We start from the raw sequence: 461,373 nt of genomic DNA on the forward strand, positions 1-461,373 counted from the left end.
CAAGCGGGTGGTGATATCGGGCGACCGCGCCGCCCTGGAGCCCGACGGCACGCTGCGGCTGTTCGGCCGGGACTCGCTGGTGGTCAACACCGGCGGCGAGAAGGTCTTCGTCGAGGAAGTCGAAGAAGTGCTGCGCGCCCACCCGGCGATCGCCGACGCGCTGGTGGTCGGGCGCCCCAGCGAGCGCTGGGGAGAAGAACTCGTCGCCCTCGTCGAACTCCGTGCGGAGGCCGCCGCGACGGCCGATGAACTGCACACGCTGTGCACCACGCAACTCGCACGGTTCAAGGCGCCCAAGGAATTCCTCTTCGTCGAGCACGTCCAACGCTTGGGCAACGGCAAGGCCGATTACCGTTGGGCGAAACGTCACGCGACAGCAAAGGCGCCGGTGTCCCCATGAAAGTGATCGATTGCCTGGTCAACGTGCGCTTCGGCGAGACCGAGAAGCAACCGACCTGGATGCTCAAGGTGCGTGACGATTACTTCAAGGGGCCGGAGTCCATGTTCGCGCCCGTCGAGCTGTCCGAGCTGCTCGACGAAATGGACGCCCACGGCGTGCGCAAGGCCATCCTGATGGACAATCTCGCCAAGCCGTCGGTGACGGCGCGCAAATTCGTCGAGGAGAAGCCCGAGCGGTTCGCGCTGGCCATGGGCGGGGTGAACCTGCTGCGGCCGATGCCCTCCCTGCGGGAACTTTCTGCCGTCGCCGGCGACCTGCCCGTGGCGTATGCGGCTGTGGGGCCGAGCTTTTGGGGGGACGGCCAGTACCCGCCCAGCGACGCCGTCTATTACCCGCTGTACACCAAATGCGCCGAGCTCGAGCTTCCGCTGTGCATCAACACCGGCATCCCCGGGCCGCCCATTCCCGGCGAGGTGCAGAATCCGATTCACCTCGATCGGGTGTGCGTGCGGTTCCCAGAACTGAAACTGTGCATGATCCACGGCGCGGATCCGTGGTGGGACATCGCGATCAGACTGCTGATCAAATATGCCAACCTGCGCCTGATGACGTCGGCGTGGTCGCCGAAGCGGTTACCGGAGAGCCTGCTGCACTACATGCGCACGCGCGGGAAGGGCAAGGTGATCTTCGGTTCCGACTGGCCCGTGCTGAAGATGCACCGCGTCGTGCCCGAGGCCGCCGCGCTGGATTTGCCCGCCGACGTCCTCGAGAACTATCTCTACAACAACGCCCAAGAATTCTTTTTCGGTGGCCAGGAGGAACGCTGAGTATGGACCGTTACGAACTACGCAGGCTCGACTACAGCCTGACGTCGGATCACGAGGCGTTGCAGGCCGCGTACCGCGATTTCTTCAAGACCCATTGCCCGATCGAGACCGTGCGCGCCGCGGAGGAGACCGGATTCGACAAGAACCTCTGGGAGCGGTTGTGCGCCATGGGCGCAACGACGATGGCCCTGCCGGAATCCGCCGGCGGCGACGGCGCGACGCTCGTCGACCTGACCCTGGTGGCCGAGGAGATCGGCCGGTCGCTGGCGCCGGTGCCGTGGATCGACCAGGTCTGCGCGGCGCGTCTGCTGGCCCGGCTCGGTGCGGTGGAACCCGATGTGGTCCAAGGCAAGCGACTGGCCGCGTTCGATCCGCAGCACGACAGCCCCTCCGGGACGCGGCTCCTGCCCACCGGGTCGATCGCCGACCAGATCATCGTGCGCGACGGTGCGGAAGTCATCGCGCTGACCTTCGGCACCCGCCCTACGAAGGTAGACAACATCGGCCGCCTGCCGATGGCCTGGGTGGATCCGGCGGCCGCCGACACCCGCACCGTGCTAGCCAGCGGGCCCGGCGCGGCGGCGGAATATCAACGCGCGCTGGATGAGTGGCGGGTGCTGTCGGCCGCGGCATTGGTGGGCTTGGTGGAAGAGACCATGACGATCGCCGCCGAATTCGCCAAGACCCGCTACACACTGGGCGTGCCGATCTCGACGCTGCAGGGCATCTCCCATCCACTGGCCAACATCGCCATCACCGTGCAGGGCGGCCGCAATCTGGCGCGGCGCGCGGCCTGGTTCCTGGACAACGAGCCCGACGAACGCCCCGAGTTGGCGCCCTCGGCGTTCGTGTTCATGGCGGAAGAGGCGGCCAAGGCCGCGACCATGGCGGTGCATGTGCAAGGCGGTCTTGGTGTTTCGGCGGAGGCGGCGGCGACGGCCTATCTGGTGCGTGCCCGCGGCTGGGCCCTGGCGGGCGGAGATCCCGGCGCCAGCGCGAAGTACATCGGCGAGCTCGTCGCCGCACGCGAAAGCGGAAGGGGCGCATAGTGGATTTCTCGCGAGTCACGCTGTCCGACGACGATCAGCGATTCCTCGACGAAGCGCGCGAATTCCTGCGCACCCACGTGACCGAGGACGTCAAGCGTCGGGACCGCGAAACCGGCGACAACTTCGACGAAGGGGTGCACCTGGCGCTGGGCGCCGCCGGCTACCTGGAACGCGAATGGAAGCCGGAAGCCGAAGGCGGCTTCAGCCGCGTGCGTCGCCGCATCTGGGAGCTGGAGAAGCGGCGCGCCCACGTGCCCTGGGTGACCTGGGGTACCACCGCCATGGTGGCGCGTTCGGTCGCGCGGTTCGGGTCGAGCGAATTGCAGGACGAAGTGCTGCCGGGCGTCTTCAGCGGACATGTCCGGCTGTGCCTGGGCTACACCGAACCCGAGGGCGGATCCGACATCGCCACCTGCAAGACGCGGGCGGTGCGGGAGGCGGATGGATCAACGTGGATTATCAATGGGTCCAAGATGTTTACCACCGGGGCGCACAATTGCCGGTACGTGTTCCTCATCACCAACACGGATCCGAACGCCCCGAAGCACAAGAGCCTGACGATGTTTCTGGTTCCGCTGGACTCGCCGGGCATCGAGATTCAGGGCATCCGCACGGTCGACGGCGATCGCACCAACATCGTCTACTACAGCGACGTGCGTGTCGACGACAGGTATCGGCTGGGCGACGTGAACGCGGGCTGGACGGTGCTGCGCGAGCCGCTCAACGTCGAGCACGGCGCGGTGGCGGCCGCCCCCGACGGGCTGCAGGACGTGTCGATCATGATGCATCAGGCCGGTTTCATGGCCGACGCGCTGGACAAGGCCGCGGGCAAGGTGTCACAGCGGGACCCGAACGGGCGCAGGCTCATTGACGATGCCGCCGTGGCGTACCGGTTGGGACGCAGCGCCGCGCGAATGGAAGCGGCGCTCAGTGCGCCCGGCATCTTCGGGCGCGTCGCCCTCGCACAGACGATGCGCGACATCTCCCCGGACCTGATGGACATCCTCGGCACGGCGTCCACGCTGCCGATCGGCACCGACGGTGCGGCCGACGACGGCGCCTCGGAGTACGTATTCCGGTTCGCGCCGCTGGTGGGCATTTACGGCGGCACCCTCGAGGTGTTCCGCAACATGATCGCGCAGTACATGCTGGGCTTGGGCAAGCCGGCTTACGCGCCGGTCGCGCAGAAAGCTTCCTAGCGCTGGTTCTTAGCCCTGCGTCTGCTCGCGGGGTCAGGTCGTCAGGACTGTCGCCGCGGCGGTGCCGGGCGCGCCATAGAGCTGAGCGAACCCGACGCGCGGTTCACCGGCCACCTGACGATCGCCCGCCTCGCCGCGAAGCTGGCGCACCAGCTCATGGATCTGCCGCAGGCCGGACGCCCCGATCGGTTCGCCGTTGGCGATCAGCCCGCCGTCGGTGTTGATCGGCATCGAGCCGGTGATCTCGGTGGCACCGTCGGCCAGCAGCTTCTCCTGCTCGCCGTCGGCGCAGAACCCGCATTCGGCCATGTGGATGATCTCCGCGCCGGCGTCGGTGTCCTGCAACTGAATGACGTCGACGTCTTCCGGTGCCACTCCGGCCTTTTCGAACGCGGACTTGGCGGCGTACACGGTCGGCGCCACGTCCTCGTCGACCGGGGCGAAGGTGGTGTTCACCTCGTAGGCGCCGTAGCGGCGGGTACGCACCTCGACCGCCCGCACGAAGACCGGCTTGGCGGTATAGCGGTGCGCGATGTCGGCGCGGCACATGACCACCGCGGCGGCGCCCTCGTCGGGCGCACAGAACATGTACTGGGTGAGCGGGTAGTTCAGCATCGTCGAGTTGAGGATCTCGTCTTCCGGAATCGGTTTGCGCCGAAACGCGTTCGGATTCTGCGCGCCGTTACGAAAGTTCTTGGCGGCCACCTTGGCCAGCGTCTGCTGGGAGATGCCATGCTCGTGCAGGTATCGGTTGGCTTTCATGCCGAAGAACTGAGTGGTGAGGTACTGCCCGTTTTCGGCATACCAGCGCGGCATTCCCACCAGAGCCGGGTCCTCGGTGAACGCCCCGCGCGGATGCTTGTCCAGGCCGATGGCGATCCCAATGTCGTAGTCGCCCAGCCGGATTCCGTCGGCGCACGCCTTGGCGGCGCTGGCCGCGGTCGCGCAGGCGTTGAACACGTTGGTGAAGGGGATGCCCGAGAGTCCGACCATGCCGACGATCGCATCGGGATTGGCGACCGTCCAGCTGCCCCCGGTGGCGGCCTGGATGTCCTTCCACTGCACGCCCGCGTCGTCGACCGCGAGCCGGATGGCGTCGACGCCCATCTCCATCGCGGATTTGCCCTCGAAGCGACCGAAGGGGTGTAGGCCCACGCCGATGATTGCGACGTCATTCATTTGCGCCACTCCTCCTCATCACTACGTTCTGCGTCGTCGTCGGCGCGATTCACGCGATGGCTCCTGCTCCTTTGAGTTCGGCGATGCGGTCCCAGTCCATCCCGAGTTCTATCAAGACGATCTCGGTGTGCTCGGAGGCCTGCGGGGCCCGGGTGGTGACGAGCGGTTCGTGGTTGAACTGCACCGGCCCGCGCACGACCTTGAACGGCGCACCGCCGTCGTTGGCCTCGACTTCGACGATCATGTCGTTGGCGATCGCTTGCTCGTCGTCGGCCAGATCGATGAGGCTCTGGAACGGCGCCCACTGGCCCTTCATCGTTTTGAGGTGCTGTCGCCAGTAGTCGAAGGGCTTGCCGGCGAAGGCCTTTGCGATCAGCTCGGCGGCCGCGTCGGCGTTTTGGATCAACGGCAGCACGTCGGAGAAGCGGGGATCGTCGGCCGCCTCGGGGATGCCGAGGTGCTCGAACGTGTCGCGAATGTAGCCCGTCGGACTGACGATGCACAGGTTGATCGTGCCGCCGTCGGAGGTTTCGTAGTTGCCCAGAAACGGATTCACCGATGCGGCCGCGGATCCTGGCATCGGGGTGCGCATGACCTCCCCGGTCTCCATGCCTTGCGTGACGCTCGCGCCCGCCGCCCACCACGCCGTGCTCAGCAACGACACGTCCAGCTCGAGCGCCTCGCCGGTGCGCTCGCGGTGCAGCAGCGCGGCCGAGATGCCGCCGGCGATGAACATGCCGCCAATGGAGTCACCGAATGCGGGAATGCCCTGTCCCAGAGCGCCGCCCAATTCCTCGGGGGTCAGCGCGTACCCCACCCCGCTGCGCGTCCAGAACGCCGTTCCGTCATAGCCGCCGACGTCCCGCTCGGCCCCCTTGTCGCCGTACGCACTGCCGCGGGCATACACGATGTTTGGGTTCACGGCGCGAATGTGCTCGACGTCGAACTTGTTTTTCTGCCGCTGCGCGGGCATGTAGTTGGTCAGGAACACGTCGGCGGTCTTGGCCAACTCGTAGATCACTTCCTGGCCGCCCGGGGTGGAGACGTCGATCCCGACGCTGCGCTTGCCCCGGTTGGGATGCTCGATCAACGGATGCCGGTCAGGATTGAGCTGGAAGCCACCCATGTTGACAAAGCCACGCTGGGTGTCGCCGCGCGCCGGGTGCTCGACCTTGATGACGTCGGCGCCCCAGTCGGCAAGGATCGCGCCGGCAGCGGGGACGAACGTGAACTGCGCAACCTCGAGGACCCGAAAGCCCTGCATTACCTTTACCATTCCCGGGACCCTACTTCGCGTCGAACGTAACCGGAAGCGCCGTCGGCGAACGGAACGGCTGACCGTGGATATGCGGATCGTCATCGGTGAGCAGGTTGACGTTGGTCACTCGATCCAACAGGCATTCGAGCGCAACCCGGGTTTCCATACGCGCGAGGTGCAGCCCCAAGCAGGTGTGCTCGCCGGCGGCGAACGAAATGTGGGGCATGTGCGGACGGAAGATGTCGAACTCTTCCGGGCGCTCCCAGCGGCTTCCATCGCGATTCGCCGAGCCGATGCACACGTCGACCACCGACCGCGCCGGGATGTTGACGCCTTCCAATTCGGTGTCCTCGGCGGTGAACCGCTGCACCGTGGTCAACGGCGTCTCGAAGCGCAGCCCCTCCTCGATCGCCGGGGCGATCAACGTGGTGTCGGCCTGCACTGCGGCGAGCTGTTCGGGGTGGGTGAGCAACAGGAACAGCAGATTGCCCGAGGACCGGTAGGTGGTTTCCAGCCCGGCGGGCAGCAGCAGCCGCAAAAACGAGTAGATGGCTTCGTCGCTGAGCTTTTCGCCGTCAATCTCCGCGGTGACCAGGTCGCCGATGATGTCCTCGGTCGGATTGGTCTTGCGCGCTTCGATCTGCTCGAGGAAGTAGTCCTTCAACGCCGCCGACGCTTCAAAGGCGCGTTCGTAGCGGACCGCGTAGCTGATCAATTCCACCGCGCGCCGGTGGAACATGGGCACGTCGTCGTCGGGCAGGCCCAGCAGCGCGGCGATGACCCGGGTCGGAAACTCGAACGTGAACTGGCGGACCAGATCGGCCTGGCCCTCGGCGATGAACTCGTCAATGAGGGCGTTGCAGATCGGGCGCACGACCGTGGGCTCCCAGCGGGCCAGCGCCTTGGACTTGAACGCTGCCGACACCAGGTTGCGATGATCGCGGTGCTTTTTGCCCTCCATCGCCAGAATCGTCGGCCCCATGAACAGGCCGATGGTGGTGTCGTACATGGCCGAACTGAACACCCGGCCGTCGCGAAACACCTTGTTGACCGCGTCGAAGGACACCGCCGCGAAAGACCGCTTGGGGCGTAGCGACTCGGGGGTCTTGGAATAGTCCATGACGGTGCCGCGAAACACCCCGCCCTCGGTGCGCTTTTGCGCGAAGTACGGGTACGGGTCACGCAGGTAGTCGCCCGGCTTAGCGCCGGTGACGGCATCCTGAAGCTGACTTTCCACGGCTGCTCTCCGGCTCGGGTACACGGTCGTACTGTAAAGATTACAGTAGACTATATCGACGCGGCCACGGCTGCCGTAAGCTGTGCAGCCATGGGTTCAGTTGGCCAACAGGTTGACAGTCCGGCGGCGCGGCAACAGACCGATTTGCAGGCGATGCTGGACCGACAACGGCGATCGTTTCTCGCCGAGGGGCCGCCCACCGCCGCGGTCCGGCGCAACCGCATCGACCGATTGATGGCGCTGCTGCTGGACAACAGCGACGCATTCATCGACGCCATGGCCGCCGACTACGGCACCCGGTCCAAGGCGGCCTCTTTGTTCACCGAGATCATCGGGATCACCTCGGTGGTCGAGCACACCAGATCCCATGTGGCGCAATGGATGCGCCCGGCCAAACTGATGCCCGCCGCCCGGCTGTGTGGCCTGCGGGCCGAAGTCCAGCCCACCCCGCTCGGCGTCGTCGGCGTGATCGGTCCGTGGAACTTCCCGGTCAATCTTGTGGTGCTACCCGCGTCGGCGGCGTTCGCGGCCGGCAACCGGGTGATGATCAAGATGTCGGAGATCACCGCGCACACCGCGGATCTGATGGCGGCGACGGCGCCCCAGTACTTCGACCCGACTGAGCTCGACGTCGTCACCGGCGGCGCCGACGTCGCGGCCGAGTTCGCGGCGTTGCCGTTCGATCACCTGTTTTTCACCGGGTCCCCGTCGGTGGGCGCGCTGGTGCAACGCTCGGCCGCCCAGAACCTCGTGCCGGTGACGCTGGAACTCGGCGGCAAGAACCCGGTGGTCGTTGCGCCGGGCGCCGACATCGCGCGGTCGGCGGCGCGCATCGCCCGTGGCCGCATGGTCAACGGCGGACAGGTCTGTGTCTGCCCCGACTACGTGCTGGTGCCCGACGCCCACCTCGACACCTTCGTCGACACAGCCCGCGAAACCCTGCGCGGGATGTTCCCGACGGTCATCGCCAACGCCGACTACTGCTCCAGCGTCAACCAGGCCAATTTCGACCGGGTGGTCCGGCTGATCGATGATGCGCGGGCGCACGGTGCTCGCGTGGAAACGATTGCCCCGGAGGGCGAGCCGCTACCCGACCGCGCCAGTCGCAAAATCGCGCCCACCATTGTCCGCGACATCGACGACCGGATGCGGATCGCCGACGAGGAGGTCTTCGGCCCGGTGCTGGCCGTCATGGGGTATTCCCGGCTGAACGAGGCGATCGACTACATCAACCGTCGGCCGGCGCCGCTGGTGGCCTACTGGTACGGTCCCGACGACGACGATTTCCGCACCTTTGTCCGCAATACCCGCAGCGGCGGCGTCGCACGCAATGATTTTGCGGCGCAGATGATCCCGTCCGCGGCCCCATTCGGGGGAGTGGGCCGCAGCGGGATGGGTGCCTACCACGGCAAGGCCGGTTTCGACACCTTCAGTCATTACCGCACCGTGGTCGGCAACGACCTGCCGTTCAGCATCACCGGGACCGCGGCGCCGCCGTTCGGCAGCTCGTTGCGGTTCTACGCCAACACCGCCCTGCGGATCGCGCGGGCCCGCACGCACCGCCGGCTAAAGAAGGTTACGAAATGACCGTCGCCGAACTGGAATTCGACCCGTTCTCGGAGGACTTCTTCAACGGGCCCTACGAGACGTATCGCCGGATGCGTGAGGAAGCCCCGGTCTACTACAGCGAACGGTACGACTTTTACGCGCTGAGCCGCCACGTCGATGTCGCCGCGGCGTATAAGAACTTCGAGACGTATTCGTCGGCGCGAGGTGTGGACCTCGCGGCGGTGCGCTCCGAGGAGCCCATGGGGCACAAGTCGATCATCATGATGGACCCGCCCGAACACCGGCACATGCGCGGCCTGGTCAACAAGGTCTTCACCCCGCGCGCCATCGAATCGATGCGGCCCTTGGTGACCGGCCTGATCGATCGCTATCTGGGCGCCACCGACCCCGCGGGATTCGATGTCGTTCAGGATTTCTCGGCGCTGTTCCCCGTCGAAGTCATCACGACGATGCTCGGGGTGCCGGAGGGGGATCGCCAGCAGATCCGGCTGTGGCTCGACGAATTCCTGCACCGCGAACCGGGCGAGGTCGAGATGTCGGAGGCGGGTGTGCAGGCCGCCACGCAAATGGCGATCGCCTACTACCAGCTGGTGAAGGAGCGCAGGGCCGCCCCGCGCAACGACATGATCAGCGCATTGGTGGCCGCCCGCGTGGAGCGCGAGAACGGCGAGCTCACCGCGTTGGACAACATCGAAATCGCCCAGTTCGCCGTGCTATTGGGCGGGGCGGGCGCCGAGACGGTGACCAAGCTGGTGGCCAACGCGGTGGTGTTGTTTGCGCGCCATCCCGAGCAATGGCAGAAGTTGCTCGACGACCGCAGCAGGGTCCCCGCCGCGGTCGAAGAGGTGCTGCGCTACGAATCCCCGAACCAGTACAACGTGCGCTGTTCGCGCGAAGACGTCACCCTGCACGGCGTCACCATCCCGGCCGGCAAGCCGGTGTTCCTACTGCTCGGCTCGGCCAACCGTGATCCCGACGCGTGGACGAAGCCAGAGGTCTTCGACATCGACCGCGACCGCGCCGAAGCACAGAACCTGGGATTCGGCTACGGGATCCACAGCTGCCTCGGGGCGGCGCTGGCACGCATGGAAAGCTCTGTCGCACTGCAGAAGTTGCTCGACCACATGCCGCGCTATGAGGTGGACTGGGCGGGCTGCCGTCGCGTCAACATGCAAAATGTCGCCGGCTGGAACAACGTCCCGGTGCGGGTGCTGCCGTAATGCGGCGTCAGCGACCGCGGGCGAGCCGGAAGCGCTGCATCATGTAATCGAGGAGCTCCGGGGTCAGCATGCCTCCGGCGTACTCGACCCAGCACCAGCTGCGAGCCGGGGTCTTACCCGTCGAGCTGCTCGTCAGGCGGCCGAAGAAATGGATGGGGCTGCCGCTGGTGTCGAAGGCGAACGAGTATGCGTCCGAGCCGATGGATACGTCCAGCGCAACCAGCTTGTTGTCTTCGTCGAAGGTCGGTTTGGCCACGACGTCGTCATGCGCCGAGGTGATCCCGCCCTTGAGCTGATAGCCGGGTCCGAAAGCCACTCCGTCTCGGCCTTGCCAGAAGCAGCCGCCGCCCAGCTCGCCGTCGTCGTACTGGTGCAGCCAGGACACCCACATGCCCTGAAGTTGGCGGGCGATCGGAAGTTCCGGGTAGACCATTCCGGGTGGGCCGTAGGCGTAGTCCTGATGGAGGTATCCCGACACCTTCGTCCCGTTGACTTGGCCTGTGGCCCAGAGTAGTTGGTGACGGTAATAGACCTCGTCGTCGATTCCGCCTTGCGCCGGCACGTGGACGGTGAAGATGTCGGTAGCGTCCCTGCCGTGTATCTCCCAGCGCTCGCTCGCGTCGTACCAGTGAAAGCCATCGGCGTCACGCTCCATGCGGCCGCTGTAGTAGTTCAGTTGCACCGCGGCCCCGCTGTCGACGTATTCGAGTGGCTCGAACCAGTCGATCGAGGAGTATTCGGCGAACAGGTGGGGCGGATCGGCGTCGAACGTCTTCTGCAGTGCCTTGAATCCGGTGATCGGCGACACTACGTGGGTCATCCCAACGAGGAAGTCATCGGCTCCCCGTAACCCCCAGTAGTCCTGTCCCGACGCGTCGCTGACAACCGCGCCGATCCACATTCCCGCCAGGCCCACATCGGGCCCCGGCACCCACTCGCGCCGATAGTGGTCCAGTGAAGGCGTCGCTACCTGTACTTCGAAGTCGATGCGATCCGGCATTCAACTCACCTCTACCTTCTGGCCGAATTGGCTAGGCCGCTTTCGGGGTCGGGCTTCTACGGGTGTGGCGCATAGGGTTGCCCTTTGCTGCGCTCACGAGCCGGTGAAGTCGATGACACCTCGGATGTTGCATCCCTCGCGCAAATGCTTGATCGCGTCGTTGATCTCGCCGAGCTTGTATCGCCGGGTGACGAGTTCGTCGAGCTTGAGATCGCCCGCCTCGTACATCGACAGCAGCATCGGCATGCTTACCCGCGGGTTCATCTCCCCGTAGAGGGAGCCCTTGAGGGTTTTGCAGGAGTTGACCATGTCGGCCAGGATGAGCGGCACGTTCATCTCCGATAGCGGGGTCATTCCGGTCAGCACGCACGTTCCGCCCTTACGTGTCATCAGCATGGCGACGGGGATCAACCCCGGGGCCGCCCTCTTCGACGATACCGGCGCCTTCGTGCCCGCCCAACAGCGGAAACCATTGGGGCACGGGCATTCCGACGGCTGCCATGGCGGCGGCCATATTCTGGTCGGGCACGCTGTCACCGGTGGCGAAATGGTCGTCCGAATGGCAGATGCCCGCAACGGCCATCTTCACCAGCACCTCTCCCGCCCGCGGGGGATCGATGTCGATGGTGGTGACGTCCCAGTCCTGACCGACACCATGAAGGACTGCTGCTTTCGTTTTCATCGAGGTCTCATTTCAGGTGGCTCGTGCCTTTCCTGCGGGCTAGATCCGGACGGGAGAGCCTGGACCCGGCATCACCGACCTGTCGATCCGGCCGACGGTTCACCGACCGTCGCCGGCGTGAACCGGGCGGCGGTCTAGCGCCATTTAAACCTCTAGATGTATCGTTTGTAAAGGCGCGTGAGCCACCGTCCCGGCGTCGACTGCGTCCGGGCTTTACGACCTGTTTGGCCCGTATTGGGAAGGATGGGCACCGAATTCATGGGGCGACGCTGAACCGAAAATGCCGGACAGTCAAGCTCGCGAGTGTGCTGGAATAGTGGCCGGTCGTGCGGTAGGGAGAGACGTGGCTAAGCGCACAACGCTGACGGGCTCGGCGGTGCAGGCCCAGACAGCGGGCAAGCCGAAGCAGATCGCCGACGAACTGCGTGCGCTGATCATCACCGGCGGGCTCGACGAAGGTGACCTACTGGGCACCGAGGCTGACCTGCTCGAACGGTTCGGTGTGTCGCGGCCGTCGTTGCGGGAGGCCTTGCGCATCCTGGAGGCCGAAGGTCTGATCTCGGTCGTGCGGGGCGCCCTCGGAGGTGTGGTCGTGCATCGGCCCGACCAGCGCACGACGGCACGGGCGGCCGCACTGGTGTTGCAATCACGCAGCGTCTCACTGGCCGATGTGTTCGACGCGAGTGCGGTCATCGAACCGGCGGCTGCTCGGATGGTCGCAACCTCGCGTGGCCACCAACGCGCAGCGAACCAGTTGCGGCAGGTGATTGTCGACCAGAAACGCACGGTAAACGATCCCTTGGCCAGCACAAACGCGATGATTCGATTTCATGGGGACATCGTGCGCCTCGCGGGAAACCAAACACTCATCCTCGTGACCGAGATGCTCAACGAGGTGATCGCGCGTGCGATTGCCGACGTGCTCACCCGCACGCGCCACGAACCTGTCACGGCGCGTCGGCGCACGATTCGCGCCCATGAGCTGCTCGTGGAGTTCATCGCGGCCGGCGATGGGGATGGGGCCCAAGCGCACTGGAACACTCACATGGCCCGGTTGCGCGGCTCGTTACTCGGCGAACACGCGGCCACCGTTGTCGACCTCAACCACCATCGCTGAAGGCGGTTCGTATCAGCGGCTGCGCGCCACCGTCTTTCGCGGCATCAGATGCGCAGTTGGTGCGCGGGCCGCCGCGGCGACTCGCAGCGATTGGAATAAACCTCTAGAGGTATAGCCAGGCGGTGACGCCAACCTGCGGTGCGTTCGGTTGGGTTTTGAAACGTCAGATGTTTATGCGCCTGCGGTGCGAGCCGGCGACTCCGGGAGTCGCGGTGAAGAATCGCCCCGCCGCAATAGGCTCGCGTCAGCGGTCGGCGCGTCCCGAACGCGAATTCGTCACCCTCGCGGCATAGGCCTGCAGAGCGGCGTAGTGCGCGCCCAGTAGCCGGGGCATCGCCGCCATCACGCGCCCGTCGGGCCCGATGAGGATCCTGGCTCGGTTCTTCTCGGCGCCTCGCAGAATGAGGCGGGCGGCCTTCTCGGGTGAGGTGAGCGCCGCGCGCGCAAAGAGTTTGGCCGCCTGGTCGGGATCCTCCGTATCGGCGGCGCGCATGTTGGTCCCGAAGTTGGTTCGGACCACCCCGGGGTGCACGCAGTGCACGGTCACCGGGTGGCGTTCGATGATCATCTCCTGCCGGAGCGCCTCGGTGAAACCCCGCACCGCGAACTTCGCCGTGCTGTAAGCCCCTTGGTAAGGCACCGCGATCAGCCCGAAGGCACTGGACAGGTTGACCAGCCGCGCCGGGCGCTGGGGAATACCCGACTCGATGAGTTGCGGCAGGAACGCCTTGGTCCCATTGACGACGCCGCCGACGTTGATCCCGATGAGCCAATCAAAATCGGTCCACGACATGTCAGCCACGCTCGCGAACAGGTCAACTCCCGCATTGTTGAACAACATCGAGGCCGGCCCGAGCTGCCGGTGCACGTCTTCGGCGAAACCCAACACGGCATCCCGGTCCGCCACATCGACCCGGTACGGCGTGACCCGGCCGGGCCGGCACGATGTTTGCGTCTCGGCGAGACCCTTGTCGTCGATGTCGGCCGCCGCGACATGCGCCCCGTCCTGGGTGAGCATCTGCGTCAATGCGCGGCCGATGCCGGAGCCGGCACCCGTGACTACCGCAACGCGGTCTTGGTAGTTCATGAATTGCCCGCCTCGACAATCGAGCGAATGCGGTCCACCGAGGTTTCAAGGTTTGTTTGAAGATCGCTACGTCGATCCCGGATGAACAGAAAGAGGTGTTCGAACAGCACGGCCCCGAAAGGCAATGGGACGCACATCCGGACGGCTTCGGTGAGACGCGACGTGCCGGCGGTGGAACCGGGTTCGATGAGATATGTCCACTGCGTCCAGTCCCCACCCATGGCCTGAACGACGAACGAGAACCGTTGTCCCGGCACCGCTTCGACGATGGCGGCTTCGGTCCGCCACCGGCCCAGTCGCCGACGGTTCCAGGCCCGAAAACGGTCCGGAGCCAGCCACTGCGCACGCACGGTCTCCGGGCTCCACTCCGGGATCTGCGTGACGTCGGACACGACGGCGTAGATCCGGTCCGCGGAGGCGCGTACCTCAGTCGAAGCCGTCAGCGTCTCGTCCTTCTGCAGCAACGACATCGCTCAACCATTCACGGCTTGCTCACGAGCCCACCGGTAGTCGGCCTTGCCCGAGGGGCTGCGCTCGATGACCGGACGGAAGACGATCGCCTTCGGAAGTTTGTAGCGCGCCAAAGTGGTTGAGGCGTGGGCGACCAGCTCGTCGGCCTCGACGCTGGCGCCCTCGGCCAGCGCCACGACCGCGACGACCTCCTGGCCCCACCGCTCGCTCGGCCGTCCGGCGACCACCACGTCGGCCACGGCGGGGTGCGACGCGATGGCCGTTTCGACCTCCTCGACGAAAATCTTCTCGCCGCCGGAGTTGATGGTCACCGAGTCGCGGCCGAGCAGTTCGACGGAGCCGTCGGCGCCGTGGCGGGCGCGGTCACCGGGAACGGCGTAGCGAACGCCGTCGATCACCGGAAAAGTCTTGGCGGTCTTGGCCGCATCACCCTTGTAGCCGAGCGGAACGTAACCTCGCTGGGCCAGCCAGCCCATCCCGTCGTGGCCGGGTTCCAGGATGGTCGTCAGGTCCTCGGCGGCGACGAAGGTGTCCGGCCCGGCGTTGAACGTGCCGGTGGCTACCGCGCCCGAGGTGGACATGTGATGCATCTGGGCACCCGTCTCCGACGACCCGACGCCGTCGACGACAACGGCGTTCGGCAGCACTTCGATCAAGCGTTGCTTGACGTACGGGGTCAGCAGGGCGCCCCCGTTGGCGACGACCGCCAACGACGACACGTCGGCGGTCCCCTTTTCGATCGCGGCAACCAGCGGGCGGGCCATCGCGTCACCCACCACGGTGACCACCGCGACCTTTTCCCGCTCGATGGTGCGCACCACGTCGTCGGCGTCCAAATGGTCGACGACCGTGGGGAAAACGACGGACTGCCCCGTCGTGATCGCCGTCATCACGCTCCACTGGGCCGCGCCGTGGATCAGTGGGGGCAGGATCATCAGCTTGGTGCCGGGACCCGAGGCCGCCCGCTCGACGATCTCGTCGATGGACGCCGAGGGTTCGCCGGTCATGAGATTCCGCCCGCCGAAGGACGTCATGAAGATGTCGTGCTGGCGCCACAGCACGCCCTTCGGCATGCCCGTCGTGCCCCCGGTGTACAGGACGTACAGGTCGTCGGCGCAGTGCTGCACCGGCGGCGGTTCCGGCGACACGGACGCCAAAGCGGCCTCGTAATCGACTGCGCCCTCGAGCAAGTCGTTGCCCGAGCCGTCGGCGATCTGGATCAGCACGCGTAGCTGCGGAAGATCCGGCAAGATCTCGGCGACCCGTGGCGCAAATGCGCCGTGGTAGAGCAGCGCGGTGGCCCCCGAATCCGCCAGCAGATACTGGAGCTCGCTTTTGACGTAGCGGAAGTTGACGTTGAACGGGGCCACCCGGGCCGCGAAGCTGCCCAGCAGCGCCTCGACGAATTCGTTCCCGTTGTAGGCGTAGAGGCCGAGCAGGTCCTGGCCCACCTCGTGGCCGGCCAGCGCGGAGCGCTCGGTGTGGCATCCCAAACCTTGCGAGTGCAGGTAGGCGGCGAGCCGGTTCGAGCGGTCGATCACCTGCGCGTAGGTGTACCGGCGATCGCCCTGGATGACCAGCTCCCGATCGGGGATGGCGGCCGCGACGGCCTTCGCGACGGCAGGAACCGTGAATGTTGTTGTGGTGTCCACTATTTCCTTTCCGCCGAGCAGACGCAGAATCGCATGCGCAAGGCTCGTGCGGTGCGATTCTGCGTCTGCTCGCCAAACCGGGGTCCGCTCACGGCTGGTGGGGTAGCAGGCGAACCATCAGGCCGTTGGCTTCGCTGAGCAGCGTACCGTCGGCGGCTGTCATAGTAGCGTCAATGAAAACCTTCCGGCCGTCGACGTCGGTGATGCGGCCCTGAGCGGTCAGCGGCTGATCGATCGGGGTGATCTGCCGGTAGTCGACGTGCAGATAGGCCGTGCGCGTCGGCCGGATGTCCGCGGTGGACACGACCATGCCGAACAGCCAGTCGTAGAACAGCGGGATCATGCCGCCGTGCACGGCCCGGTTCCCGCCGATGTGCGAGGTGGTGAAATGACCGGCCATCGTGACGCCGTCGGCACCGGCATCGGTCACCATCCAGGGCGGCAGTAGGGGATGGGCCAGCCCGGGCAGGCTCAGCACCCGGCCGGCCACCGCCTCGACCTCGGGGACCTGGTGGCCATCCAGCAGCGCGCAGGCGTTCTCCAGGTGCGCGGTCGCGGCGGCCCACAGCGCGGGGTCCGGCTTGGTGGACACGGTCAGGTCCTGCAGTCGGCGCAGTGCGGCGACGAACGGGCCCAGTTCCGCGGGAGCGTCCTCGACGGGCTTGACGTCGGGGAATCCGCCGCGAACTTCCGGCGCTGTGTCGGTCATCGCGCTTCCTCGTCCCAGGCCCGGAGCAGATCGTCGGTGCTGGTGATGGTGGCAAGCAGCGACAGCGTATTGGCGATCATCGCTGCACCATAGTCGGCGGGTATGCCGGCGACGGCGTCGCGGGGCAGGACCACCCGGTAGGCGGCGTTGACCGCGTCCATGACGAGGTTGGGGATCGCGATGTTCAGCGAAACACCCACCACGACAATGGTCGAGACGCCGAGATTGCGTAACACCGCGTCCAGATCGGTGCCGCCCATCGGCCCCACGCCGTGCCAGCGGCGCAAGACCAAATCCGAAGGCTCCGGACCTAATTCGGGCAGCACCTCCGCACCCGGCGTGCCGGGGGTGATGTCCACCTGGTTGCCGCCGCCCATCGCGAAGATCTTCGCGTTGTGGTTGGAGCCGAGCCCGTCGGGCCGCCGCTGCACCAGGCAATGCACGACCCGCACCCCGGCCGCGCGGGCCGCGGGCAGCAGGCGCGCGATGTTGGGCAACGCCTCGCGGCGGGCTTCCTCGGCCAGCATCGCCAGTCCGGCGTCGGGACCCATCACCGCGCCCTGGCACTCCTGGGCGACGATCGCGGTGTGCTCAGGTGCGACAAGTCCCGCCAGCCGGTCCGTCATGCGGGGGCGCCCACCGGCGCGACGTCATAGAACTGCGTCGCCCACTTCCTCAGCGCCATATAGCCTTTCGCATCGGTCTTCGACAGTGCCGGGTGTTCCACATACTTCTGGTAGCGCCAGATCTGCAGGTCGTCGAACACCGTGGACAGGAACTGCTTCTCGATGACGTCGCGCAGTTTTCCTTCCGGAACGTCCGCCGTGTCGCCGGGGATTCGCGGCCACCAGATCGAGTAGAACAGGTCCGAGCACTCGTCGTCGACCGGCGTGCAGGTGAAGATCAGCCGGTGGTTTTGCGCGCCCTCGAAGACGCTGATCGCCCCGCCGAGCCCGAACAGGTGGCTGTGAAACCGTAACGCGAGATCGTCGGGATTGTCGCTAGTTGCGTCCGGCCAGCCCGCGATGAACTGCCATTCGTGGTCGACGATCTTCCAGTCGAGCACCCGGGGCGTCACCGTGGCGTGGTGCACGTACTCGAAATGGGCGCTGTCGGGTGCGTTTTCGGCCACGATCTGCGGATGCACCGGTTCGCGCTCCGCGCGCCGGGAAAACTCCGGATACGCCCGGTAGTACTGGGCAGGATCGGTCTCGAATTGCGGGAACTTGCGGAAGATATCCGGCATTTCCCACTGTGGCTCCTTGCCGTCCGGGTGGTGCCAGATGAACACGCAGTCGTACTGCTCCCGGACGGGATACACCTTCAGCCGCAGCCCTCGGTTGGGCCGGTCCGGCTGATACGGGATGTATTTGTTGCAGCCGTCCGGCCCCCAGCGCCAGCCGTGGAAGGGGCACTCGACGCAGTCGCCGACCACCTTGCCGCCGTGGCCGATGTGGGCGCCGAGATGCTTGCAGTGCGCTTCCAAAACATGCAGCTCACCCTGCTCATCCCGGTAGGCCACCAGGTCCTCCCCGAAATAGCGCAGCGGCCGGACCTCGCCGACGGGAAACTCCGGGGACCAGCCGACCATGAACCAGCCGGTGACCTTCCAGGTGAAGGGAACTTTCACGCCAGTGCCTCCCGTGATCGTTGATACTAAATCCATTACAGTATAGATTTCAGCAGTCCGGCCCGCGCGCGGCAAGGAGTGACATGACGACAGCGGCTGACGAGCTGGAAGCCATCCGGCAACTGAAGGCGCGCTACTGCCGTTTTCTGGACACCGAAGACCTGGAGTCTTGGTGCGACGTGTTCACCACCGACGTGGTCGTGACGCTGGACATGGCGGTGTCCACCGCGGGTGCCGACCCTCAGACCGCGCCCCCGATCGAGGGGGTGGGGAACTTCGCACCGATGGTGATGGGGGGCTTCGGGGGAAACCTGAGCCGAACCATCTTGAAGATAACCGGCGGCGACGATGGCTGAAGCTGATACCTCCTACGACGTCCTCGTCATCGGCGCCGGGTTCTCCGGGCTGTACATGCTGCACCGGCTGCGGCAACTCGGGCTACGTACCCGCGTGCTGGAGATGGCCGAAAGCGTGGGCGGCACCTGGCTTTTCAACCGCTATCCCGGCGCGCGGTGCGACATCGAGAGCATCGAATACTCCTACAGCTTCTCCGAAGAGATCCAGCAGGAGTGGGTGTGGACGGAGTCGATGCCGGCCCAGCCGGAGATCGAGGCCTACCTGAACTTCGTGGCCGACCGGCTCGACCTTCGCCGCGACATCCAATTCGGCACCAAGGTCGTCGCGATGACGTTCGACCACGAAGCCGCGATGTGGTCGGTGCGCACCGAATCCGACGACATTTTCCGGGTTCCCTTCGTCGTCGCCGCCTCGGGCATCCTGTCCGTACCGCTGGAGCCGGACATCCCCGGGATGGACACGTTCGCCGGGGCGTCGCTGTTCACCAGCCGCTGGCCCGAGGGCGGCGTCGACCTCACCGGCAAGCGCGTCGGCGTCATCGGCACCGGCTCGACCGGCGTGCAACTCATCCCCGTCGTCGCCCGAGAAGCCCTGCAATTGTCGGTGTTTCAGCGATCACCGGCATACACCTTGCCGTGGCGGGTGCATCGCTTCGAGCCGGGCGAGCTCGACGACATGAAGGCCCGTTACGGCGAAATCCGTGCGGCCCAGCGCGCCCACCCGATCGGCGCGGCCCGGCTGAGCGCGTTTTCCGTCCTGCTCGAAATGCTCGGCAGGCCGCCACTGAAGTCGGCGACGCGCGAAGAGCAACTGCGCGCCATCGAGGAGAACGGCGTCATGGGCGCACTGAACTGGGGCGACATCTTCTTCGACATCGACGCCAACCGGATGGCCGCCAAGTTGTACGGCGAGGCGGTGGCCCGGATCGTCAAGGACCCGGACACCGCCGCCTCCCTGGTTCCCGTGCACCCCTTCGCCTGTAAGCGCCCGATCATCGACCAGGGCTACTACGAGACGTTCAACCGAGACAACGTCACCCTCGTCGACCTGCGAAAGTCGCCGATCCGCGAAGTCACACCCGCCGGCATCCGCACCGAGGACCGGTTGCACGAACTCGATGCCATCGTCTACGCCACCGGTTTTGACGCCATGACCGGCGCGCTGAGCCGCATCGACGTCCGTGGCCGCGGCGGTGTCTCGCTCGGCGAATTCTGGGCCACCGAAGGCCCGCTGTCGTACCTGGGTCTGGCGGTCGCCGGGTTCCCGAACCTCTTCACGGTTCAGGGCCCGGGCAGCCCGAGCGCCGCGACGAACTTCGTCGCCGCCCTCGAACAGCACGTGGAGTGGATCGGCGACTGCCTCGCGTATCTGCGCGCCAACGACATCCGCACCATCGAGGCGCTCAGCACCGCTCAGCAGGAGTGGATCGACCACACCACGGCGCTCGTCGCGCCTACGGTTCTGGTCCACTCGTCGTGCAACTCCTGGTACAACGGTGGCAACGTGCCGGGCAAGAAACGGATGTATATGGGCTACACCGGCGGAATCCCCGAATACCGGCGGCGCTGCGACGAAATCGCGGCAAGCGGATACACCGGATTCAAACTGGCTTAGCTGTTGAAGGTGAGCGACATGGCGAAGGCATTGAACGGGCTGAGCCTGGCCAAAGATGTGGCCCGGGAACTCGCAATGCTGGTGCCGCGAACGGTGGCCGGTCTGCAGGAGTCCACCGGTTGGTCCCCGCTGTCGCCACGCGGTGTCCGCCAGTTCGGTGAGGTCATGCTCGACGAGCTTGTGCTGAGCGGCTTTTCGCTGCTGGGCGGCAGCCCCGCGGCGATGCGCCCGCTGGATGCGTGCACCGCGGCCGCCGAGGAGCTCTCGACGCTCGGCATCGACCGGGCGCACGCCGAGCCGAAACCGTTGCGGGCCGCCTCGATACGCCGGCGCCGTATCGCCGGCCTGGCATACGAACGGCTGACCTTCGAACACGATCCGGCCCTGCCGCCGACCCTGGAGGCCGACGGGTTGGGCGGGCCGGCGCGAGCGGTGGTGCACGTGTGCCGGCACCGCGACGGGCCCAGACCGTGGCTGGTATGGGTGCACGGCGCCGGTCAGGGCGGCACCGAAGACCTGCTGATGTCCGGCATCGGCCGGATACATCGCAAACTGGGCTTCAACATCGCGATGCCGGTGCAGCCGGGCCACGGGTGCCGACGCGGCCACTGGCCGGCCTATCCCGACATGGATCCGCTCGGCAACGTCGCGGGAATGATGCGGGTCGTCTCGGAGGTGCGCGCCGTGGTGCGCTGGGCGCAGGCGCAAGCCACCGCCGTTGTGGTGGCCGGGATTTCGATGGGCACCCCGGTGGCCGCGCTGGTGTCGCACCTGGAAAAGCGGATCGATGCGGTGGCCCTGTACACGCCCATCCTGGGGCTCAACGCGATGATCGCGCGACACCTTCAGCGGTGGGGGCCGTCGCGCGACGGATTCCGCGAGTTGCTGGAATCTCCCGTGGTCACCCAGCTGACCTCGGTGATCGACCCCCTGGCGGTCACACCCTCGCCGCCACCGGAGCGCCGCCTCATCGTCGGGGCGTGGCACGACCGGATGGCGATGCGTGAGCCCACGAACGCGCTGCAGGAACGCTGGGCCGGCCAGTTGTATTGGTACGACGGCAGCCACGTCGGGCACATTTTCTCCCGGCGCGTGCAGCGCATCACCGACCGATTCCTGCGCGACGCGGTGCCCGGCTGATGGCGCCGACCTGGACGGCACGGACGGTGGTCGAGCTCTACAACCTCGTCGTGTGGAATGAGCGCAACATCGAGCTGGCCGAGGAGCTGTTGGGCGACACCGTCATTCGGCACGAGGTCGGTGCTTCGCGCACGCTGACCCACGCCGAAGCGGTCCAGCGGGTGGTGGACATGTGGCAGGTGGCCGAATCGTTGCACTTCGACCTCAATGTCGTCATCGAGGGCGAGGACGGCGAACACGTGGCGATCGTCTACGACTCGACGATCAGGACCAAGGACGGCACCCAAACCAACATCGCCAGCATGGAGGTGTTCCGCGTGGTCGATGGCAAGATTACCGAGGTGTGGAACTGCGGCTACCAGCAAGGGGTTTGGAATTGAGTGACCGTACGCTTGATGAATTGGGCTTCTATCTGCTGGCCGGCGCCGGGGGTGAGGGCCCGGCTGCATTGATGGACGAGGCCCGTCGCGGCGAGGAACTCGGCTTCGGCACCGGATTCATCTCCGAGCGGTGGAACGTCAAAGAGGCGTCGTCGCTCGTCGGGGCGGCGTGCGCGGTGACCACCCGCATGCAGATCGCCACCGCCGCAACCAATCACAACACCCGCCACCCGCTGATCACGGGATCGTGGGCGACCACGATGCATCGCCTTTCCGGCGGCCGATTCACCCTGGGCGTCGGCCGGGGCATCGCCGCAATCTACGGGGCCTTCGGCATACCGGCGGTGACGACGGCGCAAATGGAGGATTGGGCCCAGGTCATGCGCCGACTGTGGCACGGCGAGCTGATCTTCAACCACGACGGCCCGATGGGCAAGTACCCCATCCTGTTTCTCGATCCGGACTTCAACGAAGACATCCGGTTGGCCCTGGTGGCGTTCGGCCCTAACACGCTCGCGCTCGGAGGCCGGGCCTTCGACGACGTCATACTGCACACCTACTTCACCCCGGAAACCTTGCAGCGCAGCGTCAAAACCGTGAAGGCGGCCGCGGAGAAGGCGGGCCGCGACCCCGACAGTGTACGGGTGTGGTCGTGCTTCGCGACCGTCGGCGACCACCTGCCCGAAGAGTTGCGGCTGAAGAAGACCGTCGCGCGGCTGGCCACTTATCTACAGGGCTACGGCGACCTGCTCGTCCAAACCAATGACTGGGATCCCGCTGTGCTGCAACGGTTCCGCGAAGACCCGGTCGTCACGTCGATCGCCGGCGGGATCGACCACAAGGGCACGCCCGAGCAGATCGAGCACATCGCGACGCTGATCCCCGACGAATGGCTGGAGCCCTCGGCGACCGGGACGGCCGAACAGTGCGTGGACCGCATCCGCAAGGAGTTCGACTACGGGGCCGACGCGGTCATCATGCATGGCGCCACCCCCGACGAGCTCGAGCCGATCGTGACCTATTACCGCGAAAGTGCAACTGGCGACGCGTTTCCCGACTTGATTTCAAGGGATGGATGCAACACATCTTCTGAGTGAGGAGTGTTGCGATGGCCAATGGGACGTTGCGGTCGCGGGTTCCGGTGTTTTGGGAATGTGTTCGGCGGGGCCTTGATCCGGGCTCGGCGGGCGTGGCCGTCGGCGTGTCGCAAGGCACGGGTCGGCAGTGGTTCCGTGAGGCTGGCGGGGTGAAACCCCGTTTCAGGACACCGAATATCTGCGGTCCCCGGCCGCGGTTGAGCTTGCAGGAACGCATCGAGATCCAGGCCGGTGTGCATGCCCAGGAATCTTTGCGCTCGATCGGGCGCCGGTTGGGCCGGCCAGCATCGACGATTAAGCGTGAGATCGACAGCAACTGCGAGTTGCGTAACCGCCATACGGGCTGCAAATCGGGGTATCGGCGCAAAGAGGCGTTCGGGGCCCGCCAAAGCGGCAAGACCGCGAGGGCGTGTCAGATGGTCTGTGTAAGTCCTGTTAACGGAAGGATCGCAGGACGTGACGACAGGCAAGGACATGGATGGGACGCTGGTTGAGGCTGGCTCGACGGTCGAGATGGCCGAAGCGCTTCGGGCTTCGGGTGCAGTCGATGATCTACTAGCGCAGATCGATACCGGCGAGGTAGCTCTGACCGGTGAGGGAGGTCTGCTGCCGGGACTGATCAAGCTCGCCCTCGAACGCGGGCTGGCCGCGGAGCTGACCGACCATCTGGGCTATGAGAAGGGCGACCCGATCGGCCGGGAGCTGCCCAATGCCCGCAACGGCAGCTCGCCCAAGACCGTGCACTCCGAGGCCGGTCCGGTTCCCCTGGAGGTGCCGCGCGACCGCGACGGCTCGTTCACCCCGCGACTGGTCCCCAAAGGCGCCCGCCGCATCGGTGGGCTCGATGACATGATCGTCTCGCTGTATGCCGGTGGAATGACGTTGCGGGACATTCAATTTCATCTAGCGTCCACGATCGGAACCGAGGTATCGCACGAGACGATCTCTAAGATCGTCGATGAGGTCTCCGATGAGGTCCTGGCGTGGCAGCGCCGGCCGTTGGAGCCGCTGTACCCGGTGATCTATCTCGACGCGATGATCGTGAAGGTCAAAGACGGCGGCCACACCCGCAACAAGGCCGCACACATCGCCGTGGGTGTCGATCTGGCCGGGGTCAAACACGTCTTGGGGATCTGGGTCCAGCCCAACGAGGGAGCCTCGTTTTGGGCGTCGGTCTGCGCTGATCTGGCCAACCGCGGCATCAAGGACGTGCTGATCGTGTGCTGTGACGGGCTGACCGGGTTCCCCGAGGCGATCGCGGCGACGTGGTCGCAAGCTGCGGTGCAGACCTGTGTAGTGCACCTGATCCGCAATGCTCTGCGGTTCGTGTCCTACAGCGCCCGCAAGGCCGTGGCCGCGGCGCTCAAGCCGATCTACACCGCGCCGGACGCCGATGCCGCCCGGGTGGAGTTAGACGCGTTCACCGCATCGGATTTGGGTAAGAAAAACCCCACGGTGGCAATGGTTTTCGAACGCGCGTGGGAACAGTTCATCCCGTTTCTGGGATTCCCGCCCGAGCTGCGCAGGGTGATCTACACGACCAACTCGATCGAATCGCTGAACTACCAACTGCGCAAGGTCATCAAGAACCGTGGCCAGTTCCCCAACGACGCCTCGGCGGTGAAATTGCTCTGGCTGGCGATCTGCAACATCGAGGACAAACGCGCCGCCCAGCGGGCCAAGGAGCGCGGCCAAAAGCACGGCCGAGTAGCCCCCGGACGCCTCGTGGAAGGACAAGTGGTCACCAACTGGAAGAAAGCGCTCGAACAACTCACCCTGGTCTATCCAGAGCGCATCGAACGTTATCTGTAAGCACCACAACAACCGACACCAACAATCAGACAGGGCGATTTACACAGAAAACTTGACAGGCTCGACCGCGAGCGTGCGCTATCTGGCCGTGTCGGCGCATGACCGTGCCGCTGATCGGGCGCGGCGCCCCAAGACCCGCAAGCTCGCGATCAATGACAGGCTGCACGCCGAAGTGCAGACTCGGTTAAAACAGTTGCATAGCCCAACTCAGATAGCCGCGCGGCTGCGCCGCGACTTCCCTGATGATCCGGAGATGCGGGTGTCCCACGAGGCCATTTACCAGGCCATTTACGTTCAGGGCCGCGGCTCGTTGCGCCGCGAGCTGCATCGGTGCCTGCGGACCAAACGCGCGGTGCGCCGATCCCAGCACCAGCCCGGGGCCCGCCGCCACGGACGTATCCCCGACATGGTCAATATCAGCCAACGCCCACCCGAGGTCGCCGACCGTGCCGTCCCCGGTCACTGGGAAGGCGACCTGATCCTGGGCAGCACCAAATCGGGGTCCGCGATTGGCACTCTGGTTGAGCGCACCACCCGTTTTGTCATGCTCTTGCACCTGCCCGATGACCACGGCGCCCTGGCGGTGCAAAACGCCATCGTGGCCAAAATGGCCGAGTTGCCCGACCATCTACGCCGCTCGTTGACCTGGGACCAGGGCAAGGAGTTGACCAACCACCTCGCCATCGCTGACGCCACTGACTTGGATATCTACTTCTGCGATCCACACTCGCCGTGGCAACGCGGTAGCAACGAGAACACCAATGGGCTTTTGCGCCAATACTTTCCGAAAGGCACCGACCTATCGGTCTATGGCGCCGGCTACCTGGACTACGTCGCCGCCGAACTCAACGGACGACCACGCCAAACCCTGGACTGGAATACACCCGCCGAAGCCCTCAACGAACTATTGTCCAAACCACCCACCGTTGCATCCACCGCGTGAAACCGCCCGAGAGGCGCAGTCGGTAGATGCACTCTCGCGGCGGTTCTAAGGCAGGATGACGGTCCGGGTTACCGGCTCGGCGGCGGCCTGCCTGCTCGACAGGCCGCGCTTCAAGGACGCGAGCAGGGCGTCGCGTGTCTCGCGGGGATCGATCAGTTCGTCGAACCCCATGTGCTCGGCCGAGCGGTAGGAGGCCTCCAGCTCGGCGTTACGCAGCTTGGCCGAAAGGTCTTCGCCCGCGTGTGAGGCGCGGCTGAGGGCCGCGGCGCTCATGGCGCCCATCGTGGCACCGGGGTAGGCGAAGGTCGCGACCTGATGGTCGAAACCCAACAGCGACATGACCATCGACCCGAAGCCGTACGCCTTGCGCAGTGTGAGGTGCAGCTTCAACGTGGTAGCGGCCGTTTGCGCGGCGAACATCCGCGCGCCGGCCCGCAGCACGCCGGTGCGTTCGGATCGGCTGCCGGGCAGCATCCCGGGGTTGTCGGCGAGGAACACGATCGGCAGGTGGAAGGAATCGGCCACCATGATGAAGTGGGCCGCCTTGTCGGCGGCGTCGGCGTCGATGGAGCCCGCGAGCACCTGCGGCTGGTTGGCCACCACCGCGACGGGGTGGCCGCCGAGGTGGGCGAGTGCGCAGATGATCGCCTTGCCGAACTGGGGCTGCACTTCGAACCAGTCGGGGCTGTCGAAGACCACATCGAGCACGGCGCGCATGTCGTAAACGCGGCGGTTGTCCCGGGAGACGATGTCGAGCAGCTCCGGCGTCGGCCGCGGTGCGCAGGCCGCACCGGACGGTTGCGGCGACGGGTACGACCACGCGCTGGGCGGGAAGTACGACAGGTAGCGGCGGACGTCGTCAAGCACCGCTTCGTCGTCCTCGGCGACATTGTGGATCACGCCGCTGGGCAACGCGACGCCCGGCCCGCCCAGGTCCTCTTTCGAAATGTCTTCTCCGGTCGACTCTTTGACGACGGGGGGCCCTGCGGTGAAGATCGCGCCCTGCCGGCTCATGATCCGGAAGTCGCAAACGGGTGCCACCAGTGCGCCGTGTCCGGCCGAGGGGCCGAGGACAGCGGCGACGGTCGGGACGCGCCCGGAGCATTGCGCCTGCGCGAGCAGGTCGGTCGGGGTGCGCCCGTAATGCCCGCCGGTGGGGCGGAAGCCGGCGCCTTCGAGCAGCATGATCAGCGGGATCTTGTCGCGCAGCGCCAGTTCGGCGATGCGGTACCGCTTGGAATTGCCGCCGGGCCCGATGCTGCCGGCCAGGGTGGTGAAGTCCTCGGCGCCCAGCATCACCGGTGAGCCGTTGAGCTCGCCGGAGCCCACGACCAGGCCGTCGGCCGCGGTCTCACCGCCGACCAGGGTGCCGAGCTCGCGGAACGTGCCCGGGTCGAGGAGGTACTCGATCCGAGCGCGGGCGTCGAGCTTGCCCTTGTTGCGGTGCTTGTCGAGCCGCTCCGGCCCGCCCATTTCGAGCGCGTGCTGACGGCGTCGCTCGAGATCGTCGAGCGTTTCTCCCCAGTCCTGGGCTTTCGGCATGCCTATGTCCTACCTCATAGAGGATTCGTCGCACGAGCAGTCCTTATGGTGGCGACCCGTCCCCCGCAAGCGGGAGGTGCCCCCGGCGCCGGCTACGCCGCGCTTGCGATCGCCACGTTGCGGGGTCACATACTGGATTGCTTACGGTAAAGTTACCCGCAGTCCTGATGCCCCGTCCCTCGAGGTCCGTCTTTCGCCGGCGGGGACGCCCCGAATCGAGGAGTTTCACCAGTGAGCACCACCACGATGGACGAGGCCGCCAACCTGCTGACGGACCCGTTGGCGTACACCGACGAGCAGCGGCTGCATGCGGCGCTGACTCACCTGCGCGCCAACGCTCCGGTGTCGCGGGTGGAGGTGCCGAATTACCGGCCGTTCTGGGCGATCACCAAACACGCCGACATCATGGACATCGAGCGGGAAAACATGCTCTTCACCAACTGGCCGCGACCGGTGTTGACGACCGCCGAAGGCGACGAGATGCAGGCCGCCGTCGGCGTGCGCACATTGATCCACCTGGACGACCCGCAGCACCGGGTGGTGCGCGCGATCGGCTCCGACTGGTTTCGCCCAAAGGCGATGCGGGCCCTGAAGGTTCGCGTCGACGAGCTGGCCAAGATCTACGTCGACAAGATGATGGCGGTCGGTCCCGAATGCGACTTCGTTCAGGAAGTCGCCGTCAATTACCCGCTCTACGTGATCATGTCGCTGCTGGGCCTGCCCGAGGCCGACTTTCCCCGCATGCTCAAGCTGACGCAGGAATTGTTCGGCAGCGACGACTCCGAATTCAAGCGCGGCAGCTCCAACGAGGACCAGCTGCCGGCGCTGCTCGACATGTTCCAATACTTCAACGGCGTGACGGCGTCCCGCCGCGAACACCCGACCGAGGATCTCGCCTCGGCGATCGCCAACGCCCGCGTCGACGGCGAACCCCTGTCGGACATCGACACCGTCTCCTACTACCTGATCGTCGCCACCGCGGGCCACGACACCACCAGCGCCACCATCTCCGGTGGCCTGCAGGCGCTCATCGAAAACCCCGACCAGCTGCACCGCTTGCGCGACAACCTCGACCTGATGCCACTGGCCACCGACGAGATGATCCGCTGGGTGACGCCGGTCAAGGAGTTCATGCGCACCGCCGCCAGCGACACTGTCGTGCGCGGAGTCCCCATTGCCGCAGGCGAATCCGTGCTGCTGTCCTACGTGTCGGCCAACCGCGACGAGGAAGTCTTCGACGAGCCTTTCCGCTTCGACGTCGGTCGCGACCCCAACAAGCACCTGGCCTTCGGCTATGGCGTGCACTTCTGCATGGGCGCGGCGCTGGCCCGCATGGAGGTCAGCAGCTTCTTCTCAGAGCTGCTGCCACGCCTGGAATCCATTGAGTTGACCGGCGACCCGGAGCTGGTCGCCACGACCTTCGTCGGCGGGCTCAAGCACCTGCCGGTTCGTTACTCACTGCGGCGGTGATCGATACACTCCTGCGGTGACGTCAAAGACGATCGTCATCACGGGCGCCAGCGACGGCATCGGTGCGGCGGCGGCCCGCCGGATCAGCCGTGGCGGGCACAACGTCGTGCTGGTGGGGCGGTCGGAAAGCAAGACCGCGGCCATGGCCGCGGAGTTGGGCGCCGACTATTTCCTGGCCGACTTCGCCGACCTGTCCCAAGTTCGGGCGCTGGCAGACAAAATCCGGTCCGCCTGCCCGCGCATCGACGTATTGGGCAACAACGCCGGAGGAGTGTTCTCGAAGCTCCGGAGAACCCCCGACGGCCATGAGATCACTTTTCAGGTCAACTACCTGGCGCCGTTCTTGCTCACCACGCTGTTGCTGGACGTGCTCATCGGCTCGCATGCCACGATCGTCAACACGTCCAGCTCGTCACAGCGGCTGCTGCGCAATGTCAAGCTCGCCGATTTCGACACGACGGAACGGCGCCGGCCCAGCACCGCCTACGCGGTGGCGAAGTTGGCAAACATCTTGTTCACCAAGGAATTAGATCGGCGCTATCGGGCCGATGGTCTTTCGCTGGCAGTGGTTCACCCCGGTTTCGTCAACACCAACATCGGTCATTCGTCCGGCTCGCGGTTTCTGACGACCATGCAACGCACGCCCGCTAGCCGAATGATCAAGTCCGCGGATGATGGCGCCGATCAGCTGGTCTGGTTGGCGACCAGCGTGCCCGGCGTCGACTGGACGGTCGGCGAATACTACGCGAAAGGCAAAGTCGCCAAAGCCAATCGGGCGGCCTACGATCCGATCCTCGCGCGCCAACTCTGGGATCACGCCCTGGCCAAGCTCCCTTAGCACCATCCCCTTCGATACTTGCTAGTATCCATTCGATACCGTCGAGTATGCTGCTGACCATGTCCCCTGTCAAGCCGCACCGAACCCGCCCCACCCGCGGCGAGGTTCGCGACCGGATCCTGGACGCAGCGTCGAAGGTTTTCGCCGCCGAAGGCTTCGCCGGGGCCACCATCGATGCCATCGGCCAGGCCGCAGGTTTCACCAAGGGCGCGGTCTACTCGAATTTCGAATCCAAAGACGAGCTGTTTTTGGCCCTGCTCGACCGCGAGTTCGAGCTCCGCGGTGAGCAGATCGCCACAGCGCTGGACAGCAGCGGTGGCGACACCGGTGCGGCCGCACGGGAATTGAGCCGGTCATGGCTGGACGCAGTTCGCGACCATTCCGACTTCTACGTGCTGTTCGTCGAATACTGGCTGCGCGCCCAGCGTGACCACCAGCTGCGCGAGCGTCTCATCGAACGCCGCCGCGCCGCCGCCGCCGACCAAGCGGTGCACATCGTCAAATCGAGCCCGTCCGTGGCGTCCGATCGAGAGCTGGCCGACCTCGCCCAGCTCGTCGTCACGATCAACCTCGGCGTGGCGATGGAAGAGGTCCTGCGTCCCGGGACCATCAACCCCGACCTGCTAGCGCAGCTGGTCACCGCGGTGCTGGAATCTATCCGGGCTTCCGCCGGTCAGGAAGGACCTCACCATGGATGCGAATGACGGGCCGGACGCGGTGGCGCCGGTGATCATCGCCCGCGGGTTAGGCGTCGACGGCGAGCACGGCCCCCTATTTTCGGATATCGATCTCGCCCTCACACCGGGTTTTCACGCTATCCAGATGCCCGGCGGGCCGGGGCAGACCACGCTGCTGCTGACGCTCGCGGGGCGTTTCAGGCCGAGCCACGGCACGCTGACCGTCCTCGGCGAAACAACCCCGCGCGCGATCCGCCGGCAATGCTCGATCGCGGCCTTCGACGACATCGACGAGCTGGAGGATTCGGTGACCGTGGAGACCGTGCTCGCCGAGCAACGACGGTGGCTGGCGCCGTGGTATTCATCGGTGCCGCTTCAATCGGGTCCGGCCGAGCTGACCGAGGTCTTCGGCGAGATGACCCCCCCGTCCGGCGACACCTACATCGTCGAATTGTCAGACCTCGAACTGTTTCTGCTGCGCATCACGCTCGCGTTGTTGTCGAATCGTCCGATCCTGGTGGTCGGCGACCTCGAACAGGTTCGTGACAATTCCCGGCGAACGGTCGCGGTCGACAGGCTCGGCGTGATCGCGGAGCAGCGCACCGTCGTCGTCGGGGTGACCAACCCGCTCGGCACGGACTCGCCCGACCACGAACTACACGATCACCGCATCCCGACCGGAGAGGGCTGAACGATGTTGGCTGGACTGGCCTTTGGCTCGGAGATCAAACGTTTCGGCCGTAGCCGATTGACGCGCGTGGCCATCGTCGTACTGATGCTGCTGCCCCTGGTGTACGGGGCGCTGTACCTGTGGGCGTTCTGGGATCCGTTCGGCCACACCAACAAGATGCCGGTGGCGCTGGTCAACTCCGACCGCGGCGCCGTCGTATCCGGGCAGCAGTTCAATGCCGGCGCGGAGATCGCCAAGAGCCTGACCGCGGACGGCGGCCTTGACTGGCACGTCGTGGACTTACCGGAGGCACGCAACGGAGTCGACCACGGCAAGTACTACTTCATGGTCGAATTACCGCCAGATTTCAGCGCGGCCGTCGCGTCGCCGGTGACCGGGCAACCCAAGAAGGCCAACCTGATCGCCGTCTACAACGACGCCAACAACTACATCTCGACGAGTATCGGTCGTACCGCCATCGGCCAGGTGCTCAACGCGGTATCCAGCCGGATCTCGGGACAGGCCGTCAATCAGATGCTGTCGGTGGTGGTTTCGTCGGGATCAGGTATCAAGCAGGCCGCAGACGGGGCCGCGCAACTCGATGACGGCGCGGGCCAGCTGGTGGGCGGCCTGGACACCGCGCGGTCCGGCTCGGCAACGCTTGCCGCTGGTGCCAAGCAACTGTCAGACGGAATCAACCAGGCCACCGACCCGCTGCTCGCGGTGACCAAGGCGGTGTCGCAAATCGGCGGCAGCACGCAGCAATTGCAACAGGGCGCAGCCGCACTTGCGCAGGCCAACGACCAGCTCGGTACCATCGCCGCGGCGCAGGATGCCGCCGCAAACTCGCTGTCATCGGTGATCGATCAGCTCTCCGCGCGACAGGATCCGCTCGCGAACAACCTGCGCGGCATCCAGGATCAGCTCCGGGGTCACCAGTTCACACCCCAGATCCGCCAGCAACTCACCGATGCGCAGAACGCGGCGATCGCCATGACATCGGGGCTGCGTAACCCAGGCAGCCCCCTCGGGTCGGCGCTCGACCAGGTCGGCAGCAAGGGACAGGAGCTGACGAACAAGCTCACCCAGCTGCGCGACGGAGCCCAGCAAGTCGCCACCGGCAACGCCGAATTGGCCGGTGGCATTGCCAAGCTCGACGACGGGGCACGACAGCTCAAGGCGGGATCGGCCGAGCTGGCGACCAAACTCGCCGACGGGGCCAAGCAGGTACCCAACTGGACAAGCCAGCAAAAGGATGCGGTTGCCGACACAATTGGTGGTCCGGTGCAACTCGAGGCCTCGCATGAGAATGCCGCGCCCAACTTCGGCACCGGGATGGCTCCGTTCTTCCTCACGCTCGCCTTGTTCTTCGGTGCGTTGGTGCTGTGGATGGTGCTGCGGCCCTTGCAGTCTCGCGCGATCGCGGCGGAAGTGCTCGCGTTCCGCGTGGTCCTCGCCAGCTACCTGCCCGCCGCCGCGATCGCGCTATTCCAAGCGGTCATTCTCTACTGCGTGGTCCGGTTCGCCCTCGGTATGCACGCCGTCCATCCGGCGGCCATGCTGGGGTTCATGGTGCTGATTTCCAGTGCGTTCGTAGCCGCAACGCAGGCGATCAACGCGCTTGTCGGTCCAGCGGTGGGCCGGGTGCTGATCATGGCTCTACTCATGTTGCAGCTCGTCAGCGCGGGCGGCATGTATCCCGTGGAAACCACGTCACGGCCATTCCAGATCCTGCACCGCTTCGACCCGATGACCTATGGCGTCAACGGGCTCCGGCAGCTGATCCTCGGCGGCATCGACGCGCGGCTATGGCAGGCGATCATCGTGCTGGCCGGGATAACCGCTGCCGCACTGGCGATCTCCTGCCTGTCGTCGCGACGAGACAGGGTCTGGAATCTCAGTAGGCTGATCCCCGCGATCAAGATGTAAGCAGGGCTTCAGCCGATCCCGAAATCGATGATGCCCCGGACGATTTTGCCGTTGAGCAGATCGTCGTAGGCGTCGTTGACCTCGTCAAGGTGATAGCGCTTGGTGATCATCTCGTCGAGCTGCAACTGACCTGTCTCATACAGCCTCGCCAACCTGGCGATGTCGGCCTTCGGGTTACATGAGCCAAAGATGGTGCCCGCCAACGTCTTATTGGTCAGGATGAAATCCTGCAAGTCGATCTTGACGGACCGGGTCAACTGCGACGTCATGCCGGTGAGCACACACGTGCCGCCCTTGCGCGTGAGCCGCACCGCGTCGCGCACGTCGTCGGCGGTGATCAACGACGGTGAGACCACCACGGCGTCGGCCATCACCCCGTAGGTCAGACCCCGCACCAGGTCCAGCGCCTCGGCGGTCGTCGCCACGCTGTGCGTCGCACCGAATTGCAAAGCCGATTTCTGTTTGAAGTCAACAGGATCGACGGCCACGATCTGGGCGGCGCCGTTGATGCGGGCACCCTGGATGGCGCCCGTGCCGATCCCGCCGACGCCGATCACCACGAGGGTATCGCCCGCACGCATGTTGGACCGGTTGGCGACGGAACCGTATCCGGTCGGGATGGCGCAGGACAACAGCGCGCTCGACGTCAGTGGCAGATGTTGCTCGATCTTCACCAGTGAATTCGTCGAGACCACGGTGTGTTCGGCGAAGGCGCCGATCTTGGAAATATGACCCAACTTCCGGCCGTCGGCGGTGTGGTGGCGGAACGTGCCGTCGGTCGGCATTCCCGGAACCATGGTGCCGATGCCCTGGTCGCAGAGGTACTCGATTCCACTGGCACACCAACGGCATTGGCCGCACACGGCGACGAAGGACATCACCACGTGGTCACCCGGCGCGACATCGGTGACGCCGGGGCCGACCTCACGCACGATGCCGGCGCCTTCGTGGCCGCCGATCGTCGGGAACATGGTCGGCAGCCCGAGGGATCGCATCACCTCATTGGGCGCCGACATGTCGCCTTTGAGGATGTGGTCGTCGGAGTGGCACAGGCCGGCGGCGGCCATCTGCACCAGGACTTCGCCGGCCTTGGGCGGGTCCAGTTCGAAATCTTCGACGGACCACGGGCCGCCAACGTCGTGCAGGATCGCTGCGCGGCTTTTCATGCGGCGGGCGTGAAGGTGACCGGAAGCTTGTTCGGCGACCGGAATGTGAGCCCGACGATCTTGGACTCCTCCCCGGTTCCGTCGTCGGGCACGAACGCCAAATCCTCGACGCGGTCGAACAGGCTGTTCAACATGACCCGCGTTTCCAGTCGCGCCAGATGCATGCCGAGGCACATGTGAATGCCGCCCGCGAAGGCGATGTGGGCCTGGCGCGGGCGGCAGATGTCGAACGTGTTGGGGTCGCTCCAGCGGCTCTCGTCGCGATTGGCCGAACCCATACACATGTCGATCTGGGCGTTGGCCGGGATTGTCTTACCGCCGATTTCGACCTCCTCGGTCGTGGTGCGCATGACCATGGTCAGTGGCGTTTCGAAACGCAGGCCCTCCTCGATCGCCATCGGCAGCAACGACCGGTCCCGGCGGACCATCGCCAGCTGCTCGGGGTGGGTCAGCAGCAGATAGAGCAGATTGCCCGACGAACGGTACGTGGTTTCCAGGCCGGCGGGAAGCAGCAATCGCAAGAAGGAGATGATGGCCTCGTCGGTGAGCTTCTCGCCGTCGATCTCCGCGGCGACCAGGTCGCCGATGATGCCATCGGTGAGCTTGCGCCTGCGCTGCTCGACCTGTTTGAGGAAATAGTCGTAGAGCTCCGTGGCGGCGTTCAACCCCGCCTCGATGTCGGTCGGGATCGAGATGAGGTCGAGCGATAGGCGGCGGAACAGGTCGAGATCTTCGGCGGGCAGACCGAGCAGCGTGGAGATGATCCGCGTCGGGAACTCGAAGGTCACCGCCTTCACCAGGTCCGCCTGGCCCTCGTTTTGGATTTCTTCGACGAGCTGATCGCACACCGGCCCGATGACCGATGGCTCCCACCGCGCCAGGGCGGTGGCGCGGAAGGCTTTGGCCACCAGATTGCGATGGTCGTGGTGTTCCCTGCCGCCCATCGCCAAAATGGTGTGTCCCATCACCAGCCCGATGGTCTTGTCGTAGGCGGCCGACGTGAAGACCCGGTCATCGCGAAAAGCCTGGGACACACCGTCGTAACCGAACAGGACCCATTCGTCGTCGGGCCGCAATTCCTCCGGCAGCTGCCCGGAATCGGCCAGGGAGCCATGCCAGACCGGGTCCGTGTGCCGCATGTATTCGAAAAAGGGATAGGGGCTGGTTTCGCCGGTGAAGTCGAGCGGGGGGACCACGGGCTGACCGTTCGGGTCAGTGCTGAGCGTCATCAGCGCTTCCTCCTGGAAACAACCGAGTAAGGCCGTTCGCGCGGACCGATTGACGACCGCCCGCTAGTCCACGGCGGGTTTGTACCGAGCGGAATTTAGCTATCATAGTATAAATAGCAACGAAGCCCAACGGCTTGCTGCGATCGTCGCGTCGGGAGTCTTCTCGCGCCGATGCCTACCTCGTCTGCCTCCGGCGAAAAGCTCAGGTCTACCTTGAAGGTGGTTTAGCGTGCATGACGAGCCGGAGAAATTGAGTAGGTATGACACAGACGAACCTGGCCCGGCCCCATGGCCTCACCCGCATCGACCCGGTATTGCGCGATGCCGCCGTTGAGTTAGGCGTCTTCGAGTTCCGCGCCGAGACGTTGGCCGCCGAGCGGGAGCACGCCAACCTGCTGGCCGCCCAGCGCGCCGCGGCGGCCGACACCGCTGGCGTCTTGATCGACTCCCGATCCATTGCCGGGCCGGGTGGCCAGTTGGGGCTTCGTTTGTACCGCGGCCGCACCGAATCCGCCGCGCCCCTGGTGGTGTACGCGCACGGCGGCGGGTTCGTCACCGGGAACCTGGAGACAGACCATGCGCACTGCGTGGAGCTGGCCCGCGACGGCGGCTGTCTGGTGGTTTCCGTCGACTACCGGCTGGCGCCCGAAAATCCGTGTCCGGCCGCGCTGGACGACGTCGAAGCGGCCTTCCGCTACGCGGTCGACCACAGCGCGGAGCTGGACGCCGACGCCAGCCGCATCGCGGTCATGGGCCGGGACGCCGGCGCGGCGCTGGTCGCGAGCCTGACCCAGCGCATGTTCGACCAGGAAGGTCCACCCATCCTGATGCAGATCCTGCATCAGCCGATGCTCGACTCCGATGCCACGCCGTCGCGTCGCGAGTTCCAGCGCACCCCGGGTCTCAATGGTCCGGCCGTTAGCCGGGCCTGGAACCACTACCTCGGCCACGCCAGCGCCAGTGGGCAACACGTCCCCGCGCACCGGGCGAACCTCGAGGGGCTGCCACCCACGTTCGTCAGCTGCTCCGAAATCGATCCCTGCCGAGACGAGGCCATCGACTACGCCAATCGGCTGCTGCATGCCTACGTCCACACCGAACTGCATGTGATTGCGGCGACCTTCAATGGCTTCGACTCGATGGTGCCGGATTGGATTGTTTCCCAGGAGAACCGGGCGCTGCACGCCCAGGCGGTACGCCGTGTGTTCGCCATGTAGGAAGGGCTCGTCCGGGTAGACCCGGGCGGTTTCCGCGATTCCCCGAGGCGCACGTTCGGCACGGTTTTTACCGACCGAACTCCGGTATCTCTTACCGTATCGCCCGTTGCTAACATCGGAATCGCCAGCCAACCGAGGACCGATCGGGCGGATGATCAAATACCCAAACCGTTTCCGTTGCACCCGCAGCGATCGAATGTCAAGAAGGATCCCCTCGGCGCCATGACCACCATCGACTCTCCCGAAAAGATCCTTTTCACCTCGACCACCCAAGCCTTTCTCGAAAAGGAGGCGCCGCTGCGTCGGGTGCGGGAGCTACACGCCGAGGGCGCGTCGTTTGACCCCGCGTGGTGGCGGCGCGCCGCGGAGCTCGGCTGGGCGGGGCTGCTCGTCCCGGAGGAGCTGGGCGGGGGAAGCGTGTCGGAGAGCGGGTTTGCCGACCTGGCGACGGTCGCCGAGCAACTCGGAAAGACGGTGGCGCCCGGGCCGCTGTATCCGGTCAGCACCGTCCTGTCGGCGCTCGCCGACTGCACGAACTCGGCCGCGCACAGCGACGCCATCGAGGCGCTGATAGCGGGTGAAACGGTGGCGTCGTGGGCGGTTTGTGAGCCCGGCCAGGGGTGGGCGCCGCTCGATCCCTCGGTGACGGCCACCGAGACCGACGCCGGCTACCGCATCGACGGCATCAAGGACCGCGTCGAGGCGGGCGCCCAGAGCGCGGCGCTGCTGGTGGTGGCGCGCAGCGGGGCGAATGCCGCTGAGATTCGCCAGTTTCTGGTCCCGACGGACGCGTCCGGCGTCAGCATCGAGCCCCAGCAGTCGGTGGACCTGGTCAAGCAATACGCGCGCGTGCGTTTCGACGGTGTCGTCGTACCACGGTCCGCGGCGGTCGGCACCGCCGACGAGACGGCCGCGCTGGTCGATCGACAAAGCCAGATAGCCCAGGTGTTGCAATGCGCCGAGGTGGTCGGCGTCCTGCAGACGGTGTTCGACTTCACCACCCAGTGGGCGCTGGACCGGCACACATTCGGCCGGCCGCTGGCGTCGTATCAGGCCCTCAAACACAAGTTCGCCGATATGAAGCTGTGGCTGGAGGCCTGCCGGGCCACCACGTGGGCGGCGGTGGACGACGTGGCCGCCCGCGCGCCGCAAGCGGGTTTGTCGGCCAGCATCGCGAAGTCCTACGTGGGGGAGATGGCCGGCCAGATCGTCCAGGCCTGCGTGCAGATGCACGGCGGCATCGGCGTCACCTGGGAGCATGACCTGCACCTGTATCTTCGCCGGGTTGCGTTGTACCGCGGCATGTTTGGGACGCCGGAGGAACATAACCTGCGGGTGTACGAGTTCGAAAAGGCGGGTCGTTCGGACAGATGACGCAGACCGAATCCGTCGCAGAGTTCGCCGCCCGGGCCAGGGCATGGCTGGCCGACAACATGCCCGCCATCGACCGCGACTCCCCGCCACCGGCCCCGCGTGACGATGCACGGGCGTGGCTGCGGGCGCGAGAGCTGCAAAAGCGCTTGTACGACGGCGGTTTCGCCGGCATCTGTTTTCCCCGCGAGTACGGCGGGCTGGGGCTGGACTACGAATACCAGCAGGCATTCGACGCCGAAACCCTGGACTACGAAATGCCCTTGATCCTCAACACCCCGACGTTCACCATCTGCTGTGCGACGCTGCTTGACACCGGCAGCGAAGACCAGAAGAAGCAGCACATCGCCGCGGCGCTGCGCGGCGAAGAGGTGCTGGTGCAATTGTTGAGCGAACCCAGCGGCGGATCGGATCTGGCCGGCGTGCTCACCCGGGCCGAACGCGACGGCGACCGTTGGATCATCAACGGCGCCAAGACCTGGAGCACGAGCGCGTTCGCCGCCGATTACGGCCTGTGCCTGGCCCGCACGAATTGGGATGTGCCCAAGCACGAAGGCCTGACCATGTTCCTGGTGCCCATCGCTCATCCGGGAATCACGTTGCGGCACATCACCATGCTGAGTGGTTCCACCGAATTCTGCGAGGAGTTCCTCGACGGAGTCGACGTTGGGGACGACGCCGTTGTCGGGGAGGTCAACGGCGGCTGGGCGGTGGCCTCGCGGCAGCTGTATCACGAACGGCGGGCGGTGGGGCAGGGCTCGGAGTTCGCCAGCGGTGGCGGCAGCGAGGGCGGCAACGCGATCCCGGTCGATTACGTGAGCCTCGTGGAGAAGACCGGACAAGCCGACGACCAACGCGTGCGCGAGAAGGCCGGCCGCGTCCTGGTGCACCGTGCCGTCGCCGAGCAGTTGATCGGCCATGTGTACCGCAGTGTCAGGGACGGCGTCCTGCCGCCGGCGGCCGGAACGCTCATCAGATTGTTTCACTCCGAGACCGTGACCACGGATGTCGACACCGCGTTGGAGATCGTGGGAAGCGCCGGCGTGGTGGGGGAGCAGGGCGCCGGCCTGGAGGCGGGGTTGCGTTACTTGTCCCGGCAGACGGTCGCGATCGGCGGCGGCACAACGGAAATGGCCCGCAACGTGATCGGCGAGCGGGTGCTGGGCTTCCCCCGTGAATATGCCGCCGATCGCGGGGTGCCGTTCAACCAGGTGCGGCACGGCGAGCGATCCGAGCGGTCTTAGCCTTCGGCCACGACGTTCTCGGCGAGACCGCTGACCACCGGGATCTGCACCAGTGACAAGACGTGGTGCGCAGGGGTTCCTGGCGGGGCCACCAGCACGTACTCGCTGCCCTGTCGTTGCGCCCGCTCCCGCGCGGCGGCGAGAGCGCTGACGCCCGCCGATCCGAGGTGGGTGACGGCGCTGAGATCGATGGTCAACGGTGCGACGCCGGAACGGCTTTCGACCGCGATCTGACGGTCCAGGGTGGACGCGGTGTTGGAATCGACGTCGCCGCTGACCACGATGCGGCCCGGTTCGGTGACCGCGGAGACGAACTCGGAGTCGTGTGCCCGACGACCGGCCGCGCGGCTGATCAGCGAGTCCGTGACGAAGTCCGCCGGCCGCGACAGGTGGTGCCTCACACTGGCGGTCGTTCCATCGGGGCCGTGACTGACGTGCGCGTGTGACACCAAGGCTTCGGCCATGGCGAGGCCGCGGCCGCGGCCGGTCTCGCCTTCGCGGTGATCCTTCCACCGTCCGCGGTCGATCACCGAGACGTGCAGATCGCCATCGCCGGACAGCGTCGCTTCGACGACGACGCCGTCGGAGACCTCGGTGGCGTACCCGTGCTCGACCGCGTTCTCGACGAACTCCGAAATCGCGTGCACGACATCGGAGATGTCGTCCGCGTCGGCGCCGATCTCCGACAGCCACTGCCGCAGCCGATTGCGTACCGTGCGGGCGGTCTGCAGCGTGGCGTCCAGCGTCATGTTCAGCGGCGCGGGCGGTGTGCGGCGCTGCGCCGCAAGGAGCGTCACGTCGTCGCTGTAGCCGGTCGACCGCAGCAGTAATTCCAGTGTCTCCGAACAGATTCGGTCGACCGGTCGCTCCGATGATGCGATGACAAAGCCGCGTTGCCCTCCGGCGATATTCGCGGCCAGCTCGGCGAATTCGGCGGTGCTGGCGCCCAGTGGCCGGCCGGGTCGCTCGATCAGGCCGTCGGTGTACAGCAGGATCGAGTCGCCCACGTCAAGGAATTCGGTGCGGACCGGAAAGCCGGTGCCGCTGCCGAGCGGGCCCGCGCCGGAGGGCTCGAGATAGCGCGAGGTCGCGTCCGACGTCACCAGCAGCGGTGGTGGGTGACCAACGGTGCAGTACCGGAATTCGCCGGTGCCGAAGTCGAGCGCTCCGACGCAAATCGTGGCCGTGTTCGACCCGGGCACGTGCTTGCGGAATCGGTCGACGGCCTCGAGCGCCTCGGCGATCGGATATCCCGCAACGACCTGCATCCGCAGTGCGGTCCGCAGTTGCGACATCACCGCGGCCGCTTCGACACCATGGCCGACGACGTCACCGACGACGAGAACCAGCCTGTCCCCCAGGGGAATCGCATCGAACCAGTCGCCACCGGCCGCGGTGTCTTCCGTGGCGACGAGATACTGCGCGGTCACGTCCGCGCCGGGAATGACGGGCACCGACGGCGCCAGCAACGCCTGCTGCATGACGGTGGCGGAATCGCGGACGTTGCGGTACCGCTCGGACAGCTCCTCGAGGCGCGCTTCGGCCGCCATCCGCATTTGCACCCGGTCCGTGACGTCGGTGAACGCGAGCTGCACGCCCTCGATCGTGCCGTCCTGGGCGTGGCGCGGCGAGACGATGAAGTCGAAGAAGTGTTCCTGCGCTCGGCCCGCGCCTTCGAAGTCGGCTTGGACCCGCCACTCTGTTCCTGACTGCGGCTCGCCCGTCTGGTACACCCGGTCGAACATCTGGATGATTTCCTGGCTCACAAGCTCGGGATAGACGTCGCGGGCCAGCAGGCCGATCGAGTCGAGGGGAGGACTGAGGATGCGGTAAGCCGCGTTGACCGCGACGAATCGGTGGTCGGGCCCCTCGAGCCCGACCAACAGCATGGGGACATGCTCGAAGACGCGCCGTACATCGTCGGCCGCACCAACGGTTCTGTCCCAGTCCTTTTCGGCCACCATCTGGCCGTTCCTCCTCGCAGTTTCGACGGGCCTGCGGGCAATCAGAGTCGTAAACCGGGTCAAATGAGTTGACTTATTCAGCGCACGTAGGTGTTCAGATTAGCAATGGTATTAGTTGCATACCGCAACGGTTTGATACCGGAGTGTTATATCGCCGAATCCGGCGACAGGCAAAATTGACGTCGCCGCAAATCGCGATAGCCGTCGACGCGGGTGCGCGCGTGCGGAAAGGGCTTGCCCGAGTGCGTCATCGGCAGCGTCATGCGAATTCGTCGCGCCGTGTCCGCAGGTGCATTCCGGAAGGCCGGTTACGCGTTGCCGGGCGAGCGAGTTCGCGATGGGTCACCCAAAACTACAGGCGCACAAAATATTTCGGCCGACCTACCGGACGGCGCCGGGCACCCGATCAGGCCGAGACGGGCTTTTTTGAAGCCGGCGCGGAAACCTTCATCAGCTTCATCAGGTTGCCGCCCATGATCTTTGCCTTGTCCTCGTCGCTGAAGTCGGCCAGCTCGTCGACGAAGGTGATCGGGTCTTTCAAGCCCTCGGGGTGCGGCCAGTCCGATCCGAAGACCACCCGGTCCGTGCCCACCATGTTGACGATCTCGGTGAACCGGTCCTCCCAGAACGGGCTGACGTACACGCACCGCTTGAACGTCTCGATCGGGTCCTCGGCGAACGCTTGCGGCATCTTCTTGTAGACGCCCTTGAGGCCCCGGAACAGGGTCGGCACCCAGTCGGCGCCATTCTCGATCGACAGTATCCGCAGGTCAGGGTTGCGGGTCAGCGCGCCATGGCAGATCAGGGCGCCAAACGCGTCCTCGATCGGGCGATGGCCCATGGCCAGGCTGCGGAAGGCGGTCGGCTTGAACGGCAGGAACTCGTCGCCCGGCTCCCAGATGTTGAGCAACTCGGAGTAGCCGCTATCCGAAGCGTGCATCGAAACGGGGATCTCGGCGCGCACGCAGGCCTGCCAGAACGGATCGAACTCTTCGAGCCCGAACGACCGGCTGCCGCGGTAGCCGGGCACCGGCGCCGGACGCACCAGGACGGTGCGGGCGCCGCGCTCCAGGCACCACTGCAATTCCTCGAGCGCGCGGTCGACGATCGGCAGGGTGATCACCGGGGTGGCGAAGATGCGGTCCTGGTAGTTGAACGACCACTGCTCGTACATCCACTCGTTGAGCGCGTGGATGACGTCATGGGTCATCTCCGGGTCGTCCTTCATGCGCTCCTCGACGAGGCTGGCCAGTGTCGGGAACATCAGCGCGAAGTCGATGCCGAGTTCGTCCATGACCTCCAGGCGTGCGCCCGGTTCGCGGAAGGCAGGGATGGCTTTCATTGGCTCGCCGAGGATTTCGCGGTAGCTCTTGCCCTGCGAGCCGTGGCGGAAGTAGTCCTCCTGGGCGCCCGGGCGGGCCACCACTTCGAACGTCGGGTTCGGGATGTATTCGCTGATGTGGCCGCGCACAACGATCTTGGTGCGGCCGCGGACCTGGACGTAGTCGATGACGTTCTTGCGTTTGTCCGGCAGGAACTTGGTCAGCGCTTCCTGCGGCTCGTACATGTGGTTGTCCGCGTCGAAAACGGGGAAGGGAAGCTCGCGAGACGGCATGGCGATCTCCTTGCAAAGATTCTGAATTCTCACTGCCCGGTAACGACGTTACCACTCCTGGGCAACGAGGTATACCCGCGCCTACCCGTCCGCCTGCGGCCCGATGGTCGGCGTTGTGCCGTTGATGATGGCGAAGTTCACGGTGGCGGTGGCGAGCAGTTCGTCGTCGCCGTCCCCGAAGATGTCCACCTGCATCACCATCGCCCGCCGTCCGGATCGCAACACCTTGGGCACCGCGAACGCCGCGCCCTGCCGGACGGGTCGCAGGTAGCGGACAAACAGATCCGAGGTCGTCATCGTGGTGCCGGGCTCCAAATACTCCAGCCCGAATTGCCCGCCCGCCACGTCCACCAGCGTCGCGATCAGGCCCCCCTGCAGGGCGCCGGACGTGTTGACCACCTGCGGGCTGACCGGCATGGTCATGGCGAATTCACCGTTGCGGCTTCCCGGGCGCATGCCGATCTGAGCGAACAGCTCGGCCAGCGACGGGACCGTCGACTCTTCGTCGGTTTCGCGGATGCCGAGGGCGCGGCTGCAGAAGTCGTAGAGGTGGCCGGTATCGACGGGTGCGCCGTTCAATTCCGAACCCAGCCAATGCAATCGCTGCGCGCCCATCACCGTCTGCATGACGATGGCGGCCGACGCGCCGACGTCCAATCCGGGGTTGAAGACCCCTTCGGTGATGCCCTGCCCGACGATGTCGCGAATCAGCCGGTGCAACGGTGAGAGCACGCGGGCGTAATCGCGGGGACGGGTCTCGGCCAGGTGCTGGTTGTACAGGGTCAGCGCCCGATTCAGGCTGTCCTGGGTGCTCGATTCCGGTTGCTGGCTGAGCCGGTCGATCAGCAATTTCAAGGCCGAGGTGCTGTCCAGCCCGTCGGTCTCAGCGCGCCACGCCTGCACCGATTGGGCGATGGTTCGGTCGAACAGCGCCAGCAGCAGTTCGTCCTTGCTGGCGAAGTGTTGGTAGAAGGCCCGCAGCGAAGTCTTGGAGCGTGCCACGACCTCCTGCACGGTGAAGTCGGTGCGTCCCGTTTCCCCCAGAATCGCGACGGCGGTCTTGATGAAGCGGTCGCCGCGCGTCACTTCGGCTTCGTCATTAGGGGCGGTCATCGGCGCTGGTCCCTTCCGTGGCGCAATCCTTGCGCTCCGAGAATGAGGTTACCGCGCTTCGTGGCGTGTCCGCGATGCCCAGACCGGACGCCGTCCTCCCTGGTGGCGGTGCACCGCCCCGCCGCACGCAAATCGACCGGGCCGACCGCCATTTTCACGGTGCGTTTGTTGACGTCACATTTGATTTTGCGGTCATTGAAATTCTCGACGCGGGCGAATATGCCGGCCGGATGCGCAGGTGTGCCCGCCACTGCCGTTGCCGACCAACGGTCCGACGCTCAGCCGCCGCGGGCCTCGATCATCGCCGAGCGGTTGACCTTCGTCGCGGCGGTGCGCGGTATCGCGTCGACGAATTCGACCGTCTTGGGCGCCTTGTAGGGGGCAAGGCGGCTCTTGGCGTACGCGATCACGTCCCGTTCGGTGAGGGGCTCGGCGCCGTCGGCGTCGGCGCGCTGGATCACCGCGTGCACGCGGCGCCCCCACTGCGGATCGGCAAGGCCGATCACGACGACGTCGGCGATTCCGGGGTGGCCGGCGAGCGCCGACTCGACTTCGGCCGGAAAGACATTGGCGCCGCCGCTGACGATCATGTCCACGCGGCGGTCCACGATGTAGAGAAAGCCGTCCTCGTCGAGGTGGCCCATGTCCCCGGCGGAGCGGAAGCCGTCCTCCGTCGACGGAAGCGGGGGCGCCCCACCCAGGTAGCGGTACCCCGCGCTCATCGGCGCTCGCAGGTACACGTCCCCGTCCTCGCCGGGTCCCAGCGGCCGCTTCTCGGCGTCCAGAATGCGGATCTCGGTGTCCCGGAAACCGCGACCCACGCTGCCCGGGTGGGCAAGCCACTCGTCGCCGCGCAGCGCGGTGAGCCCCAGGTTTTCGGTCATGCCGTACGCCGTCACGATCTGCTCCGGGCTGAGCAGTTCGAACCAGGTGTGCAGCAGCGACGGCGGCATCACCGCGGCGCCCTGCAGGATGAACACGATGCTGGACAGGTCGCGCTCCCGGACGTCGGGCCGGGCCGCGATGCGCGCCAGCATGGTGGGCGTCGCGGTGAAATTGGTGATCCGGAAGCGCTCGATCACGTCGAGAGCCAATGCGGCGTCGAACTTTTCGAGTATCACCAGATGGTCGCCCGCCAGCAGCATGAGGAAGGTGGCGAAGCCGTTGGTGTGATACATCGGCGCGGGCACCATGATCGTCTGCGGCTGGGAAACCGGTGTCCAGTTCGACAGGAACGGTTCGCCCTGCTGGGGGATCCACAGCGACGGCGCCAGGTTCAGGATCACCTTGGGCACGCCGGTGGAACCGCTGCTGCAGATTCCGTTGGCGGTGGGGGAGACCGCCACCGGCAGGGGACCGTCGGACTCGCCGGCCGCGCGGGTGTCGAGTTCCCAGCGGCTCTTTTCGTCGACGACGACGACGGGATCGATCACCTCGCGTACCCGGTCGCGCTCCCACTCGGGAAGATCCCAGTGCATGGGCACCGGAACCGCGCCGATCTTCCAGCACCCCAGCGTCGCCAGCACAAGATGCGCGGAGTTCGGGATGGCAAGGGCGACAAGGGAACCGGTCGCGGCGCCGTTGGCGGCAAGGGCCCGGCCCCACTGGTTGGCGCGGGCGTCGAGCTCACCGAATGTCAGCGTTTGCGCGGTGCCGTCGAGCGCCACGATCGTGACGCCGGTATCGTCCGGACGTTGTTCGGCGAGCTCTTGCAGCTTGGTTCCGAACGGAACTCCGTCCGCGAACGGGTTTTCCGCCGCGTCGGCCGCGACGGGTTCGCTACTCACCTGCGCCGTTCCTCCTCAATCGTCGTGCGGCGGCTCACGCGGATACCGGCTCGCTGAACAGCGTCTCCAGCGACCCGTCCGACACGCTGGGGATCAGGCGCAGGGCGAGTTCCTCGGTGCCCAGCGGCAACCGGATCAGCGGCTGGGTGTGCCGGTCGAGCACGCTGACGTCGGACTCGTCGCAGAAACCCAGGGCTCCGAGTAACTGGTGCGACGTGCGCATCACCTGCCGCGCGGTGTCGGCGGCTTTGAGCCGAAGGACCAGGGCGTCGGCCGAATGGATCTGCGACGGCAGCGATTCGGGTCGGCAGATCGTATATTTCGCGAGTTCGTGCAGCCCGCGCACCGCGACGGCGGCGTCCGCGACGGCAAACCTGACGGCCTGAAAGTCCGCGAGCGGCTTGCCGAACTGAATCCGGGCGCGCACGTGTTCGGTGACAATCTGCAACGACTGCTGCACCGCTCCCAGAATCCGCCATGATCCCAGCACGAGATGAAGATTAACGTCGGCGGCTCCGACGCTTCCCTCGGGTGCGCCCAGGGTGGCCGGAACCAGGAACGGCCCCAGCTTGGCGCCGGTCCGCGCCGCCGGCTGCGGCCGGTACCGGTTGCCGTCCAGGTCCGCGGCGATCCAGTCGCCGGCCAGATCTCCGTGGTCGATGCGCGGGGCCTTCGGATTCACCAGGGCCAGGCGCGCGCCGTCGATCGACAGCAGCTCCTCCACCAGTGGATAGGGCAGCACTGTGGCGCCGGCGGCCTGGCACAGCACCGCGGCAGCCAGCAGATCGTCCGGGGCCGAGCGCACGTCGAGGTCGAACGCGCCCACCTCGTTCAACGCGGCGCGCGCCGCGTCGCGGACGGTGTCGTCGGCCTCGGCGCGCAGCGCGGCCGGCGGTCCACCCAATCGGGTTAGTCGCTTGCCCGCGACCGCGGCGAAATCGCTGATGTCTTGTGGCAGATCGGTTTTCATCGACTTCCTCCCAACACGTCCCGTGCCACCAGCATCTTCTGCACTTCGATGGTGCCCGATGCCACGGTGGCCGCCTGTGCGTAACGCCAATGGTCTTCGATCGCCCCGTGCAGTGGCGCGGAGCTGCCGCTGTCCAGCGCCGTGGGGCCCAGCACGTCGAACAGCAGCTCGGCGACCTGCTGATCGAGGGTCGTCGTGACGATGCGGGCGGCGCTGGCGGCCGCGCCCGCCGCCGGATCGTCCTGCAGTGACACGGCGCGATAGGCCAGCAGCCGGGCGACGCGCAGGTCGACGAGCGCCCGCACCCACCGGGTGCGAATCGTCTCGGGCAGCTCGTCCCATTCGTCGTCGAGCCGGCTGCGCATCCGTTCGAGCAGCGACTCGCACCGCGCGTACCGGGCGATGCCCACCCGCTCGAAGGCCAGCGCTTCGCGCATCACCCGCCACCCGTCACCGACCTCACCGAGCACGTCGCCGGGAAACGCCTGCACGTCGTCGAGGAACATCTCGTTGAGGTGGTGCGGCCCCAGCATCGACGGGATCGGCCGGACGGTGAAACCGGGGCGGTCCATCGGGATCAGAAACAGGGTGAGCCGCTGGTGTTTTGGGGCGTCTGGGTCGGTGCACGCCGCCAGCACGCACCAAGAAGCCATCAGCGCATAGGACGTCCACACCTTCTGGCCGGTGATGCGCCAACCGTCGCCGTCGGGAACGGCGCGGGTGCGCAACGACACCAGGTCGGTGCCGGCCTCGGGCTCCGAAAAGCCTTGGCACCAGATGACGTCCCCGGCGGCGATGGCCGCCAGGTGCTTGGCTTTCTGTTCCTCGGTCCCGTAGCGCATCAGCGCCGGACCGACCCAGTTGATCCCCATGTACTGCGGACCGCGGGGCTCATGTTGGGCCCACATCTCCTCGCGCAGCACCGTCTGCTGCCAGACCGAACCACCGCCGCCGCCATGCTCTTTCGGCCACGCCAGCGCGAGCAGTCCCTCGGTGGCCAGTAGTTTGCAGAACGTCTCGGTGGTGGCGAGGTCCTGCGGGTTTTCGGTGCACGCGCCGAGGAAGTCGGCGGGGATGTGGTTGGCTACCAGCTCGCGCAGGTGGCTTCGCAGTTGTCCGGCGTCGTCGCCGAGGTCGTAGTCCATCGTGGTCATCCCTTCGGCAGTCCGAGCAGCCGCTCGGCGATGATGTTGCGCTGCACCTCCGACGTGCCGCCGTAGATGGTCGCGGCCAGCGCGTCCTGACGTTCGAACAGCAGGTCCGGGTCGGCGGCCGACTCCGGGCCCGCCGTGGCCGCGCCCAGTTCCCAAACACGCTGCAACGTAAGCGATCCGAGCAGCTTCATGGTGTCGGCTTCCGGGCTGGGCCGCCCGGCCAGTTCGTTGCCCAGCGCGCGATATCCGGTGGCCCGCAAGGCTTCGGCGTCGGCGAGCAGCGAGCCGAGCTCGGCGTAGGCGTCGTGGCCCAGGCCCGTGCCGGAGCGAACCGCGTCGAGCCCGCGTTTGATCTCGACCCAGTTCATGATCCAGATCATCTGGCGTTCATGCTGCAGCGACGACAGGGCGACATTCCAGCCGCCGTTGAGCGGCCCCAGCAGATTGTCGGCCGGCACCTCGACGTCGTCGAGGAAGACCTCGCAGAATGTTTCGTCGGAGATCGAGGCCATGCGGATGGGCTCGATCCTGACGCCGGGCGCGTGCAGGTCCAAAATGAGGCACGAAATGCCGCGGTGTTTCGGCGCATCGGGATCCGTGCGCGCATACAGGGTGCACCACCGCGACTCGTGGGCCTGGGTGGTCCAGATCTTGTGACCGTTGACCCGGAACACGTCTCCATCAGGGCCACAGCGTTCGGCGCGGGTGCGCAGTCCGGCGAAATCGGACCCGGCCTCGGGTTCGGACATGCCCAGCGCCCACCACTCGTCACCGCGTAACAGCGGAACGAGCAGCCGCTCGACCTGGGCGGCGGTGCCGAACTGACGAATGCCGGGCGCGGCGACGTTGGGGCCGGCGATGTTGGGCAGTTTGGGCGCAGAGCGCAGCGCGGCCTCGAGCCGGACCTCCATGGCGTCGCGCAAGCCCAGGGACCGGCCGCCGTGCTCGCGAGGCCAGGTCGGCTGGATCCACCCGGCCTCGAAGGCGGCCCGTTGGTAGTCGCGCCGCAGGCCCAGGTCCCACCGGTACTGCCGGTACTTCTCGTAGTAGTCGTCGGGCAGAAACTCCGTCAGCCACCGACCGAATTCCTCAACGACGATGCTCATCGGCACCGCTCCTCCTCATCGCTGCGTCCCCCGCAAGCGGGAGGTGCCCCCGCTGCATCGTCGCCGGTGCGGCTCACGCGGCGCCTCCGCAGAATCGGCGGCCCACCTCGTGATAGAGCGCGCGACTGTCGCCCAGCAGCGCGGCGCCCTGCCAAGCGCGCCTGACATAGAGGTGCACGTCGTGTTCCCAGGTCTGTCCGAGCGCGCCGTGCACCTGGACCGCGGTGCGCGCGCACGCGGCGGCCGCGTCACCGGCCGCCGCTTTCGCGAGGGCGGCGGAGGTCCACGCATCGCCGGGCGTCGCGGCCGGGTCGGAAAGGCGCGCCGCGGCCGCATAGGTGAGACTGCGGGCGCGTTCCAGGCCGACGTAGTTGTCGGCCAGCGCGTGCTTGATTCCCTGGAATGCGCCGATCGGTTGGCCGAACTGGCGCCGCGACTTCGCGTGCTCGACGGAGCGGTGCAACGCGGCGCTCGCCACGCCGACCAGGTCGGCGGCGCAGGCCACCCACGGCGCCGTCAGCGCCGATTCGACGTCGACGCTCGCGGCGGCCGCGGGCACGGCGTCGATGTCGACCGCAGCCAATGGCTGGGCGGGGTCGGTGGGTTCAGCCGCCGGCACCACGGTGACACCGTCGCCGCCACGGACGACCGCCGCCACGGTGTCACCGGCGTCGTCGCGGGCGAGCGTGACGACCAGCTCGGCGCGCGACAGGTGGGGGACCGCGACGGCGCGGCCGCGCATCCGCCCGTCACGCAGTGTCATCGGCGCGCCGGGCAGTCGCGACCCGGGTGCGTGGACGGCCAACGTGGCCACGGCGCCACCGGCGATGTCGGCCAGGACGGAGTCGAGGCCGGCGGCCCGCAGCACGCCCGCGGCCAGACCGACGCTGCTCAGCAACGGGATTGGCGCGAGCGCGGCACCGCATTCCTCGAGCACCACGGCCAGCTCGACCGGCCCGTAGTCGGTTGCTTGGGGGGCGGCGAGTTCGGTCCAGCCGAGGTCGACGACCGTCTTCCACAGGGCGCGCCAGCGCTCCGGATCGGTGATCGCTTGACGCGCGGCCTCAGGCGGGCACTCCGTACGTAATATGTCGCGTACGGCGTCGCGCAGCGACAACTGTTCCGAGTTCAGCCCTACATCCATAAGACCTCTAACATAGTAAAGATAATAAACTAGCCCGGCCGGTGCAATCGCACCGAATCACACGCATAGGTGGCGCATGGTCGAGTGGTATCTGTTCCTGCCGCAGGTCCGGTTGTCGGCGGCCGACATCGCGGAGCGGGCGCGCCACGCCGAGGCCAGTGGCTTCGACGGCATCGCGTTCATCGATCACCTCGAGGCGCCCGGGCTGCCCGACGAAAGCATCTGGGAGGCAATGGGGATCGCCACCTGGGTGGCCGCCAAGACCGAACGGCTGCGGATCGGTCATCTGGTGCTCTGCGACGCGTTCCGCCACCCCGCGGTGCTCGCCAAACAGGCCGTCACCCTCTCGGAGGCGTCCGGCGGCCGATTCGAGCTCGGCCTGGGGTCGGGGTCGTGGCCCGCGGAGTTCGCCAGATTCGATGTCGGCCAGCAGGATCCGAAAGCACGGGTCGCTCAACTCGACCGCCACCTGAAGCTGCTCAGGCAGTACTGGGGCGACGGGATGGGGGAGGGCGAGTCGGCGCCGCAGGCGCCGCGACGGTCGCACCCGATACCGCTGGTCCTGGGTGGCAGCGGTCCCCGGATGATGGAACTCGTTCGCAGATACGCGGATTGGTGGAATCTGCCGGCGCATCAGCTCGACAAGCTGCCGAAACTGGCCGGGGCCGCGGGAACCGCCCGGTTGTCGACCCAGCAGATGGTGGGCTTTGTTCGGTCGGGAACCGATCCCGATGCCGTGCGCGAGGTGAGCACCCGCCGATTCGGCAACCTGGGATCCGGACTGATCTGCGGGGCTGCCGACGAGCTGTTCGGGCACTTCACCGGACTGGCCGGCCAGGGGGTCGAGCGGTTCTATGTCTGGTTCGCCGACTTCGCCGCACCGGACTCCCTGCACGAGTTCGGCGAATCGGTGATCAAGCCCTTTCCGGCGCCGTAGGCGTCAACCCCGTTGCGCGCGGCGGCGGGCCTCGGTGGGCACGACCGGCGGTCGCGCGAAAGGGCCGCGCTCCACCGCGGACAGGCGGATCTCCGGCAAGTCGACCGACGGGTCAACGGTATCCAGCCACACGACCGCTTCGGCGACGTCGGAGACCGCGATCGCGTACATCTCGAACGGAACGTCCTGCAGCATCTCGGTGGCCACCGGGCCCGGCGTGACGACATGCACGCTGATGCCGTCGCGATCGACTTCGAGCGCCAGGGCCCGCGCGAACGCGTTCATGCCGGCTTTTGAGGCGGAATAGGCGGTGCGCGCCGGCATCGGCTCGTGTGCCGCCGAGGACGAGATGAACACCAGCCGCGAGCCCGACTTCATCCTGGGCAGCACCGCGGACGTCACCACGAAGCACGAATCCAGGTTCGCCGACATGATGGCCTGCCACTGCTCGAACGTCTGCTTGCGCGCGTAGGTTCCGCCGAGCGTTCCCGCCGCGTGGACAACGAGGTCGATTTCCCCCAATGCGCTTATCGCGGTGGGGAATCCGAGCGGATCGGAGGCGTCGGCCACCACATGACGCGCACCGATCTCCTCGGCCGCGGCGCGCAGCGGGCCTTCCCGGCGAGCCGAGAGCACCACGTCGTAGCCGCGCTCAACCAGCTTGCGGGCGCACCCTTTTCCGATCCCGCCGCTGCCGCCGGTGACCAATGCGGTTCGCATGACCGTTGCAGGCCGCCCTTCAGGATTGCCGAATATCCCGCGACCGCGACAAGGCCTGCGGGGACAGCGCATAGATGCGTTGATCGTGCTGACCGGACAGCACGTAGGTCTGGGTGTCGGCAAGGTGGCGCCCGGCGATACGACGGGCCCGGTCGACGTTGCCCTCCGCGATCGTCTCGGTCAGCTTGACGTGGGTGGTGAGCACCGCGCGGCGCTGAGCCAGCGAAGGGTAGGTGCCCCGCGACGCGCTCTCGTCGGCCCACTGCCGTTCGTGACTGGTCCACAGCGTCTCCAGGCTGCCCACGACGGCGATGATCGTGTGGTTGCCGCAGCCGCGGACGACGAGATCATGGAATTCACGGCCGATTTCGGTGAACCGGCGGCCGTCTTCGAGGTGTTCGGCCATCGACTCGTTGATCCGCGTGAGTTCGGGCACCAGGGTCTCGGCCCGGTCCGGGCGGCGGGCGGCCAGCGCGGCGCACGCGGGCTCGAGTTCCTGTAACGCCATACCGAGATCGGCCACCTCGACGGACTCGCTCTGCAGCAACAGGCCGAGCATGTAGGCGGCGCTGGTCTTCGCCGGGGCGTGCACGACGGCGCCGCCACGGTTCCCGCGCCGCACCGACACCAGGCCCTCGGTTTCCAGGATCCGCAAGGCCTCACGCAGCGACACCAAGCTCACGTTGAACTGTTCGACGAGCACCTCTTGCCGCGGCAGGAGATCGCCATCGGCGAGGTCGCCGTCGATGATCTGACGGCGCAACTCATCGGCTACGATTTCGGCGATCCGCGGCGCCGACAACCGGCGCCGGGCGTCGGGGCCAATTCCCAAGGCGGTCATCCGATCCTCGAACAAATCAACTCGCTGGCTTAGCTATTTTAGCAGTAATGATATAAATAGCTTCTCTGATCGCGCGTCGATCGGAAGGGCGGGTGCAAGTGAGCGAGCGGTCCGAAAGCCGGCCGACACCGCTACACGATTTGCGTGTCGTCGAGATCAGTGACCGGATAGCGGGCAGCTACTGCGGGAAGCTGCTGCTCGACGCGGGCGCTCAGGTCTACAAAATCGAACCGCCGCAAGGGGATTGGCTGCGGCGGTACACCGCCAGCGGTTCGCCGGTCGCCGAAAACGGCACCGCGCCTTTTTTCAGCTACCTCAACGCCGGCAAGCGCAGCATGACGTTCGCCCCCGGTGGCTCGGATTCGTCGCGACTGCGCGCCATGCTGGGCGCCGCCGACGTCGTCGTCGTCACCGCCGGCCCGGCGCAGGCCGCGGCGATGGGCATCGACCCGCGGCAACTGCTGGAACATTCGCCGCGGGCCGTCATCGTCACGATCTCCGATTTCGGCTGGGCCGGACCCTACGCGGACCGCGCCGCCAGCGAGTTCACCTTGCAAGCGTGGGCCGGCTCGCCCGGCTTCCGCGGCGATCCCGCCGGGCCCCCGATTTCCATCGGCGGCGATCTGGGCGAGTACATGGGCGGTGTGTTCGCGGCGTTCGGCGCGTTGGCCGTGCGCCGCCGCGTCGAGCGCGGCGGGCCCGGCGAGCATCTCGACCTGTCCATGCTCGAAGCGCTCACCACGATGCAGAGCAGCGAATGGCTGCATTCGCAACTGCTGCGCGTCCCGCCGGTCCGCCGCACCACCGAGGTGCCGTCGATCGAGCCCGCCAAGGACGGCTACGTCGGGATCACCATGGTGACCGGGCAGCAGTGGCTCGACTTCGCCGCGATGGTCGAATGCCCGCAACTGGAGGAGATCGAGCAACTGCGGTTTCAGATCGGCCGGTGGCAATACCGCGACCTGATCCGCGAACAGATCCATCCCTGGCTGGCCGAACGGACCGTCGCGGAAATCGTCGAGCTCGGACATCTGTTCCGGTTGCCGATCGCCGCGCTGGGCAACGGCTCCACCATCCGGGACCTGGAATACGTGCGCCAGCGCGAAGCCTTCATCCACAACCCGGCCGGTTTTCACCAGCCCCGCCCACCGTGGCTGATGTCGGCCTGCGCGCCGGCTCGCGTGGGCGCCACGCCCCGGCTCGGTGAGGCCGATGGCGAATCGCCTTGGCGCCGTGATGAATACGAATCCGAACCGGCGCTGGATGGGTTACCGCTGGCAGGTGTCCGCATCATCGACCTGACCGCGTTCTGGGCCGGGCCGGCCGCGACCCACCTGCTGGCCGCGTTCGGCGCCGACGTCGTCAAGATCGAATCGATCCAGCGGCCCGACGGCATCCGCTACTCGGGCGGCATGCGCACCGACGTGGACGACTGGTGGGAGTACGGCTGGGTGTTCCACGCGATGAACACCAACAAGCGTTCGGTCACACTGGATTTGGGATCCGAGCAGGGCCGTCGCCTGTTCACCGAACTGGTCGCCGGCGCCGACGTCGTGATCGAGAACTTCTCGCCGCGGGTGATGGAGCACTTCGGCCTCACCGCCGAGGTGCTGCTCGGCGTCAACCCCGAACTCGTGTTCGCCCGGATGCCCGCATTCGGTGTCGAGGGTCCGTGGCGGGATCGGGTCGGCTTCGCCCCCACCATGGAACAGATCGCCGGATTGGCCTGGGTGACCGGGCTGCCCGAGGCTCCGCCGGTGGCCCCGCGCGGGGCCTGCGACCCACTGGCCGGTGTCCACGCCGCGTTCGCCGTGCTCGCCGCGCTGAGCTTCGCTGAGGGCACCGGGTCGGGCCAGCTGGTCGAGCTGCCGATGCTCGAAACGGTGCTCAACGCCACCGCGATCCAGGCGATCGAGTCCGAGGTCTTCGGTGTCACGCTGAGCCGCCGGGGCAACCGCGGACACGGCGCCGCGATCCAGAACATCTACCGCTGCGCCGGCTCCGGCGACAAGAACGACGATTGGATCGCCGTGACCGTCCGCGACGATGCGCAGTGGCACGCGCTGGTCGACGTGATGGATCGTCCCGGGTGGTGCGAGGACGAGGCCCTGTCCACCGTTGCCGGGCGCCACGAACGAGCCGACGAGGTCGATGCCCGGCTGGCGGACTGGTTCGTCCACCAAACCCTTGAATCGACGGTGGAACGCTTGGCCGACGCGGGAATTCCCGCCGCGCCCGTGGTGTCGCCGTCGCTGGTCACCGACAATCCGCAGTTGCGCGAGCGCGGCTTTTTCGAGGCGCTGCATCATCGCAGCACCGGACTCGGCCTTTACCCGTGCCCGCCGTTCGCCCTGCTCGACGGCCAGGACCGATGGCTGCTGCGACCGCCGCCCAAGCTGGGCGAGCACAATGAAGAGATCCTGCGCGATCGGTGTGGGCTGACCGACGAAGAACTGACACGCCTTGCGACCAGCGGGGTGATCGGGACCCGCCCCAAGGGTCTGTAAGAGAAGTGGAGGGCATCTGATGCGCGTAACGGTCGACGAGAACGTGTGCGAGGCCAACGGCTTTTGCGAATCGCTTGCACCGGACGTGTTCGAGTTGGGGGACGCCGACGTAGTGCAGATCGCGGACGGCCCCGTGCCGGCCCGGCTGGAAATCGACGTGCGCGCCGCGGTGGACCAGTGCCCGAAGGCCGCGCTGCGGCTGGTCGAGGACTGACTCGCCCGGCGACGGCGAGCGCCGGAACGGCGCGAGTGAGGAGTCGGGCAATCAGACTCGCGCGGCGACGGCGAGCGCCGGAAGGGCGCGAGTGAGGAGTCGGGCAATCAGACTCCGCGGCGCTCGCGCAGCGATATCGCCATCTCGTCGTAGATCGACATGTTGGTGGTCAGGTTGGGATGCGCGGCCTTGGCCGGGCCGATTTCGATGTCATCGCAGCGCAGCAGCAGTTCGTCGAAGACCGCGCGCAGTTCCGCGCGGGCCAGCATGGCGCCCAGGCAATGATGCGGTCCGCCGCCCCCGAACGCCACGTGCGGGTTGGGCTGGCGGCCGATGTCGAAGGCGAACGGCGCATCGAAGACTTCCTCGTCGCGATTGGCCGACCGCAGCATCGACACCACGCGTTCGCCCTTGGCGATGCGCTGGCCGTCCATCTCGACGTCGACCTTCGCGGTGCGCGTCCAGTACGCCACCGGCGACGCCCAGCGCAGCACCTCCTCGACCGCGCCCGGCCGCAACGCTTCCTGCGCGCGATGCCGCTCGATCTGCTGTGGATTGCGCATAAACGCCTGCAGCCCGATGGCCAACGCGTTCTTGGTGGTGTCGCTGCCGGCAAACGCCAGCACGAAGAAGAAAAACTCGAGCTCGTTCTCGGGCAGGCTGAATCGCTCGCCGTCGTCGCCGGTGATCACCGCGGTCGCGAGCGTGCTCCAGATGTCGTCGGTGGGATTGCGCCGCTTTTCGGCGGTGAGCTCCATCGCGTACCCGAAGACCGAAGCAAAGAGATCGAGTTCCACCTGCCCGCTCGGGCGCGCCTCGGGCGCAAGCGCTTTCAGGATCTGGTCGAAGATGCCGAAGATTCGCGGCCGATCCTCGTCCGGGATGCCGATGATGTCGCCGATCACCGTCATCGGCAACGCGTCGGCGACGTCCTCGATCCAATCTCCGCCGCCCGCGGCCAGCAGGTCGTCGATCATCCGCGCGGCACGCGCGCGGATTCCCTCCTCGAGTTTGGCTATGGCGCGGGGATTGAACGCGTTGGAGATGAGTTTGCGGCGCCTGTTCAGGTCCGGCGGGTCCAACGTGATGATTGTTGGGAACGACGAGAACATGGCGACCGGCTGGATGAGCGGGCCGTCGGCCGCGGTGAACGACTCGGTGTCACGGTGCAGGCGGACCGCGTGCCGGTGTTTGGTCGCCATCCAGAAATCGCGGTGCACGGCCTGGGCCACCCCCGGCGTCAGGTCGTGCCGGAAGAGTGGGCTGGTGCGTCGCAGCTCGGCGAACAGGTCGTCGGGAAAGCCGTTGTACCACAAAGACCGATCGGACAGGTCGACCGCTGCAGCCGTCATCGCCGAGCCCCGTTCTGCGGCGACGCACCGACAACCGGTGAGCGCCGCGTTGACGTTCTATGCCTAAGATAGTAAAAATAGAGCTAGTCGTCGAACTGGAGTGCTCGTGACGCGAACAGTTTCGGACTCGGCCCCGGAGTCGGCCGAGGACCCCTCAGAACGAGAGTTCGGGCAGGCCGGCATCGCGCTGTCGACCTACCGTTTCCCGACGGGCTGGTTCATCGTCGCGTTCGGCTCGGACCTGGCTCCCGGTCAGGTCAAGCGCGCGCACTACTTCGGTGAGGAGCTGGTGCTCTTCCGCACCGAGTCGGGCCGGGTCCACGTGATGGACGCCTACTGTCAGCACCTCGGCGCCAACCTCGCCGTCGGCGGCACCGTGGAGGGCGAGCACATCGTCTGTCCTTGGCACGGTTGGCAATGGCGCGGCGACGGCAGCAATGCGCTGATTCCCTACAGCAAGATCGGCTGCAAGAACAATGTCCGCATCCGGACCTATCCGAGCATGGAGTGGTACGGCTTCGTCCTGGCCTGGCACGAGCGGCACGGGCGGGCGCCGTACTGGCAGCCCCCGGTGCTGCCCGAGCTGGAGACGAACGAGTACTACCCCCTGCACCCGCACACCCAGATGCTCAACCGGGTCAAGGTGCACCCGCAGATGATCATCGAGAACGCCGCAGACCCGTATCACGTTCAGTACGTGCACAAGGCCGCCAATCCGGCCACTACCGCGTCGTTCGAGGTGGCCGGATACCACCTGCACGCGACGGTCAACGCCCACTTCGGCGGGGGCCGGGCGCAGACGTGGCTGACGCCGAACGGACCGGTCGACGCCAAGATCATCTACGACAACTACTCGCTGGGGCTGGGTGTGGTGCGATTCCCCAGCGAGCTGGTGGCCACCGTTCAGGTCACCGGCCAGACGCCGGTCGACGAGGACTACACGGACTACTTCTACACACAGGCTTCCGTTCGTGAGCCGGGGGACACTGGTGACGTGCCCACCGGACGCGCCGCCCGGTTCCTCGCGCTTCAGCAAGAAGTCATCAAGCAGGACTTCTTCACCTGGGAGAACATGAAGTATCTGGAGAAGCCGAATCTGGCTCCCGAAGAGGCGCACGATTACGCGGCCCTTCGCCGCTGGGCGCACCGCTTCTATCCGGGAACGCAACCGTCGCCGTCCGATTTCGGCTACACTGCCGACGGTGAGCCCGACCCGGCGGCGTCGGAAGCCTGACGAAACCCTGATGCCTGGGCCCGCCGATTTCGGTGTCGACGGTTTCACCGTGCCGGCCGTGCTGGATCGGCGGGCCGAGCAGCATCCCGACCGGGTGATGATGTCGATCGCCGGTGTGGACGTGACCTTCGAGCAGATGCGGCGACAGTCCCGTGCGGCGGCAAACATCTTGTCCGGCTTGGGTGTCGGCCGCGGCGACTGCGTGGCGTTGTTCACCGCCACGTGCCCGGAATGGGTGTACTTCTGGCTGGGCGCGGCGCGCATCGGCGCGGTCAGCGCGGCCGTCAATGCCGCGAACAAGGGTGATTTTCTGCTGCACACGCTTGAATTGTCGCGCGCCAAGGTGATCCTCACCGATGCCGAGCGGGCGCCCCGGGTCGACGAGGTCGCCGGCCGCCTGGCTGCGGTGACCGACGTTGTGGTGCTGGATGATTCGCTCACCGAAGCGTTGCTCAGCACGCCCGTTCACCCCGTGAGCGACAGTCCCGCGGGCGAGGCGGACGTGGGGGTGCTGTTTTACACATCGGGCACGACCGGGCCCTCGAAAGCGGTTGCCACGACGTGGCATTACCTGTTCTCGGTGGCCGCGACCGTCGCGTCGGCGTGGGAGTTCGGCGCGGGGGAGGTGTTGTGGACGGCGATGCCGCTGTTCCATTTGAGCGCGGCGCCCAGCGTGCTGGCGCCGATGCTGGTCGGCGGAACCACGGTGTTGGCGAAAGCCTTTCACCCCGCAGAGGTGTGGGACGAGATACGCGCCCACGGCGCTATCGGTTTCGCCGGAGCCGGCGCGATGGTGTCGATGCTGCAAAACCTGCCCGCGGATGCCCGTGATGCGCAGCTGCCGCTGCGGTTCATCTCGGCCGCGCCCATCGACGCTGCCTCCTACCGCGACATCGAAAAGCGTTACGGCTGCCGCATCGTCACGATGTACGGGTTGACCGAGGCATTCCCGATTGCCCTCAAGGCCGTGGCCGACGAGGGCGTACCCGGAACCTCGGGTCGGCCCAATCCCGATTTCGACGTACGCATCATCGACGAGCGCGGCGATCCGCTGCCGCCCGGCGCCGTCGGGGAGATCGCCTGCCGGCCCAAGCGGGCGCACGTGATGAGCGAAGGCTATGTGAGCGAGGGGTTGCGGGTAGACCCGCACCCGGAGTGGTTCCGCACCGGTGATCTCGGGCGACTCGATGCCGATCAGAACCTGACCTATGTGGACCGCGTCAAAGACTCGTTGCGCAGGCGCGGCGAAAACGTCTCCTCGGCCGAAGTGGAGGCGGTCGTGATGCGCCACCCGGCGGTTTTCGAAGCCGCGGCCGTCGGTGTCCCCAGCGAGTTGGGTGAAGACGACATCCTGTTGGTCGTGACGTTGCGTCCCGGGGCCACGCTGGAATGCGCGGAGTTGCTCGACTTCTGCGCGGCCCGGATGCCGTACTTCTGCGTGCCGCGATACGTCGAGGTGGTGGACGAACTGCCGAAGAACATCGTCGGGCGCATCCGCAAAGACCTCTTGCGCAACCAAGGTGTGAATCCGGACGCATGGGATCGCGAGAAAGAGGGGTATATCGTTGCCCGGTAACGTTGCCCATCACTGTGAGAGAGGCTGCGAAGCGAAATGACCATGACCTATCAGGAACAGCAGCTGCTCCACGCCGCCACCGGCCGCGCCGCCATCCTGGACCTGAATGCCCGGCACAATCGGGCCTATTCGGGCGGCGACCGCGAGCGCTGGATCGCCACCTTCCGCCATTCCGGCGCCAGCTATACCCGTGACGGTGAGACGTTCACCGATCTGCGCGCGGCCTTCGACGGCGGCGACGGGCAACGGCTGATCACGGTCGACCACGAGATCACCGTCGACGGGGTCAACGCCGACCAGCATTGTGTCGCCATGCTTTTCGCGACCATGTTCGAGGACACCACACTGCGGGCCACCGGAATCTTCCGCGACACTCTGGTCTACGAGCGCGGCGGCTGGTACTTCACATCCCGTACGTTGCAGTGGGATTCGGTCCCTAGCCGGCATCCGCTCGTGATGTGAGCGGCATCGATACGTGGATCAGGATTTCAGCCAGCGGCTGGCCTTCGGCACCTATGAAGATGCGCTGCGGATGGTCGGCGCGAAAAGCGAACCCCGCACCGCGGCCACGGCGGTCAGCGCCGCGCGCATCCAATTTTTCGCCGCGATGGTCCGCGACGGCAATCGGTCCTATTGGGATTCCGAGTTCGCTCGTCAGCAGTGGGGTGGGCTGCTCGCGCCACCCGCTCTGCTGATGGGATGGTTGATCGCGCCCCCCTGGCAGCCCGGAGGTAGGCGATCCGGTTCATTGATCGCTTTGCGGGTGCCGCTGCCGGGCACCACGTTCATCAACGCGGCCAACGACGTTGAGTTTCCCCAACCCATCGTCGAAGGCGACGTGCTGACCGTCGTCGACGAGCTGGTATCGGTGTCGCCGGAAAAGCGGACCAGGCTGGGCGTCGGTCATTTCGTCGAGACGCTGGAGACCTACCGCCGCCAGGACGGCACCGTGGTCGCCACCTCCCGCAACACCCTGTTCCGCTTCACCCCCGGACCGTCCTCGTGACCGCCGACGGCCTGGACTGGAACCGGATCACCGTTCCGGTCGAGCTGCCCGAAGTGGTTGACCACATCAGCTACCAGCGCGTGGTGGAGAACGCCGGGGCGACGTGGGACTATTTTCCCGGCCATTTCGATCCGGATTACGCCCAGGCCCAGGGCAATCCGACGATCTACGTCAACACGATGCACCTCGCCGGCTTCGCCGACCGCGTCGCGACCGAGTGGGCGGGACCGCGCAGCCGGGTGGTGCGTCGCTCCATGCGGCTGACCGGGTCGGTGTACGCCGGTGACACGATGACCGGCCGTGGCCGGGCGGTGGCGAAACGGCGGGACACCTCGGTGGACCCGGCACTCTGTCTGGTCGACATCGAGATCCAGGTGACCAATCAGCATGGCGCGCTGTGCTGCCCGGTCGAGCTGACCTTGCAGATGCCCGAATCCCCACCCCACGGCGATGGATGACGCGGTCGAGCTGCACTTGGCGGTGTGTCGGCGGTTCGGTGCGGCGGTCGCCTCGGCGAATGGCAAATGGGACCGTCAAACCCCCTGCGATGCCTGGGATGCCCGAGGAGTGCTCGAGCACGTCATTGGCTTTCACGACGTACTTTTGTTGCGTCCCTTGGGACTCAAGCCCGACCGGCCGCGTGAGGATCCCCTCGAGCGGTGGCAACTGACCTACCACTCGCTGACGGAGGCTTTTGCCTCAGGCGTGGCAACACGGCTCGATGCCTACCCGCTGATCCCGAATCTGACCCGCGATGTCCTGGTGCATACCTGGGACCTCGCGCGTGCGGTGGGGGCCGACGCCAGACTGGACCCCGAGTGGTGTGAGATGTTTTGCGCCCGCCTACCGACGGATCCCCTGGACTTGGGCACGTCCGGAATGTTCGGTGCACCGATTACGCTGCGCGACGAGACCGACGCGCAGGCAAGGCTTCTGGCGCGCCTTGGCCGCGATCCCTGCTGGCGGCCGGAGACCTCATAGGGGCGGCAGCTGTCCTTTGCATATCAGCGTCTGCAGCTCGACGTACTCGTGCAGGCCCTCGGGGCCGAACTCGCGCCCGATGCCGGATTGCTTGAATCCGCCGAACGGCGCGCCGATGTCGAGGGTGTACATGTTGATGCCGTAGGTCCCGGTGCGGACGGCGGCCGCGACCTCGAGGCCGTGCCCGATGTCGGATGTCCACACCGAACCGGCCAGACCGTAGTCGGTCTCGTTGGCGATGCGGATCGCGTCGTCCTCGTCGCGGTAGCGCAGCACCGTCAGCACCGGCCCGAAGATCTCCTCCCGGGCGATGCGCATGTCGTTGGTGGCGTCGGCGAACAGCGTCGGCTGCACGTACCAGCCGCGCTCGGACGGACTCTGTTCGCCACCCAGGACGAGGCGGGCGCCTTCGCTGCGGCCGGACTGGATGTAGTCCTGGACGCGGCGCTGTTGTCGTTGGGCGACAAGCGGTCCGATGTCCGTTGCCTCGTCGGCCGGGTTGCCGACATTGAGCGCTGACATCATGCCGGCCAGCGCGTCGACGACCTCGTCGTGCTTCCGGTCGCTGACCAGGATGCGGGTCTGGGCGACGCACGCCTGACCGTTGTTCATCAGGCCGGCGCTCTTCAATCCGGCCACGGTCTTGTCGATGTCGGCGTCGTCGAGAATGATCGCCGCCGACTTGCCGCCCAGCTCCAGGCTCACGCGCTTCAGCTGTTCCCCGCACAGGGCGGCGATCCGGCGCCCGACGGCGCTGGAGCCGGTGAACGCGATCTTGTCCACGCCCGGGTGGCGCACGAGGGCCTCGCCCACGTCGGTGCCGCCGGGCAGGACGGAGACCACGCCTTCGGGCAGGTCGAGCTGCTCGATCATCTCGGCCAACCACAAAGCGTCCAAAGGCGTTTCGGGTGCGGGCTTGACGATCACGGTGCAGCCCGCGATCAGGGCGGGGATCAGCTTGGGCATGATCAAGAACTGCGGCACGTTCCACGGCACGATCGCCCCGACCACCCCGACGGGGGCCCGGCGCAAGTGCACTTCGCCCAGCACCCCCTGGCGGCGTTCGGTCCATGGAAAGTCGCGGGCGGAGGCCAGCGCGAGGTGGATCAGCGTTGCGGCGGCCGCGCCCTGGCCCATCCGGCTGAAACTGCGCGGCGAGCCCATCTCGTCGGTGATCAGGTCGGCCATCTCGTCGCTGTGGCCGGCGTAGATCGCGGCGAGCTGTTCGACTTTGGCCATCCGATCGGCATGACTCATCCGCGGCCACGGTCCGTGATCGAAGGCGCGCCGCGCGGCGACGACCGCGGCGTCGACGTCCTCCGGCCCGGCCGCCTGGACATGGCCGACCGGCTCTTCGGAGTGCGGCGAGATCACATCGAGCTGATGCGGATCGGCGGGCTTGCGCCACTGCCCTCCGATGAACACTTCGTCATAACAACGATGGTCGGCATTCTTCGTCATCGGGGCGCCTCCTCGAGGCAGCGGTGGGTACGGGACGAGACCGTGACCGTGATTCGCTATTGACGCTAACATAGCCAAAATAGAACGAGTAGCAGCCGCGGGTGGATCATCAGCGACGATGTCGAGGCGAGGCGCGATATGAAGAGCGACTGGCGCAGTTATCCATTCCAGTTGGTTCCCGGGGACGGCCAGCTCGAGTTCCCCGCCGCCGAAGGTGAACACCCCGACCAGGAGTCGGACACCTGGTTCATCGCGGGCCAACTCGACGCCGCCGAGACCGACCGGTCATTTGCCTTCCTGACCATCTTCAACAAGAACCGGCCCGGCGGAACGATCGTCGCCGACTTCTACACTATGGCGCTCTTCGACCTCGATACCGGCGATTACGGCACCTACACGGATTACGACATGCCGCCGACCAACCTCGAACCGGGCGCCTCGCGCAAGCTGGAGCTCGCCACCGGCTACCTCGACATCAGCTATGCCAGCGGTGCCGGCACCGCGTCCTGGATCACCTGCCGCAACGGCGACGGGGGTCTGCTGCCCTACACCTACCGCGTCAGCCTGGTGGGGGAGGATCATTCCGGCCGGCGCATGCGGCTGGACCTGGCCGTAACCCCCACGCGCGCACCGACTCCGGTGGGCGCCTCGACCTACAACGGCAAGATCGTCTGCTTCGGCCAGGACGACACCTACTCGTACTTCCAGACCGGTATGGCGATGACCGGCACCCTGCGCTGGGGCGAGGAGGTCCACCAGGTCTCCGGCAGCAGCGGCCATGTCGATCGGCAATGGTTCCCGAAATACGCCGGCGGCGGGGGAACCGCTGGGGATCCGAGGGCCAGGTCGCACGAATGGCGCACCATCAACTTCGACAACGGCGTCGACTTGAGCATCTGGCGACAGTTCGACCGCACGAACGACAATGCCCTGCAGCCCTTCACCGGTGTTACCGCGAGCTACCCCGATCCCGCCACATCGCCGCAATGCGCCGAAGACGTCGAGGTCACGATCAGCAGCTACGTCCGGTGGCCGGAGACGGTGCGGCCCCTGGTGCGTCCGCTCGCCCCGGCCCGGTATATGCCCGACCGCCACCGGATCACCTGTCCCACACTGGGACTCGACATCGTCGGCGAGCCGGTTGTGGCCGCACCCGCGCACGGCCTGCCGATCGAATACATGGAAGGGCCCTACCGTTACCGCGGGACGCTGGGCGGCCAGCCGGTGACCGCGTTCGCCTTCAACGAACGATCGCTCGCGCTGTATCGGGATTGGGAGCTGGTCGAGGTGCTCACCACCACCATTACCAATACCGGACCGTCCGATCCCGACCTGCAGACCACCGTGGATCAGCTGGTGCCGTTGGTGGCCGCCGGGCGTCGGCGCGAGGCGATCGAACTGCTCAGCGCGGCGCGACCTGCCCAAACCGGCGTGCTGGCAACGCTATTGGACGACCTGGTGGCGGTGCTGTCGGCGGACGAGTCAGCGAGCTGAGCCCGCCAGCGCCTCGGCCCACGTGATGTGGCGGTGCTGCAATCCCGGCTCGTTGCGACCGAACACCAGGTGGTCGCGGGCCCCCGACTCGAGGTTGGCCTGTAGCCCCTCCACCAACCGGTAGTCCTCGTCGCGCACGGTGGCGTGTGCGTATTCGAAGACGGCTTGAGCGCCGGCGGCCACCGATTCGTCGGACAGGTCTTGCGGTGTGGCGTTCTGGTGGACGGTGATCGACCTGCCGGGCTGAACACCCGGGTAGACGCGGAACAGTTCGCCGTTGGCGATGGTTACCGACAGCACGATGTTGGGGAACAGCGCGTAGATCACGACCATGTTGTGGAACGGATTCCACTGCTCCTCGGGCATGTCGTCGAGTTCCAGGATGGTGTTGAGCGGGAAGATCAGCCGATGATGCGGGCCGAAGGAGTCGAACACCGTGCAGTTGCTGCGTGCGATGGTGGCGAAGGTTTGCCGATGGACGGTCGCGAAATGGTAGTTCTCGGCGAACGTGTCGATCGCCAGTTTCCAATTGATCGCAGTGTCGAGAACCTTCTCGCCCAACGGCGACCAGCGCCCGATACCCCAGGAGTCGAGCTCGTCGGCGAGCGGCCCCAGGTGCGCGGCCACGTCCAGCTTCGTACCGGGATCCAGTGAGACCCAAAGGAATCCGGCGAATTCGGTGGCCGGAAGCTCGGCCAGACCGTCGGAGCGCAGCGCCGCGTCCGGGAAACCCTCACGCCCCGGCACCCCCACCAGCCGCCCGGTGTTGTCGTATGTCCACGCGTGGTAGGGACAGGTGAACCGCTTGGCGGTGCCGCATCCCGTGACCACCTGCGACTGCCGATGCAGGCAGACGTTGTCGAACGCCTTCACCGATCCATCGGAGGTTCTGGTCAACAGGATGGACCGCCCCATCACCGTCTTGGTGCAATACGCCCCGGGGGCGGGAAGTTCGGACACGTAGCCGACCAACTGCGGGCTGGCCAGCAGCATGGCCCGGTCGAGGCGGTGGCGCTCGGGGCTGGTGTAGTCCCGCGCGTCGACCCGATGCTCGCTCGGCGCGAGGTCGGTTGTCTTGTCGCGCGCCAACTTCAAGGCACGGCGGGTCAGGTCGATGAGCTGGTCGCGTTCCATCTGAACTCCGGTTGCAGTCGAGCGCTCGCGTTAACTCTACTAACTTTATAGTGATAATAAATTAAGGTCCACGCGCTAGCGCGAGCCGATGTAGGGAAGCACCTGCGGGTGCTGCTGCGCGATCGCTCGCAGGCGCCGATCGCTGTCGAGACCGCGCAGGTAGTCGGCGGTGGCCGGGTCCGCGGGAAAGAACGACTCGATGATGAGGCTCTCCACCGAGATGTCGAGCGGGCTGCCGAACGTTGCGATGGTGCTGATGAACCGGAGTTCGGTGTCGTCGAGCGTAAGCATCCGAAACGGCACGTACAGCTCGCCGGTCCGCTCGCCGCGGTCGGCTCCCTCCGGCGCCGGATAACTCGAAAGTTCCTCGCAAAGCCTGCGGATGTCGGGCGCCGCGGTGGCCCGCGCGTGCCGGCGAACCCGGCCCAGGATGGCCGCGTGCACCTCGGCACGGTTGAGCAAGCGCTGCGCCAACCCCCGCGGGTGCAGGCACAACTTCATGACGTTGATCGGTGGGCGCAGGAGCTCGGGGTCAACCCCTTCGGCGAGCACGACGCAACCCACGTTCCCCGCGATCAGGTTCCAGCAGGCATCGGTGACGATGGCCGGGTACGGGGCGTGGCCGGCCAATACCGAGTCGACGGCCTCCTTCACCGGCCTCATTCGTTCGGCATCCAAGGTGTGCTCGCCGAACACCGGTGCGTAGCCGCCGTCGAGCAGCAGTCGGTTGCGCGCAGCCAGCGGAAGATCCAGGGACTCGCCGACGCGCAGCAACAAGGCACGGCTGGGATTGGCCCTGCCGGTCTCGACGAAACTGAGGTGGCGGGGCGAGACGCCGACCTGATGCGCGAGTTCCATCTGGCTCAATCGCCGACGAGTGCGCCACTCCCGCACCGCGGTACCCGCTATGCCCCCAGCCATCTTGAAAAACCTAACGCCGTGGGTGGGCCTAAACCACTACCTCGAAGGTAATCGACGTAGTTACCTGGGCGGCGAAGACTGCATGTCATGACCACATCACCGACACCAACGTTGCCGCCGCAGCCCACGGTTCTGCGCCGCGCCTTCGCCGCGGCCGCCGTCGGCCGGATCCTGCTGGGCGCCACCGCATTCGCCTACCCCGCGTCCCAGACGCGCATGAACGGCGTGCCGGATCACCTGCTGTCCACGGAGCTCAAGTACCTGATCCGCATATTCGGGGCCCGCGCCCTGGCCCTGGGCGTCGGTTATCTCAGCAGCGACGAACCCAACCGCCGGCGCTGGCAATACATCGGCCTGATGGTCGACACGCTGGACAACGTCAACGCCCTGATGGAGCTGAGACGCCTCAAGCGCGGCGATCCCAGGGTTCGCTCGCTGCTGAGCCTGATGGCGGTGACCGGCCCGTACGCGATTTTGGGCGCAGTGGGCGCGCTGCAGCGCCGATACGGCACTGCAACACACCTGTGACCAGTGTGATCAATGTGCCACTTGAGGTCTCTGTCGTACCCTGTGGCTTGTGTCATCAGTTTCGCGCCGCGACCTGTTCAAATACGCGGCCGCGGCGCCGGCCCTGGTGGGTCTGGGCGTCGCGGGTGCGTCGTTGCGCGCCGCGCCGGCCTCGGCGTCGCTGGGTACCCTGCTGGATTACGCGGCCGGCGTCATTCCGGCCAGCCAGATCCGGGCTGCGGGCGCCGTGGGATCGATCCGGTACGTCTCGGACCGCCGGCCGGGCGGCACGTGGATGCTCGGCAAGCCGATCCAGGTCGCCGAAGCGCGCGACCTCCACAGCAACGGTCTCAAGATCGTCTCCTGCTACCAGTACGGCAAGGGCAATACCGCGGATTGGCTGGGCGGCGCCAACGCCGGCCTGCAGCACGCGCAGCGCGGGATGCAACTGCATGCCGCGGCCGGCGGGCCCGCCAGCGCGCCCATCTATGCCTCGATCGACGACGACCCCTCCTATGAGCAGTACAAAAGCCAGGTAGCGCCGTACCTGCGGTCGTGGGAGTCGGTGATCGGCCATCAGCGCACAGGCGTGTACGCCAACTCGAAGACCATCGACTGGGCACTGCACGACGGTTTGGGCTCCTACTTCTGGCAGCACAACTGGGGTTCCCCCAAGGGGTACGCTCATCCCGCCGCCAACTTGCACCAAGTTGAAATCGACAAACGCAGCGTCGGCGGGGTCGGCGTGGACATCAACGAAATCCTCAAACCCCAATTCGGGCAGTGGGCCTAGCGGCCCACATCGCCGTCCGTTCCGACCGGGACTCGGACTCTTAGAAACCCCAGCAAACACTCGTTCGCTCATTTCCGGGCGGGGCGGACGCGCGCGCCCGGCGGACGACGACGCCGATGCCGCGTGAACGGCGCTCCACGGCTCAAAATTTTTATGTAACGATTCGATAACAAAACTGCTTTGATCTGCGCAGTTATAGCTACTCGACCGTAACCACCTGCATGCAGCGGGTTTGCGAATCGCATGCGGGCCGCCGGTCAAACCGCGTGTTACCCACAACACGGTTACCCATGCGTAGAACTCGCCAGTAACCGATCACCACGCAAAACGGGGGTCGAATCTTATGACACTCTTAGTACAGCCGATGAAGTCCGTCGCACCGCTCAGCTCCATCCGGGCGGTCCGCCGACAACGCACCGGCAGCCGTATCCCGGCTGTGATTCGACGCTGAACCACGCCGCATCGAGGAGCACCGGCGAGGCCCACCCTCTGGTGGTGACCGCCCACACGAACCGATACGAAAAGACGCATACCAGGGGAGACGCAGAAGGTGACGATCCACGAGCATGACCGGGTGTCCGCTGACCACGACGGGCACGGCCCGCAGGGGGGCAAGCGCCCCGCCGGGGACACCCATGCTCTCGTCGACCGCCTGACGGCCGGTGAGCCCTACGCCGTGGCGTTCGGCGGCCAGGGCAGCGCCTGGCTGGAGAACCTCGAAGAGCTGGTGTCGTCTGCCGGCATCGAGTCCGATCTCGCAGCGCTGGTCGGTGAGGTGGAACTGCTCCTCGAACCGGTGGCGAAAGAGCTGGTCGTGGTGCGTCCCATCGGCTTCGAGCCGTTGACGTGGGTCCGCGCGCTGGCCGCTGAGGACCCGACCCCGTCGACCAAGCACCTAACCTCGGCCGCGGTATCGATCCCTGGCGTGCTGCTCACCCAGATCGCCGCCGTGCGCGCGCTGGCGCGGCAGGGCATGGATCTGAGCGCGACGCCGCCAGTGGCCGTCGCCGGACATTCCCAGGGCGTGCTCGCCGTCGAGGCGCTCAAGGGCGGGGGCGCTCGCGACGTCGAGCTGCTGGCGATGGCCCAGCTGATCGGCGCGGCCGGGACGCTGGTGGCCCGCCGGCGCGGGATCTCCGTGCTGGGCGACCGGCCGCCGATGGTGTCGGTCACCAATGCAGACCCCGACCGCATCAGCCAGCTGCTCGACGAGTTCGCGCAGGACGTGCGGACCGTGCTGCCGCCCGTGCTGTCCATCCGCAACGGCCGCCGTTCGGTCGTCATCACCGGCACCCCGGAACAGCTGTCCCGCTTCGAGCTCTATTGCCAGCAGATCTCGGAGAAGGAAGAGGCCGACCGGAAGAACAAGCTGCGCGGCGGCGACGTCTTCTCGCCGGTGTTCGATCCGGTGCAAGTCGAGGTGGGCTTCCACACGCCCCGGCTGGCCGACGGCATCGACATCGTCGGCAACTGGGCCGAGAAGGTGGGCCTGGACGTAGACCTGGCCCGGGAACTGACCGAATCGATTCTGGTGCGTCCGGTCGATTGGGTGCAGGAGATCACCCGCGTCAACGATGCCGGCGCCCGGTGGATCCTCGACCTCGGCCCCGGCGACATCCTGACCCGGCTGACCGCGCCGGTGATCCGCGGCCTGGGCGTGGGCATCGTGCCCGCCGCGACCCGCGGCGGCCAGCGCAACCTCTTTACCGTCGGCGCCGTCCCCGAGGTGGCGCGGGCCTGGTCGAGCTACGCCCCGACGCTGGTTCGCCTGCCCGACGGCAGGGTGAAGCTCTCGACGAAGTTCACCCGCCTGACCGGGCGCTCGCCGATCCTGCTCGCGGGCATGACCCCGACCACGGTCGACGCAAAGATCGTGGCCGCCGCCGCCAACGCCGGGCACTGGGCAGAGCTGGCCGGTGGCGGTCAGGTCACCGAGGAGATCTTCGCCGACCGGGTCGAGGAGCTCTCCGGGCTGCTCGAAGACGGTCGCACCTACCAGTTCAACGCGCTGTTCCTGGACCCCTACCTGTGGAAGCTGCAGGTCGGCGGCAAGCGGCTGGTGCAAAAGGCGCGTCAGTCCGGCGCGGCCATCGACGGCCTGGTCATCAGCGCCGGCATCCCCGAGCTGGAGGAGGCCGTCGATCTGATCGAGGAGCTGAACGACGTCGGCATCAGCCACGTCGTCTTCAAGCCTGGCACCGTCGAGCAGATCCGCTCGGTCATCCGCATCGCCACCGAGGTGTCCACCAAACCGGTGATCGCCCACATCGAGGGCGGCCGCGCCGGCGGCCACCACTCCTGGGAAGACCTCGACGACCTGCTGTTGGCGACCTACTCGGAATTGCGGTCGCGCTCCAACATCACCGTCTGCGTCGGTGGCGGCATCGGCACGCCCGAGCGGGCGGCCGACTACCTGTCGGGGCGCTGGGCGCAGGCCTACGGCTTCCCGCCGATGCCGATCGACGGCATCCTGGTCGGCACCGCGGCGATGGCCGCCAAGGAGGCCACCACCTCGCCGTCGGTCAAGCGGATGCTGGTGGAAACCCAGGGCACCGACCAGTGGATCGGCGCCGGGAAAGCCTCCGGCGGCATGGCGTCCAGCCGCAGCCAGCTCGGCGCGGACATTCACGAGATCGACAACAGCGCCTCGCGCTGCGGACGGCTGCTCGACGAGGTCGCCGGTGACGCCGAAGCCGTCGCCGAACGCCGCGACGAGATCATCGCGGCGATGGCCACCACCGCCAAGCCGTATTTCGGCGACGCCGGCGAGATGACCTACCTGCAGTGGCTGCGGCGCTACGTCGAGCTGGCCATCGGCGACGGCGACTCCACCGCCGACACCGCCTCACCGGGCAGCCCGTGGCTGGCCGACACGTGGCGCGACCGATTCCAGCAGATGCTGCAGCGCGCCGAAGCGCGTTTGCACCCACAGGATTTCGGCCCCATCGAGACGCTCTACAACGACGAGAGTCTGCTGGAGAACCCCGAGGCGGCGATCGATCTGCTGCTCGACCGCTACCCCGACGCCGAGACGGTCCAACTGCACCCCGCCGACGTTCCGTTCTTCGTCACCCTGTGCAAGACGCCGGGCAAGCCGGTCAACTTCGTGCCGGTCATCGACAAGGATGTGCGGCGCTGGTGGCGCAGTGATTCGCTGTGGCAGGCCCACGACGCCCGCTACGACGCCGACCAGGTGTGCATCATCCCGGGCACCGCGGCCGTCGCGGGGATCACCCGAATGGACGAACCCGTCGGTGAACTGCTGGACCGCTTCGAGCAGGCGGCCGTCGACGAGGCGCTCGCTGCCGGAATGGAGCCGACGGCCGTCACGTCGCGCCGGACCGGCCGCGCGGACGTGACCGGACCGCTGGCCGTGGTGCTGGACGCCCCCGACGTGCAGTGGGCCGGCCGCACCGCGATCAACCCGGTCCACCGGATCGCCGACCCCTCCGAATGGCTGGTGCACGGAGACTCTGAAGGACCCGAAAGCCGCCGCGCCACGCACTCGTCCACCGGGGCGCGCCTCACCGTCGACGACGACCGGGTCGTTCTCAGCGTCCCGGTGTCGGGGGTGTGGATCGAGATCCCATTCACCTTGCCCCCCAACACCGTTGACGGTGCGACGCCGGTGGTCTCCACCGACGATGCCGCCACGGCCATGCGTGCGGTGCTGGCGATCGCGGCCGGCGTCGACGGTCCCGAATTCATGCCGGCGGTCACCGACGGAACCGCCACCGTCACGGTGGACTGGGACCCCGAGCGCGTCGCCGACCACACCGGAGTCACGGCCACCTTCGGGGAACCGTTGGCCCCCAGCCTCTCCACCGTGCCCGACGCCCTCGTCGGCCCGTGCTGGCCCGCGGTCTTCTCCGCAATCGGTTCGGCGGTCACCGACACCGGCATTCCGGTCGTGGAGGGCCTGCTGAGCCTGGTGCATCTCGACCACGCCGCGCACATGGTCGGCGCACTGCCGAAGACCCCGGCTCAATTGACCATCACCGCAACGGCTTTGGCGGCCGCGGACACCGACATGGGACGTGTCGTGCCCGTGTCGGTCACCATCGCAGGCGCCGACGGTGAGGTGATCGCCACCCTCGACGAGCGCTTCGCGATCCTCGGTCGCACCGGCGCGGCCGAACTGACCGACCCGGTGCGCGCCGGCGGCGCGGTGTCGGAAAACGCCACCGACACACCGCGTCGGCGCCGCCGCGACGTCACCATCACCGCGCCGGTCGACATGCGCCCGTTCGCGATGGTGTCCGGCGACCACAACCCCATCCACACCGACCGGGCCGCCGCCCTGCTGGCCGGCCTGGAATCGCCCATCGTGCACGGCATGTGGCTGTCGGCCGCCGCCCAGCACGCGGTGACCGCCACCGACGGCCAGGCCCGCCCACCGGCGCGGCTGATCGGCTGGACCGCCCGCTTCCTGGGCATGGTGCGTCCGGGCGACGAGGTCTCCTTCCGCGTCGAGCGCGTCGGAATCGACCAGGGCGCAGAGGTTTTGGAAGTCGCCGCCCGCATCGGATCGGACCTGGTGATGTCGGCGACGGCGCGGCTGGCCGCCCCGCACACCGTCTACGCGTTCCCCGGCCAGGGCATTCAGCACAAGGGCATGGGCATGGACGTCCGGGCCCGGTCCAAGGCCGCCCGCAAGGTGTGGGACAAGGCGGACAAGTTCACCCGCGACACGCTGGGCTTCTCGGTGTTGCACGTGGTGCGCGACAACCCGACCAGCATCATCGCCAGCGGTGTGCCCTACAACCACCCCGAGGGCGTGCTCTACCTGACGCAGTTCACCCAGGTCGCGATGGCCACCGTGGCGGCGGCGCAGGTTGCCGAGATGCGTGAGCAGGGCGCCTTCGTCGAAGACGCGATCGCCTGCGGGCACTCCGTCGGCGAGTACACCGCGCTGGCCTGCGTGACGGGCATTTACGAGCTGGAAGCGTTGCTGGAGACGGTGTTTCACCGTGGATCGAAGATGCACGACATCGTGCCCCGCGACGAGCTGGGCCGGTCCAACTACCGGCTGGCGGCGATTCGGCCGTCGCAGATCGACCTGCCGGATGACGAAGTCCCGGGATTCGTCGCCGATATTGCGGCGAAGTCTGGCGAGTTTCTTGAGATCGTCAACTTCAACCTGCGCGGGTCGCAGTATGCGATCGCCGGCACGGTCCGCGGCCTCGAGGCGCTGGAAGCCGAGGTGGAGCGGCGTCGCGAGATCACCGGCGGCAAGCGCTCGTTCATCCTGGTGCCGGGCATCGACGTGCCGTTCCACTCGCGGGTGTTGCGGGTGGGGGTCGCGGAGTTCCGGCGCTCGCTCGACCGAGTCATGCCGCGGGACAAGGATCCCGACGTCATCATCGGGCGCTACATCCCCAACCTGGTGCCCCGCCCCTTCACCCTGGACCGCGACTTCATCCAGGAGATTCGCGACCTGGTGCCGGCCGAGCCGCTCGACCCGATCCTCGCCGACTACGACACCTGGCTCGCCGAGCGCCGCATCGAGATGGCGCGCATCGTCTTGATCGAGCTGCTGGCTTGGCAGTTCGCCAGCCCGGTGCGCTGGATCGAGACCCAGGACCTGCTGTTCACCGAGGAGGCCGCCGGCGGTCTGGGTGTGGAGCGGTTCGTCGAGATCGGCGTGAAGTCCGCGCCGACCGTCGCGGGGCTGGCCACCAACACCCTCAAGCTGCCCGAATATGCCCACAGCACAGTCGAAGTGCTCAACGCCGAGCGCGACGCGGCGGTGCTGTTCGCGACCGACACCGATCCCGAGCCGGAGCCCGAGGCCGAAGAGGTTGCGGTCGAAGCGTCGGAGGCATCCGCCTCGCAGGTGGAGGCCGCCCCGGCCGCCCCCGCACCGGCGGCCGCTCCGTCGGGTGCTCCACGCCCCGACGACATCGGATTCGACGCCGCCGACGCGACATTGGCGTTGATCGCGCTGTCGGCCAAGATGCGCATCGACCAGATCGAGGAGCTGGATTCCATCGAATCCATCACCGATGGTGCCTCGTCGCGGCGCAACCAGCTTCTGGTGGACCTGGGTTCGGAGTTGAACCTGGGCGCCATCGACGGCGCCGCCGAAGCCGACCTGGCCGGGTTGCGCGCCCAGGTGACCAAGCTGGCGCGCACCTACAAGCCTTACGGCCCAGTGCTTTCCGACGCGATCAACGACCAGCTGCGCACGGTGCTGGGGCCGTCGGGCAAACGGCCCGCCGCCATCGCCGAGCGGGTCAAGAAGACCTGGGAGCTGGGCGAGGGCTGGGCCAAGCACGTCACGGTCGAGGTCGCGCTGGGAACCCGCGAAGGCACCAGTGTTCGTGGCGGTGCCATGGGTCACCTCCATGAGGGTGCGTTGGCCGACGCCGCCGCCGTCGACAAGGCCATCGATGCCGCGGTCGCTTCCGTCGCCGCGCGCCACGGCATCGCGGTGGCGCAGCCGTCGTCGGGTGGTGGTGGCGGCGGTGCGACCATCGACGCGGCCGCGCTGGGCGAATTCACCGACCAGATCACCGGCCGCAACGGCGTGCTGGCGTCGGCCGCCCGCTTGGTGCTCAACCAGCTGGGCCTCGACGACCCGGTCAGCGCGTCGCCGGCGGCCACCGATGCCGAGCTGATCGACCTGGTGACGGCCGAACTCGGCGCGGACTGGCCACGCCTGGTCGCGCCGGTGTTCGAGCCGAAGAAGGCCGTGCTGTTCGACGATCGGTGGGCCAGCGCCCGCGAGGACCTGGTCAAGCTGTGGCTGACCGACGAGGGCGACATCGACGCCCGATGGGTGGAGCTGTCCGAAAGGTTCGAGGGCGCAGGCCATGTCGTGGCCACCCAGGCCACCTGGTGGCAGGGCAAGGCCCTCTCCGCGGGCCGCCAGATCCACGCGTCGCTGTTCGGCCGGATCGCGGCCGGCGCCGAGAACCCGGATCCGGGCCCCTACGCCAACGAAGTCGCCGTGGTGACGGGCGCCTCCAAGGGCTCGATCGCGGCGTCGGTCGTCGGGCGTCTGCTCGACGGCGGCGCGACCGTCATCGCCACGACGTCGAAACTCGACGACGAGCGGCTGGCGTTCTACCGGGGCCTGTATCGCGACCACGCTCGTTACGGCGCGGCGCTGTGGGTGGTCGCGGCCAACATGGCGTCCTACTCCGACATCGACGCCCTGGTCGAGTGGGTCGGCACCGAGCAGACCGAAAGCCTTGGGCCGCAGTCGATTCACATCAAGGACGCACAGACCCCGACGCTGCTGTTCCCGTTCGCCGCACCGCGCGTCGTCGGCGATCTGTCGGAGGCCGGCTCCCGCTCCGAGATGGAGATGAAGGTCCTGCTGTGGGCGGTGCAGCGGTTGATCGGCGGGCTGTCGAAGATCGGCGCCGAGCGCGACATCGCGTCGCGGCTGCACGTCGTGCTGCCCGGCTCACCCAACCGCGGAATGTTCGGCGGTGACGGCGCCTACGGCGAAGCCAAGTCGGCGCTGGACGCGTTGGTGAGCCGTTGGCACGCCGAATCCTCGTGGGCGGCAAGGGTCAGCCTGGCGCACGCGCTGATCGGCTGGACCCGCGGCACCGGGCTGATGGGCCACAACGACGCCATCGTCGACGCGGTCGAGGAGGCCGGTGTCACCACGTACTCGACCGACGAGATGGCGGCAATGCTGTTGGCCCTCTGCGACATCGAGTCGAAGGTGGCGGCCGCCAGCGCGCCGATCAAGGCGGACCTGACCGGCGGGCTGGGTGAGGCCAACCTCGACATGGCCGAGCTGGCCGCCAAGGCGCGCGAGCAGTCCGCGTCGGGTGAGGACGACGCCCCCGAGGAGCTCGAGGCCGAGGGCAGCATTGCCGCGTTGCCGTGCCCGCCGCGCGGCTTCGACCCGGCGCCGGCACCCGAATGGGCGGACCTCGACGTCGACCTGAACGACCTGGTGGTGATCGTCGGCGGCGCGGAGCTCGGACCCTACGGTTCGTCGCGGACCCGCTTCGAGATGGAGGTGGCCGGCGAGCTGTCGGCCGCCGGTGTGCTCGAGTTGGCCTGGACCACCGGACTGGTCAAGTGGGAGGACGACCCCCAACCCGGTTGGTACGACACCGAATCCGGTGAGCTGGTTCCCGAATCGGAGATCGTGGAGCGTTACCACGACGCCGTCGTCGAACGGTGCGGTATCCGCGAATTCGTGGATGACGGTGCGATCGACCCCGACCACGCCTCACCGCTTCTGGTCAGTGTGTTCCTCGACAAGGACTTCTCGTTCGTGGTGTCCAGCGAGGCCGACGCGCGCGCGTTCGTCGAGTTCGACCCCGAACACACCGTGGCCCGACCGGTACCGGACTCCAGCGACTGGGAGGTGATCCGCAAGGCGGGCACCGAGATCCGGGTCCCGCGGAAGACCAAGCTGTCCCGGACCGTCGGTGCGCAGATCCCCACCGGGTTCGACCCGACGGTGTGGGGCATCACCCCGGACATGGCCAATTCCATTGACCGGGTGGCGCTGTGGAACATCGTCGCCACCGTGGACGCGTTCCTGTCCTCGGGCTTCACCCCGACCGAGCTGCTGCGCTGGGTGCACCCGAGCCTGGTGGCCTCCACGCAGGGCACCGGCATGGGCGGCATGACCTCGATGCAGACCATGTATCACGGCAACCTGCTGGGCCGGGCCAAGCCGAACGACATCCTGCAGGAGGTGCTGCCGAATGTTGTTGCGGCCCACGTCATGCAGTCCTACGTGGGTGGTTACGGCGCGATGGTGCACCCCGTCGCGGCCTGCGCGACGGTTGCGGTGTCGGTCGAGGAAGGCGTGGACAAGATCCGGCTCGGCAAGGCCGAATTCGTGATCGCCGGCGGGTTCGACGACCTGACCCTGGAGGCCATCATCGGCTTCGGTGACATGGCGGCCACCGCCGACACCGAGATGATGCGGGCCAAGGGCATCAGCGATTCGAAGTTCTCGCGCGCCAACGACCGGCGCCGCCTCGGGTTCCTGGAAGCCCAGGGCGGTGGCACCATCCTGCTGGCCAACGGTGCGCTGGCGGCCAAGATGGGATTGCCGGTGCTGGCCGTCGTCGGCTACGCGCAGAGCTTCGCCGACGGTGTGCACACCTCGATCCCGGCCCCCGGGCTCGGAGGCCTCGGCGCCGGTCGCGGCGGCAAGGACTCGGTGCTGGCCCGCTCGCTGGCCAAGCTGGGCGTGGGAGCCGACGACATCGCGATCGTGTCCAAGCACGACACCTCGACTCTTGCCAACGACCCCAACGAGACCGAGCTGCACGAGCGGCTGGCCGACTCGATGGGCCGGTCGCCGGGCAACCCGCTGTTCGTGGTGAGCCAGAAGACGCTCACCGGTCACAGCAAGGGTGGCGCGGCAGCGTTCCAGCTGATGGGCCTGTGCCAGATGCTGCGCGACGGCGTCATCCCGCCCAACCGCAGCCTGGATTGCGTCGACGACGAGCTGGCCACCGCCGGCCACTTCGTCTGGGTGCGTGAGCCTTTGGACCTGCGCGGCAAGTTCCCGCTCAAGGCCGGCCTGGTGACCAGCCTCGGCTTCGGGCACGTGTCGGGTCTGATCGCGCTGGTGCACCCGGAGGCGTTCATCGCCGCGCTGGACCCGTCCGATCGGGATGGCTACCGCGAGCGGGCCGCGCAGCGCATGCTGGCCGGTCAGCGACGGCTGGCTTCCGCGATCGCCGGTGGGCGCCCGATGTACGAGAAGCCGGCCGACCGACGGTTCAACCACGACGAGCCGGAGAAGCGTCAGGAAGCGGCGATGTTGCTCAACGCCGACGCCCGCCTGGGCGAAGACGACCTTTACGTCGGCTAGGGTCGGTGCGTGGCGATCGTCGGAGTAGGCATCGATCTCGTCTCCATTCCTGATTTCGCCGAGCAGGTCGACCAGCCGGGGACTGTCTTCGCCGAGACGTTCACCCCGGGTGAGCGCCGCGATGCCTCGGACAAGAGTTCGTCGGCGGCGCGTCACCTGGCGGCCCGCTGGGCCGCCAAGGAGGCGGTGATCAAGGCTTGGTCGGGTTCTCGGTTCGCGCAGCGGCCCGTGCTGCCCGAGGACATCCACCGCGACATCGAGGTGGTCACCGACATGTGGGGGCGGCCCCGGGTGCGGTTGAGCGGTGACATCGCCAAACACCTGGCCGACGTGATCATTCACGTGTCGCTGACGCATGAGGCGGACACCGCCGCCGCGGTGGCGATCCTGGAGACTCCTTGAGCGCGAGCAGACGCGGAATCGCACGGGGAGGCGAGTATTCATGCGACTCCGCGTCTGCTCGCGCAATAGAAGAGCGCGTCCGCGAGGTGCTGCCGTCGGTGCGGCGCGACCTGGAAGACCTGGTGCGCATCGAATCGGTGTGGGCCGATCCCGCCCGTCGTTCCGAGGTGCACCGCAGCGCCCAGGCGGTGGCAGATCTGTTGTCGCAGGCCGGTTTCGGCGACGTGCAGATCGTCAGCGAAGGGGGAGCGCCCGCGGTCATCGGACGCCATCCCGCGCCGCCGGGCGCGCCGACCGTGCTGCTGTATGCCCACCACGACGTGCAGCCCGAGGGTGACCGCAGCCAGTGGATGTCGCCACCGTTCGAGCCCACCGAGCGTGACGGGCGGCTCTACGGCCGCGGCAGCGCCGACGACAAGGCCGGAATCGCAACGCATTTGGCGGCCTTTCGGGCGCATGGCGGCAAGCCGCCGGTCGGCGTGACCGTGTTCGTCGAGGGCGAAGAGGAATCCGGCTCGCCCTCGCTCGCCCGATTGCTTGCCGCCCACCGCGACACGCTGGCCGCCGACGTGATCGTCATCGCCGACTCGGACAACTGGAGCGCCGACACCCCGGCGCTGACCGTGTCGCTGCGCGGATTGGTCGACTGCGTGGTCGAGGTCGCCACCCTCGACCACGGGCTGCACTCCGGCCTGTGGGGCGGGGTGGCGCCCGACGCGCTCACCGTTCTGGTGCGCCTGCTGGCCAGCCTGCACGACGACGACGGCAACGTGGCCGTGGCCGGCCTGCACGAAACCGACATCGCCGCGCTGAACTACCCCGACTACCCGCCCGAGCGGGTCCGCACCGATTCCGGCCTGCTCGACGGCGTGTCCGAGATCGGCTCGGGCTCCGTGCCGCAGCGGCTGTGGGCGAAGCCCGCGATCACGGTGATCGGCATCGACACCACCCCCATCGACAAGGCGTCGAACACGCTGATCCCGCGGGCACGGGCCAAGATCAGCATGCGGGTGGCCCCCGGCGGCGACGCCACGGCGCACCTCGACGCCTTGACCGCCCACCTGCAAAGCCGCGCCCCCTGGGGCGCGCGGATCAGCGTCACCCGAGGCGACATCGGCGAGCCCTACGCCATCGAGGCCAGCGGGGACGTCTACGACGCGGCCCGGTCAGCGTTCCGCCAGGCGTGGGACGCCGAGCCCATCGACATGGGCATGGGCGGCTCCATCCCGTTCATCGCGGAATTCGCCGCCGCGTTCCCGCAGGCGAAGATCCTCGTCACCGGCGTGGAGGACCCCGGGACCCAGGCGCACAGCATCAACGAGAGCCTGCACCTCGGCGTGCTGGAACGTGCGGCCATCAGCGAGGCGCTGCTGCTGGCCAACCTGGCCTAGTGTCCTGAGTCATTAATTTTGGTGCAGTAGTTTGCGATGCTTGCCAGGATCTGGTCGGCGGTTTTGGTCCAGACGTAGGGTCGCGGGTTGTCGTTCCAGGTGTCGATCCAGGCGCGGATGTCGGCGTTGAGTTGGCGGACCGAGGTGTGGGTGCCGCGGCGCAGTTTCTTGGTGGTCAGCTCGGCGAACCAGCGTTCGACGAGGTTGAGCCAGCTTGAGCCGGTCGGAGTGAAGTGCAGTACGAACCGGGGATGTGTTGTCAGCCAACGCTTTACCGCAGGAGTCTTGTGCGTGGAGGCATTGTCGAGAACGACGTGGCAATCCAGGTCGGCGGGCACTTGTTCGTCGATCTTTTTCAGGAAGGCCAAGAACTCCTGGGAGCGGTGTCGGGCATGCAAAGAGCCGATGACTTTTCCGGTGGCCAGGTCCAGGGCGGCATACAGGCTCGACGTGCCATAGCGGACGTAGTCGTGGCTGGCCCGTGCTGGCGTGCCGGGCAGCATCGGGAACACCGGTGCGGTGCGGTTGAGCGCTTGGATCTGGGTCTTTTCATCGACGCAGAGCACCAGGGCGCGCTCGGGTGGGTCCAGGTAGAGCCCCACGATGTCGCGGACCTTGGCCACGAACAGCGGATCCTTGGACAGTTTCCACGAATCCTGCTTGTGCGGCGCCAATCCAAACGCCCGCCACACCCGCGAGACCATCGACTGACTCAACCCGAGGTGGGTGGCCATCGAGCGCGTCGACCAGTGCGTGGCATCGGGCGGGGTGGTCTCCAACGTCGCGGTGATCAACGCTTCGATCTGCCCATCGCCGACCACCCGAGGCCTACCAGGCCGCGGCTCGTCAAGCAGGCCATCGCAGCGCTGCTCAACAAAACGGTTACGCCACCGCTTGACCGTCGAGCGTGAGATTCCCATCCGGTCGGCCATGTCGGAATTGGACTCACCATCAGCGGCCGCCAACACAATTCGCGACCGCAACGCCAACCCCGCCGCACTCGTTCGTCGCCGAGCCCACCCCTCTAACTCGGCACGTTCAGCATCAGTCAACACAATCTCAGCAGCACGCGGAGTGGGCATCACCCAGTTTAACAACTGAGCCGTAATTAACGACTCAGGACACTAGCGGTTGGGCGTCAGCACCACGACGGGAATCGGGCGCGACGTCTGCTCCTGGTACCTGGCGTACTGGCCCTTGTTGACCTTGTTGACGATCTTCCATAGCCGGTCGTATTCGGTGTCGCCGGGCAGGACGGAACGCGCTGTGGCGCCGAAACGCCGTGGGCCGACGTTGATTTCCACCTCGGGGCGCGCCTTCACGTTGTGGTACCAGCCCGGCGAGCGCGCGGCGCCGCCGTTGGACGCGGTTACCAGGTAGTCCTCGCCGTCGCGGCCATAGGCCAGCGCGGCCGTGCGTGGCGCGCCCGTCTTCGCACCAACCGTGTGCAGCAACAGGCTGGGCATCCACATCATCCGGTGCCCGATCCAGCCGTGAGTTCCCCGATACACGTGATCGTGGAACCGGATGAATCCGGCGAGCGCTTTCTCGGCGAGGGAACTCATGGAAGTCAGTATCGCCGAGTGGACAGGATCTCTGCCAGATGAGCCGACAAGCCGCTTGAATGCTTAACGAGACCGACAGTCTCGCTGCATACTGCTTCTATACGCAGCCACTCGTCCGCAGGAGAGGCCACTGTGAGTACGGAAAACGTCAGCAAGACCAACCGTTACCACTTTGATCGCCACACCCCGGAGTACCGCGAGCGGTTCACCGCGATCACCGAGGAGATGCACGCCAGGTGCCCGCTGGCGTGGACCGACACCTACGACGGGCATTGGGTGGCCGCGGGCAACCGGGAGGTCTTCGAGCTCGCTCGGTGCCCGCACGTGTCCAACGACCACGACGTCACCGGAGAGGGCACCGGCTACAAGGGCATCACCATTCCCACGCTGCCGCAGGCCACCGGCGTCCGTGGCGGCATGCTCGAGATGGATGAACCTGAGCACTCCGCCTACCGTCGCATTCTCAACCCCTACATGTCGCCGGCGGCCATCAAGCGCTGGAAGCCATTCGTCGACGAGATCGTGCGGGCGAGCATCGACGAGAAGATCGAAGTCGGGCGGATCGACTTCGTCGACGATCTCGCGAACGTTGTGCCCGCCGTCCTGACGCTGGCGATGATGGGCGTTCCGCTGAAGAAGTGGCAGCTCTATTGCGAGCCGGCCCACGCCAATGTCTACACCCCCGTCGATTCCCCGGACGCCCCAAGGGTTTTGGAGCAGACGATGGCGATGGGAGCCGATCTGTTCAACCACCTCCTCGAGATTCGGGAGAACCCGCGCCCCGGCATTGTGGACGCGTTGGCACGAATGAAGATCGACGGCGAACCCGCCCCCGACGCCGAACTGCTCGGAATGCTCGGCCTGATCATCGGCGGAGGTTTCGACACGACGACGGCGCTGACGGCGCACTCGCTCGAATGGCTGGGCGAAAATCCCGAGCAGCGCGAACTACTGAGGCGGGAATCGGACACGCTGCTCGACTCGGCGACCGAGGAATTCCTGCGTTTCTTCACGCCCGCCCCCGGGGACGGTCGCACGATCGCCGCCGACCTCGAAATCGCGGGCACGCGGTTCAAGGAGGGCGACCGCCTGTGGTTGTCCTGGGCGATGGCCAACCGCGATCCCGCGGTGTTCCCCGACCCGCATCGATTGGACCTTGCTCGTAAGAACAACCGGCACTTCAGCTTTGGGCTCGGCATCCACCGCTGCATCGGCTCCAATGTCGCGCGGGTCGTGTTCAAGTCGATGCTCACGGCGGTGCTCGACCGGATGCCCGACTACCGCTGCGACCCCGAGGGCACCGTGCACTATCCGACCATCGGCGTGATCCAGGGCATGCAGCACCTTCCGGCGACCTTCACCCCCGGCCCGCGGCTCGGACCGGGCATCGACGAGACGCTGGAGAAGCTGCAGCGGGTGTGCGACGAACAGGGGATCGCGCGGCCGATCACCGAGTACACGGAGGCCGCCGTAATCAGCTAGACGGACAGGTCGCGGCGCAGCTTGGCGACGTGGCCGGTCGCCTTGACGTTGTACTGCGCTACGGCGATCTTGCCCTTCTCGTCGACGACGAACGTGGAGCGGATGACGCCCGTAACGGTCTTGCCGTACATCTGCTTTTCGCCGTAGGCGCCCCAGGCCGTCAGCACCTTGCGGTCGGGATCGGACAGCAGCGGGAACGTCAGCCCCTCCGCGTCACGGAATTTGGCGAGCTTCTCCGGCTTGTCGGGGGAGATGCCGACGACGTCGAGGCCGGCGCCGTTGAGCTCGGCCAGGCTGTCCCGAAAGTCGCACGCCTGCTTGGTGCACCCCGGGGTGGAGGCGGCCGGATAGAAGTAGACGATGACCCGGCGGCCCTTGTAGTCGGCCAGCGATACCTTGTTGCCGTCGGCGTCGGGCAGGCTGAAGGAGGGCGCTTTGTCGCCCGGTGCAAGCCGCGTGGTCTCGGTCAAGGTGGGTCCCTTTCTGTTCACCGGGGCGTCGGGGTTACCGCCAGCTGATCTAGGGTAGTTCGGGCAGGTGCATGAGCCGGATAGTGGGCGACTTGGAGGACACAGTGGCGGACCGCGACCCCGAAGCCATCAAGCGAGACATCGACGTCGCCCGCGACCAGCTGGCGGCCACCGTCGATTCCCTTGCCGAGCGGGCGAACCCGCGTCGCCTCGCCGACGACCTCAAGGCCCAAGTGATCGGGTTCGTGCAGAAACCTGTGGTGCTGGCCTCGCTGGCCGGGGTCGGGGCGCTCGTCGTGGTGGTGACCGTGCGCCGCGTCAGGAACCGCTGACGCGGTCGCTCTGCACGTAGACCGGAATGTCGTCGGCCCAGGGCTGATTCACGACCGTGTCGGCGACCTCGCAGTAGCCGCGCTCGAATTCGCCCGTCGCCGCGTCGACCAGCCGGTATTCCTGCCGTTGTCGGTGGATGGGTTGGGCGTCGAGGATCACGACCCGCACCTCGCCGGGTTCGAACCCGCACCGTTGCTGCAGCGCCTCGATGAGGCACTCGTTGTGCATGTGCCCGTCGCCGAAGTTCCAGCCGAGGACCATCGAGCACAGGACTTCGCCCTCGCATAGGTTGTAGTCGTCCTCGTCGTAGTCGGCCATCGCCCGGTGGGCCAGGGTGAGCAGCGCGCGTCCGTGGGTGTTCATGCCGCGGAACGCGAGCGCGAGGTGCAGCGGGACCAGGGTTTCCTCTTTGCTGCCGTACAACCGCTCGAGCTGCAGGTGCTGCATCGGGCCCAGGGCGCGTGAGCCGACGCGGAATTTCTCGTCGGCCGAGGGGCGGACGCACCACAGGGTGGTGTCCCAGTTGCCGGCGTAGTAGCGCATGCCGGGCAGGAAGGAGACTTTGCGCGGGTACAGGTTTCCCGCGACGACGGTCCCGGCGATCACCACGAAGACGAGGGCGATCGGCCACGGGTTGCCGATGCTCGACAGGCCCAGGTGCGCGTGCGTGACGAACAGCCACAGCACGCCGAAGATCATGAACACGTTCCATTCCAGCGGCACGCCCATCGGGAAGGCCAGCAGGATGTTCAGGTGGAACACGATCATCACGAACGCGGCGAGTGCCGTCGGCCAGCCGCCGTGGGAGAACAGCAGCACCAGCGGAACCAGCCCTTCGACCGCGGTCGAGAAGTGGGCGATGAAACCCGCCAGCGCGCTGGGCCGCAGGTCATCCGGATAGCGCTTGAACATCGACCGCTTGAGCGGTCCCGACGGGATGAACGGATTGTTGGCCAGCATGGTGGAGATCACGAAGGGGAAGTGCTTGTTGAGTTTCGACGTCGCCGCGCCCAGCCAGATCACCATGAAGACGACCTTGGCCCCGACGACGATGTCCGCCCCGGCGAACAGGAACGTCAGCGCCAGCGGCGCATACACCTCGCCGCGCGCGGCCAGAAAGATCACCTTGTCGCGCAAGCTGATTAGGGCCAGGACCGCCAGGATGGCGGCGGTCTGCCACCGCGGCAGCACGCCAATCGCGGTGTCCAGGGCGGGAATCGGGCCGGTGCCGTCGGACACCAGCGCGAACACAAGTAGCGCCAGCAGGACGCCGTAGAGCAACGCGTCGAACGGAGTTCTGTTGTTGCCCTTGGTCAGCGGTACCCGATCGGGCCAGGGCGGCAACCGGATGGTGCCGGGTCGCAGCCAGTACAGGATCGAACCCATCGGGGGGAAGTAGCGCCCGGCGAGCGGCCCGAAGCAGCATCCGAGGCCCACGACTTCGAACAGCATCGTGTAGAGCACGGCCTTCTGGAACACGACGGGCTCCGCCCACCATGCGCTGACCTGGGTGAAGCCGCCGATGCCTCGCGTGGACCACGCGAAGATCCAGCCGCCGAGGATGTAGAGCGCGATCTTCACGCCGTACATGACGTGCATCACCAGCGGGGTGCCGAACCCGTGCTGGGCGATGTGGCGTGCCATCGGCACGATGCGTTCGGCGCGTGGTCGTGCGCTCCAGTCGGCCACGTCGACGACGGGCAGATTGGGCCGGATGAACCCCATGGCAGCTCCTTCGACGCGGCCCGTCTCCAGGGGGACGTATCGGCGTCAGCAAGAAACTACCTACATGAGCGGCTTTTGTGGGGTGATACGACGGCAAATGGCTTGTGGAGGTTGATCAGCCGCCCCGATTACTCCCACCCGGGCGGGTCATTTTCGGCCATGTACGCCTCCCATGCCGCGCGCCGCCTCGCCCGCGTGTGCAGGCCCTGGCAGATCGCCTGCGCCTCGGCGGCGTCGGCTGCCCGGCCGAGATCGTGGTGCACGAAGCCGTCGTCGACCCGTTCGGCGCGGAAGCCGCCCGTGGAGACCGCGTGGACGCGGTACTCGCTGCGGTCATCGATGCTGGCGTGGAAGTGGCCCTCGTGGGGTTCGACCCACTTCAGCTCGGTTTTCACAGGTTCCCTCTGGACAAACACCGTCGCTGCGATGGTAAGACGCCCCGGGGGCCACGGGAAAGGGAGTTCCGAGACACTGGCGCCAGTGTGGAAGCAAAAGCCACCGAACGATGAACTATTCGGTGAGCTGTGCGCCGTCAGGGTTTCGAACCCCGGACCCGCTGATTAAGAGTCAGCTGCTCTACCAACTGAGCTAACGGCGCTTGTGGTCGGCGAGACCGCGTAGGCGACAATAACAGGCGTCCTACCGCGGAGTGAAATCCCGACCATTTCCCAGGATAGCGTGCCCGCGCACCCGGGTGGGCGTTGCCGGGCCGGGCCGTCGTCCCGCTGTCGTCAACTGTTCGCCGCCCGGTCTGCATGGAAGACGAAACGCACTGTCGCGCAGCCGCATTCACAACACCGTGCCGCAGAACGGCGCGCGGTCGGTGGCGAAGGCGGCGTCTAGCTCAGCCAACGCACCCGCGCGCGCTTCGGCGATGCGGCCGGCCCGGGCCAGCTGGGAAGCCCGGTGCGCCCCCATGTAGATGGTGGCCAGGTCGGCCAGGCCGATCTCGATGTCCGCGGGCCCGTCATGCGGCGTGCACTTCCCGGCGCCGCCGCGGGTCTGCAGCTGAAACCGTCCGCCCGCGAGCTGCAGCGGGTCTGTGACTTCCAGCACGAGGTCGGTGTCGGCGGCGTAGGTGCGGGCGCCGAGCACCTCGGGGACGTCGTTGATGCGCACCCAGAGGAAATCGCTCACGCCCTTGATCTCCGCGGCGCGTTGATCGGTGAGTTTGAGCGGAAGCGGATCGTCGCCCGGCACATCGATCTCTATGCGGTAGAACATCTCCAGCACCAACAGCGTCTGCAGCAGCTCGGTGTGAGCTTCATCGGTGATAGGGCAGAAGTCCTCGACGACCACCGTGCCCAGGGGTGGGCGAAACGCATGCTGTTGCGACCCGACGACCCGATACGTCAGGAAGCCATCGGGATGGACCGTGTAATGCAGCGCCGACCCGTTACCCCGCTGCGTTTCCCTGTCGTCCATGTAGTCGGCCCACCACGCGTCGTCGCGGGTGATCGCGCCATGCGTTGCGGCACACCATCGTTCGTAAATTTCGGGCAAGCGGCTGCTCGCTTCGGCGGCGTTGAGCTCGCGCGCCCGGCTCCCGTCCGGCGCGGCCCGCAACTTCGCGAAGCGGCGGTCGATCGAATAGGTGTGGCTATAGCTGGCCACCCCGGCGCCGAAACCGTCGTACATCGCGGTCTGCGTCGGAACGCCGCACACGATCGGATAGCCGCGGTCCAACAGGATCCCGAGTCCCTTCGCGCTGAGCTGGGCCCAAAGCCCCTTGCCCTGATGCGTCGACGCGACGGCGATCATCGTCAGCCACGCGGCGCGCAGGGCGGTGCCACCAGGCACGGTGAGCTGCGCACGGTAGATGATCGACGTTCCCACCAGAAACGGATGCTCGGGCTCGGAGACGTCCTCGGCAATGAGGATGTCGTCGAGGTTGACCCGGCGTTTCCACGCTTCGAGATCCTGCGGACCCACCGGATCGCCGAACGTGCGGGCCTGATTTTCAAAGACCGCCTGCCAGTCGTCTTCGGTTGGATGCCGAATGTTGGTGCCGTCGTCCGTCGAGTTCATTGCACATCCAATCCGCTTGTAGCCCAGGCAAAACGGCACTGCGCACACCGAATCCACGTGCTGAGTGTGCTTTTACATTCGATACCCGAGTACCAGAGGGTCAAACCTCAAGGGCCGCCCACCGGGTAACGGCATGCGCGAACAATCGGCGGTGGGGCGGGTCAAACGGCGCGGTTTCGGGTAGGCGATACGCCATGCTGCAGGTAGTCACCCGGCTTGCCATTGCCGCCCCGCGCCGCGTCGTCGGGCTCGCCTTCCTGGTGCTGGTGGGGGCCGCAGTCTTCGGGCTTCCGGTGGTCAACAGCCTTTCCGGCGGTGGTTTCCAGGACCCGACCTCGGAGTCCGCGCGCGCTACCGAGGTCCTGCGGGACAAGTTCAACCAAACCGATCAGCAGATGCTGATCGTGGTGACGGCCCCGGACGGCGTCCGCAGTAACCAGGCGCGCCGGGTCGCCACCGACATCGTGGATCAGCTGAAACGATCGCCATGGGTGCTGAACGTGTCGTCGGCGTGGACCATGCCACCCGATCGGCCGCAGGCCGCCGCCCAGCTGATCAGCAAGGACAACAGATCCGGGATGATCGTCGCCGGCCTGAAAGGCGGCGAGAACGACGCGCAGAAGTACGCCAGCACGCTCACCAGCGACCTCGTGCACGACCGCGACGGCGTCACCGTGCGCGCCGGCGGCATGGCCGTCGCGTACGCGCAGATCAACGGGCAGAACCAGCGAGATCTGCTGTTGATGGAGTCCATCGCGATCCCGCTGAGCTTCGCGGTGCTGGTCTGGGTGCTCGGCGGTGTGGTGGCGGCCACGCTGCCGATCGTCCTCGGCCTCCTGGCCATCGTCGGCACCATGTCGGTGCTGCGGCTGATCACCTTCGCCACCGACGTGTCGACGTACGCGCTGGACCTGAGCATCGCCATGGGCCTGGCCCTGGCCATCGACTACAACCTGCTGATCATCACCCGCTACCGCGAGGAGCTGGCCCGCACCGAGGACAGGAACCGGGCGCTGTACCGCACCATGGCCACCGCCGGCCGGACCGTGCTCTTCTCGGCCACGACCGTCGGGCTGTCGATGGCGGTGATGGCGCTGTTCCCGATGTACTTCCTGAAGTCGTCCGCCTACACCATCGTGGTCACCGCGATCATCGTGGCGATCGCCGCGGTGGTGGTCACCCCGGCGGCGATCGTGCTGCTGGGGCCCCGGCTGCACGTGCTGGACGCCCGGCGGGTGATGCATCGCATCCTGCACGGGCAGCGGTCGTTCCGCGACCACGCGCACCGGCCGCTCGAGGAGCAGTTCTGGTACCGGTCGACGCGGTACGTGCTGCGCCACGCCATGCCGGTCGGCCTGAGCGTCGTCGCGCTGCTGCTGTTGCTGGGCGCGCCGTTCCTGGGGGTGAAGTGGGGCTTCCCGGACGAGCGGGTGCTGCCCGAATCCGCGTCGGCGCGCCAGGTCGCCGACATGCTGGACAACGATTTCGCCAACGGGTTCGGCACCGGGGTGTCGGTGGTCGTGCCCGACGCCCGCGGCGTGACCCCCGCCGACCTGCAGCGGTACGCCGCCGAGCTGTCCCGCGTGCCCGACGTGTCCGCGGTCAGCGCACCGACCGGGACGTTCGCCGATGGGGCGCGGGTGGGGCCACCCGTTGCCCCCGCCGGCGTGGCCAACGGCAGCGCGTTCCTCACCGTCTCGACCACCGCGCCGCTCTATTCGCAGGCCTCCAACGCCCAGCTCGGCAGGTTGCATCAGGTCGCCGGGCCCGCCGGGCAGCCGGTGGAGATGACCGGGCTGGCGCAGATCAACCGCGACAGCGTCGACGCGATCACCCAGCGACTGCCGATCGTGTTCGCGCTGATCGCGCTCATCACGTTCGCGTTGCTGTTCTTGCTGACCGGCAGCGCGGTGCTGCCGCTGCAGGCGCTGGTGTGCAACGTGTTGTCGCTGACGGCGGCGTTCGGGGCGATGGTGTGGATCTTCCAAGACGGCCACCTGGGCGCCCTGGGGACCACCCCCAACGGGACGTTGAACGCCAACATCCCGGTGCTGCTGTTCTGCATCGCCTTCGGGCTGGCCATGGATTACGAGGTGTTCCTGGTCTCGCGCATCCACGAGTACTGGCTGGCCTCGCAGGCCATGCGGGAGACGCCGGCCACCGCGGCCGAGGCGCGCGCCGCCACCGACGAGAGCACGGCGCTGGGCATCGCCGGCATCGGCCGGGTCGTCACGACCGCCGCCGTGGTGATGTCGATTTCGTTCGCCGCGCTGATCCCGGCGCACGTCTCGTTCATGCGCATGCTGGGGCTCGGCCTCACGCTTGGCGTGCTCGTCGACGCCACGCTGGTGCGCATGGTCCTGGTTCCGGCGTTCATCCACCTGCTGGGCCGCTGGACGTGGTGGGCGCCGCGGCCCCTGCTCTGGCTGAGGGAACGGTCGGCGACCGGTGAAGACGGCGAAATCGCGGTCGGGCGGGGCCGCTGGGCCCGCGACGCGCCCAACGAGGGGCGGTCATTGATCAGGAGGTGGCCCACCAAGACCGCGACCGGGCGCGGCTGACAATCCGACGTGTGTTGTGAGGCAATGACTTTGACAAGCACCGGGCCACCGACGCCGGACAGGACGGAGAAATCCCCATGGGCCGAACGGATATCGCGGCTCTCCTCGCATTGAGCTCGGCGCTATGCGTCGCGATCGGCGACGTCCTGCAGCAACGCGCGGCGCATTGCATCACCGACGGCGCGGTCGGTTCCGTCGAATTGTTCGCCAACCTGCTCCGCAGCCAGCGATGGTGGTGGGGCACTGTGCTTTTGGCGACAAGCATCGGGTTGCAGGCCGCCGCCCTGCGCGGCGGATCGGTGTTGCTGGTGCAGGCGCTGCTGATGTTTTCGGTGCTCTTCGCGCTGCCCATCAACGCCAGGCTGTCGCATCGCGCGGTGACCGCCGGCGAGTGGATGTGGGCCGCATTGTTGACGGCCGGGGTCAGCGTGGTCGTCATCGTCGGCAATCCGCAGGCAGGTCATTCGGGCGCCTCGCTGGGTACGTGGGCCGCGGTGGCCCTCGTGCTGGGGCCGCTGCTGGTCGGCTGCGTGGTGGCCGGACGGATGCGCGGTGGGGCGGTGGCCGCGGTGCTGTTCGCCTTCGTGTCGGGGTCGCTGTGGGGCATCTTTGCGGTGCTCACCAAGGAGGTCGTTGCCCGGCTCGGTGACGGGCTGGGGGCGGTGACCCGGACGCCCGAGCTGTACGCCTGCATCCTCGTCGCGCTCGGCGGAGTGGCGTGGAGCCAGTCGGCGTTTCGGGCCGGGCCGCTGACGGCGTCCATGCCCACTTTGCAGATGTCACAGCCGGTGGTGGCCGCGGTGCTGGGCGTCGTCGTCCTCGGCGAAACGCTGGACACGGGCCGCGCCGGGGCGATCGCCCTGGTCGCGGCCGCGTTGGTGATGACGGCGGCCATCATCAAACTCGCCCGTGTCGAGGCCGTCGCGACGCGCGACAGGGCCGAGGCGCAGCTGCAGCAAGAACCCGCTTAGCGCCGTGCCGCGACGCCGCTGACCTCGGCTGAGTGACGAATTCGTTGCGGCGAAGACACCGAATGGGCGCCCGGGCCGGTGTGAGCATGTGGTGTCGGCAAAACCCTTTAGAATGCCTGCAGCTAGGTCAGCGGTGACCGACTTCGAGAATTGAATGGAAGGTCACTGGATGACGTCTTTGCGTGGACGCCGATCGTGCCTGGCAGCCACGATCGCCACCGTTGCCGTGTTTGCCGTCGCGTGCGGTGGCAACCACGCGGCCGCGCCGGCGAAGGTCATCTTCGACAAGGGCACTCCGTTTGCCGATCTGCTGGTCCCCAAGCTCACCTCCTCGGTGTCCGACGGCGCCGTCGGCGTGACGGTGGATGCGCCGGTGACGGTGAGCGTCGCCGACGGCGTGCTCGCGTCGGTCACCATGGTCAACGAAAACGGCAGGTCGATCAGCGGGAAGTTGAGCCCCGACGGCCTGCGCTGGTCCAACACCGAGCAGCTCGGCTACAACAGGCGCTACACGCTGAACGTCAAGGCGACCGGGCTGGGCGGTGCGGCCAGCAAGCAGATGACCTTCGCGACCAGTTCACCCGCCCACCTGACCATGCCGTACGTCAGTCCGGTCGACGGCGATGTGGTGGGCATCGGCGAGCCGGTGGCGATCCGCTTCGATGAGAACATCGCGGACCGGGCGGCGGCCCAGAAGGCCATCACCATCACCACGAACCCGCCGGTGGAGGGCGCGTTCTACTGGCTCAACAATCGCGAAGTACGTTGGCGCCCAGAACATTTCTGGAAGTCAGGAACGGCCATCGACGTGGCCGTCAACACCTACGGGGTGGACCTGGGCGACGGGATGTTCGGTGAGGACAACGTCAAGACGCACTTCACCATTGGCGACGAGGTGATTTCGACCGCCGACGACACCACGAAAACGGTGACCGTGCGGGTCAACGGTGAAGTCGTCAAGACCATGCCGACGTCGATGGGCAAGGACAGCACGCCAACGGCCAACGGCGTCTACATCGTCGGCGCGCGGTTCAAGCACATGATCATGGATTCGTCGACCTATGGGGTTCCGGTCAACTCGCCCAACGGATATCGCACCGAAGTCGACTGGGCCACCCAGATGTCCTACAGCGGAGTCTTTGTGCACTCGGCGCCGTGGTCGGTCGGCGCCCAGGGCCACACCAACACCAGCCACGGATGCCTGAACGTCAGTCCCAGCAACGCCGAATGGTTCTACGACCACAGCAAGAGCGGCGACATCGTCGAGGTTGTGCACACGGTGGGCCCGACATTGCCGGGCACCGAGGGGCTCGGTGACTGGAACATCCCGTGGCCGGAGTGGAAAGCGGGCAACGCCAACACCTGACCGGTCCGGTCAGTCGATCTTGTGCCAGCTCCCGCAGCTTCTGGTCATGAACGCGGTATCGGTCGGCAAGATCCGAACCACCTGGGGGCCGTCGCCGACGTTGTTGTCGATGATGTCGTTCGTGTCGAAACTGCGCAGCCTCGCCCAATAGCAGCCGTATTTGCCGCCGTCGGTGCGATAGGTGCCCGCCGCGATGTCCTTGTTGACGATGTAGGTGCCGTTAGCCTCGATCGACGTCTTCGGTCCCGGCGGGGGTGGCGGGGCGACGGTCTTCGTCACCGTTTTCGTCTCCGCCGGCGGGGTCGATATGACCGTCGTCGACGTGTGGCTCGACCCTCCGCAGCCCGCGAGAAACAGCGCGACGGCCGCGACGGCGGGCCGCATCGTGGGCGAGGCGGGACGTTGTCTCTTCACTGCTTTCCACTCACGGGTGCAACAGCGGCGCGCGGAGTCGCTACCACCGTAAAAGGTCAGGGAGCAACGATGCTCCCTGACCAGTGGGGTGAGTGACGGGACTCGAACCCGCGACATTCAGGATCACAACCTGACGCTCTACCAACTGAACTACACCCACCATGGCTGTGTGCCGACCGCAGGCCTGCACGCGCAGCGACTGTAGATACTAGCGGCTCGGCGGGGCGCTGGCCGAATCACTGGGTTCCGGTGCGTCATCTCCGCCGTCCAGGTCGGCGACCACCGCCTCGATTTCGCTGGTAGACGGGCCCGGTGGGGAGACGAAGGCGGTGCGCCGATAGAACTGCAATTCGCGGATCGATTCATGGATGTCGGCAAGTGCGCGGTGGGCGAGCCCCTTGGCGGGCTGACCGAAGTAGATCCGCGGATACCAGCGCCGGCAGAGCTCTTTGATCGAACTCACATCGATCATGCGGTAGTGCAGGAACGTGTCCAGAGCGGGCATGTCGCGCACGATGAACGCGCGATCGGTGGCGATCGAGTTTCCGGCCAGCGGCGCCGTCTTGGGTTGCTTGACGTGTTGGCCGATGTAGTCCAGCACCATCGCCTCGGCGGTCGCCAGGTCGACGGCGGATGCCCGCACCTCGTCGATCAGCCCGGAGCGCGAGTGCATTTCGGTCACCACGTCACCCATCGCCGCGAGGGCGGCGTCGTCGGCGTGGATCACCACGTCCACACCGTCGCCGAGGATGTTCAGCTCGGCGTCGGTGACCAGCGCCGCGATCTCGATCAGCTTGTCCGAACCGAGATCGAGCCCGGTCATCTCGCAGTCGATCCACACCAATTCGTCGCGCACAGGGCTCACACTAACGGGCGCATACGACGTCCGTGCTGGCCCTCGCCCCCGGATCCGCCCGCAAAGTAGGGTGAGCGTTGTCGAACTGCATGCCGAATCACTGGGGAAGAGGGGCGCAGCACGATGAGCACCGATTCAGCGGCGACACCGGCGAGCCGGATCGCGGACGGCTACGCGGTCGGCGGCCAGGCACTGGAATTGGGCACCGTCGTGGTCGACGGCGCCGCCGACCCGACGGCGCAGATCCGCATTCCGTTGGCGACCGTGAACAGGCACGGGCTGGTGGCCGGCGCCACCGGAACCGGCAAGACCAAGACGCTGCAGCTGATCGCCGAACAGCTCAGCGCCGCGGGCGTGCCCGTGCTGATGGCCGACGTGAAGGGCGACCTGTCCGGGCTGTCCACACCGGGAAAGGGCGACGACAAAACCGCGGCGCGTGCCCGCGACACGGGAGACGACTGGACCGGGACGGGCTTCCCGGTGGAGTTCCTGTCGTTGGGCACCGGCGGGCTCGGCGTGCCGGTGCGGGCCACCGTCGACAGTTTCGGCCCGGTCCTGCTGTCAAAGGTGTTGGGGCTCAACGCTACTCAGGAGTCGACGCTGGGGCTGATCTTCCACTGGGCCAAGGAGAAGAACTACCAGCTGGTCACCCTGGCCAACCTGCGTGACGCCATCACCCACCTGACCAGCGACGAGGGCAAGGCCGATCTGAAATCCCTTGGCGGTGTGTCGTCGACGACGGCCGGCGTCATCCTCCGCGCGCTGGTGAACCTCGAGGGCGAGGGCGGCGACACGTTCTTCGGCGAGCCGAAGCTCGACCCGAACGATCTGCTGCGCGTCGATGCGGGCCGCGGCACCATCTCGCTGCTGGAGTTCGGCGGACAATCGTTGCGGCCGGTCATCTTCTCCACCTTTCTGATGTGGTTGCTGGCCGACCTGTTCACCGTCCTGGACGAGGTGGGCGACATCGACAAGCCCAAGCTGGTCTTCTTCTTCGACGAGGCGCACCTGCTGTTCGCCGACGCGTCCAAGGCCTTCCTCGAGCAGGTCGAGCAGACCGTCAAGTTGATCCGCTCGAAGGGCGTCGGGGTGTTTTTCTGCACCCAGTTGCCCACCGACCTGCCCAACGATGTGCTGTCCCAGCTGGGCGCCCGGATCCAGCACGCGCTGCGGGCGTTCACGCCCGACGACCAGAAGGCGCTGTCCAAGACCGTGCGCACCTACCCGAAAACCGATGTCTATGACCTGGAGTCGGCGTTGACGTCGCTGGGGATCGGCGAGGCCGTCGTGACCGTGCTCTCCGAGAAGGGCTCTCCCACCCCGGTCGCGTGGACCCGCATGCGGGTGCCGCGCTCGCTGATGGCGTCGATCGGCAACGACGCGATCGAGGCTGCGGCGAAAGGCAGTGCGCTGCAGGAGAAGTACGGCAAGACGGTTGAGCAACCGTCGCAGCCCCAGGCCGGCCCGGCGGGTACGCAAGCGCAACCGCCGCAGGCCCAGTCCGACTACCCGCCGGTCCCTTCGAACGACCCCGTCCCGCCGATGCCGGAGCCCGCGGAGCCCAAAGGGCCGAGCTTGCTAGAGAGGCTCTGGCACGACCGCGAGGTACAAAGCGCAGTAAACACGGGAATCCGCGAGATCATCAGGCTAAAGTTCGGCGGACGTCGCCGCCGAAAGTAGCAGGGGCCGTACGTCGCGAGCGTAACCTGGTTGCGAAAATCCGGGCCGCAAATCGCAGCCACGTCACGCTCGCGGGGCTTGCCCGCCCGGCGCCTACCCGCCGCCGAGCTTTTTGTAGAACGCGCCCACGATGGGTGCGACGATGGCGCGCGGTGCGTAGCCGCTCGCCACGGACATGGCCTTGGACGTCAGGCCGGGGACGACGCGCATTTTGTTGCGGCCCAACGAATCCAGGGACACCCGAGCGGTGTGTTCCGTCGAGATCCACAGGAAGTCCGGCACCAGCCGCTCCACGATCGACGCCTCGGTGTCGGCGGGCAGGTCGGTGCGGACCGGCCCGGGCGCCAGCAGCGTCACGTTGACCCCGGACCCGCGCAGTTCACCGCGCAGCGATTCGGTGAAGGTATTGACGAAGGCCTTGGTGGCGGCGTAGGTGGCGTTGTAGGGGATCGGCGAATTGCCGGCCGCCGAACCGGAAATCAGGATGCCGCCGGCCTTGCGCTCGACCATGCCGGGCAACACCGCCAACGTAAGGTCGTGCACCCCTAGGACATTGAGCTGCAATTGAGCCTTCTCGCCGGCCGGATCGAGCGTGGCAACCGGACCGAAGGTCGCGGTGCCCGCGTTGGCGCACAGGATCGAGATGGGGCGGGCGGCCAGCTCGTCGCACAGCTTCGCGCGTTCGCCCGGGTCGGCCAGATCGGCGGGTCGCACGTCGACGGTGACGTGATACTTGTCGGTCAGGCGGGCGGCCAGATCCTTCAGCAGATCCTCGCGTCGCGCGGTGACGATCAGATTGTGTCCGCGGGCGGCAAGTTCGGTGGCGAGCGCTTCACCGATGTTCTGCGAAGCTCCGGTGACAACGGCGCGCGCCTCAGGGCTTGGAGCGGGTATCGGCATGCGCCAATCGTAGACAGCCGGCGAATCGCCATCCGCAGGCGATCGCCGGCGCCGCTAGAGTGCCGGGCATGAGTCAGCCGGAGTTGCGTTCCGCCGCGCCCATGCGATCTCGCGTGGTGGCGTGGGCGCTGTGGGACTGCGGCTCGACCGGTCTGAACGCGATCGTGGCCACGTTCGTCTTCGCCGTGTATCTGACCAGCAGCGTCGGGGTGGGCATCGGGGGCAGCACCACGCCGGCGAGCTGGCTGGGCCGAGCCGCGGCCATCGCCGGGCTGACCGTCGCGGTGCTCGCGCCCGCCGTGGGCGTGTGGGTGGAGTCCCCGCATCGCAGGCGGGTGGCCCTGAGCGTGCTGACCGCCGCGGCGGTGACGCTGACCTGCTTGATGTTCTTCATCCGCGACCGGCCCGGCTACCTGTGGGCGGGTCTGGTGCTGTTGGGGGCGACGGCGGCCTGCGGCGACCTGGCCAGCGTCCCGTACAACGCCATGCTGCGCCAGCTTTCGACGCCGCAGACGGCCGGGCGGATATCCGGATTCGGCTGGGCGGCCGGCTACGGTGGCAGCGTCCTGCTGTTGCTGGTGATCTACACCGGATTCATCTCCGGATCGGGCTCGGGACCGGGCGCGACGCGCGGACTGCTGCGAATTCCCTTGCAGGACGGGCTTTATGTCCGCGAGGCGATGCTGGTGGCCGCGGCCTGGCTGGCGGTGTTCGCGCTGCCGCTGCTGTTCGTGGCGCAACGACTGAGCGAGCCGGCCGAGGTGTATCAGCCCACGAGCATGTTGGGCGGTTACCGGAAGCTGTGGACGGAGGTCTCCGCGGAATGGCGCCGCGACCGCAACCTGGTGTACTTCCTGGTCGCCAGCGCGCTGTTCCGCGACGGGCTGGCGGCGATCTTCGCCTTCGGTGCGGTCCTCGGCGTCAACGTGTACGGCATCTCCCAGGCGGACGTGCTGATTTTCGGGGTGGCGGCCTGCGTGGTCGCCGCGGTGGGCGCGGTGCTGGGCGGGTTCGTCGACCACCGGGCCGGATCGAAGCCGGTCATCGTGGCCTCGCTGGTCGCGATCATCACCCTGGGGCTGACCTTGATGGTGTCGTCCGGACCGGTGGCCTTCTGGGTCTGTGGGCTGCTGCTGTGCATGTTCATCGGCCCGACGCAGTCATCGTCGCGCGCCCTGCTGCTGCAGATGGCCAAACACGGCAGGGAGGGCGTCGCGTTCGGGCTCTACACGATGACCGGTCGGGCGGTGGCGTTCCTGGCGCCGTGGCTGTTCTCGGTGTTCGTCGACGTATTCGGCGCCGTGCGTGCCGGCCTCGGCGGGATTTCACTGGTCTTGATCGCCGGGCTGCTGGCCATGCTCGTGGTCCGCGTTCCGCAGCGCGGCGAGCCGGTCACCGAACTCTCGTAAGCGGGTCGCCGCCTCGAGCGTCGGCGATATTCACGTCCGCGCCGCGAAGCGGGGCTCAGCCCCTGGCGTCGCAGATGGTCAGCCCGCCACCGACGCGCTTGCTGACCTGAACTCCGTCGACGGTGACGGTGCAGGTGACGCTGTGCCCGATGTTGACGATCGTGACGTTGGCCGGGTGGACGGCCGATTTCGCAAGGCTGACCTGCTTGCTCCACGGCAGCGCGACGTTGAATTCGGTCTGGATGAGGTCGCCGGTGTCGATGTACATGATGCTGATCGCGCGACCTTCGCCCGTGACCGTGTAGACGACATCTTGCATCGCCGCCGGACCGGTCGTCGAGGTGGGCAGCTCCGGGCCGCTCGTCGGGGGTATCGGCGCGGGGACGAGGGTGGGCGACTTACGCGCCGACGGGGTGGGGCTCTCCGTTGTCGTTTCCGGCATCGCCGGCAACGGCGGGACCGCGGTCTGGGTCTTGATCGCGTCGTTGGCGAGCGCCAGTGCGATCACCAGCGCGACGACCAGCAGCACCGCAACGCCGGCGGCGACCCACAGCCAGCGCGGCGATTTCGGCCCTTCGGGCGGTGGGGGAGCCAGGCCGTGGGAGTGCGGGTCGTCCGACGCGGGGACGTCCCGTTGCCAATACGCCGGCAGCGGCCTTGTCGTGTTGGTCTCGTTGGCGGTGGGCGCCCAGGGCGACATCGTCCCGCCATAGGTGGGGGCATACGGCGTCTGATCGGCGTATGCGGGATCGGCGGGCGGGGCGTACCCCGGCTGCTGCGGCCCCGGTAGCGATGGACTAAACCGCTCGGTGGGACGTGAATCGTTCATGTCCACCTCATGGCTTGCAGGGTACCTGGGCGGGGCGCTGAAGCGCTTACTCACGGTGCGACGGGGAGCTCAGGGGCACCGATTTCCGGCCGCGAGGGCGGCGACGGTCATCGCCCGCATGACGGCGCGCGATCGTGCGGCGCGCACGCTCTTGCTGCGCGACGCGTCGGGGGATTTCATGCTGTGCGGCGTCGAATTCAGCAAGCCGAACACGGCGTGCGCGCTCAGCCGGGCGTCGGCCTCGGCCAGCTCGGGGTTCAGCTCGCGCAGCACCCCCACCCAGACCTCGACGTATTGGCGCTGCGCTTTGCGCACCTGCTTTTCGGCCTGTTCGGGCAGGTACGCCAGGTCGCGATCCTGGATGCGGATCAGGTCCGGTTCGGTCAGGACGAAGTCGAGATGGAAGTCGATCAGGCCGTCGAGCGCGGCCGCGGCATCCGAGCTGTGGGTCCGCACCTGCCGTGCGCCGGCGAGCAGCCGGGTGCTGATGCCCACCAGCAATTCGACCAGAAGCGATTCCTTGTTGGGGAAATGCCGGTAGATGGCGGGACCGCTGACGCCGGCCGCGGCGCCGATGTCTTCCAGTCGTACGGCGAGAAATCCGCGTTCGGCGAACAGCCGCTCGGCGGCGGACAGCAGTTGCAGGCGGCGGTCGGATTTCAACTGGCTCCGCCGATTTGGGGCCTCGGCGCCGCCGGCCTGGCCTTCGGAGGCAGGCGTTGTCATGACGGACCTCCGTGTGATGAATCGTCACCAACGTAGCACGAGTTATTCGCAATTAACTCGCATTATTCGCCGGGTGCGGTGCCGCTGGACCGGCAACGGCGGTAATGGTATTCTCAAGCCCCGAGTTAATGAGCATTAACTCAGCTGGACCGCCCGAGGGCAAGGAGGCTGCTGCGGCGATGGACAACGTGATGACCTCGCCCGCGAAGGCTCCCGGGGCGTCGTTCGCCGATGAGCACCGCCGGCTGGTCGGCGAACTGAACGCCCGGCTGGCCGCGGCGGCGCTCGGCGGCAACGAGCGGGCGCGGGAACGCCATGTCAGCCGCGGGAAACTGTTGCCACGCGAACGGGTGGACCGCCTGCTCGACCCCGGCAGCCCGTTCTTGGAGCTCTCACCGCTGGCCGCCGACGGCATGTACGACGACGAATCTCCCGGGGCCGGCATCATCACCGGAATCGGCCGTGTATCGGAGCGCGAGTGCGTGATCGTCGCCAACGACGCGACGGTCAAGGGCGGCACCTACTACCCGATGACGGTCAAAAAGCACCTGCGCGCCCAGGAGGTGGCGCTGCAGAACCGGCTGCCATGCATCTACCTGGTGGACTCCGGCGGGGCCTTCTTGCCGCGCCAAGACGAGGTCTTTCCGGACCGGGAGCACTTCGGCCGCATCTTCTTCAACCAGGCAACCATGAGCGCCAAGGGAATTCCGCAAGTCGCCGCGGTGCTGGGTTCGTGCACGGCGGGCGGCGCCTACGTGCCGGCGATGAGCGATGAGGCCGTCATCGTGCGCGAGCAGGGCACGATCTTTCTGGGCGGCCCGCCACTGGTCAAGGCGGCGACGGGCGAGATCGTGTCGGCCGAGGACCTCGGCGGCGGCGACCTGCACTCGCGGGTTTCCGGTGTCACCGACCACCTCGCCGACGACGACGAGCACGCGTTGCGGATCGTCCGCTCGATCGCGGCGACCTTCGGGCCGCGTGAGCCCAGCCCGTGGGAGGTGCAGCCCCCCGTCTCGCCGCGGTGCGCGCAGACGGAGCTCTACGACGTGGTGCCGCCGGACCCGCGGGTGCCCTACGACGTGCACGAGGTCATCGTGCGACTGGTGGACGGCGGCGAATTCAGCGAATTCAAGGCGAATTACGGCAAGTCCCTGGTGACCGCGTTCGCCCACATCCACGGCCACCCGGTAGGGATCGTGGCCAACAACGGGGTGCTCTTCAGCGAATCCGCCTTGAAGGGCGCACATTTCATCGAATTGTGCGACAAGCGAAAGATCCCGCTGTTGTTTTTGCAGAACATCGCCGGGTTCATGGTCGGCCGGGATTACGAGGCCGGCGGCATCGCCAAGCATGGCGCCAAGATGGTCACCGCCGTCGCCTGCGCCCGGGTGCCCAAACTGACCGTCGTGATCGGCGGATCCTATGGGGCGGGCAACTATTCGATGTGCGGCCGGGCGTATTCGCCGCGATTCCTGTGGATGTGGCCCAACGCCCGGATCTCGGTGATGGGTGGCGAACAGGCCGCCTCCGTGCTGGCCACCGTGCGCGGTGAGCAGCTCACCGCGGCGGGCAAACCGTGGTCGGCCGACGAGGAAGAGGCGTTCAAGGCGCCCATCCGCGGGCAGTACGAGGACCAGGGCAACCCCTATTACTCGACGGCCCGGCTGTGGGACGACGGGATCATCGACCCAGCCGATACGAGAACCTTTGTCGGGCTTGCTCTTTCGGTGTGCGCCCAAGCGCCATTGGAACCCGTCTCCTACGGCGTCTTCCGGATGTGAGTGCAATGTTCGAGACAGTATTGGTGGCCAACCGCGGCGAGATCGCGGTGCGGGTGATCCGGACGCTGCGCCGGCTGGGCATCCGGTCGGTGGCCGTCTACAGCGACCCCGACGCCGGCGCGCGGCACGTCCTCGAGGCCGACGACGCGGTGCGGCTGGGGCCCGCCGCGGCCCGCGAGAGCTACCTGAACATCGACAAGGTCGTCGACGCGGCCGTGCGCACCGGATCTCAGGCGATCCACCCGGGATACGGATTCCTCTCCGAGAACGCCAATTTCGCGGCGGCGTGCGAGCGGGCCGGTGTCGTGTTCCTGGGGCCTCCCGCGCAGGCGATTCAGGTGATGGGCGACAAGATCACCGCCAAGAACGCGGTCGCCGCCTTCGACGTCCCGGTGGTCCCCGGCGTGGCCAAACCGGGGCTGAGCGACGACGACCTGGTCGCCGCCGCCGACGAGGTCGGATACCCGGTCTTGATCAAGCCGTCGGCGGGCGGCGGCGGCAAGGGCATGCGCCTGGTGGACGAACCGGCCAAGCTGCGCGAGGCGCTGGTGGGTGCCCGACGCGAGGCCGCCTCGTCGTTCGGCGACGACACGCTGTTCCTGGAACGGTTTGTGTTGCGCCCCAGGCACATCGAGGTGCAGGTGCTCGCCGACACGCACGGCAACGTCGTGCACCTCGGCGAGCGGGAGTGCAGCCTGCAACGGCGCCATCAGAAGGTCATCGAGGAGGCGCCCTCGCCGTTGCTCGACGAGGCGACCCGGGCGCGCATCGGCGCGGCCGCCTGCAGCACGGCGCGCAGCGTCGACTACGTCGGCGCGGGCACGGTCGAGTTCATCGTCTCCGCCGACCGTGCGCAAGATTTCTTTTTCATGGAAATGAACACCCGCCTGCAGGTCGAGCACCCGGTGACCGAGGCGGTCACCGGGCTGGACCTGGTGGAGTGGCAGCTGCGCGTCGGCGCCGGCGAGAAGCTCACGTTCGCCCAGGACGACATCGAATTGCGCGGGCACGCGATCGAGGCCCGGGTGTACGCCGAGGATCCGGCGCGCGGATTCCTGCCCACCGGCGGCCGGGTGCTGCAGGTCTTCGAGCCCTCCGGCAACGGGGTGCGGGTCGACTCGTCGCTGCTGCCCGGCACGCTGGTCGGCAGCGACTACGACCCGATGCTGAGCAAGGTGATCGCGCACGGGGACGACCGTGACGAGGCGCTGGCGAAACTCGACCGGGCGCTGAGCCACACGGCAATCCTGGGCGTGCAGACCAATATCGAGTTCCTGCGGTTCCTGCTCGCCGACGAGCGGGTTCGGGCCGGCGACCTGGACACCGCCCTGCTCGATGAGCGGCTGGCGGACTTCGCGCCGCTGCCGGCCCCTGATGACGTGCTCGCCGCGGCCGGCCTCTACCGACAATCGGCTCTCGCCTCCCGGGCCCACCGCTTCGCGGGCAATCCCTGGGCGGCGCCCACGGGATGGCGCGTCGGCGGCAGCGCGGCGCCGGTTCGCACCGACATGCGCACCCCGCTGCGCAGCGAGACCGTGTCGGTGTGGGGGCTTCCCGGCGCCGCCACGGTGCAGGTCGGCGACGCGGAAACCTGTTCGGCCGCTGTGCAAGTCGAACCCGCACGAATGAGCGCGGTGATCGACGGCCTGCGCCGCGACTACCGATGGGCCGAAGCCGACCGCCACCTGTGGATCGCCGACGAGCGCGGCACCTGGCATCTGCGCGAGGCCGAGGAGAACAAGATCCACCGCGCCGCGGGGGCGCAGCGGGCGGAAATCCTCAGTCCGATGCCGGGCAGCGTCATCGCCGTCCAAACCCCCTCCGGCACCGCCGTTTCCGAAGGCGACGTCGTGGTCGTCGTCGAGGCGATGAAGATGGAACACTCGCTGGCCGCACCGGTTTCCGGACAGGTGGAGGTGCTGGTCTCGGTGGGTGATCAGGTGACCGTGGATCAGGTGCTGGCCCGGCTGATCCCGGAAGAAGAAAGCAAGGACGAGACATGACCACATCCATCAGCGCGGGGACGCTGCCCAAGGAATACGAAGACCTTCGCGACACCGTCGCCGAGTTCGCGCGCACCGTCGTCGCCCCCGTGTCGGCCAAACACGATGAGGAGCACAGCTTCCCGTACGAAGTCGTCGCCAAGATGGGGGAGATGGGCCTGTTTGGCCTGCCGTTCCCCGAGGAGTACGGCGGCATGGGCGGCGACTACTTCGCGCTGGCGCTGGCGCTCGAGGAACTCGGCAAGGTCGACCAGTCGGTGGCGATCACGCTCGAGGCCGGGGTGGGTCTGGGCTCGATGCCCATCTACCGGTTCGGTACCGAGGAACAGAAGCGCACGTGGCTGCCGGACCTGACCGCCGGCCGGGCGCTGGCGGGCTTCGGGCTCACCGAGCCCGGTGCCGGGTCCGACGCGGGCGCCACCCGCACCACGGCCCGGCTCGAGGGCGGTGAGTGGGTGATCAACGGCAGCAAGCAATTCATCACCAACTCGGGCACCGACATCACCTCCCTGGTCACCGTCACCGCCGTCACCGGCACCGTCGGGGCGGACAAAAAGGAGATCTCGACGATCATCGTGCCCAGTGGCACACCGGGATTCACCGTCGAACCAGTCTACAGCAAGGTGGGCTGGAACGCGTCGGACACCCATCCGCTGAGCTTCGCCGACGCCCGGGTCCCGGAGGAGAACCTGCTCGGCGCGCGTGGGCGGGGCTATGCGAACTTCCTGTCGATCCTGGACGAGGGTCGCATCGCGATCGCCGCGCTGTCGACCGGGGCGGCGCAGGGCTGCGTCGACGAGAGCGTCAAGTATTCCAAGGAACGCCAGTCGTTCGGCCAGCCGATCGGCTCCTACCAGGCGATCAGCTTCAAGATCGCGCGAATGGAAGCGCGTGCCCACGTCGCCCGCACGGCGTACTACGATGCCGCTGCAAAGATGTTGGCGGGCAAGCCCTTCAAGAAGGAGGCGGCCATCGCGAAGATGATCGCGTCGGAAGCGGCGATGGACAACGCCCGCGACGCAACGCAGATCCACGGAGGGTATGGCTTCATGAACGAGTATCCGGTGGCGCGTCACTACCGCGACAGCAAGATCCTCGAAATCGGTGAGGGCACCACCGAGGTGCAGCTGATGCTCATCGCGCGTTCGCTGGGCCTGTCATGACGGACGGCAAGCGCGGCCGCACAGTCGGCGAGCGTGAATCTGGCGACGCCGCATCGGCGCGTCCCGTCACTGAATCCACAGTCGGCGGTGGGCGGAGCATTGTCCAGCGCGGCTTGTGGTTTGAAGAGTTCGAGATCGGCACCACCTACCTGCACCGGCCCGGCCGCACGGTCACCGAAGCCGACAACGTCTTGTTCACCACGCTGACCATGAACACCCAGTCGCTGCACCTCGACGCCGCCTGGGCGGCCGAGCAGCCGGGCTTTCGGGGCGAGCGGCTGGTGAACTCCATGTTCACCCTGTCCACGGTGGTGGGGCTCTCGGTGTCGCAGCTGACGCTCGGCACCATCGTGGCCAACCTCGGCTTCTCCGAGGTGTCCTTCCCCAAGCCCGTCTTCCACGGCGACACCCTCTACGCCGAAACCGTGTGCACGGCCAAGCGCGAGTCGAAGAGCCGGCCCGGCGAGGGCATCGTCACCCTCGAGCACACCGGGCGCAATCAGCACGGCGATGTCGTCGCGCGCGCCGTGCGCACCACGCTGGTCCAGAAGCGCCCGGCCGACCAGGAGGCCAAGTGAACCTGCACGCCGCCGGCCCCGGATGGCTGTTCTGCCCGGCCGACCGGCCCGAACGTTTCGCGAAGGCCGCCGCCGCGGCCGACGTGGTGATCCTCGACCTCGAGGATGGCGTGGCCGAGGCGGACAAGCCCGCCGCCCGCGAGGCGTTGCAGGGGACGCCGCTGGATCCCGAGCGCACCGTGGTGCGGATCAACGCGGCCGACACCGACGAATACCCCCGCGACCTCGAGGCCCTCGCCGAGACCGCCTACACGACGGTGATGCTGTCCAAGACCGAATCGGCGGCGCAGGTGGAGGCGTTGGCCCCGCGCGACGTGATCGCGCTGCTGGAGACGCCGCGCGGCGCGGTGTTCGCCACCGAAATCGCGGCGGCGCAGGGCACGGTGGCGCTGATGTGGGGCGCCGAGGACCTGGTTGCCACGCTCGGCGGTAGCTCCAGCCGCTGGGCCGACGGGACATACCGGGATGTCGCGCACCACGTGCGCTCGACGGCTCTGCTCACCGCGTCCGCCTTCGGCCGGGTGGCGCTCGACGCGGTCCACCTGGATATCCGCGACCTCGACGGCTTGCGGACCGAGGCCGAGGACGCCGTCGCGCTGGGGTTCGGCGGGACCGTGTGCATCCACCCCAGCCAGATCCCGGTGGTGCGCGAGGCGTATCGCCCCAGTGAGGACAGGCTGGACTGGGCGCGACGAGTGTTGACGGCCGCGCGCAGCGAGCGAGGGGTCTTCGCGTTCGAAGGGCAGATGGTCGACTCGCCGGTGCTCAAACACGCGCACATGACGTTGCGCAGGGCGGGTGAGGCCGTCCCCGACTGACGGCCCCGGCTGTTCAGCGACACCGCCCGGCGCGGCCCAGCGCGACACGTTCCGCAGTCTTCGCAATCAGCGCGGTCTCTTCTGATTTGAGGGCATAATGGGGAATACGCCAGTGTCGCGGCGAGCGAAGCCTTTCGTGTAGCTGGCGATCGACTTCCGCTCGCGGTAGGTCTCGGCTGACCGTTTGCTGGGACCCGCTGTGGCTCGTGGGGCCACGCGGCGCCCGGCGAGGGAGGCGGTGTGGCGCAGATGTCTCAGATGCCCATGGCGGTCGACCTCGAACCGGTGCAACTCGTCGCCGCCGATGGCTCGCCGACATCCGAACGCCGTTACGGCCGTGACCTTCCCGCCGAGACGCTGAGCTGGCTCTACGAGATGATGGTGATCACCCGGGAACTCGACGCCGAATTCGTGAACCTCAAGCGGCAGGGCGAGCTGGGCCTCTTCGCATCCTGCCGCGGCCAGGAGGCCGCCCAGATCGGTGCGGCGGCGTGCCTGCGCAAAACCGACTGGCTGTTTCCCCAATATCGGGAGCTGGGCGCCTTTTTGGTGCGCGGCATCCCGCCCGGGCACGTAGGGGCCGTGTGGCGCGGAACCTGGCATGGCGGCCTGGACTTCACCAAGAAGTGCTGCGCCCCGTTCTCCATTCCGATCGGCACCCAGACCCTGCATGCCGTGGGCGCGGCGATGGCCGCCCAACGGCTGGGCGAAGATTCGGTGACGCTGGCCTTCCTCGGCGACGGCGCCACCAGCACGGGAGATGTGCACGAGGCGCTGAACTTCGCCGCCGTGTTCACCACGCCCTGCGTGTTCTTCGTGCAGAACAACCAGTGGGCGATCTCGACGCCGATCGACAAGCAGACCGCCGCACCCTCGCTGGCGCACAAGGCGATTGGCTACGGCATGCCCGGAATTCGGGTGGACGGAAACGACGTCCTGGCCTGCTACGCCGTGACGGCCGAGGCCGCCGCCCGCGCCCGCGCCGGCGGCGGCCCGACGTTGATCGAGGCGGTCACCTACCGCCTGGGCCCGCACACCACCTCCGACGACCCCAGCCGGTACCGGACACAAGGCGAAGTCGATCACTGGCTGGCGCTGGACCCGATACCGCGGTACCGCGCCTATCTGCGGGCCCAGGGCCTGTGGTCAGAACGCTTGGAGGAACGGGTCATTGGCCGGGCACAGCGAATGCGCACCGAACTGCGCGACGCGATGGTCGATGCGCCCGATTTCGACATCGACGAGGTGTTCACCTCGGTGTACGCCGATATCACGCCGGGATTGCAGGCGCAGCGCCAGCAGCTGCGGGCCGAACTCGACGGAAGTGATTGAGAGGCGTCAATGACTCAGCTCGCTGATCGTCCGGCCGGCCATGACGAAACACGCACCGCGGCAGTGGAAAGCGTGGCGCTTGGTGCGCAGCCGTTGACCATGGTGCAGGCGCTCAACCGCGCCCTGCACGACGCGATGGCCGCCGACGATCGGGTGCTGGTGTTCGGCGAAGACGTCTCGGTCGCGGGAGGGGTGTTCCGCGCGACCGAGGGACTGGCCGAGGCGTTCGGCGAGAGTCGTTGCTTTGACACGCCGCTGGCGGAGTCCGCCATCATCGGGATCGCGGTGGGGCTGGCGTTGCGTGGCTTCGTGCCGGTGCCCGAGATTCAGTTCGACGGGTTTTCCTACGCGGCCTTCGACCAAGTGGTCAGCCACCTGGCGAAGTACCGTACCCGCACCCGCGGCCAGATCAACATGCCGGTGACCGTCCGGATCCCGTCGTTCGGGGGAATCGGTGCCGCAGAACACCATTCGGATTCCACCGAGACCTATTGGGCGCACACCGCCGGGTTGAAGGTGGTGGTGCCGTCCAGCCCCTCCGACGCGTATTGGCTGCTGCGCCACGCGATCGCCTGCCCGGACCCGGTGATGTTCCTGGAGCCGAAGCGGCGCTACCAGGGCCGCGGCCTGGTCGACGCCACCCGGCCCGAACCACCGATCGGGCGGGCGATGGTGCGCCGGCCGGGCACCGACGTGACGGTGGTGACCTATGGGAGCTTGGTCGGCACGGCCGTCGGCGCCGCCGACGAGGCCCAGCGCCAGCGTGGTTGGAGCCTGGAGGTCATCGACCTGCGGTCACTGGCGCCCCTGGACTTCGACACCGTCGCCGCGTCGATCCACCGGACCGGGCGCTGCGTGGTGATGCACGAGGGCCCGCGCACCCTCGGGTTCGGGGCGGAGCTGGCCGCCCGCATACAAGAGGAAATGTTCTACGAGCTGGAGGCGCCGGTGTTGCGCGCGTGCGGGTTTGACACCCCCTACCCGCCGGCCCGGTTGGAGAAGTGGTGGCTGCCGGGCCCCGACCGGCTACTGGACTGCGTCGAGCGCGCTTTGGAACAGCCATGACCGGCCCGTCCGCGCAAGAGCGGGTCAAGCCGTTTCGGGTCCCCGACCTCGGCGAGGGGCTCGAAGAAGTGACGGTGACGCACTGGAACGTCGCGGTGGGCGACGACGTCGAGCTCAACCAGGTGTTGTGCACGGTGGAGACCGCCAAGGCCGAGGTGGAGATCCCCAGCCCGCACGCCGGGAGGGTCGTCGAAATGAACGGCGCCGAGGGCGATGTGCTCAAGGTGGGGGCGGTGCTGGTGCAGATCGACACGGCACCGGGAAGCGGCGAGCCGCCGGCGGCCGCGACGGCGCCGCCCACATTGGTCGGCTACGGTGCCGATGCCGGCGTCGACAGCAGCCGGCGGACGGGGCGTCCGCTGGCCGCCCCTCCGGTGCGCAAACTCGCCAAACAATTGATGGTCGACCTGGCGTCGTTGCCGCACCGCGCCGGGGCCGTCATCACCCGCGAGGATGTGCTGGCGGCGGCCGGCGGGACCGGGAACGGGGCCGATGTCCGATCGATTCGTGGCGTGCAGGCCCGGATGGCGGAGAAGATGGCCTTGTCGCACAAGGAGATTCCGCCCGCAAAGGTCACCGTCGAGGTGGACTGCACCGAGTTGGTGCGGCTGTCCGATCGGCTCCGCACGAAGGATCAGAAAATAACACCCTTCGTGCTGACGCTGCGGCTGCTGGTCATCGCGTTGCGCCACAACGAGATTCTGAACTCGACCTGGGTCGACTCGCCGCAGGGCCCGCAGCTGCGCGTCGACCACCGAGTGCACCTGGGCATCGCCGCGGCCACCCAACGCGGGCTGCTCGTCCCGGTGCTGGCCGACGCCCACGCCAAGACGACACGCGAATTAGCTGCTCGCGCAGCCGAATTGATCGCCGGCGCGCGTGCGGGCACCCTGACGCCGAACGAGCTGACGGGTTCGACGTTCACCGTGTCGAACTTCGGGGCGCTGGGTGTCGACGACGGCGTGCCGGTGATCAATCACCCCGAAGCGGCCATCCTCGGGATGGGAGCGATCAAGCCGCGGCCGGTGGCCCTGGGCGCCGAGATCGTGGTGCGCCCGACGATGTCGCTGACCTGCGTGTTCGATCACCGCATCGCCGATGGCGCACAGGCGGCCCAATTTGTCTGCGAGTTAAGGGATCTGATCGAGTCACCCGAGATCGCGCTGCTGGATTTGTGACGCGCGCCCCAACCTACTTGCGTTGCGCCGCGGCGAGCCGCTGCGCGAATTCTGGTGACTGGATCGAGTGGACCTGCGGCCCAAGCTCGGCGCGCATGGCCTGCTGGTGTTGCTCGTGGTCCAGCGACCCCGGACTGACGGTGGCGCGCATGGTCTCCTTGGTCGCCAGCACCACCTCGCGCGGCGCCGCCGCCGGCCCGGCAGCCAGTTCCAGCGCGGCGGCCACCGGATCGTCGGCGACACTGAGCGCCAAGCCATGCCGCACGGCGGCGTCGGCGTCGAAGCGCATGCCGAACAGCAACGCCGCGCGGGCGGCCTGTGGGCCCACCGCGCGCTGCAGCATCCAGGTCGCGCCCCCGCCCGGGTGAAGCCCCAGCTTCTGGAATCGCGCATCGAACAGGGCGGCGGGTCCGGCGATGCGCACGTCGGCCGCCAGGGCCAGATTCAGGCCTGCCCCGACGGCCGCGCCGTTGACGGCGGCGATGGTGGGGAGTCGGCAACTGCCGATGGCCATAAAGCCGTCGTAAAGCTGCTGCAGGCCGGTCTCGGCCGCTCCGCCGCCCGCGGCCCCCAGGGCACTGAGGTCTGCGCCCGCGCAGAACGCCTTGCCGGCCCCGGTGACCACCACGGCGTGCACGTCGGGATCGGCTTCGACCCGTTCGACGGCCGCGCGCAGCAGCCCCGACATCTCGGCGGTCACCGCGTTGCGGCGGTCGGGATCGTTGACGGTGATGAGCGCGACGCGGTTGTCAACGTCGAGCAAGACCAGATCGGACTGGGCCATATCGGGCACCTCCGGCTTGGGGTTTGGGTTGCGGCCGGGCCTGACCCACCGGTTCGTCCGGCGGCGGCGTGACGGGCGAGGTAAGGGTACTGCGCGCCCGGCTGGGTGGGATCGCCGGTGTGAACGCGATTAGCACGGTGCGCAGGAATGGGTCGTCAAGGAAACAACGGCCACCGCTCTTATTGGACATCTCCCCGGCCGAACGCCATTCACGGCTCACCTCAGTATCTGCGGCCCGAAGTGGCGCAAACCCGCCAATCTTTGCGGGTGCACGAGGGATTCGGAATCTACAACTAATGCTGTGTTTATGAAGCCATTATCTGCAACTTTGGGACTCTTCGTCTGCTCCCCGGAAAGACCAGCGCAAACGCATAACCTGCCAGCTTTGGGGCAGGCGGGGATTGCGGCCGACACCGGTTCGCCCGGCATCCGCGGAGACTTGCGACAAACTAGGACTCGGGTTTCGCCAACTTCTTAGCTAGCTCATCGAGTTCGGCCTGACGCTCACGCACCGCACACGCCCGCCGATCCCGGCCCGCCCCCTGCAGGGCGGGCCTCGGCAAGGCATTGCTACGCAACTTGATGTTGGCGTAATGGATTGCGGCATCGATCATTTCGATATAGCGCTCCGCGTCATGCTCCGAGCAGGACCCCTCGATCCGCTGGACTTCGTCCCAGCAAGGATAGGACGAGTACCGGGCATCAAGTTGTTGCTGCGAAACCTGAGATCCGAAGTAACATCGCCAATCTCGGCTCAGCCAACCCCTCGTCTTCACTTCGACTTTGATTCGACTACCCACGCCGGCTATGAACCTCGGCTCCCCGACGCGGACTACCGGCTGCCAGTCATTCGACGCCATATATCGCCAACCCCTCGAAGAGAAGACGCCCTAACTAATGATCTCCCCGAGGGCGTCAACTGCTCGTCGTGACACGCTGTTCCAAGAATACTGAATCCTCGAACTTTGGATAGTCACTTTGACTAAGCCCGGGCACCCGACGTATGCGGGCCGGCCCGAATAGCCATTACCGCCGGTCCTATCCGGCGCCTGGTAAGCCGCGATTTCATCTGCGAATAACGCCGTGACCTGCATCACTACGCCATTCTGGGCGGGCCGCCGGGACGCGCCGTCCCGTCGGCCGCAGCGGGAGGAGCGGGACTGCGGCCAAGGATTCATTGAGATTCCGCCAAGGCCGACTTCGCACGCTCATCTCAGCTCGCGAGAGCGCCCATTCGGCATCGACGCTAGGAGCGACCCATGCGGACCGCGGCGGACAAGAGGACGAACGATCGGCGGCTCGGATGCCTGCGCCTGTTCCTGGTCGCTGCCGCCACGGCCGGGCTGGTCGGTCTCGGCATCGGCGTTGCTTACCTCAATCGACCGGCGGTCGGACGGCCGTGTTCGGTGCCGAACGCGACCGGCGGCACCATGTCGTGCACTCCGGCGCTGAACGGAAATCGAGAAGCGGTCTGGCGGTATGTTGCGGAGCGCTGACGCCACAACGGCAAGTGGCGTAACAGATTTCGCTCACGATTCCCTCGACGTCCGCCTGGGCAAGGACGAAGGAGCGCCGCCAGCCTCGCGGATCCTGGAAAATTTTGTGCCTATTTCTGCGGACACCGCCGTGGGGGATCCCGGCCGGGCGTACGCTCTCCGGTTATGACCAGGGGGAAGAAGGTCTTGCTTTCGCTGCTGCTCGCGTTCGCCGTCTCAACGACGTCGGTGAGCTGCATACCTATTGACATACCCACCTGCCCGGCCGGCGGCGGCCCGGTCGGCTGCTGATCGCCAGCGCTGCAGGAATGGGAGCGGCCCGGACGTCGGGCGCTGATGTCATGGCGGGATTCCTGCGCGCCCGCACACCTTGCCTCACAACTGTGCCCCCGGCAGGATTCGAACCTGCGACCTAGGGATTAGAAGGCCCTTGCTCTATCCACCTGAGCTACGGAGGCAATGCGCAGGTCAGTCTATCCAACCGCCCCCGCCGGCCCGATTCCCCGCCGCCACGCGCGCGAAAAGCCTTCCCCCGCCGCGTTTATCGGTTATCGTGATGGGCCTCGACACACGTACAACATCGGCCGGCCATCGGCCGTTAACCGCAACGAGGCGTGTGCCTGACGTCGAGGGGTGACGTAGTCATGAGCGTGGCCAGTAACCTGACTTCGCGCTATTCCTGGGCTAATGCCCAGGCATCACGCCTGGCGGCCGAGGCCAGGGGCGCCTATCAGACCGGCGCCCTGTTGCTACGGGGAGGCCCGTTCGCGCTGGGCTGTTTCGCCGGCTGGCTTTTCACGGAGTTTCCCCCGCACGTCGTCACCGGTCACGCGCTGTCGCGGGTCGCGCACCCGTCGATCGGCCGCGTCGGCAAGACGCTGGCCGCCCAGCGGGCGGATCAGACCCTCACCACCGCGCTCGAGGAATCCTTCGGGCCCGACTTCCGTGACCAGGTATGTCACCCGACCGCGGTGGGGGCGGTGTGCGCCCCGCGCGGTGGCCTGTTGGGCAGGCCCGGCCCGCACCGCCGGTATGCGGCACAGACTTCCGACATCTCCTACGGCCCCCGCGGCCGCGACAACCTGCTCGACATCTGGCGGCGCGACGACCTGGCGCCCGGGTGCCGGGCACCGGTCCTGATCCAGGTGCCCGGCGGGGCGTGGGCGCTGAACGGCAGGCGCCCGCAGGCCTACACGCTGATGAGCCGCATGGTCCAACTCGGCTGGATCTGCGTGTCGATCGACTACAGCAAGAGCCCGCGCAGTGCTTTCCCCGCGCATCTCATCGACGTCAAGCGGGCGATCGCGTGGGTCCGGGAGAACATCGCCGACTACGGCGGGGACCCGGACTTCATCGCGATCACGGGCGGGTCGGCGGGCGGGCACCTGGCCTCCCTGGCAGCGCTCACCCCGAACGATCCCGACTTTCAGCCCGGTTTCGAGGGCGCCGACACCACCGTCCAGGCCGTCGCCCCCTATTACGGTGTCTACGATTTCACCGACTTCGAGAACATGCACGAACTGATGCTGCCGTTCCTGGAGCAGTTCGTGGTGAAGGCCCGTTACGCCGACGAGCCGGAACGGTTCACCGCGGCCTCACCGATTTCCTATGTGCACCCCGACGCGCCGCCGTTCTTCGTGCTGCACGGCGAGAAAGACGAACTGGTTCCCAGCGGCCAGGCCCGCGCGTTCTGCGCGGCGCTGCGCGCGGCCGGCGCCCCCACGGTGGCCCACGCCGAACTGGCCAACGCGCATCACGCTTTCGACATCACCCCGACGGTTCGGTCGCGGCTGGCCGCCGACGCCGTCGCCGATTTCCTGGGTGTCGTCTACGGGCGGCGTGTCAGCTCCGTCCTGGATTCGCTGCCGCTGTCGGCCACTTCCGCCAGTTGAGGGCCAGGTGAGCGCGGGGTCATAAGTCCTCGCCGCTGCTTTCACCAGCGGGGTAACCCGACTAGCGTTGTGGTGACCATCAGGGTTCGCGGGTGCAAGGCGGGAGGCGTGATCGACGGTGACAAGGTTGGTTCGTCGAGTTGATGGCCATGACTGAGTCCGTCGAGGCGATCAAATTGTCCGACGAGCTTGGGCCGGTCGACTACCTCATGCATCGGGGCGAAGCGAATCCTCGCACCCGGTCGGGGATCATGGCGCTGGAGCTGTTGGACACCACCCCGGACTGGCAGCAGTTCCGGGCCCGCTTCGAAAACGCCTCCCGACGGGTGCTGCGCCTCCGGCAAAAGGTGGTCGTGCCGACCTTGCCGACGGCGGCGCCGCGCTGGGTAGTCGATCCCGATTTCAACCTGGATTTCCATGTGCGCCGGGTGCGCGTGTCCGAACCCGGCACGCTGCGTGACGTGTTCGACCTCGCCGAGGTCACCCTGCAGTCACCGATGGACATCTCCCGGCCGCTGTGGACGGCCACCTTGGTCGAGGGCTTGGCCGACGGGAAGGCGGCAACCCTGCTGCATGTCAGCCACGCCGTCACCGACGGTGTCGGCGGGGTCCAGATGTTCGCCGAAATCTATGACCTCGAGCGCGACCCGCCCGCCAAGCCGACGCTGCCGCTGCCCATCCCGCAGGACCTGACGTCGAATGACCTGATGCGCCAAGGCATTAACCACCTGCCGCTCGCCGTGGTCGGCGGCGTCCTGGCCGCGCTGTCCGGGGCGGTGTCGGCGGCCGGGCGAGTGGTGCTGGAACCGACGGCCACCGTCTCGGGAATCGTCGGGTACGCCATGTCGGGCATGCGGGTGCTCAACCGGGCCGCCGAGCCGTCGCCGCTGCTGCGCCGCCGCAGCCTGACCACCCGCAGCGAAGCGATCGACATCCCGCTGTCCGACCTGCACAAGGCCGCCAAAGCCGGCGGCGGATCGATCAACGACGCCTATCTCGCCGGGTTGTGCGGAGCCTTGCGCCGCTACCACGAGGCGTTCGGCGTGCCGATCAGCACGCTGCCGATGGCGGTGCCGGTCAACCTTCGGGCCGAAGCGGACAACGCCGGCGGCAACCGGTTCACCGGTGTCAACCTGGCCGCGCCGATCGGCACCGTCGACCCGGTCTCCCGGATGAAGAAGATCCGCGCGCAGATGACCCAGCGTCGCGACGAGCCCGCGATGAACATCATCGGTTCTTTTGCCCCGGTGCTCAGCGTCTTGCCCACAGCCGTGCTGGAAGGACTCACCGGCTCGGTGATCGGCTCGGACGTGCAGGCCAGCAATCTCCCGGTCTTTCCGGGAGACACCTACCTCGCTGGCGCAAAAGTCTTGCGGCAGTACGGTATCGGACCGCTGCCGGGCGTGGCGATGATGGTGGTGCTGATCTCGCGTGGCGGGTGGTGCACCATCACCGTGCGCTACGACAGGGCCTCGGTGCGCAACGACGCGCTGTTCGCCCAGTGCCTGCTCGACGGCTTCGACGAAATCCTGGCGCTGGCCGGTGATCCTCCGACGCGCGCGGTACCCGCCTCGTTCACCGAGTCCGCCGTGTCGTCTCGATCGGCGTCGGGCTCATGAGCGCGTCCAAAGAACGGGCCGACGACACCCCAGAAAGCGGGGCGGACATGCGGCTGCCCGGCTCGGTGGCCGAGATCATGGCCAGCCCGGCCGGCGCGAAAATCGGTGCGTTCTTCGACCTGGACGGCACCCTGGTCGCCGGGTTCACCGCGGTCATCCTGACCCAGGAGCGGCTGCTGCGCCGTGACATGGGTGTGGGGGAGTTGCTCGGCATGGTGCAGGCCGGGCTGAGCCACACGCTGGGGCGCATCGAGTTCGAGGACCTCATCGGCAAGGCCGCCGCGGCGCTGGCGGGTCGGCTGCTCGACGACCTGGACGAGATCGGCGAGCGGTTGTTCGTCCAGCGCATCGAGTCGCGGATCTACCCGGAGATGCGCGAGCTGGTGCGCGCCCACATGGCCCGCGGCCACACCGTGGTGCTCAGCTCGTCGGCGCTGACCATTCAGGTCAATCCGGTCGCGCGGTTCCTCGGCATCCCCAACACGCTGACCAACAAATTCGAGACCACCGAAGACGGCATACTCACCGGTGGCGTTGAGAAGCCGATCCTGTGGGGCCCGGGCAAAGCCGCTGCGGTGCAACGCTTTGCCGCCGAGCACGACATCGATCTCAAGGACAGCTACTTCTACGCCGACGGTGACGAGGACGTCGCGCTGATGTATCTGGTCGGCAATCCGCGGCCGACGAATCCCGAAGGCAAGATGGCCGCGGTGGCCAAGCGCCGCGGCTGGCCGATCCTGCGGTTCAGCAGCCGCGGTCCGGTGGGTTTGCGGCGGCAGGTGCGCACGCTTGCCGGCCTCGGCTCGATCGTCCCAGTCGGGGCCGGCGCGGTGGCAATGGGTGTGCTGACCGGGAGCCGGCGCCGCGGCGCCAACTTCTTCACCTCCGTGTTCTCCCAAACGGTGCTCGCGACCACCGGAGTGCATCTCAATGTCGTCGGCAAAGAGAATCTGACCGCGCAACGTCCGGCCGTCTTTATCTACAACCACCGCAACCAGGTTGACCCGGTCATCGCCGGCGCGCTGGTGAACGACAACTGGGTGGCCGTAGCCAAGAAGGAACTGCAGAAGAACCCGATCATGGCCCTGCTCGGTAAGGCGTTGGACGGAGTGTTCATCGACCGCGACGATTCGGCCTCGGCGCTCGAGACGATGCGCACGGTCGAAGAGCGAGCCAAGAACGGCCTTTCCATTCTGATGGCTCCGGAGGGCACCCGGCTCGACACCACCGAGGTCGGCCCGTTCAAGAAGGGGCCGTTCCGACTCGCGATGGCCGCGGGCATCCCGATCGTCCCGATCGTGATCCGCAACGCCGAGCTCGTTGCCGCCAGGAACTCGGCCATCATCAATCCGGGCACCGTCGACGTCGCGGTCTTTCCTCCGATCTCGGTGCAGGACTGGACAGTTGACACGCTTACCGAGCGCATCGCCGAGGTCCGCCAGCTGTATTTGGACACGCTCGCCCACTGGCCCGTCGGCGAACTGCCCGAGGTCGACCTGTACGCCGAGAAGAAGGCGGCCACCAAAGCCCGCAGCCGGGCCACCAAAACCACCGCCAAGAAGGCCGCGGCGAAAAAGGCCCCAGCGAAGTCGGCGAGCAAGCCCCGCGCGAAAAAGGCTGCGCCCAAGGCGAATCCGAACGCATCCGAGGTTGCGCTCAAGGACGGTGAGGTACAACAGCCCGCCGCGGGCGGAACCGTCGGCGCCGAATCACCGGAATCGCCGCCCCGAGGGCATCCGTGACCGAACCGGCGGCAGATACCAGCGCCATCCTTGCCGGAACCGACTCGCTGGTCTTGGCGTCGATGGCCTCTCCGCTCGAGATGGAACTGGTCACGACGTGGCTGGACCAACAACGTGCCGGCCACCCGGGCGCGAAATTCGACCTGGTCCCACTTCCCGCGCTCGACGCGCCGCCGGAAGCGATGACATCCCTGGCCGAGCAGCTCGAGTCCGGAGAAGGCCGTTCGATCGTGCCGGTGCGGGTGTTCTGGCTGCCCCCGCCGGATCGCGGGCGGCTCGCGAGGCTGGCCGGGCTGCTGCCCGGCCGGGATCCCTACCACCCCAACCAGCGCCTGCAAACACAGATCCTGCGCAGCGCTCCCCAGCGGGCGCGGGTGGTGGCCGGCGAATCGGCCACCGTCTCCGAACTCCGCCGGCAGTGGCGTGACACCACCGTCGGCGACGACAAGAGCGACTTCGCCCAATTCGTGATCCGCCGCGCCATCTTGGCGATGGAGCGCGTCGAGTACCGAATCCTCGGGCCGCAGTACAAATCGCCGCGGCTGGTGAAGCCGGAGATCTTGGCGTCCAGCCGGTTTCGCGCCGGCCTGGCCAAGATCCCGGGCGCAACCGTCGACGAGGCCGGAAAGATGCTCGACGAACTCGCCACCGGGTGGAGCAGGGCGTCGGTCGACCTGGTCTCGGTGCTCGGCAGGATGATCAGCCGCGGGTTCGATCCCGAGATCGACTATGACGCGTACCAGGTTGCCGCGATGCGCACCGGTCTGGACGCCCACCCGGCGGTGCTGTTGTTTTCCCACCGTTCCTACATCGACGGCGCCGTGGTGCCGGTGGCCATGCAGGAGAACCGGTTACCGCCGGTGCACGTGTTCGCCGGCATCAACCTGTCGTTCGGCGCGATGGGCCCGCTGCTGCGGCGTTCCGGTGTCATCTTCATCCGCCGCAACATCGGCAACAACCAGCTCTACAAGTACGTGCTGCGCGAATACGTCGGCTACATCGTCGAAAAGCGGTTCAACCTGAGCTGGTCCATCGAGGGCACCCGTTCGCGCACCGGAAAGATGCTGCCGCCCAAGCTCGGTCTGCTGGCCTACGTCGCCGACGCTTACCTGGACGGTCGCAGCGAAGACATTCTGCTGCAACCGGTTTCGATCAGCTTCGATCAGCTGCACGAGACCGCCGAGTACGCCGCCTACGCCCGCGGCGGGGAGAAGACACCCGAGGGTGTCGGCTGGTTGTACAACTTCATCAGGGCGCAGGGCGAACGCAACTACGGCAAGATCTACGTCCGGTTCCCCGAAGCCGTGTCGATGCGCCAGTACCTCGGCGCCCCGCACGGCCCGCTGTCGCAGGACCCGGATGCCAAACGGCTTGCGCTGCAGAAGATGTCGTTCGAAGTCGCGTGGCGGATACTGCAGGCCACACCGGTGACGGCGACGGGTCTGGTGTGCGCCCTGCTGCTGACCACGCGCGGCGCGGCGTTGACGTTGGACCAGCTGCACCACACGCTGCAGGACTCGCTGGACTATCTGGAACGCAAACAGAATCCGATGTCGACCAGCGCATTGCGGCTGCGCTCGCACGACGGCGTCCGTGCGGCCGTCGACGCGCTCTCCAACGGGCACCCCATCACCCGGGTCGACGGCGGCCGGGAGCCGGTGTGGCACATCGCGTCCGAAGAGCAGCACGCCGCGGCGTTCTACCGCAACTCCGTGATCCACGCCTTCCTGGAGACCTCGATCGTCGAGCTCGCGCTCGCACACGCCAGGCACGCCGAGGGCGACCGCATGGCGGCGTTCTGGGCGCAGGCGATGCGGTTGCGCGATCTGCTGAAGTTCGACTTCTATTTCGCGGACTCGGCGACCTTCCGGGACCACATCGCCGAAGAGATGGCGTGGCACGACAATTGGGAAGACCACGTCGCCGCCGGCGGCGAGGAGATCGAAGGGCTGCTGTTCGCCAAGCGTCCGCTGATGGCCGACGCGATGTTGCGGGTGTTCTTCGAGGCCTACGAGATCGTCGCCGACGTGCTGCGCGACGCCCCGGCGGACATCGGGCACCGGGAACTGACCGACTTGGCGCTGGGCGTCGGGCGGCAATACGTGGCGCAGACCCGGATCCGCAGCAGCGAATCGGTGTCGACGCTGCTGTTCGCCACCGCGCGCCAGGTCGTCGACGATCAGGACCTGATCGCCGCCGCCCCGGACCTGGCCGAAAGACGAGTGGCCTTCCTGCACGAACTGCGCGACATCCTGCGGGACTCCAACTACGTCGGACGGATCGCGCGGGATCAGTTCGTGGCCCGCGAGTTCAAGGCGCGTCAGGACCGGCTGGACAGCCAAACTCTGTAGCCGGCCCGCCCGCCCATACCCTGGGTGCATGACCGTCGCCCCGCCGGCCGGCAACGCCCCGACCGCGGCCTCATCCCAGCGCCGCGCGTTGGTGTGGCCGGTGCTGGGCGGCGTGGCTGTGCTGGCGGGCTGCACGGCCGCCGGCATCGGGACGCTCTCGCTGGCAAGCGTGTTGACCGCGACGGGTCTGCCCGACCCGGGTCCGGTGACCACCTTGGGGTTGCCGTTCGTTCGGGCGGCAGGGGAGATCGGCGCGGTGCTCGCGGTCGGGTCGTTTCTGTTCGCCGCCTTCCTGGTGCCGCCGCAACGCAGCGGCGTCCTCGACGCCGACGGCTACCGAGCGCTTCGACTGGGGACGGTGGCGTCGGGTGTGTGGGCGGTGTGTGCCGCGCTGCTGGTCCCGCTGACCATCTCCGACGTGTCCGGTCACGCGGTCGTCGACATCAGCCCGGCGCGGATCTGGTCGTTGGCGGGTCTGATCGCCACCGCCTCGGCCTGGCGCTGGACCGCAATCCTGGCCGCCGCGATCACGGTGGCGAGCCTGCCGGTGCTGCGCTGGTCCTGGACCCCGGTGTTGCTCGCCGCGTCGGTGCTGACGCTGATCCCGCTCGGCCTGACCGGGCATTCGTCGGCCGGCGGTTCGCACGACCTGGCCACCAACGGCCTGCTGATCCACCTGGTCGCCGCCAGCCTGTGGGCCGGCGGCCTGCTCGCCCTGCTCGCCCACGCCCTGCGCGGCGGCGCTCACACGGGCCTGGCGGCGCGGCGCTTCTCGTCGATCGCGCTGTGGTGTTGGGTGGCGATGGCCTTGAGCGGACTGGTCAACGCCCTGGTGCGCGTCCAGCCGGGCGACCTGCTCACCACCGATTATGGGCGCCTGGTGGTCGCCAAGTTCGTCGCGCTGTGCCTGTTGGGCGGCGTCGGCTGGCGCCAGCGGCGCGTGAGTGTGGCTGGGCTGCAGGCAGATCCGGGCCCGCCGCGGGCACGCGCCGCGCTGGCGAGGCTGGCGCTGATCGAGGCGGCGCTGTTCGGCCTCACGTTCGGTATTGCCGTCGGGCTGAGCCGCACCGCGCCGCCGCCCCCGCCGGCCCGGCTGCCCTCGGTTGCCGAAGCCGAGATCGGCTACGACTTCGACGGGCCCCCGACCGTGGCGCGCATTCTTTTCCATTGGCGCTTCGACCTGATCTTCGGCACCACGGCCATCGTCTTGGCGGCGCTGTATGTGGCGGGGCTGGTGCGGCTGCGCCGGCGCGGCGACAAGTGGCCGCCGGGCCGGAGCTCTTCCTGGCTGCTCGGCTGCCTGGCGTTGCTGTTCGTGACGTCGTCGGGTGTCGGCCGCTACATGCCGGCGATGTTCAGCATGCACATGGTGGTCCACATGTGCCTGTCGATGCTGGTGCCGATCCTGTTGGCGCTGGGGGCTCCGGTCACCCTGGCGTTGCGGGCGCTGCCCGCGGCCGGGCGGGACGATCCGCCGGGCATGCGGGAGTGGCTGTTGGCCGCGCTGCACAGCCGCTTCTCGCGGTTCCTCACCCACCCGGTGGTGGCCACCGTGCTGTTCGTCGCCGGGTTCTACGGGCTGTATCTGTCCGACCTTTTCGACATCACCGCGAGCAGTCACGCCGGGCACTTGGCGATGAACCTGCACTTCCTGTTGAGCGGCTACCTGTTCTATTGGGTGGTGATCGGCGTGGACCCGACGCCGCGACCGATCCCGCCGCTGGCCAAGGTGGCTGTGGTGTTCGCCTCGTTGCCGCTGCACGCGTTCTTCGGGGTGGTGCTGATGGGCACCAAGAAGGTGCTCGGCGCCGACTACTACCGCTCACTGGGTCTGAGCTGGCACACCGATCTGCTGGGTGACCAGCGGCTGGGCGGCGGTATCGCCTGGTCGGCGGGCGAATTCCCGCTGGTGATCGTGATGCTGGCGCTGCTGGTGCAGTGGGCACGCAGCGACCGTCGCACCGCCAAACGATTGGACCGCGCCGCCGACCGCGACGATGACGCCGAGCTGGCGGCCTACAACGCGATGCTGAGCCGGCTGGCGCAGCGCGAGCGGTCGGGACCGGCGCGTGACAAGCCGCGCGAGGAGTCCGCAACCGACTAGGTGTGGTACCGCTCAGCCTGGTCCGCATGCCCGCTTTCGCATCATGCGGGCGGATCGATCCACAGTCCCGGTTCCTTCCACAGGGCCGGTGGGCCGGCGCCCGTCGCGCCGCCGACCCGTCGGTACCGCCGCGCTTACTGGTGGCCATCGAGTCATAGCAAGCAATCGAGAAGGGATCAGCCAATGTTCGAAACACCGCTTACCGTCGTGGGCCATATCGTCAACAACCCGGAGCGTCGGCAGGTCGGCACCCAGGAGGTCATCAAGTTCCGCGTCGCCAGCAATTCGCGCCGGCGCACGGCTGACGGCGGCTGGGAGGCCGGCAACTCGCTGTTCATCAACGTCAATTGCTGGGGCAAGTTGGTCACCGGCGTGGGGGCCGCGTTGGGCAAGGGCGCACCGGTGATCGTGGTGGGCCACGTCTACACCAGCGAGTACGAGGACCGCGACGGCAACCGCCGCTCGTCACTGGAGATGCGGGCGACCTCCGTCGGGCCGGACGTGTCCCGCGCGATCGTGCGCATCGAGCGGCCGGGCTACACCGGTCCGACTCCCGCCGACGCCAACGCAACGCCGGCGGATGCGGCCGACACCGCGGGTGAGGGCGCCGGTGCCGACGGTGGCGACGAGTCCGACGACGCAGCACCGCTGTCGCTGTCGGCTTAGCTGCGGGCCCGGGCCCGCCGGGCGATGCCTAGGATGGTCCGCGAGATCACTCGCAACCAGAAAGGCACAACCGCGGCATGGCTGAGTTCATCTACACGATGAAAAAGGTCCGCAAGGCGCACGGCGACAAGGTGATCCTGGACGACGTCACGTTGAGCTTCTATCCAGGCGCCAAGATCGGTGTCGTTGGGCCCAACGGCGCCGGCAAGTCGAGCGTCTTGCGGATCATGGCGGGCCTGGACAAGCCGAACAACGGTGACGCCTTCTTGGCCAACGACGCGACCGTCGGCATCCTGCTGCAGGAGCCGCCGCTGAACGAGGAGAAGACCGTTCGCGGCAACGTCGAAGAGGGCCTGGGCGAGATCAAGGTCAAGCTCGACCGCTTCAACGAGGTCGCCGAATTGATGGCCACCGACTACTCCGATGAGTTGATGGAGGAGATGGGCCGGCTGCAGGAGGAGCTCGACCACGCCGACGCGTGGGACCTCGATTCGCAGCTGGAGCAGGCCATGGACGCGCTGCGCTGCCCGCCGCCCGACGAGCCGGTGACCAAGCTGTCCGGTGGTGAGCGCCGCCGGGTCGCGCTGTGCAAGCTGCTCCTGTCCAAGCCCGACCTGCTGCTCCTCGACGAGCCCACCAACCACCTGGACGCCGAGAGCGTGCAGTGGCTCGAGCAGCACCTCGCCTCGTATGCGGGCGCGATCCTGGCGGTCACGCACGACCGGTACTTCCTGGACAACGTCGCCGAATGGATCCTGGAACTGGACCGCGGCCGCGCCTACCCCTACGAGGGCAACTACTCCACGTACCTGGAGAAGAAGGCCGAACGGCTGGCGGTGCAGGGGCGCAAGGACGCCAAGCTGCAGAAGCGGTTGACCGAGGAGTTGGCCTGGGTGCGCTCCGGGGCCAAGGCGCGCCAGGCCAAGAGCAAGGCGCGGCTGCAGCGCTACGAGGAGATGGCCGCCGAGGCCGAGAAGACGCGCAAGCTCGACTTCGAGGAGATCCAGATCCCGGTCGGTCCGCGGCTGGGCAACGTGGTGGTCGAGGTCGACCATCTCGACAAGGGCTACGGCGGTCGCACCCTCATCAAGGACCTGTCGTTCACCCTGCCGCGCAACGGCATCGTCGGGGTCATCGGCCCCAACGGTGTCGGTAAGACGACGCTGTTCAAGACCATCGTCGGACTCGAGCAGCCGGACAGCGGCACGGTCAAGGTCGGCGAGACGGTCAAGCTGAGCTACGTCGACCAGACCCGCGCCGGCATCGATCCCAAAAAGAACGTCTGGGAAGTCGTCTCCGACGGCCTGGACCACATCGTCGTCGGCCAGACCGAGGTGCCGTCGCGCGCCTACGTCTCGGCGTTCGGGTTCAAGGGGCCAGACCAGCAGAAGCCGGCCGGTGTGCTCTCGGGCGGCGAGCGCAACAGGCTCAACCTCGCGCTGACGCTCAAGCAGGGCGGCAACCTCATCCTGCTCGACGAGCCCACCAACGACCTCGACGTCGAAACCCTGAGCTCCCTGGAGAACGCCCTCGAGCAATTTCCCGGCTGCGCGGTGGTGATTTCGCACGACCGTTGGTTCCTGGACCGCACCTGCACGCACATCCTGGCGTGGGAGGGTGACGACGACAACGAGGCCAAGTGGTTTTGGTTCGAGGGCAACTTCGGTGCATACGAGGAAAACAAGGTCGAACGGCTCGGCGCCGAGGCCGCCCGGCCGCACAGAGTGACCCACCGCAAGCTGACGCGCGACTAGTGTCGGCTCTGCCCCCCGCCGCGCGGGACCGGGGCGTTTGAGCGCATTGACAACCGTCGCCAGTTGGGAGCAGTCGGCATGACGATCGATCCCGGAGCCAAACAGGATCTCGAGCCATGGACGACCTTCACCCAGCAGCAGGACATTCCCAAGTGGATCTCGAAAGCCTATGTGGAGAGCTATCGCGGTCCGCATAACGACCAGTCGGGGGGCGCCGAGACCAGGCCCATCGACCTGACCGTCCCGGCGGCGATCGTCACCCCGGCCATGCTGAGCGCGCACTACCGGCTCGGCCAGCACCGTCCCGACGGCGAGAGCCGCGTCGCCGTCTACCCCGCGGAGGACCCCGCCGGGTTCGGGCCGGCGCTGCAGGTCGTCACCGACCACGGCGGCATGCTGATGGATTCGGTCACCGTGCTGCTGCACCGGCTCGGCGTTCCGTACACGGCGATCATGACGCCGGTGTTCGACGTGCGCCGCAACCCCGCCGGCGACCTGCTCAGCGTCGAAGCGAAGCCCGAGGGCGCCTCGCAATGCGCCGGCGAGGCGTGGATACACGTGCAGCTCCTGCCGTCCGTCGACAGCAAGGGACTCACCGAGGTCGAACGGCTGCTGCCCCGCGTTCTGGCCGATGTGCAACAGGTCGCCAGCGACGCGTCGGCGTTGATCGCCGCCCTGACCGATCTGGCCGCACAGGTCGAAGCCAACCCCGACGATCGCTTCTCGGCGCCGGACCGCGACGACGTCGCGGCGCTGCTGCGCTGGCTGGGCAACGGCAATTTCCTGCTGCTGGGCTACCAACGCTGCCACGTCCACGACGGGCGGGTCTCCGGCGACGGGACCCCCGGCCTCGGCGTGCTGCGCACCCGCACCGGCTCACGCCCCCGGCTGACCGACGACGACCGGCTGCTGGTCCTGGCGCAATCCGTGGTGGGCAGCTACCTGCGGTACGGCGCCTACCCGTACGCCATCGCGGTCCGCGAATACGCCGACGGCGGCGTGCTCGAGCACCGCTTCGTCGGGCTGTTCACGGTCGCCGCCATGAACGCCGACGTCCTGGAGATCCCCACGATCTCGCGGCGGGTCCGCGACGCGCTGGCGATGGCCGACAGCGACCCGATCCACCCCGGCCAGCTGCTGCTCGACGTGATCCAAACCGTTCCCCGCTCGGAACTGTTCACGCTGAGCGCCGAACGGTTGTTGGCGATGGCCAAAGCGGTGGTGGATCTCGGCCCGCAGCGCAACGCGTTGTTGTTCCTGCGCGCCGACAGCCTGCAGTACTTCGTTTCCTGCCTGGTGTATCTGCCCCGCGACCGCTACACCACGGCGGTGCGGCTGCAGATCGAAGACATCCTGGTCCACGAATTCGGCGGCACGCGACTGGAATTCACCGCGAGGGTCAGCGAATCACCGTGGGCGCTCATGCATTTCATGGTCCGCCTGCCCTCCGATGACCCCGGCGCCATCCACGTCGACGTCTCCGAGGACAACCGGATCCGCATCCAGGGGTTGCTGAGCGAGGCGGCGCGCACCTGGACCGACCGGATGATCGCCGCCGCCGCCGAAGGCTCCGTCGGGCACGCCGACGCGGAGTACTACGCCGACGCGTTTCCCGAGGTCTACAAGCAGGCCGTCACGCCGGCCGATGCCATCGAACAGATCGGGATCATCAAAGAGCTGCACGACGATTCGGTCAAGCTGGTGTTCCTGGAAGGCGAGGACGGATCCGCCCAGCTGACCTGGTTCCTGGGCGGGCGCACCGCCTCGCTGAGCCAGCTGCTGCCGATGCTGCAGAGCATGGGCGTGGTGGTGCTCGAGGAGCGGCCGTTCACCGTCACCCGGTCGGACGGGCTGCCGGTGTGGATCTATCAGTTCAAGATCTCCCCGCACCCGACCATCAGGTTGGCGTCGACGCAAGCCGAGCGCGACGCGATGGCCGAGCGATTCGCCGACGCCGTCACCGCGATCTGGCAGGGACGCCTCGAGATCGACCGCTTCAACGAACTGGTGATGCGCGCGGGGCTGCGATGGCAACAGGTCGTGCTCTTGCGCGCCTACGCAAAGTACTTGCGGCAGGCCAACTTCCCCTACAGCCAGTCCTACATCGAATCGGTGCTCAACGAACACCCCTCGACCGCGCGGTCGCTGGTCGCGCTCTTCGAGGCGTTGTTCGACCCCGACCCGTCGAGTGCCGCTACGGGTCGTGACGCGCAGGCGGCCGCCGCCGCGGTCGCGGCCGACATCGACGCGCTGGTGGGTCTGGACACCGACCGCATTCTGCGCGCCTTCGCGTCGCTGGTGCAGGCCACGCTGCGGACCAATTACTTTGTGACACGCGAGGGTTCGGCCCGGGTCCGCGACGTGCTGGCCATCAAGCTGGACGCCCAACTGGTCGACGAGCTGCCGCTGCCGCGGCCCAGGTACGAGATCTTCGTCTATTCACCGCGGGTCGAAGGCGTGCACCTGAGGTTCGGCCCGGTGGCCCGCGGCGGCCTGCGCTGGTCGGACCGTCGAGACGACTTCCGCACCGAAATCCTGGGTCTGGTCAAGGCGCAAGCGGTCAAGAACGCCGTCATCGTGCCGGTCGGGGCCAAGGGCGGGTTCGTCCTCAAGCGGCCGCCCCTGCCCACCGGGGACGCCGCCGCCGACCGGGACGCCACCCGCGCCGAGGGCGTCGCCTGCTATCAGCTGTTCATCTCCGGCCTGCTCGACGTCACCGACAACGTCGACCACGCGACCGGAAAGGTCAACCCGCCAACGGACGTCATCCGCCGCGACGGCGACGACGCCTACCTGGTGGTGGCCGCGGACAAGGGCACCGCCACGTTCTCCGACATCGCCAACGACGTCGCCAAGTCCTACGGCTTCTGGCTGGGCGACGCGTTCGCGTCCGGCGGGTCGGTCGGCTACGACCACAAGGCCATGGGCATCACCGCCAAGGGTGCGTGGGAGGCGGTCAAACGGCACTTCCGGGAGATGGACGTCGACACCCAGACCGAGGACTTCACCGTGGTCGGCATCGGCGACATGAGCGGCGACGTCTTCGGCAACGGCATGCTGCTGAGCAAGCACATCCGGCTGCTCGCCGCCTTCGACCACCGGCACATCTTCCTCGACCCGGACCCCGACACCGCGGCCTCGTGGGACGAACGCCAACGGATGTTCGACCTGCCGCGGTCCAGCTGGGACGACTACGACAAGGCGCTGATCAGCGAGGGCGGCGGGGTGTACAGCCGGGAGCACAAGTCCATTCCGGTCAGCCCCCAGGTCCGCGACGCGTTGGGCATCGGCGGTGAGGTCACCGAAATGACCCCGCCCAACCTGATTAAGGCGATCCTGCAGGCGCCGGTGGATCTGCTGTTCAACGGCGGGATCGGCACCTACATCAAGGCCGAGTCCGAATCGGATTCCGACGTCGGTGACCGCGCCAACGATCCGGTGCGCGTCAACGGTTCTGCGGTGCGCGCCAAGGTGATCGGCGAGGGCGGCAACCTCGGGGTGACGGCGTTGGGCCGCGTCGAATTCGATCTTGCCGGCGGCCGGATCAACACCGACGCGATGGACAACTCGGCCGGCGTGGACTGCTCCGACCACGAGGTCAACATCAAGATCTTGATCGACTCCCTGATCACCGCCGGCAAGGTCAAGCCGGAGGAACGCAAACCGCTGCTGGAGTCGATGACCGATGAGGTCGCCCAACTGGTGCTCACCGACAACGAGGACCAGAACGACCTGATCGGCACCAGCCGCGCGAACGCGGCCAGCCTGCTTCCGGTGCACGCCAGGCTGATCCAGTACCTGGTGGACGAGCGCGGCATCAACCGGGAGCTGGAAGCGCTGCCCTCGGAAAAGGAGATCCAGCGCCGGTCCGACGCCGGCATCGGGCTCACCTCACCGGAGATGTGCACCCTGATGGCGCACGTGAAGCTGGGGCTCAAAGAGGAGATGCTCGAAACCGAACTGACCGAACAGGACGTGTTCGCCTCCCGGTTACCCCTGTACTTTCCGAAACCGTTGCGGGAACGGTTCACTCCGGAGATCCGCACGCACCAGCTGCGCCGCGAGATCGTCACCACCATGCTGATCAACGACCTGGTGGACGCCGCCGGCATCAGCTACGCCTTCCGGATCGTCGAGGACGTCGGCGTCGGATCGGTCGACGCGGTGCGCACCTACGTCGCCACCGACGCCATCTTCGGCGTGGGGGAGATCTGGCGGCGCATCCGCGCGGCGAATCTGCCGGTCGTCCTGTCGGATCGGCTCACACTGGACACCCGGCGGCTGATCGACCGCGCCGGACGCTGGCTGCTCAACTACCGTCCGCAGCCCTTGGCGGTCGGCGCCGAGATCAACCGGTTCGCCGCCAAGGTGAAGGCGCTGACGCCGCGCATGTCGGAATGGCTGCGCGGTGACGACAAGGCCATCGTGGAGAAGGAAGCCGCGGAATTCGCCTCCCAGGGCGCACCCGAAGACCTGGCCTACACGGTCGCCGCCGGCCTCTACCACTTCAGCCTGCTCGACATCATCGATATCGGCGACATCAACGACATCGACGCCGCCGAGGTCGCGGACACCTATTTCGCCCTGATGGACCGGCTCGGCACCGACGGCCTGCTGACCGCGGTGTCCGAGCTGCCACGAAGGGACCGCTGGCATTCGTTGGCGCGCTTGGCAATCCGTGACGACATCTACGCCTCGCTGCGCTCGCTGTGCTTCGATGTGCTCGCCGTGGGGGAGCCCGACGAAAGCGGTGAAGAGAAGATCGCCGAGTGGGAACACCTGTCCGCCTCCAGGGTCGAGCGGGCCCGCCGGACACTGATCGAGATCCAGGAAAGCGGGGACAAGGATCTCGCGACGCTGTCCGTCGCCGCGCGACAAATCCGTCGCATGACCCGCACGAGCGGAAGAGGTTCATCGAGTTGAGCATCGGCTTCGTCGCGCCCGTGCTGGTGCGCTGGTCGGACATCGACATGTACCAGCACATCAACCACGCCACCATGGTCACGATCCTCGAAGAGGCGCGGGTCCAGTTCCTGCGCGAGGCATTCGAGGTGGACATCTTGACGATCGGGTTGCTCATCGCCGAGGTCAAGGTGATCTACAAGGGTCAGCTTCGGCTGGTCGATTCGCCGCTGCAGGTGACGATGTGGACCAAGCGGTTGCGGGCGGTCGACTTCACGCTGGGCTACGAAGTCCGTTCGGTCAGCGCGGATCCGGACTCGAAGCCCGCCGTCATCGCCGAGTCGCAACTGGCCGCCGTCCACATCGAGGAGGAGCGGCTGGTGCGGCTTTCGCCACAGCATCGGGAGTACCTGCAGCGGTGGATCAGGTAGCCGACCGCGGCCTGTGGCTGGGCGCGCAATCCAGGGCCGAGCACCGCAGGGACCTGGCCGCGTTCCTCGACCGCGCGCTGCGACTCGATGAGGCGGCGATCATCCGCTTGCGGACCCGATCCGAGGGGCTTCTGACCGCCTGGGTCGCAACGGGTTTCGACGTGCTGGCCAGCAGGGTGGTGGCAGGCGAGGTCCGGCCCGGGGATCTGTCCGTGGGCGCGGACGCGCTGGCGCGCGGCCTGTCCGCTATGGACGACTCCGGCTACGTCGATCCCGGCTTCGCGATGGACTCGGCGTGGCGGGGCGCGTTGCCGCCGGAATCCGGATTCACTCACATCGAGGACATCCCGGCCAGGGTGGTGCTCGGCCTGGCGCAAAGCGGCGCGCGACTTGCCAAGGAGCACAGCAGCTCTCACGGCCCGCCGGTTTCCCTGCTCGACCAGGAGGTCATTCAGGTGAGCGCCGCCGACGTCCACGTGGGGTTGCCGATGCGCTGCGTGTTCGCACTGACCGCGATGGGCTTCCTGCCGCAGTCACCCGATGCGGTCGACGCCGAAGAGCTGATCCGGGTCCGCATCACGCCGACGTGGCTGCGTGTGGACGCGAGGTTCGGTTCGGTGTATCGCCGCCGCGGCGATCCCGCGCTGCTACTGGGCTGAGTTCAAGGCCCGCCGGGGAGACGAACGAAATCAGCCAGAGTTTAAAGCGGCCGCCGGCGCTCCGGCGGTCGCCGAAGATCAGGGCCCGTAGCGCAGCCACAGCGGCAGAACGGCGTCCAGATAGTCCATGAATTTCTTCAGCCCCACCCGGAATTGCCCGTACCCGTAGGGGTCTTGCGCGTACTGAGGAAACGCGATGCCCACCCCGAACAGGCCGGGAGCGAGGATTCCGTTGGTGCGGTTGTAGTCCAGCGGGCCCCACTGCGGTGTCTCGGGCAATCGTCGGCGTTCGAAGCCCACGGTATAAACCACCCGGTCGCACCGGGCCAGCTGCCCGGAGAACTCCGGGCTCGACACCCAGCACCGCTCCAGTCGTTCCGGAAGCACCCCGTCGATGTTTTCCCGCGCCCACACCGCCGCCTGGCCCTTCAGCCCGGTGTCGTCGAACAGGATCCAATCATCAAAGTACACAGCGTATTTCAGCGGGCTTCGGTAGAAGTTGATCACCCGCTTGACGGGATGGCGCAGCAAATTCGGCAGCACGATCATGGACGAGTGCGATGAGCCGAACACGCCGACCGTCGCGCCCTGCAGCGGCTCCCGCGCGAGCTTCTCGGGATCGAGGGCGACCTCCACCAAAATTTCGTCGAGCTCGGGGTGGTAAAGCTTCTTGGCGGTCGCCCCGACGGCCAGGATCACGTTTGTGGAGACGATGTCGTCGTGTTCGGTCTCGATCCGCCACCGCCGGTTTTCCAGGTACAGCGCCGTCGCGGACGTCGTGAACGTGGCGACCTGCTCACGCAGATGCCCGGTGATCCACACCAGCGGTTCGGCCACCAGCCCCAGGGCGCAGGTTTCCCGGGGGTCGATTTCCCGCAGCGGCATGGGTGGTGCCTCTTCGAATCGAAATGACTTGGAGCCGTTGAAGTATTCGAGGAAGAGGCCCACGTGGGTATTGCTCGACACCGACCGCCACTTTTGGCCGATGTCGCCGCCGGCGAAGGCGGGATCGACCCAGGCGATCCTTTCGGCCGCGATCCCGTGATCGAGCAGCCGCCCCACCGCGGCGACGCCCGCCGGCCCGGCACCGATCACTGCCCACGCGTAGGAAGTCATGCACCACATATAGAGCAGTGCGCGGCGAAACGCCCACCGGGTCCCGGGCCGGTAAGCCCCGAGCCGGCTACGCCAGCCAGGCCGCGGAGTCCGGGGGGAGTTTCCCGTCGAGCAGCGGCGCGCTCGCCAGGATGAGTTCCCCCGGCGGCAGGGGCACGGGTTGTGCGCTGCTGTTGAGCGCGCACACCAGGCCGCCGGGACGTCGGAAGGTCACCGCATCGCCGGACGCGTCGAGCCACTCGACACCGTCGCCGTCGAATTCGACTCGCCGCTTGCGCAATCCGAGCGCGCGCCGGAAGAACGACAGCGTCGAGTCGGGATCGGCGCTCTGCTTTTCGACGGTCAGCGCCGCCCATTGCCTCGGCATCGGCAACCAGGTGTCGGCACACGACGAGAACGCGAACGGGGGGTCGTCGCCCGACCACGGGATCGGCACCCGGCATTTGTCGCGTCCGCGCTCGGTGTGTCCCGAGCGCTCCCACGTCGGGTCCTGCAGCACCTCGTCGGGCAGCTCGACGTCGGGCAGCCCCAGTTCCTCGCCGTTGTAGATGAACACCGCGCCCGGCAGGGCGAGCATCACCATCGCCATCGCGCGGGCCCGGCGCAGCCCCAGGTCGCCGCCGCCGTAGCGGGTGACCTCGCGGCCGACGTCGTGGTTGGACAGCGTCCAGGTCGGTACGGCGTCTTGCAGGGCGGTGGCGGCCAGCGAGTTCTGGATCGCGTCACGGATCGCGGCGCCGTCGAAGTCGATCCGCGTCAGCCGGAAATTGAACCCGAGGTGCAGTTCGTCGGGCCGCAGGTACTCCGCCCAGCGGGCGTTGTCGGTGACCCAGACCTCGCCGACGGTCACCGCCCCGGGATAGTCGTTGATCACCCTGCGGATGTCGCGGTGGATGTCGTGCACGCTCGGGTTGTTGAAGCGCGGGTCGTCGTCGGTGTGGTGCAACACCTTGGACTCGAGGTCGGGCGAATCCGGCAGGCCGGCCGGCTTGGCCATGCCGTGCGCGACGTCGATGCGAAATCCGTCCACGCCGCGTTCCAGCCAGAAGCGCAGCGTCTTCTCGAAATCGTCGAAGACGTCCGGGTGCTCCCAGTTGAGGTCCGGCTGCTCGGTGTCGAACAGGTGCAGATACCACTGGCCGGGATGGCCGTCGGGTTCGACCACTCGGGTCCACGCCGGTCCGCCGAAGACCGAGGTCCAGTTGTTGGGCGGCAGCTCCCCGTCGGCGCCGCGGCCGTCGCGGAAGAAGTACCGTTCCCGCGCGTCGGCGCCCGGGCCGGCCGCCAGCGCCGCGGCAAACCACGGATGGGCCGAACTGGTGTGGTTGGGCACCACGTCCATGGTGATCTTCATGCCCCGCCGGTGCGCCGCGGCGATCAGCCGTTCGATGGCGGCCATCCCGCCGAACAACGGGTCGATGTCGCGCGGATCGGCGACGTCGTAACCGTGGTCGGCCATCGGGGAGACCGTGACCGGGTTGAGCCAGATCGCGTCCACGCCGAGTCGCTCGAGGTGATCCAGGCGGGCCGTCAGCCCGTCCAGGTCGCCGACGCCGTCGCCGTCGCTGTCGGCGAACGACCTCGGATACACCTGATAAAACACCGCGCTCGACCACCACGCTGCCGGGCTCATGCCGCTCCGTTCGGTTCGCTGGGCTTCAAAACGAGGAGTTGACCAGTGAGTCGGCGGCCATCTCGAGATAGCTGAGCAACTCGCGGCGATGCTCGTCGTCGAGTGTCGCCGAATCGATGGAGGCGACGGCCGTGTGCATGCAGCGCAGCCACGCGTCGCGCGCCAGCGGAGTGATCCGAAACGGGACGTGCCGCATCCGCAGCCGGGGGTGTCCCCGCAGGTCAGAATAGGTGCGCGGGCCGCCCCAATACTGCTCGAGGAACATCCGCAAGCGCTCTTCGGCGCCCTCGAGGTCGTCCAGCGGATACAGCTCGCTCAGAATCTCGTCCTCGGGCACCTGAGCGTAAAAGCGCGACACGATCGCGTGGAAAGTCTCGGCACCGCCGACAGCGTCGTAGAAGGACTGTCCTACCTCATCCATCGCCGTCCATTGTGGGGCATCGCCGCGGCGGCGAGCGGAGGCGGCCCGATCACGCTCCTGCTGTTCACCGGCTGGACACGGCGTTTCACCTGCAATAGGGGTGCGATTGGCGACGAATCATGGTGGACTGTTCGCGGAGGATCTATGGCGCAGGGCAAAAGACGCCGCAGCCACCGCAGTAGTCAGGTGGCCGCGGCAGGGTTAACCGGGCCCACAACCGTGTCATCGCTGCACAGTGTTGAGATCCATCCGCCCGCCCGCCCGGAGGGCGCTTCCATCTGGAGTCGGCGGCGGGTGCTGCTGCTGAATTCCACCTACGAACCGCTGACCGCGCTGCCGATGCGGCGCGCCATCGTCATGGTGATCTGCGGCAAGGCCGACGTGGTGCACCACGACCCGGCCGGCCCGGTCATCCACTCCGCGACCAGCTCGATCGTGGTGCCGTCGGTGATTCAGTTGCGGTCGTACGTCCGCGTCCCCTACCGGGCGCGCGTCCCGATGACCCGCGCCGCGCTGATGCACCGCGACCGGTTCTGCTGCGCCTATTGCGGGGCGAAGGCGGACACCGTCGACCACGTGGTGCCCCGCAGCCGCGGCGGCGATCATTCCTGGGAGAACTGCGTCGCCTGCTGCTCGACCTGCAACCACCGCAAGGGCGACAAGCTGCTCAGCGAGCTCGGCTGGGCGCTGCGCCGGCCGCCGATGCCGCCGACGGGGCAGCACTGGCGGCTGTTGTCGACGGTCAAGGAGCTGGACCCGGCCTGGGCCCGATACCTCGGTGAAGGCGCCGCCTGACCGCCAATCCGGTGTCCGGTCGCGCCGGCGGATCGCGTGGTGGGATACGGTTTGCGTCGTGAGTCCTATGCATCTTCACCTGTTCATCGTCGGCATACCGCTGTTGCTGGTGGTCGCGCTGTCGGTGCTGATCTGGTCCCGCAAGGGGCCGCACCCGGCGTCCTACAAGTTGGGCGAGAAGTGGACGCATCCGCCGATCCTGTGGGCCGCCATCGGTGAAGAGGTCGGCCACCCCCACGGCGGGCATGGGGGGCACGGCACGTCGGAATTCTCGGTCGGAGGTGGCGCCAGTGGCACGTGGTGAGGTAGCGACGAGGGAACCCGCCGAGCTGCCGTACGGCTCGGTGATCACCACCAGCGGACGGATCTCCGGCGTCACCGAGCCCGGCGAACTCTCGGTGCATTTCCCGTTTTCGACCAAAGATCTCGTGGCCGTGGACGACGCGCTGAAATTCGGGTCGCGGTCCTCCAAGACGCGTTTCGCGATCTACCTGGGCGACCTGGGCAGCGACACCGCCGCGCGGGCCCGCGAGATCCTGGCCGACGTGCCGACGCCGGACAACGCGGTGCTGCTGGCCGTCTCGCCCGACCAGAGGGTCATCGAGGTGGTCTACGGGTCCGCCGTCCGCGGGCGCGGCGCCGAGTCGGCCGCACCGCTGGGTGTCGCCGCCGCCTCCTCGGCATTCGAGCGCGGCGATCTGGTGGACGGGCTGGTCAGCGCGATCCGGGTGCTGAGCGCGGGGATCTCCCCGGCCTAAGCCTCGGCGGCGTCGAAACGGCGCGCGCGCAGCGAACGCTTCACCCCGGCCTGGCCCTCGAGCACCAGCCGCCGCAACGCGGCCGGGACCTCGGGGTCGGACAGGAACTCATCGGCCGCGGCGATGCCGTCCTCGCTGATATCCCAGTGCGGATACAGGCCGATCACCACCGTCTGGGCCACTTCGCTGGATCGGCGCGCCCAGACCCCGGAGATCGCCTCGAAATACCGCGCGGTGAACGGCTTGAGCAACTCATGCTGGGCCGGCGGGGCGATGCCCGCGATGATCGCGCGGGCGGTGATGTTGGCCAGGGTGTCGTCCTCGACCACCGTCGTCCACGCCGCCTCCTTGACCTGCAGCTGGGGCCGCGCCGTCGCGGCCTGGGCGCCGTGCCGCTTGCCGGCGGCGGTCGGGTCGCGCTGAACCTCGGCGTCGATGAACGGCGTCGCCGGTCCCTCGGCGTCGATCTCGCCGGCGGTGGCCAGCGCGGTGACGATCCGCCATCGCAGATCCGTGTCGATCTCGAGGCCCGGCAGTCCCAGGTCGGCGGGGGAGCGGTCGAGCAAATCCGCCAGCGCCACGACATGGCGAGTCGACAGGACCGACGAGCACAGCGTGTTGACGAAGGCGAGCTGGTGATCCGATCCGGGCTGCGCGGCGCGCGCCAATTCCAGCAACCGGTCGGCGAACTGCGGCCAGCCCTGCTCGCGCGCCCAGCCCGGCTCGGCGTAGGACGCCAGCGCCGTCTGCGCCTGAAGCAGCAGCCGCTGCGCCACCCCGACCTCGGTTTCGGCGTGCACGCCGCCCGCCACCAGGGCCACGAAATCGCGGGCCCGCAGTTCGGCCTCGCGCGTCATCTCCCAGGCCGCCGACCAGACCAGCGAGCGCGGCAACGGCTCGGCGATGTCGGCGATGCGACCCAGCGCGGTGCGCAGCGACTCGGCGTCCAGCCGCAACGAGCAATACGTCAGGTCATCGTCGTTGACCAGAACCAGCTGGCCCCGCGAAACACCAACCAGCGCAGGAACTTCCGTCACCGGGCCCTCGACGTCGAGCTCTTCGCGGCGCACCCGGACCAGCTTTCCCGACCCGTCATCGTCGTAGATGCCGATGGCCAGCCGGTGCACCCGGGTCTCGCCCGCGCCCGGGGCGGCCCCGCTCTGGGTCACCGCGAACCGCGTGAACCTGCCGTCACCGTCGACGTCGAAATCGGGCCGCAGCGTGTTGAGCCCGGTCGTCTTCAGCCACTGCTGACCCCAGTCGGACAGGTCGCGCCCCGACGCCTTCTCCAACGCGGCGACCAGATCGTCGAACGTGGCGTTGCCGAACGCGTGGGTGCGGAAGTAGTCGCGCAGCCCGGCCAGGAAGTGCTCCAGCCCGACGTAGGCGACGAGCTGCTTGAGCACCGAAGCGCCCTTGGCGTAGGTGATGCCGTCGAAGTTCACCTCGACGGCGGCCAGGTCCGGGATATCGGCGGCGATCGGATGGGTCGAGGGCAACTGGTCCTGTCGGTAGGCCCACGACTTCTCGACCGTGGCGAACGTCGTCCAGGCCTCCGTGAATTCGGTTGCCTCGCTTTGGCATAGCACCGACGCGAACGTCGCGAAGGACTCGTTCAGCCACAGGTCGTCCCACCATGCCATGGTGACCAGGTCCCCGAACCACATGTGCGCCATCTCATGCAGCACGGTCTCGGCGCGCCGCTCGTAGGACGCCCGGGTGACCTTGCTGCGGAAGACGTAGTCCTCTAGGAAGGTCACCGCGCCCGCGTTTTCCATAGCCCCGGCGTTGAACTCGGGGACGAACAGCTGATCGTATTTCCCGAAGGCGTAGGGCAAGCCAAAGTTCTTGTGGTAGAAGCCAAATCCCTGCTTGGTCTGGGTGAAAAGCCGCTCGGCGTCCATGTGTGGCGCCAGCGACGCCCGGCAGTAGATGCCCAGCGGTATTTCGCCGTGTTCGTCGGTGTAGGCGTCCTTCCACTCGGCGTACGGGCCGGCGATCAGGGCGACCAGATAGGTGCTCATCCGCGGGGTGGTGGCAAAGGTGTGCAGGCCGTCGTTCACCGACACCGACGCGCCGTTGGAGATCACCTTCCAGTGCTTCGGTGCGGTCACCCGCATGTCGAAGGTCGCCTTGAGATCGGGCTGGTCGAAGCAGGCGAACATGCGCTTGGCGTCGGCGGTCTCGAATTGCGAGTACAGGTAGGTCTCGTCGTCGACCGGGTCGACGAACCGATGCAGACCCTCGCCGGTGTTGGAGTAGCGGCAGTCCGCGTCGACCACGACGACGTTGCGGTCGGCCAGCCCGCGCAAGGCGATGCCGGTCGATTCGTCGTATCCGGAGACGTCGAGGTCGCGGCCGTTGAGCGTGGCGGCGCGCACCGTGTCGGCGGCGATGTCGATGACCGTGTCGGCGCCGGCGAGCGCGTCGAACACCACCGTGGTGACCGAGCGGAAGGTCCGTTCGCCGGGACCGCCGTGGGAGTCGGTGAGATCGAGATCGATTTGATAGCTGGCGACGGTGATCAGGGAGGCGCGCTCGACGGCTTGTTCGCGGGTCAGGTTGGGGAGTGCCACGTGTCCAACTTACGGGTTGGGCAACCCGGGAACAGGAGCGAGAGGCCTACGGTTGTGCAGACCAGACTTGCAACCGACGAGAGGACTCGCCATGCCCGACAACGCGCCCGCGAAGAACAAAGCCGATTTCTGGTTCGACCCGCTGTGCCCGTGGGCGTGGATCACCTCGCGCTGGATCCTCGAGGTGGAAAAGGTCCGCGACATCGAGGTGAACTTCCACGTGATGAGCCTGGCGGTGCTCAACGAAAACCGCGAGGGCCTGCCCGACGAATACCGCGAACGGTTGGCGAAGGCATTCGGTCCGGTGCGGGTGGCGATCGCCGCCGAACAGGCCCACGGCGCCGAGGTGCTGGCACCGCTGTACACCGCGATGGGAACCCGGATTCACAACGAGGACAACAAAGAACTGGATGACGTGATCAAGCAGTCGCTGGCCGAGGTGGGCCTGCCGGCCGAGCTGGCCGACGCCGCGAACAGCGACGCCTACGACGAGGCGCTGCGCAAGAGCCACCACGCCGGGATGGACGCGGTCGGCGATGACGTCGGCACGCCCACCATCCACGTCAACGATGTGGCGTTTTTCGGTCCGGTGCTCTCCAAGATTCCGCGCGGTGAGGAAGCGGGCAAGCTGTGGGACGCCTCGGTGGCCTTCGCGTCCTACCCGCACTTCTTCGAGCTCAAGCGCAGCCGCACCGAGAAGCCCGACTTCGCCTAGCGCGGTCGGGCCGTCGCGCGGCTGTGTAAGGATGGCGTCCATGCGCGTCTACCTCGGCTCTGACCACGCCGGATTCGAGCTCAAGCAGCAGATCATCGAGCACCTCGAAAAGTCCGGCCACGAGCCGATTGACTGCGGCGCCTTCACTTACGACGCCGACGACGACTACCCGGCGTTCTGCATCGCCGCCGCCACGCGCACGGTGGCCGACCCGGAAAGCCTGGGCATCGTGCTGGGCGGGTCGGGCAACGGCGAGCAGATCGCCGCCAACAAGGTCCCCGGGGCGCGGTGCGCGCTGGCCTGGAGCGTCGAAACCGCGACGCTGGCTCGCGAACACAACAACGCCCAGCTGATCGGCATCGGCGGCCGCGTGCACACGGTGGGGGAGGCGCTGGAAATCGTCGACGCCTTCCTGACCACGCCGTGGTCGAAAGCCGAACGCCACCAACGGCGTATCGACATCCTCGCCGAATACGAACGCACCCACCAAGCCCCGCCGGTACCCGGCGCGGCGGGCTGACGCCGGAAAGGTCTGCGCGTGCCCGAAGGGCATACCCTGCACCGGCTGGCCCGGCTGCACCAACGCCGCTACGCCGGCGCGCCCGTGTCGGTGTCGAGCCCCCAGGGCCGCTTCGCCGATGCGGCCGCGGCGGTCGACGGCCGGGTATTGCAACGCACCAGCGCCTGGGGCAAACACCTGTTTCACCACTACGCCGGCGGCCCGATCGTGCACGTGCATCTCGGCCTGTACGGCGCCTTCACCGAATGGGAACGCCCCGGCGACGGGTCGTTTCCCGAGGCGGTGGGTCAGGTGCGGATGCGCATGATCGGCGCCGGCTACGGCACGGACTTGCGCGGCCCGACGGTGTGCGAAGTGATCGACGAAGGGCAGGTCAGCGACGTGCTGGCCCGGCTGGGTCCCGACCCGTTGCGCGGCGACGCCGATCCGTCGTGGGCGTGGAAACGAATTGCCAAGTCGCGCAGGCCCATTGGCGCGCTGTTGATGGATCAGGCCGTCATGGCCGGCGTGGGCAACGTCTACCGCAGCGAGTTGCTGTACCGCCACGGCATCGACCCGTTCCGCCCTGGCCGCGACGTCGGCGAGGACGAGTTCGACGCGGCCTGGACCGATCTGGTGGCACTGATGAAGATCGGTTTGCGCCGCGGCAAGATCATCGTGGTGCGGCCCGAACACGATCACGGCGCGCCGTCGTATCGCCCCGACCGCCCCCGCACCTACGTCTACCGGCGTGCCGGCGAACCGTGCCGCGTGTGCAAAGACGCGATCCGCACGACGGTGCTGGAGGGCCGCAACGTGTTCTGGTGCCCGACCTGCCAAAAATAACGGGGAAACATCGCCGCCTCCGGTTTGAATTCAAACGGGGTGGGCATGTGTTGAGTCCATGAAGACTCTCGCTCGATCGGCTGCAACGATTTCCGCCATCGCGGGTCTGGGCTTGGCGGGGCTGGGCGTCGCGACCGACGCGCAGGCGCGTCCCGGTCCGTTCCCGCAGTGGTGCCCCGGTGATTTCTGGGACCCGGGCTGGGGCGACAACTGGGACACCGGGAACTGCCACGACAATTGGCGCGGATCCGGACCTAATCCGTACCTGAACCCCGGCGGACCCGGCGGTCCCGGTGGGCTGGGCGGGCCAGGTGGTCCCGGCGGCGGCGGTCCGGGCGGTGGTGGACACGGCGGTGGCGGCGGCCACTAACGGCGTCGCTAGCTGACACCCAGCACGGAGTAGACCGCGTTCGACAGGACCAGGCTGCGCGGGTCCGCGTTGGCCTTGGTGGGGTCGAAGTGATTCGCCACGTAGGCATAGCCGATGCGGTGCTCCAGATCGACGAATCCGAACGAGCCGCCCAGCCCGCCGTGGCCGAAGATCCGCGGGTTGGGTCCGTTGACGCAGCGCTGGTTGAGCATGTACCCCAGCCCCCAGCCGTGGTCGGCGACCCGCGGCCCCAGCACCAGGTCGGTCTCCAGCCCGCCCTGACAGACCCGCACCAGGTCCATGTGCTCGCGGCTGAGCACCTTCTCCTGGGCGAGCGCGTTGTAGAACGTCGCCAATCCCAGCGCCGACACCTGCCCGTTGGTGCCCGGGAATTCGAGTTCGCGCCACAGGCTCAGATCGTGTGAGCCGAGTTCGTCGTCGGGGGCGAACCCCATCGAGATGGACAGGCCCGCCTTGGGGTGCTCGGCCAGGCTGGTCGGCCGGCCTGGGGCCTTGGCGTCGGCCAGCAGGTCCCGGGCGTGCGGCTTGTTGATCCGCTCGGCGCAGCGGCGCTGTTCGGCCAGCGGCAACCCGATGTGGACGTCGGCGCCGAACGGTTCGGCGATCTCGGTCCGTAGGTACTGGCCGATCGTGCGGCCCGTGACCCGGCGGAACACCTCGCCCATGATGAAGCCGAAGGTGGTCATGTGGTAGCCCTGGGCGGTGCCCGGCTTCCACCAGGGCTCGGCGGCGGCGAGCTGTTCGCAGACGTAGTCCCAATCCGCGACCTGTTCCCAGCGCATCCGGGTGCGCGGCCCGATCACGCCGGAGCGGTGGCTCATCACCATCGCCAGGGTGATGTCCTGTTTGCCCGCTTGGGCGAACTCCGGCCAGTAGTGGGCCACCGGCGCCTGCAGGTCCAGCTCGCCGCGGTCGGCCAGTTGGTGCACGCAGGTGGCCGACAGGCCCTTCGTGCCGGACAGCACCGTGGTCAGGGTGTTCTGCTGCCAGGGCCGGGTGCGGGCTGCGTCGGCCCAGCCGCCCCACAGGTTGACGACGAGAGACCCATCGACCCACACCGCGACGGCCGCGCCGACGTCGTTGCCCTGCGTGAAATTGCGCTCGAACGCGTCGCGAACCCCGACGAAATCCGACGCGCATGAGCCGTGGATCGACGCGTCCGTCGTCAGGTCGCTCATGGCGCCTCTCTATCGAGCAGATAGTTAGCCCGAGCGGGCGACGGGAATCGAACCCGCGTAGCTAGTTTGGAAGACTAGGGCTCTACCATTGAGCTACGCCCGCATGTAGTTAGTCGAGCGTGACTGTAGCTGGCGACGAAGATCAAATCTAATCGACGCGGCTTTGTGATCTCTGTGTGAGGTCCGCGAGGTCGCTGCCCAAGCCTGTGACGGACCTGGCTTTGCGGGGCCTTAGGATCATCGAGGTCAGCGCGGGGTGTAGCGCAGCTTGGTAGCGCATCCGCTTTGGGAGCGGAAGGCCGCAGGTTCAAATCCTGTCACCCCGACCAGCACGACCGGCCCGCGCGCTGCGCGCGGCCCACCGACCACCAGGAACGAGCACCGAGGAGCACACCCGTGAAGAGCACCGTCGAGCAGTTGAGCCCCACCCGGGTGCGCATCAATGTGGAGGTCCCCTTCTCCGAACTCGAGCCGGACTTCCAGCGGGCCTACAAGGAGCTGGCCCGGCAGGTGCGCCTGCCCGGCTTCCGGCCGGGCAAGGCGCCGGCGAAGTTGCTGGAGGCCCGTTTCGGCCGGGAGGCGATGCTCGACCAGGTCGTCAACGACGCGCTGCCCGCGCGGTACGGACAGGCGGTCGCCGAGTCCGAGGTGCACCCGCTGGGCCAGCCCGAGATCGAGGTCACCAAGAAGGAGTACGGCGAGGAGCTGGCGTTCACCGCCGAGGTCGACATCCGCCCCAAGCTCACCCTGCCGGACCCGGGCTCCGTGACGATCTCGGTGGACCCCATCGAGGTCAGCGACGACGACGTCGACGCCGAATTGCAGTCTCTGCGTGCCCGATTCGGCACCCTGACCGGGGTGGAGCGCCCGGTCGCCGACGGTGACTTCGTCTCCATCGACTTGTCCGCCACTATCGACGGCGAAGAGGTCCCGGGCGCCACCGCGCAGGGGCTGTCCCACGAGGTCGGCTCCGGCCGGCTGATCGCGGGCCTCGACGAGGCGCTGGTCGGCTTGTCCGTCGATGAATCCAAGGAGTTCACCGCGCAGTTGGCGACGGGCGAGCATGCGGGGAAAGACGCGCAGGTGACCGTCACGGTGAAGTCGGTCAAGCAGCGCGAGCTGCCCGAGCCCGACGACGAGTTCGCCCAGTTGGCCAGCGAGTTCGACACCATCGAGGAGCTGCGGTCCAACCTGCGCGAGCAGGTCGGCCAGACCAAGCGCGCGCAGCAGGCCGAAAGCATTCGCGACGCCGCGATCGACACGTTGCTCGAGCAGGTCGACATCCCGCTGCCCGAAGCGATCGTCAAGGCGCAGGTCGACAGCGCGCTGCACAACGCCCTGCACAGCCTCGACCACGACGAATCCAAGCTCGACGAGGTGCTCGCCCAGCAGGGGAAGTCGCGCGAGGAGTTCGAGACCGAGACGCGCACCGCCGCCGAGACGGACGTCAAACGACAGCTGCTGCTCGACGCGCTCGCCGACGAGCTGCAGGTCCAGGTCGGCCAGGACGACCTGACCGAGCGGCTGGTCGCGACCTCTCGCCAGTACGGCATCGAGCCCCAGCAGCTGTTGGCCTACCTCCAGGAGAACAACCAGCTGCCGGCCATGTTCGCCGATGTGCGCCGGGCGCTGGCCATCGCCGAGGTGATCCGCGCGGCGACGGTCACCGACACCGCCGGAAACACCGTCGACACCGATGAGTTCTTCGGCAAGCGCGCGGAGGCGGACGCCTCGGGTGACGTCGCCGGTGACGTCGAAGAACCCACGGCGGCCGACGCCGGGGAGTGACCGTGCGATGACGCTGTGAGCGAACGCGCCCGTTTCGGGGGTGCGTGGCCGCGAAACGGCGGGCCCGGTTGGTTAGTGTCGGTGAAGACAGATCTGACAGAAAGCAGGTAACCCGGTCGTGACTGACATGCGTTCAAACTCGCAGGGTCTCAACCTCACGGACTCCGTCTATGAGCGCTTGCTGTCCGAGCGCATCATCTTCCTGGGTTCGGAGGTGAGCGACGAAATCGCCAATCGGCTGTGCGCGCAGATTCTGCTGCTCGCCGCCGAGGACTCCACCAAAGACATTTCGCTCTACATCAACTCGCCCGGCGGATCGATCAGCGCCGGCATGGCGATCTACGACACCATGGTCCTGGCGCCGTGTGACATCGCCACCTACGCGATGGGCATGGCCGCCTCGATGGGTGAGTTCCTGTTGGCGGCGGGCACCAAGGGCAAGCGTTACGCGCTGCCGCACGCCCGCATCCTGATGCACCAGCCGCTCGGCGGGGTGACGGGCAGCGCGGCCGACATCGCCATCCAGGCCGAGCAGTTCCACGTCATCAAGAAGGAGATGTTCCGGCTCAACGCCGAATTCACCGGCCAGTCGATCGAACGCATCGAGGCCGACTCCGACCGCGACCGCTGGTTCACCGCGCAGGAGGCCCTCGAATACGGCTTCGTCGACCACATCATCACCCGCGCCGCCCACATCACCAATGGAGAAGCCCGATGAACCCCGAAACCCAGCCTCAGGCGCGCTACATCCTGCCGTCGTTCATCGAGCACTCCAGCTTTGGGATCAAGGAGTCCAATCCCTACAACAAGCTGTTCGAGGAGCGCATCATCTTCCTCGGCGTCCAGGTGGACGACGCGTCGGCGAACGACATCATGGCGCAGCTGCTGGTGCTCGAGTCGCTGGACCCCGACCGCGACATCACCATGTACATCAACTCGCCCGGCGGCGGATTCACCTCGCTGATGGCGATTTACGACACCATGCAGTACGTGCGGGCCGACATCCAGACGGTGTGCCTGGGGCAGGCCGCCTCGGCGGCCGCGGTGTTGCTGGCCGCCGGGACCCCGGGCAAGCGGATGGCGCTGCCCAACGCCCGGGTGCTGATCCACCAGCCGTCGCTGCAGGGTGTGATCCAGGGCCAGTTCTCCGATCTGGAGATCCAGGCCGCCGAGATCGAGCGGATGCGCACCCTGATGGAGACCACGTTGGCCCGCCACACCGGCAAGGACGCCGCGACGGTCCGCAAGGACACCGACCGGGACAAGATCCTGACCGCCGATGAGGCCAAGGACTACGGGATCATCGACACCGTGCTGGAGTACCGCAAGCTTTCCGCCCAGAGCGCCTAGCCCCTTTCGCCGAACGTGCACTCACGGCGAATTTTCGGCTGATTCTTCGCCCTGATTGCACGCTCGGCGCACGGCGGCGATGTCCGCCGGCCCCACCCGGCAGCAGCCGCCGATAATGCGAGCGCCCGCCGAAACCCATTGCGACGCAAGCCCCGTCGCGAACGTGCGCGGGCCGGCCCACCCGCGACCGTCCCAGCGTTCCCCGCTGTTCGGGTAGACGATGACGGGCTTGCCGAGCACCGATGCGCTCGCGATCGCCGGCAACACGTCGTCGGGCGCGCAGCAGTTGACCCCGACGGCCACGATCTCGTCGACGCCGGCGGCCACCGCGAACGCGTCGGCCAGCGGTTGTCCGGCACGGGTCCGGTCCCCGTCGATCGTGTAGCTCAGCCACGCCCGCATCCCGACCGAGCGGACCAGGCCGACCAACGCTTCCGCCTCGTCGACGTCGGGCACGGTTTCGCAGGCGAGGACGTCGGCTCCGGCGTCCGCCAGGGTCTCCAGTCGGGGCCGATGCCATCGCGCCAACGCCGCGACCGACAAGCCGTAGCGCCCGCGGTACTCCGAGCCGTCGGCCAGCGCAGCGCCGTAGGGTCCGACCGAGGCGGCGACGAGGAGACCCGCGGGTTCGCCGCGGCCGGCCTCGTCCCGCGCGGCCTTCGCGAGCTCGACGCTGCGGCGCAGCAGCCCGCCGGTTTCCCGCCGATCCAATCCGCGCGCCGCAAAACCCTCGAATGACGCCTGGTAGCTGGCCGTCGTCGCGATGGTGGCCCCGGCGCGGAAGTAGGCGGCGTGGACGGCGACGATCTCGCGCGGGGCGTCCGCGAGCAGCCTGGCCGACCACAACCGGTCGGACAGGTCATGACCCCGCGCTTCGAGCTCGGTGGCCAAGCCGCCATCGAGCAGCACGGTTCCGCTGGGCCAGGTGAAGTCCACGGCCAAACCCACGTGGCCACTGTAGGGTGATTTCGTGGGGGATTCGCCCAGGCCTCGTGTGACTATCCGGGGCTGGGTCGGCACCTCCGTCGGAGGTGGGATGGGACGGGCGCCGGACTCGGTCGCATTACGACCGCGACACGCCAAAGACACGCAAAGCGCGCCTTTCGCGAGCGACGGGCATCGTGTGGCTATATCTTTCCTCCATACGGAAGGGGCATGAACTCCCGCAAATACCATCGGCGCGATTCGGCGTTTATGGTCGCGGCGGGCCCGATCAAGCGGGTAGCGTCGGTGAATACATGCGGGACAGGGAAGTCCAACGGCGAAGAGGAAGTAGGCACTGACGCACCATGGCACGCATCGGAGACGGCGGGGACCTGCTGAAGTGCTCGTTCTGCGGGAAGAGCCAGAAGCAGGTCAAGAAGCTCATTGCTGGCCCCGGTGTATACATCTGCGATGAGTGCATCGATCTCTGCAACGAGATCATCGAAGAGGAGCTCGCCGACGCCGACGACGTGAAGCTCGATGAACTTCCCAAACCCATCGAGATCCGGGAGTTCCTCGAGGGCTACGTCATCGGGCAAGACACCGCCAAGAGGACGCTGGCGGTCGCGGTCTACAACCACTACAAGCGGATTCAGGCCGGCGAGAAGGGCCGGGACTCGCGGCACGAGCCGGTCGAGCTGACCAAGTCCAACATCTTGATGCTCGGACCCACCGGATGCGGCAAGACCTACCTGGCCCAGACGCTCGCCAAGATGCTCAACGTCCCGTTCGCCATCGCCGACGCCACCGCCCTGACCGAAGCCGGCTACGTCGGTGAGGACGTCGAGAACATCCTGCTCAAGCTCATCCAGGCCGCCGACTACGACGTCAAGCGGGCCGAGACGGGCATCATCTACATCGACGAGGTCGACAAGATCGCCCGCAAGAGCGAGAACCCGTCGATCACCCGCGACGTCTCCGGGGAGGGCGTGCAGCAGGCCCTGCTGAAGATCCTGGAGGGCACCCAGGCGTCGGTTCCCCCGCAGGGCGGCCGCAAGCACCCGCACCAAGAGTTCATCCAGATCGACACCACCAACGTGCTGTTCATCGTCGCTGGGGCGTTCGCCGGCCTGGAGAAAATCATCTACGAGCGCGTCGGCAAGCGTGGCCTGGGCTTCGGCGCCGAGGTCCGCTCGAAGGCCGAGATCGACACCACCGACCACTTCGCCGAGGTCATGCCCGAAGACTTGATCAAGTTCGGCCTGATCCCCGAGTTCATCGGCCGGCTGCCGGTGGTCGCGTCGGTCACCAATCTCGACCGCGAGTCGCTGGTCAAGATCCTGTCCGAGCCGAAGAACGCGCTGGTCAAGCAGTACCTGCGGCTCTTCGAGATGGACGGCGTGGAGCTCGAGTTCACCGATGACGCCCTGGAAGCGATCGCGGATCAGGCGATCCACCGCGGCACCGGGGCGCGTGGCCTGCGCGCCATCATGGAAGAGGTCCTGCTGCCCGTGATGTACGACATCCCGAGCCGCGACGACGTCGCCAAGGTCGTGGTGACCAAGGAGACCGTGCAGGACAACGTGTTGCCGACGATCGTGCCGCGCAAGCCGTCGCGCACCGAGCGCCGCGATAAGAGCGCCTAACTAGATCCGGGAGCCTCCCAGCACGCCGCGTGACAGCGCTGACGTGATCCCACCGCGTGTTGCGTACGGGCTGGACCTGCTGAACTTCCTCCTCGCCGATGTTCGTGACGGGCTGGGCCCGTACCTGTCGATCTACCTGCTGCTGACCCACCACTGGGACCAGGGCTCAATCGGATTCGTCATGGCGGTCGGGGGCATCGGCGCGATCGTCGCGCAGGCCCCGGCCGGCGCCCTGGTGGACCGGAGCACCGCCAAGCGGGCACTGGTCATCGGCGGCGCGCTGACGATCACCGCGGCGTCGTTGGCGATGCCGTTGTTTCCCGGGTTTTCTTCGATCTCGGTGCTGCAGGCGCTCACCGGCATCGCCGGATCCGTCTTCGCCCCGGCGCTGGCCGCGATCACCCTGGGGCTGGTCGGCTCCCGTCGCTTCTCCCGCCGGATCGGGCGCAACGAGTCGTTCAACCACGCCGGGAACGCCACGGCGGCGGCGATTACCGGCGGCTTGGCCTACTTCTTCGGGCCCGTCGTCGTGTTCTGGGTGCTCGCGGTCATGGCCGCCGCCAGCGTGGTTGCGGCGCTGTGGATTCCGGGCGACGCGATCGACCACGACGTCGCCCGGGGCATGGACCACGATCCCGGGCAACCGCACCCGAGCCCGTCGCGGCTGGCGGCCTTGGTGGGCAATCGCCGGCTGATGATCTTTGCCGCCACGGTCATCGCCTTCCACTTCGCGAATGCGGCCATGCTGCCGCTGGTCGGGCAACGGCTGGCGCTGCACAACAAGGACGTCGGGACCGCCCTGATGGCGGGCTGCATCGTGGCCGCGCAGGTCGTCATGGTGCCGGTGGCCTATGTCGCCGGCGCCAAGGCGGATTCCTGGGGCCGAAAGCCGATCTTCCTGGTCGGATTCGCGGTCTTGGCCGCCCGTGGATTTCTCTACACCCTCTCGGACAACTCCTGTTGGCTGGTGAGCGTGCAGTTGCTGGACGGCGTTGGGGCCGGCGTGTTCGGCGCGCTGTTTCCCCTCGTCGTGCAGGACGTGACGCATGGAACCGGTCGCTTCAATGTCAGCTTGGGGGCGGTGACGGCCGCGACGGGCATCGGTGCCGCGGTGTCGAACCTCGTCGCGGGCTCGATCGTGGTCGCGGCCGGATACGACGCCGCATTCGTCTTTTTGGGTGCTCTGGCCGCGGCCGGGTTCGTCTTGTATCTGGTTGCGATGCCGGAAACGGCGGCGGCCAAACTCGGCGCGGAAAACGCGGCATCCGGAGGCCGACACGGTACGAACGACGGTTGATAACGCGCGAGACGTGACCAACGCCACAGTTTGCCGAGCTACTCATCAGTAGATGGCGCTGACGTCGCCTTTTGACTGCGAACGCGGCCGAGATGACGCCGCAGAGACGGCCATGGCGATCGCAAATCAGTGCCATAATTGGTACCGCCAGTGACATAAAACCGTGATGGCCGGAGACTCCCTTCGCCGACGCGTAACCTGAAGCTGCGCGAACTGTCTGTCCGGTGAACAAATGGAGGGCAAAGACGTGGATCCGAACGGCAGCGGAGCCGGATCAGACTCACAGAACGGGGCTCCCCCGAACGGATCTGTCCGTCAGCGCCTCGAACAGGTCGTCATCCGCTTCGCCGGTGACTCCGGCGACGGCATGCAGCTCACCGGTGACCGGTTCACTTCCGAGGCAGCGCTTTTCGGAAACGACCTGGCGACCCAGCCGAACTATCCCGCCGAGATCCGTGCGCCTGCAGGCACCCTGCCCGGCGTCTCGTCCTTCCAAATTCAGATCGCCGACTATGACATCTTGACCGCCGGCGACCGGCCCGACGTGCTCGTCGCGATGAACCCGGCCGCGCTCAAGGCCAATATCGGCGACCTGCCCCGCGGCGGCATGGTGATCGCGAACTCCGACGAGTTCACCAAGCGCAACCTGACCAAGGTGGGCTACGTCACCAACCCGCTCGAGACCGACGAGTTGTCCGACTACGTCGTGCATTCCGTCGCGATGACGACGTTGACGCTCGGGGCGGTCGAGGCCATCGGCGCGACGAAGAAGGATGGCCAACGCGCCAAGAACATGTTCGCGCTGGGGCTGCTGTCGTGGATGTACGGGCGGCCGATCGAAACCAGCGAAAAGTTCATTCGGGAGAAGTTCGCCCGCAAGCCCGAGGTCGCGGAGACCAACGTGCTGGCGCTGAAGGCCGGTTGGAACTACGGCGAGACGACCGAGGCCTTCGGCACCACCTACGAGGTGTCCCGGGCGACCCTGCCGACGGGCGAATACCGCCAGATCTCGGGGAACACCGCCCTGGCGTACGGCATCGTCGCGGCCGGCCAGCTCGCCGACATCCCGGTCCTGCTCGGCAGCTACCCGATCACGCCGGCCTCCGACATCCTGCACGAGCTGTCCAAGCACAAGAACTTCAACGTCCTCACTTTCCAGGCCGAGGACGAAATCGGCGGCATCTGCGCGGCGATCGGCGCCTCCTACGGCGGCGCGCTGGGGGTCACCACCACGTCGGGGCCGGGCATTTCACTCAAGTCCGAAGCGCTCGGGCTGGCCGTGATGACCGAACTGCCGTTGCTCGTCGTCGACGTGCAGCGCGGTGGCCCCTCGACCGGGCTGCCCACCAAGACCGAGCAGGCCGACCTGCTGCAAGCGCTGTACGGCCGCAACGGCGAGTCACCGGTGGCGATCCTCGCGCCGCGGTCACCGTCCGACTGCTTCGAGACCGCGCTCGAGGCCGCGCGCATCGCGGTCTCCTACCACACCCCGGTGATCGTGCTGTCCGACGGCGCGATCGCCAACGGCTCTGAGCCGTGGCGCATTCCGGACGTCAGCACGCTGCCGCGCATCACGCACGCCTTCGCCAAGCCGGACGAACCGTTCCAGCCTTACGCGCGCGACCCCGAGACGCTGGCCCGGCAGTTCGCCGTGCCGGGCACCCCGGGGCTCGAGCACCGCATCGGCGGTCTGGAAGCGGCGAACGGCTCGGGCAACATCTCCTACGAGCCGGTCAACCACGACCTCATGGTCCGGTTGCGCCAGGCCAAGATCGACGGCATCTCCGTTCCCGACCTGGAGGTCGACGATCCGACCGGTGACGCCGAGCTGCTGCTGATCGGATGGGGCAGCTCCTACGGCCCGATCGGCGAGGCCTGCCGGCGCGCGCGCCGCAAGGGCATCAAGGTGGCGCACGCGCACTTGCGCTACCTCAACCCGTTCCCGGCCAACCTCGGCGAGGTGCTGCGACGCTACCCGCAGGTGGTGGCGCCCGAAATGAACTTGGGCCAACTGGCATTCGTGCTGCGCGGCAAGTACCTGGTGGACGTCCAGTCCGTCAGCAAGGTGCAGGGTGTCGCATTCCTGGCCGACGAGATCGGCCGCGTCATCCGCGCCGCGCTGGGCGGGACATTGGCCGAAGTCGAGAACGACAAGACGATGGTCGCCAAAATGGCGGCGGCAACGGTTGGGGCCGGCGCATGATTCGCGCCGGCGTCAATGCAGAGCGAAGCGATGAGGAGGAGCGGCGCTCGTGACTGACCTGATCGGCAATTTGGCGGGCAAAGACCTCGGTGTGACCCCGAAGTTGACCAAGAACGACGGGGTCCCCACGCTGTCCGCTGAGGACCAGCCCCAGAAGTCCAAGGACTTCACCAGCGACCAGGAGGTGCGTTGGTGCCCGGGCTGCGGGGACTACGTCATCCTCAACACCATCCGGAACTTCCTGCCGGACCTCGGGTTGCGCCGCGAGAACATCGTGTTCATCAGCGGCATCGGCTGCTCGAGCCGCTTCCCGTATTACCTCGAGACCTACGGATTTCACTCGATCCACGGGCGCGCCCCCGCCATCGCCACCGGCCTGGCGCTGGCCCGCGAGGACCTGTCGGTGTGGGTGGTCACCGGTGACGGCGACGCCCTGTCGATCGGCGGCAATCACCTGATCCACGCGCTGCGCCGCAACGTCAACATCACCATCCTGCTGTTCAACAACCGGATCTACGGGCTGACCAAGGGCCAGTACTCGCCCACCTCGGAGGTCGGCAAGGTCACGAAGTCGACTCCGATGGGGTCGCTGGACCACCCGTTCAACCCGGTGTCGTTGGCCCTGGGCGCCGAGGCGACCTTCGTCGGCCGCGCTCTGGACTCCGACCGCAACGGACTGACCGAGGTGCTGCGCGCGGCCGCCGGGCACCGGGGCGCCGCCGTCGTCGAAATCCTGCAGGACTGCCCGATCTTCAACGACGGCTCGTTCGACGCGCTGCGCAAGGAAGGCGCCGAGGAGCGGGTCATCAACGTCCGCCACGGCGAACCAATTGTGTTCGGCGCCAACGGCGAATACTGCGTCGTGAAGTCCGGGTTCGGCCTGGAGGTGGCCAAGACCGCCGACGTCTCCGTCGACGAAATCGTGGTGCACGACGCCCACAGCGACAACTCGGCCTACGCCTTCGCCCTGTCACGGCTGTCGGATCAGAACCTCGAGCACACGGTGCTGGGCATCTTCCGCAACATCAACAGGCCCACCTACGACGACGCGGCACGCTCGCAGATTCAGGCGGCCCAGTCGGCGAAGCCGTTCGACTCCGCGGCGCTGCAATCGCTGCTGCGCGGCCGCGACACCTGGACCGTCGACTGACGTGGCCGAGCAGGTACCCGACACCACAGTGTCCCTGGCCGGAATAGTGCTGGCCGGTGGCGAATCGCGGCGGATGGGCCGCGACAAGGCGACCTTGCCGGGTCCCGGCGGGGCCCCCACGCTGCTCGAGCACGTGGTCGGGGTCGTCTCCCAGCGCTGCGACCCGGTCTTCGTGATGGCCGCGCCGGGGCAACCGCTGCCCGAGGTGCAGGCGCGCGTGCTTCGCGACGAGGTGCGCGGTCAGGGGCCACTGCCGGCGACCGGAGGCGGCCTGCGCGCCGCGGCGGAAACCGGCGCCCGGTTCGCCTTCGTCTGCGCCGTCGACATGCCGCTTCTGTCAGCGGGTTTGATCGACGACCTGATGGGGCTGGCCACCGAGACCAACGCCGAAATCGTGCTGCCGTGGGACGGTCGCAGCCACTACCTCGCCGCGGTGTACCGCACCGATTTGGCCGAGCGGATTGACGGCCTGGTCGCCGGCGGCGCCCGCTCGATGCGTGCCTTGATCGATGCCTCCGATGCCCAACAGATCGTGCTGCCGGAATCGCGTTTCTTGGCCAACGTCAACTCGGAGAGCGACCTGCGCGCTCTGGCGCAGCTCCAAGCCTGACGCCAACCGCTCCGGGCGTCGTGATCCTTTGGGTCAGCGGGCATTTGAGGCCTTTGCGGAGTGCACGAGGAAATCGCGGCGTGTGACGAAGTAGCCGTCCGTTCCTGAAAAGCCTTGTCGCCGTGAGTGTTTAGCGAAAGTCATTGTTGGAAAGCACAATACGCGCCATCCGCGTCGAATGCCGTGCTTCGCTGCGATGCGGTTGACGAATAGCTATGTGGGGCAAGTCAATTCGGCAGAGGTCGCCTTTTTCCTGCCTATCCCGCGTGGGGATGTGAGGAATGGGGCGGGCATGCGGTACGCTGCGCGGCCCGCCGACAAGACGGCAGAAATCCGTTGTGACTGCTTCTAATCGGCGGCAGCGCCGCGAATGAACGTGCGCCAGCTCACAAATTACGCGTGATTAGGCTCACCATTTGTTTGCGGATGCCGTTGCGGTTCCCGGTCCGAAAACTCGCCTGTGACCTGCATTAATGGCCTTGCTATCGCGGCGTGATCGGGTCGTTACCCAAACGAGATATGCGATTTCCGAAGATGACGAACGCCTCGGCGTTCTCTACGGTCCCTGTTAGCCCGCAACGGGTTACGGAAAGTAATCAACAAAATTGAATCCACGGACCCGCGTGTGAGCGGCGCCACGGACGGCGAAAGCCCGACCGTGGACGGTGGGTGACAACCCGCCGGGCAGACCTGGCCCGCCGCTGTCGTGCCTGACCCAGACGGCACGTTCCAAAACAGGCATTCAGCCAACGACCTTCAGCCCACCTGCGTGGGCTTGTTTTGGCGCGCGCGCAGCGAAAGGAAAGATATTGAAGAACGTCCGCAAGACGCTCATTCTTGCCGCGGTCACGGGCACACTTGTGTCCATCCCGTCGGCCACCGCCCACGCCGACGAAGCGGTGGCTTTCGACCCGAACCTGCCGGCAGCGGCCCCGGACGCTCCGGCGCCCGATGCACCTCCGGCCCCGGACGCTCCGGCCCCCGATGCGCCTCCGGCCCCGGACGCTCCGGCGCCCGATGCGCCTCCGGCCCCGGACGCTCCGGCGCCCGTCGGTTTCGACCCGAACGTCCCGCCGCCTCCTGGCCCCGACGTCCCGCCGCCGCCCGCCCACCGGGCGTACAGCGTCAACTGGGACGCCATCGCGCAGTGCGAGTCGGGCGGTAACTGGGGCATCAGCACCGGTAACGGTTTCTCCGGTGGCCTGCAGTTCACGCCGAGCACCTGGCGCTCCAACGGCGGCAGTGGTTCCCCGTCCGGCGCGAGCCGCGAGGAGCAGATCCGCGTCGCCGAGAATGTGCTGCACTCGCAGGGCATCGGCGCGTGGCCGGTGTGCGGACGCCGCGGCTGATCGACGGCTTCGCTGACATACATATAAGGAGTGCCGGGCCCCGTGCCCGGCACTCCTTGTCTCCAGCGGTCGCCACCCCCGTCGTCGGGTAGCGTCGGGCCCGTGACCGCAACGCCGCGCGAATTCGACATTGTGCTGTACGGGGCGACCGGCTTCGTCGGGAAGCTCACCGCCAAATACCTGGCCCGCTCGGCGCCGGACAAACGGATCGCGCTGGCCGGCCGGTCGCCCGGCCGGCTGCGTGCCATACGCGACACGCTGGGCGAAACCGCGCGGTCGTGGCCCGTTCTGAACGCGGATGCCTCGGCGCCGTCGACGCTGAACGAGATGGCGGCGCGCGCGCAGGTCGTCATCACCACGGTCGGCCCCTACACGCGCTACGGGTTGCCGCTGGTGGCCGCCTGCGCCGCGGCGGGCACCGACTACGCCGACCTGACCGGCGAGGCGATGTTCGTCCGCGACAGCATCGACCAATTCCACAAGCAGGCCGCGGATACCGGCGCCCGCATCGTGCATGCGTGCGGATTCGACTCCGTTCCTTCGGACCTCAGCGTGTATGCGCTGTACCGCGCCGCGCGCGACGACGGCGCCGGCGAACTCGTCGACACCGACCTCGTGGTCCGGTCCTTCTCCGGCGGGGTGTCCGGCGGCACCGTCGCGTCGATGTTGGAGGTGCTGGACACCGCCTCCCGCGATCCCGAGGCCCGCCGCCAACTCGCCGACCCGTACACGCTCAGCAGCGACCGCGGCGCCGAACCCGACATCGGCCCGCAGCCCGATCTGCCGTGGCGTCGCGGTGGCCGGATCGCGCCGGAACTGAGCGGCGTGTGGACCGCGGGCTTCGTCATGGCGCCCTACAACACCCGGATCGTGCGGCGCAGCAACGCCCTGCTGGACTGGGCCTACGGACGCGGGTTGCGCTACAGCGAAAGCATGAGCCTGGGGTCGTCGCCGATCGCGCCGGTGGCCTCCGCTGTTGTGGGCGGGGCCGCCGCCGCGACGTTCGGCCTGGGCAGCCGTTTCTTCCGGCTGCTGCCGCGCCGGCTGGTGGAGCGCATCGTGCCCAAACCCGGAACCGGCCCCAGTCCGGCCGCGCGGGAACGCGGCTACTACCGCATCGAGACCTACACCACCACGAGCACCGGCGCCCGCTACGTGGCGCGCATGGAGCAGCGCGGCGACCCGGGCTACAAGGCGACTTCGGTGTTGTTGGGGGAGTGCGGCCTGGCGCTGGCATTCGACCGTGACAAGCTCCCGGACCTACACGGCGTCCTCACGCCCGCGGCCGCGATGGGCGACGCGCTGCTGGACCGCTTCCCCGCGGCGGGTGTGTCGCTGCAGACCCAACGGCTGAACTGACGGGGCATCGATCCGGATCGGCGCAGTTCCGGCAGGTTACCAGTTACTGAACACCAAATCGTTCCTGCCCGAAGGGTGTTGGCCGAAGCCGCATGCGTCTAGTGTCGTAATTGACTTGGCTCCGATATCAGGAACGAAGGTGGACGCACCGATGGCCGGTCTCGATGATCTGTACAGCCAGATTCCCACGTCTGAAATCGCAAACAAGCTCGGCGCCGACGAAGCCGACGTGCAAAACGCCGTTCACACGCTGGTGCCGGAGCTGCTCGGCGGCCTGCACCAGAATTCGCAAGATCCCGCACACGCCAGCACGATCGAGTCCATGGCAACCAGCCATGCCGCGCGGGGCCTACTCGACGTTGGTGGCGCCCCGGGCGAGAGCGACGGGCACCAGGCCGTCGCGGCCCTGTTCGGCGGCATCGACGCCGACCAGGTCGCATCGGCCCTGGCCGATCGCGGTGCAGGTAACCCTGACCTGCTCAAGCAACTGCTGCCGATGGTTCTGCCAATTGTGTTGGCGTACATCGGAAAACAGCTCGGTTCCGGCAGCGGGGCCGGCGCGTCGCAGAGAACGGAGGCAGCCGGCGGTGGCGGTCTCGGCGAGGTTCTGGGCAGCATCCTCGGTGGCTCCGGCAACAAGTCCCTTGGCGGCATCGTCGGAAATGTGTTGGGCGGCAAGGGAGGTGCAATCGGCGACATCCTCGGCGGCCTACTCGGGGGCAAGAAGTAGTCCAGCGCCGAACCGCATTGTTCTCTGGTAGTTCCCCTAGGGTTTCGATCGCGTCGAATCCAGGGCTGCCCAAGGCAATCCAAGATGAGTAGGTTCGTCCTCATCGGACATAGGAAATAACGTCCGACCAATCGGCCGGGCGGTAGACGAGAGGGAAATGCCATGGCGGACACGCTGACCCAAGGACAAAAGCTGGTGCGGGGCGAATCGCTCACCTCGAACAACGGCGCCTACACGCTGACCTTGCAGGACGACGGCAACCTGGTGCTGGCGTCCCGCGGCCAAGCGATCTGGTCCGCCGGTACCGACGGTCAGAATGTGGTGCGCGCCGAAGTGCAACCCGACGGCAATTTCGTCGTCTACACGGCCGACAAACCCGTGTGGCACAGCAACACAGCCGGCAAAAAGGACGTCAAGCTCGTGCTGCAGGACGACCGCAACCTGGTGCTCTACGCCGGAAATGAGGCGGCCTGGTCGACCAAGACCGAGACGGACGCGCCGCCGCCGCCGGCGCCCGAGGCGGCTACGCAGGCCGCCGCAGAGGAGCCCGCCGCGCCGGTCGAGGAGCCCGCCGCGCAAGCGCCTCCCGAGCCAGAGCCAGAGCCGGCCGTTCGGACGTACACCGTCGAATCCGGTGACAGCCTGTGGGCGATCGCGGAGCGCTTCTACGGCGACGGCAGTAAGTACCAGGCGATCGCCGATGCGAGCGGAATCCCGAACCCTGACCTGATCCAGCCCGGTCAGGTGCTCACGATTCCCTGATCGCCGGGAACGGCGTCAGCGCCCCGGATCCCTGTGAGCTGCGGGTTCGGGCACTTACACGAGGGTAAACCGCGCTCCCTAGAATTGACGGGTGACCGCCAGCCGCAGCCCCGCCACCGACCTGCCCAAGTCGTGGGATCCGGCTGCGGCCGAGAGCGCGATCTACCAGAAGTGGATCGACGCCGGATACTTCGCCGCGGACCCGGCCAGCGCCAAGCCCGGCTACTCGATCGTGCTGCCGCCGCCGAACGTGACCGGCAGCCTGCACATGGGCCATGCGCTGGAACACACCATGATGGACGCCCTGACCCGCCGCAAGCGGATGCAGGGGTACGAGGTGTTGTGGCAGCCGGGCATGGACCACGCCGGAATCGCCACGCAGAGCGTGGTGGAAAAGCAGCTCGCGGTCGACGGCAAGACCAAGGAGGACTTCGGCCGGGAGCTGTTCGTCGACAAGGTCTGGGACTGGAAGCGCGAGTCCGGCGGCGCCATCGGCGGCCAGATGCGCCGGCTCGGCGACGGGGTCGACTGGAGCCGCGACCGGTTCACCATGGACGAGGGCCTGTCACGGGCGGTCCGCACCATCTTCAAGCGGCTCTACGACGCCGGGCTGATCTATCGGGCCGAGCGGCTGGTCAACTGGTCGCCGGTGCTCCAGACCGCGATATCGGACATCGAGGTCGACTACCTCGATGTCGAGGGCGAGCTGGTGTCCTTCCGCTACGGCTCGCTCGACGACTCGCAGCCGCACATCGTGGTCGCGACCACCCGGGTCGAGACGATGCTCGGCGACACCGCCATCGCGGTGCATCCCGACGACGACCGCTACCGCCACCTGGTCGGCACCAGCCTGCCGCACCCGTTCGTGGACCGTCAGCTCGCGGTGGTCGCCGACGAGCACGTGGACCCCGAATTCGGTACCGGCGCAGTCAAAGTCACGCCCGCTCATGACCCCAACGACTTCGAGATCGGGCTGCGGCACGGGTTGCCGATGATCTCGATCCTGGACACCAAGGGCCGAATCGTCGACACCGGAACGCAATTCGACGGGATGGACCGCTTCGAGGCCCGCGTCGCGGTGCGCGAGGCCCTGGCCGCCGAAGGCCGCATCGTCGAGGAGAAGCGACCCTACCTACACAGCGTCGGGCACTCCGAGCGCAGCGGCGAACCGATCGAGCCGCGGCTGTCGCTGCAGTGGTTTGTCCGCGTCGAGTCCCTGGCCAAGGCGGCCGGCGACGCGGTGCGCAACGGCGACACCGTGATTCACCCGGCCAGCCTGGAGCCGCGGTGGTTCGCCTGGGTCGACGACATGCGCGATTGGACGATCTCGCGGCAGCTGTGGTGGGGCCACCGCATCCCGATCTGGTACGGGCCCACCGGGGAACAGGTGTGCGTGGGTCCCGACGAGACGCCGCCGGAGGGCTGGGAACAGGACCCCGACGTGCTGGACACGTGGTTCTCCTCGGCGCTGTGGCCGTTTTCCACCCTGGGCTGGCCGGAGAAAACCCCCGAGCTCGAAAAGTTCTACCCGACAAGCGTTCTGGTCACCGGCTACGACATCCTGTTCTTCTGGGTGGCCAGGATGATGATGTTCGGCACCTTCGTCGGCGACGACGACGCCATCACCCTGGACGGGCGCCGCGGCCCGCAGGTGCCCTTCACCGATGTCTTCCTGCACGGGCTGATCCGCGACGAGTCCGGCCGCAAGATGAGCAAGTCCAAGGGCAACGTCATCGACCCGCTGGACTGGGTCGAGATCTTCGGCGCCGACGCCCTGCGGTTCACGCTGGCGCGCGGCGCCAGCCCCGGCGGTGACCTGGCGATCGGTGAGGACCACGTCCGGGCGTCGCGCAACTTCTGCACCAAGCTGTTCAACGCCACGCGTTACGCGCTGCTCAACGGGGCGCAGCTGGCGCCCGTGCCCCCGCCGGCCGAGCTCACCGATGCCGACCGGTGGATCCTCGGGCGGCTGGAAGAGGTTCGCGCTGAAGTCGATGCGGCATTCGACAACTACGAGTTCAGCCGTGCGTGCGAGGCGCTGTACCACTTCGCCTGGGACGAATTCTGCGACTGGTACGTCGAATTGGCCAAGACACAACTGGCCGAGGGGGTCGCGCACACCACGGCCGTGCTGGCGGCGACGCTGGACACCCTGCTGCGGCTGCTGCACCCGGTGATCCCCTTCATCACCGAGGCCCTCTGGCAGGCCTTGACCGATAACGAGTCGCTGGTGATCGCCGACTGGCCGCAACCGTCCGGGATGAGCCTGGATCCGGTTGCCGCACAACGGGTTACCGACATGCAGAAGCTGGTGACCGAGGTTCGCCGGTTCCGCAGCGATCAGGGGCTGGCGGACCGCCAGAAGGTGCCCGCCCGCATGGCCGGGGTCGACGAATCCGATCTGGCCACCCAGGTGAGCCCGGTGACGTCCCTGGCCTGGCTGACGGCCGCGGGGCCGGAATTTCGCCCGTCGGCGTCCGTGGAAGTCAGGCTCAGCGGCGGCACCGTCGTCGTCGAACTGGACACCTCGGGCACCATCGACGTCGCGGCCGAGCGTCGCCGGCTGGAAAAGGATCTGGCCGCGGCGCACAAGGAGCTGGCGTCGACCACCGCCAAATTGGCCAACGAGGACTTCCTGGGCAAGGCCCCGCAAAACGTCGTCGACAAGATCCGGGACCGTCAGCGTCTGGCCCAGGAGGAAACCGAGCGGATCAACGCGCGGCTAGCCGGGCTGGCATGACGGAGCCGCCCGAGTGGGCTGAGGACCCCGAACTTCCCGACGTGGTTCCCGCGCCGGTCCCGACCCCGGACGAGATCGCTTCCTTGTTGCAGGTCGAGCACCTGCTGGACCAGCGCTGGCCCGAGACCAAGATCGAGCCGAGCCTGACCCGGATCAGCGCGCTGATGGACCTGTTGGGCTCACCGCAGCGGGCCTACCCGTCGATCCACGTCGCGGGCACCAACGGCAAGACCTCAGTGGCCCGCATGATCGACGCGCTGATCACGGCGCTACATCGGCGCACCGGGCGGACCACCAGCCCCCATCTGCAATCGGCGGTCGAGCGCATTTCGATCGATGCCAAGCCGATCAGCCCGGCGCAGTACGTGGCGACCTACCGCGAGATCGAGCCGTTCGTGCAGATGGTCGACGCGCAATCGCAGGCCGCCGGCGGGCCCGCCATGAGCAAGTTCGAGGTGCTGACCGCGATGGCCTTCGCCGCGTTCGCCGACGCCCCCGTCGACGTCGCCGTAGTCGAGGTGGGGATGGGCGGACGCTGGGATGCCACCAACGTGATCAACGCGCCGGTCGCGGTCATCACCCCGATCGCCATCGACCACGTCGACTACCTGGGCGACGACCTCGCCGGCATCGCCGGAGAGAAGGCCGGCATCATCACCCGCGCGCCCGAGGGCGCGCCCGACACCGTCGCGGTCATCGCGCGCCAGGCGCCCGAGGCGATGGAGGTGTTGTTGGCCCAAACCGTGCAAGCCGATGCCGCGGTGGCCCGCGAAGATTCGGAGTTCGCCGTGCTGGGGCGCCAGGTCGCCATCGGCGGGCAGGTGCTGCAGCTGCAGGGCCTTGGCGGGGTGTATTCCGACGTCTACCTGCCGCTGCACGGAGAACATCAGGCGCACAACGCCGTGCTGGCTTTGGCCGCCGTCGAGGCCTTCTTCGGCGCCGGCGCGCAGCGTCAGCTCGACGTCGAGGCGGTGCGCGCGGGTTTCGCCGCCGTTGCCAGCCCGGGCCGGCTGGAGCGGATGCGCAGCGCGCCCACGGTGTTCATCGACGCCGCGCACAATCCGGCCGGTGCGGCCGCGCTGGCGCAGACGTTGGCGGGCGAATTCGACTTCCGCTATCTGGTCGGAGTGCTCAGCGTGCTCGCCGACAAGGATGTCGGCGGCATCCTCGCCGCCCTGCAGCCGGTGTTCGACGCCGTCGTCGTGACCCACAACGGGTCGCCGCGGGCGCTCGACGTCGAATCGCTGGCCCTGGCGGCGCGCGAGACGTTCGGGCCCGACCGGGTGAGCACCGCCGAGAACCTGCGTGACGCCATCGACGTCGCGACCGCACTGGTCGATGATGCCGCGCTGGACGGGCACGCCGAAGACTTCTCCGGCACCGGGATCGTCATCACCGGCTCGGTCGTCACCGCCGGCGCGGCGCGCACCCTGTTCGGGCGTGATCCGCAGTGACCCAACCGGACTCACCCGAGAACCCCGAGGGGCCGGCCCCGACGCCGGCGGCCGACCCGTGGCGCAGCTTCGGCGCGGTGATGGCCCTGACGCTGTTTCTGGAAGCGATCGTGGTGCTGCTGGCGATCCCGGTGGTGGGAGCGGTGGGCGGAGGCCTGACGACGGCGTCGCTGGTCTACCTGATCGGCCTGGCCGTGCTGCTGATCCTGATGGCCGGGCTGCAGCGCAAACCCTGGGCCATCTGGGCCAACCTCGGCGTGCAGGTGATCCTGCTCGCGGGCTTCGCCGTGTATCCGGGGGTGGGATTCATCGGCGTGCTGTTCACCGGCCTGTGGGGCTTGATCGCCTACTTCCGGGCCGAGGTCCGGCGCAGACAGGGGTAGCCCGCCGGCAGGGACAAGCGCTGACCCGCCGCGGCGGCACCTGGTTATGTACGCTGTCCGCCGTGACCGAACGGACATTGGTACTGATCAAGCCGGACGGCGTCCAGCGACAGCTGGTGGGGGAGATCATCGGCCGGATCGAGCGAAAAGGCCTCACGATCGCCGCGCTGGAACTCCGGCACGTCAGCCAGGATCTCGCCGCCCAGCATTACGCGGAACACGAGGGCAAGCCGTTCTTCGAGCCGTTGCTGGAATTCATCACGTCGGGGCCGGTCGTCGCGGCCATCGTGGAGGGACCGCGGGCGATCGCGGCGTTTCGGCAGCTCGCGGGCGGTACCGACCCGGTCGAGAAGGCGATCCCGGGCACGATCCGCGGTGACTTCGGGCTGGAGACGCAGTTCAACCTGGTGCACGGCTCGGATTCGATCGAGTCGGCCAAGCGAGAAATCGGGCTCTGGTTCCCCGGCGCCTAGAGCTGCGACGATCGGTCCCGCGGCGCCGTCGTGACCGGGTTCGGCCATACCGAGGTTCCTCAGGTGTGGGTTGGCCCGCCACGTGATGTGGGATACTGATCTCGGGTGAACGTCGCCGGACCGGCGTCAGACACCCGAATGAAGACTTGGACAAGCGCGACCAATAGCCCCGTCGCCTTGGTTTGCAGCATGTCAGGCCGTCATTCAGCACGGCGCCGAGTGGGTTCTAACCTGAGCCGCTCGGGGCGAGACCATCACAAGCCCGGGAGAAGTGACCCGGGCCCATAGCGAAGCCCTCGCGTGGCCGCGTCGAAACGACGCGCCCGGGGGCTTGAGGAGAATACGTGGTAGACGGTGCACCGACTGCAGACCCATCAGAAGAATCGACCCGGCCTGCGGAGCTGCCCGACCGGTTGAGGGTCCATTCGCTGGCCCGAACGCTGGGAACAACCAGCAAACGGGTCCTGGACGCGCTCAGCGAGCTGGACGGGCGGATACGCAGCGCACATTCCACCGTGGACCGCGCCGACGCGGTGCGGGTGCGTGACCTGCTGGCCACCCAGCCCCAGGAAACGCCGGAGAACGCCGAGGCGGACGCCGACTCCGGCGAACCCGAATCCCGGCTGATGCTGGAAACCCCCGACAACGCCGCAGACCGGCCGCATTACATGCCGCTCTTCGTCGCGCCGCAGCCGCTGGACAGCGACGACACCGACGACGACAGCGGCACCGACGAGGACGCCGACTCCGACGATTCCGACAGTGACGACGACGAGCAGGCCGATCGGCCGTCGAACCGCCGGCGCCGCCGCGGCCGCCGTGGTCGCGGCCGCGGACGCGGCGAGCAGGGCGGGCCCGAGGGCCAGAACGACAGCGGTGACGACGACGAGCCGCAGGGCCGGGCCAAGAAGGCCGCCCAGTCCGACTCCGGCGACTCCGACGACACCGACGACGACGATTCCGACGACGCCGACGATTCCGACGGCGGTGACGACGGTTCATCGGATGGCGGCAACCGTCGCCGCCGCAGGCGCCGGCGCCGCAAATCCGGATCGGGCGACGACAACGACGAGGGCGTCGCGCCCGACGACCCGCCCAACACGGTCGTGCACGAGCGGCCGCCCCGCAGCGGCAAGAACGGCGGCGGCGACGGCGGCAGCTCGAGCAACGAGATCAAGGGCATCGACGGCTCGACTCGGCTGGAGGCCAAGCGGCAACGGCGCCGAGACGGCCGCGACGCCGGGCGGCGCCGCCCCCCGGTGTTGACCGAGGCCGAATTCCTGGCCCGCCGCGAGGCCGTCGAACGCGTCATGGTCGTCCGCGACCGGGTCCGCAGCGAGCCGCCGCACCAGGGTTCGCGGTACACCCAGATCGCGGTGCTCGAGGACGGCATCGTCGTCGAGCATTTCGTCACCTCGGCCGCGTCGGCGTCCCTGGTGGGCAACATCTACCTCGGCATCGTGCAGAACGTGCTGCCCTCGATGGAGGCGGCCTTCGTCGACATCGGCCGCGGCCGCAACGGCGTGCTGTACGCCGGCGAGGTCAACTGGGAAGCCGCCGGGCTGGGCGGATCTGACCGCAAGATCGAACAAGCGCTCAAACCCGGCGACTATGTCGTCGTCCAGGTCAGCAAGGACCCGGTCGGGCACAAGGGCGCCCGGCTGACCACGCAGGTGTCGCTGGCGGGCCGCTACCTGGTGTACGTGCCGGGCGCGTCGTCGACCGGGATCAGCCGCAAGCTGCCCGACACCGAGCGCCAGCGGCTCAAGGAGATCCTGCGCGAGGTGGTGCCGTCCGACGCGGGGGTGATCATCCGGACCGCGTCCGAGGGCGTCAAAGAAGACGACATCCGCAGCGATGTCACCCGCCTGCAGGAGCGCTGGAAACAAATCGAGGCCAAGGCCATCGAGGTCAAGGAGAAGGCCGCCGGCGCCGCGGTGGCCCTCTACGAAGAGCCCGACGTGCTGGTCAAGGTCATCCGCGACTTGTTCAACGAAGACTTCGCCGGCCTGGTGGTCTCCGGTGACGAGGCCTGGAACACCATCAACGAATACGTGAATTCGGTTGCGCCCGACTTGGTTTCGAAGCTGAGCAAATACGAACCGCCCGCCGGGCCGGACGGATCGGGCGGACCGGACGTGTTCGCGGTGCACCGGATCGACGAGCAGCTGGCCAAGGCGATGGACCGGAAGGTCTGGCTGCCCTCGGGCGGCACCCTGGTGATCGACCGGACCGAGGCGATGACCGTGGTCGACGTCAATACGGGCAAGTTCACCGGCTCGGGGGGCAACCTCGAGCAGACGGTCACCAAGAACAACCTCGAGGCGGCCGAGGAGATCGTGCGCCAACTGCGGCTGCGCGACATCGGCGGCATCGTCGTCATCGACTTCATCGACATGGTGCTGGAATCCAATCGCGATTTGGTGCTACGCCGGCTCACCGAGGCGCTGGCCCGTGACCGCACCCGCCATCAGGTGTCCGAGGTGACGTCGCTCGGTTTGGTGCAGCTGACCCGCAAGCGGCTGGGCACCGGGCTGGTGGAGGCCTTCTCGACGTCGTGCCCGAACTGTGGCGGCCGCGGCATCCTGCTGCACACCGACCCGGTGGATTCGGCCCCGTCGAACGGCCGCAAGTCCGAGTCCGGCGGCCGCCGCGGGCGGCGCAAGAAGAACAAGGCCGAGGAGCCGGTCGTGGCCAAGGTGCCCGCCCACTCTCCCGGCGAGCACCCGATGTTCAAGGCGATGGCGGCCGGCTCGTCCACGCAGGCGGCATCCGACGACGACGAATCCGACGAGGCCACCGAGGACGCCACCGACGAGTTCGACCGGAAGCGGGCGACGCGCGACGAGGACGTCGCCGACACCGACACCGACGAGGAGGACTTCGACGACACCGACGACGACTCGGATGACGACGATTCGGATGACGAGGACTCGGACGACGACTCGGATGACGACGACCTCGATGACGAGGAAGATCTGGGCGACGACGACGAGGATCTCGAGCTAGACGACGACGACCTGGACACCGAGGACTCCGACGACGACGACTCCGACGGCGGCCAGGGTTCCGCTGCGGCGGACCAGGGCGGCTCGGCACCCGGTCGGCCCCGGCGCCGACGCGCGGCGGGCAGGCCCGCCGGACCGCCGATCCACGCGGACTGAACGCCCAAAGCCAGGTCGTGTCCGGTTTGACCCTGTAGCCGCTGGTCACGTACCCTTGGACAGTTGTCGTCAGGCCGGGCGACTAAGCTTTGGCCGGCGGCAGCGGGACTCCCGGGGAATCGGCGCAGGCCCGCAACCCAGACCCACCACGTGCACCGCGGCTGGTTCGCGCGCGACGCGCCGAGCAGCGGTTAGAAGAAGGAGCAGAGCAACGATGGCGACCTACGCAATCGTCAAGACGGGCGGCAAGCAGTACAAGGTCGCCGTCGGGGACGTGGTCAAGGTCGAGAAGCTCGACTCTGAGCCGGGTTCGAACGTGTCGCTGCCGGTCGCACTGGTGGTGGACGGCGCCAAGGTGACCACTGACGCGGCCGCACTGGCGAAGGTCGCGGTCACCGGCGAGGTGCTCGAGCACACCAAGGGCCCCAAGATCCGTATCCACAAGTTCCGGAACAAGACCGGTTACCACAAGCGTCAGGGACACCGTCAGCGGCTGACGGTCCTGAAGGTCACCGGCATCAAGTAGCAAAGGCGAAGACATGGCACACAAGAAGGGCGCTTCCAGCTCGCGCAACGGTCGCGATTCCGCCGCACAGCGGCTGGGTGTGAAGCGATTCGGCGGCCAGGTCGTCAAGGCCGGCGAGATCATCGTTCGTCAGCGCGGCACCAAGTTCCACCCGGGCGTCGGTGTCGGGCGCGGCGGCGACGACACGCTGTTCGCCAAGGAAGCCGGCGCCGTCGAATTCGGAATCAAGCGCGGCCGCAAGACCGTCAACATCGTCACGGCCGGTCAAACCACCGACTGAGCGCCGCGAGCGTGCACCCACTGCGATAATTCGAGGCAATTCTCGCAGTAGCCGCACGCTCGGCGAGCGAGACGGGTGAGAGGACCCACGATGCCTCGGTTCGTCGACCGCGTCGTCATCCATGCGCGCGCCGGTTCCGGAGGTAACGGCTGCGCCTCGGTCCATCGCGAGAAATTCAAGCCGCTGGGCGGCCCCGACGGCGGCAACGGCGGCCGCGGCGGCAGCATCGTCTTCGTCGTCGATCCGCAGGTCCATACCCTGCTCGACTTCCATTTCCATCCCCACGTCACCGCGCCGTCGGGCAAGCAGGGGATGGGCAACAATCGCGACGGCGCCGCCGGCGCCGACCTGGAAGTCAAAGTCCCCGACGGCACCGTCGTCCTCGACGACAACGGCCGCCTGCTGGCCGACCTGGTCGGCGCGGGCACCCGCTTCGAAGCCGCCGCGGGCGGTCGCGGCGGTTTGGGCAACGCCGCGCTCGCGTCGCGCGCGCGCAAGGCTCCCGGGTTTGCGCTGCTGGGGGAGCAGGGCGAGACCCGCGACCTGACACTGGAACTCAAGACCGTCGCCGACGCCGGCCTGATCGGGTTCCCGTCGGCTGGCAAGTCCTCGCTGGTGTCCACCATCTCGGCGGCCAAACCCAAGATCGCCGACTACCCGTTCACCACGCTGGTGCCCAACCTCGGTGTGGTGTCGGCCGGCGAGCACACCTTCACCGTGGCCGACGTTCCCGGCCTGATCCCCGGGGCCTCGCAGGGCCGCGGTCTGGGCCTGGACTTCCTCCGGCACATCGAGCGGTGCGCCGTGCTGGTGCACGTCGTCGACTGCGCCACCGCGGAGCCGGGCCGCGACCCGATCTCCGATATCGACGCGCTGGAGGCCGAGCTCGCCGCGTATACGCCCACCCTGCAAGGGGACGCGACGTTAGGCGATCTCGCCGAGCGGCCCCGCGCGGTGGTGCTCAACAAGATCGACATCCCCGAGGCGCGCGAGCTCGCCGAATTCGTCCTTGACGAGATCGCCGAGCGCGGCTGGCCGGTGTTTTTGGTGTCGGCGGTCGCGCGAGAAGGTTTGCAGCCATTGATCTTTGGGCTCTGGACGATGATCTCAGAATACAAGGCCGCCCAACCGGAGATCGTGCCGCGACGCCCGGTGATTCGCCCGGTCCCCGTCGACGACAGCGGCTTTCGCGTTGAGCCGGACCCCCAGCAGCCAGGCGCCTTCGTGGTCAGCGGAGCACGGCCCGAACGCTGGGTGCGTCAGACCAACTTCGACAACGACGAGGCCGTGGGGTATCTCGGCGACCGCCTGGCGCGCCTCGGGGTCGAGGAGGAGCTGCTGCGGCTGGGTGCACGTCCGGGATGCGAGGTGACCATCGGCGACATGACGTTCGATTGGGAGCCGCAAACTCCTGCGGGACAACAGGTTGCGCTATCCGGGCGGGGCACCGACGTGCGACTGGAGCGCAGCGATCGCGTCGGCGCCGCGGAGCGCAAGGCGGCCCGGCGACAGCGTCGCGTCGGCGACGATGCAGAGCGCAGCGATGCGGAGGAGCGGCGCCCGTGACTGAGGTCGGCGACGATGCAGAGCGCAGCGATGCGGAGGAGCGGCGCCCGTGACTAAGGTCGCCGACGATGCAGAGCGCAGCGGTGTGGGGCCGTGAGCGCTCAACGCGACGCCATCCGGAACGCTCGCAGCCTGGTGGTCAAGGTGGGCACCAACGCGTTGACCACACCGGCCGGGGTGTTCGATGCCGGCCGGCTGGCCGGCCTCGCCGACGCGATCGAGGCGCGGATGAAGGCGGGCACCGACGTCGTCATCGTGTCCTCGGGAGCCATCGCCGCGGGCATCGAACCGCTGGGATTGGCCCGTCGCCCCAGGGATTTGGCGACCAAGCAGGCCGCGGCCAGCGTCGGTCAGGTGGCGCTGGTGAATTCGTGGAGCGCGGCGTTCGCCCGCTACGGCCGCACGGTCGGGCAGGTGCTGCTGAGCGCCCACGACATCTCGATGCGCGCCCAGCACACCAACGCCCAGCGCACGCTGGATCGGCTGCGCGCCCTGCATGCGGTGGCGATCGTCAACGAAAACGACACGGTGGCCACCAACGAGATCCGGTTCGGCGACAACGACCGGCTTTCGGCGCTGGTGGCACACCTGGTCGGGGCCGAGGCGCTGGTGTTGTTGTCCGACATCGACGGGCTGTACGACTCCGATCCGCGCAAAACCGAAGGCGCGCAGTTCATCCCGGAGGTATCAAGCTCGGCGGATCTGGTCGGCGTGATCGCCGGGCCGGGCAGCGATCTGGGTACCGGCGGCATGACCTCGAAGATGTCATCGGCGCTGCTGGCCGCCGACGCCGGTGTGCCGGTGCTGCTGGCCGCCGCGGCCGACGCCTCGACGGCGCTCACCGACGCGTCCGTCGGCACGGTGTTCGCCGCGCGACCCGCCCGGATGTCGGCGCGGCGGTTCTGGGTGCGTTACGCCGCCGAGGCGGCCGGCGCGCTGACCCTCGACGAAGGGGCGGTGCGCGCCGTGGTCGGGCAGCGCCGCTCGCTGCTGCCCGCGGGGATCACCGCGCTGTCCGGCCGGTTCTTCGGCGGTGACGTGGTCGAACTGCGGGGCCCGGACGCGGCGATGGTGGCCCGCGGCGTGGTCGCCTACGACGCAACGGAACTCGTCACCATGATCGGCCGATCGACCAGCGAGCTGCCCGGCGAACTGCGCAGGCCCGCCGTGCACGCCGACGACCTGGTGGCCGTGTAAGAGGCGGTCCCGGCTTGCGGCGCGGGTGGCGTCGACCTCCGAACCATGAGGACTCTCGCAAAGCCGCTAGCTGATGCGCTAGCACGTTTGAGAATCACCTCATGGTCTGATCACCGGGGCGTCGCGCGGGTCAGCTCGCCGAGGTGGGCCTGAGATACAGTGCGCCCCAAACAATTTCGGCCAGGGTAGCGGCCAGCTCCGCGTCGTAGTCGGGCGACTGCGCCGGTAGGTTCTGTTGGCAGGCGCGCTCGACCATCCAGGTCAGCGCGCTGGCGGTGGTCAGCGCCGCCAGTTCGGGGCGGATCGAGCCGTCGGCCTGGCCCGCTTCGATGACCCGGGTGAGCTGTTCGGAGATGCCGGTCAGCAGTTCGCGGTACGTTTCGCCCGTCGGCGGGTCGTAGGCGGCCATCTCGTTGAGGGCCACCAGCACCGCCTGATGCCGTCGATAGGTGGCGATGATGTTGCTCATCGCCGTGTGCACGTCGGCGGGGTCGCGGCGCCCGGCCACCGTCCACCACCGTCGCGCGCCGTCGGTCAGGTCGCCGAACACCTGGCCCGCGAGCCGGCGAAGCAGATGGCCTTTGTCCTCGAAGTAGATGTAGAAGCTGGCGCGGGAGATGCCCGCCTCACCGGAGAGCCGATCCACGCTGAGTTCGGTGAAGCTCGCGCCGTCGCGCATCAGCCGCTCGGTGGCGTCCAGCAGCCGGCGCTCCATCTCCTCGCGCCGCTGCTCGCGCCCCACGCTTCGGTGGCCCTGCGGCTTGCGGGTGAGCGACGGCATGCGCCGAGCATAGCCGACCTTTCGACATCTTGCCTAGACATACTGTCTAGGCATATCGTCAGGCAAAGTTTGTGACCGGCGTCATACAAGGGAGGATCAGCCACCATGGCCGTGATGACGGGTACGCCCGGGGCCGAGAAGTCCGGCCGCGCCTACGACGAGATCGACCTGTCCTCGCGGGCGTTTTGGTCCACGACGGCGGCGGATCGGGAACGTTCGTTCGCCGTGCTGCGCGCCGAGCGCCCGGTCAGCTGGCATCCGCCGGTCGAAGATTCGCTGATGCCCGATCCCGCCGATCCCGGCTTCTGGGCGGTCACTCGTCGCGCCGACATCGTCGCGGTCAGCCGCAACAACGACGTCTTCCTGTCCGGCCAGGGGGTGATGTTCGAGAGCATTCCCGTCGAACTGCTCGAGGCGTCGCAGTCGTTCCTGGCGATGGACCCGCCGCGGCACACCAAGTTGCGCAAGCTCGCCCACGCCGCGCTGAGCCCCCGGCAGGTGCGCCGCATCGAAGACTCGATCAAGGCCAACGCCAAGACCATCGTCGGAGAACTGCGGGCCATCGGCAGCGGTGCGGATTTCGTCGACCACTGCGCTAAGGAGCTGCCCATCCGCACCCTCTCGGACATGATGGGAATCCCGGAATCCGAGCGCGAGCGCATGGCACACGCCACCGACGCCCTGGTCTCCTGGGCCGACCCGGAGTTCCTCAACGGACGCCCGGCGCTGGAAGTCCTGGTCGAAAACCAGCTGTATCTCCATCAGGTCGTCGGCGCCCTGGCCACCGAACGCCGCGAGCGGCCAGGTGACGACCTGATCAGCAGCCTGGTGACCGCCGAGGTGGACGGGGACCGCCTGGAAGACGCGGAGGTGGCGGCGTTCTTCGTGCTGCTCTCGGTGGCAGGAAACGACACCACCCGCCAGACCATCAGCCACACGCTGAAGGCGCTCACCGACTTTCCCGACGAGAAGGCCTGGCTGCTCGACGATTTCGACAACCGGATCGGCACCGCCATCGAGGAGTTCATCCGCTGGGCCACCCCGGTCATGACCTTCCGCCGCACGGCGGCAACGGATATCGAGCTGGGCGGCCAGACCATTCTGGCGGGGGAGAAGGTGGTCATGTTCTATCCGTCCGGCAACTGGGACACCGACGCGTTCGATCACCCCGAACGCCTGAACCTGAGCCGCGACCCCAATCCGCACGTCGGTTTCGGCGGTGGCGGCCTGCACTTCTGCCTCGGCGCGCACGTCGCCCGGGCGCAGCTGCGCGCCGTCTTCGGCGAGCTGTTTCGTCAGCTACCCGGCATCCAGGCGGGCGAGCCGACGTATTTGGCGGGCAATTTCGTGCACGCCGTGCGCAGCATGCCGTGCACCTTCTAATGCGTTGCCAGGGGCGATAATTCGTCGGCGAGCAGCGCGAGCAGCTCGGAGCATCCGCCGTCGACCTTGACCGTGGCCAGGTCGTCGCCGCGGGTGCTGCCGCGGTTGACGATGGCGATCGGGTTGCCCAGCGCGGCCGCGTGCCGCACGAATCGATAGCCGGAGAACACCGTCAGCGACGACCCGACGACCAGCAGCGCATCGGCCTGGTCGACCATCTTATAGGCTTCGGCCACAACGTCTTTCGGAACGCTGTCACCGAAATAGACGATGTCCGGTTTGAGCATGCCGCCGCAGCGCACACAGTCGAGATAGCGGAACGACGCGGTATCGGCGACGACGGCGTCGGCATCGGGAGCCACGGCCAGCCCGCCGATCGCCTCGGCGCGCTCGATGAATCCGGGGTTGAGCGCTTCCAGCTGTTCGGCCAGCGCGGCACGGCTCATGGTGTGGCCGCAGCTCAGGCAGATCACCCGCGCGTAGGTGCCGTGCAGGTCGATGACGTTGCGGCTGCCCGCCTTGGTGTGCAGCAGGTCGACGTTCTGGGTGATGACGCCGGTGACCACCGACGCTGCCTCGAGCGCGGCCAACGCCCGATGGCCCGCGTTGGGCAGCGTGTCGTCCATGTGGCGCCAGCCGACATGGTTGCGCGCCCAGTACCGCTGCCGAAACGCGGCGTCGCCGATGAACTGTTGGATGGTCATGGGATTGCTCGGCGGTGAATCGGGTCCGCGGTAGTCGGGGATCCCGGAATCGGTGGAGATGCCGGCGCCCGTCAGCACCGCGACCCGGCGCCCGGCCAGCAGCGAGACCAGCTCCGGGGATTCTGCGGGGATGACGGTCACCTGGCCAGGGTACGGATCACGCCGGGCCGAGGCAGTCCGCGGCGGTCGTGAGCTCGGCGGACATGTTCTGCTCCATCATCTTGCACGCCGCCGCGCCCAGGTCAGGGTCGATGTGGGCGACCGCGTCGGTCGGGATCACGACGGGAAAGTGCCGCACGTAGGCGTCCAGGGCCGTGTAGAGGATGCATTGCTCGGTGACCTGGCCGGTGATGATCAACCGCTGGGTGTCCAGCCGGCCGAGCAGGTACGCCAGCGCCGTCGAATAGAACGCACTGTGGCGGACCTTGGTCATCAGGCGGCTGCCCTCTGCGGGCGCGATCGGCTTGACCAGATCGGGCCGCGCGCCGTCGAGCGCCGAGCGGACGATTCCGGAGAACTCGGCGGTGAAATCGCCGTAGTTGTCGTTGACGTAGATCAGGTCGACGTCGCCGGATGCGCGTGCCCTCCGGACCAAATCGGTCAAAGGCTCGATGATCTTCTCGACATTGGGTATTAGATCTTCAGCGTCGGGATGTTGATAGGTATTCATCATGTCGACCACGAGGACCGCAGTGTCGCTCATGCCGTTCGGGATACCCGGCGGCGAGGAGTTGACACCCCCGAGGCGACAATGGAAGGGCGATGGACTTTTACAACGTTTACAGCCAGGGCTTCGCCCGCGTTGCCGCGTGCACGCACCACACCGTCATCGGTGACCCCGCCGCGAACGCCGACTCGGTCCTACGGATGGCCCGGGAGTGCCACGACGACGGCGTAGCGCTAGCCGTTTTCCCGGAACTGACACTGTCCGGCTATTCGATCGAAGACATCGTCCTGCAAGACCTGCTGCTCGACGACGTCGAAAAGGCCATCGCCGACATCGTCGCGGCCTCGGCCGAGTTGTTGCCGGTCCTGGTGGTCGGCGCCCCGGTCCGTCACCGGCACCGCATCTACAACGGCGCCGTGGTCATCCACCGCGGCGCGGTGCTCGGCGTGACGCCCAAGTCGTACCTGCCCACCTATCGGGAGTTCTACGAACGCCGCCAGATCGCGCCCGGAGACGACGAGCGCGGCACCATCCGGCTCGCGGGGGTCGAGGCGCCGTTCGGTCCCGATCTGCTGTTCGCCGCCTCCGACCTGCCCGGTTTCGTGCTGCACGTGGAAATCTGCGAGGACATGTTCGTGCCGATTCCACCCAGCGCGGAGGCCGCGCTCGCGGGTGCGACGGTGCTGGCCAACCTGTCCGGCAGCCCGATCACCATCGGCCGCGCCGAGGACCGCTGCCTGCTGGCCCGTTCGGCCTCGTCGCGTTGCCTGGCCGCCTACGTGTATTCGGCTGCCGGCGCGGGCGAGTCGACGACCGATCTGGCCTGGGACGGTCAGACCATGGTGTTCGAAAACGGTGTGCTGCTCGCCATGTCCGAGCGTTTCCCTCAAGGGGAGCGCCGCAGCGTCGCCGACGTCGACCTCGAATTGCTTCGCGCGGAACGGCTCCGGATGGGCACGTTCGACGACAACCGGCGCCACCACCGGACGACGGCGGAGTCGTTCCGGCGCATCGAGTTCCGGCTGGACCCGCCGGGCGGCGACATCGGGCTGCTGCGGGAGATCGAACGGTTCCCCTTCGTGCCCGCCGACCCGCAACGGCTGGAACAGGATTGCTTCGAGGGCTACAACATTCAGGTCGCCGGTCTCGAACAGCGTTTGCGTGCCCTGGATTTCCCGAAGGTCGTCATCGGGATTTCCGGTGGGCTGGATTCGACGCACGCGCTGATCGTCGCGGCGCGCGCAATGGACCGCGAACAGCGGCCCCGCAGCGACATTCTGGCGTTCACGCTGCCCGGCTTCGCCACCGGGGACCGCACCAAGCGCAATGCGATCGAGCTGTGCCGCGCCCTGGGGGTGACGTTCTCCGAGATCGACATCCGCGAGACGGCGCAGCTGATGCTCAAGGAGATGGACCACCCGTTCGCGCGCGGCGAGAAGGTCTACGACGTCACCTTCGAGAACGTCCAGGCCGGCTTGCGCACCGACTACCTGTTCCGGTTGGCCAACCAGCGCGGCGGCATCGTGCTGGGCACCGGCGACCTGTCCGAACTGGGCCTGGGCTGGTCGACCTACGGTGTCGGCGACCAGATGTCGCACTACAACGTCAACGGCGGCGTACCCAAGACCCTGGTTCAGCACCTGATCCGCTGGGTGATTTCCTCGGAGCAGTTCGAGCCGGAGGTCTGCGAGGTGCTGCAGTCGGTGCTCGACACCGAGATCACGCCGGAGCTGGTTCCCAGCGGCGAAGAGGAAGAGCTGCAGAGCAGCGAGGCGAAAGTCGGCCCGTTTGCGCTGCAAGACTTTTCGCTGTTCCACGTGCTGCGCTTCGGATTCCGGCCGTCGAAGATCGCGTTTTTGGCCTGGCATGCGTGGAGCGATCCCGAGCACGGCATCTGGCCGCCCGGCTTCCCGGAAGACAAGCGACCGTCCTACTCGCTCAAGGAAATTCGGCACTGGCTGCAGGTCTTCGTGCAGCGGTTCTACTCGTTCAGCCAGTTCAAGCGTTCGGCGCTGCCCAATGGGCCCAAGGTGTCGCACGGTGGTTCGCTGTCGCCGCGGGGGGACTGGCGCGCGCCGTCCGACATGTCGGCGCGCATCTGGCTCGACGAGATCGACCGCGAAGTCCCCGAAGACTAGCGGGCGCGCCGCGGCGGGGCAGAACGGCTAAGACGCGTTCTGAAGTGCCTTGTCGATCGCGTCGGCGTCCGGCGCGCAATCCCCGGCGCCGGGAACCAGCGTGGCCAGCGCGCCTGCCGCGCAGGCGCGCTGCAGCGCGAGCCGCCGCTCATCGGGTGAGCCGGGATTGGGCGGCCAGTTCGCGGCCAGCACACCGGCGAACACGTCGCCGGCGCCGGTGGTGTCCACCGCGTCCACCGCGGGGGAGGGCACCGAGTACTCGCCGTCGGCGCCGGAGTAGCGGGCGCCGCGCGAACCCAGGGTGACCACCAGGTGCGTTGGGCGCCAAGGCCATTCGTTGGCTTCCTCTTCATTGGTGATCACCACGTCGGCGGTGGCCGCCAACTCGCCCAGCGAGGCGGGATCCTGGCCGGCCGGTGAGGCGTTCACGACGACGACCGCACCGGCCGAACGAGCGTGTTGCGCCGCCGCGACCGCCGTGTCGACCGGAATCTCCAGCTGGGTCAGCATCACATCGCAGTTGGCGACCACGCTGCGCGCGCGGTCGTCGGTCAGCGTGAAACGCCCGTTGGCGCCCGGCGCGACCACGATGGTGTTCTCCGCGTTGGCGTCGACGACGACGATGGCGGTGCCGCTCGGCCCGGGGATTTCGACTGCCCCGTCGAGCCCGACGCCGTTGGCCCGCAGGTGGGCACGCAACTGTTCGGCGGCCGCATCGTCGCCGACCGCACCGACGAACTGCACCCGCGCGCCCGCGCGCGCCGCCGCCACCGCCTGATTGCCGCCCTTGCCGCCGGGGGCCTGTGTCAAGGACGACGCCAACACCGTTTCGCCGGGCCGCGGAAGGGCGTCGACGCCCAGCGACAGATCGATGTTCACGCTGCCGACTACACATACGCCTGCCATGGGGCCCGACGTTAGTCGTGTCGGGATGGCGGGCTAGAACGGGCCGCGTTACCCGGGCTTTTGCGGCCGGATACCCTGGTTCAATGAGTCTGCAGGCACCATTCCGCAGCGGAGCGGCCCAACGGGGGGAGCCTGACTTGCGCCGGGAGGTGCACGACGCCGCCCGCCGCGCCCGCGTCGCCTCCCGTGTCCTGGCGTTGTTGCCGACCGTCGCCAAAGACCAGGCGCTGCGTTCGGCGGCCGAGGCCATTGACGCCCACGCCGAATTGATCCTGTCCGCCAACGCCGAAGACGTCGAGGCCGCCCGCGCCGCCGGCACCCCGACCGCGATGCTCGATCGACTGGCCTTGGATACCAAGCGCGTTGAGGGCATCGCCGCGGGCCTGCGTCAGGTCGCCGGGCTCCCCGATCCCGTCGGGGAGGTGCTGCGCGGCTACACCTTGCCGAACGGGCTGCAGCTGCGCCAGCAGCGGGTCCCGCTCGGCGTCGTGGGGATGATCTACGAGGGCCGGCCCAACGTGACGGTTGACGCGTTCGGTTTGGCGTTGAAGTCGGGCAACGCCGTGCTGTTGCGTGGCAGCTCATCGGCGACCCGGTCCAACAAGGCGTTGGTGCAGGTGTTGCGGGCGTCGCTGGTCAGCGAGGACCTGCCGGCCGATGCGGTGCAGCTGCTTTCGTCCGACGACCGCGCCACGGTGACGCATCTGATCCAGGCCCGCGGCCTGGTCGACGTGGTGATCCCGCGCGGCGGAGCGAACCTGATCAACGCGGTGGTCCGCGACGCGCAGGTGCCCACCATCGAAACCGGGGTCGGCAACTGTCACGTCTACGTGCACGACGGTGCCGATTTGGACGTGGCGGAGCGGATCCTGCTGAATTCCAAGACGCGTCGGCCGAGCGTCTGCAACGCCGCCGAGACGCTGCTCGTCGACGCCACGATCGCCGAGGAGGCGCTGCCGCGGCTGGTGACCGCCCTGCAAGACGCCGGTGTGACCGTGCACGGTGGCTTTTCTCAGGACGCGCACGAGGACGATCTGCGACGCGAGTACTTGTCGATGGACATCGCGGTGGCGGTGGTCGACGGTATCGACGCCGCGATCGCACACATCAACGAATACGGCACCGGCCACACCGAGGCCATTGTGACGACGAATATGGCTGCGGCGCAACGGTTTACCGATGCCGTCGACGCCGCGGCCGTGATGGTGAACGCGTCCACGGCCTTCACCGACGGGGACCAGTTCGGTTTCGGAGCCGAAATCGGCATCTCCACCCAGAAATTGCATGCCCGCGGCCCCATGGGACTGCCCGAATTGACGTCGACCAAATGGATCGCGTGGGGGGACGGACAGACTCGTCCGGCCTGATACCCCGTGGAGAAAGTGTTTTAGGAGAACCGATTGTGAGTGTGCCCGCCCGGTCAAAGCCGCTGTTCGAGGACATCGACGACGTCTCGCGGCGGTTGGCCGAGACCGGCTACCTGCCCGACACCGCCACCGCGACGGCCGTGTTCCTGGCCGACCGGCTCGGCAAGCCGTTGTTGGTGGAGGGCCCGGCCGGCGTGGGCAAGACCGAATTGGCCCGCGCCGTGGCCCAGGCCACCGGGTCGGGCCTGGTCCGCCTGCAGTGCTATGAGGGGGTCGACGAAGCCCGCGCGCTCTACGAGTGGAACCACGCCAAGCAGATCCTGCGCATTCAGGCCGGCTCCGGCGACTGGGACCAGACCAAGGATGACGTGTTCAGCGAGGAATTCCTGCTGCAGCGTCCGCTGCTGACCGCCATCCGGCGCACCGAGCCCACAGTCCTGCTCATCGACGAGACCGACAAGGCCGACATCGAGATCGAGGGCCTGCTGCTGGAGGTGTTGTCCGACTTCGCCGTGACCGTCCCCGAACTGGGCACGATCAGCGCCGAGCGCACGCCGCTGGTGGTGCTGACCTCCAACGCGACCCGCGAACTGTCCGAGGCGCTCAAGCGGCGCTGCCTGTTCCTGCACATCGACTTTCCCAGCCCCGACCTGGAACGCCGCATCCTGTTGTCCCGGGTTCCCGAGCTGCCCGCCCATCTGGCCGAGGAGCTCGTGCGCATCATCGGCGTGCTGCGCGGGATGCAACTCAAGAAGGTCCCGTCCATCGCCGAGACCATCGACTGGGGCCGCACGCTGCTTGCGCTGGGACTGGACACCATCGACGACGCGGTCGTCGCCGCCACGCTGGGCGTGGTCCTCAAACATCAATCCGACCAGCAGCGCGCGACCGGCGAGCTGCGGCTGAACTAGGAAGACCGCCATGGCCGCCCGCCGCATCCGACCCTCCCGGCCGCTCGCCCCGCACGGGCTGCCCGGGCACCTGGTCGGCTTCGTGGAAGCGCTTCGGGGAGCGGGGATTTCGGTCGGCCCGTCAGAGACGGTGGATGCCGGCCGGGTGATGGCCACCCTCGGGCTGGGCAACCGCGAGGTGCTGCGCGAGGGCATCGCGTGCGCCGTGCTGCGCCGGTCGGATCATCGGGAAACCTATGACGCCATGTTCGACCTGTGGTTCCCGGCGGCGCTGGGCGCCCGCGCGGTGGTCACCGAGGATGAGGCCGGCGACACCCCGGACGACAACACGTTGCCGCCCGACGACGTCGAGGCGATGCGCCAGATGCTGCTGGATCTGCTGGCCGAAAACCCCGATCTCGCCGACATGGACGAGCGCCTCGTGGCGATGATCGCCAGGATCGTCGAGGCCTACGGAAAATACAGTTCCAGCCGGGGCCCGTCCTTCTCGTCCTATCAGGCGCTCAAGGCGATGGCCTTGGACGAACTCGAGGGCAAGCTGCTGGCGGGGCTGCTCGCCTCCTATGGCGACGAACCCACACCCTCCCAGGAGGAGATCGCCAAAGCCCTTGCGGCCCAGCGGATCACCCAGTTGCGCAAGATGGTCGACGCCGAGACCAAACGGCGCACGGCCGAGCAACTGGGACGCGATCACGTCCAGATGTACGGCATTCCCCAGCTTTCCGAGAACGTGGAATTCCTGCGCGCCTCCGGCGAGCAGCTGCGCCAGATGCGTCGGGTGGTGGCGCCCTTGGCGCGGACCCTGGCGACCCGGCTGGCGGCGCGCCGCCGGCGCAGCCGGGCCGGGTCGATCGATCTCCGTAAGACGCTGCGCAAGTCGATGTCCACCGGCGGGGTGCCGATCGACGTGGTGCTGGCCAAGCCGCGCCCGGCGCGGCCGGAACTGGTGGTGCTGTGCGATGTCTCCGGCTCGGTCGCCGGGTTCAGTCATTTCACCCTTCTTCTGGTACATGCTCTGCGCCAACAGTTCTCACGCGTTCGCGTGTTCGCCTTCATCGACACCACCGACGAAGTGACCCACATGTTCGGGCCCGAAGCCGACCTGGCCGTGGCCATCCAGCGGATCACCCGGGAGTCGGGCGTCTACAGCCGCGACGGCCACTCCGACTACGGCAACGCGTTTGCGTCGTTCGTGCAGGCGTTCCCCAACGTGCTCTCCCCGCGCACCTCGCTGTTGGTGCTCGGAGATGGCCGCACCAACTACCGCAACCCGGAGATCGAGCTGCTGTCCCACATGGTGACCGCCAGCCGGCACGCGCACTGGCTGAATCCCGAGCCCAAGCATCTGTGGGGAAGCGGCGACTCGGCGGTGCCGCGCTATCAAGAGGTCATCGCGATGCACGAATGCCGGTCCGCCAAGCAGTTGGCCGCGGTGATCGACCAGCTGCTGCCCGTGTGAGGACCTCGCCGCACCACGGCCCTGCTCACCGCCTCAAGTAAGCTGGCACATCGTGCAAAAGCAGCTTCGCAGGTTAGGAGTGATGGGTGGGACGTTCGACCCCATCCATTACGGCCACCTGGTTGCCGCCAGTGAGGTCGCCGACCTGTTCGACCTCGACCAAGTCGTGTTCGTGCCCAGCGGTCAGCCCTGGCAGAAGGATCGGCACGTCTCCGCCGCCGAGGACCGGTATCTGATGACGGTCATCGCCACCGCGTCCAATCCCCGGTTCTCGGTCAGCCGCGTCGACATCGACCGCGCCGGGCCTACCTACACCAAGGACACGCTGCGCGACTTGCGCGCGCTGAACCCGGATTCCCAGCTGTTCTTCATCACCGGCGCCGATGCGCTGGAATCCATCCTGTCCTGGCAGGGCTGGGAGGAACTGTTCGACCTGGCTCGCTTTGTCGGCGTCAGCCGCCCCGGCTATGAGTTGAGCCACGACCACATCACCGGCGTTCTGGGCGAACTCGCCGACGACGCGTTGACGCTCGTCGAGATTCCGGCGCTGGCGATTTCGTCGACCGACTGCCGCCGCCGCGCCGAGGACCACCGCCCGCTGTGGTACCTGATGCCCGACGGCGTCGTGCAGTACGTCTCCAAGCGGCGGCTTTACCGCAAGCCGGGCGGCGAGGAGCCAACGTGAGCGCCACCCAGGAAGCCATCGACATGGCGACGGTCGCCGCCGGCGCCGCGGCCTCGAAGCTCGCCGACGACGTCGTCGTCATCGACGTCTCCGCCCAGCTCGCCATCACCGACTGCTTCGTGATCGCCTCGGCATCCAACGAGCGACAGGTCAACGCCATCGTCGACGAGGTCGAGGAGAAGATGCGCAAGGCAGGCTACAAACCCGCGCGCCGCGAGGGCACCCGCGAAGGCCGCTGGACGCTGCTCGACTATCGCGACATCGTCGTACACATCCAGCACCAGGACGACCGTGACTTCTATGCCCTGGACCGGCTGTGGAGCGACTGCCCGGTGGTGCCGGTGAAGCTGGACGGGCCCGACGGGGACTCCGAAGACTCGAGCGCGCAATGAAGATTCGTCGGCTGATCATGTTGCGGCACGGGCAAACTGAGTTCAACGCCGGCAGCCGGATGCAGGGCCAGCTCGATTCCGAACTCAGCGAACTCGGGCGGGCGCAGGCCATGGCGGCCGCCGAGGTGCTGGGCAAGCTACAGCCGCTGCTGATCGTGTCGTCGGATCTGCATCGCGCCTACGACACGGCGGTCAGGCTGGGGGAGCGGACCGGCTTGGCGATCCGGGTGGATCAGCGGCTGCGGGAGACGCATCTCGGCGACTGGCAGGGATTGACCCATACCGAGGTCGACGCGCAGGCCCCCGGCGCCCGGCTGGCCTGGCGCGAAGACGCCACCTGGGCCCCGCATGGCGGCGAAAGCCGGGTGGACGTCGCGGCGCGCAGCGTGCCGTTGGTCGCCGAACTGGCCTCCGCAGAACCGGAATGGGGCGATCCCGACGGCCCGGACCGCCCGGTGGTGCTGGTGGCCCACGGCGGACTGATCGCCGCGCTCTCGGCCGCCTTGCTGAAGCTTCCCGTCGGCAACTGGCCGATTCTGGGTGGCATGGGCAACGCCAGCTGGGTTCAGCTGTCCGGCCATTCCGGCGACGAGGACGACGAATTCGAGAGCATCCGCTGGCGACTGGATGTGTGGAACGCCTCGGCACAGGTGTCCAACGATGTCCTCTGAACAGCGGCACCGGCCCACCCTGCTGATTTTCGCCGACTCGCTGGCCTACTACGGCCCAACCGGGGGGCTGCCCGCCGACGATCCCCGAATCTGGCCGAACATCGTTGCCGCCCAATTGGATTGGGATGTGGAGCTGATCGGCCGCATCGGCTGGACATGTCGGGACGTCTGGTGGGCGGCGACCCAGGACCCGCGGGCGTGGGCGGCGCTGCCGCGGGCGGGCGCCGTCATCTTCGCCACCGGCGGCATGGATTCGCTGCCGTCGGTGCTGCCCACCGCGCTGCGTGAGCTGATCCGCTATGTGAGACCGCCCTGGCTGCGGCGGTGGGTCCGCGACAGCTACGGGTGGCTGCAGCCCAGGCTCTCCCCGGTGGCCAGGCCCGCGCTGCCGCCGCACCTGAGTGCCGAGTATCTCGAACAGACCCGGGGCGCAATCGATTTCAACCGACCCGGGATTCCGATCGTGGCGTCGTTGCCGTCGGTGCACATCGCCGACACCTATGGCAAGGCGCACCACGGCCGGGCGGGCACCGTGGCCGCGATCACCGACTGGGCGCACAGCCACGATGTGCCGCTGGTCGATCTCAAAGCCGCCGTCGCCGAACAGGTGATGAGCGGTCGTGGAAACCCCGACGGAATCCATTGGAATTTCGAGGCCCACCAGGCCGTCGCGGAGCTGATGCTCAAGGCCCTCGCTCAGGCCGGCGTGGCGACGATGCAGCGCGCGCAGCGCGATGAGGAGAAGCCGCGCAATCAGGCCGGCGTGGCGACGATGCAGCGCGCGCAGCGCGATGAGGAGAAGCCGCGCAAGCAGGCCGGCGTGTCGACCGAGAAGCCGCGCGGGTAGCGCTCGTGACTGTCGTGGTGGTGACCGATTCGTCGGCGCGTCTGCCGGCCGACCTGCGCGACAGGTGGCGGATACGCGTCGTTCCGCTGCACATCCTGCTCGACGGCGCCGATCTGCGTGACGGCGTGGACGACATTCCGGGTGACATCCACAAGCTGGCGGCGACCACCGCGGCGGCCACCCCGGCCGAACTCGCCGACGCCTACCAGCAGGCGTTGGCCGACAGCGGCGCCGACGGCGTTGTGGCGGTGCACCTTTCGTCGGCGCTGTCGGGAACGTGCCGCGCCGCCGAACGTACCGCGGCCGACCTGGATCCCAACGTGCGCGTCGTCGACTCCAAGTCGGCCGCGATGGGCACCGGATTCGTCGCCGTGGCCGCAGCACGGGCGGCTGCCGCGGGCGGTGACCTGGACACCGTCGCGGATGCCGCGCGCTCGGCCGTGGACCGTGGGCACGCCTTCATCGTGGTGCACCGGCTGGACAACCTGCGCCGCAGCGGCCGCATCGGGGGCGCCAAGGCGTGGCTGGGCACCGCGCTCGCACTGAAACCGTTGCTGCGTATCGACGACGGGAAACTCGTTCTGGCCCAACGGGTGCGCACCGTCAGTCATGCGACCGAGGCGATGATCGAGCGGGTCTGCCAGGTCGTCGGCGACGGCATGGCCGCCCTGGCGGTGCACCACGTCAACAACCCGGACGGCGCCACCGAGGTGGCGACGGCGCTGGGCAAGCGGTTACCGGCGTGTGAGCCGGCGATCGTCACCGAGCTGGGGCCGGTGCTGGCGCTGCACGTCGGCGCGGGCGCGGTCGCGGTGAGCGTGGCGCTCGCCGAAGCTTAGTGGCGATCGCAAGCGCGGCGTAGCCGGGCACTGCGGGTCGCCACCAACGGCCTAGGCGCTCACCGGCCGTCGCGCGTTGTCCCCGCGCGGGTGCACGACCTGCGGCCACCAGAACCACCGCCCGAGCAGGGTGGCGATCGACGGCATCAGCAGCGTGCGCACGATCAGCGTGTCGAGCAGCAGACCGATGCAGACCGTCGACCCGAACTGCCCGAGCACGCGCAGATCGCTCCCCAGCATGGACGCCATGGTGAACGCGAACACCAGACCCGCGGCCGTCACCACCCCACCGGTCCCGGCCATCGACCGGATGATCCCGGTCTTGAGGCCGTGATGGATCTCTTCCCTGAACCGGGACACCAGCAGCAGGTTGTAGTCGGATCCGACCGCCAGCAGGATGATGACCGCCAGCGCCATCACGATCCAGTGGATATTGATGCCGAACAAATCCTGCCAAATCAGCACGGACAGACCGAAAGACGCCGCGATCGAGCTGGCAGCGGTGCCGACGATGACCAGTGCGGCCACCACGCTTCGTGTCAGCAGCAGCATGATCATGAAGATCAGCGTCAGTGACGCGATGACGGCGATCATCAGGTCGTACTTCTCACCGTCAGCCATGTCCTTGAACGTCGCGGCGGTTCCGCCGAGGTACACCTTGGCGTCGGCCAGCGAGGATTGCTTCAGCGCCTCCTGCGCGGCGGTGCGTTCGGCCGCCACCCGTTCAATTCCCTCCGGCGTCATCGGATCGTCCTGGTGGGTGATGAAGAATCGCGCCGACTTACCGTCCGGCGACAAGAACATGCGCAGACCCGTCTGGAAGTCGGGGTTATCAAAGGCTTCTGGTGGCAGGTAGAAGAAGTCGTCGTTCTTCGACTGATCAAAGCTCTGCCCCATGACGATCCCGGTGTTGCTCATCGCCTCCATCTGGTCGATCATCGCCTTGAACGTCTGGTAGAGCGTCAGCGTGATGCCCCTGGTCGTTTTCAAAGTGGCGATCAGCGTGGGAAACAGCTCGGTCAGGTCGCGTGACGCTTTGGCGGTGTGCGTGATGTCGGTCGTCAAATAGTGGAACTGCTCGGCCAATTGGTCGAACCCGTCGAACGTGTCGAACAAAGATCGCAGCCCGATGCACACGGGAATGTCGTAGCAGTGCTTCTCCCAGTAGAAGTACGTGCGGACCGGCCGGAACGTGTCGTCGAAATCGGCGATGTGGTCGCGCAGGCTGTCGGTGATCTGCGAAGTCACCTGCGTGGTCTTGGCGCTGTCGTCGGCCGCGTTGGCCAAATCGAGCGACACCTCGTATTGGCGCTGCGTGGTGTCGATTTGGGTCTGCAAGTCATCGGCCATTTTGAGGATGTCGTTCATGCGCTCCTTGAGAAAGCCCATGTTCTGCATCGTCGTCTGGCTCTGGACGCTGTTCTGGAACGGAATCGAGCTGTGCTGAATCGGGATGCCCAGCGGCCTGGTGATGTCCTGAACCATGGCGATGCCGAGCGTGCGCATCTCGTTTTTCGCCACCCTGTCCAACACCAGCATGTCGGCCGGGTTTCGCATGTCATGGTTGGATTCGACCATCAACAAGTCGGGGTTCATTCGCGCTTCGGAGAAGTGCCGATTCGCGGCTTCTTGCCCTTGATTGGCGGGGGCTGACAACGGCAGGTAGTGACGGTCGTTGTAGCTGGGCTTGAAGCCCGGCAGTGCCACCATGCCGACCAGGACGATGGCGGCGCTGACGGCCAAAATCGGTGCGGGCCAACGCACTACCGCGGTGCCCACCCGGCGCCACAGTCGCCCTCGCTTCGCCTGCCTTTCGAAGAAATGGAAGCGACTGCCGATGAAGACGACCGCGGGGCCGAGGGAAAGCCCGGCGAGCACCACGACCAGCATGCCGATCGCCACCGGCGCGCCCATGGTGTTGAACCAGGGCAGCCGGGTAAAACTCAGGCAGTAGGTCGCTCCCGCGATCGTCAGTCCGGAGCCCAGGACGACCGGGGCGACGCCCTTGAATGTGGTGTAGTAAGCCGTTTCTCGGTCCTCACCGGCGGCCAAGGCTTCTTGATATCGCCCGACGAGGAAGATGCCGTAGTCAGTTCCCGCGGCGATCGCCAGCATGGTGAGGATGTTGGCGGCGAACGTGGTGAGCCCGAATGCGTTGTTATAGGCCAGAACCGCGACGACGCCCCGCGCACACGCCAACGCCACGAAGGTCATGAAAAGCTGGATCAGGGTCGTGACGATCGACCGGTAGACCAGCAGCAGCATGATCGCGATCGCGCCCAGGGTGAACAGCGTGATCTTGGCCAGGCTGGCGTTACCGATGATGTGCATGTCGTCGGACAGTGCGGCGGGGCCGGTGACATAGGCCTTCACGCCGGGTGGCGCCTTGTTCTCCTCGATCACCTTGCGGACGGCGTCCACGGAGTCGTTGGCCTGGGTGGTGCCCTGATTACCGGCGAGGTTCACCTGCACGTACGCGCCCTTGGCGTCGGCGCTCTGCGCTCCCGCAGCGGTCAGGCGGTCGCCCCAGAAGTCCTGGATGTGCTGGATGTGCGCGGGATCCTTGCGCAGGTCTCGGATCAGCTTGTCGTAGTACTTGTGGGCGTCCGGGCCCAGCGGCTGCTGACCCTCCAGGACGATCATCACGGTGCTGTTCGAGTTGAATTCGTGGAAGTTACTGCCCAGGCGCATCATCGCCTTCATCGACGGCGCGTCCAGCGGAGTCATCGGCGCCGAATGCGCCTCGCCGACCACTTCCAGGGAGGGGACCAGGACGTTCACCAAGACGGTGATCGCTACCCAGCCCAGGATGATCGGGATCGCAAAGATGCGGATCGCGTGGGGGAGGTAGGGGCGGTGGCCGCGCTCGGCCTTCGACAGGCCGCGAGTGCTGATCGGGCCGGTGGCTGCGTCGTCTTCGGCGCTTCTGGCGCCGGAATCGGTCTCGTTGTTCACATTGCTCATGCGGACTTCACCAGGCAGAAGGTCTGGGCGTTATGGCCGTCGGAGTTCTGGTTGTCGCGGACGACGCCGTCCACGGTGATCTTGCAATTGATCGTCGGGCCGTCGCTTTGCGCCATGATGTTGGCGCTCACCGAGGGCAGCGTGGTCGAGATCGTCGTCGACCAGGGCAGCGGGGCGTTGTTGACCTGATGCGTGTTGGCGTTCTCGTCCCAGTAGTTGATGTTCGCCGTGGTGCCCGGGGCGCCGGAAATCTCGTAGACGACGACCTTCGGGTTGAACTGCACGATTTCGATCCCCTTGCCGGCGTTCGCGTTGAGATCTTCCGAGCCGAAGAGCTTGTGCAGCCGCGACACCACGAGTGCAGACAAAGCCAGAACGACGACCAGCAGCAGCGGTATCCACCCATTTTTCAGCACGCGGGTCGCGATGCCGGGGCGAGGACTTGTTTTCGGATCAGCCATCACCTGACCGCCTTTCGCCCACCGCTTCGGGCCTTGCCGCAAAGCTCACCAACCATCGCCGACGACACGGATGTCAACGGAAAATTTGCTCAGCTAGGCATCCTAACCATAGTGCACGCAAGCGTTCCTCCTCGGGGCCGCCGGGTGTGGCGAACGGCATAGCCGTTACTGGGCGAGACGGCCGGTCACCGGCGGCAAATCCGCCAGCGTCACGATGCCGGGCCGGGCCGCCACCACCGCCGGGACGGCATTGGTCACAGGCATGGCGGTGTAGATCATTCCCAATCCCATGAACCCGGGCTCCGTCCAATCCTTGGGCGGCAGGCAGTGCAGCACCGTGCGCATGTTGGGCAGCCCGAACACCTGAATGACGTGCCCGTGCTCGAGCGGTTTGGGCGGGACGACATGGCTGCCCATGGTCCAGTTGAACCCGACGCTGACGACGTTGCGGTCGCCGACCCAGCCCCGGTGGTAGCCGTAGACGCTGCCGACGGTCCCGGCCGGAATTTTCATGAACCCTAGATCCGAGTCGCCGGTCGCCGCCGTGAACGTGACGTCGAAGGTCATCTTGTCCAGCTTCGCCCCGATCGCGTCGGCCATCATCGCGGCCGACTCGGCGAAGACCTCGCTCTCCCGTCGTACGCTTTCGGCCAGCCCCGGGGTGTCGGGGTCTTGCGAGAACCCCATCGCGGTTTGGGTTTCCGCCGATTCGTAGGTCGAGCAGTCCACCGACTCGGTGATCCGGATCTCGTCGACGCGCTCGCACGAGGCGGACAGCGCCATGCCGACCATGTTGGTCATGCCCGGGTGCGCGCCGCTGCCGAAGATCGTCGAATCGCCCTTCTGGCAGGCGTCCTCGATGCGTCGACGGTCCTCCGGAGTCTGCTTGCCGCCGGTGATCCAGGCCGCGCTCGTGCACACGTTGACTCCCGATTCCAGCAGCCGCACCAGCTCATCGATGCTGGGCCACAACGGGTTGTAGCAACACGCGTCGGCGCCCAGGGCGATCAGCGCATCGATGTCGTTGGTGGCCTTCACCCCGGTCGGCTGCGGCCAGCCCGCCAGTTCGGCGGCGTCCACCCCGACCTTGTCCTCGCCGTGCGCGTACACCCCGACCAGTTCCATGTCGGGCCGCCCGATGATGGCATGCAGCGACCGCCGCCCGATGTTCCCGGTGGTCCACTGGATGACGCGTAGGGGACGGTCAGTGCTGGTTGTGCTCATCGTGGCTCCTTTGCCGCTGCGGGGGTGGAACCATTATGCGAAGCGCGCTACCCGTCGGCGCGCGCGCGTCCACCGCCCGGGCTCAGGCGTCCAAGCGGGCGAATTCGTGCCGGCTGTACTGCTCCACACAGGCGGCGCGCCGGATCTTGCCACTGGTCGTGGTGGGAATGGACCCGGGCGGTACCAGGACGAGGTCCCCGACATTCACACCGTGCGCGTTGGAAATCGCGGAGGTGACGTCGGTCTTGACCGAGGTGAACCAGTGCATCGCGTCCTCGTTGGAGTCGCCTCGCTTCTTGAGCTCGATGACGGTGACCAGCTTCTCGGTGCTGTTCACCGGGACCGATATCGCCGCGACCCGACCACCCGTGATCTCTTGGACCGTCGCCTCGATGTCCTCCGGATAGTGGTTGCGCCCCCGGATGATCAGCAGATCCTTCATGCGGCCGACGATGAATAGTTCGTCGGAGTGGATGAATCCGAGGTCGCCGGTTCTCAGCCAGGGTCCGTCGGGCGTCCCCGGCGACGGTTCGACCAGTGTTGAGCCGAAGCATCGCTGCTCCTCCGGCGGTCGGCGCCAGTAGCCGTCGGCGACGTTGCCGCCGTGCACCCAGATTTCACCGACTACGCCCTGAGGGCATTCGCGGTTGGTGTCGGAATCGACGATCCGCAACGTGGGTGATTGCGGCACTTTGTATTTGACCAGCTCGGTGCCGGCCCCGGCCGAACACCGTTGAGCGCGGCCGGCGGACAATTCCGCGACATCGAAGTGAACCGCCTCGGCTGATTCACTCCAGGTGCCGGCCGCCACGAACACGGTGGCCTCCGCCAAGCCATATGACGGACGCACCATGTGGTCGCGAAAGTTGAAGTGCGCGAACCGATCCACGAAACGTTCCAAGGTGGCCGGCTCGACACGTTCGGCGCCGCTGATGATGCCCAGCACCTGCCCGAGGTCGAGCCCGGCCAGGTCGCCGTCGGTTGTTTTGCGGGCGGCCAGGTCGAAGGCGAAGTTGGGCGCCGCCGACCAGGCATGGGGATTTTCGGCCAGAGATCGCATCCATCTGGCCGGCCGCTCCAAGAACGAGACCGGGGTCGTCAGCTCGCCGCGATAGCCGCTCAGGATGGGTGCGCAGACTCCCAGCACCAGACCCATGTCGTGGTAGAAGGGCAACCACGACACGATCGTGGCGTCCGGCGGGGCTTTGACGTGCGAGTCCGCGAAGAAGCCGCGCATCAACTGCGCGAAGTTCACCTCGAGATTCCGATGCGAGATCATCACGCCGGTCGGCGTGCGGGTCGAACCCGAGCTGTACTGCAAATACGCGACGCTGGGTAAATCATCCGTCGAAACGCTTGTTTCGCCCTCGCCATCCAGGTTCATCGAATCGATTTCGACGATCTTGGGAACGTCGTCCATGCGTGCCTGATCGACATATTCGGCGACGTCTTCCGCGACGTCGGACGTCGTGAGAACCACCGACGGCGACGTGTCGGCGAGGACCGCAGCCACCCGCTCGTGACTCGAGCCGCGATGCGGCAGCGGCAGCGGAACCGCGATGAGCCCGGCCTGCATGGATCCCAGGAACGCCGCGATGTACTCGAGGCCCTGGGGCGCCAGGATTACCGCCCTGTCTCCGACCGACCCGTGCGGGCCGAGGTCGCGTGCCACGTTGAGCGTTCGGCGCGATACTTGCGACCACGTCAGCGTCTCGCGCACACCCGCCCAGTCGCGCTGGTAATCGGTGAAGGTGTACGCCACATCGTGGGGCCGAAGGCTGGCACGTCCGTGCAACATGGACAGGATCGATGACTGAGACATAGGCGCGTGCTCAGTCGGTAACTTCGCTTGCGCCGTGCGACAACACGGACGTGGCACCGGCGAGGATCTGCGAGAGCGGGTCGGCGTCGCCGCCGAAGGTCGCCTGGTTGGCCGGCGCAGTCACCTCCGCCGGGTCGAAGCCGTGCACCGGGTCCACCTGAACCGGGGCGGTCGACGGGTCGTCGTTTCGCGAATAGCCCGCGTTCACCCGGGGCAGCAGGATGGCGTCGAGCTTGTTCAGCGTGCCTTCGTCAATCCCAACGTATTTCAGCGGCATGACGAGCGGAAGGTGCTTTTCCGGAACCATGATCGTGGTGTCTTTCGCGCCCCTCGAGTTGATCGTCGTCCTGATGTTCTGCGGCGGCACCATGCTCGGGTTCGTGAAGGCCACCGCCGTGTGACCGGTGGCGAGGCCGAGCAGCGTGTTGGCGAGCGCGAACATGTTGTCCGGCCGGTCGGGGAAGTCCGCGATCGAGTCGTAGGCGGCCACGAACCTGTTTGTGTCGTACTGGCTCTCATAGGGCGGCGGCATCGTGTAGTCGAGTGCGGGAACGACGCTGCCGACCGGGAACATCGCGGTCAGGAAGCTCTGACCGAAGGCGTGACGCCCGATCGGGTCGCCGAACGTGGCGAAATTCAGCGTGTCCGGCGGGGGAGCAGTGGGGTCATTCGCCAGCCGCGCCTGCACGCCATCGACCACGAACGCGCCCTCGGACAAGCCGATCGCGGTACCCGGGCGGCCGGTGCGGATCGCCGCATCGAGGTTGTCTATTCCGACGTCGACCGACTCGCCGACGCTGGGGCCGTCCGCACCCAGACCCGGGAACTGCTCATCGAGCTTGCCGATGCCCGGGAAGAGCCGCTCCAGCACGTGCCCCTGAACCTGCCCCGCCGGGTAACGGACGATTTCGCGCTTCTGACCGGGGAACCACTGGGCGCCCTCCTGACGGATGTACTCGTCGTAGGGGATGCCCAGAACGTGAGCGCCGCCGAGGGCGAACGCCGTCTGGTCGCCTGGGGCCCCCGGGGTCGGCGGACCGCCGATGGGTGACTCGTCAGCCGTCGCGGTATTGACGCCGAAACACCCTGTGGCACCGACGGTTACCAGCGCCGTCACTCCCGCGAGTAGTTTCTTCATCCCTACTCCTGACCGCTCGGATTCGCCTCGTAGTCTCACATACATCACGTGTGGGTGCTAACCGGGCTGCGGCTCGGCGCGTCCGTCCGGTGACCGCGTTGCGGCCCGTACGCGCCCGTGTGAAGGCCACCAGTTCGCCCGTCCTACCAGCGCGGCGATGGCGGGAACCGTGATGGTGCGCACCAAGAAGGTGTCCAGCAAAATTCCCACCCCGATCACGAAACCGCCCTGGACCACGGTGTTGATGCTGGAGAACAAGAGACCGCACATCGAGGCAGCGAAGATCAGACCCGCCGCGGTGATCACACCGCCTGTCGAGCCCAGCGTTCGAATGATGCCGTATCGCATGCTGTGTCCAGACTCCTCGCGCATTCGCGAGACGAGCAGCATGTTGTAGTCGGCCCCCACCGCGACCAACACCACGAATGCCAGCGGGGGCACACTCCAATGCAATTGCTGACCCAGCAGGTATTGAAACACGAGCACGCCGATACCCACCGCCGACAAATACGAAATGACCACGGAAGCAACCAGATACAGCGGCGCGACAATCGCGCGCAGCAGCGCGATCAAGGTGAATAGCACGACGATAAGCGTCACCGCGATGATGAACCGGATATCGTGTTGGTAGTAGTCACGGGTGTCCTTCAGGGCGACGGTATATCCCGCCATCGACACCGTGGCGTCCGCCAAAGCGGTATTCGGCTGGGCCCCCCGGGCGGCCGCGGTGATCGCGTTGACCTGATCCATGGCTTCGGTGCTGAACGGATTCAGTTTGGTTTGAACCAAATACCGCACCGAGTGGCCGTCCGGCGAAATGAATACCTTGGCCGCCTTTTGGAACTGCTCTAATTGCAGCAGTTGGGGTGGGATATTGAAACCGGCCATCGCCGGATGCGCGGCGTCGCGTTTCAGCGACAACAGAAACGCCGCTGACTCATTGAGCCCGCTACCGAGCTGCTTGAGTTGGTCGACGAGTTGAGCCACGGCGTCGGCCACTTGGCGGCTGCCGCCGGCCAATCGGTTGGCACCGTCTTGCACAGTGTTCAGATTCGTTTGCATGCCACCGGGTTTGTCCAACCCCATGGAGTGCAACACCTTGGTGAGCTTTGCCAGCGAGGCACGCACACGCTCGGTCGACGCTTTCAGCGTCCGCTTGTCCGGGGACTCCTGCAGTCGATGGGCCAACTCGTTGATTGCGTCGAGGTCCGCCTGATTTTGCGGGCCGACCAGCTGCTCGAAGGCCCCGCGGGTGTCGCTGCACGACGGATCGGCATCGCATCGCGGGTTGCCCTGCAGCGCCGCCAGCACCGGGCCTATCCAGGCGAACACGTTCTTGGCCGCCGAGAAGTTCCAACCCATGGAATTGCTGATCGCGTTGACATGGTCGACGAGCTGGGCCGTGAGGTCGACCTGTCTCACCAGCGCGTCGCCGCTGTATTGGTTCTTCGCCGACGAGAAGGCGCTCTCCAGTTGCTGCACGCTCGCGGCGAGCTCGACGACCTGGCCTCGCACGTTGCCGAGGTTGTCGGCCAACGTGCCCGCGCCGGCGACCAGTCGGTTGAGGTCACCTGTGTGGTCTTTGATCAGGGTGGACCCGTCCGCCAGCAGGGTGCCGATGGCGCCCGCCTGATAGGTCGCCCGGAATTGTTCCGGCACATTCCCGGTGGGACGGGTGATGCCGCTGACCGCAGCGACGTTCGGCAGTTGGCTGACGCGGTCCGCCAACTGTTCCAGGTCCGCGAGGGCCTTGGGCGTGCGCAGGTCGTGCGGCGATTGGACCAGGATGTACTGCGGAATGGACTGGTTCACCGGGAAATGGCGATCCAGCGCGGCGTACCCGATGGAGCTCGGCGCGGAAGGCCGCAAAGCCTTGCGATCGTCGTAGTTGTAGCGCACCAGGCCCGCGCAGCTGGCCAGGATGATCAACACCAGCACGCTGGCGACCAGATTGACCTTCGGCCGCCGCACGATGCGGATGCCCGAACGCCGCCAGAAGCGCGCGGTCAGCTCGCGCCGGGGTTTGACCCAGCCGCGCCGCCCCGCAAGCACCAGAACGGCCGGCAGCAACGTCACCGCGGCGAGGAACGCCACACCGATCCCGATCGCCGCCGACGCCCCGACCGTTTTGAACACCCCCATCCGGGCGAAGCTGATGAGCAGAAACGTGATCCCGACGGTGGCGGCGGATGCGGCGATCACTTTGCCGATCGAGAACATCGCGCGTTTGACGGCCTGGTCGGAAGTCGCGCCCGCCCGCAAATAGTCGTGATACCGGCTGATGAGAAAGACCGCGTAATCCGTTCCGGCGCCGGCCATTATGGCGCTCAGGAAGACGACGGACTGGTTTGAGACGCCCGAGCCGGTCAGTTGGGAGTAGCCCGCTACCACCGCCTGCGCGATAACCAGGGATGTGCCGATCGTCAGCAACGGCAGCAGCATGGTGACCGCGCTGCGGTAGATCACCAGCAGGACGATGAGCACCAGAACCGCGATCGCCAGCTCGATGGGCATTCGATCCCGGGCGCCCGCGACCGTGAGGTCGGCGACGGTCGCCGCGGGGCCGGTCAGGTTCACCGTCAGCGGCGTGCCGGTGACGACGCGGTTGACGACGTCGTCGATCCGGTTGAACGCGGCGTACGAGTGGGGGGTGCCCAATTCGCCCGCAACGCCGACCGGCAGCACCCAGGCTTTGTGGTCTTTGCTGGTCACCACCGACCGCAGGGCCGGTGTGCTGACGAAATCCTGCAGCATCACGACATCTCGCGTGTCCTGGCGCAGCGTGTCCACCAGTGTTCGGTAGGTGGCTTCGTCGGCGGGGCCCAGGCCCTTGTCGTTGGTCAGGACCACCAGCAGGAGGTTTTCGGAGCCCGATTCGTGAAACGCCTCGGTCATCTTTCGCGCGGTGACGCTCGATGGCGCATCGCTGGGCAGGATGGCGAGCGGATGCTTCTCGGCCATCTCGCCCAGCGACGGGAACGTCAGCGGCAGCGCGACCGCAATCGCGACCCAGATGCCTATCACTGCCCAGGGCCACCGCACCACAAAATCGGCTAGCCGTCGCATACCGCCCTCACCCCCGGCCGGCGGCAACTCGGCCGCACTCGACCGGGCCCGGTCAAACCGCGCGATTTCGCATCACGCGCCATCGAAGTGCTCCACGCTACGCGACGCGTCCCCAACTCCCGCTGCCGGCGACCCGCACGCAGACCGACTTCATCGCTTCCATGTAGCGGACGACAGACTTCCGGGCGACCGGGTTGTCCGGATGCATGATCGCCATGACCGTGCCTTCGCCGTACCGGAATATATAAATGGTCAGCTGATGTGAATACCGGCCGTCGGGGTAGATCCCGATATTGTTCGCAAGCCCCAGGTCGGCGGCAGCAAGAATGGCGTTGAGGGGGGCGGCGCCGCCATGAAAGAAGTTCGACACCGGAAAGTTCGATTGCGGCCAGCGCAGCCACGGCGCCAATTCCAACACGCGGTAGTAGGGCACCTTCGCCATGTCCAGGCTGTTATCGAAAGACGCCTGCGCCGCCCACGCGGCATCGCCGAACGAGGCCGCTGCTATCGGCACGGTGATCGGAATCAACCCGGTAAACCAACCCTGCGTCATGAAATTGTCGGTGGCTTTGCGTGAATCCCGGGGAGTGAGGCCGTAATAGGTGAGGGCGCCGGTAAATTCGTGCTCGACCAAGGCGAGGCAGGCGAACAGGCCCCCGACAAAGCGGGCGCCGGCCGCCGCGCAGGCCGATTCGAATCGCTCCGTCTGCGCCACGTCCATCAGCAATTCGGAGGTCATGGTGCTGCTGCTGGATTCCTTCGGGTTACCCAGCGGCAGCGGAAATTCGGGAAAGCCCCCATTGTTGTTCTCGGCGAAGTCAATCCACGCGCGCACCTCGGGCGAATCAAGGGTCAACGTCGACGTGTATTCGCGTTCGCGGGTGCAGAAATCGTCGAAGCTGCCGGCATCGGGAAGAGTGAGGGCCTCACCACCCCCGCTCAACGCCGTGTACATGCCGTTGGCCTCCATCATCGTGGTGCCGATCAAAGTCGCGTCCCCGTGGACATGATCCATCGCGGCAAAGAAGGTGAAATGGTTCTCGCTTTGGATAATTCCGAAGGTGAAGCAGCCCCATTCCAGCGGATTCGGTATGGCCACCACGTGAGCGTGTATTTCGTCGGCCGTCATCTCGCCGTGCTCGATCGGTGCGAATTCAATATCGGCAGGATCGCTGATGGTCCGCCTGATGAACTCTCCGTCGCCGGTGTCCTCGAACCAACTGCGGAACGTGTCGTGCCGACGCAGGTACGTGTTGACGGCGTGGTTCATGGCAGGAACGTCGCACGTCCCGGCCACCTCACAGGTGGCGATGATCTGTCGTGAGAAGTTCAGCCCAGCAGCCGTCCGTTCCCGGTAGTTGCGAAGGTGTTGGCCCTGCATATAACTGACCGGCACGGAACTCACCGGGGCCTGCCGGGCCTTTTCGGTGGCCGCGGGGGTCGGGTGCCAAGAGGTGACCGAGCCTGGTGTCAGCGTCCAATCATCGAGTGAGCCGATCGTAATCTTCCCGATGCGCAAAACTTCGTCCTTCCCCGGTTTGAACGGCTGCGCCACGCTGGCGGCGAGACCAAGATAACCCTGCGCGTGATCGCCGTCGCACCCGTGCGCGGGCACCGCCTACACTCGCTCAGGGATCCGACCGGCCTTTGGCGACCGAGTTGCGGCGATCGAGTTGTGTCGATCGAGCGGCCGGGCGGGGACGCAGGGTGGCGGCCACGCTGGCTGCCGCTGCGCGGTGCGGCGCTGCACATGCGGTGCTGGCCTCCGGAATGATGCTCCGAGCGCAGCTGGCCCCCCGCGGGATCGATCTTGACCGGCCAAGAGAGGACAAGCGCATGGCATCCGTCGAAGGTCTGGGGGAGTCGGCATCGGGTTTTGCGATCGTCGGCTATGCGGCGCGGTTTCCGGGAGCCGCTGATGCGGATGAGTTCTGGGATGTCTTGCGCGACGGCCGGGATGCGATATCCGATGTGCCGCAGGACAGGTGGGACGCCGACGAATTCTTCGACCCGGAACCGGGTGCGCCGGGCAAGGTCGTCACCCGTCGTGCGGGCTTCGTCGACGACGTGACGGGGTTCGACGCCCCGTTCTTCGGTCTGTCGACGCGCGAGGTCAGGTTGATGGACCCGCAGCACCGGATCTTGCTGGAAACGGCGTGGCGCGCGGTGGAGCATTCGGGCTACGCGCCAACGGATCTCGCTGACAGCAACACCGGTGTCTTCGTCGGATTGGCCACGCACGACTACCTGGGAATGGCCTCCGACGAGCTGACCTATCCCGAGATCGAGGCCTACATGGCCATCGGGACGTCGAACGCCGCCGCGGCGGGCCGGATCAGCTACCGGTTGGGGCTGCAGGGTCCCGCGGTTGCCGTCGATACGGCGTGCAGCTCGTCGCTGGTGGCCATCCATCAGGCATGCCAAGCGCTGCGCTTGGGGGAATGCGACCTCGCGCTGGCCGGCGGCGCGAACGTCCTGCTCACCCCGGCCACCATGATCACGTTCTCCAGCGCGCACATGCTCGCGCCCGACGGTCGGTGCAAGACCTTCGATGCGGCCGCGGACGGCTACGTGCGCGGCGAGGGGTGCGGCGTCATCGTGATCAAGCGTCTCGAGGACGCGATGCGCGACGGGGACCGGATTCGGGCCGTGATCCGCGGCAGCGCGATCAACCAGGACGGCGCTTCGGGCGGATTGACGGTCCCGAACGGAGTTGCCCAGCAACGGGTCATCGCTGACGCGCTCAAGCGTGCCGACCTCGAGCCCCGCGATGTCGGGTACCTGGAAGCGCACGGCACCGGGACATCGCTGGGCGACCCCATCGAGGCCCAGGCCGCGGGTGCGGCGCTGGGGGCCGGGCGCGAACCCGACCAGCCGCTGCTGATGGGCTCGGTGAAGACCAACATCGGGCACCTCGAGGCGGCCGCGGGTATCGCGGGCGTGATCAAGGTGATCCTGTCCCTCGAGAACGAGCTGCTGCCGCAGCACCTCCACTTTCAGAACCCGTCGCCCCACATCCCCTGGGAACGGCTGGCGGTCGAGGTCGTCAAGGAGGCCACGCCCTGGAAACGCAACGGGCAGCGGCGCATTGCGGGAGTCAGCTCATTCGGATTCGCCGGGACGAACGCTCACGTCATCCTGGAGGAAGCGCCGGAGCAAGCGGAACCGGCCCCCGCGGCCCCGCTCCCGGTCGAGCCGTCCGGCGACCGGCGGTTCAGCATCCTTCCGCTGTCGGCGCGAACGCCCGCCGCGTTGATGCGGCTCGCCGAGGACTACCGTGCCTGGCTGGGCGCCCACCCGGAGGCCACCCTGGCGGACGTGTGCTTTACCGCCGGGGCGGGGCGAGCGCACTTGGAGCAGCGCGCCGCGCTGGTGGTCAATTCGCGGGACTCCGCCATGGAGCTGCTTGGCGCGCTCGCCGAGGAGCGCCCGGCGCCGGGTCTGTTTCGCGGAGAATCCCATGACCGACCGAAGACGGCGTGGCTGTTCACCGGTCAGGGCAGCCAGTACCCGGGCATGGCCCGGGAGCTGTTCGGCACCGAGCCGGTGTTCGCCGAGACGCTGAACCGCTGCGCGGCCGCGGTCGCCGACGTCCTCGAAAAGCCGTTGCTGGACGTCATTTTCGATGTGGACAGCCCGGACAGCGAAGCGACGCTGCAGCAGACCTCTTACGCACAGCCCGCCTTGTTCGCGGTGGAACTGGGCCTGGCGCGGCTGTGGCAGTCGTGGGGCTTCGAGCCGGACGTGGTGCTGGGGCACAGCGTCGGCCAGTACTCGGCGGCCTGCGTCGCGGGCGTGCTCAGTCTCGAGGACGGCGCGCTGTTGATGGCCGAACGCGGTCGCCTCTTCGGCAGTCTGCCCGCGGGGGGCCGGATGGTCGCGGTGTTCACCGCCGCCGAGCGGGTCGAGCGGTTGACCGACGAGTCTCCCAGCCTGTCTGTCGCCGCCTACAACGGCGCCAACACCGTATTGTCTGGGCCGGCAGCCGATTTGGAGCACGCAGTGGCCGGATTGACGGCCGACGGTGTCCGATGTGACTGGCTGGACACCAGCCACGCGTTCCACTCGGCGCTCCTGGACCCGATCCTCGACGAATTCGAATCGTATGCGGGGCGATTCAACTTCACCACGCCGCAACGGATTTTGATCGACAACCGCACCGGGGCCGCGCTCGGCCGCAGTGTGAAGCTCGACGGTGCCTACTGGCGCCGGCACGCCCGCCAGCCGGTGGAATTCGCCAAGAGCGTGCGCACCCTTGCCGAGCTGAACTGCAAATTGCTGCTCGAGATCGGCCCGCGACCGGTGCTCACCGCCGCGGCCCTCGGCGCGTGGCCCGACCAGGCCACCGCACCACGGGTGATCACGTCGCTGCGCCGAAACACCGCCGACCACCGGCAGATCACCGAAGCGGTCGCCGACGCGTACGTGCTGGGCCACCTGCCCGACTTCGCCGCCTTCCGGCAAGCGTCCGCGCGAAAGATCGACCTGCCGACCTATCCGTTCGAGCGCCGCCAATACTGGTTCCGGGATGATCGCGAGCGCCCCGACCGACCCCAGGACGTCGGCGGACCGCGTACCGAAACCGTCCGCCTCCTCGAGGACGGCCGGATCGAGGAACTCGCCGCCCTGCTCGGCGGTGCGAGCGACGACCGTCAAACCCTGCAGATGCTCACCAAGCTTGCGGCGCAACACAATCAACAGCGCATGAGCCGTTCCATCGGTGAGGACCGCTACGAAATCCGCTGGGACAAGTCGAATTCCCCGCTCTCCCGCGCGGAGGTGGACGAGGGCTCCGGCTGGATCGTCGTCGCCGACGATGCCGACGCGGCCCGGCCGTTGGTCGAGCTGCTGAGTGCGCGCAACCACCGGCACCGGGTCGTCGGATTGCCGGTCTCCGACGCGGACGAGGAAGCGCTCGCCGACGCGTTGCGCGCGGCGGCAACCGACGATTCGACGTTACGCATCGTGCATGTCGCGGCGCTGGAGGCCGCGGCCGCACCGTCGATGCGCTCACTGTTGCGGATGCAACACCGGATCCTGGGCGGGACGCGGCGGCTCTTCCGCGCGGCGGTGGCCGCCGAACTGCGCAGCCCCATCTGGATCGTGACCCGTGGCGCGCAGCGCGTCACCGACACGGACACCGTGGCGCCGCATCAGAGCTGCCTGTGGGGATTCGGCCGTGCCGCCTCGCTGGAGCTCCCGCACGTGTGGGGCGGACTCGCGGACCTGTCAGAAGGCGGCGACAACGCAGCCGACGAATGGTCTGCGCTCATCGACCGGATCGCCGCGTCGCACGGCTCGGCTGTTCGGGACGACCAGCTCGCGCTGCGTGATCGGGCGGTTTACATGCCCCGGTTGGCCCGGCGCTCTGCGCCGCCGAGCGGTGTACCGCTGCAACTGCGCGACGACGCAACGTATTTGGTGACCGGCGGACTCGGAGCGATCGGACTGGAGATCGCCGGATACCTGGCCGCGAATGGCGCCCGGAATCTGGTGCTGACCAGCCGACGCGCGCCCAGCGATGCCGCGCAACAGCGCATCGACGCACTGTGCGAACAGCACGGCTGCACCATCCGGGCCGTGGCCGGCGATGTCGCCGACGCGCACGACGTCGCACGCCTGCTGGCAAGCGTGCAGGCCGAGCTGCCACCGTTGGCCGGCATCGTGCACGCCGCAGGCGAGATCGGCACCACCCCGCTGAGCGCGCTTCAGGACGCCGAGGTCGATCGCGTCTTCGCCGGCAAGGTCTGGGGCGCTTGGCATTTGAGCGAAGCGGCGGTCGACCTGAAACTCGACTTCTTCATCAGCACTTCCTCGATCGCCTCGGTGTGGGGCGGATTCGGCCAGACCGCCTACGGCGCCGCGAACGCTTTCCTCGACGGGCTGGCGTGGCGCCTGCGGGAGCAGGGCATCTTCGGGGTCAGCGTCAACTTTGGGCCGTGGTCGGCGGGCATGGCCGACGCGGAATCCCGTGCGCGACTGGATCGGCGCGGTGTCCAGACGTTGTCTCCGGCCGATGCGCTCGCGGGTCTGGCCGATGCCGTGGCGGCCGCTTCGGCGCAGGGCCCGGCGCAGGGTGTCGTGGCCCGTATCGACTGGGCCCGCTTCTTGCCGCTCTATCAGCAAGCGGGTAGGCGGTCGTTCCTGGCGGAGCTCGAGCGCGAGGTGCCCAGCCTGATGACCGCCGCGACGCCGTCCGCAACGTCCTCGGGCAAGACCGCTTTGGTGGAGCGGCTCACCGGCGCTCCGGTGCAGCAGCGCAAGAAACTTCTCACCGACTACCTGCGCGACGCGGTGGCGGAGGTGACCCGCGTCGATGCCGCGGAGATCCGCGAGGACGCAGGCTTTTTCGACCTCGGCATGGATTCGTTGATGGCCGTCGAGTTGCGCCGCCGCATCGAACAGGGGGTAGGCAAGGAGATCCCGGCCACCCTGGCGATGGATCACCCGCGGCTGTCCGACGTGGCCGACTATCTGCTCAACGACGTGCTCGAGCTCGGCGATCAGGCATCGTCAAAACCAAGGCCGCAGCCGGCATCGGTCGCGACGACGCGCACCGATGAACCGATCGCGATCGTCGCGGTGTCATGCCGTTTCCCCGGCGCGCCCGACCCGGAAGCGTTCTGGGAGGTGCTGTCCGGGGGTGTCGATGCGATCCGAGAGGTCCCCGAGGACCGATTCGACATCGACGAGTTCTACGACCCGGATCCGGACGCTGCGGGCAAGACGTACACGCGGTTCGGCGGCTTCCTCGACGGGATCGACGGCTTCGATCCCGAATTCTTCGGCATCTCACCCCGCGAGGCCGTCTGGATCGAGCCGCAGCAGCGGCTGATGCTCGAAACGGTATGGGAGGGCCTCGAAAGGGCGGGGTACGCCCCGGCCGCCCTGCGCGGCAGCCGAACCGGAGTTTTCGTGGGTGTGGCGGCCAACGAATATGCGCACCTGCTGTCCTCGGAGTCGATCGACAAGATCGAACCCCACTTCATCACCGGTAACGCGCTCAACGCCATCTCCGGCCGGGTCGCCTTCGCGCTGGGGTTCGAAGGACCGGCGGTGGCGATCGACACCGCGTGCAGCTCGGCGTTGGTCGCCGTCCATCAGGCCTGCCAGGCATTGCATTCCGGTGATTGCGACATGGCGTTGGCCGGCGGCGTGAACGTGCTGCTGAGTCCGGTGACGGTCGTCGCGGCCTCCCGCGCGCGGATGCTTTCCCCCGTCGGGCGATGCAAGACCTTCGACGCCTCCGCCGACGGCTATGTGCGCAGCGAAGGATGCGGAATTCTCGTGCTCAAGAGGCTGAGCGACGCGGAGCGCGACGGTGATCGGATCTGCGCGGTCATCCCCAGCAGCGCGGTGAACCAGGACGGGGCGTCCAGCGGTTTGACGGTGCCCAATGGTGGTGCACAGCAACGGCTTATCGGCTCGGCGCTGGCCCGCGCCGGACTGACGGGCGGGGACGTCGATTATCTCGAGGCGCACGGGACGGGCACGCCGCTGGGTGATCCGATCGAGGTCCAGGCGGCCGCGGCCGCCTACGGCGACTCCCGCGACGCGGACCGGCCGCTGCTGATGGGCTCGGTGAAGACCAACATCGGACACACCGAATCGGCATCAGGCGCAGCAGGTCTGATCAAGGTCGTGTTGTCGCTGCAGCACGAGGTCCTGCCGCAAAGCCTGCACTTCGAGGAGCCGTCGCCGCACATCCCGTGGGATTCGCTGCCGGTGCGGGTCGTGGACGCGGCGATGCCGTGGCTGCCCAACGGCAGACCGCGCCGCGCCGGCGTGAGTTCCTTCGGGTTCACCGGCACCAACGCGCACGTTCTGGTCGAGGAGGCGCCTGCCTCCACCGACCGGCGCGTTGCCGACGACGACGCGTCGGCGTCGGAGGCTCGGGCCGGACAGGCGCGGGTGCTGGCGCTGTCCGCTCGGTCTCCGGAGGCGCTGGTGGCGTTGACCCGCCGTTACCAGGACTGGTTGACCGCCCACCCGGATGTGGATCTCGCCGAGGTGTGCCTCACCGCCGGAACGGGCCGCTCGCACTTCGAACATCGCGCCGCACTGGTCGTGGACTCGGTTGAGGGTGCGCGCGAGGCGCTGGCCGAATTGGCGGAGAACCGCCTGCGGCCCGGCGTCGTGCGCGGCGAGCACACACATCACCCGACGACGGCATGGTTGTTCACCGGCCAGGGCAGTCAGTATCCGGGGATGGCGCGTGAGTTGTTCGACAGCGAGCCGGTTTTCGCCGAAACCGTGACGCGGTGTGCGGACGCGGTCAGTGACATATTGCCGCGCCCCTTGCTGGAGGTGCTGTTCGCCACCGATCGCGAAACCGGTGGCGAAGCCGGGGAAAGGCTGCGGCACACGTCGTTTGCGCAGCCGGCGCTGTTCGCCGTCGAAATGGGCCTGGCCCGGCTTTGGCAGTCGTGGGGGATCCAACCCGATGTGGTGCTGGGGCACAGCGTGGGCCAGTACGCGGCGGCATGTGTCGCAGGCGTGTTCAGTCTCGAGGACGGCGCCCGGCTGATGGCCGAGCGCGGCCGGATGTTCGGCAGCCTGCCCGAAGGTGGGCGCATGGTGGCGGTGTTCGCCGACGCCAAGCACGTCGAGCAGGCCGCCGGCGAATTCCCGCGAGTGTCGGTCGGGGCCTACAACGGGCCCAACACTGTGCTGTCGGGGCCGGGTGAGAATCTCGAGCAGATCGTCGCCAAGTGCGGTGACGAGGGGATCCGTTGCACGTGGCTGCAGACCAGCCACGCCTTCCACTCGGAACTGCTGGATCCGGTGCTCGACGAATTCGAGTCGTACGCAGCGCAATTCCGGTTCGCCGCCCCGACGATGCCGCTGGTCTGCAACCGCACCGGTGCTGTGCTCACGGCCCAGACGCCGCTCGACGCGCAGTACTGGCGGAGGCATTCCCGCCAGCCCGTGCAGTTCGCCGAAAGTGTGCGCACCGTGGCGGCGCTGGGCTGCTCGGTGTTGATGGAGATCGGGCCGCAACCGGTGCTGTCCGGCGCCGCGGTGCAGGTCTGGCCGGAGCACCTGTCCGCGCCGCGGGCGATCGTCTCGCTGCGCAAAGGCGTGAGCGATCGGCGCCAGATCGCCGACGCGCTGGCCGCGGCCTACGTCGGCGGGCTTCGCCCCGATTTCGCTGCGCTGCAGGGTCAGCCGCGTCGCAGGCTCGAGCTGCCCACCTATCCCTTCCAGCGCCGCCGCTTCTGGCCCAAGACGTCCGGCATCGCCGTCGACGGAGGGGCCGGTTCGTCCTCGGGCATCCTCGGCAATGCGAAAGACCTCGCCTCGGGCGACTCGGTCTACACCAGCAGGTTGTCCGTCAAATCGCAGCCGTGGCTGTCCGATCACGTCATCTATGGGACCGTCGTCGTCCCCGGCGCGACGTACGCGGCGATGGCCTTGGCCGCGGTCGGCGCCCCGGCGCGAGTGAAGGACGTCTTCTTCTACGAGCCGATCATCTTGCCCGAGAAGAGTTCTCGAGAGGTGCAGCTGACCTTGCACCCGTTGCAGGACGGCGGTGAGTCCACGTTCCAAGTGCACAGCCGCCCGTACGGCGAACGCGGCGCCGAATGGTCGTTGAACGCCGAAGGGACCGTCAGCGCCGGCGCCGATGACGAGCCGGTATCCCAGGGTGACCCGGTCGACGAAGCGATCGAACGCTTGAACCGCATGCGTCCGCAGGAGTTGTTTGAGACCTTCGCCGACCTGGAGCTGGCGTGGGGGCCGACCTGGTCGGGTTCGCTGAAATCACTCTGGCTCGGCGAGGGTGAGGCGATCGGCGACATCCTCGTCGGCGAAGAACTCGCCGAACAACTCGGCAGCGAGCCGATGCATCCGGTGCTGATGGACCTGTGCACCGGCGTCGCCTTCCCGGCCTTCCCGGCGCTTCTCGCGGCCGAACAGGGCGTCAACGACCTGTTCCTGCCGCTCCGATACGGGCAAGTGTCGTTGCGCGAGAAGATGCCTCGGCGGTTCTACTGCCGCGCGAGGTGGCACAGCAGCGAACTCAACAGCGAAACCCAGGTCTTCGACCTCGATTTCGTCGATCGGGATGGCCGTCACCTGGGCGGGATTCGCGAGTTCACGGTCAAGCGCGCACCGCGCGAGGCCCTGCTGCGCGGCCTCGGTGGGGACGCCACCCGTCTGCTCTACACCCTCGGCTGGCACGAGGTACCGCCGCCCGCATCCGGTGATGAGGCCGAGAACCCAAGCGGCACATGGCTGATCGCCGGCTTCGACGAACTGGCCGCCAAGGTGCCGGGCTGCATCCCGTTCGACCGGAACGCGGACCAGGAGCTCTTGGGGCAGGTGCTGACTCAAGCCCACGAGCGCGGGCTGCCGTTCTCCGGTGTCGTCTGGCGCGGCAAGGCGCCGAGCGGGGAAGAGTCGAGCGCGGACGTCACCGCGCGCCTCGAGACCGAAATCGCCAATCTGCTCAGCGTCGTGCACACCGTGCAACGCGGCTCACAAAACGGCGATGTGAAGTTGCCCGGCGGATTGTGGATCGTCACCGAGCGTGCGGTGGCCACCGAATCCGGCGAGCCGGTCGACCCGGTGCAGGCAGCGCTGTGGGGCTTTGGCCGCACCACGATCAACGAGGAGCCGGCGCTGCGCGCCAAACTCGTCGATTGCGACGGCTCACCCGAAGCCGTGCACGCTTTGGCCGCACTGCTCGCCACCCCGGTGGACGAACCGGAACTGGCCGTGCGGCAAGGAAAGCTGCTGGCCTCGCGGCTGTTGCCGTGGGCGCGTAGCGGTCATCTCACGGTGCCGCGCGGGCGCGACTACGTCCTGGCGCCCACCGAACGCGGCGCGATCGACAACCTGCGGCTGACCGAGAAGGACGTCCCCGCGCCGGACGAGGGTTACGTGCAGGTCCGGGTCGAGGCCGCAGGCCTCAACTTCCGCGACGTGCTCAACGTCCTCGGCCTCTACCCGGGCGATCCCGGACCGATCGGCGGCGACTTCGCCGGCGTCGTCACCCAATTGGGCGACGGCGTCACCGGAGTCGAAGTGGGGCAACGCGTCTACGGCTCGATGCAGGGGGCGTTCTCCAGCCGGTTCAACGTGCCCGCCCAGTTCCTGGCGCCGATCCCGGACGGGGTGAGCGCGGTCGAGGCGGCCACGATTCCCGCCGCGGCGCTGACGGTGCGGCTGTCCTTCGACTGGGCGCAGCTGAAGCCTGGTGACAAGGTTCTCATCCACGCCGCCAGCGGCGGTGTGGGTCTGGCGGCGGTCCAGATGGCCCAGCGGTGCGGTGCCGAAGTGTTCGCCACGGCCAGCACCTTCAAGCGCGCGACGCTGCGCAAGCTGGGTGTGAAGCACGTCTACGACTCGCGTACAACGGATTTCGCCGATCAGATCCTGGCGGACACCGACGGTGCCGGCGTGGACGTGGTCCTCAACTCCCTGACCAGCGAAGGGTTCATCGAGGCGACGCTGAAGGCCACCGCCAAGAACGGCCGCTTCGCCGAGATCGCCAAGCGCGACATCTGGACACCCGAGCAGATGGCCGAGGCGCGTCCCGATATCGCCTACGAGATCGTGGCATTGGACACGGTGATGTTCACCGAACCCGATCGCATTCGCGACTTGCTCACCGAGGTTTCGCAAGGTTTGGCCGGTGGTGAGTGGACGCCGCTGCCCGCCGAGATCTATCCGCTCACCGAGGCGAGGGCCGCGTTCCGCCGCATGCAACAGGCGCGGCACATCGGGAAGATCGTGGTCCAGATGCCGAATCCGCTGCAGCCGCGCGATGATCGGAGCTACCTGATCACCGGCGGGCTCGGCGCGATCGGACTGCACACGGCGTCGCATCTGGCCCAACTCGGTGCCGGTGACATCGTGCTGACCAGCCGGCGCGAGCCCGGTGCGGACGCGCAACGGCTGATCGAGGAGATCACCGAGCGCTACAAGTGCCGCATCCATGTCTTCGCCGCCGATGTCGGCGACGAGTCCGAGGTGGCGGGGCTGCTGGAGCGCATCCGCACCGAGTTGCCGCCGCTGGCCGGTGTGGTGCATCTGGCGGGCGTGCTCGACGATGCGCTCCTGTCTCAGCAGACCGTGGAGCGATTCCGAACGACGGTGGCGCCCAAGGCGATCGGCGCCTACCACTTGGACAGGCTGACGAAGGCCGACGAGCTGGACTTCTTCATCGTGTCGTCGTCGGTGTCGAGCTTGTTCGGTTCGCCCGGCCAGTCCAACTACGCGACCGCCAACGCGCTGCTCGACGGCCTGGTCGCGCAGCGCAGGGCGCAAGGCCTGCCGGCCACCGGTGTCAACTTCGGCCCCTGGGCCCAAGGGGGCATGGCCTCTTCGGACGCCGCGACCGCCAATATCAGTGCGCAGGGCCTGATTCCGCTGGAGCCGTCGGCCGCGCTCGGCGCGCTCGCCGAGGTCGTCGCGAATGGAACCGGGCAGGCCACCGTCCTCAAGGCCAACTGGCAGCGTGCCGCGAAGGTGCTGGGCAGTTCGCGTCCGCCGATCCTCGATCTGGTGTTGCCCAGTGCCGCAGGAGAGGTGACCGGCGACAGTGAGTTGCTCAAGCAGCTGATGGAGGTTCCGGTGCCCCAGCGCGCCGGCTTCGTGACCGAATTCCTGCAGCGGGAGGTGCAGAACTTCCTGCGGCTCGCGTCGCCGCCCGCCGCGAGCAGTCGGTTCTTGGACCTGGGTACGGACTCGCTGATGGCGATCGAGCTCCGCAACCGGCTGCACAGCCAGTTCGGCGGCAAGTTCACGATCAACGCGACGGCGGTCTTCGACTATCCGACCATTGGGGGGCTCGCCGAATATCTGGTGGCCCAGCTGCCCGACGCGGAACCGGAACCGGTCGAGGAGGCGTCGTAACGTCCGGCGCGTGCGCGCCCGCACGAACGTGGACTTGTGGCGCGGAAAACCGGTGTCGGCCCAACAAGTCGACGCTCGACCCGTTAAGCGCTCAGTCGCTGATGTCGAACCCCGCGTTGATCTTGGTCGGTCGCACCCGCACCACCAACTCGCCGGGAACGGCGTTGCGGCGGCCGAACTCCTCGGCGCGTTCGGCGCCCATGTACCGGGCGCCGGTGCGGGTGGCGATGTCGAGCACGTCCGCGGGGTCCTCGCTGACCGTCGCCAGACCTTGGACTTGGACAAAGGAATACGGCGGATGGGGATCGTCGACGCAGATCACGACACGCGAATCACGCGCTATCGCACGCCCTTTCGACGTGTCACGCCCGGTGTTGAAGGCCAGCTGACCCTCATCGACGACGAACCACACCGGGGTGACCAGCGGCCGGCCGTCGGCGGCGACGTACCCGAGCATCCCCGTACGGGTGCCGGCTGAGAGGAATGAGACGACCCTTTCGGAGAGCTCGGCCATCCTTAGAGGCGGGCCAGGTCGTAGTCGCCGAGGTGGTCGATCAGGTTGTGCAGGTGCTCACCCGAGGTGCCCAGCGTGTGTTCGATCGCGGTGAGCCGGGCGGCGTAGTGGCTGATCGGGTACTCCGCGGTCACACCGATGCCGCCGTGCATCTGGATCGACTCCTGCGCGATGTGCCGGCCCGAGCGTCCGATCTGCAGCTTGGCCCGCGAGGCGATCACCGGGTCGAGGTTGCCGTCGGCGATCGACATCGCGGCGTACAGGCTCATGCTGCGGGCCAGTTCCAGCGACACGTACATGTCGGCGGCGCGCTGTGTCAGCGCCTGGAATTTGTTCAGCGTGACACCGAACTGCTTGCGGGTCTTGAGGTAATCGGTCGTCAGGCGCAGCGATTCCTCCATCGCCCCGAGCGCTTCGGCGCACAGCGCCGACTGGATACGGATGACGGCGTTGCGGATGGCGCCCGACGCGTCGGCCGCCTCACCCAGGGGTTCGGCGGGGGCGGAATCGAGATCGACCTGGGCGCCGCGTTGCCCATCGAAGGTCCGGTACGGGTGCCGAATGGCGGCGCCCGCGTCGACCAGGAACAGGCCGGTGCCGCCGTCGGGCAGGGCGGCGCTGACCACCAACGTGTCGGCGCAGTCCCCGGCGAGCACCGGGTTCTTCCGGCCGCTCACGGTCCACGAATCACCTTGCCGCGCAGCCTTGGTGGTCACCTCGGCCGACGGTTTGCGCTGGCCCGGTTCGAGGTCGGCGAAGGCCAACAGCCGTTGCCCTGACGCGACCTCGTCGAGCAGCTGCCTCTGCTCCTGGCTGCCCAGCTCGGCGATCAGCGCACCGGGTCCCAGCGCGGCGTGCAGGACCGGTTCCGGGGCCAGCCGCCGCCCGATCTCGGTGAGCACCACCGCGATCTCGATCTGGCCGGACTCGTCGGGCTCGAATCCCAGCCCGAGGATCCCGGTGTCGGCGAGCTGGCTCCAGACCTCGCGGCTCCAGCCCAGTTCGGAGCCGATGACCTTGTTGCGGCTTTCCGGGTCATAGGTGCGCGCCAGCAGGTCGCGTGTGGTGTCGCGGAGCAGGGACTGCTCGTCGCTCAACTGAAAGTCCATGGCTGCCTCACAATCCCAGAATGGTGGACGCGATGATGTTGCGTTGCACTTCGCTGCTGCCGCCGTAGATCGACGTCTTGCGGTAGTTGAGGTAGTGCGGCGCGCTGTGCTGCGCCCAGGACGGCGACGAGATGTCTTCGCCGTTGGCCGGCAACGCATCCGGCCCGGCGACCTCGACGAGCAGTTCGGTGGCGATCTGTTGCAACTGGCTGCCGCGCAGCTTGAGCACCGACGAGGCCGGGTTGGGCTGTCCGTTAGCGGAGTCGGTGACCACCCGTGACTGCGTGAGTTCCAGTGCGAGCAGCTCGTTTTCGGCCTCGGCCAGCCGCGCCGCGAACAACGGATCCTCGAGCACCCCGGTGGCCGCGGCGTGCTTCTTCACCTCGGCGAGGCGCACCTTGGTCCGGCCCACGCCGGCGATGCCGGTGCGCTCGTTACCCAACAGGAATTTCGCGTACGTCCAGCCCTTGTTCTCTTCTCCCACAAGCTGATTGGCCGGCACGCGGACGTCTTCGAAAAAGACCTCGTTGATCTCGTGGCCGCCGTCGATCGTCTTGATGGGCCGCAGCGTGATGCCCGGCGTGTTCATGTCGAAGAGCAGGAACGAGATGCCGGCCTGACGCTTGGGCGCCTGCGGGTCGGTGCGGACCAGGCAGAAGATCCAGTCCGCGTATTGGCCGAGGGTGGTCCAGGTCTTCTGCCCGTTGACGACGTAGCTGTCGCCGTCGCGGACCGCGGTGGTGCGCAGCGACGCCAGGTCGGACCCGGCCTCCGGCTCGGAGAACCCCTGGCACCACCAGATGTCGAGGCTGGCCGTCGGGGGCAGGAAGCGTTGTTTGACGTCCTCCGAACCGAATTCGGCGATCACCGGGCCCACCATCTTGGTGTTGAAGTTCAGCGGCTCCGGGACGCACGCCAGCTGCATTTCGTCGGCCCAGATCTGGTGCTGGGTCGGCGTCCAGTCCTTGCCGCCCCACTCGACCGGCCAGTTCGGTACCGCCAAACCGTGTTCGTGCAAGATCTTGTGGCTGGTGACGATGTCGTCGCGGTTCACTTCCGCCGAGCCCTGGCGCACCCGGTCGCGCAACTCCTGGGGAATCTTGGTCGTGTAGACGCTGCGGAGTTCGTCGCGGAACGCGGCTTCCTCGGGTGTGAGCGCCAGTTGCATGGCAGCCTCCTGTCGTTGCTCCGGTGAGCGTGGCGGCCCATCGCCCAGAGCTGGTTTCTGGCGATGCTGGTCGTTCGCTCAACCTCCATCTTGGCTCATCCCGTGCGGGGCCTGTGCACAGCCTCGGGTTAATCCACAGAACGGGTCGGAGGCGCCCTTCGCCGGGGCGGTTGCGGCGGTGGGCGGATTTACGGTCGGCCCATGCGAACAGAACTTCCGGCCGAGCGCCTGCAGCGACGGCTGCGCGCCGAACCGGATACCGACCCGCACGGCGAGGACTCCGGGGCGGACCCGGACGGGGACGCCCCGAACGACGACCAGAATTCGCTGCTGCCGCGGTGGCTGCCCGACTCGTCCCAGGACCGGGGCTGGGTGGCGAAGGTGCGCGCCGACCCGGGACGCGCGGGCGCCATCGGATTGGCGATCGTGGCGGCGCTGGCGGTGCTGGTCACGGTTTTCACGTTGGTGCGCGACCGGCCGGCGCCGGTGATGTCGGCCAAGCTGCCGCCGGTGGAGAAGGTGTCGACGGCGAGCCCACGCTCCTCGGCGAGCCCGACGCCCGGACCCGATCAGCCGGTGGTCGTCAGCGTGGTCGGCCTGGTACACACGCCCGGCCTGGTGACGCTCGCACCCGGCGCCCGCGTCGCCGACGCGCTGCAGGCCGCCGGCGGCGCGGTCAACGGCGCCGACACCATCGGACTCAACATGGCCCGACCGCTCGGCGACGGTGAGCAGATCGTGGTCGGCCTCGCGCCCGTCTCGGGACAGCCGACGGCCCTGGGCAGTTCGGTGGCCTCCGGATCGACATCCACGTCGAAGGCGCCGCCACCGCGGTCGGGGACGGTCAAGCCGAAACCGGGCGAGGCGGTCAACCTCAACACCGCGACGGTGCAGGAACTCGACGCGTTGCCCGGGGTCGGGCCGGTCACCGCCGCCGCGATCGTGGCGTGGCGCCAGGCCAACGGCAAGTTCACCAGCGTTGACCAGCTCGCCGACGTCGAGGGGATCGGGCCGGCGCGGCTGGAGAAGCTGCGCGCCCTGGTCCGTGTCTGACCCGGGTGCATCACCCCGGGTCGGCCGCCTCGCCCGCGGTGCGGGTCGATGTGCGCCTGGTGCCGGCGGCGCTGACCTGTTGGGCGGTGACCGCCGGCGGCATCTGGTGGCCGATCGGGCGCATCCTCGCCTGGTGCTGCGTCGCGTTGATCGGCGCCTCCGGAGCGCTGGCGTGGCGGGCGCTGCGCGGCCGCGGGGGTGCGCGGTTGCGGGCGATCAGCGCCGGGCTCGCGGCGATCGGTGTCGTGGGGGCGGGATTCGGGTTCGCCATCGCGCTGCGCGCCGACGCCGTCGATCGCCACCCGATCACCGCGGCATACGGCGTGACCGCCGCGGTCACGGTCACCCCCACCGAGAGCCCGGTGTCGTTGGGCAGCGGCCGGTTGATGTTTCGGGCCACTCTGCAACGCCTGCGCGCCGACGAAATATCCGGGCGCGTCGTCGTTTTCGCGCGCGCCGCGGATTTCGGTGGGCTGATGGTGGGCCAGCCACTGCGATTCAGCGCCCGCATCGGCCGCCCGACGCGGCGCGACCTGACGGTCGCGGTGCTCAACGCGTCGGGCCGGCCGACGATGGGCACCGCGGGCGTCGTGCAACGGGCGGCGCACGCCGTGCGCGGTCGATTCTCCGCAACCGTCCGCGACACACTGCCCGGCGAGGAGGCGGCGCTGCTGCCCGCGCTGGTGCTCGGCGACACCTCGGCGGTGCCCGGCGACACGGGCCGCGACTTCCGCGCGGCCGGCATGACGCACCTGATGGCCGTGTCGGGGGCCAACGTGACGATCGTGTGCGCCGCCGTGCTGTTCTCGGCCCGATTGATCGGCCCCCGGACGGCGGTCGTACTGGCCGCACTGGCACTGGTGGCCTTCGTCATCGTCGTGCAGCCGACGGCGAGCGTGTTGCGGGCCGCGGCGATGGGCGCCATCGCGTTGACGGGAATGCTGAGTTCGCGTCGGCGGCAAGCCATTCCGGCGCTCGCCGCCACGGTGCTGCTGTTATTGGCGCTCGCCCCGCACCTGGCCGTCGACGTCGGCTTCGCGCTGTCGGCGCTCGCCACCGCCGCGCTGGTCGTCATCGCACCGGAGTGGTCGCGGCGGCTGACGGGAAGGGGGATCCCTAAGCCGTTGGCCGATGCGCTGGCCGTCGCCTGGGCCGCGCAGATCGTGACCGCGCCGCTGGTCGCCGCGATCTCCGGCCGCTTCAGCGTGGTCGCCGCCGCCGCCAACCTCGTCGTGGCGGGCGTGATCGCGCCGATCACGGTGCTGGGCACCGCCGCGGCCGCGCTCTGCCCGGTGTGGCCGGCCGCCGCGCGGCTGCTCATCCGGTTCACCGGCCCCGAGTTGTGGTGGGTGGGCGGCGTGGCCCGCTGGGCGGCCGGCCTGCCCGGCGCGACGGTGCCGGTCCCGCAGGGCATGCCCGGCACGCTGCTCGTCGGCGGTGTGACGGTGCTGGCGATCGTGCTGTGGCGGTGGAGCCCGTTCCGCGTCGTCTCGGGGGTGGCCGCGCTGGCCGGGCTGGCCTGGGCGCTGTCCGGGATCGTCGGTCGGTCGTGACACCATCATGGGGTGAGCGAGGTTTCGCCGTTGCACCTGGTGCTGGGAGACGAGGAACTACTGGTCGAGCGGGCGGTGGCCGACGTGCTGCGGTCGGCGCGGAAACGGGCCGGCAAGGACGCGGACATCCCGGTCAACCGGATGCGGGCCGGTGACGTCAGCACCTACGAGCTCGCCGAGCTGCTGAGTCCCTCGCTGTTCGCCGACGAGCGCATCGTGGTGCTCGAGTCGGCCGGTGAAGCGGGCAAAGACGCTGCCGCAATGATCGTTTCGGCCGCGGCCGACATGCCGGCGGGCGTCGTGCTGGTGGTCGTGCACTCGGGCGGCGGCCGGGCCAAGGCGCTGGCCACCGACCTGCAGAAGCTCGGCGCCCAACTGCACCCGTGCGCGCGGATCACCAAACTCAGCGAGCGCATCGACTTCGTCCGCAAGGAGTTCCGCGCTTTGCGGGTGAAGGCCGACGAGGCGACGGTGACCGCGATGTTGGACGCGGTCGGCTCCGACCTGCGCGAGTTGGCGTCCGCCTGCTCCCAACTGGTCGCCGACACCGGCGGGGCGGTCGACGCCGCCGCGGTGCGCCGCTATCACAGCGGCAAGGCCGAGGTGAAGGGCTTCGACATCGCCGACAAGGCGGTGGCCGGCGACATCGAGGGGGCCGCCGAGGCGCTGCGGTGGGCGATGATGCGGGGCGAGCCCCTGGTGGTGCTGGCGGACGCGCTGGCCGAGGCGATCCACACCATCGGCCGGGTCGGCCCGCTGTCGGGCGATCCCTACCGGATGGCGTCCCAGCTGGGGATGCCGCCCTGGCGGGTGCAAAAGGCCCAGAAACAGGCGAGGCATTGGTCGCGGGACACGGTGGCCACGGCGATGAAGGTTGTCGCCGCGCTCAACGCGAACGTCAAGGGGGCGGTGGCGGACGCCGACTACGCTTTGGAATCCGCGGTCAGACAGGTTGCCGAGCTGGCCGCCCAGCGCAGCCGCTGAGAACTCAGAGCTTGTTGAGGGCCTGCGCCAGGGCCGACTTCTTGTTGGCGGCCTGGTTCTTGTGGATCACGCCCTTGCTGGCAGCCTTGTCCAACTTGCGGTTGGTCGAGACCAGCAGCTCGGCGGCCTTCTCCTTGTCGCCGGCGTGGGTGGCCTCGCGGAAGGCGCGGACGGCGGTGCGCAGCGACGACTTCACCGACTTGTTGCGCAGGCGGGCGCGCTCGTTCGTCTTGTTGCGCTTCTGCTGCGACTTGATGTTGGCCACGCTCGAGTTCCTTCTTCGATCAGACGTTTGGTTGGGACGCCGGAATCACCACAGCGATTGCCCAGGTTATCAGTGAGTTACGTTTTCCCCCAAAACGGGAACACGTGGGCTGCCATAACGTCGATCTGAGGCAGCATCTGAACAGTGAGTCTGACGAACCAGCTTGAGGAGACCAGGCGGGGTTTTCGCGCCGCGCGTTCGGAGCGAATTTTCGGCGGATACAACACATCCTCGGACGCCTACGAGATGGCCTTCGATGAGATGTTCGACACGCAGGGCGCCGTTCGCGGCCCCTACAAGGGCATCTATGCCGAACTCGCGCCATCGGACGCCTCGGATCTCAAGGCTCGCGCCGAAGCGCTCTCCCGCGCCTTCCTCGACCAGGGCATCACCTTCTCTTTGTCGGGCCAGGAGCGGCCCTTCCCGCTGGACTTGGTGCCGCGAGTCATCTCGGCCGCCGAGTGGGCCCGGCTGGAACGCGGCATCACCCAGCGGGTCAAGGCCCTCGAGAGGTACCTCGACGACATCTACGGCGACCAGGAAATCCTCGACGACGGGGTGATCCCGCGCCGCCTGATCACCTCCTGCGAGCACTTTCACCGGCAGGCCATGGGCATCGTCCCGCCCAACGGCGTGCGGATCCACGTCGCCGGCATCGATCTGATCCGCGACGAAAAGGGCGATTTCCGGGTCCTCGAGGACAACCTGCGGTCGCCCTCGGGCGTCTCCTACGTCATGGAGAACCGGCGCACCATGGCGCGCGTCTTCCCGAACCTGTTCGCCACGCATCGCGTGCGTTCGGTCGACGACTACGCCGGCCACCTGCTGCGGGCGCTGCGCAACTCCGCGGCCACCAACGAGGCCGACCCCACGGTGGTGGTGCTGACCCCGGGCGTCTACAACTCCGCGTATTTCGAGCATTCCCTGCTGGCCCGCCAGATGGGGGTCGAGCTGGTCGAAGGGCGCGACCTGTTCTGCCGCGACAACCAGGTGTACATGCGTACCACCGAAGGCGAGCGCCAGGTCGACGTCATCTATCGGCGCATCGACGACGCCTTCCTGGACCCGCTGCAATTCCGGGCCGACTCGGTGCTGGGGGTGGCCGGCCTGGTCAACGCCGCCCGCGCCGGAAACGTCGTGATCTCCAGCGCGATCGGCAACGGCGTCGGCGACGACAAACTCGTCTACACCTACGTGCCCGCCATGATCGAGTACTACCTGGGCGAGAAGCCGCTGCTGGCCAACGTGGAGACGCTGCGCTGCTGGCTCGACGAGGAACGCGAAGAGGTGCTCGACCGGATCGACGAGCTGGTCCTCAAGCCGGTCGAGGGGTCCGGCGGCTACGGAATCGTGTTCGGCCCGGAGGCCTCCCATAAGGAACTGGCCGCCGTCGCCAAGAAGATCCGCGACGACCCGCGGAGCTGGATCGCCCAGCCGATGATGGAACTGTCGACCGTGCCGACGCAGGTCGGCAGCGCGCTGGCGCCCCGCTACGTCGACTTGCGGCCGTTCGCGGTCAACGACGGCAACGACGTGTGGGTGTTGCCCGGCGGCCTCACCCGGGTGGCCCTGGTCGAGGGGTCACGGGTGGTCAACTCCAGCCAGGGCGGTGGCTCGAAGGACACCTGGGTGTTGGCGTCGCGGACCTCGACCGGCGATCACGAACTCGGTGCCGCCGAAGTGGTGCGCTCCCTGCCGGACTCCATGGCGGAGCCGGGCAGCGACGGCCAGGCCGACGAGCGGCAGGACGACCAACCCCAGCAGAAGCAGCGGCAGATCGTGATCCGGTGATGCTGGCACGTAACGCCGAGGCGCTCTACTGGATCGGCCGCTACGTCGAGCGCGCCGACGACACCGCGCGAATCCTGGACGTGGCGCTGCACCAATTGCTCGAGGATTCCAGCGTCGACCCGGATCAGGCCTCGCGCCTGCTGCTGCGGGTGCTCGGCATCGACCCGCCCGATCATGACCTGGACGTGTGGTCGTTGACCGATCTGGTGGCCTACAGCACCAACGCCCAGGGCGGCTCTTCGATCGTCGACGCGATCACCGCGGCGCGGGAAAACGCCAAGTCGGCGCGGGAGGTGACGTCCAGCGAGATCTGGGAGTGTCTCAACACCACCTACCACGCCCTGCCCGAACGCGAACGCGCCGCCAAACGCCTTGGGCCCCATGACTTTCTGTCGTTCGTCGAGCGGCGGGCGGCCATGTTCGCCGGCTTGGCGGACTCGACGCTGTCGCGCGACGACGGATATCGCTTCATGGTGTTGGGGCGGGCGATCGAGCGCGTCGACATGACGGTGCGGCTGTTGCTGTCGCGGGTTGGGGACAGCGCTTCGTCTCCGGCGTGGGTGACGCTGCTGCGCTCGGCGGGCGCGCACGACACGTATCTGCGCACCTATCGCGGTGTGCTCGACGCGGGCCGCGTGGTCGAGTTCATGTTGCTGGACCGGTTGTTTCCGCGTTCGGTGTTTTACTCGCTGCGGCTGGCCGAACACAACCTCGACGAACTGGTCCGCAATCGGCAGAGCCGGATCGGGGCCACCGCCGAGGCCCAGCGGTTGCTCGGGCAGGCACGCAGCGAATTGGAGTTCGTCCAGCCCGGTGTGCTGCTGGAGACGCTGGAAAGCCGGTTGGCGGGCCTGCAGCGCACCTGCCGCGATGTCGGAGAAGCCTTGGCGCTGCAGTACTTTCACATCACACCGTGGGTGGCGTGGTCGAACGCCGGTCAGCGCGCCGGCCTGGTCAGCAGGAAAGGGGACGGCTGATGTGGCGGCTGCGGGTGGTGCACACCACGGGGTACGCCTACCAGTCGCCGGTGACCGCCTCCTACAACGAAGCCCGGCTGACCCCGCGGTCGAACAACCGCCAGAACGTCATCCTCAACCGCGTCGAGACCATCCCGGCAACCCGGTCCTACCGCTACATCGACTATTGGGGCACCGCGGTGACGGCGTTCGACTTGCACGCGCCGCATACCGACCTCACGGTGATGTCCTCGTCGGTCGTGGAGACCGAACGCGCCGAGGCGCCGGCCACCGAGGTGGACTGGGGGGAGCTGCATTCGGATGCGGTGATCGATCGCTTCGACGACCTGCTCCGCCCCACCGAACACACCCCGGCCAGCAAGCGGGTGGCTGCGGTGGGCAAAAAGATCCGCAAGAACCACAGCCCCGCCGAAGCCGTTGTTGCGGCGGCCAATTGGGTGCGCGAGGAGCTGGACTACCTTCCGGGGACCACCAGCGTGCACTCGTCCGGGCTCGACGCCCTGAAAGCAGGCAAGGGCGTCTGTCAGGACTTCGTGCACCTGTCGCTGATGTTGTTGCGCGGCATGGGGATTCCCTCGCACTACGTTTCGGGCTACTTGCATCCCAAATGTGACGCCGTCGTCGGGGACACCGTGGACGGGCGAAGCCACGCCTGGATCGAGGCGTGGACGGGCGCGTGGTGGAGCTATGACCCCACCAACGACGCCGAGATCACCGAGCAGTACGTCGGCGTGGGTGCCGGCCGCGACTATGCCGATGTTTCCCCGTTGAAGGGCATATATTCCGGGGAGGGCGCCACCGACCTCGACGTGATCGTGGAGGTGACCCGGCTCGCCTAAGGGCCGATATGCGGCGTTACCGTGACATGCGGTTGGCGTTGATCTCCTCGTGGTGCGCCATGGCCCACTGGGCCAGGGAGATCACCAGCGGCAGCAATGTCCGTCCGAGTCCGGTCAATTCGTACTCGACTCGCGGTGGCACCTCGGCGTAGGCCGTGCGGTCGACCAGGCCATCCTCGACCAGATGCTTGAGCGTCAGGGTGAGCATCCGCTGCGAGATGCCTTCCACGGTCGCCTCCAACTCGCCGAACCGCATTGGCCCGTCACGCAGCGTGCCGATTACCAGCAGGCTCCACTTGTCGCCGATGCGATCGAGGACCTCCCGGACCGCACCGCCCTCGGGTATCCGCGGCGTCTTCCGTGTGACGTTCGTCATATCGAAGTCTCCGTCCTGGATACATACATCGATGTGCCTTATGCGGCGGGCCCAGCGCTGACACACGATGTGGCTACGCACAAATGGTAAGGATTGGGGAACACCGTGAACATCGCACTGTGGGCCGCGCAGAGTCTGCTCGCCTTCGTCTATCTCGTCGCGGGTGGGCTCAAAGTCGTTCGGCCGCGCGAACAACTCGTAGCATCGGGCCGACTCGACTGGATGAAGGACCACTCGGACGCTGCGGTCAAGGCCGTTGGCGCGGTCGAGATCCTCGGCGCGCTCGGCGTGATCCTGCCGGAGGCAACCGGCATCGCCCGCGTCCTGACCCCAGCCGCTGCGGTGGGCCTAGTCATCGTGCAGATCGGAGCGATGCGCGTGCACCTGACTCGTAACGAGCGACAACCGTTGCCAATCAACGTAATTCTCTTGTTGCTCGCGTCCTTCGTCGCGATCGGTCGATCCGTAGGCTGAGCCCTCGACGAGGCCGCTGGCCTCCCGCCCGAGGCGCTGGGTAGCCGACGCCGAGGCGCCGCAGGGTTACCGTTCAGCGATGAACGGTATCCGCGAAGCCGCGGCCCACCTCGAGGCGAACCGTCCCCGGCGCGGCGGCCCGCCCCTGACGGCGCTGGCCCTGCTCTGCATCGGGCTGCTCTTCGGTGGGATCGCGATCGGCGTCGGGATGGGCGGCGTCATGCCCTTGCCGTACGGTCCGGTCGGCGCGGTGGCGGCGTACGTGCGCGCCCAGCCGGTGGCCGTGCGGATCATGGCCGTTGCGACGTTCGCGTCGTCGGTCCCGCTTGCGGTCTATGCGGCGATGGCCGCCGCGCGGCTGAGGCAACTCGGAGCCGGTGCCGCCGCGTCGATCGCGTTCGCGGGCGGTGTTTTGGCCGCCGGGGCGCTGGGGCTGGCCGGACTGCTGGGGTGGGCGATGTCGTGGCCGGACGTCAGTACCGACACCGCCTTGGTGAGGGCGCTGTACTTGCTGGTCTTTCTCACCGGCGGCCCGGGTCACATCGTGGCGTTGGGCCTGTTGGTCGCCGCGATGGCGGCGTCGGGGCGGACCGGGGGAGCGCTGCCCCGGCCGCTGGCACGGATCGGTCTGGCGACTGCTGTCCTCGCCGAATCGGCGGCGGGGGTGTTGATCTGGCCCGCGCTGGGCGTCCTGTTGCCGATCGCGCGGGTCCTGGCGCTGATCTGGCTGGTGGTGGCCGGTGCCGCCATTGTCCGTGCGGTGCAACGGGATTCGCCATCCCGGTGAGCGCGACGTTCGTCAGGACGGCGCGTCGATCTGGACCCGGTGCAGGTCGTCACCGAGCTCGATGCGCCCACCGAACTTCCCGGCGGCCAGCGCCCGCCACTGCTCTTCCTGGCCGGGCACCAGCGCCGGCACGTAGTGCGTCATGACGAGGGTGTCCACGCCCGCGCGGGCCGCGGTCGCCGCCGCCTCTTCCACTGACGAGTGGTAGTCGCAGATGTCGACGAGCCGCTGCTGCGGGATGGTGGCGACGATGTCCTTGCGGATCACGGTGTGCACCAGGGCGCCGGCACCGGCCGCCAGCTCGTCCAGGCTCGCGCACGGCACGGTGTCGCCCGCGAGCACCACCGACGCCCCGTCGTAGTCGATGCGGAACCCGATGGTCGGGGCCACTGGCCGGTGATCGGTGGCGCCCACCCGGATCGATACGCCGTCGCGGTCCCAGACCGGACCGTCGGTGTGTTCGTGGACCTCGACGGCCGGCGGCGCATTCAGATCGGCGTGATGGGCGATCCGGTAGCCGATGTCGTGGCGGAACGCCCCCAGCGTCGCCTCCACCAGTTCGGCGGTGCCGGGCGGCCCGATGATGGGCAGCGGCGCGGGATCGGGGGTGAAGGTGCTGATCCACCGCGTGATGAGGACGTCGCCGAGGTCGCCGACGTGATCACTGTGCAGGTGGGTGAGCAGCAGGGCCGACAACCCGGCCGCGCCCACCCCGACCGCCGCCGCGCGCTGGAGCACCCCGCGCCCGCAGTCCACCAGGAACACCTGCCCGCCGGCCCGCACCAGGGTCGACGGCCCGGCGCGGTTCGGGTCGGGGATCGGACTACCGGTGCCCAGCAGGGTGACCTCGATCATGGCCCCATCTTGCAGGTCCCCGCCGTGAGCAGTGGCCCAATCGAACGATCCGGCCGGCCGTCGGCGCTTGGACACGATCTGTTTGCGGGTTCCGTGGGTGGCTTTTCCGCCGCGCGAGTTAGCCGTAGCCTGATGTGAAGCGGATCACAAACCCGGCTGGAGGCCTTGATGCGGATTGCGGACGTCTTGCGGAATAAGGGCGCGGCGGTGGTGACCATCAACCCGGACGCGACGGTTCGCGAGCTGCTGGCGGGTCTGACCGAGCAGAACATCGGCGCCATGGTCGTGGTCGGCGACGAGGGGGTCGTCGGCATTGTGTCGGAGCGCGACGTCGTGCGCCAGCTGCACACTCATGGCGCCAGCGTGCTCTCTCGCCCGGTGTCCAAGATCATGACCAGCATGCTGGCCACGTGCACGAAGGCCGACACCGTCGACGCGATCAGCGTGCTGATGACCAAGAACCGGGTGCGCCACGTCCCGGTGCTCGACGGGAAGAAGCTGATCGGCATCGTCAGCATCGGTGACGTGGTGAAGACCCGGATGGAAGAACTCGAGGCCGAGCAGCAGCAGTTGCAGTCCTACATCACCCAGGGCTGACTCGCCGGCCCATCTCGGCCCCGCTCGCCGAGCGTGCATTCAGGGCGAAAATTGGCGGATTTCCCGCCGTGGTTACACGCTCGGCGACTTGGCCGACTCAACGCCAGGAGTAGTCGGCGCGCAGCCGGGCCGCCACCACGTCGAAGATCTCGCGATCCAGGATGGCGCCCTCGCGGCGGATGCCCTCCTCGGGCACGTCGAGCACGCGGTCCAGCCGGACCCAGCTGGATCTTCCCTCGTAATCCCAACTGCCAGAACCGATTCCAACCCAGTCGGGATCGGCGGCGTGGCGCTCCTGGCTGGAGACCATCAATCCCAGCAGGGTGCCGCGATCGCGTCCCACCACCAGCACGGGCCGGTCCTTGCCCCGGCTGGGGTCGTCCTCGTAGACCACCCACGTCCAGACGATCTCGCCGGGATCGGCCCGGCCGTCCAGGCTCGGCGCGTACACGAGTTTGCGGGCCCGCTGCGCGGTGGGCAGGCTGTTGCTGGTCACCGGCCGGCCCGCGACCGTCGTGTCGGACGGTGGCGGTGTCGCGGCCGCGATGACGTTCGCGGTGATCCGCACGGCCTGCTGCAACTCGCGCAGGACGGTCTGGGAATTCTGCACGTGCCGCGCCAGCCGCGGGGCCCCGTTGAACACCAGATTCTCGGCGAACCGCTGGAACGTCTTCCACTGCGATTTCCGGGCAGACGCCATATTCGCAGCATAGACGCGAGCAACCGGGCGCGACTGTGTCCAAGTAGGTCCGGACGACGCTGCATAGATACGCTGGACTTGGCCGCGAACGGCCAGCACAACGGCCGCGCAGCGCCCATCACGTTTGACGTAGACCAGGAGATTCCCATCAGCAGTTTCGCCGACAAGACCTTCACCGCGCCGGCGCAGATTCGGAATTTCTGCATCATCGCCCACATCGATCACGGCAAGTCGACGCTGGCCGACCGGATGCTGCAGCTCACCGGTGTCGTCGATGAGCGCTCGATGCGCGCCCAGTACCTGGACCGGATGGACATCGAGCGCGAGCGCGGCATCACCATCAAGGCGCAGAACGTCCGGCTCCCCTGGAAAGTCGACGACGAAGACCACGTCCTGCACCTGATCGACACCCCGGGCCACGTCGACTTCACCTACGAGGTCTCGCGCGCGCTGGAGGCCTGCGAGGGCGCGGTGCTGCTGGTGGACGCAGCCCAGGGCATCGAGGCCCAGACCCTGGCCAACCTCTACCTGGCGCTGGACCGCGACCTGACCATCATCCCGGTGCTCAACAAGATCGACCTACCGGCCGCCGACCCGGACCGCTACGCCGGAGAACTGGCCCACATCATCGGCTGCGAGCCCGACGACGTGCTGCGGGTCTCGGGCAAGACCGGCGAGGGAGTCGCGGAACTGCTCGACGAGGTGGTGCGCCAGGTGCCGCCCCCGCAGGGCAAGGCCGACGCGCCGCTGCGGGCGATGATCTTCGACTCCGTCTACGACATCTACCGCGGCGTGGTGACCTACGTCCGGGTGGTCGACGGCAAGATCACCCCGCGCGAGCGCATCGCGATGATGTCCACCGGCGCCACGCACGAGCTGCTCGAGGTCGGCATCGTCTCGCCCGAGCCGAAGGCCAGCGACGGCCTGGGGGTGGGCGAGGTGGGCTACCTGATCACCGGGGTCAAGGACGTCCGCCAGTCCAAGGTGGGTGACACCGTGACGACGGCACGGCGCGGCGCGGCCGACGCGCTGACCGGGTACCGCGAACCCAAGCCGATGGTCTACTCGGGCCTGTATCCCGTCGACGGTTCGGACTACCCGGACCTGCGCGACGCGCTGGACAGGCTGCAACTCAACGACGCGGCGCTGACGTACGAGCCCGAGACGTCGGTGGCGCTGGGCTTCGGATTCCGTTGTGGCTTCCTGGGTTTGCTGCACATGGAGATCACCCGGGAGCGTCTGGAGCGGGAATTCGACCTGGATCTGATCTCGACGTCACCCAACGTCGTCTACCGGGTCATCAAGGAAGATGACACCGAAATCGTCGTGACCAACCCGTCGGACTGGCCGGAGGGCAAGGTCCGCGCGGTGTACGAGCCGGTGGTCAAGACGACGATCATCGCGCCCAGCGAATTCATCGGCACCATCATGGAACTGTGCCAGTCGCGCCGCGGCGAACTCGGCGGCATGGACTACCTGTCGCCCGAACGGGTGGAGCTGCGCTACACCATGCCGCTGGGCGAGATCATCTTCGACTTCTTCGATTCCCTGAAGTCGCGCACCCGCGGCTACGCCAGCCTCGACTACGAGGAGGCCGGCGAGCAAGAGGCCCAGCTGGTCAAGGTCGACATCCTGTTGCAGGGCGAGGCCGTCGACGCGTTCAGCGCGATCGTGCACAAGGACGGCGCCTCGGCCTACGGCAACAAGATGACCACCAAGCTCAAAGAGCTGATCCCGCGACAGCAGTTCGAGGTGCCGGTCCAGGCGGCGATCGGATCGAAAATCATTGCGCGCGAAAACATCCGAGCCATCCGCAAGGACGTGCTGTCCAAGTGTTACGGCGGTGACATCACCCGCAAGCGCAAACTTCTGGAAAAGCAGAAGGAAGGCAAGAAGCGGATGAAGACCATCGGGCGGGTCGACGTGCCGCAGGAAGCGTTCGTGGCGGCGCTGTCCGCGGACGCGGCGGGCGACAAGGGCAAGAAGTAGCCATGCGGATACTCAAGGCGGCGGCGACGTTCGCGGCGCTGGCCACGCTGGTGACGGGCTGCGGCGGGGTCGTGGAGGGTACCGCGAAGCCGGCGCCGAACCTGAAGCTGCGGCCGCTGAATGGTGCGGCGGTCAGCAAGGTGCTTCTCGACGGCGCGGCGCTGTCGCGGATGCTCGACCAGACCCTGGTCTCCCGCGATCCGGCCCAAGTCGGCGGCCCCGAGAAGCTCTACCAGGTCAAGCGGTCGACGTCGCAGGCCGGTTGCCTGGGCGTGACGGCGATGCTGCAGAAGAGCGTGTACCGGTCCGGCCAAGTGCAGGACGTCGCCTCGGAGTCGTGGTGGAACAACGGCGAACCGGCGCAGGTGATCACCGTGATGGAGGGCGTGGTCACGCTGCCGTCGGCCGCGCAGGCTCAGGCGCTGTTCGCGCAGTTCTCCCAGCAGTGGCAGCAATGCAACGGCATGACGACCTCGGAACAGTCCGGCCCGATCAGCACCACGAACGTCATCAGCGATGTCCGCGGCACCGCGACGACCATCGCGGCGACCAAAACCGCCACCTCGGTGCTACCCAACATGCCGGCCCTGCGGCCCACCCCGCAGGCGCGTGCCATCGGTATCCGGTCGAACTGCCTCGTGGAAGTCGAGGTGGTCTTCTTCGGCGGGCGGCGATCCACCGACCCGGGATCGGCCGACATCAACACCAGCGCGCTCGACATCGCGCACGCCATGATGGACAGGGTCAACGCGCTGAGCTGACGCGGGCCGGGCGGCCGGGAGGGGTGAAGTGAAAAGCACCTGGCGTTCGCTGGCCGCTGTGATCGCGGTGCTGCTGGTGAGCGGGTGCACCGAAACCACGGCCGGCACAGGAGGTCTGGCGCCGAACGCGGGTCGGGTGCCGGCCATCAAACGGGTCTTGTTCGACGGGACCGCGCTGGCAAAACTGCTCGACCAGCCGTTCCAGCCCTACCCGCACTATTCGGAATTCGGCGGCGGCGACAAATTGGGGACCAATTGGGAGAACGACCGGCCGACCGAGTGCATCGGGGTCATTCACCTGATGCAGCGCGTCACGTACGGCTCGGCGCCGATACAGGAAACGGCCGGCGAAATGTGGGTGCACAAAGGCGATTCCGTGAAGATCGACAGCGTCCTGCAGGGCATCGTCGCGTTGCGGACGGCCGCGGACGCCGACGCGTTATTCGCCAGGTTCGTCGCGCAGTGGCAGAAGTGCGACGGGACCACGCTGACCGTGGAGCCCATCGATGTATGGGGTTTCGACGCCATCGCCGACGTGCGCGTCCTGGATTCGGTTGTGGCGGCTACGGTTTCGATGCGATCCGGCCCACGCGGGGGATTGAACGCAATCCCATCGGCTCGGGCCCTCGGCGTCAAGGGACCTTACGTGGTCGAGGTGACCGTCGACTTCATTCCCATTTATGGTCCGGGCGATCAGGGCAACGGCGACATCAACACCACCGCCATCGACCTCGCCCGCGCACTCATGGACAAACTCGGCGCCCGCAGCTGACGGATCCAGCTACATCGGCGCGTTGGCGGGCTGGAACATCCCGGAGCCGTCGGCCTCCTCCTCGGCCCGAATGACGTGCACCACGGCGTTGATCAGCGCCAGGTGGGTGAACGCCTGCGGGAAGTTGCCGAGCTGGCGACCGGTGCGCGGCTCGATCTCCTCGGCGTAGAGGTGCAGCGGGCTGGCGTAGGACAGCAGCCGCTCGCACAGGCGTTTGGCGCGGCGCACCTCGCCGATCTCGACCAGCGCCGACACCAGCCAGAACGAGCAGATCGTGAAGGTGCCCTCCTCGCCGGACAGGCCGTCGTCGGTCTCCTCGACCCGGTAGCGCAGCACCAGGCCTTCCTGGGTGAGTTCGTCGGCGATCGCCAGCACGGTGTTGCGTACCCGCGGGTCATCCGGCGGCAGGAACCGCGTCAGCACCACCAACAGCAGCGAGGCGTCCAGCGCGTCGCTGCCGTAGCGCTGGGTAAAGACCCCGCGGGAATCCACGCCGTGCGCCAGGATGTCGGCCTTGATCTCCTCGGCGATGGCCCGCCACTGTTGGGCGTAGCTCTTCTCGCCCTGCCGCTCGGCCAGCTTCGCCCCGCGGTCGAGCGCCACCCAGCACATCACCTTCGACGACGTGAAGTGCTGCGGCTCCCCGCGCACCTCCCAGATTCCGCGGTCGGGCTCGCGCCAGTGCTTGATCGCCTCTTCCACCTGCTTCTTCAGCACCGGCCACAACGTCTCTGGGACCTGCTCGCGCGACTTGGCGTGCAGGTAGAAGGAGTCCAGGATGGAGCCCCAGATGTCATGCTGGACCTGGTCGAAGGCGCCGTTGCCGATGCGCACCGGCCGGGCCTGGTCGTAGCCGGACAGGTGATGCAGTTCCTCTTCCACCAGGCTGCGCTCGCCGCCCACGCCGTACATCACCTGCAGCGGGTGCCGCTCGTTGTTGTTGGCCCCCGACACGTCGGCGATGAAGGCGAAGAAGTCGTCGGCCTCGCGGTCCAGTCCGAGCGTGTACAGGCCCCATAACGCGAACGTGGAGTCGCGCACCCAGGCGTAGCGGTAGTCCCAGTTGCGTTCGCCCTGCGGTGTTTCCGGCAGCGACGTGGTGCTGGCCGCCAGTAGCGCGCCGGTGGGCGAGTAGGTCAACCCCTTCAGCGTGAGCGCGCTGCGCTGCAGGTAGGCCCGCCACGGGTGGTCGGGGAAGTTGCCGATGTTGATCCACTGCCGCCAGCACTCGGTGGTCTGCCACATCTTGTCGGCGGCCTCTTGGTAGGTCTGCGGCGCCGGGTGTTTGGTCCAGCTCAGGGCCACGAACACGTCGTCGCCCTCTTTCATCCGGGTGCGTGCCCGTGCCTCCCGGCCTTCCAGCCCGATCCGCAGGTTGGTCGTCAGCCGCAGTGTCGGGTGGGCGTCGGGCTGCCTGGTGGCGCGCGCGATGGCCTCGCCGTACGCGTTGGCGGAGTATTCCCAGGTGGCCCCCACCCGGTGGTAGTCGAACGCCGGCTCGCAGCTCATCATCAGTTCGACGGTGCCGCTGACGCAGCGCACCGTGCGCAGCAGGATGTGCTCGGCGTCCCAGTCCATCGGGGTGCGGCGGTGCGTGCGCGACCGGCGGTCGAGGTCGTGCCAGGGGCCCATCACCAGCGCGTCACGCACGATCAGCCACCCGGTGTGCGTCTGCCAGGTGGTCTCCATGATGAGGCTGCCCGGCAGATACCGGCGGGCCGACGGCACCGAGACGCCGTAGGGGCCCAGCCGGAAATGGCCGGCGCTGCGGTCCAGGATCGCCCCGAACACGCTCGGCGAGTCCGGCCGCGGCACACACAGCCACTCCACCGACCCGGCCGGAGAGATCAGGCAGGTGGTTTCCCAGTCCGACAGGAACGCGTAATCGGCGATCGGCGGAAAGGGATTGCGCAGGGCTGCACTGGGAGCGAGGGGCCCGGGGGTGCGCAGGTCGATCGACGAAGACATCGACGTTGCGGCCGCCGTCTGCGGCGCTTCCTCGGGCATGGTGTCGGCCGGTTGGTCGTCGGGCTGAACATGCAGAACCATCTGGACATCATCGACCGCGCGGCGGCCCGGCGTCCAACGTTTCGCCGAGGCGGCGTGGCGCGCACCTACCCGGGCGCCGGCGTTCACGCATTGGTTTTGTGCGGCAGCGCCGCATAGGGTGAGCTCCGTGAACGCGTTCCTCAACTGGTGGGACGGCAACGAGCTGTGGCTTTCGGGGCTCCCTTTCGTGCTGCAGGCCATGGTGGTGATGCCGGTCGTGCTGGCGGTGGCCTACGTGACGGCGGCCCTGCTCGACGGGCTGCTCGGCAAGGGCATCGAGTTGATGCGCCGTGCCCGCCATGCCGGTGAGACCTCCGGGTGACGCGCATGCCTCGGTCGCACGTGACGCTGGTTCTCCTGATCTTGGTGGCGCTGGTGATCGGCATGTGGCTGGTCACGCACTTGATGCACCGTTGAGTCGCTCGCCGCATTCGCTCGGCGCCGGCTCCGGTGGCGGCACCGTCAATTCCTGTTAGGCTTCCCGCCATGCGCGTGGCGTTTGGCATTCCCGGGTGCTATGCCTTCGTGCACTGTTGTCGCTGACTCCCAAACCCGTGTGCGGTCTGGTTCTGGAGTTCTCGAATCCTCCTGAAGTTCTGGTTGCCTTTCCGCTGATACGGGACCGAGATCCGTTACGTTCCCCACCGGAAGGCCTTCGATGGACATCAGGACCGCGTTGCGTTGGCGGCCTGTCTTCGCCCTGATTGCGATAGCCGGCATCGTCGCCGGCTGCCACGGGGGTGCCAGCGATGCCGTCGGCGGCGGCGGGCTGGCCGGCGCGCACACTTCCATCACGCTGGTCGCCTACTCGGTCCCAGAACCCGGATGGAGCAAGATAATTCCGGCGTTCAATGCGTCCGAGGAGGGCAAGGGCGTGCAGGTGGTGACCTCCTATGGGGCCTCCGGTGACCAATCCCGCGGCGTCGTCGACGGCAAGCCGGCCGACGTCGTGAACTTCTCCGTCGAGCCCGACATCGCTCGATTGGTCAAGGCCGGCAAGGTTTCCAAAGACTGGAACACCGACGCCACCAAGGGAATCCCGTTCGGGTCGGTGGTCACGCTGGTGGTGCGCAAGGGCAACCCGAAGCACATCAAGGATTGGGATGACCTGTTGCGGCCCGGCATCGAGGTCATCACGCCCAGCCCGCTCAGTTCGGGGTCGGCCAAGTGGAACCTGCTCGCACCGTACGCCGTCAAGAGCGAAGGGGGCGCCAACAGCGCGGCCGGTGTGGATTTCATCAAGAAGCTGGTGACCGAGCACGTCAAACTCCGTCCCGGATCAGGGCGGGAAGCCACCGACGTCTTCATCCAGGGCAGCGGTGACGTGCTGATCAGCTACGAGAACGAGGCCATCGCTACCGAGCGGGCGGGCAAGCCGGTCGACCACGTCAACGTGCCGCAGACCTTCAAGATCGACAATCCGGTCGCCGTCGTCAACACCAGCCCCCACCTGCAGGCCGCCGTCGCCTTCAAGAACTTCCAGTACACCGCGGCGGCCCAAAAGGTTTGGGCGCAGGCAGGTTTCCGGCCGGTCGATCCGTCCGTCGCCGCCGACTTCCGCGCCCAGTATCCGGTGCCGACGAAACTGTGGACCATCGCCGACCTCGGCGGGTGGAGCACGGTCGATCCGCAGCTGTTCGACAAGAGCACCGGCAGCATCACCAAGATCTACACGCAGGCCACCGGATGACGGCCATCACGCCGGACCCGGCGGCGGTCCGGCCCGAACTCAGCGGCGAGCCCGAGCACGGGCCGCTGCCCGGGCGGGGCCGCGGCACCACCGCCCTGCGGGTCGGGGCGGCCACCGTGTGGTTGTCCGTGATCGTGTTGCTGCCGCTGGCGGCGATCGTCTGGCAGTCCGCCGGCGGCGGCTGGCACGCGTTCTGGCTCGCGGTCACCTCGAACGCCGCCTTGGAGTCGTTTCGGGTCACCCTGACGATCTCGGCCGGGGTGACTGTGCTCAACCTGATTTTTGGCCTGGTGATCGCGTGGGTGCTGGTGCGCGACGACTTCGTCGGGAAGCGGCTCGTCGACGCGATCATCGACCTGCCGTTCGCGCTGCCCACCATCGTCGCCAGCCTGGTCATGCTGGCCTTGTACGGCAACAACAGCCCGGTGGGTCTGCACCTGCAGCACACCGCGTGGGGCGTGGTGGTGGCGTTGGCCTTCGTCACGCTGCCGTTCGTGGTCCGCGCGGTCCAGCCGGTGCTGCTGGAGTTGGACCGTGACGCCGAGGAGGCGGCCGCGTCGCTGGGCGCCAGCGGCCCGAAGATCTTCACCTCGGTGGTGCTGCCGGCGCTGCTGCCCGCGCTGTTATCGGGCGCGGGCCTGGCGTTCTCACGCGCCATCGGAGAGTTCGGGTCGGTGGTGCTGATCGGCGGCGCGGTGCCGGGCAAGACCGAAGTGTCATCGCAGTGGATACGGACCCTTATCGAGAACGACGACCGCACCGGCGCGGCCGCGATATCCGTTGTGCTGTTGGCGATTTCGTTCGTGGTCCTGCTCGTCCTGCGGGTCGTGGGCGGGCGCGCGGCCAAACGCGAGGAGCTCGCCGGATGACGTCGTCGGCGGGAGTCCGCTATTCCCTGCGATTCGTGGCGCTCGGATACATCTTCGTGTTGCTGGTCGTGCCGGTGTCGTTAATCCTGTGGAGGACATTTCGACCCGGATTCGGCCAGTTCTACGCCTGGGTCAGCACCCCCGCGGCGATATCGGCGCTGAACTTGACCCTGCTGGTGGTGGCCATCGTGGTGCCGCTCAACGTGGTTTTCGGCATTCCGACGGCATTGGTGCTCGCGCGCAACAGGTTTCGCGGTAAGGGCGTGCTCCAGGCGATCATCGACCTGCCGTTCGCGGTTTCGCCCGTCATCGTGGGTGTGGCGTTGATCGTGTTGTGGGGCTCGGCCGGCGCGTTGGGGTTCGTCGAAAAGGATCTCGGGTTCAAGGTCATCTTCGGTCTGCCGGGCATCGTGCTCGCCAGCATCTTCGTCACCCTGCCGTTCGTCGTGCGTGAGGTGGAGCCGGTGCTGCACGAGCTGGGCACCGACCAGGAGGAGGCGGCCGCGACGCTGGGTTCGGGCTGGTGGCAGACGTTTTGGCGGATCACGCTGCCCTCCATCCGGTGGGGCCTGACCTACGGCATCGTGTTGACAATCGCACGTACCCTGGGGGAATACGGTGCGGTGCTCATCGTGTCGTCGAACCTGCCGGGGAAGTCGCAAACGCTGACATTGCTTGTTTCGGACCGATACAACCGGGGCGTCGAGTACGGCGCCTATGCGCTGTCGACCTTGCTGATGGGTGTTGCGGTGCTGGTGCTGATTTTCCAGGTGGTTCTCGACGCCCGCCGCGCCCGAGCGGCGAAGCAGGCCTGACGAGGAGGATGACGTGACAGACACCCGTGCCGGCCGGGATGACCTCGCCATCATCGTGCGCGACGCCTACAAGCACTATGGCGATTTCGTCGCGTTGGACCACGTCGACTTCGTCGTGCCGACCGGGTCGCTGACGGCGTTGTTGGGTCCCAGCGGTTCGGGTAAATCGACCCTGCTGCGTGCCATCGCCGGTCTCGACCAACCCGACAGCGGAACCGTCACGATCTACGGTCGCGACGTGACGCGGGTGCCACCGCAGCGCCGCGGCATCGGGTTCGTCTTTCAGCACTACGCGGCGTTCAAGCATCTGACGGTCCGCGACAACGTGGCCTACGGGCTCAAGGTTCGCAAGCGGCCCAAAGCCGAGATCAAGGCCAAGGTCGACAACCTGCTTGAAGTGGTGGGGCTCAGCGGTTTTCAGAACCGCTATCCCAATCAGCTCTCGGGTGGTCAGCGACAGCGGATGGCGCTGGCGCGGGCGCTGGCGGTCGACCCGCAAGTGCTGCTGCTCGACGAGCCGTTCGGTGCGCTGGACGCCAAGGTGCGTGAGGATTTGCGGGCGTGGTTGCGCCGCCTGCACGACGAGGTGCACGTGACCACGGTGCTGGTCACCCACGATCAGGCCGAGGCATTGGATGTCGCCGATCGGATCGCGGTGCTCAATCACGGCCGTATCGAGCAGATCGGATCCCCGACCGACGTCTATGACGCGCCGGCAAACGCGTTCGTGATGTCGTTCCTCGGCGCGGTGTCCACGCTGAACGGTGCCCTGGTACGGCCGCACGACATCCGGGTGGGTCGCAACCCCGAGATGGCGATCGCCGGCGGGGACGGCACCGCGGAGTCCATCGGGGTGGTGCGGGCCACCGTGGACCGGGTGGTCGCGTTGGGTTTCGAGGTGCGGGTCGAGTTGACCAGCGCCGCCACCGGCGGCTTCTTCACGGCGCAGATCACCCGCGGCGACGCCGAGGCCCTGGCATTGCGCGACGGCGACACCGTCTACGTGCGTGCCACCCGGGTCCCACCGATCGCCCCCGCCGCGGCGGACCCCAGCCGCACCAATGAGGCCGACGAGGATGAGAACACGCTGACGTCCGCGTGATCTCTCAGGAGGCGTGCAACCCGCATTCCGTCTTGGACAGCCCCTGCCAGCGCCCGCTGCGCGGGTCGGCGCCCGCCAGCGGCTTGGCGGTGCACGGGGCGCAACCGATCGACGAATAGCCTTCGTACATAAGCGGATTGACCAGCACGCTGTGCTCGTCGATGTAATTCTGCACGTCCTCGTCGGACCAGGCCGCCATCGGGTTGACCTTCACCAGCTTGAAGCCCTCGTCGAAACCGACCACCGGGGCGTTGGCGCGCGCGGCGGTTTCGCCCCGCCGCAGCCCGGTCACCCACGCCGAGTATCCCCGCAGCGTCTTGCCGAGCGGAGCGACCTTGCGCAGCCTGCAGCATTCACCGGGATCACGCGCGAACAGGTCCTTGCCCAGGAGTTTGTCCTGCTCTTCGACGGTCTGCTCGGGAGTGACGTTGAGCACCCGGATGTCGTAAACGGACTCGATGGCGTCCCGCGTGCCGATGGTCTCCACGAAGTGGTAGCCGGTGTCCAAGAACACCACAGGCACACCCGGGCGCACCTTGGCGGCGAGATCGATCAACACGGCCTCTTGCATGCTGGAGGCGACGACGTAGTTGCAGGTCGCCCATCCGCGCGGCCCGTTGATGCCGCCGAACGTCTCGTCGGTCCAACGCAATACGTCGCTGGCGCTGGCGCCCTCGAGCTCGGCCGCGCCCCGGGCAGCGAGCTCGCGCAGCTCGGCCTCGGAATGTCTGGTTGTTCGTTCGCTCATCGCAAATCGTCCTCGTCTGCCCTCATGGCCCACTGTGCGAAACGTTCACCCTCGCCGCGATATTTCAGGAAGTTGCGCGCGACCCGCTCGATGTAGTCGCCGAGCTCGTCGCTGGTGACCTTGTGCTGACGCAGTTTTCGGCCAAAGCCGCTGTCTTGGCCCAGGCTGCCGCCCAGGTGTACCTGGAAACCCTCGACTGAGCCGCCTTCGCCGTCGTCGACCATCTGGCCTTTCAACCCGATGTCGGCGACCTGAATGCGCGCGCACGAATTGGGGCAGCCGTTGATGTTGACGGTGATCGGAACATCGAGTTGCAGGTTGATGTCCGCGAGCCGGCTCTCCAGCTCGGGCACCAAAGACTGCGCCTTGACCCGGGTTTCGGCGAACGACAACTTGCAGAACTCAATCCCCGTGCACGCCATCACGTTCCGGCGCCACTGTGACGGCTGTGACTGCAGGCCGAGCGACTCGAGGCCGGCGATCAGCTCGTCGAGCTTGTCGTCGGGTACGTCGAGGATCACCAGCTTCTGGTAGGGGGTCAGCCGGATCCGGTCGGAGCCGACCCGCTCGGTGAGGTCGGCCACAGCGGTCAGGATCGTCCCCGACACCCGTCCCGCGATCGAGGCGACGCCCACCGCGTTGAGCCCGTTCTTGAGCCGTTGCACGCCGACGTGGTCGATCGGATGCGGGACCGGCTCGGGGGCCGGGCCGTCGATGAGTGGACGCTTGAGGTACTCGGTTTCCAGCACCTCGCGGAACTTTTCGACGCCCCAGTCCTTGATCAGGAACTTCAGCCGCGCCTTGGAGCGCAGCCGCCGGTAGCCGTAATCGCGGAAGATCGAGGTCACCGCGTGCCACACCTCGGGCACTTCCTCGAGCGGCACCCAGGCGCCGACGCGCTGGGCCAGCATCGGGTTGGTCGACAACCCCCCGCCGACCCATAGGTCCAGGCCGGGGCCGTGCTCGGGGTGGTTGACACCGGTGAACGCGATGTCATTGACCTCGTGCACCACGTCTTGCAGGCCCGAGATGGCGGTCTTGTACTTGCGCGGCAGGTCGGCGAACTCGGGCTGGCCGATGTACCGGCGCGCGATCTCGTCGATCGCCCAGCTCGGGTCGAGCACCTCGTCGAGCGACTCACCGGCCAGCGGTGAGCCCAAGATCACACGGGGGCAGTCGCCGCACGCCTCGGCGGTCTGCAATCCGACCTCGGTCAGCCGCCGCCAGATCTCGGGGACGTTCTCCACCTCGATCCAGTGGTACTGGATGTTTTCCCGGTCGGTGATGTCGGCGGTGTCGCGGCCGAATTCGGTGGAAATCTGGCCTACGGTGCGCAATGCGGCCGCGGACAGCGCGCCGCCGTCGCAGCGCACCCGCATCATGAAGTACCTGGCTTCGAGCAACTCGGCATTGTCGTCGCCGGTGAAGGAGCCGTCGTAGCCCTGCTCACGCTGGGTGTAGAGGCCCCACCAGCGGAAGCGCCCACGCAGGTCGCTCTTGTCGATGCTGTCGAAGCCGTTCTTGGCGTAGATGGTCTCGATGCGCTCGCGCACGTCCAGGGGGGCGCCGGCCTGCTTCATCTCTTCGTTCGGGTTCAGCGGCTCACGATTCCCCAGTGCCCATTGGCCCTCGTTACGGGCCTTCGCGGGTCGGGCGGTGGTCATCGGAAGTTCTCCTTCAAAAAGATCGCCAGCGCGGCCAGCACAGTTCAGCGGTACTTATGGGCGGCACGAAACCGTCGGCCTGCTGGAGACACAGTGGGCTGGGTCTACCAAGTCAAGGCAGACAGATACAGCTGCAAACGCGCTTGAGATCGATGTGCCGTCGCGCCACGAGCACAATGTGCGGGCTGGGCTGGGCGACAGTCACGCCACCATTGTGCCATGGATGCCGAGGGGCCGCGCGAGCAGGTCAAATCTGGGCTCACGATGATTAAAAGTCCCGGCCAAGCCGGGGGTGGTGGAGCCGCATGGCAACGCCGAGCGGGTACTCAGCGCGGAACAGCGGCCAGAATTTCGCCGCGATGGCACGTTCGGCACGGGTGCTCAGCGTCAGGCGTCGGCGGCATCGAGGGCCCCGGGGCCACCCGTCTGCCGTGGGATCATTTGGCATGGCCATTCGTGAGCAGCCGGTCGACCTGCCCGACGTGCGGGCGGTCGCCGGGCGCCCGTTTGGCATCTACGTGCATGTCCCGTTCTGCGTAACACGTTGCGGCTACTGCGATTTCAACACCTACACCCCGGCCGAGCTGGGGGGTGTCAATCCCGATGCCTGGCTGGGCGCGCTGCGGACGGAACTCGAATTGGCGGCCGCGCGGCTGCAAGCGCCGCCGGTGAACACCGTGTTCGTCGGTGGGGGGACGCCCTCGCTGCTGGGCGGTGCGCGCCTGGTGACGCTGCTGGACATGGTGCGCGAGCACTTTCCGCTGGCGACAGATGCCGAGGTCACCACCGAGGCCAACCCGGAGTCGGCGTGGCCGGACCTCTTCGACGCCATCCGAGCGGCCGGCTACACCCGGGTGTCGCTGGGGATGCAATCGGTGGCGCCACGGGTGCTGGGTGTCCTCGACCGCATTCACACGCCGAACCGATCGGCGGCCGCCGCCCGCGAGGCGCTGGCCGCGGGATTCGAACACGTCAGCCTCGATTTGATCTATGGAACTCCGGGGGAGTCCGACGACGACCTGCTGCGGTCGGTCGACACGGCCATCGACACCGGCGTCGATCACGTCTCGGCCTATGCATTGGTGGTCGAGGAAGGCACCGCCCTGGCCCGGCGAGTGCGGCGCGGTGAGCTGGCGGCGCCCGACGACGACGTGCTGGCCCACCGCTACGAATTGGTCGACGCGCGACTGTCCGAGGCGGGGATGTCTTGGTACGAGGTTTCCAACTGGTCGCGGCCGGGTGGTGAATGCCGGCACAACCTGGGCTACTGGGATGGCGGGCAGTGGTGGGGCGCGGGACCCGGTGCGCACGGCTACGTCGGCACCACGCGCTGGTGGAATGTCAAGCATCCCAACGCGTATGCCGAAAGGTTGTCGGCGAACGCGCTGCCGGTCGCGGGATTCGAGGAACTCGGCGCCGACACGTTGCACACCGAAGACGTGCTGTTGAAAGTCCGTCTACGCCAAGGCCTTCCGGTTGAAGTGTTGAGTTCCGAAGAGCGTGAACGCGCCGAGGCTGTCGTTGCCGACGGGTTGCTGGTGCCGGCCGGGGACAGGCTCGTCCTCACCGATCGGGGGCGGCTGTTGGCAGACGCCGTCGTGCGGACGCTATTGGGGTAGCGGCCCGGCCGACGCGATCAGACCCCGAACCACTGCTCGAAGACCCGGGCGATCTCGATGTAGAGCGGGATTCCGACGGTGACGTTGTAGGAGAACGTCAGACCCAGTGAGGCGGCCAACGGCAACGTCGGGCTCGCCTCGGGGATGGCGAGGCGCTGCACCGCCGGGACCGCGATGTAGGACGCCGCGCCGCACAGGACCGCGAACAGCACATAGGTACCCGTCTTGAAGTCGGTGTGGGTCAGCGAGGCGTAGCTGCAGGCGACGAAGATGCCCAGTGTCGCAAAGATATTCGGCGCCACGAGACCGAAGACGATGAATCCGGGGCCCGCCGTGCGCAGGTCTTTCAGTTTGCGCGACGCGGTCATGCCCATCTCGAGCAGGAACAGGCACAGCACGCCCTGGAACGCCAGCACGAAGAACTTGTCGTCGTCGGCGACGACCTTCTGGCCCTGCAGCCCGCTGACCAGACCGATGATGATGCCGCCCATCAGCAGGACCAGCCCGGGATTGAGGAACACTTCCTGAAACAGCTCGCGGGACAAGATCGGCATCCGCTTGGCCTTGACGCGCTCCGCGCTCTGCTCGGGCTCCCAATCCTCCAGCTGGTGCTCGAGGCCCGCTTCCTGCGTCTCGAGGCTCTGGCCCCGCTGGGGTCGCGCGGCGCTGCCGGGACCGACCCCGACCTTGACGGGCGGTGTGTAGCCGGGCTCGTCGGGCATGTACCCGGCGGAGTCCATGCCTCGGTGGCGCAGTCGGGCCACGAAGTACAGCGCGACCAGGCAGCCCGGAATCTCCATCACGGCGAGCATCACCGGCATGTAAGCGTTGAAGGCGATGTTCACGGCGGCCAGCACGGCCACACAGGTGGCGAAGGTCCCGGCCGAGTCCGACCCGTAATACCCCGCGATCGTCGCGCGGTCGACCTTCCGAAGTGATCGCAGGCGGCCGAGCCCCACGTAGGCCAAACCGCCGATGGCACAGTTCAATACGAAGCCCAGGACCATGAATCCGACGATGGCGCCGACGCTGGAGGCGCTGATCTTCGCGAGCTCTTCGCCGCCGTGCCATCCGATGGCCAGCAGCAGGTACATGGTCAACCCCTGATAGATGACGTACGGGAATTCGAAGCGCACCTTCAGGATCGGGATCAGAAAGCCGAAGTAGAAGAACAGCAGGAGCGGTTTGAACAGGTTGTGGGTGAAGTTGTGCCAAAACTCGTGCAGCATCGATGCCTCCGTTGAGTAGACCCGTGATCAGGGGAAGCACCGTCCGCAACGCGGGGCAACCACGAAACATCCCGACGACCGCCAAAAACTTATCCCCGAGGCCGCGGGCCTGCCACTCGAAAGCTCAGCGGGAACCGCGGGCCCGCCAGACGGGGCCGCACCGAAAACACGCTGCTCAGAGCGGTTTTGGGGACGCCACACCTTCCGCGCGCCGGCGTCCCATCTACCGTGAGATTGGTGTGAAAGTGCTGTGCGTTTATTGTGCAGTCAAATTGGGGTCAGCCGGTCGACGACTTGAGCGAGGGTCTGATCGCGGCGCCCTTTTTTCCGGTGGGTCACCGACGCCCAGGCCGATGGCGAGTAGTGCGTCGTGATTTCTTCGAAGCCGTCGACGCGGGAAACCGAGAGCACACCGGTCTGTTGGTTGATTTCGAGTTCGTCGCCTTCGCTTGCCTGGACTTCCTCGCCGCTGAAGAGGCGAATGCTGAACACGTTGTTCCTCCAATCCAGCCTCCAATCCAGCCAAGTCAGGCGGACGGGCAGCGGCACTAGGACGAGTCTCGCGGCCAGAGCCGTGTGTTGCGCGACAACGACGTAAACGGTGGGGAAACGTTCGAAGTGGCGAGCCTCACAACTGGTCGGCGGGGCCCGGCTCGGAAGTCGGCGCCACCGTCGCCTAGCTGCGCGAACGGAGCGGCCACGGCGACGGCTCGACGCATTCCCGCGGGTAGTCTCGGGCCGGACGGGGCTTCAACTCCGAGAGAGTTTTAGCCGAACGCGCCCATCCGGGGGCAACTCGATGGGATCGGTTGCGCACAGCTACATAGGTTAGGCTACATTTACTAACCGTGACCGAGGTCAGCGTCGAGACAAGTTCCGCCGGTTCTGCGTCGCCATCGATCCCGCTTCCCGCCCATATCGATCCGGCGGACCTGGCGGCCGAGCTGGCCGTGGTGTTGTCTGAGCGCGTCGGGGAAGAATACCTACTCTACGAGCGCGGCGGGGAATGGGTGCTGGCCACCGGTGTGCACGCCATGGTCGAGCTGGACAGCGACGAGCTGCGGGTGATCCGCGACGGCGTGACGCAGCGCCAACAGTGGTCGGGTAGGCCCGGGCCGGTGCTGGGCGAGGCCATCGACCGGCTGTTGCTGGAAACAGACCAACTCTTCGGTTGGATCGCCTTCGAATTCGGGGTCTATCGCTACGGGCTGCAGCAGCGCCTGGCGCCGGGAACCCCGCTGGCCCGGGTGTTTTGGCCGCGGGGCCGCATCGCGGTGTCCCGGGAGGCAATCCGTCTGTTCGACGCGTCGGCCGACCACCGCGACGACGTGCTGGGTGTGATCGGCGACGGCGTGCCCGGTCTGCGTGACGCCTCGGCGGTCGACGTCATCGCCGACCCCTCGGACTACCGCGATCGGGTGGCGTCGGCCGTGGCGGAGATCGCGGCGGGCCGCTACCACAAGGTGATCCTTTCCCGTTCTCTCGAAGTGCCCTTCGCGCTCGACTTCCCGTCCACCTACCGGCTGGCGCGCCGGCACAACACCCCGGTGCGGTCGTTTCTGTTGCGGCTGGGTGGAATTCGTGCCGTCGGCTACAGCCCTGAACTGGTCGCGGCGGTCCGTCGCGACGGCGTCGTGGTGACCGAGCCACTGGCGGGAACCCGCGCGCTCGGTCGCGGCGAGGCGCGTGACCGCGAGGCGCGCGATGACCTGGAGTCGAACTCCAAAGAGATTGTCGAGCATGCGATTTCGGTGCGAAGTTCGTTGCAGGAGATGACCGAGATCGCCGAACCCGGCACCGCGGTCGTCACCGATTTCATGACGGTGCGGGAACGGGGGAGCGTGCAGCACCTCGGGTCCACGGTCAGCGGGCGCCTGGGCACGTCGAACGACCGGATGGACGCGCTCGAAGCGCTGTTCCCGGCGGTCACCGCCTCGGGCATCCCGAAAGCCGGCGGTGTCGAAGCGATCATGCGCCTCGACGAAGGACCTCGCGGTCTGTATTCGGGTGCGGTCGTGATGATTTCAGCCGACGGTGCGCTCGACGCGGCGCTGACGCTGCGCGCGGCCTACGAGCGTGACGGTAGGACCTGGCTACGGGCCGGAGCCGGCATCATCGAAGAGTCCACGCCCGAGCGCGAATTCGAGGAGACATGCGAGAAGTTGTCCACGCTCGCGCCCTATCTGGTTGCGCGTCCATAGGCGAGGAATTCGACGAGCCCAAGCGGCGTTTACCTCGAGCGCGAGAACGCGAAGGACCGAGTAGATCAACGCCAGCAAAGTGCTTCAAACGAAAGGAACGCTGACACCGAGTGGGCCCTGAATACGGTTATGCACAGTTCAGTGGGTAATTCCCGCCCCGTGGCCCACCAAATCTCAATGTCCACTAAAGGGTTGACAGCGAATATCCGTCATTCTCAAGTTTTTTCGCGGTGTTGCGTTTAACATCTGTCCCAACTTCAACGGGATGGAGTATTCGTGTCTGGTCTCAAGTCGAAAGTCATTGTTGCCGTCATGCTGGCGCTCACTTTCCCCACGGCAGCGGCCTGCACGGGCACTTTCACGTGCCCAACCTGCACTGTCGTCCCTTTTTAGCGCTCCACTGTTAGGTCGCGCGCTCACGGCATGAGGCGGCCGAGGACATTCCCGAAAGCCACCGCCGCTCAGGCCGAAGAGCTCGATTCGGCGAGATAGTCCGCCAAAATGCGGCTCACGAGCGACTCGATATTGGATTCGATCGAGGACGCGAGCGTGGCGGTGACCGTCGCCACCGCTTGAGTCCGGAAGCGCACCAGCATGGTGATCAGCTCGGCGATCTCGGCATCGGCCGGCAGCGGCTCGCCGGGCTTGATGCGGTCCAGCACGTGCTCGGCCCCGGCGCGCACCAGCATGTCGCTGATCTTGTCGATCTCGGGCACGATCTGCTCGTGCAGGTCAATGAGCTTGTCGAATTCGACGCCGTAGCCGCGGATCTCGTTGAACGCTTCGATGAGCTTCGGCCGGGTGAGGGTGGCTTGCGGCCCGTCGATCCGGATCAGCTGAAGGGCGACCAGGCGCTCGAACGCGTGCGGGTCGTCGACGAGTCGCTGGGCGTCGGCCAGCGGCAGGGTTTCCGGCTTCTCGGTGGTCCACGGGCCCGCGATGGCGGTTTCGAGGCCCAGCACGTCGCCGAGGTTTTTGCCTTCCTCCCACGCGCTGAGCATTTCTCGTACGTGCGCAATGGTGTAGCCGCGGTCAAGCATCGAGGTGATCAGCCGCAACCGGGTCAGGTGGGTGTCGTTGAACAACGCGATCCGCCCGACGCGCAGCGGCGGGGGCAGCAGCCCGCGGTCGCGGTAGACGCGGATATTGCGAGTCGTGGTGCCCGCCAACCGCGCCAGGTCGTCGATTCGGTACTCACCGGAGTTCGCGCCGCCGTGCGGGTGACGGACCGCCGCGTCGAAGAGCTGCGACACCGCGCCCTCGATGAGCTGGCGATATTCCCGCGATTGGCGCCGCACGCGTTTCGGCGCGCGCCGCACGTTGTGCAGCACGCCCGCGATGGTGCCGGGCTCGGGCCGCGACGCGCGCTCGGTTGCCATGTCAGTCCGGCATCTCAGGCGGACCGGGTCGCGTGTGCCCGGGCGTGCGCCACCGCCTGATAGTCCTCGTACCGGAAATCCCTCATCTGGCGAAGATACTGCGTGGCGAAGCCGGGATACATCGACCCGTTGAATCCGTCCTTGGTGAGGTACCAACTGCGGCAACCTGACATCCAGGTCGTCTTGGTCAGCCGGCGCTGGAGATCCTCGTTGTGGCGACGTTGGACCTGTTCGCGCACATCGAGGTAGCGCAGGTCGTCGTTGAGGATGGTGGTGATGCCGCGGACCACGTAGTCCAGCTGGCCCTCGATGTAGACCAGCAGCGAGTTGTGCCCCGGCCCGGAGTTGGGGCCGGTCATCACGAACAGGTTTGGATAGCCGTGCACGTTGATGCTCTTGTAAGCCTGTGCGCCATCGGCCCATTCGGCGGCCAGCGAGCGCCCGCCGAGCCCGGTGACCGGAAACGGCGGACCGGTCAGATGCACGTCGTAGCCGGTGGCGAACACGATGCAATCCAGGTGGTGCTCGATGCCGTCACTGGTGCGGATGCCGGCCGGGCTCAACGTGGCGATCGGCCAGTCGATGAGCTTGCAGTTGTCGCGCTGCAGCGCGGGGTAGTAATCGCTGGAGACCAGCATGCGCTTACACCCCGGCCGGAAGTCGGGTGTCAGCTGGCGGCGCAGCCACGGATCCTTCACCTGAGCGCGCAGGTGCGCCCGCCCGAGCCGGGCCACCAGCGACGTCAGCGGCGTGTCCCACACCAGCGCCGTCGCGCTGGCTTCGTGGCCCCAGTAGAGGGCCTGGCGCGCAAGCTGTTGGGTGGCAGGGACTTTGGCGAACAAGGCTTGCACGGACGGTGGGGTGGCGACGTCCAAGCGCGGCAGCACCCAGCACGGCGTGCGCTGGAAGACCTTGACGAATTCGGCCTTCTTGACCAGCTCGGGGATGATCTGGATGGCGCTGGCGCCGGTGCCGATGACCGCGACGCGCTTGCCCGCGAAGTCGTAGTCATGATCCCAGCGGGCGCTGTGGATCTTGTGCCCGCGGTAGCTGTCCAGGCCGCGGATGTCGGGGAAGCTGACGTCGGACAGGGGGCCGGAGGCCAGCACCACGGTGCGTGCGCGAAACTTCTTGCGGTTCTTGGTGGTGGCGGTCCAGACGCCGGCTTCCTCGTCGAAGGACAGGTCCTTCACGTCGTGGCCGAACTTTATGCGGCCGCGAATGTTGAATCGGTCCGCCATGTCCTCGAGGTGGCGATAGATTTCCGGGGCGGGGGAGTAGGTCCGCGACCAGGTCGGGTTCTTGACGAACGAGTACGAGTACAGCAGTGAGGGGACGTCGCAACTGGCACCGGGATACGTTGTGTCGCGCCAGGTTCCGCCGACCCGGTCCGCACGCTCCAGTATCACGATGTCGTCGACTCCGGCTTCGGCCAATCGAATCGCCGCGCCTAGTCCGGTGAAGCCGGCCCCGATGATCAGCGCCGCATGGGCACCGTTGTTGTTCGCCATGCTCATGCCGCCGGCTCGTGGGTGAGTTCGCTGACCCAAGTCGGTACCGACGGCAGCAGGGGCCGCGGATATCGGTCGGAAAGCCACACCATCGAATTCGCCAGCAGGTGGTACGGGTGGCGGGGATTTGTGACCACGCCGGCGTAGCGCCTCAGGAACCGATAAGTCGGCACCCGCTTGGTGCGTTCGCCGCGGTCGCCAAGCTCCCTGAATCGCTTCACGGCCCGGTAAAGCCGCTCGGGCTCCAGACCCATCGCGGTGATCTCGTTGCGGATCCTGTTGATCAGCGGTGCACCCATGATCGCGCCGATGATGAGACCCGGAGTGGCATTGTGACCGATGAAGTCGATCAGCAGCCGCCGGATCTTCGCGTGCCCGATCATGTCGAGAACCTCGAAATCGACGACCAGATGGCGTGATTCGTCATTGTTGATCTTCTCGAAAACCTGGTGACAAACGGGGTCGTGCACCTCGTCGAGGAGGAATTTCAACAGGGCGCCGTCCAGCGCGACTTCGAGCATCGGGATGACGGTGCCGAGCAGAGACAACGGCATGTCGTCGGCCCAGCGGTCCAGCCAGTCGATGGCCAGCCGGATGTTCACGTTCGGCTCGGGAATCTCACCATCCTCGAGCATGCCCCAGCGCTTCATCAGCGCCAGTTCGGCGTTGGCGTGGCGCTGTTCCTCGGCGTGGAAGTAGCGGTAGATCTCGGCGATGGTCGCCGTGGGTGCCTTCTTCGCGAGCGCCGCGAAGCCCCTGGCGCCGATGTTTTCGATCCAGCACAGGTCGGCCATGAACGCCTTGAGCTGGGGCCGCTGTTCGTCACTGATCATGTCGGCGCCGGGCGCGTCCCAATCGATGTCGGCGAGTGCCCACTGCCGGTCTTTGATCTTGGCGAGCATGGCTTCCATGTCTATGGCCACCGGGAAGGTCCTTTCCAGTCGGGCGTTCAGGGCAAGTTGATGCGGGAGAGCAGGCCGGCCGTACGCGTATAGGCCTGCGGGGCCAAACGTTTGATGTTCCAGCCGACCTTGGCGTCGAACTGCGGCATGCAGTACAGCTCGCCGCGGTCGTGTGCGTCGAGGCAGGTCCGCGCGACCTTCTCCGCGGACAATCCGGTCCAGCGCATCAATTTCGCGGCGAGTTCGCTGGATTGTTCGCTGATGCGGCCGGACTCGAGAATGTTGGTCTTGACGAAGGTCGGGCACAGCACGGTGACTCGCACTGGTGTTCCGGCCAGTTCGGCGGCCAGCGTCTCGGACAACGAGAGGACGCCGGCCTTGCTGACGTTATAGGCGGCCATACCCGGGGCGGCGCCGAATGCCGCCGCGGAGGCGACATTGATGATGCCCCGGGGCGCACGGGACTCGGCGTCGCGCAGGATCGGGGTGAACACATGGCAGCCGTGAATGGGGCCCCAGAGGTTGATCCCCAACGTCCATGACCAATCATCCAGCGGCGCATCGCCGATCGCGGCGCCGCCGGCACCGACGCCGGCATTGTTGATCACCAACGTGGGTGCCGCTGCGAACCAGTCCTGCGATTGTTCGGCCAGCGCCTGCACCTCGTCGAATCGCGATACGTCGCAACGGATTGCTATCGCTTTTCCGCCGTGCTCGGCGATCGTGTCGGCCGTGCGTTGGGCCGCGGTCTGGTCGATGTCACTGCACACGACCGCGCCACCGCGACGGCCGAGTTCGACGGCGAAGGCTGCGCCGATGCCGCTTCCGGCGCCCGTCACCACCGCCGAGGCGGCGTGGCTGATTTTCGACCGGTTGAGGATTCTGTCCAACATCGTCAGTGGGCCTCCTCGGCCGGGGTGCGGGCATCCTGCAGGGCGTGGGCGATGAATCGCGCTACGTAGGCCATGGCTTTGGCGGCCTCCGGGGTCATGCGTGGCAACGCTTGGAAGACGTGCACCTGGTGGGGCCAAATCTGCAGTTCGCATCGGCCCCCGGCCGTTTGGATGTCGTCGGCGAGTTGGCGCGCATCCTCTTGCAGCATCTCGGCGCCGCCGGCCTGGATCAGCGTGGGCGGAAGCGCGGGGCCGCCCGCAACGTCGAGTGTCAGCCGCTGATGCGTGAGTTCGACGCCGCTGTGGTAAAGGCCGACCAACCGCACCGCGTTCGCGGCGCTGGTGGCGGGGTCGGGGCGTATCCGTTCCCGGGCGAGCGCCAGTTCGAACGTGAGGTCATACAGGGGAGAGAACAACACTTGTGCCGCAGGATGGTTGGCGGAGACGTCGGGTTGCAGCAGCAGGTCGACGGACAGGTGGCCGCCCGCCGAATCTCCGGCGATCACAATCTGTTTCGGTGGCACGCCGCAGGTGTTCACCAGCCAGTCCCAGCCCGCGCGGACGTCGTCGGCCGCGGTGGGGAAGCGGTGACGCGGTGCCAGTCGGTAGTCCACGCAGAACACGGGAAGTCCGGTCAAGGACGAAAGCCAGGATGTCAACCGCCGGTGCGTCTTTGGCGAACACACGGCGTACCCGCTGCCGTGCACGTAGTAGATGGCTCCCGCGGTTGTCGATGAGCGCTCGGTTTCGCTGGTGGGCGTGCGCGGCCCGTAGACCCATTCGCCCTTGATGCGGCGCCCGTCGGGCAGCCTGGTGTCGACCGGTTCGACACGAGTGCCCGCCAGCGAGGGGCCGAAGGTTCCCATGATCCTGGCGATGATCTGGCGCGAGAGCCACAGACCCCATGCCCGCTCGGGCGGGATCACGCTGGTGATCGGCCGAAGGGTGTACGCGCTTACCGCCGCCGCGCCGCGGGATCGCAACGAGCCGCGAGCCGGAACGCCGTCCGTCATACAACGCAGTCAACACCAAATGGTGACATTGGTCAATGGCAGGTTTGGGGTGGGTGCGCCGCATCCTTGATCGCCCTGTTGTAGGTTCTCAGCTTCGGTGTCACATTCTCAGTTGAGATGTCATATGGATGTCATGTATGACACGAACCTGAGACGAAGACCCGTGTAGCTGGCGCTCGGCCCGACGAGTCGTCCGATGGTTCGGCGACTAAGCGAAAGCGCCTGCACGAGAGCAGTATTCGACTACTAACTCTTTGGCGCTGCCGGCATTAGTAGCTGATGACGACGCTGTGCAATTGGCTTTCGCGACAAAAGTCGGTGGGCCATCGCCTCTGATCACGGCGGGAGCACCGTCACTAGTGGCTGACGGAGTTGGTCTTATCGGCGCCTGGCGGCCGCGCGCAAAGCGTGGTTGATACGACCGCGCGTCGTTTTGCGCTGCTACACGTGCGAGTTGCGGTCTGCATCAGGGGTATTGACCTACAGCTCCGCTCGTTGACAAGGAGATTGATCGAGGATCACAGCAGTTACCAACGAAAAGAATGCAGCATGAAAGCCGACCGTAGGCGGCGCTTATTCCATTGGCTCGACGCGATGTCCTGGCAGCCAGGCAGACAAACCTTCCCGGATCCCCCGATCTGTCTCTTCCCCTAGGGCTGGGCTGCCCGCTGGAGCTATGTCTTGGCAGCTACAGCTGAGGGTGCCGAACGGACTCGGGTCGGCACTGGCCAGTGCGGCTTCCCCGACGGAGCCGATAGCGATAGCAGCGCAAACCAGCACCTGGATAATCACTTGAGTCAACCTGGCCGACCGGTGATTTGTCGCCGCATGCTCAACTCGGTGTGCCTCAAGGCCGTCGAGTTGAGCAGAAGCACCACACGTGTAGCCGACGGATACAGTGGCGTCAGACCAACATCTTTCGATGTAGTCGACACTACCCCCGTAGGGTATCGTGGTCAATACTTCCGGCCGCGCGCCACTTAGACCGTCGTGCCGAACTCAGGGCCGTGCCGGGGCGGGGGACGGCTAATCCACTCTCGGCTGGCGGCCTCGTCGAAAGCGCGGAAGCGCCACAAAACCGGCCACGGCCAACCTTGTTGGCTCCCAACGGCCCCCGTTCCAATCTCGTGCCGACGGGTACTGCAAGGTGGTGGGGCCCGACCAGCGCCCGTCCGGTTTGCCTTCGCCGACCAATGCACATCCACGCAGCGGGAAAGCCTCTGGGCGCCCGGGCTCAGGTAGCCGCGACGGCACTGATTGCTACCGGCGGGTTGATGGTTTATGACCGCTGACGCCCCTTATGGACACACCCGGCAGCTGCGTGCAGTTGGCCTCACTGGAGATAAAGATCGCGTGGAGGACGTGATCGCCTACGCATCGCCCTGACTGTGTGTAGGCGGCGAACGGTGCTGCGGCCCACCAACAGCCGGCCGCTCAGGTTAAGAAGACTTCAGAGTGGGCGGGCTGCAGGCGGTGGGTCCGGTCCAGGCGGTGTAAGGCCACAGCGGCGACGATTCCGACGAGAATCAGTCCTGCCCATGCCAGTTCGCCCAGGCCCATTTGTCGTGCGGATCCCATGACCGCGCCCGTGGCCAAATTACCGACGAGGATTCCGGCCCCGATGATGGTGTTGTACAAGCCGTAATGGGTGGCGACCAGTCGGCCGCCCAGCGAGACCACAATGTCCATCTCGAACGGGAAGACTGCGGCCGAGCCGATGGCCAGCAGGCCCGCAGACATCAGAAGCGCCGCGATCGCCGGAAGAACGCCGAAGCGTTCGCGGTCTGGGACGACCATCAACGGCAGGAACGACGCTGCCATTATGGTCAGGCCAACAGCCAAACTGCGTCTGGTTCCCCACCTCTTGGCGAACCAGCGGGTGATGCGCAGTTGTCCACCGACCGCGGTGAGCCCTGAAACGGCGAAAAGCGCTGCGACTAGTAATGAATGAGATCCTGGCGCTAGCATCGACGCCTGCAACGGCAGTGCGAGATTGATCTGAAACGACAGCACGTAGGAACCGGTCATCGCCGCGGCGAACAACAGGAAAGAGCGATTAGCGACGACGACCCGCCAATCTTGCAATATCGAGGTCTTCTCCGGCGCTGGGTCGGCGCGGCGGCGAGGCAACGCCAGTAGTTGCACGACTGTGAGGACGGCGAAGACGACCGCCGCGCCGGCCGCGGCGACCCGAAAGTCCATGGCCATCAGGACAAGTCCAACAATTGGGCCGAGCAAGATGCCGGCGTGATTGAAAATATTGAACATCGCGAACGCCTCGACACGGCGGACGCCGACGTCGGCGGCCAGATACGCGCGAATCGCTGGGTTGAACAATGCACCGGCGAAACCGGTAGCCGCGGCGGCGATCAACACGGCGGGCAAGGACTGGCCCGCCACCAGTAACGCGAACCCACCGGTGCGCAGTAGACATCCGGCCACGATCAGCCACTTGTAGCCCAGCCGATCGGCCAACGTGCCCCCCACGATGAACATGCCCAGCTCAGAGAAATCCCTGGTACCCAGGACCAGCCCGACAGCCCACGCCGCCAGCGCGAGCGGGCCGGCCAGGTAGCCGGCCAGATAGGGCATCAGCATGTAGAAACCGACGTTGATGCCGAACTGATTGATCAGCAGAATCCGGCTGGGCTTGTCGAACCCGCGGAACCGCGCCACAAAACCCACTGACCGCACCCTATACGTCAACCCCCGCTATCAAAACGCAGACGCCGGTCAGACTGCTTGCGGCAGATCCTTACGGAACCGTCGCAGCAGCAGCGCCGCCGTCGCGGCGAAGCCAGTGCTGAGCCCGATCCACACTCCGGCCCCATGCAATTGCGCCGGGAACGCCAGGAGCAACATGGCGGGCAGGCCAACCAACCAATACCCGATCGTGGTTGCTCGCAATCCGGCTTTGGTGTTGCCGATGCCCCGCAGCAGTCCCACGGCGATGTTTTGGGTGAAGTCCACGATTTGCTGGATTATCGCGAAGAAGAGGAAGAATTTGGCGATCACCATAGTGGCCGAATCGGCGGGGTCTAAAAATGGCCGTAAAACCCAGTAGGGTGCTACCACGTAGAGCAGTCCGAGCGCCACTGTGCTAGTTACCCCAAGAAGAAGCGCGACGACCGCTATCTGCTCGGCCTGCCCTTTATCACCTTTGCCGGTCGCACGGCTGATGAGGATGGATGATCCATGGGATAAGCCGATGCTGATTTGGAAGGCGATGCGGGTCAGCTGAGTCACCACATTGTGCGCGGCCAGCACGATCGGACCGAAGGTTCCCATCACCACGGCGGCGAGCGACGTGATCCCGGCTTCCGAGCCGTACGTCAAAGAAATAGGCACTCCCAACCGCAGAATGTGGCGGGCCATTCCAGCGTCGGCATTCCAGCCGTCGACCGACAGCAGCGGGGCGAGGTGATTGTCGCGGCGCAGGATGAAATAGAACGCCGCAACGGTGAGTACCTGCACCAGCGTCGTTGCCAGTCCGATGCCCGCCAAGCCCAGCCGGGGGAGGCCCAGCAGCCCGTAGATGAACACCAAATCCAGCGCCGCGTTCAGTGCGATGGAGGCGATGCTGACCGCCAACAGAGGACCGGGGCGGCGCATACCAACGGAGAACTGCCGCAACACATTCAGCCACACCATCGGAAGCAGCCCTGGAGCTAAGGCAATCATCATGGGGCGCGCGAGGGCCAGCACGTCTTTGTCCACCCCGAAAACGGGCAATACATAGCCTAAGGCGATCAGCGCGCCGCCGAGAAGGACAGCCGTCACGGTGGCCACCAAGAAGGCAGATCGGTTGATCTGGCGGATCTCCGTGTGCGCCTTGGTGTCTGGGCGGTCGCTTCCGGAACGTGCCTCCCCTTGAGCGGCTGCAGTGGCGACCAGGTTTCCCACCGCGGTGACTACACCGACGCACATGGTGCGCATCAGGTTGTATAGGATCGCGGCTAGCCCACCGGCGGCGATGGCTTGCACCCCGATCAGTCCCATCATGGCCAAATCGGTGGTGGTCAAAGCAACTTGGGCGAATTGCACACCCGCGATGGGTGCCGCCAAAGCGGTGAGCTGCCGGCCGGTGCGCATCAGGGGAGCAAGCCGCACCCGGCGGTTTTCACCCACGGGCGCCTGGCTCACAAGCGATCACCGTTCTGGTCGGGGCGCCAGCGAAACCGGCCCTCGTCGTCACAAGTCACCTCGAGTTTCGGCGGCAAGGGGAGTCCATGGAACTCGGATTCGTTCTTGTCCATCTGGTAGCCAGCGGTGTTGGGGTAGATCAGCAGGTCACCATAACGCGGCTGCCGCGGTAGCTCCACTTTTCGCCAGGTCAGCATGTCATAGTCCAGGCAGCTAGCCCCGCCGACGCAGCATCGGACCGGGCCCGTCGACTGCAGCTCGTCCGAGCTTTCTTGCGGCCACAGCGTCGGATCTGGGAGGAACTCGCTGGATTTCCACTGCTCCGACAAGCTCATGCTCAGCCCGAGAACGGTGATGATCCCGTAGTCGCCGCGCCGCTTGAATCCCTGCACGGGAAAAACGGTGAACCCTGTCCCGTTGAGCAACGCGCGGCCGGGCTCGAGCAGGAGCTTGGTTCCCGTCGTGGCGAACCGGTCGCCGACGGTGCCTTGGCCGCGGGTGTCCTCGCTGGCGAGGATTGCGGCCAACATGTCGGCCCCGGTCGGCTCCTGATGATAGGGGTAGAAGTGGGTGAACGTCTTGCCGGCGTGAAAGTCGCTTTCGGTGCTGTCGCGCAAGAACCGGTCCCACGTCTCGCCGTCGAGATAGCTCACTGCGAATCCGCCGCCGATAGAAATGGACGTTGCCGCCAGCCCTTGCGCACGTGCCTCAACGACACGGTCAACCAGCTGGGCCGCCAGCTGCGCCCGTGGCGCGACCTCGTATCCGTTGAGGTGAAACGAGAATCCTTCCATGGACACACGCGACCGCTGCCTGGCGCATTGTTGTAGCGCGGCATCCAATTCTGTGGGGTCCAGACCAAATCTGCTCTGCGGGTTCACCTCCGGAAGCACCCGCAACAAGATCCGGACGCTCTCGCCGCGATGGACCAGCGCGATAACCCTGTCGAGCTCGTCGAGGGCGTCCACTGCGATCAAGCAACCGTGGCGGGCAGCTAGCCAGAGCAGATGTTCGCTTTTGGCGGGCCCGGTGACCACGATGTCTGAACCGCGCACACCGCAACTAAGCGCATGAACCAATTCCGGGGCGCTGGCTGCATCGACACCTGCGCCGACCTGCGCGCAGACGCGCAACCAGCACCCCGCCTTGTTGGCTTTCTTGGCGAAAAATACTTGCCCTTCCACGCCCGCCGAGTCGAGCACATCGGTAAACGCCTTCAGGTTTCGGGCGAACTGCGGCGCGAACAGCACGTGAAACGGGCCTCCGACCGCATGAGCCATATCGGCTACCAACGAACGATCAGCTATGACTTCGCGGAACCATTCCGGCGCGACCGCCGGCAGCGACAAGGGCATCTGTGCTAGCTCCACAGCCTGATTTCCTGTCCGCGTCCACGAGCGATCGCTTGGGCGGCCAGTTCGTGCGCCACGGGGATGTCGGTGATGGCCATGCCGCTATTGAAAACGAAGACCCGGTCATCCTTGTCTCGCCTGCCCGGTGCTTGTCCGGCGAGGATGTCGGGAAGCTCGGCGTCCAAGCGTAACGAGCCGTTCTCGTCGGCGAAGCGGGTGCCCGTCACCGCCAGTTGGCCCGCGCTCGTCGCGACGGCGTAGTCGGCGTCGCGCAGCGAGGACGAGTGCACGCCGGTCCCGTTGACCGAGACGAACAGCGCCCCTGGCTTGAGCCAGCTGGTGCGGAACTTGACCTCAGTGGCCGGGCCAGCCGACGTCGCGACCAGAACATCGGCTTCGTTGGCGGCTTTCTCGGGGTCGGTGACGACTTCGATGTCTCGGTCGGGGTGCTGCTCGCGGACATACGCGCGCACGGCGGCGATGCCATCCGGATGGGTGCCGAACAACAGCAGCCGATCCAAGTCCGGCAGAGCAGTCCACAGGAACGGAAAGGTGTATCGGCCTTGAGCGCCCGAACCGGTCACCAGCGCGGTGCGAGCCCCCGGCGGTGCGCATGCGCCCGCGATCAGCGCGGTGTTGGCGGCCGTTCGTAGCGCGGTCACTCGGAAGCAGTCCATAAACGCTATCGGCAAACCCGCCTTATCGTCGTAGAGCGTAATGGTGATGTATTCTTTTTTCCCGTCGTCGTTTTGCATATAATAATCTTTAAACGCCGTGATTTGTGAACCGCCGTCATAGCCGGGCATCGCATAGGCAGCCGAATCCCGGTACGGCGAGCGCATCATGATTTTGGCCGGCGCCCGAGATGAACCATCGGCCACTCGCAGATAAGCGCCCCTGACCAGCTCCATTACCTCACTGGGACTGATCGCAATGTCGGCGATATCGCTGCGTGTTAGCACGCGCAGTGCAACGTCCTCGCGGTCCAGAATCTGCTGTACCGGTTGGCTGCCTGTTGCTGCAGAAACCATTACTGTATTACGTCCTCTCGTATTTTTGATCCAGTGCAGTGACCCAATGGGGTTCCTGCTCGTGCAATTCGTGCAGCGGGGCTATGCAGGAATCTTCACCTCGACTGAGCCATTTCCTCCCTGTATCCCCGCAGCCGCCTTCCGGATCGGTACTGCCCCGCGCAGCAGTGTGGGGTTGGTGATGGTGGTGGTGCGGGTCCAGGAGGTGATGACGTGTTGGTTGGGGTCGATGAGGGTGGTGGGGTGGGGAGTGGGTTGCCAGCCCAGGAGTTGGTGTTGGTGGCAGTAATCGTCGTTGTAGATGGTGTCGAAGTAGCGTTGCGGTCCGTCGGGAAACACCGCGGCAATCCGGGTGTCTTTGGGATATGTGCGTGCGGCCCAACCGGCGACCAGCGCCACGGCCCCCACGCTCCAGCCGCCGCTGGCGAACTGGCTGGCCGCCAAAGTGCGAGCCGCCCAGACGGCTTCGGCCGGGGCCACCCAGTGGACTTCGTTGAAGGCGGGGTAGTCGATGTTGGCCGGGTGGATGCTGGAGCCCAGCCCGCGCATGAGCCGGGTGGTGGCCGGTTGGCCGAAAATCGTCGAGCCGATGGTGTCGACCCCGATCAGTTTCATGTCGGGGTTGAATCGGCGCAGCACCCGCGCCACACCGGCGGAGTGTCCGCCGGTGCCCACCGAGCAGACCAGCACATCGACGTTTCCGAGCTGGTCCATGAGCTCCAACCCCAGCGACTGGTAGCCGGTGATGTTGTCGGGGTTGCTGTATTGGTCGGGGCACCAGGCCCCCGGCTCGGCGGCCAGGACTTGGGCGACGCGGTCTTTGCGGGCTTGTTGCCAGCCCCCGATCGGGTGGGGTTCGGTGACCAGGTCGATCTGGGCGCCGTAGGCGGCCAGCATGTGGCGCACGATGGGTTCCATGCCGGTGTCGGTGACCACGGTGACCGGATGCCCGTAGGCCTGGCCGGCCAGCGCCAGGCCCAATCCCAGGCTGCCGCTGGTGGAATCCACGATGCGGGCTCCGGGTGTGAGTTCGCCGCGGGCGCGGGCGGCTTCGACCATGTGCAGGGCGGGGCGGTCTTTCATGCTGCCGCCGGGGTTGAACCCCTCCAACTTGGCCCAAAACCCGCGATCGGGTGGGGTCAGCGGGGCCGAGATCCGCAGCAGGGGCGTGTTGCCCACCAGGGCGGCGGGTCGCCGGGAGGTGGCGGGGGCGGGGGGTGCGCAGTCCCGCGGCTTGATGACCTTCAGTGCCGCAACGGGATGAACGCCTGTGTTGTCGAAAGGCAGAATTTCAGCCATGGGATTCGTCGCTTTCACGCGGGAGCCGCGAATATCGGGGCGCGGCACATGGTGATAGGGGTCAACGATCGCCGGCCGCCGCCGCAAAGGGCAGAAACGGCCTGGCGCTGACCAGTCAGCGACGAGACAGGCAGAACCGGGTCAAGACGTCTTGACCGGTAACAGAAAAAGCCGGGGTACGGGGCGGGCCCCGCCCGGCGGGCAGCCCAAACCGGACCGGCCCAGCGGTCAGGGCCACGGCCAGCACCGCACCCAACACCGCCAGCGTCACCAGCGCGGCACCCGAGCGGGGCAGCACCGCTGTGGTGAACTGCTCATGATGGCCGCCCGAGGACCCCTTGCCCACATGCGGATGATCGACATTAACGGTGAACTCGCCACCCAGCGAAGCCACCAACGCGTGCGCTGGATGGGCTAGCGAAGACTGGGGATGCCCCATGATGCTGTGGGCGCCGATCAGCACCCCCCACATCGCCAACCACGCCGCAGCCCCCACCGCCACCGCATACCGCAGCCGTGGCGTTCCGCTAGCGCTGGCCAATCTCATAACACCCCGACCGTAGCACCGCCGGTCGCGGCCATTCCCGCTCCAAATCGAGTCGACGCCCGGCCGAGACCTGTCCGTGATCGATACCCCGTCAGCCGCCGGTGGGGGTCGGCCGAAGGCCCGAACGAAGGCAGGGGAAAGTCCACACCAACGACGATACGGTCTGTACCCCGTACCCGCAAAGGGTAGTGCGGCTCCAACTTCGCGTGTCGGTGTCGAGAGGGTCCCGCACTCACCGTAATAGCCATGCGGCTGACAGAACGTTGCCCCTGACGTGCGGGGCCACACGAGCCGGAATCGGGCACCGGTCCCGGTGCGCCCTCTAACGGGCGAACGCCCGTCGGGCGCGATACGGCATGCTACGTGCCATAATGAGGCCCATCAGCACTCGCATTTCCGCGATCCTGGCACCGCTTCCACGACACCGACGCCATTGCGATGGCTGACCCTCGTCACCACGCAGTAGGCGCGGGTCCCCGATGACCACGACGCTGGGAGGATAGATGACAACCCCACTCGGATATTCGGCGCAGAAGGACAACTACGCCAAGCGACTGCGCCGCATCGAGGGCCAAGTCCGCGGCATCGCGAAGATGATCGAGGACGACAAGTATTGCATCGACGTTCTCACCCAGATCAGCGCCGCCAGCAGCGCCTTACGGTCAGTTGCGCTGAATCTGCTCGACGAGCACCTTGACCACTGCCTGACCCGCGCCGCCGCGGAGGGCGGCGACCAGGCCCACGCGAAATTGGCCGAAGCGTCCGCCGCAATCGCACGACTTGTTCGCTCTTGATCGCTGCACGCATGAATACATCCGCTGCCAGGTGGAGCTCACACGACGCAGTGAGACGAACGGCTGCGACAACCCGCGGGCAGCCGTCACACCTCGCGCAAGCACACGTCGCTCAACCCTTCGCGAGGGATTAAGCGCCGGGTTACGAACACACGGCATGGGCCTGGATCAGGTTGGCAGCAGGCGCACTCTCTGTTCGTCGAATTCCTGCTGTGTCAGGATTCCGGCGTCGCGTAGCGATGCCAGCTCGCGCAGCTCGGCAGCGATGTTGATCGCTCCGACCGGCGAAACTTGCGGGGCGATTGCTGGGGCGTTTGCCTTGTCCTTCTTGTTCGGGTCGCGCGGGGCCTTTGCGGTGTCGGGCCGGCTTCGCTCCCGACCCATCGCGCTCGTGCCGGCCATCGCGCGCCCGGCCATGCTCGCCACCGCCATCTCGCCGAACAGCCTCCTGGTGCCGCTGGGGGCGGCTGCGGCAGCGGCTTCAGCGGCGGCGCCGGCGCTGGTCGCCGGCAACGCCAAAGCGGCCGGCCGTATCGCCGGGGCGGCGGCCGTCCACCCGGGCGGTACCGACAGGCCGCCGACGGTGTTGGCCTCACCGAGCCCCGCTGACGCCAATCCGAATCCGCCCGCCGGGTTGGTGATGACCGGGAATGGCGATGGCGGCACCGCGCCCATCCCCGGGAAGGACTGCACCCCGGCCCAGCCGCTGACGATGTCATCGGTGTGGAAACCGGTCAGCGCGCCGGCGATGTTGAAGGGAAGCGCAACCGTACCCGAGGGTGCTGCTATGCCGAGTCCCGAGAGGCTCGCCGGCCCGTTGAGAAAGACCGTGATCAAATCGCTCTCCACGCCCAGCACGTCCGTCACCGACGGGTCGACGGCATTTGGCCCCACTGCGGCTCTGGTCAGCATGTTGGGGACGGCTGAGAGTGATTGCTGGGCAACCGCGTTGCGTGTGCTCCCGGCGGCGGTGCCGGTGGCCTGGGCTACGGCTCCGGATTGGTCGGCCCCGGGGTTGGTGGTCTGATCCGGCTGGGCAAACGGTGTCAGCGTGGTCGCCGACGCCGTGGAACCCGCGTAGCCGAACATCGCCGCGGTGTCACGCGCCCACATCTCCGCATACTCGGTCTCGGTGGTGGCGATCGCCGGCGTGTTCTGCCCGAGGAAGTTCGTCGCGACGAGGGACGCCAGCAGGGTGCGGTTCGCCGTGATCACGGGGGGCGGCACCGTCTGGGCGAAGGCCGTCTCGTAGGCGAACGCCGCGGCCCGGGCCTTGGTGGCGGTTTCTTCGGCCTGGGCGCCGGTGGTCCGCATCCACTCCAGATAGGGGGCGATCGCCGCGGTCATGGCCGCAGCTGACGGGCCGACCCACGGGCCGGAGGTGAGGGCGGTGATCTCCGCCTGGTAGGAGCCCGCCGTCGACTGCAGCGCGGCGGCCAATTCGTCCCAGGCCATGGCGGCGGCCAGCATGGGTCCCGACCCCGGACCGGCGTACATCCGCGCGGAGTTAACCTCCGGCGGTAGTACTGCGAAGTCCACGTTCTCCTCCGATCGCTCTCATGGCCGCGAGGGCATCGACGGCTCCGGTGCGCGTCGTATGGGGGTAGCCAGCCGCACAGCAAACAAATCGCAATCCTTCGGGCAGTGCCGGTACCGCGAAGAAAGGCGACCTAATGAGACCGTCCCGACTGCTGAGGGATCGGCCTCACACGTTTGCAGGTGTGACCCAACGTTAACGAATACAGCGAAATTGTTGATACAGGTTACTTGCACATGACACAAGAACTCACAAAGGGTTTGGCGCCTCGTCTGAGAAATCGCGTCCAGCCGCCTTCGAGGCGCCGCACAGCCATGATGGGTTGTGGGGTGTCGATGCCCCCCACTGCCATTGGCGGCACAGCCGGAGTGATTCGCTGAACGAGAATGCCGTCCGCCGCCGCGACTCGGTATATGCCGGTCCACTGGTGCTATCGGGATGCGGTAGCAATACGACCATTCCTCAGGAGGGTCATCGGGATCGTGACCGGGTACGGTCTCTATCGGGTTGGTGGAAGCGTCTGATTGAGCCACAGCGGCTGCGGGCAGACTTGTAGCTGTCGTGCAGCGGTCCAGAAGTCAAAGCACCGCCAAGGGCCGCCAAGGGAACCGGCCCTCGAACCGAGGAAAGGGCTTGTTGTGATGAGAATCAGGACTCTGACGGCGGCTGTCGCGGCGTTAGCGGCGCTGGTCGGCGTCGGCGCATGTAGTAACTCCCACACTGACCAGGCAGGCGCCACAAAGGGCGCACCGACGTCAGCGTCGGCCCCGGACGGCCATAAGCAGGCTGATGTCGTGTTCGCACAGCACATGATTCCGCATCATCAGCAGGCCGTTGAGATGAGCGACATTGTGTTGGGCAAGCAAGGGATCGATTCCCGTGTCGTAGATCTGGCGAATCAGATCAAGGCAGCTCAAGGGCCAGAGATTGAACAAATGCGGACTTGGTTGGGTCAGTGGGGGACGCCGAGCCAGACGATGATGCCCAGCCAGAGCATGATGCCCACTCAGAGCACGATGCCGGGTATGACCGGGATGTCCGACGAGGACATGGCTGCGCTAAAGAATGCTCAGGGCGTGGAGGCCAGCAGGCTGTTCTTGACGCAGATGATCCAACATCATCGGGGCGCGATCGCCATGGCCCAGGACGAGGTCAATTCCGGTGGATATCCTGCGGCGACGGCGATGGCCCGCTCGATCATCGCCAGCCAACAGCAGGAGATCGACACCATGCAGAAGCTGCTGGCCTCGCTGTAACTGTCAAGACGCCCGCGGGATCACCGGATGCCCGGCTGAAACCGGCGAAGCCGCAAGCTGTTACTGACGACGAACCCCGAGGAGAGCGCCATCGCGGCGCCGGCCAGCATCGGATTGAGCAGCCCGGCGGCGGCGAGTGGCAGCGCGGCGACGTTGTAGGCGAAGGCCCAGAACAGGTTTCCCTTGATCGTGGCCAACGTCTTGCGCGATAGCCGGATCGCATCCGGCACCGCGCGCAAGTCGCCGCGGACCAGGGTGAGGTCACTGGCCTCGATGGCGACATCGGTGCCGGTACCCATCGCCAGTCCGAGGTCGGCCCGGGCCAGCGCGGCAGCGTCGTTGACGCCATCGCCGACCATGGCCACCACCTTGCCATCGGTCTGCAGCCGCTTGATGGTATCGACCTTGTCCTGGGGCAGCACCTCCGCGATCACGTGGTCGATGCCGACCTGACGGGCGACCGTGTCAGCGGCGGCCTGGTTGTCGCCGGTGAGCATGATCGGCGTCAATCCAAGCGCGCGTAGTTGGCTGATGGCCTCGGCCGACGTCGGTTTGACCGCGTCGGCCACCACGAGCACGCCGCGTGGCCTGCCATCCCAGCCGACCGCGACGGCGGTTTTACCATGCGACTCGGCCGCGTGCATGGACTCAGCGAGCTTCTCCGGCAGGTGCTGCGACCAGTCCGCCAGCAGCCGTTCGCGGCCCACCATCACCGCGTGGCCATCGACCACACCTTGGACACCGAGCCCCTCGAGGTTGGTGAATTCCTCGACGGCCGGAAGTTCGCCGAGCTTCTCGCGTGCCGCTTTGGCGATCGCGGTGGCGATGGGATGCTCGGAGGCAGCCTCCAGCGCGCCGGCTACCCGGAGCACCTGATCGGGCTGTTCGCCGTCGTCGGTGATCACATCGGTCAGGGTCATCGCGCCAGCGGTTACCGTGCCGGTCTTGTCGAGGACGATGGTGTCGATGCGTCGCGTCGATTCCAGCACCTCGGGACCCTTGATGAGGATGCCGAGTTGGGCGCCGCGGCCGGTGCCGACCATCAGAGCGGTCGGCGTGGCCAGGCCTAGTGCGCAGGGGCAGGCGATGATCAATACTGCGACGGCGGCCGTGAACGCCGCGCCGATCGACCCGCCGACGACCATCCACAATCCCAGCGTCGCTACCGACAACACGATGACTATCGGCACGAAGATGGCCGAGATCTTGTCGGCCAGCCGCTGCGCGTTCGCCTTTCCGGTTTGCGCATCCTCGACCAGCCTGGCCATCTGCGCCAGCTGGGTGTCGGAGCCGATCCGGTTGGCCCGCACCACTAGTCGGCCGCCGACATTGACGGTGGCCCCGATGACGTGGTCGTCGGGCCGAACCTCCACCGGCACCGATTCGCCGGTCAGCATCGATGCATCCACCGCCGAAGCACCCTCGACGACGACGCCGTCGGTGGCGATTTTCTCCCCAGGCCGCACCACAAACTCGTCGCCGACCGCCAGTTGTTCAATCGGAATGCGTTGCTCCACACCGCCTTTGCGCACCGCGACGTCCTTGGCGCCAAGGTCGAGCAACGCACGCAGCGCGGCGCCGGCCCTCCGCTTGGCTCGGGCCTCGAAGAACCGGCCAGCCAGGATGAAGGTTGTGACACCGGCGGCGGCCTCGAGATAGATGTTCCCGGTGCCATCGGTGCGTGTGACGGTGAACTCGAACGCGTGCCTCATCCCAGGCATTCCGGCGGTGCCCCAGAACAGCGCATAGACGGACCAGCCCAACGCGGCGAGCGTGCCCATCGAGATCAGCGTGTCCATGGTGGCGGTGCCGTGCCGCAGGTTGGCCCACGCGGCCCGATGGAACGGCCATGCCCCCCACACGACCACTGGAGCCGCCAGCGTCAGCGAGAGCCATTGCCAATTGGTGAACTGGAGCGGCGGGACCATGGCCATCACGATCACCGGCACGGTCAGCACCAGCGAAACCAGGAGCCGCTGCCGTAGCGACGCGGTGGGGTCGTCGGGCTGCTCGTTCAGGTCGCCATCGGTCGCCTTGGGCTGGGGAAGCGCCGCCGAGTAGCCGGCATCCGCGACAGCGGCCACCAACTGATCGGCCGAGACATCTCCGACGTAGGCCACGCTGGCCCTTTCCGTTGCGTAGTTGACCGTCGCGGTGACGCCGTCAAGCTTGTTGAGCTTCTTCTCAATTCGGGCCGCGCACGACGCGCAGGTCATGCCGTCGATCAGCAGCTCGACGTGGCCGTTGGGTGTTGTCTCGATGACGGGACGCACAATGCTCTCCTTTAGGGGCCCGGCCTGCTAGCGGGGCCGGCGGACCGTTCGACGGGGGTCGCACACAGTTGAGGGTTTGCTTCAGCCGGCGAGCTGGTATCCGGCCTCTTCGACGGCGGCCTTGAGCGCGTCGTTGTCGACTGGGTTGTCGCTCTCCACGGTGACCTTGCCAGTTGACAAATCGACGTCGACTGCGGTGACGCCGGCGATGCTGCCGACCTCATCATGTACTGAGGATGCGCAATGGGCGCAGGTCATTCCCGCAACCCTGACTGTGACGGTGCTCATGTCGGCTCCTTTCACGTCGAAAGCCGTTTCAATCAACAATATACCCCCATAGGGTATCTGTCCAAGTGTCAACATCCCGAACGAACGCGTTGCCGAGCTCACGGGGACGAAGGTTCATTTGGCATAACCACATTTCGCCGAAAATATTGCCCCGATCGAAAGATGGCACGGACCACCAACGGCTATTGACGGCCTCACTGCGAAGCGAAGCGCCCATTTATCGAGTCGCATCGGGCCGGCATGCAGTCCGGCGGCCGAATCGACGCGACGCACAGGAATTAGTTCCTGGTCAGGGTGCAGCTCCCGGTCCGCCCAACTGCGTCAGAACGTCTGCAAGGGATGCCCCTCCGAGAAGGTCCGAGACCTCTAGATCGTGATTGAATTCCGCCTTTACGCGGCGGCGCAACTCCAGTGCCTGCAGGGAATCCAGACCGATGGCGACCATGGGGGCGGTGGTGTCGATTGTCTCGGCGCGGTCGACACCGATGGCTTCGGCCAACAGGTTTACCAACCGTTGGGGCAGGCCTGTCTCCTCGACGGGGGCTGGAGCTTCGATGACAGAAGTTGCCGCGACGGGCGAGGTCAGCCGGGATAGCAGCGGGCCGTAGCCGTAGACCTCCAGTACCGATCGCGCGCGAGGAAAGTCGAATGCCGCGACGATGGCATTGCCAGGAAGTCGGCGCATTCCCAAAGCGATTGCATCGGCGGGAGACATCGGGACGACACCGATGCCTGCCAGCTGCGCCATGCTCGTGGCATCGAGGTCAAAGTGGACGGTCCACTGCCCCCACTGCACGGACACGCAGTCCAGCCCCTGGGCTCGCAGCCGGTGCGCCATGGCATCCAGCATCCGATTGGCCGCCGCGTAGACGACCTGCCCTCGGCCTCCGATCGTCGCCCTGGCCGAGGAGCATAGAACTACACGACAGTTATCCGTCCTGGGGAACGCCCCCAATATCCGCCAGATGCCAACAACTTTGGCGCGTAACGCCTGGTCGACTTTCTCGGCGGTGATGTCCAGGAAATCGACAGCCGAATACTCTACGGCGGCGTGGATTATCAGATCCGCAGGCACGCCTTGGTTTTCGGTAGCCAGTAGCGATACCGCTGCTTGGTCGTACACGTCGCACCTGGTGACACGGATCTGCGTCGCTGTGGCCGAACGAATGTGCTGCAGCCGATCTGCGACGGCAGCCGTCTCGCCCGATCTGCTTACCAACGTGATCCGCTGCGCGCCGCGGTGCGCGAAGTGCTCACAGAATTCGAGCCCGAGATTTCCTGTGCCCCCGATGATGAGCACATGCTCAAGGGGTGCTGTGTCGCGGTCGCCGGCGAAGGTGTCGCCCTCGGCGAGCCGCTTGGCGTAGAGGCCGCCGTTGCGGAGTGCCAGCTCCGATTCTTCAGCCGTGTGCAGCGCCATGAGGATCGCGTGTGCCGAGTCTGACGCCGTCAACCCGCGCGGCAGATCGAGGTGCCGGAATCCGATGCCCGGATGATCGGCGCCTATGCTGCGAAACCCTGCGCTGGCTGCCGCATGCACCGGATCCGGCGGCGCATCGTCTGCAACAACCGCCTCACCGCCGACTGTTACGAGCCAGCAGTCGGTGAGCGCGTCGTGTATCCCCGGCCACCAGCTGCGGTCGGCAAAGAATGTTGCGACCTCGGCTGCTGCGGCGGCGTCGTCCAGTTCGGGCGATTGCGGAACCAGTATGACGAGCGTATCGAGATCGCCACTGGCGGCGCTGTTTTCGGTGTTGATCATGCGAGCCGTGGCGCCGATCTCTTCTGCCACGACGCATAACGTGGTGGCCAGGTCCCCGCAGGTCCCGGTGTGATCAACTATTCCGATGGCGCGCGGCGGCATCAGTGAGCGCTGCGACAGCCGAACCCACTCCTCGACGAGAAGGCGAGCCGGTATGGCTTCTGCGGCTAGGCCGCGCGCCGAATCAGCCACTGCGGCAACGGGTGTGACAGCGGATGATTGGCGGGCACGCACGGGCAGAACCTCGTTATACGGCAGCCACAGCCGCGTCTCGTTCATCCGGGTGTTGGGAAAATCGCGTAATGGGAGCCGGACGTGGCAGTCAGATTCGGTGCGCAGGCACTCCCACGAATAGTCAAGGTCGTGTACTGCCACCTGCGCGAGGCCGCGGGTGAACTCGCCCAAATCGGTGGCAGTTCGCTCCGACGTGCCGACCACCACCGCCTCGCGTTCACCCGCCTGGACAGCGAGATTCTCGTGAATCGCCAACTGCAGCGTCGGATGTTCGGCCATTTCAACGAAAGTGTCGATGCCGTGCCGCACCGCGGTCGCAATCGCTTTATCGAAGCGAACGGTGTTGCGCAGGTTCCAGAACCAATATTCGTCGACCGGCAGCTCAGGCATGATGGGGCCGCCGAGAGTGCCTCCGAGGCAGTCGATGTCGGTGTCGAGGAACTTCGGATTCTGCAGTTGGCGCTGCATGGACGCACGTACCGAAGTGGCGAGCTCATTGATCAAGCTGCTGTGCGCGGGATACTGCACGGCAATGACGCGCGCGAACGTGCCGCGCTCGGTCAACGTGTCCACGATGCCCTGCACCGTCTCTTGATCACCTGAAATGCCCACCATGCTCGGGGAATTCACCACCGACAGCTGCGCCCAGCCCGAGCAACGTGCGAGTAAGTCCTCGCAGGTGTCACGGTCGGCGGCGACAACGGCCATGGCGTAATCACCGGACGCGAACTCGTCGGCGGCACGTGCGCGGAGCCCGACGACGAGCGCGGCATCTGCCAAAGTGGTCATCCCGGATACGTAGGCCGCGGCGATCTCGCCCTGACTGTGCCCGATGGTGACGTTGGGCGCAATGCCGAATGATCGCCACATCGCGGCCAGGCCGGCCATCTGGGTGAACAACGCGGGCTGGACGACGCCCGAACTGTCTTCGGCTGGAAATTCGTCGTCGAGAAGGTATTTCAGCGGCGACTCGCCGAACTGCGTCTGGAATGCCTCGGCACAGCGATCTGCCTCGGTGCGGAACGCCGGTAGCGACTCGTAAAAGAGCCGCCCCATCCCCGGCCGTTGGCCTCCCTGCCCGGGAAAAACATAGGCGAGCCGTCGGGTGCTGGCGGGTGTATTCGTGCGAACCAACGAAGGGTGTTCGTGTTCATCGATAACCGCGCGCAGGGCGCTGATCAACTCGTCGTGGTGGGTCACCATGGCCAAGGCTCGGTGCCGGCGGGCGATCCGCGTCCGAAACAGCATTTCGGCGATCCGGTCGGGTGCCACCTCGGGATGATCTGCCGCATAAGAAAGAAGGCCTGCAGCTTCCTCACGCAGAAGGTCGCGGGATTCGGCGGATAGCAGGACGGGAATGGCGCCGTTCGGAAGCCGGTAGGTAACAGGTGCCACTATTCACTCCTGGGAACTCGCGGGCATCGCGACGATTGCGTGCGCGTTGGCGCCTCCAGCGCCGAACGACGACACGGCACCGTAGCGGACGCCGCCTTTGGGCTCCCACTGGTGCAGTTTTGTCGCCAGTCGCAGGCCCGTCAGGTCCCAGTCCACCTTCTTGGTCGGGTTGTCCGAGAAGAGAGTTGGTGGGATCTGACCGTGCTGGCCGGCGAGTAACAGTTTGATCAGTCCGAGGATTCCGGATGCCGCTTGCGCGTGCCCGGCGTTCGACTTCAGCGAGCCCAGCCGCGCCTCGGATCGCGCCGCGCCGTAGGTCTTGAACAGGGCGAGCAATTCCACCGGGTCGCCCGCACGGGTCGCAGTCCCGTGCCCTTCGATCATTCCGACATCGACCGGATCGATCCCCGCCGCCTCGATTGTCTTGCGGATGAGCTGCTCTTGCGCGCGCACCCGGGGTACGAGGATCGGCTTGCCTTTGCCGTTGTGGTTGGTGCGGACGGCCAGGATGCGCCCATAGATCCGGTGTCCCAGCCGGCGTGCGCGGGATTCAGATTCGACAACCACCATCCCCGCGCCTTCCCCCCACACGGTGCCGCTGGCGTCCTCCGAGTAGGCGCGGCAATGCCCGTCAGTGGAAAGCGCATTGAGCCTTGCGAACTCGTAGAAAGCTCCCGGTGACCCCATGACGCACGCCGCGCCGGCAAGCGCCCATTCGCACTCGCCCGTCCGCACCGCCGTGGCTGCCAGGTGCAGGGCGGTCAACGACGACGCACACGCCGAATCGATACACATCGATGGTCCGGACAGTCCAAGGCAGTGCGAGATACGCCCGGCGGCCCCCAGCTGGCCTAGGCTGGCGATCCGATGTCCGCTGTGGGCATCGGCTACGGCCGCACGCGGGCCGTACTCCATCGGGGACATCCCGACGAAACAGCCGACGTCGGCGCCGTCCAGCGCGCCGGGGTTTATCCCCGAATTCTCCAGTGCCTTCCACGCCACGCGCATCGCCACCCGTTGCTGGGGCTGCATCACGAGGGCCTCGCGATGCGTGATACCGAAAAAAGGCGGGTCGAATGTTGTTGCGCCGTCGAGGAACCCGCCCGCGTCGAACACCGGCCCCCAGCCGTCTAGCTCGGATACCGACAGGAGATCGTCGATCGGCCAGCCGCGATCGCGCGGAAAGGGGGCAATCAGTTCCCTGGCTTCGGCAAGTGCGGACCACAAGGCTGCGGGGCTGTCGATTCCCCCGGGCGCCTCGACGGCCATTCCGGAAATGACGATTGGGTCGTCGCTGCTCACGCCGTCTGCTCGCGGTGCGCACTAGACGCCAACAACTCCGCGACGGCGCCTATGTGCGATTCCAGGTAGAAGTGTCCGCCGTCGAACATCGTGACCTTGAGGGTGTCGGTATGTTTGCCCCACCCGTACAAATCGCCCAACGTGATATACGGGTCCTGATCACCGCCCATCGCGTGTACCGGAGCCGCTACCTTGATGTCGTCGGCGCAGGAGTAGGCGTCAAAAGCGTTGTAGTCGGCTTTAATCACCGGAAGTGCCCGTCTCATGATTTCGCGGTCTGTGAACACGTCCGTGCTGGTTCCCTCCAGCGCCGCTAGATGGTTGAGGATCCCCTCGTCATCCTTGGGATGCGGTGGCTTGGTCGCGGCGCGGTAAGGGGCAACCGCCGCGGAGACGTTCAACTGGCGCACATCGATTCCGCTGGCTTCGGCGATACGGACAAACTCGAACGCGACCAACGCCCCCATGCTGTGCCCAAACGTGACGATCGGGATCCCGCGATTGTGCTCCGACGTCCAGAATTCGCCGAACGCTCCAGCGGCGATCTCGGGGAGTGATTGCAACGACGCTTCAGCCGCCCGGTCCTGCCGTCCCGGGTACTGGAAAATGATGACGTTGAATGTCGTGCGCAGTGCTTTCGAAAATTCGCGGTAGGCCGACGCGCCAGCCCCAGCATGCGGAAAAACCAGCAATGGAACGCTTTCGGGCAAATCCGGTTCGTGGAACTGTCGGATCCACCGCAGTGTGCGCGGCATGCAACGCTACCTTTCGCTTCGTGTCGCTCGATGCGCCGCGAGGAACCCGCGCGGCGGCGCGACCACCGCGTGCGTCATTAACTTAGCGTAGGCTAACATAAGCTCCTCGCCTTCGGGAGATGGCACTGGCCCGCCGTCCGAGTTTGGGGCGGCGCTTGGTCGGCCCTATCGGTCACGGATCATGAGGGCGGCGCGCTTGTTCGGCAGATCGAGTTCCGTGATGCGCTGAAACCCAGCGTGGTCGAGCACCCGGAGCACCCGCACATTGTCAACGTCGGGTTCGGCGACCACCCGGGCGGCTTGCGTATCCGCATCCAGTTGCCATGACGAGACCGTGCGTAGCAGGTCCACCGCCAGCCGCCGTCCGCGGTACTCGGGTGGACCCAGCAGCATGTGTACGCCTGCGTCGTGCTCGCGGGCGTGGTAGTACTCGGCCAGCGGATCAAGATCGGCGCGGTAGAGCTCCCAGTAACTCATCGGGACGCTATCCAACAGGCCCAGGTATGGAACCGAGTGCGCGCTGGAGTGCTGTTGGTGCAGATAGGACGCAATCCGGACGCGGGACCACGGCTTCCTCCAGAATCGCGCCACCTCGGGGTCGTTCATCCAGCAATGCATCAGGTCGAGGTCGCCGTCGGGGTCCAGCCGGCGCAGCGAGAATTCGCCCGCGAACACTTCATGATCAACCGCGGCGCGGCGTTGCTGCAGATCTAGCGTCTGCACCTCGTGTACCTCCCGACCAAAGGGCCCATGCGGTGCGCGACGAGCACATCGGGCAATGAGCAATCCGATCTCGTCGCCGCGGCAGGCGCACGAGCCATGTAACTTAGCGAAGGCTAACATAAGCCCTCATCGCGGTACGGTGCCGGCGACGAAGGGATCATTGATGTGTGTCGTGTCGTGTCGTTCGGGATTGCGGACCCGGGGGCACAGGACGCTCCGTGCTCTGATCGATCCGGCGAACTGAATAACGGGAGTGAGGCGAGCCATGGCCGACGACGTCAAGACTTTGGAGCAACGTCGCCTGGAACTGTTACGTAGGCGCATCGCCGAACGCGGTCTGGCGGCGAGGGACTCGGCCGAGCTGGTGCAGATCTGTGCGGGAGAACGTTACCGTCTGTCGGCCGGCCAGCGCCGGATGTGGTTTCTGCAGGCCATGGACGCAGACGACGTTACGTTGAACATCTGCGTCGCCTACCGGCTGACGGGCCCTCTGGACGAGGCACGCTTACACGCAGCCCTCAATGAGGTCGTTGCCCGGCACGCTGTTTTGCGTACCACATACGCGGTGGATAACGAGGGTGAACCTTATCAAGTATTTTCCGATGATGCTGAGATCGGTTGGCGAACAGATGATTTGACCCATCTTTCAGAGGCCGAGCGCGAGCGCCAGATCCAGGCGTTGGTGCGAGACGAATTCGGCAGGCCATTCGACCTGACCGAGGATCTTCCGCTGCGGACAACCCTGATCCGCTCCGGCCCAGACGAATTCGTGCTGATCCTCGTCGTACACCACATTTGTTGGGATGATGACTCCTGGGCTGTCTTCTTCGGCGAGCTCAGCGCCGCCTACAACGGTCATCAACTGAACGGTCGCGCGCCACAGTTCATTTCGGTCGCGGTGCTTGGGAACGAGGCGGAACCCACCAGTGCCGACGTCGGCTACTGGACGGACACTTTGCGGCCGTCACCGGAACCGCTGGAGCTTCCCGGTGTGGGTGCCGCGCATCCGTCCAGGCGGGCCGAACGTCGAACTCGCGCCCTTCCCGCCGACTTGTTCGGCAGGGTCGAGGATTTTGCCCGAAACCGCTCCGCTTCACCATTTATGGTGTTATTGGCGGCCTTTGGCGTGCTGATACGCCGCTATACCGGCGCAGCAGATTTTGTGATCTCCGTGCCGGTTACCGGACGCAGCGCCCCGGCCGAGGGGGCGATCGGGTACTTCGGCAACACGCTGTTGCTGCGGATCGTCGCTCGACCGCACGACACGTTCACCTCGTTCGTCGACACGGTACGTGAAACCTGTTTTGCCGGGTTCGCCCACCAGTCCGTTGGCATCGATCGAGTGGTGCGCGAAGCCAACCCGGAGCGGGCAATGGGGCACGATGGCATGGACCAGCTGGTCCGCTTGGGTTTCAGCATGCGCAACAGCGCAAGTGGATTGGTGTTGGACGGTGTCGCGGTAGGACAACTCGAATTGAGCGCGGTAGCCGCCCAGCTTCCGTTGGCCTTGACGGTTGTGCTCGACCCAAAGGGCGTATCGGTCGAGCTCGAGCACCAGACCGACGTGTTGAGCTCGGCACTTGTCGATCAGATGCTGGCCCATTATCTGCAGCTGTTGAACAACGCCCTGACCGAACCCGAACGTCGCCTCACCAAATTGGACCTGCTCGGCGCCGGTGAGCGGGAAGCCGTCCTGGCGCAGTCGCATGGGGAAGTTGTGGCCACGCCGGCCACCACGATGGTCGCGATGCTTGAAGCAGCCGCGGCCGTCGCTCCCGACGCGGTCGCGCTCGTTTCCGACGCGGGTGAACTGACCTATGCCGACCTGCATGCTCGCGCGAATCGCCTGGCGCGCTGGCTTATCGGGCGAGGCTTCGGTATCGAGGACGTCATCGGGCTGCGTATGACCACGTCGATCGAGTTCATCGTCGCGCTGCTCGCCGTGCTGAAAGCCGGTGCGGCGTACCTGCCGATCGACCCCGCCTATCCCGACGACCGCATCCAATACCTCGTCACGGATGCCCGCCCCCAGACGGTTATCGGGCGGCAGGAATTCGACGCCGCCGAAAATGCCGCCGCACAGTTGTCGGACGCCGCGCTCACCGACGCCGACCGGCTACGTCCGTTGCGTCCCGACCACTTGGCTTACGTCATCTACACGTCCGGTTCCACTGGGCGGCCCAAGGGCGTGGCTGTCTCGCACCGCGCGATCGCCGAGCATGTGGATGGTTTCATCGCCGAGTGGAGCGTGACCGGAGAAGACCGGTGGCTGCAGTCGTCGTCGGTGAGCTTCGATGCTTCACTGGCAGACATCTTCATCCCGTTGTCGCTTGGCGCACAGCTGATCGTGCCCAGGCCCGAGGCCTTCGGTGACATCGATTACGTCGCCGAGCTGATCAATCGCCGCGGTGTCACCGTGCTCCACATGGTGCCCTCCATGCTGAGCACCCTGCTGATGCTGCCGCAGGCAAGCCAATGGCGGCAGTTGCGTCATGTGCCGGTGGGCGGAGAGGCGCTTCCCACTGAGGTAGCCGACAAATTCGCCAGCTACTTCGACGCGGAGCTACGCAATCACTATGGCCCGACCGAGGCCGTCGTGTGCTCGACACACAAGCGGGTCGCGGGGTCGCCGGGCGCGCGCGTAGTGCCGATCGGCGTGCCGAACCGCAACGTCTACGCCTATGTGCTCGACGAGCAGTTGCAACCGGTGCCCGCGGAGGTCGTCGGTGAGCTGTACCTCGGTGGCATTCAGTTGGCGCGTGGATATCTCGGTCGTCCCGGGCTGACCGCGCAGCGATTCATCGCCGACCCTTTCAATCCCGGCATGAGGCTGTATCGATCCGGAGACCTGGTCCGCCGCAACATCTCTGGCGACCTGGAGTTCGTCGGCCGAGCCGACGAGCAGGTAAAGATTCGTGGCTTCCGCATCGAGCTCGGCGAGGTCGAGTCCGTGATCGCAACGCATCCAGCGGTGCGGCATTGCCTCGTCGCCGTGGAAGACACCGAGGCCGGGCCCATGCTGGCCGCGTACCTGGTGCCAGCGGCTGATGAACACCTCTCCGCCGACTTGGATCTCGATGAGATACGCGCACATGCCGCCTCGGCCCTGCCTGAATACATGGTGCCCAGCGCATTTGCGGTTATCCATGAGATCCCGCTAACTGTGAGCGGCAAACTGGACAAACGGGCACTGCCCGCACCTACGCCTATCGCCGTGCGCCGCTACCGTGAGCCGGCGACCGAGACCGAGCGCCGGATGTGCTCGATTTTCGCCGAACTGTTCGGCTGGGAGCGTGTGGGTGCTGAGGACTCATTCTTCGGGCTGGGTGGCCATTCGCTGTTGGCGGCTCGGCTGGTCGCGCAGATCCGTGCCGAATTCGGCATAGAGCTGACCGTTCGCGCCGTGTTCGATACGCCCACCCCGGCCGGCTTGGCGGCTGCGCTGGTCGAGCAGTTCCGTGCCGAGTTCGATATCGACCTTGACGCGATGGACGCCGAGGACACTTTCGACGACGCAACGTCGGCGTGGCAATCAAGCCGCCCAGAACTCGTCGAATCGGTCCGCCCGGAGCGGCTTCCGTTGTCCTACTCGCAGCTCGCCGCGTGGTTCCAGTATCGGATGGAAGGGGCGGGGGACGGCTTTAACATGCCCTTTGCGCTTCGCTTCGACGGTCCCCTGGACATCGTCGCCCTCACCGCGGCGGTCAACGACGTCGTTAAGCGCCACGACGCCCTGCGCACGAACTTCGATGAGCACGAAGGCGTTCCGTATCAAATCGTGCACCCGAGCTTGCAGTTGGAACTACCAGTCCGGAAGATCACCCCGGACGGCTTCGATGACACGGTGGCGCAGCTGCGCCGGCACGTGTTTATGCCCGAGTCGGGGCCGTTGATTACGGTCACCCTGTTGGCGCTCGGCAAGGATACGCATGTGCTGTTGGTGGTCGTGCACCACATCGTCAGCGATCACGCCTCTCTGGGGATCTTCTTTGACGACCTCGTCACCGCCTACCGCGAGCGGCACCAAGGGCAGGCGCCGCGGTGGACCACATCGCCGATCCAGTTCGTGGACCACGCGCTGTGGCAACGAGATGCATTCGCTTCCCTATGGGGACAGGCGGAGCTGGCGTATTGGCGTGACGCCCTAGCTGGGTTGCCCGACGAGGTCTCGGTTGCCCACGATTATTCCCGCCCGCCGACGCTCGGAAAGCGTGGGGAGGTGGTGACTTTCACCTTACCCCCCACCCGCCGGGCGTCCTTAACACAGCTCGCCGAGCAAAATGGCGCCAGCGAGTTCATGGTTTATCAGGCCGCCCTGGCGGTAGTGCTGCACAAGCTCGGCGGAGGGACGGACATTCCGCTTGGCAGTCCGGTCGCGTCCCGTGTCGAACCGATCACGGCTAATCTGATCGGCTTGTTCGCCAACGTGGTGGTGCTGCGCAACGACCTGTCCGGTGATCCCAGCCTGCGCACCATGCTCACCCGTAGCCGCGACACGGTGCTCGACGCATTCGCACACCAAGAGCTTCCGATCGAACGTCTGGTTGAGGCTCTCAACCCGCCGCGCTCACGGTCCCGAAACCCGCTGTTTCAGAACATGATCCACTTTCGCGGAGAGGACTGGGCGCTGATACCGCGCCCTCTCACCGAGACCGGCGGCACCACGGTCGTACCGCTTCCGATGGACTTCGAGGTCTCACTACTGGATCTGGACGTGGGCATCAGCGTGACGCCGGGCGGTGAACTCGACGTGCGCGTCGTCGCCAATGCCGATCTCTACGAACCTGCGACGGTTGCCCTTATCGCCGCCGCTCTGAACGCAGCACTCGATGCGTTCGCGACGGCGCCGGACCGTCCCGTGTCCAGCCTGGAGTTGCTTCCCACGGATGATATGGAGAAACTCCTCGCCCCGCCGGCCCCGCCCGTCGCTGCGCCATCGAAACCGCCCACCGCAGGCTCGGTGGAAACCGAGCGGATCCTCATCACCTTGCTGGAGGAGTTGCTCGACGTCACCGGTCTCGATCGCGACGACAACTTCTTCGCGCTCGGCGGTGACAGCATCATTTCCATTAAATGGTCGGCGCAGGCAACTGCGCACGGACTGGCCTTCACCCCGGGAATGGTGTTCGAGTACATGACCATCGGCGAGCTGGCCGCGGCGATCGACGCGGCAGCGGGTGAGCCGGCGGCCGAGGCGGATTCGCCGCCGAAGCAGGAATATACGCCGATGAGTGCGTCGGGCCTGACCCCCGATGCGTTGGCCCAACTCAACGCATCCTGGCTCAACGAGTCGTGAGGTATTTGTGACCACAGATCCGCCGCAGATCGAGGATGTACTCGCTCTTAGCCCTCTGCAGGAAGGGCTGTTTGCGTTATACCGATTGACGCAGGACAGTATCGACCTTTACAGCATGCAGTTCGTCGTCGATGTCGACGGACCAGTCGATCTCGAGCTGCTCCGCCGCAGCGCTCAAGCCATGCTGGTCCGACACCCGAATCTGCGCGCCGCCTTCTGGGATCGTGATGTACCCATGCCCGTGCAGATCGTGCCCACGCAGGCCGAGCTGCCCTGGTCCGAACGGTTCGCACCGCCAACGGAATTCGATGCCATCGCACGATCGGAGCGGCGCCGCCCGTTCGATCTGAGTCGTGGACCGGCATTGCGGGTTGTGCTGCTTGGCACTCCCGGCGAGACCAGGCGCCGGATGATTTTCACCGCCCACCATATTCTGGTCGACGGCTGGTCCCTCGCCGTGTTCTTCACCGAGATGCTCACCGTGTATCGGGCGGGAGGATCGACCGACGGGCTACCGACCGCGCGCCCGTACCGTGACTACATCGTCTGGCTCGCCCAGCAGGACAGGGCGGCCGCGACCGCTCAGTGGATGACGTACCTGCAGGGTGTGTCCGGGCCGCTCATGGTGGCAGACGGGACCGTCGCCGCGGGCGAGGGCGAGCCGGAGAAGACCGAACTGGTGTTGCCTGCGGCCGATACGGTGCGGCTGCGACAGTGGGCGGGTCGCAACGGTCTTACCCTCAACACCGCAGTGCTATACGCGTGGACGGTCGTGCTCAGCAGGCTCAGCGACCGTCGCGATGTCGTTTTCGGCACCATCGTCTCCGGCCGTCCGGAAAACCTGCCCGGCGTGGAAACCATGGTCGGACTGTTCATCAACGCCGTGCCGGTGGTGCACCAGGTGAGCAGCGCCGACTCGGTGGTGGAGCAATGTGCCCGGTTGCAGCGCGAGTCATCGGCGATGCGCGACATCGGTTATCTCAGCCTGTCGGAAATCCAGCGTGAGCATGGCCGGGGAGCCCTATTTGATTCGCTGTTCGTCTTCGAGAACGCACCGATCGAGGACGCGATCCGGGCGGTGACCACACCGGACGGGGCCCGGTTCAGTCCGGTAGAGATGGAAAGTCTCACGCACTACCCCTTGACTGTGGTCGCGCACATGAAAGACGACGCGCTGTTGGTACTGGTCGAGGCGATTCCTGAGGCACTTCCGCATCTTCGGCCCTCCCAGATCGGCGAGCGCTTGCTCGCCGTGCTGCGCCAACTCCCCGATATAGGCGACGGCACCCCCGACGCACTGGATATTCTCACCACGGCGGAGCGCGCCGAGTTCGAAGGGCTTGCGACGCGGCCGCTACCCTCTGCGGAGAGCGTCTCGGTGTGGGAGACGTTCGAGCGGCAGGTGCACGCCACACCGCATGCCGTCGCCCTGACTACCGGTGGTGGTGAGTGCTATACCTATGCCGAACTACACGCGCACGCGTGCCGGCTCGCGGGGGAACTGGCCGAGCAGGGCATAGGACCGGAGAAAATCGTCGCGCTGGTGCTGCCGCGCTCGACTCGATCCATCGTCGCCATCCTGGCCGTGCTTGCCGCCGGTGGCGCCTATCTGCCGGTCGATATCACGTTGCCGAACGCTCGTATCGAATCTATTTTGCGGCAAGCAAATCCGGTACTCGCCATTGTTGAAGCCAGCTACACGGAGTTGGTAAGCGGTGGGGTCGCCACAGTGGTCATCGACGATCCCGCTGCCGCCGGGCGCATCTCGCAACGCGCAGCCGCCAGCCCGGCGGTTCGCCGGCACCCCGAGCACAGCGCGTATGTCATCTTCACATCGGGTTCGACCGGTGAACCCAAGGGCGTCATCGGCACCAATGCCGCGTTACTCAGCTATTTCGCTGACCACCGCGACCGTGTCTACCGGGCGGCCTCGGCACGCCTGGGCCGCCCGCTGCGGATCGCCCACGCCTGGTCCCTGAGCTTTGACGCCTCGTGGCAGCCCATGGTCGGCCTGCTCGACGGGCATGCGATCCATCTGTTCGACGCCGAGGAGATGCGCGACGCAGATCGGCTGGTGAAAGGGATGTCCGCCAACCAGATCGACATGATCGACACCACCCCGTCGATGTTTCTCCAACTGCGTGCCGCGGGACTTTTGGACCACCCTCTTTCGGTGCTGGCCCTCGGCGGTGAGGCAATCGATACCGCGCTGTGGGAGCAATTGCGCGCTCCGTCGCCGACCGCGGTCTACAACTGCTATGGCCCCACCGAAACTACGGTGGAATCCGTGGTGGCACCGGTCGCCGCATATCAGAGGCCGACGATCGGCACCGCGAACGCTGGAACATTCGGCTACGTCCTGGATTCGGCGTTGCGGATGGTGCCCGACGGTGTGGTAGGCGAGCTCTATCTGTCCGGGGCGCAGCTGGCCCGTGGCTATGTCGGCAAGTCCGCGATGACCGCTGCTCGCTTCGTGGCGGACCCGCTGCGTCCCGGACAACGCATGTACCGCACGGGTGACCTGGTACGTCGTCTACCGCACGGCGGATACTCCTATTTGGGACGTGGCGACTCCCAGGTCAAGATTCGTGGCTATCGCGTCGAAATCGGCGAGATCGAGGCTGCGCTGCGTGGGCAGCCACAGATACACGATGCCGCGGTTTCCGTTCTGCGTCGCGACAGCGGCACAAGCCTCGTGGGTTTTGTTGTGTGGCAGGAGGATACGGCTGCTGACCCGGTGCGGCTGCGTGCCGCGCTCGCCGAACGGCTGCCGCCGTACATGGTTCCCGCCCGGATCGTGGCGATACCTCAGCTGCCGGTGAACGTGAACGGCAAGCTGGACGGCCGTGCATTGGACCGGCTCGCCGAGGATGCACTCTTGCGCGTCACTGCCGGTGGGGCGGCATCGGCGTCCACCGACACCGAACGCTCACTGTGCACAATATTCGAAGAACAGTTCAACGGCGTAGTGCCGCACATCGACGACGACTTCTTCTCACTTGGGTTAGACAGCATTGTGGCGATCTCGGTGGTCCACAAGGCACGGCGGCGCGGTCTCACATTGAGTCCACGGATGCTGTTCAGCGCTCCGACAATTCGCCAACTCGCTGCTGCTATCGATGCGGCGCCGGAATCCGCGGCGGCCGTAGAGAACACCGAATACGGTGAGATACTGCCGCTGCCGATGGTGTCCTGGCTCTACGAGTACGGAAATTACCGCCGATTCACCCATACCGTGTTGCTGCGATTGCCGTCTGAAATCGACCGTCCATCAATCGAGGCGATGCTGCAACTGTTGCTCGACGGCCACGACACTCTGCGATCGATTCTGATCGAGACCGCCGAGGGGCCACGCCTGGTTACCCGCGAACCCGGCGTGGTCCGTGCCGCTGACGTGCTCACCCGTCTTGAGCTACCGAAATCGTCCGCCGCGGAATTCAATGCGGCCTTAGCGCATTCGGCGCGTAAGGTCACCGACGAGATCGATCCCCACTCGGGTGCCATGGTGCGAGCCGTGTGGTTGTCCAGCGCCGGACCAGGCGAGATGCTGCTGATCACCGCACATCACTTGGCGGTAGATGTGGTGTCCTGGCACATCATGCTCGGGGATCTCGCGGCGGCGTGGCGCTCGGTGACATCGGGTGCGACGCCGAAGACGATGCCCGAGTTCACGTCTTACCGCCGCTGGTCGGAACTGATGTGGCAGCGGGCCGCTACGGCCGAAGTGCAGAGCCAGCGCGATTACTGGACCGCGCAGGTTCACGGGCCGGATCCTGCGCTGGGTAGGCGGCGTCCTGATCCGACTCGTGACACGTGGTCGACTCTGCGGGTCACACGGGCACTCACACCGACTGACGTCACTGAGCGCGTGCTCACAGCGCTCACCAGAGATGGGGGCATGGACGAATTCTTGCTGGCCGCGCTCACGATGGCCGTCGCGAGTTGGCGGCGTACTCGTGCACAAAATTTTGCGGCGGGCACGCTCGTCACGATGGAGGGCCATGGGCGCGCAGACGCTATTTTGGGGACCGACACCACAAACACGGTCGGTTGGTTTACGACTGCATACCCGGTACGGCTCGGAGTGGGTGCATCAGGTGTCGATGCCGAGCAGGCAGAATGCGATCCGGCAGCGGCCCGAGCGCTATTCGATTCGGTGGCTGGCCATTTGAGTATGGTCCCGAATGAAGGTCTGGACTATGGACTGCTTCGTTATGTGGACCACGTTCCAGAATTGCAGAATTCTGTCGAACCTCAGATCATGTTCAGCTACTTGGGTCGCCTGGACCTCACTGGTGGAACGGAGCAACCATGGTCGTTAGTTGCCGGCGACCAAGGCGACGCATTGCCCGTCGACCCTGAGCCAGATCTGCCACTGCGTTTTGCGCTGTACCTCGCCGTGGCAATACGGGGAACACCGGAGGGTCCGCAACTGACGGCTAACTGGCTCTGGAGCGATGCCCTGTTCGGGCACTCCGACATCGAGCGCCTGACGCAATTCTGGCAGCGCGGCATAGCCGCGCTCGCAGCCGGATTAGATGAAAGGCCGGCATGAAGCCTGGCGCACCCGAACTACCCACCGTCCCGGTCAGCGACCGTACGGCACCGCATCACACCGACGGTTGGCGTGCACGGCGATTTCTTTGGGTTCGGCGTCGATTCAATGTCGGCCGCCCCGATTCGCGCCCTGGCCGTCATTGCACCCCACTGCCTCGACGTCGCAGCATTGACCGACGAGGAGGTTCTCGCCGAAGGCTAGTTCGGGGCGGGTGAGCCGACGATGATACTGCCGACGCTGCACTCCTGTAGTTCATCGACACCGGTGGCTGCGACGAAAGCGGCGGTATCACCGAAGCCTTGCGCGCACGCGCCGAGGCCCATCGCGGTCGCGGCCAGGTAGATCGTCTGCATGAGGACGCCGACATCTTTGAGGATGGCGGCATAGGCGATCTGCTCGTAGGTCCACATGATGCGACCGCAACGTGCAGCCATGACGACGAGCACTTGCGGCTCGGCACCTCCGGTGAGAGTCGCTGCGGCCGGTTTCAACAGCTGGGACACGGCCTTCGAATCTGCTCCGGCGACAGGGCGTAGCACATGGTCGAACGAGTCGTAGTGGTACATCCCCGGCGCGAGTCCGGCGACATTGCGCACCACAGGGTAGAGCTCCAGCTCATAGAGACTGCCACCAGAAGGGTATGGGCGTGACACGAGTTCCTCGCCGTCACCGACGAGTTCGGTTTTCCGTGTTCGCGCTGTGCGATAGAGCAATTCGGCCAGCTGCCCAATAGTAATCGGGCGGGCGTCATCGAATGTCCTTGTGGAAACTCGGTCTTCGAGGACGGCCGTCAAAGTCGGGTCCTGCATTCGTTTGGCGGTCAGATCGGGAACCGAAAGGGTGATCGGCTCACCCGGATAATTCGTCCTGCGCGCCGGCGGCTGTGGGAATCGACCCTTCGCCCACTTGGTCGGGCCGAACCGCTCCCAGGTGACGGTGCGTTGACCCAGCGTGCTGCGGCGGTGAAACCACAGATCCGGTGCGCTCCAGCTGAGGGCATCGAACCTGCCGTCTTCGTCGCCGAGCTGGGTGAGGATGCCGCACCAGTGCAGATCCTCGATGAACCCTGTAGCGACGGCGCTCGGCACGCCTGAGGCGTCTGCTGCAGGCCCGTCGAGTAGGACAAGCAGGCGCGAGTCGTGAATGCGCACATCACACCATGCCAGCGGATGTTCAAGGACCAAGCCCTCTGAGTCTCGGTGCAGTACAGCAAATTTCGATAACGCGAAGGATCGCGGCGACATCGGCGCCGGCCGCATCGCGGGCCGTCCGACCGGCAGGATGGAGTAAAAATCGTTCTTTTCGTCGCGCACCGTGACCGCCAGCCAACCGCTCGTGGTGAGCTGATCTATCAGCGTGCCGACGCCACTTTCGCCCGCCTTCGTGAGTATCTCCGACAGCGTTGCCGGCCCGAGGTTCAGAGCCTTGAGTGCCTGTAGCTGGCCGGGGGTTAATCGGGTCAGTTTCTCGCTGCGCGGAGGATTCAGCAGCACGGCTCCAGCGGGCGTGACCAAGCAGGTGACACCGGAACGGAACGCGAATCTCGTTTGGGCGGCGTATGTGACGTCGGGCAATCCGCGAACCCTTCCGCTTCCGATTTGATCCACCGTGTCGACTCCCTCAGCGTAAGCGAGGCACAATTCATGCGGGTTAGCAGCTCCGGCGCGGGCTCACCAGCAAGCCAGCGGATAGCGTGCACGTGACGGACCTATCGCAAAACGGGAAACGCGAATCGCGAAGTGCACATTTGCCACACGTAACACGGCGCTGCCGTTCGGTCTTCCGTGAGAACGGAAGGGAGTATGACCATCAAATAGTCGCTCCGGGCACGGCGGGCGGCGGGTCGGTTGGGAGGGGGGCGATAACAGTGGCCGTCGAGCCGCGCGCCGAGGTTGCCGCGCCCCGCATGGGGTCTTGATAACATTGCTGCGTTTGCGTATGTGGCCCACCGAGCACCGACAGGGTAGAGACGATGCCAACCTGGCCGATTCCCGAGACCTGGATCCCGCGGGTGGTTCTGCTCGGCTACAGCGGGTTGCTCGCCGCGGTCGCGGGGTTCGTCAATTCGGTGGCCCTTTTGGTGTGGGCATTTCCGGTGGGGAACCTCACCGCCTTGACCACCAAGGCGGGTATGCATAGCACGAATCCTCTCATCTACCAGGGCCGCATGATCGCGGCGATCGTGTTTGGATTTCTATTCGGAGCCATTGCGGCGGGTGCGGTGCTGGCTGCCGTGCGGACTTTTGCTGGCCCTCGTCACGCTGCCGTCCTGCTGGCCGAAGCCGCGCTGCTGCTCGCCGCAGCCGGCGTTGAGCACCCGATCGGCAGGGCGCTCCTCGCCGCGTGCGCATGCGGGCTGCAGAACGGCATGACGTCCAATCTTCCGGGGATGCCGATTCGCACCACGCACTTCACCGGCACGATTACCGACCTCGGTCTGCTCTTGGGCCGCAGCCACCGCCACCGGGTGGACAAGTGGAAGGCCACCGTGCTGACGACGACCGTGCTGCTGTTCGTCGGGGGCGCAGCCGCCGGCGTGCTGCTTGGCAACCGGATTGGTGACCACGCGCTGATTCCCCCCGCCGTCGCCTGCCTAGCTCTGGCCGCGGTCATCATGCTGCAATACTGCCGTCGCGGCGCCCGCGAGGCTCCGGTGGCAGCGGTAGTCGAGCCCGCGTAGCGAGTCATCTCAGCCCGCCGGATCGCTCGGCAGCGACACGTGCACTACTGATGCCGTACATCCTGTCGCACGCGCGGTCATGCGCTGCCGCGCAATGTGCGCTCTGAGTGCACGGACATACATGCACGCTGAGGGGCTAGAAACCTCCATCATGTTCGACGCCGACCGCAGTCGTCCTGGCTGGTAGGCGACCACCACCCGACCGAGCGCCCCTAAACTGAGGTGGCACTCATTTGCCACGGGTAACGACCGACACCGGGTCGTTTCGCGCGCCCCGCGCACATCGGCTGGCCACGCGGCCCGTTGCGATCTGCTGGACAATTCCGCGATTAGCCAGGCACCGCTGGACCACCCTGCGTCTGCCTGGCTGACGATACTGTCGTGGGTGTTGGGCTCGGCCGCCACGGTTGCCCGAAGCCGGCGGTGGTCGAGCTGGTCTATGCGGCGGTCGGAAGCCGGCAGTGGTCGGCGCGCGCCCAGGGGAAGTTGAGAGAGCATCATCGATATCGTGTGCACCACGCGACAGGCCGAGGCGGCGACGGTGGTTATAGAGACCGAGCCGCAGCAGGGGCCGGTGCCGACGCGGGCCAAAGCCGCGGTGGATGTGGCCGCCATCATGTCGACGTTCGGCGGCGGCGGGGACATGCTGGCCGCCAGCGATACAACCGCCGGTCCTGCCGCCGAAATTGTCACTGCCCTGGTCACGGCACTTGCCTGACGAGCACCCGGCGGCTGTGCCGCCGACAGGTCCGCGAAGCCGCCGCGTCGGCGACCTGGAGCGGAGCATCACCGGCCTGGCCCTGCCGGCGCTCGCGGTGCTCGCCGCCGAACCGCTCTACCTGTTATTCGACACTGCGGTGGTGGGCCACCTGGGTGCGGTGAGCCTGGCCGGCTTGGCCATCGGCGCCGTGGTGCTCGGCCTGGTCGGAGTCCAGTTCCTGTTCTTGTCGTATGGCACGACGTCACGCTCCGCCCGCCACTTCGGTGCCGGCGACCGGGCATCGGCGGTCACGGAGGGAGTGCAGGCCACGTGGTTGGCGCTCGGCCTGGGCGCCCTGATCGTCGTCATGGTGCAGGCCGCCGCGGCGCCGCTGGTGTCGGCGATCGCCGCACGCGGGCAGATCGCCGGCGCGGCGTTGCCGTGGTTGCGGATCGCGATCGTAGCCGCTCCGGCGATCCTGGTGTCGCTGGCAGGTAACGGGTGGATGCGCGGGGTGCAGGACACCGCGCGACCCCTGCGCTATGTGGTCGCCGGTTTCGGGCTGTCGGCGCTGCTGTGCCCGTCGCTGGTGTACGGCTGGCTGGGCTTGCCCCGCCTGGGCCTGGCCGGCTCGGCGGTGGCCAACCTGGTGGGCCAGTTGCTGACAGCATTGCTGTTCGGGCGCGCGCTGTTGGCCGAGCGGGTGCCGCTGCGGCTCGACCGCACTGTGCTGCGCGCCCAAGTGCTGATGGGCCGCGATCTGATCGTTCGGACCCTGTCGTTCCAGGTTTGTTTCATCTCCGCCGCGGCGGTGGCCGCCCGGTTCGGCACAGCGGCGGTGGCCGCGCACCAGGTGCTGCTGCAGCTGTGGGATTTAGCTGTGCTGGTGCTCGACGCGCTGGCGATCGCGGCGCAGTCGCTGGTGGGCGCGGCATTGGGGGCAGGCCAGACCGTGCGTGCCAAGTCGGTGGCCCGGCATGTGGCGGCGTATTCGCTGGCCGCCGCGACGCTGCTTGCTCTCATGTTCGGCCTGGGCGCTCCGGTACTGCCCACGTTGTTCACTCACGACCGGTCAGTTCTGGACGCCATCGCTGTGCCGTTGTGGTTCTTGATCGCCCAGCTGCCGATCCAAGGGATCGTGTTCAGCCTGGACGGAGTCTTGGTCGGCGCCGGCGACGCCAGGTTCATCCGCAACGCCACGCTGATCAGCGCATCGGTCGGGTTCTTGCCGTTGATCTGGCTGTCGTTGATCTTTGGCTGGGGACTCGCCGGTGTCTGGTCGGGTTTGGGCACCTTCATGGTGATGCGATTGGGTTTCGTGGGGTGGCGGGTGTGGTCCGGTCGTTGGACGGTGCAGGGCACCGGCTAATGCCCTTGTGGGCAATGCGCCGAAGTTTCGTGCACGGTTAGCCCAACGCCTCGTCGGCGAGTCGGCCTGCACGCGCGCCGAACGACGGATTCCACCACCGCAAGCAGCAGCCCCTCATCCCACGACAGCTCACCATCCGTTCTCGGCACTCACTGTGACTCGGTGACCGCGATGAATCGATACTGCTGCGGTGAAAATCCCCTACAGACTGCGCGGTCAGACCGTGGGCCGCTGGTCGGCCCGCGCCGTCCGGACTGTGCCATTCTGCCGCAAGGCGGGAAGTCGGGTGATGAATGTTGCGCCGTGGCCAGGAGTGCTGTGGGCGGTGATCATCCCGCCATGGGCCTTGACGAGCTGGGCGACGACCGCCAGTCCGATGCCGGAGCCGTCGGCGCGCGCGGTGCGGCTGCGATAGAAGCGGTCAAAGATGTGCGGCAGGTCGTCGGCCGGAATGCCGGACCCGGTGTCGGCGATGGCGAGCTCGGCCCATCCGTCGATCTCGTGCAGGGTGAGGGTGACCGCGCCGCCGGCGGGCACGAACTTCAGCGTGTTGGTCAGCTGATTGGCGACGATTTGGGCAACTCGCACCGGATCCGCGTCAACCCATACCTCGTCGAAGTCGGTGCGCACGTCTATAGCGGCTTCGTCGAATCTGCCGGCCAGCGAGTCCGCGGTGTCGGCCACGATGCTGGTCAGTGAAATCGGATGCCGGTCCAGGGTGAACGCGGCAGCGTCGGCGGAGGCCAGCGCTTCCAGGTCAGCGACCAAGTGGGTCAAGCGCAGGGTTTCGTTATGCAGGGAGCGGATGACGCCGTCGGTGGGCTGGCGAATTCCGTCTTGCACTGCCTCGAGTTCACTGCGAAGGATTGCCAGCGGGGTGCGCAACTCGTGGGCGACATCCGCGGTGAAAGCGCGGCGCAGTTGATCCTCTTTTACGACGTGTTCGACCATGGTGTTGAAAGCCTTTGCCAACTGCCCTATTTCGTTGTTAGGAACAGCGGTGACGCGTCGGTCCCGATGTCCAGCGGCGAGAGCGCCGGCGGCGCTGGTTAGTTCGGTGATGGGTTTGGTGGCGCGGCGGGCGGTGTACACGCCGACGAGCAGCGCTACCAGCGCCGCAGTGAGCGCACCGGCCAGCAGTAGCCGGTTGACCGATGAATGGAATTCCTTGTCCACGGTAGGTACTGCGCCTTGCGGTACGCGAACGACGAGGGTACCGACTTGCCTGCCCGCGACAACAACGGGCAAGCTGCGGGGTGGCCCGAGGCCACCGGTGCCCATCATTTTGCGGTGCATCTCGGGTGTGCCTGCGTCGGTGTTGGCGTCGGCCACTGACCACACGCGATGACCAGAGGCATCGCGAAGTTCGGCCTCAGAGCCGGTCATGATCACGGTAGGCGCAATGCGGTTCAGCGACATGGGGCTCCAGGCATCGTTGCGGCGATAGTCGGCGGCAAACAGCGCCACCAGCTGCTCCTGCTGAGCGTGTTGCTGTTTATCGAGGTAGTCCTGAAACCGTCCGGCGAAGGCCGTGTTGACCAGGACCGCGGTCAGTAGGGCGGAGCCGGCGCCGAGCGCCGCGAAGGCCAGCGCGAGTCGGCGGGCGAACCGGCCCGGCAGCAAACTAGGCATCGCGGTCGATTGCGAATTTGTAGCCGATACCCGGCACGGTAGCCACCAGCTGGAACGGTGCGGCGTCGCCGAGTTTGCGGCGCAGGTTTTTTACGTGCACATCGATGGTGCGTTCGTAGGCATCAAATGCGTGGCCCTGGGTGCGGCCGACGAGTTCCAGCCGTGTCCAGGCCCGTCCCGGCCTGGACGCGAGCACGGCGAGCAAATCGAACTCGCTGCGGGTGAGCTCGACAAGTGCATCGTCGACACGCGCTTCCCGGCGATCGGTGTCGATGCGTAGCCGTCCATCGCCGTAGGAGATGTCGGATTCGGTGGCCGAAGGCCGACTGCGGCGCAGCACCGCCTCGACGCGGGCCACCAGCTCGCGCGGACTGAACGGTTTGACCACGTAGTCGTCGGCGCCCAGCCGCAACCCGGCGACCCGGTCGTTCTCGCTGGCCTTCGCGGTGAGCATGACGATCGGTAGGTCGCTGTCCTTGCGCAGCAGGCGGGCCACTTCGTCACCGGGCAAGCGGGGCAGGCCGAGGTCGAGCAGTACCAGATCAGGGCCCGCGGTCCGGGCCAGGTCGAGGGCCGTTTGGCCGTCGGCGGCCTCGAGCACCGCGTAACCCTCGCGTTCGAGGTATTCGCGCACCAGGGTCCGTAATTTCTTCTCGTCGTCGACGACCAGCACCGTGGGGCTCACGAGTTCACGGTAGGGCACGCCGATCACGGTTTGCTGGCAAGGCGGTTGTTCGAGCGGGGCCGAAAGCTCGTGCCTTTGCCGTTGAATTTGCAATCATCCTGCTGCTGTTCATCGCGCCCACCGTCTTGCTCGTCGCTGTCGTTCCCGACCCGACGCCGTCGGCGTCGACGTGGTCGGTCGCGCGACGGCCACCTGCCAGGTGTCTGAGGCGATTCCTCCGACAACCGGGGTGAAGGACATCGGCTCGACAAGAAACCACACCAGCCGCATATCGCACGCTCATCGGTTCTTCACATCCCCGGCATACGTTGAAGTCGATCCGAACCCCGGATCGCACGCCGAATGGAATCTGTGGAAAAGGAATTCAACCATGACCATCTCAATGCGTCGCGTCGCGCCGTTGTTTGCTGCTGCCACCGCCACCGCAATCTTGGGAATCGGCATCGCCACCGCCTCCTCCGCGGCCGCCGAACCCAGTGGCTCCGGCTCGGGCGGCGTCTCCGGCGGGTCGGCTGGCGGGGTGCAAACCCCGTTTGGTGGGGGAAACTTCGGGTCCAACACCTCTGGTGGAGTGCAAATCCCGGGCCTGCAACACCCGTTCGGCGGGGGGAGTGTTGCCGGCGGGTCGAGCACCTCTGGCGGCGTGCAAACCCCGCTTGGCGGGGGAAACATCGGATCGGGTACCTCGGGCAACGTCGGAGTGGGACATCCCCGCCATCGATGAAGTCGTTAACGCATACGTTGCTGCCCAGGCGACTGTTACCTCAAGTAGCCGGACAGAACCGTACGAATTGATGACCGTCCGCGGGTTGAAGAACCGTGGGCGGTCATCGATGCGCCGGCTAGAACCGCCTCGCCGCCGCCGATCAGATATTGCAATGGGATTCTAATATTGCTATGTTGTTACAACTATGCAGACAGGGACGGCTGCCGAGACCCGCCAAAACCGGCGCAAGGCCCGCACCGCGGGCGCGATTCTCGGCGCCGCCGAACGCCTCTTTTTGACCCACGGTTACCGCGCGACCACCGTCGAGCAGCTCGCCGAGGAAGCCGACGTCGCGATCGGATCGCTGTACGGGCACTTCGGCGGCAAGGAAGGCATCTATGCCGCCTTGATCGAGCGTGCGCTGGAGCTTGACCAGCGCTACTGCGACCAGGGGTGGGCCAGCGGCGGTGAGGACCCGATTGGTCGCCTGGTCGGGCTCGCCGACGGGTACTTGCGGTTCGCGAGCGAGAACCCCGGCTACTTCCGCATCTTTCGTTTTCCGCCTCCGGATGCGCCGACCGACGGGCCGGTCGTCGTCGCCGCCGAGCGGGTGACCCAGCGCATCCGGTCCGAGACCGAGCGGATGGCCGGGGCGATTGCCGAGGCCATCGAGGCCCGCGTCATGCGTGACGTCGATCCGCGACGCGCGGCGGCGTTCCTCTGGGCGGCGTGGGATGGGGTGATTGCGGCCCACCTGCTTCCCGGCAACATGGGGTTCACCGAATCGGAGTTCGAGCAAGTGGTCTCGCTCGGTCGCCAGGTCCTCACCCTCGGCCTGCTGGAACCGCGGGGCGGTGCCGAATGATCGAGCGCGTCCCGGTCGACGGCGGCTACGCCAGGCCCGCGGAGCCGGCCTGGCGGCGCACCGACTGGTCGGCGCGTGAACACGACGCCGTTGTCGGCGGCCGCCGGCTTCGTTACCTCGACACCGGCCACGGCGACCGTGCGTTCGTCCTCGTGCACGGGATGGGCGGTCGCTGGCAGCATTGGCTCGAGGCGATCCCGACGCTCGCCAAGCAGGGTCGAGTGCTCGCCCTGGACCTACCGGGTTTCGGCCGAAGCGAATCGCCCGCCGCGGGCACATCCCTCGACGGGTTTGCCGCCGCCGCGGCTGAGCTCGTCACCAGCCTCGGCATCGAGCGCGTCGTGTTCGTCGGCCACTCGATGGGCGGCCCGATCGCGCTGCGCTTCGCCGCGCGTCATCCGGAGCTGGCCGACGGGATCGTGCTCGTCGCCGGAGCAGTGTTGCAGTTCAGTGACGTGCTCGGCCTGCGCGGGATGCCCAGGTTCGTTCGCGAGCGCCCGCGGGAGACTGCGGCAATCGCGATGGAAATCGCGACGGCGGGGCTGCCCGCACCGGCACCGCTGCGCCGCCTCGTCGTGCGATCGCAAGCGCTGCGTCGCGTATTCTTGTCGCCTTACGTCCTCGACCCACCGGCCCTGCCCGCCGACACCGCCGCGCTGATCGTCGATGGCGCCGGTGCCCGGGGTGTCTTTCCGACCGTGCGGGCGATCGGGCGCTCAAACCCCCGCCAGGGGTTGGCCGACGTGCGCTGCCCGATCCTTTCGCTAGCCGCCGAGCACGACCGGATCGCCCCACTCGGCGATACCGAGTTGCTCGACGCCGAGCTATCAGGCGTTCGGACCGTTGTATTGGAGGGTTGCGGTCACATGCCGATGCTGGAACGCCCGACGGCGTTCAACGCCCAGGTCGTTCGGTTCGCGGAGGAGTTGGGATGACCGGGGATCTGCGCGTCGCGGCCGTCCAGCTCGAGCCCGTCGTGGGCGATGTCGAGGCGAACCTCGACCGGGCAGAGCGGCTCGCCCGGCGCGCCGCCGACGAGGGAGCCGAGGTGATCGTTCTGCCCGAGTTCTTCACCACCGGCATGGCCTTCCTGGCGCAGGTGGGCGGCGGCGCGCTGCCCGAGGACGGCGCGGCCACCGAGATGCTCACCCGGGTCGCGTCCGACAAGCGGGTCATGGTTGGCGGCTCCTTCCTGTGCCGCGGGTCCGACGGCGACGTCCGCAACGCCTTCCTGCTCGCCGGCCCTGACGGGCTCATCGGCCGTCACGACAAGGATCTGCCGACCATGTGGGAGAACTACTTCTACGCCGGTGGCGACGACCCGGGCGTGATCGAGGCGCCGGGTGGCCTGCGGATTGGCGTCGCCCTCTGTTGGGAGTTGATGCGCGCCCAGACCGTGCACCGGCTCCGCGGTCGCGTCGACCTTGTCCTCGCCGGGTCCGGGTGGTGGAGCGTCCCCCAGTGGCGGCCTCGCGCGGTGCTCCGTCGGTGGGAAGCGGCCAACCGGGAGCGGGCGCGGCGCAGCGTGCTCGACTTCGCCGCGCTCGTCGGGGCCCCGGTGGTACATGCCTCGCTGTGCGGGCCGATCACCTGCCCGCTACCCGGGATGCCGGGACGCTACCGCGGCGAATACGAAGGCCCCAGCGTGATCTGCGACCGCGACGGCGAGGTGCTCGCCGAGAGGCCGGCTCAGTCCGGCCCCGGGGTGACGGCCGCCACGGTGCCCACCGGCGCCGCCAACCCCTCGCGGGATCCAGCCCCGGGCTTCTGGCTTCGCCCGCGAGGCCCGCTGCCCGCGTTCGCCTGGGCCTATCAGGGCTGGCTCGGTCGACGCGCCTACCGCCAGTGGCTTGGGAGTCCCCCAGCGGGCAACGGGCCCGCAGACGATTCGGAGGTGGAGCGCATGACCCGCGCGAGAACGAACGAGACGCTCGTGCTGTCCGGCCTGGTCGAGCTCGCAGCCGGGGCGGTGACGGGATGGCCCTACGCGCTCGCGATCGCCGATGCCGAGCGTGCGCGTCGGATCGGGATTCGCTCGACGCCGCGCCTGCGCCAGTGGCATCTCGACCTGATCGCGCTCGGTGCACTCTCCCTGCTGGTCGGCGCCGCGGTGCCCGAGCTGCCGCGCCGCGTCGCCTGGCCGCTGGCCGCCGGATGCTGGACTAATGCGAATGCTTTCGGCTTGCTCGCCTTCCGCCCCGAGGCCGCCGAGACCCCCGCCTACCGCATCGCGGTGGCGGCGTCGTTCACCACCGTCAGCTGGGGCTTCGTGTCGCTCGCCGCGCTCGCCCTTCGACGCCGCTGGCGGATGGATCGCTAGAGCGGCTCGCTCACCAAGTCCTGCACTGCCATCAACCGGTCGAGCAGGCCGGGCGCCCGCCGGATTCGGACAGACAGGGCGGCCGACCCGTTCTCGACCCAGAGCGACTCCAGGGTCAGACCCAGGGCGGCCAGGCAGTCCTCGATCATCTCGGGGTCGTGCGGGAAGTAGCGCAGCGTGGTGGTCAGGGCGGCACTGATCTCGGCAAGCACAGCCTCCTTGTCCCGGCCACGCAGCGTCGAAAGACGGACCGGTTCGATCGAGTCGGGTGGCGCTACGCGCACCGGATCGACCCGGGATGCCCGGAAGCGGCAGGCGCGCCACTGGCCGACGGTCGGCACGCCGTGGGCGAGATAGGCGGGCAGCGCACGGCGGGCGCTGATATGCACGGACCGGCGCCACAGGTCGATCAGGACGTTCTCGCACGCGGGATCGAAGTCCCAGGTGGCAGTGATCGCATCCGCGCCGCCGAGGCCGTGCACATCGCGCACCAGGTTGGTGATCTCGTTGAGCGGCGCGAACCCGCCGGCCTCGCGCACCGTCGCGGCCCGCACGGCCAGGTTGCAGCTCAGCGCGATCGCTTCGGCGTGCTCACCGAACTCCGCGTGGGCGGCCCGGGACGAAGTGCCGGGTTGGCGCAGCCGGCGCAGAGATCTGGCCGCCAGCAATGCGCGGAAGGCATCGGCGGCAAAGAAGGCCGGCAGCATGGCGGCCGGGGTGGATTGCGGGCTGTCGAACAATACCGGGCCGAGCGCCAGCCGGGCCTTACCGGTCACCACCCGCAGCAACCCGGCCAGCGTTCCGGCCGGCAGCCGCACGATGTCGTCGTCGGCCACTACGCAGCGGGTGACTTCTGGATCGCACTGCTGTGCGTCTAGCACCGCGTCCAGCATCAACTGACGCAACACCCCGAGACGGGTGCGTTGCGCTAACGCCACGTCGGCGACGGCGAACCGCACTGCGTCGCAGCCCAGCGCCTCGCCCAGCTGGCGCGCACGGGTGGCGGTGTCATCCGCCGGCCGGGTTTGCGGCCGGTTCACCAGCAGCACCACCGAGATCGGCACCGACGCCCGCTGCCTGGACAGCTCCCGCATGGTGTGGGTGAGCACCCGGACGCTCTGCCCGCCGAAACCGACGGTCGGAATCAGCACCGGCAGCGCGGGGCCGGCCGGCAGCTGAGCGGCCAGCTGCTCACGCACGGTGTTCAGCAATGTCTGATAGGTCGCGTCGCGCTGCACCGCGGCTGACCGCCAGCTGGCCGCCGGGCCGGGTATCGGCGTCGTGTCGATGTCCCAGAGCGCGCTCATTGGTCCTCCCCCTGCCCAACCGGTGCATCCGCCTCGGCAATTGCTGCGGCCCGCTCGGCGATGGTGCTCGCTAGTTTAGCCAGCTTCCGGAAACCCTGCATGGACAGCGGTTTGCGCAGCCCGTCGCGCAGGGGGTCCCACTCCGGGTCGCCGAAGGGACGGTTGCCGGGCCCGATCTCGGCGACCGGATCCAGCGCGGGCACCGCCTGGATCACCAGGTCGCGAAGCCGGCAGAGCAGATCGATCTGGGTGAACTGGGTGCGCGACAGAATGGGTGCGGTGGTCCACCCGAAGCACTCCTGACCATCGCCCTCGGTCACAGTGGCCGTCACGGTGAGCAGGTCCGGCGTCTCGGGAACCCGGATCTCGCAGGTGTGCCGTCCGGGCACCGGCTCGGCCGCGCCGTCGCCCACCGCGACCGTCCAACTGAACCGCGCGGTCTCCGCGACCGGGCGGTCGACATCGACCAGGAAGGTCGCAACCTCACCGGCGACCAGCAGCCAGCGGCGGTGACGGACCGGGAACGGCCCCAGCACGCGGACACCGTGCCGGGCGAGGCGCCCGATGACGTTGCGGGTGACCCCGGCCACCACCGGGTCGTCGCCGCGGGCCAGCACCCGGGGCCAGTCGGTGGTGCCGCACGTGAAGACCGTTCCGGTGTCGGTGTAGGCGCCGAGCACGGCGTTCGCGGCCGGTCCCGCCGGCCGGTCCTGCCATCCCTTTCCCAGGCGCGCCACCCCCAGCACCGCGAAGTCCGCCGGTGTCCCGTCGGTTCCGGCGGCCCGCAGCCGCCCGGCGGGGCCGGGCTCGACCACCGCACCGTCACACTCGTAGCCCACCAGGTGCTCGCCGGCGCCGAAGACGTCACCCGAGTGCAGGCCCAGTCCCTGGTAGACCCAGTGGCCGGCGTGCTGGACGGTGTACCCCAGCGGCTCCCGTTCGCCGTCCCACCAGCCGCCGCCCTGCCGGTAGCTGACTCCCGTGAGCCCGTTCTCTGGCCGGCTGCGCCACCAGTTGCCGCCCGACGGGTGGCTGGCCGGCGGATGCACGCAGGTCAGATCGCCGGCCGCGTCCAGGTCGATGCGCCACCAGGCGGTGTTGCCGCTGAAGAACGCGACATTCCCGCCGGCACGGACGAAAGCGTGCACCCCGTCACGCATCCGGGCACTCCAGTATTCGTCGTGCCCGACGCTGAGCAGCAGGCGGTACCCGATGAGGACGGCGGGATCGTGGTGCAGGTCGAAGTCGGTGCAGTAGTCGACCTCGATGCCCTCACGTTCCAGCCACGAGATCATCGGAGCGTCCCAGTGCGCGAATCCCTCCCGCGGGGTGGCGGTGTCGTAGACGTCGACGTCCTGGGGGAATGAGAGGGCCCCTCCGGTGCCGCCGCCGGGCCGGCGTGTGGTCAGCCGAGTGGTGGCGATCGAGGGTACGAACGAGGCCGTGTGGTACATGCTGCCGCCACCGGAGAAGTTGTAGGCGTGGTAGGTGGCCAGCGAAAGCTTGTACAGCACAGCGGCGTGTTTCCCGGTTGCCGCGGGCCGCACCACGAACAACGCCTGACCCGACCGGGCGTCGACGTCGGGCAGCCAGCCGGGCACATCGGCGTCCGATTCGTCGTCCAGGATGACCGCCAGATAGGCGCCGGACCGCCAGTCAGCGGGGACGTCGAACGTTTCCGGCGGCCATCCCCAGTCCCGATCGGGCAGACCGGCGGGCAGCAGGTGGCCCCGCCGCCAGGAACTGCTCCCCATCGGCGTGATGTCGCGGCCCACTCGGTAGAAGCCGACGCGGTAGCGCTCAGCGGGCGTGGACACGTGCAGCACCAGCCGCCCACCGGCCGGCACGCTCACGCTCGACGGATACGCCAGGGCGGTCACCCGCGCACGGCCTTCGTGTGCGCCGCGCGGTTCGCCTGAACAGGGCCTGATCCCGTTCGTGTCGACATGATCCTCCCGTCCCGGTCCAGCTAGCGACATGGTAGGCAGGTGCCGGGTGAAATGCCGGGGCGGCGTGATCTGGCATTAGCCGGCCAGGACGGGAAGTGGAGGCGTGGAGTGGGTGTCACGGCCGATGTCGTGGTCGTCGGCGCGGGCTTGAGCGGCCTCGAAGTCGCCCGCCTGCTGGCCGCCGACGGTCTCCGGGACGTCCTGGTGCTGGACTCGGGAGGGGTGGGCACCGGATTCGGGCCGGCCACCCCAGCAGTGCGGTGGCACAGTTCACTGCCGCCGCACTACCAGGTTGTGCGGCGTTCCGACCAGGTCGGCGGGCGGTCGCTGCGCTGGCACGGCGTGGTCATCCGGATGGACGACTGGGCGCTGGCCGATCTGTGCTGGCCAGAGCGCATTCGGGCGGCGCTACTCGAGTCGCTGTACGACGACGTCGAGCGCGATCTCATGGCCTGGGCTGGCGGCCCGCTGGCGCCGGCGCCGCCTGCTCGGCCGCCCGATCCAGTCTCGGCGGCGCTGGGCACGCTGCTTCGCCCGGTCCCGCAGGCGGTGCGGTCCGAGGGTGGCGTTCGGCGCGCATACACCCCGTTCGACCGCTGCGCTGGCGGGCGGGGGCCGCAGATCCGTGCCCGCTGTGAGGCGGTGGAGCTGGTGTCTGGTCGGGGGCGGGTCCGCGGGGTTCGGGTACGGCGTGCCGACGGCGCGGAGGAGGTGATCTCCGCCGGCGGGGTCGTGCTGGCCGCCGGGACGCTGGAGAACACCAGATTGGTGGCCCAACTTCCCGAGCTGGCCGGTCACGGCCCGGTGATCGGGCTCAATGATCACCTCGTGCGCGGTTTCGTGGTCCGGTTGCCAGCTGCGGCGCTCGGGGTATCCGGCTCGCTAGACGCCCTGTGGTACGCACCCGGTGATGCGACTGCCCGCTGCAACGTCTTCGTCCGCCTCAGGGACGCGCCCGACAGCCACCCGGAAGAGGTCCTGCTCGACGTGTGGGCGATGGGGGAGCAGGTGCGATCCGCGCACACCCGGGTGTCGTTCACGCCCATGGCCGGATCGCCGTGGCCGGGCCTGATCGAGCCCGGTTTCGCGCCGGACGACCTTGACGTGCTGGCCGCGCAGCGCGACCTGCTCGGTGGTGTGTGGACGAACGTCGCGGCGGGCGTCGGCCTTCGCGCTCCGGAGCTGCGGTTCGGCGATTTCCGCACCGCCCCCGAACCGTTCGACACGGCGATGATGCAGGTGACCGGACTGCCGGTCGGGGCACCGGCGACCTATGGGTGGCCACTGGGGTCCGTCGATCACGAGGCGGGGACGCTGCCGCTCGGCGGTGATCTCGTCGACGAGCACGGGCGGCTGCGCGCCGTGGACGGCGCCTACGTGGTCGGCCCGGCGTCCTTCCCTCGTTCCGGGGCGGCCAACCCCTCGCTCACCACGCTCGCTCTGGCCCACTGGACCGCGACCGGGCTGACGTCGACGTCCTGACCATGCGCCGGCACGCTGCAGGCCAGCCGGCGGTCAGTCAGCGGCTCACAGCTCGTCTGCGTGTGTGGCGACCTTGTGGAAGGCCGCCACAATCGCCGCTAGGCCGGCGGGCTCGGACAGTAGGGCGCGGTGGGGCAACAGGATCAGGTTCTCGTAGAGCGCCTCGGCCGCAGGGAAGCGTTGCTGCGCCGCCTCGCGCAGTCGGTCATGCAGCCACCGGTAGCGTTCCTTGGTCTGCGGGCAGTACAGGATGTTGTCGTGCAGCGGCCGATCCGAGCGGTACACGCGCAGGCCGAGTTCGGCCGCCAGCGCGGCGCACACCCGATCGGTCGGCGCGTCCGCGAAGGCGCCGGGGTCGCGGCGCACGGTGTAGGCGAAGATGCTTGGCAGCTCCAGCTGGGCTGGCCGGGCCATGGGCCGCACGCCCGGCACCCCGGCGAGTTCGCTGTCGAGCAGCTCGGCCGCCCGGGCCCGCTGCCGCAACTGCTGGGGCAACCGTTCGAGCTGGTCGAGCAGCAGCGCCGCAGGCAGCTCGGCCAGGCAGTGGTTGGTGCCCATCACCTCGCCCGCCTCGACCAGGTAGGGATAGCCGATGTCCGGCTCGGCGGCGGGATAACGCCGGGCATCCGCCCGTAATTGTTGGAGCCGGTCGTAGAGCGCCGGGTCCTTGGTGACGACGGCGCCGCCCTCACCGCAGGTGAGCACCTTTCCCTGCTGCATGCTGAAAGCCCCCACCGCGCCCAGCGAGCCGGCCGGCCGGCCTCCCCAGCGGGCGCCGTGCGCCTGCGCGCAGTCCTCGACTACTGGCAGCCCGTGCGCGGCCGCCAGGGCGCCGATCGCGTCCATATCGGCCATTCGACAGTGCAGGTGCACGACGGTGACCGCGCGGGTTCGCTCGGTCACCGCGGCCGACAGGGCCCGGGGATCCATACATCCGGTTTGCGGGTCGACATCGACGAACACCGGGACCGCGTTGACATTGAGCACCGCCGTCGCCGTGGCCACCCAGGTCAGCACCGGGACAATCACCTCGTCCCCGGCTCCCACCCCGAGCGCCTCCAATGCGATCATCAGACTGCTCGAACCGTGGTCGGTGCTCACGCAATACGGCACCTCGACGAATTCGGCGAACCCACGGGCGAACACCTGCTCGTAGGGCTGCGCGCCGGTCCAGCCGCTGCTGACCGTCCACCGGCCGCTGCCCAGCGCGGCGACGACCCGTTCGGATGTGCGCGCGTCATGCTGCGGCCACGCCGGCCAACCGTCTTGCCACAGCGGCGAGCCCCCGGCGATCGCGAGCGTGGCCATTCACGTTCTCCTCGTCTTGGCGGGCACCGCTGGGTTACCCAATGCACCGAGCCAGTCCCGGCGTACTTAACGCGAGATTACGTTCCCGGGACGTCTTGAGTGCCTGACGAAAACGGGCTTGCCGCCGTGCGGGCCCTAATGACAGCTGCGGTCGAGTCCTCCGACGAGAATCGGTCCTTTCATACGACTTCACCGACACAAAACTGTCGCGGTGCACCCATGATCCAGCGGGCGGTAGGTGGCCGACCATCCGCCCCCACGAACCGTTTCTGACGATCATGTGTTGCCTAAGGGGAAGGAATTTTCGTCGCACGATTCCTCGCATTGCGCATTTACCGCCCAGGGCTGGGCATGGGCATGTTCGGCATCGGGGACATGCTCGGCATCGATGGCATTGGCGACATCGACGGCATGCCAGGCGTATTCGGCATGTTTCCCATCGGCATCTTCATGCCGTCCATCATTTTCTTCATGTCCTCTCTCATGGCGGCACAACACGGCATGTCTCCATTCATGGAGCCACAACAGTTAGGGTGCGCGAACAGAAGGTATAGACCCGCGACGATCACGAAGATGCCGACCGCGATGCCGGTAATGGCAACGGCTGGGTAGAGCCAGCGAGTCCACCGGGGGTGGTGGCGGCCGGAGGGGTGGGGGGTTGTGTCGGTCATTGCTTCCCTACCTTTCTGGGTGTTCCAGGCCGAACCGTACACACTCTTGTTTTCGGTGTGTGGGCAATCAAGGTCGGGGGTCGGCGCATCGAGCTTGGCGAGGTGGATTCCGCGCTGGTGAATCTGCTCGGCGTCAGCGCCGCAGCTGCCGCCGTGCGGCGCACGCCCGGCGCCGGCGAGCTTGCTGGTCGGCTACATCGTGAGCATCGATCCATCGTTCGATGTGGCGGCCGCACGGACGGCGCTGGAGCAAACGCTGCCCGCGGCGCTGGTGCCGCGGCTGGTGCTCGTTGAGCAGTTGCCCGCCCGCATGTCGGGCAAAGTGAACCAGGACGCGCTGCCGTGGCCGGTTGGCGAAATGGCGAATGAATCGCCAAACCTCGGGGACACGATGGGCTGGCTGGCCGGGCCGTGGCGCCAGGTATTGGGCGCTGCCATCGACGGGCCGGACGCCGATTTCTTCGCGCTGGGTGGCGAATCGCTGTCGGCGGCTCAGCTGGTGGAAGCGCTGCGCCACCGCTATCCGCAGATGACGATAGCCGAGCTCCACGACCATCCCCGGCTGTCGTCGTTGGCCCGTTTTATCGATGAGTTCGATCCGCCGGTCCGCGTCGCGCCGCACGGGGTGCGCCCGACGCCCGTGGTGGACACAGGCCGCGCAGGTGCTGCTGTCGCTACCGCTGCCGACCCTGACGGCATGCAGTGGGGTGAGGTGGCTGGCGCTGGCAACACTGTCGCCGGCCCGCTGCGGCTGCTGTCATGGCCGGTGACGGTCGACGGGTGGTGGATCATCGCCGGATTTCTGTTGTTCATCACCCCGGCGGGGCGCATAGCCATCGCGGTCTTCGGAGCGCGGCTGCTGCTATCACGCTTGCAGCAGGGCACCTACCGGCGCGGGGGCTCCGAGCACCTGCGGGTCGCTGCAGCTGAAAGCGCTGCGGTCCCTCGTCGAGACCTGCCAGCTGATCCCGTTGATGGTGATGATTGCCATCGGCGTCGCCGTCGTGGACGCATTGCGTTGGCTGGCAAGCGAATTCGGCTACGGCTGGGCTGCGCTGGGCAGCGGTGTCGTGCTGCTGGCGGCCGGCGCGATCGCCGGCGCTGCCACGATACTGGCGAAATGGTTGTCGGTCGGCCGCATCCGGGTGACCGAGCGGCCGCTGTGGTCGTCGTTCGTGTGGCGCAACGAGGTGTCTGAAGCCTTCGTGCAGACGGTGGCGGCCCCTGGTTCGCGCGGGGGCCCGCGGCACGCCGGTGTTGAACCTGTGGTTGCGCGCGCTGGGCAGCGGCGCCAGCGTCAACCGCGGCTGCGTGGTTCAGACGCATTTGTTCCACGACCGGATCATGCGCACCGGCACGGTGGTCCTGGAATCCGGAGCTACGCCGGGCCCGCATAGTGTGGCGCTGCCGACGGCCCGGCCGGGTACCGGCGCCACCGTCGGACCGGCGTCGCTGGTGATGCGCGGCGAGCACGTGCCGTCGTCGACCTGCTGGCAGGGAAATCCCATCGCGCCGTGGGTGTTCCGCAAGAAACGCCTGGGCCGGGCGGTCGGCGGCCAACCGAGAACATCGCCGCGTGAGGAATCCTGCCGAGGCGGCCGGAAAAGTGCGCGCGCTGGCGCCGCCATGATCGACCCGGAGCTGAGTCGCGCTACGAACTTCCACATGGAATACAACGTCGCAAGCAACCGGCTGTCGGGTGGGGCCACGATCACCGCGGTCACCGGCACATGCCTTTCGGCAGCGCACCTTCGAGAGCTGTCAGGGTGGGTTCAAGCACCGGTAGATCCGGCAGGTGGCTCGCGGACGAGCCGGGGTCCTTCAACCCGGTCGACGTCGACAACACCACCACGCTCTCATCAGGATCGATCCACTTCCGCTCGGCAAGTTGTTGAGCTGCGAGCACCGCCAACACGGACGCCCCTTCTGCGTAAATGCCTTCGGTCGAGGCCAATTCGAGTTGCATGCGGGCGATCGCGTCATTGCTTGGTTCGGCGATTGCCGTCCCGTTGGTGGCTTTTATGGCGTCCAATCCCTGATAGGTGGCCCTTCGCGTCGCCACGGAAAACGCCATTGACGGCTGAGTGGCAACCGTTGGCTGCTCTCCTTCTTCGCAATGGAGCCCGCCGACGTAGGCGCCGAACGGGTCGACCGCGACCAACCTGGGCATGCGGCTGATAAGACCCAAACCGACGAGGTCGGAAAATCCCCGGCGAAGACCGGCCAACCCGTCACCGTGGGCGGTTGGCACCACGACAACGTCGGGCGTTTCGCCGAGTTGGCGCCACAGCTCGAAGGCGATCGTCTTGTACCCCTGAATGCCAAACGGATTGGAGCCGATCTGGGGAGTTACAAGCCCGGATACCGGCATCCAGCCGAACGCCTCGACCGCCGCCCGCAGCACCGACCACCGGTCCGGGCCGTTGTCGTAAGCGACGACGCAGGCGCCGTAGGCCTGCATCAGAATCCTGATCTCGCGCGGCACTGAAGACACGGTGAGCACCACGCAGCCAAGCCCCGCGGCGGCGGCGTAGGCGGCGACCGCTGCGCCGTGGTTGCCGGTCGAGGAGACGACGACGGTTGAAGCTCCAAAGGCCGCCGCCTTCGTGACGGCGACCGCTGCGAGCCTGTCCTTGTATGACCATGTCGGATTGCGCGCCTCGTCTTTGAGCATGAGTCTGCGCAAGCCCAGTCGTGTCCCCATCCGACGCAACGAAACCAGAGGCGTCCCACCTTCGCCCAGGCTCACCGGGACGTCGTCGGGCGCCAACGGCAGCAATCCGCGAAAGCCGAAAATGCCCGGCTGGGACGCCTGCCACGGCAAGGGACCCGGCGCCAACGCGTATGCAGGGGCCAGATTGACTCCGATGCCGTGGCGGGCGCAGGCCGGGCATCCCAACGATGCTTGGTCTTCTGTTGCTTGCACTTCGCACCGGGGACAACGGAGAAACCCAAGATAGCGTGCGTTCATAGTGTTACGACGGCGAATTCCCGATCGAGCATGGTTAGAGGTCTGACCCATCTTCGGTGACCACCCCAGGCATTTTCCGGTCGACCACCGCGGTGGATTCGGTGAAAGTGCGGTGATCCGGGCTTACGTGGCATGTACTTCCCGATCGAGGCAACCATGACACGTAACTGTACGACTGGGCTTGACCCCGTTTGGTGGACATAGGGTCAGGCGGCCTGTGCCGTCTGAGTGAATGTGTTTTCGTATTCGACCGGGCTGATCATGCCGATAGCCGAATGTCGTCTGCGCCGGTTGTAGACCCGCTCGATCCAGTCGCCGACAACGAGCTTAGCCGCCGCCCGGTTGGGCACAAGTACCGGTCATAGAACTCGACTTTCAATGTGGCCCATAATGATTCGGATGCAGCGTTATCCCAACACACCCCGGTACGGCCGACCGAGCGGGCCACGTTGTGTGCCGGTCAGCGAAGCGTGCGAGCTGCGCGCAGGTGTACCAAGAGCCGAGGTCGGCATGCTCGCCGCGCATTGCCACCGCCATCGCGACCGCGGACTCCACGAGATCGGTACGCACGTGGTCCCAGATAGGTGTAGGGGTCGGACCGGGGCGCGGTGTCGGCATTTCTACCGATCCGTTTCCCCGGCCCGCCCTCCGAACCCGCCGAGCGAATTTCTCCGCAACGGGCTCTCCACGGATTCAGGCCACTGGTGCAGTGATGTCCGTCGGCCTCGCTGTCCAAGGGGTGATGATTTTCGTGCCCCGGTAGCGGTATCGGGTGACCTCTACCTTCTGCGGCCGAAACATCGCCGTCTTGCCTTCGCGGATTTGCCAATTGGGCAGGAACCGTCGATGGAAGACGCCCCACGCCAGCCCGTGGTGCCGTTTGCGCATCCAAGTCACCACCCGCCACCATGTGAAGTGGTCGAGGTAGTCGAAGGTGCGTTTGGACACCCCGTGCTGGAAGTAATTGCACCATCCCCGCAGGACGGGGTTGAGTTGGCGCAGCAGATCAGCGAGCGTTCGATGTTTGTGTCGCCGCGTCAGATTCCTGACTTTGTCGGTGATGGACATAAGTGCCTTCTTCGACGGCCAGGTGTAGACGTAGTGCTTGGTCGTGCCCCTTTTGATCTGCCGTTGGATGCGGAAGCCGAGGAACTCGAACCCCTCGTCGACGTGGCAGATCCTGCTCTTCTCGACCGACAGGCGCAGGCCCATCGGCGCGAGCACTGCTGCGATCTCGTCCCAAAGCGCTTCGGCATCAGCGCGAGTGCCGTGGACCATGACACAGAAATCGTCTGCGTAGCGGACGATTTTCATGGTCGGAACTCCGGCGCGTCGATGCTTGGCACGTGTCCATTCCGGGCCGAGCGCCTTCCACTTCGCGGCGAAGTGCTCGTCGAGAACGGACAGGGCGACATTGCTGAGCAGTGGTGAGAGGATTCCGCCTTGCGGAGTGCCGGTGATGGTGTCCCGGTAGCCGAGATCTTTCGAGAGAATCCCGGCTTTGAGGAACGACTTCACCAGGGCCAGAACGCGTTTGTCCCCGACACGTCGCCGCACCCGGCCCATAAGGGCCGAATGCGAGATTTCATCGAAGCACGCCGTGATGTCTCCCTCGAAAACCCAGTGATAGGCCCGTGAGCCGCTGGCGAGGTGATGGATCTCAGCGATGGCGTCCTGGGCTCGCCTGCCCGGCCGGAACCCATATGCGCACGGATGAAAGTCCGCCTCGAAAATGGGCTCCAGCACCAGCTTCAGCGAAGCTTGCACGACCCGGTCGGCGACGGTCGCGATACCCAGGCGGCGGAGCTTGCCGTTCGCCTTCGGGATCATCACCTCCCGCACCGGATCCGGCCGGAATATCCGCTCCTTGAGTTCCTCGCGGAGCCGCTGAAGCAGTCCGACCGCCTCTGCCGCACCGACAGACCGCGGTGCGGTCCCATCGGCACCGGCTGAGCGCGCACCCTTGTTCGTCCGCACCCGCTCCCACGCGAGGGTGAGGAATGCGGGGTCATAAACGAGGTTGTACAAATCATCGAAACAGCGGTCGCTTTCATCAACCGCCCAATGGTGCAGTTTGCGTTGCATCCTGCGTACCCGCAGCTCGGCCGTGTCCGGGTCGGGCCACAAAGCACTCGTATTCACAAGTGACCTCCACAGTCTGCGTACTCGCCGCGAACCCGCTGGAGCCCTTTGCCATGCGACCGGCTTTCCCGGCCTCGGACTACTACGGCTCCTCCGCCCCACCACACCGGCATCAGCCGACGACTGCCTACCCCTCCAGCCCGGCTGGCTGCCGGATCTGACCGGGGACCGGCGCGGTGGTTCCCGTGTTCACTGTCAACCGTTTGACGGGTGAGGTGTCCAGCTATGCCCCTGCGACCTCGTCACGGCTACGCCGCAGTCCTTCACCGTGACCTCCCGAACCGGCGACATCAACCGGCCCACGAGTTCCCCGCCCTCAGGGCGGGTGCGCGTCGCTGCCCAGCCCGCATCCGCCAGGTTGGAGCTGGTGGTCTTCTCTTAAGAGGCGTTCAGCCGCTGGTTCCTCGCGTACACCTTCCCGTCTCGCTAGCCGGACCCGACCCGTCTGGCAGTACCAGGCCGTCCCGGCGTTGTCGGGGCTGCTTCCCACCCTCACCAAAGTCTCTTTAGATCAGGCTGCCCCCAGCTTCTACCGGGCCACTGCGATGGCTCGGCGACGGTGGTCTCTCACCTCCGTTCGGTTGAACAGCGCCTCACGGCGCTCGATGTCTGAGGTCCACACCCGGTCCAGCTCCCCAGTGTCGAACCGGCGTCCCACCAGGTCCCTGGGAACCGGGGCATCCAGATCAACCACGGTTGTGGCCGGCGCAAAGGTACGCGGGCTGATCCCGACCAGGTGCTGGCGGCGCAGTGACGCCGCCACCGTCTTACGCGACTCACCGTCCTCCCGCAGATCGGCCAGGATCCGGGGCGCCCACCCGGTAGGCCTCTACCGGTTCTGTTCGGAGACAAAGAAGGCCGCGGCCCTTTTCAAAAATGCACGGTCCAAACGTAATTCAGCGTTTTCCCGCTCTGCGCGCTCATCAGCATCCAAAACCGCGTCAGTATCGCCAGCTGCGGCCGCCTCTCGTGCGAGGCGCACCCAACGACCCAACACCTGTTCGCCGACACCGATCTCGGCGGCAACATGCGCCACCGGTCGGCCGGTCTCGATCACCAGGCGGGCAGCCTGCTCCCGGAACTCCGGGGTGTGCTTCTTACGTTGCCCGACATACGGACAACCTTCCCGCAGGACCAGCAGTCCCACCAGTTAGGTGTCCACCTTCAGGGGTCAACACCACCCCCGAACCACTCACCCAAAGCGGGTGATACACCTACACGCTGCGGTCACCTTATTTTCATGTCAGAAGGCGGCCTCGTATTCCTCGGGCGAAACCTAGTCGAGCTTGCTGTAACGCCGGTGTTGAACCAATCGACCCACTCCATCGTCGCGTTGATGCCGAACTGGTTGATCATCAACATCCGGCTCGGCGGATCAAAGCTGCGGGACTGGCCGATGAAGCCCATCAACGCTTTCCGGCGGCCGGGTCGATGACGACGGGGCAGCGGGTCCAGGACTGCACGACGCGTTCGGTGGGGTGCCTGATGACCGCCGGTTCGCGCGGCGCCTCGACGTCGAGCAGAGCGTGCTCGCGGCAGTAATCATCGTTATAAATGGTGTCGAAGTAGCGTTGCGGCCCGTCCGGGAATACCGCGGCGATGGTGGTATCGCGCGGGTGTGTTCGGACGGCCCAGCCCGCGACAAGTGCGACCGCGCCCACACTCCAGCCGCCGCTGACGTATTGGGTCGAAGCCAGGGTACGACATGCCCATACCGCCTCTGCAGGGGCAACCCAGTGTGCTTCGTTGAAGGCTGGATAGTCCACGTTGCCGGGATAAATGCTTGACCCGAGGCCGCGCATCAGTCGGGGGGCGGCTGGTTGCCCGAAGATGGTGGAGCCGATGGTATCCACGCCGATCAGCTTCAGGTCAGGGTTGTATTCGCGCAGCACCCGCGCCACCCCCGCCGAATGTCCACCGGTTCCCACCGAGCACACCAGTACGTCAATATTTCCAAGTTGGGAAATCAACTCTAAGGCCAGCGGTCGGTAAGCGTCCACGTTGTCGGGGTTGTTGTACTGGTCGGGATACCAGGTATGCGGATCTTCGGCCAACAGCTCGGCGACCCTGTCCTTGCGCGCCTGCTGCCACCCACCGACCGGATCAGGCTCGGCGACCAGATCGAGGTGGGCGCCGTAGGCAGTGAGCATGCGCTCGATGATCGGCTCCATGCCGGGATCGGTGACCACGGTGACCGGATGCCCGTACACGGTCCCGGCCAGCGCCAAACCCAAGCCCATGGTGCCGCTGGTGGATTCGACGATTCGCGCACCGGGCAGCAGGTCTCCGCGCGCCCGAGCTTGTTCCACCATGTGCACCGCGGGGCGGTCCTTCATACCACCGGGATTAAGTCCCTCGAGCTTGGCCCAGAAGCCGCGGTCCGGTTCACTGAACGGCGCGGACACCCGCAACACCGGCGTGGTGCCGACAATCGTGTTCGCCCGTCCCTGCGTGCCCAACGCAACGGGCTGAGATGCTATAGGTCGGTTGTTCTCAGGAGATAAGGCAGAATTCATGTGATCGTCGCTTCTGCGTGAAAGCCGCGGCACTGCGCGGCAGCCGACAATGACAGCAGTCACCAACCGTGATGGCAGCAGAGCCACCGGTCTGACGATGACCGGTCAGCGACGAGTGATGCACAACCGGGACAAAATCTGTTTGCCGGTCAACGAAGCCGCGAGCCGACCGGCCGACGGCCGCATCATTGGCGACAGCATGGCCGCCAGCCACCCGACAATGGCGATGCCCGCCATGGCGATGAAATCGGAACCGGCCCGCGGCGCGATTTGCGGTAAGACCGCGGCAGCAGACATGTCCGACGAACAGATGGATTCATGCTGAACATGGTCGTGACTGGCGAGCGCGAAAACACGATCCGCAGATGCCGATACCGAGCGATGTGAATGGACCGGGGAGACTTCACAGCAGGGCAGCGCGACTCTGGCGCCCAAGACGAGTAGCACCGCCGCGACGAACACCAGAACGGTGGACCTCAGGCGAAAACTCGTCGGGGTGCCGCTGAAACTTACAATGACCCGACTGTAACAGCACCGCGACGCAAAAAAGCGGAACCGCGCACCTGACCTGTGCACTACGAACCAGCAACTTACAAAGTCCTACTTGTTGCGAAAGAACGCACGGCTTGACGGAGTGGTTTGAACCGACTTCGGCCGCGTCGGTCGGGGCGTCATCGAGGCGAGCGCTGAGAGTGCGCGCCGCCAAGCATCCTTGCGCAGGGGGCGCAAGTCGATAAGCGCGACCAGGATATTGGATCCTTTATGGCCGAGGCTCAGCGGCAACCGCACGTGCCCGTCGGGTCCCTAATGATCAGCGCGGCGATGACCCTAACCGCGATCAGCAAAGTCAGCGTAGGATTCCGCGGGCGCGGCGCGCCGGCGCGATGATGTGGTGATAAGGGTGGCGAGATCACCGCGCATCACTGATACCAACCTTCCCTCAGAGTATTGCGCGAGTCATTCTCACCGGTGAGGAGAAACCGGAGCCGCAGCGGTCAGGGCGGTGAGAGCCCGCGCGGCAGAAGCAGGCTCAGTAAGAATTCGGTCATGACAATCCGAGGACACCGACAGGTTCCCGGTCGAAGGGGACGATCGCCGCGACACCAGCGCAGAACGCGCGGTCGATTCCCTCGACATCGCTCATGCGCCGGAAAACTGATACAGCATGATCGCGGCAGGCATGATGGACGGATGGAAACAGTGCCGCAGACTTCAGTGACCGGCGCAGGCCATCGGGCATTGGTGGTCGACAACGAAGTTTCGCTGGCGGGAGTGGTCGCCAGTTATCTCGAGCATGAGCAGTTCGAAGTGTGTATCGCTCACGACGGGTCCGATGCGCTCACTTTGGCCCGTGCGTTTCACCCTGATGTCGTTGTCCTTGATCTGGGCTTGCCGGGGATGGACGGCATTGAAACCTGCCGCCAGCTGCGCAACTTCTCCGATGCCTATGTTGTGATGTTGACTGCCCGCGGCACCGAGGCGGACACGCTGATCGGATTGTCGGTCGGCGCCGACGACTATGTGACCAAGCCCTTCAGGCCCCGCGAACTCGTCGCCCGCATCCTCGCGATGCTGCGCCGACCGCGCACTATGCAGCCAGGGAGCGGGGACGTCGGCACCGAGGCCACAGCCGACTAGTAGGCGGTCATTTCGGTGCGTCGCCTTCGTGCACTTCTTGCCTGGACGCAACTTGACTCCTGTGGAATGGCGAAAGGCCTAGACTGCGACCCAGAAGGGCAGTCGACCGAGTCACCTCTCACATCACGACAAAGGGTTTGCCCCGGGTAGACCCTGGGGAGGAAAGATCACCTCGTCCAGACCGGCTCGGCAAGGTCCTTCGCACACAGTCGAGCGAACACGGCGACGAGCAATTGGGCCGCGATCGATTATCGCCCGTGACCGGCGTCGAATATTGGATGGGAATTGGCCAATGAGTGACAACACCACACCGGGTGCGAAGCCGCGCCGGTTCTTGCGTCGGCCCGGCATCGGGTTGCGCCTGCTGCTGGCCCAGACACTAGTGCTCGCCGCCGGTGCAGCCGCCACCTGGGCAATTGCCGCCGTCGTCGGACCGCCGCTTTTCCATAAGCACATGCATGGGAAGGTGCCCGTCAACTCTTTCCTGGAAATACATGCCGACCATGCCTACAGATCGGCCACCGCCGTGGCCGTCGGCGGCGCCCTTGCCATTTCCGCGTTGATGGCGCTGGCGGTCAGTTGGTATGTCAGCCGTCGGCTGCAACGGTCGGTCACCGAGGTCGCCGCCGCTGCGACCGAGGTCGCCCGCGGCCGATACGACATCCGGATTTCGCCTACCCGCCTCGACGAGGATTTCGACACCCTCGTTGACTCGTTCAACCAGATGGCGGCGCGGCTACAGACCGTCGACGCTACTCGGCGCCAGTTGTTCGGCGACCTGGCCCACGAGATCCGCACCCCCGCCTCGGTGCTGGATGCCTATATGGACGCGCTCGAAGATGGGGTGCGGTCGCTGACCCCGCAGACCACCGCGATGCTGCGCGACCAGACCCGCCGGCTAGTGCGGTTCTCCGAGGACACTGCTGCACTCGCCCAAGCCGAAGAGAGTGCCTTCTCGATGGCCTTTAGCTGGATCGACGTGCGCGAGCTGATCGATGCTGCCGTGACGGCCGCGCAGGAACGCTATCGAAGCAAACATGTCGATCTGGTCGTCACGTTACCTGCGAACCTGCCCCCGCTGCGGGGGGACTCGCAACGGCTATCTCAGGTTCTAGGCAACCTGCTTGACAACGCGCTGCGCCACACGCCGCCGGGAGGACGCGTCGAAGTCCGCGCGGCTGCGGAGGGCGATGAGTTTACGCTCTCGGTCGTCGACAGCGGTGAGGGCATCCCCGCCGAACACCTACCCCATGTGTTCGAACGGTTCTATCGAGCCGATCTCACCCACGACCGGGGCTACGGCGGAGGCGGAATCGGACTAGCCATCGTCAAGGCGCTGGTCGAGGCCCACAACGGATGCGTCGCCGCGGCCAGCGACGGCGTCGGCAAAGGCGCCGCGTTCACCGTCACCCTGCCGCTGGCTGCATCGGGTGCCGAGCGCACCCTTAAAACCGTGGTATCCGCGGGCGAAAGAGCCAGCTCTACTTAGTGTCGACGTCGATCCCGACTGGGGTGGGGCACCCGGGCGAGCAGCCGGTGGCGTCATCGCTGGCCTCCGATCAGGCTGCGGGACCGTTGGGGTTTGCCGGTGTTGTGCGCAAGAACACCGTCGAGGCGGTGGGGCCGCGCACATATGTGTACTCCCGCGCCGGGAGCCTTGCCCGGCTGTGTGCGACGATGATGGCCACTCGATGCCGTCACCGCGATGCGCCGGCCCGCCAAAACCTGGCGCAGGATCGTCCGAGGCCTATGCCAAGCGTCGGTTTTCCCTCGAAGTCGCTTGGGTACCCATTACGTATGTTTTCACTGGTGAAGCCACCCAGGCGTTTTGCTTTGGCGACGGCCGTCATGGCCGCTGGTTTGGGACTGGCCAGCGCCACCCCCGCAGCCGGTGCCCAAGCCCAGCTCGGACCCTTGCCGGCTTACCCCTGCTATGGGTATTGGAACCCTGGCTGCGACGACCCCGGACCCGGCCACGGTGACTATGGCCACGGTGACGATGGCCACGGAGGCTATGACCACGGAGGTCCAGGGGGACATGGTGGTGGTGGCGGCCACGACGGCGGCGGCGGCGGCGGACATGGTGGCGGCGGACACTAACGCCGCAGTCACTGTGTCAGAGGTTCCGAACGCCGGAAAGCGCCATGCTGCGCGAATCGGCTCTGACATCTTCCGGAGCCGGTGTATTAGGCCGACGCGGATTCGTATGAGTCGGCCGGGTCGCCGTGGGCCGGATGTCCGCGGCGTTGAGGCACAGTTGAATTGTCTGCGTGGCCCAGACCTCAACGGGCGCGGGCTCTATGGTGCCGGCTTGGCAGCTTCACCTTGGCGAGCTTGTTGTAGAGGGTCGCAGCTCCTAGCACCGACATGTGCCCGGTGGTGGATCGGGGTGCTGTGCGAATAGTCGCAAGCGGAAGATGGCCGTTGGTTGCCGACTGGTCAGCAAGCCGACGGTCCTAATCTGAGAGCGCGGCTACATCAGCGATCTGGGGAGCATTTCCCAGACGGCACCGGCTGCGATTCCGAGCCCCAGACTCAGGGCCGCCGCCACAACTGCGGTGCGTGCGGACCATTTCTCCGCCGTGACGACGCTGTCCCTCATCCCTTCGGCGGGCCGCTGGAACGACGGGATGATCCAGCGCAGATAGTAGAAGAGACTAATCAGGGAGTTGACAAAGACAACCACGGCGAGCCATGCCTGGCTACCGTCCCACGCCGCCGTCGCCGTGGTGAGCTTGCCGATGAAGACCGCCGTCGGCGGAGTTCCGACCAGGCCGAGCAGCGCGACCACCAGCGCACCGGCCAGCCAGGGCCGAACGTAAGCCAGACCCCGGTAGGAGTCGAGCTGGCGTCGGTCCGGCAGCGCCGTGCTCACCGCGAATGCCGCGCTGTTGGTGAGCGTGTAGCCGGCGAGATAGAACAGCAGCGAGGGGAGCGCGAGCCCGGTGCGTCCGGCGACGGCGATCGGAACCAGCAGGTAGCCGACCTGGCTGATCGTCGACCAGCCCAGCAGTCGCCGCGGATCGTGTTGCCAGTACGCGGCGAGGTTGCCCAACGTCATGCTGGCGACGGCGATCACGGCGACCAGCAACGGCCAGGCAGTCTTTCCGGGCAGCACATCGACCAGGCGGTAGAGCGCGAGCAGCGCCCCGACCTTCGGCACGGTGGTCAAGAATATGGCGGCGGTCCCGTTTGCCCCTTCTGCCGCATCGGGAATCCAGAAATGCGCGGGCACACCGCCGGCTTCGAACATCAGGCCCGCGACGACACCGAGCAGTCCCGCGGCGATGGCACCTGCTGGTGCGCTGCCAAGACCGGCCGCCAGGTCGACGTAGCGGGTGGCGCCGGAAGCCCCGTAGAGCACGGTCACGCCGAGCATCAGGACGATCCCGAATAGTGCGCCGATCAGGTAGGCCTTCATCGTCGCCTCGGCGCCCTTCGCGGAGCGCACCAGCCCGATCAGCCCATAGAGCGGAATGCCGGCCAGCAGATATCCGGTTATCAGCACGAGCAGATCTTCGGCTCCGGCCAGGACCAGAACTCCGGCGGTGCAAAACAGCAGCAGTGCGTACGTTTCGCTTTCGCGGACCGAGCCGGCGATCTCACCGGCGGCCACCGCGAGCACCAACAGCGTCCCGACCATGACCACGATCCGCGCCACGCCGGTGGCGGTGTCGGCGGCGAAGGTGCCGTCAAAAGCGGTCCGATCTGGACCGGTCATCCCGACCGCAGCGATGGCGATGGCACCGCACAGCGCGGCGACGGCGACACCCCGGGTCCACCACTGCTGGCGCCGGGCCAGAAACGATCCGCTGATCAGCACCACCAGCCCGCCGCCGAACACCAGCATCTCGGGCAGCATGAGCAATGGCCGCATCCCGGTCTCCACGGCCGGCTACCGGCCCACGAGTCCGACGAGGGCGTGAGCGGCCGGCTCGATCAGGTCGAGCAACGGCCGTGGCAACACGCCTATAACGACTGATAAAGCGAGAAGCATTCCGACAGAACATGTTTCGGAATAACGGAGGTCGGCAAATCCCACCGAGTGTCCGCGCGTCTCGCCCGTGAAGATGCGCTGCAGCGCGAGCAGAAACAGCGCCGCGGTGACCAGAATGCCGGGCAGCGCGACGACGGTGATCGGTGCGGCGGCGATACTGCCGGTGAAGATCTGGAATTCGGCGATGAAGCCGGAGAAGCCCGGCAAGCCCAGGGAGGCGAATGCGCCGACGGCGAAGAGCCAAGCCAGTTTCGGGGCCGGCCCGGCGAGCCCTCCGAAGGTGTTCATGTCGTAGCTTTCCGAACGCTCGTAGAAAACCCCGGCGAGCAGAAACAGCGCACCGGTGATCAAACCGTGGCTGACCATCTGGGTGACGGCGCCCGTGATTGCAACCCCGCGAGCCTGTGCGGTGTCACCCGCGATCAGCCCGGCCGCACCGACGGCGAGCACGATGTAGCCCATATGGTTGACCGAGGTGTAGGCGACCATCCGCTTGAAGTCGTTTTGGGCCAACGCCACCAGCGCGCCGTAGAGCACCGACACCACGCCGACAACGATGATCACCCACGCCCACGCGCGCCAGGCCTGCGGCAGCATCGGCATTGCTATCCGCACGAACCCGTAGGCGCCCATCTTCAGCAGCACCCCGGCGAGCACCGCCGAGCCGACCGCGGGGGCATCGGTGTGCGCCGGCGGCAGCCAGGTATGGAACGGGACGGTGGGAGTCTTGACTGCCAGTCCCAGCAGGATCGCCGCGAGAACCAAGCCGCCGGCGACGGGGCTGCCGCCCAGAGGTGTGCTGGCGGCCAGGGTCACCATGTCGAACGTGTGCGGCTGGGCCGCGATATACAGGCCGATGAAACCGACGAGCAGCGCCAGTGAACCCAGGAAGGTGTAGAGGAAAAACTTCAGCGCCGACCGGCCGGCGTCGCCGTGACCCCAGCCGGCGATCACGAAATACATTGCCACGATGGACAAGTCGAAGAAAACGAAGAACAGGATCAGGTCGGCGGACACGAACAGACCCAGGCTCACCGTCTGCAGGAACAAAAACAGCGCGGCCAGCGGTTTAGGCCGGTCGCGGCCGCGCAGGCTGTAGAGGGCACAGGCCAGAAAGATCACCGCCGTCATGACGACCAGCGGCAACGATAGCCCGTCGACCCCTAGGTGGTAGCTGCTGTTGACCCCGGGTATCCATCGAGCCTTCTCCTCGAACGCCAATGCACCGGGCCGGGGCGTCCGATAGAGCGCCCACACCACCGCAGTCAGCGCCACATCGGCGGCTGTGACCGCAACCCAAATCCAGTTTGCCGCAGCACCGCCAAGCCGCGGCAGCGCCAGCAACACCAGGGCCGCCGCTAGCGGCAGGAAAACGATCACACTGAGCACGCTCACCTCGCTACGACCAGGACCACGACACCGAATGCCAGCACCACCACGGCAGCGAGGTAGTACTGGTGCAGCTGGCCGGTTTGCGGTCGGCGCGCCAATTCACCGAGCCGGCGCATCCAACCCGCGACCGCTTCCACCGCACCGTCGACCGCGCGAATGTCCGTGTGCGCCACACGGTGTGCTGCCCGTAGCGAGTGCGTTGCGGTTGCCTCCACGGCCCGGTCGAGCACCCGGTCGTCGAATCGCGCCAGGATACGCGCGAGGCCGAAGGTGGGCCGGACGACGAGGAGGTTTGCGGCCCGCTCCAGGCCGAGCCAGCCGCCTGCCCATCGGGGCTCGGGTACCCACCAGCGCGCCACCGCCGCGACGACGATGACCGCCAGCACCGCGGAGGCCAGTAGCTCGAGCGCCGTCGCGGGTGGGCTCGCGACGCCGCGCAGCGCCCGGGTAAGAGTTGGGCCGGCTTGCGGCAACGCCAACACTCCCGCCGCCGCGGCGCCGACCGCGAGGACGACGATAGGGGCCTGCTGGGAGGCGTTGGGGCCGAAGGCATCTCGCGTGACGCCGGGGCTGTTGTCGGTAGCTTTGGTGCGCCACAGCACGATTAGGACCTTTCCGGCATAAGCCGCCGAGAGAGCCGACGCGGCCAATCCCACGGTGTAGAGGGCGGGGGAGTAGTGCAGGGCGGCGGCCAGCACCGTGTCTTTGGTCGCCCAAAGAGAGAGCGGCGCAATCCCGGCCAGAGTTAGGGCGCCGACGGTGGCCGACCAGCCCAGCAGCCGCCACCGTCGGGCAACCCCCCATAGGCCGTCGAGCTGCTTGGTGCCCAGTACCGACAACCAGGCGCCGGCCGCGAGGAACAATCCGGCCTTGGTGAAGGCGTGGGCGATCAGCTGCGCGGCGCCGCCGCCGACGGCGCCCAGCCCCGCGGCCATCACCACGAATCCGAGCTGCGCCGCGGTCGAGGCCGCCAGCAGCTGTTTGAGATCACGCTGCGCCACCGCGACCGCGCCCAACAGCAGCGCGGTCCCTCCACCCATCCACGCCGCAGCCGGCGCGGCCCACCCCGTGGCCGCGAGAAGCGGTTGCGTCCGCAGCAGCAGGTAGGCGCCCATCGCGACCATCGCGGCCGAGTGCAGTAGCGCGCTGACCGCGCTGGGACCCTCCATGGCCCGCGACAGCCAGAATGAGAACGGCAGCTGCGCGGCCTTTCCGAGGGCCGCGACCAGTACCCCGAACGCGATGACGTGCCGCCAGCCACCGCTCGCGCCGGGCAGGTCGGCGAGCGCCAGCCCCGTGCCACCGGCAAGCGCAGCCGCCGCGGCCAGATAGAGGCCGAGGTCGGCGGTGCGGGTGGTCAGGAAGGCGGTGAGCCCGGCAGACATCCGATACTCATCGCGCCACCTGAACCCGATCAGCGCATACGACGCCGCCCCCATCACCTCCCACGCCAACAGCAGTGCCGGCAACGTCGCTGCCGTCGCCGTCACGACGACGGCGGCGGCGAACAACAGCATCAACCCGTGGAAGCGGCCCGGCGCTTCCCGGATGTCTCCGGCGGCGAACACCAACACCAGCAGCGTCACCGCCGCCACCATCGGAACTACCACCGCGGCCAGCGCATCTATCCGCAACGCGAATTCCGTGCCGGCCATGAACGCCACGGCCAGTTCCGGGCGGGCGAAGCTCACGACTATCGACAGCACCAGCATGACAGCCGCTGTGGTCACCGAGATCGCCGCAGCGTACCGCTCGAACCGGCGGCCCAGCAGTAACATCGCGCCGGCCACGGCCGGCGCGAGCATCAGCAACCACAACCAAAGCTGCGCTGGTGTGCCCCCTGCCACGGTCAACCGGACAGCTCGGAGGCCATGTCGGTCATGTCGGCCCGGTGGTCGCGGTGTAGCAGCGTCGCGACGGCGAAGCCCATCGCCATCTCCACGGTCATCGCCGCGATGATCACCAGCAGCAAAACCTGGCCGGTGGGCGCCGGCGCGAGGAACCACCAAAAGCCCGCGGCGGCAAGGATGATCGCGTTGATCATCAACTCGAGACCCATCATCACCATCACCACGACCTGCTGGGAGAGCGCACCGTAGAGTCCGACGCTGAACAACGCGGCCGCCACCAGCAGCACCGTGTCGAGGGTCATCGCCCGACACCTCCCGGCTGCGGGTCGCGGGCGGGACGGTGTTTCAAGTCATCGCCGAACCGGTCGTAACGGCTCCGCTTGGCCGCCAACACAATCGCGGCCACAATGGTGGCCACCATGATTGGGCTGATAACGGCCATCGCGAGCATCTTCGGTCCCATCAGCTCCTCCCCGAGCGCCACGGTGACATCGCGTGGTGGTGCGCCGCGCCGCGATGGCCAGTCGACCAGCAGGATCCCGGTCGCCAGCAGAACGAAGGTACCCACGGCGGCGGTGAGGGCCCGGCGCCTGTCGTGCACCATGCTCATCGGCATCAGCGCCGGGTTCATGCCCATGAACATGACCATATAGACGGCCATCACCGCCATCTCCATCACCATCATCAAGATCGTCACCACGCCGATGTAGTTCTGCGCCAGCAGCAGCACCGCGACACCCACGGCGACGAACGACACCGCCAGCGCATACGTGGCGCGCGCCATCGAGGTCACCCGGAAGACCGCCGCACCGGCGAGCACGGCGATCGCCGCGCAGGTCCAGAAGACGATATCGACGAGCATGTATCAGCTCCTCCAAGTAGCGATTATGGCCACGACCAGGTCTTGCACGAGGACGGCCGGCAGCAGGACCACCCAGCCGAGCTCCATGAACTTCTCCGGCCGAAAGACAGGAACCCGTCTACGCAGCCATACCAAAACCGTCAGCAGCGCAACGGTTTTGAGCAACACCCACAACCAAGGCGGTAGCAACGGTCCGTCGCCGCCGCCGAGGAACATCGGCACGGCGAACGCGGCACCGGACGCCAGCAGCGCGTACCGCCCGGCGTGGAACACTAGCCGGTCCACACCGGAGAGTTCCGTGGTCACGCCGCCGGCGACGTCGGCGCCAAGCGCCGGCGTGAACGGGCCCCATACCGAAAAGGCTGCTACCCCAAGACAATAGACGACAAACGCGATCGGCATCCACACGGCGAACCACAATTGCTGCTGGGCCGCGGCGACCGCGCCGACACGCAGGCTCTGGGCCGCAATGGCCGGAGCGACCAGCGCGAACATGAGCGGGAGCTCATAGCCCAAGCCGTGGGCCAGGAATCGGTAGCCGCCGATCAGCGAATGCGCCGAATTCGGACCCCAACCGGCGAGCCACACCAGCGCCCACACCATCACGTCCATCGCGTTGAACCACACGACGCCCACATCGAGATCGAACAGCGTCCACCGGCCCAGCGGCACCACGGTCACCATCAACATGGCGGCGACGATCAGACCCGTAGCGCCGACCCGCCACAGCAGCGTGTCCGCCGCGACGATGGTGCGCCGACGCTGCCGCATCAGACGCGCCACCTCCCACAGCGGGGTGGCCGCTCCGCCCGTGCGGACACCGTTGCCGCGGTCGGTCAGCACACCATCGAGGGAGGCGGCATAGAGGCCGAGTGCTCCGAGCAACCCGGCGGCGCCGAGCGCCCAGACGCCTGGCACCGTCGTAACCGTCGGGTCACCCATGAGGGATGCTCTCGTTTGCGCGCGCGGTGTCGATGCCGAGACTGGCGACTACCAGGCGGGCAGTGGCCACGTCCAGGCCGCGCACCAGGGCCGGTAGCGCATCGCTTATCTTTGTCGAGTCAAGTTCAAATAGACTGGACCTTAAGGGTTCTCGCAGGAGAGTGCGCGCTAGACCGACTCGGGTGAGTAGCCGGTCGTAGGTATCGCCGGCAAGTGCCGCGGGCAGCTCATGACGGTCGAGACTTTCAGATGTCAGCGGCGCGAGGTCACGTAACGACCAGCGCAGCAACCTGGACTTGCCGAGCATCTTGTGCAGGCTGTCAAGCAGCTCCCGCGCTCGGTCGACGTCAGAGTCGCCCAACAACAGGTCCCTCGCCTGCCGCGCTACGGCCGCCGCCCGCGGCCACCCCGACAGCTCGAGCAGATCGACGACGTGGTCGCACTGTTGGGCAGCCGCCACCAATTCGGTGTGTTCCGGCGGGGCCTTATATCCGCTTTCATGGTCGTTATCGACGATCCATGCCTCGGCCTCGGCGAGGACGTCTCCCTGCAATGAGCACCGCAATACCAATCCCGCCGGCCAGTGGGGGAGGACCGGGCCGAGACGCAAGTGCAGGACATCCATCTCGAGGCCGTCGCGGTCCTCTCCGCCTTCGGCCAAAGCAATGCCGGCAGGCGCCATCTCCATGTCGCCGTGGTCCATGCCGTGATGTCCACTGTGGTCCATGTCGCCGTGGTTCATGTCGTGGTGGTCACTGTGGTCCATGTCGCCGTGGTTCATGTCGTGGTGGTCACTGTGGTCCATGTCGCCGTGGTTCATGTCGTGGTGGTCACTGTGGTCCATCGCGCTGTGGTTCATGTCGTGGTGGTCACTGTGGTCCATGTCGCCGTGGTTCATGTCGCCGTGATCCATGCCGCCATGGGCCGTTCCGCCGTGGTGACCAGTGTGGTCCGGGTCGGGCAATTGTGCGCGATCACGGGCGTCGTCTCGTTGTTGCCCGAAATCGAGCAGCTCCGCGGCTGCGCGGTCCAGCGCTGAATCGATCGACTCCTTGTCAGTAATGTCGATGCGGACTCGGGGGCCGGGCAATTGGTCCCAGATCCTGTCGACGGCTTCGCCCAACTCGGACCCGGGCATGCCGCACACCGCTAGGACGTCGGCGTCCGCCGGGGACACCGCTGCACACCACCTACGCGCAGCAAGACCGCGCTCCACCGCTGCGCGCAGAACCCAATTCCCTGGGACCTCGACGGTCAGGACGTGGGCCCGGCGGGTAGCAGCTCGGGTTAAGGCGGCGGTCATACCCATCGCAGCGCGCCCTCCCGCCACGCCCATGCGACCGCGACGAACAACGCGGCCAGGAATAGGAACATCTCGACGATAGCGGTGGTGCCCATCTGTGTGACCACGATGGCCCATGGGTACATGAACAACATCTCGACATCGAAAGCGAGAAAGATCAGTGTCGCTGGATACCAGCGCACGTGATACCGGGACAGCGCGTGCTCCTCGGGCCGCCACCCCGACTGGAAGGGAAGCGAGGTCAACGCGTCCGCCCACACCGCCGTGAGCCGATGCATCCCATATGCCGCGGCAACGCCCGCTAGGGATACCAGCAGCGTCGAGGCCACACCGGCATACATGGGCTGCGCTCCTTTCACCGGTGCGGGCCGCTGCGTCTTGTCGACGTCCCCATATGCGCAGCGCACCCGGATAATGGTCTACCACGCTTCCACGAAGCCCCGAAACCGATCGCCGCCCTGTTACTCGGCGGCCGTGTCACCATCACGGGCGACCTCACGCAGTCTGGGCGTTGGCCCCGTAATGGTTGCGCGGCGCCAATCATCTTGCGGGCTAGTTGATTTCGGCTGGCTCCGCGACGTCCAAGGTGGGGGTCCCGCCTGTTCGAGGTGGGCTGCGGGTTGCCCTTCAGTAGAGCTCAGCGTGTGGTGGCTGCACTCTCACCACGAGGCAATCCACGACGGCACTGTCGGCGCCCACGGGAGTCGACGAACAGATGTCGAACCACGGTCAGCCACACATTTCGTCGGCCTGATCTATTGGACCGCCTTTGGTCAGGTCATCGCGCATCCGAGACCAGCCCATCTAGGTCAGCCGACGCGGGGTACTAAGCGGATAACCGGCAGTAGGCGGTCGGTCTTCTGTCGATACCGCGCGAACCGGGGCGAGGCCGCGGTGATCTGTCGCCAAGCATCTTCGCGCGTCGTGCCGCTGAGCTGCTCGGCGGTTACGGCTACCTTGCGGCCGGCGACCTCGATACGAACCTCGTCGGGATGTGCGGCGATGTTGTAGTACCACGCCGGGTTTCTTACCGCGCCGGCCGCTGAGGCCACGACGAGCCAGCTGTCATTCCCGCCGGGGAAATAGCCGACTGGAGTCCGGCGTTGCGCTCCGGTCTTGCGGCCGACTGTCGTCAGCACCAATGCGTCCATGCCACCCATGAACTTGCCGCTTCTACGGATTCGGCTTATGGCCCAGTTGTTAAACCACTGCATCGCGAGACTTGCGCGCGGTTGGCGAGAGCCGCGGGTGCCTTTCGGGTTATCGAAGCTCACGTGACCTCGTTAGTGATCGTTCGACCGAGTGCTTTTGCGGCCTTTTCTGTTTCGGCTATCAAGGCCTTCCCATCCCGCAAGTCGGCGGTGTCAAACCCCTCGGAATACCAGTCGTAAACGGCCGCCAGCACCTTCGGGCGACGCCGGTTGCCTTGCTCGTACCGGAGTCGGGTGATGCTCATTGCCGCTCGTAGCTCCCAGGACCTCGCCTGCTGACGGTGCGCAATGTTCATGGCCCGCCGAAAGCATTCTTCCGCCTCGGCGGCGTTCGCAGCGCCCTGTTCGAGTAGTAGCTGACCCTTCTGCCGAAACGCCTCGGCCTCGTAAAGGTGCTCGTCATTGTGCTTCACCCACCCAAGCGCCTCTTCTACGGCACGCAGGCCATCGTCGACATTTCCGGCTTGTCCGTAGGCCTCGCCCAGCACGGTGTAGAACCACGGTAAGACGGCCTTAGCTCCGGTTGCGTGCCGCGCATCCAACGCCTCGTGTATGTCTGCGACACCTTCTATCGCACGTCCCTGTTGTGCCTCAGCCCAGCCCCGGGGGAGCAGGCACCAGGTGCGATATGCCTCGAAGCCGTGCTCGATACATAGCGCCAACGCCTCCTCAGCGCGGGCCCGCGCAGCCTGAGGTTCTCGGAGCAACTGATACAGATGGGCGGAAAACAGAAGTGTCTGTGCCTCGCTGAAGGGATGCGCTAGTGCGCGGGCGCGTGCCAGTGTTTCGTCCATGCTGTGCACGGCTTGGTCCGGATAGCCTAGAACCCACTTGGTGAGGGCTTGGATCCAACCGCAGCAGACCCCAGAGTCCTGCCCATAGCGGACCAGGCTCGCACGATGCTGCTCAGGATTATAAATAGCCAGGCCTTCACGGCTGTGGTCTCGGGCGTCTTTCAAGGTGCCCTGCCACCACGCGGTATTGGCCAGCATCCGATGGCCCGCCGCAAGTACGAGCGGGTCTCGCTGCCGGCGCGCCAGCTCGAGGTAATCCGCGGCCAGAGCCCGTGCCGTCGGCATCTGGCCCTGCGCGATATGCGCATACCAGAGCCCCCACAGAGCAGCGAACAGTTCCGGTGTGCTGCCCCCTTGACGGGCCAGCTCACAGGCCCGGGTGTAGATGTGACCCACGGCCTGTTGGCCCTGCGTGGCGCCCAGCGCAGCGCCCAGCATGATCTGCAAGCCGAGCTCCTGTTGCGCACGTTCCGGGGTCTCAGGCATGGTGCCCAAGATGTCCAAGCCGCGCGTCACGTGGGCAATTGCCTCCAGGTTGGCGGAGCGCTGAAGTGCTCGCTGCCCCGCGGCTTGCCAGTACGGGACGGCCTTTGCGGTCAAGCCGGCTTCGCCGTAGTGGTGGGCCAGTAGTTCGGGCTCCGTTGCGACGGTCTCACGGAACCGCGATTCGAGTACTTCGGCGATGCGCAGGTGATGGCGCTGACGGGTGCTCTTCAACAGTGACTCGTAGGCTGTGTCCTGGATAAGGGCGTGTTTGAAGCGGTAGGTCGCTTGTGGCGGCAAACCCTGTTGGTAGAGAAACTCGGCTTTTACCAGCTGCTGCAGTCCCTGTTTCAATGGGCCGTCGTCCCACGAGGTGACTGCTTTCAGCAGCGGATACGTGAATTCGCGCCCCAGGGTGGCACACAGCTGGGCCAGACCCCTGACCGCTGATAAGCGGTCCAAGCGTGCCATCAGCGAGTCGTGCAGCGTGCTGGGAATCGCCAGCGGCGGTAGTCGGCTCGTCAGCGCATACCGGTCTTCTTCCTCCCGCAAGAGACCGGATTCGAGGACCATCTTGGTGAGCTCTTCAACGAACAGCGGTACGCCGTCGGTCTTGGCGACCACCTGCCGCACAACCTCCGCCGGCAATCGCTTGCCGTGCGTCACGTGGCCAATCAACACGAGCACCTCATCGGGCGGCAGGCGAGAAAGAGTCAGCTCGGTGACACTTGAGCGTGCCGGCCATGGCGGCGTGAAGTCAGGGCGGTAGGTGAGGAGAGCCATCACGGGGGCGGCGGGAAGCTCCTCGACGAGAAGGCCGAGCAGTTCCAGCGTAGTGGGATCAAACCAATGCAGGTCCTCGATGACGAATAAGACCGGTTGCTGAGCTGCTCGCTGCATCACAACATCGATCAGCGCACGCAACGTCCGTTGCTTCTGCTGTTCCGGGGAGATGTCGACCGACGTGTAGTCATCAGTCAGCGGAATGGACAGTAGGGAGGCGAACAGCGGCACGGTCTCCGCCAAGGGCCGACCGTTTTGGACCAGAAACCCTTCCAGCTTGCGCAGTTTCTGCTCCGGCGACTCCTGACGTTCGAACCGCAGCACGATGCGCTCGAGCAGGTCGATCACCGGATACAGCGCCGAGTGTTGATGGTACGGCGAACTCTGGCCTGGGATGAGCCACGCGTCGCCTTGGGCGGCAATTTCGGTGAGCGCCCGCACCAGTCGGGACTTGCCGATCCCGGCCTCGCCACTCAGCAGCACTACTTGCCCTTGCCCGTCGAGTACCTGGGTCCACCGGTCTTGCAGCAGCGCCACTTCGCGTTCGCGCCCGACGAGGGGGGTCAAACCGCCGATGCCGAGCGCTTCCAGGCGCGTGCGGGCGCTGCTCTCCGACAGCACCCGGTACACCTGCAGCGGTTGTGCGACGCCTTTGAGCGCCGGAGTTCCTAACGGTTCACAGGCAAACAGCCCTCCCAGAAGCTGATGGGTCACCGCGCTGATTACCAGCGTGTTTGGTGCGGCAACCCCTTGCAGGCGGGCGGCAATATTGGGTGTCTCGCCCAACGCCAGCTCTTCGCGGCGCGCGTCGCCCCCGAGCGCGCCCACCACGACCAGCCCGGTATGGCACCCCAAGCGAACACCGAGTGACAACCCGCGCTTGTCGACCAGACCCGTGTTGAGCTGCGCTATGGCCTCCACGATTCCCAAGCCGGCGCGAACGGCTCGGTGCGCGTCGTCCTCATGGGCTCGGGGGAAGCCGAAATAGACAAGCAGGCCATCGCCGAGAAATGCGCCGATATGCCCGTCATAGCGGGCGATCACCTTTTCGCATGTGTCTTGATAGATTTGCACCACTTCGCTGAAGTCCTCGGGGTCCAGCCGGCCGGCGAGCGGAGTGGAGTCAACGAGGTCACAGAACAGTACCGTCAGATGCCGACGTTCTGCGGATTGTGCCGAAGCACTTTCTGGCTGAGTGATTTTGGTCGTCATCCCGGGCGGACTGGCCCAGGCCAAACCGAGTCCATCCTCCGTCACGGCGTCGGAGTGTGCGTAGAGCAGCTCCTCCTTGAGCGCGTCGAGATCACCATCGTCGAGATCGAACTGGCGCTTGAGCGCGCGGTAGGAAACTCGGCCTCGACTGCAAAGTAAGTCGAAAACCTGATCAACGACCGCGTAAAAATCCATGAGAATCCCGGCTTCGCAAAATTTCTCACGCCCCGGGACCGTGCGATGGACAAACCCGTCTCACGAGTTTCAAGCCGCATGGGCGGAGGGGTGTCCCTGTCGAGTCGAAGTAGCGATCGCTTACGCGCAACCGCGTCGCGGCGAACGCAAACGCGCGACCGTACTCAGTCATCCATAACAAACGTCCTCTCGCTACTCCGACGCCCTCTTCGGATGAACCGTGGCGACCGGCACCTGGCCGAGCGGACGGTATAGGCACGATTCGTGTAGGTGTTCACTGCCCCGTTTCCATTTCTCGGCGGTGAACCGACTTGTCTTCCATTACGGCACCTTTGGTTTGATTTCCTCGATGACCCACTGCGCGTAGTCGAGGTAAGCATTGATGTCCCTGACCGGCGGGATCGGCACCCCGGTCATCGTTACTCCCAGCTCGGCGAACCAGCCGAGCTGGTCGATGATTTCCTCTGCGCTCATGCCGGGCAGTTGGGTGGGGTCGTCGATGACCACGTGTCCTTCTCCGACTCGCGAGCTGCCCAGGCCATACAGCACTTCGAACGGCCGGCCGTCGTAGGTTGGCTGGGACTTGATGAAGTCGAGCTTCGCGGGAATGTCCGCAGGGCTTGTCAGCCACGGGAACCAACCCGATGCGTATCGGGCTGCGCGCTTGAGCATCGGCTCGGCGTCCCCGCCGATCCAGATCGGCAGATGCGGCTTCTGAACCGGCTTTGGCTCGAACGCAACGTCTTTGAACGATACGTACTTGCCGTGGAATTCGGGCCAATCGCTCGTCCACAGTTCAACGATGGAGGCAAGGTATTCGTCGGCCATGCGTCCGCGCTCGCGGAAAGGCACACCGAGAATCTTGAATTCCTCTGCGTCCCAACCGACGCCGAACGTGACGGTGATACGACCGCCGCTCATCCAATCCGCCGTCGACAACGCCTTGGCCATGATGACGGGGTGCTGTAGCGGAAGCAGCGTGACGCACGAGTTGACCCGGATACGTTGCGTGGCGCCGGCTATGAACGCTTGCGCGACCGTCGAGTGAAAGTAGTGCGGTCCCGACAGCTCCACGTGTGCGTTCGGGACGATGAAGTGCTCCGGGATCGGGATCATGTCGTACCCGAGCTCCTCGGCACGTTTGGCCATGACGATCTGATCCGCACCGGTCACGTCGAGCTCGAAAGGCTGCGTCAATGCTTTGACGCGGACCGTATTTGGCATCGCAAAGGAAAACTTCATCGGGCTCCGTGCCTATCCTTAACGGACGTGACGTCGAGACCAACCAGTCGGCCCGCCTTCTTGACCGGGATGTGCCCGGCTTCGACCATCCAGCGAATCGTGTCGCCGAAAGTCGCTTCGCCCGGTCGGAAGCACAAACCCGACTTCGCCACGAAGCGGCTCGAGTCCGCGGGTGGCCACAGGGTGTTGATCGCCATCGACTCGGCGGAGATCTGCGTCTCAAACGTCACCAGCTTCTTGGCATAATCCGCGGTCGTGCCCATCGCCCGCATTAGTCTCGGCGAGACCCGTGGACTGAAGATGCGCCGCCCAAGGAGCGCTTCGAGGCGCCGACGAAGTTCTTCCCACGCATAGAAATGCCCGCCGACGATGTAGCGCGCATCCGCGAAATCGCGTGTGGGCGGATGTTCTAAGAGCCATCGGTGCGCATGAGCCAGGTCGCGCACATCGACACACTGAAAACCCGTTGTGCTACGCGGCAGCACTTGACCGACGAACGTTGCCAGCGCACGGTTGGCCGCACTGAGCTTAGGATCATCTGGCCCGACGCCGGCGATTGGATAGGTGATCTGCACCGGTACGCCCCGCTGCTGCAGCGCCCGGGCATGCTCCTCGCTGTCACGCTTGGACCGCGAGTATGGCTCGGTAGCGTCGGCGAGCGGCGTCGATTCGTCGACGCGCGGGGCCCCCAGGTGAAACAGCGCGGCGACGCTGGAGACATACAGCAGATTACCGATGCCGAGCGCGTGTCCGGCGCCAAGCACCGCCCTCGTCGCGCCGGCGTTGATGTCGTACGTTTCCCGGGCTTTGCGGGGGTCCAGCGACACCGTCGCCGCGGCGTGAAACATGGCGTCGCAGCCCGCCATCGCGTGCTGCACCGCCGCCTGGTCGGTGATGTCGACGGTGACGGAGCGCTCGATGTGCCGACAGCGAGACTCGAACCAGCGCCGCGCCCTTGGTTCGTCGCGTACCAGCAAGCGCATCTCGTGGCCCGCATCGAGCAGCGCCAGTACGGTGTGAGCGCCAACTAATCCGGTCGCGCCGGTGGCGAAGACCCTCATTCGCGACCGACCCGCACCTCCACCGCGATGATCAGCGATTTGAGCCATTCCGCCACTAACGTCACCCATGTCGTTCCGTCCGAATTGCGGCTTGCCAACAATCGTGGCCGCGCCCAGACAAGCTCGATAGGGTAGCTGGCTACTCGGTCTCTCTGTATCCACAAAAGCCTCGTGGTGGTGAGGTGGCCACGACAGCCGGTGGCACCCCTCGCATCGCGGCAGCACCCGCACTGTTGCGGATAGCGCCGCGCCTGATGCTTGGTGCAACATGTCAGCACCCAACCACTCTCGGCTGCGCAATTCCTCATCCAAATGGGTGAGGTCAGCTACCCGTTAACAAGTGACGTTTAGCCAGGGGGAGTGCTATGCAGACGCGACCGGCGAATCGAGGACCACGCGATGGTCACGTCGGTGACTTCCCGCGCCTAGAGGCGATCCATCTCACGAGCCATGCAGGAGTACTCAAGGAATGCGTAGTGCCTCGGGCAGTCGTGACGCACTGGGCGGGCATCTCGCCGCGAGGTCGCAATTGTGCGGCGAATGGACGCCAAGAGAACCGAAGCTCTTCCGGTCCAGCGGCGTATCGTCGGCCTCGCCCGCACAGCTACCGCCGTGCCGAACATGACCTCCTGCTCGGTAATCAAGGCGGGCGCAGGTGATGCGGCCTCAACGGTGGGCTCACGGTCCCGTGCACTGGCATAGGCTTCTGGTGTTGCGGTCATTTCCACGCTCCTCACGGCTCGGATTGATTGCTGATGAGGTGCCGCCCATCCATCTCGACTGGGCGGTCTTGGTGTAGGTGCGATGTTGGCGGCGCATGTGCTTCCTCCGTCACTGTCGCCGGAACAGTTCGACACTTGTGCTGGCCCACGTTCTGTTACTGGGAATAGTGGATCGCGCGGGACCAATCGACATGAGTGGTGCACTACTCACATTTCGCAGCATGGCGGCGTGGTAGCACGGATACGCGATCTCGCGCCGGGGTCTTGTCGGCTCGCCTGAGACGACGAGAATCAATTGTCTTCGTACCGGGGCACGACTGGGAGACGGCGATGGCTGACAGCCAGATGCGGGCACTCGTGGACCGCCACATGAGCGCTGAAGGTCACGGGGATATCGACGGCGCAGTGGCCGTGTACACCGACGACATCGAGCATGATGTGGTCGGATTCCCCAATAGCCCCACTCGCGGTAAGGACGGGGCCCGCGGCTTTTATGCCTACCTCACCGCCAACTTCCGCAGCGAAAGCTGGCATGTCCTGCGCCAGTACGTGGCCGGCGAGGCGATGATCCTCGAAATGCTCATGACGGGCACCGTGATCGGATCGTTGCTCGGGCTTCCGGGTAACGGGCGGCGCATCAGATTTCGGATGCTGCATGTCTTCGAGTTCCGCGACGGGCTGATTAGCCGCGAGAATGTGTGGCTTGACACGGCCGCGGTGGTTAATCAGCTAGGTTGACGCGCTGCTGCCATGGCGTTGCGCGGTGCAAAACTGGCTGGTCCCGGCATGCTCGGCGCCGAGCGAGCAGCTGTCGGCACGACTCGATCACCACAGGCAGTTCGACGTAGTCGACAGGTTAGATGAGTAGCTGACTACTTACGTGTCCTTGCGGGACCGGAGCGACGATGGCGTCGCGGCTAGCAACCGTTAATGGCCAGCCGACTCGTTCCTACCTGAGAGGCCCTTATGACCGCCGACACGATGCCTACGCCCGTTTGCCCGAACGCCTTCGACGCGGGGCTGCCCATCTTGGCCTATGAGCACCTGCATGATCCTGAGGAGGCGCATCGGCTCATCGCTCAAGCCCGCAGTCGAACACCGATCGCAATGGGTACCCACGGCCCCGAAGTCCTGAGTTACGAGCTGGTTCACGCCGTGCTGCGCGACCAACGGCTCCGCGTGCCTCACGGGATGTTCCTCGCCGCCCAAGGCATCACCTCCGGCCCGATATGGGACCGCGTCGCGACCAACCTGATCAGTCTGGACGGCGACGAACACCACCGGCTGCGCCGCCTGGTGTCAAAGGCCTTCACACCGCGAGCCACCGCACGGCTGCGCACGACCATCCGCGACGTCATCACCGAACTCGTGGACCGCCACACCGCTTACGGGCGCTGCGAGGTGGTCGCGGACATCACACGCCAATACCCGATCCCCATCATCTGTGCGCTGCTGGGCGCCCCAGCCGAGGACTGGCAATTGTTCTCCGACTGGACCGACGACATCTTCAAGGTCTTCAGCTGGAACGCCGCCGACGAAACGGCCTCGATCCTGGCCGCCTGGGAGGCGCTTGACGCCTACATCGACGACATGGTCGCCAGCCGGCGGCGTACATTGACCGACGACCTGATCTCGGAGCTGATCCGCGCGGAAGAGGACGGCGACCGTCTGGGCGCCGGCGAGCTGCGCATGCTGGTAGCGGGGCTGCTGATGGCCGGCACCGACACCACCCGCAACCAGCTCGCCGCCGCGGTGCACGTGCTGTGCGATCACTCGGAGCAGTGGGCATTGCTGGGACGGCATCCCGAGCTGGCGGCCAATGCCGTCGAGGAGATCATGCGCCATTCCCCGGTAGCGTTCGCCATGCTGCGCACCGCCATCGAGGACGTCGAACTCGCCGGCGTCACTATCCCGGCTGGCACCCTGGTCCTCGCAAACATGGCCGCAGCCAACCGGGATCCCGCCGTCTACGACGATCCCGACCGCCTCGACATCACCCGCGACGGCGCCCCGGCGATGCAGACATTTGAACTACCCCAGGTTTAGTTCCGATCCTTATAGGAGGATTGGAAGCTATGCCCCGTCAGTATTCGCCGGAGTTTCGGCAGCGTGCGTTGCGGTTGTTGGACACTGTGATGGAAGCCTCGGAAGTGTCGGAGTTCGAGGCCATAAAGTCTGTCGCCAGCAAACTCGATATTTCGGAGGAGTCGGTGCGTCGGTGGCGACGCAAGGCCCAAGTCGATGCTGGTGAACGGCCGGGCATGACCAGTTCTGAGCATGCCGAGATCCGTAAGCTCAAGCGCGAGAACGCTGAACTGCGCAGGGCTAACGAGATTTTGAAGTCAGCGTCTGCGTTTTTTGCCGCGGAGTTCGACCGCCCCGCGACGAAATGATCGCCTACATCGATGCTCATCGCGATCAGTTCGGGGTCGAGCTCATCTGCCGTGTGCTGCGGGCAGCTATCCCCGGATTCCTCACCTCGCGGGGTTATCGGGCCGCGCGGACCCGACCACCGTCGGACCGGGAGATCCGCGATGAGCAGCTGATCGCTGACCTTGAGGCGGTGCACCGGCAGAACTACTCGGTGTATGGGGTCAAGAAGATGCACGCGGCGATGACACGGCGTGGTTGGCAGCTGGGCCGTGAACAAACCCGCCGGTTGATGCGCAAGGCCGGGTTGCGCGGCGCCCAGCGGGGCAAGCCGGTGTTCACCACGATCAGCGACCCGGCCGCGATCCGGCCGGCCGATCTGGTCAACCGCCAATTCCGGGCCGCTGCACCGAACCGGCTATGGGTCGCCGACATCACGTTCGTGCGGACCTGGCAGGGGTTCTGTTACACCGCGTTCGTCACTGATGCGTGCACCAAGAAGATCGTTGGCTGGGCGGTCTCGGCCACGATGCGCACCGAAGACCTCCCGCTTCAAGCATTCAATCACGCTGTGTGGCAGTCGAATACCGATCTATCCGAGTTGGTTCATCATTCCGACCGCGGATCCCAGTACCTATCGCTGGCCTATACCGACCGGCTGGCTGAACTGGGGATCGCGCCCTCGGTCGGGTCGCGTGGCGATAGTTATGACAACGCCCTCGCTGAAGCGGTCAACGCCGCCTACAAGACCGAGCTCATCAACCGCGGCAAGCCCTGGCGGTGCATCGATGATGTCGAACTCTCGACCGCCGAATGGGTGGCCTGGTACAACCAGGAACGCCTGCACGAAGCCCTCGGCTACGTTCCACCCGCCGAGTACGAGGCCGCCCTCACCGGCACCTCACACCCTGCGAGCCAGCCGACCCCGGCCCTCGCAACCGAGTAGGAACTAAACCTGGGGTAGTTCAATTTGGCGCGGGCATGCACTACTGCCTCGGTTCCCACCTCGCCCGCCTCGAGCTCGCCGAAGCCCTCACCGTCATGACACAACGCATGCACAACGCGCGCCGCACCGGACCGGCCCCGTGGAAGCCGCTAACTGCGCTCAGCGGGCCGACCACCCTACCCATCGAATTCGACACCGCAGATTAAGCATTGGCGAGCGCGGCGAATGGACCCAACCAGCGGCGCAAACGCGGCACATACGCCCGTTCGCCGTTGGTTCGGCGGCTTCATGGAGTGAGTGCGAGCACGAGGCCGACGAGTTCGGCTTGGCGGTGGGTGTCGGTCTTGTCGAAGGCGTGTTGCAGGTGGGTGCGAACCGTTTCATACGACACCGATAGCTCGTCCGCGATTTGTTTCAGACCCGCACCATGCGTGAGCCGTAGGGCGACTTCGGCCTCGCCCTCGGTGAGTCGGTAGAGTCGGCGCAACAGCGTTGCGGCGGACTCAGTTTCGCGCTCTGGGTCCTTGATCAAAACCAACGCCGATGGCTCCCCTGCCCTTTCACTAGTTCCGATGCGATGCAGCGGGATCACCTGAATCACATAGGGACGCAGGCCCGATGGGCGTCTGCAGATCAAAGAGCGCCCGCCACGAAGCCCTGATTCTCCACCGATCAGCGCACCATGCAGCGCGCAGTGCAACTCGCGCTCGGTCTGCATATTTATTGCCCCGATGCGCCCCGATTCTGTGTGCAGGCCGTCGTTGCCGCGCAGAACGTCTTCGGCGGCGGAATTGAGGTTGATTACCCGGCAATCTGTTCCGACGACGATGACAGCATCTCGGATCGCGTCGAGCGCCCGCGCAAGCTCCGTATTGCGTTCGACTACAGCGGCGAATTGGTCCTGCGTCCGGACCGCCTGCTGCAGATGCACCACCAAGCTGCCTACCAGCTTCACCCGCTCGGGCGCATCAAAATACCGTTTCGATGACATCACTAGAAAACAGGTCGGTCGAGGACCGCCGGTGAGCCGGACGAATAACCCATCTTCTAGTTCGTTGGGCTGCATCCAGCCCGTATAAAACTCCGCATTCCGGTTCGGAACGATGATTTCCGGCCCGGTCCGCACCACGCCGATCGGGCCGTTCTGCACCCTCTCGAGCACATAATCCAATCGGCGGTAATGCTCCGCATAGGTCTCGAGCGCTGCCAGCGGAAGAGTTGAATCCTGGAACGACCAAACGCTGCCCCCGCCCATCAGCAGCGATCCCCCGGTGCCACCGAGCACGCGCTGAACGTCGCGGATGGCCGCGTCCCACTGCTGGGGCGCGACGGCCGCGGCGTAGATGTCGGCTACGAGGCGCGAGAAGTCCTCGACCGTGACCATCGCCCGGCGCCGGATTCGCTCAGTCATGGGCTCAGCGCGAGTAGTAGACGGACGAGCTCAGCTTGGCGGTGGGTGTCAGTTTTGTCGAAGACGTGTTGCAGATGGGTGCGAACTGTCGTCCATGAGATCGACAACTCGTCTGCAATTTGCTTGAGGTTCGCACCGTGCATCACGTGTAGGGCAACCTGGGCTTCGGCTTCGGTGAGGTGGTAGAGCCGGCGCAACAACGCTGCGGCGGGTTCGGGTTCGTCTTCTGGGTCGATAATCAACACCACCGCCATTGGCTGTCGGAGTGGCTCATCGGCATTGCGGCGGTGTGAGGGCAGCACGTGAATGACGTAGGCCCGCTTACCCGATGGCCGAACGCAGGTTAGCGACCGGCCTGTACGAACGGCAGAGCCATCGGCCGCTAGTGCACTTTGGATGGCGCAATGCAGCTCTTGTTCTGCATGGGTGGTTGTTGCGGCGATATGTCCTGACCGCATGCACACGGCGTCTTCCGCGCAAAGGATCCGCTCGGCGGCCGAATTCAGGTTTATCACCAGATGCTCGCCTGCGACGACGATGACACCGTGCCGGACAACCTCAAGTGCGCCTGCCAGCTCAACGACGCTGTCGGCCAGAGCCGCCAGTTTGTCCTCCGTGTGCAGCGCCTGTCGCACGTGTCCAACCAGCCCGTTCATCAAGGTCACGCGTTCAGGCGTGTCGAACGACTCAGTCCGCCGCGGCGACGCCACGATCAAACACGAGGGGCGTTGTCCACCGGTCAGGCCGACGAACAGCCCGTCTTCGATGCCGTTCGGGCGCATCCAGTCGTTGTAGAACTCTTCGTTCGTCCGCGGTGCTATCAACTCTGTGCCGGTGCGTACTGCGCCGGCTGGACCGTTCCCAACCCCGGCGAGCACATAGTCGAGGCGGTGGTAGTGCTCGGCGTAGGTCTTACCGACCTCGGCTGGCGCAGTCGTGGCTTGAATGGACCACACTCCACCCGCGGATTCAATGAGCGTGCCGATCGTCCCGCCCAGGCTGCGGCAAATCTCATCGAGGGCCGGCTCCCAGTGCCGGGGAGTGACCGCGGCGGCGTAGATGCCGGAAACTAGGCGCGAGAAGTCCTCGACCGTGACCATCGACCGGCCCCTGATTCGCTGGCTGGTATCCGCATCGGCACCTTCCTCAGTGTGATTCTCCTATGAAGAGTATCTGGATTTCACCCATTTGGATGAGGCATTGCGCGAGTCAGGGTGCTTGTGTTCAGGCATGTTCGCGCAGGGCACCGCCGCGGCGCCTGCTCTCGCTGCGGCGGACCATCCGCGCAGCGTGGATGGGGTCGGCTACCGACGTGGCAGGGCGAGGCCAACGGTTACCGAGGTGAGACCGCACGGTCGTCAACGGCAGGCGGACCGAGGATCAGTGCGCATACGGTTGCCGCTGACGGGCCGCTTCGAGCAAATGCGGCTTATCGACAGCGCGCTATGGGAGCCCGATGTTTGCGGGATGGTCATTCGTGGGGCTGCGGGTGTTGGCAAAAGCCGGATCGCCCGCGAGGCGCTGTCGTTCGCGGCATCGAAGGGATGCGAAACGCGTTGGGTGGTGGCGACGTCGTCGGCGCAGATGCTTCCGTTGGGCGCGTTCGCCCCTTGGGCGGGGTCGGCCGCGGGTGACACGCTGCAACTGGTAGGCGGCGTGATCGAGTCGCTGACTGCGGCATCGGCTGGGAGCCCGGTGGTGATTGGTGTTGACGACGTCAGTTTGCTCGATGACGCGTCGACATTTGTCTTGCATCAGATCGTCCAGCGAGGCGCTGCGAAACTCATCCTGACGGTGCGGGACGGGGAGCCGATCAGCGCGGGCATGCGTGAGCTGTGGAAGGCTGGCCAGTTCGAGCGGCTTGATCTGCAGCCTTTATCACCCGCCGAAACCCTGGAGCTGCTATCGGCGACCCTCGGTGGATGTGTGGATCTGGACGCGGCCCGCCGCTTATGGAACCTGACCTGCGGCAACGTTTTATACCTGCGCAACATCGTGGAGCAGGAGATCGCCGATGGCCGGCTCGTCGAGCAGCATGGTCGTTGGTGCTGGGTCGGCGAACCGGTCGTGCCGCCCGATTTGGTTGAACTGATCGAATCGCGCATCGGTGCCCTGCCGGCATCGGTGAGCGATGTGGTCGACGTGCTGGCGATCGGCGAGCCGATTGAGCTGGGGTCACTGACGCGTATCACCGATCCGGCGGCGGTCGAGGAGGCCGACGTGCGCGGCCTCCTGACGCTGGACCAGGTCGACGGTCGTGTCGAGGTGCGGGTGGCGCATCCGCTGTATGCCGAGGTGCGCAAGCGGCGTGCGGTACCCACCAGGCTGCGCCGGTTGCGGGGACTGGTCGTGGCTGAACTCGCCACTGTCGGCTGCGCCGACGTGCGGGCGGTGGTGCGGCGCGCCGTGTTGAGCCTGGACTCCGATCTTGAGCCCGACGCCGACCTTCTGACCAGCGCCGCTCCGGGGGCGGTGTGGCTGATGGATCTGCCCCTGGCCGATCGGCTCGCCGATGCGGCCATCCGCGCTGGCGGGGGTCCGGAAGCGAATTTCCTCCGCGCGTATGTTTTATCGTCGCTGAGCCGCGGCGAGGAGGCCGACGCGGTGCTCGCGGACATGCCCACTAGCGAATTGGGCGACGGCGAGCGTGCCAGGCTCGCCAATCTGCGGGCCACCAACAGGCTCTTCACCCTCGCAGATCCCCAAGGGGCGAAGAGGCTGATTGACGACGCGTCGCGAGCGATACCGGCGCAGGCTCACAGCTGCATCAACGCCTTTCTCACCGTGTACTGGGCAGCGATGGGCAGGCCCGACGCCGCCAGCAAAGCGTCGAAAGGCGTTGTGCCAGAACAGCTATCCGATGTGGCCTCCCGTTTTACCGCGTGGGCCAGAACCGTTGCGGCCGGGGACGCCGGCCGAACCATCGAAGCCGCGGCCGCTGCGAGCACCGGATACCCCGTGGCAGTACGCGGCTTCGTCATCATCACCGACGCGCACGTCGGCGCGCTGCTGCTAGCTGGTCAGATAGCGCAAGCTCAGGGTATGGCCGAACTCCTGGGCGAGCGGGTGGCCAACGTTCCAGGGCCGGGCCAGTTAGTCGGTGCACCCGTCGCGGCTCGCGCTGCACTTGGCGCGGGCCGCCTCGATGCCGCATGCGCGCTTCTTGAACCCGTCATCGACACGCTGGTCGCCTCCGGCGAGCGCAACGGATGGGGGTACCGCTGCCAGATCCCACACACGATCGCGCTCGCTATGCGCGGATCAACCAGTGAGGCCGTCGCTGCCCTTGCCAGACTTGACCAGCAGCGGCATCCAGGCTGGCGATACCTCGACTACGAGTACGAGCTGGCTCGTGCATGGGTCGCCGCCTGCCAGGGCAGCGTCAGCAACGCAATCACCACTGCGCTCTCGGCTGCCGGGATCGCCGGCGCCAATGGGCAGTTTGCCGCGGAAGTAATGTGTCTACAGACCGCCGTGCAGTTTGGTGACCATTCCAGTGCGCCGCGCTTGCGCGAGCTTGAAACGATCGTCGAAGGACCGCGCGCAGCTGTTGCGGCCCGATTCGCTGAGGCCCTTAATGCCGGGGACGGGGCTGTATTGGCGTTGGTGTCAGAGGAATTCGAGCGCAGGGGTGATCTGATTGCGGCCTTGGACGCGGCGGCCCATGCAGCTATTGCGTACCGCCGGCAGGACAAGCGCGGGTCGGCGTTGACGTGTTCGACGCGCGCCGAGGCGCTCGCCGAGCAGTGCGGCGGCGCTACCACACCGGCGCTTCGGCAGGCCGCCGAGCGTTTGCCGCTGACCGATCGCGAACGAGAAATCGCGATGCTGCTCGGTGAAGGGCTGTCTAACCGTGAGATCGCGGCGAGACTGACGCTGTCGGTTCGTACCGTCGAAAACCACATCTACAAGGCGATGGCCAAGACCTGCACGGCCAGCCGCGAGGACCTCGCCGCTCTGATGCGTCCACGCAGCGCCAGGCCCCGGTAACCACGTCAGGGCGAGGCGCTCGCAGGACAGGCATTGCGATGGGTGCAACGGTGGACGGTCGGCTGCTGGGTTCCGTCCAAATCCGTAGACCGTTCAGCTGGATACCAGGCACGAGATGCCTTCGTACTGTCGCGGACAGACGGCGTCGAATTCACAGGCACAACAATGGCGGGCTGCTCAAATATGCCTGGTACCGCGCAGGCGGGTCGCGCTGCAACGTCCAGGGGCGCCCGAAGCGCTGATCTTGACCGATCGATCATTACCGTTAACGAAACCTGCCGGCGCAGTATCGATCTAAAAGCACCATCCGCTCCCACCGGCGCAGCGGCCACCTTGGTCCAGCTGGAGCGATAACCGTAACGACCTTGTCGTCGCCAGCGCGTCTGTCGCCCACCTATTGACTGACGAGCGCGGCATCTTCGGGACCGCCAGGTGCAGCTGTATCGAAGCCGTCACTCCAGTCGGCCGTGTCTTCAGCCGGGCTTGCGTTACATTGTGGCATTCATGTCGATGTGGCTGAACCCTCCAGAGGCATGATCCAGCAAGAGCTTTCGAGTTCGCCTAGCTCCCTGGGCAAGGGCGCAGTATCGAACGACAATGCGCAAGTCGTGATTTGCGTTACCTATGCGATCGAGGTGCGGCTGAGGGCGTACTAGGCCCAGCTGGATCCAACGGCGCTGTCGGTGGAGGCCATGTTGGCCCCGGCGGTTTGGACTTTTTGCCCATGGGCGTTGGCTTGCTCGTAGATGACCTGGAAGTTGCGGCCCAACTGGGTGATGAACTCTTGGCAGGCCACCGAACCCGCACCGCCCCAAAAGTCCCCGGCGGCAAGCACATCGCGGATGATGGCCTGATGCTCGGCCTCCAAGGAAGCGGCCTGGGCGCGGATCAGCGCGCCATGGGCGTCGACGTCGCCGAATTGGTAGTTGATGCTCATCGTCGGTTCTCCTAACTGCCTAGCATCTGCTGTGAGGCTTGCTCTTGCTGTTCGTAGTTGTTGGCGTCGCGGATCAGCCCATCGCGCACCCCGTGCAGCATGGTGACGATGTTGCGGAATGCAGTGTTCGTTTGGCCCATGGTGTCGTAGGACGCGGCCTGAGCGGTCCCGCTCCATCCGGCGCCGGCAATGTTCAGCGAGGACGCCCACATCTTGCGGGCTTCATCTTCGACGGTTTGGGCGTGCACGTCGAAACGGCCTGCCATGGTCCGCATCTCGTTCGGCTCGGTCATAAATCGTGTAGTCATTGAAGTGTCTCCTTAACCTGGAAATCATCAGTTTTGCTCGACGTGGCCGGCGTGGCCGCCTGCCAAAACGAATTGGTGCTCTCCTTTGCTATCCGAAAGTCGCCGAGGGCGGTACCACCGTCAGGCGGGGCATGAAGCGAAGGTCGGTTTCGCCGACGTTGCCTATGCTGCGCCCGGCCATCGTTGCCAGCGGCGCGCCGAGCATGCTTGCGGGAGCCCCCGCTGTGGCTCCTGGGGCAGTGGCCAGGCTGGCGCTGGGCAGCGCCGACGCGGCAGAACTCATTGCCGGGGCCGCCGAAGCCCAGGTCTGCGGCACCGACAACGCTCCGACCGTGGCCGCCCGGCCCACGCCCGCCGACACGGCCGCCCCGCCGAGTCCTGCTGAGCCGGGTGCTCCCAGCGCGCTGGAAGCGAGCGCGCCCGTCAGCCCCGGTCCCGAAGCTGCGGTGCTGGCGGCGCTGACGGCCGGCATCAAATTCTTCATCTGATTCGCGTTCGAGAGCAGGGCACTCGAGATCCACCCCACCGAACTTGTCATCGATAAAGCCGGATTCATGGAACTGAGCGACGAACTCAGGGACGACAGCGACCCCGTGGACGACTCGGACGTGGACGACAGCGGCGACGCGAGCTGCTGCAGAGCCGTGGGCACCGTGGAGGTCACCTGTGACAGGACCGCCTGCGCGTCGGTGCTGGCCGAGCTGCCGACAGCTTGGCCGACCGCGGTCCCCTGCCCGGCCAGGCCGGCCGGGTTGCTGGCGGGCTGCGGCGGGGTGAACTGGGTCAGGAGCGACGCAGTCGCCGAGGCGGCCGCGTAGCCGTACATGGCGGCGGCGTCCTGGGCCCACATCGCCGCGTACTGTGCCTCGGCGACCGCGATCGCGGGCGTGTTTTGCCCGAGGATGTTGGTCGCGATCAGCGACAGCAACAGGCTGCGGTTGGCCGCGATGACTGGGGGCGGCACCGTCATTGCAAAGGCCGCCTCATAGGCGGCCGCGGCCGCCATGGCCTGCGAAGCCGTCTGCTGTGCCGTGGCGGCAGTGGTGTCCATCCACGCCACGAAGGGGGCGCTCGCGGCGGCCATCGCCGCCGACGCCGGACCCAGCCACGGCCCGCTGGTCAGCCCTGAAACCACCGAGGAATACGAAGCGGCCTCCGAATATAGCTGCTCGGCGAGCCCCTCCCAGGCCGACGCTGCGGCCAGCATCGAGCCCGGGCCCGGACCGGCATAGATCCTTGCCGAGTTGATTTCGGGTGGCAAAGCTGCGAAATCCATCATTTCACCTCGGAGTGCTCAGCCGGCCGCGACCGCGTTGGCGGCCTCGGTGACCGCATACGAATCAGCGCTGACGCCAAGGGTGTTCGCGACTAATTCGTGGATCGCCGCAGCTTGGGCGCTGACGCCCTGGTACATCTGCGCGTGCGCGGCAAACTGCAGCGCCGTCAACGCAGACACCTCATCGGCGGCGGCGGGAACCACCCCGGTCGTCGGGCCGGCCGCGGCGGCGTTTTCGGCGCTCATCGCCGAGCCGATGCCCTGCAGGTTACCGGTCGCCGCCGTCAACATTTGCGGGGCGACGGTGAGTGAGAACATGGACTTCTCCTTGGAGACTTGGGATTACGGACATGGGCTGGCCCTGTCCGCTGCGGTGGTATCGGGTGCGTTGATGCGGTCGTCGTCGAGATGGAGACCGCGTCGGCTGACTCGGCTAGGCCGAGTCAGACAGGATGATGCGTTGGTTGTTTCTGCGTTCATCCGGGGCGAGGCCGGCGGGACGGTTGACGGTGAGCGAGTGCTCACCGATCGTCGTGGCGCGACAAATGGCCTGCCGCCGGCCGATCACCGGCGAGCTATGCAGAACCGCGTCAAAAGGTCTTGACCGTTGAAGGCAATGGCAGCCGCGCGGGGTGGGGCCCGCCCGACCGGCACCACGAGTTTGATGCGCGAACCCGCGACGGCGACCACGGCGACCGCGAGACCGAGTTCCACCAGCGCGGTAACGGGTCCCGACACCGGCATGGCCCCGAACACCTTGGAGCATTTGGCGACCAGGCCGCGGTAAAGAGAAGCATGCTGGGCCTGAATGTCGGACGCGCCAGGGCCAGACCCGCCGCCCGGCGCTGTCACGAAGGCGTGCGGTGGGTCAAATGCGAGGGGAGCGAAATGCACCAGCCCGCACCCGAGGGCGCCGAGGACCAACCACACTGCAGCCGCGATCGCGACAACAACTCGCAACCGCACCGAAGTACCTGCGCCGCGGGGCCTCATAGTGTCTCAACTGTACCCGCCCATAGGGGGGTATGCCATATGCGGGGCAGTCGATACCGCATTGTGCCCGGCTCGCGATCGTGCATGCCGTTGGCCATTTTTATGCAGGTCAAGCTGATATCGACAGTTGGGCATCGGACAGTTACCCGCACATTGCACCGACATCCCAAAATACCCCTACCCGCCCGAGGTATAGAGGCGCCCAAGCGGCATTCCGCTACCTCGGCGGTAGTCGGTGCGGCGGCCGGCTCCCACGACAACACCAGCTCGCGGCTTCGCTCTATCGGCCCGGGACACATGACGACTCACTCGACAGGCGATGCCCGCGGCCTAGCCGCTGGCAGCTGTTCGCGTCGAATCCCTTAATAACATCGGGAGTTCGCGCCGATCGGGTGCTTGACGGCGGATCTTCCTGCGGATTCACATGGGTAACCACAAGGTGATTACATCGACGCGATCGAACGTGAGTAATCTCGCGCCTGGTTGCGTGCCGATGGCATCCTGCGGCGCCCCGTTGGGGTTAGAGTCGTCGTCATCGCGGGCCGGCGCCCGAAAGGATGACCAGGAGACGGGGACACAGATGCCTTGCCGTGCGGCGGTGTGAATCGCCGGCGGGTTATGGCCGGTACCGCAGGTTGGACGTCGCCAAGCTCGGGATGAGCCGGTTGCAGGTCGTGTGCGGGTTCGAGACGGTAGAGGGCAACTGCGCCGATGATGCCGATGAGAACCAGCCCGCCCCAAACCAGTGCGCCAGCGCTCAGCCGTTGTGCCGCACCGAATATCGATCCGGTGGCCAAGTTGCCGATGAGGATTCCGGCTCCGACGATGGTGTTGTAGAACCCGTAATGGGTGGCCACCAGCCGGCCGCCGGCCAGCGAGACGACGGTGTCCATCTCGAACGGGAAGACCGCGGCCGAACCGACGGCCAGCAGCGCCGCCGACACCAGCAGGGCCCCCACCGCCACCGGTGTCCCGAACCGATGACCGTCGGGAATGACTGTCAGCGGCACAAACGAGACCGCCAGGATGGCCACACCGATGGCCAGGCTACGTCCGGGTCCCCAGCGTTTCGTGAACCAACGGGTGATGCGCAGCTGTCCGACCACCGCAACCAGGCCAGAGACAACGAAAAGTGCTGCAACCAAAGCCTTTCCAGACCGCGGCGTCAGCATCGACGCCTGCAGGGGCAGCGCCAGGTACACCTGGAAGGTCAACACGTAGGAGCCGATCATCGCCGCCGCGAAGAGCAGGAACGGCCGGTTGCCGGCGACAACCCGCCAGTCCTGCAGGAACGACTTCTGCTGCGGCGCCGAATCGACACCGCGTTGCGGCAACGCCAACAGCTGCGCCACGGTCAACACTGCGAACACGGCCGCCGCTGCCGACGCGGTGACCCGAAAGTCGAGGGCCATCAATGTCAGTCCGACCAGCGGGCCCAGCAGGATTCCGGCTTGGTAGAAGATGTTGAACATGGCGAAGGCGTCCACCCGGCGATCTCCGGCGTCAGCGGCCAGATAGGCGCGTACCGCCGGGTTGAACAAGGCGCCGGCGAAACCGGTTGCCGCGGCGGCGATCAGCACGGCCGGCAACGAGTGAGCCACCACCAGCAGCGCGAATCCGCCGGTGCGTAGCACGCATCCGGCCACGATCAATGGCTTGTAGCCCAGCCGGTCGGCCAGGGTGCCGCCCACGATGAACATGCCTTGCTGGGAGAAGTTACGCACTCCTAGCACCAGCCCGACGGCCCAGGCGGCCAGCCCGAGCGGGCCAGCCAGGTACCCGGCCAGGTACGGCATCAGCATGTAGAAACCCATGTTGATGCCGAACTGGTTGAGCATCAGGACCTGGCTGGGCCGGTCGAAGCCTCGAAACCGGGTGAGGATATTCCTCATGCGGCTGCGATTAGTGCGGGGTTGACGACGGTGCTGGTTCGAGTCCAGGAGGTCACCACCTGCTGGGTGGGGTCGGTGATGACGGTGGGCTCGGCGACGGGTTGCCAGTCCAGCAGCTGGTGTTGGTGGCAGTAGTCGTCGTTGTAGATGGTGTCGAAGTAGCGTTGGGGTCCGTCGGGAAACACTGCGGCGATGCGGGTGTCCTGCGGGAAGGTGCGCGCGGCCCAGCCCGCGACCAGCGCCACGGCCCCCACGCTCCAGCCGCCGCTGGCGAAGTTGCTGGCCGCCAGGGTGCGGCACGCCCACACCGACTCCTGCGGGGCCACCCAGTGCACCTCGTCGAAGGCGGCGTAGTCGATGTTGCGCGGATAGATGCTCGAGCCCAGCCCGCGCATCAACCGGCTGGCCACGGGTTGACCGAAAATGGTCGAGCCGATGGTGTCGACCCCGATCAGTTTCATGTCGGGGTTGAACTGGCGCAGCACCCGCGCCACCCCGGCCGAATGCCCGCCGGTGCCCACCGAGCACACCAGCACATCGACCCCGCCGAGCTGATCAAGCAGCTCCAACGCCAACGACCGGTAGCCGGTGATGTTGTCGGGGTTGCTGTACTGGTCGGGGCACCAGGAGCCGGGGTGGGCGGCCAACAGCTGGGCGACCCGGTCTTTACGGGCTTGTTGCCAGCCCCCCACCGGGTGCGGCTCGGTGACCAGCTCGACATCGGCGCCGTAGGCGGCCAGCATGTGACGCACGATCGGCTCCATGCCGGTGTCGGTGACCACGGTGACCGGATGCCCATAGGCCTGGCCGGCCAACGCCAGCCCCAACCCCAGGCTGCCGCTGGTGGATTCCACGATGCGCGCTCCGGGAGCTAATTCGCCGCGGGCGCGGGCGGCTTCGACCATGTGCATGGCCGGGCGGTCTTTCATGCTGCCGCCAGGATTGAATCCTTCCAGCTTGGCCCAAAACCCGCGTCCGGGCGGGGCGAACGGCGCCTCGATGCGCAGCACCGGGGTGTGGCCCACCATCGCACCGGGGCGCCGATAGGTGTCGGTGCCGGGCTGGGCGCACTCACGTGGCTGAACAACTTTGAGCGCCGGGATCGGGTGAACATAGTTATCGAAAGACAAAACATCGGTCATGAGAATCGTCGCTTTCTTGCGAACGCCGCGAATCAGTGCGGCACTTGACAGGGGTCAGCGATCACCAGCCGCCGAGCACACACGTGCTGCAAACGACCTGACGCTGACCAGTCAGCGACGAGACAAGCAGAACCGCGTCAAGACATCTTGACCGGTAACAGAAAAAGCCGGCGCGCGCGGGGGGCCGCGCCCGGCGGGCACCCCAAACCGGGCCAGGCCACCGGTCAGCGCCACGGCGGCCACCGCACTAAACGCGATTAACGCAGCCACCACCGCGCCTGAGCGCGGCAGCACCGCCGTGGTGAACTGCTCGTGATGGTCGCCCGAGGAACCCTTGCCCACATGCGGATGATCGACATCAACGGTGAACTCGCTACCCAGCGAAGCCACCAACGCATGCGCCGGCTGCGACATCGAAGACTGCGACACGGAAGACTGCGAATGCCCCATCACGCTGTGGGCACCGATGAGAACCCACGCCGCCAACCACGCCGCAGCCCCCACTGCCACCACATACCGGAGCCGAGGCAGCCTGCTAGCGCCGCCGAATATCACGACACACCAACCCAGGCAATATGCGAGAAAACCAAGGATAGGCCGGGGAGTTTCCGATGCGCGGATTCACAACTCATCGCGTGCGTCGCCGATGAGCAGTTCACTGCGCGCCCGGTGGACATAGAAGCAGAATATACCCCGTACCCGTATATGTAAACCGGCACCTTCCTCGGTTCAGCAGTCCTATGTTGCGCCAAACCAGATGCTGACGACGCTCCACGGAGCGTACGACGGCCGGCATAGTTATGCCTGAGATCTACCGTCACCTTGGGCCCGGCATATCGCGATTACAACCAGTGGCCCGCCGTACCCATCGCCGGACTCACCGACCCTGCGGCCGTTGCGCCGTGATGTAGTGCAGCAACAACCGGTCACCAGTTCCGACGATGGAGAACCCCGCATCGGTAATCAGCTCATCGAGCTGGTGTAGCCGGTTCTGCTCCCTGGCATGGGCGTTGAAAACAGCAGCAAACCGATGCAAGATGCCACCGCCCGAGGGGCGAAGATCGGCGATGCAGAGCCGCCCGCCCGGTCGCAGAACGCGAAACATTTGTCGCACTGCGTCGGCACGTCGGTCAACTGGAAAGTGGTGAAACGCCAAGCTGGATACCACCAGGTCGAACGACTGGTCGGAGAAGGGCAGATCTTCGGCGGAGGCGACCTGAAAGGTGGAGTTCGCCGGTGCACGCCGCGCGGCGTAGTCCACCATCGATTGTGAGGGATCGATCCCGACAACGCTGCCACCCGGGTGCACCGCCCGTGCGATTCGTCGAGTGAAGTATCCGGTCCCGCAGCCGACGTCGAGCACCCTATCGCCGGGCTCGGCGCCGGATAGCCCGACCAGCCGGTCCCACATGCGCGCACGTAGCCCCAGAGACCACGCATTGGTGGCCCATTCATAGGTACGGGGATAGTTGAGTACCCACCCGGAGCCGTCACCGTGCCGATGATCAGCGAACAGCCTCTGCGCCAGTCCCATCTAAAAATCCTTCCCGGATATGCTTTCAGTGCGGCCAACCCAACGGTACAGCAATACCCCTATGCGGTATATTCGAGCCCGCGGGAGCGCGATCGCGGCTCTCTGGGACTGAACGAAACACCGAACGGCGCAATGAAAGACAGGTATCGGGCGTGCGTGAATCGACTTCTGACAGGGCGCGGCTCAGCAGGCGGGGCTTCATAGCCGCCACCGTTGCCGGCGGGTTCGCGCTGGCCGCCTGCGGCCGATCCGGCGAGCAAACGCGTACCGGCAACACAGCGATGGCGGACGCCATCGCTGCTGCCGAGGCGGCGCGGCCCCACACCGGGCGCACCGTCACGGCGGCACTGACGCCTCAACCGACAACGATCGACCTCGGTGGTATCACTGTGCGCACGATGGCCTACGGTAACGCCATCCCGGGGCCCCTGATCCGCGCCAATGTCGGCGATGAACTCGCGGTCACGGTCACCAACCGGCTCGATTCGGCCACCTCGGTGCATTGGCACGGCATCGCCCTGCGCAACGACATGGACGGCGTCGCGCCCGCCACCCCGAACATCGACGCCGGCCGCGACTTCACCTACCGGTTCTCCGTACCCCATCCGGGCACCTACTGGGCGCATCCGCACGTCGGCCTGGACGCCGACTATGGCCTGTATCTGCCCGTGATCATCGATGACCCCCGAGAGTCGGGCCGCTATGACGCCGAATGGATCGTCGTACTCGACGACTGGACCGACGGCATCGGCAAAACCCCCAGGCAGCTCTACGACGATTTGACCAATCAGCGCAGGCCCAGCATGAGCAGCATGCCGGGCATGGAAAACATGCCCCCCATGGAGATGGACGGCGTCGGAACCAGCAATCTGCTTGGCGGCGACCCGGGCGATATTGCCTACCCGCACTACCTCATCAACGGCCGCATTCCCGCCGCTCCCACCACATTCAGCGCCAAGCCCGGACAGCGCATCCGGATCCGGATCATCAATTCCGGCTCCGACACCGCGTTCCGCGTCGCGCTAGCCGGGCACTCGATGACCGTCACCCACACCGACGGCTATCCCGTAGTGCCCACCGAGGTCGACGCCCTGCTGATCGGCATGGCCGAACGCTACGACGTCGTCGTCACCGCCGCCGACGGCGTTTTCCCGCTGGTCGCTCTTGCCGAAGGCAAAAATGCGCTGGCGCGGGCCCTGCTCTCCACCGGCGCCGGCAGCGCCCCTGATCCGGGTTTCCAGCCGGGCGAACTCAACAAACGAGTCGGCACCGTCGAGATGTTCACCGCCGCACCGGAAGTCGACTTGGGTGTCGCCAAATCCGATGTGAATCTCCCGGTGGTCCTGAGTGGCGACATGACGAAGTACGACTGGCTGATCAACGGCGAGCCCTACAGCAAGACCAAGCCGCTACAGGTCCGCCAGGGTCAACGTGCCACGCTGGCATTCGACAACACCACCATGATGTACCACCCGATGCACCTGCACGGACACACCTTCCAGGTGATCAAGCCCGACGGCAAGCCCGGCCCGCGCAAAGACACCGTCAACGTACTGCCCAAGCAGAAAATGAGCGCCGTCCTCCTCGCGGACAACCCCGGCATCTGGGTGTTCCACTGCCACAACACCTATCACCAAGAGGCCGGCATGATGACTCGCCTCGAGTACATCACGTGAGCCATCACGGCGCGCACGCTAGAGGGCATCGGTGGCGGCGCCATGCGGGTAGGTGCCGAGTGAGCACTTAGCCGAGCGAGCCGATGAGCTCGCGGCACGCCCGTTCGCAGCGGCGGCAAACTTCCCCGCACACCCGGCAGTGCTCGTGATGGGTTGCGTGCCCCTCACATTCGTCTGCGCAGCTTTTGCATGTGATGGCGCATGTTTCGAGCACCGTTCTGGTCAGGTTGGCATCGTAGCCGGTGTGTCGGGACAGGACGCGCCCGGTGACCTCGCAGATGTCCGAGCAGTCGAGGCACGTGCGGATGCATTTTCTCAGCTGGTCGACCGCAGCTTCGCCGAGGCAGGCGTCTGCACAGGCTGTGCAGGCTTGCGCACATTCGATACAGGCTTCGATACAGGCTGTCAGTTTGGCCTTATCCATTCCGTCGAGGTCTTGGGGATAGGTCTTCAGCATGCTGCTGGTAGTAGTCACGTGTTCTCCTGGTGTTGAACGGCAGCGGTGTGGATGGTTTTCTGTGGAGGAGTGCCTCCGCGCCAGGCGTACCCGGCCCGACGTACGCTAAACGAGCGGGAGCTGTCGCGGTTTTCATCAACCCTCCGAGTCGGACGGTGATCTTTTTGGCCGGACAAGTTCGATGAAGGTGTTGGTCAGCATCGGGTCGAGCAACCCGGCGGTCGCCGACAAACCGTTGACGCGCTACGGAAGGTCCAAACCAAGTCACCTTTGATCGTGAATTACCTTGCGAGACATCAAAGTTGCGTCCAAGAAAAAGCTCAAAGGTCGCTCCACAACCGATGGTGTTGGGTTTACGGTTTCGTTCGAATGAGGTTGATTCCGATGACATGTCACGCCACGGGCTTGATACCGCGCAGTCACTAGGCGGACGCCGCCAAACGCCGGCAATCGGCCTCCGTCGGACTGGGCGTCGCGACCCCGGCGGGATTTGTGGCGCCCGCCTAAGGCACCGGCTTAGCCACAGGATGGACGAGGTCGGCGTCTTGACCGGATAGCCAGGGTAGGCCCGCAGCTGACGGACGCAGTGCTGCACCAGTTTCGACCGCATGGCCGCTTATGCGCGTCAGCGCCGAACGCAAAGCCCTCGTGCGCGGCGCGACATCGGCACTTCCCCCGCACTCCATCCCGTGATACCAATAACTGATAATGAAAACCAGTGTCAATAGGGCTAGGGTGGTGTGGCCGTCGACTAACCCTGCAACCCCCGCTACACGAGGATGTCTGCGATGACTTTGCACGTTTTGTCCCGAATGCCTCGGCGCCGCCGGTGCGGCTTTCGAAAAATGGGCGCGCACCTGGCGGCCGCGCATCCCGGCGCGCCCCGGTTGCGTACGGCGGTGATACGGCCCTGGGAAGAAACGATGGTCGACCTCTGCCGCGCCGGGATCGGCGTGGCCGAGGTCGGCGCCAGTTGCGTGACCGCTGATGCTGGCGCACGGTCGTGGCATCGAATCGCAGGTGTTTGACGATGACCGCGCCCGTCTGGATGGGATTTCCGCCGGAGGTGCACTCAGCCTTGCTGAGCAGTGGCCCGGGACCCGGTTCGCTGTTGGCCGCTGCCGGGGCATGGTCATCTTTGAGCGCCGAATACGCTTCAGTAGCAGAAGAACTCAGCAGCTCGGTGGCGTCCGTGCAGGCTGGGGCATGGGAGGGGCCGAGCTCAGAATCCTACGTGGCCGCGAATCTCCCGTATGTGGCCTGGCTGATGCAGGCGAGCGCGAACAGCGCTGCCGCGGCCGCCCAACATGAGACTGTGGCTGCCGCTTACACCTCCGCGTTGGCGACCATGCCAACCCTGGCCGAGCTGGCCGCTAACCACACCAGCCACGCAGCTTTGGTGGGGACAAACTTCTTTGGTATCAACACGATTCCGATCGCGCTCAACGAAGCCGACTACGTGCGGATGTGGACTCAGGCCGCCACCACGATGAGCACCTATCAAGCGGTCTCCGGCACTGCGGTGGCGTCAATCCCGCAAACCGACCCCGCTCCGCAGATCCAGAAATCCGACAGCAACACCACCGGCAGCAACGGCTGCGGCACCAGAACAGACCCATGGACCGGAAATACCGAGGACGTCTATTGCCCAAACGATCCCCGGTTCTATTCGGAGTGGGCGAACGAATTATTCGGTTCGCAAATTCCGGATCTTATAAACACGTTGCTGACTAATCCCACGCAGGTGCCGGCCCTCCTTGCTTTGATGGAGGCCGATTTCATGTTCCACGTGCAGGCGATCATCTCCTATCTTGCCCAATCGCCGCAGTTGTTGTCGGTCGCCCTCGGCCTGGTAATCGCCAACGTGGGAGCGGTCGCAGCCCTGGGAGCGGCGAGCGGCCTGGCCGGCCTGGCCGCGATACCCACCGGAACCACGCCTGCCGAAACGATCCCAGTCGGGGCCGAGCCCAAATTGCCGGTAGTCGGGATTGCCCCGACCGCAACGACCATCGTGAGCCCCGGCTCGGCCCCCGCTTCGGCTCCGGCGCCCACGCCCGCGACGACCACCGTCGCTGGTTCCGCGCCGCCGACACCGCCGCCCGCGGCCGGCGGCGCGGCAAGTTTTGTTCCGCCCTACGTGGTGGGGCCTCCCGGCATCGGGATCGGCTCGGGGATAAGTGCCAGCTCAAGCTCCAGCGCCAAAAGAAAGGCCCCCGAGCCCGATACCGCCGCGGCGGGGTCGGCGGCGGGCGCCCGGGAGCAGGCCCGGGCGCGGCGGCGACAGCGCGCGACGCTGCGCGGACACAGCGACGAGTTCATGGATATGGATGTCGAGGTCGCCCCACGGTGGCGCCCGCCGCCAACTGCTGATAAGCCAATCACGTCAACCGTGGCCTCGGATCGGGGCGCGGGTCCGTTGGGGTTTGCCGGAACGGCATCGAGGGGCAGCGGGCAGGCGGCCGGGTTGACCACGCTGGACGGCGATGAGTTCGGTGGTGCCCCGTCCGCGCCAATGGTGCCGGGCACCTGGAACCTCGACCAGGTCAGCGAGGCGAGCGAAGAAACAGAACGCAGCTGACGGTCACGACACGGCAACGGCCCAGCTGCGCTTGTTCTCGGTAACCGAATAAGCGCGCATCGGACCGTTACCCGACACCGCCGCCGAACTGGCAGCGAGCGAATCCGAGGACACGTCGCTACGATAGCTGAAGCCGGCGCCGGGCCAGCCCCTCAGCCGAGTGACACGATGAGTTCGCGGCATGCCCGTTCGCAGCGGCGGCAGATTTCTCCGCACACCCGGCAGTGCTCGTGATAGGTTGCGTGCCCGTCACATTCGTCTGCACATCTTGCAGGTGATGATGCACGTTTACGTTTCGAGTACCGTTCTGGTCAGATCGGCATCGTAGCCCGTGTGTCGGGACAGGACGCGGCCTTTGACTCGCAGATGTCCGAGCAGCAGTCGAGGCCCGGCGGAGCTTCTAATCGATGTGTAACCCAAACCACCGTTCAGCTTGTTGAGCCACGACAAGTATGTCGGGATGGAGATGCGGAATCGAGGATGGGCATCAAGCCATTTCGTGATCCGTCGAATTACACAAATCTGCCCGCCGACCGCGGCTCGCGCCAGCTTCACGCACGTCACCTCTCAGGAACAGCAGCAAAGCCGTGATTTCGCGAACGATGTGTCGTTGGCGTCGGTGCGTGGGCGTGCAATGGCTAAGGCCGCCCGCGGAGAGCTCCATGCCCACCAGTGGTGCGCCATTTGTCCGTCTCCATCGTCTATGCCCCCGGCTGAGGGATAACGGGGCGGTGTTGCGGGCAGTAGGAATTCACTGCGGCTCCGAAGAAATAGCCGGCCACATGTGCGGAAAGGTCGGTGTCTTTTACCAGCGATAAAATAAGGTTGGCCGGCGTCTGGTCTGCATCGAGGCCGCTGCACACCCTATGGCCGGTCGCGATCGCGGCATCCCGATTGGTGAAGACGATCCCGTGTTTCCTGAGCGCGGCGAGGAAGTCATCATCAGTTTGGTCCGCTGATGCAGGAGTAGCGAACTGGAGAGCAGCAACGAGCAGGAGCACGCTGGTTGTCAACCACTTCCCACAAGACATTTTCGTTTGGGCCACTAGTCTTCCTCCGGGTGTCAAAAGGCCTTGAAACGCGGGGAGCGTTCCGACCCACCGACATAACCATCCTGGACAGGCCGTAGATTCGTTGCATCGTTATGTTGAATCGTGACTCGATGGCTTTGATCCGGCAAGGGGTTTGATGCGTCCGGCGCGCACGCCGTTGGCGATGACGATCACCTCGGTAACCTCGTGCACGAACACCACCGCGGCCAGACCCAGGGTGCCGAACAGCGACAGCGGCATCAGCATGGTGATGATCGCCAGCGATAGCCCGACGTTTTGCAGCATGATCCGGCGGGAACGGCGGGCGTGATCCAGCGCCTGGGGCAGGTGGCGCAGGTCTTGGCCCATCAACGCGACGTCGGCGGTTTCGATGGCGACGTCGGTTCCCATGGCGCCCATAGCGATTCCCAGGTCGGCGGCGGCCAGGGCCGGAGCATCGTTGACGCCGTCGCCAACCATCGCGGTCCGCCGCTGGGCACGTAGCTCTGCGACCATGCGCGCCTTGTCCTCAGGACGCAGGTTGGCGTACACGCGCTCGATTCCAGCTTCGGCGGCCAAGGCTGAAGCGGTGGCATGGTTGTCGCCGGTGAGCATCGCCACCTCGTAGTTGCGGGCTCGCAATTCGGCAACGACCTCGGCGGTTTCCGGACGTAGTTCGTCGCGCACGGCGATGGCGCCGAGCAGCCGCCCGTCGCGTTCGACGAGAACCGTTGTGGCCCCGGCGTGTTGCATGCGCATTACATCCTCGGTGAGGTCGGCTGGATCGAGCCAGCCGGCGCGTCCCAGTCGGACACCGTGGCCGTCGAGCCGACCGGTCAATCCGGCACCCGGGATGGCTTGCACTTCGCTGGCCGCGGCGGCCGGTGTTTGGATCGCGGCGAGAACAGCCGCGGCCAGTGGGTGCTCGCTGCGGGCCTCCAGCGCGGCTGCCACCGCCAGCACCTCTTCACGAGTGACGCCGCTGGTTGTGGCGACCTCGATGACCGCGGGCCGATTGATCGTCAGGGTTCCGGTCTTGTCCAGGGCAATTGCGCCGATGGTGCCCATGTCTTCCAGTGCTGCGCCACCTTTGATGAGTACGCCGATCCTGGCGGCCGCCCCGATGGACGCCACCACCGACACCGGCACCGCGATGGCCAATGCGCATGGCGAGGCAGCCACCAATACCACCAGAGCACGTTCGATCCAGACCGCCGGGCTACCGAAGACGCTGCCCGCCCCGGCGATCGCCGGTCCGGCCATCATGATGCTCGGCACCAGCGGTCGCGCGATGCGGTCGGCCAGTCGCTGACTGGCGCCCTTGCGCGCCTGCTCGGCTTCCACGATGTGCACGATGCGCGCCAGCGAGTTGTCTTCTGCCGTCGCGGTGACCTGCACCAGCAGCGCGCCGGGACCGTTGATCGACCCGGCGAACACGTCGTCGCCAGGCCCGGCTTCGACCGGTACCGACTCACCGGTGATCGCGGAGACGTCCAATGAGGTGCGCCCGTCACGAATGATGCCGTCAGTGGCCAGACGCTCACCCGGCTTGACGATCATCTGATCGCCAACTTGAAGGTCGGCCGCGGCCACCACGGTTTCGCTGTCCGCGCGCAGCACGGTGGCCTGATCCGGCACCAGCGACAGCAACGCGCGCAAGCCGCGCCGCGTACGCGACACCGCGTATTCCTCCAAGCCCTCACTGATGGAGAACAAAAACGCCAGCATGGCAGCCTCGCCGACCTGGCCGAGACCGACAGCGCCGGCCGCAGCGATAGTCATTAACGTGCCAACACCGATGCGGCCCTGCGTAAGTCGCTTGATGGCCGACGGCACGAAGGTCGAGCCCCCCACCGCCAGGGCGACGACTTTAAAACCCAGAGCGACCGGCCCCAGCGGAGTGGTCCATGCGGTGATCACCGACCCCGTCAGCAACACCCCAGATAACGTGGCGCGTCGCAGCTTGGCGACCTGCCAGAGCCGTTCCGGCGCGTTCTCGCTGTCATCGTGGTCGCAGCAGTAATCGCTGACCGCCCTTGGGGGACGACGTTGTTCAACGTCACACGTACCCGACCGAACCCGCGTGCTCCAGTCGATGACTCGTTGCAGCACACCGGGCTTGCGCTTGTCGGCCGCGTGCGGGGTGCGCGTCGGCAGCGAAGCTATGGGAATGTGCTGGGCATCGGCGATCGCCGAGAGGACGGCGGCGGTGTCGCAGCTCTCAGGCGCATACCAGATCACCACTGAGCCGGTGCGCGGATAGGCCCGCACGTCTTCGACACCGGCCACCATGCCAACCGCGTCCTCGATCGCCACCGCGCGGACCGTGTCGAATCGAAACTGGCTGGCGTGCACCCGCATTCGCCGCGCCGTCGCAGACACAACGTTCAGCCCGAGGTCGGCATCGGGCCTCGCACCAGTGGTCAGCATCGCCAGCTCCTAGCGGTATATCGGTGGATCCCTACCGCGGATGTCAACCTGCCCTGTCCGCCGAGGGCGCAGCGTGCGATGTCAGCAGCAACAGTCGTCGGCTACGGGGTTGACAGGAAGGGAGGCGTCGTCACTGATGCGATCGCGAGCTTCGGCGACCACGTCGGCAACTTTCAGCCGAGCGGTCTCGGCCGCCACCTCGGCGCGCCGGGTTCCCCGCATGCCCCACTCCGTCGCGGTCACAGCCGCGCGGTGGACGGGAGCTTTTCCCACCGCCTTGCGCAACGCCTCGTAGGCACTTACCCCGACGAGCCCGGTGAACACCGTCCCGGTCGCCTTAACCAGTAGGCCATGTGCAACCACAGCTAACCCTCCTTATGTTCTGCTTTCTCGTCGCGCTTCGGCGAGCCCGCTCATCGACCAGACGGCGCGGTGCGCACTTCCTCGAAATTGGATTGCTCGCCGCCGCAAGGCTGGTCGGTGTCCACGGCGAGAACGACCTGAACCAACTCACCCAGGGCACGCGCGAGGTGACTATCGGCCAGGGCATACCGAACCTGGCGGCCCTCATACGCAGCGATTACGAGACCGCAGCCCCGCAAGCACGACAGATGGTTGGACACATTGGATCGGGTCAATCCGAGGTGCGACGCCAACTGACCCGGATAGCAAACGCCATCCAGCAGCGCGACGAGAATTCGGCACCGCGTCGGATCGGCCAGCGCCCGGCCCAGCCGGGCCAACGCCGATTCCCGCACCTCACATGTCAGCATTGGTTAAACAATACAGCTTTCGCTGATACAACAGCAACGGTTGAAATTCCGCTTCGTATCACGCGGCGGTCGCGTAACTGGTGTCGAGTTCGGTGTCGGACGTTGGCGGGGTGTCTGCGAGTTCCGGCGGGTGCTCAAGCCTGGTGGCGAGGTGCGGTTCGTGGAGCACATGCGCTCTCATCACCTGGGGTTCGACATGCCGCAGGACGTGTCACCTCGCTGTGGTCGCGTGCGGGCGGTTGTCACCCAACCGGGATACCGCGGCAGCGACGGAAGCCACCGGTTTCGGGATCGCGTAGATCGACTGGTTCTCCTACGCTCCGCTGCGGTTCGTTCCGACATCCTTTCCCGCACCCTCGGACGAGCCCTGCCCGCCGGCTGAGTTGGTCCGCCCGCTCGAGGAAGGCATGGCCTGGGTCGTCGAAAGCGTTGCGTCGACGCGGCAATCACGTTCGACGGTCTCCCAATGCGAGGATTCGAAAATGCCAGCGTCATCTGGATGACTTCTGCCGCATCGTGGCCAGACATCCGACATTGTATGTGGGCCACGGTTAACCTACTATGTGTGTACGTAGTTAGTGTATGACGGTGACCGGCGTGGGAATGCTGAGCGGATCGGAGGGTGACGGTGCGCGTGCGCGGGTTCGGGGAGTTGGAAGCGGTGGTGATGGACCGCATCTGGGACCGGAATGGAACCACTACGGTCCGCGAGATATTTGACGAGCTGGCCGCTGAACGCGAGATCGCCTACACGACAGTGATGTCGACCATGGACAACCTGCACACCAAGGGGTGGCTGGAGCGTGAGCGAGACGGCAAGGCCTACCGGTACTGGCCTACATTGACCCGCGAGCAGCACAGTGCCCAGCTCATGCGCGAGGTATTTGATGCCGGGGGGCGCTCTGAACTGGTGCTGAGCCACTTCCTCGAACAGATCAGCCCCGAGGAATCCGCGCGTTTGCGTGCAGCGTTGCAGCGGCTGGCCCGACGGACCCGACGCAAGTAACCGTTACGGGGCCGCCGGGTCCTGCCTTCACCCGTCGAATCATGCTGCTTTGCAGACGCATTGGTTCGGAGTGGCTTCGTGATCGCCGGACGCTAGGGTGGTCCCACCCTGCCGCCATCTGTCAATCGGATACGCAGCACCGGTGGCACCGGCACGCCGCGCAGTGCTTATCCCACACACCGCCCACCGCGTCGGGCAGCGCCGCTAGGGCCGCGCGTCGAGTGGATCTACCCTTCTGACGGCTCCCGGATAGCCCATCACTTTTCCGCCGTCAATCACTAGCGCGGTCGCCGCATCTCGCCCGCCTACATCAACCGGCGGCAGACATCATCCCCGTCGGCATCGCCGCGCGCGCCAGGTGACGTTGGCACCTGGCCGGCCCGATCAAAACCGCCGTCCGCTCCCGCCGACGGGACGCTTCGCCTCGCGTCGCGAACATGAATCGCGAGCACCACAGCGGTGATGACGACGCCCAAAAACAGCATCACCGCCAATCCGTTGAACAACGTGCCACACCAAACCCAGCTGTCGGCGCCATACGAGATCATCGCCGCACTACCTCCGTCTCATCACCGATCACCACGCGACCACGAGATCCGAAAACCGAGACCGCCCAACCGCATCGCCCAACTAGGACTGCGCCGTCACCGGCCTGCCGACGAGTCTGATCTGCATTCCTACTATCTATGTACACAGATAGTAGATCAATTCGAAATATCCGGCAACGGACAGAGATGATGCGGCTCTGGCCGCGGCCCGCTGCTCCTGTCCACGGGCCAAGCCGGTCACGCGACGATGAACGCGTTCGGCCATGCGTTGGCGAGGAATCGGACGAAACAATCGTGACAACAACCAGATATGAAACTGCATCTACGTACCGGCTGGCATAGATGATGACGGTCGCGACGCTTCGGCTGGTGAACCTGCCAGGCGCCCCACTCGTGTCATAGCAGGAGGTGATGGAGTGCCAGGGGTCATCGGCGGATCGGAACTGCAAGCGGCGAGGACGGCTCGCGACGACGATCATGCCGCCGCCTTGTGGCGATATGCGTTTCGATTGATAGGCCATGCGAGTCGTCCCGAAGACGTCGTCTGCGAGACCCTGCTCCGGGGACCTCAAATTGCCGAAGGACCGTCAAGTCCCGATTGCGCTAGGTCGCTCGGCACGCCGGCTTACCCAGCAATCACGCCGGCTTACGCAGCAATAGAGCGAGGTGACACGTTGACAGCGCTACCGCCCATCGCGATGCCCGTCGACAGCGAAAGCCAAAAGATGCAAGGCAATTGGCTCGAGACCAAAGCCATCCGACAGCCCGTCCGTGCGCCATCGAGCTCGAATACCTGCTAGTCGCTAGGGATGGAGGGTGATGGTGATGATGACATCGTTACGCGGAGTTGGCCCGCCTGGTGACAACCACCTCCACGCGATGTGGGATGCCGCGTATGTCTTGGGATCACTGTCGGCCACCGATTGGCGTGAATTCGAGGCGCACATGGCCGGCTGCCCGCAATGCCGTCAGGCCGTTGCCGAGCTCAGCGGCATTCCGGCCATGCTGGCGCAGCTCGCCCGCAGTGACATTGGTGCGATCAACGAGGCAGACCACCCAGCCGGAGCAACCGAGATGCCGCCGGATTTGCTGCCGTCGATGCTGGCCGCGGTCCGTTCGCACCGCGTTCGAAGCCGCGCGATGACCTGGGTGGGCTCGGCTGCCGCTGCCGTCATCCTGACGATCGGTGTGCTAATTGGGGTTAATGGTAGGTTCCCGACATCGCCGCCACAGGCGGCGCTGCCGATGGACCAAATCGGTACGACCCTGCTGGCATCGACAGTGTCACTTAGCGGCCAGCAATGGGGTACAAACATCGCGCTGAAGTTCGTGTGCCTAGCTCCACCCGATGCTCCTCACGATACGGTGGCGTTGGTCGTCGTGGGCCGCGACGGCAGCCAGACCCGGCTGGCGACGTGGGTGGCGATCCCAGGCCATACGGCGACGCCCACCGGTAGCATTTCGATGCCGGTAACCCAGATCGCCGCAGTACAAGTGGTTTTGGCCGACAACGGCCACGTGATGCTCCAGCGCTCGATCTAGCCTCGACCGTAGCCGCACCCAATTGTTATGCGAGGCGCAACGCTACGGCTCCGCCTCGAAGTTGTTCTGGTCGGTGTGGGTTCTCCGGGCTGGACGGTGTCGTAGGTCAGGACGATTCGTCGTGTGCGTTGAGGGCAGGGCAGCAGGGTCGCCGCTCATGGGATTGCCATTAAGGAAGTCCCGTAGCGTCTTCCGGCACCGGCTCGCAGCCCGCCGATGCTGCCGGTGGACAGGCCCACGCCCAATTCTGTAAGAACTCGTCGAGGGTAAACGTTCCTTCACGGGCTATTGATATGAATCACTGCGTCAAGCCGTGCGTGTGCACGAGGCCGATTCTCCGACGGGCGACGCCGATCATCGCTGGACCTCAACAGTTACTCAGACTGGGGAGGCCTGTGCGCTTTATCGTTTAATCATCTACTATATGTGTACGTAGACAGTGCTGCATCGGTGACCCCTGAGAGGGATTGGCGCCGCTGACAGATAGGAAAGAGGATTGCTCCGTCGCAACCCGCATATGGGTATTCGATGCTGGCAGCGAATCTGATCGGGTCGAGTCCACAATATTTCCGAGGCGCTTGACCAGCTGGCGGCCGAACGTCAAGGGTGGAACGGCCTTCCAAGGCCAGTAACATAATCTAGCGAAACTCGGAGGTGCACATGACTGAAACACCCCAAGCACCAAGCGAATCCACGGCCGGGAAACCGAACCCTCAGCGATCCAGCCGCCTAGGTCAGGCCGCGGCAGTGGTGGGAATCACCGCCGGTGTTGTCTTCATCGTGGGTGCGGTGTTCTTTTCGGGCTTTTTCCTTGGCTCCCGCTGGGAGCATCACAACGGACCGCAGGTGATGCGCTGTGAGATGGGCGGGTCTGGCGGCGGAATGGGAGGCATGATGGGGGCCGGTGGCATGGGGCCGATGGGGCCTGGTCAACCGCCGTCGTCGACGTCGACTACTCCTTTGGCCCCGGTCACTCCGCGACCGTAGCCGTATCGCCTAGGAACCGCGATCTAGAGGTTCCTAGGCCATTAACTCCGAAAACCTACTCGCAGCAAAGAAATTCGTGCTCGGCCGAAGCATCATCGTCGCCCATCATGGCTGCCCTCGCGACGAGGGCCGCGGCGAAGGACATCGTTGACTGGGCGTCCGCGGACATTCCGTCATCGCACATGCCGGCGGCGCTCACCACTGATCACCACCAACCTAGCCCCGCGGACACCAGAAGGACTGCCAGGCCGGACCTCCGGACCAGGGAGCGAATGCTGGTGGCGCTGGAAGGATGCGCGGATTCAGCTGGGGACTGAGGTGGTTGAGTCGGCCTGGGGCGCGGTGCCGGTGTTGCCATCGGTCCGTTTCCCCAGGCCGCTCTCCGAACCCGCCGTGCGTGTTTCCACGCAGCGGGCTCTCCACGGCATCTGCCGTCAGGCGGGGTGTGCCACCGTCCAGGGGTTGGGGATCGTGTTGCCCCGGTAGCGGTACCGCGTGATGGGTACCGAGGCCAGGTTGAACAGTTCGATCCCGTCCGCCGAGGGTCTGGTCCACCGGCCATGCAGACCGGTGTGATGTCGGCGGATGTCTCTTCCATTCCAGCGGTGCAGCTTTCGGAACCATCGAATCACCCTGTGCCACACGAAGTTTTCCAGGGAGCTCATGGTGTGTTTAGCCACTGCATGCCGGAAGTAAGCCGACCAGCCGCGCATGATCTGGTTGAGCCGGATCAGCACGACCCTGGGTGGTTGCTGCGACAACCTGCTCGTCAGGGCACGTACCTTGTCCTTCAACGACCGGACGGGCCGGTCGGCGATGAAGGTGTAGACGTACCACTTGGTCGTTCCACGCTTGCGGCGCCACTGGATGTGGAACCCAAGGAAGTCTAACCCGTCACCCATGTGCACGATCCGGGTCTTGGCCTCGGAAAGCCGCAACCCCAGCGGAATCAGCACCTTGGCGATGTCTTCGCGCAAGGCTTCGACGTCGGCCTGGTTGCCGTGCACGAGGACGACGAAATCATCTGCATAGCGGACGATTCGCCAATTCGGCAGGTCCTTGGCGCGACGTCGGGCGCGTCGGCGAGGAGTGCTCATGATCCCGCCAGGCATCCACGGCCCGTGCACGTGCTCATCGAGCGCGCCCAAGGCGATGTTGGCCAACAGCGGGGACAAGATGCCTCCCTGCGGCGTGCCGGTGAAGCTGGCCTCACGGATGCCGAGTTCGGTCATCACCCCGGCCTTGAGGAACGCCTTCACCAGCGCGAGCACGCGCTTGTCCTTGACCCGTGCGCGCACCCGATCCATCAGGGCCGAGTGCTCGATCGAGTCGAAACACGCTTCGATATCCGCGTCCAGCACCCAGCGATAACCCTTGGTGCCGAAACGTTGAATCTCCGCGACCGCGTCGTGCGCTCGCCGCATCGGCCGAAACCCGTAAGAGACCGGCACGAAGTCGGCCTCGAAAATAGGTTCCAGCACCAGCTTGAGCGCCGCCTGAACCACCCGGTCGGCGACGGTGGGAATACCCAGCCGCCGCACCTTTCCGCTCCCACCGGGCTTGGGGATGATGCGTTCCCGTACCGGTAGCGGGCGGAACGAACCCGATTTCAACTGGGCTCGCAGGTCGATCAGGAAGCCGGCCACACCGACGGTGTCCTCCATCGTCACGACGGTCATGCCGTCCACGCCAGGAGTCTTCGCGCCGGTGTTGCCTGCGACCCGGTCAAACGCCACCAGCAGCGTCGCCGAGTCGCACACGAAGTTGAACAGATCATCGAACCTGCGGCCGGGATCGGCCGCTGCCCAATGGTGAAGCTTGGTCTGCATCCCCGATACCCGCGACCAAGGCCCCAGCGGGGCATCCTGATCGAGAGCGCCGGTATTCACTGGCGCATCTTCCGGCATTGCAGTGTCCTTCCCTTCTCGATAACCGCTGCCGCCCTTCCCCATGTGCCGGGCTTTCCCCGGCTCGAAGTACTACGGCGGCTCCGCCCCGTCCTGGACTGATCGGCTGTCGATGCGCCCAGCCGACGCCCCAAGACTGGATGCCCGGAACACCGGCGAGACCAGAACGGTTCCCGTGTTCACTGTGATTCGCTCGATGAAGGAGGAGCCCGACTCGGTCCCTGCGGCATCACCACGACTACCCCGCAGCACTTCACCGTGGTCTCCGGGTCGGTCGTTGAAGCCGACCCAGGAGTTCCCAACAACACGCTAAACATGTTGGGACGCACCGCTCTCGGCCCACATCCACCAGGTTCGAGCCGATCCAGCCTTGAGAGACGTAAACGCCGGTTCCTCTCGTACTCCTTTCCATCTCGCTCGCCGGACCCGCACCATCTGGCAGTGCTGACACGTTCCGACTTTGTCGGGGCCGCTTGCCACCCTCACCGGCATCACCCGGATCGGGCTGCCCCCAGCTTCACCGCCCTGCTGCGACAGGATCGGCAGAGGAGGTCTCACACCCCCTCTCGAATACACAGCGCCTCACGGCGCACTCAACGGTTTCTGAAAATTGACCCTTTTCGGTTCCCGGGAAATCGACCCGCCTTGGCTGTGGTCCTGTCTCGTTAGTGCACGGCTTGGAGGAGGTAGAGGGTTGCGGTTGCGATGGCCAGAGCGCCCAACCCCACGCGGAGGGAGTGTTCGGGAAGGTGTGGTTGCAGCCGTGCGCCGAGGTAGCCGCCAATAAGTCCGCCAGCGCCGGCGATGAGTCCGATGGTCCAGTCGGGTGCGATGTGGTGTCCGGCGGCCGCAATTGCTAGGAGGAGGTAGGTGATCGCGCCGACGGCTGAGGTGATGAAGGTGGAGACCAGGGTGGCCGGCGCAACCATGGCGATGGGAACGCCGCGCCCGACCAGGATCGGGCTTAGCAGTGATCCGCCACCGATACCGTAGATCCCACCGATCACACCGACGATGGTTGCCAGCACGATGGTCGTTGATGTTGGCGGTGGGACTGCCCGCGGTGGCGATGCGGCCGCCGGGTTTTGTGGAAGACACAACCAGATCCCCAGTGGGAGAAGGAATCCAGCGACAAGCAGCCGGAAGACTTGGGGCCCCGGGATGAGGAATACCCGGATGATGGCGCCGATCACCATGCCGGGCAGCGTGCCGATCAGCAGCATGGCGGTCAGCGGGCTATGTAACGGTGCTTGAGTGCGGTAGCGCACAAGAGCGCCGGGAATCGCCACGATGTTAAACAGCAAGTTAGTGGGGGTGACCGCGGGGTTTGGCACCTGCAGCACGGTGAGTTGAATGGGCAGCAGGAACGCTGCACCTGACACGCCCACCGGGGCAGTCAGCAGAGCGACGCCCAATCCCGCCACGAAACTCAGCAGCACCACTTCAAGGGCATTCACCAGTGCACTATCACTGCTCTGGGCTCGTCTGGCCAGGGTTTTGATACAAGACTGATCGTGACCGCCGAGTCGGCAGATGGGGCCGCTTCAAACCGTCGCTACCGAGACCTAACCCGTCACAGACATCCGCAAGTCTGACTCGATGAACCCACTACTGCCTAGGTAAACGCGCAGGAGCCCTCGGAAACCGTGTACGTGCTGGTCCCGCCAGGATGTCGATCTAGCTGTACTAGCCACGGGCGTCCGTGAGTTCGGCGGCTTCTGGGGCGTCCAGGTCGTTTTCCAAGATCCAGCACACGGTGGAATGGTCATGTTTGGTCGGCGCATGGCGTGATGCACGGTCGAGAAGAGTCTGCAAGTGACCCTCAAGCGCGACGAGTTCGGCGATCTGGGCGCGGACTTGGTCAAGGCGGCTATGCAGGACTTGGCGGACGTGCCCGCACGGCATCTCGCCGCGGTCATGAATCGCCAAGATTTGGCGAACCTTCTGCAGGGTCAACCCGGCCGCTTGACCGCGATGGATGAACCGCAGCCGATCCACGATCTCGGGTCCATAGTCGCGATACCCGGAAGCGCTGCGTGCGGGCAACGGTAACAGCCCCGAGTCCTCGTAGAAGCGGATCGTCTTGGTGCTGGTGTTGGTCAGTTTGGCCAGCTCGCCGATCTTCATGCGCCCTCCTTGACCTTCCAGTGCACTGGAAGGATAACACTGGATTCATGGCAATCGCGAGCTGCGGCGGTGCGCTCAAGGTTGACGGTTGGTTTCGGTGAGTCCAGAAGTCACCTTGGTCCCAGCGATTGTTGCCGGCTTGTACGGCAGTAATTGGCCTATGACGCCCGCGGTAGTGGCTTGATGGTCTCTTCAGTCCGGTCATCACGGCGGACACCACCGAAGTTGAACCCACCGACGGGTCAACAATTTGCATGACATGAAAGGGAGCACTCGGAATGGTGTTGCACGGATTCTTGGTGAAGGCGGTACCCACGGTGGTGACCGGCGTAGTCGGGGTTGCCGCGTATGAGGCACTGCGCAAGGCGGCGGGGAAGGCTCCGTTGCGGAAGGCGACGGTCATCGCTACCGCTTGGGGCATACGCGTTGTCCGCGAGGCCGAGCGCAAGGCCGGGGCGGGCGCCGAGCAGGCTCGACTGACGGTCGCCGACGTGCTGGCTGAGGCCAAAGAGCGCGCCGGGGAGGAAGCTGGACCACTGACAGTGGTGGACTCGAGCGACGACAAATGACCACCGGGGTCCTTGACGGCGACGTCGCATTGAAAGTTGTATCCGATGCGTCGGGGCGGATGCGTGTGCGCGTCACGGGGTTTGGTGTGGACGCGGTTCGGGCCGTTGCGATCGAGGAGATGGTCTCCCAAGTGACCGGCGTGCAGGCCGTGCAAGCGTATCCGCGTACCGCATCCGTGGTGGTCTGGTACATGCCCCAAGCCTGCGACGCCGCTGACGTGCTGTCGGCGATCGCCGAAGCCGAGCACATCCCCGCCGAATCGGTGCCCGCGCGGGCCCCGCACTCGGCTGATATTCCAAAGGCCGGTGTGCTGCGAAGAATTGCCAGCGGGATCGGATTGGCGCTGTTCGGCTTGCGCCGTGATGTGCAAGATCGTGCGACGGACGGCGAGAGTTGCGGCGGCTGCGGGTCCGGACCGGTCATCGGGAGTGAGTTGTCGCCGGACGAGCAGAGTCGGCGCGAACGGCGCAAGTGGTGGCGGCGGGTGTGGTTGGCCTTCCCGCTGGGGCTGGTAGCGATGGCTTCGACAATGTTCTTCGGCGCCTACCCTTGGGCGGGCTGGTTGGCGTTCGCCGCGACGGTGCCGGTGCAATTCGTCGCCGGGTGGCCGTTCCTCCAGGGGGCGGTCGAGCGGGCGCGGGAGTTGACCTCGAACATGGACACTCTGATCTCGCTGGGCACATTGACCGCGTTCCTCTACTCCACTTATCAGTTGTTTGCCGGTGGGCCTCTGTTCTTCGACACCTCGGCGCTGATCATCGCGTTCGTGGTGCTGGGCCGCTATTTCGAGGCCAGAGCCCAAGGCAAGGCGCGCGAGGCGATCAGCAAGCTGCTGGAGATCGGCGCCAAGGAAGCCACGCTGCTTGTGGACGGCGAGGAGCGCCGCGTGCCAGTCGATCAGGTCCGCGTCGGAGACCTGGTGCGCGTGCGGCCGGGGGAGAAGATCCCGGTCGACGGCGAGGTCATCGACGGGCGCGCCGCCGTCGATGAGTCGATGCTGACCGGCGAGTCCGTCCCGGTCGAGAAAACGGTGGGCGACCATGTTGCCGGCGCGACCGTCAACACCGATGGGCTACTGACGGTGCGCGCCACGGCGGTTGGGACGGATACTGCGCTGGCGCAGATTGTGCGACTTGTCGAGCAGGCGCAGAGCGGCAAGGCCCCGGTCCAGCGGCTGGCCGACCGGGTCTCGTCCGTGTTCGTTCCGGCCGTCATTGTTGTTGCCGTCGCGACGTTTGCGGGGTGGACGCTGCTTGCCGGCAACCCGATCGGCGGCATGACCGCGGCGGTCGCGGTGCTGATCATCGCGTGCCCGTGTGCGCTGGGCCTGGCCACCCCCACGGCAATCATGGTCGGCACCGGCCGGGGCGCAGACCTGGGAATCCTGGTCAAGGGTGGCGAGGTGCTCGAAGCCTCGAAGAAGATCGACACGGTGGTGTTCGACAAGACCGGCACCCTCACCCGCGCCCAGATGCGGGTGACCGAGGTCGTTGCCGGCAAGCGGCGCAAGCCCGATCTGGTGCTGCGGATCGCCGCCGCAGTCGAATCGGGCTCCGAACACCCGATCGGTGCGGCGATCGTCGCCGAAGCGCATGAGCGGGGATTGGAGATCCCGGCCGCCGCTGCGTTCACCAACGTCGCCGGGCACGGGGTACGCGCCGAGATTGACGGCAGGCCGGTGGTGGTTGGGCGGCGCAAGCTCATCAACGAGCACGATCTGGAGTTGCCCGACCATTTGGCTACCGCCGCCGCGGACCTCGAAGCGCAGGGCCGCACCGCGGTGTTCGTCGGCCGCGACGGACACGTGGTGGGTGTGCTAGCGGTGGCCGACACGGTCAAAGAAGACGCCGTCGACGTGGTCCGTCAACTGCATGCCATGGGTCTACGGGTCGCGATGATCACTGGAGACAACGCCCGCACCGCGGCCGCGATCGCTGCGCAGGTCGGCATTGACCAGGTGCTGGCCGAGGTGTTGCCGGAAGACAAGGTCACCGAGGTTCGCCGGCTGCAGGACGAGGGCAAGGTGGTCGCGATGGTCGGCGATGGCGTCAATGACGCCCCCGCGCTGGTGCAGGCCGACTTGGGCATTGCCATCGGCACCGGTACCGACGTGGCCATCGAGGCCTCCGACATCACCCTGATGTCTGAGCGGCTCGACGGTGTCGTGTCTGCGATCGGGCTCTCCCGGCAGACACTGCGCACCATCTATCAGAACCTCGGCTGGGCCTTCGGCTACAACACCGCCGCAATCCCACTCGCCGCGCTCGGCATGTTGAACCCGGTCGTGGCGGGTGCCGCGATGGGGTTCTCCTCGGTCAGCGTGGTAACCAACTCGCTGCGGCTCCGCCGCTTCGGTCGCGAGGCCCAGCTGGGCGTACGCAAATCAGTGGTCGCTCTGAAATGAGGAGCCACGAAATACCTTGCATCAGGGTTGCGCCACGCCGTATGCGATTTCGACGCGGTTCCGCTGGCCTGCAAGGCATTTGGCGGCTTACTCTGGGGCACGCGAGATTCGCGAACGATGCAGCCCTGAACAGCCGAATGGCACTCCACACTTGAGCGGATAAGGAAGTGGAGACGTACGTCGACCTCGCCCATGCTGAAGGCGCGAAAGGACTATCGGAAGCGGCTTTCGCACGCTCAAATCCGAAATAGCGTGGCGGAGAACAGGATAGACATGCCGATAGCCATCCCTGCCTGACTTAGGTTACCCAGTGACCTGAACAGGGACGGCTCATGCTGACGTTTGACGAAGTACCAGTAGGTCCAAAAAAGCGCCGCAACCGCGAAACCGACGGCAGCGAACCAGTTCACAGCGCTAAACCATACAGGCGATCCGCTGCCTGCCGGCATGGCCGTGCCGGCCATGCCCATGCCCGGCATAGACGACATAGCTGGCGGAGCGTTGTGCTGGGTGCTCGTTCGGGCCGGATACCACCGAGCGTTCATCATGGCGTACATCCAGCCCGTCGCCAGCATCATCAGAGTGTGATATCCGTACCTAACGCGCAAGGCGGTTGTTCGGGCCACAACGAAGGCCATCGTCACGAACGTCATGGCCGCGAGCAGGAAAAACACTGTAGGTCCGGTCGAAGGCAGCTGTGCGCCCGATGGCCAGGCCATCATCACCATTGCCAGTGCCATGACGAAATGCAGCCCGTGACTGACGACCCAGGTCCACGGTCGGCGTTTGCCGACGATCGCCAGCACGCATTCTGCGGCGGTCAGGACGAACAATCCGGTGACGACCCAACGAAGTACCAAGTCATGAATCATGCGATACCGAGCCGCTCCCGTCGACGTCAGAGAGGACGCCAGTGGTCATTTGTGTCGTCCGTGCTTGCCAGTCACGCGCGTGGCACGAGCACGCGCCAGGCTCGCCACTATCGACGTGGCGCCACCGCGTAGAGCATTGCGATCGCACGGCCAGTCGCCAATTGGCGCGCGGTCCAAGTCTTTTAGACGACGCACTCCGAGCCGCGCTACCGAGCCGTATAGTTTCACCGCCACGCGGGGGCTCCAGGCTAAGATCGCGCGCACCGTCGCCTATACAGGTCATAGCCATCGGTCATATGTGTCACCGTCAAACCCACCTTGGCCCTGAGGCTCTCGTCGTGCTTGCTGGGCATCGCGCCATCCTTCCCAAGCAAGAAAGTGCGCACGAAACTCGGGACTGTTAAGTTGCGCCGCGCAATACGCCGAGGCGTTGGCTAGGAAGGCGATAGTTTCTGCCTGTTCAGCCACCTGCTTGCGGAGTCGCACCAATTCCGCTCGCTCCTTGGGTAAAAGCGGTTCACCGCCACTGGGATCATCTAGCAACCTGCCAGCACTGTCGGCAGACATGCGCCACCGTTCATCGCGCACCCATGTGTGTAGCACGCTGTCATTCAGATTGAGCTCCCGGGCGACGTCGACGACACGCTCTTTTCCATCGATGACACGATGCGCGGCCGTAAACCTGTACTCAGGAGTAAACGATCGCCGAGTTCGTCGCATTGCGCCATCCCTCAAGGAACACAAGTCCTGTCATCGCCGGCCCAAACAACCACCTTGGGCGTACTATCTATGTACGCAGATAGTAGATATAGCACTGCGCGACTGGCAATACCGAGTTCGAGCCTTGTGCAAGCCCGCGATTTCGCGGTGATCGATCCGCGGCCGCTGCCGTGACGGATGTGGCCGAGGAGCTCTGGAGAAGCTGTGCGGTTCGCCCCTCCGATGAGTTCAGCACCACCGCTCATAGTCGCGATACCTGGACGCACTTCGCGCCGCGGGTGATACGAAACCCGAGCCCTCGTAGGAGCAGTGGTCTTGGCGCTGGCGTTGGCGAGTTCGGCCAACTCGCCAATCTTCATACCACCGTCCTTGACATTCCAGTGCGCTGGAAGGATAACACTGGGTGGTGTGCCACGGATCGGAGGTACTGGCGGTGAGCACAACGGTCGGTTCGGTACTCGAAACCTCGTGTGCTGCTTGCAAGTGCGCGATTGCTGACGCGATGACGGAACCCACGAACTCACCTGCAAGCCCTGACTTGACCGCGGCTTGCTTCCTCAACCCGATCCTCACGGGCGCGGCAATGGGATTTTCTGCGGTCAGCGTGGGTGCCAATTCGCTGCGCCTGATGAGCTTCGACGAGAGCCCAACGGCACGATGAGCGTCGCAGTCTGCCTGCTGCTGTACAGCTTCGCGGTCGCGACGCTCTCACCGTGGGTGTTGCCTCGCTTGACCCATGCGGGTACCGCCCCGCGGCTAGGGGTGGCTGCGTGGTTAATGGTGATGGTCAGCGTTGTCGCTTCGTGGCTGGCCGCGACTGCATTCCTCATCGTGTCCCTTGTGCGTTATTGGCATGAGCCAGGTCGACTCGCCACCGCATGTTTCGAGTCGCTGCGGCGGCTGGTCGACGGCGGCGCCGCGGTAGCGCTACAGGTGGCCTTGCTCGTGCTGGCCGCGACCGCGGTCAGCACACTGAGCACGCTGGGTTGGCGCTCGGGCAGGTCTCTGTGGCGGGCATGCGCGCAGAGCCGCCGGCACGCCGAAAGAGCTCGGGTGATCGGTCGGCGCATCGATGGAGTGGATGCCGTCGTGGTGGACGCTGCCGAACGGGCTGCGTACTGCGTGGCCGGCCGCCCTGACATCGTCGTCGTGACCAGCGCAGCGCTGGACTCACTCACCGATCGCAATCTGCAGGCTGTGCTGGCACACGAACGAGCCCATCTGGCTGGGCGCCACCACCATGTTCGGGCCTTCGTGCACGCCCTAGCGGTTGCCATCCCCGGGGTGTCCCTGTTCAGCACGGCCGATCGAGAGATCGCTCTGTTGCTGGAGATGGCCGCCGATGACGCCGCGGCCCGCAGGTGCGGTTCGCTGACGCTGTTGGACGCGCTGCTGGCGTTGTCCATGGATGCCCAGGCGCCGCAAGGTGCCTTCGGGGCCACCGGAACGGACGTGCTGGCCCGCGCCGAACGTCTGGCCGCACCGGCCGCCGCTCGAAATCGATGGAACAGCCGGCTGTTGCTTACCGCCGCAACCCTTCTCATCACTGGGGGGCCGCTGATTTTCGCCGTTCTCACTGCAGCCGGCGCCATGTGGTGCTACCCGATAGCCATCTAAAGGGGAACGCCGGCCGAGCATGCTTATCTACCTAATACCGAGTTGCGACACCAGATCGGGGACAACCGCGCATGTCGGAACGCCGCCTGCCGCGTCCCTCGGGCGACAGGGTCCGCCTCTGCGGCGCGATTACGAAAATTGATCCGACAAGCCCCCGCGCTCAGAGCTAAATCGTTCGTACGGCAACGTGATCAGTTCTCACCATCTGTGGACCAGCTGACTTGGTTGCACGCCCATGTGAGGACCCTCCCGCCGCCGAGCCTGGTTATGGCGTCGTTTTCTGCCATGCTGCGCGTAGGGCCGACTCCGCCCGCGGAAGCCGAGCCGTCGTTAGCGAGAGCGCCGCAGCGGGTGAACCAACTGAGCACTTCGCAATTGGCGACGCCGCACTTATCCATTGCGGCGTTCTCTGCTTGTGATCGAGTGCGCCACCGCCATGCTTTGCCGACTGCGCCGTTCGGCGCATAGGCGATCGCGCCATAGCGAATGCCTAGAGCGAAAGGCCGGAGAGGCAGATCGGTGGTGGAACTGTTGTCTGGCTCGGCGCCGGCGGGCGGATTCAGCATGACGGTCATCGCGGCGGTTACCGCCAGGCTCGCGACGGAAAGCACGGTTCGGCGTTGGAGTTTGGCTTTCATTCCGTCACCCCTTTTTCTGGGCTGCAGTCCTGTGGGTTGGATTGGTCGAGACGAGATCGCTGCGGCGGGTTGCGCTGGAGGCCAAATGATTGGCAGCGGTGCGGCGAAAGACCCGGCCTCGAAATGGATGGGGTTGGTGTTTGGGTCGAACCGGGGGAGCGAGAGTGCCGACGAGAGCTAATGCTGCCCAGGGGAGTTCGCCGATCCCGAGACGGTGTGTGGCACCGAATGTCGATCTGGTGGCGAGATTGCCGGGGGAATTCCGGCGCCGACGATGGTGTCCATCTCGAGAGGGAACACCGCAACCGAGTCGATCGCGAGCAGGCCCCCTCATAACAGTAGGGGCGCCCACCGCGGCGGGCGCGCAAAGGCACTGAGTGTCGGGCACCATGAGCAGCGGTACGAACGATGCCGCCGCGAGCATCATGCCGATGAACGGACTACGCCCTGAGTTCCGGCGAGCGACGAACCAGCGGGTGACGCGCAAGCGTCCGGTGACGGCTACTAGAATCGACGTCGCGAATAGTGGTGCCATGAGCCATGTTTGGGACGTTAGCGCCAGCCCTAGGCCCAGGTTGCCGCTGGTGGATTCGCCGATCCGGGCGCCGGGTTGCAGCTCACCGCGGACCGGGCTCAGCTCCGCCATGTGCGTGGCGGGACGGTCTTTCATGCGGCCGCCGGAGTTGAAACCATCATGGTGGTCCAAAAGTCCCGGTCGGGCGGGCGGTTCCGCGATGCACAGCACGGGGATTGGCCCAGTCTGACGCCGACAGTGAAGAGACACCGGCGGCGGGCCGCCGCTACGCGGGTTGCGGGTGTTTAGTGTGTGGATCGGGTGGACACGATGATCAAGGGATGCAACGCCAGTCATGGGTATTGTCGCTTCGGTGCCGGGCCGCGAATCAGAGCAGCAGCCGTTGACAAAGGATCAGCGATCACCGGCCGTCGTGGCAGGACACAACGACCTGACGCTGACCAGTTAGCGACGAGACAAGCAGAACCGCGTCAACAGATCTTGACCGGTAAGCGCAATGCCCGGTGTGACAGGCGGGCCCCGCCCGGCCGAAAAAATAAGCGGCGCCATCCATCCCGTGACGGCGACCACCGCCACGACTACACCCAGCACGGCCAACTCGGTCGCTGAGCGCACCGGTACCGCCGTCGCCACCTGCTGCGGACAACCGTGTGGTGCACCGTCGCCAAGCGAGGCGTCCTCACCGTGGACAACTAACCGTTGACCCGTCGACGCCAACACCGAGTCCGGCGCATGAGCCCCATATGACTCAGCCTGGTGCAATCCACACAGGCCAAAAGCGAGCGCCCACACCACCGCCGCGGCGATCCCCGTGCCAACGATCAAGCGTCGCCGCGGTGATGTTCCAGCGCCCGCGGGGCTCACCGTGGCGAGACTCCGACTTCACTGTTGCGTGCAATGGTCTGCACGGCCGCTAAACAACACGCAGCTCTTGAGCCGCGACCAACACCTCACCGACCGACTTACCCAAATCGATGCGAGCGTCGCAGACGAGCGGGAAACACCCCACGATCCGACGATAGACCATATCCCTTATACCCTCAAGGGGTATGAGGTAGTCGATTTCGGGCAGTTCGGATGAGTCAACGAGCCGAGAGGGAATGCAGCATGGTCGGTGTGACCAGCATCGGAAGGCCGGCGTTAGCCGCTTAGCATCTGGACTTGGGGCCGGATGTTGACCCACCAGCCAACATCCGGCGTTCTCAACGAAGGGCCCATACCCCCGCGTGCGTCGCACTGACCGATCACAGTCGTAAGCGGTCCATACGTGGCGCCGCGGGCGATGATCGCGACCACCGATCCATTGCGCTGGCTGGGCCCAGGAGCGCCACCGGCCCAGACGCCGCCACCTCGATGACGGTCAGCGGATCACAAATGTCGACGTTGGGCTCCCGCATTAGCGACCACGCCACACTTGCCAATTTGCTGACCTACTAAGTACTATAGTAGACAGTATATGTCCGCTCCACCGGGAGGGGCCAAGACCTCGCCAAGGGGAGCGATGGGATGGCCAAAAGAATGGAACCCCTGCCATGTTCGCCGGCATCATTAGCCACGCCGGCGCCCTGGTTACCGCCACTGTGGTGCTAGCCGGCACCGCAATTGTGGGCGCCGGCACAGTAGCGGCCGACCCCGACCAGGACGACCAGTTTCTGGCGCTGCTCGTTAAAAAAGAGATCCCCGCCCGCCGGAACGTGCCAAGCCTCATCGCCACTGCCCACAAGGTTTGTCGCAAACTCGATGGCGGCATGCCGGTGAACGACGTAGTGGACTTGATGAGGAACACTGCGTTCAACGTGGACCCGCCCGAGCGCCAATATCCCCCCGAGCGGCTCACGCGTACCCTCACCCGATTCATCACTGCGGCCGTGGAAGCCTACTGCCCGTACAACCAACAAAAGATAGCTTCCATCACGGCTATGGCTAGTCCCGCGCCAGGATCGAATCAACCGACGCACCGGGTCGCCGCGTCCACACACAACACGGTCAACTCAGCAAGCGATCCGCGCGAGCCGCCGCGCTTTTACATGATCGACACTTCGGCGGCGCGGCAGGAACCGACGGGCACCGGCGTGGTGCGGCTGCCATACGTGATCGACGGTGCCACCTTCGTGTTGGGCCGCTCCGGGAACGACCGATCGGACCGTGGCGCGCCGGGCACAATGCTCACCTCGCTGACCGGAGCGGTTCCCGAGGGAGATTCCGACTTACCGAACCCGCCGCAGATTCCGCCACCACCGCCGCCGACGGCGCACAACCTGATACCACCCCGGCCAATCGCGGCACCGCCGCCACCACAACGACCGCCGCCACCACCGCAAGAGCTGCCGCCACCACCGCAACAGGTGGAGCCTCCTGCTGCGGCTCCTCAGCCGGGAGGCACTGCCGGCGGTGGCGGTGGTGGTAACGGCGGTGGAGGCATCGACGGGGGCGGCGGTGGTGGCAACGGCGGCGGCGGTCCGGTGCAGTCGGCGCCGGCGCCCCATATGCCGCCGGGCTTTGTCAGGCTCGCACCATGAGACAGCAATGGCGCCGTCGGCCGCCACCAAAGCCTTCCGCTGGTCGCTTCACGACGATCGGATCGTCCGTGGCAAGCCGCGCGGCCATCCTCCCGCTACGAGCGGGGCAGCTTCGCCACCGGGCACAAAACCGTTCGCTGGGGTGAAGTTCGGCCGCGTAGCCGCGAGCAAGGATGGGTGATCGGAGTGAAAGCAGGTTCCGTTCGACCTTGCGCATAGAGCCTTGGCAGCTCTTAGGATTCGCAATCTCACAGTCAGGACGCTGTTGATGTGGATCTCCTCAACTCTGACAAGACGTCGGAAGGACCAATATGACTGGCTATCAGGATGGGCAATCTCTTGGCGAAGACCGCTTTGCGCGCTAGCTGACACAATGTCGAGCTTTGATAAGCAAGGCCGGTCACAGTCACTCGATCTCGGCGCGGTTAACGCATTCGGGTCTGCATAGTCATGCGGGAACCACTGCGTGGATAATGTGGATTATCCATGATTTGGGGCCTTGAAACCGTTCTCGGACAACCTGATTCAGTAAAAGTGGTGCGGTCCGGGGGGACGCCCCGTCGGCTTCTGCACTGAAGTGCCGACCTTCTCGTCGCTGTCACGTGACGCAATGGTGTTCAAGCTGTCCGGCCGCGTCGATCGATGACCAGAGCTTGCTGAAGCGACCCAGATGCAGCGCCTGACGAAATGACACGAATATGAGACGAAGCGCAGATGACACGACGTGAGACAACCTGCATCGCAGCAGTTCGATGGCTCGCGATATGACGCAGGATTTGAGAACCTACAGCCCGCGGCTGTGGGTCCTCAGCTTCGGAGTCGCATTCTTGGTTGAGATGTCATGTATGACACGTAGCTGAGACGCTGATGTCTAACTGCTCCGCTGGGTCTAACGGACCCCAACGGTTAGTCTGATGCGTCCGCCTCCCGACGAAAGATATTGCACAACAGCATTAATCGCGATTCGCACTCTTAAGTGCTGCCCATTGTCGCTCCCTTATTCCGACACAATGGATCCGGATTGGCGACAAGAGTCGGAGGGCCATACTTCTGATCGCCGCTAAGCGTCTTCGCCTGGTGAACGACGAAGCCGTCCTGATCGGCGGCGTACCCAACGCCGGCGAAATCCTCAGGTGGAGGCGCGTAAAGCCCCGCCTTGCCGTGGCCGGCGTTCACCTTCGTCGGCGCGCGCCCCTGCCGAATCGATTGATAACGACGATATCCGTGTGAGGGCGTGAAACACGCTGTACCACAGCAGGAGTAGCGTTGTGAAGCCATCATTCGACGTATCGTCCGTTACCGCGCCGCCAGGCTTTCGCAGCCCCATGTGGTGGCAGTGGCAAGCGTGATTATCGACCGCTGCGATGTCACAGTGACGGAAGTGGTCATCGTTGGGGACGGCTGGGTTGCCATGATTTCTTCATCGAGCCGCGACACGTAGGGCGCTGGACCTCACGAGCCCCCGGGCCGCCAATTGCCGCTGTGACCTCATAACCGAGAGCGGGTTAGCATCCGACAAACGCATCGGGTAGCACAGCGTTCGTTTCGGACAGCGTTCTGAACGGCTGCGAAGCCTCTACATCTCAGAAAGGCCAGATCATGACGCAAAAACTGCGACCTCATTTCGAAGACGTGCAGGCGCATTACGACCTGTCCGACGACTTCTTCCGGCTCTTCCTGGACCCGACCCAGACCTACAGCTGCGCCTACTTCGAGCGTGAGGACATGACGCTGGAGGAGGCGCAGCTGGCCAAGATCGACCTGGCGCTGGGCAAGCTGGGCCTGCAGCCGGGTATGACACTGCTCGACGTCGGCTGCGGCTGGGGTGCCACCATGCGCCGGGCGATCGAGAAATACGACGTGAACGTCGTCGGCCTGACCCTGTCCAAAAACCAGCTCGCCCACGTGCAGCAGACGTTCGACGAGATGGACACCCAGCGCAGCCGCCGGGTGCTGCTGCACGGCTGGGAGGAGTGGGACGAGCCTGTCGACCGGATCGTGTCGATCGGCGCGTTCGAGCACTTCGGCCACGAACGCTACGACGACTTCTTCAAGATGGCCCACGACGTGCTGCCCGACGACGGTGTGATGCTGCTGCACACCATCACCGCCTTGACCGGGCCGCAGATCGTGGAGCGCGGCATGCCGCTGACGTTCGAGCTGGCCCGTTTCATCAAGTTCATGGTCACCGAGATCTTCCCGGGCGGGCGGCTGCCATCGATCGAGATGGTCGAGGAGCGCTCGGCTAATGCCGGTTTCACCCTGACGCGGCGCCAGTCGCTGCAGCCGCACTACGCCCGCACGCTCGATTTGTGGGCGGCGGCGCTGCAGGCCAACAAGGCCAAGGCCATCGAGATCCAGTCCGAGGAGGTCTACGAGCGCTACATGCGTTACTTGACCGGCTGCGCCAACGGATTCCGGGTCGGCTACATCGACGTCAACCAATTCACCCTGGCAAAGTAGCCTCCGGGAGGTGTGGGTAGCTCGTCTCGGGGCGTCGCCGCAGAACAAAATTGCAGGTAGCCGAGGTGGCGTATATGGTCAGCGGCTATGACACACGGCAACAGTGAACTCAAGCCGAATGTCGACCACGTCCAGTCGCACTACGACCGGTCCAACGAATTCTTTCGGCTTTGGCTAGACCCGACGATGACCTACAGCTGCGCGTACTTCGAGCGCGACAACATGACGCTGGAAGAGGCGCAGCGCGCGAAAATCGACCTGGCGCTGGGCAAGCTGGGCCTGCAGCCCGGGATGACGCTGCTCGACATCGGTTGCGGTTGGGGCTCGACCATGCGGCGCGCAGTCGAAAAATACGACGTCAATGTCATAGGGCTGACATTGAGCGAAAACCAGTTGGCGCACTGCCGGCAAAAGTTCGACGAAATGGACAGCCCGCGCCACAAAGAGGTGCGGCTGCACGGCTGGGAGGAGTTCGACGAGCCGGTGGACCGCATTGTGTCCGTCGGCGCGTTCGAGCACTTCGCCGACGGCATCGGCACTTACGAGCGCTACGACGACTTCTTCAAGATGTGTTACAGCGTCCTGCCTGACGACGGCGTCATGCTGCTGCACACCATCGTGTTGCCCAGCGCCGAAGAAGCCGAGCAGCTCGGGCTGAAGAGGACGATGTCGCTGATGCGGTTCATCAGCTTCATCCGCAAAGAGATCTACCCCGGCGGCCGGTTGCCGATGATTTCGGTTGTCGACAAATACGCCGCCGAAGCCGGCTTCCATATCAGCCGCCACCATCGGATCGGGTCGAACTACGTGCGGACTTTGGACACGTGGGCCAAGGGTCTGGAAGCGCACAAGGACCAGGCGATCGAGCTCAAGGGCGAGCAGATGTACGAGACGTTCATGAAATATCTGACCGGCTGCCGCGAGCTGTTTCGGGATGGCTACACCGACGTCTGCCAGTTCACCATGGAAAAACGGGCCGCTTAGCCCGCTACCGGTCGCATCTTTTCAGAAAGCTAGCCACACCGTACCGGTCTCAGGCGGGACAGGATCTACTCACTCGCGCTTGCCTGCAAAAAGGACAGACCGTGTTGCCCGTTCTCATTGAGTCTGGGGCAACTTCGGTTCTGCGAGCCGGCTCGGATCGGCCGGAGGGACTAGATAATGCCCTAGGTGGATCATCGCGGTGGCGGCGATGACGTGTGGCCGCAATTCTCTCCCCGTCCGGTCGGCACGTAGCCCGCACAACAAGGTCGAAGCGGCGCTGCTGTCCGTTGACATCCGATGTGATGTATTGCCACCGTATCTGCGGTATCGGCGTGTCTTTGCCAATCTATCCGAGGTACCGCCGGTAGCGTTGTTTAGGTGAGTGTGGCGCCGGCGGCGCTATGGCCGCAGGTCAACGGTGGCGTTGAGGTGGAATTCAACTCCTCCGGGGGTTCTTCGCGCTTGCCGCTGGCGGAGTGTGCCGCAGTGGCCTTTGAGTTGGACTGCTCACCCGTGCGTGGTTTCCCAGCGTTTCGCGGGCAGGGCAATTATCCAGGCCTGTGGTGGTTTTCGACGACTCGTGAGCACGTTGGGTACGAGTCGTGGTCGGAGCGTGACCATTTGATCGCGCTGGACGCCGATCCCGCGGTGGTTGGTGTTGCGTCGCAGCCGTTCCGGCTCCATTGGGGTGACGGCAGGCACCACGTGCCTGATTACTTCGTGCGGTTGTCCGACGGAACGGCGACGGTTCTTGACGTGCGGGCCGATGACCGAATATCGGATGCTGATGCTGAGTTGTTCGACCGGTCCGAGCAGGCGTGCCGTTCCCTGGGATGGGCCTATCGGCGAGCGGGCGTTGCGGATCCGGTCGTGACGGCGAATTTGCGCTGGTTGTCTGGGTATCGGCATCCACGGGTGTACCGCCCGGCGGTCGCCGCAGCGTTGGAGGCGGTGTTCGACTCGGCGCGGCCGCTGATGACCGGGGTGAGACCGGTCGGTGAAGCGATCATGGTGTTGCCGGTGCTGTTTCACCTGTTGTGGCACCGGCGACTGGGCGTGGATCTTTCCGCGGCTGTCTTGACCGAGGAGTCGATCGTCGGGCCCGCGTTGTCACGATGACGGGTATGCGGTCGGGTGTCATCCGCGAGGGCGATGAAATCCGGTTATCCGACGGCGTATTCACGGTTGTCACACTTTCGGGCAGTTCAGCCAGGCTGACCGATGCGGTCGGCGGGCAGTCGGTGGTACCGCTGTCTCGGCTGCTGGGCGACCCGGCGTTGGAGTTGGTGTCAGGATCGCGACCGGCTTTGTGTTCCGAAGAAGCGTTGGCCGGGGTGCCCGAGGCTGCCGCCGAGCGGGCCCGCTGGTGGGAACGGCACTTGATCGAGGTGTTGACGGGTCGACGGGTTGATTCCGAGGCGGGTAGCCGGCCGCGGCCGGAGTTCGATCCGGCGTCGCGTTCGTTGCGGCAGCGCGAATTGGCCAAGCTCGCCGAGCTGCGCTCGGCTGGCCACGAGATCAGCTTGTACACGTTGCAGCGGCAACGCTATGCCTACGAACGAGACGGCCTGCTGGGGGTTGTGGATCGCCGGCACATTCCCCGGCGGGCGATGTTCGGCCGCGTCGACGAGCGGCTGGTGGCCGCAGTGCGGCAGGCCATCGATGACGAGACCGACGTGTCGACCGGGACGGTGAGCCGCCTGCAGCGACGGGTGACCAAATCGCTGGTGGCTCAATACGGTGCCCAGGACGCACCGGCGATGCCGTCTCAGCGGACGTTCTATCGTCTGGTGAAGAGGCTGTCGGAGGGCCGGCACACGTTCGGGTCCGCGCGCACCCGGCGTTCGTTGTCCAAACAGCCCGACGGCCCGTTCGGTGCGCTGACGGTGGCGCGCCCCGGCGAGGTGGTCGAGATCGATTCGACCCCCCTGGATGTGCGGGTGGTCCTCGATGACGGCACGGTGGACCGGGTCGAGCTGACCGGCATGGTTGACGACGCGACCTGCTCGATTCCGGCCGCGGTGTTGCGGCCCACGACCAAAGCGGTCGACGCGGCGCTGCTGCTGGCCCGAGCGTTGACGCCAGAACCGATGCGGCCGGAGTGGTCCGATGCGCTGCGGATGTCGCGGTCGGTGCTGCCGTATCGCTGTTTGACCGGCGTGGATCAACGGTTGGCCGATGCGGCCGCCCGGCCGGTGATCGCCCCGGAGACCGTAGTGTGCGACCACGGGAAGGCGTATCTGTCGCAAACCTTCCGGCAGGCGTGTTGCACGTTGGGGATCAATCTGCAGCCCGCCCACCCGGATACGCCGACCGACAAACCCAAGATCGAGCGGACCCTGCAGTCGGTGGCCACCTTGTTCGCCCAGCATGTCGCCGGGTATGTCGGCTCCAGCGTCGAGCGGCGCGGCAAGAACGCCGAACAGGACGCAGTGTGGTCGATCGTGGAGCTGCAAGCCCTGCTGGATGAGTGGATCGTCGCGGTATGGCAAAACCGGCCCCACGACGGCCTGCGTGACCCCGTCACCCCGGGCAAGGCGTTGACGCCCAACGAAAAGTACGCCGCCTTGGTCGAGGTCGCCGGGTATGTTCCGGTGCCGCTGTCGGCCGAGGACTACATCGAGTTACTGCCGTCGTGCTGGCGGCGCATCAATTCCTACGGGATCCGGGTCAACAACCGCAGCTACGACGCTAAGGCACTCAACCCCTACCGCCGCCAGCACTCGGGGGTGGAATCCAAGAAGGGCCAGTGGGAGGTGCACTACGACCCCTACGACGTGTCGCGGATCTGGGTGCGCAACCATCACGACGAGGGCTGGCTGGCCGCGACCTGGACGCATTTGCGCAGCCACCCGGTACCGTTCGGCGAATTGGTATGGCAGCATGCGCGGTCCGTGCTGGCCCAGCGCGGATGCGATCAGGCCACCGAAGCCGAGATCGCCCGCGCGGCCGATGACCTGCTCGACCGGGCCGCGCAAGGCCCCGCCCCCACCCGACAGGAATCCAAGGATCGCAGGGTGGCGGGTCGAACGCGAGCCACCGCGACACCGGCCTGGCCCCGCCCGCCGGATACCGCAGAACCCTGCGATGAGGAGCCGCCGCCAGGCGGTGACGAGGACGCCGACGACATCGAGATCGCCCAAGTCATTCCACTACCGGTGTTCGATGCACGCAAGGAGGCTGAATCGTGGCGGCTGTGAACACTTTTGCCCCGGTGAGCCAACTCGAGGACCGGCGCCAACCCACCACCACGCTCGAGGGTTGGCGCCGTTTCGTCGATGCCGATCCACCCGAGTTCACCCTGTTACCCGATGAGCAGTGGAGCACCCTGTCGGAGACCGAACGGACCAACTACAACGAAGCCCGGGTAGCGCATCACAGTGAACTGGTCGTGGTCACCACGTCGGCGATCCAGCGCATCACCAACGAAGGCCGGCTGCTGACCCTGCTCAACCAACGCGAGATCGGCGCCCGGCGCGGGCTGATCATTTCCGGGGCGGCCGCGACCGGCAAGACCACCGCGGTCAAACAACTCGGCCGATTCCACGAACTGCGTATCAGGACACGATTCGCCGACAAGTCCCGGATCCCGATCGTATACGTGACCGCGCCCCCGAAAGGCTCGGCGCGCAAACTCGCGATGGAGTTCGCGCGATTCCTGGGCCTTCCGCCGATGCAACCGCGGATGAATGTCACCGATATCGCCGACGCTGTCTGCCAGGTCCTCATCGACGCCCGAACCGACATCGTGATCGTCGACGAGATCCACAACCTCAACCTCGATACCCGGGCCGGCGAGGAACTGTCCGATCACCTGAAGTACTTCACCGAACACCTGCCCGCCACGTTCGTCTACGCCGGCATCGACGTCGAGCGCTCCGGTGTGTTCACCGGCACCCGCGGACGCCAGCTCGCCGGGCGCTGCGGTGTGATCAACACCAGCCCGTTCCCGTACGCCGGGGAATGGAAGTCGCTGGTGGCCGCGATGGAAGGCACCCTGCGGTTGCACCATCACACCGCGGGAACGCTGGTCGCCGAAGCCAAATACCTGCATCGACGCACCGGCGGAATGATCGGCAGCCTGGCGCACCTGATCCGCTCGGCTGCGATCCGCAGCATGCTCGACGAAACCGAGAACCTCACCAGGGATCTGATGGACACGGTGCTCATCGACTACGCAGCCCAAACATCGGCGCAACGCCATGCCAGCTGACGTATCAACCCCACCGGCGTGGCCGCAGGGGCCTGCCGCGCCACTACCGCGCACCGTCACACCGTTTCGTGGCGAAACGGTGCAGTCCTATCTTGATCGGCTCGCGCACGCCAACCACCTAGAACCCCGAGGTCTGCGGCGCTACCTGGCCGACGGTCCAGCGATCTGCCGTCCCCGGCCGGACTGGTTGGCAACCGCCAGCGGCCAGCCCGTGGGCATCCTTCACGCCCGGCTCATCGGGCTGGCCGCCCCCGACCGCGACACCACCCGCCAACGCCGCCACGCCCGGCCCGCATGCCGCCTGTGCATGGCACGCCGCGGTGTCTATGAGCCGGTCTACTGCTGGTTGCCCGACTACGCGACCGTCTGCTGCCGCCACCGCCGATGGATCGGTGCAGGCACCTCCACCCTCGACGATCAACGCGATCTGCGCTGCGCCCCCGCGGTGATCGCCGCAGCGCAGCGCCATGCCCGACTGGATCGGTGTCACGGCGACGCTGCGCGCTTCGCGGTCAGGGATGCCGCGCGGATTCACCGCTGCTGGGCACGCAGCACCAGCCCGTTTACGCTGCCGCCTGCCCGCGCCGACGCCGACACGCACATCGGCGCCTACCCGGACCTGATCGCCTTGGCCGCCATCCTGGCCGGCGCTCATCGCCGGATCTGGGGCACCGCGCCAGCCACACCCGCCCGTGCCCGCGCCGTCGATGCGGTCTACGTCAACGTCAGCGCCCGGTTTCCCCAGCACCGCGACCAAACCCGCCCCATCGAACAGTGGATCCACGATCAACAACTCAGCGCCACCCGCCGCGCACACCACTTCGACGCGTGGAAACCACGACCAGGTCAATCCCCGCGATCACCGTGCCCGGCTGGGCCAGCTGGGCGGCGTCAGGGCTGACGGCGGCGTGTGGAGCCATGGCACAATTCAGCCCTTGCTGACATATCAGTATCGGCTGTACTGTTTGGTGCATGCTGACGTGTGAGACGCGGGAATCGGCGCTGGCTCGGCTGGGCCGAGCGCTGGCGGATCCGACGCGGTGTCGGATTCTGGTGGCACTGCTCGATGGGGTGTGCTACCCGGGCCAGTTGGCTGCGCAGCTGGGGTTGACACGGTCGAATGTGTCCAATCATTTGTCGTGTTTGCGGGGCTGCGGGCTGGTCATCGCGACCTATGAGGGCCGGCAGGTTCGCTACGCGCTGGCCGACCCTCACCTCGCCCGTGCTCTGGGCGAGCTGGTCCAGGTTGTTTTGGCGGTGGATACCGACCAGCCCTGTGTCGGCGAGGACGCCGCATCGGGCGCAGCCGAGGCCACCGTTGGTCGATGACCATCAGTGGCAGCGATCCGGTGACCTTGAAGATCGCGGTCGCTCAATCGTAGTGAGTTGGCAGAACAGAAGGGATAAGCAGTGGCTATACATGGGTTCGTGGCCAAAGCAGCCGGGACAGTGTTCACCGGGCTGGTCGGGGTGAGCGCCTACGAGGTGCTGCGCAAGGCGGTGGGCACGGCGCCGGTTCACCGGGCAGCGGTGACCGTGACGGAGTGGGGACTGCGCGGAACTCGGAGCGCAGAGGTAGCAGCGGAGTCGGCCCGGCTGAAAGTCGCCGACGTGGTCGCCGAAGCCCGCGGACGCATCGGCGACGATGCCCCTCGGCCGCCCGCCGCCAAGGCTGACGATGACGACTGCTGCCAAGTGATGGGTTAGCCGTTTTCACGGGGAAAGGTCGATTGTGCCTACTGCTGAGGTTTCCTCCGATCACGGGGCCGCGCTGGTTGTCGTGTCTGCGGGTGCGCGACGAATACGGGTGCGTGCTAACTGGTTTCGGTTCGACGCGGTGCGGGCTGTCGCGATCGAGGACTCGGTCGCCACGGTGGCTGGTGTGGATGCGGTCCGCGCGTATCCGCGCACGGCTTCCGTGGTGGTCTGGTATTCACCCGAGCGCTGCGACACCGCTGCCATTTTGTCGGCGATCGCCGCCGCCGAGCACATCCCTGCCGAGTCGGTGCCCGCCCGGGCGCCGCACTCGGTCGAGGGAGGCAACCCCGGTGTGGTGCAGAGAATCCTCGACTGGAGCGAGCGGACGCTATCCGGCGAGCAAGCTGACAGGGTTTCACAACGACCAGTGCAACGAAGCGATGGCTGCTGCGACCACGACGACAGCCACCCTGAGTCGGAGCGGCTGTGGGGCGTTGTCAAGCTGCGGCGGGCCGCGTTCTCCGGGGTGGTGCTGACAGCCTCACTGGTGACGGCGTGGCTGACTCCATTCGGGCCGGTGGCGTTGGGATTGAAAGTCGTGGCGCTCGCGGTGGGCGCTTCGACGTTCGTGCCCTCAACCGTTAGGCGACTGACCGAGGGCCGTGTCGGTGTCGGCACGTTGATGACGATCGCCGCGCTCGGCGCTGTTGGACTCGGTCAGGTCGGCGAGGCCGCGATGCTGGCGTTTTTGTTCTCCATCAGCGAGGGTTTGGAGGAATACGCGGTGGCCCGTACCCGCCGCGGCCTGCGTGCTCTGCTGGCGCTGGTGCCGGATCAGGCCACGGTCTTGCGCGCAGGTGTCGAAACCGTGGTGGCCGCAGCCGAACTGCGCGTCGGTGATCAGATGATTGTCAAACCCGGGGAACGCCTGGCCACCGACGGCATCATTGTTGCCGGGCGCACCGCCCTGGACGTCTCGGCGATTACCGGCGAATCGGTGCCGGTAGAGGCCGGACCCGGTGATGAGGTGTTCGCCGGGTCGATCAACGGGTCCGGAGTGCTGCAGGTGGAGGTCACCGCGACCGTTGAGGACAACTCGTTGGCGCGAATCGTGCAGATCGTGGAAGCCGAACAGGCCCGCAAGGGCGCCAGCCAGCGCCTGGCCGATCGGATCGCGCAGCCGTTGGTGCCGGGCATCATGATCGCCGGGGCGCTGATCGCCGGGACGGGCAGCATCTTCGGTAACCCGCTGGTGTGGATCGAACGCGCTCTGGTGGTGCTCGTCGCCGCGTCCCCGTGCGCGCTCGCCATCGCCGTGCCGGTGACCGTCGTGGCGGCAGTCGGTGCCGCCTCGAAGATCGGGGTACTGATCAAGGGCGGTGCCGCGCTGGAAGCCCTGGGCACCATCAGTGGGATCGCGCTGGACAAAACCGGAACTTTGACCGCCAACCGGCCCACCGTCATCGACATCGCCACCACCAACGACGCCACCCGCGAAGAGGTGCTGGCGGTCGCGGCCGCGCTGGAAACCCGCAGTGAACACCCGCTGGCCGCGGCCGTCCTGGCCGCTACCCAAGCGCCGGTGGCCGCCGCGAGTGACGTGCACGCCGTTGCCGGAGCTGGGCTGACCGGCCACCTCGACGGGCAAGCCATCCGGCTGGGCCGGCCCGGCTGGATCGACCCCGCCGACCTCGCCGATCACGTAGCGCACATGCAACAAGCCGGGGCCACAGCGGTGCTCGTAGAACGCGATGACCGGCTGCTCGGTGCCATCGCCGTGCGCGACGAACTACGCCCAGAAGCTCCCGAGGTCATCACCGCGCTACGTGCCGGCGGCTACCAGGTGACGATGCTCACCGGCGACAATCACGCCACCGCGGCGGCGCTCGCCGCCCAAGCCGGCATCGAGCACGTCTATGCCGAACTGCGCCCCGAGGACAAGGCTCACCTGATCGCAGAACTGGGCGCTCACCGGCCCACCGCGATGGTCGGCGACGGCGTCAACGATGCTCCGGCCCTGGCCGCCGCCGACCTGGGAATCGCGATGGGCGCCATGGGAACCGATGTCGCGATCGAAACCGCCGACGTCGCCCTGATGGGCCAAGACCTGCGGCACCTGCCCCACGCACTAGCACATGCTCGACGCTCCCGGCAGATCATGGTGCAAAACGTCGGACTCTCCCTGGGCATCATCACCGTGCTCATGCCGCTGGCGATGTTCGGAACCCTCGGCCTGGCCACGGTCGTACTGGTGCACGAGCTTGCCGAAGTCGTCGTCATCGCCAACGGCGTACGCGCCGGACGCATAACGCCTCTTGCGGGGCCAGCACGAGACACCCGGCGGCAGGACAACTCAAGGTAGCGGCGGCCGTCACTGAATCCGAGGCATCGCAGGTCAGGCCCTCAAGCGCTGCCTCAGCCACAACGACAACGGACAACAAACACCCCGCCGAGCGCATCCAGGGCCGCGGGCACCAGCCGGTAGTACGCCCACTTGCCGCGCTGGGTTCGGTCGAGCAGGCCGGCCTCGACCAGGATCTTGAGGTGATGCGACACCGTCGGCTGGGATAGCCCCACAGTAGCGGTCAGGTCGCATACACACGCCTCGGCGCCCTCATGGCCCGCGATCATTGACACAAGCCGTAGCCGGGTCGGTTCGGCCAGCGCCTTGAGCACGCCGGCCAGCCGCTCGGCGGCGGCCGCGTCGAGTACGCCGTCGGTGATCGGGCTGCAGCACGCCGCAACGTCAGCGACCAGCAACGAGTCATCGCGTTCGGTCGGGGAGGCGATCGCGGCGGGCATGGCCCCAGTATGACACACGCATTGACAGTCATCGATGTTTCCCGCACACTGCTCACATAGATGTCTGTCGATGGAAAGAGTAGGTGCGATGACCGCCGAACACAATGAGCTGCGTGATCAGGTCCGGGCCAGCTACGGCGCCGCCGCCACCGCGATCAGCGGGGGCGCTACCAACAGCGATGTGCTGACCGCCGCGAGCTGCTGCGGGTCCAGCGACTCAGCCGATATCGGGACCATCTTCGGCGCCGGTCTCTACGGCGACGACGAGCACTCCGAGATTCCCGCTGAAGCGGTTGCGGCCAGCCTGGGTTGCGGTAACCCGACCGCGGTCGCTGACTTGCACCCCGGAGAGCGGGTGCTTGACCTGGGTTCTGGCGGCGGGATCGACGTTTTGTTGTCGGCGCGCCGGGTCGGCCCGGACGGGTTTGCTTACGGCGTCGACATGACCGACGAGATGCTGGCCTTGGCGAGGCGGAACGCCGAAGAATTCCGAGCCAAGGCCGGTGTCACCAACGTCGAGTTCCGCAAGGGCACCATCGAAGACATCCCGCTGCCCGATGCCGCCGTCGATGTGGTGATCTCCAACTGCGTGATCAACCTGTCCGCCGACAAACCGGCCGTGATCGCCGAGATGTTCCGGGTGCTGGTCCCCGGCGGGCGGATCGGGATCTCCGACGTCGTCGCCGAAGACCACCTCAGTTCGGCCGAGCGCGCCGAACGCGGCTCCTACGTCGGCTGCATCGCCGGAGCGCTGTCCCGCCAGGAGTACCTCGACGGACTGGCCGCGGCCGGGTTCACCGATGCCACGGTCACGTTCACCCACCAGGTGGCCGAAGGGATGCACGGCGCGATCATCCACGCCACCAAACCCGCCGCATCGTCTGATTGAGACAGCCGCAGCGAACGACCGCGCCACCGCGCCCCGACCCACCTCACGTTGACAGCTGCCAGTGAAGCGGTACGCCGCTCGCGCCACGGGAGAGAAACCTCATGAGTGACACCGCCATATCGACTGCTGCACCCGCAGTGGCCGCCAAGCTGTCCACCCTGGACCGGCTCTTGCCGGTATGGATCGGGGTAGCGATGGCCGCCGGCCTGCTGCTGGGGCGGCTGGTGCCCGGCCTGGGCGCGGGCCTAAGTGCCATTGAGGTCGACGGAGTCTCGCTGCCCATCGCCCTTGGGCTGTTGGTGATGATGTATCCGGTGCTGGCCAAAGTCCGCTACGACCAGCTCGGCGAGGTCACCGCCGACCGCAAACTGCTGGCGTCCTCGCTGGTGTTGAACTGGCTGATCGGGCCGGCGGTGATGTTTGCCCTGGCGTGGCTGCTACTTCCCGATCTGCCCGAATACCGCACCGGGTTGATCATCGTCGGGCTGGCCCGCTGCATCGCCATGGTCATCATCTGGAACGACCTGGCCTGCGGGGACCGCGAGGCCGCCGCAGTGCTGGTCGCGTTGAACTCGATCTTTCAGGTTCTCATGTTCGCCGCGCTGGGCTGGTTTTACCTGTCGGTGCTGCCGGGCTGGCTGGGCCTGTCCCAGACCGGGATCGAGGTCTCCCCGTGGCAGATCGCCAAATCGGTGTTGATCTTCCTCGGCGTCCCACTGTTGGCCGGGTACCTGTCCCGCCGCCTAGGCGAACGCGCCAAAGGCCGCACCTGGTACGAGTCGCAATTCCTGCCCCGCATCGGCCCCTGGGCACTCTATGGACTGCTGTTCACCATCGTCATCCTGTTTGCCCTTCAAGGTGATCAGATCACCTCCCGGCCTTTCGATGTCGCCCGCATCGCGGTGCCGCTGCTGGCCTACTTCGCGATCATGTGGGCCGGCGGCTACCTGCTCGGCGCCCTCCTCAACGTCGGGTACGAGCGCACCACCACGTTGGCGTTCACCGCTGCCGGCAATAACTTCGAACTCGCGATTGCCGTCGCGATCGCCACCTACGGCGCCACCTCCGGGCAGGCCCTGGCCGGGGTCGTGGGCCCGCTCATCGAAGTACCGGTGCTGGTCGGACTCGTCTACGTGTCCCTGGCGCTGCGTACCCGCCTCTTCGGACCCGAGTCCCAATCACGCAGTGCCCGCTGATGGCCGACAAACCCAGCGTCCTGTTCGTCTGCGTGCACAACGCCGGTCGCTCCCAGATGGCGGCCGCACTGCTGATCCACCAGTCCGGTGGCCGCATCGAGGTCCGTTCCGCGGGCACCGAACCCGCCGACCAAGTCAACCCGGCGGCCGTTGCCGCGATGGCCGAACTGGGCATCGACATCACAGCCAACAGCCCCGCGGTGCTCACCGCCGACACGGTGCAAGCCAGCGACGTCGTGATCACCATGGGCTGCGGAGACACCTGCCCATACTTCCCGGGAGTCACCTACCGGGACTGGAAACTGCCCGACCCCGCCGGCCAAGCCCTTGAGGTCGTCCGCTCCATCCGCGACGACATCGCCAACCGCGTCCAGACCCTGATCGCCGAACTGCTACCTGGCACCACTACATAACCCAAACCCACAGTCACCGAAACCTGTTGCGCCACTGAGATCCCCCCGGGTTATCCAACGCGGCAACGGCCCATGAAATGCTGGTCGACTGTCTGGCCGTACCCGGGATCGATACGGCGATCGCTGAGCGTGCCGGCCCGTCTCCGTCACCGTCGATACTGATCGGCGGGGCCGAGGTGATGCGTCCCGATCCGCCCCCGATGGGTCGGTTTGGGCCTGCCCGGCCGCCACGTGATGCTGAGCTAGTGGCCGCGAGGGGCGTACATGATCACGGCAACGCCTACCAGGCAGGCCAGGGCGCCGATCACATCCCAACGGTCGGGTCGGAACCCGTCGAGGGCCATGCCCCACGCCAGCGAGCCGGCGACGAATACGCCGCCGTAGGCGGCCAAGATCCGGCCGAAATGGGCATCGGGCTGCAGGGTGGCGACGAACCCGTACATTCCTAGCGCGATGACGCCGAGTCCCGCCCAGAGCCAACCACGTTGCTCGCGGACGCCTTGCCAGACAAGCCAGGCACCGCCGATTTCGGCGACCGCAGCCAGGACGAATAACAGGATTGAACGCGCCACCATGATTGCTGATCTTAGGAGACCGTGCCGGGGCATCGGGGCGTCCCCGGCTTCCGGACGCGGCAGCCCCACAACCCGATCGTCGACCCGTGCGCGTACCCGTGACAGACACCTGCCCCGCACACCATACTCAGAGAGCCAACCCACGGGAACCGACGTGAACACGGCAATGCGTTGGCGTTCAAATCGAATGCCGCACTGCCGGTTCAGTCAGTTCTTCGAGAACTGGGCACTCGGCACTGGACCCGCTCACGCAGGCAGCACCGGCATCCTCGATCAACCCCGCAATACTGTGCTCAAGCGCACGGATCTGAGGCGCCGCAGGTCAAACGGCCAGCAGCGCCTCAGATCAAACGACAGCGGACAGCCAGATCAAAATGTCGCCGCTAAAGCGCAGGGGCGGGTGCGTGGTTGTGTCGTCGTCGTCATGACTTAACTCCTCGCTAGACAAGGTTGATGACCAACGCGGGGTGCACCAGCAGCACAACGCCAAGGATTACGAGCACCGCCCCCGTGACGCGCGTGAGCCAATCGCCGAAGGAGGCGACTCGCTCCAGCCAGATCACCACCGAGAGCGCCAGCATCCACGCCAATTGCATGGTGCCGAAGGCGATCATGACTACGAACAGCATCCAGCAGCTGCCCAGACAAAAGACGCCGTAGCGCCCACCGGCACGAAGCGCCCGGGCCGGGCTGTCGTGGTACTTGCCGCACGGCGGGGAAACCGACAATGGCCAGTAGCAGTGCCGCAGGCACGCTGCTTTCAGCGGCGTGAGCTGATAGATCCCGGCGGCCAGCGCTATGGCGCCGGCCAGGCGGCCGACCCACGGTGATCCGTGTGCCAGTGGCCCGTTGAGGTGGCTCCACGCCCAGAAGGCGGGGATCCCGGTGGCGCTCCACAGGGCCAGGTATCCGGCGACGAAGACGATCGCTGGAGCGGCGCTGCCGGTGGCGGCGCGGGCGTAGGCGCGAACGACGGGCAGGACCGCAGGAAGCATCATCGCGGCCATCATGGCCACCCACGCGATGAGGAAACCGGCGAACGACATCATTGGCGCGGTCTCCATGGGCATTCCTGGCTCGGTGTCCATAGACATGGCGTCGCCGGTCATGCTGACCACTGACCACCACCAGCCCACCCCCGCCACACCCAGCAGGGCGGCCGGCAACCACGCATCAGTCCATGACCACTCACGCATTTCGGTGCTGTTCATGGTCTAGTGGCCGGGACCGACGGTGGCGTCGGCATCCAGGTCGCTTTCCAGAATCCAGCACACCGTGGACTGGTCATGTTCGGTGGGCGCGGCGTGCGCCGCGTGGTCGAGAAGGGTCTGCAGGTGGCCTTCGAGGGCGACCAGTTCGGCGATCTGCGCGCGGACTTGGTCCAGACGGGTGTGCAGGACCTGTTGCACGTGCCCGCACGGCACCTCACCGCGGTCGTGGATCGCCAGGATTTGGCGCACCTTCTGCAAGGTCAGCCCGGCGGCTTGGCCCCGATGGATGAACCGCAGCCGATCCACGACCTCGGGCCCGTAGTCGCGGTACCCCGACGCCGTGCGTGCCGGTGGCGGGAGCAGCCCCGCGTTCTCGTAGAAGCGAATGGTTTTCGCGCTGGTATTGCTGAGTTTCGCTAGTTCGCCGATCTGCATGGAACCCATCCTTGACCTTCCACTGTACTGGAAGGTCAAGGATGGGTTCGTGTCGCTCCGCAGCGACCGTGGCCGACTGGTCACCGTTTGGCGGTGCAACGACGGGAAGGGAGTGCTTGGTATGGCGTGGCATGGGTTCTTGATGAAGGCGGCGCCCACGGTGGTAACCGGGGTGGTGGGGGTTGCGGCGTATGAGGCAGTGCGCACGGCCGTGGCGAAGGTTCCGTTGCGCACGGCAACCGTTGCTGTGACCGCGTGGGGCATCCGGGCCGCCCGCGAAGCGCAGCGCACGGCCGAAACGAACACGGAACAGATCCGATTGACGGTCGCCGACGTGGTTGCCGAGGCACGAGAGCGCGCCGGAGAGGACACCGAACCGGCGATCGTGACGAGCCCGGGCGACGGCCATGACGACTGAGGTCCTGCCGGCCGCCGACGCCACGGCGACGGTCGTATCGGACGCGTCCGGGCGGATGCGGCTGCGCATCACCGGATTTCATGTCGATGCGGTCCGGGCCGTCGCGATCGAGGAGACTCTGGCCACGGTGCCCGGTGTGCAGGCGGTGACGGCCTATCCGCGCACGGCATCGGTGGTGATCCAGTATTCGCCGCAGCGCTGCGACACCGCGGCGGTGCTGTCGGCGATCGGCGTAGCCGAGCACATCCCTGCAGAGTTGGTGCCCACCCGTGCCCCGCATTCCGGCGATGCGCGCACCCCCGGGGTGGTGCGCAAGGCCATCGGTGGACTCCGCCGATTACTGGGCGCCCGGCCCGATAGCGACGCGCCGCGCGACACCGAGGGTAGTGGCGGCTGCGGGCAGGGACAGGGCGGTGCGTGCGGCACGGCGTCCTCGGGTGAACTGAACAGGCGTGAGCAGCGGAACTGGTTGCGGCGGTTGTGGCTGGCCATGCCGTTGGCGCTGCTGGCGTCGGTGTCGACGATGGTGTTCGGCGCCTATCCGTGGGCGGGGTGGTTGGCGTTCGCGGCGACGGTACCGGTGCAATTCGTCGCCGGGTGGCCGTTCCTGCGCGGCGCGGTGCAGCAGGCGCGGGCGGGAAGCGCCAACATGGACACGCTGATCACACTGGGCACATTGACCGCATTCGGCTACTCCACGTATGAGTTGTTCGCCGGTGGCGCACTGTTCTTCGAGACGGCGGCGCTGATCATTGCGTTCGTGGTGCTGGGTCGCTATTTCGAGGCCAGATCCACGAGCAAGGCGTCGGAGGCGATCGGCAAGCTTTTGGAGATGGGCGCCAAGGAAGCCTGCCTGCTCGTCGGCGGGCAAGAAATTCTCGTGCCGGTTGATCAGGTACAAGTCGGAGACCTGGTACGGGTACGGCCTGGGGAGAAGATCCCGGTCGACGGCGAGATCACCGACGGGCGCGCCGTCGTCGATGAGTCAATGCTGACCGGCGAGTCCGTCCCGGTCGAAAAATCGGTGGGCGACCGTGTTGCCGGTGCGACGGTCAACATCGACGGGCTGCTGACCGTGCGCGCCACCGCCGTCGGCGCCGATACCGCGCTGGCGCAGATTGTGCGCCTGGTCGAGCAGGCACAGGGCGGCAAGGCGCCGGTACAGCGACTGGCTGACCGGGTCTCGGCGGTGTTCGTCCCGGCCGTCGTCGGGGTTGCCGCGGTGACGTTTGCCGGGTGGACGCTGATCGCCGCCAACCCGGTCGCCGGTATGACCGCCGCGGTGGCGGTGCTGATCATCGCGTGCCCGTGTGCGCTGGGCCTGGCCACTCCCACGGCGATCACGGTCGGCACCGGCCGCGGCGCGGAGCTGGGGATCCTGGTCAAAGGCGGCGAGGTGATGGAAGCGTCGAAGAAGATCGACACCGTGGTGTTCGACAAAACCGGCACGCTGACCCGCGCCCAGATGCGGGTCACCGATGTGATTGCCGGCAAGCGGCGCCAGCCCAATCTGGTGCTGCAGATCGCCGCCGCGGTCGAGTCGGGCTCCGAGCACCCCATCGGCGCGGCGATCGTCGCGGCCGCGCGCGAGCTGGGGTTGCAGATTCCGGCCGCCACGGCGTTCGCCAGCCTCGCCGGCCACGGGGTGCAGGCCCAGATCGACGGCCGCACCGTGCTGGTCGGACGTCGCACACTTGTCGACGACCACGAGCTGCTGCTGCCTGAGCACCTTGCGGCGGCGGCCGCCGAACTCGAAGAGCAGGGCCGCACCGCGGTGTTCGTCGGCCGCGACGACCACGTTGTGGGCGTGCTCGCCGTCGCTGACACGGTCAAGGACGACGCCGCCGACGTGGTCGCTCAACTGCACGCCATGGGCTTGCAGGTCGCCATGATCACCGGCGACAACGCGCGCACCGCCGCCGCGATCGCCACACAGGTCGGCATCGATCACGTCCTGGCTGAGGTGCTGCCGCAGGACAAGGTCACCGAGATCGAGCGGCTACAAGACCAGGGGCGGGTGGTCGCGATGGTGGGCGACGGCGTCAACGACGCCCCCGCGCTGGTGCAGGCCGATCTGGGCATTGCGATCGGCACCGGCACCGACGTGGCCATCGAGGCCTCCGACATCACGCTGATGTCCGGCCGGCTCGACGGTGTTGTGGAGGCGATCGCGCTCTCGCGGCAGACGCTGCGCACGATCCACCAGAACCTTGGCTGGGCCTTCGGCTACAACACCGCCGCGATCCCCCTAGCCGCACTCGGTCTGCTCAACCCGATCATCGCGGGAGCGGCGATGGGGCTCTCCTCGGTCAGCGTGGTCACCAACTCGCTGCGGCTACGCCGCTTCGGCCGCCACACCCGACAAGGATCGCCCCAGACCGCCCACATGGTGGACATCCCAGATAGCGCGACGTGGGATTCGTGAAGCCAGTAGGTATGCCACAACATCGGCGCTCATTCACCCCGCAGTATCGAGTCACGGCCGCGCACATGGTGATCGACGGGCAGCGGCGAGTCGCTGAGGTAGCCCGCCAGCTAAACGTGGACACGAGCCTGCTGCATACATGGGTGCGCGATGAGCGGTGGCTGATGTCCCAGGCCCGCAGCGGTGACGGCCAGCGGCCAGATGTCGCTGGCGAACAGCCGCTTTCGGTCCAGGAGCGAGCGGATTTGGTCCGGCTAGGGCAGACCGCAGCCGAGCAGGCGCAAGAAATGGCCGGCATAGACGCGTCTCGGCACACTTTGCGACCGCAGCAGCGGCGAGCCGCGGCTTGAACTCGCCGCAAGGGAGTGCGCCTGCCACGGCGTACCCGAAATCGCCGAGCTACCGGGCGCGTCGAACTCCGGCTGCAACTGTCACCGGGTCGCGAAAATTGACAGTGATCATTGTTTCGGAGCTTGGTGGCGGGCCTGGCCCGAAAATTGACCGGCGCCGGATGGCTGCCTTTGAGTGGGATCTGCCGGTCCGTCACTGAGCCCATGCACCCGTTGAGGGCGTGCTTGGTGACCTTATAGGAGCTTGTCGTAGCAACGGGGCCCATCACTGTCTTGTCCCATCGGCCCGCGCTCAGGGTGCTGTCCGTATCAGTACCACTGAAGGAGGCCAATGCCTGCCGCATCGACCGCTGTCTTTGTCGGGGTCGACACCCACGCCGATACGCACCACGTTGCTGTCATCGACCAACTCGGACGCCACCTCGGCGACCGAGAATTCCCCGCCGATCCGGACGGCTACCGCAGCCTCCTGGACTGGATCTCCTCGATCGGATCGGTCGCCGGTGTGGGAGTGGAAGGCACCGGAACCTACGGAGCCCAACTGGGCCGGGTGTTGACGGCAGCGGGCCTGGCGGTGCTCGAGGTCAACCGGCCCGACCGTGCGACCCGGCGCGCCAATGGCAAGTCTGATCCCGTTGATGCCTACGCAGCAGCCCAAGCGGTAGCCTCCGGGCGAGCCGACAGCGTTCCGAAATCACGAGACGGCATCGTGGAGTCCATCCGTTGTCTTCGCGTGGCTCGGCGATCGGCAGTCAAGGCAAAGACTCAGTGCATCAACCAGATTCGCGGACTGCTGATCACCGGCCCGATGGACTTGCGTGAGCACATGAAACCGTTGGGAACCGTTGCATTGATCCAGGCGCTGTCGCGTCTGCGCCCCGGAACAGACCTCTCGGCGCCAGCGGCAGCGATCAGACTTACGCTTCGATCCCTGGCTCGCCGCCACCTGGCGCTCAATGACGAGATCAAAGAGCTCGACATCGTCTTGGATGAGCTGACCACCACTGCTGCTCCAGGTCTGCTGGCCAAGACTGGCGTCGGCACCGAGGTCGCCGGACAACTGTTGGTCAGTGCCGGCGACAACCCCGAACGGCTTCGTTCCGAGGCCTCCTTCGCCCATCTCGCCGGTGTTGCTCCTATCCCGGCATCCTCGGGACGCACGAACCGCCACCGGCTCAACCGGGGTGGCGACCGGGCAGCGAACAAAGCACTTCACACCGTCGCTGTCGTGCGGCTGAAATATGACGAACGCACCCGCGCCTATGCTCGCCGGCGAACCGCCGAAGGACTGTCAAAGAAGGACATCATGCGCTGCCTCAAACGGGCCATCGCCCGCGAGATCTACCAGGAACTCACGCGCCCAACACGATTCACACCCACACCCGAAGACCCAGCGGTCAGCCCTTGACAATCTATAGGAGCATCCCACCTGAGATGCTAATGACGGGTGTTGGGAGACCGTGGGATGCGGATTGAGATTCTGAGCAGCCCGGGCTGTCCGAACGCGGCAACGGCCCATGAAATGCTGGTCGACTGTTTGGCCGTGGTCGGGATCAACACGGCGATCGTTGAGCGGGTCGGACCCTTTCCGTCACCGTCGATACTGATTGACGGCACCGATGTGATGCGTCCCGATCGGCCGCCGACGGGTGACGTCTGTCGGTTGGATCTGCCCAGCCGTGACGTCATACTGACCGCGCTGCGACGGGCGATTGCGGCCGAAAGCTAGTGGCCGCGAGGAGCGTACATGTTCACGGCAACGCCGGCCAGGAAAACCAGGGGCGCCAAGCACGTCCCAGCGGCCGGGTCGGAACCCCTCGAGGGCCATACCCCACGCCAGCGAGCCGCCGACGAACACGCCTCCCCGTAGGCGGCCAGGATCCGGCCTATTTACCTCAGATCAGATGACAAACCACCCGCAACAGGATCGCCATTTGATCTGAGGCACCGCAGGTCAGACGCCCGCACCTGCCTCAGATAGAACGACAACGGACAGCTGCGCGAAAGCTCGATGACCTCAACGATTGCGGTGCAGCTTTTTCATGCAATATCTGCACCGAGTGATCTCAGATCCCGCTGGGCATCGGCGAAATCGTCGCGCTGTCTAACGGCAGCGACTCCTTCTTTGCATCCGTTGCGACCTTGACCGAATTATTCGTCACCCACGCGGCGCCGGTCGAAGACGTATCACCGCCACCGTTGCCGCATCCCGAGGCCGGCGTCGGAGCCGACAACGCGTCAACACCGACAGCGGCCAAGCGGCCCAACGCTTTCCGCCTGGAAACAGCACTACCGAACCCATTGACTGGTCTGGTCGGCATGATTCCTTCGGCTTAACATCAATGGACCCACTATGTCCAACGGGAACATCTTCTGTTGCGCAAAACCATCACATCCGTCGCTGGCAATTGCTGATTGTTAGCGTCTCCCTTGGGGGACCGCAATGGAGTCGATTAATCGATGAAGCCAACGCATCGTCCTGGTCGTCGCCTCACCGTCCGCGCCGACACGTTTAGGTGAGATCCTCTAGCGCAGCACATTGACCCGTTCGCATGGATCAACGAAGGAGACATCATGCCCGGAATCGCTGAAATGGCCCTATCCGGCGCCCCGATCGCCGGTGGGGCCCTGCTCGGGATGGCAGCGGGAAGCCTCCGGCTACCCGACCTTCGCGGCAACATCAAAGCCGACCTGGAATTAGTCTCATTACTGCCAGCCGAGGACACCGAACGGCGTACGCAACTACAGCGAACCATCGATATGCGCATCGATGACCTGGTCGCTGGACTCGACCGCAACCGTGAAATCAGGGATGCAGTCACGTCCTACCACGGCAATTGGCGTGACATCGTTGTGTTCGCCTGCACCGTGTTGTTCACCGTCGTCTGGTGGAACATCGATCACACCCGAAGCAATTGGTTGATCACATTCGTCTTGCTCGTCATCCTGTCAACCCTGGCTGCCATTTACGCGGTACGTGGCCTAGCCCGAGGAATTTCCACCTACCGCCACCTACACGGCAAGCGCAGAAGCGGACAGCGCGCCCAATAGACGGCAAACGCCAACACAGCGGCCTACTGGCTTCATCTTCGATCCGCGGCAACAGCCCAAGTCAAGCGGGAGCGGTCATTCTCAACAAATCCGTCCGCCTTGGACCGCCCATGTCTCAGCGTCACTCGAACCGATCCAACCGTTTTCACGGACCCGCCGGCCCCGACCGCGGCGCCGGCGGCCCGGTGTTCGTCGCACCCGCTAGCGACCCGAATCCGCTGGCCGCGGCGATCGTTGAGGGCGCACGCTCGGTGGGAATCCCTAGCTACCCAAGCAACAACAGCGCCATGATGGTGGCTGGCGGCGGCGCATCTCTGATCGATCTCCGAGTACGCAATGGATTCCGGCAGTCGATGTTTCGCAGCTATGTGCGCCCGCGTCTCCGCCCGTCAAATCTGACCATTCTCACCGGCGCGACGGTGACGCGGCTGATTTCCGAGGCAAACCGGGTCACCGCCGTAGAGTTTTCGTGCCGCGGGACGAACCACAGCGTTGCCGCGACGAGCGAGGTGGTCGTTTCGCTGGGCGCGATCAACACGCCAAAAGTATTGATGCAGTCGGGCATCGGCGATGCTGACGAGCTGCGCCAGTTCGGCATACCGCTCGTGTCGCATCTACCGGGCGTCGGACACAACTACCAAGACCATCCGCGTATCGACTGCGTATGGGAGTATCGCCAGCCGCTTGAGCCGCGCAACAACGGGGGAGAAGCGATGGTGCTCTGGAAGAGTGATGCACTCATGGAAGCGCCCGACCTACAGATATGCGTCGCGGAGTTGCCGTTGTCCAGTGCGGAAAACGCCGCCGTCTATGGACTACCGGAGCACGGTTGGACCGCGTGTGCTGGCGTGCTCCGACCGAAGAGCCGCGGCCGGGTCCGCCTAACCGGTTCCAATCCGGCCCACCCGGTCGCGATCGAGGACAACAGGCTGGCGCACGACGAGGACTTCAAGGCCGCCCTCGCCGCCGTCGAGCTGTGCCGCGAAATCGGCAACTCGGCCCCGGTGGAACGCTTCAACAAGCGTGAGGTCATGCCCGGCAACCTCGCCGGCCAGCAACTCGAGCGGTTCATTTGCGACGGGGCTGAAACCTTCTGGCATCAATCCGGCACGGCGAAAATGGGGCGAGACACTATGTCGGTGGTAGACGGAAGCCTCAAAGTTTATGGGGTGGAAGGCCTTCGGATCGCCGACGGGTCCATCATGCCGCGCATAACCACCGGCAACACCATGGCTCCCTGCGTAGTAATCGGTGAGCGTGCCGGCGACCTTCTCAAAGCCGAGTACGGGTTATGACGCTCAGGCTGGACGAGCACCTGCCAGGTGTCTGTGCTGATACCGCCGTCGCTGATCATTCGTTGACCATGGACGACGACATCCCCAAACTGATGAGCCGATACCAGCAGCTGTACCCAGCGCAGGACTGATGCGCATCGATCTGACCGGCGGGTAGCTGGGCCGACCGATGTGAGACTATTGCCGACAATGGACAATTGCGTTTATGAGAATAGGCATATCCGAAGCTACCCGGCATGGATGCTTCCCATAACGCGGCCGCATCTCGCGAGTGTTGACGGCTTTCGCGGCCGGCGTGCGTCCGAGGCCAGGACATGAGACCGCTGCCGCAGCTCACGCCGTGGAATCAGTGGTTCTGGGCATCCGGCCGGGACGGCAATCTGCGCATCCAGCGCTGCACCGAGTGCCATACGTACGTGCACCCACCCGTACCGATTTGTCCGTCGTGCCGGGCGACATCGGCTGCACCCGCCGTGGTTTCCGGTCGTGCGACGGTGGTGGGCTACACGGTCAATGAGCACCCATGGCTCCCCGGATTCGAACCGCCCTACGTCGTCGCGGTGGTCGCACTCGACGAGTGCGCCGAAGTGCGCCTGACAACGAATATCGTCGGCTGCTCACCCGAGGAGGTGCACGTCGGCCAGTGCGTCTCCGTGCGATTCGAAAACATTGACGACGTGTGGGTTCCGCTGTTCGAACCAACCGGCGCCACCGATGAGCGGGACCTACTGGGACCGCCCACCACTCCCGTCCCGCGTCAGCCTGTAGCCAGAGAGCGGTTTGAGCATCGATCCGTGATATCGGGCATCGGACGGTCTGCGATCGGCCGCCGACTGATGGTCGATCCGTTGTCGCTCACGGTGGATGCATGTTTGGCCGCGGTTACCGATGCCGGTTTGGAACTGTCTGATATTGACGGTCTTTCGACGTACCCGGGACCCGTGGGCATGGGCATGAGCGAAGGCGGGATCGCCGCCGTCGAGGAGGCTCTGCGTATACGTCCGACATGGATCAACGGCGGCATGGATCTACCCGGTCAGGGCGGCGCGATCATAGCCGCGATGATGGCGGTGGCTGCGGGCCTTTGTAGACACGTCCTTTGCTTCCGGACGGTGTGGGAATCGACGTTCGCCGCGCTTCGGCTGCACGGGGGCGGCGGACGGGTATCGGGGCCACAGCAATGGTCGTTGCCGTTTGGCGCGGCCTCGGCGGCCAATTGGATCGGCGTGAATGCCAACCAGTATCTGCACCGTTACGGTGCCGATCGAGAACTCTTCGGCATGATCGCCGTGAACGCGCGGCGCAATGCCGCGCTCAATCCGTCGGCCATCTACCGGGACCCGATGACGATGGACGACTACCTCGCCGCGCGGCCCATCACGTCCCCATTCGGCCTGTACGACTGCGACGTTCCCTGCGACGGTTCGATCGCGGTCGTGGTCTCTGACGCCTCGGCCGCCGACGACTTGCCGCGTCCGGCCATACGCTGTGAGGCCGTCGGAACGCAAGTGGCCGAACGTATATCGTGGGACCAAGGCACCTTGACCCACGAGCCCCAGGTCATTGGCCAGGCCGCCCATTTGTGGAGTCGCACCGACCTGCGACCGAGGGACGTCGATCTTGCGCTGCTCTATGACGGATTCACCTTCAACTGCGTGTCGTGGCTCGAGGCCCTGGGCTTCTGCGGCTTCGGCGAGACCCAGGGCTGGTTGGACGGCGGCAGACGCATCGCGCTGGATGGCGAACTGCCGCTCAACACCCACGGCGGCCAGTTGTCCGAGGGACGGCTACACGGATTCGGTTTCGTCTACGAGGCGGTGCTGCAATTGCGCCATCATGCCGGGAGCCGTCAGGTTGAGAACGCACGCACCGCCGTCGTCAGCACCGGTGGGGGAGTTCCGTCTGGGGTGATGCTGTTGCAACGCGCGACGTGACGTCGCAACACTATTCGAAGGCGATGACGCCGCGAATGTTCTTGCCGGCGCGGAGATCTTTCATGGCCTCGTTGATATCGTCGAGCTTGTACTTCTGCGTGACCAACTCGTCGAGCTTGATCAAACCCGCCTCGTACATCGCCAGGAGTTTCGGCATGGCCTCGCGCGGGTTCAGCTCGCCGTAGAGCACGCCTTTGAACGTCTTGCACGAACTGACCATGTCAGTGAGGACGATCGGCACCATCAGGTCGGTGATCTTCGGCATCCCGGTCAACACACAGGTCCCGCCCTTGCGCAACAACATCATCGCCGTCAATATCATGTCGGCGGGCACGACCCCGGGCGTGAGAACGACCCGGTCGGCCATCACGCCCCAGGTGATTTCCTTGACCAGTTCCAGCGCGGCGCCGATGTCGGCAGCGACGTGGGTGGCGCCGAACGTCGGCGCCACCTCACGTTTGAACTCGTTGGGGTCGACGGCGACGATGTGCTTGGCGCCGGCGACTTTCGCGCCCTGCACGGCGTTCATGCCGATTCCCCCGACGCCGACCACGACGACGGTGTCGCCGGCTTGGGTGCCCGCCGCGACCGACCCCGACCCGAATCCCGTTGTCACACCGCAGGACACCAGTGAGGCTGCCTCCAACGGGATCCAGTCGTGGACTTTGACCAGTGAGCGCTCCGACGCCACCACGTATTCGGAGAAGGTGCCGACCTGCATCATCGCCATGAGGTCTTCGTCGCCGAGGTGGCGCCGCCGGGTGCCGTCGGTGGTCATCGCCTTGCTGTAGATGTCGGCGCCCACGTCGCACAGGTAGGTGTAGCCGCTGGCACACCATCGGCAGTTGCCGCAGGCGGGCAAGAACGAGATGGCCACGTGGTCACCGGGTTTCAGTGTCTTTACCCCGGCTCCGACCGCTTCGACGACACCGGAGCCCTCGTGTCCGCCGAGCATGGGAAACCATTCGGGCACCGGAAGGCCGGACGCCCGCATCATTTCTGCCATCTCCGCGGTCGGCACACTGTCGCCGGTATAGAAGTGTTCGTCGGAGTGACAAATCCCGGCATAGGCCATCTTGACCAGCACTTCGCCCGCGTGCGGCGGATCAAGTTCGACTTCGGTGACTTCCCAGTCGACCCCGACACCGCGCAGGACTGCTGCTTTGGACTTCATCGCGTCTCTTTCATTAGGAGGGTAGCCGGCCGGCCGACAGTCTTTGGCTCAGACTCGGAGAGCTTGCCGTCGATGAGCATCCGCGATTCGTGGTTCACCATTGCCGGAGTTCCTTCACTGCTTCGGAGGCGCGCGGAGCCAATGTCAGGGAGGGGATGAAACTGCTATTGCCGCAACGGATGACGGAATGGACGACCTCGGTCAGATGATCGGCGTCGACGAGACCGCCCAGCATGTACTTGTTTTCCATCCAGAACTTGATGGCCGCTTCGAGAGCGTCGGGGTCCCAGCTTTTGTTGAACTCGGTCTGTGCGTCGCCGGCGCCGCCGAGGCTGTCGCCCACGGCGAGGCGGGTGAAGCCGATCTCCGGATGTTCGATGCGCCAGGCCTCGACGAGCTTGTCCAACGCCCCCTTGGTAACCGCGTAGGACCCGAGCAGCGGCCACGGGGTCGTGTAGGACGCACTCAGCGACGACAGGTACACGGCCGAGCCCGCAGCCGCCGCCAAATATGGGGCAGCGGCGGCGGTGACGAGCGAGGCGCCGGTGACATTGGTGGCGAACAACTGCGCCCATTGTTCGGCGGTCACCTCGCGCAGTGGTGCCAGCACACCCATGCCGGTCGTGTACACCAGGGCGTCGAGGCCGCCGAGCGCGCCGACCACCTCGGACATCGCCTGCCGGCAACTGTCAGTCACGGTGACGTCGCAGGCGACGGCGACCGCACCGTTGCCGGCGTCCCTGGCGGCGTCGACCAGCCGGTCGTAGCGGCGCGCCAGCAGCGCGACGTGGGCGCCCCGGTGGGCGAGCCCGGTGCCGATGCATCGACCCAGACCGGCGGAGGCACCGACGACGGCGACCCGAAGCGGAAGCTGCCCCTTGTCAGACATTGTCAGACATCGAGTTTGGCGCTGACGGAGCCGAGCGTCGCGCCCATTGGCAGGAGGATCACGCCAGGCGAAACATCGGCGTACTCGTTCGCGACCCTGCCCTCGAACAGGTTCGGCGGCTCCACCAGATGGTCGTCGACGCTCACCAAGATCATGTGTTCGGGCAGCATGGGTCTCCTTGCGCACAGGTTACGAGCGAGGTTATCAGGTTGTAGAGGAACTATATTCAATTACGAAAATGTACATTTCCACAGCGGCGGCGTCAGGCCAGGGCATGAACAGGATGATCACCGCCGCAATGTTTTTCGGGGCTCGGCGGCGAAGGAGAGCAGGAGTCGATCGAGGATCTTGGCGGCCCGACGCCGAGCCCTGGTGGGATTTGCGGCATGCGCCACGAGAAGTGCGGCTTCCTCGAGGGCTGCCACCAGCATGTGGGTCAGTTCCCCGACCGGTTGGTCGTCGATGACGCCCGCCGCGATCGCTTCACGGACCACCTCGTTGATGAGGGCGATGCTGTTGCCCTCCTGGATTTCCCGAAGAGTTTGCCAGCCCAGCACCACCGGCCCGTCGACGAGTATCACCCTCTGGACGGCGGGCTCGGTGGCCGCTTCGAGAAATCCGTGCAGACCGCTCGTGAGCCGCTCCCATGGGTCCGTGCCGGGCGGGGGAGCGGCGATGGACCGAAGTGTGAGGTCGTTCTCGACATCTTCGAAGACGGCGCGAAACAGCTCGGCCTTGTCCTTGAAGTGGTGGTAGAAGGCCCCGCGCGTGCCGACGCCCGACTTGGCCACCAGGTCACCGATGCTCGTGTTGAAGAACCCGTGTTCCACGAACAGTTCCCGGCCCGCCTCGATCAACTCGCGACGGGTCTGCTCGCCACGCGCGCGTCGATCGTCGTCCGCCCCACCGCGCTGCGCCATGCCGACGATCGTAGCAACATTCAGCTTGAATGTTGAGCGCTAGGTAGTGGCGGCGTCAGCGCGCGACACCGCAGCACGGTTCGGACCCTAGGCCCAACCTCCATGCTGTATGTTGCCGGCTATGGCAGGCGAGGTTCGCGCATACGGTTCGGTCGCTCCCCTGAAAGTCGGCTTGCTCAATGACTATCCGACCTCCGGCGACATGGACAACGACACCTTCGCCGCGCTGCGGCTGGTGATGGACGAAGCCTATGACTCCGGATTGCTCGACCGGCCGATCGAACTCGTCGCGCGCAACGTGGTGGGCCTGCCCAACGGCACTTACCTTGCGGTTGAACGGGCCTTCGACGAACTCGTGGCGGAGGGTTGTCTGGTCATTTTCGGGCCGTGGGTATCGGACAACGTCGTGCCGCTGCGTTCCCATGTCGAGGCCACCGCGCGGGTTCCGATCCTGACATTGTCCGGGTCGGAGGGAGCGCTCGGCGACTGGTGCTTCGCTCTGAACAACGGTTCGATGCCGGAGGAGCCGGTGATGCTGGCCGCGGTGATGATCGGCGATGGTCGATCGCGCATCGCCATCGCGTATGAGGCCTCGCTGATCGGCAAGGAGTACCTCGCCTTCGCTCAAAGAGCCTACGATGCCGCGGGTTTGAAGGTCGTTGCGACCGTGGCGATTCCCCAGGTCGAGGCCGACAAATCCGAGGCGGTCACCGCGTTGCGCGCGTCGGAACCCGACGCGCTGGTGCATGTCGGGTTCGGGCACGGCCTGTGGGGCTTCACGGATGCGCTCCGGACCGCCGGCTGGGATCCACCGCGGTACACGACGACGGCGTTCGAAATGGCACACATCAGCACTGAGTGGATGCGGCATCTATCCGGCTGGATCGGGCTGGACAGCTACGATGAGCGCAACACTGTCGGGCAGGCCTTCCTCGATCGCTTCGAGGCCCGATACGGTCGGCGGCCCGGACACTCGATGCCGGGCCTGTCGCATGATGCGGCGACCGTGATCGTGCGGGGCCTCGCCGCAGCGCGCCCGCTGACCGGCGAGGGGGCGAAGAACGGGATGGAGCAGGTGAAACTCGTCCCGTCGGCCAGCGGCGCACCGGGCACGTTTTTGCGGTTCGGCCGGTTCATTCGACAGGGCTGGATGGGTTCCGACTATCTCGTGGCCCGGCGCGTGCTGCCCGACGGCACCGCGCACGTTTTCCACGCGGCGCCCAGCGACCACATCGCCCGCGCCGTCGCTGTTACGTCACGCTAGTTGGATCGCCCCGAACACCGGTGCGGTCACGATGCCGGGCGGTCGGGCAAGCACGTACGGAATGGCGCGAACCGCGCCCATCGCGATCATCAGATGACCGGGCATGGCGTGCTGGCCCGTCGGCGTCACACCATCGAACGCCACGTCGAGCTGGAGTTCGAAGCTCGGCTCACCTTTGATGACCGCGCGGATCAGCGGCGCCTTCTCACCGGGCGCCAACGGAGCCATACCCCACTGGGGCAGGTCGCGGGTGAGCACCCACTCCTCGTGAATGGCCAGCAGAGGGCGGCCTGACCAGTGGCCAACCCACGAGAAACGCTGCCCGACAACCGTTCCCGCCCTCATCCTGCCGGCCGGGACATCGATATCGTGGGGCAGTGTGGTGGCGTCGACCGCCACATCGATGTGCGAGAGGGTGATCCCGAGGACATCGGCCGTCGCGTTGAGGGCCTGGCGGTAGGCCATGTCGAGCTTCTTGATGATTGGGGAGTCAATGCTGACATCTTCCGGCGGTCTGCCCATACCCATCAGGTCGACGAGCATCGGCCGACTGTTGACGGCTGAGACGTCGGTGGCTTCGTAGAGGTCGATGCGGTCGATTGTCTTACTCAGCCCCGTCACTGTCGCGACGAGTCGCTCGAACATAAAACCGGGGTTCTCGCCGGCGGCGTGGAAGCGTGACCCGCCCTGTTGGCAGGCCCTTGCGAACGCCGCCTCGGTCTCCACGCCGTAGGTGGGTAAGTGGTTGTACGACGTCGTGGTGATGACGGTGTTGCCCGCCACGAGTAGGCGGCAGATGTCCTGCGCGTTCGTCTCGACGGCATGGGCCTTGCTGGCCGCGTGCACGACGACATCGGCGCCCAGCGCGATGATCTCGTCCTTGTCCGCCGTGGCGAACACGCCCGTCGTCGGTGGGAGCCCGCAGAGCGCACCCGCGTCGAGCCCGGCCTTCGCCTGGTCGTACACCAGCACGCCCGCCAGCTGATAACGTGGATTCTCAATAAGCTCTTGCAGTGCGGCCCGACCGACGGCGCCGGTGGCCCATTGCACGACTCGGATAACCAATCGACCGCTCCAGGTTGCGCTTTCGGATTTCTCTGAGGTTCTGGTTGGTTCAACCTACATCATGTAGGTTTGCAACCGACAGCTTGTAGGTTGAGCGGCCTTACGGGAGGTGGCGCGTGGCGGAGCCTACGGTTACCGACGACATCGAGCAGCGCATCCGCGCGGCGCAGGCGAAGTTCAACGCGGGAATGGGTGCCGACGGCGACGCGACCCCGTACCCGCTGCTGCGCGAGCTGCGCCAGAAGGCGGCCGTCCACCCGGGTTGGCCGGAAATGGGTGTTCCCGACGATGGTCCCGACGGCAAGAAGACATTCACGGCGTACTCGTTCGATGCGGTCAAAGCCGTCTTCACCGACAGCATCACGTTCAGCACCCGGATCTACGAGGATATGGTGCGACCACTGCAAGGGCCGACGATCCTGGAAATGCAGGAACCCGAGCACGCGACCTACCGCAAGTTACACGAATTCGCCTTCGCGAGGTCCTCGATGAAACGCTGGGACACCGAACTTGTTGGGCCCGTTGTGGATCGCACCATCGCGAAGTTTCGCGACGACAAGCGCGCCGACCTGGTCGATGCGGTGTTCATGCCGATCCCCGTGCGGATCATCGCCGCCCTTCTCGGGTTGCCCGAATCGGATATCGGTGAGTTTCATCGGCTGGCCATCGATCTGCTGGGCTTTCGTGCCGACATGGAAACGGCGATGAAAGCTTCGGCGGAGATGAAGGAGTACTTCGTCGAAGTCCTTGCCGACCGGCGCAAGTCGCCAAAGGACGACATGGTTACCATCCTGTCTCAGGCCGAGATCGACGGTATCAAAATGTCCGATGAACAAATCTACGGATTCATGCGCAATCTCTTGCCCGCGGGAGCAGAGACCACGTCGCGCTCGACGGCCAGCCTCGCGTTGGGTCTGTTGACCCACACCGACCAACTCGATGCGCTGCGGGCCGATCGCAGCCTGTTGCCGCAGGCGATCGAGGAGGGCATCCGGTGGGAGACGCCGCTGCTCAACTTCATCCGAGAGGTCACCACCGACATCGACTTTTTCGGGCTCCGTATCCCGAAGAGTTCGACGATGATGGTCAACCTCGGCAGCGCCAACCATGACGAGACGCGATGGGAGGATGCCGAGTCCTTCAACATCTTTCGGGACCGCAAGCCGCACATCGGGTTCGGGCACGGGGCGCACCTGTGCCTGGGCATGCACCTGGCGCGGCTGGAGAGCACCAAGATCTTCAACGCGTTGCTCGACAAACTCCCAGGGTTGCGGCTCGACCCCGATGCTCCGCCGCCCTACGTGAGCGGCACGATTTTTCGTTCGCCACCACGCCTGGACGTCGTGTGGGATTAGGAATCCTGACATGACTCGCGTGATCCAGCGGGCCACCGGGGTGACCGGGATGATGTCTTTGCGGCACATCATGAGCCGGCCGGACCTGGAACTGGTCGGTGTGCGGGTCTACGACGCGGGCAAAGCCGGGGTCGATGCGGGCGCGCTGTGCGAGGTCCCGGAAGCAGGGGTGCTGGCGTCCGCCGATCGCAACGCCATCATCGGTACGGATGCCGACGTGGTGCTCTAGCGATGTGAGTTCGCGATCAGATGAAGTCCGATCCGCCGTCGACGTTGACGGTGGCCCCGGTCACGTAGCCGTTTCGTCGTGACGCCAGATACGTGGTGATGGATGCGATCTCTGCGGGCAATCCGGCACGGCCGACGTCACAGGGATGGCCGTACGTCCGCTCGACCCACGTCATCACGTGCTTGGGATCCGATGAGTCCAACCCCTCCGCGGCAAGCACATCCCGCAGGTTCTCGGTGAAACTCGCCGTCACGATGGTACCGGGGCAGATGCAGTTGACGAGAATACCCCCGGCTCCAAGGCTTTTCGACAGGTTCTTGGTGAAGCTCGACAGCGCCGATTTGGTGGCCGTGTAGGCGACCAGGCGCGCGCTCTGGCGCTGAATCGAGTGTGCCGAGAACGTGACGATGCGAGCCCAATCGGCCGATCGCAACATGGGCAGCGCGGCCCGCACCGAGCGCACGGCGGAGAGCGCACCCAGATCGAAGGCAGCGTGCCAGTCGTCGTCGTCGAGTTCTTCGAATGTGCCCGCGTTCGGTCCGACGGTGTGTACCAGGACATTCAAGCTGTCCCAGGTATGACCGACAGACGCGAACGCCGATGTGATGGACTCGGCATCGGACATGTCGACGGTGATCGTCAACACTTCGGGAGCGCCCGCACTGCGGATTTGCCTCGCAGCCGAGTCCAATGCAGTCTGGCCGCGGGCCATGATCGCCACGGAAGCGCCCTCGGCGCCGAGACTCTCGGCGATCGCCAGCCCCATCCCCTTACTGCCTCCGGTGACGACCGCCGTTGCACCGTCGAAACCTAGGTCCATCGAGCCGTCCTTCCTTTATGCGCTGCCAGTGAAAGTCGGCTGGCTCTTGATGATCCGGGGAGCCAGGTGAACGATCTCGCTGACCACTGTGGGGTTGGCGTGCGAAATGGCGATGAGGGAAAGCATTGCGTTGGCCACGTCTTCGACCGTGGACATCTCGTCCGGAATCTGGCCGCCACGCGCCCAGGCTCGGTATAGATCGGCCAGCAGGTCACGGTCGGCTCCGCGCAGGATTTCGGTGTCACACGTGGGGCCGACGCTGACGCGGACCAGGGCGATCTCGGGATGTTCGGCCCGCCAGGAGCGCAGGATCTCGTCGAGTGCGGCCTTGCTCGCATGATAGGCGGCCACACCCGCGCGGGGACTGCCTACGTCGTGGCTCGACGCGACGACGACCGTGGCGTTGTCGGCCAAGTGGGGGAGGGCCGTCCGCAGTACGTGGGAGGCACCGACAGCGTTGACGGCGTACGCGTGCAGCCACGTGTCCACATCGGTCTCTTCGATCAACGCGAACGGCACCACGGCACTGGTGAATACCACTGCGTCGAGTTTCCCGAATTTGGCAGCAACATCGCTGATGACGGATTCGATGGCGCGCGGATCGGATACGTCGAGCTCATGAGCCGATCCGCCGAGCCGATCGGCCAGCTCTGCCAGGCGGTCTACCCGTCGCGCGGCGAGTGCTACCGTGGCGCCCCTGGAGTGGGCGGCGAGGGCCAGCGCCTGTCCGATCCCGGACGACGCGCCAATGATCAGCATTCGTGTCCCCGCGATGGTGGAGTGCCGGTCGCTCATTCTCTGCCTCCTTTGGGTGATTTCATGAATGACGGCGTTACGGCGATCTCGGCGCTGCCCGTCATCTTCTGCCTCTCTCGCATACGTCCCTTCGGCGCGAATGGCGAACTGGACCGAAGTTGTGATTCGCGCATATAAGGATCGACGTTTTCACTGCGGCTGGTTTTATTGCGTCGCCTAATCGATCGCCCCTTAGCGGCGCGCCAGCAGGCCGGTGAGCTGTTGCGCCAGCTGCGACTTCTTAACCTTTCCTGTCGCGGTGAACGGGAGGTCCTCCTTTGCAGTGACCCAAATGAATTTCGGCACCTTGTACGCCGACAGCCGGTCACGCAGTTGCGTCCGCAAGGACTCGCCGTCCAGCGTGGATTCACCGCGCGGGACCACCGCGGCGGCGACCACCGTTCCGTACTCATCGCTTTCGGCGCCGACCACGTACGCCTCGAGCACACCGTCGCAGTCGGATAGCGCCCGTTCAACTTCGCTGGGTGTGACATTAGTGCCGCCACCCGTCTTGATCAGATCGCCCAACCGGCCGGTGAACCTGATCCAACCGTCGTCGTACGCGACGCCGCAATCGCCCGTGCGATAGTAGCCGTCGGGGGTGAACACTTCTTCGCGCTCACGCTTGTACAGGCGTTGCATCAGTGAGTATCCGCGGACCCAGATCTCGCCCGGCGTGCCGAGAGGCGTCGGCAGTCCTGTGTCGGGGTCGACCAGCACATGTTGCAGCCCTTCGATCGATACGCCGCCTGTTTCGGACCGGTCGGGCGGTTGCGGCACGTAGGGGTCGACCCCGATGTGGTTGCCGCACAGTTCCGTCATCCCTAATGCATTGGGGCCCTTGGGTCGCCGCGAGGGCGGCACCATCGCGGGCATGCTGGTGCGTTGCACCGAGCTCAGATCGCGCACCGAAAAGTCGGGATGTTCGGCCAGGGTCTTGCCTTGTTGGGGCCAGCCCAGTGTGATCGTCGCGCGGTGGCGCTCGATGAGCTCGAGGCCCTCGGCGGCATCGAAGGCGGGCTGGGTGACCAGGGTTGCCCCGTGGTGGATCACGGCATTCAATCCGGTGATCAAACCTCCCACCCAGAAGAAGGGCATGGCGGTGAACATCACGTCATCGTGGCTGACGCCATAGGTGAAAGTGAGGTTGTAGGTATGGCGGACCAGCGTGCCCTGAGTGTGGACGGGTCCCTTCGGATCCCCGGTGCTGCCCGAGGTGTAGATGATCATCACGTCATCGGCCGGCGTTACACACAGTTCCACGTCGACGAGGAAGTCGGCGTCGCCGGCCGACACGTCGCCATCGCCGTTGATCGGCGTCGTCCACACTTGATCGGATGATCCCCAGACCGCGACGGTCCGCAGGAACGGTGCTTTTCGTACCGCGATGCGGCCTGGCTCACGCTGATCGGCCAGCCCTGGCAGAGCTTCCTGCAGGCGCGCGACGAAATCGTGATTGCGGAACCGTGACCACGTCAAGATCGCGCGCAGGTCAGCGTGGCGCGCGGTCCAGGCGAGTTCGGACGCCTTGTAAAAGGTATTGAGCGGAACGGCCACCGCGCCGATGCGCGTGGTGGCAAACCACGCCAACGCCCAGTCGATGCTGTTGGGCATCAAGATTCCGACGTGGTCACCCTTGCCGATGCCCTCCGCTAACAGGGAGATCGCCAGCGCGGCCGAGCGGCGGTCAAGATCGGCATAGGTGAGTACCTGGCCATTGGCAATGAGGAACGGCTTGTCCCCGAAACGTGCCGCGCAGGACCTCACCAGAGCAGGAATCGTGGGCAAGATGTTCGGGAACGGCATGTCCGCAGGATAGTAGCATTTGCGAAAAACGAGAACATTGGTTCTCGCAGCTCGCTCCCTGCTTACAATTTCGCCATGGTCACAGAATCGGGGAATCGCGACATAGTCGATCGATTGGACCGGACCGAATCGTGCCTCGCGATCAGTCAGTTGCCCAGCAGGTACGCGATGGCCCTCGACGCGCGAGATCTCGGTGCCCTGGTGGCGTTGTTCGTCGACGACGTCGATGCGGGTGCCGAGGGTCGGGGCAGAGATGCACTGAAGCGTTGGTACGACAGGGTGCTTCGGCGGTTCTATCGCAGCATCCATCTGATCTGCGGCCACCAATTCGACTTCGTCGACGCTGACCACGCGATCGGATCGGTGTATTGCCGCGCCGAACACGAGGACGGCGACGGGTGGTTCGTGATCACGATGCGTTATGACGACGTCTACGAGCGTCGCGACGGTCAGTGGTGCTTCGTCAAGCGAAGGGAACACCCTTGGTACTCGGTCGATGTGACGGAGCGCCCGGGCCCGGAGTTCATGCGCTGGCCTGCCGACGTTCGGTTGCGTGCGGCCATGCCTCACCGGATGCCGACGTGGCGGGACTTCTGGGCCGACGGAGATTTTGCGTTGCCCGAACGGCTCTCGGCGCGCCCATAACGTTCGGTGCTGGCTGCCTCACGCTTCGACGCGGTTTACAAATCCGCGCGAAACTGACATTCTCACTGAATGCAAGCAGGCGTTTCCGCCGTTGCTTACCTGTCGGTGCGCTCGCACCCGTACCACCGCGATCAATGGAGGCCGTCATTTCCGCCGACAAAGTACTCAGTGGCGTCCGCGTCCTAGAGGTTGCCGCGTGGACTTTCGTGCCGTCGGCCGGCGCCGTGCTGGCGGAGTGGGGCGCCGAGGTCATCAAGGTGGAGCCGTGCGAGGGCGGTGACCCACAGCGTGGCCTCGTCACGATGGGCATCGTGGACGAGGGCGGCGGCACGGTCAACTACATGATCGAGATACCGAATCGGGGAAAGAAGTCGATCGGCGTCGACCTGAATACTCCCGGCGGCCAGGACGTCATCCGTAAGCTTGCCGCGACGTGCGACGTGTTCCTCACCAGCTATCTGCCGAGCCGCCGCAAGAAGCTCGGCATCGACGTCGATGACATCCGAGCCGCGAACCCAGGCATCGTCTACGTGCGCGGGTCAGGCCACGGCCCCAAGGGCCCGGATTCGGACAAACCCGGCTACGACGGCGTCTCCTACTGGGCGCGCGGCGGCATCGCCACCGTGCTCACCGACGGTGCCGGCGAGCTGGTGCGGTCGCGACCCGCGTTCGGAGACCTCCTCGGGGGCATGGCGATCGCAGGCGGGATTGCGGCCGCGTTGTACAAGAAGGCGACCACAGGTCAGGGGTCGGTTGTGGATGTCTCCCTGCTCGGGTTAGCGGCCTGGAACCTCAGTCCCGATGTCGCCGTGAGCCAGATCCACGGTGGCAGCTCGATCCCGAACTACAGCCACGCCGACGCGCCCAACCCGTTGGTGGGAACCTACCGCACCAAGGATGGACGTTATGTCCAGCTGATGATGCTGCAACTCGACAAGTTCTACGCCGAAGCGATGCGCGCCATCGGCCTACCCGAACTGGTCGGTGATGAGCGATTCGCCGATCCCGCATCACGATTCGCCAACCGAACGGAACTCATCTCGCGCATGGACGACGTGTTTGCCCAACGCACACTGGCCGAATGGCGCGAACAGCTGGCCGACATTTCGGGAGCCTGGGGAGTGGTGCAGACACCGGGAGAACTTTGCCATGACCCAGCGGTGAGCGCGAACGGCTATATCGCGAACACCACCACGATGAACGGCTCGCCATACTCGTTGCCCACAAACCCCGTCCAGTTCGACGAACGGGCCGTTGTCCCGCCCGGGGCGCCGGAACATGGCCAGCACACCGAAGAGGTGTTGATGGAGGCCGGCTTGGACTGGGACACCATCGCGAGCTACAAGGAAATTGGAGCCATTCTATGAGCGCGACGCCGTCGCAGATCGCTTCTGAGAGTCCTGTCGACTTCGACCCGTTTTCGGAGGACTTCTTCAATGGAGCGTTCGACACCTACCGTCGCCTGCGCGACGAGGCTCCCGTTTATTACAACGCGAAGTGGGATTTCTGGGCCCTGACCCGTTACGACGACGTCGCGTCCGCGACCAAAGACCACGAAACGTTCTCCTCCGCCAAGGGCGCGACATTGGACATGGTGCAGGCGCACGACGATGCGCTGCCGGTGCCCAAGGTGATCATCTCGATGGACCCGCCCGAACATCAGAAGATGCGCCGGCTGGTGAGCAACGTGTTCACCCCCCGTGCCATTGCGGCACTGGAAGACATGGTGCGCGAGAAGGTTTACGAGCGCATCCACGCGCTCGACCCGTCCTCCTTCGACGTGGTGGCCGACTTCTCGGCCTTGTTTCCGAACGAGGTCATCACCACCATGTTGGGAGTGCCGAAGCAGGACCGCGACCAGATTCGTCTCTGGCTCGATCTGCTGCTCGAACGCCGTCCAGGTGAGATCGCCACCACCGCAGAGGGTTTCGAGGCCTCGACGAAGACGGGGATCTATTACTACAACCTGGTGCAGAAGCGCCGTGCCGAGCCCTGCGACGACATGATCAGCCGCCTCATCGAGACCGAGATCGAGCGAGACGGGCAGATCGAGAAGCTCACCGATGTGGATATCACCGGATTTGCGACCATGCTCGGGGGAGCGGGGGCGGAGACCGTCACCAAGCTCGTCGGCAACGCCATGGTCGCCTTTTCCGACTTTCCCGACCAGTGGCAGAAGTTGCAGAAGGACCGTAGCAAGATTCCGGCCGCGATCGAAGAGCTGTTGCGTTACGAGGCGCCGTCGCAGTACCAGGTCCGCACCGCCACCCGCGATGTGACGTTGCACGGCAAGACAATTCCCGAGGGCAGCGCCGTGTTGCTCGTCACAGGTTCAGCGACGCGCGATGAGCGAATGTTCCCAGATCCCGATCGGCTCGACATCGACAGGGAGCGCAAGATGGGCTTCAATCTCGCCTTTGGGTACGGCGTGCACAGTTGTTTGGGGGCGGCGTTGGCGCGGATGGAGAGCCGCATCGCCCTAGGCGCGCTGCTCGATCTCCTCCCCGAGTACGAAGTCGATCGCAGCGGGCTGCGGCGGGTGGCAATGTCCAATGTTTGCGGGTGGTCCAATGTGCCCGTGCGCAGAACTAGATGAAGTGTTGCGGACGCCGATGGGCCAGACGGTGATCGAATTGGCCGACCTCGCCGACGCCGGCGACGAGATCGCCGGAGAATTGCTGGCGTGGCTGTACGGGCGGCTGGCGAGACACAAGAGCCTCGGTCGATTTCATTCACGCGGTGCCTCCCGCGCACCGACGCTAAACGCAACCGCGAGCGCGTCGTGATCGCCGCAAGTCGGTTATTCGCCGAGCGATCGGTGCAACTCAGCGGCCTTGAGCGGAGGCCTGGGACAGGCTTGCTCGCCGCGATCGAATCCCAAAGATGATCGCGCGCAACGTTAGGGGAACGTCACGACGACCTTGTCCGCGGCGCCGGGGGTGGCCGCCAGCCGCAGTGCCTCCTCGACGTCATCGAACGGAATCGTGTGGCTGACGATGACGGCGTATTTCTGCCAGTTGGTCACCAGATCCTTTGTCACTTCGAAGATTTCGTCTGGATACCCGCAGGATCCGACGATCTCGATTTCGTTGCCCATCACGTTGAGCAGCTCCACGGACACGGGTTCCTTGTGGACGCCCACGATCGTCAATCGCGCGCCCCGCTTCGCCACCGACAGGACGGTGTCGGCGACGGCTTTCGCGCCCGCAGCGTCGAGGTAGACATCGGTCCCGACCCGACCGCCGAACATTGATTCGCCCTCGCCGTGCAGTTCCAAGAGGCGAGCGGCGACGTCCTCCTCGGCGGGATTGATCACGGCGTCGGCGCCGACCTGCAGCGCCTTGTCGAGGCGGCCGGTGATTGGGTCGACCACCACCACGTGGCCCACGCCGAGCGATTTGAACGCCAGTACTGCGCCGAGGCCCACCGGTCCGGCGCCGAAGACGACGACCTTGTCTCCGGTTCGAGGGTTGCAGCGATTGGCGCCGTGTAGGGCGACGGCCATGGGCTCGTTGAGCGCTGCTACCTCCCACGGCACGTGCTCGGGTATCACCTCGAGACTGCGTCCCCGCGCCGCGTTCTCGATGAGTAGGTACGGTGCCAATGCCCCTGTGGTGCCGCCGTTTCCGATGATGCCGCTCGGGGCGCTCATCGGGTTGACGACCACGTGATCCCCGACCTGGATCCCTACGACGTCCGCGCCCACCTCGACGACTTCACCGGCGGGTTCGTGGCCCAGAGGCATGCGGCCCTGCACAGGTGGGACCCCGCCCATGGATATGTAAATCCCGTCGGACCCACACACGCCGCAGGCACGCATCCGCAACAGGACGTCGTTCGGTCCGGTTTGCGGCTTCGGAACGTCGAGTAGCCCCGTCTCGCCGACTGCAATGACTGTCGCTTGCTTCATGGCATCGGCCGATCGCCGTCCACGCGCGCGGAATCGGCCGCCCCCATGGCGAAGAAGCTCTCCATTACGGGCTGCATCACGCGGTTGACGAGTTCGATCCGGGGACCGATCGGTCCTTTGCAGTACGCCCAGAGCGTCTCGCCTTCGGGGGTCAGACCCCGCCCCTCGACAGCAAAGTGATTTTCTCGCAGCGCCGCGATGTCGTCATCGATGTCGTCGGACCAGTATCCGAGGTGGTGTAGGCCCGAGGTCGAAGGGGTCCACAGGGTGTTGGGAACGGCCTGGACGAGTTCCAGGCGTGGTTCGGTCAGCGAGAACGCCAGCCGTAGGGGGATGGTGTCGACCCGGCCGTCGAGTTCGACCGTCTGGTCCACCTCGAAAGCCTGAGTCCACCGGTGACCGACTACGTCGGTGAGGAAAGCCATCTCGGCGTCGAAGTCTTCGACGACGAGTCCGCAGTGGTACAGATCGTCTGCCTTCATCCTCGTTGCCCTTCTTCCATTTTCATTGCCTTTCTTCGTGCGCGTTGTGAGACGGTCATCAGATGGATGCGAGTAGTTCGCGCGCTGCTTCGACGCCGGGACGCAGTCGTGCGGCCGCTCCGGTACCGGCGAGGGCCGCTTCGCGTTGCGGCATCTCCAGGCCCACGACGACGTCCTTGGGGAGCTCGGCCAGATACTCCTTCAGGGGCACCTCACCGGCACCCGGGACCAGTCGCTCGTTCATGGCCTCGAAGTTGTAGTCGTCGAATCGGCTGGTCATAGTGGTGTCGGACAGCTGGATGTATCCGATGCAGGTCGGCGGAATTTCTGCGAGGTCGGCGGGCCGCGTGCCCAACCGGGCGATGTGCATGGTGTCGATCAGCAGGCGGAATTCGGGCCGGTCGACGTACTCGACCACCGTCATGCCCGTGCGGAGGTCTCCGACGGTGAAACCCGGCACGACCTCCGTGACGGTATTCATTCCACGCTGGGCAGCCATCGCGGTGATGGCGGCGAACTCGTCACAACTTCGGCGTAGATCGGGCTCGAAGCACACGACATTGACTTGCTCGGCGCCGAGCTCGGCCATCAGGTCGAGATCGGCTGCCAGACTGGCGGAGTCGCGTTCGGGCAGGATCAGCAGTCCCTCGCCCAGGGAGATTTTCACCCCGGTATCGGCCAGGGCGGCGATCACCTCACGCCGCAGACGTGTGTCGTCCTTGAGCGAATACGTCGGGTAACCCAATTCGGGCAGCGGCACCCCGTACAACGCCGTGGAGATGTAGTGGCAGCCCAACTCCGCGGTGAGAGAGATGAATTCGAGTGGCGGCATGCCGAAGATGCTCAGGAATTCGATGCCCAGCCGGTCCATGGTGTACTCCGATCGGTGTGATTTCTCAGGCGCCCAGCATGATGAGGCCGCCATCGACGGCGAGCAGTTGACCGGTGATGAACCCAGACCCCTCGCCGGCTAGGAAAACCAGCAGCGGAGCAAGGTCTGTGGCCGGGTCGCCGAGGGCTCCACGCAATGGGATGGCCAACTTCAGGTTCTCGTCCATGAACGCCGAACCTTCCGGACCGAGAAAGCTACGCAGGCGGTCGGCTCCGGGCGTCTGCATCGCCGGCGCGATCGCGTTCACGGTGATGCCTTCACTGCCCCAGGCCTTGGCGGTGGAGCGCGTCCACGCGTGTACCGCTCCCTTCGTGGCCGCGTAGACCGCCGAGATGGGACTGCCCATGACCGCTTCTGCGGAGCCGAAATTGATGATCCGGCCTCCTGAGCCCTGCATGACGCGGTGGGCGGCTTGGTTGACGTGGATGGTCCCGCGCACATTGATCGACACGAGGCGATCGATGTCCGCGTCGGTGATCGTTCCCGCGATGCCCGGTAGCCACAGGCCGGCGGCATGAATGACGGCGTCCAAGCCTCCCATGGCTGCCGCCGCTGCGTCGACCGTCTCGTCCACGCTGGTGACGCTGGTGACGTCGCAGCGAAGCCAGGAGGCTGGGGAGCGCTCGGGAGCCGGCGCCTCATGGAAGGTGGCGACGACGTCGGCGCCGGAATTCACGAAGACGTCGACGATGGCCGCGCCGATGCCCGTGGCCGCGCCGGTCACCAGGACTCGTCTGCGTCCGGGTATGTTCGCACCAGTCCCGGGCATGTCACGGAGTCCCTTCAAGCTCGATGTCGAAGGTGGCTAAGTACTCGTCGAACACGGGCCGGATCCCGTCGACGGTCAAGCCGTACTGCTCCAATGAGTAGGCGGCAGAACCGAACCGGTCTTGAGGATGTTCGGCAAGCCATCGACGCATCCGCTGAACGGTGTCATCGGTGAGTTCGTCGCCGGCCCAGTCGTACAGACTGCGCATCACTGAAATCGGATCACGCATCATCTCCGAGTAATACATGTCGAAGAAGCGGTCATCTCCGATGCGCTCGCGGACTCGAAGCGGGCGGGTGACGTGCGCGCGCATCTGATCGGTGGCCTTGCGGCCGAGCGCGCGCCGGTCGATGTCTGCTTCACGCATCACCACCTGCTGGGGCATCATCAGCAGGTTGCACAGCGAACCCGTGGCCTTGAACGGGTCACGATGGGCCCAAATCATACGCACGTCGGGGAACACGGTCAGCAGGGTTTCGATGTGCACCGCGTGCGACGGCATTTTCAAGTTCCAGGTGCCAGGCGCCTTCGACTGCAGGATTTGCAGCACCAACTTCTGATACTCGTAAGTGCTTGTCATGTCCGCTTCGCCGATGAGCCACTCGGAGTATCGAGAAGTGGGCTGCCATGATTCCCACGACAGGGCCTTGAAATCGGCGGCGTGGATGAACATGTCCTCGGTCGGACCATCGGCGTCTTCCCAGTGCGGGATGGCAACTTTGGCCTTCCGCACCATTTTCAGCATCACTTGCTGCTCTTCAAGGAGGGCCAAGCATCGCGGATCACTCTTCAGAGTTGCAGTGGTCGCGGGCGGCACCGGGTGGATGCACTCCCAGTGCAGCAGTGAGCGGCGTGCCGGGTCTTCGCCCAGTAAATAGCTGATCACGGTGGTACCTGTGCGCGGCATCCCAAGGGTGACGAGGGGCCGTTTGATCTCCTGCTCGCGCACTTCGGGGTGGCGCTTCGCGTAATCGTGCACTTCCAGGCGGCTCGCGAGGACCCGCGCGAAGTTGCTGATGAGGTATTCGCGACCGGAGTCGGTGACCAGCGGCGAGGAGTGAATTTCGTCGAGCAGGATCGCCAATCCTTCCCGCCAGGAATCGGAATCGATTTCGTGTAAACCGCTGCGCTGCTGCGCGAGGCGCAGGACGTCATCGGGGCTGCGGACCGTACGGTAATCCACCGCGGGCGGCGTGTCGGTGCTCATACCGTCAGGTACCCTCCGTCGACGGCGATGGTGGTTCCGGTGATGTACCTGGCCGGTTCACTACAGAGGAATAGCACTGCTGCCCAACAGTCTTCAGGCTTTCCAGGACGCCCGAGCGGAGTATGGAATCCGATTTCAACATCGACGACTTGCGGGAGATTGATACCGGGGTCACTCAGTCGCGTGTGGATGAGGCCAGGTGCGACGGCGTTGACGCGGATGCCGTCGTTGCACCAGCGTCGCGCGAGATTCCATGTCAGTGCGGTGAGTGCCGCTTTCGACGATCCATATCCCGGTGACAGGATCGCCGAGCGGAACGCCGACATTGAGGTGGTGTTGACGACGTTGGCTCCGCCGGGTGCCGTGCTGCTCTTGAGCAGACCCTCGCATGCCATAGTCAAACGCATCGCGCCGAAGAGGTTCTGCGTCAGGGATAGGGCGAAGCCCTCGGGGGTCCATTCATCCTTCCACTCCGGGAAGGGGCCGCCAGCGTTGTTGACCAGGATGTCCAGTTCGCCAAGCGATTCGGCGAGGTCGTCGACCGATTTTTCGTCGCGGATCTGGCATTGCCGGTAGGTGAATGCGCTCAGGTCGTCGTCATAGTCTTCGGTGGAGGCACGGGTCCCGGTAATGGTCACGGCGGCACCCGCTTTGGCGAATTGGGTGGCAATCTCCTGTCCGATACCGCTCGTGCCACCGGTGACGAGAACCTTGGCGCCGGCGAAGTCGAAGGTGACCGCGTTCATGCCGATAATCCTTTGATGGAGTGCTGGATCCAGGCCTTCACCCAGAAGTTGTCTGCATCGCTGAGCAGGCGCTCGTGTGCGGCAATGGCGACGTCCTTGGCGGCCGCATTGGTGTCGTCGCCGGCCAGAATTAGATCGGTTAGGTGCAGCGCCTCGACCGCCTGGCCGGCATCTAAACGCGAGCGGGCGGCCGCGACGAGCCGTTCGGCGCCAGCGGCCGCCACGACGTCTGGCGCGACCGACCACGGCGGGATGGGGAACAGCTCGGTGGTGGAGCGGTGGTGGAACCAGCCGCCGTAGAGCTCCCAGATGGCGCGGGAGTTCCACGTGGTCCGCCCGTAACCTTCGCCGACGTCGAAACGTTCGGGCAGGCGGATTTCGTTCATCAGGCTGTAGATATCGGAGCCCGACACCATGGCATCGATGACGCGGTCGTGTACCCACTGCATGGCATCGCGCATGGCGGTGACCTCGGTCGCGATAAGGTCCGCACCTTCGATGGGGTCAAAGTGTCCGGTGATGAGGCGATCGGGCTGCAGGGACAGCACCAGATTGAGCGCCTCGATGTACTGGATCGGATCGCGATACCGATCACCGCGGATCGTCACGAGATTTGGGACGTGACCGAACAGCGGGCCAAACAGGTTACCGGTGAACAGGACTCGGCTGTCTGGTAACCATGCGACCAGCGCATCGGTGGTTTCGCCTCCGGGCGTCCAGTGCAGGTCCACTTGCCTTCCGCCGACGTTCAGACCCAGGTGACGATCGAACGTGATAGTCGGTTCAGGAAAAGACATGTCGAAAAGGGACATGTCGACGTCCTTGAGGTGTTCGAGCGTGGCTCTGGTGAATTTCTCGAAGGCGAAGGCGGTGTTGCGCACACGGGCCGGCATTAGTCGTTCGTTGTCGTCGCGCCAGTAGTAATAGTTGGCGTGCATCACCACCGCTGTGTCTGGGTCTCGGAGCGCGGCCGCTCCGCCCCAGTGATCAGCGTGGCCCTGCGTGACGATGATCGTGTGGGTCGGCCCCGGCACCGCCTGGTAGGCGTCGCGATGCAGTGGCCCCTCGTAGAAAACTCCGGTATTGATGATGATCCGCCCGCTGCTGGTCTCTACGGCATAGGTGTTCGACACTCCCGGTGACATCCAGATGCCATCGCCCAGCGACGTCGCCGGCTGACCCGATGCGGCAGCAATCACCTCGACGCCGGGTCGGCGGTGATGAATTGACCCCATACGCCGTACTTCCTCTCCGCCAGCCGCGCGGCGTGGTTCAGCCGGCCGGACTTTGCTATATCGAATATTCGATATAACATCGATATCATGACACCGAGCGTAACCTTGGATTCCCAACCGCGTCAATCCGTTTCGCCACCCACCGATCGGGTGGTCGCCGTCATGAGCCTGCTGGGTGGTGCCCCCGACCGTTGCTTCACGGTCACCGAAGTCGGCCGAGCGTTGGAAATCAGCAGAGCGACCGCACACGCAGTGCTGAATGCACTGGCCGTTCACGACTGGGTAATTCGGGACCCCGAGACTGGTCAATTCAGTTGCGGCCCGGCCATCGAGGCATTGGCTCGTCCCTCCGGAGCGGGACGACGTCTCGTGCGCGCCCGCCTGGCCGAACTGGCGACTGAACTTCAGATGCAGGTTCTGCTGGTACGGCGCAACGGAACCGACATGACGGTGATCGAGACCGCTGGCCAGACGGCGACAGCTGCCCAGGTAGGCCTCGGCTTCCACATCCCGTTCCTGGCCCCTTTCGGCCGCGAGTTCGTCGCGTGGGCCGATGACCAAACGCATGGGGCTTGGCTCGCACGCTTGAAATCGGCGACGCCCGAATTTCGTTCTCGTATGGACGAAGTACTGGCCGACGTACGCGACCGCGGCTACGCCATCGAGCGTCTGAGCCCTGAATGGCTGCGGGTGCACACTGCGCTTCAAGCGCTGAGCGGGCATGGTGACATCGACATCGTGACCACCAGCCTCGCCACCGCCATCGCCGACGGCACCGTGGTCGACTTCCTAACCAGGGAGCTTCACCCTGGCCAATTGAATGAAGTGGCCATGGTGATGGCTCCGGTGCGGAACACCGACGGCGCGGTCGTCATGTCGGCCTCGGCGATCCCCTTCGCGTCGCTGGAAGCGACCGCCGTGAAGGAGTTAGGTCAGCGAATGTGTCACGCCGCCGCCGAACTCGAAACGGTCATTGCTCGCTACGAGGCGACGTAAATGCCGGCACCGGAAAAACTCTCGTGTGAGCTGACCGTCTGGCCGGAATCTTCTAGTGTCGTGAGTCATTAATTCGCTTGCAGTAGTTCACGGGGGGTCCACGCCCACAACTGCTCACGCTAGGCGCTAGACAAAACCACAGACGCAGCAGCAGGGCCCGGCACAGGCCAAGCCAACTATCCGAATACGGGTTAACGACTCACGACACTAGCGCCTCTTGAGTCCGTCACTCAGAAATCCCCGCACGACGTGGGCGCGGACGAAGTCGGCGACCACGTCGTCGTCACCCATGTCAAGATAGGGCGATTCAGTCGTGAACAGCGAGAACAGCATTCGCGCAAACCACTCCGTTGCCGACCGGATGTCGAGGTCACCGCGGACCTCGCCCGTCAGCCGTGCGGCGGAGACGTACGGCGCAAGAAACTCGCCGCATTCCTGTAGGAGGGTCGACGCGTTCTTGGTCAACATCAGGCTGACTACTTCTTGGTCGAAATAGGATTCGGGCTCCACCACCCGGCGGGCCTGGGTGACGAAAACGCCAGCCCGGACCAGTTTTTCCTCTAGGGTGCTGCCGCCATGGCGGTCGATTGCCTTGGCCAGCCTGCGATAGAAGCGCTGAGACGCCGCCTCCGCACAAGCCCCCACAATCGTCTCCTTGTCCGGGAAGTACTCGTAGAAGGTGCTCCTGGAGACTTCTGCGGTGCGCACGATGTCGACGATCGTCGTCTTCCGCAATCCTTGCGTGCGGAAGCAGGCGAACGCGGCCGAGATGAGCACCTCGCGGGTGTCGACCGCAGTCGCGTACGTCATCTCGATTACCGGCTTTCCCACTCAGTGATCGGGTGCGAGGATCAGACCGCTCGTCGGAACACCCGTACCCGACGTGACTAGCACGTGTTCGACGTTGGCCACCTGATTGTGCGACGTGCCGCGCACCTGCCGGACGCCCTCAGTAATCCCGTTCATGCCATGGATGTACGCCTCGCCGAGCAGTCCACCGTTGGTATTGATCGGCATCCGGCCGCCCAGCGACAGTTCTTCGACCGAGACGAAGTCCTTGGCTTCCCCGCGGCCGCAGAATCCGAGCTCCTCGAGTTGAGTGAAGACGAATGGCGTGAAGTGGTCGTAGAGGAAGGCCGTCGAGATGTCCTGCGGTTTAAGACCGGAATCCCGCCACAGCTTGTCGCCGACGACGCCCATTTCGGGCAGGCCCGTGATCTCCTCGCGGTAGTAGCTGGTCATCACCTCGCCGTCGTAGGCGGCGCCTTGCGCGGCGGCTGCGATGACGGCGGGCGGCTTGGCCAGGTCGCGGGCGCGCTCGACGCTCGTCACGACCATGGCAACGCCGCCGTCGCTTTCCTGGCAGCAGTCGAGCAATCTCAGCACGGGTTCGATGATCCACCGCGATTGCTGGTGCTGCTCAAGGGTTATCGGCTTCTGGTAGAACCAGGCGTCGGGGTTCTTCGCGGCATGCTTGCGGTCGATGACGGAGATTTTGCCGAAATCGGCGTTGGTGACGCCGTATGTCGTCATGTAGCGCTGAGCGTGCAACGCCACCCACGCGGCCGGCGTCATGAACCCGAACGGCGCATAGGGTGCCATCCATAGCGGAGTCACGCCCGGCTGGCGGCCGGCACCACCGAAGCGGAATCCGGAGCGCTCGTTGAAGGCGCGGTAGCACACCACCGCTTCCGCGACGCCCGTCGCGACCGCCATCGCGGCCTGCATCACCGTTCCCGCGGCCGCGCCACCGCCGTGTGGGACCCGGGTGAAGAAAGTCAGATCCCGGATCCCGACATTGCGGGCGACCTCGATCTCCTCGTTGTCGTCGACGCTGAAGGTCACCATGCCGTCGATGTCGGCGGGACGAAGGCCGGCGTCGCCGATGGCGGCTTTGACTGCCTCGCAGGCCAGTTGCATCTCACTGCGGCCCGATTCCTTGGAGAACTCGGTTTGTCCGATCCCGACGAGGGCGGCCTTGCCGCCAATCCCGCTGGAGTCCCTGTTCATGCATCCACGCCTTCGAGCAAGCTGAGCACCGCGGTTCCGGAGACGTGGTCGCCGAGGCTGTTGGTGCCCTTGAAGGTGACCTCGATGAATCCTTCGCCGTCGCTCGACGATTTGTCCGTGACGGATCCCGTGAAGCGCATCGGGTCATTCGGGTATGCCGGTACGCCGAGCCGGATGGACAACTTTCTGATCATCGCCTCGGGGCCCGCCCAGTCATGGAGGAACTTCACGCAAAGCCCGTTGGTCGTCAAGATATTCAAGAAGATGTCTTTGGATCCCTGGGAATTCGCGAAGTCGCGGTCATGGTGTACGGGCATGTAGTCACGGGATGCGATGGCGCCTGCCACGATCAGTGTGGTGGTCACCGGAACGTCCATCGGGGTGACTTCGTCGCCAACGTTGATGGAATTCCATGCGAGCGTGGTGGTGCGGTCGACGGTGGAGGTCATTTGCTTCCTTCCGGGTATGTTGCGCCGAGCCGGGCGAGTTGTTGGGGGGCAGAGCCGAGCGCGAGCTCGATCTGCTTGGCCCACAGGAAATAGCGGTGCAGCGGGTAGGTGACGTCGATGCCCATGCCGCCGTGGACCTGTTGGGCTGATGCGACGACCCGGGCTCCCGCTTCAGCGGCCCAGAATTTGGCGATGGCGGCCTCGCGGACCGCGGGCCGTCCTTCCGCGATCAGCCACGCCGCGTGCCAGGTGGTCCATCGAATCGCCTCGACGTCGATGAATGCATCGGCCAGCCGCTGCTGCACGGCCTGGAATGAACCGATCGGCCTACCGAACTGCTCGCGTTCACTGGTGTACGACGCCGCGATCTTCAGGGCGCGTTCGGTCACGCCGACCTGCATCGCGCATAGGCCGACGAGCGCCCTGGTGTAGAGCGAGCCGACGGCATCCGCACCGCTTGACCCGTTGAGGCGATGTCCGACAGCATGGGAGAGTTCGACGTCAGCGTAGGGCTCACCATTGGTGGTTATTGCCGGTGTGACGACGACGCCCTCGGTGGCCGTCTCGACGACGAACAGCCCAGGGCCGTCGTCGGCTCGGGCCGAGACGATGATGGCGTCGGCAAGCTGGGCGGCGGGCACGAGCTCCTTGACGCCGTCCAGGATCCAGGCGCCTCCATCGGGCCGTGCGGTGGTGCGTGGGACGGCCGGGTCGGAGCTTCCCGGTTCGGCGAGCGCAGCGGTCAGGATTGTGCTGCCGTCGACCACTTTCGGCAGGTATTGTTGCTGGATAGTCGAGTCACCATGCCGCGCAATCGTATCCGCGCCGAGCACCAGGGTCGCATAGACCGGAACCGGCGCAACGCTCCAGCCGACCTCCGCGAGCAGCACGCCGAGGTCGAGGAAGCTGCCACCGCTGCCGCCGACGGATTCGGGTAGCGCGATGCCCAGCAAGTCCGACGACGCCAGCTCCCGCCACAGCGCGGGGTCGAAACGGATCTCGCCCGATTCGAACTCGGTGAGCTGCTCGGTGGTGGCGCGGTGCTCGAAGAGCTGGCGGGCCACCTTGCCGACGGTCTCTTGTTCTTCGGTGAAGGAAAAATCCATGTTCGCCTGGTGCCTCGTGTTCAGCGCGCGGGCCGGAACTGGTGCAGCACCAGCTCGTCCCCGCTCGGGATTGCTTCGAACTTCTCGTAAAAGACCTCGACGGGCATCCCGACGTCGATGGCCGCCGGTTCGATATCGCACAGGTTCGACACGATGCGGACGCCTTCGTCGAGCTCGATCAGTGCCACGACATAGGGGTATTGGAGGAAGGGGAGCGGCGGGTATTGCGGCATCACGAAGCTGTAAACCGTTCCGCGCCCGGTCGATTCGATGGAATCCCAGTTGAGCGACTGGCAATTTCCGCACATCGGACGGGGCGGCACCCGCAGCGTCTTGCAGTCGGCGCAGCGCTGGATCAGCAGCTTGTGGTCCTTGAGGCCCGACCAAAAGAATTCGGTGTCCGGGCTGATCGACGGAGCAAGTCTGGTCGCCATCAGTCCCCAGCCGTTCCGGCGGGGGCCCCGCCCGTCTTGAATCGCAGCGTGCGGAACCATTGGCGGCCGATGACTTCGCCGTTCTGATCGCGGTAGGTGGTCACCCACGTGACGAAGAATCCTTTGCCCATCGCGGTCGTCTTCTCGTCGGAGATCGAGTCGAACACCGTCTCGCCGGTGATCTCGTCACCGACGCGGGGATAGCGTTCGATCTCGAACTCAGAGTTCGTCGCGATGATGCCCGTGTAACCCGCGTCGGAGAGGAATTGCAGCGGGTTCGTCTTGATCTCGATCGGCACGCCGCCGCGCTCATGGATGCCGGCGAGCTTGGGCGGCGGCATCGTCCAGCTCTGCAGCATCACGGGCGGGGAAACCAGGCCGCCGTAGCGGGAGTTCTCCGCGAACTCGGGATCAAGGTAGGCGGGATTCATGTCGTCCAACGCGTACGCCCAGTGCCGGATCATCGCGGCGTTCACCGGATCGGGGGCGCGGGAGGGTCTGCCGACTCCGTCGGTGGGCGTCCCGATCAACGCGTCGAGGCGCTCGCGCAGGTCATCTTTGGCTAGCTCTGTCACGTGGATTTCCCCTCTCCGGAGGCCCGCACGTCTCGGGGTGCGCGGGGCATCCCAAGGCCGGCCATAGCGATGATGTCGCGTTGAAGTTCGTTGGCTCCGCCGCCGAATGTGTTGATGACCGCCAGCCTGTAGGCGCTTTCCAGCTCGCCCTTGAGCGGAGCTGCCGAGTCCTTGCGGACACCCGCCTGTCCGACGACTTCGAGCAGTTCGCGGGCAACCTGTTGGGTGAGCTCGGTGCCGAAAACCTTTGTCGCCGAGGCCTCGCCCATCCCGAGGGCACCCGAACTCATCGTCGCGTTCACGCGCAGGTTCAGCAGCCGGTAGGCGGCGACCTGCGCTTCCACCCGGGCCAGGGCCTGCTGCACCCAGGGCTGATCGATGACCATGCCGTCGTCGAGCGGTGTCGTCGACGCCCACTTGAGCGTCTTGGCGAAGAGCGGCTCCAGGGCACCGAGGTTGCCGAGGGCGGCGCGTTCGAGGTTGAGCTGGTTGGTCACCAGTGTCCAACCCTGGTTTTCGCCGAGCACGATGGCGCTCTCGGGTACCCGGACGTCATCGTAGAACGTGTAGTACGTGGACACCCCCGGCATGGTGTGCAGCGGCTTCCAGGAGAACCCGGGCGAGTCCGTCGGCACGATGAACAGGGTGATTCCCTTGTGTTTCTTGACGGTTGGGTCGGTGCGCGCCGCCAGCCAGATGTAGTCGGCGAACTCCGCGCCGCTGGTGAACATCTTCGAACCATTGATGACGAACTCGTCGCCGTCCCTGACCGCGGTGGTCCGCAGCGAGGCGAGGTCGCTCCCGGCGCCGGGCTCGGAGTAACCGATCGCGAAATCAACGGTGCCCTTGAGGATCGCGGGGAGGAACTTGGCCTTCTGCTCCTCGGTGCCGTACTGAATGAGCGTGGGGCCCACAGTGTTCAGGGTGACAAACGGCAACGGTGCATTGACCCTGCGCGCTTCCTCCGAGAAAATGTACTGTTCCAACGCGGTCAGCCCGCCGCCGCCATATTCGACCGGCCAGGCGACGCCCAGCAACCCGGCATCGCCCAGAGCGCGTCGGCACTCGGTCATCGCGGCGCCGCCCTCGGTGAGGTTGGCGACGGCGGCGCGGCGCTCCGGGGTCATCACCGCCTCCAGGCGCGTCCGGTAATCTTTGCGGAGCTGCTCCTGTTCGGGCGTGTAGTCGAAGTCCATCAGTTGCCCGCCCCCAGTCGGATTGGCATGCGTTTCACGCCCGGCACCATGGTTGCGCGCAGCCGGGTCACGTCACCGGTGAGCTCGATCGTGGGAAAGGCGCCCAGTAGCACCTCAAACATCACCCTGGCTTCCAGGCGCGCGAGCTGGGCGCCAAGGCACGCGTGCTCCCCGGCCCCGAACGCGATGTGCGGGTTGGGATTACGGGTGATGTCGAACTCTTCGCAGGTGGGCCCAAAGATCTCTTCGTCGCGGTTGGCGGAGCCGTAGAGCATGACCACTGTGTCGCCCGCCCTGATCTGCTGGCCGCGGATCTCGACGTCCTCGGTCGCGCGGCGGGCCATGTGGGTGACCGGGCTGGTGTATCGCAGCATCTCCTCGACCGCGCTGGGCAGCAGCGACGGGTCCGATCGCAGCAGCGCGAACTGGTCGGGGTGGTCGATCAGCGCCAACGTGCCCAACGCGATCAGGTTGCGCGTGGTTTCGTTGCCGGCGACCAACAGCAGGAAGGAGAAGTTGAGCAGATCCGCGTCGGTGAGCCGCTCGCCGTCGACCTCGGCCGCGGCCAGGATGCTCAGCAGGTCGTCCTGCCCGCTGACCTCGCCGGAGCGCCGCGCGGCGATGAGCTTGGTGAAGTATTCGTACAGCTCACCGAGCGCGACGATCGAGTCCAGTTCGATGTCCGGGTCGGCGGTGCCGACCGCCGCGTCCGACCACGCGCGGAATTGCTCCCAGTCTTCGGGTGGGGCACCGAGCATCTCGGCGATCATCCGGGTGGGAAGGGGCGCGGCGATCTCCTCGGCGAACTCGTACTCTCGCGACGGCTCGACACTGTCCACGATGCCCTTCACGATCTGGCGCACCTTGGGCTCGAGCAACTGCACCTGCCGGCGCGTGAAGCCGGAGTTGATGAGCTTGCGGAGCTGCCGGTGGCGGGGAGGGTCGGTGAAAATGAGGTTGCCTTCCTGAACGGGTTCAGGCTGGCTGGGATCCGGAATCGTGATGCCCTTCGTCGACGAGAAGGTCAGTGGGTGGCCCGAAACGTAGCGGACGTCTTCGTACTTCAATAGCGCCCAGAAGTTGGTGACGTCGTTCCACACCACTGGCGTCGTGTTGCGGAGTTCCCGGTAGACCGGGTAGGGATCGCCGGCGTAGAAGTCCGGAGAGTGCAAGGGAACTTTAGTAGTGGGCACAGCATGCCTTCCTTGACACTGGGGGCTGGCCGGACAGATGGAGCAAGAATGTCCGTTTCCATGCTGTCTACAGGAGAGCTAGATCATCTGTCAATCGCCGTATATTTGTCCGCAAACGGCGCAAATTAGCCGTTGACGGCGTTGGCGTCGGCGTGTACACACAGGTTGAGTATGTAAGTTATCTCGGTGGCGCGGTCGCGCTGCCTCACGATCGTGCAGTCAGGGAAGGCAGGCAGGATGGCTGGGTCGCGTTCGCTCCTGGAGGCCTACGGTCACTACATCGACGGCCGATGGACCGACCCGGACAGCGGACGCTACGACGTCGTCAATCCCGCCACCGAGGCGGTGATCCAAACGGCGCCCGACGCGAGCGTGGCGCAGGTCCAGCGGGCGATCGCCGCGGCCAGGACCGCTTTCGACACGGGCCCGTGGCCCGCGGCAGAGCCCGCGGAAAGGGCCCGATGCCTGCAACAGCTCAGCGATGCGTTGATGGCCAGGGGCGAGGAGGTCTACGCACTCGCGCAGGCCGAGTGGGGTTGTTCCGCAAACGAACGGCTGATTCACGTCGACGGCCCGGCATTCATGGTCGGTCATGCTGCCGAGCTCGCCACGGAGCCCGCCGAGGCGCCGATGGATGCGTGGGGTGCCGCGGGAACCACGGTGTTGCGCTACGAACCGCTCGGTGTGGTGGCGGCCATGACGCCGTGGAACTTCCCGCACACCCTCAACGTCATGAAGCTGGGCGCTGCGCTGGCGGCAGGAAATACGCTCGTGCTCAAGCCTTCACCTCTGACACCGCTGGCCGGCCTGGCGCTGGCGCGAATCATCGACGAGGACACCGACATTCCAGCCGGCGTCGTCAACGTGGTCACGCCGACCGGCGTCGAGGCCAGCAAAAGCCTGACGCTGGACCCCAGGGTCGACATGGTGAGCTTCACCGGCAGCTCAGCGGTCGGCCGCGATGTGATGGCGGGTGCGGCGACCACGATGAAGCGAGTGTTGCTGGAGTGCGGCGGCAAGTCGGCGACCATACTGCTGCCCGACGTCGACGTCAGCGACGAATTGTTGGAGCGGCTGCTGTTCGAAGGATGCACGATGCATGCCGGTCAAGCCTGCATTCTCAACAGCAGGTTGCTGCTGCCCGAGGCGATCCACGACGAGGTGGTGGACCGGCTCGCCGAGTTGGCCCGCGGGGTCGTGATCGGTGATCCCGTCGATCCCGCGGTCACCATGGGACCGTTGATCAGCCGCGAGCACCTCGACCGTGTCGAGGGATTCGTCAAACGCGCCGAAGCCGACGGCGCAACGGTCGTGGCCGGAGGAGCCCGTCCGAAGGATCTGAGCCGCGGTTTCTATTTCGAGCCAACGATACTCACCGATGCTTCCCCCGACTCGTATATCGCGCAGGAGGAGGTGTTCGGTCCCGTGCTGACCGTGTTGCGGTATCGAGACGACGACGATGCGTTGGCCATCGCCAACAATTCGTCCTACGGCCTTGGCGGCGCGGTGTGGGGGAGCGATCTCGATCGCGCGGTGGCCATCGCGCGCCGGATCAGGACCGGGCAGGTATCGATTAACGGCACGATTCCCGGAGACGCGCCGTTCGGGGGGTTCAAGCAGAGCGGCATCGGTCGTGAGGGCGGCGTGATGGGGCTGCGGGCCTACATGGAGCCCAAGGCCATCGGGATACCCGCGTGAACCGGCCCCTGGCGGGCTTGCGCGTCGTCGAGCTGGCCTCCGAGATCGCGGGCCCCTATTGCACGAAGCTGCTCGTGGACCTGGGCGCCGACGTGCGCAAAATCGAGCCCCCGTCAGGTGACCCACTGCGCCGCTGGGGTCCCTTTCCGCCGGAGGGCCCTCATCCGGAGCGAAGCGGTCTGTTCGAGTACCTGAACGCCGGAAAGCGCGGCACCACACTTGATTTCGCACATGATGGCAGCCGTGACGCCTTGCGCGAAATGATCTCTCAAGCGGACCTTCTTGTCGAAGACCTGCCAGCGGGCGCGCCCGAGCGCCGGGCGTGGGGCCTAGACGCAGAATCGCTGGCCCAGGTCAGCCCGAATCTTGTCGTGGTACGAATCTCGAGCTTCGGTCAGAAGGGGCCGCTGCGCGACCGGGTGACGACTCCGCTGACCCTGCAGGCGGCGGCGGGCTGGGTCAACATGCGTGAGCCCGGCCGAGCGCCGGTGCAGGCCGGTGCCCGAATTCCGGAGTACATCGCGGGCGGCTACGCGGCCCTCGGCGCGCTCACGGCCCTACACATCGGCACAGCCGAAACGAACCGGCCGGTCGAGGTGGACGTGTCGATCTTCGAGTCGCTGTTGTCGACACTGCCCTATCCCATGCTGATGGCTGCCCGCCTGAAAGCCCTTGGCTTGCCGACGAATTCCAAGGCCGCGCCGATGCTGGGTATCGTGCGTGCCGCCGACGGCTGGATCGGGATCAACTGCCTGACCGGTCAGCACTGGTTGGACGTGTGCGCGATGGTCGGGTTGCCCGAGTTCGGCGACCATCAGCTCGCGATCATGCTCGGCGGGCCCGAGCGCGACGAGTTCTTCGCCAAGGCCCAGCCCTTCCTTGAATCGATGTCCGTTGCCGATCTGGTCGAATTGAGCCAGGCCATGCGCATTCCCGCGGCGCCGATCACCGAAGGCGACACGATCCTGGGCTGCCCGCAGTATGCGGAGCGAGGGTTTTTCGTCGAATCAGCCGCTGAAGCATGGCGCTTCACCAGACCGGGAGCGCCGTTCCGGCTTTCGAAGACCCCGGCGCGGCCGCCCTTGCCTGCTCCCGCCCTGCGAACAAACGGCGCGCAGGCCACGTGGAGCGAGCGCGGCGCACCCCGTCCGAGGGGCGACGGTATCGACGTGTCGCTGCCGTTCGCCGGGCTGAAGGTGTTCGATTTGAGCACTTTCTGGGCGGGCGCATACCTGACGTGCTACCTCGGTGCGTTCGGGGCGGACGTGATCAAGGTCGAATCCGTTCAGCGCCCCGACGGACACCGCTACTCGGGCGCGCTGCTGCGTGAGGGCGACGACTGGTACGAGCGTGGGCCGCTCTGGCAGGGAACCAATCTCAACAAGCGCGACATCACGCTCGATCTCACCTCTGCCGCCGGTCGCGAGCTGGCGCTGCGACTGGCCGCAGAAGCCGATGTGGTGGTGGAGAACTTCTCGCCGCGCGTGGTTGAACAGTTCGGGATGGATTACGACTCCATCGCGCACAACAATCCCGGCGTGATCATGGTGCGGATGCCCGGGTTCGGGCTGGACGGGCCGTGGCGCGACTACGTGGGCTGGGCGCTGAACATCGAACAGGTGTCAGGCATGTCGGCCGCGACCGGTTATGCGGACGGCCCGCCGTGCAATCTGCAGGGGCCCGCCGACCCGATCGCCGGCGTACACGCGTGCGTCGCGCTGCTGGCTGCCCTCGAGCACAGGCGGTCCACCGGTGAGGGGCAGCTGATCGAGGTCGCGCAAATCGAGGTTGGCGCGGCGGTGACTGCCGAACCCGTCATCGAATACTCATTGACGGGAGCGGTGCGGCAGCGCGAGGGAAATCGCCACCGCGAATACGCCCAGGGCGTCTACAAAACCAGCAATGTCGACGAGTGGGTCGCGCTCACGGTGCGGGATGACGCGGATTGGCTTGCGGTGCTGGACGTGATTGACCGTCCCGATCTACGTGACGACCCGATGTTTGCGAACGCAGAAGCGCGCCGGGCAAACCACGACGAGTTCGATGAGGTACTGGCGAATTGGACATGCGGGCGAACCGCGGAGGAGGTCGTGGCAACGTTGGGCCGGCATGGTGTGCCGGCCGAGCGACTACTGACGGCCGATCAGATGTATGACGTCGAGCAGCTCGACGCGCGCGGCTTCTATCAGGACCTGGACCATTCGATCACCGGCCGACAGAGGTTTCCCGGCTGGCCGTTTCGCATCTCGCCGGGACCCGCGCACCATCACCGAACCGCGGCGCCGACGCTCGGGCAGCACAACGCCGAGGTGCTTGGAGCGCTTGGCCTTTCCGCTCAGGAAATTGCCGCATTGCGTGAGCAACGTGTCATCGGGGAACGTGTGCTGAACGCGTAGCCGATGACCTCGGCCCGTTCGGTCAGGCGTCGACCATCGCGGCGATCGTGTCGACGACACACGCCGGGCGTTCGCTGCCCTCGACTTCGACGGTGACGCGAACCGTGGCCCGGCCGCCCTTGTCGTTGCGCTCCACCTTGAGCAGTTCGGCGCCCGCCCTGATGCGTGAGTCGACCGGTACCGGCGCGGGGAAGCGCAGCTTGTCGCTGCCGTAATTGACCTGCATCGCCAAGCCGGTCACCCGGTAGATCTGTTGCACGAGAATGGGTACCAGCGACAGCGTCAGATAGCCGTGCGCGATCGTCCGGCCGTAGGGGCCGGCTGCCGCCTTCTCCGGATCGACGTGAATCCATTGATGGTCGCCGGTTGCCTCGGCGAACAAGTTGATTTCCTTCTGAGTGACCTGGTGCCAGTCGCTGAAACCGAGGTGTTCGCCGACGTGAGCCTCGAAGTCGGCGATTCCGTCGTAAACCTTCGGGGATATGCGCGCCCGGGTCATGCCGGGACCTTGAGTCCCAACTGCTCAATAGCGTTGCCGCCCATGATCTTCGCCTCGGCGGCCTCCGAGATGCCGTCGAGCCGGTCTACGAAGCTCAGCGGATCACCGATGCCTTCGGGGTGCGGGAAATCGGAGCCGAACATCACGTGATCCTCGCCCATGATGTCGATGATCCCCTTGAGGTCGTCCTCGAGGAACGGATGGATGTAGATGTTTCGCTTGAACACCTCGACGGGGTGCTCGTCGAACTCCTTGGGCATGATCTTGTACGCGGTGTTCAACTGTTCGAGCAGATTGCGCACCCAACCGCTGCCGTTCTCGACGCAGAAGATCTTCAGATCGGGGAAGCGGGACAGGGCGCCGTGGCAGATCATCGCGGCCAGCGTGTCCTCGATGGCGCGGTGGCCCATCACGACCTCGCGTAACGCGCTCGGCTTGAAGGACAGGTACTCGTCACCGCCCTCCCACTCCATGAGGTGCTTCTGGTAGCCGCTGTCCGAGGCATGCATGGTGACCGGCATGCCGGCGTTCACGACTTCTTCCCAGAACGGGTCGAACTCGGGAAGGCCCATGGAGCGCGAACCGCCGAAGCGGCTGGGCACGGGTGCGGGCCGCACCAGGAAGGTCTTCATGCCGTGCTCGACGCCCCAGCGGAACTCCTTGATGGCTTCGTCCACCAAGGGCAGGCAGATGACGGGGGTCGCGAAGATCCGGTCGTGGTAGTTGAACGTCCAGTGCTCGTGCATCCACTCGTTGAGCGCATGAATGATCGCGTGGGTGAGGATGACGTCGTCGGTCGTGCGTTCCTCGATGAGGCTGGCGAGGGTCGGGTACATCACGCACTGATCGATGCCGAGTTCGTCCATCAGTTCCAGTCGGGGCGCGGGTGACTGGTATGCCGGGATGACATCCATTGCCTCGCCGATGAACTCGCGGAAGTTGAGACCCTCGGGATTGTTGCCGAGGAAGTAGTCCTCCGCGCTGCCGGGCCTGGCAACTCGCTCGAATGTCGGATTCGGGATCATGTGGCTGATGTGGTCCTTGACGACGAGTTTGGGCCGGCCGTTGACCTCGACGTAACCGACCTTTCCGCGGTGTTCCTTCGGCAGGTATTTGGTGAGCGCTTCGGTGGTCTCGTACATGTGGTTGTCGATGTCGAAGACCGGATACGGCAGGGACCGGGGTGACATGAGGCTGAACCCTCCTCAGAGCAGCGAATATGAACATTTACGCTATTTGAGAACGACATTATCACCTATGCTATTCAGCATCCAGATCGGGGTCAGGACGCTTGGATTCCTTTCCATGCGCCGATCACAGCATCGGTGGTGGTCACCGTGGCGAGCAGTGCCAGCGTGTTGTCGATGATCGACTCGGCGTACTCCCGCGGATACCCGCTCACCGCGTCGCGCGGCAACACGAATTGATAGCTGCGATTGACCGCGTCCATCGCGAAATTCTGAATGGCTATGTTGATCGAAACGCCCACTCCAACAATGGTCTTGATGTTCATGTTCCGCAACACGGAGTCAAGATCGGTACCGGTCATGGGCCCGACGCCGTGGGTGCGTGTCAGCACGAGGTCGCTGGGTACCGGGCCGAACTCGGGGAGAAGCCACGCGCCAGGGCTGCCGGGAGTCAGGTCGGCGGCGAAGGATTTCCCAGCCATGAACAGCCGGGCGTTGGAGTTCGATCCGCGGTTGTCCGGGCGCTTCTCGATGAGGCAGTGCACTACCGCGACTCCCGCCGCCCTAGCGGCGTCGAGCAGTTTGGAAATGTTCGGAATGGCCTCGCGGCGAGCCTCTTCGGCGAGGTATGGGAGGCCGGCTTGCGGACCTATGACCCCGCCCTGGCACTCCTGAGTCACGAGCGCGGTGGTGGCGGGATCGAGCAGCGATTGGAGCGATGGTGGCGGCATGAGAATAGACGTTATCGTGTGCGGGAACTAAATTTCCAACGAGGAGGCCCCATGGATGTCTGGGAGCTCGAGGTGCGGGAGGCGGTACGACAGACGCTGGCCGACTACACCGCCGCCACCGATCGATTCGATCTCCACGCGCTGGCTTCGTGTTTCGGTGATGCGGGCGTCTTGGAATTCAGTGGTGGTACCGAGCCGCTGAGGGGATCGGCGGAAATCGCGGCCGGTCTCGGCGCCGCGGTGACCCGGCCTTCGAAATCGGGGCAACCGGCACCGACCCACGTCCGGCACCATGTATCCAGCGTCCGGTTCGGGTCGGTGGCCCGCGACAGGGTCGAGGTCAGCAGTTACTTCGCCGTCCACACTGACATTGGGCTCGACCACTGGGGCCGTTACCGCGACATATTGGTCCCCATCGGAGGTCGGTGGCTGTTCGCCCATCGCCGGATCAGTGTGGACGCATTCGCCGCGGACAGCCTGATGGCCTAAGGATCATGCCGTGATGAACTCCTTGCCGAATGCGCGCGAACGCTCGATGAGTTCGGCCCGGTCCGCGCCGGGCGACGCAATGGTAAGCCAGGTGACGCCCATTGCCTCGAGCCTCGCGATGGTGGCGTGCCGTTCGTCGGCCGATCTGCTGTCCTCCAACAGGTTTCCCGCGGAAAAGCAGATGTCCAGCGGTGCGGTGCGGCCGATTTCGGTTGCGTAGTGCCTGGCCCAGTCGATGGCGGCCGCCAACTCGTCGATCGTCGAGATCTCCGCGGTGCGCGACGCGGCGGCGTAGCCGAACGTGTTGAACGGCGCCCATCCCTGAGCGCGCGATACCGCCCGCCGCACGGCCGGCTTGCTGTTGCCGCCGACCCACACCGGTGGCCGGGTCGCCGGCAGCGGGCGCAACCGAACGCCGCGGGCCGCGAACGTCGTCCCTTCGTAGGCGATGTCCTCGCCGGTGAGCACCTTGTCCAACACGTCCAGCGCCTCATCGAGGAGGGCGCCGCGGTTGTCGAAATCGATTCCCAGGGCCCTGAATTCGGGCTTGAGGTATCCCGCCGCCGTTCCGAGGATCAATCGACCTCTCGACAGCGAGGCGAGGCTTTGAATCGATTTGGCGCCGAGAAAAGGATTGCGGTAGGCGGCGATGTAGACATTGGTCAGCAGCCTGACATCGGTCGTTGCGGCGGCCGCGAAAGCCAACGCGACGAACGGATCAAGGGCGTGGTGGCCGCCGTGGTCGAGCCACTTCGCATCGGGTGCGGGGTGATCGGTGACCTGGACGGCCGCGAACCCGCTCTCCTCGGCCACTCGCGCGATGTCGGCGATCGCTTCGGCGGTTACGAACTCATCGACCGATTCGACACGATGAGTCGGCAGTTCGAGGGAAAAGGAGACGGTCACGAGGATCCTTTCATTCAGAGACGAGCGTGGCCAGGCGCTGCGCGTGGTAGTCCGGGTCGCCGAAAATCAGCTGACTGACCTTTGCGCGTCGGACAAACAAATGGGCGTCGTGTTCCCAGGTGAAGCCGATTCCGCCGTGAATGCGCATGTTGTCGAGCGCAACCTGCAGGAAAGCCTCCGAACACACCATCTTCGCGACCGAGGCGGCGGTCGGGAGATCATCGGTGGCGGCCACTTCGGCCGCATGTGATTCGGCCGAACGTGCGCCCTCTACCTGGACCAACATGTCCGCGCACCGATGCTTCACGGCTTGGAAACTACCGATCGGCCGACCGAATTGAATGCGATCCTTGGCGTAGTCGACGGCCATATCGAGGCACCGTTGCGCCGCGCCGACCTGTTCGGCGGTCACCGCGATAATGGCGAGGTCGGATGTGCGCGCGAGGAAGTCCGCGGCGCCACCTTCGGTCCCGATCAGCTCTGCGCGGGCGCCGTCGAACTGCACCCGGGCCAGCTTGCGGGTGCGGTCGAGACTGGCCAACGGTGTGCGACGAAGGCCCTGTGACCCGGCACGTACCGCGAACAACGAGATGCCTGCGTCGCTGATGGCCGGCGACAGGATGACGTCCGCGGTGTGGCCGTCGATCACGAGAGGCGCCTCACCACGGATCCGATAGACGGTACCGTCGCGGTCAGCCCGCACCGTCACCGCGGCGGGGTCCCATGCGTCTAGCCGGCCGTTGAGGATCAGCGTCGCTGTGGTGGAGCCGTCGACGAACCCGGGGACGAACCGCTCCACCGCCGCGTCGTCGCCGCTGGCGAGAATGGCCTGCGTCGCCAGCGCCACGGTGGCGAAGAAGGGGGAGCACACCAGCGCGCGTCCCATTTCCTCGAACACCACCGCCAATTCGGCCACGCCGGCACCGGCCCCGCCCCATTGGTCCGGCACGACGATGCCCTGCAGTCCCAACTCGCCCGCCATCTGGCGCCACGACGCCTCGTCGTACCCGATGTCCGTCGCCATCAGCTTGCGAACGGTCTCGCTGGGCGATGTCGCGCTCAAGTAGTCGCGGACGACGCTGCGAAGCTCGTCGACCTCACTTGACGGCACGCAGGGCATCCCGGTTCGGCCTCACCCGGGCTGCTGCCGGATCTGTGATACGCAGCGCGGCAGACCGAACGCTCAGCGGTGCCCACCCGATCATGTTGTCGTACATCGGTTTTGATGGAGTCATGTCTTCCTTTGCGCGATCGCGGCCGACGCCGGCGTCCCTCACTCGGGCGCCTGGCCATCCCACGCGAGATGGCCATTGTCGGATCAGGATAGTATGTTTTGTGAAAATAGAGAATAACCATTCTCGCGCTTAAGGAGCGAAGCGGTGACGACGAAACTCGACTACGGCATCTTTGACTGCGACACCCACTGCTACGAGACGCGGGACGCGTTCACCCGTTATCTGCCGGAGGAGTTTCGGGACCGGGCGATCACCACCGTGCGCGGGGCGGACGGCGTCGAGGTGATCCTTGCGGGACATCGGGTCGCCACGTTCAACAGCGAAGGGGGACTGGGCCTCGATGTCGCTTATCGGCCGGGCTCGCTCAAGGAGATGCTCAAGCAGATGGGATCGGGCAACCCCGAGGAATCCTACGAGCCGCAACCCATGCAACCGGAATTCATCGAGCGCGGTGCGCGCCTTGCCGTCATGGCGGAGCAGAACATCGAGCGTATGGTCATCTATCCCAGCGGTATGGCCCTGGCCGCCGAACACTACGTCGACGACACAGCGGCACTGTACGCCAACCTGCGCTCGTTCAACCGATGGTTCGACGAAGAGTGGGGTTTCAACTACGAAGACAAAATTTTCGCCACGGCGCTGATGTCGTTGCGCGACTTGGATTCTGCGATCGCCGAGACGGAGGCCATCATCGCGCAGGGCGCAAAGTTCGTGCTGCTGCCGACCGGGCCGGCTTACGGTCGATCGCCCGGCGACCCGTACTTCGACCCGATTTACGCACGCTTGCAGGAGGCCGGCTGCATCCTGGTGTTCCACATCATGCCGTTCTGGTACTTCAATGCGATCTCGCCCGCTTGGGGACAAAACTCCGACCCGGCTTCTTGGCACATGTCGGCGTGGCAGTGGATGAATGTCTACGGCCAGCGCCCGATCGAGGAGACGTTGTCCGCTCTCATCTTCGACAACCTCTTCGGTCGCTTCCCGGGCCTGAACGTCCTCGTCGCCGAGCACGGGGCGGAATGGGTGCCGTTCTTCGTCAAACACATGGACAAGAGCAGAGGGATGGGCCGCAACGGGCCTTGGATTGGTGGGAAGCTGACGGAGCGGCCTTCGGCGATCTTCCGCCGTCATGTCCGTGTGGTGCCGTACCCCGAGGACGACATCCCGGCGATCGTCGAGGGCCTAGGATACGACGACTGCTTGGTGATGGGCTCGGATTACCCACACGCCGAAGGCCTGGCCGTGCCGGCCGAATTTGCCAAGCTGCTCGACCCGCTCGACGACGCCGCCAAGCGACGGATCATGCGCGACAACGCCGACCAGTTGCTCTCCCGGAGCTAAACGCCCGATGGCAGACGACGACGTCGACCTCGACCTACTGAGGGTGTCGGCGCGGCAGTTTCTGGCCGACCGCGGCGAGAAGGAATCCGTCAAGGACCTTGCGGCGATGGACTGGACGGGCCTGCTCGTCGATGAGGTGGTGGGTGGCGCCGGCTGGCGTCCAGTCGAAACGTGCGTCATAGCCGAAGAACTCGGACGAGCGAACTACAGGTCGGCGTGGTTGGGAACCACGGTCGCCGCCGCGGCGCTCGCCTCGGCGCCCGACGACCTGAGGGAACAGTTGCTGCCCGGTCTGCTCGCCGGCACGATGGCGGCGGGCGTCACCGTCGTCAATGGCTCCGCACGGATCATCCGCGGCAATGAAGTCGACATCATTGTGCTTCTGGGACGCAACGGAATTCACGTGATTCGTGACCCGGATCCCGCGCGGACGGTTCTGGACGGCGACCTGCTCGACGTCACCAGAACGGTCTGGCGTATCGACCTCACCGACGCGCCCAGCACCCTTATCGGGCCGCCCGACAGGGCCACAGAGCTGACGGCCGTGGCTCGGCTGCTCGTTGCCGCCGACTCCGTGGGTGCCACGTCGATGACCCTTGAACGGCTGACGGCATACCTGCGGGAGCGCGTGGCGTTCGGGGCGCCGATCGCGAGTTTCCAAGCGATTCAGCACCGCCTCGTCGAGCTGCTGGTCTTCGAAGTCAAAGCGCGCGCCGTCGTCATGAAGGCCGCGCGTGCCATCGCCTCCGCCGACCAACGGGCGACCACCTTGACGGCGGCGGCGCACGCATTCGTAGCGGCGAAAGCCACGGCCGCCGTGGACGAATGCATGCAACTGTCGGGCGGCATCGGATTCACCTGGGAGTACCCGCTGCACCACGAGATGCGCCGTGTCTTCACCAACGCCCAGCTGATGGGCACGGCGCGGTCGAGTCGGGCGCTGCTGGCGGAGGTGTCCGGCTGGTGAGCGCTTTCGTCAACCGGCCCACCGAGGCGCAGCTGAACGATTTCAGGAATCGGGTCAGGACATACATCGCCGACCACGCACCGGCGATCGAGGCCCGCGAAGGCCATCGAGCTCCTGAGACCGCCGAACAGGAAACCCTACTGCGCGCTTGGTTCGCCGGCCTGTTCGACGCGGGTTTCGTGGGCGCGGACTGGCCGATCGAATACGGCGGTCGCGGCGACTACCACCCGCTGCACGATCGCATCGTGAGTGAGGAGATTCTGCGCGCCCGCGCGCCGCGCCCGGTGGACCAGGTGAACCTGGCTGCCCACGTGCTCCTGCACTTCGGTTCTGACGAACAGAAACAGACGTTACTGCCACCGATTCGGCGCAGCGAACATGTCTGGTGTCAGCTGCTCAGCGAGCCCGACGCCGGCAGCGACATCGCCGGAGTACGCAGCCGCGGTGCGCGGCAAGACGATGGCAGCTGGCTCCTCGACGGGCAGAAGACCTGGATCACCGACGGACACTGGGCCGACATGGGCCTCGCCCTGGTCCGCACCGACCCGAGATCCTCGCGCCACCACGGCCTGTCGGTCTTCGCCGTGCCGCTTTCGGCGGAGGGTGTCGAGGTTCGTCCGATCCGCACGATCGGTGACGCGATCGAGGTCAATGAGGTCTTCCTCACCGGAGTCAGGCTGGGCGCCGACAGCCTGATCGGCGAGGTGGGCCAGGGCTGGGCGATCATCATGGCGGGCCTGGACTTTGAACGATTCGGCATCGGCGGGAACGTCATCCTGCTCGAATTGCTGATCGACGATCTGGTCGCGGTGGCCCGTCACGCACATATCGACGGCCTGCCGGCGTTGGAGTGTGGCGACGTCCGCCAAGAGGTCGCCGAGTTAGCCGTGGAGGTCGAAGTGGCCAAGGCGTTCATCGACGATCACGTGGAGCGGCTGACGTCGGGCGACGAACAACCGGGTGACGGGTCGATAGCCAAGTTGAGTTTTGCGGAGACATACCACCGCGTCGCGGCTTACGGCGCCCAGTTGGCGGCGTCCGCGACCGTCGCCGGGGTCGCGGACCCGGAGGTGCAGAACGCCAAACAACGGTTGCGGGAATGCTGGTTGTGGTCACGCGCCTACACGATTTCGGGCGGCAGTTCGGAGATGATGCGCAACATTCTTGCCAAGCGCCGACTGCACTTGCCGAGCCGGTGACCACAGATCGCGCCGTGCAGACGTACTGGTCTCTGGTCGAGACCGCGGCGGGAGCACACCCTGACCGGGTGGTGCTCGCGGACGACTACGGGCGCAGCCTGTCGTGTGCCCAGCTGCGGGACTCCGCACTGACGTGCGCGGCGGCGCTGGCGCAGCGGGGGATCGGTGCGGGCACGGTGGTGTCATGGCAACTGCCGACCACGCTGGAGACGATGGTCGTCATGACGGCGTTGGCCCGCCTCGGCGCCGTCCAGAACCCGGTGCTGCCGATCTGGCGCGAAAGCGAACTACGGTACGTGACAGCGCAACTCGCGACCGACGTCATCATCGTACCGGGGCTGTGGCGCAGTTTTGACCACACCGCGCTCGCACATCGGCTCGCGAATGAGCGGCCCATGCGGGTCCTGGTCATCGACCACGACGCTCCCATTGCCGACGGGCTTCGATTGCCCAGCGGTGATCCGGAAACGCTGCCTACTCCTCCGAGCAGCGCGGAGGACCCGCGGTGGATCTACTATTCGTCGGGCACTACGGCGGCACCGAAAGGAGCGCGGCACTGCGACCGGTCGGTCATCGCCGGTTCGGCAGGGGTCATCGGAATCGTCGGGGCTTCCAGCAACGACGTCAACCCGATCGCGTTTCCGGTTTCGCACATCGGAGGCGCCGCCATGCTCGCCGCGGCTCTGCTCACCGGGATGAAGCTGGTGCTGTTCGATGCCTTCGACCCCGTCGAGACCCCCTTTGCCATCGCGGCGCACCGCCCGACTCTGCTGGGCAGCGCAACCCCCTTTTTCGTCGCTTTCATGGCGGCGCAGGCGAAGTATGGTGACGAACCGCTCTACCCCGAGCTGCGGGGCTGCGTCGGTGGGGGCGCACCAATCACCGCCGAGCTCGGTCATCAAGTGCGGCAGACACTTTCAGTCGACGGCGTGGCCAATGCGTGGGGCCTGACCGAATTTCCGGTAGCCACCTCTCAGGCGCCTAACGGTCCCGCGGAGCTGCTGGATCACACCGTCGGGAAACCGGTGCCCGGCGTTGCGGTACGGGTCGTCGACGAAGCTGGACAGCAGGTGCCGCGTGGCACGGAGGGGGAGCTGCGGCTCAAAGGGCCGCAGTGCTTCCTCGGCTACGTCGACGCAACTCTGGATGCCCACGCGTTCGACGCCGAAGGATGGTTTCGCACAGGAGATCTGGGCCGCATCGATGATGACGGCAACGTCGTCGTCACCGGCCGAATCAAGGATGCGATCATCCGCAACGCGGAGAACATCTCGGCCTTGGAAGTCGAGGGTGTCCTGGCCAGCCACCCGGCGGTGGCCGACGTGGCGATCATCGGGGTGCCGGATGAGCGGACCGGCGAGCGTGTTTGCGCCGTCGTCGTCGCGCGCCCGGGTGTGACGGTGACGCTTTCGTCGATCTTCGAACACTGTCAAGCGCGGGGATTGAGCAAGCACAAAGCGCCCGAACGACTCGAAATCGTGGATGCGCTGCCTCGAAACATCACCGGCAAGGTGCTCAAGACCGAGCTGCGGGCGCGGTTCGGCTGAAGCACTTCATCGGGCCCGGCTAGATGCCGATGAGGTCCTTGAGGTTGCCGCCCATCACTCGTGCCCTGGTGTCCTCCGGAAGATCCTCGAGCTCCTTGACGAAATCCGCGGGCTCGGCCAGCCCCTCGGGGTGCGGGTAGTCCGAGCCGAACATCACCCGATCCGCACCCAGGATGTCGACGAGGTGCGACATGTCCTCCTCGTGGAACGGATTGATCCACACGTGTCTGCGGAAGACATCGCAGGGATGCTCGCTGAAGTCGTATGGCCTCTTGCGGTATACGCGGTCGAACACGTCCAACAGGCGGTGTGCCCACGAGCCGCCGTTCTCGACCACGCCGATGCGTACCCCGGGGAAGCGCTCGAACACCCCGTGCGCGATGAACGCCGCAAGAGTGTCGAAGATGTTTCGGCTCTCCTCGTAGATGAAACCCCGCAGCTTGCTCAGCGCGAATCCGTTGAACTCCGTAGCTTCCTCCCAGTCGTCGACGTAGCGCTCATAGCCGGAGTCCGAGTTGTGCATCTGCACCGAGATACCCGAATTCTCGACCAGTCGCCAGAAATCGTCGAACTCCGGCAGCGCCGGTGACCGCGACGTGCCGTCCTCGCGCGGAACGGGCGCCGGCCGGATCAATACCGTCCGGGCGCCATTGTTCAGGCACCATTCGAGTTCCTGCACGCCCAGCGCGGGATCGTTCAGCGAGATCGCAGGAACGGGGAAGATCCGGTCCTGGTAGTTGAATGTCCAGTCGTCGAGTAACCACCGATTGAACGCATGCGTGACCGCGTGGGTGAGCTCGGTGTCGGATTTGGTCCTTTCTTCGAGCATGCCCGCTGTCGTCGGGAACATCACGGCGCCGTAGACGCCCTGCCGGTCCATCAGCGCCAGGCGTAGGTCGGGCCGCCGGAACTCATCGGGGCAGCGGATCGGTTCGGCGAGCTCCCGCAATGTCTTGCCCTCTGGGTTTATGCCCCGGAAGTAATCGGACCAGGCGCCGGGTGTGGGGATCACCTCGTATGTCGGGTTGGGGATGCACTCCGTGACCGTGCCCAAGATCTGCAACTTCTTGCGCCCGTTGACGTCGATGAATTTCAGCGCCTCGGAGTATTTCTCCGGCAGATATCGCGTGTAGGCGTCGATCGTCTCGTACATGTGGTTGTCGGCGTCCCAGACCTCGAACGCTTTGTCGTCGCTCACCAGCACCTCCAGCAGGCGTGAGAATATTGATTCTCAATCATAGCGAACGTTGGTATCTGCAGCGAACGGGCTCAGAGGTTCATGAAATGGCCGCCGTCGACACCGAGGGTTTGCCCGGTGACGTAGCGAGCGGCGGGACCGATAAGGTATGCCACGGCTGAGCCGATATCGCTTTCGGGGTCTCCGATGCGTCCCAGCGGGATTCGGCGTGCCAGCCTTTCCTCCATCGCCGGCTCGGCGCTTATCGCCAAGGTCATCGCAGGTGAATATGCCAGCGGTGAAACAACATTCACCGTGATGCCGTGAGGGGCCCATTCCCGCGCGAGGCTCTTGGCGAAACCGCGCAACGCGCCCTTCATTGTGGCGTAGAGCGGCAGGGTCGCGCTGCCTTCGATGCCGGCGGGTGAGGTCATGACGAGGAAGGTGCCGCCCCGCTTCTTCAACGCGGGAAATGCTGAAACGGCGCAGAAGTGCGCTCCACGAAGTGACACCGAGTAGTGGTCGCCCCAAACGGAACGATCGACATCAGCCAGTTGGTGCGGCTGGCTCGAGGCGTTGCTCGTGGCGTTGTGCACCACGGCATCGAGCCGCCCGGTGGTGGTCAGGGACAGCTCTATCGCGCCGGCCACTGCGTCACCGTCGGTCACATCGCATCGTGCCCACGTCGCACCGTGGCCCCGCGCGGTGATTTCCTCGGCGACGGCCAATCCCGTCTCGGACCGGGTGGCGACGACGACGTGCGCCCCGGCCGAGGCGAGAGCCATGGCGATGCCGCGGCCAACCCCGGCGCCCGAACCCGTCACCAGCGCGGTCAGACCGTGCAGGCTCATGGCAGCATCACCGCCCCTCCGTCGGCGACGATCGTCTCGCCGACGAGGTGATTGATATCCGGCCGCAAGAGGAATTTCACGGCCTCGACGACGGTGTGGAGAAGCGTCGAATCGTCTTGGACCACAGCCGCGGTGAGGTGCGCGGTAAAAGAGTCCATCTCGGGCGCGAACAGTCGCAGAGGGGCTGCGACCAGGTTGACGGACACGCCTTCGGGCTGCCATTGCCGCGCAGCGGATTTCGCCATCGCCCGGATGCCTTCCACCGCGGTGGTGTACGCCACCAGTCGGGCCGCACCCGCCATGCCGATCGTCGGCACGACAACGACGATTCGTCCCCCGTGGGGTGCTAACGCGGACCGTGCCCGCTGGAGCGCAGCGAGCGCGGGCCACATCATCCCGTCGACGATGTGATCCCACTCCTCGCCACTGAGGCCGGCCGCGTCGGACGGCCGCGGGGTCGGATCGGTACCGACGACTACGACCGCTCCGGTGATATCCGATGCCAGTCCACGTCCGGGTGCTGCGACGATGCCGTCGAGTCCGTCTGCCAGCTCGCGCGCCAGACCGTCGGCCGCGCCCAAGACGACTGTGGACGACGCCACGTCATCGACTCGGCTGGCGCGCTAGGCGGGCATCGTGAATTTTCACCAGCTCCCTGAACCCGATACGTACGTACCGGGGTTTGGGTTGGATGCCCCAGTCGTCGCGGGCGGTGTGCTGGCCGGCCGCTTCGGGTGCTCCCCCGAACGGGGGCCCGCCGAGTGGATAGGGCTGTTGGCATTGGAGATTGTCGTCGGAGAAGCGCACCTTCATGAGCTCACTGCAGATCTCGGTCAGCGATAGGGTTGGCCAGCCGTACCAGACCGCCATCACGGGTACGGTCAACGAGCCCTCGATGACCAGCCCGAACAGGCAGACGTACAGCCCGCGTTTGAGCCGTTTGTGCATTCGCGCCCACGTCGGGGTGGTTCCGACCGGCAGCGGCTCGACCGAATCCTCGGTCTCCACAGTGGAATTAGACAAGGCGGTCCCTTCTTCGGTGCTAGTCGGAAAAGATCTCTCGGTTGACGGTGTGCAGGTACGGGATGGCGAGGAACGGCGTGACGTAGAAGATGTTGAATGCCCACCACCCGAGAACCGGTAGTCCGACTCCCGTATAGCGGACGTCGGCGTACATCGTCATATTGAAGATGTAGCCGGTCCAGATGACCACGCCGAACCAGCACGTCACGATGGTCCACTGGTGTCCCCAACGTTTCATCTGCAGCAGCGCGATCGCGGCCGCGATCCGCATCGGGAACACGATCAGGACGCAGACCATCACCCACGCCTTTTCCCCTGGGGCGCCTGCACCGCCGATCCAGAGTTCGTTGTAATGCCAGAAATAGCCGGCGTCGATCCAGTTGCCCCACGCGGTGAAGACGGTGCGGGTGATCAGGGCGTGGTTGGCGAACAGGTCGAGCGCCCAGCCGATGCTGTTGATCGCACCGTCGAGGATGATGACGTATCCGATGAGCGTGACCATCATTGGCCGAACCGAAAACCCGTCGCGCTGCGCCTTTCTCAACAGATAGATGCCTCGGCAAAATACGGGCAGGCCGACGACTCCGAGGACGAGGGTGCCCATGAGTGCGGTGCCGGCGATGCACCATCGATCCGCGCGCCGTTGGATCTCCCGCGTGTGTGCCTCGTGCTCGTCCATGGTGAGCGATCGGGTTGGACTCGTCATTGATCACCAATCCCTCGTGAGATACATCTGGAGCTGGATCGCGAACATCGCGATCAGCACTCCGTAGATGAAGACCTGGAACGCGATCAATCCACGTTTGCGTCGTCGATCCTGCTCGTCCACTGTGTCTCCGCGTCTATCAGAAGGTACCGATGTTGGCCAGCATCCAGTAGAAGAATGCGACAAGCCCACACATCACTGCCCAGGTCACAGCCAGTCGGACCAGTTCCTGCCACATGAGACCCTCCTACCGAAGCGACGACTTCCCACCAAACGTTAACATCACTCTCAGAAATGAGAACAGTCGTTTCCGCTGCGGAGGCACTAGAGGGACAGGGTCACACGTCCGCGAGCGCAGCGAGATCGCGCTTGACCACCTTGCCGACATCGTTGCGGGGCAGCTGTTCGACGAACACGATGCGTACCGGAACACGGTAGGGCGTCAGACGCTCGCGACACCACGACACGAGGCCGGCCTCGGAGACCGACTCATCGCCTCTGACGACGAACGCCCACGGCACCTCCCCGAGCCGCTCGTCGGGAACGCCGACGACGGCGGCTTCGCGCACACCATCGGCGGCCAGGAGGACGTCCTCTACCGTGCCGGGAAACACTTTGAGGCCACCACGATTGATCATGTCCGATACTCGGCCATCGAGCCACAGAAAACCGTCATCGTCGAACCAGCCGAGGTCGCCGGTGTGGAACCAGCCGTCGTCGGTGAGCCGGTCCAGGAAGGCCGGATCGATCTTCCGCGCGGCCGTCGTGGGCGTGCGGACCATCACCTCGTCGTCGGCGATCGTGACGTCGATGCCGGGCAGTGGCCTGCCGACCGAACCCAGTTTGGTCTCGCCCCACTCCCGGGCGTCGGCGGCCGACCAGCCCACCACCTCACCCTCGAGTTCGGTCTGGCCGTAGGAGTTCAGCACGATCACCCCGAACTTGTCCCGGAACCGGCGCGCCTGAACGGGCGACAGGGGAGCGGTGATCGACCGCACGATCTTCAGTGGCGAGAGGTCGGCCACCGAGTCGTCGTGCAGAACCATGGTCAGCGCTGCGGGTGGTAATACGGTCGACCGCAACTGATGTCGCTTGACCAGAGCCGCGAAGTCCGTTGGTGAGAACCTCTCCATCAGCACGACACCCGAGCCCGCGCGGAAGGCGAACAAGACCTGGTATATGCCGGCCCACAGCGATAACGACAAGGGCACCAGATTCGGCATGGGGGACCGCTTCGGTTCGGCTGCAGCGGATTTGGAGGCAGGTCTCGTGCCGCGAAGTTTGGCCAGCAGCCGGTCGATCAGATCGAGGACCGTGGTATGGCGAAGCGGCACCGGCTTTGGCGGTCCCGTGGTGCCGGACGTGAACTGCAGCAGGGCCACATCGTCGTCGTAGGACCGCGCGTCGGCCCGGTGACCTGACGATGCGACCCTCGTCCACGACAGCGCCTCTCCGGTGATGACGGGCAGGTGACAAGTCGAGAAACGCCGTACGAGTGCGGGAGTGGTGATGATGGCGACGGGGCGCAACGTTTCCAGCTGGGTGACGATCTCGGCATCGGCCGCCCTGGGGTTCAGCGGTGTGTACACGCCGCCGGCGCGCCACGTGCCGAACAGCGCGGCGACGGTGGTGGCGTCGTTGGGCAGCATCGCGGCGACGACCTGTCCCGTCGCCAGCCCGGACTCGGCGAGCAGCTCGGCGAGTCGCGCGGCGCTGGCCGACAGCTCATCACGCGACACTTGGTTGTCCGTGGCGCCGACCGTGTGCACAGCGACCTCAGGCAGACCGTCCAGCAGCATTGCCAGGCTCACGAATCAGCCACCAGGGGAGCCCAGTTCGGAGTTCGCTTGTCCGCAAAGGCAAGGGGGCCCTCGTTCTGGTCCGGATGCCCCCACATCGACGTCAGGTGCTTCGCACCTTCGCGGCACGCGTCGGTGAGCCCGTATTCGAGTGCGCCCCACAGCGCCCGCTTGGTGGCGCGCATCGCCGCCGGTGAGTTCTTGGCGATCTTCTCGGCGAGCTCCTGGGCGGCGGCAAGCAGCTCGTCGGGCGGGTCGATCACCTGGCTGATCATGCCGAGTTCGTACGCGCGCTGGGCACTGAGCCGTTCGTGACTACCGATGAGCGCCATTCGTAACACGGCTTCGGCGGGCATCTTTCGCATCAGTGCGATGGTCTCGAGCGCGCTGACCTGACCGATGGAGACGTGGGGGTCGACGAAGGTCGCATCCGACGACGCGATGACGATGTCGGCGTCGGCCACCCAGTGCAGTCCGCCGCCCGCGCAGACCCCATTGACGGCAGTGATGACCGGCTTCTCGACATTGCAGTGCCAGGCGCTCAGCTTCAGATCCAGTGTGCGCATGGTCTCCTGAAATTGCTGCACGGCCTCGCCGTCGAGGTCCTCGACATCGGCGCCAACCTGAAACGCCCGACCGTTTCCCGTGTGCACGATGACGCGGACGTCGGGATCGGCATTCAATTCCGCCCAGGCCCTGGGGAATTCCTCGCGCATCACGACGTCATAGGCATTGAGACGGTCAGGGCGGTCATTGATGATCCATCCGACGGGACCGCGCCGTTCGACGATGAGTCGCTGGTATGTCATGAAACCTCCGCCACGTCCGGCAGCGGCTGCCACCGCGGCGCACGCTTCTCGCGCCACGCCCGCACACCCTCGGCATGATCAAGGTGATTGCGGAGCCGCCAGATCTCCTCGGCGGCATCGCGTCGCGCCTGCGTCAATCCGACTTCCAAGGAGTGCCAGAGCGCCTTCTTGGTGGTGCGCATCGCGGTCGGCGAATTTGTGGCGATCGCGGCTGCGAGTCGGCCCGCGGTTGCGCGGAGCTGATCGGTCGGCACCACCTCGGACAGAATGCCCAACTGGTAGGCGCGCCGCGCCGAGATGCGTTCACCCTTGCCCCCCAGCGTCATTCGAAGCACCGCCTCCATCGGCGACTTGCGCAGCAGCGTGACTGCCTCGTACGCGACGGCCTGCCCGATGGAGACGTGGGGGTCGGTGAAGGATGCCTGCTCGGCGGCGATGACGATGTCGGCGTCCGCGACAAGGTGTAGACCCCCTCCCGCGCACACCCCGTTGACCGCGGCGATCACCGGTTTCCACACGCCGCAGTGCCAAGACGAGATCTTCAGCTCGGCGTCCCTGGTTCGGCGGGAGTGCCGTCGCATGGCCCCCTTGTCCCGCGCGACCTGGACCACGTCCATCCCGGTGCAGAACGCCTTGCCGTTGGCGGCGTTGACGATCACGTTGACCTCCGGATCGGTATCGAGGTCGGCCCAGGCGGCCTCGAGCTCGTCGAGCATCAGCGCGTCGAAGGCGTTGCCCGCGTCGGGCCTGTTGAGGATCAGCCAGCCGATCCCGTCGGACTTGGATACGATCAAGCGTTCATAGCCGCTCATGAACGGGGAATGTCCTTCCAGGGCTTGCCCTTCCAGGGATCGGGCTCCTTCGGCAAGCCGAGCACGCGTTCACCGAGGATGTTCTTGTTGATGTCGGTGGTGCCGCCCTCGGTGCCGTTGGCGAGGCTGCGCATCATGCCCTGCACATCCCGTGGCAGAGCATCATCATCGTCGGTGGTGGGCCATGCAATCGCCGCCGTACCCAGCAGATCGACCATCAGGTCCTGTATCTGCTGATTGATGGTGGCCTGGTGAACCTTGCCAATCGAGGACGCCGCGCCCGGTGACTGTCCGGCCGAAAGTGCGGCGCGCACACGATCATTGGTCCAGCCACGGACCCGCTCCTGCGCCCACAGGCGCATCACCTTGTTCCGGACCACCGGATCGGCCCACCGCCCGGTCTCCCTGGCGAGGGTGATCAGTCGTTCGGCGCTCGAGCCACCGAGGCGGCCCATGCCACCCGAACCCGAGCCCGACACCATCTGCCGCTCGCTGGACAATGTCGATGCACTCACGCGCCAGCCGTCGTTGACGTCGCCGACCCGCTGGGCGTCCGGCACGCGCGCCTCGTCGAGGAAGACCTCGTTGAACTCGGCCTCGCCGGTGATCTGGCGAAGCGGTCGCACCTCGACGCCCGGTTGGTGCATGTCAAGCAGGAAGTACGTGATGCCCTTGTGCTTGGGCTGGTCGGGATCCGTCCGCGCCAACAGGATCGCGAAATCGGCCTCATCGGCCCATGTGGTCCACACCTTCTGGCCGGAGATCACCCAGTCTGCGTCCTCGCCCGAGCCGTCCCGTACGGCCTTGGTGGCGAGCGACGCGAGATCCGAGCCAGCGCCCGGCTCACTGAACAACTGGCACCACTTCTCCTCGTTGCGCACGATCGGTGGGAGGAAACGCCGGCGTTGCTCCTCTGTCCCGTGACTGAACAGAGCGGCTGCGGCGTTGTTGAGCCCCAGTGGGTTGAGCCGCGAGAGGCGTAGCGGCGCAAGTACTCCCTCGATGGCGCGCGCCATGTCGTTGTCGATGCCGAGGCCGCCGTGTTCGGGGAGCCACGTCGGCACGACCAGACCCGTCCTGGCGAATGTCGGGTACCACCGCCGGTAGTCGGCGGGGGTGCGGACGGCCCGCAGCGCCGCCGGCCCGTCGGCCGCGGCCGAGCGCCATGCTGCGGGCACCTCGGCATCGATCCACTGCCGTACCACCGCGAGTGCATCATCGACCGGTGTGCCCGGGCGGATCGGTAGTTGGGTCATGATCTCAACCTTTTCAGCGGCCCTTGAACTCTGCGCCGCGCTTGTCGCGGAAGGCGGCCAGGCCCTCCTTGAAATCCTCACTACGGCTGGATAATTCGAGCGCCAATGCCTCGTTCTGCAGATGGCGGTCAAGATCGAGCCCGTTGCCGCTGTGCAACAACCACTTGGTGAGCCCGAGAGAAACCGTGGGCGCTTCTCCGAGTTGCCCGACGAGTTGCTCCGCGAGCGACGGTAATTCGTCGGACGCGCAGGTACCGTGGATGATTCCCCAGTCGGCCGCGGTAGCTCCGGTGATCTGCTGTCCCAGCATCAGCAGTTGTCTGGTGCGGACCAATCCGATGAGCCGTGGCAGCAACCAGGCCGCGCCGCTGTCGGGGGTGAAACCGCGCGCCATGAAGGGTTCCCAGAACCGGGCGTCGTCGGCGGCGACGCAGAAGTCTGACGCCAGCGCGATGTGAAAGCCCAGGCCGATCGCCCAACCGCGGACCACGGCGACAATCGGCACCTGCGTCTGAAGCATCAGCGGGATCAGCCGATTGGCCTTGTTCGGTAACCGGCGCTGCGTGCTGCCCACGCGTGGTTTCCGTTCGGACTTCGCGTTATTGGCGATCAAGTCCGCGCCGGCGCAGAAGTCCGCTCCGTTGGCGTCGATCCGGATGACCCGCACCGACTCGTCGATGCCCGCGTCGGCCAGGTGTCCGATCATCGCATCGAGCATGACGTCGTTCACGGCGTTGCGGCGGTCGGCGCGGTCGAGGGTCAGCCGCAGGATCGGGCCCTGCTGTTCGGCCAGAAGACCAGGAACACTGCGGTAACTCATGTGCTCAGCGCTCGGCGAACTGTTTCGTCACGGCGGTCAGCAATTCGCCGAGGTTCGTCGCGCCGCCCGGCGGGTCGGGCAGGCGCACGGGCCCTCGGTCGCGGCTGGGCAGCAGGATGGTCGCGTGTCCCGGCGCGGTGATCTGGCCGCGGTGGTTGGTCGCCGCGAGTTCGAGGTCGACGGCGGGGCGTTCACCGTCGGCGAGGTACTTGCGGACGACGGTACCGGTGACGGTGTGGACGTCGCCAACGTAGTTGAACAGACGGAACTCGCAATCGAGCTTCCACAGCCAGGCGTCGTCGCCCATCCAGTCCGTGCACAGGTGGATCAGCCACGTCTCGCGCATGCGCCCGTAGTCGAACGTGGTGGGGTTGCCCGCGTTGCGCGCGGCGCCGGGGTCCCAGTGCACCCGCTGCTGGGCATCGGGGACACCGTATTCGTTGGGGGTGTAGAAGCGGGGGATGCGCTGCCGGTTGCGCCATGCGAGTCTCAGCGGACGCACACCATACATGCCGGTACCCATGCCGACGTGCCAGCAGACCATGTCGGTAACCGTCAACGGCCCCTTCGTCAACGGCCCCACATCGTCGCCTTCGGTGACGTCTTCCCACCATCGCGGATCGGCGCCGCGCGGGCTTTCGCGCGCGTAGCGTTCGTCGAGCTCGGCGATCTCGTCCGCGGTCCACGTCTTGAGCTCGACGGTGTCGTACTTCTTGCGGCCGCGCGCCTTGCTGCGTTCGGTGCGAATCATGTTGCGGTACTGCGCGCCCAAGATCGTGCCCTCGTCGTCACGAAACACCTGGGCGGACCACTCGTGGATGGCACGCTCGGCGAAGTCGCTGCTCTTGTCGAGCGCCGCCACCAGGGCGTTGCGCCTGAACACGCGGTGGTTGGCGCGCAGCGGGGCCCACCATTCCCGAGCCGACGAGGCGTAGAAGGCATGTACCCCGCGAAGTGGGTCGCCCTTGGTCAGTGCGCGGTCCTCGTCGGAGAGCGCCGGGACCTCGTCCTCTCCGATCAGCGTGTCGCCGCCGACGAGGGCAGGTGGGGCCACAGACTCTCCCCATACAGACTTCGCTGCGTATTCCGGATCGGTCCATAACGGGTTGGCGTCACCGTAGCTTTCGGCGACGTGACGAAACGTGTCTTCGTTGGGGCGGTAGTAGTGCGGCGGCTGCGTGTGCGGGACGGCGATGCCGATGGTAGCGCGCAACCTGGCCAATCCCTCGTCGGTGATCAGGCCGGTCTGCCCCATCGGATCGCCTCCTCGTTGTGGCCCGCGTCGTAGCCCGGACAAGGTGGAAATTAAGATACCCGAAAAACGGAAACGCCGTTAACGCAGGGGTGAACGAGATGGCAGAAGAAGCATCCGGGATCGTGTGTGCGATCGGCGCCGACGGCGTCGCGCGGGTGACCATAGATCGCCCGGAAACGGGAAACTCGTTGTCTCCGTTCGCGCGTGACGCACTAACCGAAGCCTTCCTACGGGCTAACGACAACCCCGCCGTCCGCGCGGTGCTGTTGAACGCCAGCGGCACTCGGCACTTCTGCGCCGGGGCCGGCCTCGCACCGCAAGCGGCGGGCGCCGGGGCCGCCGTCGAGCCGGTGCAAAAGCGTCCGGGTGACATCGCGCGGATGCTTCAGCAGGGCTGGCAGCGGCTGGTCGCGTCCATTCTCGACTGTGACAAGCCGGTGATCGCGGCGGTCAAGGGCACGGCCGCGGGGGCGGGCGCGAGCCTGGTTCTGGCGTGCGACCTGGTCGTGATGTCAACGGAAGCAAAGCTTGTCGAGGCGTTTGTGCATCGCGGAATCCTGCCGGATTCCGGCGCCATCCACCTCCTGACGAGGATCGTCGGCCTGCGCAAGGCGACCGAACTGCTGATGCTCGGTGAGCCGGTCGACGCGGCCACCTGCGAAAGGCTCGGACTGGTCAATCGGGTGACCGCACCGGACGACACCGACGCCGTCGCCGAGGAGCTCGCGGGGCGCTTGGCCGCGGGGCCGACGGTGATGCTGGCGCTGACCAAGCGGCTGTTGTCGGTCTCGTCGGAGTCCGATCGGCACCGCGCATTCGAGCAGGAGGCGTGGGCTCAGGAGGTGGTGTCGGGTACGGCGGACCTCCAAGAGGGTCTCGCGTCGTTCGCCGAACGCCGCAATCCCAAGTTCCTGGGTCGATGACTTACCGTGGGTCAGCGTGCAGTCGGGCCGCCGCGAACGGTGAACGTTGCGCAGTCGTCGATCTCGTCGATCGACGATGCCACCGACTCCGCCGTCAGCGACGTGTCCTCGACTCCCTTGGTGACACCGATGAATACCCGCGACACTTTCCCGGCGCCAACTGAGTAGATGTGCGCGGTGCGGTCGCAGGACCGGTGGCACAGATAGACCACGACGGGGGTGACAAGCTCGGGATGCATGGCCTTACCGGCGTCGCCCATGATGTCCTCGGTCATTCGGGTCAGCGCGATGGGGGCGATGGCGTTGATGGCGATGCCGTTGCGGGCGCCTTCGATGGCGAGAACGTGCATCATGCCGACCAGCCCCATCTTTGCGGCGCCATAGTTGGCCTGACCGAAATTGCCGAAAAGGCCGGTGCCCGAGGTCGTCTGAACGATTCTGCCGTAATTCTGCGCCCGCATGACCGGCCACACCGCCCGCGTGACGTTGAATGCTCCGGAGAGGTGCACGGCAATAACGGCGTCGACCTGCTCGGCGGTCATGTTCTTGAACGCCGCGTCGCGCAGAATCCCCGCGTTGTTCACCAGCACATCGACCTGCCCGAAAGCGTCCATCGCGGCGGTCACGATTGCCGCACCGCCCTCCTCGGTGGCCACCGAGTCACCGTTGGCGATCGCGGTACCCCCGGCGGCGGTGATCTCGTCGACCACTGCTTGGGCCGCCGATATCGTCGCCCCGCTGCCGTCCACCGAACTACCCAGGTCGTTGACCACGACCCGGGCGCCGCGCCGGGCGAGCTCGAGTGCATGACAGCGGCCCAGTCCGCGGCCCGCCCCCGTGACGATGGCGACCTGGTTGTCGAAAGACATTGAATGCATGGGTGAGAGGTTACATTTACCTAATCGAGAACAACCATTTGCATCGGAGGCTTCGGAGGAGGCCCATGACCGGCCCGACTGAGTTGCTACGACATGCGCGCCGCAGAGCCGAAGGAATGCGGCACCGCTACCGCGAGGCCGGCTACTGGACGGCGGAGCCGATTGACCTGGTGCGGTCCACCGCGGCGCGGCACTCTGCGCGGCTTGCCGTCGCGGATCGAGGCGCCGAACTGACCTACGGGGAACTGGACAAGCGCATCGATTCGGCCGCTCGAGCGATGATCGATGCCGGCGTGGCTCCGGGCGGCGCGGTCGTCGTCGTAGTCGGTAACGACGTGGACTCGGTGGTGTCGGTTCACGCGGCGCTACGGGTCGATGCGGTGGTTCTGCTCGTGCCGCGTAGTGCCGGAGCGACGCAGATCGCCGACATCCTCACACGCACCGGTGCACGATTCGGCGTAGCGCCGAACTGGGCGAGGATCACCGAGGCAGAACTGTCCGGCCACTGCGATTGGATCGGTGACGGTGGCCGAACGGGCACCGCCCAGCCGCCGCGGTCGGTGCGGTCAGCCGATGAGCCGTGCCTTGTGCTTTACACCTCGGGCACAACCGCGCGGCCCAAGGGCGTGATCCACTCGCTGAGCACGCTGGCCAAGGCTTCGGCGAATTACATTGCGGCGGCGGGCCTGGGTTCCGACGACCGGATCTTCTTGATCAGCCCGCTCGCGTCGGTCACCGGGGTGTTGCAGGCGCTGTTCATCGGTCCGATGCTGGCGGCGCCAGTGATTCTGGAGGATCGCTGGGACCCGGCGGCGACCTGCGACCTCCTGGTCAGCTCGGGTGCCACCTGGTACGGGGGCCCGGACCGGCTGCTGGACCGGATGCTGGACCAGGCCGTCGCGCGCGACGCTGTTGTGCCATTACGCGCGGTGTACCTGGGCGGCACGATGCTGGACCGGCGGATCGTCGAACGCATCGAAGACGAGTTCGGCATCGTTGTCATGCGCGCCTACGGGTCTTCGGAGACCCCGATCAGCACGTCCGGACTGCGAACCGAACCCCGAGACATCCGCCATGCCGACGACGGGGTCGCGCTCGGCGGCGTCGACGTGCGCGTCGGATCCGAGGCCGATCCCACCGAGTGCTGCATCAAGGGCCCGCACACGTTTCTCGGTTACACCGATGCCGAGGACGACAAATACGCGTTCGAGGGCGAATGGTTCCGCACCGGCGACGTGGCGGAGGTTGCCGACGGTCGGGTTCGGATCGTCGGCCGGATCAAGGACATCGTGATTCGTAACGGGCTGAAGATCCCGGCCGCCGAAGTCGAGGAAGCCGTCTCGAGGATAGGTGGGATACGCGAATGTGCCGCCTATTCCGTTTCCGACCCCACCACCGGTGAACGATTGGCTATGGCAGTCGTGCTCGAACCCGGCGTCGAGATCTCGCTCGCCGAAATCATCCGGGCTCTCGCCGCGGAAGGCCTGCCGAAATACAAGCTGCCCGAAGAACTTGTCTTCTGGGACGAGCCGCTTCCCCTCAACGCCAACGGCAAAGTCGACCGCGCCAAGCTCGACACGCGGTCGGCCGGGCGGCAGCGGCTGCTCGCCGACCGTCTCACCACTACCGGATGAGAATCGCGCCGCCGGAAGCTAGCCCGCAGCAGGACGGAAGACGGGGACGACGAATCCGTCTTCGTCGTCGCGGAAAGCGATCACCAATTCCATGTCGGCGCGCAGATCTTCGACGCGGCAATTCTCCACGACTGTCATCAGCCGCGGTCCCTCCTCGAGATCCACCATCGCCAGCACGTACGGCGTGCGCACGTCGAAAGGTGCGGCATTGTGGTGGATGACGCTCCACGTGTAGAGCCGCGCGCGACCGGTTGCCGGCGCCAACTCGACGTCCTCAGCCCAACAATGCGGGCAGAACGGCCGGGCGTATAACGATTTCTGACCGCAGGACCCGCAGGCGTTCACCAACAGCCGGCGGTCCTGCGTGGCTGACCACCACGCCTGACCGTCGGCGTCGATCGTGGGCCGATCAGGAGCCGTCATTACTGCCTCCCGAGAATCATTGTGGCGCTGTGGGTGAAGAAGCCCCCCATCGCGTGGACGCATGCCAGCCTGGCATCGGCGACCTGACGCGCTCCGCATTCGCCGCGCAACTGCCGCACCGCCTCCACCATGAGGAACATTCCTCGCATACCCGGGTGACACGACGCCAGGCCGCCGCCATCGGTGTTAGTCGGCAGCGACCCGCCCGGGCGAAGTGCTCCGGACTCTATGAACGGGCCCCCTTCTCCGTTGGCGCAGAAGCCGAGGTCCTCCACGGTCAGCAGGACGGTGGACGTGAAGGAGTCGTAGAGCTGGCACACATCGATGTCGGCCGGGCTGACACCCGCCCGCGCGAATGCTTGCGGACCCGAGCGCGCCGCCGGCGACGTCGTGAAATCGGGCCATTGGCCCATGCTGACATGCGACGTCGCGTCGGCCGTGCCAAGAATCCACACCGGATCCTTCGCGCAATCCTTGGCTACGCGCTCGCTGGCGAGCACGACGGCACCGCCACCGTCGGTGCGCAGGCACACATGCTTGGAGGTGAACGGGTCGGCCAACAGGGGTGCGGCGGCGACGTCGGCAACGGTGATGCGGTCTCGTTCAAATGCGTTGTCGTTCATGGCCGCCCACTCGTGGGCCGCGACGGCGACTTCGGCCAGTTGATCGACCGTGGTACCGAATTCGATCATGTGGCGTCGAGCCGCCATGGCGTACTTGGCAATCAACGTGGGGCCGTAGGGCGCCTCGTATTGCAGGGCACCGCCGGTTCCCATCGCGGCAGCCGACGCGCGCAGCTGTCGCTTGACGTCGGAGCGCGCGGTCGATCCGTAGGTCAACAGAGCGACCTCGATTTCGCCGGCCGCGATCGCGGCGGCGGCATGGCCGGCCATCACTTCCCAGGAGGATCCGCCGACGTTGGTCGCATCGACCCAGGTGGGTCGCAGGCCGAGGTACTCGCTGACTTCCACGGGGGGAAGCAACGTTCCGTGCCCACCGAAACCGTCGACATCCTCCTTCGTGAGCCCGGCATCGGCGACCGCCCGCCGCGAGGACTGGGCCATCAGAGCCATCGCGGTCTTGTCGGGCACTCGGCCGCAGTCGGACAGGGCTGCGCCCACGATGGCGACGCGGTTCGATCGCATAGCTCATGGTTATCACATCGACGTCGTCGCTGATAATGGGCGTTGACGATAATATGGAAACGTTATTCTCGGTCCGCTACCGTGAGCCTATGACGACGGCGCTGCGCGATGCCCTGCGGGGACAGGAGCTGGTGTTGTGCCTGGCGTTGCTGCACTCACGCACGCCCGATGTGCCGGCAATCGCGGCGGCCTGTGGATACGACGCCGTTTACGTCGACCTCGAGCACACGTCCACATCCCTGGATACTGCCCAGATGCTCTGTGCGAGCGCGCTCGGGGCGGGGATCTCGAGCCTGGTGCGGGTGCCGTCCCACGATCCCAGCCTCATCGCACGGGTGCTGGATGCTGGTGCGGTGGGAGTGATTGTGCCACACGTAAATTCGAAGGAAGAAGCCGAAGGAATCGTGCAGGCCGCACGATTTCCGCCGATCGGCAACCGGTCCATTTCGGGTCCCAACGCGGTCACGGGATACACACCGCGAACAGCGCCGCAATTGGTGGAGCTGCTCGAACGGCGCACGGTCGTGGCCGTGATGGTCGAGACCCCGGAAGCTGTCGAAGCGTCCGACTCCATCGCCGCCGTCGACGGCGTCGACATGATTCTCATCGGGCCGAGCGATCTGACCGCCGAAATGGGCATCCACGGACAGTATGAGAATGATCATTTCCAAAGTGCAGTAGAATCGGTCGCGGCGGCTTGTCGTAGTCACGGCGTGGCGCTCGGTATCGCCGGAATAACGTCGGTTGACCTGCTGAATCGATTCGTGGGACTCGGATTGCGATTCATCTCGGCCGGGACCGACATCGGGATGATGACCGAGGCGGCCACAACACGCGCGAAAGCGCTTCGCGGACTGCAGAGCCACCGCGACGAGCGTGATGAATGACACCGAGTAGCCGAGCGATGCCAACATAACAGGAGGACCGGATGCCGACAGCCATCTACACCGAACGCGTCACCGACCCGATGGCGTGGACCGGCGCGGACTTCACGAGTAAGGAAGACTTCGCCTTCGACCTGTCCGCCCGGAATGTGGCTGCGCTGGAATCGATCCTGGCCAAGACCGCGAATAAGGACCGCGACGACATCACGCCAGAGGACGCTCGTCACCCAGACCTCGACGACGATCTGGAACGGCTCTACCGGGACCTGATGTTCGGTAAGGGTCTGGCCTGCGTGCGCGGCTTTCCCGTCGAGCAGCATTCGATTGACGACCTCGAGCGCATCTACTGGGCGTTCTGCACGCATCTCGGCTATCTCGTATCAAACAACTCCTTTGGTCACCGCATGGTGCGCGTTCAGGAAGAGATCCTGCCCGGCGGCGTGCAACCCGCTCGCGGCACGAAGTCCCGCGCCGAACTCGCGATGCACAACGACGCCGCCGACATCCTCGCGCTGCTGTGCGTCTACCCGGCGGCCCAAGGAGGCGAAAGCCAGTTCGCCAGCGGCCCCGCCGCGCACAACCGAATCCTGGCCGAACGCCCCGACCTGCTCGACGTGCTCTACGAAGGCTTCCCGCACCACCGACGCAGCGAACAGCCTGATGACCAGCCCGATGTCACGCCCTACAACGTTCCGGTCTTCTCCCAGATCAACGGGCGAATCTGCATCAACTTCACCTATAGCAGCATCTTGCCGGCCATGAAGACGCTTGGGCGCGAATTCACCCCAGAGCAAGAAGAGGCCGTCGAGCTGCTCCGCACCATACTCGTCGACCAACAGGTCGAATTCCGTTTGGAATCCGGGGAAGCGGCCGTGGCCAACAATTTCGCGATGTGCCACTCCCGATCGGACTTCGTCAGCAGCGACGACCCCAAGAAGGCCCGCTGCTTCCTGCGCGCCTGGATGGAGGTCCCGCGCGAAGATCGTCGGCTGCCTATCGGTCGTGAGTACTTCCACATGGAAAACAAGGATTTGCGGCTCGGATACGACGTGGTGCCCGGGCGCGACGGCGCGATCGCGCGCAACGATTACCGCAACGTCGACACGGCGCTGGCCGACATGTTCAAGGCGGCCCAGGCCAAACCCAAGGCGCGGCCATGAAAGGCGCGCGACGGAGATGACCGGCGCGCCACGACCGCGATTGGTCGTCGAGCGGTGGACTGACCCCGCCGCGGCGGACGTCCTGGAACTGTCCGGCATCGACATCGTCAAACTCGATCTGACTGCGCCCGCCGAATCAGGCTGGGCGGCATTGGAGTCCGCGCACGGCTACCAAGTCGCCACGCGAACCGACGTTGCTTCCGTTGCCGACGGCGCGCAGTGGCTGGCCGGTGAGGCATTGATCGCGCGCTGCCGGTCGCTGCTGGCCGTCTGTTCGGCGGGAGCCGGATATGACGTCATCGATGTCGATGCGTGCACCCGCGCGGGGATAGCGGTGTGCAACAACTCTGGGCCGGGGGCGGAGGCGGTGGCCGAGCACGCCCTGGGATTCATGCTCGACCTCGCCAAGAAGATCACTGTCTCCGACCGGGCACTACGAAGCGGTCCGCTTCGCGATCGGCTGACCCTGCGTGGCAGTCAGCTGTTCGGCAAGACGCTCGGTGTCATCGGGCTCGGTGCCATAGGAAGCCGCCTCGTCGAGTTGTGTGCGCCGTTCGGCATGGAGGTGCTGGCCTTCGATCCCTATCTCGACGAGATGACCGCCCGGACTCGCGGTGTGCAACGGGTGACGCTCGCCGAGCTCGTCGAACGGTCGGACTTCGTGCAGGTGACATGCCCTCTGACCAGCGAGACCCACGGTCTCATCGGCAGAACGCAATTCGCCGCGATGAAGCCGACCGCCTTCTTCATCACCACGGCGCGCGGGCCCGTCCATGACGAGGCGGCCTTGCTCGACGCGCTGGTGAGCGGTGGAATCGCCGGGGCGGGCCTCGATGTGTTCCACGAGGAGCCGCCCCGGCAGGACAACCCGCTGCTGCAGCTCGACAATGTCATTGCCACGCCGCACACCGCGGGCATCACTGTGGAGGCCGCGCGGGATATCGCCGTCGCCACCGCGACCCAGTGGCAGACGATCTTCGAAGGCCGCATGCCGCCTCGCTTGCTGAACCCGGCTGTCTGGCCGCGCTATTGCGAACGATTTCACGACATCCTCGGTGTTCAACCGACCACGCGCGTCACCGCGGCTGCCGAGTGAAACCGACGATTCCCCAACGAGATCGAGAGAAGGGCCTTGACTTGGCGACACGCTACGACACGATCGAGGTCGAGGTCAGGGGTCATACCGCCTGTGTGACCCTCAACCGTCCTGAGGTGCTCAACGCGATCAACGACGAGATGATCGCCGAACTGGCCGTGGCTTATGCGGAAATCGAACGCTCGCAAGATATCTGGACCGTGATCATCACGGGCGCCGGCCGTGCGTTGTGCGTCGGAGCGGACGTCAATAAAGCCGCCGGGCACGACATGGAGAACGCGGCAGGGATCGACAATCAGGGCGAGCCCATTCTCAGTTCGATGCGGCAGTGGGATGCACCGCAGGAGGCGACGCCGCCGTGGCTCCAAATGACCAAGCCGATCATCTGCGCGGTGAACGGCATCGCCTGCGGTGCGGGAATGGACCTCGTGACCACGGCGGACATCACCATCGCGTCCGAGCGCGCGACGTTGATGGACCCGCATGTCAGCATCGGCGTGACCTCCGGGCGCGAGGGGGTCAGGCTCGCCCGCATACTCCCGCTGCCCGTGGCGATGCGGCTGATCCTGATGGGCAAGCACGAGAAGCTCGACGCGCAGCGCGCTTATGACTTGGGCGTCTTCACCGAAGTGGTCGCGCACGATGAGCTCATGGCGCGCGCCTGGGAGATCGCCGACGTCGTGAATTCGAATGCGCCGCTGGCGGTGCGTGGTTCACGCATGGCCGTGCGCAAGGGGCTGACGATGCCCATCTACGAGGCAGAACTGCTTGCCGAGAATTACCGGATGAAGGTGGCACTGACCAAGGATGCCATCGAGGGGCCGCGCGCCTTCCTCGAGAAGCGCAAGCCGCGGTGGAAGGCCCTGTAGGGCTTGACTCCGCGCGCTATACCATCCCGAAGAAGTTCTTTGCGTTGGTGGACAGTACCTTTCGTTTGGTGTCCTCATCCAGGCCCTCCGTCGCCTTGTTTGCGACCTCGAGGCTCCGCGGCCAGTTCGTGTCGTTGTGCGGGTAATCGGTCTCGAACATGAGCTGGTCCGGCCCGACCAGATCCAGGATGCGGAACGCGACCGGATCGCCGAAGGTGGAGAACCACACTCGACCGGGTACCTGGCTGCTCGGCGGTTCGGTCAGCAGCGGGTGAATGCCGCCCCACCCGCGCCGGTCCTCCCAGACCTCGTCGACACGCTGCAGGTAGTAGGGGATCCAGCCCGCTTGCGCCTCGGCGAACGCGAGCTTGAGGTCGGGGAACTGCATGAGCTTGCCCGAAAACAGCCAGTCGACCATGGCGATCGTGCAATTGACGGCCATCAGTGCGCTCGTCACGACATGCGGAGCGTCGGGAGAGGACTTCGTCAGCGACGAACTCGACCCGATGTGCAGCATGATCCCGACCTGATTTCGCTCGCACGCGGCGAAGAATGGGTCCCAATAGCCGCTGTGAATGGACGGCAGGTCGAGACGAGAGGGCAGCTCGGAGAAGCACACCGCGTGCATCCCACGGGCGGCCACCCTTTCGACCTCCTGCGCGGCCAACTCGACGTCCCAGAGCGGGATGATGCCAAGCGGGATCAGCCGGCCGTTCGAGCTGCCGCCCCACTCGTCGATCTGAAAGTCGTTGTACGCCTCGACGCAGAGCTTGGCGAGCTCCTTGTCCTTGGCGTACAGGAAGCGTTGGCCACAAAAGCGTACGAGGGTGTTGGGGAAGCAGGCCGAAGCTTCGATGCCGGCAATGTCCATGTCCGCGAGCCGATCCGCGGGACGGTAGCAGCCGGGACGCATCTCGTCGTAGGTGATCGGGTCGGTGGTGAGTTCGTCGATTTCATAGCCGGCGGCCGCGCTGATGAGTGGGATCGGGATGACCGCGTCCTCGTAGTGCCAGATGTCCGCGGCGCGGCCCTCGTCGTCCTCTACGAACGCCACGTCGGACGTGACGGATGGATCCATGCGCCCACGGGTGCGAACGATCCGCGGACCGATGTCGCGATAACGCTCGGGCAGCCGACTTGTCCACAAATCGGCCGGCTCCACCAGATGGTCGTCCGGCGAGACGATGAGGATATCTGCGCTCAACGCTGTACTCCTTCGAGAGCGGCCCACGACTTCAACGAGCGGCACATTGATTCAAAAATGAGAATGACCGTTTCCACGGTACCGCATGGGGTGTGTCCCGTGCGGCGGGGCGCCTCCAGACTGCCGTTGGCCCCCACCGTGACATCGGAGTCTCACCGGGTTCGAGGTGAGCACCGCCCTCCCGGCCCGCGTTGACGCCGGCAACAACCACTTGCGCGCAGTGAGAATCAACATGCACGTGCAGGTAGATCGCACGTTTTCCGCGTCGGGCGCGTATTCTTTCCCCATTATGCCTACGAAGAAGCCCGCCGGTCCCGACCCCGAAACCGGCTTGGAATTGGTCGATAACAACGTCGAGCTGCACGGCTCGTGGCAGCAACGCACGATCGAGCGCCGTCTGAGTTCTGCCAGAGCGCGTGCTCTCGCTCGCAGTTCGCGGTTCCTGGCCACCGCGCTCGAATTGGTGGAGGAGTCGGGTAAGGCCGATTTCACGATCCAGACCCTCATCGACAGGTCGAATCTGAGCCTGCGTGCGTTCTACCAACACTTCGCCGGTAAAGAAGAACTCATGTTGGCGCTCTACGAGAACGTCACGAGTCAGTTCACCGAGGACATTCGCCACGATGTCGCAGCGGCCGACGGTCCGATGGAACAACTCGAGGCCTTCTGCCGGGGTGTCCTGTCGCGCGCGGAGTCGTCGGAAGCCGTCGGGGGCCGGGTCATGACGATCTACAACCTGAGCCTGGAGATCGAGCGGCCGGACGACTTCGCAAAGGTGTGGGAGCCGCACCTGAAGCTGCTGACGAAGATCCTCACGTCGTGTGCTCGGGCCGGACTGGTACGCACGGATCTGACCCCCGCGCAGCTGACCACGTTGCTGAACACCACGCTGACGGCGCTCGCTCAGATTGGGGTTTTCCATCTGGGCGGCAAGGGTTCCAAGCTGACGGAGGACCAACTGTGGGCGTGGTGCAAACAGGCCGTCACGCCGCCCGCCTCCGACGTCAAAGCCAAGCCCGCACGCAAGGCAGTCTCGCGTGCGGCGTCGGCTGGTCGGGCCGGACGGCCGAAGAAACTAACGGGGTAGGCCGAGCCCACGCTGGGCGATGATGGTGCGCTGGATCTCGCTGGTGCCCGCATAGATGGTCGTGCCCAATGAGAATCGCAGGGAGTGGTCAAACCTGCCGTGTTCGGGAGCGGTCGGTTCGAGGTAGCTGCGCAAGCCGTCCGCGCCGACGAGTTCAACGACGTCCTGGCTGGCGCGTTCGAGCGCCTCGGTGCTGAACACCTTGGACATCGGCCCCTCGGCCACCGGTATGTCGCCCTGCTCGAGCATCCACACGCACCGCCGCTGCAACAGGATTGACACCTCGGCCTCCATCGCGACGCGGGCGAGTCGGCGCCGGACGTCGGTATCGGTGATCGGTAGTGAGCCATCGTCGGAGCGGCTGGTGGTTGCCCAATGCTCGGCGTGGTGCAGCAGCCGGATCAGGTGCGGGCCCCAACCGGATGCGTGCTCGTCCCGCAGGGACAGGCCGAGCACCTCCCAGCCACCATCGACATCGCCGATGCGCCACTCGTCGCCGATGCGGACGTCGCTGTAGAAGGTGATGTTGGTGCGTTCCCCGGAAAGGGTCCACACGGCTTGCGCCGCAAAGCCATCGGCGTCGCCCGGCACCAGAAACATCGTCAGGCCCTGGTGTTTGGGCTTATCCGGGTTGGTGCGCGCGAGCAGGAACACGAAGTCGGCGAGGTGACCGTTGGTGGTGAACATCTTGGAGCCGTTGATCACCCACTCGTCACCGTCGCGCACGGCGCGGGTGGCGGCCGCCGCGACATCCGATCCGCATTCCGGCTCGGTGAAGCCGAGGGCGATGGTGATCTCGCCGTTGATCGCACCGGCCAGGATTCGGTCCTTCAGGAAGGGGGTGCCGATGTCGCGGATGATCGCCGCCACCATCCTGGTTGTCTCGGAGAGGTAGACCGGCGCGTCAAAACGCATCAGTTCCTCTTTGACGACCTGGTCGTCCCATGCGTTGCGGCTCTGTCCGCCGAACTCGACGGGCCAGGCCGGAGCGAAATAGCCCTTGTCGACGAGGCTTTTGGCGAACTCGTCGTCGTGTGCGACGCCGCTGCGGTAGATGCGTTCCTCGAATTCGGGGGACAACACGTCCTGAAGGTAAGCGCGGATCCCGTCGCGGTAGGTCGCGGTCTCTGCATCGAGCTGAAAGTGCATGTCTGCACGCCAATCTGTCGTGGCACGCGGCCCGGGACGGTACGCACGGCAATGTTAATCTCAATTTTGAGAGTAACCATATCCGCATGTGATGGGACGACAAACGTGGACCTGAGCCTGACGGGCGAACAGAGACAGTTGGTGGATTCGTTCGCCGCGCTGTTTGCGCGTGAGTCGACCAGCGAGCGAGTCCGGGCGGCCGAGCCGCTGGGTTTCGACGTGAAGCTGTGGAAGGCCCTGCTGGACATCGGCGCAGTGGCGATGGCGGTCGACGAGGCGGCCGGCGGGTGGGGCGCCTCCGAACTGGATCTCGCGTTGATCGCCGAACAGTTCGGACGCGCGGTCGCGTCCGCTCCCGTCATCGAAGCGCAGGTTGCCGCGCGGCTGCTGGCTGCGTCCGGTGAGGCCGGTGCGGGGTTGTTGAGCGCGGTCCTCGCCGGTGACCAGTTGGTCACGTTCGCGCCTCGCGCCGGACGTGGTGGGCGGCTGGGATTGGTGCCCGGCGGGGCGGTGGCAGACCAGGTAGTAGCCCTGGCGGAGGGGCGGCTGCTGGCGGTGCCGATTGGAGAGGACCGCACCACGGTGGAAAACCTTGGGTCAATGCCGTTGGCGGACATCATCATCGAGCATGATGCCGTGGTGCTGGCAGACGGATCGCAGGCGCGCGTCCTGTTCGACAGCGGACTTGACCTGTGGCTCGCGCTGACCGCTGCCGCCTTGGCGGCGGCGGCCAAGAGGGCCGTGGAGATCGGCGTCGACTACGCCAAGCAACGTCATGCCTTCGGAACCGCGATCGGCGCGTTCCAGGCGGTGTCTCACCCACTGGCCGACAGTGCCACCGCCGCCGATGGGGCGCGGCTGCTCGGGCTCAAGGCCGCGTGTGCCTTCGCCGATGAGCCCGATCGCGTCCGGGAACTGGCTGCGATGGCCTTCGCATTCGCCTATGAGACGGCGCGCGACGCCACGCGGCGCAGCCTGCACATTCACGGCGGATACGGATTCGGCATGGAGGGCGACATCCAGCTGTACTACCGCCGGGTACGGGGCTGGGCAATGGTTTTCAGCGAGCCGGCCGCCGCATTGGACCGTGTAGCCGATGCGCGCTACGGCGCCGCCGGACTGGCGACAGTGGGCTGAACGGGACGCGCGCCGCCAGGATCACGGAGCCCAGACTCGCTCGAGGCGCGGGCCGGGTTCGGCGCGCCGGTCACGCGTCCGCCCGAACCTGGTCTTTGACCGCCAGGACAACGGGGGGAGCGGTCCGCCAGTTCGGTACCCCCTGCGCCTCGCCGGCAGTGGGAAGCTTGTCCTCGCGAATCTGCGCCCAGTGCGAGTGATTCAGTTGGTGCAACGCGAAACACGATTGCAGCGCGTTGTAGAAGCCCATGTTGTCGACCGATTGGTTCACCGACTCTTTTATCAGCAGCGCCGCCATCGTCGGCACCTTGGTGATGCGCCGTGCCAGCTCGAGGGTGCGCCCGGCGAGTTCGTCGCGTTTGAAGATCTTGCTGACCATGCCGAGCCGGTAGGCCTCTTCGATACCGATCGCATCACCGGTGAGCATGAGCTCTTTCGTACGCCGCGGTCCGAATTCCCATGGGTGGCCGAAGTACTCCATCCCGCACATTCCCAACCGCGTGCCCACCACATCGGCGAAGCGCACCTCTTCGCTTCCCACGATCAGGTCGCACGCCCAGATCAGCATGAGTCCCGCCGAGAACACGTCGCCGTGTACCTGGGCGATCGTGATTTTGCGGAGGTTGCGCCAGCGCAGGTTGTTTTGGAAGAAGTAGTGCCATTCCTGCAGCATGGTCCTCTCCGCGCCATCGCGGGTGCCGCCGTTGATGGCCACCGTCGGGTGCTGGCCGGGACCAGGACTGAACTCGGCGCGCGCCTGCGCGGACCCGATATCGTGGCCGGACGAGAACATCGGGCCCTCGCCGGCGAGGATGACGACGCGAACGGCGTCATCGGCCTCGGCGCGGGCGAACGCCTCATCGAGTTCGACCAGCATGCCGCGGTTTTGGGCGTTGCGTTGGTCGGGGCGGTTCAACGAAATCCGAACGATCATGCCGTCGTCGAAGACCTCCCACTTCAAGAATTCGTAATCGCTCACGGCTCGCCCCTTCTCTCGTCTACGTCCGGTAATGGCGTTATCAATAGTGAGAAGGTATGTTCTCACAGGTCGGTCGGTGATGACCGGAAGGGGTGCAGATGGCGGCAGGTCAACGGAAGCCGCGAGTAATCCTGTGGGGTCCGGGCCAGGTCGGCATCGGCGCGTTGCGTGCCCTCATCGCGCACCCTGGCCTGGAGTTGGCCGGCGTGATCGTGCACGCGGAAGCCAAGGACGGCAGGGATGCGGGTGACCTGTGCGGAATGCCCGCGACCGGAGTCATCGCCACGCGCGACATCGCTGCGGTGCTGTCGATGGACGCCGATGTGGTCGCGTACTTCGCGTCGGGCGACTACCGCTACCGCGAGGCGGCGCAGGACATCGCGCGCTGCCTGCGGGCGGGCAAGCATGTGGTGAGTACCTCCTTGGTGCCCATGTGCTATCCGCCGGCCGCGGATCGGGAAACGGTCGAATTACTCGAGGCGGCGTGCGCTGACGGTGGCACCAGCTTCTTCAACAGTGGTGTCGATCCCGGCTGGGCGAACGATGTGATCGCGCTGACGATGACGGGCTTCAGCAGTCGGGTCGATGGCATCACCATGCTCGAGATACTCGATTACGGCCCCATCAACCAGCCCGACATCATGTTCGACTTCATGGGGTTCGGGCACACCCCCGACCATCGGGCGCCGCTGTTCGACACCGAGCGGCTCGCCGCGTTGTGGGGACCCACCGTGCATCTCGTCGCAGACGGCATTGGCCTGCCGCTAGATCGCATCGAGACGACGATCGAAAAGTGGTTGGCGACAGAGCGTTACGAAGTGGCATCGGGGTGGATCGAGCAGGGAACCATGGGAGGTATGCGCTTCAAGCTCGCCGGGATGGTTGACGGCGACGAGCGCGTCGTGCTCGAACACGTCACCCGCATGGGCGAAGGCTCTGCGCCGGACTGGCCGCGGCATCCGTCCCCGCACGGCGGCTACCGCGTCATCGTCGACGGCCTGCCCACCTACACCGTCGACATCGAGATGCACGGCCGCGGCAACAACATGCGCGGTCTGACCTATGCGACCGTCATGCGCGAACTCAACGCCATTCCCGCCGTGATGGCCGCCCCAACCGGTTTGCTGTCCACCCTCGATCTGCCTCCTGTCACGGGTCCCGTGCGCGGCGGAACATGGCAGGGCGTGCTGCCCGGGAAGGCTGCACCGTGAACGACGGACCGGTTCGGCAGACGTCGGCCGACCTGTGGGAGGTCATGCGCACCGCATCGGCGGTGCGGCGCTATCGCGACGAACCCGTCTCGGACCAGGCCATCGACATGTGTCTGCGCGCGGCGAGCTGGGCTCCGTCCGGAGGCAATCAGCAGCCGTGGAAGTTCGTCGTATTGAAGTCGAGCACTTTGCGTGACGTGGTCACGGCCGCGGCCCACAAGACATGGGAGGTCATGACCGAGTTCTATCGGCTTTCGCTGCCGGAGAACGAGGCTGACGACCCGAAGTCGCGCGTGCTGCGGGCTATGGCCGAGCATATGAGCGTCGGTGGCGCGGCGCCTGCGCTGGTCCTGTTCTGTGTCCAACCGCAACGGGGAACCACCGAACTGCAGCAGGGAGGGTCGATCTTTCCCGCCGTCCAGAACTTCCTGCTGGGGGCCCGCGCGCAAGGCCTTGGGGCGGCGATCACCTTGTGGCACGGGTCTTGCGAGGATCAGCTGCGGTCCATGGTCGGGATACCCGACGACTGGCTCATCGCGGCGCTGCTGACGGTGGGCTGGCCCAAGGGCGGGCACCACCCGGTGCGGCGCAAACCGCTCAATGAGGTGGCGGCGATCGATCGGTGGGATCGACCGTGGGGGAAGACGACACCATGACGGCGTGGCGGTCGACGTTGGATCGCCACTCGGTGAGGGTTCCGCGGCACCACCCGATGATCCACCGTCTCGTTGACTACCGAGGAGCCTTTTGTGCAGCTGCGTGATCACGCAGGCTCTGCGAAACCCGCTGTGATCCTTCACGATTCCGGCGTCGAAGTGAGCTTCGCGGACCTCGAAGCCAGCGCAAACAGACTTGCCCACTTCCTGCGACGTTCGGGCCTCGTCGCCGGGGACACCGTCGCAGTGCTCATGGAGAACAACGAGCACATCCACGCGGTGATGTGGGCGGCCAAGCGGAGCGGGCTGTACTACACGCTGGTCAACACGCACCTGAGCGACTCCGAGGCCGCATACATCGTGGCGGACAGCGGGGCGAAGGCAATCATCTCCTCGCGGGCGATGCGGGGTGTGTGTCGCCGGCTGCCCGAACAGCTTCCAGGTGGACTACCACCCGTTGCGCTGATTGCCGACGACGATCTGGAGGGCTGGCAGCGCTATCCCGAATGCGTGGCAACCGAGCCTTTGACGCCGGTCGCCGGTGAATGTGACGGTCAGCTCTTGCAGTACTCCGCGGGCAGCACCGGTCGCCCGAAGGGCATCCGTCGGCCTTTAATGCCCTGCGGCTCTGGTGTTTCCAATCTGTCGACGCCCGTCTTCGAGGCGCTCGGCGTGACAGACGACTCGGTGTACCTGAGCCCCGCCCCGACCTACCACACGGCACCAGCCATGTGGACGATGGCAGCGCAAGCCATCGGCGCGACAACGGTTCTCATGGAGAAGTTTGACGCCGAGCGTGCCCTCGACTGCATACGGCGCCGCGGTGTCACGCACGCCCAGTTCGTGCCGACGATGTTTGTGCGGATGCTGCGGCTACCCGAAGCAATTCGGATGTCCTACGACCTATCGACCCTGCGCCGCGTCGTTCACGCCGCCGCTCCGTGCCCGCCGGAAATCAAACGCCAAATGATCGACTGGTGGGGGCCGATCATCGACGAGTACTACGGGTCATCAGAAGGTGCAGGCATCTCGTTCATCCGAGCCGAAGAGTGGCTCGCCCATCCGGGATCGGTGGGCAAGCCCATTCTTGGTACACCGCACATCCTCGATGGGGACGGCGCCGAACTCGGGCCAGGACAAATCGGTGAGATCTACTACGCGGGCGGTTATCCGTTCGAGTACCTCAATGATCAGGCAAAAACGGCTGCGGCGCGCAGTCCCGAAGGCTGGGTCACCGTTGGTGACGTCGGCTACTTGGACGACGATGGTTACCTCTACCTCACCGACCGGCGAAATCACATGATCGTCTCCGGCGGAGTGAACATCTATCCGCAGGAGACCGAAAATCTTCTCGTCAGTCACCCACTGGTGGTCGACGCCGCTGTGTTCGGTGTCCCGGATCCGGTCATGGGGCAGTCGGTGATGGCCGTCGTGCAGTTGGTGGATCCAGTTTTGGCGTCCAACGGACTCGGCGAGGAATTGATCGCATGGCTTCGGAGTCGCATGGCGCACTATAAGTGTCCGCGGTCGCTGCATTTCGAGGCGCAATTGCCGCGCACTGATGCCGGCAAGCTCTACAAGCGGGTGCTCATCGAGAAGTACGGGGGCGCCGACGAGGGTTAGACCAGGTGCCGCGTGCACTCCCGCGGGACCCGTGTCGTACGGGTGTCGAATATGGCGTGACTCAAGAAACCATTTGGGCGCGCTTGCCGCCTATCGTATTCCCACGCAATATTGTCTGCGGTCGAAAGGCACTGGGGGAGAGCGTAATCCAATTTCAGGCCGGTGTCGTGGGCGGCCGCCGAGATCAATCCGCGGCCTGCGGTCACCAATCATTGCCGTGGGTGAGCAAGCCCGGCAAACGTTACACCTATCTGTGATAGTGTAACTGCTTTGTCACACATGCCGACGGGAAATTGATGACCGCTGAGGAAGTCGTGCGTGCCGAGATCGCCGCATGGAGCCGCAACGATGTCGACGAGGTCATGAGTCACTTCGCCCAGGACGCCACATTCGACATCGGCCCCTCCTGGCCACGGCTATCTGGTCACGACGCGATCCACGAGATGATGACGGTGTTCTTCGCCGGCGGGACGTGCGTTGACCTCGAAATCCAGCATCTCGCGGTGGACGGCGACGTGGTGATGATGGAGCGCCGCGATCACTGGATCGTGGACGGAAAGCAGATGAGCTGGCCGGTGATGGGCGCGTATCAGGTGCAAGACGAAAAGATCAAAGCCTGGCGAGAGTACTTCTACCCGCCGAGTGAGACGTAGGCGCACCAAGCGCTGAAGGACGCTTTCCTGTTCCGATCCAGTTGAACAACCCGGCAGCCCCGATGGAGTTCTGATGACCGTGCCGACCGCCCCCGCCGAGTCTGATCTGTACTACGACCCGTACAACATTGACCTCAATATGAATCCTTATCCGGTGTTCGCCAGGATCCGGGAAGAGGCCCCGCTCTACTACAACGAACAGCACGACTTCTACGCGCTCAGCCGCTACGACGACGTCAACAAGGCCGTCATCGACCACGAGACGTTCATCTCCGGGCGCGGTGCCCTGCTCGAGATCATCAAGTCGGGCATGGAAATTCCGCCGGGCACACTGATCTTCGAGGATCCGCCGATCCACAACATCCACCGCAACCTGCTGTCGCGGGTGTTCACACCCCGCAAGGTGCTTGCCCTCGAGCCGCAGATCCGCGAGTTCACCGCGCGGTGCCTGGATCCGCTGGTCGGCTCGGACCGGTTCGACTTCGTCAACGACCTCGGCGAGCAGATGCCGATGCGCGTCATCGGCATGCTGCTGGGGCTCCCGGAAGACCGGCAGCGGCAGATCACCGACCACGGCGAGGAGACCCTGCAAGGCAAGACCGTCGACGCCTTGGCCACCGGTGAGGTGTTCGCGGAGTTCGTCGACTGGCGCGCCGAACACCCGTCCGACGACATCATGACCGACCTCCTCAACGCCGAGTTCGAAGACGAGACCGGCACGGTGCGCAAACTGCGCCGCGACGAGCTGTTGCTGTACTTGACGGTCATCGCGACGGCCGGTTCCGAGACCACCACCCGCCTGATCGGCTGGGCCGGTAAGACGCTGGCCGACTACCCGGATCAGCGCCGTGATCTGGTGGAGAACCCGGGACTGATTCCTCAGGCGATCGAGGAGATCCTGCGCTGGGAGCCGCCGGCGCTACAGATCGCCCGCTACGTCACCCGCGATGTCGAGTACTACGGCCAGACCGTGCCGGAGGGTTCGGCGATGCTGATGCTCGTCGGCGCGGCCAACCGCGATCACCGCCGGTTTCCGCCGGACGGTGACGTCTTCGACATCTACCGGGAACAGCGTTCGCACATGACTTTTGGCGCAGGCACGCATTTCTGCATGGGCAATGCGCTGGCCCGACTGGAGGGCCGGATCGCGCTGGAGGAGATCCTCAAGCGCTTCCCGGCCTGGGAGGTCGACTGGGCCAACGCGGTACCGTCGGAGACCGCCGCGGTCCGGGGCTGGGCGGCCATGCCCACATTCGTTTCCCGTTCCTAGCGTGGAGCGAACGTCGCTCAGCTGCTTGACCATCGCAAGGGGACCGCAGCGCGGCGTCACCACCCTGGCGACGAATGTTTCGGGTCCTCGTCGTCGGGGACTGTCGCTGGTCGTCAACGTCTAGCCTGACCACGGCCGTGAACGCTCGGTCAGTCGTGTTGCCGCACAACGGGATCGGGCAGGAACAACCGGCAGGCACCGGGTTCGGCGAACGGAATGAGACCCAGGCCCGGCGTGTCGGTGGCGCCGAGCCGCTCCAGCATTCCCTCGACGATCCCGAGGTGGACCTGACAGACGATCGTCGGATAGCGACGGGCCGCGTTCAGCAGGGGACACCGGCGCAGCGCAATGCCTCGCCGGGCGTCGGGGTCGTCGTCGGGCGCGAAGCCGAGGCGGGCCAACGCCTCGAGCACGGACCGCCGCGCGTCATCGCCGGTGTGGCTGCACTCGTCGATGAGTTCGCGTCCCCACTCGACGCCGGCGGCACGCGCGTCGCGCTCCGGGTGCGCGCTGGTGCGAGCCAGCTGTCCGGCCAGCGCGGTCGCCAAACCCGCGTAGTCGCGCATCGCCACCGCGGGGTCGGCGGCCGACACCCGATACAACGTGGCCGGACGTCCGCGTCCGGGTGTCCTGGCGGTGGAGCGTTCGACGAGCCCAAGCTCTGCGACCACGTCGAGATGTTCGCGAACGGTGTTGGCGTGCAGGTCAAGAGCCGCGGCGGCGTCAGTGACCCGGAAGGGGGGGTGTGCGCGCACGTAGTCGAGAACCCGCAGCCGCTGCCCGGACAGCGCCACGGGCGCCTCCAACACCGGCGTGGGCGGGGGGCCCAGGACGACCGGCTCTTTTTTCACGGAATTTATTGTAGTAAATTAATGGGCGATGCACCTAGCGCACTGAGCCGCACCCGCTCGGCGAGCGAGCGCGCTCAATGGAAAGGAACCGAAATGCCGGCCAACGATGTGATCGTGGCGTCCACAGCTGCCGATGCCGAGGCGGTCGAAGCCATCACCAGCCACCACGCGCAACTCGCCGGTCAGCTGGCGGTGCTTACCGATGCGATGGTGTCGGCGGTCGAGCGCGGTGCGGGCTTCGAGCCGGCACGCGTTGCGGCCCTTGCCTTCCTGGCCGGTGAGCTGCTGCCCCACGCCGCCGCCGAGGAGGAGCGCCTGTACCCGGCCGCCACCCGCACCCAGCGCGCGCGGCCCCTGATCGAATCGATGATCGCGACCCACCGCATCATCGGCTCCCTCGTCGACGGCATCCGCACGGAACCGCCGGTGCGCGCGGCCGGTTCCGCCCAAGCCCTGCGGGTGCTGTTCGACGCACACCTGGTCAACGAGAACGAGCGGATCCTGCCCATCGTCGCCGCCGACCCCGACGTTTCCCTGGTGGAGGTGACCCACGGCATGCACGAACTCCTCGGCCACGCGCACCCCACCAACGGCACCGAGCCATCACACAACTGCGGCTGCGGCGAAACCGATGCCGACGATCCCGTGCTCGACGTTCGCGAGGTGCCGCATTCGATCCGGCACGCGACCGTGTTCGGCGCGTTCGACGCCGTTCCAAACGGCGGCGCCCTGGTGCTGGTGGCTCCCCACGACCCGATCCCGTTGCTGCGCCAGCTCGACCACAGAACCTCGGGGCGACTCGAAATCCACTACGAGCAGCGCGGTCCGGAGGCGTGGCGGTTGCGGCTGATCAAGCGGTGAGTGCAGATACATCCCGGGACTGGCCCGAAACC

Annotated in this window: 382 protein-coding genes, 5 tRNA genes, 13 pseudogenes and 1 other annotated feature (1 of these 401 cut by a window edge); of the genes and pseudogenes, 204 read left to right on the plus strand and 196 right to left on the minus strand. The window is 66.2% G+C overall.

The features are described from left to right. The 4 genes in view from AC0KTM_RS05205 to AC0KTM_RS05220 are tightly spaced (at most 2 nt apart) and all read left to right on the plus strand, a layout consistent with a single transcriptional unit that may run on beyond the window. Positions 1-400, plus strand: the 3' end of a protein-coding gene (locus AC0KTM_RS05205) for an acyl-CoA synthetase (RefSeq protein ID WP_472415105.1). It extends 1,226 nt beyond the left edge of the window; the window shows 400 of its 1,626 coding nt (coding positions 1,227-1,626); its start codon lies beyond the left edge, outside the window; it ends in the stop codon at positions 398-400. Further along, positions 397-1,227 (plus strand): amidohydrolase family protein, encoded by an 831-nt coding sequence (locus AC0KTM_RS05210; protein WP_225326648.1) that lies wholly within the window; start codon positions 397-399, stop codon positions 1,225-1,227. Before AC0KTM_RS05205 ends, AC0KTM_RS05210 begins: the two co-directional genes overlap by 4 nt. Positions 1,228-1,229: 2 nt before the next feature. Continuing rightward, positions 1,230-2,276, plus strand: a complete 1,047-nt coding sequence (locus tag AC0KTM_RS05215; protein WP_225326647.1) for an acyl-CoA dehydrogenase family protein — start codon at positions 1,230-1,232, stop codon at positions 2,274-2,276. Then, positions 2,276-3,475: an acyl-CoA dehydrogenase family protein gene (locus AC0KTM_RS05220; protein WP_225326646.1), complete on the plus strand. Its 1,200-nt coding sequence runs from the start codon at positions 2,276-2,278 to the stop codon at positions 3,473-3,475. The genes AC0KTM_RS05215 and AC0KTM_RS05220 overlap by 1 nt, the downstream gene beginning before the upstream one ends. A 33-nt stretch (positions 3,476-3,508) precedes the next feature. On the opposite strand, the gene AC0KTM_RS05225 is transcribed toward AC0KTM_RS05220, so the two are convergent. From AC0KTM_RS05225 to AC0KTM_RS05235, 3 genes are read right to left on the minus strand one after another with little or no spacing between them, the layout of a single operon-like run. Next, a complete protein-coding gene (locus tag AC0KTM_RS05225) occupies positions 3,509-4,654 on the minus strand; it encodes a thiolase family protein (RefSeq protein WP_225326645.1) in 1,146 nt (381 codons plus the stop codon). A gap of 49 nt (positions 4,655-4,703) precedes the next feature. Next, positions 4,704-5,918 (minus strand): CaiB/BaiF CoA transferase family protein, encoded by a 1,215-nt coding sequence (locus tag AC0KTM_RS05230; RefSeq protein ID WP_225326751.1) that lies wholly within the window; start codon positions 5,916-5,918, stop codon positions 4,704-4,706. 22 nt (positions 5,919-5,940) lie between these two features. Beyond that, positions 5,941-7,149 carry a cytochrome P450 gene (locus tag AC0KTM_RS05235; protein WP_225326644.1) on the minus strand — a complete coding sequence of 403 codons (1,209 nt, stop codon included), beginning with the start codon at positions 7,147-7,149 and terminating at the stop codon, positions 5,941-5,943. A 90-nt stretch (positions 7,150-7,239) separates the two neighbouring features. Between AC0KTM_RS05235 and AC0KTM_RS05240 the strand changes: the two genes are divergently transcribed. Next, a complete protein-coding gene (locus tag AC0KTM_RS05240; RefSeq protein WP_225326643.1) occupies positions 7,240-8,736 on the plus strand; it encodes a coniferyl aldehyde dehydrogenase in 1,497 nt (498 codons plus the stop codon). Next, positions 8,733-9,938 (plus strand): cytochrome P450, encoded by a 1,206-nt coding sequence (locus AC0KTM_RS05245; protein ID WP_225326642.1) that lies wholly within the window; start codon positions 8,733-8,735, stop codon positions 9,936-9,938. Before AC0KTM_RS05240 ends, AC0KTM_RS05245 begins: the two co-directional genes overlap by 4 nt. 7 nt (positions 9,939-9,945) lie before the next feature. Here the strand turns inward: AC0KTM_RS05245 and AC0KTM_RS05250 are convergent, their stop codons facing one another. The 3 genes and pseudogenes from AC0KTM_RS05250 to AC0KTM_RS05260 form a co-directional block, all read right to left on the minus strand. Continuing rightward, a complete protein-coding gene (locus AC0KTM_RS05250) occupies positions 9,946-10,938 on the minus strand; it encodes a hypothetical protein (RefSeq protein ID WP_225326641.1) in 993 nt (330 codons plus the stop codon). A gap of 93 nt (positions 10,939-11,031) precedes the next feature. Then, positions 11,032-11,349: pseudogene (locus tag AC0KTM_RS05255) on the minus strand (alcohol dehydrogenase); the annotation flags it as partial. Continuing rightward, positions 11,318-11,620 carry an alcohol dehydrogenase catalytic domain-containing protein gene (locus tag AC0KTM_RS05260; RefSeq protein WP_472415108.1) on the minus strand — a complete coding sequence of 101 codons (303 nt, stop codon included), beginning with the start codon at positions 11,618-11,620 and terminating at the stop codon, positions 11,318-11,320. The pseudogene AC0KTM_RS05255 and the gene AC0KTM_RS05260, both read right to left, overlap by 32 nt. A gap of 343 nt (positions 11,621-11,963) precedes the next feature. On the opposite strand from AC0KTM_RS05260, the gene AC0KTM_RS05265 reads away from it, so the two are divergent. Further along, positions 11,964-12,737: a FadR/GntR family transcriptional regulator gene (locus AC0KTM_RS05265; protein ID WP_472415110.1), complete on the plus strand. Its 774-nt coding sequence runs from the start codon at positions 11,964-11,966 to the stop codon at positions 12,735-12,737. A gap of 244 nt (positions 12,738-12,981) precedes the next feature. On the opposite strand, the gene AC0KTM_RS05270 is transcribed toward AC0KTM_RS05265, so the two are convergent. The 6 genes from AC0KTM_RS05270 to AC0KTM_RS05295 form a co-directional block, all read right to left on the minus strand. After that, positions 12,982-13,824, minus strand: coding sequence for an SDR family NAD(P)-dependent oxidoreductase (locus AC0KTM_RS05270; protein WP_225326639.1), 843 nt, complete (start codon positions 13,822-13,824; stop codon positions 12,982-12,984). After that, on the minus strand, positions 13,821-14,294 hold the full coding sequence (locus AC0KTM_RS05275; RefSeq protein ID WP_472415112.1) for an SRPBCC family protein: 474 nt from the start codon (positions 14,292-14,294) through the stop codon (positions 13,821-13,823). Before AC0KTM_RS05275 ends, AC0KTM_RS05270 begins: the two co-directional genes overlap by 4 nt. Positions 14,295-14,297: 3 nt before the next feature. Further along, on the minus strand, positions 14,298-15,950 hold the full coding sequence (locus AC0KTM_RS05280) for an acyl-CoA synthetase (RefSeq protein ID WP_238958003.1): 1,653 nt from the start codon (positions 15,948-15,950) through the stop codon (positions 14,298-14,300). Positions 15,951-16,035: 85 nt separating this feature from the next. Further along, positions 16,036-16,656 carry a PaaI family thioesterase gene (locus AC0KTM_RS05285; RefSeq protein WP_238957471.1) on the minus strand — a complete coding sequence of 207 codons (621 nt, stop codon included), beginning with the start codon at positions 16,654-16,656 and terminating at the stop codon, positions 16,036-16,038. Further along, a complete protein-coding gene (locus AC0KTM_RS05290; RefSeq protein ID WP_225326636.1) occupies positions 16,653-17,282 on the minus strand; it encodes a cysteine hydrolase family protein in 630 nt (209 codons plus the stop codon). The genes AC0KTM_RS05285 and AC0KTM_RS05290 overlap by 4 nt, the downstream gene beginning before the upstream one ends. After that, positions 17,279-18,286: a Rieske 2Fe-2S domain-containing protein gene (locus AC0KTM_RS05295; RefSeq protein WP_225326635.1), complete on the minus strand. Its 1,008-nt coding sequence runs from the start codon at positions 18,284-18,286 to the stop codon at positions 17,279-17,281. Before AC0KTM_RS05295 ends, AC0KTM_RS05290 begins: the two co-directional genes overlap by 4 nt. Positions 18,287-18,369: 83 nt before the next feature. Here AC0KTM_RS05295 and AC0KTM_RS05300 point away from each other — a divergent pair, with 83 nt between their 5' ends. The 8 genes and pseudogenes from AC0KTM_RS05300 to AC0KTM_RS05335 form a co-directional block, all read left to right on the plus strand. Next, entirely contained in the window at positions 18,370-18,642 is a 273-nt protein-coding gene (locus tag AC0KTM_RS05300; RefSeq protein WP_225326634.1) for a nuclear transport factor 2 family protein, read from the plus strand. Then, positions 18,635-20,257 carry a flavin-containing monooxygenase gene (locus AC0KTM_RS05305; protein WP_225326633.1) on the plus strand — a complete coding sequence of 541 codons (1,623 nt, stop codon included), beginning with the start codon at positions 18,635-18,637 and terminating at the stop codon, positions 20,255-20,257. The genes AC0KTM_RS05300 and AC0KTM_RS05305 overlap by 8 nt, the downstream gene beginning before the upstream one ends. Positions 20,258-20,275: 18 nt before the next feature. Then, entirely contained in the window at positions 20,276-21,397 is a 1,122-nt protein-coding gene (locus AC0KTM_RS05310) for an alpha/beta fold hydrolase (protein ID WP_225326632.1), read from the plus strand. Beyond that, positions 21,397-21,777, plus strand: a complete 381-nt coding sequence (locus tag AC0KTM_RS05315) for a nuclear transport factor 2 family protein (RefSeq protein ID WP_225326631.1) — start codon at positions 21,397-21,399, stop codon at positions 21,775-21,777. The genes AC0KTM_RS05310 and AC0KTM_RS05315 overlap by 1 nt, the downstream gene beginning before the upstream one ends. Next, positions 21,774-22,874 carry a TIGR03857 family LLM class F420-dependent oxidoreductase gene (locus AC0KTM_RS05320; protein WP_238957472.1) on the plus strand — a complete coding sequence of 367 codons (1,101 nt, stop codon included), beginning with the start codon at positions 21,774-21,776 and terminating at the stop codon, positions 22,872-22,874. Before AC0KTM_RS05315 ends, AC0KTM_RS05320 begins: the two co-directional genes overlap by 4 nt. A gap of 11 nt (positions 22,875-22,885) precedes the next feature. Then, positions 22,886-23,278: pseudogene (locus AC0KTM_RS05325) on the plus strand (helix-turn-helix domain-containing protein); the annotation flags it as partial. A 52-nt stretch (positions 23,279-23,330) separates the two neighbouring features. Next, complete coding sequence (locus AC0KTM_RS05330; protein WP_472415113.1) at positions 23,331-24,686, plus strand: IS256 family transposase; 1,356 nt, start codon at positions 23,331-23,333, stop codon at positions 24,684-24,686. Between the two features lie 79 nt (positions 24,687-24,765). Continuing rightward, positions 24,766-25,629 (plus strand): annotated as a pseudogene (locus AC0KTM_RS05335) (IS30 family transposase); the annotation flags it as partial. A 45-nt stretch (positions 25,630-25,674) separates the two neighbouring features. On the opposite strand, the gene AC0KTM_RS05340 reads toward AC0KTM_RS05335, so the two are convergent. Further along, complete coding sequence (locus AC0KTM_RS05340) at positions 25,675-27,171, minus strand: acyl-CoA carboxylase subunit beta (protein WP_225326629.1); 1,497 nt, start codon at positions 27,169-27,171, stop codon at positions 25,675-25,677. 246 nt (positions 27,172-27,417) lie between these two features. Here AC0KTM_RS05340 and AC0KTM_RS05345 point away from each other — a divergent pair, with 246 nt between their 5' ends. Genes AC0KTM_RS05345 through AC0KTM_RS05365 form a run of 5 tightly spaced genes read left to right on the plus strand, consistent with a single transcriptional unit; the run spans position 27,418 to position 32,755 of the window. Continuing rightward, positions 27,418-28,641 carry a cytochrome P450 gene (locus AC0KTM_RS05345; protein ID WP_225326749.1) on the plus strand — a complete coding sequence of 408 codons (1,224 nt, stop codon included), beginning with the start codon at positions 27,418-27,420 and terminating at the stop codon, positions 28,639-28,641. Between the two features lie 16 nt (positions 28,642-28,657). After that, positions 28,658-29,479: an SDR family NAD(P)-dependent oxidoreductase gene (locus AC0KTM_RS05350; protein ID WP_225326628.1), complete on the plus strand. Its 822-nt coding sequence runs from the start codon at positions 28,658-28,660 to the stop codon at positions 29,477-29,479. Positions 29,480-29,526: 47 nt separating this feature from the next. Continuing rightward, complete coding sequence (locus AC0KTM_RS05355; RefSeq protein WP_225326627.1) at positions 29,527-30,183, plus strand: TetR/AcrR family transcriptional regulator; 657 nt, start codon at positions 29,527-29,529, stop codon at positions 30,181-30,183. Further along, positions 30,170-30,847 carry an ATP-binding cassette domain-containing protein gene (locus tag AC0KTM_RS05360; RefSeq protein ID WP_225326626.1) on the plus strand — a complete coding sequence of 226 codons (678 nt, stop codon included), beginning with the start codon at positions 30,170-30,172 and terminating at the stop codon, positions 30,845-30,847. Before AC0KTM_RS05355 ends, AC0KTM_RS05360 begins: the two co-directional genes overlap by 14 nt. Positions 30,848-30,850: 3 nt before the next feature. Further along, the gene (locus AC0KTM_RS05365) at positions 30,851-32,755 is read left to right on the plus strand and encodes a YhgE/Pip domain-containing protein (RefSeq protein WP_238957473.1); all 1,905 of its coding nucleotides are present in this window, start codon (positions 30,851-30,853) and stop codon (positions 32,753-32,755) included. Positions 32,756-32,763: 8 nt separating this feature from the next. Here the strand turns inward: AC0KTM_RS05365 and AC0KTM_RS05370 are convergent, their stop codons facing one another. Further along, on the minus strand, positions 32,764-33,921 hold the full coding sequence (locus AC0KTM_RS05370; protein ID WP_238957474.1) for a Zn-dependent alcohol dehydrogenase: 1,158 nt from the start codon (positions 33,919-33,921) through the stop codon (positions 32,764-32,766). Continuing rightward, the gene (locus AC0KTM_RS05375) at positions 33,918-35,150 is read right to left on the minus strand and encodes a cytochrome P450 (RefSeq protein WP_225326623.1); all 1,233 of its coding nucleotides are present in this window, start codon (positions 35,148-35,150) and stop codon (positions 33,918-33,920) included. Before AC0KTM_RS05375 ends, AC0KTM_RS05370 begins: the two co-directional genes overlap by 4 nt. Positions 35,151-35,410: 260 nt before the next feature. On the opposite strand from AC0KTM_RS05375, the gene AC0KTM_RS05380 reads away from it, so the two are divergent. From AC0KTM_RS05380 to AC0KTM_RS05390, 3 genes are all read left to right on the plus strand, one after another. Beyond that, positions 35,411-36,367: an alpha/beta hydrolase gene (locus AC0KTM_RS05380; RefSeq protein ID WP_225326622.1), complete on the plus strand. Its 957-nt coding sequence runs from the start codon at positions 35,411-35,413 to the stop codon at positions 36,365-36,367. Between the two features lie 222 nt (positions 36,368-36,589). Next, the gene (locus tag AC0KTM_RS05385; RefSeq protein WP_225326621.1) at positions 36,590-37,741 is read left to right on the plus strand and encodes an acyl-CoA dehydrogenase family protein; all 1,152 of its coding nucleotides are present in this window, start codon (positions 36,590-36,592) and stop codon (positions 37,739-37,741) included. Continuing rightward, positions 37,738-38,982, plus strand: a complete 1,245-nt coding sequence (locus AC0KTM_RS05390; RefSeq protein WP_238957475.1) for an acyl-CoA dehydrogenase family protein — start codon at positions 37,738-37,740, stop codon at positions 38,980-38,982. The genes AC0KTM_RS05385 and AC0KTM_RS05390 overlap by 4 nt, the downstream gene beginning before the upstream one ends. Here AC0KTM_RS05390 and AC0KTM_RS05395 read toward each other — a convergent pair. From AC0KTM_RS05395 to AC0KTM_RS05430, 8 genes are all read right to left on the minus strand, one after another. Further along, complete coding sequence (locus AC0KTM_RS05395) at positions 38,979-40,946, minus strand: SpoIIE family protein phosphatase (protein WP_225326619.1); 1,968 nt, start codon at positions 40,944-40,946, stop codon at positions 38,979-38,981. The genes AC0KTM_RS05390 and AC0KTM_RS05395 overlap by 4 nt on opposite strands. Positions 40,947-41,352: 406 nt before the next feature. Beyond that, a complete protein-coding gene (locus AC0KTM_RS05400) occupies positions 41,353-42,561 on the minus strand; it encodes an amidohydrolase family protein (RefSeq protein ID WP_225326618.1) in 1,209 nt (402 codons plus the stop codon). Between the two features lie 81 nt (positions 42,562-42,642). Then, positions 42,643-43,674: a hotdog fold thioesterase gene (locus tag AC0KTM_RS05405; RefSeq protein ID WP_472415115.1), complete on the minus strand. Its 1,032-nt coding sequence runs from the start codon at positions 43,672-43,674 to the stop codon at positions 42,643-42,645. 278 nt (positions 43,675-43,952) lie between these two features. Then, positions 43,953-45,461: a class I adenylate-forming enzyme family protein gene (locus tag AC0KTM_RS05410; protein ID WP_472415117.1), complete on the minus strand. Its 1,509-nt coding sequence runs from the start codon at positions 45,459-45,461 to the stop codon at positions 43,953-43,955. A 34-nt stretch (positions 45,462-45,495) separates the two neighbouring features. Further along, a complete protein-coding gene (locus AC0KTM_RS05415) occupies positions 45,496-46,431 on the minus strand; it encodes an acyl-CoA dehydrogenase family protein (RefSeq protein WP_225326615.1) in 936 nt (311 codons plus the stop codon). Then, positions 46,428-47,585 carry an acyl-CoA dehydrogenase family protein gene (locus AC0KTM_RS05420; RefSeq protein WP_238957478.1) on the minus strand — a complete coding sequence of 386 codons (1,158 nt, stop codon included), beginning with the start codon at positions 47,583-47,585 and terminating at the stop codon, positions 46,428-46,430. Before AC0KTM_RS05420 ends, AC0KTM_RS05415 begins: the two co-directional genes overlap by 4 nt. Further along, positions 47,582-48,691 carry an acyl-CoA dehydrogenase family protein gene (locus AC0KTM_RS05425; protein ID WP_472415119.1) on the minus strand — a complete coding sequence of 370 codons (1,110 nt, stop codon included), beginning with the start codon at positions 48,689-48,691 and terminating at the stop codon, positions 47,582-47,584. Before AC0KTM_RS05425 ends, AC0KTM_RS05420 begins: the two co-directional genes overlap by 4 nt. A gap of 73 nt (positions 48,692-48,764) precedes the next feature. Further along, positions 48,765-49,835: an acyl-CoA dehydrogenase family protein gene (locus AC0KTM_RS05430; protein WP_225326612.1), complete on the minus strand. Its 1,071-nt coding sequence runs from the start codon at positions 49,833-49,835 to the stop codon at positions 48,765-48,767. Between the two features lie 76 nt (positions 49,836-49,911). Here AC0KTM_RS05430 and AC0KTM_RS05435 point away from each other — a divergent pair, with 76 nt between their 5' ends. Then, complete coding sequence (locus AC0KTM_RS05435) at positions 49,912-50,772, plus strand: LLM class flavin-dependent oxidoreductase (protein WP_225326611.1); 861 nt, start codon at positions 49,912-49,914, stop codon at positions 50,770-50,772. Positions 50,773-50,775: 3 nt separating this feature from the next. Here the strand turns inward: AC0KTM_RS05435 and AC0KTM_RS05440 are convergent, their stop codons facing one another. Together AC0KTM_RS05440 and AC0KTM_RS05445 are read right to left on the minus strand one after the other, a co-directional pair. Continuing rightward, the gene (locus tag AC0KTM_RS05440; RefSeq protein WP_472415121.1) at positions 50,776-51,492 is read right to left on the minus strand and encodes an SDR family oxidoreductase; all 717 of its coding nucleotides are present in this window, start codon (positions 51,490-51,492) and stop codon (positions 50,776-50,778) included. A gap of 19 nt (positions 51,493-51,511) precedes the next feature. Further along, positions 51,512-52,333 carry a FadR/GntR family transcriptional regulator gene (locus tag AC0KTM_RS05445; RefSeq protein WP_225326609.1) on the minus strand — a complete coding sequence of 274 codons (822 nt, stop codon included), beginning with the start codon at positions 52,331-52,333 and terminating at the stop codon, positions 51,512-51,514. Positions 52,334-52,425: 92 nt separating this feature from the next. Between AC0KTM_RS05445 and AC0KTM_RS05450 the strand changes: the two genes are divergently transcribed. Next, complete coding sequence (locus AC0KTM_RS05450; protein WP_472415123.1) at positions 52,426-54,840, plus strand: CaiB/BaiF CoA-transferase family protein; 2,415 nt, start codon at positions 52,426-52,428, stop codon at positions 54,838-54,840. Positions 54,841-54,859: 19 nt separating this feature from the next. Continuing rightward, positions 54,860-55,054 (plus strand): ferredoxin, encoded by a 195-nt coding sequence (locus tag AC0KTM_RS05455; RefSeq protein ID WP_472415125.1) that lies wholly within the window; start codon positions 54,860-54,862, stop codon positions 55,052-55,054. A 107-nt stretch (positions 55,055-55,161) separates the two neighbouring features. Here AC0KTM_RS05455 and AC0KTM_RS05460 read toward each other — a convergent pair whose 3' ends face one another. Then, complete coding sequence (locus tag AC0KTM_RS05460; protein WP_472415127.1) at positions 55,162-56,406, minus strand: cytochrome P450; 1,245 nt, start codon at positions 56,404-56,406, stop codon at positions 55,162-55,164. Between the two features lie 106 nt (positions 56,407-56,512). Here AC0KTM_RS05460 and AC0KTM_RS05465 point away from each other — a divergent pair, with 106 nt between their 5' ends. The 6 genes from AC0KTM_RS05465 to AC0KTM_RS05490 are packed head-to-tail and all read left to right on the plus strand — an operon-like array spanning position 56,513 to position 61,203. Continuing rightward, positions 56,513-57,640, plus strand: coding sequence for an aromatic ring-hydroxylating oxygenase subunit alpha (locus tag AC0KTM_RS05465; RefSeq protein WP_225326606.1), 1,128 nt, complete (start codon positions 56,513-56,515; stop codon positions 57,638-57,640). A 10-nt stretch (positions 57,641-57,650) separates the two neighbouring features. Then, entirely contained in the window at positions 57,651-59,216 is a 1,566-nt protein-coding gene (locus AC0KTM_RS05470) for an AMP-binding protein (RefSeq protein WP_472415129.1), read from the plus strand. Positions 59,217-59,252: 36 nt separating this feature from the next. After that, positions 59,253-59,678 (plus strand): nuclear transport factor 2 family protein, encoded by a 426-nt coding sequence (locus AC0KTM_RS05475; RefSeq protein WP_238957484.1) that lies wholly within the window; start codon positions 59,253-59,255, stop codon positions 59,676-59,678. A gap of 13 nt (positions 59,679-59,691) precedes the next feature. Continuing rightward, positions 59,692-60,222, plus strand: a complete 531-nt coding sequence (locus AC0KTM_RS05480) for an FAS1-like dehydratase domain-containing protein (RefSeq protein ID WP_472415131.1) — start codon at positions 59,692-59,694, stop codon at positions 60,220-60,222. Next, positions 60,219-60,680 carry a MaoC/PaaZ C-terminal domain-containing protein gene (locus AC0KTM_RS05485; RefSeq protein WP_472415133.1) on the plus strand — a complete coding sequence of 154 codons (462 nt, stop codon included), beginning with the start codon at positions 60,219-60,221 and terminating at the stop codon, positions 60,678-60,680. The genes AC0KTM_RS05480 and AC0KTM_RS05485 overlap by 4 nt, the downstream gene beginning before the upstream one ends. Continuing rightward, a complete protein-coding gene (locus AC0KTM_RS05490) occupies positions 60,673-61,203 on the plus strand; it encodes a maleylpyruvate isomerase family mycothiol-dependent enzyme (protein WP_472415134.1) in 531 nt (176 codons plus the stop codon). Before AC0KTM_RS05485 ends, AC0KTM_RS05490 begins: the two co-directional genes overlap by 8 nt. On the opposite strand, the gene AC0KTM_RS05495 is transcribed toward AC0KTM_RS05490, so the two are convergent. Beyond that, the gene (locus tag AC0KTM_RS05495; RefSeq protein WP_472415136.1) at positions 61,198-62,664 is read right to left on the minus strand and encodes an aldehyde dehydrogenase; all 1,467 of its coding nucleotides are present in this window, start codon (positions 62,662-62,664) and stop codon (positions 61,198-61,200) included. The genes AC0KTM_RS05490 and AC0KTM_RS05495 overlap by 6 nt on opposite strands. A 138-nt stretch (positions 62,665-62,802) precedes the next feature. Between AC0KTM_RS05495 and AC0KTM_RS05500 the strand changes: the two genes are divergently transcribed. Next, entirely contained in the window at positions 62,803-64,158 is a 1,356-nt protein-coding gene (locus AC0KTM_RS05500; RefSeq protein ID WP_472415138.1) for a secreted hydrolase, read from the plus strand. On the opposite strand, the gene AC0KTM_RS05505 is transcribed toward AC0KTM_RS05500, so the two are convergent. After that, a complete protein-coding gene (locus AC0KTM_RS05505) occupies positions 64,147-65,292 on the minus strand; it encodes an aromatic ring-hydroxylating oxygenase subunit alpha (RefSeq protein ID WP_225326598.1) in 1,146 nt (381 codons plus the stop codon). The two genes, AC0KTM_RS05500 and AC0KTM_RS05505, sit on opposite strands and share 12 nt — an antisense overlap. Before the next feature lie 75 nt (positions 65,293-65,367). Further along, complete coding sequence (locus AC0KTM_RS05510; RefSeq protein ID WP_238957487.1) at positions 65,368-66,213, minus strand: helix-turn-helix domain-containing protein; 846 nt, start codon at positions 66,211-66,213, stop codon at positions 65,368-65,370. Positions 66,214-66,300: 87 nt separating this feature from the next. On the opposite strand from AC0KTM_RS05510, the gene AC0KTM_RS05515 reads away from it, so the two are divergent. From AC0KTM_RS05515 to AC0KTM_RS05535, 5 genes are all read left to right on the plus strand, one after another. Continuing rightward, entirely contained in the window at positions 66,301-66,741 is a 441-nt protein-coding gene (locus tag AC0KTM_RS05515) for a hypothetical protein (protein WP_238957488.1), read from the plus strand. 49 nt (positions 66,742-66,790) lie between these two features. Continuing rightward, on the plus strand, positions 66,791-67,513 hold the full coding sequence (locus AC0KTM_RS05520) for a DUF1906 domain-containing protein (RefSeq protein ID WP_238957489.1): 723 nt from the start codon (positions 66,791-66,793) through the stop codon (positions 67,511-67,513). 550 nt (positions 67,514-68,063) lie between these two features. Further along, positions 68,064-77,321, plus strand: a complete 9,258-nt coding sequence (locus AC0KTM_RS05525; RefSeq protein ID WP_472415140.1) for a fatty acid synthase subunit beta domain-containing protein — start codon at positions 68,064-68,066, stop codon at positions 77,319-77,321. Between the two features lie 9 nt (positions 77,322-77,330). Further along, positions 77,331-77,723 (plus strand): holo-ACP synthase AcpS, encoded by a 393-nt coding sequence (gene acpS / locus AC0KTM_RS05530; RefSeq protein ID WP_163706636.1) that lies wholly within the window; start codon positions 77,331-77,333, stop codon positions 77,721-77,723. Beyond that, the gene (locus AC0KTM_RS05535; protein WP_225326593.1) at positions 77,720-79,114 is read left to right on the plus strand and encodes a dipeptidase; all 1,395 of its coding nucleotides are present in this window, start codon (positions 77,720-77,722) and stop codon (positions 79,112-79,114) included. Before acpS ends, AC0KTM_RS05535 begins: the two co-directional genes overlap by 4 nt. Here AC0KTM_RS05535 and AC0KTM_RS05540 read toward each other — a convergent pair. Together AC0KTM_RS05540 and AC0KTM_RS05545 are read right to left on the minus strand one after the other, a co-directional pair. Further along, positions 79,111-80,196 carry an IS630 family transposase gene (locus tag AC0KTM_RS05540; RefSeq protein ID WP_472415142.1) on the minus strand — a complete coding sequence of 362 codons (1,086 nt, stop codon included), beginning with the start codon at positions 80,194-80,196 and terminating at the stop codon, positions 79,111-79,113. The genes AC0KTM_RS05535 and AC0KTM_RS05540 overlap by 4 nt on opposite strands. A 42-nt stretch (positions 80,197-80,238) precedes the next feature. Continuing rightward, a complete protein-coding gene (locus AC0KTM_RS05545; RefSeq protein ID WP_238957491.1) occupies positions 80,239-80,679 on the minus strand; it encodes a nitroreductase family deazaflavin-dependent oxidoreductase in 441 nt (146 codons plus the stop codon). A 132-nt stretch (positions 80,680-80,811) separates the two neighbouring features. Here AC0KTM_RS05545 and AC0KTM_RS05550 point away from each other — a divergent pair, with 132 nt between their 5' ends. Then, positions 80,812-82,161 carry a cytochrome P450 gene (locus AC0KTM_RS05550; protein WP_238957492.1) on the plus strand — a complete coding sequence of 450 codons (1,350 nt, stop codon included), beginning with the start codon at positions 80,812-80,814 and terminating at the stop codon, positions 82,159-82,161. On the opposite strand, the gene bcp is transcribed toward AC0KTM_RS05550, so the two are convergent. Next, complete coding sequence (gene bcp, locus AC0KTM_RS05555) at positions 82,158-82,631, minus strand: thioredoxin-dependent thiol peroxidase (protein WP_225327051.1); 474 nt, start codon at positions 82,629-82,631, stop codon at positions 82,158-82,160. The genes AC0KTM_RS05550 and bcp overlap by 4 nt on opposite strands. A 104-nt stretch (positions 82,632-82,735) precedes the next feature. Here bcp and AC0KTM_RS05560 point away from each other — a divergent pair, with 104 nt between their 5' ends. Beyond that, positions 82,736-82,963 (plus strand): DUF3618 domain-containing protein, encoded by a 228-nt coding sequence (locus tag AC0KTM_RS05560; RefSeq protein WP_225327164.1) that lies wholly within the window; start codon positions 82,736-82,738, stop codon positions 82,961-82,963. On the opposite strand, the gene AC0KTM_RS05565 is transcribed toward AC0KTM_RS05560, so the two are convergent. From AC0KTM_RS05565 to AC0KTM_RS05580, 4 genes are all read right to left on the minus strand, one after another. Continuing rightward, the gene (locus AC0KTM_RS05565) at positions 82,950-84,689 is read right to left on the minus strand and encodes a DUF3556 domain-containing protein (RefSeq protein WP_472415144.1); all 1,740 of its coding nucleotides are present in this window, start codon (positions 84,687-84,689) and stop codon (positions 82,950-82,952) included. The two genes, AC0KTM_RS05560 and AC0KTM_RS05565, sit on opposite strands and share 14 nt — an antisense overlap. A gap of 128 nt (positions 84,690-84,817) precedes the next feature. Next, the gene (locus AC0KTM_RS05570; protein ID WP_225327053.1) at positions 84,818-85,084 is read right to left on the minus strand and encodes a hypothetical protein; all 267 of its coding nucleotides are present in this window, start codon (positions 85,082-85,084) and stop codon (positions 84,818-84,820) included. A gap of 130 nt (positions 85,085-85,214) precedes the next feature. After that, a tRNA-Lys gene (locus AC0KTM_RS05575) sits at positions 85,215-85,287 on the minus strand. A gap of 191 nt (positions 85,288-85,478) precedes the next feature. Continuing rightward, positions 85,479-86,717 (minus strand): GNAT family N-acetyltransferase, encoded by a 1,239-nt coding sequence (locus tag AC0KTM_RS05580; RefSeq protein WP_238957493.1) that lies wholly within the window; start codon positions 86,715-86,717, stop codon positions 85,479-85,481. A 194-nt stretch (positions 86,718-86,911) separates the two neighbouring features. On the opposite strand from AC0KTM_RS05580, the gene AC0KTM_RS05585 reads away from it, so the two are divergent. The 3 genes from AC0KTM_RS05585 (at position 86,912) to AC0KTM_RS05595 (ending at position 91,615) form a co-directional block, all read left to right on the plus strand. Then, positions 86,912-89,278, plus strand: a complete 2,367-nt coding sequence (locus tag AC0KTM_RS05585) for an MMPL family transporter (protein ID WP_472415145.1) — start codon at positions 86,912-86,914, stop codon at positions 89,276-89,278. Between the two features lie 77 nt (positions 89,279-89,355). Further along, positions 89,356-90,249 (plus strand): DMT family transporter, encoded by an 894-nt coding sequence (locus tag AC0KTM_RS05590; RefSeq protein WP_238957494.1) that lies wholly within the window; start codon positions 89,356-89,358, stop codon positions 90,247-90,249. Positions 90,250-90,403: 154 nt separating this feature from the next. Continuing rightward, positions 90,404-91,615 (plus strand): L,D-transpeptidase, encoded by a 1,212-nt coding sequence (locus AC0KTM_RS05595; RefSeq protein WP_225327057.1) that lies wholly within the window; start codon positions 90,404-90,406, stop codon positions 91,613-91,615. Positions 91,616-91,624: 9 nt separating this feature from the next. Here the strand turns inward: AC0KTM_RS05595 and AC0KTM_RS05600 are convergent, their stop codons facing one another. The 3 genes from AC0KTM_RS05600 to orn form a co-directional block, all read right to left on the minus strand. Next, positions 91,625-91,999, minus strand: a complete 375-nt coding sequence (locus tag AC0KTM_RS05600) for a hypothetical protein (RefSeq protein WP_238958004.1) — start codon at positions 91,997-91,999, stop codon at positions 91,625-91,627. A 114-nt stretch (positions 92,000-92,113) separates the two neighbouring features. Next, a tRNA-His gene (locus tag AC0KTM_RS05605) sits at positions 92,114-92,189 on the minus strand. A gap of 48 nt (positions 92,190-92,237) precedes the next feature. After that, a complete protein-coding gene (gene orn, locus AC0KTM_RS05610; RefSeq protein WP_225327058.1) occupies positions 92,238-92,885 on the minus strand; it encodes an oligoribonuclease in 648 nt (215 codons plus the stop codon). A 123-nt stretch (positions 92,886-93,008) separates the two neighbouring features. On the opposite strand from orn, the gene AC0KTM_RS05615 reads away from it, so the two are divergent. After that, the gene (locus AC0KTM_RS05615; RefSeq protein WP_238957495.1) at positions 93,009-94,565 is read left to right on the plus strand and encodes a helicase HerA-like domain-containing protein; all 1,557 of its coding nucleotides are present in this window, start codon (positions 93,009-93,011) and stop codon (positions 94,563-94,565) included. Positions 94,566-94,658: 93 nt separating this feature from the next. Here AC0KTM_RS05615 and cmrA read toward each other — a convergent pair whose 3' ends face one another. Continuing rightward, positions 94,659-95,465 (minus strand): mycolate reductase, encoded by an 807-nt coding sequence (cmrA, locus tag AC0KTM_RS05620; RefSeq protein ID WP_225327060.1) that lies wholly within the window; start codon positions 95,463-95,465, stop codon positions 94,659-94,661. Between the two features lie 68 nt (positions 95,466-95,533). Between cmrA and AC0KTM_RS05625 the strand changes: the two genes are divergently transcribed. Continuing rightward, the gene (locus AC0KTM_RS05625) at positions 95,534-96,874 is read left to right on the plus strand and encodes an MFS transporter (protein WP_225327061.1); all 1,341 of its coding nucleotides are present in this window, start codon (positions 95,534-95,536) and stop codon (positions 96,872-96,874) included. Positions 96,875-96,929: 55 nt separating this feature from the next. On the opposite strand, the gene AC0KTM_RS05630 is transcribed toward AC0KTM_RS05625, so the two are convergent. Next, entirely contained in the window at positions 96,930-97,709 is a 780-nt protein-coding gene (locus AC0KTM_RS05630) for an MmpS family transport accessory protein (RefSeq protein WP_238957496.1), read from the minus strand. Positions 97,710-97,772: 63 nt separating this feature from the next. Beyond that, entirely contained in the window at positions 97,773-98,429 is a 657-nt protein-coding gene (locus tag AC0KTM_RS05635) for an SACE_7040 family transcriptional regulator (RefSeq protein ID WP_225327063.1), read from the minus strand. Positions 98,430-98,620: 191 nt separating this feature from the next. Here AC0KTM_RS05635 and AC0KTM_RS05640 point away from each other — a divergent pair, with 191 nt between their 5' ends. The 8 genes from AC0KTM_RS05640 (at position 98,621) to AC0KTM_RS05675 (ending at position 108,347) form a co-directional block, all read left to right on the plus strand. Further along, positions 98,621-100,210, plus strand: coding sequence for a carboxyl transferase domain-containing protein (locus tag AC0KTM_RS05640; protein WP_472417379.1), 1,590 nt, complete (start codon positions 98,621-98,623; stop codon positions 100,208-100,210). A 5-nt stretch (positions 100,211-100,215) separates the two neighbouring features. Continuing rightward, a complete protein-coding gene (locus AC0KTM_RS05645; RefSeq protein ID WP_472415147.1) occupies positions 100,216-102,213 on the plus strand; it encodes an acetyl/propionyl/methylcrotonyl-CoA carboxylase subunit alpha in 1,998 nt (665 codons plus the stop codon). Next, on the plus strand, positions 102,210-103,376 hold the full coding sequence (locus AC0KTM_RS05650) for an acyl-CoA dehydrogenase family protein (protein WP_225327065.1): 1,167 nt from the start codon (positions 102,210-102,212) through the stop codon (positions 103,374-103,376). Before AC0KTM_RS05645 ends, AC0KTM_RS05650 begins: the two co-directional genes overlap by 4 nt. Beyond that, positions 103,373-103,954: a MaoC family dehydratase gene (locus AC0KTM_RS05655; RefSeq protein ID WP_472415149.1), complete on the plus strand. Its 582-nt coding sequence runs from the start codon at positions 103,373-103,375 to the stop codon at positions 103,952-103,954. The genes AC0KTM_RS05650 and AC0KTM_RS05655 overlap by 4 nt, the downstream gene beginning before the upstream one ends. Further along, complete coding sequence (locus AC0KTM_RS05660; protein ID WP_238957500.1) at positions 103,951-104,772, plus strand: HpcH/HpaI aldolase/citrate lyase family protein; 822 nt, start codon at positions 103,951-103,953, stop codon at positions 104,770-104,772. The genes AC0KTM_RS05655 and AC0KTM_RS05660 overlap by 4 nt, the downstream gene beginning before the upstream one ends. A gap of 249 nt (positions 104,773-105,021) precedes the next feature. Further along, a complete protein-coding gene (gene pdhA, locus AC0KTM_RS05665) occupies positions 105,022-106,104 on the plus strand; it encodes a pyruvate dehydrogenase (acetyl-transferring) E1 component subunit alpha (RefSeq protein ID WP_225327167.1) in 1,083 nt (360 codons plus the stop codon). A gap of 9 nt (positions 106,105-106,113) precedes the next feature. Continuing rightward, complete coding sequence (gene bkdB / locus AC0KTM_RS05670; RefSeq protein ID WP_238957501.1) at positions 106,114-107,169, plus strand: alpha-ketoacid dehydrogenase subunit beta; 1,056 nt, start codon at positions 106,114-106,116, stop codon at positions 107,167-107,169. Continuing rightward, positions 107,166-108,347, plus strand: a complete 1,182-nt coding sequence (locus AC0KTM_RS05675) for a dihydrolipoamide acetyltransferase family protein (protein WP_238957502.1) — start codon at positions 107,166-107,168, stop codon at positions 108,345-108,347. Before bkdB ends, AC0KTM_RS05675 begins: the two co-directional genes overlap by 4 nt. Before the next feature lie 13 nt (positions 108,348-108,360). Here AC0KTM_RS05675 and AC0KTM_RS05680 read toward each other — a convergent pair whose 3' ends face one another. Then, positions 108,361-109,131: an enoyl-CoA hydratase gene (locus AC0KTM_RS05680; RefSeq protein WP_225327070.1), complete on the minus strand. Its 771-nt coding sequence runs from the start codon at positions 109,129-109,131 to the stop codon at positions 108,361-108,363. Positions 109,132-109,580: 449 nt separating this feature from the next. Next, positions 109,581-109,991 (minus strand): hypothetical protein, encoded by a 411-nt coding sequence (locus AC0KTM_RS05685; RefSeq protein ID WP_225327071.1) that lies wholly within the window; start codon positions 109,989-109,991, stop codon positions 109,581-109,583. A gap of 399 nt (positions 109,992-110,390) precedes the next feature. Here AC0KTM_RS05685 and AC0KTM_RS05690 point away from each other — a divergent pair, with 399 nt between their 5' ends. Then, positions 110,391-110,627, plus strand: coding sequence for a hypothetical protein (locus AC0KTM_RS05690; protein WP_225327072.1), 237 nt, complete (start codon positions 110,391-110,393; stop codon positions 110,625-110,627). 165 nt (positions 110,628-110,792) lie between these two features. Then, positions 110,793-110,918 carry a hypothetical protein gene (locus AC0KTM_RS05695; protein WP_255641443.1) on the plus strand — a complete coding sequence of 42 codons (126 nt, stop codon included), beginning with the start codon at positions 110,793-110,795 and terminating at the stop codon, positions 110,916-110,918. A gap of 93 nt (positions 110,919-111,011) precedes the next feature. Here AC0KTM_RS05695 and AC0KTM_RS05700 read toward each other — a convergent pair. After that, positions 111,012-111,085 (minus strand) — tRNA-Arg (locus AC0KTM_RS05700). Positions 111,086-111,271: 186 nt separating this feature from the next. On the opposite strand from AC0KTM_RS05700, the gene lipQ reads away from it, so the two are divergent. From lipQ to AC0KTM_RS05750, 10 genes are all read left to right on the plus strand, one after another. Beyond that, entirely contained in the window at positions 111,272-112,519 is a 1,248-nt protein-coding gene (gene lipQ / locus AC0KTM_RS05705; RefSeq protein WP_238957503.1) for an esterase LipQ, read from the plus strand. Between the two features lie 149 nt (positions 112,520-112,668). Continuing rightward, positions 112,669-114,138, plus strand: a complete 1,470-nt coding sequence (locus tag AC0KTM_RS05710) for a WS/DGAT/MGAT family O-acyltransferase (protein WP_238957504.1) — start codon at positions 112,669-112,671, stop codon at positions 114,136-114,138. After that, positions 114,135-115,880: an HAD-IB family hydrolase/lysophospholipid acyltransferase family protein gene (locus tag AC0KTM_RS05715; protein WP_238957505.1), complete on the plus strand. Its 1,746-nt coding sequence runs from the start codon at positions 114,135-114,137 to the stop codon at positions 115,878-115,880. Before AC0KTM_RS05710 ends, AC0KTM_RS05715 begins: the two co-directional genes overlap by 4 nt. Then, positions 115,877-118,231, plus strand: coding sequence for a glycerol-3-phosphate 1-O-acyltransferase (locus tag AC0KTM_RS05720; protein ID WP_238957506.1), 2,355 nt, complete (start codon positions 115,877-115,879; stop codon positions 118,229-118,231). Before AC0KTM_RS05715 ends, AC0KTM_RS05720 begins: the two co-directional genes overlap by 4 nt. Before the next feature lie 28 nt (positions 118,232-118,259). Then, a complete protein-coding gene (locus tag AC0KTM_RS05725; RefSeq protein WP_238957507.1) occupies positions 118,260-120,335 on the plus strand; it encodes a bifunctional copper resistance protein CopD/cytochrome c oxidase assembly protein in 2,076 nt (691 codons plus the stop codon). 183 nt (positions 120,336-120,518) lie between these two features. Further along, on the plus strand, positions 120,519-121,001 hold the full coding sequence (locus AC0KTM_RS05730; protein WP_472415150.1) for a single-stranded DNA-binding protein: 483 nt from the start codon (positions 120,519-120,521) through the stop codon (positions 120,999-121,001). A gap of 77 nt (positions 121,002-121,078) precedes the next feature. Then, complete coding sequence (ettA, locus tag AC0KTM_RS05735; RefSeq protein WP_225327079.1) at positions 121,079-122,755, plus strand: energy-dependent translational throttle protein EttA; 1,677 nt, start codon at positions 121,079-121,081, stop codon at positions 122,753-122,755. 78 nt (positions 122,756-122,833) lie between these two features. Then, on the plus strand, positions 122,834-127,678 hold the full coding sequence (locus AC0KTM_RS05740; protein ID WP_472415152.1) for an NAD-glutamate dehydrogenase: 4,845 nt from the start codon (positions 122,834-122,836) through the stop codon (positions 127,676-127,678). Then, positions 127,675-128,088 carry an acyl-CoA thioesterase gene (locus tag AC0KTM_RS05745; protein WP_238957510.1) on the plus strand — a complete coding sequence of 138 codons (414 nt, stop codon included), beginning with the start codon at positions 127,675-127,677 and terminating at the stop codon, positions 128,086-128,088. The genes AC0KTM_RS05740 and AC0KTM_RS05745 overlap by 4 nt, the downstream gene beginning before the upstream one ends. Next, the gene (locus AC0KTM_RS05750; RefSeq protein WP_238957511.1) at positions 128,076-128,747 is read left to right on the plus strand and encodes a DUF8010 domain-containing protein; all 672 of its coding nucleotides are present in this window, start codon (positions 128,076-128,078) and stop codon (positions 128,745-128,747) included. The genes AC0KTM_RS05745 and AC0KTM_RS05750 overlap by 13 nt, the downstream gene beginning before the upstream one ends. A gap of 78 nt (positions 128,748-128,825) precedes the next feature. Here the strand turns inward: AC0KTM_RS05750 and AC0KTM_RS05755 are convergent, their stop codons facing one another. The 3 genes from AC0KTM_RS05755 to AC0KTM_RS05765 all read right to left on the minus strand — a co-directional run bounded on the left by AC0KTM_RS05755 (position 128,826) and on the right by AC0KTM_RS05765 (position 131,917). Next, on the minus strand, positions 128,826-129,842 hold the full coding sequence (locus tag AC0KTM_RS05755; RefSeq protein WP_238958005.1) for an FAD/NAD(P)-binding protein: 1,017 nt from the start codon (positions 129,840-129,842) through the stop codon (positions 128,826-128,828). An 88-nt stretch (positions 129,843-129,930) separates the two neighbouring features. Continuing rightward, the gene (locus AC0KTM_RS05760) at positions 129,931-131,496 is read right to left on the minus strand and encodes a glycoside hydrolase family 13 protein (RefSeq protein WP_238957512.1); all 1,566 of its coding nucleotides are present in this window, start codon (positions 131,494-131,496) and stop codon (positions 129,931-129,933) included. A 25-nt stretch (positions 131,497-131,521) separates the two neighbouring features. Then, entirely contained in the window at positions 131,522-131,917 is a 396-nt protein-coding gene (locus AC0KTM_RS05765) for a globin (protein WP_225327084.1), read from the minus strand. A gap of 144 nt (positions 131,918-132,061) precedes the next feature. Between AC0KTM_RS05765 and AC0KTM_RS05770 the strand changes: the two genes are divergently transcribed. The 3 genes from AC0KTM_RS05770 to AC0KTM_RS05780 all read left to right on the plus strand — a co-directional run bounded on the left by AC0KTM_RS05770 (position 132,062) and on the right by AC0KTM_RS05780 (position 133,470). Beyond that, positions 132,062-132,712: an HNH endonuclease gene (locus AC0KTM_RS05770; RefSeq protein ID WP_472415154.1), complete on the plus strand. Its 651-nt coding sequence runs from the start codon at positions 132,062-132,064 to the stop codon at positions 132,710-132,712. A 67-nt stretch (positions 132,713-132,779) separates the two neighbouring features. Continuing rightward, entirely contained in the window at positions 132,780-133,016 is a 237-nt protein-coding gene (gene ctaJ, locus AC0KTM_RS05775) for an aa3-type cytochrome oxidase subunit CtaJ (protein WP_225327169.1), read from the plus strand. Next, positions 133,003-133,470, plus strand: coding sequence for a DUF5130 domain-containing protein (locus AC0KTM_RS05780; protein ID WP_225327086.1), 468 nt, complete (start codon positions 133,003-133,005; stop codon positions 133,468-133,470). Before ctaJ ends, AC0KTM_RS05780 begins: the two co-directional genes overlap by 14 nt. On the opposite strand, the gene pepN is transcribed toward AC0KTM_RS05780, so the two are convergent. Then, the gene (gene pepN, locus AC0KTM_RS05785) at positions 133,467-136,046 is read right to left on the minus strand and encodes an aminopeptidase N (protein WP_472415156.1); all 2,580 of its coding nucleotides are present in this window, start codon (positions 136,044-136,046) and stop codon (positions 133,467-133,469) included. The two genes, AC0KTM_RS05780 and pepN, sit on opposite strands and share 4 nt — an antisense overlap. A 91-nt stretch (positions 136,047-136,137) precedes the next feature. Between pepN and AC0KTM_RS05790 the strand changes: the two genes are divergently transcribed. The 4 genes from AC0KTM_RS05790 to AC0KTM_RS05805 are packed head-to-tail and all read left to right on the plus strand — an operon-like array spanning position 136,138 to position 138,476. Beyond that, complete coding sequence (locus AC0KTM_RS05790; RefSeq protein ID WP_201407320.1) at positions 136,138-136,761, plus strand: mycothiol-dependent nitroreductase Rv2466c family protein; 624 nt, start codon at positions 136,138-136,140, stop codon at positions 136,759-136,761. A gap of 40 nt (positions 136,762-136,801) precedes the next feature. Next, a complete protein-coding gene (locus tag AC0KTM_RS05795; protein ID WP_472415158.1) occupies positions 136,802-137,281 on the plus strand; it encodes a ribose-5-phosphate isomerase in 480 nt (159 codons plus the stop codon). An 18-nt stretch (positions 137,282-137,299) separates the two neighbouring features. Further along, positions 137,300-138,106, plus strand: a complete 807-nt coding sequence (locus tag AC0KTM_RS05800; RefSeq protein ID WP_472415160.1) for an Fpg/Nei family DNA glycosylase — start codon at positions 137,300-137,302, stop codon at positions 138,104-138,106. 58 nt (positions 138,107-138,164) lie between these two features. Beyond that, a complete protein-coding gene (locus tag AC0KTM_RS05805) occupies positions 138,165-138,476 on the plus strand; it encodes a hypothetical protein (RefSeq protein WP_472415162.1) in 312 nt (103 codons plus the stop codon). An 8-nt stretch (positions 138,477-138,484) separates the two neighbouring features. Here the strand turns inward: AC0KTM_RS05805 and AC0KTM_RS05810 are convergent, their stop codons facing one another. Both AC0KTM_RS05810 and AC0KTM_RS05815 read right to left on the minus strand, forming a co-directional pair. Beyond that, positions 138,485-139,675, minus strand: a complete 1,191-nt coding sequence (locus AC0KTM_RS05810; protein WP_238957515.1) for a serine hydrolase domain-containing protein — start codon at positions 139,673-139,675, stop codon at positions 138,485-138,487. Between the two features lie 32 nt (positions 139,676-139,707). Further along, positions 139,708-139,778, minus strand: a tRNA-Gly gene (locus AC0KTM_RS05815). 149 nt (positions 139,779-139,927) lie between these two features. Here AC0KTM_RS05815 and AC0KTM_RS05820 point away from each other — a divergent pair. The 4 genes from AC0KTM_RS05820 to clpP2 all read left to right on the plus strand — a co-directional run bounded on the left by AC0KTM_RS05820 (position 139,928) and on the right by clpP2 (position 142,813). Next, positions 139,928-140,004 (plus strand) — tRNA-Pro (locus AC0KTM_RS05820). A 67-nt stretch (positions 140,005-140,071) separates the two neighbouring features. Beyond that, on the plus strand, positions 140,072-141,463 hold the full coding sequence (gene tig / locus AC0KTM_RS05825) for a trigger factor (RefSeq protein ID WP_425326383.1): 1,392 nt from the start codon (positions 140,072-140,074) through the stop codon (positions 141,461-141,463). Positions 141,464-141,590: 127 nt separating this feature from the next. Further along, the gene (gene clpP1, locus AC0KTM_RS05830; RefSeq protein ID WP_067171178.1) at positions 141,591-142,181 is read left to right on the plus strand and encodes an ATP-dependent CLP protease proteolytic subunit ClpP1; all 591 of its coding nucleotides are present in this window, start codon (positions 141,591-141,593) and stop codon (positions 142,179-142,181) included. Continuing rightward, positions 142,178-142,813 carry an ATP-dependent CLP protease proteolytic subunit ClpP2 gene (gene clpP2 / locus AC0KTM_RS05835; protein ID WP_225327092.1) on the plus strand — a complete coding sequence of 212 codons (636 nt, stop codon included), beginning with the start codon at positions 142,178-142,180 and terminating at the stop codon, positions 142,811-142,813. The genes clpP1 and clpP2 overlap by 4 nt, the downstream gene beginning before the upstream one ends. A gap of 21 nt (positions 142,814-142,834) precedes the next feature. On the opposite strand, the gene mmuM is transcribed toward clpP2, so the two are convergent. Then, complete coding sequence (gene mmuM / locus AC0KTM_RS05840; protein ID WP_225327093.1) at positions 142,835-143,761, minus strand: homocysteine S-methyltransferase; 927 nt, start codon at positions 143,759-143,761, stop codon at positions 142,835-142,837. 341 nt (positions 143,762-144,102) lie between these two features. Between mmuM and clpX the strand changes: the two genes are divergently transcribed. From clpX to proB, 18 genes are all read left to right on the plus strand, one after another. Further along, on the plus strand, positions 144,103-145,383 hold the full coding sequence (clpX, locus tag AC0KTM_RS05845) for an ATP-dependent Clp protease ATP-binding subunit ClpX (RefSeq protein ID WP_008255183.1): 1,281 nt from the start codon (positions 144,103-144,105) through the stop codon (positions 145,381-145,383). 43 nt (positions 145,384-145,426) lie between these two features. Continuing rightward, positions 145,427-146,680: an MFS transporter gene (locus tag AC0KTM_RS05850; protein ID WP_238957517.1), complete on the plus strand. Its 1,254-nt coding sequence runs from the start codon at positions 145,427-145,429 to the stop codon at positions 146,678-146,680. A gap of 247 nt (positions 146,681-146,927) precedes the next feature. Further along, positions 146,928-148,883, plus strand: coding sequence for a 2-oxoacid:acceptor oxidoreductase subunit alpha (locus AC0KTM_RS05855; RefSeq protein WP_238958006.1), 1,956 nt, complete (start codon positions 146,928-146,930; stop codon positions 148,881-148,883). A 49-nt stretch (positions 148,884-148,932) separates the two neighbouring features. Then, complete coding sequence (locus tag AC0KTM_RS05860; protein WP_014379675.1) at positions 148,933-150,033, plus strand: 2-oxoacid:ferredoxin oxidoreductase subunit beta; 1,101 nt, start codon at positions 148,933-148,935, stop codon at positions 150,031-150,033. Between the two features lies 1 nt (position 150,034). Then, complete coding sequence (gene mobA, locus AC0KTM_RS05865) at positions 150,035-150,643, plus strand: molybdenum cofactor guanylyltransferase (protein ID WP_238957518.1); 609 nt, start codon at positions 150,035-150,037, stop codon at positions 150,641-150,643. An 809-nt stretch (positions 150,644-151,452) separates the two neighbouring features. Beyond that, positions 151,453-151,992 (plus strand): transglycosylase family protein, encoded by a 540-nt coding sequence (locus AC0KTM_RS05870; protein WP_238957519.1) that lies wholly within the window; start codon positions 151,453-151,455, stop codon positions 151,990-151,992. Between the two features lie 102 nt (positions 151,993-152,094). Next, complete coding sequence (locus AC0KTM_RS05875) at positions 152,095-153,351, plus strand: saccharopine dehydrogenase family protein (RefSeq protein WP_238957520.1); 1,257 nt, start codon at positions 152,095-152,097, stop codon at positions 153,349-153,351. 151 nt (positions 153,352-153,502) lie between these two features. Continuing rightward, the gene (locus AC0KTM_RS05880) at positions 153,503-154,081 is read left to right on the plus strand and encodes a DUF937 domain-containing protein (RefSeq protein WP_238957521.1); all 579 of its coding nucleotides are present in this window, start codon (positions 153,503-153,505) and stop codon (positions 154,079-154,081) included. Positions 154,082-154,243: 162 nt separating this feature from the next. After that, entirely contained in the window at positions 154,244-154,843 is a 600-nt protein-coding gene (locus AC0KTM_RS05885) for a LysM peptidoglycan-binding domain-containing protein (protein WP_238957522.1), read from the plus strand. Between the two features lie 91 nt (positions 154,844-154,934). Continuing rightward, positions 154,935-157,583: a valine--tRNA ligase gene (locus tag AC0KTM_RS05890; protein ID WP_238957523.1), complete on the plus strand. Its 2,649-nt coding sequence runs from the start codon at positions 154,935-154,937 to the stop codon at positions 157,581-157,583. Then, complete coding sequence (gene folC, locus AC0KTM_RS05895) at positions 157,580-159,037, plus strand: bifunctional tetrahydrofolate synthase/dihydrofolate synthase (RefSeq protein ID WP_472415164.1); 1,458 nt, start codon at positions 157,580-157,582, stop codon at positions 159,035-159,037. Before AC0KTM_RS05890 ends, folC begins: the two co-directional genes overlap by 4 nt. A gap of 80 nt (positions 159,038-159,117) precedes the next feature. After that, the gene (locus AC0KTM_RS05900) at positions 159,118-159,420 is read left to right on the plus strand and encodes a DUF4233 domain-containing protein (RefSeq protein ID WP_225327171.1); all 303 of its coding nucleotides are present in this window, start codon (positions 159,118-159,120) and stop codon (positions 159,418-159,420) included. A gap of 62 nt (positions 159,421-159,482) precedes the next feature. Next, complete coding sequence (gene ndk, locus AC0KTM_RS05905) at positions 159,483-159,893, plus strand: nucleoside-diphosphate kinase (RefSeq protein ID WP_225327102.1); 411 nt, start codon at positions 159,483-159,485, stop codon at positions 159,891-159,893. 344 nt (positions 159,894-160,237) lie between these two features. Further along, entirely contained in the window at positions 160,238-163,057 is a 2,820-nt protein-coding gene (rne, locus tag AC0KTM_RS05910; RefSeq protein ID WP_238957525.1) for a ribonuclease E, read from the plus strand. Positions 163,058-163,271: 214 nt separating this feature from the next. Continuing rightward, on the plus strand, positions 163,272-163,583 hold the full coding sequence (rplU, locus tag AC0KTM_RS05915) for a 50S ribosomal protein L21 (RefSeq protein WP_225327104.1): 312 nt from the start codon (positions 163,272-163,274) through the stop codon (positions 163,581-163,583). Between the two features lie 13 nt (positions 163,584-163,596). Next, positions 163,597-163,863 (plus strand): 50S ribosomal protein L27, encoded by a 267-nt coding sequence (rpmA, locus tag AC0KTM_RS05920; RefSeq protein ID WP_225327105.1) that lies wholly within the window; start codon positions 163,597-163,599, stop codon positions 163,861-163,863. 90 nt (positions 163,864-163,953) lie between these two features. Further along, entirely contained in the window at positions 163,954-165,429 is a 1,476-nt protein-coding gene (gene obgE, locus AC0KTM_RS05925; protein ID WP_238957526.1) for a GTPase ObgE, read from the plus strand. Positions 165,430-165,522: 93 nt separating this feature from the next. After that, positions 165,523-166,626 carry a glutamate 5-kinase gene (gene proB, locus AC0KTM_RS05930; RefSeq protein ID WP_238957527.1) on the plus strand — a complete coding sequence of 368 codons (1,104 nt, stop codon included), beginning with the start codon at positions 165,523-165,525 and terminating at the stop codon, positions 166,624-166,626. 130 nt (positions 166,627-166,756) lie between these two features. On the opposite strand, the gene AC0KTM_RS05935 is transcribed toward proB, so the two are convergent. Continuing rightward, positions 166,757-167,407 (minus strand): TetR/AcrR family transcriptional regulator, encoded by a 651-nt coding sequence (locus AC0KTM_RS05935; protein WP_238957528.1) that lies wholly within the window; start codon positions 167,405-167,407, stop codon positions 166,757-166,759. 105 nt (positions 167,408-167,512) lie between these two features. Between AC0KTM_RS05935 and AC0KTM_RS05940 the strand changes: the two genes are divergently transcribed. After that, a complete protein-coding gene (locus AC0KTM_RS05940; RefSeq protein ID WP_238957529.1) occupies positions 167,513-168,790 on the plus strand; it encodes a cytochrome P450 in 1,278 nt (425 codons plus the stop codon). On the opposite strand, the gene AC0KTM_RS05945 is transcribed toward AC0KTM_RS05940, so the two are convergent. Both AC0KTM_RS05945 and AC0KTM_RS05950 read right to left on the minus strand, forming a co-directional pair. Then, positions 168,787-169,635, minus strand: a complete 849-nt coding sequence (locus tag AC0KTM_RS05945; RefSeq protein ID WP_238957530.1) for an NAD-dependent protein deacetylase — start codon at positions 169,633-169,635, stop codon at positions 168,787-168,789. The two genes, AC0KTM_RS05940 and AC0KTM_RS05945, sit on opposite strands and share 4 nt — an antisense overlap. A 16-nt stretch (positions 169,636-169,651) precedes the next feature. Beyond that, positions 169,652-170,197 (minus strand): cysteine hydrolase family protein, encoded by a 546-nt coding sequence (locus AC0KTM_RS05950; protein WP_225327111.1) that lies wholly within the window; start codon positions 170,195-170,197, stop codon positions 169,652-169,654. Between the two features lie 59 nt (positions 170,198-170,256). On the opposite strand from AC0KTM_RS05950, the gene AC0KTM_RS05955 reads away from it, so the two are divergent. Next, positions 170,257-172,299 carry an NAD(+) synthase gene (locus AC0KTM_RS05955; RefSeq protein ID WP_225327112.1) on the plus strand — a complete coding sequence of 681 codons (2,043 nt, stop codon included), beginning with the start codon at positions 170,257-170,259 and terminating at the stop codon, positions 172,297-172,299. A 27-nt stretch (positions 172,300-172,326) separates the two neighbouring features. Here AC0KTM_RS05955 and AC0KTM_RS05960 read toward each other — a convergent pair whose 3' ends face one another. Then, the gene (locus AC0KTM_RS05960) at positions 172,327-173,205 is read right to left on the minus strand and encodes a ribokinase (RefSeq protein WP_238957531.1); all 879 of its coding nucleotides are present in this window, start codon (positions 173,203-173,205) and stop codon (positions 172,327-172,329) included. 83 nt (positions 173,206-173,288) lie between these two features. On the opposite strand from AC0KTM_RS05960, the gene AC0KTM_RS05965 reads away from it, so the two are divergent. Genes AC0KTM_RS05965 through AC0KTM_RS06000 form a run of 8 tightly spaced genes read left to right on the plus strand, consistent with a single transcriptional unit; the run spans position 173,289 to position 180,376 of the window. After that, a complete protein-coding gene (locus AC0KTM_RS05965; protein ID WP_238957533.1) occupies positions 173,289-174,572 on the plus strand; it encodes a glutamate-5-semialdehyde dehydrogenase in 1,284 nt (427 codons plus the stop codon). Positions 174,573-174,607: 35 nt separating this feature from the next. Then, positions 174,608-175,483, plus strand: coding sequence for an AAA family ATPase (locus AC0KTM_RS05970; RefSeq protein ID WP_225327122.1), 876 nt, complete (start codon positions 174,608-174,610; stop codon positions 175,481-175,483). Positions 175,484-175,493: 10 nt separating this feature from the next. Then, positions 175,494-176,942, plus strand: a complete 1,449-nt coding sequence (locus tag AC0KTM_RS05975; RefSeq protein ID WP_238957534.1) for a vWA domain-containing protein — start codon at positions 175,494-175,496, stop codon at positions 176,940-176,942. A 52-nt stretch (positions 176,943-176,994) separates the two neighbouring features. Further along, positions 176,995-177,627 carry a nicotinate-nucleotide adenylyltransferase gene (gene nadD, locus AC0KTM_RS05980; protein WP_225327124.1) on the plus strand — a complete coding sequence of 211 codons (633 nt, stop codon included), beginning with the start codon at positions 176,995-176,997 and terminating at the stop codon, positions 177,625-177,627. Continuing rightward, a complete protein-coding gene (gene rsfS / locus AC0KTM_RS05985; RefSeq protein WP_238957536.1) occupies positions 177,624-178,019 on the plus strand; it encodes a ribosome silencing factor in 396 nt (131 codons plus the stop codon). Before nadD ends, rsfS begins: the two co-directional genes overlap by 4 nt. Next, on the plus strand, positions 178,016-178,690 hold the full coding sequence (gene gpgP, locus AC0KTM_RS05990) for a glucosyl-3-phosphoglycerate phosphatase (protein WP_238957537.1): 675 nt from the start codon (positions 178,016-178,018) through the stop codon (positions 178,688-178,690). Before rsfS ends, gpgP begins: the two co-directional genes overlap by 4 nt. After that, positions 178,680-179,537, plus strand: coding sequence for a diglucosylglycerate octanoyltransferase (gene octT / locus AC0KTM_RS05995; RefSeq protein WP_238957538.1), 858 nt, complete (start codon positions 178,680-178,682; stop codon positions 179,535-179,537). The genes gpgP and octT overlap by 11 nt, the downstream gene beginning before the upstream one ends. 5 nt (positions 179,538-179,542) lie before the next feature. Then, positions 179,543-180,376 (plus strand): DegV family protein, encoded by an 834-nt coding sequence (locus AC0KTM_RS06000; protein WP_238957539.1) that lies wholly within the window; start codon positions 179,543-179,545, stop codon positions 180,374-180,376. 51 nt (positions 180,377-180,427) lie between these two features. Here AC0KTM_RS06000 and AC0KTM_RS06005 read toward each other — a convergent pair whose 3' ends face one another. From AC0KTM_RS06005 to AC0KTM_RS06035, 7 genes are all read right to left on the minus strand, one after another. Then, on the minus strand, positions 180,428-183,340 hold the full coding sequence (locus AC0KTM_RS06005) for an MMPL/RND family transporter (RefSeq protein ID WP_225327129.1): 2,913 nt from the start codon (positions 183,338-183,340) through the stop codon (positions 180,428-180,430). Next, positions 183,337-183,801, minus strand: coding sequence for an MmpS family transport accessory protein (locus tag AC0KTM_RS06010; RefSeq protein WP_225327130.1), 465 nt, complete (start codon positions 183,799-183,801; stop codon positions 183,337-183,339). The genes AC0KTM_RS06005 and AC0KTM_RS06010 overlap by 4 nt, the downstream gene beginning before the upstream one ends. Before the next feature lie 165 nt (positions 183,802-183,966). Next, the gene (locus AC0KTM_RS06015) at positions 183,967-185,025 is read right to left on the minus strand and encodes an NAD(P)H-dependent amine dehydrogenase family protein (RefSeq protein WP_472415166.1); all 1,059 of its coding nucleotides are present in this window, start codon (positions 185,023-185,025) and stop codon (positions 183,967-183,969) included. 82 nt (positions 185,026-185,107) lie between these two features. Next, the gene (locus AC0KTM_RS06020; RefSeq protein WP_238957542.1) at positions 185,108-186,847 is read right to left on the minus strand and encodes an AMP-binding protein; all 1,740 of its coding nucleotides are present in this window, start codon (positions 186,845-186,847) and stop codon (positions 185,108-185,110) included. A 10-nt stretch (positions 186,848-186,857) separates the two neighbouring features. Next, a complete protein-coding gene (gene pe, locus AC0KTM_RS06025) occupies positions 186,858-187,985 on the minus strand; it encodes an acyltransferase PE (protein WP_225327133.1) in 1,128 nt (375 codons plus the stop codon). A gap of 57 nt (positions 187,986-188,042) precedes the next feature. Next, on the minus strand, positions 188,043-191,051 hold the full coding sequence (locus tag AC0KTM_RS06030) for an MMPL/RND family transporter (RefSeq protein ID WP_238957543.1): 3,009 nt from the start codon (positions 191,049-191,051) through the stop codon (positions 188,043-188,045). Between the two features lie 97 nt (positions 191,052-191,148). Continuing rightward, complete coding sequence (locus tag AC0KTM_RS06035) at positions 191,149-192,570, minus strand: condensation domain-containing protein (protein ID WP_225327172.1); 1,422 nt, start codon at positions 192,568-192,570, stop codon at positions 191,149-191,151. 317 nt (positions 192,571-192,887) lie between these two features. On the opposite strand from AC0KTM_RS06035, the gene AC0KTM_RS06040 reads away from it, so the two are divergent. Further along, positions 192,888-203,912 carry a type I polyketide synthase gene (locus AC0KTM_RS06040; protein WP_472415168.1) on the plus strand — a complete coding sequence of 3,675 codons (11,025 nt, stop codon included), beginning with the start codon at positions 192,888-192,890 and terminating at the stop codon, positions 203,910-203,912. Between the two features lie 91 nt (positions 203,913-204,003). On the opposite strand, the gene AC0KTM_RS06045 is transcribed toward AC0KTM_RS06040, so the two are convergent. Genes AC0KTM_RS06045 through AC0KTM_RS06055 form a run of 3 tightly spaced genes read right to left on the minus strand, consistent with a single transcriptional unit; the run spans position 204,004 to position 206,703 of the window. Continuing rightward, positions 204,004-204,426 (minus strand): PPOX class F420-dependent oxidoreductase, encoded by a 423-nt coding sequence (locus AC0KTM_RS06045; RefSeq protein WP_225327136.1) that lies wholly within the window; start codon positions 204,424-204,426, stop codon positions 204,004-204,006. A gap of 2 nt (positions 204,427-204,428) precedes the next feature. Further along, entirely contained in the window at positions 204,429-205,535 is a 1,107-nt protein-coding gene (locus AC0KTM_RS06050; protein ID WP_238957545.1) for an acyl-CoA dehydrogenase family protein, read from the minus strand. Between the two features lie 7 nt (positions 205,536-205,542). After that, a complete protein-coding gene (locus AC0KTM_RS06055; RefSeq protein WP_225327138.1) occupies positions 205,543-206,703 on the minus strand; it encodes an acyl-CoA dehydrogenase family protein in 1,161 nt (386 codons plus the stop codon). A 201-nt stretch (positions 206,704-206,904) separates the two neighbouring features. On the opposite strand from AC0KTM_RS06055, the gene AC0KTM_RS06060 reads away from it, so the two are divergent. Genes AC0KTM_RS06060 through holA form a run of 3 tightly spaced genes read left to right on the plus strand, consistent with a single transcriptional unit; the run spans position 206,905 to position 210,293 of the window. After that, positions 206,905-207,756, plus strand: coding sequence for a ComEA family DNA-binding protein (locus tag AC0KTM_RS06060; protein ID WP_225327139.1), 852 nt, complete (start codon positions 206,905-206,907; stop codon positions 207,754-207,756). A gap of 50 nt (positions 207,757-207,806) precedes the next feature. Continuing rightward, positions 207,807-209,309: a ComEC/Rec2 family competence protein gene (locus AC0KTM_RS06065; RefSeq protein WP_472417381.1), complete on the plus strand. Its 1,503-nt coding sequence runs from the start codon at positions 207,807-207,809 to the stop codon at positions 209,307-209,309. Positions 209,310-209,339: 30 nt separating this feature from the next. Further along, complete coding sequence (holA, locus tag AC0KTM_RS06070) at positions 209,340-210,293, plus strand: DNA polymerase III subunit delta (RefSeq protein WP_238958008.1); 954 nt, start codon at positions 209,340-209,342, stop codon at positions 210,291-210,293. Positions 210,294-210,297: 4 nt separating this feature from the next. On the opposite strand, the gene rpsT is transcribed toward holA, so the two are convergent. Then, entirely contained in the window at positions 210,298-210,558 is a 261-nt protein-coding gene (gene rpsT, locus AC0KTM_RS06075; RefSeq protein WP_067171559.1) for a 30S ribosomal protein S20, read from the minus strand. 144 nt (positions 210,559-210,702) lie between these two features. Between rpsT and AC0KTM_RS06080 the strand changes: the two genes are divergently transcribed. The 3 genes from AC0KTM_RS06080 to AC0KTM_RS06090 are packed head-to-tail and all read left to right on the plus strand — an operon-like array spanning position 210,703 to position 214,165. Next, a complete protein-coding gene (locus AC0KTM_RS06080) occupies positions 210,703-212,349 on the plus strand; it encodes a circularly permuted type 2 ATP-grasp protein (protein ID WP_238957546.1) in 1,647 nt (548 codons plus the stop codon). After that, positions 212,349-213,326, plus strand: a complete 978-nt coding sequence (locus tag AC0KTM_RS06085; RefSeq protein WP_238958009.1) for an alpha-E domain-containing protein — start codon at positions 212,349-212,351, stop codon at positions 213,324-213,326. Before AC0KTM_RS06080 ends, AC0KTM_RS06085 begins: the two co-directional genes overlap by 1 nt. Further along, positions 213,326-214,165 (plus strand): transglutaminase family protein, encoded by an 840-nt coding sequence (locus AC0KTM_RS06090; RefSeq protein WP_238957547.1) that lies wholly within the window; start codon positions 213,326-213,328, stop codon positions 214,163-214,165. Before AC0KTM_RS06085 ends, AC0KTM_RS06090 begins: the two co-directional genes overlap by 1 nt. Before the next feature lie 16 nt (positions 214,166-214,181). On the opposite strand, the gene AC0KTM_RS06095 is transcribed toward AC0KTM_RS06090, so the two are convergent. Beyond that, on the minus strand, positions 214,182-214,541 hold the full coding sequence (locus AC0KTM_RS06095) for a winged helix-turn-helix transcriptional regulator (protein ID WP_238957548.1): 360 nt from the start codon (positions 214,539-214,541) through the stop codon (positions 214,182-214,184). A gap of 105 nt (positions 214,542-214,646) precedes the next feature. On the opposite strand from AC0KTM_RS06095, the gene AC0KTM_RS06100 reads away from it, so the two are divergent. Both AC0KTM_RS06100 and AC0KTM_RS06105 read left to right on the plus strand, forming a co-directional pair. Next, positions 214,647-215,015 (plus strand): DoxX family protein, encoded by a 369-nt coding sequence (locus AC0KTM_RS06100; RefSeq protein ID WP_238957549.1) that lies wholly within the window; start codon positions 214,647-214,649, stop codon positions 215,013-215,015. Between the two features lie 79 nt (positions 215,016-215,094). Then, entirely contained in the window at positions 215,095-215,802 is a 708-nt protein-coding gene (locus tag AC0KTM_RS06105; protein WP_238957551.1) for a hypothetical protein, read from the plus strand. 12 nt (positions 215,803-215,814) lie between these two features. Here AC0KTM_RS06105 and AC0KTM_RS06110 read toward each other — a convergent pair whose 3' ends face one another. Continuing rightward, the gene (locus tag AC0KTM_RS06110; RefSeq protein WP_238957552.1) at positions 215,815-216,657 is read right to left on the minus strand and encodes a ribonuclease Z; all 843 of its coding nucleotides are present in this window, start codon (positions 216,655-216,657) and stop codon (positions 215,815-215,817) included. A gap of 168 nt (positions 216,658-216,825) precedes the next feature. Here AC0KTM_RS06110 and AC0KTM_RS06115 point away from each other — a divergent pair, with 168 nt between their 5' ends. Next, on the plus strand, positions 216,826-217,254 hold the full coding sequence (locus AC0KTM_RS06115) for a CBS domain-containing protein (protein ID WP_008255284.1): 429 nt from the start codon (positions 216,826-216,828) through the stop codon (positions 217,252-217,254). A 97-nt stretch (positions 217,255-217,351) separates the two neighbouring features. Here AC0KTM_RS06115 and AC0KTM_RS06120 read toward each other — a convergent pair whose 3' ends face one another. Further along, complete coding sequence (locus tag AC0KTM_RS06120) at positions 217,352-217,954, minus strand: type II toxin-antitoxin system PemK/MazF family toxin (RefSeq protein WP_238957553.1); 603 nt, start codon at positions 217,952-217,954, stop codon at positions 217,352-217,354. Between AC0KTM_RS06120 and lepA the strand changes: the two are divergent. The 3 genes and pseudogenes from lepA to AC0KTM_RS06135 all read left to right on the plus strand — a co-directional run bounded on the left by lepA (position 217,936) and on the right by AC0KTM_RS06135 (position 221,476). Beyond that, a pseudogene (gene lepA, locus AC0KTM_RS06125) lies at positions 217,936-219,943 on the plus strand (translation elongation factor 4). The gene AC0KTM_RS06120 and the pseudogene lepA overlap by 19 nt on opposite strands. 2 nt (positions 219,944-219,945) lie before the next feature. Continuing rightward, positions 219,946-220,704 carry a sensor domain-containing protein gene (locus AC0KTM_RS06130; protein WP_225327148.1) on the plus strand — a complete coding sequence of 253 codons (759 nt, stop codon included), beginning with the start codon at positions 219,946-219,948 and terminating at the stop codon, positions 220,702-220,704. Positions 220,705-220,732: 28 nt separating this feature from the next. After that, on the plus strand, positions 220,733-221,476 hold the full coding sequence (locus tag AC0KTM_RS06135; RefSeq protein WP_472415169.1) for a sensor domain-containing protein: 744 nt from the start codon (positions 220,733-220,735) through the stop codon (positions 221,474-221,476). A gap of 9 nt (positions 221,477-221,485) precedes the next feature. Here the strand turns inward: AC0KTM_RS06135 and AC0KTM_RS06140 are convergent, their stop codons facing one another. After that, positions 221,486-223,525, minus strand: coding sequence for a glycoside hydrolase family 15 protein (locus tag AC0KTM_RS06140; protein ID WP_374109682.1), 2,040 nt, complete (start codon positions 223,523-223,525; stop codon positions 221,486-221,488). A 127-nt stretch (positions 223,526-223,652) separates the two neighbouring features. Between AC0KTM_RS06140 and AC0KTM_RS06145 the strand changes: the two genes are divergently transcribed. The 5 genes from AC0KTM_RS06145 to AC0KTM_RS06165 all read left to right on the plus strand — a co-directional run bounded on the left by AC0KTM_RS06145 (position 223,653) and on the right by AC0KTM_RS06165 (position 228,001). Beyond that, entirely contained in the window at positions 223,653-223,847 is a 195-nt protein-coding gene (locus AC0KTM_RS06145) for a hypothetical protein (protein WP_067171583.1), read from the plus strand. A 336-nt stretch (positions 223,848-224,183) separates the two neighbouring features. Beyond that, a complete protein-coding gene (locus AC0KTM_RS06150; RefSeq protein ID WP_225327150.1) occupies positions 224,184-225,215 on the plus strand; it encodes a sulfate ABC transporter substrate-binding protein in 1,032 nt (343 codons plus the stop codon). Then, positions 225,212-226,084, plus strand: coding sequence for a sulfate ABC transporter permease subunit CysT (gene cysT, locus AC0KTM_RS06155; RefSeq protein ID WP_225327151.1), 873 nt, complete (start codon positions 225,212-225,214; stop codon positions 226,082-226,084). Before AC0KTM_RS06150 ends, cysT begins: the two co-directional genes overlap by 4 nt. Beyond that, positions 226,081-226,899, plus strand: coding sequence for a sulfate ABC transporter permease subunit CysW (gene cysW, locus AC0KTM_RS06160; protein WP_225327152.1), 819 nt, complete (start codon positions 226,081-226,083; stop codon positions 226,897-226,899). The genes cysT and cysW overlap by 4 nt, the downstream gene beginning before the upstream one ends. Before the next feature lie 13 nt (positions 226,900-226,912). Further along, positions 226,913-228,001, plus strand: coding sequence for a sulfate/molybdate ABC transporter ATP-binding protein (locus AC0KTM_RS06165; protein WP_238957557.1), 1,089 nt, complete (start codon positions 226,913-226,915; stop codon positions 227,999-228,001). A 4-nt stretch (positions 228,002-228,005) separates the two neighbouring features. Here the strand turns inward: AC0KTM_RS06165 and AC0KTM_RS06170 are convergent, their stop codons facing one another. The 3 genes from AC0KTM_RS06170 to AC0KTM_RS06180 form a co-directional block, all read right to left on the minus strand. Beyond that, a complete protein-coding gene (locus tag AC0KTM_RS06170) occupies positions 228,006-228,749 on the minus strand; it encodes a phosphoadenylyl-sulfate reductase (protein WP_225327154.1) in 744 nt (247 codons plus the stop codon). Continuing rightward, positions 228,746-230,413 carry a nitrite/sulfite reductase gene (locus AC0KTM_RS06175; RefSeq protein ID WP_472415171.1) on the minus strand — a complete coding sequence of 556 codons (1,668 nt, stop codon included), beginning with the start codon at positions 230,411-230,413 and terminating at the stop codon, positions 228,746-228,748. Before AC0KTM_RS06175 ends, AC0KTM_RS06170 begins: the two co-directional genes overlap by 4 nt. 112 nt (positions 230,414-230,525) lie before the next feature. Beyond that, on the minus strand, positions 230,526-230,618 hold the full coding sequence (locus tag AC0KTM_RS06180; protein WP_350494745.1) for an Ms4527A family Cys-rich leader peptide: 93 nt from the start codon (positions 230,616-230,618) through the stop codon (positions 230,526-230,528). A gap of 241 nt (positions 230,619-230,859) precedes the next feature. Here AC0KTM_RS06180 and hemW point away from each other — a divergent pair, with 241 nt between their 5' ends. Then, positions 230,860-232,032 carry a radical SAM family heme chaperone HemW gene (gene hemW / locus AC0KTM_RS06185; RefSeq protein ID WP_225327156.1) on the plus strand — a complete coding sequence of 391 codons (1,173 nt, stop codon included), beginning with the start codon at positions 230,860-230,862 and terminating at the stop codon, positions 232,030-232,032. Between the two features lie 17 nt (positions 232,033-232,049). Here hemW and AC0KTM_RS06190 read toward each other — a convergent pair whose 3' ends face one another. Beyond that, positions 232,050-233,261, minus strand: a complete 1,212-nt coding sequence (locus AC0KTM_RS06190; RefSeq protein ID WP_472415173.1) for a sodium-dependent bicarbonate transport family permease — start codon at positions 233,259-233,261, stop codon at positions 232,050-232,052. A gap of 278 nt (positions 233,262-233,539) precedes the next feature. Then, positions 233,540-233,753 (minus strand): annotated as a pseudogene (locus AC0KTM_RS06195) (hypothetical protein). A 356-nt stretch (positions 233,754-234,109) separates the two neighbouring features. Between AC0KTM_RS06195 and AC0KTM_RS06200 the strand changes: the two are divergent. Further along, positions 234,110-235,462, plus strand: coding sequence for a salicylate synthase (locus AC0KTM_RS06200; RefSeq protein ID WP_225327158.1), 1,353 nt, complete (start codon positions 234,110-234,112; stop codon positions 235,460-235,462). 461 nt (positions 235,463-235,923) lie between these two features. Here AC0KTM_RS06200 and AC0KTM_RS06205 read toward each other — a convergent pair whose 3' ends face one another. From AC0KTM_RS06205 to lpqS (AC0KTM_RS06255), 11 genes are all read right to left on the minus strand, one after another. After that, positions 235,924-236,841 (minus strand): MerR family transcriptional regulator, encoded by a 918-nt coding sequence (locus tag AC0KTM_RS06205; RefSeq protein ID WP_225327159.1) that lies wholly within the window; start codon positions 236,839-236,841, stop codon positions 235,924-235,926. A 14-nt stretch (positions 236,842-236,855) separates the two neighbouring features. Next, a complete protein-coding gene (locus AC0KTM_RS06210; protein WP_472415175.1) occupies positions 236,856-238,358 on the minus strand; it encodes a flavin-containing monooxygenase in 1,503 nt (500 codons plus the stop codon). Then, positions 238,355-239,275 carry a ferritin-like domain-containing protein gene (locus tag AC0KTM_RS06215; protein ID WP_225327161.1) on the minus strand — a complete coding sequence of 307 codons (921 nt, stop codon included), beginning with the start codon at positions 239,273-239,275 and terminating at the stop codon, positions 238,355-238,357. Before AC0KTM_RS06215 ends, AC0KTM_RS06210 begins: the two co-directional genes overlap by 4 nt. A gap of 26 nt (positions 239,276-239,301) precedes the next feature. Continuing rightward, positions 239,302-240,147 carry an SDR family NAD(P)-dependent oxidoreductase gene (locus tag AC0KTM_RS06220; RefSeq protein ID WP_225327162.1) on the minus strand — a complete coding sequence of 282 codons (846 nt, stop codon included), beginning with the start codon at positions 240,145-240,147 and terminating at the stop codon, positions 239,302-239,304. 2 nt (positions 240,148-240,149) lie between these two features. Then, entirely contained in the window at positions 240,150-241,160 is a 1,011-nt protein-coding gene (locus AC0KTM_RS06225; RefSeq protein WP_225327163.1) for an alpha/beta hydrolase, read from the minus strand. A gap of 1,434 nt (positions 241,161-242,594) precedes the next feature. Continuing rightward, on the minus strand, positions 242,595-243,845 hold the full coding sequence (locus AC0KTM_RS06230; protein WP_472415177.1) for an MFS transporter: 1,251 nt from the start codon (positions 243,843-243,845) through the stop codon (positions 242,595-242,597). 48 nt (positions 243,846-243,893) lie between these two features. After that, complete coding sequence (locus AC0KTM_RS06235; protein WP_238957624.1) at positions 243,894-245,303, minus strand: MATE family efflux transporter; 1,410 nt, start codon at positions 245,301-245,303, stop codon at positions 243,894-243,896. Further along, complete coding sequence (locus tag AC0KTM_RS06240; protein WP_225330567.1) at positions 245,300-246,583, minus strand: alanine racemase; 1,284 nt, start codon at positions 246,581-246,583, stop codon at positions 245,300-245,302. The genes AC0KTM_RS06235 and AC0KTM_RS06240 overlap by 4 nt, the downstream gene beginning before the upstream one ends. 80 nt (positions 246,584-246,663) lie before the next feature. After that, positions 246,664-247,686 carry an ornithine cyclodeaminase gene (locus AC0KTM_RS06245; RefSeq protein WP_225330563.1) on the minus strand — a complete coding sequence of 341 codons (1,023 nt, stop codon included), beginning with the start codon at positions 247,684-247,686 and terminating at the stop codon, positions 246,664-246,666. 81 nt (positions 247,687-247,767) lie between these two features. Then, a complete protein-coding gene (locus AC0KTM_RS06250; protein WP_225330564.1) occupies positions 247,768-248,985 on the minus strand; it encodes a PLP-dependent cysteine synthase family protein in 1,218 nt (405 codons plus the stop codon). 115 nt (positions 248,986-249,100) lie between these two features. Then, positions 249,101-249,532 carry a putative copper homeostasis (lipo)protein LpqS gene (gene lpqS / locus AC0KTM_RS06255; RefSeq protein WP_472415179.1) on the minus strand — a complete coding sequence of 144 codons (432 nt, stop codon included), beginning with the start codon at positions 249,530-249,532 and terminating at the stop codon, positions 249,101-249,103. A 503-nt stretch (positions 249,533-250,035) separates the two neighbouring features. Between lpqS (AC0KTM_RS06255) and ricR the strand changes: the two genes are divergently transcribed. Next, positions 250,036-250,326, plus strand: a complete 291-nt coding sequence (ricR, locus tag AC0KTM_RS06260) for a copper-sensing transcriptional repressor RicR (protein WP_008257501.1) — start codon at positions 250,036-250,038, stop codon at positions 250,324-250,326. Between the two features lie 168 nt (positions 250,327-250,494). Here ricR and AC0KTM_RS06265 read toward each other — a convergent pair whose 3' ends face one another. After that, the gene (locus tag AC0KTM_RS06265; protein ID WP_472415181.1) at positions 250,495-251,865 is read right to left on the minus strand and encodes a PPE family protein, SVP subgroup; all 1,371 of its coding nucleotides are present in this window, start codon (positions 251,863-251,865) and stop codon (positions 250,495-250,497) included. A 639-nt stretch (positions 251,866-252,504) separates the two neighbouring features. Here AC0KTM_RS06265 and AC0KTM_RS06270 point away from each other — a divergent pair. After that, positions 252,505-253,119 carry a DUF305 domain-containing protein gene (locus AC0KTM_RS06270; protein ID WP_472415183.1) on the plus strand — a complete coding sequence of 205 codons (615 nt, stop codon included), beginning with the start codon at positions 252,505-252,507 and terminating at the stop codon, positions 253,117-253,119. 20 nt (positions 253,120-253,139) lie between these two features. Here AC0KTM_RS06270 and AC0KTM_RS06275 read toward each other — a convergent pair whose 3' ends face one another. The 6 genes from AC0KTM_RS06275 to AC0KTM_RS06300 form a co-directional block, all read right to left on the minus strand. Then, a complete protein-coding gene (locus AC0KTM_RS06275; protein ID WP_472415185.1) occupies positions 253,140-255,392 on the minus strand; it encodes a heavy metal translocating P-type ATPase in 2,253 nt (750 codons plus the stop codon). 81 nt (positions 255,393-255,473) lie between these two features. Then, positions 255,474-255,680, minus strand: coding sequence for a heavy-metal-associated domain-containing protein (locus AC0KTM_RS06280; protein ID WP_014711838.1), 207 nt, complete (start codon positions 255,678-255,680; stop codon positions 255,474-255,476). A 289-nt stretch (positions 255,681-255,969) separates the two neighbouring features. Next, the gene (nbtC, locus tag AC0KTM_RS06285; protein WP_472415187.1) at positions 255,970-259,071 is read right to left on the minus strand and encodes a nocobactin polyketide synthase NbtC; all 3,102 of its coding nucleotides are present in this window, start codon (positions 259,069-259,071) and stop codon (positions 255,970-255,972) included. 3 nt (positions 259,072-259,074) lie between these two features. Then, entirely contained in the window at positions 259,075-260,373 is a 1,299-nt protein-coding gene (locus AC0KTM_RS06290; protein ID WP_472415189.1) for a beta-ketoacyl [acyl carrier protein] synthase domain-containing protein, read from the minus strand. Beyond that, positions 260,370-261,128 carry a thioesterase II family protein gene (locus AC0KTM_RS06295; RefSeq protein ID WP_472415191.1) on the minus strand — a complete coding sequence of 253 codons (759 nt, stop codon included), beginning with the start codon at positions 261,126-261,128 and terminating at the stop codon, positions 260,370-260,372. The genes AC0KTM_RS06290 and AC0KTM_RS06295 overlap by 4 nt, the downstream gene beginning before the upstream one ends. A gap of 165 nt (positions 261,129-261,293) precedes the next feature. After that, entirely contained in the window at positions 261,294-261,851 is a 558-nt protein-coding gene (locus AC0KTM_RS06300) for a GNAT family N-acetyltransferase (protein ID WP_225329660.1), read from the minus strand. Positions 261,852-262,116: 265 nt separating this feature from the next. Between AC0KTM_RS06300 and AC0KTM_RS06305 the strand changes: the two genes are divergently transcribed. Together AC0KTM_RS06305 and AC0KTM_RS06310 are read left to right on the plus strand one after the other, a co-directional pair. Continuing rightward, complete coding sequence (locus AC0KTM_RS06305) at positions 262,117-267,147, plus strand: amino acid adenylation domain-containing protein (protein WP_472415193.1); 5,031 nt, start codon at positions 262,117-262,119, stop codon at positions 267,145-267,147. Beyond that, a complete protein-coding gene (locus tag AC0KTM_RS06310) occupies positions 267,104-271,702 on the plus strand; it encodes an amino acid adenylation domain-containing protein (RefSeq protein ID WP_472415195.1) in 4,599 nt (1,532 codons plus the stop codon). The genes AC0KTM_RS06305 and AC0KTM_RS06310 overlap by 44 nt, the downstream gene beginning before the upstream one ends. Before the next feature lie 200 nt (positions 271,703-271,902). Here the strand turns inward: AC0KTM_RS06310 and AC0KTM_RS06315 are convergent, their stop codons facing one another. Further along, positions 271,903-273,279 (minus strand): SagB family peptide dehydrogenase, encoded by a 1,377-nt coding sequence (locus AC0KTM_RS06315; protein ID WP_472417383.1) that lies wholly within the window; start codon positions 273,277-273,279, stop codon positions 271,903-271,905. A 398-nt stretch (positions 273,280-273,677) separates the two neighbouring features. Here AC0KTM_RS06315 and AC0KTM_RS06320 point away from each other — a divergent pair, with 398 nt between their 5' ends. The 3 genes from AC0KTM_RS06320 (at position 273,678) to AC0KTM_RS06330 (ending at position 276,454) form a co-directional block, all read left to right on the plus strand. Next, entirely contained in the window at positions 273,678-274,385 is a 708-nt protein-coding gene (locus AC0KTM_RS06320; RefSeq protein WP_472415196.1) for a YoaK family protein, read from the plus strand. 508 nt (positions 274,386-274,893) lie between these two features. Next, positions 274,894-275,103: a hypothetical protein gene (locus AC0KTM_RS06325; protein ID WP_225329664.1), complete on the plus strand. Its 210-nt coding sequence runs from the start codon at positions 274,894-274,896 to the stop codon at positions 275,101-275,103. 16 nt (positions 275,104-275,119) lie between these two features. Beyond that, positions 275,120-276,454 (plus strand): MATE family efflux transporter, encoded by a 1,335-nt coding sequence (locus tag AC0KTM_RS06330; protein WP_374109732.1) that lies wholly within the window; start codon positions 275,120-275,122, stop codon positions 276,452-276,454. 216 nt (positions 276,455-276,670) lie between these two features. Here AC0KTM_RS06330 and AC0KTM_RS06335 read toward each other — a convergent pair whose 3' ends face one another. Next, the gene (locus tag AC0KTM_RS06335) at positions 276,671-278,086 is read right to left on the minus strand and encodes a sensor histidine kinase (RefSeq protein WP_225329665.1); all 1,416 of its coding nucleotides are present in this window, start codon (positions 278,084-278,086) and stop codon (positions 276,671-276,673) included. Beyond that, entirely contained in the window at positions 278,079-278,771 is a 693-nt protein-coding gene (locus AC0KTM_RS06340; protein ID WP_374109733.1) for a response regulator transcription factor, read from the minus strand. Before AC0KTM_RS06340 ends, AC0KTM_RS06335 begins: the two co-directional genes overlap by 8 nt. Positions 278,772-279,141: 370 nt before the next feature. On the opposite strand from AC0KTM_RS06340, the gene AC0KTM_RS06345 reads away from it, so the two are divergent. The 4 genes from AC0KTM_RS06345 (at position 279,142) to AC0KTM_RS06360 (ending at position 282,662) form a co-directional block, all read left to right on the plus strand. Then, on the plus strand, positions 279,142-279,495 hold the full coding sequence (locus tag AC0KTM_RS06345; protein ID WP_225329667.1) for a hypothetical protein: 354 nt from the start codon (positions 279,142-279,144) through the stop codon (positions 279,493-279,495). Between the two features lie 187 nt (positions 279,496-279,682). Beyond that, entirely contained in the window at positions 279,683-280,342 is a 660-nt protein-coding gene (locus tag AC0KTM_RS06350) for a TetR/AcrR family transcriptional regulator (RefSeq protein WP_225329668.1), read from the plus strand. After that, positions 280,339-281,277: an alpha/beta fold hydrolase gene (locus AC0KTM_RS06355; protein WP_225329669.1), complete on the plus strand. Its 939-nt coding sequence runs from the start codon at positions 280,339-280,341 to the stop codon at positions 281,275-281,277. Before AC0KTM_RS06350 ends, AC0KTM_RS06355 begins: the two co-directional genes overlap by 4 nt. Next, positions 281,274-282,662 (plus strand): carbon-nitrogen hydrolase family protein, encoded by a 1,389-nt coding sequence (locus AC0KTM_RS06360; RefSeq protein WP_238957631.1) that lies wholly within the window; start codon positions 281,274-281,276, stop codon positions 282,660-282,662. The genes AC0KTM_RS06355 and AC0KTM_RS06360 overlap by 4 nt, the downstream gene beginning before the upstream one ends. On the opposite strand, the gene AC0KTM_RS06365 is transcribed toward AC0KTM_RS06360, so the two are convergent. Together AC0KTM_RS06365 and AC0KTM_RS06370 are read right to left on the minus strand one after the other, a co-directional pair. Continuing rightward, complete coding sequence (locus tag AC0KTM_RS06365; RefSeq protein ID WP_225329671.1) at positions 282,659-283,969, minus strand: hypothetical protein; 1,311 nt, start codon at positions 283,967-283,969, stop codon at positions 282,659-282,661. The two genes, AC0KTM_RS06360 and AC0KTM_RS06365, sit on opposite strands and share 4 nt — an antisense overlap. Next, entirely contained in the window at positions 283,966-285,849 is a 1,884-nt protein-coding gene (locus tag AC0KTM_RS06370; RefSeq protein WP_238957633.1) for a N,N-dimethylformamidase beta subunit family domain-containing protein, read from the minus strand. Before AC0KTM_RS06370 ends, AC0KTM_RS06365 begins: the two co-directional genes overlap by 4 nt. Before the next feature lie 177 nt (positions 285,850-286,026). Between AC0KTM_RS06370 and AC0KTM_RS06375 the strand changes: the two genes are divergently transcribed. Continuing rightward, the gene (locus AC0KTM_RS06375; RefSeq protein ID WP_472415198.1) at positions 286,027-287,400 is read left to right on the plus strand and encodes an FAD-binding protein; all 1,374 of its coding nucleotides are present in this window, start codon (positions 286,027-286,029) and stop codon (positions 287,398-287,400) included. Positions 287,401-287,445: 45 nt separating this feature from the next. Here AC0KTM_RS06375 and AC0KTM_RS06380 read toward each other — a convergent pair whose 3' ends face one another. Then, positions 287,446-288,708: a DegT/DnrJ/EryC1/StrS aminotransferase family protein gene (locus AC0KTM_RS06380; protein WP_472415200.1), complete on the minus strand. Its 1,263-nt coding sequence runs from the start codon at positions 288,706-288,708 to the stop codon at positions 287,446-287,448. A 324-nt stretch (positions 288,709-289,032) separates the two neighbouring features. Between AC0KTM_RS06380 and AC0KTM_RS06385 the strand changes: the two genes are divergently transcribed. Beyond that, positions 289,033-289,320 (plus strand): hypothetical protein, encoded by a 288-nt coding sequence (locus tag AC0KTM_RS06385; RefSeq protein WP_225329675.1) that lies wholly within the window; start codon positions 289,033-289,035, stop codon positions 289,318-289,320. Positions 289,321-289,445: 125 nt separating this feature from the next. Then, positions 289,446-290,319, plus strand: a pseudogene (locus AC0KTM_RS06390) (phosphopantetheine-binding protein); the annotation flags it as partial. Between the two features lie 376 nt (positions 290,320-290,695). On the opposite strand, the gene AC0KTM_RS06395 reads toward AC0KTM_RS06390, so the two are convergent. The 6 genes and pseudogenes from AC0KTM_RS06395 to AC0KTM_RS06420 form a co-directional block, all read right to left on the minus strand. Continuing rightward, a complete protein-coding gene (locus AC0KTM_RS06395) occupies positions 290,696-291,103 on the minus strand; it encodes a hypothetical protein (protein WP_472408503.1) in 408 nt (135 codons plus the stop codon). Then, positions 291,100-292,401 carry a threonine synthase gene (locus AC0KTM_RS06400; protein ID WP_308011591.1) on the minus strand — a complete coding sequence of 434 codons (1,302 nt, stop codon included), beginning with the start codon at positions 292,399-292,401 and terminating at the stop codon, positions 291,100-291,102. The genes AC0KTM_RS06395 and AC0KTM_RS06400 overlap by 4 nt, the downstream gene beginning before the upstream one ends. 188 nt (positions 292,402-292,589) lie before the next feature. After that, positions 292,590-292,914 (minus strand): annotated as a pseudogene (locus AC0KTM_RS06405) (integrase core domain-containing protein); the annotation flags it as partial. Positions 292,915-293,043: 129 nt separating this feature from the next. After that, positions 293,044-294,492 (minus strand): group II intron reverse transcriptase/maturase, encoded by a 1,449-nt coding sequence (gene ltrA, locus AC0KTM_RS06410; protein ID WP_007168383.1) that lies wholly within the window; start codon positions 294,490-294,492, stop codon positions 293,044-293,046. Between the two features lie 529 nt (positions 294,493-295,021). After that, entirely contained in the window at positions 295,022-295,255 is a 234-nt protein-coding gene (locus AC0KTM_RS06415) for a hypothetical protein (RefSeq protein ID WP_238957637.1), read from the minus strand. Positions 295,256-295,321: 66 nt separating this feature from the next. Further along, on the minus strand, positions 295,322-295,639 hold the full coding sequence (locus AC0KTM_RS06420) for a transposase (RefSeq protein WP_225329927.1): 318 nt from the start codon (positions 295,637-295,639) through the stop codon (positions 295,322-295,324). 93 nt (positions 295,640-295,732) lie between these two features. On the opposite strand from AC0KTM_RS06420, the gene AC0KTM_RS06425 reads away from it, so the two are divergent. Further along, positions 295,733-295,927: a hypothetical protein gene (locus tag AC0KTM_RS06425; protein WP_225329928.1), complete on the plus strand. Its 195-nt coding sequence runs from the start codon at positions 295,733-295,735 to the stop codon at positions 295,925-295,927. Here the strand turns inward: AC0KTM_RS06425 and AC0KTM_RS06430 are convergent. Both AC0KTM_RS06430 and lpqS (AC0KTM_RS06435) read right to left on the minus strand, forming a co-directional pair. Further along, complete coding sequence (locus tag AC0KTM_RS06430) at positions 295,899-297,008, minus strand: PLP-dependent cysteine synthase family protein (RefSeq protein WP_374109751.1); 1,110 nt, start codon at positions 297,006-297,008, stop codon at positions 295,899-295,901. The genes AC0KTM_RS06425 and AC0KTM_RS06430 overlap by 29 nt on opposite strands. Before the next feature lie 105 nt (positions 297,009-297,113). After that, on the minus strand, positions 297,114-297,584 hold the full coding sequence (gene lpqS, locus AC0KTM_RS06435) for a putative copper homeostasis (lipo)protein LpqS (RefSeq protein WP_472415202.1): 471 nt from the start codon (positions 297,582-297,584) through the stop codon (positions 297,114-297,116). A 615-nt stretch (positions 297,585-298,199) separates the two neighbouring features. On the opposite strand from lpqS (AC0KTM_RS06435), the pseudogene AC0KTM_RS06440 reads away from it, so the two are divergent. Together AC0KTM_RS06440 and AC0KTM_RS06445 are read left to right on the plus strand one after the other, a co-directional pair. Further along, positions 298,200-298,595, plus strand: a pseudogene (locus tag AC0KTM_RS06440) (response regulator transcription factor); the annotation flags it as partial. A 343-nt stretch (positions 298,596-298,938) separates the two neighbouring features. Further along, positions 298,939-300,135: a sensor histidine kinase gene (locus AC0KTM_RS06445; RefSeq protein ID WP_472415204.1), complete on the plus strand. Its 1,197-nt coding sequence runs from the start codon at positions 298,939-298,941 to the stop codon at positions 300,133-300,135. Positions 300,136-301,119: 984 nt separating this feature from the next. Here the strand turns inward: AC0KTM_RS06445 and AC0KTM_RS06450 are convergent. The 12 genes from AC0KTM_RS06450 to AC0KTM_RS06505 form a co-directional block, all read right to left on the minus strand. Further along, positions 301,120-302,523 carry an NADH-quinone oxidoreductase subunit N gene (locus AC0KTM_RS06450; RefSeq protein ID WP_472415206.1) on the minus strand — a complete coding sequence of 468 codons (1,404 nt, stop codon included), beginning with the start codon at positions 302,521-302,523 and terminating at the stop codon, positions 301,120-301,122. A gap of 18 nt (positions 302,524-302,541) precedes the next feature. Beyond that, positions 302,542-304,032 (minus strand): complex I subunit 4 family protein, encoded by a 1,491-nt coding sequence (locus tag AC0KTM_RS06455; RefSeq protein ID WP_472415208.1) that lies wholly within the window; start codon positions 304,030-304,032, stop codon positions 302,542-302,544. Between the two features lie 2 nt (positions 304,033-304,034). Next, complete coding sequence (locus AC0KTM_RS06460; RefSeq protein ID WP_472417385.1) at positions 304,035-305,840, minus strand: proton-conducting transporter transmembrane domain-containing protein; 1,806 nt, start codon at positions 305,838-305,840, stop codon at positions 304,035-304,037. A gap of 44 nt (positions 305,841-305,884) precedes the next feature. After that, positions 305,885-306,187, minus strand: a complete 303-nt coding sequence (locus AC0KTM_RS06465) for an NADH-quinone oxidoreductase subunit NuoK (protein ID WP_023870214.1) — start codon at positions 306,185-306,187, stop codon at positions 305,885-305,887. Further along, positions 306,184-306,747: an NADH-quinone oxidoreductase subunit J gene (locus AC0KTM_RS06470; protein WP_472415210.1), complete on the minus strand. Its 564-nt coding sequence runs from the start codon at positions 306,745-306,747 to the stop codon at positions 306,184-306,186. Before AC0KTM_RS06470 ends, AC0KTM_RS06465 begins: the two co-directional genes overlap by 4 nt. A 3-nt stretch (positions 306,748-306,750) precedes the next feature. Then, a complete protein-coding gene (locus AC0KTM_RS06475; RefSeq protein ID WP_225329934.1) occupies positions 306,751-307,689 on the minus strand; it encodes a complex I subunit 1 family protein in 939 nt (312 codons plus the stop codon). Beyond that, positions 307,682-308,827, minus strand: coding sequence for a hypothetical protein (locus AC0KTM_RS06480; protein ID WP_472415212.1), 1,146 nt, complete (start codon positions 308,825-308,827; stop codon positions 307,682-307,684). Before AC0KTM_RS06480 ends, AC0KTM_RS06475 begins: the two co-directional genes overlap by 8 nt. A gap of 161 nt (positions 308,828-308,988) precedes the next feature. Next, the gene (locus tag AC0KTM_RS06485) at positions 308,989-309,333 is read right to left on the minus strand and encodes an NADH-quinone oxidoreductase subunit A (protein WP_225329945.1); all 345 of its coding nucleotides are present in this window, start codon (positions 309,331-309,333) and stop codon (positions 308,989-308,991) included. Between the two features lie 468 nt (positions 309,334-309,801). Beyond that, positions 309,802-310,266: a nitroreductase/quinone reductase family protein gene (locus AC0KTM_RS06490; protein WP_374109753.1), complete on the minus strand. Its 465-nt coding sequence runs from the start codon at positions 310,264-310,266 to the stop codon at positions 309,802-309,804. Continuing rightward, on the minus strand, positions 310,263-313,670 hold the full coding sequence (locus tag AC0KTM_RS06495; RefSeq protein WP_472415214.1) for an AAA family ATPase: 3,408 nt from the start codon (positions 313,668-313,670) through the stop codon (positions 310,263-310,265). Before AC0KTM_RS06495 ends, AC0KTM_RS06490 begins: the two co-directional genes overlap by 4 nt. A 321-nt stretch (positions 313,671-313,991) precedes the next feature. Beyond that, positions 313,992-314,912, minus strand: coding sequence for a TIGR03619 family F420-dependent LLM class oxidoreductase (locus AC0KTM_RS06500; protein ID WP_472415215.1), 921 nt, complete (start codon positions 314,910-314,912; stop codon positions 313,992-313,994). Beyond that, positions 314,909-316,204 (minus strand): NAD-dependent epimerase/dehydratase family protein, encoded by a 1,296-nt coding sequence (locus tag AC0KTM_RS06505; protein ID WP_472415217.1) that lies wholly within the window; start codon positions 316,202-316,204, stop codon positions 314,909-314,911. Before AC0KTM_RS06505 ends, AC0KTM_RS06500 begins: the two co-directional genes overlap by 4 nt. A gap of 821 nt (positions 316,205-317,025) precedes the next feature. On the opposite strand from AC0KTM_RS06505, the gene AC0KTM_RS06510 reads away from it, so the two are divergent. The 4 genes and pseudogenes from AC0KTM_RS06510 to AC0KTM_RS06525 all read left to right on the plus strand — a co-directional run. Beyond that, a complete protein-coding gene (locus AC0KTM_RS06510) occupies positions 317,026-317,433 on the plus strand; it encodes a nuclear transport factor 2 family protein (RefSeq protein WP_472415219.1) in 408 nt (135 codons plus the stop codon). Positions 317,434-317,661: 228 nt separating this feature from the next. Beyond that, positions 317,662-318,741 (plus strand): cytochrome P450, encoded by a 1,080-nt coding sequence (locus AC0KTM_RS06515; RefSeq protein ID WP_472415221.1) that lies wholly within the window; start codon positions 317,662-317,664, stop codon positions 318,739-318,741. Between the two features lie 29 nt (positions 318,742-318,770). Then, positions 318,771-320,011, plus strand: a protein-coding gene (locus AC0KTM_RS06520) for an IS3 family transposase (RefSeq protein ID WP_472408499.1) whose coding sequence is annotated in 2 segments (ribosomal slippage) — positions 318,771-319,055 and positions 319,058-320,011 — 1,239 coding nt in all. Because the reading frame shifts where the segments join, the coding sequence is not laid out codon by codon here. Continuing rightward, positions 319,046-319,163, plus strand: a sequence feature (AL1L pseudoknot). Its footprint overlaps the gene before it by 118 nt. A gap of 8 nt (positions 320,012-320,019) precedes the next feature. Then, positions 320,020-320,217: pseudogene (locus AC0KTM_RS06525) on the plus strand (cytochrome P450); the annotation flags it as partial. Positions 320,218-320,297: 80 nt separating this feature from the next. On the opposite strand, the gene AC0KTM_RS06530 reads toward AC0KTM_RS06525, so the two are convergent. Together AC0KTM_RS06530 and AC0KTM_RS06535 are read right to left on the minus strand one after the other, a co-directional pair. Next, complete coding sequence (locus tag AC0KTM_RS06530; protein ID WP_225329941.1) at positions 320,298-321,422, minus strand: helix-turn-helix transcriptional regulator; 1,125 nt, start codon at positions 321,420-321,422, stop codon at positions 320,298-320,300. Beyond that, positions 321,419-322,522 carry a helix-turn-helix transcriptional regulator gene (locus AC0KTM_RS06535; RefSeq protein WP_472415223.1) on the minus strand — a complete coding sequence of 368 codons (1,104 nt, stop codon included), beginning with the start codon at positions 322,520-322,522 and terminating at the stop codon, positions 321,419-321,421. Before AC0KTM_RS06535 ends, AC0KTM_RS06530 begins: the two co-directional genes overlap by 4 nt. 322 nt (positions 322,523-322,844) lie before the next feature. Between AC0KTM_RS06535 and AC0KTM_RS06540 the strand changes: the two genes are divergently transcribed. Continuing rightward, the gene (locus AC0KTM_RS06540) at positions 322,845-325,412 is read left to right on the plus strand and encodes a helix-turn-helix transcriptional regulator (RefSeq protein ID WP_275254747.1); all 2,568 of its coding nucleotides are present in this window, start codon (positions 322,845-322,847) and stop codon (positions 325,410-325,412) included. A 652-nt stretch (positions 325,413-326,064) separates the two neighbouring features. Here AC0KTM_RS06540 and AC0KTM_RS06545 read toward each other — a convergent pair. The 9 genes from AC0KTM_RS06545 to AC0KTM_RS06585 form a co-directional block, all read right to left on the minus strand. After that, positions 326,065-326,349: a WXG100 family type VII secretion target gene (locus tag AC0KTM_RS06545; RefSeq protein ID WP_008257405.1), complete on the minus strand. Its 285-nt coding sequence runs from the start codon at positions 326,347-326,349 to the stop codon at positions 326,065-326,067. Positions 326,350-326,360: 11 nt separating this feature from the next. Further along, positions 326,361-326,657, minus strand: a complete 297-nt coding sequence (locus AC0KTM_RS06550) for a WXG100 family type VII secretion target (protein ID WP_225330289.1) — start codon at positions 326,655-326,657, stop codon at positions 326,361-326,363. A gap of 88 nt (positions 326,658-326,745) precedes the next feature. Further along, positions 326,746-327,936 carry a PPE family protein gene (locus AC0KTM_RS06555; RefSeq protein ID WP_238957645.1) on the minus strand — a complete coding sequence of 397 codons (1,191 nt, stop codon included), beginning with the start codon at positions 327,934-327,936 and terminating at the stop codon, positions 326,746-326,748. A 15-nt stretch (positions 327,937-327,951) separates the two neighbouring features. Then, positions 327,952-328,251 (minus strand): PE family protein, encoded by a 300-nt coding sequence (locus tag AC0KTM_RS06560; RefSeq protein WP_225330291.1) that lies wholly within the window; start codon positions 328,249-328,251, stop codon positions 327,952-327,954. A gap of 246 nt (positions 328,252-328,497) precedes the next feature. Then, the gene (gene lpqS / locus AC0KTM_RS06565) at positions 328,498-328,899 is read right to left on the minus strand and encodes a putative copper homeostasis (lipo)protein LpqS (RefSeq protein WP_225330292.1); all 402 of its coding nucleotides are present in this window, start codon (positions 328,897-328,899) and stop codon (positions 328,498-328,500) included. A gap of 470 nt (positions 328,900-329,369) precedes the next feature. Further along, entirely contained in the window at positions 329,370-330,818 is a 1,449-nt protein-coding gene (locus AC0KTM_RS06570; RefSeq protein WP_472415225.1) for an MFS transporter, read from the minus strand. Beyond that, entirely contained in the window at positions 330,815-331,960 is a 1,146-nt protein-coding gene (locus AC0KTM_RS06575; RefSeq protein ID WP_238957648.1) for a PLP-dependent cysteine synthase family protein, read from the minus strand. The genes AC0KTM_RS06570 and AC0KTM_RS06575 overlap by 4 nt, the downstream gene beginning before the upstream one ends. A 111-nt stretch (positions 331,961-332,071) precedes the next feature. Further along, positions 332,072-332,470: a putative copper homeostasis (lipo)protein LpqS gene (gene lpqS / locus AC0KTM_RS06580; RefSeq protein WP_472417387.1), complete on the minus strand. Its 399-nt coding sequence runs from the start codon at positions 332,468-332,470 to the stop codon at positions 332,072-332,074. Between the two features lie 367 nt (positions 332,471-332,837). After that, the gene (locus AC0KTM_RS06585; protein WP_238957650.1) at positions 332,838-333,494 is read right to left on the minus strand and encodes a class I SAM-dependent methyltransferase; all 657 of its coding nucleotides are present in this window, start codon (positions 333,492-333,494) and stop codon (positions 332,838-332,840) included. Between the two features lie 152 nt (positions 333,495-333,646). On the opposite strand from AC0KTM_RS06585, the gene AC0KTM_RS06590 reads away from it, so the two are divergent. Further along, a complete protein-coding gene (locus AC0KTM_RS06590) occupies positions 333,647-335,170 on the plus strand; it encodes a multicopper oxidase family protein (RefSeq protein WP_238957652.1) in 1,524 nt (507 codons plus the stop codon). 67 nt (positions 335,171-335,237) lie between these two features. On the opposite strand, the gene AC0KTM_RS06595 is transcribed toward AC0KTM_RS06590, so the two are convergent. Continuing rightward, complete coding sequence (locus AC0KTM_RS06595) at positions 335,238-335,627, minus strand: four-helix bundle copper-binding protein (protein WP_275254660.1); 390 nt, start codon at positions 335,625-335,627, stop codon at positions 335,238-335,240. A 1,030-nt stretch (positions 335,628-336,657) separates the two neighbouring features. On the opposite strand from AC0KTM_RS06595, the gene AC0KTM_RS06600 reads away from it, so the two are divergent. After that, on the plus strand, positions 336,658-338,205 hold the full coding sequence (locus tag AC0KTM_RS06600) for a PPE domain-containing protein (protein WP_472415227.1): 1,548 nt from the start codon (positions 336,658-336,660) through the stop codon (positions 338,203-338,205). A gap of 152 nt (positions 338,206-338,357) precedes the next feature. On the opposite strand, the pseudogene AC0KTM_RS06605 reads toward AC0KTM_RS06600, so the two are convergent. The 5 genes and pseudogenes from AC0KTM_RS06605 to cmtR (AC0KTM_RS06625) form a co-directional block, all read right to left on the minus strand. After that, positions 338,358-338,582, minus strand: a pseudogene (locus tag AC0KTM_RS06605) (four-helix bundle copper-binding protein); the annotation flags it as partial. A 324-nt stretch (positions 338,583-338,906) separates the two neighbouring features. Next, on the minus strand, positions 338,907-339,251 hold the full coding sequence (locus AC0KTM_RS06610) for a DUF732 domain-containing protein (protein ID WP_225330300.1): 345 nt from the start codon (positions 339,249-339,251) through the stop codon (positions 338,907-338,909). A 96-nt stretch (positions 339,252-339,347) separates the two neighbouring features. Next, positions 339,348-341,666 (minus strand): heavy metal translocating P-type ATPase, encoded by a 2,319-nt coding sequence (locus tag AC0KTM_RS06615; protein ID WP_472415229.1) that lies wholly within the window; start codon positions 341,664-341,666, stop codon positions 339,348-339,350. A gap of 81 nt (positions 341,667-341,747) precedes the next feature. Next, the gene (locus AC0KTM_RS06620) at positions 341,748-342,029 is read right to left on the minus strand and encodes a DUF1490 family protein (protein WP_238957659.1); all 282 of its coding nucleotides are present in this window, start codon (positions 342,027-342,029) and stop codon (positions 341,748-341,750) included. 50 nt (positions 342,030-342,079) lie between these two features. Beyond that, the gene (cmtR, locus tag AC0KTM_RS06625) at positions 342,080-342,439 is read right to left on the minus strand and encodes a Cd(II)/Pb(II)-sensing metalloregulatory transcriptional regulator CmtR (RefSeq protein WP_225330302.1); all 360 of its coding nucleotides are present in this window, start codon (positions 342,437-342,439) and stop codon (positions 342,080-342,082) included. A 628-nt stretch (positions 342,440-343,067) separates the two neighbouring features. Between cmtR (AC0KTM_RS06625) and AC0KTM_RS06630 the strand changes: the two genes are divergently transcribed. Next, positions 343,068-343,445, plus strand: coding sequence for a BlaI/MecI/CopY family transcriptional regulator (locus AC0KTM_RS06630; RefSeq protein ID WP_225327048.1), 378 nt, complete (start codon positions 343,068-343,070; stop codon positions 343,443-343,445). A gap of 305 nt (positions 343,446-343,750) precedes the next feature. Here AC0KTM_RS06630 and AC0KTM_RS06635 read toward each other — a convergent pair whose 3' ends face one another. Then, positions 343,751-343,993 (minus strand): hypothetical protein, encoded by a 243-nt coding sequence (locus tag AC0KTM_RS06635; protein WP_225327034.1) that lies wholly within the window; start codon positions 343,991-343,993, stop codon positions 343,751-343,753. Positions 343,994-344,818: 825 nt separating this feature from the next. Here AC0KTM_RS06635 and AC0KTM_RS06640 point away from each other — a divergent pair. Then, positions 344,819-345,535, plus strand: coding sequence for an anti-sigma factor family protein (locus tag AC0KTM_RS06640; RefSeq protein WP_225327047.1), 717 nt, complete (start codon positions 344,819-344,821; stop codon positions 345,533-345,535). A gap of 1,421 nt (positions 345,536-346,956) precedes the next feature. Here AC0KTM_RS06640 and ltrA (AC0KTM_RS06645) read toward each other — a convergent pair. From ltrA (AC0KTM_RS06645) to AC0KTM_RS06655, 3 genes are all read right to left on the minus strand, one after another. Further along, positions 346,957-348,474 carry a group II intron reverse transcriptase/maturase gene (ltrA, locus tag AC0KTM_RS06645; RefSeq protein WP_306454289.1) on the minus strand — a complete coding sequence of 506 codons (1,518 nt, stop codon included), beginning with the start codon at positions 348,472-348,474 and terminating at the stop codon, positions 346,957-346,959. Positions 348,475-349,094: 620 nt separating this feature from the next. After that, a complete protein-coding gene (locus AC0KTM_RS06650; protein WP_225327033.1) occupies positions 349,095-349,886 on the minus strand; it encodes a sulfite exporter TauE/SafE family protein in 792 nt (263 codons plus the stop codon). Between the two features lie 229 nt (positions 349,887-350,115). Then, complete coding sequence (locus AC0KTM_RS06655; RefSeq protein WP_225327032.1) at positions 350,116-350,556, minus strand: heavy metal-responsive transcriptional regulator; 441 nt, start codon at positions 350,554-350,556, stop codon at positions 350,116-350,118. Positions 350,557-350,834: 278 nt separating this feature from the next. Between AC0KTM_RS06655 and AC0KTM_RS06660 the strand changes: the two genes are divergently transcribed. Together AC0KTM_RS06660 and AC0KTM_RS06665 are read left to right on the plus strand one after the other, a co-directional pair. Further along, a complete protein-coding gene (locus AC0KTM_RS06660) occupies positions 350,835-351,125 on the plus strand; it encodes a DUF1490 family protein (RefSeq protein ID WP_225327031.1) in 291 nt (96 codons plus the stop codon). 59 nt (positions 351,126-351,184) lie between these two features. Beyond that, positions 351,185-353,530, plus strand: a complete 2,346-nt coding sequence (locus AC0KTM_RS06665) for a copper-translocating P-type ATPase (RefSeq protein ID WP_472417389.1) — start codon at positions 351,185-351,187, stop codon at positions 353,528-353,530. A 236-nt stretch (positions 353,531-353,766) separates the two neighbouring features. Here AC0KTM_RS06665 and AC0KTM_RS06670 read toward each other — a convergent pair whose 3' ends face one another. Beyond that, a complete protein-coding gene (locus AC0KTM_RS06670; protein WP_238957661.1) occupies positions 353,767-354,402 on the minus strand; it encodes a DUF5134 domain-containing protein in 636 nt (211 codons plus the stop codon). Between the two features lie 279 nt (positions 354,403-354,681). After that, positions 354,682-355,122, minus strand: coding sequence for a transposase (locus tag AC0KTM_RS06675; RefSeq protein WP_225327029.1), 441 nt, complete (start codon positions 355,120-355,122; stop codon positions 354,682-354,684). A gap of 433 nt (positions 355,123-355,555) precedes the next feature. On the opposite strand from AC0KTM_RS06675, the gene AC0KTM_RS06680 reads away from it, so the two are divergent. Both AC0KTM_RS06680 and AC0KTM_RS06685 read left to right on the plus strand, forming a co-directional pair. Continuing rightward, positions 355,556-355,783, plus strand: coding sequence for a hypothetical protein (locus AC0KTM_RS06680; protein WP_238957663.1), 228 nt, complete (start codon positions 355,556-355,558; stop codon positions 355,781-355,783). Further along, positions 355,780-356,739 (plus strand): M56 family metallopeptidase, encoded by a 960-nt coding sequence (locus AC0KTM_RS06685; RefSeq protein ID WP_225327028.1) that lies wholly within the window; start codon positions 355,780-355,782, stop codon positions 356,737-356,739. The genes AC0KTM_RS06680 and AC0KTM_RS06685 overlap by 4 nt, the downstream gene beginning before the upstream one ends. 191 nt (positions 356,740-356,930) lie before the next feature. On the opposite strand, the gene AC0KTM_RS06690 is transcribed toward AC0KTM_RS06685, so the two are convergent. Beyond that, positions 356,931-357,377 carry a DUF4189 domain-containing protein gene (locus AC0KTM_RS06690; RefSeq protein ID WP_238957665.1) on the minus strand — a complete coding sequence of 149 codons (447 nt, stop codon included), beginning with the start codon at positions 357,375-357,377 and terminating at the stop codon, positions 356,931-356,933. Between the two features lie 979 nt (positions 357,378-358,356). Then, positions 358,357-358,776, minus strand: a complete 420-nt coding sequence (lpqS, locus tag AC0KTM_RS06695; RefSeq protein WP_472415231.1) for a putative copper homeostasis (lipo)protein LpqS — start codon at positions 358,774-358,776, stop codon at positions 358,357-358,359. A 668-nt stretch (positions 358,777-359,444) separates the two neighbouring features. On the opposite strand from lpqS (AC0KTM_RS06695), the gene AC0KTM_RS06700 reads away from it, so the two are divergent. The 10 genes from AC0KTM_RS06700 to AC0KTM_RS06745 all read left to right on the plus strand — a co-directional run bounded on the left by AC0KTM_RS06700 (position 359,445) and on the right by AC0KTM_RS06745 (position 372,151). Further along, entirely contained in the window at positions 359,445-360,431 is a 987-nt protein-coding gene (locus AC0KTM_RS06700) for a DUF732 domain-containing protein (protein ID WP_472415233.1), read from the plus strand. 1,599 nt (positions 360,432-362,030) lie between these two features. Beyond that, complete coding sequence (gene mmaA2, locus AC0KTM_RS06705; protein WP_225327025.1) at positions 362,031-362,894, plus strand: cyclopropane mycolic acid synthase MmaA2; 864 nt, start codon at positions 362,031-362,033, stop codon at positions 362,892-362,894. A gap of 87 nt (positions 362,895-362,981) precedes the next feature. Then, positions 362,982-363,878, plus strand: coding sequence for a cyclopropane mycolic acid synthase family methyltransferase (locus AC0KTM_RS06710; RefSeq protein WP_472415235.1), 897 nt, complete (start codon positions 362,982-362,984; stop codon positions 363,876-363,878). A gap of 378 nt (positions 363,879-364,256) precedes the next feature. Further along, entirely contained in the window at positions 364,257-364,997 is a 741-nt protein-coding gene (locus tag AC0KTM_RS06715) for a TnsA-like heteromeric transposase endonuclease subunit (RefSeq protein ID WP_099459185.1), read from the plus strand. Positions 364,998-365,002: 5 nt separating this feature from the next. Beyond that, positions 365,003-367,078 (plus strand): Mu transposase C-terminal domain-containing protein, encoded by a 2,076-nt coding sequence (locus tag AC0KTM_RS06720; RefSeq protein ID WP_224860251.1) that lies wholly within the window; start codon positions 365,003-365,005, stop codon positions 367,076-367,078. Continuing rightward, a complete protein-coding gene (locus AC0KTM_RS06725) occupies positions 367,066-368,091 on the plus strand; it encodes a TniB family NTP-binding protein (RefSeq protein WP_007172501.1) in 1,026 nt (341 codons plus the stop codon). The genes AC0KTM_RS06720 and AC0KTM_RS06725 overlap by 13 nt, the downstream gene beginning before the upstream one ends. Positions 368,092-368,170: 79 nt before the next feature. Then, positions 368,171-368,992 carry a hypothetical protein gene (locus tag AC0KTM_RS06730; RefSeq protein WP_065018912.1) on the plus strand — a complete coding sequence of 274 codons (822 nt, stop codon included), beginning with the start codon at positions 368,171-368,173 and terminating at the stop codon, positions 368,990-368,992. A gap of 71 nt (positions 368,993-369,063) precedes the next feature. After that, on the plus strand, positions 369,064-369,420 hold the full coding sequence (gene cmtR, locus AC0KTM_RS06735) for a Cd(II)/Pb(II)-sensing metalloregulatory transcriptional regulator CmtR (RefSeq protein WP_007170255.1): 357 nt from the start codon (positions 369,064-369,066) through the stop codon (positions 369,418-369,420). 81 nt (positions 369,421-369,501) lie between these two features. Continuing rightward, complete coding sequence (locus AC0KTM_RS06740; protein ID WP_033718759.1) at positions 369,502-369,798, plus strand: DUF1490 family protein; 297 nt, start codon at positions 369,502-369,504, stop codon at positions 369,796-369,798. A gap of 64 nt (positions 369,799-369,862) precedes the next feature. Further along, entirely contained in the window at positions 369,863-372,151 is a 2,289-nt protein-coding gene (locus AC0KTM_RS06745) for a heavy metal translocating P-type ATPase (protein WP_033718775.1), read from the plus strand. Positions 372,152-372,204: 53 nt separating this feature from the next. Here the strand turns inward: AC0KTM_RS06745 and AC0KTM_RS06750 are convergent, their stop codons facing one another. Further along, positions 372,205-372,591 (minus strand): ArsR/SmtB family transcription factor, encoded by a 387-nt coding sequence (locus AC0KTM_RS06750; RefSeq protein ID WP_007170252.1) that lies wholly within the window; start codon positions 372,589-372,591, stop codon positions 372,205-372,207. Positions 372,592-372,679: 88 nt separating this feature from the next. Between AC0KTM_RS06750 and arsM the strand changes: the two genes are divergently transcribed. Together arsM and arsB are read left to right on the plus strand one after the other, a co-directional pair. Continuing rightward, positions 372,680-373,480, plus strand: coding sequence for an arsenite methyltransferase (gene arsM / locus AC0KTM_RS06755; protein ID WP_007170251.1), 801 nt, complete (start codon positions 372,680-372,682; stop codon positions 373,478-373,480). A 101-nt stretch (positions 373,481-373,581) separates the two neighbouring features. Beyond that, a pseudogene (gene arsB / locus AC0KTM_RS06760) lies at positions 373,582-375,089 on the plus strand (ACR3 family arsenite efflux transporter). Positions 375,090-375,331: 242 nt separating this feature from the next. Here arsB and AC0KTM_RS06765 read toward each other — a convergent pair. The 3 genes from AC0KTM_RS06765 to AC0KTM_RS06775 form a co-directional block, all read right to left on the minus strand. Continuing rightward, positions 375,332-375,664 (minus strand): YnfA family protein, encoded by a 333-nt coding sequence (locus tag AC0KTM_RS06765; RefSeq protein ID WP_007170248.1) that lies wholly within the window; start codon positions 375,662-375,664, stop codon positions 375,332-375,334. A gap of 440 nt (positions 375,665-376,104) precedes the next feature. Then, a complete protein-coding gene (locus AC0KTM_RS06770; RefSeq protein ID WP_007170247.1) occupies positions 376,105-376,875 on the minus strand; it encodes a DUF2182 domain-containing protein in 771 nt (256 codons plus the stop codon). Positions 376,876-376,878: 3 nt separating this feature from the next. Further along, positions 376,879-377,310, minus strand: coding sequence for a heavy metal-responsive transcriptional regulator (locus AC0KTM_RS06775; protein ID WP_007170246.1), 432 nt, complete (start codon positions 377,308-377,310; stop codon positions 376,879-376,881). A 121-nt stretch (positions 377,311-377,431) separates the two neighbouring features. Between AC0KTM_RS06775 and AC0KTM_RS06780 the strand changes: the two genes are divergently transcribed. From AC0KTM_RS06780 to AC0KTM_RS06800, 5 genes are all read left to right on the plus strand, one after another. Beyond that, on the plus strand, positions 377,432-377,728 hold the full coding sequence (locus AC0KTM_RS06780) for a DUF1490 family protein (RefSeq protein WP_033718771.1): 297 nt from the start codon (positions 377,432-377,434) through the stop codon (positions 377,726-377,728). A gap of 55 nt (positions 377,729-377,783) precedes the next feature. Further along, complete coding sequence (locus AC0KTM_RS06785; protein WP_089150873.1) at positions 377,784-380,153, plus strand: copper-translocating P-type ATPase; 2,370 nt, start codon at positions 377,784-377,786, stop codon at positions 380,151-380,153. Positions 380,154-380,164: 11 nt separating this feature from the next. Continuing rightward, the gene (locus AC0KTM_RS06790) at positions 380,165-380,503 is read left to right on the plus strand and encodes a transposase (RefSeq protein ID WP_033718757.1); all 339 of its coding nucleotides are present in this window, start codon (positions 380,165-380,167) and stop codon (positions 380,501-380,503) included. Positions 380,504-380,834: 331 nt separating this feature from the next. Further along, the gene (locus tag AC0KTM_RS06795) at positions 380,835-381,911 is read left to right on the plus strand and encodes an IS110 family RNA-guided transposase (RefSeq protein WP_238955752.1); all 1,077 of its coding nucleotides are present in this window, start codon (positions 380,835-380,837) and stop codon (positions 381,909-381,911) included. A 57-nt stretch (positions 381,912-381,968) separates the two neighbouring features. Beyond that, complete coding sequence (locus AC0KTM_RS06800) at positions 381,969-382,232, plus strand: hypothetical protein (RefSeq protein WP_007172605.1); 264 nt, start codon at positions 381,969-381,971, stop codon at positions 382,230-382,232. Here the strand turns inward: AC0KTM_RS06800 and AC0KTM_RS06805 are convergent. Next, positions 382,229-382,390 (minus strand): annotated as a pseudogene (locus AC0KTM_RS06805) (YnfA family protein); the annotation flags it as partial. The gene AC0KTM_RS06800 and the pseudogene AC0KTM_RS06805 sit on opposite strands and share 4 nt — an antisense overlap. A gap of 687 nt (positions 382,391-383,077) precedes the next feature. Here AC0KTM_RS06805 and AC0KTM_RS06810 point away from each other — a divergent pair. The 4 genes and pseudogenes from AC0KTM_RS06810 to AC0KTM_RS06825 all read left to right on the plus strand — a co-directional run bounded on the left by AC0KTM_RS06810 (position 383,078) and on the right by AC0KTM_RS06825 (position 386,783). Beyond that, a complete protein-coding gene (locus AC0KTM_RS06810) occupies positions 383,078-383,554 on the plus strand; it encodes a hypothetical protein (protein ID WP_472415236.1) in 477 nt (158 codons plus the stop codon). Positions 383,555-383,685: 131 nt separating this feature from the next. After that, a pseudogene (locus AC0KTM_RS06815) lies at positions 383,686-384,849 on the plus strand (GMC family oxidoreductase); the annotation flags it as partial. Then, positions 384,846-384,980, plus strand: a complete 135-nt coding sequence (locus AC0KTM_RS06820) for a hypothetical protein (protein ID WP_275254661.1) — start codon at positions 384,846-384,848, stop codon at positions 384,978-384,980. The pseudogene AC0KTM_RS06815 and the gene AC0KTM_RS06820, both read left to right, overlap by 4 nt. A gap of 183 nt (positions 384,981-385,163) precedes the next feature. Further along, positions 385,164-386,783 (plus strand): thiolase C-terminal domain-containing protein, encoded by a 1,620-nt coding sequence (locus AC0KTM_RS06825; RefSeq protein ID WP_238957670.1) that lies wholly within the window; start codon positions 385,164-385,166, stop codon positions 386,781-386,783. A gap of 10 nt (positions 386,784-386,793) precedes the next feature. Here the strand turns inward: AC0KTM_RS06825 and AC0KTM_RS06830 are convergent, their stop codons facing one another. From AC0KTM_RS06830 to AC0KTM_RS06845, 4 genes are all read right to left on the minus strand, one after another. Next, positions 386,794-387,957: an NDMA-dependent alcohol dehydrogenase gene (locus AC0KTM_RS06830; RefSeq protein WP_225327021.1), complete on the minus strand. Its 1,164-nt coding sequence runs from the start codon at positions 387,955-387,957 to the stop codon at positions 386,794-386,796. 94 nt (positions 387,958-388,051) lie between these two features. Then, positions 388,052-388,846, minus strand: a complete 795-nt coding sequence (locus AC0KTM_RS06835; protein WP_225327020.1) for an SDR family oxidoreductase — start codon at positions 388,844-388,846, stop codon at positions 388,052-388,054. 2 nt (positions 388,847-388,848) lie between these two features. After that, the gene (locus AC0KTM_RS06840; RefSeq protein WP_225327019.1) at positions 388,849-389,016 is read right to left on the minus strand and encodes a hypothetical protein; all 168 of its coding nucleotides are present in this window, start codon (positions 389,014-389,016) and stop codon (positions 388,849-388,851) included. Positions 389,017-389,133: 117 nt separating this feature from the next. Next, positions 389,134-389,766, minus strand: coding sequence for a TetR/AcrR family transcriptional regulator (locus AC0KTM_RS06845; protein ID WP_225327018.1), 633 nt, complete (start codon positions 389,764-389,766; stop codon positions 389,134-389,136). 121 nt (positions 389,767-389,887) lie between these two features. On the opposite strand from AC0KTM_RS06845, the gene AC0KTM_RS06850 reads away from it, so the two are divergent. Then, positions 389,888-391,030, plus strand: coding sequence for an ABC transporter substrate-binding protein (locus AC0KTM_RS06850; protein ID WP_225327017.1), 1,143 nt, complete (start codon positions 389,888-389,890; stop codon positions 391,028-391,030). Here AC0KTM_RS06850 and AC0KTM_RS06855 read toward each other — a convergent pair. Then, a complete protein-coding gene (locus AC0KTM_RS06855) occupies positions 391,022-392,080 on the minus strand; it encodes a dihydrodipicolinate synthase (RefSeq protein WP_238957672.1) in 1,059 nt (352 codons plus the stop codon). The genes AC0KTM_RS06850 and AC0KTM_RS06855 overlap by 9 nt on opposite strands. 131 nt (positions 392,081-392,211) lie before the next feature. On the opposite strand from AC0KTM_RS06855, the gene AC0KTM_RS06860 reads away from it, so the two are divergent. Then, positions 392,212-393,450 (plus strand): cytochrome P450, encoded by a 1,239-nt coding sequence (locus AC0KTM_RS06860; protein ID WP_225327015.1) that lies wholly within the window; start codon positions 392,212-392,214, stop codon positions 393,448-393,450. A gap of 10 nt (positions 393,451-393,460) precedes the next feature. Beyond that, positions 393,461-393,679 carry a hypothetical protein gene (locus AC0KTM_RS06865; protein ID WP_225327014.1) on the plus strand — a complete coding sequence of 73 codons (219 nt, stop codon included), beginning with the start codon at positions 393,461-393,463 and terminating at the stop codon, positions 393,677-393,679. 16 nt (positions 393,680-393,695) lie between these two features. Here the strand turns inward: AC0KTM_RS06865 and AC0KTM_RS06870 are convergent, their stop codons facing one another. The 3 genes from AC0KTM_RS06870 to AC0KTM_RS06880 all read right to left on the minus strand — a co-directional run bounded on the left by AC0KTM_RS06870 (position 393,696) and on the right by AC0KTM_RS06880 (position 397,100). Continuing rightward, positions 393,696-394,499 (minus strand): SDR family NAD(P)-dependent oxidoreductase, encoded by an 804-nt coding sequence (locus tag AC0KTM_RS06870; RefSeq protein ID WP_472415237.1) that lies wholly within the window; start codon positions 394,497-394,499, stop codon positions 393,696-393,698. Between the two features lie 15 nt (positions 394,500-394,514). Beyond that, the gene (locus AC0KTM_RS06875; RefSeq protein ID WP_472415239.1) at positions 394,515-395,294 is read right to left on the minus strand and encodes an SDR family oxidoreductase; all 780 of its coding nucleotides are present in this window, start codon (positions 395,292-395,294) and stop codon (positions 394,515-394,517) included. 192 nt (positions 395,295-395,486) lie between these two features. Next, positions 395,487-397,100 (minus strand): class I adenylate-forming enzyme family protein, encoded by a 1,614-nt coding sequence (locus AC0KTM_RS06880; protein ID WP_472415240.1) that lies wholly within the window; start codon positions 397,098-397,100, stop codon positions 395,487-395,489. Between the two features lie 168 nt (positions 397,101-397,268). On the opposite strand from AC0KTM_RS06880, the gene AC0KTM_RS06885 reads away from it, so the two are divergent. The 4 genes from AC0KTM_RS06885 (at position 397,269) to AC0KTM_RS06900 (ending at position 400,531) form a co-directional block, all read left to right on the plus strand. Next, the gene (locus AC0KTM_RS06885; protein ID WP_472417391.1) at positions 397,269-397,745 is read left to right on the plus strand and encodes a nuclear transport factor 2 family protein; all 477 of its coding nucleotides are present in this window, start codon (positions 397,269-397,271) and stop codon (positions 397,743-397,745) included. A gap of 134 nt (positions 397,746-397,879) precedes the next feature. Next, positions 397,880-399,112, plus strand: coding sequence for a CaiB/BaiF CoA transferase family protein (locus tag AC0KTM_RS06890; RefSeq protein WP_472415242.1), 1,233 nt, complete (start codon positions 397,880-397,882; stop codon positions 399,110-399,112). Further along, entirely contained in the window at positions 399,109-400,341 is a 1,233-nt protein-coding gene (locus AC0KTM_RS06895) for a cytochrome P450 (RefSeq protein ID WP_238957679.1), read from the plus strand. Before AC0KTM_RS06890 ends, AC0KTM_RS06895 begins: the two co-directional genes overlap by 4 nt. 4 nt (positions 400,342-400,345) lie before the next feature. Beyond that, positions 400,346-400,531: a hypothetical protein gene (locus AC0KTM_RS06900; protein WP_472415243.1), complete on the plus strand. Its 186-nt coding sequence runs from the start codon at positions 400,346-400,348 to the stop codon at positions 400,529-400,531. A 113-nt stretch (positions 400,532-400,644) separates the two neighbouring features. Here AC0KTM_RS06900 and AC0KTM_RS06905 read toward each other — a convergent pair whose 3' ends face one another. Genes AC0KTM_RS06905 through AC0KTM_RS06935 form a run of 7 tightly spaced genes read right to left on the minus strand, consistent with a single transcriptional unit; the run spans position 400,645 to position 406,986 of the window. After that, positions 400,645-401,655: a zinc-dependent alcohol dehydrogenase gene (locus AC0KTM_RS06905; protein WP_472415245.1), complete on the minus strand. Its 1,011-nt coding sequence runs from the start codon at positions 401,653-401,655 to the stop codon at positions 400,645-400,647. After that, complete coding sequence (locus AC0KTM_RS06910; RefSeq protein WP_472415247.1) at positions 401,652-402,137, minus strand: VOC family protein; 486 nt, start codon at positions 402,135-402,137, stop codon at positions 401,652-401,654. Before AC0KTM_RS06910 ends, AC0KTM_RS06905 begins: the two co-directional genes overlap by 4 nt. A gap of 58 nt (positions 402,138-402,195) precedes the next feature. After that, entirely contained in the window at positions 402,196-403,008 is an 813-nt protein-coding gene (locus tag AC0KTM_RS06915; RefSeq protein ID WP_472415249.1) for a sugar phosphate isomerase/epimerase family protein, read from the minus strand. A 25-nt stretch (positions 403,009-403,033) separates the two neighbouring features. Then, positions 403,034-403,798: an SDR family NAD(P)-dependent oxidoreductase gene (locus AC0KTM_RS06920; protein WP_472415251.1), complete on the minus strand. Its 765-nt coding sequence runs from the start codon at positions 403,796-403,798 to the stop codon at positions 403,034-403,036. A gap of 1 nt (position 403,799) precedes the next feature. Then, a complete protein-coding gene (locus AC0KTM_RS06925; RefSeq protein WP_472415253.1) occupies positions 403,800-405,005 on the minus strand; it encodes a sulfotransferase family protein in 1,206 nt (401 codons plus the stop codon). Beyond that, entirely contained in the window at positions 405,002-405,751 is a 750-nt protein-coding gene (locus AC0KTM_RS06930) for an SDR family NAD(P)-dependent oxidoreductase (protein ID WP_472415255.1), read from the minus strand. Before AC0KTM_RS06930 ends, AC0KTM_RS06925 begins: the two co-directional genes overlap by 4 nt. After that, the gene (locus AC0KTM_RS06935; protein ID WP_472415257.1) at positions 405,748-406,986 is read right to left on the minus strand and encodes an alkyl sulfatase dimerization domain-containing protein; all 1,239 of its coding nucleotides are present in this window, start codon (positions 406,984-406,986) and stop codon (positions 405,748-405,750) included. The genes AC0KTM_RS06930 and AC0KTM_RS06935 overlap by 4 nt, the downstream gene beginning before the upstream one ends. Positions 406,987-407,073: 87 nt before the next feature. On the opposite strand from AC0KTM_RS06935, the gene AC0KTM_RS06940 reads away from it, so the two are divergent. Further along, positions 407,074-407,982, plus strand: a complete 909-nt coding sequence (locus AC0KTM_RS06940) for a helix-turn-helix domain-containing protein (RefSeq protein WP_472415259.1) — start codon at positions 407,074-407,076, stop codon at positions 407,980-407,982. 207 nt (positions 407,983-408,189) lie between these two features. Here the strand turns inward: AC0KTM_RS06940 and AC0KTM_RS06945 are convergent, their stop codons facing one another. Genes AC0KTM_RS06945 through AC0KTM_RS06980 form a run of 8 tightly spaced genes read right to left on the minus strand, consistent with a single transcriptional unit; the run spans position 408,190 to position 414,924 of the window. Then, positions 408,190-408,792, minus strand: a complete 603-nt coding sequence (locus AC0KTM_RS06945; RefSeq protein ID WP_472417393.1) for a TetR/AcrR family transcriptional regulator — start codon at positions 408,790-408,792, stop codon at positions 408,190-408,192. A 21-nt stretch (positions 408,793-408,813) separates the two neighbouring features. After that, positions 408,814-409,992 (minus strand): lipid-transfer protein, encoded by a 1,179-nt coding sequence (locus tag AC0KTM_RS06950; protein ID WP_225326998.1) that lies wholly within the window; start codon positions 409,990-409,992, stop codon positions 408,814-408,816. Continuing rightward, entirely contained in the window at positions 409,989-410,441 is a 453-nt protein-coding gene (locus AC0KTM_RS06955; RefSeq protein ID WP_472415261.1) for a MaoC family dehydratase, read from the minus strand. Before AC0KTM_RS06955 ends, AC0KTM_RS06950 begins: the two co-directional genes overlap by 4 nt. Then, positions 410,438-411,547, minus strand: a complete 1,110-nt coding sequence (locus tag AC0KTM_RS06960) for an acyl-CoA dehydrogenase family protein (RefSeq protein ID WP_225326996.1) — start codon at positions 411,545-411,547, stop codon at positions 410,438-410,440. Before AC0KTM_RS06960 ends, AC0KTM_RS06955 begins: the two co-directional genes overlap by 4 nt. A 20-nt stretch (positions 411,548-411,567) precedes the next feature. Next, entirely contained in the window at positions 411,568-411,981 is a 414-nt protein-coding gene (locus AC0KTM_RS06965) for a Zn-ribbon domain-containing OB-fold protein (protein ID WP_225326995.1), read from the minus strand. Further along, complete coding sequence (locus AC0KTM_RS06970) at positions 411,981-412,556, minus strand: FAS1-like dehydratase domain-containing protein (RefSeq protein WP_014711341.1); 576 nt, start codon at positions 412,554-412,556, stop codon at positions 411,981-411,983. Before AC0KTM_RS06970 ends, AC0KTM_RS06965 begins: the two co-directional genes overlap by 1 nt. After that, positions 412,553-413,752, minus strand: coding sequence for an acyl-CoA dehydrogenase family protein (locus AC0KTM_RS06975; RefSeq protein ID WP_238957681.1), 1,200 nt, complete (start codon positions 413,750-413,752; stop codon positions 412,553-412,555). The genes AC0KTM_RS06970 and AC0KTM_RS06975 overlap by 4 nt, the downstream gene beginning before the upstream one ends. Next, positions 413,752-414,924 carry a cytochrome P450 gene (locus AC0KTM_RS06980; protein WP_225327045.1) on the minus strand — a complete coding sequence of 391 codons (1,173 nt, stop codon included), beginning with the start codon at positions 414,922-414,924 and terminating at the stop codon, positions 413,752-413,754. The genes AC0KTM_RS06975 and AC0KTM_RS06980 overlap by 1 nt, the downstream gene beginning before the upstream one ends. 258 nt (positions 414,925-415,182) lie before the next feature. On the opposite strand from AC0KTM_RS06980, the gene AC0KTM_RS06985 reads away from it, so the two are divergent. Both AC0KTM_RS06985 and AC0KTM_RS06990 read left to right on the plus strand, forming a co-directional pair. After that, positions 415,183-416,643 carry an aldehyde dehydrogenase family protein gene (locus AC0KTM_RS06985; RefSeq protein ID WP_225326993.1) on the plus strand — a complete coding sequence of 487 codons (1,461 nt, stop codon included), beginning with the start codon at positions 415,183-415,185 and terminating at the stop codon, positions 416,641-416,643. After that, entirely contained in the window at positions 416,640-419,039 is a 2,400-nt protein-coding gene (locus AC0KTM_RS06990; RefSeq protein WP_225326992.1) for a CaiB/BaiF CoA transferase family protein, read from the plus strand. Before AC0KTM_RS06985 ends, AC0KTM_RS06990 begins: the two co-directional genes overlap by 4 nt. Positions 419,040-419,061: 22 nt before the next feature. On the opposite strand, the gene AC0KTM_RS06995 is transcribed toward AC0KTM_RS06990, so the two are convergent. The 3 genes from AC0KTM_RS06995 to AC0KTM_RS07005 form a co-directional block, all read right to left on the minus strand. Continuing rightward, positions 419,062-419,538 carry a MaoC family dehydratase gene (locus tag AC0KTM_RS06995; RefSeq protein ID WP_225326991.1) on the minus strand — a complete coding sequence of 159 codons (477 nt, stop codon included), beginning with the start codon at positions 419,536-419,538 and terminating at the stop codon, positions 419,062-419,064. Then, positions 419,535-420,728 (minus strand): amidohydrolase family protein, encoded by a 1,194-nt coding sequence (locus tag AC0KTM_RS07000; protein WP_225326990.1) that lies wholly within the window; start codon positions 420,726-420,728, stop codon positions 419,535-419,537. Before AC0KTM_RS07000 ends, AC0KTM_RS06995 begins: the two co-directional genes overlap by 4 nt. Before the next feature lie 92 nt (positions 420,729-420,820). Further along, positions 420,821-421,456, minus strand: a complete 636-nt coding sequence (locus AC0KTM_RS07005; RefSeq protein ID WP_225326989.1) for a cysteine hydrolase family protein — start codon at positions 421,454-421,456, stop codon at positions 420,821-420,823. Positions 421,457-421,507: 51 nt separating this feature from the next. Between AC0KTM_RS07005 and AC0KTM_RS07010 the strand changes: the two genes are divergently transcribed. Beyond that, complete coding sequence (locus AC0KTM_RS07010; protein ID WP_225326988.1) at positions 421,508-421,945, plus strand: nuclear transport factor 2 family protein; 438 nt, start codon at positions 421,508-421,510, stop codon at positions 421,943-421,945. A 3-nt stretch (positions 421,946-421,948) separates the two neighbouring features. On the opposite strand, the gene AC0KTM_RS07015 is transcribed toward AC0KTM_RS07010, so the two are convergent. Both AC0KTM_RS07015 and AC0KTM_RS07020 read right to left on the minus strand, forming a co-directional pair. After that, a complete protein-coding gene (locus AC0KTM_RS07015; protein ID WP_238957684.1) occupies positions 421,949-422,851 on the minus strand; it encodes a TIGR03619 family F420-dependent LLM class oxidoreductase in 903 nt (300 codons plus the stop codon). A 10-nt stretch (positions 422,852-422,861) separates the two neighbouring features. Next, positions 422,862-423,962: an acyl-CoA dehydrogenase family protein gene (locus AC0KTM_RS07020; RefSeq protein WP_225341154.1), complete on the minus strand. Its 1,101-nt coding sequence runs from the start codon at positions 423,960-423,962 to the stop codon at positions 422,862-422,864. A gap of 268 nt (positions 423,963-424,230) precedes the next feature. Here AC0KTM_RS07020 and AC0KTM_RS07025 point away from each other — a divergent pair, with 268 nt between their 5' ends. Genes AC0KTM_RS07025 through AC0KTM_RS07040 form a run of 4 tightly spaced genes read left to right on the plus strand, consistent with a single transcriptional unit; the run spans position 424,231 to position 429,140 of the window. Further along, a complete protein-coding gene (locus AC0KTM_RS07025; RefSeq protein WP_225326985.1) occupies positions 424,231-425,427 on the plus strand; it encodes an amidohydrolase family protein in 1,197 nt (398 codons plus the stop codon). A gap of 7 nt (positions 425,428-425,434) precedes the next feature. Beyond that, the gene (locus AC0KTM_RS07030; protein WP_238957686.1) at positions 425,435-426,394 is read left to right on the plus strand and encodes an acyl-CoA dehydrogenase family protein; all 960 of its coding nucleotides are present in this window, start codon (positions 425,435-425,437) and stop codon (positions 426,392-426,394) included. Beyond that, on the plus strand, positions 426,391-427,593 hold the full coding sequence (locus tag AC0KTM_RS07035; protein WP_238957689.1) for an acyl-CoA dehydrogenase family protein: 1,203 nt from the start codon (positions 426,391-426,393) through the stop codon (positions 427,591-427,593). Before AC0KTM_RS07030 ends, AC0KTM_RS07035 begins: the two co-directional genes overlap by 4 nt. Further along, positions 427,590-429,140 (plus strand): class I adenylate-forming enzyme family protein, encoded by a 1,551-nt coding sequence (locus AC0KTM_RS07040; protein ID WP_472415263.1) that lies wholly within the window; start codon positions 427,590-427,592, stop codon positions 429,138-429,140. Before AC0KTM_RS07035 ends, AC0KTM_RS07040 begins: the two co-directional genes overlap by 4 nt. Positions 429,141-429,159: 19 nt before the next feature. Here AC0KTM_RS07040 and AC0KTM_RS07045 read toward each other — a convergent pair whose 3' ends face one another. The 11 genes from AC0KTM_RS07045 to AC0KTM_RS07095 form a co-directional block, all read right to left on the minus strand. Beyond that, positions 429,160-430,344, minus strand: coding sequence for an amidohydrolase family protein (locus tag AC0KTM_RS07045; RefSeq protein ID WP_238957692.1), 1,185 nt, complete (start codon positions 430,342-430,344; stop codon positions 429,160-429,162). 65 nt (positions 430,345-430,409) lie between these two features. After that, a complete protein-coding gene (locus AC0KTM_RS07050) occupies positions 430,410-431,168 on the minus strand; it encodes an SDR family NAD(P)-dependent oxidoreductase (RefSeq protein ID WP_472415265.1) in 759 nt (252 codons plus the stop codon). Next, the gene (locus tag AC0KTM_RS07055) at positions 431,165-431,770 is read right to left on the minus strand and encodes an SDR family oxidoreductase (protein WP_308193096.1); all 606 of its coding nucleotides are present in this window, start codon (positions 431,768-431,770) and stop codon (positions 431,165-431,167) included. Before AC0KTM_RS07055 ends, AC0KTM_RS07050 begins: the two co-directional genes overlap by 4 nt. Before the next feature lies 1 nt (position 431,771). Continuing rightward, the gene (locus AC0KTM_RS07060; RefSeq protein ID WP_238958020.1) at positions 431,772-432,176 is read right to left on the minus strand and encodes a hypothetical protein; all 405 of its coding nucleotides are present in this window, start codon (positions 432,174-432,176) and stop codon (positions 431,772-431,774) included. A gap of 34 nt (positions 432,177-432,210) precedes the next feature. Continuing rightward, on the minus strand, positions 432,211-432,870 hold the full coding sequence (locus AC0KTM_RS07065) for a hypothetical protein (RefSeq protein ID WP_225327043.1): 660 nt from the start codon (positions 432,868-432,870) through the stop codon (positions 432,211-432,213). Between the two features lie 365 nt (positions 432,871-433,235). Next, entirely contained in the window at positions 433,236-434,708 is a 1,473-nt protein-coding gene (locus AC0KTM_RS07070; protein WP_225326978.1) for a class I adenylate-forming enzyme family protein, read from the minus strand. Beyond that, positions 434,705-435,505: an enoyl-CoA hydratase/isomerase family protein gene (locus AC0KTM_RS07075; protein WP_238957695.1), complete on the minus strand. Its 801-nt coding sequence runs from the start codon at positions 435,503-435,505 to the stop codon at positions 434,705-434,707. The genes AC0KTM_RS07070 and AC0KTM_RS07075 overlap by 4 nt, the downstream gene beginning before the upstream one ends. Further along, positions 435,502-436,317, minus strand: coding sequence for an enoyl-CoA hydratase/isomerase family protein (locus AC0KTM_RS07080; RefSeq protein WP_225326976.1), 816 nt, complete (start codon positions 436,315-436,317; stop codon positions 435,502-435,504). Before AC0KTM_RS07080 ends, AC0KTM_RS07075 begins: the two co-directional genes overlap by 4 nt. Continuing rightward, entirely contained in the window at positions 436,314-437,573 is a 1,260-nt protein-coding gene (locus tag AC0KTM_RS07085; protein ID WP_238957696.1) for an acyl-CoA dehydrogenase family protein, read from the minus strand. Before AC0KTM_RS07085 ends, AC0KTM_RS07080 begins: the two co-directional genes overlap by 4 nt. A gap of 13 nt (positions 437,574-437,586) precedes the next feature. After that, positions 437,587-438,393, minus strand: a complete 807-nt coding sequence (locus AC0KTM_RS07090; protein ID WP_238957697.1) for an enoyl-CoA hydratase/isomerase family protein — start codon at positions 438,391-438,393, stop codon at positions 437,587-437,589. A 4-nt stretch (positions 438,394-438,397) separates the two neighbouring features. After that, positions 438,398-439,648 (minus strand): hotdog family protein, encoded by a 1,251-nt coding sequence (locus AC0KTM_RS07095; protein ID WP_238957698.1) that lies wholly within the window; start codon positions 439,646-439,648, stop codon positions 438,398-438,400. 89 nt (positions 439,649-439,737) lie between these two features. Between AC0KTM_RS07095 and AC0KTM_RS07100 the strand changes: the two genes are divergently transcribed. Beyond that, positions 439,738-440,571: an enoyl-CoA hydratase/isomerase family protein gene (locus tag AC0KTM_RS07100; RefSeq protein WP_308193097.1), complete on the plus strand. Its 834-nt coding sequence runs from the start codon at positions 439,738-439,740 to the stop codon at positions 440,569-440,571. A gap of 11 nt (positions 440,572-440,582) precedes the next feature. Here the strand turns inward: AC0KTM_RS07100 and AC0KTM_RS07105 are convergent, their stop codons facing one another. After that, positions 440,583-441,449 carry an SDR family NAD(P)-dependent oxidoreductase gene (locus AC0KTM_RS07105; protein WP_225326971.1) on the minus strand — a complete coding sequence of 289 codons (867 nt, stop codon included), beginning with the start codon at positions 441,447-441,449 and terminating at the stop codon, positions 440,583-440,585. 116 nt (positions 441,450-441,565) lie between these two features. Here AC0KTM_RS07105 and AC0KTM_RS07110 point away from each other — a divergent pair, with 116 nt between their 5' ends. After that, positions 441,566-443,083: a class I adenylate-forming enzyme family protein gene (locus AC0KTM_RS07110; RefSeq protein ID WP_238958021.1), complete on the plus strand. Its 1,518-nt coding sequence runs from the start codon at positions 441,566-441,568 to the stop codon at positions 443,081-443,083. A gap of 18 nt (positions 443,084-443,101) precedes the next feature. Here AC0KTM_RS07110 and AC0KTM_RS07115 read toward each other — a convergent pair whose 3' ends face one another. After that, positions 443,102-443,506 carry a Zn-ribbon domain-containing OB-fold protein gene (locus AC0KTM_RS07115; protein ID WP_225326970.1) on the minus strand — a complete coding sequence of 135 codons (405 nt, stop codon included), beginning with the start codon at positions 443,504-443,506 and terminating at the stop codon, positions 443,102-443,104. After that, positions 443,506-444,651: an acetyl-CoA acetyltransferase gene (locus AC0KTM_RS07120; RefSeq protein WP_225326969.1), complete on the minus strand. Its 1,146-nt coding sequence runs from the start codon at positions 444,649-444,651 to the stop codon at positions 443,506-443,508. Before AC0KTM_RS07120 ends, AC0KTM_RS07115 begins: the two co-directional genes overlap by 1 nt. Positions 444,652-444,686: 35 nt before the next feature. Between AC0KTM_RS07120 and AC0KTM_RS07125 the strand changes: the two genes are divergently transcribed. Genes AC0KTM_RS07125 through AC0KTM_RS07140 form a run of 4 tightly spaced genes read left to right on the plus strand, consistent with a single transcriptional unit; the run spans position 444,687 to position 448,660 of the window. After that, on the plus strand, positions 444,687-445,538 hold the full coding sequence (locus AC0KTM_RS07125) for an HpcH/HpaI aldolase family protein (protein ID WP_238957700.1): 852 nt from the start codon (positions 444,687-444,689) through the stop codon (positions 445,536-445,538). Between the two features lie 41 nt (positions 445,539-445,579). After that, entirely contained in the window at positions 445,580-446,695 is a 1,116-nt protein-coding gene (locus AC0KTM_RS07130) for a TauD/TfdA family dioxygenase (RefSeq protein ID WP_225326967.1), read from the plus strand. 16 nt (positions 446,696-446,711) lie between these two features. Continuing rightward, complete coding sequence (locus AC0KTM_RS07135; protein WP_238957701.1) at positions 446,712-447,791, plus strand: hydroxyacid dehydrogenase; 1,080 nt, start codon at positions 446,712-446,714, stop codon at positions 447,789-447,791. A 41-nt stretch (positions 447,792-447,832) separates the two neighbouring features. Continuing rightward, positions 447,833-448,660: an enoyl-CoA hydratase/isomerase family protein gene (locus AC0KTM_RS07140; RefSeq protein WP_238957702.1), complete on the plus strand. Its 828-nt coding sequence runs from the start codon at positions 447,833-447,835 to the stop codon at positions 448,658-448,660. Positions 448,661-448,676: 16 nt separating this feature from the next. Here AC0KTM_RS07140 and AC0KTM_RS07145 read toward each other — a convergent pair whose 3' ends face one another. After that, positions 448,677-449,864: an amidohydrolase family protein gene (locus AC0KTM_RS07145; protein WP_225326964.1), complete on the minus strand. Its 1,188-nt coding sequence runs from the start codon at positions 449,862-449,864 to the stop codon at positions 448,677-448,679. Positions 449,865-450,153: 289 nt separating this feature from the next. Between AC0KTM_RS07145 and AC0KTM_RS07150 the strand changes: the two genes are divergently transcribed. Beyond that, a complete protein-coding gene (locus AC0KTM_RS07150) occupies positions 450,154-450,951 on the plus strand; it encodes a TetR/AcrR family transcriptional regulator (protein WP_225327041.1) in 798 nt (265 codons plus the stop codon). On the opposite strand, the gene AC0KTM_RS07155 is transcribed toward AC0KTM_RS07150, so the two are convergent. Next, positions 450,940-452,100, minus strand: a complete 1,161-nt coding sequence (locus AC0KTM_RS07155) for an acyl-CoA dehydrogenase family protein (RefSeq protein ID WP_238957703.1) — start codon at positions 452,098-452,100, stop codon at positions 450,940-450,942. The two genes, AC0KTM_RS07150 and AC0KTM_RS07155, sit on opposite strands and share 12 nt — an antisense overlap. A gap of 105 nt (positions 452,101-452,205) precedes the next feature. Here AC0KTM_RS07155 and AC0KTM_RS07160 point away from each other — a divergent pair, with 105 nt between their 5' ends. Continuing rightward, positions 452,206-453,237, plus strand: coding sequence for an acyl-CoA dehydrogenase family protein (locus AC0KTM_RS07160; RefSeq protein ID WP_225326962.1), 1,032 nt, complete (start codon positions 452,206-452,208; stop codon positions 453,235-453,237). Positions 453,238-453,307: 70 nt separating this feature from the next. On the opposite strand, the gene AC0KTM_RS07165 is transcribed toward AC0KTM_RS07160, so the two are convergent. Then, positions 453,308-454,216 carry an enoyl-CoA hydratase gene (locus AC0KTM_RS07165; RefSeq protein WP_225326961.1) on the minus strand — a complete coding sequence of 303 codons (909 nt, stop codon included), beginning with the start codon at positions 454,214-454,216 and terminating at the stop codon, positions 453,308-453,310. Between the two features lie 98 nt (positions 454,217-454,314). On the opposite strand from AC0KTM_RS07165, the gene AC0KTM_RS07170 reads away from it, so the two are divergent. The 5 genes from AC0KTM_RS07170 to AC0KTM_RS07190 all read left to right on the plus strand — a co-directional run bounded on the left by AC0KTM_RS07170 (position 454,315) and on the right by AC0KTM_RS07190 (position 459,629). After that, positions 454,315-455,427 carry an NAD(P)H-dependent amine dehydrogenase family protein gene (locus tag AC0KTM_RS07170; protein WP_225326960.1) on the plus strand — a complete coding sequence of 371 codons (1,113 nt, stop codon included), beginning with the start codon at positions 454,315-454,317 and terminating at the stop codon, positions 455,425-455,427. 44 nt (positions 455,428-455,471) lie between these two features. After that, positions 455,472-456,083, plus strand: a complete 612-nt coding sequence (locus AC0KTM_RS07175) for a nitroreductase family protein (protein WP_225327040.1) — start codon at positions 455,472-455,474, stop codon at positions 456,081-456,083. A gap of 93 nt (positions 456,084-456,176) precedes the next feature. Beyond that, the gene (gene fadD4, locus AC0KTM_RS07180) at positions 456,177-457,706 is read left to right on the plus strand and encodes a fatty-acid--CoA ligase FadD4 (RefSeq protein WP_238957704.1); all 1,530 of its coding nucleotides are present in this window, start codon (positions 456,177-456,179) and stop codon (positions 457,704-457,706) included. A 296-nt stretch (positions 457,707-458,002) separates the two neighbouring features. Continuing rightward, positions 458,003-458,359 carry an SgcJ/EcaC family oxidoreductase gene (locus tag AC0KTM_RS07185; protein WP_225326958.1) on the plus strand — a complete coding sequence of 119 codons (357 nt, stop codon included), beginning with the start codon at positions 458,003-458,005 and terminating at the stop codon, positions 458,357-458,359. Between the two features lie 73 nt (positions 458,360-458,432). Continuing rightward, positions 458,433-459,629: a cytochrome P450 gene (locus AC0KTM_RS07190; RefSeq protein ID WP_238957705.1), complete on the plus strand. Its 1,197-nt coding sequence runs from the start codon at positions 458,433-458,435 to the stop codon at positions 459,627-459,629. 149 nt (positions 459,630-459,778) lie between these two features. Here the strand turns inward: AC0KTM_RS07190 and AC0KTM_RS07195 are convergent, their stop codons facing one another. Further along, positions 459,779-460,480, minus strand: a complete 702-nt coding sequence (locus AC0KTM_RS07195; protein ID WP_238957706.1) for a helix-turn-helix transcriptional regulator — start codon at positions 460,478-460,480, stop codon at positions 459,779-459,781. Between the two features lie 93 nt (positions 460,481-460,573). Between AC0KTM_RS07195 and AC0KTM_RS07200 the strand changes: the two genes are divergently transcribed. Then, positions 460,574-461,341 (plus strand): DUF2249 domain-containing protein, encoded by a 768-nt coding sequence (locus tag AC0KTM_RS07200; protein ID WP_238957707.1) that lies wholly within the window; start codon positions 460,574-460,576, stop codon positions 461,339-461,341. The last annotated feature ends 32 nt before the right edge of the window (positions 461,342-461,373 follow it).

It is taken from the genome of Mycobacterium sp. NTMscope_Eco_3 (genome assembly GCF_976985685.1).

What these genes read in the sequence shown, in the direction of transcription:
- AC0KTM_RS06545 (WP_008257405.1), bottom strand. Translation starts at nt 326,349, where the DNA reads ATGAGCATCAACTACCAATTCGGCGACGTCGACGCCCATGGCGCGCTG.
- AC0KTM_RS05655 (WP_472415149.1), top strand. Translation starts at nt 103,373, where the DNA reads ATGACGGACGGCAAGCGCGGCCGCACAGTCGGCGAGCGTGAATCTGGC.
- AC0KTM_RS06925 (WP_472415253.1), bottom strand. Translation starts at nt 405,005, where the DNA reads ATGAGCACCGACACGCCGCCCGCGGTGGATTACCGTACGGTCCGCAGC.
- AC0KTM_RS07175 (WP_225327040.1), top strand. Translation starts at nt 455,472, where the DNA reads ATGCGCACCGCATCGGCGGTGCGGCGCTATCGCGACGAACCCGTCTCG.
- AC0KTM_RS06445 (WP_472415204.1), top strand. Translation starts at nt 298,939, where the DNA reads ATGAGTGACAACACCACACCGGGTGCGAAGCCGCGCCGGTTCTTGCGT.
- AC0KTM_RS05540 (WP_472415142.1), bottom strand. Translation starts at nt 80,196, where the DNA reads ATGCCCACTCCGCGTGCTGCTGAGATTGTGTTGACTGATGCTGAACGT.
- AC0KTM_RS05400 (WP_225326618.1), bottom strand. Translation starts at nt 42,561, where the DNA reads ATGCCGTCTCGCGAGCTTCCCTTCCCCGTTTTCGACGCGGACAACCAC.
- cmtR (WP_225330302.1), bottom strand. Translation starts at nt 342,439, where the DNA reads ATGCTGACATGTGAGGTGCGGGAATCGGCGTTGGCCCGGCTGGGCCGG.
- AC0KTM_RS05545 (WP_238957491.1), bottom strand. Translation starts at nt 80,679, where the DNA reads ATGAGTTCCCTCGCCGAGAAAGCGCTCGCCGGATTCATCCGGTTCCAC.
- AC0KTM_RS05710 (WP_238957504.1), top strand. Translation starts at nt 112,669, where the DNA reads ATGACTGAGTCCGTCGAGGCGATCAAATTGTCCGACGAGCTTGGGCCG.
- AC0KTM_RS06555 (WP_238957645.1), bottom strand. Translation starts at nt 327,936, where the DNA reads ATGATGGATTTCGCAGCTTTGCCACCCGAAATCAACTCGGCAAGGATC.
- AC0KTM_RS05765 (WP_225327084.1), bottom strand. Translation starts at nt 131,917, where the DNA reads ATGGATGAGGTAGGACAGTCCTTCTACGACGCTGTCGGCGGTGCCGAG.
- AC0KTM_RS05390 (WP_238957475.1), top strand. Translation starts at nt 37,738, where the DNA reads ATGACGCAGACCGAATCCGTCGCAGAGTTCGCCGCCCGGGCCAGGGCA.
- AC0KTM_RS05975 (WP_238957534.1), top strand. Translation starts at nt 175,494, where the DNA reads ATGGCCGCCCGCCGCATCCGACCCTCCCGGCCGCTCGCCCCGCACGGG.
- AC0KTM_RS06835 (WP_225327020.1), bottom strand. Translation starts at nt 388,846, where the DNA reads ATGTCTGACAAGGGGCAGCTTCCGCTTCGGGTCGCCGTCGTCGGTGCC.
- AC0KTM_RS05645 (WP_472415147.1), top strand. Translation starts at nt 100,216, where the DNA reads ATGTTCGAGACAGTATTGGTGGCCAACCGCGGCGAGATCGCGGTGCGG.
- AC0KTM_RS05515 (WP_238957488.1), top strand. Translation starts at nt 66,301, where the DNA reads ATGACCACATCACCGACACCAACGTTGCCGCCGCAGCCCACGGTTCTG.
- AC0KTM_RS07000 (WP_225326990.1), bottom strand. Translation starts at nt 420,728, where the DNA reads ATGTCACCCCGGTCCCTGCCGTATCCGGTCTTCGACATCGACAACCAC.
- AC0KTM_RS05680 (WP_225327070.1), bottom strand. Translation starts at nt 109,131, where the DNA reads ATGGCCCAGTCCGATCTGGTCTTGCTCGACGTTGACAACCGCGTCGCG.
- AC0KTM_RS07190 (WP_238957705.1), top strand. Translation starts at nt 458,433, where the DNA reads ATGACCGTGCCGACCGCCCCCGCCGAGTCTGATCTGTACTACGACCCG.
- AC0KTM_RS05490 (WP_472415134.1), top strand. Translation starts at nt 60,673, where the DNA reads ATGGATGACGCGGTCGAGCTGCACTTGGCGGTGTGTCGGCGGTTCGGT.
- AC0KTM_RS05730 (WP_472415150.1), top strand. Translation starts at nt 120,519, where the DNA reads ATGTTCGAAACACCGCTTACCGTCGTGGGCCATATCGTCAACAACCCG.
- AC0KTM_RS06430 (WP_374109751.1), bottom strand. Translation starts at nt 297,008, where the DNA reads ATGAATTCTGCCTTATCTCCTGAGAACAACCGACCTATAGCATCTCAG.
- AC0KTM_RS06055 (WP_225327138.1), bottom strand. Translation starts at nt 206,703, where the DNA reads ATGCAACTGGCGCTCACACCCGAGGAAGCCGCGTTCCGCGACGAACTC.
- AC0KTM_RS06550 (WP_225330289.1), bottom strand. Translation starts at nt 326,657, where the DNA reads ATGACTACACGATTTATGACCGAGCCGAACGAGATGCGGACCATGGCA.
- AC0KTM_RS07155 (WP_238957703.1), bottom strand. Translation starts at nt 452,100, where the DNA reads ATGCACTTTCAGCTCGATGCAGAGACCGCGACCTACCGCGACGGGATC.
- AC0KTM_RS06720 (WP_224860251.1), top strand. Translation starts at nt 365,003, where the DNA reads ATGCGGTCGGGTGTCATCCGCGAGGGCGATGAAATCCGGTTATCCGAC.
- AC0KTM_RS05950 (WP_225327111.1), bottom strand. Translation starts at nt 170,197, where the DNA reads ATGAGCGACACTGCGGTCCTCGTGGTCGACATGATGAATACCTATCAA.
- AC0KTM_RS05625 (WP_225327061.1), top strand. Translation starts at nt 95,534, where the DNA reads ATGAGTCAGCCGGAGTTGCGTTCCGCCGCGCCCATGCGATCTCGCGTG.
- AC0KTM_RS05695 (WP_255641443.1), top strand. Translation starts at nt 110,793, where the DNA reads ATGACCAGGGGGAAGAAGGTCTTGCTTTCGCTGCTGCTCGCGTTCGCC.
- AC0KTM_RS06170 (WP_225327154.1), bottom strand. Translation starts at nt 228,749, where the DNA reads ATGAGCGAACGAACAACCAGACATTCCGAGGCCGAGCTGCGCGAGCTC.
- AC0KTM_RS05285 (WP_238957471.1), bottom strand. Translation starts at nt 16,656, where the DNA reads ATGACCGACACAGCGCCGGAAGTTCGCGGCGGATTCCCCGACGTCAAG.
- AC0KTM_RS05395 (WP_225326619.1), bottom strand. Translation starts at nt 40,946, where the DNA reads ATGGTGGCCGAAAAGGACTGGGACAGAACCGTTGGTGCGGCCGACGAT.
- AC0KTM_RS05505 (WP_225326598.1), bottom strand. Translation starts at nt 65,292, where the DNA reads ATGGAACGCGACCAGCTCATCGACCTGACCCGCCGTGCCTTGAAGTTG.
- AC0KTM_RS06190 (WP_472415173.1), bottom strand. Translation starts at nt 233,261, where the DNA reads ATGCTGCACGAGTTTTGGCACAACTTCACCCACAACCTGTTCAAACCG.
- AC0KTM_RS06110 (WP_238957552.1), bottom strand. Translation starts at nt 216,657, where the DNA reads ATGATCGAGGTCACCCTGCTGGGCACCGGTAGTCCGATCCCCGACCCG.
- cmrA (WP_225327060.1), bottom strand. Translation starts at nt 95,465, where the DNA reads ATGCCGATACCCGCTCCAAGCCCTGAGGCGCGCGCCGTTGTCACCGGA.
- AC0KTM_RS06665 (WP_472417389.1), top strand. Translation starts at nt 351,185, where the DNA reads ATGCGTGTGCGCGTCACGGGGTTTGGTGTGGACGCGGTTCGGGCCGTT.
- AC0KTM_RS06485 (WP_225329945.1), bottom strand. Translation starts at nt 309,333, where the DNA reads ATGTATGCCGGTGTGGCCTCGACGCTGCTGGTATCCCTAGCGGGCGTT.
- AC0KTM_RS06570 (WP_472415225.1), bottom strand. Translation starts at nt 330,818, where the DNA reads ATGAGGAATATCCTCACCCGGTTTCGAGGCTTCGACCGGCCCAGCCAG.
- octT (WP_238957538.1), top strand. Translation starts at nt 178,680, where the DNA reads ATGTCCTCTGAACAGCGGCACCGGCCCACCCTGCTGATTTTCGCCGAC.
- AC0KTM_RS07170 (WP_225326960.1), top strand. Translation starts at nt 454,315, where the DNA reads ATGGCGGCAGGTCAACGGAAGCCGCGAGTAATCCTGTGGGGTCCGGGC.
- AC0KTM_RS05760 (WP_238957512.1), bottom strand. Translation starts at nt 131,496, where the DNA reads ATGAGCCCGGCAGCGTGGTGGTCGAGCGCGGTGTTTTATCAGGTGTAT.
- AC0KTM_RS05340 (WP_225326629.1), bottom strand. Translation starts at nt 27,171, where the DNA reads ATGCCGAAAGCCCAGGACTGGGGAGAAACGCTCGACGATCTCGAGCGA.
- AC0KTM_RS06655 (WP_225327032.1), bottom strand. Translation starts at nt 350,556, where the DNA reads ATGAAGATCGGCGAGCTGGCCAAACTGACCAACACCAGCACCAAGACG.
- AC0KTM_RS05960 (WP_238957531.1), bottom strand. Translation starts at nt 173,205, where the DNA reads ATGGCAGGCGTATGTGTAGTCGGCAGCGTGAACATCGATCTGTCGCTG.
- AC0KTM_RS06515 (WP_472415221.1), top strand. Translation starts at nt 317,662, where the DNA reads ATGACCGCCGACACGATGCCTACGCCCGTTTGCCCGAACGCCTTCGAC.
- pe (WP_225327133.1), bottom strand. Translation starts at nt 187,985, where the DNA reads ATGAAGAAACTACTCGCGGGAGTGACGGCGCTGGTAACCGTCGGTGCC.
- AC0KTM_RS05900 (WP_225327171.1), top strand. Translation starts at nt 159,118, where the DNA reads ATGGCCCTGACGCTGTTTCTGGAAGCGATCGTGGTGCTGCTGGCGATC.
- AC0KTM_RS06960 (WP_225326996.1), bottom strand. Translation starts at nt 411,547, where the DNA reads ATGGATTTTTCCTTCACCGAAGAACAAGAGACCGTCGGCAAGGTGGCC.
- AC0KTM_RS06710 (WP_472415235.1), top strand. Translation starts at nt 362,982, where the DNA reads ATGACACACGGCAACAGTGAACTCAAGCCGAATGTCGACCACGTCCAG.
- AC0KTM_RS05470 (WP_472415129.1), top strand. Translation starts at nt 57,651, where the DNA reads ATGCCTGGGCCCGCCGATTTCGGTGTCGACGGTTTCACCGTGCCGGCC.
- mmaA2 (WP_225327025.1), top strand. Translation starts at nt 362,031, where the DNA reads ATGACGCAAAAACTGCGACCTCATTTCGAAGACGTGCAGGCGCATTAC.
- AC0KTM_RS07110 (WP_238958021.1), top strand. Translation starts at nt 441,566, where the DNA reads ATGCGGCACCGCTACCGCGAGGCCGGCTACTGGACGGCGGAGCCGATT.
- AC0KTM_RS05770 (WP_472415154.1), top strand. Translation starts at nt 132,062, where the DNA reads ATGGCGCAGGGCAAAAGACGCCGCAGCCACCGCAGTAGTCAGGTGGCC.
- AC0KTM_RS05565 (WP_472415144.1), bottom strand. Translation starts at nt 84,689, where the DNA reads ATGGGGTTCATCCGGCCCAATCTGCCCGTCGTCGACGTGGCCGACTGG.
- gpgP (WP_238957537.1), top strand. Translation starts at nt 178,016, where the DNA reads ATGAAGATTCGTCGGCTGATCATGTTGCGGCACGGGCAAACTGAGTTC.
- AC0KTM_RS06345 (WP_225329667.1), top strand. Translation starts at nt 279,142, where the DNA reads ATGACCATCTCAATGCGTCGCGTCGCGCCGTTGTTTGCTGCTGCCACC.
- AC0KTM_RS05650 (WP_225327065.1), top strand. Translation starts at nt 102,210, where the DNA reads ATGACCACATCCATCAGCGCGGGGACGCTGCCCAAGGAATACGAAGAC.
- AC0KTM_RS07150 (WP_225327041.1), top strand. Translation starts at nt 450,154, where the DNA reads ATGCCTACGAAGAAGCCCGCCGGTCCCGACCCCGAAACCGGCTTGGAA.
- AC0KTM_RS06240 (WP_225330567.1), bottom strand. Translation starts at nt 246,583, where the DNA reads ATGGCTCATGCGGTCGGAGGCCCGTTTCACGTGCTGTTCGCGCCGCAG.
- AC0KTM_RS06250 (WP_225330564.1), bottom strand. Translation starts at nt 248,985, where the DNA reads ATGGCTGAAATTCTGCCTTTCGACAACACAGGCGTTCATCCCGTTGCG.
- AC0KTM_RS06790 (WP_033718757.1), top strand. Translation starts at nt 380,165, where the DNA reads ATGCCACAACATCGGCGCTCATTCACCCCGCAGTATCGAGTCACGGCC.
- arsM (WP_007170251.1), top strand. Translation starts at nt 372,680, where the DNA reads ATGACCGCCGAACACAATGAGCTGCGTGATCAGGTCCGGGCCAGCTAC.
- AC0KTM_RS06675 (WP_225327029.1), bottom strand. Translation starts at nt 355,122, where the DNA reads ATGCGACGAACTCGGCGATCGTTTACTCCTGAGTACAGGTTTACGGCC.
- AC0KTM_RS05795 (WP_472415158.1), top strand. Translation starts at nt 136,802, where the DNA reads ATGCGCGTCTACCTCGGCTCTGACCACGCCGGATTCGAGCTCAAGCAG.
- ricR (WP_008257501.1), top strand. Translation starts at nt 250,036, where the DNA reads ATGACAACCCCACTCGGATATTCGGCGCAGAAGGACAACTACGCCAAG.
- AC0KTM_RS05460 (WP_472415127.1), bottom strand. Translation starts at nt 56,406, where the DNA reads ATGACGGCTGCAGCGGTCGACCTGTCCGATCGGTCTTTGTGGTACAAC.
- AC0KTM_RS05355 (WP_225326627.1), top strand. Translation starts at nt 29,527, where the DNA reads ATGCTGCTGACCATGTCCCCTGTCAAGCCGCACCGAACCCGCCCCACC.
- AC0KTM_RS06955 (WP_472415261.1), bottom strand. Translation starts at nt 410,441, where the DNA reads ATGACCTCCACCGTCGACCGCACCACCACGCTCGCATGGAATTCCATC.
- AC0KTM_RS05385 (WP_225326621.1), top strand. Translation starts at nt 36,590, where the DNA reads ATGACCACCATCGACTCTCCCGAAAAGATCCTTTTCACCTCGACCACC.
- AC0KTM_RS05215 (WP_225326647.1), top strand. Translation starts at nt 1,230, where the DNA reads ATGGACCGTTACGAACTACGCAGGCTCGACTACAGCCTGACGTCGGAT.
- AC0KTM_RS05790 (WP_201407320.1), top strand. Translation starts at nt 136,138, where the DNA reads ATGCCCGACAACGCGCCCGCGAAGAACAAAGCCGATTTCTGGTTCGAC.
- AC0KTM_RS05345 (WP_225326749.1), top strand. Translation starts at nt 27,418, where the DNA reads ATGGACGAGGCCGCCAACCTGCTGACGGACCCGTTGGCGTACACCGAC.
- AC0KTM_RS06045 (WP_225327136.1), bottom strand. Translation starts at nt 204,426, where the DNA reads ATGGCCGAGCTCTCCGAAAGGGTCGTCTCATTCCTCTCAGCCGGCACC.
- rpmA (WP_225327105.1), top strand. Translation starts at nt 163,597, where the DNA reads ATGGCACACAAGAAGGGCGCTTCCAGCTCGCGCAACGGTCGCGATTCC.
- AC0KTM_RS05940 (WP_238957529.1), top strand. Translation starts at nt 167,513, where the DNA reads ATGGCCGTGATGACGGGTACGCCCGGGGCCGAGAAGTCCGGCCGCGCC.
- AC0KTM_RS07200 (WP_238957707.1), top strand. Translation starts at nt 460,574, where the DNA reads ATGCCGGCCAACGATGTGATCGTGGCGTCCACAGCTGCCGATGCCGAG.
- AC0KTM_RS06795 (WP_238955752.1), top strand. Translation starts at nt 380,835, where the DNA reads ATGCCTGCCGCATCGACCGCTGTCTTTGTCGGGGTCGACACCCACGCC.
- AC0KTM_RS06780 (WP_033718771.1), top strand. Translation starts at nt 377,432, where the DNA reads ATGGCGTGGCATGGGTTCTTGATGAAGGCGGCGCCCACGGTGGTAACC.
- AC0KTM_RS07130 (WP_225326967.1), top strand. Translation starts at nt 445,580, where the DNA reads ATGCCGACAGCCATCTACACCGAACGCGTCACCGACCCGATGGCGTGG.
- AC0KTM_RS07095 (WP_238957698.1), bottom strand. Translation starts at nt 439,648, where the DNA reads ATGGGGCAGACCGGCCTGATCACCGACGAGGGATTGGCCAGGTTGCGC.
- AC0KTM_RS05585 (WP_472415145.1), top strand. Translation starts at nt 86,912, where the DNA reads ATGCTGCAGGTAGTCACCCGGCTTGCCATTGCCGCCCCGCGCCGCGTC.
- AC0KTM_RS06985 (WP_225326993.1), top strand. Translation starts at nt 415,183, where the DNA reads ATGGCTGGGTCGCGTTCGCTCCTGGAGGCCTACGGTCACTACATCGAC.
- AC0KTM_RS06015 (WP_472415166.1), bottom strand. Translation starts at nt 185,025, where the DNA reads ATGAGCACAACCAGCACTGACCGTCCCCTACGCGTCATCCAGTGGACC.
- AC0KTM_RS05445 (WP_225326609.1), bottom strand. Translation starts at nt 52,333, where the DNA reads ATGACCGCCTTGGGAATTGGCCCCGACGCCCGGCGCCGGTTGTCGGCG.
- AC0KTM_RS06095 (WP_238957548.1), bottom strand. Translation starts at nt 214,541, where the DNA reads ATGACGAACGTCACACGGAAGACGCCGCGGATACCCGAGGGCGGTGCG.
- AC0KTM_RS05715 (WP_238957505.1), top strand. Translation starts at nt 114,135, where the DNA reads ATGAGCGCGTCCAAAGAACGGGCCGACGACACCCCAGAAAGCGGGGCG.
- AC0KTM_RS05580 (WP_238957493.1), bottom strand. Translation starts at nt 86,717, where the DNA reads ATGAACTCGACGGACGACGGCACCAACATTCGGCATCCAACCGAAGAC.
- AC0KTM_RS06280 (WP_014711838.1), bottom strand. Translation starts at nt 255,680, where the DNA reads ATGAGCACCGTCACAGTCAGGGTTGCGGGAATGACCTGCGCCCATTGC.
- AC0KTM_RS05810 (WP_238957515.1), bottom strand. Translation starts at nt 139,675, where the DNA reads ATGAGCGACCTGACGACGGACGCGTCGATCCACGGCTCATGCGCGTCG.
- AC0KTM_RS06850 (WP_225327017.1), top strand. Translation starts at nt 389,888, where the DNA reads ATGGCAGGCGAGGTTCGCGCATACGGTTCGGTCGCTCCCCTGAAAGTC.
- folC (WP_472415164.1), top strand. Translation starts at nt 157,580, where the DNA reads ATGACGGAGCCGCCCGAGTGGGCTGAGGACCCCGAACTTCCCGACGTG.
- AC0KTM_RS06050 (WP_238957545.1), bottom strand. Translation starts at nt 205,535, where the DNA reads ATGGACTTTCAGTTGAGCGACGAGCAGTCCCTGCTCCGCGACACCACA.
- AC0KTM_RS07080 (WP_225326976.1), bottom strand. Translation starts at nt 436,317, where the DNA reads ATGAGCGGCTATGAACGCTTGATCGTATCCAAGTCCGACGGGATCGGC.
- AC0KTM_RS05440 (WP_472415121.1), bottom strand. Translation starts at nt 51,492, where the DNA reads ATGCGAACCGCATTGGTCACCGGCGGCAGCGGCGGGATCGGAAAAGGG.
- AC0KTM_RS06150 (WP_225327150.1), top strand. Translation starts at nt 224,184, where the DNA reads ATGGACATCAGGACCGCGTTGCGTTGGCGGCCTGTCTTCGCCCTGATT.
- AC0KTM_RS06495 (WP_472415214.1), bottom strand. Translation starts at nt 313,670, where the DNA reads ATGGATTTTTACGCGGTCGTTGATCAGGTTTTCGACTTACTTTGCAGT.
- AC0KTM_RS07085 (WP_238957696.1), bottom strand. Translation starts at nt 437,573, where the DNA reads ATGACCCAACTACCGATCCGCCCGGGCACACCGGTCGATGATGCACTC.
- obgE (WP_238957526.1), top strand. Translation starts at nt 163,954, where the DNA reads ATGCCTCGGTTCGTCGACCGCGTCGTCATCCATGCGCGCGCCGGTTCC.
- AC0KTM_RS05260 (WP_472415108.1), bottom strand. Translation starts at nt 11,620, where the DNA reads ATGAAAACGAAAGCAGCAGTCCTTCATGGTGTCGGTCAGGACTGGGAC.
- AC0KTM_RS06785 (WP_089150873.1), top strand. Translation starts at nt 377,784, where the DNA reads ATGCGGCTGCGCATCACCGGATTTCATGTCGATGCGGTCCGGGCCGTC.
- AC0KTM_RS06560 (WP_225330291.1), bottom strand. Translation starts at nt 328,251, where the DNA reads ATGTTCTCACTCACCGTCGCCCCGCAAATGTTGACGGCGGCGACCGGT.
- AC0KTM_RS05365 (WP_238957473.1), top strand. Translation starts at nt 30,851, where the DNA reads ATGTTGGCTGGACTGGCCTTTGGCTCGGAGATCAAACGTTTCGGCCGT.
- AC0KTM_RS07075 (WP_238957695.1), bottom strand. Translation starts at nt 435,505, where the DNA reads ATGACATACCAGCGACTCATCGTCGAACGGCGCGGTCCCGTCGGATGG.
- AC0KTM_RS06350 (WP_225329668.1), top strand. Translation starts at nt 279,683, where the DNA reads ATGCAGACAGGGACGGCTGCCGAGACCCGCCAAAACCGGCGCAAGGCC.
- AC0KTM_RS06820 (WP_275254661.1), top strand. Translation starts at nt 384,846, where the DNA reads ATGACGCTCAGGCTGGACGAGCACCTGCCAGGTGTCTGTGCTGATACC.
- AC0KTM_RS06470 (WP_472415210.1), bottom strand. Translation starts at nt 306,747, where the DNA reads ATGCTCGTCGATATCGTCTTCTGGACCTGCGCGGCGATCGCCGTGCTC.
- AC0KTM_RS06245 (WP_225330563.1), bottom strand. Translation starts at nt 247,686, where the DNA reads ATGGTTTCTGCAGCAACAGGCAGCCAACCGGTACAGCAGATTCTGGAC.
- AC0KTM_RS06800 (WP_007172605.1), top strand. Translation starts at nt 381,969, where the DNA reads ATGCGGATTGAGATTCTGAGCAGCCCGGGCTGTCCGAACGCGGCAACG.
- AC0KTM_RS05430 (WP_225326612.1), bottom strand. Translation starts at nt 49,835, where the DNA reads ATGGATGTAGGGCTGAACTCGGAACAGTTGTCGCTGCGCGACGCCGTA.
- AC0KTM_RS06685 (WP_225327028.1), top strand. Translation starts at nt 355,780, where the DNA reads ATGAGCGTCGCAGTCTGCCTGCTGCTGTACAGCTTCGCGGTCGCGACG.
- AC0KTM_RS06825 (WP_238957670.1), top strand. Translation starts at nt 385,164, where the DNA reads ATGAGACCGCTGCCGCAGCTCACGCCGTGGAATCAGTGGTTCTGGGCA.
- AC0KTM_RS06205 (WP_225327159.1), bottom strand. Translation starts at nt 236,841, where the DNA reads ATGGCAACCGAGCGCGCGTCGCGGCCCGAGCCCGGCACCATCGCGGGC.
- ltrA (WP_306454289.1), bottom strand. Translation starts at nt 348,474, where the DNA reads ATGGGGAAGGGCGGCAGCGGTTATCGAGAAGGGAAGGACACTGCAATG.
- AC0KTM_RS05455 (WP_472415125.1), top strand. Translation starts at nt 54,860, where the DNA reads ATGCGCGTAACGGTCGACGAGAACGTGTGCGAGGCCAACGGCTTTTGC.
- AC0KTM_RS06225 (WP_225327163.1), bottom strand. Translation starts at nt 241,160, where the DNA reads ATGACGGACGGCGTTCCGGCTCGCGGCTCGTTGCGATCCCGCGGCGCG.
- AC0KTM_RS05230 (WP_225326751.1), bottom strand. Translation starts at nt 5,918, where the DNA reads ATGCAGGGCTTTCGGGTCCTCGAGGTTGCGCAGTTCACGTTCGTCCCC.
- AC0KTM_RS05640 (WP_472417379.1), top strand. Translation starts at nt 98,621, where the DNA reads ATGACCTCGCCCGCGAAGGCTCCCGGGGCGTCGTTCGCCGATGAGCAC.
- AC0KTM_RS05475 (WP_238957484.1), top strand. Translation starts at nt 59,253, where the DNA reads ATGACCATGACCTATCAGGAACAGCAGCTGCTCCACGCCGCCACCGGC.
- AC0KTM_RS06670 (WP_238957661.1), bottom strand. Translation starts at nt 354,402, where the DNA reads ATGATTCATGACTTGGTACTTCGTTGGGTCGTCACCGGATTGTTCGTC.
- AC0KTM_RS05420 (WP_238957478.1), bottom strand. Translation starts at nt 47,585, where the DNA reads ATGACCACGATGGACTACGACCTCGGCGACGACGCCGGACAACTGCGA.
- AC0KTM_RS05500 (WP_472415138.1), top strand. Translation starts at nt 62,803, where the DNA reads ATGAAGAGCGACTGGCGCAGTTATCCATTCCAGTTGGTTCCCGGGGAC.
- AC0KTM_RS05240 (WP_225326643.1), top strand. Translation starts at nt 7,240, where the DNA reads ATGGGTTCAGTTGGCCAACAGGTTGACAGTCCGGCGGCGCGGCAACAG.
- AC0KTM_RS06840 (WP_225327019.1), bottom strand. Translation starts at nt 389,016, where the DNA reads ATGCTGCCCGAACACATGATCTTGGTGAGCGTCGACGACCATCTGGTG.
- AC0KTM_RS05805 (WP_472415162.1), top strand. Translation starts at nt 138,165, where the DNA reads ATGAAGACTCTCGCTCGATCGGCTGCAACGATTTCCGCCATCGCGGGT.
- AC0KTM_RS06640 (WP_225327047.1), top strand. Translation starts at nt 344,819, where the DNA reads ATGATGACATCGTTACGCGGAGTTGGCCCGCCTGGTGACAACCACCTC.
- AC0KTM_RS06305 (WP_472415193.1), top strand. Translation starts at nt 262,117, where the DNA reads ATGGCCGACGACGTCAAGACTTTGGAGCAACGTCGCCTGGAACTGTTA.
- AC0KTM_RS05310 (WP_225326632.1), top strand. Translation starts at nt 20,276, where the DNA reads ATGGCGAAGGCATTGAACGGGCTGAGCCTGGCCAAAGATGTGGCCCGG.
- AC0KTM_RS07050 (WP_472415265.1), bottom strand. Translation starts at nt 431,168, where the DNA reads ATGAGCCTGCACGGTCTGACCGCGCTGGTGACGGGTTCGGGCGCCGGG.
- AC0KTM_RS06475 (WP_225329934.1), bottom strand. Translation starts at nt 307,689, where the DNA reads ATGGGTGACCCGACGGTTACGACGGTGCCAGGCGTCTGGGCGCTCGGC.
- AC0KTM_RS06865 (WP_225327014.1), top strand. Translation starts at nt 393,461, where the DNA reads ATGACTCGCGTGATCCAGCGGGCCACCGGGGTGACCGGGATGATGTCT.
- AC0KTM_RS05415 (WP_225326615.1), bottom strand. Translation starts at nt 46,431, where the DNA reads ATGAAAACCGATCTGCCACAAGACATCAGCGATTTCGCCGCGGTCGCG.
- AC0KTM_RS06930 (WP_472415255.1), bottom strand. Translation starts at nt 405,751, where the DNA reads ATGAACGCGGTCACCTTCGACTTCGCCGGCGCCAAGGTTCTCGTCACC.
- AC0KTM_RS05275 (WP_472415112.1), bottom strand. Translation starts at nt 14,294, where the DNA reads ATGTCGTTGCTGCAGAAGGACGAGACGCTGACGGCTTCGACTGAGGTA.
- AC0KTM_RS06400 (WP_308011591.1), bottom strand. Translation starts at nt 292,401, where the DNA reads ATGGGTCAGACCTCTAACCATGCTCGATCGGGAATTCGCCGTCGTAAC.
- AC0KTM_RS06320 (WP_472415196.1), top strand. Translation starts at nt 273,678, where the DNA reads ATGCCAACCTGGCCGATTCCCGAGACCTGGATCCCGCGGGTGGTTCTG.
- AC0KTM_RS05595 (WP_225327057.1), top strand. Translation starts at nt 90,404, where the DNA reads ATGGAAGGTCACTGGATGACGTCTTTGCGTGGACGCCGATCGTGCCTG.
- AC0KTM_RS06615 (WP_472415229.1), bottom strand. Translation starts at nt 341,666, where the DNA reads ATGCTGACCACTGGTGCGAGGCCCGATGCCGACCTCGGGCTGAACGTT.
- AC0KTM_RS07125 (WP_238957700.1), top strand. Translation starts at nt 444,687, where the DNA reads ATGGGCGTTGACGATAATATGGAAACGTTATTCTCGGTCCGCTACCGT.
- AC0KTM_RS06905 (WP_472415245.1), bottom strand. Translation starts at nt 401,655, where the DNA reads ATGAAGCAAGCGACAGTCATTGCAGTCGGCGAGACGGGGCTACTCGAC.
- bkdB (WP_238957501.1), top strand. Translation starts at nt 106,114, where the DNA reads ATGACTCAGCTCGCTGATCGTCCGGCCGGCCATGACGAAACACGCACC.
- AC0KTM_RS06310 (WP_472415195.1), top strand. Translation starts at nt 267,104, where the DNA reads ATGCGTTGGCCCAACTCAACGCATCCTGGCTCAACGAGTCGTGAGGTA.
- AC0KTM_RS06950 (WP_225326998.1), bottom strand. Translation starts at nt 409,992, where the DNA reads ATGAACAGGGACTCCAGCGGGATTGGCGGCAAGGCCGCCCTCGTCGGG.
- AC0KTM_RS05935 (WP_238957528.1), bottom strand. Translation starts at nt 167,407, where the DNA reads ATGCCGTCGCTCACCCGCAAGCCGCAGGGCCACCGAAGCGTGGGGCGC.
- AC0KTM_RS06210 (WP_472415175.1), bottom strand. Translation starts at nt 238,358, where the DNA reads ATGAGCATGGCGAACAACAACGGTGCCCATGCGGCGCTGATCATCGGG.
- AC0KTM_RS06595 (WP_275254660.1), bottom strand. Translation starts at nt 335,627, where the DNA reads ATGCTGAAGACCTATCCCCAAGACCTCGACGGAATGGATAAGGCCAAA.
- AC0KTM_RS07185 (WP_225326958.1), top strand. Translation starts at nt 458,003, where the DNA reads ATGACCGCTGAGGAAGTCGTGCGTGCCGAGATCGCCGCATGGAGCCGC.
- AC0KTM_RS05600 (WP_238958004.1), bottom strand. Translation starts at nt 91,999, where the DNA reads ATGCGGCCCGCCGTCGCGGCCGTCGCGCTGTTTCTCGCGGGCTGCGGA.
- AC0KTM_RS05360 (WP_225326626.1), top strand. Translation starts at nt 30,170, where the DNA reads ATGGATGCGAATGACGGGCCGGACGCGGTGGCGCCGGTGATCATCGCC.
- AC0KTM_RS05885 (WP_238957522.1), top strand. Translation starts at nt 154,244, where the DNA reads ATGGCGGACACGCTGACCCAAGGACAAAAGCTGGTGCGGGGCGAATCG.
- AC0KTM_RS07135 (WP_238957701.1), top strand. Translation starts at nt 446,712, where the DNA reads ATGACCGGCGCGCCACGACCGCGATTGGTCGTCGAGCGGTGGACTGAC.
- AC0KTM_RS06750 (WP_007170252.1), bottom strand. Translation starts at nt 372,591, where the DNA reads ATGCCCGCCGCGATCGCCTCCCCGACCGAACGCGATGACTCGTTGCTG.
- AC0KTM_RS06940 (WP_472415259.1), top strand. Translation starts at nt 407,074, where the DNA reads ATGACACCGAGCGTAACCTTGGATTCCCAACCGCGTCAATCCGTTTCG.
- AC0KTM_RS06510 (WP_472415219.1), top strand. Translation starts at nt 317,026, where the DNA reads ATGGCTGACAGCCAGATGCGGGCACTCGTGGACCGCCACATGAGCGCT.
- AC0KTM_RS06380 (WP_472415200.1), bottom strand. Translation starts at nt 288,708, where the DNA reads ATGGCCACGCTCGCGATCGCCGGGGGCTCGCCGCTGTGGCAAGACGGT.
- AC0KTM_RS05740 (WP_472415152.1), top strand. Translation starts at nt 122,834, where the DNA reads ATGACGATCGATCCCGGAGCCAAACAGGATCTCGAGCCATGGACGACC.
- AC0KTM_RS05245 (WP_225326642.1), top strand. Translation starts at nt 8,733, where the DNA reads ATGACCGTCGCCGAACTGGAATTCGACCCGTTCTCGGAGGACTTCTTC.
- pdhA (WP_225327167.1), top strand. Translation starts at nt 105,022, where the DNA reads ATGTCTCAGATGCCCATGGCGGTCGACCTCGAACCGGTGCAACTCGTC.
- AC0KTM_RS06140 (WP_374109682.1), bottom strand. Translation starts at nt 223,525, where the DNA reads ATGGTTCTGCATGTTCAGCCCGACGACCAACCGGCCGACACCATGCCC.
- AC0KTM_RS05590 (WP_238957494.1), top strand. Translation starts at nt 89,356, where the DNA reads ATGGGCCGAACGGATATCGCGGCTCTCCTCGCATTGAGCTCGGCGCTA.
- AC0KTM_RS05375 (WP_225326623.1), bottom strand. Translation starts at nt 35,150, where the DNA reads ATGACGCTCAGCACTGACCCGAACGGTCAGCCCGTGGTCCCCCCGCTC.
- AC0KTM_RS06635 (WP_225327034.1), bottom strand. Translation starts at nt 343,993, where the DNA reads ATGATCTCGTATGGCGCCGACAGCTGGGTTTGGTGTGGCACGTTGTTC.
- AC0KTM_RS06295 (WP_472415191.1), bottom strand. Translation starts at nt 261,128, where the DNA reads ATGCCGCGCACACTGCGGTGGATCCGACAGTTCCACGAACCGGATTTG.
- AC0KTM_RS06060 (WP_225327139.1), top strand. Translation starts at nt 206,905, where the DNA reads ATGCGAACAGAACTTCCGGCCGAGCGCCTGCAGCGACGGCTGCGCGCC.
- AC0KTM_RS05370 (WP_238957474.1), bottom strand. Translation starts at nt 33,921, where the DNA reads ATGAAAAGCCGCGCAGCGATCCTGCACGACGTTGGCGGCCCGTGGTCC.
- AC0KTM_RS07065 (WP_225327043.1), bottom strand. Translation starts at nt 432,870, where the DNA reads ATGGACGAGCACGAGGCACACACGCGGGAGATCCAACGGCGCGCGGAT.
- AC0KTM_RS05315 (WP_225326631.1), top strand. Translation starts at nt 21,397, where the DNA reads ATGGCGCCGACCTGGACGGCACGGACGGTGGTCGAGCTCTACAACCTC.
- AC0KTM_RS07010 (WP_225326988.1), top strand. Translation starts at nt 421,508, where the DNA reads ATGGATGTCTGGGAGCTCGAGGTGCGGGAGGCGGTACGACAGACGCTG.
- AC0KTM_RS05955 (WP_225327112.1), top strand. Translation starts at nt 170,257, where the DNA reads ATGGACTTTTACAACGTTTACAGCCAGGGCTTCGCCCGCGTTGCCGCG.
- AC0KTM_RS06875 (WP_472415239.1), bottom strand. Translation starts at nt 395,294, where the DNA reads ATGAGCGACCGGCACTCCACCATCGCGGGGACACGAATGCTGATCATT.
- AC0KTM_RS06465 (WP_023870214.1), bottom strand. Translation starts at nt 306,187, where the DNA reads ATGACCCTCGACACGGTGCTGCTGGTGGCGGCCGCGTTGTTCAGCGTC.
- AC0KTM_RS06130 (WP_225327148.1), top strand. Translation starts at nt 219,946, where the DNA reads ATGCGGATACTCAAGGCGGCGGCGACGTTCGCGGCGCTGGCCACGCTG.
- AC0KTM_RS06530 (WP_225329941.1), bottom strand. Translation starts at nt 321,422, where the DNA reads ATGACTGAGCGAATCCGGCGCCGGGCGATGGTCACGGTCGAGGACTTC.
- AC0KTM_RS05635 (WP_225327063.1), bottom strand. Translation starts at nt 98,429, where the DNA reads ATGACAACGCCTGCCTCCGAAGGCCAGGCCGGCGGCGCCGAGGCCCCA.
- AC0KTM_RS06335 (WP_225329665.1), bottom strand. Translation starts at nt 278,086, where the DNA reads ATGCCTAGTTTGCTGCCGGGCCGGTTCGCCCGCCGACTCGCGCTGGCC.
- AC0KTM_RS05290 (WP_225326636.1), bottom strand. Translation starts at nt 17,282, where the DNA reads ATGACGGACCGGCTGGCGGGACTTGTCGCACCTGAGCACACCGCGATC.
- AC0KTM_RS06775 (WP_007170246.1), bottom strand. Translation starts at nt 377,310, where the DNA reads ATGCAGATCGGCGAACTAGCGAAACTCAGCAATACCAGCGCGAAAACC.
- AC0KTM_RS05270 (WP_225326639.1), bottom strand. Translation starts at nt 13,824, where the DNA reads ATGAACTACCAAGACCGCGTTGCGGTAGTCACGGGTGCCGGCTCCGGC.
- AC0KTM_RS06010 (WP_225327130.1), bottom strand. Translation starts at nt 183,801, where the DNA reads ATGGCTGATCCGAAAACAAGTCCTCGCCCCGGCATCGCGACCCGCGTG.
- AC0KTM_RS06535 (WP_472415223.1), bottom strand. Translation starts at nt 322,522, where the DNA reads ATGGTCACGGTCGAGGACTTCTCGCGCCTAGTTTCCGGCATCTACGCC.
- AC0KTM_RS05690 (WP_225327072.1), top strand. Translation starts at nt 110,391, where the DNA reads ATGCGGACCGCGGCGGACAAGAGGACGAACGATCGGCGGCTCGGATGC.
- AC0KTM_RS06030 (WP_238957543.1), bottom strand. Translation starts at nt 191,051, where the DNA reads ATGCGACGGCTAGCCGATTTTGTGGTGCGGTGGCCCTGGGCAGTGATA.
- AC0KTM_RS06090 (WP_238957547.1), top strand. Translation starts at nt 213,326, where the DNA reads ATGTGGCGGCTGCGGGTGGTGCACACCACGGGGTACGCCTACCAGTCG.
- AC0KTM_RS05405 (WP_472415115.1), bottom strand. Translation starts at nt 43,674, where the DNA reads ATGACCGCCCCTAATGACGAAGCCGAAGTGACGCGCGGCGACCGCTTC.
- AC0KTM_RS06845 (WP_225327018.1), bottom strand. Translation starts at nt 389,766, where the DNA reads ATGGCGCAGCGCGGTGGGGCGGACGACGATCGACGCGCGCGTGGCGAG.
- AC0KTM_RS06810 (WP_472415236.1), top strand. Translation starts at nt 383,078, where the DNA reads ATGCCCGGAATCGCTGAAATGGCCCTATCCGGCGCCCCGATCGCCGGT.
- AC0KTM_RS06880 (WP_472415240.1), bottom strand. Translation starts at nt 397,100, where the DNA reads ATGCCGTTCCCGAACATCTTGCCCACGATTCCTGCTCTGGTGAGGTCC.
- AC0KTM_RS07120 (WP_225326969.1), bottom strand. Translation starts at nt 444,651, where the DNA reads ATGCGATCGAACCGCGTCGCCATCGTGGGCGCAGCCCTGTCCGACTGC.
- AC0KTM_RS06945 (WP_472417393.1), bottom strand. Translation starts at nt 408,792, where the DNA reads ATGACGTACGCGACTGCGGTCGACACCCGCGAGGTGCTCATCTCGGCC.
- AC0KTM_RS06005 (WP_225327129.1), bottom strand. Translation starts at nt 183,340, where the DNA reads ATGAGCAATGTGAACAACGAGACCGATTCCGGCGCCAGAAGCGCCGAA.
- AC0KTM_RS06270 (WP_472415183.1), top strand. Translation starts at nt 252,505, where the DNA reads ATGAGAATCAGGACTCTGACGGCGGCTGTCGCGGCGTTAGCGGCGCTG.
- AC0KTM_RS06425 (WP_225329928.1), top strand. Translation starts at nt 295,733, where the DNA reads ATGTCAGAAGGCGGCCTCGTATTCCTCGGGCGAAACCTAGTCGAGCTT.
- lipQ (WP_238957503.1), top strand. Translation starts at nt 111,272, where the DNA reads ATGAGCGTGGCCAGTAACCTGACTTCGCGCTATTCCTGGGCTAATGCC.
- AC0KTM_RS06575 (WP_238957648.1), bottom strand. Translation starts at nt 331,960, where the DNA reads ATGACCGATGTTTTGTCTTTCGATAACTATGTTCACCCGATCCCGGCG.
- AC0KTM_RS06920 (WP_472415251.1), bottom strand. Translation starts at nt 403,798, where the DNA reads ATGCCCGGGACTGGTGCGAACATACCCGGACGCAGACGAGTCCTGGTG.
- AC0KTM_RS05250 (WP_225326641.1), bottom strand. Translation starts at nt 10,938, where the DNA reads ATGCCGGATCGCATCGACTTCGAAGTACAGGTAGCGACGCCTTCACTG.
- ettA (WP_225327079.1), top strand. Translation starts at nt 121,079, where the DNA reads ATGGCTGAGTTCATCTACACGATGAAAAAGGTCCGCAAGGCGCACGGC.
- AC0KTM_RS06600 (WP_472415227.1), top strand. Translation starts at nt 336,658, where the DNA reads ATGACCGCGCCCGTCTGGATGGGATTTCCGCCGGAGGTGCACTCAGCC.
- AC0KTM_RS06105 (WP_238957551.1), top strand. Translation starts at nt 215,095, where the DNA reads ATGAACGGTATCCGCGAAGCCGCGGCCCACCTCGAGGCGAACCGTCCC.
- AC0KTM_RS06450 (WP_472415206.1), bottom strand. Translation starts at nt 302,523, where the DNA reads ATGCGGCCATTGCTCATGCTGCCCGAGATGCTGGTGTTCGGCGGCGGG.
- AC0KTM_RS06585 (WP_238957650.1), bottom strand. Translation starts at nt 333,494, where the DNA reads ATGGGACTGGCGCAGAGGCTGTTCGCTGATCATCGGCACGGTGACGGC.
- clpP2 (WP_225327092.1), top strand. Translation starts at nt 142,178, where the DNA reads ATGAACCCCGAAACCCAGCCTCAGGCGCGCTACATCCTGCCGTCGTTC.
- AC0KTM_RS06540 (WP_275254747.1), top strand. Translation starts at nt 322,845, where the DNA reads ATGCGGCTTATCGACAGCGCGCTATGGGAGCCCGATGTTTGCGGGATG.
- AC0KTM_RS06480 (WP_472415212.1), bottom strand. Translation starts at nt 308,827, where the DNA reads ATGCCCGGGTCCGAGTTGGGCGAAGCCGTCGACAGGATCTGGGACCAA.
- AC0KTM_RS06910 (WP_472415247.1), bottom strand. Translation starts at nt 402,137, where the DNA reads ATGAAGGCAGACGATCTGTACCACTGCGGACTCGTCGTCGAAGACTTC.
- cysT (WP_225327151.1), top strand. Translation starts at nt 225,212, where the DNA reads ATGACGGCCATCACGCCGGACCCGGCGGCGGTCCGGCCCGAACTCAGC.
- lpqS (WP_472415179.1), bottom strand. Translation starts at nt 249,532, where the DNA reads ATGAGATTGGCCAGCGCTAGCGGAACGCCACGGCTGCGGTATGCGGTG.
- AC0KTM_RS06915 (WP_472415249.1), bottom strand. Translation starts at nt 403,008, where the DNA reads ATGGACCGGCTGGGCATCGAATTCCTGAGCATCTTCGGCATGCCGCCA.
- AC0KTM_RS06360 (WP_238957631.1), top strand. Translation starts at nt 281,274, where the DNA reads ATGACCGGGGATCTGCGCGTCGCGGCCGTCCAGCTCGAGCCCGTCGTG.
- cmtR (WP_007170255.1), top strand. Translation starts at nt 369,064, where the DNA reads ATGCTGACGTGTGAGACGCGGGAATCGGCGCTGGCTCGGCTGGGCCGA.
- AC0KTM_RS05380 (WP_225326622.1), top strand. Translation starts at nt 35,411, where the DNA reads ATGACACAGACGAACCTGGCCCGGCCCCATGGCCTCACCCGCATCGAC.
- AC0KTM_RS06460 (WP_472417385.1), bottom strand. Translation starts at nt 305,840, where the DNA reads ATGCTCGCGCCGGCCGTGGCCGGCGCGATGTTACTGCTGGGCCGCCGG.
- AC0KTM_RS05965 (WP_238957533.1), top strand. Translation starts at nt 173,289, where the DNA reads ATGAGTCTGCAGGCACCATTCCGCAGCGGAGCGGCCCAACGGGGGGAG.
- AC0KTM_RS06040 (WP_472415168.1), top strand. Translation starts at nt 192,888, where the DNA reads ATGGCATCCGTCGAAGGTCTGGGGGAGTCGGCATCGGGTTTTGCGATC.
- AC0KTM_RS06830 (WP_225327021.1), bottom strand. Translation starts at nt 387,957, where the DNA reads ATGAAGTCCAAAGCAGCAGTCCTGCGCGGTGTCGGGGTCGACTGGGAA.
- clpP1 (WP_067171178.1), top strand. Translation starts at nt 141,591, where the DNA reads ATGCGTTCAAACTCGCAGGGTCTCAACCTCACGGACTCCGTCTATGAG.
- AC0KTM_RS07090 (WP_238957697.1), bottom strand. Translation starts at nt 438,393, where the DNA reads ATGAGTTACCGCAGTGTTCCTGGTCTTCTGGCCGAACAGCAGGGCCCG.
- cysW (WP_225327152.1), top strand. Translation starts at nt 226,081, where the DNA reads ATGACGTCGTCGGCGGGAGTCCGCTATTCCCTGCGATTCGTGGCGCTC.
- AC0KTM_RS06770 (WP_007170247.1), bottom strand. Translation starts at nt 376,875, where the DNA reads ATGAACAGCACCGAAATGCGTGAGTGGTCATGGACTGATGCGTGGTTG.
- AC0KTM_RS06765 (WP_007170248.1), bottom strand. Translation starts at nt 375,664, where the DNA reads ATGGTGGCGCGTTCAATCCTGTTATTCGTCCTGGCTGCGGTCGCCGAA.
- AC0KTM_RS06975 (WP_238957681.1), bottom strand. Translation starts at nt 413,752, where the DNA reads ATGGACTTCGACTACACGCCCGAACAGGAGCAGCTCCGCAAAGATTAC.
- AC0KTM_RS06890 (WP_472415242.1), top strand. Translation starts at nt 397,880, where the DNA reads ATGGAGGCCGTCATTTCCGCCGACAAAGTACTCAGTGGCGTCCGCGTC.
- AC0KTM_RS05225 (WP_225326645.1), bottom strand. Translation starts at nt 4,654, where the DNA reads ATGAATGACGTCGCAATCATCGGCGTGGGCCTACACCCCTTCGGTCGC.
- AC0KTM_RS06895 (WP_238957679.1), top strand. Translation starts at nt 399,109, where the DNA reads ATGAGCGCGACGCCGTCGCAGATCGCTTCTGAGAGTCCTGTCGACTTC.
- AC0KTM_RS06220 (WP_225327162.1), bottom strand. Translation starts at nt 240,147, where the DNA reads ATGTTGGACAGAATCCTCAACCGGTCGAAAATCAGCCACGCCGCCTCG.
- AC0KTM_RS05615 (WP_238957495.1), top strand. Translation starts at nt 93,009, where the DNA reads ATGAGCACCGATTCAGCGGCGACACCGGCGAGCCGGATCGCGGACGGC.
- AC0KTM_RS07105 (WP_225326971.1), bottom strand. Translation starts at nt 441,449, where the DNA reads ATGCATTCAATGTCTTTCGACAACCAGGTCGCCATCGTCACGGGGGCG.
- hemW (WP_225327156.1), top strand. Translation starts at nt 230,860, where the DNA reads ATGGCCATTCGTGAGCAGCCGGTCGACCTGCCCGACGTGCGGGCGGTC.
- AC0KTM_RS06965 (WP_225326995.1), bottom strand. Translation starts at nt 411,981, where the DNA reads ATGGCGACCAGACTTGCTCCGTCGATCAGCCCGGACACCGAATTCTTT.
- AC0KTM_RS06700 (WP_472415233.1), top strand. Translation starts at nt 359,445, where the DNA reads ATGTTCGCCGGCATCATTAGCCACGCCGGCGCCCTGGTTACCGCCACT.
- AC0KTM_RS05305 (WP_225326633.1), top strand. Translation starts at nt 18,635, where the DNA reads ATGGCTGAAGCTGATACCTCCTACGACGTCCTCGTCATCGGCGCCGGG.
- ctaJ (WP_225327169.1), top strand. Translation starts at nt 132,780, where the DNA reads ATGCATCTTCACCTGTTCATCGTCGGCATACCGCTGTTGCTGGTGGTC.
- AC0KTM_RS06085 (WP_238958009.1), top strand. Translation starts at nt 212,349, where the DNA reads ATGCTGGCACGTAACGCCGAGGCGCTCTACTGGATCGGCCGCTACGTC.
- AC0KTM_RS06885 (WP_472417391.1), top strand. Translation starts at nt 397,269, where the DNA reads ATGGCCCTCGACGCGCGAGATCTCGGTGCCCTGGTGGCGTTGTTCGTC.
- AC0KTM_RS06690 (WP_238957665.1), bottom strand. Translation starts at nt 357,377, where the DNA reads ATGAAAGCCAAACTCCAACGCCGAACCGTGCTTTCCGTCGCGAGCCTG.
- AC0KTM_RS05495 (WP_472415136.1), bottom strand. Translation starts at nt 62,664, where the DNA reads ATGACGAAGAATGCCGACCATCGTTGTTATGACGAAGTGTTCATCGGA.
- AC0KTM_RS05435 (WP_225326611.1), top strand. Translation starts at nt 49,912, where the DNA reads ATGGTCGAGTGGTATCTGTTCCTGCCGCAGGTCCGGTTGTCGGCGGCC.
- AC0KTM_RS06355 (WP_225329669.1), top strand. Translation starts at nt 280,339, where the DNA reads ATGATCGAGCGCGTCCCGGTCGACGGCGGCTACGCCAGGCCCGCGGAG.
- AC0KTM_RS06365 (WP_225329671.1), bottom strand. Translation starts at nt 283,969, where the DNA reads ATGAGCGCGCTCTGGGACATCGACACGACGCCGATACCCGGCCCGGCG.
- AC0KTM_RS05210 (WP_225326648.1), top strand. Translation starts at nt 397, where the DNA reads ATGAAAGTGATCGATTGCCTGGTCAACGTGCGCTTCGGCGAGACCGAG.
- AC0KTM_RS07030 (WP_238957686.1), top strand. Translation starts at nt 425,435, where the DNA reads ATGGCAGACGACGACGTCGACCTCGACCTACTGAGGGTGTCGGCGCGG.
- AC0KTM_RS06020 (WP_238957542.1), bottom strand. Translation starts at nt 186,847, where the DNA reads ATGTCTCAGTCATCGATCCTGTCCATGTTGCACGGACGTGCCAGCCTT.
- AC0KTM_RS05880 (WP_238957521.1), top strand. Translation starts at nt 153,503, where the DNA reads ATGGCCGGTCTCGATGATCTGTACAGCCAGATTCCCACGTCTGAAATC.
- AC0KTM_RS05685 (WP_225327071.1), bottom strand. Translation starts at nt 109,991, where the DNA reads ATGGCGTCGAATGACTGGCAGCCGGTAGTCCGCGTCGGGGAGCCGAGG.
- AC0KTM_RS06115 (WP_008255284.1), top strand. Translation starts at nt 216,826, where the DNA reads ATGCGGATTGCGGACGTCTTGCGGAATAAGGGCGCGGCGGTGGTGACC.
- AC0KTM_RS05510 (WP_238957487.1), bottom strand. Translation starts at nt 66,213, where the DNA reads ATGGCTGGGGGCATAGCGGGTACCGCGGTGCGGGAGTGGCGCACTCGT.
- AC0KTM_RS05725 (WP_238957507.1), top strand. Translation starts at nt 118,260, where the DNA reads ATGACCGTCGCCCCGCCGGCCGGCAACGCCCCGACCGCGGCCTCATCC.
- AC0KTM_RS06935 (WP_472415257.1), bottom strand. Translation starts at nt 406,986, where the DNA reads ATGGGGTCAATTCATCACCGCCGACCCGGCGTCGAGGTGATTGCTGCC.
- AC0KTM_RS05300 (WP_225326634.1), top strand. Translation starts at nt 18,370, where the DNA reads ATGACGACAGCGGCTGACGAGCTGGAAGCCATCCGGCAACTGAAGGCG.
- AC0KTM_RS06660 (WP_225327031.1), top strand. Translation starts at nt 350,835, where the DNA reads ATGGTGTTGCACGGATTCTTGGTGAAGGCGGTACCCACGGTGGTGACC.
- AC0KTM_RS06995 (WP_225326991.1), bottom strand. Translation starts at nt 419,538, where the DNA reads ATGACCCGGGCGCGCATATCCCCGAAGGTTTACGACGGAATCGCCGAC.
- AC0KTM_RS05675 (WP_238957502.1), top strand. Translation starts at nt 107,166, where the DNA reads ATGACCGGCCCGTCCGCGCAAGAGCGGGTCAAGCCGTTTCGGGTCCCC.
- AC0KTM_RS06120 (WP_238957553.1), bottom strand. Translation starts at nt 217,954, where the DNA reads ATGGCGTCTGCCCGGAAATCGCAGTGGAAGACGTTCCAGCGGTTCGCC.
- AC0KTM_RS05425 (WP_472415119.1), bottom strand. Translation starts at nt 48,691, where the DNA reads ATGAGCATCGTCGTTGAGGAATTCGGTCGGTGGCTGACGGAGTTTCTG.
- AC0KTM_RS06500 (WP_472415215.1), bottom strand. Translation starts at nt 314,912, where the DNA reads ATGAAGTTTTCCTTTGCGATGCCAAATACGGTCCGCGTCAAAGCATTG.
- AC0KTM_RS06870 (WP_472415237.1), bottom strand. Translation starts at nt 394,499, where the DNA reads ATGGACCTAGGTTTCGACGGTGCAACGGCGGTCGTCACCGGAGGCAGT.
- AC0KTM_RS07115 (WP_225326970.1), bottom strand. Translation starts at nt 443,506, where the DNA reads ATGACGGCTCCTGATCGGCCCACGATCGACGCCGACGGTCAGGCGTGG.
- AC0KTM_RS07005 (WP_225326989.1), bottom strand. Translation starts at nt 421,456, where the DNA reads ATGCCGCCACCATCGCTCCAATCGCTGCTCGATCCCGCCACCACCGCG.
- AC0KTM_RS06175 (WP_472415171.1), bottom strand. Translation starts at nt 230,413, where the DNA reads ATGACCACCGCCCGACCCGCGAAGGCCCGTAACGAGGGCCAATGGGCA.
- rplU (WP_225327104.1), top strand. Translation starts at nt 163,272, where the DNA reads ATGGCGACCTACGCAATCGTCAAGACGGGCGGCAAGCAGTACAAGGTC.
- clpX (WP_008255183.1), top strand. Translation starts at nt 144,103, where the DNA reads ATGGCACGCATCGGAGACGGCGGGGACCTGCTGAAGTGCTCGTTCTGC.